At 65.6% G+C, this 461373-nt stretch carries 390 protein-coding genes, 2 tRNA genes, 1 pseudogene, 3 riboswitches and 1 other annotated feature (2 of these 397 only partly in view); of the genes and pseudogenes, 210 read left to right on the top strand and 183 right to left on the bottom strand.

The genetic code is table 11. From position 1 onward, the window contains the following. Together C8J43_RS12735 and C8J43_RS12730 are read left to right on the top strand one after the other, a co-directional pair. Window positions 1-1289: the 3' portion of a S9 family peptidase gene (locus C8J43_RS12735; protein WP_243645578.1), read on the top strand. 727 nt of this gene lie to the left of the window's left edge; the window shows 1289 of its 2016 coding nt (coding positions 728-2016); its start codon lies beyond the left edge, outside the window; its stop codon occupies window positions 1287-1289. Continuing rightward, window positions 1286-3394, top strand: coding sequence for a S9 family peptidase (locus C8J43_RS12730; protein WP_207893389.1), 2109 nt, complete (start codon window positions 1286-1288; stop codon window positions 3392-3394). Before C8J43_RS12735 ends, C8J43_RS12730 begins: the two co-directional genes overlap by 4 nt. 77 nt (window positions 3395-3471) lie before the next feature. Here the strand turns inward: C8J43_RS12730 and C8J43_RS12725 are convergent, their stop codons facing one another. Genes C8J43_RS12725 through C8J43_RS12715 form a run of 3 tightly spaced genes read right to left on the bottom strand, consistent with a single transcriptional unit; the run spans window position 3472 to window position 7087 of the window. Continuing rightward, window positions 3472-4821: a cell wall hydrolase gene (locus tag C8J43_RS12725; RefSeq protein ID WP_243645562.1), complete on the bottom strand. Its 1350-nt coding sequence runs from the start codon at window positions 4819-4821 to the stop codon at window positions 3472-3474. Next, window positions 4818-5738, bottom strand: a complete 921-nt coding sequence (gene cysK / locus C8J43_RS12720; RefSeq protein WP_056048760.1) for a cysteine synthase A — start codon at window positions 5736-5738, stop codon at window positions 4818-4820. The genes C8J43_RS12725 and cysK overlap by 4 nt, the downstream gene beginning before the upstream one ends. Next, window positions 5735-7087, bottom strand: coding sequence for an MFS transporter (locus C8J43_RS12715; RefSeq protein WP_133031201.1), 1353 nt, complete (start codon window positions 7085-7087; stop codon window positions 5735-5737). Before C8J43_RS12715 ends, cysK begins: the two co-directional genes overlap by 4 nt. Before the next feature lie 505 nt (window positions 7088-7592). Between C8J43_RS12715 and pdhA the strand changes: the two genes are divergently transcribed. After that, window positions 7593-8600 (top strand): pyruvate dehydrogenase (acetyl-transferring) E1 component subunit alpha, encoded by a 1008-nt coding sequence (gene pdhA, locus C8J43_RS12710; RefSeq protein ID WP_107955681.1) that lies wholly within the window; start codon window positions 7593-7595, stop codon window positions 8598-8600. Continuing rightward, window positions 8600-10027: a pyruvate dehydrogenase complex E1 component subunit beta gene (locus C8J43_RS12705; RefSeq protein WP_133031200.1), complete on the top strand. Its 1428-nt coding sequence runs from the start codon at window positions 8600-8602 to the stop codon at window positions 10025-10027. The genes pdhA and C8J43_RS12705 overlap by 1 nt, the downstream gene beginning before the upstream one ends. A 37-nt stretch (window positions 10028-10064) precedes the next feature. Here C8J43_RS12705 and C8J43_RS12700 read toward each other — a convergent pair whose 3' ends face one another. From C8J43_RS12700 to C8J43_RS12690, 3 genes are read right to left on the bottom strand one after another with little or no spacing between them, the layout of a single operon-like run. After that, the gene (locus C8J43_RS12700) at window positions 10065-10733 is read right to left on the bottom strand and encodes a pilus assembly protein (protein ID WP_133031199.1); all 669 of its coding nucleotides are present in this window, start codon (window positions 10731-10733) and stop codon (window positions 10065-10067) included. Then, window positions 10715-11314, bottom strand: a complete 600-nt coding sequence (locus C8J43_RS21910) for a TadE family protein (protein WP_165899617.1) — start codon at window positions 11312-11314, stop codon at window positions 10715-10717. The genes C8J43_RS12700 and C8J43_RS21910 overlap by 19 nt, the downstream gene beginning before the upstream one ends. Beyond that, on the bottom strand, window positions 11311-12948 hold the full coding sequence (locus C8J43_RS12690) for a TadE/TadG family type IV pilus assembly protein (protein ID WP_133031198.1): 1638 nt from the start codon (window positions 12946-12948) through the stop codon (window positions 11311-11313). The genes C8J43_RS21910 and C8J43_RS12690 overlap by 4 nt, the downstream gene beginning before the upstream one ends. A 151-nt stretch (window positions 12949-13099) precedes the next feature. On the opposite strand from C8J43_RS12690, the gene C8J43_RS12685 reads away from it, so the two are divergent. Together C8J43_RS12685 and C8J43_RS12680 are read left to right on the top strand one after the other, a co-directional pair. Further along, window positions 13100-13753, top strand: coding sequence for a squalene/phytoene synthase family protein (locus tag C8J43_RS12685; protein WP_133031197.1), 654 nt, complete (start codon window positions 13100-13102; stop codon window positions 13751-13753). A 96-nt stretch (window positions 13754-13849) separates the two neighbouring features. Beyond that, window positions 13850-14290, top strand: a complete 441-nt coding sequence (locus C8J43_RS12680; protein ID WP_347812510.1) for an EF-hand domain-containing protein — start codon at window positions 13850-13852, stop codon at window positions 14288-14290. On the opposite strand, the gene trmFO is transcribed toward C8J43_RS12680, so the two are convergent. Beyond that, the gene (gene trmFO / locus C8J43_RS12675) at window positions 14226-15593 is read right to left on the bottom strand and encodes a methylenetetrahydrofolate--tRNA-(uracil(54)-C(5))-methyltransferase (FADH(2)-oxidizing) TrmFO (RefSeq protein WP_133031195.1); all 1368 of its coding nucleotides are present in this window, start codon (window positions 15591-15593) and stop codon (window positions 14226-14228) included. The genes C8J43_RS12680 and trmFO overlap by 65 nt on opposite strands. Before the next feature lie 73 nt (window positions 15594-15666). Between trmFO and C8J43_RS12670 the strand changes: the two genes are divergently transcribed. The 5 genes from C8J43_RS12670 to C8J43_RS12650 all read left to right on the top strand — a co-directional run bounded on the left by C8J43_RS12670 (window position 15667) and on the right by C8J43_RS12650 (window position 21526). After that, window positions 15667-16110 (top strand): DUF488 domain-containing protein, encoded by a 444-nt coding sequence (locus C8J43_RS12670; RefSeq protein WP_133031194.1) that lies wholly within the window; start codon window positions 15667-15669, stop codon window positions 16108-16110. A gap of 166 nt (window positions 16111-16276) precedes the next feature. Beyond that, window positions 16277-16332: a sequence feature (sul1 is cis-regulatory element that is thought to sense ions involved in sulfur or methionine metabolism; They are found in Alphaproteobacteria), on the top strand. A gap of 68 nt (window positions 16333-16400) precedes the next feature. Beyond that, window positions 16401-17879 carry a SulP family inorganic anion transporter gene (locus C8J43_RS12665; protein ID WP_133031193.1) on the top strand — a complete coding sequence of 493 codons (1479 nt, stop codon included), beginning with the start codon at window positions 16401-16403 and terminating at the stop codon, window positions 17877-17879. Between the two features lie 70 nt (window positions 17880-17949). Continuing rightward, complete coding sequence (cysD, locus tag C8J43_RS12660) at window positions 17950-18876, top strand: sulfate adenylyltransferase subunit CysD (RefSeq protein WP_133031192.1); 927 nt, start codon at window positions 17950-17952, stop codon at window positions 18874-18876. Further along, the gene (cysN, locus tag C8J43_RS12655) at window positions 18876-20789 is read left to right on the top strand and encodes a sulfate adenylyltransferase subunit CysN (RefSeq protein ID WP_133031191.1); all 1914 of its coding nucleotides are present in this window, start codon (window positions 18876-18878) and stop codon (window positions 20787-20789) included. Before cysD ends, cysN begins: the two co-directional genes overlap by 1 nt. Beyond that, on the top strand, window positions 20786-21526 hold the full coding sequence (locus C8J43_RS12650) for a 3'(2'),5'-bisphosphate nucleotidase CysQ (protein WP_133031190.1): 741 nt from the start codon (window positions 20786-20788) through the stop codon (window positions 21524-21526). Before cysN ends, C8J43_RS12650 begins: the two co-directional genes overlap by 4 nt. A 144-nt stretch (window positions 21527-21670) precedes the next feature. On the opposite strand, the gene C8J43_RS12645 is transcribed toward C8J43_RS12650, so the two are convergent. The 9 genes from C8J43_RS12645 to C8J43_RS12605 all read right to left on the bottom strand — a co-directional run bounded on the left by C8J43_RS12645 (window position 21671) and on the right by C8J43_RS12605 (window position 28870). Then, the gene (locus C8J43_RS12645) at window positions 21671-22003 is read right to left on the bottom strand and encodes a hypothetical protein (RefSeq protein WP_133031189.1); all 333 of its coding nucleotides are present in this window, start codon (window positions 22001-22003) and stop codon (window positions 21671-21673) included. Between the two features lie 10 nt (window positions 22004-22013). Continuing rightward, on the bottom strand, window positions 22014-23459 hold the full coding sequence (locus C8J43_RS12640) for a L,D-transpeptidase family protein (RefSeq protein WP_133031455.1): 1446 nt from the start codon (window positions 23457-23459) through the stop codon (window positions 22014-22016). Between the two features lie 144 nt (window positions 23460-23603). Next, window positions 23604-24419: an RNA methyltransferase gene (locus C8J43_RS12635; protein WP_133031188.1), complete on the bottom strand. Its 816-nt coding sequence runs from the start codon at window positions 24417-24419 to the stop codon at window positions 23604-23606. A gap of 126 nt (window positions 24420-24545) precedes the next feature. After that, window positions 24546-24821 carry an HPr family phosphocarrier protein gene (locus tag C8J43_RS12630; protein WP_133031187.1) on the bottom strand — a complete coding sequence of 92 codons (276 nt, stop codon included), beginning with the start codon at window positions 24819-24821 and terminating at the stop codon, window positions 24546-24548. Then, window positions 24818-25225: a PTS sugar transporter subunit IIA gene (locus tag C8J43_RS12625; protein WP_056048813.1), complete on the bottom strand. Its 408-nt coding sequence runs from the start codon at window positions 25223-25225 to the stop codon at window positions 24818-24820. The genes C8J43_RS12630 and C8J43_RS12625 overlap by 4 nt, the downstream gene beginning before the upstream one ends. Window positions 25226-25241: 16 nt before the next feature. Continuing rightward, entirely contained in the window at window positions 25242-26159 is a 918-nt protein-coding gene (gene rapZ, locus C8J43_RS12620; RefSeq protein ID WP_060525507.1) for an RNase adapter RapZ, read from the bottom strand. 10 nt (window positions 26160-26169) lie between these two features. Beyond that, window positions 26170-26601 carry an HPr kinase/phosphatase C-terminal domain-containing protein gene (locus tag C8J43_RS12615; RefSeq protein ID WP_133031186.1) on the bottom strand — a complete coding sequence of 144 codons (432 nt, stop codon included), beginning with the start codon at window positions 26599-26601 and terminating at the stop codon, window positions 26170-26172. A 9-nt stretch (window positions 26602-26610) separates the two neighbouring features. Next, the gene (locus tag C8J43_RS12610; RefSeq protein ID WP_133031454.1) at window positions 26611-28194 is read right to left on the bottom strand and encodes a stimulus-sensing domain-containing protein; all 1584 of its coding nucleotides are present in this window, start codon (window positions 28192-28194) and stop codon (window positions 26611-26613) included. Beyond that, window positions 28163-28870, bottom strand: a complete 708-nt coding sequence (locus C8J43_RS12605) for a response regulator transcription factor (RefSeq protein ID WP_060525504.1) — start codon at window positions 28868-28870, stop codon at window positions 28163-28165. Before C8J43_RS12605 ends, C8J43_RS12610 begins: the two co-directional genes overlap by 32 nt. A gap of 189 nt (window positions 28871-29059) precedes the next feature. Here C8J43_RS12605 and C8J43_RS12600 point away from each other — a divergent pair, with 189 nt between their 5' ends. Then, window positions 29060-30670 (top strand): phosphoenolpyruvate carboxykinase, encoded by a 1611-nt coding sequence (locus C8J43_RS12600; RefSeq protein ID WP_133031185.1) that lies wholly within the window; start codon window positions 29060-29062, stop codon window positions 30668-30670. Between the two features lie 144 nt (window positions 30671-30814). Here the strand turns inward: C8J43_RS12600 and C8J43_RS12595 are convergent, their stop codons facing one another. Both C8J43_RS12595 and C8J43_RS12590 read right to left on the bottom strand, forming a co-directional pair. Then, entirely contained in the window at window positions 30815-31288 is a 474-nt protein-coding gene (locus C8J43_RS12595) for an NfeD family protein (protein ID WP_133031184.1), read from the bottom strand. Continuing rightward, the gene (locus C8J43_RS12590) at window positions 31288-32274 is read right to left on the bottom strand and encodes an SPFH domain-containing protein (RefSeq protein ID WP_133031183.1); all 987 of its coding nucleotides are present in this window, start codon (window positions 32272-32274) and stop codon (window positions 31288-31290) included. The genes C8J43_RS12595 and C8J43_RS12590 overlap by 1 nt, the downstream gene beginning before the upstream one ends. Before the next feature lie 120 nt (window positions 32275-32394). On the opposite strand from C8J43_RS12590, the gene guaB reads away from it, so the two are divergent. The 3 genes from guaB (at window position 32395) to C8J43_RS12575 (ending at window position 36231) form a co-directional block, all read left to right on the top strand. Beyond that, window positions 32395-33852, top strand: a complete 1458-nt coding sequence (guaB, locus tag C8J43_RS12585) for an IMP dehydrogenase (RefSeq protein WP_056048837.1) — start codon at window positions 32395-32397, stop codon at window positions 33850-33852. Between the two features lie 634 nt (window positions 33853-34486). Continuing rightward, entirely contained in the window at window positions 34487-35674 is a 1188-nt protein-coding gene (locus C8J43_RS12580) for an RsmB/NOP family class I SAM-dependent RNA methyltransferase (protein ID WP_133031182.1), read from the top strand. A gap of 56 nt (window positions 35675-35730) precedes the next feature. Continuing rightward, window positions 35731-36231, top strand: coding sequence for a tetratricopeptide repeat protein (locus C8J43_RS12575; protein WP_183037968.1), 501 nt, complete (start codon window positions 35731-35733; stop codon window positions 36229-36231). A gap of 116 nt (window positions 36232-36347) precedes the next feature. Here the strand turns inward: C8J43_RS12575 and rsmA are convergent, their stop codons facing one another. The 4 genes from rsmA to lptD form a co-directional block, all read right to left on the bottom strand. Further along, window positions 36348-37163, bottom strand: a complete 816-nt coding sequence (gene rsmA / locus C8J43_RS12570) for a 16S rRNA (adenine(1518)-N(6)/adenine(1519)-N(6))-dimethyltransferase RsmA (protein WP_133031181.1) — start codon at window positions 37161-37163, stop codon at window positions 36348-36350. 11 nt (window positions 37164-37174) lie between these two features. Next, window positions 37175-38212: a 4-hydroxythreonine-4-phosphate dehydrogenase PdxA gene (pdxA, locus tag C8J43_RS12565; RefSeq protein WP_133031180.1), complete on the bottom strand. Its 1038-nt coding sequence runs from the start codon at window positions 38210-38212 to the stop codon at window positions 37175-37177. Continuing rightward, window positions 38190-39683, bottom strand: coding sequence for a peptidylprolyl isomerase (locus tag C8J43_RS12560; protein WP_243645561.1), 1494 nt, complete (start codon window positions 39681-39683; stop codon window positions 38190-38192). Before C8J43_RS12560 ends, pdxA begins: the two co-directional genes overlap by 23 nt. Window positions 39684-39776: 93 nt before the next feature. After that, entirely contained in the window at window positions 39777-42068 is a 2292-nt protein-coding gene (lptD, locus tag C8J43_RS12555) for an LPS assembly protein LptD (RefSeq protein WP_133031179.1), read from the bottom strand. Between the two features lie 158 nt (window positions 42069-42226). Here lptD and C8J43_RS12550 point away from each other — a divergent pair, with 158 nt between their 5' ends. The 4 genes from C8J43_RS12550 to C8J43_RS12535 all read left to right on the top strand — a co-directional run bounded on the left by C8J43_RS12550 (window position 42227) and on the right by C8J43_RS12535 (window position 45278). After that, a complete protein-coding gene (locus C8J43_RS12550; RefSeq protein WP_133031178.1) occupies window positions 42227-43702 on the top strand; it encodes a leucyl aminopeptidase in 1476 nt (491 codons plus the stop codon). 116 nt (window positions 43703-43818) lie between these two features. Next, complete coding sequence (locus C8J43_RS12545) at window positions 43819-44265, top strand: DNA polymerase III subunit chi (protein ID WP_133031177.1); 447 nt, start codon at window positions 43819-43821, stop codon at window positions 44263-44265. Window positions 44266-44337: 72 nt separating this feature from the next. Then, window positions 44338-44760, top strand: coding sequence for a nucleoside-diphosphate kinase (ndk, locus tag C8J43_RS12540; RefSeq protein WP_031393391.1), 423 nt, complete (start codon window positions 44338-44340; stop codon window positions 44758-44760). Then, a complete protein-coding gene (locus tag C8J43_RS12535) occupies window positions 44760-45278 on the top strand; it encodes a GNAT family N-acetyltransferase (RefSeq protein WP_133031176.1) in 519 nt (172 codons plus the stop codon). The genes ndk and C8J43_RS12535 overlap by 1 nt, the downstream gene beginning before the upstream one ends. A gap of 163 nt (window positions 45279-45441) precedes the next feature. On the opposite strand, the gene C8J43_RS12530 is transcribed toward C8J43_RS12535, so the two are convergent. The 4 genes from C8J43_RS12530 to purM are packed head-to-tail and all read right to left on the bottom strand — an operon-like array spanning window position 45442 to window position 48086. After that, complete coding sequence (locus C8J43_RS12530) at window positions 45442-46047, bottom strand: hypothetical protein (RefSeq protein ID WP_133031175.1); 606 nt, start codon at window positions 46045-46047, stop codon at window positions 45442-45444. Further along, window positions 46044-46409: an MmcQ/YjbR family DNA-binding protein gene (locus C8J43_RS12525; RefSeq protein ID WP_133031174.1), complete on the bottom strand. Its 366-nt coding sequence runs from the start codon at window positions 46407-46409 to the stop codon at window positions 46044-46046. Before C8J43_RS12525 ends, C8J43_RS12530 begins: the two co-directional genes overlap by 4 nt. Next, the gene (purN, locus tag C8J43_RS12520; protein WP_133031173.1) at window positions 46406-46978 is read right to left on the bottom strand and encodes a phosphoribosylglycinamide formyltransferase; all 573 of its coding nucleotides are present in this window, start codon (window positions 46976-46978) and stop codon (window positions 46406-46408) included. Before purN ends, C8J43_RS12525 begins: the two co-directional genes overlap by 4 nt. After that, window positions 46971-48086, bottom strand: coding sequence for a phosphoribosylformylglycinamidine cyclo-ligase (gene purM, locus C8J43_RS12515; protein WP_133031172.1), 1116 nt, complete (start codon window positions 48084-48086; stop codon window positions 46971-46973). Before purM ends, purN begins: the two co-directional genes overlap by 8 nt. A 61-nt stretch (window positions 48087-48147) precedes the next feature. Between purM and C8J43_RS12510 the strand changes: the two genes are divergently transcribed. Genes C8J43_RS12510 through C8J43_RS12495 form a run of 4 tightly spaced genes read left to right on the top strand, consistent with a single transcriptional unit; the run spans window position 48148 to window position 53741 of the window. Beyond that, a complete protein-coding gene (locus tag C8J43_RS12510; RefSeq protein WP_133031171.1) occupies window positions 48148-49395 on the top strand; it encodes a heavy-metal-associated domain-containing protein in 1248 nt (415 codons plus the stop codon). An 11-nt stretch (window positions 49396-49406) separates the two neighbouring features. Continuing rightward, on the top strand, window positions 49407-50051 hold the full coding sequence (locus tag C8J43_RS12505; protein ID WP_056050416.1) for a DnaA/Hda family protein: 645 nt from the start codon (window positions 49407-49409) through the stop codon (window positions 50049-50051). A 16-nt stretch (window positions 50052-50067) separates the two neighbouring features. After that, a complete protein-coding gene (locus C8J43_RS12500) occupies window positions 50068-52233 on the top strand; it encodes an RNA degradosome polyphosphate kinase (protein WP_133031170.1) in 2166 nt (721 codons plus the stop codon). Then, window positions 52230-53741: a Ppx/GppA family phosphatase gene (locus C8J43_RS12495; RefSeq protein WP_133031169.1), complete on the top strand. Its 1512-nt coding sequence runs from the start codon at window positions 52230-52232 to the stop codon at window positions 53739-53741. Before C8J43_RS12500 ends, C8J43_RS12495 begins: the two co-directional genes overlap by 4 nt. 31 nt (window positions 53742-53772) lie before the next feature. Here C8J43_RS12495 and C8J43_RS12490 read toward each other — a convergent pair whose 3' ends face one another. Together C8J43_RS12490 and rnd are read right to left on the bottom strand one after the other, a co-directional pair. Beyond that, window positions 53773-54069 (bottom strand): I78 family peptidase inhibitor, encoded by a 297-nt coding sequence (locus tag C8J43_RS12490; RefSeq protein ID WP_133031168.1) that lies wholly within the window; start codon window positions 54067-54069, stop codon window positions 53773-53775. Beyond that, window positions 54066-55241, bottom strand: coding sequence for a ribonuclease D (gene rnd, locus C8J43_RS12485; RefSeq protein ID WP_056048878.1), 1176 nt, complete (start codon window positions 55239-55241; stop codon window positions 54066-54068). Before rnd ends, C8J43_RS12490 begins: the two co-directional genes overlap by 4 nt. A gap of 91 nt (window positions 55242-55332) precedes the next feature. Between rnd and aspS the strand changes: the two genes are divergently transcribed. From aspS to C8J43_RS12470, 3 genes are all read left to right on the top strand, one after another. Further along, a complete protein-coding gene (gene aspS / locus C8J43_RS12480; protein ID WP_207893387.1) occupies window positions 55333-57156 on the top strand; it encodes an aspartate--tRNA ligase in 1824 nt (607 codons plus the stop codon). 213 nt (window positions 57157-57369) lie between these two features. Then, complete coding sequence (locus tag C8J43_RS12475) at window positions 57370-58770, top strand: APC family permease (RefSeq protein WP_133031167.1); 1401 nt, start codon at window positions 57370-57372, stop codon at window positions 58768-58770. Next, the gene (locus C8J43_RS12470; RefSeq protein WP_133031166.1) at window positions 58767-59543 is read left to right on the top strand and encodes a polyphosphate kinase; all 777 of its coding nucleotides are present in this window, start codon (window positions 58767-58769) and stop codon (window positions 59541-59543) included. Before C8J43_RS12475 ends, C8J43_RS12470 begins: the two co-directional genes overlap by 4 nt. Before the next feature lie 4 nt (window positions 59544-59547). Here C8J43_RS12470 and C8J43_RS12465 read toward each other — a convergent pair whose 3' ends face one another. Then, a complete protein-coding gene (locus C8J43_RS12465) occupies window positions 59548-60189 on the bottom strand; it encodes a carbonic anhydrase (RefSeq protein WP_056048883.1) in 642 nt (213 codons plus the stop codon). A gap of 174 nt (window positions 60190-60363) precedes the next feature. Between C8J43_RS12465 and lipA the strand changes: the two genes are divergently transcribed. Then, entirely contained in the window at window positions 60364-61290 is a 927-nt protein-coding gene (gene lipA, locus C8J43_RS12460; RefSeq protein ID WP_056048885.1) for a lipoyl synthase, read from the top strand. Beyond that, a complete protein-coding gene (locus C8J43_RS12455) occupies window positions 61290-61763 on the top strand; it encodes a type II toxin-antitoxin system RatA family toxin (protein WP_133031165.1) in 474 nt (157 codons plus the stop codon). Before lipA ends, C8J43_RS12455 begins: the two co-directional genes overlap by 1 nt. Here the strand turns inward: C8J43_RS12455 and C8J43_RS12450 are convergent. Genes C8J43_RS12450 through C8J43_RS12440 form a run of 3 tightly spaced genes read right to left on the bottom strand, consistent with a single transcriptional unit; the run spans window position 61709 to window position 63893 of the window. Then, window positions 61709-62224 carry a CinA family protein gene (locus tag C8J43_RS12450; RefSeq protein ID WP_133031164.1) on the bottom strand — a complete coding sequence of 172 codons (516 nt, stop codon included), beginning with the start codon at window positions 62222-62224 and terminating at the stop codon, window positions 61709-61711. The genes C8J43_RS12455 and C8J43_RS12450 overlap by 55 nt on opposite strands. After that, window positions 62224-62748 (bottom strand): hypothetical protein, encoded by a 525-nt coding sequence (locus C8J43_RS12445; RefSeq protein ID WP_121885086.1) that lies wholly within the window; start codon window positions 62746-62748, stop codon window positions 62224-62226. Before C8J43_RS12445 ends, C8J43_RS12450 begins: the two co-directional genes overlap by 1 nt. Further along, window positions 62745-63893, bottom strand: coding sequence for a bifunctional 2-C-methyl-D-erythritol 4-phosphate cytidylyltransferase/2-C-methyl-D-erythritol 2,4-cyclodiphosphate synthase (locus C8J43_RS12440; RefSeq protein WP_133031163.1), 1149 nt, complete (start codon window positions 63891-63893; stop codon window positions 62745-62747). The genes C8J43_RS12445 and C8J43_RS12440 overlap by 4 nt, the downstream gene beginning before the upstream one ends. A 91-nt stretch (window positions 63894-63984) precedes the next feature. Between C8J43_RS12440 and dusB the strand changes: the two genes are divergently transcribed. The 7 genes from dusB (at window position 63985) to hflX (ending at window position 73099) form a co-directional block, all read left to right on the top strand. Then, entirely contained in the window at window positions 63985-64983 is a 999-nt protein-coding gene (gene dusB, locus C8J43_RS12435; protein WP_121903165.1) for a tRNA dihydrouridine synthase DusB, read from the top strand. Further along, entirely contained in the window at window positions 64970-66034 is a 1065-nt protein-coding gene (locus C8J43_RS12430; protein ID WP_133031162.1) for an ATP-binding protein, read from the top strand. Before dusB ends, C8J43_RS12430 begins: the two co-directional genes overlap by 14 nt. Further along, entirely contained in the window at window positions 66031-67455 is a 1425-nt protein-coding gene (gene ntrC / locus C8J43_RS12425) for a nitrogen regulation protein NR(I) (RefSeq protein ID WP_133031161.1), read from the top strand. The genes C8J43_RS12430 and ntrC overlap by 4 nt, the downstream gene beginning before the upstream one ends. Window positions 67456-67527: 72 nt before the next feature. Beyond that, window positions 67528-69774, top strand: a complete 2247-nt coding sequence (locus C8J43_RS12420) for an ATP-binding protein (protein ID WP_082444119.1) — start codon at window positions 67528-67530, stop codon at window positions 69772-69774. 4 nt (window positions 69775-69778) lie between these two features. Further along, entirely contained in the window at window positions 69779-71155 is a 1377-nt protein-coding gene (locus C8J43_RS12415) for a sigma-54 dependent transcriptional regulator (RefSeq protein WP_056048911.1), read from the top strand. An 88-nt stretch (window positions 71156-71243) separates the two neighbouring features. Then, window positions 71244-71810 (top strand): RNA chaperone Hfq, encoded by a 567-nt coding sequence (gene hfq, locus C8J43_RS12410; RefSeq protein ID WP_082444118.1) that lies wholly within the window; start codon window positions 71244-71246, stop codon window positions 71808-71810. After that, a complete protein-coding gene (gene hflX / locus C8J43_RS12405; protein ID WP_133031160.1) occupies window positions 71807-73099 on the top strand; it encodes a GTPase HflX in 1293 nt (430 codons plus the stop codon). The genes hfq and hflX overlap by 4 nt, the downstream gene beginning before the upstream one ends. Here the strand turns inward: hflX and mazG are convergent. From mazG to C8J43_RS12365, 8 genes are all read right to left on the bottom strand, one after another. Next, window positions 73080-73814, bottom strand: coding sequence for a nucleoside triphosphate pyrophosphohydrolase (gene mazG, locus C8J43_RS12400; RefSeq protein WP_133031159.1), 735 nt, complete (start codon window positions 73812-73814; stop codon window positions 73080-73082). The genes hflX and mazG overlap by 20 nt on opposite strands. Window positions 73815-73883: 69 nt before the next feature. Beyond that, on the bottom strand, window positions 73884-74471 hold the full coding sequence (locus C8J43_RS12395; RefSeq protein ID WP_133031158.1) for a TIGR02281 family clan AA aspartic protease: 588 nt from the start codon (window positions 74469-74471) through the stop codon (window positions 73884-73886). After that, window positions 74468-75232 (bottom strand): MBL fold metallo-hydrolase, encoded by a 765-nt coding sequence (locus C8J43_RS12390; RefSeq protein WP_133031157.1) that lies wholly within the window; start codon window positions 75230-75232, stop codon window positions 74468-74470. The genes C8J43_RS12395 and C8J43_RS12390 overlap by 4 nt, the downstream gene beginning before the upstream one ends. Then, window positions 75229-76020: a TatD family hydrolase gene (locus C8J43_RS12385; protein ID WP_133031156.1), complete on the bottom strand. Its 792-nt coding sequence runs from the start codon at window positions 76018-76020 to the stop codon at window positions 75229-75231. Before C8J43_RS12385 ends, C8J43_RS12390 begins: the two co-directional genes overlap by 4 nt. Continuing rightward, window positions 76020-77567, bottom strand: a complete 1548-nt coding sequence (metG, locus tag C8J43_RS12380; RefSeq protein ID WP_133031155.1) for a methionine--tRNA ligase — start codon at window positions 77565-77567, stop codon at window positions 76020-76022. The genes C8J43_RS12385 and metG overlap by 1 nt, the downstream gene beginning before the upstream one ends. A 50-nt stretch (window positions 77568-77617) precedes the next feature. After that, window positions 77618-78595 carry an AAA family ATPase gene (locus C8J43_RS12375; protein ID WP_133031154.1) on the bottom strand — a complete coding sequence of 326 codons (978 nt, stop codon included), beginning with the start codon at window positions 78593-78595 and terminating at the stop codon, window positions 77618-77620. A 28-nt stretch (window positions 78596-78623) separates the two neighbouring features. Then, a complete protein-coding gene (locus C8J43_RS12370) occupies window positions 78624-79787 on the bottom strand; it encodes a D-alanyl-D-alanine carboxypeptidase family protein (RefSeq protein ID WP_133031153.1) in 1164 nt (387 codons plus the stop codon). A gap of 100 nt (window positions 79788-79887) precedes the next feature. Continuing rightward, window positions 79888-80904: a lytic murein transglycosylase gene (locus C8J43_RS12365; RefSeq protein ID WP_243645560.1), complete on the bottom strand. Its 1017-nt coding sequence runs from the start codon at window positions 80902-80904 to the stop codon at window positions 79888-79890. 213 nt (window positions 80905-81117) lie between these two features. Between C8J43_RS12365 and C8J43_RS12360 the strand changes: the two genes are divergently transcribed. The 4 genes from C8J43_RS12360 (at window position 81118) to C8J43_RS12345 (ending at window position 84207) form a co-directional block, all read left to right on the top strand. Continuing rightward, window positions 81118-81194 (top strand) — tRNA-Pro (locus tag C8J43_RS12360). A gap of 206 nt (window positions 81195-81400) precedes the next feature. Then, window positions 81401-83152, top strand: a complete 1752-nt coding sequence (locus C8J43_RS12355; protein WP_133031152.1) for an aspartyl protease family protein — start codon at window positions 81401-81403, stop codon at window positions 83150-83152. Between the two features lie 320 nt (window positions 83153-83472). Next, window positions 83473-83808 (top strand): hypothetical protein, encoded by a 336-nt coding sequence (locus C8J43_RS12350; RefSeq protein WP_133031151.1) that lies wholly within the window; start codon window positions 83473-83475, stop codon window positions 83806-83808. A gap of 129 nt (window positions 83809-83937) precedes the next feature. Then, on the top strand, window positions 83938-84207 hold the full coding sequence (locus tag C8J43_RS12345; RefSeq protein WP_056049042.1) for a DUF1488 family protein: 270 nt from the start codon (window positions 83938-83940) through the stop codon (window positions 84205-84207). 150 nt (window positions 84208-84357) lie between these two features. Here the strand turns inward: C8J43_RS12345 and C8J43_RS12340 are convergent, their stop codons facing one another. Genes C8J43_RS12340 through hisI form a run of 4 tightly spaced genes read right to left on the bottom strand, consistent with a single transcriptional unit; the run spans window position 84358 to window position 87493 of the window. Continuing rightward, window positions 84358-86160: an acyl-CoA dehydrogenase C-terminal domain-containing protein gene (locus C8J43_RS12340; RefSeq protein ID WP_133031150.1), complete on the bottom strand. Its 1803-nt coding sequence runs from the start codon at window positions 86158-86160 to the stop codon at window positions 84358-84360. A gap of 3 nt (window positions 86161-86163) precedes the next feature. Beyond that, window positions 86164-86616: a MerR family DNA-binding transcriptional regulator gene (locus C8J43_RS12335; protein ID WP_133031149.1), complete on the bottom strand. Its 453-nt coding sequence runs from the start codon at window positions 86614-86616 to the stop codon at window positions 86164-86166. A 32-nt stretch (window positions 86617-86648) separates the two neighbouring features. Then, window positions 86649-87134, bottom strand: coding sequence for a hypothetical protein (locus tag C8J43_RS12330; RefSeq protein WP_243645559.1), 486 nt, complete (start codon window positions 87132-87134; stop codon window positions 86649-86651). Next, complete coding sequence (hisI, locus tag C8J43_RS12325; protein ID WP_133031148.1) at window positions 87131-87493, bottom strand: phosphoribosyl-AMP cyclohydrolase; 363 nt, start codon at window positions 87491-87493, stop codon at window positions 87131-87133. The genes C8J43_RS12330 and hisI overlap by 4 nt, the downstream gene beginning before the upstream one ends. A 120-nt stretch (window positions 87494-87613) precedes the next feature. Here hisI and purF point away from each other — a divergent pair, with 120 nt between their 5' ends. Then, complete coding sequence (gene purF / locus C8J43_RS12320; protein WP_133031147.1) at window positions 87614-89071, top strand: amidophosphoribosyltransferase; 1458 nt, start codon at window positions 87614-87616, stop codon at window positions 89069-89071. Window positions 89072-89087: 16 nt separating this feature from the next. Then, entirely contained in the window at window positions 89088-89798 is a 711-nt protein-coding gene (locus tag C8J43_RS12315) for an SDR family NAD(P)-dependent oxidoreductase (protein ID WP_133031146.1), read from the top strand. Window positions 89799-89879: 81 nt separating this feature from the next. Here C8J43_RS12315 and C8J43_RS12310 read toward each other — a convergent pair whose 3' ends face one another. The 3 genes from C8J43_RS12310 to C8J43_RS12300 all read right to left on the bottom strand — a co-directional run bounded on the left by C8J43_RS12310 (window position 89880) and on the right by C8J43_RS12300 (window position 93630). Further along, on the bottom strand, window positions 89880-91124 hold the full coding sequence (locus C8J43_RS12310; RefSeq protein ID WP_133031145.1) for a cyclopropane-fatty-acyl-phospholipid synthase family protein: 1245 nt from the start codon (window positions 91122-91124) through the stop codon (window positions 89880-89882). A gap of 208 nt (window positions 91125-91332) precedes the next feature. Beyond that, window positions 91333-92694 carry a deoxyribodipyrimidine photo-lyase gene (locus C8J43_RS12305; protein ID WP_133031144.1) on the bottom strand — a complete coding sequence of 454 codons (1362 nt, stop codon included), beginning with the start codon at window positions 92692-92694 and terminating at the stop codon, window positions 91333-91335. 33 nt (window positions 92695-92727) lie between these two features. After that, window positions 92728-93630 carry a histone deacetylase gene (locus C8J43_RS12300; RefSeq protein ID WP_133031143.1) on the bottom strand — a complete coding sequence of 301 codons (903 nt, stop codon included), beginning with the start codon at window positions 93628-93630 and terminating at the stop codon, window positions 92728-92730. A gap of 75 nt (window positions 93631-93705) precedes the next feature. On the opposite strand from C8J43_RS12300, the gene C8J43_RS12295 reads away from it, so the two are divergent. The 5 genes from C8J43_RS12295 to C8J43_RS12275 all read left to right on the top strand — a co-directional run bounded on the left by C8J43_RS12295 (window position 93706) and on the right by C8J43_RS12275 (window position 97726). Beyond that, window positions 93706-94188 (top strand): RNA pyrophosphohydrolase, encoded by a 483-nt coding sequence (locus tag C8J43_RS12295; protein WP_133031142.1) that lies wholly within the window; start codon window positions 93706-93708, stop codon window positions 94186-94188. A 52-nt stretch (window positions 94189-94240) separates the two neighbouring features. Then, window positions 94241-95143, top strand: a complete 903-nt coding sequence (locus C8J43_RS12290) for a DUF481 domain-containing protein (RefSeq protein ID WP_056049075.1) — start codon at window positions 94241-94243, stop codon at window positions 95141-95143. 40 nt (window positions 95144-95183) lie between these two features. Then, window positions 95184-96389 (top strand): hydrolase, encoded by a 1206-nt coding sequence (locus C8J43_RS12285; RefSeq protein ID WP_133031141.1) that lies wholly within the window; start codon window positions 95184-95186, stop codon window positions 96387-96389. Beyond that, complete coding sequence (locus tag C8J43_RS12280; protein ID WP_056049078.1) at window positions 96386-97402, top strand: arginine N-succinyltransferase; 1017 nt, start codon at window positions 96386-96388, stop codon at window positions 97400-97402. Before C8J43_RS12285 ends, C8J43_RS12280 begins: the two co-directional genes overlap by 4 nt. A 105-nt stretch (window positions 97403-97507) precedes the next feature. After that, window positions 97508-97726, top strand: a complete 219-nt coding sequence (locus tag C8J43_RS12275; protein ID WP_056049081.1) for a hypothetical protein — start codon at window positions 97508-97510, stop codon at window positions 97724-97726. Here C8J43_RS12275 and C8J43_RS12270 read toward each other — a convergent pair. Together C8J43_RS12270 and cobU are read right to left on the bottom strand one after the other, a co-directional pair. Next, window positions 97723-98460 carry a Crp/Fnr family transcriptional regulator gene (locus C8J43_RS12270; protein WP_121885060.1) on the bottom strand — a complete coding sequence of 246 codons (738 nt, stop codon included), beginning with the start codon at window positions 98458-98460 and terminating at the stop codon, window positions 97723-97725. The two genes, C8J43_RS12275 and C8J43_RS12270, sit on opposite strands and share 4 nt — an antisense overlap. A 336-nt stretch (window positions 98461-98796) precedes the next feature. After that, the gene (cobU, locus tag C8J43_RS12265) at window positions 98797-99357 is read right to left on the bottom strand and encodes a bifunctional adenosylcobinamide kinase/adenosylcobinamide-phosphate guanylyltransferase (RefSeq protein ID WP_279388832.1); all 561 of its coding nucleotides are present in this window, start codon (window positions 99355-99357) and stop codon (window positions 98797-98799) included. 89 nt (window positions 99358-99446) lie between these two features. Here cobU and C8J43_RS12260 point away from each other — a divergent pair, with 89 nt between their 5' ends. Genes C8J43_RS12260 through C8J43_RS12250 form a run of 3 tightly spaced genes read left to right on the top strand, consistent with a single transcriptional unit; the run spans window position 99447 to window position 102821 of the window. Next, window positions 99447-100433: a threonine-phosphate decarboxylase gene (locus C8J43_RS12260; protein ID WP_347812508.1), complete on the top strand. Its 987-nt coding sequence runs from the start codon at window positions 99447-99449 to the stop codon at window positions 100431-100433. Then, on the top strand, window positions 100426-101364 hold the full coding sequence (cbiB, locus tag C8J43_RS12255; RefSeq protein ID WP_133031139.1) for an adenosylcobinamide-phosphate synthase CbiB: 939 nt from the start codon (window positions 100426-100428) through the stop codon (window positions 101362-101364). The genes C8J43_RS12260 and cbiB overlap by 8 nt, the downstream gene beginning before the upstream one ends. Further along, complete coding sequence (locus tag C8J43_RS12250) at window positions 101352-102821, top strand: cobyric acid synthase (RefSeq protein WP_133031138.1); 1470 nt, start codon at window positions 101352-101354, stop codon at window positions 102819-102821. Before cbiB ends, C8J43_RS12250 begins: the two co-directional genes overlap by 13 nt. Here the strand turns inward: C8J43_RS12250 and cobS are convergent. The 5 genes from cobS to cobO all read right to left on the bottom strand — a co-directional run bounded on the left by cobS (window position 102786) and on the right by cobO (window position 106635). Next, window positions 102786-103499 carry an adenosylcobinamide-GDP ribazoletransferase gene (cobS, locus tag C8J43_RS12245; RefSeq protein WP_133031137.1) on the bottom strand — a complete coding sequence of 238 codons (714 nt, stop codon included), beginning with the start codon at window positions 103497-103499 and terminating at the stop codon, window positions 102786-102788. The genes C8J43_RS12250 and cobS overlap by 36 nt on opposite strands. Then, on the bottom strand, window positions 103496-104065 hold the full coding sequence (locus C8J43_RS12240; RefSeq protein WP_133031136.1) for a histidine phosphatase family protein: 570 nt from the start codon (window positions 104063-104065) through the stop codon (window positions 103496-103498). The genes cobS and C8J43_RS12240 overlap by 4 nt, the downstream gene beginning before the upstream one ends. Further along, a complete protein-coding gene (cobT, locus tag C8J43_RS12235) occupies window positions 104062-105075 on the bottom strand; it encodes a nicotinate-nucleotide--dimethylbenzimidazole phosphoribosyltransferase (protein ID WP_133031135.1) in 1014 nt (337 codons plus the stop codon). The genes C8J43_RS12240 and cobT overlap by 4 nt, the downstream gene beginning before the upstream one ends. Then, entirely contained in the window at window positions 105072-105479 is a 408-nt protein-coding gene (locus C8J43_RS12230) for a DUF1636 domain-containing protein (RefSeq protein ID WP_133031134.1), read from the bottom strand. Before C8J43_RS12230 ends, cobT begins: the two co-directional genes overlap by 4 nt. Window positions 105480-105650: 171 nt before the next feature. After that, a riboswitch (cobalamin riboswitch) is annotated at window positions 105651-105845 on the bottom strand. Between the two features lie 190 nt (window positions 105846-106035). Continuing rightward, the gene (gene cobO, locus C8J43_RS12225; protein ID WP_207893386.1) at window positions 106036-106635 is read right to left on the bottom strand and encodes a cob(I)yrinic acid a,c-diamide adenosyltransferase; all 600 of its coding nucleotides are present in this window, start codon (window positions 106633-106635) and stop codon (window positions 106036-106038) included. Window positions 106636-106695: 60 nt separating this feature from the next. Between cobO and C8J43_RS12220 the strand changes: the two genes are divergently transcribed. Then, window positions 106696-108312: an NAD(P)/FAD-dependent oxidoreductase gene (locus C8J43_RS12220; RefSeq protein WP_133031132.1), complete on the top strand. Its 1617-nt coding sequence runs from the start codon at window positions 106696-106698 to the stop codon at window positions 108310-108312. 99 nt (window positions 108313-108411) lie between these two features. On the opposite strand, the gene C8J43_RS12215 is transcribed toward C8J43_RS12220, so the two are convergent. Then, complete coding sequence (locus tag C8J43_RS12215) at window positions 108412-109089, bottom strand: peptidylprolyl isomerase (protein ID WP_133031131.1); 678 nt, start codon at window positions 109087-109089, stop codon at window positions 108412-108414. Between the two features lie 168 nt (window positions 109090-109257). Here C8J43_RS12215 and htpG point away from each other — a divergent pair, with 168 nt between their 5' ends. Further along, on the top strand, window positions 109258-111177 hold the full coding sequence (htpG, locus tag C8J43_RS12210) for a molecular chaperone HtpG (RefSeq protein ID WP_133031130.1): 1920 nt from the start codon (window positions 109258-109260) through the stop codon (window positions 111175-111177). 79 nt (window positions 111178-111256) lie between these two features. Continuing rightward, window positions 111257-113488, top strand: coding sequence for a glycoside hydrolase family 3 N-terminal domain-containing protein (locus C8J43_RS12205; protein WP_133031129.1), 2232 nt, complete (start codon window positions 111257-111259; stop codon window positions 113486-113488). Between the two features lie 29 nt (window positions 113489-113517). On the opposite strand, the gene C8J43_RS12200 is transcribed toward C8J43_RS12205, so the two are convergent. The 5 genes from C8J43_RS12200 to C8J43_RS12180 form a co-directional block, all read right to left on the bottom strand. After that, window positions 113518-114117, bottom strand: a complete 600-nt coding sequence (locus C8J43_RS12200; protein ID WP_133031128.1) for an ATP-binding cassette domain-containing protein — start codon at window positions 114115-114117, stop codon at window positions 113518-113520. Beyond that, the gene (gene modB, locus C8J43_RS12195; RefSeq protein ID WP_133031127.1) at window positions 114107-114811 is read right to left on the bottom strand and encodes a molybdate ABC transporter permease subunit; all 705 of its coding nucleotides are present in this window, start codon (window positions 114809-114811) and stop codon (window positions 114107-114109) included. Before modB ends, C8J43_RS12200 begins: the two co-directional genes overlap by 11 nt. Beyond that, window positions 114812-115555 carry a molybdate ABC transporter substrate-binding protein gene (gene modA, locus C8J43_RS12190; RefSeq protein WP_243645558.1) on the bottom strand — a complete coding sequence of 248 codons (744 nt, stop codon included), beginning with the start codon at window positions 115553-115555 and terminating at the stop codon, window positions 114812-114814. Between the two features lie 85 nt (window positions 115556-115640). After that, window positions 115641-119009 carry a polysaccharide deacetylase family protein gene (locus C8J43_RS12185; RefSeq protein ID WP_133031125.1) on the bottom strand — a complete coding sequence of 1123 codons (3369 nt, stop codon included), beginning with the start codon at window positions 119007-119009 and terminating at the stop codon, window positions 115641-115643. 247 nt (window positions 119010-119256) lie between these two features. Continuing rightward, complete coding sequence (locus C8J43_RS12180) at window positions 119257-121539, bottom strand: TonB-dependent receptor (RefSeq protein WP_133031447.1); 2283 nt, start codon at window positions 121537-121539, stop codon at window positions 119257-119259. Window positions 121540-121834: 295 nt separating this feature from the next. On the opposite strand from C8J43_RS12180, the gene C8J43_RS12175 reads away from it, so the two are divergent. Beyond that, entirely contained in the window at window positions 121835-122065 is a 231-nt protein-coding gene (locus C8J43_RS12175; RefSeq protein ID WP_133031124.1) for a hypothetical protein, read from the top strand. A gap of 264 nt (window positions 122066-122329) precedes the next feature. On the opposite strand, the gene lepA is transcribed toward C8J43_RS12175, so the two are convergent. From lepA to C8J43_RS12155, 4 genes are read right to left on the bottom strand one after another with little or no spacing between them, the layout of a single operon-like run. After that, window positions 122330-124150 (bottom strand): translation elongation factor 4, encoded by a 1821-nt coding sequence (gene lepA / locus C8J43_RS12170; RefSeq protein ID WP_133031123.1) that lies wholly within the window; start codon window positions 124148-124150, stop codon window positions 122330-122332. Window positions 124151-124195: 45 nt separating this feature from the next. Further along, window positions 124196-124963 carry a methyltransferase gene (locus tag C8J43_RS12165; protein WP_133031122.1) on the bottom strand — a complete coding sequence of 256 codons (768 nt, stop codon included), beginning with the start codon at window positions 124961-124963 and terminating at the stop codon, window positions 124196-124198. After that, complete coding sequence (locus tag C8J43_RS12160; RefSeq protein ID WP_133031121.1) at window positions 124960-126105, bottom strand: aminopeptidase; 1146 nt, start codon at window positions 126103-126105, stop codon at window positions 124960-124962. Before C8J43_RS12160 ends, C8J43_RS12165 begins: the two co-directional genes overlap by 4 nt. 4 nt (window positions 126106-126109) lie before the next feature. Beyond that, window positions 126110-126394, bottom strand: coding sequence for a hypothetical protein (locus C8J43_RS12155; protein ID WP_133031120.1), 285 nt, complete (start codon window positions 126392-126394; stop codon window positions 126110-126112). 290 nt (window positions 126395-126684) lie between these two features. Here C8J43_RS12155 and C8J43_RS12150 point away from each other — a divergent pair. Both C8J43_RS12150 and C8J43_RS12145 read left to right on the top strand, forming a co-directional pair. Beyond that, window positions 126685-126761: transfer RNA gene (locus C8J43_RS12150), tRNA-Pro, on the top strand. Between the two features lie 186 nt (window positions 126762-126947). Beyond that, window positions 126948-128243, top strand: a complete 1296-nt coding sequence (locus C8J43_RS12145) for an N-succinylarginine dihydrolase (RefSeq protein ID WP_133031119.1) — start codon at window positions 126948-126950, stop codon at window positions 128241-128243. A 201-nt stretch (window positions 128244-128444) separates the two neighbouring features. On the opposite strand, the gene C8J43_RS12140 is transcribed toward C8J43_RS12145, so the two are convergent. Further along, window positions 128445-128789 carry a hypothetical protein gene (locus tag C8J43_RS12140; protein ID WP_133031118.1) on the bottom strand — a complete coding sequence of 115 codons (345 nt, stop codon included), beginning with the start codon at window positions 128787-128789 and terminating at the stop codon, window positions 128445-128447. Between the two features lie 152 nt (window positions 128790-128941). Here C8J43_RS12140 and C8J43_RS12135 point away from each other — a divergent pair, with 152 nt between their 5' ends. Both C8J43_RS12135 and C8J43_RS12130 read left to right on the top strand, forming a co-directional pair. Next, window positions 128942-131089: a TonB-dependent siderophore receptor gene (locus C8J43_RS12135; RefSeq protein ID WP_133031117.1), complete on the top strand. Its 2148-nt coding sequence runs from the start codon at window positions 128942-128944 to the stop codon at window positions 131087-131089. 246 nt (window positions 131090-131335) lie between these two features. Then, the gene (locus C8J43_RS12130; RefSeq protein ID WP_133031116.1) at window positions 131336-131968 is read left to right on the top strand and encodes a glutathione S-transferase; all 633 of its coding nucleotides are present in this window, start codon (window positions 131336-131338) and stop codon (window positions 131966-131968) included. Between the two features lie 42 nt (window positions 131969-132010). Here C8J43_RS12130 and C8J43_RS12125 read toward each other — a convergent pair whose 3' ends face one another. Together C8J43_RS12125 and C8J43_RS12120 are read right to left on the bottom strand one after the other, a co-directional pair. Next, entirely contained in the window at window positions 132011-134134 is a 2124-nt protein-coding gene (locus C8J43_RS12125) for a M3 family metallopeptidase (protein ID WP_133031115.1), read from the bottom strand. A 148-nt stretch (window positions 134135-134282) separates the two neighbouring features. Further along, window positions 134283-135962 carry an alkaline phosphatase D family protein gene (locus C8J43_RS12120; protein ID WP_133031114.1) on the bottom strand — a complete coding sequence of 560 codons (1680 nt, stop codon included), beginning with the start codon at window positions 135960-135962 and terminating at the stop codon, window positions 134283-134285. A gap of 168 nt (window positions 135963-136130) precedes the next feature. Here C8J43_RS12120 and C8J43_RS12115 point away from each other — a divergent pair, with 168 nt between their 5' ends. Together C8J43_RS12115 and C8J43_RS12110 are read left to right on the top strand one after the other, a co-directional pair. After that, window positions 136131-138527 (top strand): TonB-dependent receptor, encoded by a 2397-nt coding sequence (locus tag C8J43_RS12115; protein WP_133031113.1) that lies wholly within the window; start codon window positions 136131-136133, stop codon window positions 138525-138527. Window positions 138528-138578: 51 nt separating this feature from the next. Further along, window positions 138579-141056 (top strand): PhoX family phosphatase, encoded by a 2478-nt coding sequence (locus C8J43_RS12110; RefSeq protein WP_133031112.1) that lies wholly within the window; start codon window positions 138579-138581, stop codon window positions 141054-141056. A 221-nt stretch (window positions 141057-141277) separates the two neighbouring features. Here the strand turns inward: C8J43_RS12110 and C8J43_RS12105 are convergent, their stop codons facing one another. After that, a complete protein-coding gene (locus tag C8J43_RS12105) occupies window positions 141278-141670 on the bottom strand; it encodes a MerR family DNA-binding transcriptional regulator (RefSeq protein WP_056049160.1) in 393 nt (130 codons plus the stop codon). After that, entirely contained in the window at window positions 141667-143352 is a 1686-nt protein-coding gene (locus C8J43_RS12100) for a long-chain fatty acid--CoA ligase (protein WP_243645557.1), read from the bottom strand. Before C8J43_RS12100 ends, C8J43_RS12105 begins: the two co-directional genes overlap by 4 nt. 131 nt (window positions 143353-143483) lie before the next feature. On the opposite strand from C8J43_RS12100, the gene C8J43_RS12095 reads away from it, so the two are divergent. The 4 genes from C8J43_RS12095 to C8J43_RS12080 all read left to right on the top strand — a co-directional run bounded on the left by C8J43_RS12095 (window position 143484) and on the right by C8J43_RS12080 (window position 149023). Then, entirely contained in the window at window positions 143484-144620 is a 1137-nt protein-coding gene (locus C8J43_RS12095) for a thiolase family protein (RefSeq protein WP_133031111.1), read from the top strand. Beyond that, window positions 144620-146938 carry a 3-hydroxyacyl-CoA dehydrogenase/enoyl-CoA hydratase family protein gene (locus tag C8J43_RS12090; protein ID WP_133031445.1) on the top strand — a complete coding sequence of 773 codons (2319 nt, stop codon included), beginning with the start codon at window positions 144620-144622 and terminating at the stop codon, window positions 146936-146938. The genes C8J43_RS12095 and C8J43_RS12090 overlap by 1 nt, the downstream gene beginning before the upstream one ends. Window positions 146939-147227: 289 nt before the next feature. After that, on the top strand, window positions 147228-147638 hold the full coding sequence (locus C8J43_RS12085) for a DUF2147 domain-containing protein (protein ID WP_133031110.1): 411 nt from the start codon (window positions 147228-147230) through the stop codon (window positions 147636-147638). A 50-nt stretch (window positions 147639-147688) separates the two neighbouring features. Next, entirely contained in the window at window positions 147689-149023 is a 1335-nt protein-coding gene (locus tag C8J43_RS12080) for a porin (protein WP_133031109.1), read from the top strand. A gap of 132 nt (window positions 149024-149155) precedes the next feature. On the opposite strand, the gene C8J43_RS12075 is transcribed toward C8J43_RS12080, so the two are convergent. Then, window positions 149156-149683, bottom strand: coding sequence for a gamma carbonic anhydrase family protein (locus C8J43_RS12075; protein WP_133031108.1), 528 nt, complete (start codon window positions 149681-149683; stop codon window positions 149156-149158). After that, entirely contained in the window at window positions 149683-151791 is a 2109-nt protein-coding gene (locus tag C8J43_RS12070) for a malate synthase G (RefSeq protein ID WP_133031107.1), read from the bottom strand. The genes C8J43_RS12075 and C8J43_RS12070 overlap by 1 nt, the downstream gene beginning before the upstream one ends. A gap of 93 nt (window positions 151792-151884) precedes the next feature. Here C8J43_RS12070 and C8J43_RS12065 point away from each other — a divergent pair, with 93 nt between their 5' ends. Continuing rightward, window positions 151885-152760 carry a LysR family transcriptional regulator gene (locus C8J43_RS12065; protein WP_133031106.1) on the top strand — a complete coding sequence of 292 codons (876 nt, stop codon included), beginning with the start codon at window positions 151885-151887 and terminating at the stop codon, window positions 152758-152760. Here the strand turns inward: C8J43_RS12065 and C8J43_RS12060 are convergent. After that, on the bottom strand, window positions 152715-153203 hold the full coding sequence (locus tag C8J43_RS12060) for a MarR family winged helix-turn-helix transcriptional regulator (protein WP_060525429.1): 489 nt from the start codon (window positions 153201-153203) through the stop codon (window positions 152715-152717). The two genes, C8J43_RS12065 and C8J43_RS12060, sit on opposite strands and share 46 nt — an antisense overlap. 79 nt (window positions 153204-153282) lie before the next feature. On the opposite strand from C8J43_RS12060, the gene hppD reads away from it, so the two are divergent. The 5 genes from hppD (at window position 153283) to C8J43_RS12035 (ending at window position 157899) form a co-directional block, all read left to right on the top strand. Beyond that, window positions 153283-154353: a 4-hydroxyphenylpyruvate dioxygenase gene (gene hppD / locus C8J43_RS12055; RefSeq protein WP_133031105.1), complete on the top strand. Its 1071-nt coding sequence runs from the start codon at window positions 153283-153285 to the stop codon at window positions 154351-154353. Between the two features lie 184 nt (window positions 154354-154537). Continuing rightward, window positions 154538-155875, top strand: coding sequence for a homogentisate 1,2-dioxygenase (gene hmgA, locus C8J43_RS12050; protein ID WP_133031104.1), 1338 nt, complete (start codon window positions 154538-154540; stop codon window positions 155873-155875). Then, window positions 155872-156516 (top strand): maleylacetoacetate isomerase, encoded by a 645-nt coding sequence (gene maiA / locus C8J43_RS12045; RefSeq protein WP_133031103.1) that lies wholly within the window; start codon window positions 155872-155874, stop codon window positions 156514-156516. Before hmgA ends, maiA begins: the two co-directional genes overlap by 4 nt. Then, window positions 156513-156878 carry a Rieske (2Fe-2S) protein gene (locus C8J43_RS12040; protein ID WP_133031102.1) on the top strand — a complete coding sequence of 122 codons (366 nt, stop codon included), beginning with the start codon at window positions 156513-156515 and terminating at the stop codon, window positions 156876-156878. Before maiA ends, C8J43_RS12040 begins: the two co-directional genes overlap by 4 nt. A 55-nt stretch (window positions 156879-156933) precedes the next feature. Next, a complete protein-coding gene (locus C8J43_RS12035) occupies window positions 156934-157899 on the top strand; it encodes a rhodanese-related sulfurtransferase (protein WP_133031101.1) in 966 nt (321 codons plus the stop codon). Between the two features lie 131 nt (window positions 157900-158030). Here the strand turns inward: C8J43_RS12035 and C8J43_RS12030 are convergent, their stop codons facing one another. Genes C8J43_RS12030 through C8J43_RS12015 form a run of 4 tightly spaced genes read right to left on the bottom strand, consistent with a single transcriptional unit; the run spans window position 158031 to window position 160913 of the window. Then, window positions 158031-158543, bottom strand: a complete 513-nt coding sequence (locus C8J43_RS12030) for an ankyrin repeat domain-containing protein (RefSeq protein WP_133031100.1) — start codon at window positions 158541-158543, stop codon at window positions 158031-158033. Then, complete coding sequence (locus C8J43_RS12025; RefSeq protein ID WP_133031099.1) at window positions 158536-159705, bottom strand: glutathionylspermidine synthase family protein; 1170 nt, start codon at window positions 159703-159705, stop codon at window positions 158536-158538. Before C8J43_RS12025 ends, C8J43_RS12030 begins: the two co-directional genes overlap by 8 nt. Further along, a complete protein-coding gene (locus C8J43_RS12020; protein WP_060525423.1) occupies window positions 159705-160454 on the bottom strand; it encodes a PspA/IM30 family protein in 750 nt (249 codons plus the stop codon). Before C8J43_RS12020 ends, C8J43_RS12025 begins: the two co-directional genes overlap by 1 nt. Before the next feature lie 24 nt (window positions 160455-160478). Next, the gene (locus C8J43_RS12015) at window positions 160479-160913 is read right to left on the bottom strand and encodes a YjfI family protein (protein WP_133031098.1); all 435 of its coding nucleotides are present in this window, start codon (window positions 160911-160913) and stop codon (window positions 160479-160481) included. A 226-nt stretch (window positions 160914-161139) separates the two neighbouring features. Between C8J43_RS12015 and C8J43_RS12005 the strand changes: the two genes are divergently transcribed. From C8J43_RS12005 to C8J43_RS11995, 3 genes are read left to right on the top strand one after another with little or no spacing between them, the layout of a single operon-like run. Further along, the gene (locus C8J43_RS12005; RefSeq protein WP_133031096.1) at window positions 161140-161781 is read left to right on the top strand and encodes a DUF2491 family protein; all 642 of its coding nucleotides are present in this window, start codon (window positions 161140-161142) and stop codon (window positions 161779-161781) included. Between the two features lie 32 nt (window positions 161782-161813). Then, a complete protein-coding gene (locus C8J43_RS12000) occupies window positions 161814-162227 on the top strand; it encodes a DUF350 domain-containing protein (protein WP_133031095.1) in 414 nt (137 codons plus the stop codon). A gap of 11 nt (window positions 162228-162238) precedes the next feature. Then, on the top strand, window positions 162239-162808 hold the full coding sequence (locus C8J43_RS11995) for a DUF1190 domain-containing protein (RefSeq protein ID WP_107953207.1): 570 nt from the start codon (window positions 162239-162241) through the stop codon (window positions 162806-162808). 108 nt (window positions 162809-162916) lie between these two features. Here C8J43_RS11995 and C8J43_RS11990 read toward each other — a convergent pair whose 3' ends face one another. Then, a complete protein-coding gene (locus C8J43_RS11990) occupies window positions 162917-164407 on the bottom strand; it encodes an MFS transporter (RefSeq protein ID WP_133031094.1) in 1491 nt (496 codons plus the stop codon). Next, window positions 164408-165457 (bottom strand): LacI family DNA-binding transcriptional regulator, encoded by a 1050-nt coding sequence (locus C8J43_RS11985; protein ID WP_133031093.1) that lies wholly within the window; start codon window positions 165455-165457, stop codon window positions 164408-164410. A 257-nt stretch (window positions 165458-165714) separates the two neighbouring features. Between C8J43_RS11985 and C8J43_RS11980 the strand changes: the two genes are divergently transcribed. The 4 genes from C8J43_RS11980 (at window position 165715) to C8J43_RS11965 (ending at window position 174220) form a co-directional block, all read left to right on the top strand. Further along, entirely contained in the window at window positions 165715-168597 is a 2883-nt protein-coding gene (locus tag C8J43_RS11980; protein WP_133031092.1) for a TonB-dependent receptor, read from the top strand. Between the two features lie 90 nt (window positions 168598-168687). Then, window positions 168688-170505, top strand: a complete 1818-nt coding sequence (locus C8J43_RS11975) for an alpha-amylase family glycosyl hydrolase (protein ID WP_133031091.1) — start codon at window positions 168688-168690, stop codon at window positions 170503-170505. Then, on the top strand, window positions 170505-172139 hold the full coding sequence (locus tag C8J43_RS11970; RefSeq protein WP_133031090.1) for an alpha-glucosidase family protein: 1635 nt from the start codon (window positions 170505-170507) through the stop codon (window positions 172137-172139). Before C8J43_RS11975 ends, C8J43_RS11970 begins: the two co-directional genes overlap by 1 nt. 2 nt (window positions 172140-172141) lie before the next feature. Then, entirely contained in the window at window positions 172142-174220 is a 2079-nt protein-coding gene (locus C8J43_RS11965; protein WP_165899616.1) for a glycoside hydrolase family 97 protein, read from the top strand. Window positions 174221-174269: 49 nt separating this feature from the next. On the opposite strand, the gene C8J43_RS11960 is transcribed toward C8J43_RS11965, so the two are convergent. Further along, the gene (locus tag C8J43_RS11960; protein ID WP_133031088.1) at window positions 174270-174896 is read right to left on the bottom strand and encodes a glutathione S-transferase family protein; all 627 of its coding nucleotides are present in this window, start codon (window positions 174894-174896) and stop codon (window positions 174270-174272) included. Window positions 174897-174998: 102 nt separating this feature from the next. Between C8J43_RS11960 and C8J43_RS11955 the strand changes: the two genes are divergently transcribed. Then, complete coding sequence (locus C8J43_RS11955; RefSeq protein ID WP_133031087.1) at window positions 174999-176414, top strand: dihydrolipoyl dehydrogenase; 1416 nt, start codon at window positions 174999-175001, stop codon at window positions 176412-176414. Between the two features lie 169 nt (window positions 176415-176583). Here the strand turns inward: C8J43_RS11955 and C8J43_RS11950 are convergent, their stop codons facing one another. Continuing rightward, on the bottom strand, window positions 176584-176784 hold the full coding sequence (locus C8J43_RS11950) for a hypothetical protein (protein ID WP_056049247.1): 201 nt from the start codon (window positions 176782-176784) through the stop codon (window positions 176584-176586). Window positions 176785-176892: 108 nt separating this feature from the next. On the opposite strand from C8J43_RS11950, the gene paoA reads away from it, so the two are divergent. The 11 genes from paoA (at window position 176893) to C8J43_RS11895 (ending at window position 188752) form a co-directional block, all read left to right on the top strand. Next, on the top strand, window positions 176893-177537 hold the full coding sequence (paoA, locus tag C8J43_RS11945) for an aldehyde dehydrogenase iron-sulfur subunit PaoA (protein ID WP_133031086.1): 645 nt from the start codon (window positions 176893-176895) through the stop codon (window positions 177535-177537). Then, window positions 177534-178484, top strand: a complete 951-nt coding sequence (locus tag C8J43_RS11940; protein ID WP_133031085.1) for a xanthine dehydrogenase family protein subunit M — start codon at window positions 177534-177536, stop codon at window positions 178482-178484. The genes paoA and C8J43_RS11940 overlap by 4 nt, the downstream gene beginning before the upstream one ends. Window positions 178485-178489: 5 nt before the next feature. Beyond that, window positions 178490-180682, top strand: a complete 2193-nt coding sequence (gene paoC / locus C8J43_RS11935) for an aldehyde oxidoreductase molybdenum-binding subunit PaoC (RefSeq protein WP_133031084.1) — start codon at window positions 178490-178492, stop codon at window positions 180680-180682. 91 nt (window positions 180683-180773) lie between these two features. Further along, window positions 180774-181733 carry a nitronate monooxygenase family protein gene (locus C8J43_RS11930; protein WP_133031083.1) on the top strand — a complete coding sequence of 320 codons (960 nt, stop codon included), beginning with the start codon at window positions 180774-180776 and terminating at the stop codon, window positions 181731-181733. A gap of 295 nt (window positions 181734-182028) precedes the next feature. Beyond that, on the top strand, window positions 182029-184836 hold the full coding sequence (locus C8J43_RS11925) for a monovalent cation/H+ antiporter subunit A (RefSeq protein WP_133031082.1): 2808 nt from the start codon (window positions 182029-182031) through the stop codon (window positions 184834-184836). After that, window positions 184833-185189 (top strand): Na+/H+ antiporter subunit C, encoded by a 357-nt coding sequence (locus C8J43_RS11920; protein WP_133031081.1) that lies wholly within the window; start codon window positions 184833-184835, stop codon window positions 185187-185189. Before C8J43_RS11925 ends, C8J43_RS11920 begins: the two co-directional genes overlap by 4 nt. Then, window positions 185186-186712, top strand: a complete 1527-nt coding sequence (locus tag C8J43_RS11915; protein WP_133031080.1) for a monovalent cation/H+ antiporter subunit D — start codon at window positions 185186-185188, stop codon at window positions 186710-186712. The genes C8J43_RS11920 and C8J43_RS11915 overlap by 4 nt, the downstream gene beginning before the upstream one ends. Next, complete coding sequence (locus tag C8J43_RS11910; RefSeq protein WP_133031079.1) at window positions 186709-187200, top strand: Na+/H+ antiporter subunit E; 492 nt, start codon at window positions 186709-186711, stop codon at window positions 187198-187200. The genes C8J43_RS11915 and C8J43_RS11910 overlap by 4 nt, the downstream gene beginning before the upstream one ends. Continuing rightward, window positions 187197-187466 (top strand): K+/H+ antiporter subunit F, encoded by a 270-nt coding sequence (locus tag C8J43_RS11905; RefSeq protein WP_133031078.1) that lies wholly within the window; start codon window positions 187197-187199, stop codon window positions 187464-187466. The genes C8J43_RS11910 and C8J43_RS11905 overlap by 4 nt, the downstream gene beginning before the upstream one ends. Continuing rightward, complete coding sequence (locus tag C8J43_RS11900) at window positions 187463-187891, top strand: Na+/H+ antiporter subunit G (RefSeq protein WP_133031077.1); 429 nt, start codon at window positions 187463-187465, stop codon at window positions 187889-187891. Before C8J43_RS11905 ends, C8J43_RS11900 begins: the two co-directional genes overlap by 4 nt. A 75-nt stretch (window positions 187892-187966) precedes the next feature. Continuing rightward, window positions 187967-188752: a hypothetical protein gene (locus tag C8J43_RS11895; RefSeq protein ID WP_133031076.1), complete on the top strand. Its 786-nt coding sequence runs from the start codon at window positions 187967-187969 to the stop codon at window positions 188750-188752. Between the two features lie 288 nt (window positions 188753-189040). Here C8J43_RS11895 and C8J43_RS11880 read toward each other — a convergent pair whose 3' ends face one another. Together C8J43_RS11880 and C8J43_RS11875 are read right to left on the bottom strand one after the other, a co-directional pair. Next, complete coding sequence (locus C8J43_RS11880; RefSeq protein WP_133031075.1) at window positions 189041-191029, bottom strand: PAS domain-containing hybrid sensor histidine kinase/response regulator; 1989 nt, start codon at window positions 191027-191029, stop codon at window positions 189041-189043. Next, on the bottom strand, window positions 191022-192533 hold the full coding sequence (locus C8J43_RS11875) for an ATPase domain-containing protein (protein WP_268795609.1): 1512 nt from the start codon (window positions 192531-192533) through the stop codon (window positions 191022-191024). The genes C8J43_RS11880 and C8J43_RS11875 overlap by 8 nt, the downstream gene beginning before the upstream one ends. A 204-nt stretch (window positions 192534-192737) precedes the next feature. Between C8J43_RS11875 and C8J43_RS11870 the strand changes: the two genes are divergently transcribed. Further along, entirely contained in the window at window positions 192738-194072 is a 1335-nt protein-coding gene (locus tag C8J43_RS11870; protein WP_133031074.1) for an amidohydrolase family protein, read from the top strand. A 24-nt stretch (window positions 194073-194096) separates the two neighbouring features. On the opposite strand, the gene C8J43_RS11865 is transcribed toward C8J43_RS11870, so the two are convergent. Continuing rightward, window positions 194097-195293 carry a multidrug effflux MFS transporter gene (locus C8J43_RS11865; protein ID WP_133031444.1) on the bottom strand — a complete coding sequence of 399 codons (1197 nt, stop codon included), beginning with the start codon at window positions 195291-195293 and terminating at the stop codon, window positions 194097-194099. A gap of 196 nt (window positions 195294-195489) precedes the next feature. On the opposite strand from C8J43_RS11865, the gene C8J43_RS11860 reads away from it, so the two are divergent. After that, on the top strand, window positions 195490-197463 hold the full coding sequence (locus tag C8J43_RS11860; RefSeq protein ID WP_133031073.1) for an EAL domain-containing protein: 1974 nt from the start codon (window positions 195490-195492) through the stop codon (window positions 197461-197463). 4 nt (window positions 197464-197467) lie between these two features. Here C8J43_RS11860 and C8J43_RS11855 read toward each other — a convergent pair whose 3' ends face one another. Continuing rightward, window positions 197468-198394: a crotonase/enoyl-CoA hydratase family protein gene (locus C8J43_RS11855; RefSeq protein WP_243645556.1), complete on the bottom strand. Its 927-nt coding sequence runs from the start codon at window positions 198392-198394 to the stop codon at window positions 197468-197470. A gap of 342 nt (window positions 198395-198736) precedes the next feature. On the opposite strand from C8J43_RS11855, the gene C8J43_RS11850 reads away from it, so the two are divergent. After that, on the top strand, window positions 198737-199855 hold the full coding sequence (locus tag C8J43_RS11850) for a Gfo/Idh/MocA family oxidoreductase (protein WP_133031072.1): 1119 nt from the start codon (window positions 198737-198739) through the stop codon (window positions 199853-199855). Continuing rightward, complete coding sequence (locus tag C8J43_RS11845) at window positions 199852-200322, top strand: cupin domain-containing protein (protein ID WP_133031071.1); 471 nt, start codon at window positions 199852-199854, stop codon at window positions 200320-200322. Before C8J43_RS11850 ends, C8J43_RS11845 begins: the two co-directional genes overlap by 4 nt. A gap of 2 nt (window positions 200323-200324) precedes the next feature. Here C8J43_RS11845 and C8J43_RS11840 read toward each other — a convergent pair whose 3' ends face one another. Both C8J43_RS11840 and C8J43_RS11835 read right to left on the bottom strand, forming a co-directional pair. Next, window positions 200325-201386: an SMP-30/gluconolactonase/LRE family protein gene (locus C8J43_RS11840; RefSeq protein ID WP_243645555.1), complete on the bottom strand. Its 1062-nt coding sequence runs from the start codon at window positions 201384-201386 to the stop codon at window positions 200325-200327. A gap of 113 nt (window positions 201387-201499) precedes the next feature. After that, window positions 201500-202927 carry a glycosyltransferase gene (locus C8J43_RS11835; protein WP_243645554.1) on the bottom strand — a complete coding sequence of 476 codons (1428 nt, stop codon included), beginning with the start codon at window positions 202925-202927 and terminating at the stop codon, window positions 201500-201502. A gap of 102 nt (window positions 202928-203029) precedes the next feature. On the opposite strand from C8J43_RS11835, the gene C8J43_RS11830 reads away from it, so the two are divergent. Continuing rightward, window positions 203030-203596, top strand: a complete 567-nt coding sequence (locus tag C8J43_RS11830) for a cytochrome b (RefSeq protein WP_133031069.1) — start codon at window positions 203030-203032, stop codon at window positions 203594-203596. Between the two features lie 4 nt (window positions 203597-203600). Here the strand turns inward: C8J43_RS11830 and C8J43_RS11825 are convergent, their stop codons facing one another. From C8J43_RS11825 to C8J43_RS11810, 4 genes are read right to left on the bottom strand one after another with little or no spacing between them, the layout of a single operon-like run. Next, complete coding sequence (locus tag C8J43_RS11825; protein WP_133031068.1) at window positions 203601-203882, bottom strand: DUF3325 domain-containing protein; 282 nt, start codon at window positions 203880-203882, stop codon at window positions 203601-203603. Continuing rightward, entirely contained in the window at window positions 203879-205471 is a 1593-nt protein-coding gene (locus tag C8J43_RS11820) for a PepSY-associated TM helix domain-containing protein (RefSeq protein WP_133031067.1), read from the bottom strand. The genes C8J43_RS11825 and C8J43_RS11820 overlap by 4 nt, the downstream gene beginning before the upstream one ends. Further along, complete coding sequence (locus C8J43_RS11815; RefSeq protein WP_243645553.1) at window positions 205468-205782, bottom strand: hypothetical protein; 315 nt, start codon at window positions 205780-205782, stop codon at window positions 205468-205470. The genes C8J43_RS11820 and C8J43_RS11815 overlap by 4 nt, the downstream gene beginning before the upstream one ends. Next, a complete protein-coding gene (locus C8J43_RS11810) occupies window positions 205779-208070 on the bottom strand; it encodes a TonB-dependent receptor (RefSeq protein WP_133031066.1) in 2292 nt (763 codons plus the stop codon). The genes C8J43_RS11815 and C8J43_RS11810 overlap by 4 nt, the downstream gene beginning before the upstream one ends. Window positions 208071-208245: 175 nt before the next feature. Here C8J43_RS11810 and C8J43_RS11805 point away from each other — a divergent pair, with 175 nt between their 5' ends. From C8J43_RS11805 to cobJ, 7 genes are all read left to right on the top strand, one after another. Beyond that, on the top strand, window positions 208246-210081 hold the full coding sequence (locus tag C8J43_RS11805; RefSeq protein ID WP_133031065.1) for a diguanylate cyclase: 1836 nt from the start codon (window positions 208246-208248) through the stop codon (window positions 210079-210081). An 87-nt stretch (window positions 210082-210168) separates the two neighbouring features. Then, window positions 210169-210403: riboswitch (cobalamin riboswitch) on the top strand. Between the two features lie 163 nt (window positions 210404-210566). Continuing rightward, window positions 210567-211604: a cobalamin biosynthesis protein CobW gene (gene cobW, locus C8J43_RS11800; RefSeq protein ID WP_133031064.1), complete on the top strand. Its 1038-nt coding sequence runs from the start codon at window positions 210567-210569 to the stop codon at window positions 211602-211604. A 5-nt stretch (window positions 211605-211609) separates the two neighbouring features. Then, window positions 211610-214870, top strand: coding sequence for a cobaltochelatase subunit CobN (gene cobN, locus C8J43_RS11795; protein WP_133031063.1), 3261 nt, complete (start codon window positions 211610-211612; stop codon window positions 214868-214870). Between the two features lie 32 nt (window positions 214871-214902). Beyond that, window positions 214903-215952, top strand: a complete 1050-nt coding sequence (locus C8J43_RS11790) for a cobalamin biosynthesis protein CobG (protein WP_133031441.1) — start codon at window positions 214903-214905, stop codon at window positions 215950-215952. Continuing rightward, window positions 215952-216581 (top strand): precorrin-8X methylmutase, encoded by a 630-nt coding sequence (locus tag C8J43_RS11785; RefSeq protein WP_133031062.1) that lies wholly within the window; start codon window positions 215952-215954, stop codon window positions 216579-216581. The genes C8J43_RS11790 and C8J43_RS11785 overlap by 1 nt, the downstream gene beginning before the upstream one ends. Further along, window positions 216578-217303 carry a precorrin-2 C(20)-methyltransferase gene (cobI, locus tag C8J43_RS11780; RefSeq protein ID WP_060525388.1) on the top strand — a complete coding sequence of 242 codons (726 nt, stop codon included), beginning with the start codon at window positions 216578-216580 and terminating at the stop codon, window positions 217301-217303. The genes C8J43_RS11785 and cobI overlap by 4 nt, the downstream gene beginning before the upstream one ends. After that, window positions 217300-218058 (top strand): precorrin-3B C(17)-methyltransferase, encoded by a 759-nt coding sequence (gene cobJ, locus C8J43_RS11775; protein ID WP_243645552.1) that lies wholly within the window; start codon window positions 217300-217302, stop codon window positions 218056-218058. Before cobI ends, cobJ begins: the two co-directional genes overlap by 4 nt. Here the strand turns inward: cobJ and C8J43_RS11770 are convergent. Then, on the bottom strand, window positions 218034-218783 hold the full coding sequence (locus C8J43_RS11770) for a cobalt-precorrin-6A reductase (RefSeq protein WP_133031060.1): 750 nt from the start codon (window positions 218781-218783) through the stop codon (window positions 218034-218036). The two genes, cobJ and C8J43_RS11770, sit on opposite strands and share 25 nt — an antisense overlap. Between C8J43_RS11770 and cbiE the strand changes: the two genes are divergently transcribed. From cbiE to cobF, 5 genes are read left to right on the top strand one after another with little or no spacing between them, the layout of a single operon-like run. Further along, window positions 218782-219990: a precorrin-6y C5,15-methyltransferase (decarboxylating) subunit CbiE gene (cbiE, locus tag C8J43_RS11765; RefSeq protein ID WP_133031059.1), complete on the top strand. Its 1209-nt coding sequence runs from the start codon at window positions 218782-218784 to the stop codon at window positions 219988-219990. The two genes, C8J43_RS11770 and cbiE, sit on opposite strands and share 2 nt — an antisense overlap. After that, the gene (locus C8J43_RS11760; protein ID WP_133031058.1) at window positions 219972-220352 is read left to right on the top strand and encodes a cobalamin biosynthesis protein; all 381 of its coding nucleotides are present in this window, start codon (window positions 219972-219974) and stop codon (window positions 220350-220352) included. Before cbiE ends, C8J43_RS11760 begins: the two co-directional genes overlap by 19 nt. Next, window positions 220349-221134 carry a precorrin-4 C(11)-methyltransferase gene (cobM, locus tag C8J43_RS11755; protein WP_133031057.1) on the top strand — a complete coding sequence of 262 codons (786 nt, stop codon included), beginning with the start codon at window positions 220349-220351 and terminating at the stop codon, window positions 221132-221134. The genes C8J43_RS11760 and cobM overlap by 4 nt, the downstream gene beginning before the upstream one ends. Further along, the gene (locus C8J43_RS11750) at window positions 221131-222438 is read left to right on the top strand and encodes a cobyrinate a,c-diamide synthase (protein WP_133031056.1); all 1308 of its coding nucleotides are present in this window, start codon (window positions 221131-221133) and stop codon (window positions 222436-222438) included. Before cobM ends, C8J43_RS11750 begins: the two co-directional genes overlap by 4 nt. Continuing rightward, on the top strand, window positions 222435-223199 hold the full coding sequence (gene cobF / locus C8J43_RS11745) for a precorrin-6A synthase (deacetylating) (protein ID WP_133031055.1): 765 nt from the start codon (window positions 222435-222437) through the stop codon (window positions 223197-223199). The genes C8J43_RS11750 and cobF overlap by 4 nt, the downstream gene beginning before the upstream one ends. Here the strand turns inward: cobF and C8J43_RS11740 are convergent. Continuing rightward, complete coding sequence (locus C8J43_RS11740; protein WP_133031054.1) at window positions 223188-223748, bottom strand: histidine phosphatase family protein; 561 nt, start codon at window positions 223746-223748, stop codon at window positions 223188-223190. The two genes, cobF and C8J43_RS11740, sit on opposite strands and share 12 nt — an antisense overlap. Window positions 223749-223813: 65 nt before the next feature. After that, window positions 223814-223885, top strand: a riboswitch (cobalamin riboswitch). Window positions 223886-223938: 53 nt separating this feature from the next. Between C8J43_RS11740 and C8J43_RS11735 the strand changes: the two genes are divergently transcribed. Both C8J43_RS11735 and C8J43_RS11730 read left to right on the top strand, forming a co-directional pair. Then, the gene (locus C8J43_RS11735) at window positions 223939-224166 is read left to right on the top strand and encodes a CbtB-domain containing protein (protein WP_133031053.1); all 228 of its coding nucleotides are present in this window, start codon (window positions 223939-223941) and stop codon (window positions 224164-224166) included. A 16-nt stretch (window positions 224167-224182) separates the two neighbouring features. Then, window positions 224183-224908, top strand: coding sequence for a CbtA family protein (locus C8J43_RS11730; RefSeq protein ID WP_133031052.1), 726 nt, complete (start codon window positions 224183-224185; stop codon window positions 224906-224908). 69 nt (window positions 224909-224977) lie between these two features. Here the strand turns inward: C8J43_RS11730 and C8J43_RS11725 are convergent, their stop codons facing one another. The 6 genes from C8J43_RS11725 to C8J43_RS11700 all read right to left on the bottom strand — a co-directional run bounded on the left by C8J43_RS11725 (window position 224978) and on the right by C8J43_RS11700 (window position 235870). Continuing rightward, window positions 224978-226321, bottom strand: a complete 1344-nt coding sequence (locus tag C8J43_RS11725; RefSeq protein WP_133031051.1) for a family 43 glycosylhydrolase — start codon at window positions 226319-226321, stop codon at window positions 224978-224980. After that, on the bottom strand, window positions 226318-227415 hold the full coding sequence (locus tag C8J43_RS11720; RefSeq protein ID WP_133031440.1) for a glycoside hydrolase family 43 protein: 1098 nt from the start codon (window positions 227413-227415) through the stop codon (window positions 226318-226320). Before C8J43_RS11720 ends, C8J43_RS11725 begins: the two co-directional genes overlap by 4 nt. Window positions 227416-227427: 12 nt before the next feature. Continuing rightward, the gene (locus tag C8J43_RS11715; protein WP_133031439.1) at window positions 227428-230628 is read right to left on the bottom strand and encodes a glycoside hydrolase family 2 TIM barrel-domain containing protein; all 3201 of its coding nucleotides are present in this window, start codon (window positions 230626-230628) and stop codon (window positions 227428-227430) included. An 84-nt stretch (window positions 230629-230712) separates the two neighbouring features. Then, window positions 230713-232236, bottom strand: a complete 1524-nt coding sequence (locus C8J43_RS11710) for a tryptophan halogenase family protein (RefSeq protein WP_133031050.1) — start codon at window positions 232234-232236, stop codon at window positions 230713-230715. Then, window positions 232233-232967 (bottom strand): DUF6445 family protein, encoded by a 735-nt coding sequence (locus tag C8J43_RS11705; protein WP_133031049.1) that lies wholly within the window; start codon window positions 232965-232967, stop codon window positions 232233-232235. Before C8J43_RS11705 ends, C8J43_RS11710 begins: the two co-directional genes overlap by 4 nt. Window positions 232968-233026: 59 nt before the next feature. Beyond that, on the bottom strand, window positions 233027-235870 hold the full coding sequence (locus C8J43_RS11700) for a TonB-dependent receptor (RefSeq protein ID WP_243645551.1): 2844 nt from the start codon (window positions 235868-235870) through the stop codon (window positions 233027-233029). 203 nt (window positions 235871-236073) lie between these two features. Here C8J43_RS11700 and C8J43_RS11695 point away from each other — a divergent pair, with 203 nt between their 5' ends. From C8J43_RS11695 to C8J43_RS11675, 5 genes are all read left to right on the top strand, one after another. Next, the gene (locus C8J43_RS11695) at window positions 236074-236781 is read left to right on the top strand and encodes a FadR/GntR family transcriptional regulator (protein WP_133031048.1); all 708 of its coding nucleotides are present in this window, start codon (window positions 236074-236076) and stop codon (window positions 236779-236781) included. Between the two features lie 170 nt (window positions 236782-236951). Beyond that, window positions 236952-238298 carry a glycoside hydrolase family 27 protein gene (locus C8J43_RS11690; RefSeq protein WP_133031047.1) on the top strand — a complete coding sequence of 449 codons (1347 nt, stop codon included), beginning with the start codon at window positions 236952-236954 and terminating at the stop codon, window positions 238296-238298. Beyond that, a complete protein-coding gene (locus C8J43_RS11685; protein ID WP_133031046.1) occupies window positions 238295-239779 on the top strand; it encodes a glycoside hydrolase in 1485 nt (494 codons plus the stop codon). The genes C8J43_RS11690 and C8J43_RS11685 overlap by 4 nt, the downstream gene beginning before the upstream one ends. A 355-nt stretch (window positions 239780-240134) precedes the next feature. Beyond that, complete coding sequence (locus C8J43_RS11680; protein WP_133031045.1) at window positions 240135-242528, top strand: TonB-dependent receptor; 2394 nt, start codon at window positions 240135-240137, stop codon at window positions 242526-242528. A gap of 229 nt (window positions 242529-242757) precedes the next feature. Next, entirely contained in the window at window positions 242758-243414 is a 657-nt protein-coding gene (locus C8J43_RS11675; protein WP_133031044.1) for a hypothetical protein, read from the top strand. 13 nt (window positions 243415-243427) lie between these two features. Here C8J43_RS11675 and C8J43_RS11670 read toward each other — a convergent pair whose 3' ends face one another. The 3 genes from C8J43_RS11670 to C8J43_RS11660 are packed head-to-tail and all read right to left on the bottom strand — an operon-like array spanning window position 243428 to window position 249293. Then, the gene (locus C8J43_RS11670; protein ID WP_133031043.1) at window positions 243428-244849 is read right to left on the bottom strand and encodes an efflux transporter outer membrane subunit; all 1422 of its coding nucleotides are present in this window, start codon (window positions 244847-244849) and stop codon (window positions 243428-243430) included. Beyond that, window positions 244846-248034 (bottom strand): CusA/CzcA family heavy metal efflux RND transporter, encoded by a 3189-nt coding sequence (locus C8J43_RS11665; protein ID WP_133031042.1) that lies wholly within the window; start codon window positions 248032-248034, stop codon window positions 244846-244848. The genes C8J43_RS11670 and C8J43_RS11665 overlap by 4 nt, the downstream gene beginning before the upstream one ends. Continuing rightward, the gene (locus tag C8J43_RS11660) at window positions 248031-249293 is read right to left on the bottom strand and encodes an efflux RND transporter periplasmic adaptor subunit (RefSeq protein WP_133031041.1); all 1263 of its coding nucleotides are present in this window, start codon (window positions 249291-249293) and stop codon (window positions 248031-248033) included. The genes C8J43_RS11665 and C8J43_RS11660 overlap by 4 nt, the downstream gene beginning before the upstream one ends. Window positions 249294-249410: 117 nt before the next feature. Here C8J43_RS11660 and C8J43_RS11655 point away from each other — a divergent pair, with 117 nt between their 5' ends. Together C8J43_RS11655 and C8J43_RS11650 are read left to right on the top strand one after the other, a co-directional pair. Next, on the top strand, window positions 249411-250085 hold the full coding sequence (locus C8J43_RS11655; RefSeq protein ID WP_133031040.1) for a response regulator: 675 nt from the start codon (window positions 249411-249413) through the stop codon (window positions 250083-250085). Continuing rightward, window positions 250082-251428, top strand: coding sequence for an ATP-binding protein (locus C8J43_RS11650; protein ID WP_133031039.1), 1347 nt, complete (start codon window positions 250082-250084; stop codon window positions 251426-251428). The genes C8J43_RS11655 and C8J43_RS11650 overlap by 4 nt, the downstream gene beginning before the upstream one ends. A 178-nt stretch (window positions 251429-251606) precedes the next feature. Here C8J43_RS11650 and C8J43_RS11645 read toward each other — a convergent pair whose 3' ends face one another. The 4 genes from C8J43_RS11645 to C8J43_RS11630 form a co-directional block, all read right to left on the bottom strand. Continuing rightward, window positions 251607-253805 (bottom strand): TonB-dependent receptor, encoded by a 2199-nt coding sequence (locus C8J43_RS11645; RefSeq protein WP_133031038.1) that lies wholly within the window; start codon window positions 253803-253805, stop codon window positions 251607-251609. A gap of 100 nt (window positions 253806-253905) precedes the next feature. Beyond that, window positions 253906-254259 carry a DUF2946 family protein gene (locus C8J43_RS11640; RefSeq protein WP_133031037.1) on the bottom strand — a complete coding sequence of 118 codons (354 nt, stop codon included), beginning with the start codon at window positions 254257-254259 and terminating at the stop codon, window positions 253906-253908. A gap of 324 nt (window positions 254260-254583) precedes the next feature. Further along, a complete protein-coding gene (locus C8J43_RS11635; RefSeq protein WP_133031036.1) occupies window positions 254584-255825 on the bottom strand; it encodes a histidine-type phosphatase in 1242 nt (413 codons plus the stop codon). A 9-nt stretch (window positions 255826-255834) separates the two neighbouring features. Next, entirely contained in the window at window positions 255835-258420 is a 2586-nt protein-coding gene (locus tag C8J43_RS11630) for a TonB-dependent receptor (protein ID WP_133031035.1), read from the bottom strand. Between the two features lie 234 nt (window positions 258421-258654). Here C8J43_RS11630 and C8J43_RS22550 point away from each other — a divergent pair, with 234 nt between their 5' ends. Both C8J43_RS22550 and C8J43_RS11620 read left to right on the top strand, forming a co-directional pair. Next, window positions 258655-259827, top strand: a complete 1173-nt coding sequence (locus C8J43_RS22550) for a methyl-accepting chemotaxis protein (RefSeq protein WP_133031034.1) — start codon at window positions 258655-258657, stop codon at window positions 259825-259827. Between the two features lie 108 nt (window positions 259828-259935). Beyond that, window positions 259936-260316, top strand: a complete 381-nt coding sequence (locus tag C8J43_RS11620; RefSeq protein ID WP_243645550.1) for a hypothetical protein — start codon at window positions 259936-259938, stop codon at window positions 260314-260316. A 149-nt stretch (window positions 260317-260465) separates the two neighbouring features. Here the strand turns inward: C8J43_RS11620 and C8J43_RS11615 are convergent, their stop codons facing one another. After that, complete coding sequence (locus tag C8J43_RS11615; protein WP_133031033.1) at window positions 260466-262553, bottom strand: catalase; 2088 nt, start codon at window positions 262551-262553, stop codon at window positions 260466-260468. Window positions 262554-263170: 617 nt separating this feature from the next. Here C8J43_RS11615 and C8J43_RS11610 point away from each other — a divergent pair. Next, window positions 263171-263899, top strand: coding sequence for a hypothetical protein (locus C8J43_RS11610; protein ID WP_133031032.1), 729 nt, complete (start codon window positions 263171-263173; stop codon window positions 263897-263899). 43 nt (window positions 263900-263942) lie between these two features. On the opposite strand, the gene C8J43_RS11605 is transcribed toward C8J43_RS11610, so the two are convergent. Both C8J43_RS11605 and C8J43_RS11600 read right to left on the bottom strand, forming a co-directional pair. Further along, complete coding sequence (locus tag C8J43_RS11605; protein ID WP_133031031.1) at window positions 263943-264731, bottom strand: DeoR/GlpR family DNA-binding transcription regulator; 789 nt, start codon at window positions 264729-264731, stop codon at window positions 263943-263945. Beyond that, window positions 264728-266242 carry a glycerol-3-phosphate dehydrogenase gene (locus C8J43_RS11600; RefSeq protein WP_133031030.1) on the bottom strand — a complete coding sequence of 505 codons (1515 nt, stop codon included), beginning with the start codon at window positions 266240-266242 and terminating at the stop codon, window positions 264728-264730. The genes C8J43_RS11605 and C8J43_RS11600 overlap by 4 nt, the downstream gene beginning before the upstream one ends. Window positions 266243-266354: 112 nt before the next feature. On the opposite strand from C8J43_RS11600, the gene glpK reads away from it, so the two are divergent. Then, entirely contained in the window at window positions 266355-267839 is a 1485-nt protein-coding gene (gene glpK / locus C8J43_RS11595) for a glycerol kinase GlpK (protein WP_133031029.1), read from the top strand. 448 nt (window positions 267840-268287) lie between these two features. On the opposite strand, the gene C8J43_RS11590 is transcribed toward glpK, so the two are convergent. From C8J43_RS11590 to C8J43_RS11575, 4 genes are all read right to left on the bottom strand, one after another. Further along, window positions 268288-268572 carry a CsbD family protein gene (locus C8J43_RS11590; RefSeq protein WP_060525355.1) on the bottom strand — a complete coding sequence of 95 codons (285 nt, stop codon included), beginning with the start codon at window positions 268570-268572 and terminating at the stop codon, window positions 268288-268290. A 126-nt stretch (window positions 268573-268698) separates the two neighbouring features. Continuing rightward, window positions 268699-269067, bottom strand: coding sequence for a hypothetical protein (locus tag C8J43_RS11585; RefSeq protein WP_243645549.1), 369 nt, complete (start codon window positions 269065-269067; stop codon window positions 268699-268701). 182 nt (window positions 269068-269249) lie between these two features. Beyond that, window positions 269250-269597: a hypothetical protein gene (locus C8J43_RS22340; protein ID WP_243645548.1), complete on the bottom strand. Its 348-nt coding sequence runs from the start codon at window positions 269595-269597 to the stop codon at window positions 269250-269252. A gap of 74 nt (window positions 269598-269671) precedes the next feature. Further along, window positions 269672-272359: a TonB-dependent receptor gene (locus C8J43_RS11575; protein WP_207893385.1), complete on the bottom strand. Its 2688-nt coding sequence runs from the start codon at window positions 272357-272359 to the stop codon at window positions 269672-269674. A gap of 184 nt (window positions 272360-272543) precedes the next feature. On the opposite strand from C8J43_RS11575, the gene C8J43_RS11570 reads away from it, so the two are divergent. Continuing rightward, window positions 272544-273569: a LacI family DNA-binding transcriptional regulator gene (locus C8J43_RS11570; protein ID WP_121884952.1), complete on the top strand. Its 1026-nt coding sequence runs from the start codon at window positions 272544-272546 to the stop codon at window positions 273567-273569. Here the strand turns inward: C8J43_RS11570 and C8J43_RS11565 are convergent. The 3 genes from C8J43_RS11565 to C8J43_RS11555 are packed head-to-tail and all read right to left on the bottom strand — an operon-like array spanning window position 273494 to window position 278174. After that, window positions 273494-274672, bottom strand: a complete 1179-nt coding sequence (locus tag C8J43_RS11565; protein WP_133031028.1) for a glycoside hydrolase family 68 protein — start codon at window positions 274670-274672, stop codon at window positions 273494-273496. The two genes, C8J43_RS11570 and C8J43_RS11565, sit on opposite strands and share 76 nt — an antisense overlap. A 48-nt stretch (window positions 274673-274720) precedes the next feature. Further along, entirely contained in the window at window positions 274721-276838 is a 2118-nt protein-coding gene (locus C8J43_RS11560) for an alpha-galactosidase (protein WP_243645547.1), read from the bottom strand. Beyond that, a complete protein-coding gene (locus C8J43_RS11555; protein ID WP_133031026.1) occupies window positions 276831-278174 on the bottom strand; it encodes an MFS transporter in 1344 nt (447 codons plus the stop codon). The genes C8J43_RS11560 and C8J43_RS11555 overlap by 8 nt, the downstream gene beginning before the upstream one ends. A 468-nt stretch (window positions 278175-278642) precedes the next feature. Between C8J43_RS11555 and C8J43_RS11550 the strand changes: the two genes are divergently transcribed. Both C8J43_RS11550 and C8J43_RS11545 read left to right on the top strand, forming a co-directional pair. Next, window positions 278643-281300: a TonB-dependent receptor gene (locus tag C8J43_RS11550; protein ID WP_133031025.1), complete on the top strand. Its 2658-nt coding sequence runs from the start codon at window positions 278643-278645 to the stop codon at window positions 281298-281300. A 124-nt stretch (window positions 281301-281424) separates the two neighbouring features. After that, window positions 281425-282102, top strand: a complete 678-nt coding sequence (locus tag C8J43_RS11545) for a nitroreductase (RefSeq protein ID WP_133031024.1) — start codon at window positions 281425-281427, stop codon at window positions 282100-282102. Window positions 282103-282318: 216 nt separating this feature from the next. On the opposite strand, the gene C8J43_RS11540 is transcribed toward C8J43_RS11545, so the two are convergent. The 5 genes from C8J43_RS11540 to C8J43_RS11520 all read right to left on the bottom strand — a co-directional run bounded on the left by C8J43_RS11540 (window position 282319) and on the right by C8J43_RS11520 (window position 288249). Continuing rightward, window positions 282319-284751: a TonB-dependent receptor gene (locus C8J43_RS11540; protein WP_133031023.1), complete on the bottom strand. Its 2433-nt coding sequence runs from the start codon at window positions 284749-284751 to the stop codon at window positions 282319-282321. A gap of 65 nt (window positions 284752-284816) precedes the next feature. Further along, the gene (locus C8J43_RS11535; RefSeq protein WP_165899615.1) at window positions 284817-285587 is read right to left on the bottom strand and encodes a gamma-glutamyl-gamma-aminobutyrate hydrolase family protein; all 771 of its coding nucleotides are present in this window, start codon (window positions 285585-285587) and stop codon (window positions 284817-284819) included. Then, window positions 285584-286531, bottom strand: coding sequence for a serine O-acetyltransferase EpsC (epsC, locus tag C8J43_RS11530; RefSeq protein WP_133031022.1), 948 nt, complete (start codon window positions 286529-286531; stop codon window positions 285584-285586). Before epsC ends, C8J43_RS11535 begins: the two co-directional genes overlap by 4 nt. A gap of 15 nt (window positions 286532-286546) precedes the next feature. After that, the gene (locus C8J43_RS11525) at window positions 286547-287332 is read right to left on the bottom strand and encodes a PhnD/SsuA/transferrin family substrate-binding protein (protein ID WP_243645546.1); all 786 of its coding nucleotides are present in this window, start codon (window positions 287330-287332) and stop codon (window positions 286547-286549) included. A 23-nt stretch (window positions 287333-287355) separates the two neighbouring features. After that, window positions 287356-288249 (bottom strand): fatty acid desaturase, encoded by an 894-nt coding sequence (locus tag C8J43_RS11520; RefSeq protein WP_133031020.1) that lies wholly within the window; start codon window positions 288247-288249, stop codon window positions 287356-287358. 254 nt (window positions 288250-288503) lie between these two features. Here C8J43_RS11520 and C8J43_RS11515 point away from each other — a divergent pair, with 254 nt between their 5' ends. The 3 genes from C8J43_RS11515 (at window position 288504) to C8J43_RS11505 (ending at window position 294113) form a co-directional block, all read left to right on the top strand. Continuing rightward, complete coding sequence (locus C8J43_RS11515; RefSeq protein WP_133031019.1) at window positions 288504-290936, top strand: TonB-dependent receptor plug domain-containing protein; 2433 nt, start codon at window positions 288504-288506, stop codon at window positions 290934-290936. A 129-nt stretch (window positions 290937-291065) separates the two neighbouring features. Continuing rightward, entirely contained in the window at window positions 291066-292658 is a 1593-nt protein-coding gene (locus tag C8J43_RS11510; protein WP_133031018.1) for a glycosyltransferase family 39 protein, read from the top strand. A 189-nt stretch (window positions 292659-292847) separates the two neighbouring features. Continuing rightward, window positions 292848-294113 carry an MFS transporter gene (locus C8J43_RS11505; RefSeq protein WP_165899614.1) on the top strand — a complete coding sequence of 422 codons (1266 nt, stop codon included), beginning with the start codon at window positions 292848-292850 and terminating at the stop codon, window positions 294111-294113. Window positions 294114-294210: 97 nt separating this feature from the next. Here C8J43_RS11505 and C8J43_RS11500 read toward each other — a convergent pair whose 3' ends face one another. The 3 genes from C8J43_RS11500 to C8J43_RS11490 are packed head-to-tail and all read right to left on the bottom strand — an operon-like array spanning window position 294211 to window position 298027. Further along, window positions 294211-296544: a xanthine dehydrogenase family protein molybdopterin-binding subunit gene (locus C8J43_RS11500; RefSeq protein WP_133031017.1), complete on the bottom strand. Its 2334-nt coding sequence runs from the start codon at window positions 296542-296544 to the stop codon at window positions 294211-294213. Further along, window positions 296541-297524 (bottom strand): xanthine dehydrogenase family protein subunit M, encoded by a 984-nt coding sequence (locus tag C8J43_RS11495; RefSeq protein ID WP_133031016.1) that lies wholly within the window; start codon window positions 297522-297524, stop codon window positions 296541-296543. The genes C8J43_RS11500 and C8J43_RS11495 overlap by 4 nt, the downstream gene beginning before the upstream one ends. Then, on the bottom strand, window positions 297521-298027 hold the full coding sequence (locus C8J43_RS11490; RefSeq protein ID WP_056049467.1) for a 2Fe-2S iron-sulfur cluster-binding protein: 507 nt from the start codon (window positions 298025-298027) through the stop codon (window positions 297521-297523). Before C8J43_RS11490 ends, C8J43_RS11495 begins: the two co-directional genes overlap by 4 nt. Window positions 298028-298237: 210 nt before the next feature. Between C8J43_RS11490 and C8J43_RS11485 the strand changes: the two genes are divergently transcribed. Beyond that, window positions 298238-298600, top strand: a complete 363-nt coding sequence (locus C8J43_RS11485) for a hypothetical protein (RefSeq protein ID WP_133031015.1) — start codon at window positions 298238-298240, stop codon at window positions 298598-298600. A 16-nt stretch (window positions 298601-298616) separates the two neighbouring features. Here the strand turns inward: C8J43_RS11485 and poxB are convergent, their stop codons facing one another. Beyond that, on the bottom strand, window positions 298617-300365 hold the full coding sequence (gene poxB, locus C8J43_RS11480; protein WP_133031014.1) for a ubiquinone-dependent pyruvate dehydrogenase: 1749 nt from the start codon (window positions 300363-300365) through the stop codon (window positions 298617-298619). A 185-nt stretch (window positions 300366-300550) separates the two neighbouring features. On the opposite strand from poxB, the gene C8J43_RS11475 reads away from it, so the two are divergent. The 5 genes from C8J43_RS11475 (at window position 300551) to C8J43_RS11455 (ending at window position 303113) form a co-directional block, all read left to right on the top strand. Beyond that, window positions 300551-300892: a hypothetical protein gene (locus tag C8J43_RS11475; RefSeq protein ID WP_133031013.1), complete on the top strand. Its 342-nt coding sequence runs from the start codon at window positions 300551-300553 to the stop codon at window positions 300890-300892. Between the two features lie 3 nt (window positions 300893-300895). Beyond that, window positions 300896-301231, top strand: coding sequence for a hypothetical protein (locus C8J43_RS11470; RefSeq protein ID WP_133031012.1), 336 nt, complete (start codon window positions 300896-300898; stop codon window positions 301229-301231). A 319-nt stretch (window positions 301232-301550) separates the two neighbouring features. After that, window positions 301551-301826, top strand: a complete 276-nt coding sequence (locus tag C8J43_RS11465; RefSeq protein WP_056049482.1) for a hypothetical protein — start codon at window positions 301551-301553, stop codon at window positions 301824-301826. Between the two features lie 353 nt (window positions 301827-302179). After that, window positions 302180-302734, top strand: coding sequence for a L,D-transpeptidase (locus C8J43_RS11460; protein ID WP_243645545.1), 555 nt, complete (start codon window positions 302180-302182; stop codon window positions 302732-302734). Window positions 302735-302768: 34 nt separating this feature from the next. Next, the gene (locus tag C8J43_RS11455) at window positions 302769-303113 is read left to right on the top strand and encodes a Rap1a/Tai family immunity protein (RefSeq protein WP_207893384.1); all 345 of its coding nucleotides are present in this window, start codon (window positions 302769-302771) and stop codon (window positions 303111-303113) included. Window positions 303114-303118: 5 nt separating this feature from the next. Here C8J43_RS11455 and C8J43_RS11450 read toward each other — a convergent pair whose 3' ends face one another. Both C8J43_RS11450 and rsgA read right to left on the bottom strand, forming a co-directional pair. Then, window positions 303119-303367, bottom strand: coding sequence for a hypothetical protein (locus tag C8J43_RS11450; protein WP_207893383.1), 249 nt, complete (start codon window positions 303365-303367; stop codon window positions 303119-303121). A gap of 55 nt (window positions 303368-303422) precedes the next feature. Beyond that, window positions 303423-304418: a ribosome small subunit-dependent GTPase A gene (gene rsgA, locus C8J43_RS11445; RefSeq protein WP_133031011.1), complete on the bottom strand. Its 996-nt coding sequence runs from the start codon at window positions 304416-304418 to the stop codon at window positions 303423-303425. 225 nt (window positions 304419-304643) lie between these two features. On the opposite strand from rsgA, the gene C8J43_RS11440 reads away from it, so the two are divergent. Together C8J43_RS11440 and C8J43_RS11435 are read left to right on the top strand one after the other, a co-directional pair. Next, window positions 304644-307466 (top strand): TonB-dependent receptor, encoded by a 2823-nt coding sequence (locus C8J43_RS11440; RefSeq protein ID WP_133031010.1) that lies wholly within the window; start codon window positions 304644-304646, stop codon window positions 307464-307466. Between the two features lie 124 nt (window positions 307467-307590). Beyond that, a complete protein-coding gene (locus C8J43_RS11435) occupies window positions 307591-308109 on the top strand; it encodes a hypothetical protein (protein WP_133031009.1) in 519 nt (172 codons plus the stop codon). Between the two features lie 45 nt (window positions 308110-308154). Here C8J43_RS11435 and C8J43_RS11430 read toward each other — a convergent pair whose 3' ends face one another. Together C8J43_RS11430 and C8J43_RS11425 are read right to left on the bottom strand one after the other, a co-directional pair. Beyond that, entirely contained in the window at window positions 308155-309324 is a 1170-nt protein-coding gene (locus C8J43_RS11430; RefSeq protein ID WP_133031008.1) for a CehA/McbA family metallohydrolase, read from the bottom strand. 17 nt (window positions 309325-309341) lie between these two features. Further along, window positions 309342-311846: a TonB-dependent receptor gene (locus C8J43_RS11425; protein ID WP_165899613.1), complete on the bottom strand. Its 2505-nt coding sequence runs from the start codon at window positions 311844-311846 to the stop codon at window positions 309342-309344. A gap of 272 nt (window positions 311847-312118) precedes the next feature. On the opposite strand from C8J43_RS11425, the gene C8J43_RS11420 reads away from it, so the two are divergent. The 4 genes from C8J43_RS11420 to C8J43_RS11405 all read left to right on the top strand — a co-directional run bounded on the left by C8J43_RS11420 (window position 312119) and on the right by C8J43_RS11405 (window position 314581). Continuing rightward, window positions 312119-312652 carry a sterol desaturase family protein gene (locus tag C8J43_RS11420; protein WP_133031006.1) on the top strand — a complete coding sequence of 178 codons (534 nt, stop codon included), beginning with the start codon at window positions 312119-312121 and terminating at the stop codon, window positions 312650-312652. Next, window positions 312649-313446, top strand: a complete 798-nt coding sequence (locus tag C8J43_RS11415; RefSeq protein WP_243645544.1) for a fatty acid desaturase — start codon at window positions 312649-312651, stop codon at window positions 313444-313446. The genes C8J43_RS11420 and C8J43_RS11415 overlap by 4 nt, the downstream gene beginning before the upstream one ends. After that, window positions 313443-314255 (top strand): sterol desaturase family protein, encoded by an 813-nt coding sequence (locus C8J43_RS11410; RefSeq protein ID WP_133031005.1) that lies wholly within the window; start codon window positions 313443-313445, stop codon window positions 314253-314255. The genes C8J43_RS11415 and C8J43_RS11410 overlap by 4 nt, the downstream gene beginning before the upstream one ends. A gap of 95 nt (window positions 314256-314350) precedes the next feature. After that, window positions 314351-314581: a hypothetical protein gene (locus C8J43_RS11405; RefSeq protein WP_060525327.1), complete on the top strand. Its 231-nt coding sequence runs from the start codon at window positions 314351-314353 to the stop codon at window positions 314579-314581. Window positions 314582-314715: 134 nt separating this feature from the next. Here the strand turns inward: C8J43_RS11405 and C8J43_RS11400 are convergent, their stop codons facing one another. The 3 genes from C8J43_RS11400 to C8J43_RS11390 form a co-directional block, all read right to left on the bottom strand. After that, window positions 314716-317727, bottom strand: a complete 3012-nt coding sequence (locus C8J43_RS11400) for a TonB-dependent receptor (RefSeq protein WP_133031004.1) — start codon at window positions 317725-317727, stop codon at window positions 314716-314718. A 478-nt stretch (window positions 317728-318205) separates the two neighbouring features. After that, window positions 318206-319018 carry a phosphatase PAP2 family protein gene (locus C8J43_RS11395; protein ID WP_133031003.1) on the bottom strand — a complete coding sequence of 271 codons (813 nt, stop codon included), beginning with the start codon at window positions 319016-319018 and terminating at the stop codon, window positions 318206-318208. 73 nt (window positions 319019-319091) lie between these two features. After that, window positions 319092-321905, bottom strand: a complete 2814-nt coding sequence (locus C8J43_RS11390) for a TonB-dependent receptor (protein ID WP_133031002.1) — start codon at window positions 321903-321905, stop codon at window positions 319092-319094. Window positions 321906-322140: 235 nt separating this feature from the next. Here C8J43_RS11390 and C8J43_RS11385 point away from each other — a divergent pair, with 235 nt between their 5' ends. Further along, on the top strand, window positions 322141-322983 hold the full coding sequence (locus C8J43_RS11385; protein ID WP_165899612.1) for an endonuclease/exonuclease/phosphatase family protein: 843 nt from the start codon (window positions 322141-322143) through the stop codon (window positions 322981-322983). 18 nt (window positions 322984-323001) lie between these two features. Here the strand turns inward: C8J43_RS11385 and C8J43_RS11380 are convergent, their stop codons facing one another. The 4 genes from C8J43_RS11380 to C8J43_RS11365 form a co-directional block, all read right to left on the bottom strand. Beyond that, window positions 323002-324492 carry a hypothetical protein gene (locus C8J43_RS11380; RefSeq protein ID WP_133031001.1) on the bottom strand — a complete coding sequence of 497 codons (1491 nt, stop codon included), beginning with the start codon at window positions 324490-324492 and terminating at the stop codon, window positions 323002-323004. Then, a complete protein-coding gene (locus C8J43_RS11375; protein ID WP_133031000.1) occupies window positions 324492-325490 on the bottom strand; it encodes an iron-containing redox enzyme family protein in 999 nt (332 codons plus the stop codon). The genes C8J43_RS11380 and C8J43_RS11375 overlap by 1 nt, the downstream gene beginning before the upstream one ends. 12 nt (window positions 325491-325502) lie before the next feature. Continuing rightward, the gene (locus C8J43_RS11370) at window positions 325503-326492 is read right to left on the bottom strand and encodes an iron-containing redox enzyme family protein (RefSeq protein WP_207893382.1); all 990 of its coding nucleotides are present in this window, start codon (window positions 326490-326492) and stop codon (window positions 325503-325505) included. 80 nt (window positions 326493-326572) lie between these two features. Next, window positions 326573-326755 carry a hypothetical protein gene (locus C8J43_RS11365; RefSeq protein WP_056049531.1) on the bottom strand — a complete coding sequence of 61 codons (183 nt, stop codon included), beginning with the start codon at window positions 326753-326755 and terminating at the stop codon, window positions 326573-326575. A gap of 218 nt (window positions 326756-326973) precedes the next feature. Here C8J43_RS11365 and C8J43_RS11360 point away from each other — a divergent pair. Continuing rightward, window positions 326974-327078 (top strand): annotated as a pseudogene (locus tag C8J43_RS11360) (IS5/IS1182 family transposase); the annotation flags it as partial. A 16-nt stretch (window positions 327079-327094) separates the two neighbouring features. Here the strand turns inward: C8J43_RS11360 and yghU are convergent. Together yghU and C8J43_RS11350 are read right to left on the bottom strand one after the other, a co-directional pair. Further along, on the bottom strand, window positions 327095-327988 hold the full coding sequence (yghU, locus tag C8J43_RS11355; protein ID WP_133030999.1) for a glutathione-dependent disulfide-bond oxidoreductase: 894 nt from the start codon (window positions 327986-327988) through the stop codon (window positions 327095-327097). A gap of 179 nt (window positions 327989-328167) precedes the next feature. Beyond that, window positions 328168-329025 carry a serine hydrolase gene (locus C8J43_RS11350; RefSeq protein ID WP_133030998.1) on the bottom strand — a complete coding sequence of 286 codons (858 nt, stop codon included), beginning with the start codon at window positions 329023-329025 and terminating at the stop codon, window positions 328168-328170. A gap of 453 nt (window positions 329026-329478) precedes the next feature. Between C8J43_RS11350 and hpnA the strand changes: the two genes are divergently transcribed. Genes hpnA through C8J43_RS11315 form a run of 7 tightly spaced genes read left to right on the top strand, consistent with a single transcriptional unit; the run spans window position 329479 to window position 337124 of the window. After that, window positions 329479-330480, top strand: coding sequence for a hopanoid-associated sugar epimerase (gene hpnA, locus C8J43_RS11345; RefSeq protein ID WP_243645543.1), 1002 nt, complete (start codon window positions 329479-329481; stop codon window positions 330478-330480). Next, on the top strand, window positions 330477-331604 hold the full coding sequence (locus C8J43_RS11340) for a glycosyltransferase (protein ID WP_133030997.1): 1128 nt from the start codon (window positions 330477-330479) through the stop codon (window positions 331602-331604). Before hpnA ends, C8J43_RS11340 begins: the two co-directional genes overlap by 4 nt. Next, a complete protein-coding gene (gene hpnC / locus C8J43_RS11335; protein ID WP_133031426.1) occupies window positions 331604-332461 on the top strand; it encodes a squalene synthase HpnC in 858 nt (285 codons plus the stop codon). Before C8J43_RS11340 ends, hpnC begins: the two co-directional genes overlap by 1 nt. Then, window positions 332458-333297: a presqualene diphosphate synthase HpnD gene (hpnD, locus tag C8J43_RS11330; protein WP_133030996.1), complete on the top strand. Its 840-nt coding sequence runs from the start codon at window positions 332458-332460 to the stop codon at window positions 333295-333297. The genes hpnC and hpnD overlap by 4 nt, the downstream gene beginning before the upstream one ends. Beyond that, complete coding sequence (gene hpnE, locus C8J43_RS11325; protein WP_133030995.1) at window positions 333294-334547, top strand: hydroxysqualene dehydroxylase HpnE; 1254 nt, start codon at window positions 333294-333296, stop codon at window positions 334545-334547. Before hpnD ends, hpnE begins: the two co-directional genes overlap by 4 nt. A 7-nt stretch (window positions 334548-334554) precedes the next feature. After that, window positions 334555-336474, top strand: coding sequence for a squalene--hopene cyclase (gene shc / locus C8J43_RS11320; RefSeq protein ID WP_243645542.1), 1920 nt, complete (start codon window positions 334555-334557; stop codon window positions 336472-336474). Next, the gene (locus C8J43_RS11315; RefSeq protein ID WP_165899611.1) at window positions 336471-337124 is read left to right on the top strand and encodes a phosphorylase; all 654 of its coding nucleotides are present in this window, start codon (window positions 336471-336473) and stop codon (window positions 337122-337124) included. Before shc ends, C8J43_RS11315 begins: the two co-directional genes overlap by 4 nt. Here the strand turns inward: C8J43_RS11315 and hpnH are convergent. Continuing rightward, window positions 337047-338192: an adenosyl-hopene transferase HpnH gene (gene hpnH / locus C8J43_RS11310; RefSeq protein WP_133030993.1), complete on the bottom strand. Its 1146-nt coding sequence runs from the start codon at window positions 338190-338192 to the stop codon at window positions 337047-337049. The two genes, C8J43_RS11315 and hpnH, sit on opposite strands and share 78 nt — an antisense overlap. A gap of 8 nt (window positions 338193-338200) precedes the next feature. Continuing rightward, on the bottom strand, window positions 338201-339214 hold the full coding sequence (ispH, locus tag C8J43_RS11305) for a 4-hydroxy-3-methylbut-2-enyl diphosphate reductase (RefSeq protein ID WP_082470739.1): 1014 nt from the start codon (window positions 339212-339214) through the stop codon (window positions 338201-338203). 208 nt (window positions 339215-339422) lie between these two features. Here ispH and C8J43_RS11300 point away from each other — a divergent pair, with 208 nt between their 5' ends. Together C8J43_RS11300 and C8J43_RS11295 are read left to right on the top strand one after the other, a co-directional pair. Beyond that, window positions 339423-340037 carry an ABC transporter substrate-binding protein gene (locus C8J43_RS11300; protein ID WP_133030992.1) on the top strand — a complete coding sequence of 205 codons (615 nt, stop codon included), beginning with the start codon at window positions 339423-339425 and terminating at the stop codon, window positions 340035-340037. Beyond that, on the top strand, window positions 340034-341059 hold the full coding sequence (locus tag C8J43_RS11295; protein ID WP_347812507.1) for an MlaA family lipoprotein: 1026 nt from the start codon (window positions 340034-340036) through the stop codon (window positions 341057-341059). Before C8J43_RS11300 ends, C8J43_RS11295 begins: the two co-directional genes overlap by 4 nt. A gap of 12 nt (window positions 341060-341071) precedes the next feature. On the opposite strand, the gene C8J43_RS11290 is transcribed toward C8J43_RS11295, so the two are convergent. Genes C8J43_RS11290 through dxs form a run of 3 tightly spaced genes read right to left on the bottom strand, consistent with a single transcriptional unit; the run spans window position 341072 to window position 346006 of the window. Further along, complete coding sequence (locus C8J43_RS11290; protein ID WP_133031424.1) at window positions 341072-343642, bottom strand: MMPL family transporter; 2571 nt, start codon at window positions 343640-343642, stop codon at window positions 341072-341074. A 25-nt stretch (window positions 343643-343667) separates the two neighbouring features. Then, entirely contained in the window at window positions 343668-344093 is a 426-nt protein-coding gene (locus C8J43_RS11285; RefSeq protein ID WP_133030990.1) for a DUF2141 domain-containing protein, read from the bottom strand. Beyond that, window positions 344090-346006 carry a 1-deoxy-D-xylulose-5-phosphate synthase gene (gene dxs, locus C8J43_RS11280; RefSeq protein ID WP_133030989.1) on the bottom strand — a complete coding sequence of 639 codons (1917 nt, stop codon included), beginning with the start codon at window positions 346004-346006 and terminating at the stop codon, window positions 344090-344092. Before dxs ends, C8J43_RS11285 begins: the two co-directional genes overlap by 4 nt. 115 nt (window positions 346007-346121) lie before the next feature. Between dxs and C8J43_RS11275 the strand changes: the two genes are divergently transcribed. After that, window positions 346122-346709 carry a CDP-alcohol phosphatidyltransferase family protein gene (locus C8J43_RS11275; protein ID WP_133030988.1) on the top strand — a complete coding sequence of 196 codons (588 nt, stop codon included), beginning with the start codon at window positions 346122-346124 and terminating at the stop codon, window positions 346707-346709. On the opposite strand, the gene C8J43_RS11270 is transcribed toward C8J43_RS11275, so the two are convergent. From C8J43_RS11270 to aepX, 4 genes are read right to left on the bottom strand one after another with little or no spacing between them, the layout of a single operon-like run. After that, window positions 346686-347774, bottom strand: a complete 1089-nt coding sequence (locus C8J43_RS11270; RefSeq protein WP_207893381.1) for a 2-aminoethylphosphonate--pyruvate transaminase — start codon at window positions 347772-347774, stop codon at window positions 346686-346688. The two genes, C8J43_RS11275 and C8J43_RS11270, sit on opposite strands and share 24 nt — an antisense overlap. After that, entirely contained in the window at window positions 347771-348730 is a 960-nt protein-coding gene (locus C8J43_RS11265) for a lysylphosphatidylglycerol synthase domain-containing protein (RefSeq protein ID WP_165899610.1), read from the bottom strand. Before C8J43_RS11265 ends, C8J43_RS11270 begins: the two co-directional genes overlap by 4 nt. Continuing rightward, window positions 348727-349863, bottom strand: coding sequence for a phosphonopyruvate decarboxylase (aepY, locus tag C8J43_RS11260; protein WP_133030985.1), 1137 nt, complete (start codon window positions 349861-349863; stop codon window positions 348727-348729). Before aepY ends, C8J43_RS11265 begins: the two co-directional genes overlap by 4 nt. Then, window positions 349863-351494 (bottom strand): phosphoenolpyruvate mutase, encoded by a 1632-nt coding sequence (gene aepX, locus C8J43_RS11255; RefSeq protein WP_133030984.1) that lies wholly within the window; start codon window positions 351492-351494, stop codon window positions 349863-349865. Before aepX ends, aepY begins: the two co-directional genes overlap by 1 nt. Before the next feature lie 88 nt (window positions 351495-351582). Here aepX and C8J43_RS11250 point away from each other — a divergent pair, with 88 nt between their 5' ends. Together C8J43_RS11250 and C8J43_RS11245 are read left to right on the top strand one after the other, a co-directional pair. After that, a complete protein-coding gene (locus C8J43_RS11250; RefSeq protein ID WP_133030983.1) occupies window positions 351583-352344 on the top strand; it encodes a phosphocholine cytidylyltransferase family protein in 762 nt (253 codons plus the stop codon). Between the two features lies 1 nt (window position 352345). Further along, window positions 352346-353119, top strand: coding sequence for a phytanoyl-CoA dioxygenase family protein (locus C8J43_RS11245; protein WP_133030982.1), 774 nt, complete (start codon window positions 352346-352348; stop codon window positions 353117-353119). Here C8J43_RS11245 and C8J43_RS11240 read toward each other — a convergent pair. The 3 genes from C8J43_RS11240 to C8J43_RS11230 all read right to left on the bottom strand — a co-directional run bounded on the left by C8J43_RS11240 (window position 353101) and on the right by C8J43_RS11230 (window position 358093). Continuing rightward, window positions 353101-354051 carry a glycerophosphodiester phosphodiesterase family protein gene (locus C8J43_RS11240; protein WP_133030981.1) on the bottom strand — a complete coding sequence of 317 codons (951 nt, stop codon included), beginning with the start codon at window positions 354049-354051 and terminating at the stop codon, window positions 353101-353103. The genes C8J43_RS11245 and C8J43_RS11240 overlap by 19 nt on opposite strands. Before the next feature lie 17 nt (window positions 354052-354068). Then, complete coding sequence (locus tag C8J43_RS11235; protein WP_133030980.1) at window positions 354069-356852, bottom strand: TonB-dependent receptor; 2784 nt, start codon at window positions 356850-356852, stop codon at window positions 354069-354071. Window positions 356853-356959: 107 nt separating this feature from the next. Continuing rightward, entirely contained in the window at window positions 356960-358093 is a 1134-nt protein-coding gene (locus tag C8J43_RS11230) for an ROK family transcriptional regulator (protein WP_133030979.1), read from the bottom strand. 337 nt (window positions 358094-358430) lie between these two features. Here C8J43_RS11230 and C8J43_RS11225 point away from each other — a divergent pair, with 337 nt between their 5' ends. The 6 genes from C8J43_RS11225 (at window position 358431) to C8J43_RS11200 (ending at window position 368335) form a co-directional block, all read left to right on the top strand. Further along, a complete protein-coding gene (locus tag C8J43_RS11225) occupies window positions 358431-359519 on the top strand; it encodes an ROK family transcriptional regulator (protein ID WP_243645541.1) in 1089 nt (362 codons plus the stop codon). A gap of 189 nt (window positions 359520-359708) precedes the next feature. Further along, window positions 359709-360671 (top strand): ROK family protein, encoded by a 963-nt coding sequence (locus C8J43_RS11220; protein WP_133030978.1) that lies wholly within the window; start codon window positions 359709-359711, stop codon window positions 360669-360671. Then, window positions 360664-362040, top strand: a complete 1377-nt coding sequence (locus tag C8J43_RS11215; protein ID WP_207893380.1) for a sugar porter family MFS transporter — start codon at window positions 360664-360666, stop codon at window positions 362038-362040. The genes C8J43_RS11220 and C8J43_RS11215 overlap by 8 nt, the downstream gene beginning before the upstream one ends. Further along, entirely contained in the window at window positions 362037-363551 is a 1515-nt protein-coding gene (locus C8J43_RS11210) for a glycoside hydrolase family 32 protein (protein ID WP_133030977.1), read from the top strand. Before C8J43_RS11215 ends, C8J43_RS11210 begins: the two co-directional genes overlap by 4 nt. Window positions 363552-363665: 114 nt before the next feature. Then, window positions 363666-366560: a TonB-dependent receptor gene (locus tag C8J43_RS11205; RefSeq protein ID WP_243645540.1), complete on the top strand. Its 2895-nt coding sequence runs from the start codon at window positions 363666-363668 to the stop codon at window positions 366558-366560. A 128-nt stretch (window positions 366561-366688) separates the two neighbouring features. Next, window positions 366689-368335, top strand: a complete 1647-nt coding sequence (locus C8J43_RS11200) for a glycoside hydrolase family 32 protein (protein ID WP_133030976.1) — start codon at window positions 366689-366691, stop codon at window positions 368333-368335. Window positions 368336-368371: 36 nt separating this feature from the next. On the opposite strand, the gene C8J43_RS11195 is transcribed toward C8J43_RS11200, so the two are convergent. Beyond that, the gene (locus C8J43_RS11195) at window positions 368372-370501 is read right to left on the bottom strand and encodes a TonB-dependent siderophore receptor (RefSeq protein WP_243645539.1); all 2130 of its coding nucleotides are present in this window, start codon (window positions 370499-370501) and stop codon (window positions 368372-368374) included. 329 nt (window positions 370502-370830) lie between these two features. On the opposite strand from C8J43_RS11195, the gene galA reads away from it, so the two are divergent. Continuing rightward, a complete protein-coding gene (galA, locus tag C8J43_RS11190) occupies window positions 370831-373719 on the top strand; it encodes a beta-galactosidase GalA (protein ID WP_133030975.1) in 2889 nt (962 codons plus the stop codon). A gap of 79 nt (window positions 373720-373798) precedes the next feature. Further along, window positions 373799-374560, top strand: a complete 762-nt coding sequence (locus C8J43_RS11185) for a GntR family transcriptional regulator (protein ID WP_133030974.1) — start codon at window positions 373799-373801, stop codon at window positions 374558-374560. 63 nt (window positions 374561-374623) lie between these two features. Here the strand turns inward: C8J43_RS11185 and nagA are convergent, their stop codons facing one another. Then, window positions 374624-375841 (bottom strand): N-acetylglucosamine-6-phosphate deacetylase, encoded by a 1218-nt coding sequence (nagA, locus tag C8J43_RS11180; RefSeq protein ID WP_243645538.1) that lies wholly within the window; start codon window positions 375839-375841, stop codon window positions 374624-374626. An 899-nt stretch (window positions 375842-376740) separates the two neighbouring features. On the opposite strand from nagA, the gene C8J43_RS11175 reads away from it, so the two are divergent. The 8 genes from C8J43_RS11175 (at window position 376741) to C8J43_RS11140 (ending at window position 387735) form a co-directional block, all read left to right on the top strand. Beyond that, the gene (locus C8J43_RS11175; RefSeq protein ID WP_133030973.1) at window positions 376741-379578 is read left to right on the top strand and encodes a TonB-dependent receptor; all 2838 of its coding nucleotides are present in this window, start codon (window positions 376741-376743) and stop codon (window positions 379576-379578) included. 33 nt (window positions 379579-379611) lie between these two features. Beyond that, window positions 379612-381888, top strand: a complete 2277-nt coding sequence (locus C8J43_RS11170; RefSeq protein ID WP_133030972.1) for an alpha-N-acetylglucosaminidase — start codon at window positions 379612-379614, stop codon at window positions 381886-381888. Continuing rightward, a complete protein-coding gene (locus C8J43_RS11165; RefSeq protein WP_133030971.1) occupies window positions 381885-383045 on the top strand; it encodes a heparan-alpha-glucosaminide N-acetyltransferase domain-containing protein in 1161 nt (386 codons plus the stop codon). Before C8J43_RS11170 ends, C8J43_RS11165 begins: the two co-directional genes overlap by 4 nt. A 34-nt stretch (window positions 383046-383079) precedes the next feature. Then, complete coding sequence (locus C8J43_RS11160; protein ID WP_133030970.1) at window positions 383080-384777, top strand: alpha-L-fucosidase; 1698 nt, start codon at window positions 383080-383082, stop codon at window positions 384775-384777. Window positions 384778-384981: 204 nt separating this feature from the next. Beyond that, window positions 384982-385179 carry a hypothetical protein gene (locus tag C8J43_RS11155; protein ID WP_133030969.1) on the top strand — a complete coding sequence of 66 codons (198 nt, stop codon included), beginning with the start codon at window positions 384982-384984 and terminating at the stop codon, window positions 385177-385179. Beyond that, window positions 385179-386165 carry an MBL fold metallo-hydrolase gene (locus C8J43_RS11150; RefSeq protein ID WP_243645537.1) on the top strand — a complete coding sequence of 329 codons (987 nt, stop codon included), beginning with the start codon at window positions 385179-385181 and terminating at the stop codon, window positions 386163-386165. Before C8J43_RS11155 ends, C8J43_RS11150 begins: the two co-directional genes overlap by 1 nt. Window positions 386166-386236: 71 nt before the next feature. Then, on the top strand, window positions 386237-386725 hold the full coding sequence (locus C8J43_RS11145; RefSeq protein ID WP_133030967.1) for a DUF417 family protein: 489 nt from the start codon (window positions 386237-386239) through the stop codon (window positions 386723-386725). 113 nt (window positions 386726-386838) lie between these two features. Beyond that, window positions 386839-387735, top strand: coding sequence for a LysR family transcriptional regulator (locus C8J43_RS11140; protein ID WP_133030966.1), 897 nt, complete (start codon window positions 386839-386841; stop codon window positions 387733-387735). A gap of 77 nt (window positions 387736-387812) precedes the next feature. Here C8J43_RS11140 and C8J43_RS11135 read toward each other — a convergent pair whose 3' ends face one another. Then, window positions 387813-388457: a peroxiredoxin-like family protein gene (locus C8J43_RS11135; protein ID WP_165899609.1), complete on the bottom strand. Its 645-nt coding sequence runs from the start codon at window positions 388455-388457 to the stop codon at window positions 387813-387815. 165 nt (window positions 388458-388622) lie between these two features. Here C8J43_RS11135 and C8J43_RS11130 point away from each other — a divergent pair, with 165 nt between their 5' ends. Then, window positions 388623-389153 (top strand): MarR family transcriptional regulator, encoded by a 531-nt coding sequence (locus tag C8J43_RS11130; RefSeq protein ID WP_243645536.1) that lies wholly within the window; start codon window positions 388623-388625, stop codon window positions 389151-389153. An 81-nt stretch (window positions 389154-389234) separates the two neighbouring features. On the opposite strand, the gene C8J43_RS11125 is transcribed toward C8J43_RS11130, so the two are convergent. Next, complete coding sequence (locus C8J43_RS11125) at window positions 389235-389870, bottom strand: TetR/AcrR family transcriptional regulator (RefSeq protein WP_133030964.1); 636 nt, start codon at window positions 389868-389870, stop codon at window positions 389235-389237. A 57-nt stretch (window positions 389871-389927) separates the two neighbouring features. Here C8J43_RS11125 and C8J43_RS11120 point away from each other — a divergent pair, with 57 nt between their 5' ends. The 11 genes from C8J43_RS11120 to C8J43_RS11070 all read left to right on the top strand — a co-directional run bounded on the left by C8J43_RS11120 (window position 389928) and on the right by C8J43_RS11070 (window position 397055). Further along, entirely contained in the window at window positions 389928-390383 is a 456-nt protein-coding gene (locus tag C8J43_RS11120) for a nuclear transport factor 2 family protein (protein ID WP_243645535.1), read from the top strand. Continuing rightward, window positions 390376-391221 carry an NAD(P)H-binding protein gene (locus tag C8J43_RS11115; protein WP_133030963.1) on the top strand — a complete coding sequence of 282 codons (846 nt, stop codon included), beginning with the start codon at window positions 390376-390378 and terminating at the stop codon, window positions 391219-391221. Before C8J43_RS11120 ends, C8J43_RS11115 begins: the two co-directional genes overlap by 8 nt. 202 nt (window positions 391222-391423) lie before the next feature. Beyond that, entirely contained in the window at window positions 391424-392266 is an 843-nt protein-coding gene (locus C8J43_RS11110; protein WP_243645534.1) for a LysR family transcriptional regulator, read from the top strand. Between the two features lie 149 nt (window positions 392267-392415). Continuing rightward, window positions 392416-392859, top strand: coding sequence for a peptide-methionine (R)-S-oxide reductase MsrB (msrB, locus tag C8J43_RS11105; protein ID WP_133030961.1), 444 nt, complete (start codon window positions 392416-392418; stop codon window positions 392857-392859). A gap of 1 nt (window position 392860) precedes the next feature. After that, the gene (msrA, locus tag C8J43_RS11100) at window positions 392861-393400 is read left to right on the top strand and encodes a peptide-methionine (S)-S-oxide reductase MsrA (RefSeq protein ID WP_133030960.1); all 540 of its coding nucleotides are present in this window, start codon (window positions 392861-392863) and stop codon (window positions 393398-393400) included. A 68-nt stretch (window positions 393401-393468) separates the two neighbouring features. Further along, a complete protein-coding gene (locus C8J43_RS11095; RefSeq protein WP_133030959.1) occupies window positions 393469-394173 on the top strand; it encodes a glutathione S-transferase N-terminal domain-containing protein in 705 nt (234 codons plus the stop codon). Then, window positions 394170-395138 carry a magnesium and cobalt transport protein CorA gene (locus C8J43_RS11090; protein WP_133030958.1) on the top strand — a complete coding sequence of 323 codons (969 nt, stop codon included), beginning with the start codon at window positions 394170-394172 and terminating at the stop codon, window positions 395136-395138. Before C8J43_RS11095 ends, C8J43_RS11090 begins: the two co-directional genes overlap by 4 nt. Then, the gene (locus C8J43_RS11085; protein WP_243645533.1) at window positions 395129-395707 is read left to right on the top strand and encodes a hypothetical protein; all 579 of its coding nucleotides are present in this window, start codon (window positions 395129-395131) and stop codon (window positions 395705-395707) included. The genes C8J43_RS11090 and C8J43_RS11085 overlap by 10 nt, the downstream gene beginning before the upstream one ends. 61 nt (window positions 395708-395768) lie before the next feature. Then, a complete protein-coding gene (locus tag C8J43_RS11080; protein WP_133030957.1) occupies window positions 395769-396218 on the top strand; it encodes a hypothetical protein in 450 nt (149 codons plus the stop codon). A gap of 62 nt (window positions 396219-396280) precedes the next feature. After that, complete coding sequence (locus C8J43_RS11075) at window positions 396281-396682, top strand: RidA family protein (protein ID WP_133030956.1); 402 nt, start codon at window positions 396281-396283, stop codon at window positions 396680-396682. 82 nt (window positions 396683-396764) lie between these two features. Then, window positions 396765-397055, top strand: coding sequence for a DUF2218 domain-containing protein (locus C8J43_RS11070; protein WP_133030955.1), 291 nt, complete (start codon window positions 396765-396767; stop codon window positions 397053-397055). Between the two features lie 62 nt (window positions 397056-397117). On the opposite strand, the gene C8J43_RS11065 is transcribed toward C8J43_RS11070, so the two are convergent. After that, complete coding sequence (locus tag C8J43_RS11065; protein ID WP_243645532.1) at window positions 397118-397777, bottom strand: TlpA family protein disulfide reductase; 660 nt, start codon at window positions 397775-397777, stop codon at window positions 397118-397120. Between the two features lie 626 nt (window positions 397778-398403). Between C8J43_RS11065 and C8J43_RS11055 the strand changes: the two genes are divergently transcribed. Beyond that, complete coding sequence (locus tag C8J43_RS11055; protein WP_133030953.1) at window positions 398404-399009, top strand: sulfite oxidase-like oxidoreductase; 606 nt, start codon at window positions 398404-398406, stop codon at window positions 399007-399009. Then, on the top strand, window positions 399002-399751 hold the full coding sequence (locus tag C8J43_RS11050) for a ferredoxin reductase (RefSeq protein ID WP_133030952.1): 750 nt from the start codon (window positions 399002-399004) through the stop codon (window positions 399749-399751). The genes C8J43_RS11055 and C8J43_RS11050 overlap by 8 nt, the downstream gene beginning before the upstream one ends. Before the next feature lie 44 nt (window positions 399752-399795). On the opposite strand, the gene C8J43_RS11045 is transcribed toward C8J43_RS11050, so the two are convergent. Next, on the bottom strand, window positions 399796-400173 hold the full coding sequence (locus C8J43_RS11045; RefSeq protein ID WP_133030951.1) for a hypothetical protein: 378 nt from the start codon (window positions 400171-400173) through the stop codon (window positions 399796-399798). Between the two features lie 696 nt (window positions 400174-400869). Between C8J43_RS11045 and C8J43_RS11040 the strand changes: the two genes are divergently transcribed. The 4 genes from C8J43_RS11040 to C8J43_RS11025 all read left to right on the top strand — a co-directional run bounded on the left by C8J43_RS11040 (window position 400870) and on the right by C8J43_RS11025 (window position 407461). Further along, window positions 400870-404061 (top strand): TonB-dependent receptor, encoded by a 3192-nt coding sequence (locus tag C8J43_RS11040; RefSeq protein ID WP_133030950.1) that lies wholly within the window; start codon window positions 400870-400872, stop codon window positions 404059-404061. A 131-nt stretch (window positions 404062-404192) separates the two neighbouring features. Further along, window positions 404193-404912 (top strand): SapC family protein, encoded by a 720-nt coding sequence (locus C8J43_RS11035; protein WP_133030949.1) that lies wholly within the window; start codon window positions 404193-404195, stop codon window positions 404910-404912. Window positions 404913-404914: 2 nt separating this feature from the next. After that, the gene (locus C8J43_RS11030; RefSeq protein WP_133030948.1) at window positions 404915-405946 is read left to right on the top strand and encodes a cupin-like domain-containing protein; all 1032 of its coding nucleotides are present in this window, start codon (window positions 404915-404917) and stop codon (window positions 405944-405946) included. Window positions 405947-405955: 9 nt separating this feature from the next. Then, on the top strand, window positions 405956-407461 hold the full coding sequence (locus C8J43_RS11025) for a tryptophan halogenase family protein (protein WP_133030947.1): 1506 nt from the start codon (window positions 405956-405958) through the stop codon (window positions 407459-407461). Between the two features lie 152 nt (window positions 407462-407613). Here C8J43_RS11025 and C8J43_RS22335 read toward each other — a convergent pair whose 3' ends face one another. Together C8J43_RS22335 and C8J43_RS11015 are read right to left on the bottom strand one after the other, a co-directional pair. Continuing rightward, window positions 407614-407838 (bottom strand): hypothetical protein, encoded by a 225-nt coding sequence (locus C8J43_RS22335; protein ID WP_243645530.1) that lies wholly within the window; start codon window positions 407836-407838, stop codon window positions 407614-407616. Window positions 407839-407845: 7 nt separating this feature from the next. Then, window positions 407846-408067 carry a hypothetical protein gene (locus C8J43_RS11015; RefSeq protein WP_133030946.1) on the bottom strand — a complete coding sequence of 74 codons (222 nt, stop codon included), beginning with the start codon at window positions 408065-408067 and terminating at the stop codon, window positions 407846-407848. A gap of 231 nt (window positions 408068-408298) precedes the next feature. On the opposite strand from C8J43_RS11015, the gene C8J43_RS11010 reads away from it, so the two are divergent. Continuing rightward, complete coding sequence (locus C8J43_RS11010) at window positions 408299-408481, top strand: hypothetical protein (RefSeq protein WP_133030945.1); 183 nt, start codon at window positions 408299-408301, stop codon at window positions 408479-408481. A 434-nt stretch (window positions 408482-408915) separates the two neighbouring features. On the opposite strand, the gene C8J43_RS11005 is transcribed toward C8J43_RS11010, so the two are convergent. The 3 genes from C8J43_RS11005 to C8J43_RS22325 are packed head-to-tail and all read right to left on the bottom strand — an operon-like array spanning window position 408916 to window position 411165. Then, a complete protein-coding gene (locus tag C8J43_RS11005) occupies window positions 408916-409929 on the bottom strand; it encodes an NAD(P)-dependent alcohol dehydrogenase (protein WP_133030944.1) in 1014 nt (337 codons plus the stop codon). Window positions 409930-409963: 34 nt separating this feature from the next. Beyond that, the gene (locus C8J43_RS22330) at window positions 409964-410356 is read right to left on the bottom strand and encodes a hypothetical protein (protein ID WP_243645529.1); all 393 of its coding nucleotides are present in this window, start codon (window positions 410354-410356) and stop codon (window positions 409964-409966) included. Between the two features lie 5 nt (window positions 410357-410361). Then, complete coding sequence (locus C8J43_RS22325; RefSeq protein ID WP_243645528.1) at window positions 410362-411165, bottom strand: MFS transporter; 804 nt, start codon at window positions 411163-411165, stop codon at window positions 410362-410364. 105 nt (window positions 411166-411270) lie between these two features. Here C8J43_RS22325 and C8J43_RS10995 point away from each other — a divergent pair, with 105 nt between their 5' ends. After that, on the top strand, window positions 411271-411867 hold the full coding sequence (locus C8J43_RS10995; protein ID WP_133030943.1) for a TetR/AcrR family transcriptional regulator: 597 nt from the start codon (window positions 411271-411273) through the stop codon (window positions 411865-411867). Between the two features lie 38 nt (window positions 411868-411905). Here the strand turns inward: C8J43_RS10995 and C8J43_RS10990 are convergent, their stop codons facing one another. Further along, window positions 411906-412508, bottom strand: coding sequence for a TMEM175 family protein (locus C8J43_RS10990; RefSeq protein ID WP_243645527.1), 603 nt, complete (start codon window positions 412506-412508; stop codon window positions 411906-411908). Between the two features lie 179 nt (window positions 412509-412687). Between C8J43_RS10990 and C8J43_RS10985 the strand changes: the two genes are divergently transcribed. Further along, window positions 412688-413473, top strand: a complete 786-nt coding sequence (locus C8J43_RS10985; protein ID WP_133030942.1) for an alpha/beta hydrolase — start codon at window positions 412688-412690, stop codon at window positions 413471-413473. Between the two features lie 162 nt (window positions 413474-413635). Then, window positions 413636-414478: an alpha/beta hydrolase gene (locus C8J43_RS10980; protein WP_207893398.1), complete on the top strand. Its 843-nt coding sequence runs from the start codon at window positions 413636-413638 to the stop codon at window positions 414476-414478. Window positions 414479-414522: 44 nt separating this feature from the next. Here the strand turns inward: C8J43_RS10980 and C8J43_RS10975 are convergent, their stop codons facing one another. Next, entirely contained in the window at window positions 414523-417540 is a 3018-nt protein-coding gene (locus C8J43_RS10975; RefSeq protein ID WP_243645526.1) for a sensor histidine kinase, read from the bottom strand. Window positions 417541-417745: 205 nt separating this feature from the next. On the opposite strand from C8J43_RS10975, the gene C8J43_RS10970 reads away from it, so the two are divergent. The 3 genes from C8J43_RS10970 (at window position 417746) to C8J43_RS10960 (ending at window position 419747) form a co-directional block, all read left to right on the top strand. After that, window positions 417746-418351: a M17 family peptidase N-terminal domain-containing protein gene (locus C8J43_RS10970; protein ID WP_165899608.1), complete on the top strand. Its 606-nt coding sequence runs from the start codon at window positions 417746-417748 to the stop codon at window positions 418349-418351. Next, window positions 418351-419058, top strand: coding sequence for a response regulator transcription factor (locus C8J43_RS10965; protein WP_133030939.1), 708 nt, complete (start codon window positions 418351-418353; stop codon window positions 419056-419058). The genes C8J43_RS10970 and C8J43_RS10965 overlap by 1 nt, the downstream gene beginning before the upstream one ends. 116 nt (window positions 419059-419174) lie before the next feature. Continuing rightward, the gene (locus tag C8J43_RS10960) at window positions 419175-419747 is read left to right on the top strand and encodes an AraC family transcriptional regulator (protein ID WP_165899607.1); all 573 of its coding nucleotides are present in this window, start codon (window positions 419175-419177) and stop codon (window positions 419745-419747) included. Window positions 419748-419947: 200 nt separating this feature from the next. Here the strand turns inward: C8J43_RS10960 and C8J43_RS10955 are convergent, their stop codons facing one another. Further along, window positions 419948-420868: a LysR family transcriptional regulator gene (locus C8J43_RS10955; protein WP_133030937.1), complete on the bottom strand. Its 921-nt coding sequence runs from the start codon at window positions 420866-420868 to the stop codon at window positions 419948-419950. An 87-nt stretch (window positions 420869-420955) separates the two neighbouring features. On the opposite strand from C8J43_RS10955, the gene C8J43_RS10950 reads away from it, so the two are divergent. Then, the gene (locus C8J43_RS10950; RefSeq protein ID WP_133030936.1) at window positions 420956-421990 is read left to right on the top strand and encodes an aldo/keto reductase; all 1035 of its coding nucleotides are present in this window, start codon (window positions 420956-420958) and stop codon (window positions 421988-421990) included. Between the two features lie 10 nt (window positions 421991-422000). Further along, window positions 422001-423224, top strand: a complete 1224-nt coding sequence (locus tag C8J43_RS10945; protein ID WP_133030935.1) for an MFS transporter — start codon at window positions 422001-422003, stop codon at window positions 423222-423224. On the opposite strand, the gene C8J43_RS10940 is transcribed toward C8J43_RS10945, so the two are convergent. From C8J43_RS10940 to C8J43_RS10905, 8 genes are all read right to left on the bottom strand, one after another. Next, the gene (locus C8J43_RS10940) at window positions 423215-423427 is read right to left on the bottom strand and encodes a UBP-type zinc finger domain-containing protein (protein ID WP_243645524.1); all 213 of its coding nucleotides are present in this window, start codon (window positions 423425-423427) and stop codon (window positions 423215-423217) included. The two genes, C8J43_RS10945 and C8J43_RS10940, sit on opposite strands and share 10 nt — an antisense overlap. A gap of 28 nt (window positions 423428-423455) precedes the next feature. Continuing rightward, a complete protein-coding gene (locus C8J43_RS10935; protein WP_133030933.1) occupies window positions 423456-425174 on the bottom strand; it encodes an FAD-dependent oxidoreductase in 1719 nt (572 codons plus the stop codon). Then, window positions 425171-426553: an FAD-containing oxidoreductase gene (locus tag C8J43_RS10930; RefSeq protein WP_133030932.1), complete on the bottom strand. Its 1383-nt coding sequence runs from the start codon at window positions 426551-426553 to the stop codon at window positions 425171-425173. Before C8J43_RS10930 ends, C8J43_RS10935 begins: the two co-directional genes overlap by 4 nt. Further along, the gene (locus C8J43_RS22545; protein WP_133030931.1) at window positions 426553-427008 is read right to left on the bottom strand and encodes a DUF4126 family protein; all 456 of its coding nucleotides are present in this window, start codon (window positions 427006-427008) and stop codon (window positions 426553-426555) included. The genes C8J43_RS10930 and C8J43_RS22545 overlap by 1 nt, the downstream gene beginning before the upstream one ends. A gap of 203 nt (window positions 427009-427211) precedes the next feature. Then, window positions 427212-428003: an RMD1 family protein gene (locus C8J43_RS10920; RefSeq protein WP_236698747.1), complete on the bottom strand. Its 792-nt coding sequence runs from the start codon at window positions 428001-428003 to the stop codon at window positions 427212-427214. 304 nt (window positions 428004-428307) lie between these two features. Next, complete coding sequence (locus tag C8J43_RS10915) at window positions 428308-429321, bottom strand: SDR family oxidoreductase (RefSeq protein WP_133030930.1); 1014 nt, start codon at window positions 429319-429321, stop codon at window positions 428308-428310. Window positions 429322-429326: 5 nt separating this feature from the next. Further along, entirely contained in the window at window positions 429327-429992 is a 666-nt protein-coding gene (locus C8J43_RS10910; RefSeq protein WP_133030929.1) for an HAD family hydrolase, read from the bottom strand. Between the two features lie 241 nt (window positions 429993-430233). Further along, complete coding sequence (locus tag C8J43_RS10905; protein ID WP_133030928.1) at window positions 430234-430476, bottom strand: hypothetical protein; 243 nt, start codon at window positions 430474-430476, stop codon at window positions 430234-430236. A 63-nt stretch (window positions 430477-430539) separates the two neighbouring features. Between C8J43_RS10905 and C8J43_RS10900 the strand changes: the two genes are divergently transcribed. The 5 genes from C8J43_RS10900 (at window position 430540) to C8J43_RS10880 (ending at window position 434567) form a co-directional block, all read left to right on the top strand. Next, entirely contained in the window at window positions 430540-431712 is a 1173-nt protein-coding gene (locus C8J43_RS10900) for a zinc-dependent alcohol dehydrogenase (protein ID WP_133030927.1), read from the top strand. An 80-nt stretch (window positions 431713-431792) separates the two neighbouring features. Further along, the gene (locus tag C8J43_RS22185) at window positions 431793-432257 is read left to right on the top strand and encodes a hypothetical protein (RefSeq protein WP_207893379.1); all 465 of its coding nucleotides are present in this window, start codon (window positions 431793-431795) and stop codon (window positions 432255-432257) included. A gap of 86 nt (window positions 432258-432343) precedes the next feature. Further along, entirely contained in the window at window positions 432344-432847 is a 504-nt protein-coding gene (locus tag C8J43_RS10890; protein WP_133030926.1) for a ferritin-like domain-containing protein, read from the top strand. A 50-nt stretch (window positions 432848-432897) separates the two neighbouring features. After that, window positions 432898-433191, top strand: coding sequence for a hypothetical protein (locus C8J43_RS10885; protein ID WP_133030925.1), 294 nt, complete (start codon window positions 432898-432900; stop codon window positions 433189-433191). A 188-nt stretch (window positions 433192-433379) separates the two neighbouring features. Continuing rightward, window positions 433380-434567 carry a DUF2252 family protein gene (locus C8J43_RS10880; protein ID WP_133030924.1) on the top strand — a complete coding sequence of 396 codons (1188 nt, stop codon included), beginning with the start codon at window positions 433380-433382 and terminating at the stop codon, window positions 434565-434567. Window positions 434568-434636: 69 nt separating this feature from the next. On the opposite strand, the gene C8J43_RS10875 is transcribed toward C8J43_RS10880, so the two are convergent. The 4 genes from C8J43_RS10875 to C8J43_RS10860 are packed head-to-tail and all read right to left on the bottom strand — an operon-like array spanning window position 434637 to window position 438527. After that, window positions 434637-434942, bottom strand: a complete 306-nt coding sequence (locus tag C8J43_RS10875) for a cytochrome C oxidase subunit IV family protein (RefSeq protein WP_133030923.1) — start codon at window positions 434940-434942, stop codon at window positions 434637-434639. Then, window positions 434939-435565 (bottom strand): cytochrome c oxidase subunit 3, encoded by a 627-nt coding sequence (locus tag C8J43_RS10870; RefSeq protein ID WP_133030922.1) that lies wholly within the window; start codon window positions 435563-435565, stop codon window positions 434939-434941. The genes C8J43_RS10875 and C8J43_RS10870 overlap by 4 nt, the downstream gene beginning before the upstream one ends. Further along, the gene (locus tag C8J43_RS10865) at window positions 435562-437661 is read right to left on the bottom strand and encodes a cbb3-type cytochrome c oxidase subunit I (protein WP_133030921.1); all 2100 of its coding nucleotides are present in this window, start codon (window positions 437659-437661) and stop codon (window positions 435562-435564) included. The genes C8J43_RS10870 and C8J43_RS10865 overlap by 4 nt, the downstream gene beginning before the upstream one ends. Beyond that, complete coding sequence (locus tag C8J43_RS10860) at window positions 437658-438527, bottom strand: ubiquinol oxidase subunit II (protein ID WP_133030920.1); 870 nt, start codon at window positions 438525-438527, stop codon at window positions 437658-437660. Before C8J43_RS10860 ends, C8J43_RS10865 begins: the two co-directional genes overlap by 4 nt. 235 nt (window positions 438528-438762) lie before the next feature. On the opposite strand from C8J43_RS10860, the gene C8J43_RS10855 reads away from it, so the two are divergent. From C8J43_RS10855 to C8J43_RS10815, 10 genes are all read left to right on the top strand, one after another. Further along, window positions 438763-439851 (top strand): alpha/beta hydrolase, encoded by a 1089-nt coding sequence (locus C8J43_RS10855; RefSeq protein ID WP_133030919.1) that lies wholly within the window; start codon window positions 438763-438765, stop codon window positions 439849-439851. 22 nt (window positions 439852-439873) lie between these two features. Beyond that, on the top strand, window positions 439874-440359 hold the full coding sequence (locus C8J43_RS10850; RefSeq protein ID WP_243645523.1) for a DUF4142 domain-containing protein: 486 nt from the start codon (window positions 439874-439876) through the stop codon (window positions 440357-440359). Between the two features lie 64 nt (window positions 440360-440423). Next, complete coding sequence (locus C8J43_RS10845) at window positions 440424-441005, top strand: SRPBCC family protein (RefSeq protein WP_133030918.1); 582 nt, start codon at window positions 440424-440426, stop codon at window positions 441003-441005. Further along, the gene (locus tag C8J43_RS10840) at window positions 441005-442183 is read left to right on the top strand and encodes a zinc-dependent alcohol dehydrogenase (RefSeq protein WP_133030917.1); all 1179 of its coding nucleotides are present in this window, start codon (window positions 441005-441007) and stop codon (window positions 442181-442183) included. The genes C8J43_RS10845 and C8J43_RS10840 overlap by 1 nt, the downstream gene beginning before the upstream one ends. Window positions 442184-442197: 14 nt before the next feature. Next, the gene (locus tag C8J43_RS10835) at window positions 442198-442983 is read left to right on the top strand and encodes an SDR family NAD(P)-dependent oxidoreductase (RefSeq protein WP_133030916.1); all 786 of its coding nucleotides are present in this window, start codon (window positions 442198-442200) and stop codon (window positions 442981-442983) included. Between the two features lie 89 nt (window positions 442984-443072). Then, window positions 443073-444233: a glycosyltransferase family 4 protein gene (locus C8J43_RS10830; protein WP_243645522.1), complete on the top strand. Its 1161-nt coding sequence runs from the start codon at window positions 443073-443075 to the stop codon at window positions 444231-444233. Window positions 444234-444314: 81 nt separating this feature from the next. After that, window positions 444315-446630 carry a UDP-galactopyranose mutase gene (glf, locus tag C8J43_RS10825; protein ID WP_243645521.1) on the top strand — a complete coding sequence of 772 codons (2316 nt, stop codon included), beginning with the start codon at window positions 444315-444317 and terminating at the stop codon, window positions 446628-446630. Beyond that, a complete protein-coding gene (locus C8J43_RS22180) occupies window positions 446627-448690 on the top strand; it encodes a glycosyltransferase (protein WP_207893378.1) in 2064 nt (687 codons plus the stop codon). Before glf ends, C8J43_RS22180 begins: the two co-directional genes overlap by 4 nt. Next, the gene (locus tag C8J43_RS22175; protein WP_207893377.1) at window positions 448683-449783 is read left to right on the top strand and encodes a zinc-binding alcohol dehydrogenase; all 1101 of its coding nucleotides are present in this window, start codon (window positions 448683-448685) and stop codon (window positions 449781-449783) included. Before C8J43_RS22180 ends, C8J43_RS22175 begins: the two co-directional genes overlap by 8 nt. Beyond that, the gene (locus C8J43_RS10815) at window positions 449780-452044 is read left to right on the top strand and encodes a glycosyltransferase family 4 protein (RefSeq protein WP_133030915.1); all 2265 of its coding nucleotides are present in this window, start codon (window positions 449780-449782) and stop codon (window positions 452042-452044) included. The genes C8J43_RS22175 and C8J43_RS10815 overlap by 4 nt, the downstream gene beginning before the upstream one ends. 80 nt (window positions 452045-452124) lie before the next feature. On the opposite strand, the gene C8J43_RS21905 is transcribed toward C8J43_RS10815, so the two are convergent. Further along, window positions 452125-452283, bottom strand: coding sequence for a hypothetical protein (locus C8J43_RS21905; RefSeq protein WP_165899606.1), 159 nt, complete (start codon window positions 452281-452283; stop codon window positions 452125-452127). Between the two features lie 226 nt (window positions 452284-452509). Between C8J43_RS21905 and C8J43_RS10810 the strand changes: the two genes are divergently transcribed. Then, the gene (locus C8J43_RS10810; RefSeq protein WP_133030914.1) at window positions 452510-453106 is read left to right on the top strand and encodes an alpha/beta hydrolase; all 597 of its coding nucleotides are present in this window, start codon (window positions 452510-452512) and stop codon (window positions 453104-453106) included. Window positions 453107-453115: 9 nt separating this feature from the next. Here C8J43_RS10810 and C8J43_RS10805 read toward each other — a convergent pair whose 3' ends face one another. From C8J43_RS10805 to C8J43_RS10775, 7 genes are read right to left on the bottom strand one after another with little or no spacing between them, the layout of a single operon-like run. Further along, complete coding sequence (locus C8J43_RS10805; protein WP_133030913.1) at window positions 453116-453934, bottom strand: NADPH-dependent oxidoreductase; 819 nt, start codon at window positions 453932-453934, stop codon at window positions 453116-453118. Next, window positions 453931-455316, bottom strand: a complete 1386-nt coding sequence (locus C8J43_RS10800; RefSeq protein WP_133030912.1) for an LLM class flavin-dependent oxidoreductase — start codon at window positions 455314-455316, stop codon at window positions 453931-453933. Before C8J43_RS10800 ends, C8J43_RS10805 begins: the two co-directional genes overlap by 4 nt. Further along, window positions 455313-456053: an ABC transporter ATP-binding protein gene (locus tag C8J43_RS10795; RefSeq protein WP_133030911.1), complete on the bottom strand. Its 741-nt coding sequence runs from the start codon at window positions 456051-456053 to the stop codon at window positions 455313-455315. Before C8J43_RS10795 ends, C8J43_RS10800 begins: the two co-directional genes overlap by 4 nt. After that, the gene (locus C8J43_RS10790; RefSeq protein ID WP_243645520.1) at window positions 456050-456952 is read right to left on the bottom strand and encodes an ABC transporter permease; all 903 of its coding nucleotides are present in this window, start codon (window positions 456950-456952) and stop codon (window positions 456050-456052) included. Before C8J43_RS10790 ends, C8J43_RS10795 begins: the two co-directional genes overlap by 4 nt. A gap of 8 nt (window positions 456953-456960) precedes the next feature. Then, window positions 456961-458064, bottom strand: a complete 1104-nt coding sequence (locus C8J43_RS10785) for an ABC transporter substrate-binding protein (RefSeq protein WP_133030910.1) — start codon at window positions 458062-458064, stop codon at window positions 456961-456963. Beyond that, entirely contained in the window at window positions 458064-459041 is a 978-nt protein-coding gene (locus C8J43_RS10780) for a TauD/TfdA family dioxygenase (protein ID WP_133030909.1), read from the bottom strand. The genes C8J43_RS10785 and C8J43_RS10780 overlap by 1 nt, the downstream gene beginning before the upstream one ends. 47 nt (window positions 459042-459088) lie before the next feature. Beyond that, on the bottom strand, window positions 459089-460048 hold the full coding sequence (locus C8J43_RS10775; RefSeq protein WP_133030908.1) for an aldo/keto reductase: 960 nt from the start codon (window positions 460046-460048) through the stop codon (window positions 459089-459091). A 470-nt stretch (window positions 460049-460518) separates the two neighbouring features. On the opposite strand from C8J43_RS10775, the gene C8J43_RS10770 reads away from it, so the two are divergent. Then, window positions 460519-461373, top strand: partial view of a TonB-dependent receptor gene (locus tag C8J43_RS10770; RefSeq protein ID WP_165899605.1) — the 5' portion only. It continues 1398 nt past the right edge of the window; 855 of the gene's 2253 nt are visible here — the first part of the coding sequence; the start codon lies at window positions 460519-460521; its stop codon lies beyond the right edge, outside the window.

The raw sequence follows: 461373 nt of genomic DNA, 5'->3' as shown, positions 1-461373 counted from the left end.
CGTTGACGACGCGCGACGGCCCCGATGCGCAGCCGCGCGTCTCGCCCGACGGCGCGAAGATCGCGTGGCTCGGCTTCGACGACAAGCGCCGGAGCTATGAAAACACGCAACTCTATATCGGCGACCGCGACGCAGCCTCGCCGCGCTCGCTCACCGCGACGCTCGACCGCGCGATCGAGGACGCGGTGTGGTCCGCCGACGGTCGCAGCCTGTATGCGAGCTACGACGATCACGGCCAGCGCCGCGTTGCCCGCGTCGGTGTCGATGGTCGCATCACGCCGCTGATCGACAACGTCGCGGGCGGCGGGCTCGACCGGCCCTATACCGGCGGCGAGTTCTCGATCTCGAAGGGCGGCACGATCGCCTATACCGGCGGCGACGCGAGCGCCCCCGCCGACGTCTGGGTACTGGCGGGCGGTAAACCCCGCCGCCTGACGACGCTCAACGCAGTGCTGACCGGATCGAAGGCACTCGCACAGGTCCGCAAGATCGCAGTGACCGCACCCGATGGTCGCCCGATCGACGCGTGGCTTGCCACCCCGCCGGGGCGTGTCGCAGGCCAGCGCGTACCGCTGATCCTCGAGATCCACGGCGGTCCGAACGCCGCCTACGGCCCCGGCTTCGCGACCGACATGCAGCTCTACGCCGCCGCCGGATACGCAGTCCTCTGGACCAACCCGCGCGGCTCGACCTCCTACGGGGCCGAGTTCGCCAACCTGATCGACAAGACCTACCCGGCCGCGGATTACGACGACCTGATCGCCTCGGTCGACGCCGCCATCAAGGACGGCACCGCCGATCCCGACAATCTGTTCGTGACCGGCGGTTCGGGCGGCGGGCTGCTGACCGCGTGGATCGTCGGCAAGACCGACCGGTTCAAGGCCGCTGCGACGCAGAAGCCGGTAATCAACTGGATCAGCGAGGCGCTGACGATGGACAACACGCTGTTCACCTCGCGCTACTGGTTCGCCAAGCTGCCTTGGGAGGATCCGATGAGCTATTGGAACCGCTCGCCGCTGAGCTTGGTCGGCAACGTCAAGACGCCGACGCTGGTGGTGGTCGGTGGCGACGATTACCGGACCCCAGTGAGCGAGTCCGAGCAATATTACGCGGCGCTCCAGATCCGCGGCGTGCCGACCGCGCTGGTGAAGGTGCCAGGCGCGAGCCACGGTGGCCTTGCCGCTCGCCCGTCGCAATCCGCAGCCAAGGCGTCGGCGATCATCGCCTGGTTCGATCGATACCGGAAGCCGGCAGGCGTAACGACGCCGGCACAGGGAGCAGCACAATGACGATACGGTACATGATGCTGGCCAGTGTGGCGCTGGTCTCGACCGCGGCGGTCGCACAGGTCCAACCACCGCGTGTCGCGAAGAAACCGTTCCAGGTGACGTCGCCCAACGGTGCGCGCGAGGATGATTATTACTGGCTGCGCGACGATACGCGGAAAAACCCCGAGATGCTCGCCTATCTCGCCGCAGAGAACGCCTACGCCGATGCGCAACTCGCGTCGCTGAAGCCACTCCAGGCCAAGCTCTACGAAGAGACCGTCTCGCACATCAAGCAGGACGACGGCTCGGTCCCGTACGCGAAGAACGGCTATTATTACGGCTCGCGGTTCCAGACCGGGGCGGATTACCCGATCCTCGAACGCCGCAAGGGCAGCCGTACTGCTCCCGCCGAAACGCTGTTCGACGAGCCGGCGATGGCAAAGGGCCACAGCTTCTTCGCGCTGAGCGACTGGGCGATAAGCCCGGACAACCGCCGCGTCGCCTGGGCCGAAGACACCGTCGGGCGCCGCCAATACGTGCTCAAGGTCAAGGACCTTGCGACTGGTGCGTCGATCGCCGACACGCTCTCGAACATCGAGCCGAACGTCGTTTGGGCAGATGACAACAAGACGTTGCTGTACGTCGAGAAGGACCCGGTCACCCTGCGCGGCTACCGCGTGAAGGCGCACGTCCTCGGCACGCCCGTCGCCAGCGATCGGCTGCTGTACGAGGAGAAGGACGACACCTATTCGATGGGCGTCTCGCGCACGGCCGACGACAAGTTCGTCTGTATCGGCGTGAGCAGCACGGTCAGCGACGAGCAACGCTGCGCGCCGGCCGCAGCCCCGACCAGTTTCACGATCGTCGCACCGCGTGCGCGCGAGTTCCGCTACAGCGCGGATCACATCGGCAATCGCTGGATCATCCGCACCAACAAGGCCGCAAAAAACTACAAGCTGGTGACCGTCGCCGACGCCGACCTAGCCAAGGGAACGGCGGCATGGCGCGACCTGACGCCGGCCAGCGACACCGTCTTCATCGAAGGCTTCAAGCCGTTCGACGGGTTCGTCGCGATCGACCAGCGCGAGGGCGGCAACCGCATGATCCGCGTGCTGAGCGATGCAGGCAAGTCGACGCCGGTGACCGCCGACGAGCCCACCTATCGCATGTCGCTCGACGTCAACGAGGAAACGTCGACGCCGTGGGTCCGCTACACCTATGGCTCGCTCGTAACGCCGACCACGACCTACGAGGTCAACGCGAAGACCGGCGAACGCCGCGTGCTGAAGGTCGCGCCGGTGCCGGGCTATGATCCCGCGAAATACGTCACCGAACGCGTCTGGGCACCCGCGCGCGACGGCACGCGCATTCCGGTCTCGCTGGTCTACGCCAAGGGTACCAAGCGCGACGGCACCGCGCCGCTCTTCCAATATGCCTATGGCAGCTACGGGATATCCAGTGATCCGGCGGTCGATCCGGGCCGGATTGGGCTGCTCGATCGCGGCGTGATCTACGCGATCGCGCATATCCGCGGCGGGCAGGAGATGGGCCGCGGCTGGTATGACGACGGACATCTGCTCAACAAGAAGAAAAGCTTCACCGACTTCATCGACGTCACCCGCTATCTCGTCGCGCAGAAATACGCGGCGAGGGACCGCGTCGCGGCGATGGGCGGCAGCGCAGGGGGCCTGCTGATGGGCGGCGTCGCGAACATGGCGCCCGCCGATTACAAACTGATCATCGCGCAGGTGCCGTTTGTCGACGTGGTGACAACGATGCTCGACGCGTCGATCCCGCTGACCACGTTCGAGTATGACGAGTGGGGCAACCCCGCGCAGAAGGCGTCATACGACTACATGCTGAGCTATTCGCCGTACGACAACGTCAAGGCGAAGGCCTATCCGGCACTCTATGTCGGCACCGGGCTGTGGGACAGCCAGGTGCAATATTACGAGCCGACCAAGTGGGTCGCCAAGTTGCGCGAACTGAAGACCGACAAGAACCCGTTGCTGTTCCGGGTGAACATGGAGGCGGGGCATGGCGGCAAGTCGGGCCGGTTCGAGCGCTATCGCCAGAACTCCGAGTGGCAGGCGTTCATGCTGCAACAGCTCGGTCTGGCTAAGTAGAAGGTCTGCCGCAAAGCGAGGGATGCGACGATGTGCCGCATCCCTCGACCTGCGGATCGCCTTCAGACCTTTGCGACTTACTGACCGGCGATGGCTTTGAGTGCCGGTGCGACTTGATCGGACGGAGCCGCGGGCTTCCGCCTCACGCCGTTGAGATCCGTCGCTGCGGATGGCTTGGCCGCGGGATCTGATGCGGCAGGCGGTGGGGTCGCGATCTTCGTTCCCGGCGGCTGGAGGCACTGCGACGGATCCGGGCGCTTGTACTCGCGGCAGTTCCACAACGCGCGTTCATAGCCGTTCGATCGATCGCGCAGATAACTGAACGTCAGCGAGGTCATCTGCGCGGTGTCGAGCGGCAGCGACGTGGGCACCTTCGTGCCGTCGAGCCATGCCATGTACCGACAGAAGGACCGGTTGCCGCACGACTGTGTGGCAGCCGTCACGAGCGTGTCCGGCGATTGCCCGCGTGGGAACACCACCACGACGGTATCCGCGTCGATGCGCCGTGCGGAGGCGTCCTCGGCGCCAGCGTCATCCGAGTCCGCGGCCGTGACGAACCCCATCGCCGCGGAGGCCTCGGCCAACGCCGACTGGGCTTCGTCGAAAGCTGCGCCGGTCTTGTGCGCATCGGACAGGCTGGCGAGCTGAGTGATGACCGGTTCGACGGTTTCGGGATGACGGCCGAACGCCGCCGGCGTGCCCCACCAGCCGGACCAGCGGAAGAACAGATGCGTGTGCACCGCGGTGATCTTGTCGAGGCTCGACTGCCAATAGGGCACGACCCAGTCGGTATGGTAGTGCGTCGCATAGCCGACCTGTCTGAACACCGCACCGCCGAGCGCCGCGCCGGCGACTTCCCGCGCGCGACGCCAGGCGTCCTCGGTCGGATGCCAACGCGTGATAGCGCCGTCGCAGCTGAAGCTGAACTGGCAGCCGGTGCTACGGTCCTGTCCCTCGAACACCACGCCGCACACGGTCTTCGGGAAGGCCGGATGGCGCAAGCGATTGAGCACGACCTGCGCCACCGCGCGTTCGCCGAGGGTGTCGTCGCCGGCTTCGTAGAGGATCCCCGCCGCCATACAGTCGGTCGCCCGCGCGAGGTCGTCCGGGGCACCGGCGAAGCGGAACGGCTTGGCCGCCGGATTCGGCTCGGTCGAGAAGGGCACGGTCGCGTTGAAGGCGCGAGCGTCGGTCGGCGTCAGGTCGACGAATTTCAACGGTTCGACCTTGGGTATCTCGGCCTTCGGTACGACACGTTGCCGCGGCAGCGCCATGTGCTTGGCCGGGACGATGACCGGCGCGTTGGCAACGACCAAGGCCGGACCGACGATCGCCAGCCCGGCGATGCCGGTCAAAATGCCATGCAACGCGGTAAACCCGCGCGCGGAAGAGGATGATGCGCCGCGCGCGAACGTAGGATGTGTCACTGTTCGGGCAGGAAGTCCGGGACCGACAGATAGCGCTCGCCGGTGTCGTAGTTGAACCCGAGAACCCGAACATTGTCAGGCAGATCGGGGAGCTTCTGAAGGATCGCTGCGAGCGTCGCGCCCGAGCTGATGCCGACCAGCATGCCCTCTTCGGTCGCCGAGCGGCGCGCCATGTCCTTCGCCACCGCGGCATCGACCTCGATCACGCCGTCGAGCGCCTGCGTGTGCAGGTTGACCGGGATGAACCCTGCGCCGATGCCCTGGATCGGGTGCGGCCCGGGCTGGCCGCCGGCGATGACCGGCGAGGCGGCGGGCTCGACCGCGTAGACCTTGAGCGACGGCCATTCCTTCTTCAGCGCTTCGGCGACGCCGGTGATGTGGCCGCCGGTGCCGACGCCGGTGATGATCACGTCGATTGGCGTATCACGGAAGTCGGCGAGGATTTCCTGTGCGGTCGTAGCGACATGCACGGCGATGTTCGCAGGATTTTCGAACTGCTGCGGCATCCACGAGCCCGGCGTCTGCTCGACCAGTTCCTTCGCGCGCTCGATCGCGCCCTTCATGCCCTTCTCGCGCGGAGTCAGGTCGAACGTCGCGCCATAGGCTAGCATTAGGCGACGGCGTTCAATCGACATGCTCTCGGGCATGACGAGGACGATCTTGTAGCCCTTTACCGCCGCGACGAGCGCCAGGCCGATGCCGGTGTTGCCGCTGGTCGGCTCGATGATCGTGCCGCCGGGCTGGAGATGGCCGTCCTTCTCCGCCGCCTCGATCATGGCGAGCGCGATACGGTCCTTGATCGACCCGCCGGGGTTCGAACGCTCGGACTTCACCCACACTTCGGATTCGGGGAACAGCTTCGACAGGCGGACGTGCGGCGTGTTGCCGATCGTGTCGAGGATCGAGTTGGCCTTCATGGCTTGGCTTCTCCGTGTTCGGGTTCGGTCTCTAGGATCTCTGGGGGATCAAAGGTTTTCGCGCGGCCAAGTTCCGGGAACAGTCGCGCCCAGCCGATCGTGATCGCAATAGCACCGACGCCGCCGAACACCACTGCGCCGACCGGACCGAGCAGCGACGCCATCACGCCGCTCTCGAATTCGCCCAGTTCGTTCGAGGCCGAGATGGTGAGCTGCGACACCGCGCTGACGCGGCCGCGCATCGCGTCGGGCGTATGAAGCTGGATCAGCGACTGGCGGACATAGACCGAGATCATGTCCGCGCCACCCGCGACGATCAGCGCGACGAGGCTGAGGACGAAGGCGGGCTGGACGGGGATGCCGCCGATCGTACCGGGCGCGATGCCGAGCAAGTTTACGATCGGCGTTGCGATGCCGAACGTCAGGATCGCGAGGCCGAACACGACGACAGCCACGAGCATCTTCACGCCGACATTCGTGCTCATCGGGCGGAACGAGAACCAGATCGCCGTCACTGCCGCGCCGATCCCCATACCGGCCGCGAGAACGCCTAGTCCCTGCGAGCCGACATGCAGGATATCGCGCGAATAGACCGGTAGCAGCGAGGTCGCGCCGGCGAGCAGCACGGCGAACAGGTCGAGCGTGATGGTCGCGAGGACGAGGCGATTGCGCCGGACATAGGTGAAGCCCTCGATGATGCGGGCGAGGGGGCGATGATCGGTCTGCGCGGCGGGCTGCGGCACCGGGCCGATCAAGAACATGAAGATGAGCGCGACGACGAACAGGATCGTCGCGACGCCGTAGGCGACCTCCGGGTGGATCGCGTACAGGAGCCCGCCGACGCTCGGGCCCGCGATCGTGCCGACCTGCCAGGCGATCGAGCTGATCGCGATCGCAGTCGGGAGTACCGCGCGGGGGACGAGGTTGGGGGCGAGTGCGGAATAGGCTGGGCCGGAGAAGGCTCGGGCGACGCCGAACGCGACCGCGGCGACGAACAGCACGCCGAGCGTGAGGTGGCCGGTCCAGGTCAGCAACCACAATGTCGCGGCGGTGACAACCAGCAGCGCGGTCGTGCCGCGGACGATCCAGCGGCGGTCGAAGCTGTCCGCGACGAGGCCGGTGATCGGGGTAAGGAGGAACAACGGCACGAACTGCGCGAACCCGATCATGCCGAGCATGAAGGCGGCCTGGCGGATGTCCATCGTCTCGCGGGCGATGTTGTAGACCTGCCAACCGATCACGATCGACATCGCGCTGACGGCTATCGTGCCGGTGAAGCGGGACAGCCAATAGGCGCGAAAATTGGCGATCCGTAAGGGATGCTGGTGGGGGTTTGCGGTGGAGTCCATTGCTGTTGGCTTTAAGCGGTGGCGAGAGGCGAGGGCAACCGGAGCTTTGCTTGGGGAGGGAATAGTGGCTCAAAGCTAAGCCAGTGTGTTTCCCCGCGAAGGCGGGGACCCAGACTGGGCTCCCGCCTTCGCGGGAGAACAAGGAAGCGGGAGCGGGTCTATGTCGCCAAGCGCGTCTCTGCCACCGCTCCGCCGCCGCATCACCTCCACCCCGGCGAAGGCCGGGGCCCAACTGGGGGACGTCGCCAACTGAGCGATGAGCGGCGTTACTACAACCTTACCAATTGGGCCCCGGCCTTCGCCGGGGTGGTTTGCTAGTGCGGTAGGGCTCGCGCGACCTATCGAGTGCCCCATCCCAAGCCCCCAAAACGGACATACCCCAGACGGGAATTGATGTTCCGCCCCGTCCGCGCCTATAGGCTCCCTCAACTCCCCTACGGAAAACGAGGTTTCCCACATCGTGGCCAAGACCCCCCCACCAGCACGCGCAATCGCCGAACCGCCGATTACGAACCGCGAACGACCGGCCGAACCAAAGCCGTACGAGGCGTCGAAGGACGAACTGCTCGAAATGTATCGGCAGATGCTGCTGATCCGCCGTTTCGAGGAAAAAGCGGGCCAGCTCTATGGCTTGGGCCTGATCGGTGGCTTCTGCCATCTCTACATCGGGCAGGAAGCGGTCGCGGTCGGCCTTCAGTCCGCGCTCAACGGCGAGACCGATTCGGTGATCACCGGCTACCGCGATCATGGCCACATGCTCGCCTACGGGATCGACCCGAAGGTGATCATGGCCGAGCTGACCGGGCGCAATTCGGGTATCTCGAAGGGCAAGGGCGGGTCGATGCACATGTTCTCGACCGAGCATAAATTCTACGGCGGCCACGGCATCGTCGGTGCGCAGGTGTCGCTCGGCACCGGCCTCGCGTTCAAGCACAAATACTCGAACGACGGCGGCATCTGCATGGCCTATTTCGGCGACGGCGCCGCGAACCAGGGCCAGGTGTACGAGAGCTTCAACATGGCCGAGCTGTGGAAGCTCCCGATCATCTTCGTGATCGAGAACAACCAGTACGCGATGGGCACCAGCGTCAATCGCGCTTCGGCCGAGGACCAGCTGTATCGCCGCGGCGAGAGCTTCCGCATTCCCGGCATCCAGGTCGACGGCATGGACGTGCTGGCGTGCCGCGGTGCTGCCGAGGAAGCGCTGGCGTGGGTCCGCGCGGGCAAGGGTCCGGTCATCCTCGAGATGAAGACGTATCGCTATCGTGGCCACTCGATGTCCGATCCGGCGAAGTACCGTACGCGTGACGAGGTCCAGGCGGTCCGCGACAAGTCGGATCCGATCGATCACATGAAGAAGCTGCTCGACGCGCAGGGCGTGACCGAGGCGGACCTCAAGTCCCTTGAACAGGAAATCAGGAAAATCGTGAACGAAGCCGCCGATTTCGCCGAGCAGACCCCGGAGCCGGATGCTGCCGAGCTCTACACCGACGTTCTGGTGGAGAAGTACTGATGGCGATCGAGATCAAGATGCCCGCGCTCTCCCCGACGATGGAAGAGGGCACGCTGGCCAAGTGGCTCGTCAAGGAAGGCGACAGCGTCAAGTCGGGCGATATCCTCGCCGAGATCGAGACCGACAAGGCGACGATGGAGTTCGAGGCGATCGACGAAGGCACGATCGGTTCGATCGCCGTCGCCGAAGGTACCGACAACGTGAAGGTCGGCACCGTCATTGCGACGATCCTCGAAGAGGGCGAGAGCGCGAGCGACGCCAAGCCCGCCGAAACGCGCTCCGGCGAGGCGGCCATCGCCGCGCCGAAGGAAACGCCGTCGGACGACAAGGCACCGCCGGTTCCCGAAGGCGCTTCGCCCGCCAAGGCCGAGAGCGGCACGCAGCAGCTCGTCGCATCGGCGGAGAAGGTCGGCATCTCCGACCCCGCGATCCCCGAGGGCACCGAGATGGTCAAGACGACCGTCCGCGAGGCTTTGCGCGATGCGATGGCCGAGGAAATGCGCGAGGACGACCGCGTCTTCGTGATGGGCGAGGAAGTCGCGCAGTATCAGGGCGCGTACAAGGTCACGCAGGGGCTGCTCGACGAGTTCGGCGACCGTCGCGTGATCGACACGCCGATCACCGAATACGGCTTTGCCGGCATCGGTGCGGGCGCGGCGATGGGTGGTCTGCGCCCGATCGTCGAGTTCATGACCTTCAACTTCGCGTTGCAGGCGATCGACCACATCATCAACTCGGCGGCCAAGACCAACTACATGTCGGGTGGCCAGATGCGCTGCCCGATCGTGTTCCGCGGTCCCAACGGCGCCGCGTCGCGCGTGGGTGCTCAGCATTCGCACAACTTCGCGGCGTGGTATGCGAGCGTTCCCGGCCTGATCGTGATCGCGCCGTATGACGCGGCCGATGCGAAGGGCCTGCTCAAGGCCGCGATCCGCACCGAGGATCCGGTCGTGTTCCTCGAGAACGAGCTGATGTACGGTCGCAGCTTCGACGTTCCCAAGCTCGACAACCACGTCCTGCCGATCGGCAAGGCGCGGATCGTCCGTGAGGGCAAGGACGTGACGATCGTCAGCTATTCTATCGGCGTGGGCATTTCGCTCGAAGCCGCCGAGAAGCTTGCTGAGGAAGGCATCGACGCGGAGGTCATTGACCTGCGCACGCTGCGCCCGCTCGACACGGAGACGGTGCTGAAGAGCCTAGCCAAGACCAACCGCATGATCATCGTAGAAGAGAATTGGGCAACCTGCTCGATCGCTTCGGAGATCGTCTCGGTGGTGATGGAGCACGGCTTCGACGATCTCGACGCACCGGTGCTGCGTGTGACGAACGAGGACGTGCCGATGCCCTACGCGGCGAACCTCGAAAAGCTGATGCTGGTCGACGTCGCGAAGGTCGTGACGGCGGTGAAGAAAGTTACGTACAAGTAAGGTGTTCGTACCGGTCGGGGAAACCTGGCCGGTACGGTCATGCTGCGTAGGTCGTGCAGACGCTCGCGGTCGTGCCGGGAGCGGCACCCAGAACCTGCGTATTGCGCTCTCGGACATTGTAGACGGATTCGGATCGCAGGACCGGCGTTCCGAAGAAACGCGCCGATACGAGCGGCTGATATTTATAGCTCACCTCAACGAAGATCAGCGCCGAGCCGGCGCCTGGGGCGATCTGGCGTGTGGCCGCACCCATATACTGCAAGCTGGCGTCGGCGAGTCCTTTGCCCTCGGCGCCATATCTCGGCTGCGAATCGGCGACGTTCAGTGCTCCGGTGCATCGTTGCCAGCGAATATATTGGCCCGCCTTCGTTCCGGCCTGCCCATTGGGTTCGACACTGGAAACGACGACTCGACCGTTGGGGCCGAAGTTGATTCCGCCGCCGATGAACTTGGCGCTCAGCAAGGCTTCGTTGACGTCCGCCTCGTCGATCGAATCCCGGACGCGCGCGACGTTGTCGGAAATCGCGGTCGAGATCTGGTTCACGCGCATCACGGCGACAGCCATGTTAGTGACCTCTGCGCCAGCAAGCCCAAGCGTAATCAGCACGGGCGCCGTAATCGCGAATTCGATGAGCGCGAGCCCGCGAACATCCGAACGAAATCGGCGGATCAAAGCATTAAAATGGGTCATGGCGCCTTCGTGCAAACGATCGTCGGCTCAGCACGCGACGTGAACGGCTGGTTCCGGAGGACGGTTGTTGCCGCAACGCTACGCGTAGGGCCCCATGACCACAGCGCACCGACCGGTGTGAGGTTCGGATATACAACCTTGACGGTATAATACACGATATCATCCGCACTGCCGATGCCGGTATCGCCCGGTGTTGCGTCGTAGATCCCGTTGTTATTCGCGTCTTCGAAGCAATCGCCGAGATTATACGTACCCTTGGGATCGGTGTCCGCGGTTATCTTCTCGGGTTTGCCAACGTTCGAAAAATTATAGTAGCGACGAGTCGATACCGTAACATACTGCGCGGGCACGACGGACTGTACCTCGGACTTGATGATTGCAACGACATCCGCCGCCGTCTTGTTGCCGACGGTCACCTGCCGCGACGCCTTCGACAACGCGCCCTGCACGACCGCGGTGACATAGCCCTGATAGCCGACCTCGAGGATCGAGAGCAGCAGTCCGACCAAGACCGGAATGATCATTGCGAATTCGACGATCGTCGCGCCGCGTCTGTCGCAGCCGAGCGAGCGGCGCGTGGACGTGATTGCGATCACTGGTTGATCCTCAGCGACCCGATCTTGCTGCCGATCTCTTGGAACTTCGCGATTAGTGCGGGCGCGGTGCTGATGCCCGAAGCCATCGCCGGCGTAGTCGCGCAGTTCTGCATATCGGTGGTCAGCGTGGTCGAAAAGGCGATGACGTAGAGCTGGACGTTCTGACTCTTGGCCGCGTTGCACGCCATGCGGAAGCGCTGCAAGTGCCGCTGCAACTGCTCTGCCGCCAACTGGTTCGTGTTTCCGGTCGATGTTCCCAACACGCGCCTGTCGCGTTCTTCGGCGCCATAGGTCGTATAGACGTCGAGGTACGGCGACATATCGCCATCGGTCATGAAGATCATGTATTTGCGGACGCTGAACCCGCGCAATTTCTTGGGATTGTCGGGGTCGTTCTGATCGTTTGTTTCTGGGTTTGCCGATGCGAAGATACCATCCGGCGAAATGAAGCGTGCACCCCATATCACCCCGATATCGTGATATGTCCCGCCTAACGGCTTCAAGTCCTTGATGTACGACATGAACGATGTTTTGTCGTTATAGTATTCCTTCAGCCGACTCGCGGCGCTCGCGCAATATTTCTGGTCTGTGTACTGCCTTTGAGTGTCGGGATCGAATTCAGCTTCCGGCCACCAGGGAGCCCAGCGACTGGAGTCGGCAGTTGGCAGCATGTTGACGTCGAGGTCCCATGCGCTGGCCGGCGCGGTCGTCGCGGACCCACCGTCGATCGTGACATTGTCGGTCTGGCGTTCTTCGATGCACCCCGCCCACCGTGATTTGCTGCTCGGATACGAGCCAGGCGTCGTGACCAGCGCGCCGGTCTTGAACGAAGAGGTGTCGAGCGTCTGCTGACCATAGGTCGCGCTTGCGCCAAACCAACCCGTCGTGACGGTTCTCGACTGATACAGCGCGCTGCTGCGAATGTAGTTCGGGTTCTCTGCATAGACGAGTTTGCCGACATTCACGGTCGCGTTGTACGGCACGAAGCCGTAACGCAGGCGCAGGTTGTTGGCGTGCAACTGATCCTGCGCGGACTTGAGCGTATCGTAGAGCGATTCCGATGCGTCGCGCAGCGCCTGCATCTTCGATCCGGACTCTTCGACTTCGTTGCACGCGTCGTTGGGCTTGCTTGGGGGACAGTTCATCGATCCCGACATGTCGAGCACCAACACGATGTCGGTACCGACGAAATCCTGCGTGGCCGAACAACTGGTCGACAGGTTCATTGTCGAAAAACCGAACAGCTTCATGATCGTCGTCGGGATCGTCGTCGCTGCGGTGATCTTTACGGTGCCGATCGCCGGTACGGTGACGACCGGCGTGAACGCCGCCGTGCCGAACGACGCCTGCGGGAAGTTGAAGTTGAAATACGTCTTCGCTTCGGTGTCCACCGCGGTCGTCAACGTCGTGCCCGAGAGAAGCCGCCGCGCCGCCAGCGACCCAGCGTCGCAAGCCTGTTGCAGCCGGTCGCGGGCAACATAGGCGCGCGCCATATCCAGGCCCGACCCGACCATGGCAATCAGCGGCATCATCGCGAAGGCGACGATAATCAGCGTATTGCCAGCCACATCTTTGCGCAGCCGCCCGAGAAAGGTCGTCGGCCGTTGTAGTTTTTGGCCGTGCTTGGCGTTCATTATGGTCCTGACCCGGGCGGTATTACTCTCGCGTGACCTTGCTCCCGGATCCCGTAAGCCCGGCTCAAGAAATATGGTTACCGTGATATTTACTGTCGCGCGGATAGGAGCGGGGGATGCACGATTAGAAGTGGCACGCTATTGCCAGTCGATGTCCCGAGCTGACCCCGATCGCTTACTGGCGTTCACTTATGCCGACCCATCCGCACGCCTGGCACTCGAAGCGCTGTTCGCGCTCGACGATACTTTAGGCGGGATTCTGCGGACGACACGCGAGCCTTTGGTTGGGCAGATGCGGCTAACGTGGTGGTACGAGGCGCTGGGGCGTCTCGATACTGCCCCTGCGCCCGCCGAACCGGTGTTGACCGCACTCCAGGCGTGCGTGTTGCCGGCGGGCGTGTCGGGGGCGATGCTGGCGGGGATGACCGATGGCTGGGAGGCTTTGTTGGAGCCGGTGCTCGATGCTGCAGCCGTGGACCGGTTCGCGCGCGATCGGGGGCGGCGGTTATTCGAGTTGGCCGGCTCGATGCTGTCGGTGAGCGACGCGCGGATCGGGCTGGCGGGCGAGGGCTGGGCGCTCGCCGATCTGTCGCAGCGGTTGAGGGATGCGCCTAGTCGTGCGTTGGCGCGCGCGCGGGCTGTCGAGGCGCTCGACGCGGCCCTGCGTGGTCGTTGGCCCGGCAAAGCACGCGCGCTTGGCGCCCTGGCGCTGTCGGCGCGGTTCGACGTTTCGGCTTCGCCACCGCCGCCGGGCAGCCCGAAGCGGGTCGGGCGGTTGGCGTGGCATAGACTGACCGGATACTGACCAATCAAATGGGGATCGCCGCCCGCGAGGCCTAGCGTACTGTCTGGGCAGTTGGGGGGGGCGGCAATGTGGCGGTATCTGGCAGGTGGGACGGCGGTGATCGCGTTGATCGTCGCGGGGTTCATGTTTTTCAACGGCGACGCACGGCCTGGGCCGCTGCTGCCCCCGCAACCCGTATCGCAAGTCGGCGGAGTGGCGGTCGCCAGCGATCCGCTACCCGATGCCGCCCCCGAAGCCACTGAGAAAACGCGCGAGCAGAAGCGGTTCGATCGCTACGACAAGAATCGCGATGCGAAGATCACCCGCGAGGAATATCTCGTCCAGCGGCGCAAGGCTTACGCGCGGTTGGATGTGGACGGTGACGGCAAGCTTTCGTTCGACGAGTGGGCGGTGAAGGCGACGACCAAATTTGCCGACGCCGACCACGACAAATCCGGCGCGATGATTGCGCCCGAATTTGCCACGACGGCGGTCAAGCGGAAGGGGCCAGCTCGGGTAAATTGTCCACCGGTTCACGCTGTTGCCGAGGAGAGTTGAGCCACTCCGCCAGTGCTGCACGACCGCGATCGGTGTACATCCGCTTGCGGTCGGTCTTCTTCGTCCGGCCGGGAATTGGCGGGAACAGGCCGAAATTAACGTTCATCGGCTGGTACGTCTCGACCTCCGCGCCACCGGTAATGTGGCCGAGTAGCGCGCCGAGCGCCGTGGTGTAGGGCGGTGGCGTCAGCGTCTTGCCGGTCAGCTCGGCCGCCGCGTACAGCCCCGCGAGCATGCCGATCCCGCAGCTCTCGATATAGCCCTCGCACCCGGTGATCTGGCCGGCGAACCGGATGTTAGGGCGCGACTTCAACCGCAGCGTTTCGTCGAGCAGTTCCGGCGAGCGGATGAACGTGTTGCGATGCAGTCCGCCCAGCCGCGCGAACTCGGCGTTCTCAAGCCCGGGGATCGTTCGGAACAATCGGACCTGGTCGGCGTGCTTCATCTTGGTCTGGAAGCCGACGATGTTCCACAGCGTGCCCTGCGCATTGTCCTGGCGAAGCTGGACGACCGCGTGAGGCCAGCGCCCGGTTTTCGGATTATCGAGCCCGACCGGCTTCATCGGGCCGTAGCGCAGCGTGTCGACGCCGCGCTCCGCCATCACCTCGATCGGCATGCAGCCGTCGAAATAGGGCGTGTCCTTCTCCCAGTCCTTGAACGGCGTCTTCTCGCCCTCGATCAGGCCCTTGTGGAAGGCAAGATACTGGTCCTTGTCCATCGGGCAGTTGATGTAATCCTTGCCCTCACCCTTGTCCCAGCGCGACGCGAACCACGCGGTGTCCATGTCGATCGAGTCGCGGTGTACGATCGGCGCCAGCGCGTCGAAAAAGGCGAGCGCCTCGCGGCCGGTCTCGGCGCCGATACCGGCGGCAAGCGAGGCGGCGGTCAGCGGGCCGGTGGCGATGATCGTCGGGCCGTCCGGAAGCGCGTCGATGCGTTCGCGGACTAGCGTGATGTTCGCATGCTGGTCGATCGCCTCGGTAACGCTGGCCGAAAAATTGTCGCGGTCGACCGCGAGCGCCGAGCCGGCCGGGACGCGGTGGATGTCCGCCTGGCGCATGATCAGCGAGCCCAGCGTACGCAGTTCCTGATGAAGCAGCCCGACCGCGTTGGCTTCGGCATCGTCCGACCGAAAACTGTTCGAACAGACGAGTTCGGCGAGCCCGTCGGTCTGGTGCGCGGGCGTCTCTTCGCCGCTGCCGCGCATTTCGGACAGGCGGACCTTGAGGCCAGCTTCGGCAAGTTGCCAAGCGGCTTCGGAACCGGCGAGCCCGCCGCCGATGACGTGAATATCGTGGGTCATTCCGGTCAGATAGCGCGGGACGCCTGTCGTGTCAGCGGTTGTTGTGTCGGCGGTGCAATCCCACTTCGCCTGGATGACGAAACCCACGACAATCTTCACGATCGGCTATGAAGCCACGACGATGGCCGATTTTCTCAGCGCGCTGAAGGCGGCGGGGGTGCAGCGCGTGATCGACGTCCGCGCGCTGCCTTTGTCGCGACGACCTGGATTCTCGAAGTCCTCGCTCGCCGCCTCGTTGCGCGAGGTCGAGATCGATTACGTGCATCTGAAGGCACTCGGAACGCCGAAACGCGGGCGCGATGCGGCGAAGAAGGGCGACGTCGCGACGCTGACCGCGGTGTATGAGGAGCAACTCGAATTGCCCGAGGCGCAGGCCGCGGCAGCGATCATGCTCGGGCTGGCAGCGGAGAAGCCTAGTGCGCTGCTCTGCTACGAGCGTGATCCGTGTCACTGTCACCGGACCTTGCTGTTGCAAGCGGTGGGCGAGGGGGCGGAGGTCGTGGATCTGTTTACGTAGGCCGGGTCGGGCTGGCTTCAAACGTTCCGTCATCCTGACGAAAGTCAGGATCCAGAGTAACTTCGGGCTGTCGTACATGGCTCTGGATCCTGACTTTCGTCAGGATGACGGACATGGGGCGAGTGTTGCATTGAGGCTCACGCGCCGCTAACGAGCCCGCATTCGCCCTGGACCCGGTGCAATTCCGGGTGGCTATTCCGGCCGCCGATCCGCCGGACAACGCAACGACGCCTTTATACCGAACCGCCCGCGCAACCGCCGCGGTTCTCGCGTCCTATGCGGATTTATCTATGACATCTCTTTCTCGTTACCGAGCCGAATGGTTCAGCGGTCCCACGGCTGCGCGCCGTGACGTTCTCGCCGGCATGGTCGGCACCTTCGCGCTGATCCCCGAGGTCATCGCTTTCTCGTTCGTCGCCGGCATTGATCCCGAAGTCGGCCTGTTCGCCTCGTTCGTGATCGGCATCGCCATCGCCTTCGTCGGCGGACGCCCCGCGATGATCTCCGGCGCGGCGGGCTCCGTCGCGCTGGTCGCCGCAGCGCTCGTCCACGCACACGGCCTGCAATATCTGCTCGTCGCGACGATGCTGGCGGGCGCGCTCCAGATCGCGTTCGGGCTCGCCAAGCTCGACATCTTGATGCGGTTCGTCTCGAAGTCGGTCCATGCCGGGTTCGTCAACGCGCTCGCGATCCTGATCTTCTCGGCGCAGGTGCCGCAGATGGTCGGCGTCAGCTGGCAGGCCTATGCGATGATCGCCGGTGGCCTCGCGATCATCTATCTCGTGCCGCGGATCTCCAGCGCGATCCCGTCGCCGCTGATCTGCATCGTCGTGCTCACGGGAATCGCGATGTGGTTTCCGATGCCGCTGAAGACCGTCGGCGATCTCGGTCGCCTGCCGGACTCGCTGCCGTCGTTCGGCCTTCCCCAAGTGCCGCTCAGTTGGGACACGCTGCGGATCGTCGCGCCTTATGCGTTCGCGATGGCCGCGGTCGGTCTGCTCGAATCGATGATGACCGCCAGCGTGGTCGACGAACTCACCGAGACGACAAGTTCGAAAGCGCGCGAATGCACCGGGCTTGGCCTCGCCAACATCGCGGCGGGTGCGTTCGGCGGGATCGCCGGGTGCGGAATGATCGGTCAGACGGTCGGCAACGTCCGCTATGGCGGCACCGGGCGGCTCTCGACGATGGTCGCGGGCGTGTTCCTGCTGATCGTCATGGTGCCACTGCGGCCATGGGTGGCGCAGGTGCCGGTCGCGGCGCTGGTCGCGATCATGATCATGGTGTCGATCAGCACCTTCTCCTGGGGCTCGCTCCGCGACCTCGCGCGGCACCCGAAGATGTCGAGCGTGGTGATGGTCGCGACCGTCGTCGTCACCGTCGCGACGCACGATCTGTCGCTCGGCGTCGGGGTCGGCGTGCTGCTCAGCGGGGTGTTCTTCGCGTGGAAGGTCACGCGGTTGATGGACGTCGCGATCGACCATGACGTGGTAACCGACACGCGTATCTACCGGGTAAGCGGGCAGATCTTTTTCGCCAGCGCCGACATCTTCGCCGACCGCTTCGACCTGCGCGAAAGCGCGCGCGCCGTTCGGATAGACCTTACCAATGCCCACCTCTGGGACGTCACCGCGGTCGGCGCGCTCGAAACCGTCGTTGATAAACTCCGCCGCCACGGCCGCGAGGTCGAGGTGATCGGGCTCAACACGGCGAGCGCGACGCTGGTCGATCGCCATGCCCCGCTGATGCTCGATCCGGCCGAGGGGTAATGCTCGATCTTGGGGGCGGGCGAGAAATACGATGCTGTACGCGCCGCCCCGACGCCCTACGTCTGAGGAGATGACGAAAACTTCAGATACCGGCCCCGTGTCGCTCACGCATCTCCAGCGGCTCGAGGCGGAAAGCATCCATATCTTGCGCGAGGTCGTCGCCGAGTGCGAGCGCCCGGTGATGCTCTACAGCGTCGGTAAGGATTCCGCGGTGATGCTGCATCTCGCGCGGAAAGCCTTTTACCCGTCGCCACCGCCATTCCCGCTGCTGCATGTCGATACGACGTGGAAGTTCAAGGCGATGTACGACCTGCGCGATCGGATGGCAGCGGAGAGCGGCATGGAACTGCTCGTCTACAAGAACCCCGAGGCCGAGGCGCGCGGGATCAACCCGTTCGATCACGGTGCGCTCCACACCGATATGTGGAAGACCGAGGGGCTCAAGCAGGCGCTCGACCTCCACGGCTTCGATGCGGCGTTCGGGGGCGCACGGCGCGACGAGGAGAAGAGCCGCGCCAAGGAGCGCGTCTTCTCGTTCCGTGCGGCGCATCACCGCTGGGATCCCAAGCAGCAGCGCCCCGAGCTCTGGAACCTCTACAACGCGCGGAAAGCGAAGGGCGAGAGCATCCGCGTCTTCCCGATCTCGAACTGGACCGAGCTCGACGTCTGGCAATATATCCAGCTCGAGGACATCCCGATCGTCCCGCTCTATTTCGCGGCGCCGCGCCCGACGGTCGAGCGTGACGGGATGCTGCTGATGGTCGACGACGATCGCTTCCGCCTGGAACCCGGCGAGGTGCCGGTAGAGCGGTCGATCCGCTTCCGGACGCTCGGCTGTTACCCGTTGACGGGTGCGGTCGAGAGCGAGGCCGACACGCTGTCCGCAGTGATCCAGGAGATGCTGTTGAGCACCACCAGCGAACGCCAGGGCCGCGCGATCGACCGCGACGCGGGCTCCGCGAGCATGGAGAAGAAGAAGCAGGAGGGCTATTTCTGATGGCTACGCGCACGCAGGAGTCCGCCTATCAAGTGCAGGACATCATCGCCGAGGACATCGACGCCTATCTGCTCCAGCACCAGCACAAGAGCCTGTTGCGGTTCATCACCTGCGGGTCGGTGGATGACGGAAAGTCGACGCTTATCGGGCGCTTACTGTACGATTCTAAGATGATCTTCGAGGATCAGCTCGCCGCGTTGGAGAGCGATTCGAAGAAGGTCGGCACGCAAGGGCAGGACATCGACTTCGCGCTGCTGGTCGACGGGCTCGCTGCCGAGCGCGAGCAGGGCATCACGATCGACGTCGCCTATCGCTATTTCTCGACGGAGAAGCGCAAGTTCATCGTCGCGGATACCCCGGGGCACGAGCAATATACGCGCAACATGATCACCGGCGCGTCGACCGCAGATCTCGCGGTGATCCTGGTCGATGCGCGCAAGGGCATCCTGACGCAGACCAGGCGCCACAGTTATCTCGCGCACCTGATCGGCATTCGGCACCTCGTGCTCGCGGTGAACAAGATGGATCTGGTCGGGTACGAGCAGGCGACCTACGACCGGATCGTTGCGGATTACGCGACGTTTGCGGAGTCGATCGGGATCGCCGGCTTCACGGCGATGCCGATTTCGGGCTTCAAGGGCGACAACATCACGGCCCCGAGCGCGAACACGCCTTGGTATGACGGGCCGACGCTGATCGACCATCTCGACACGGTGACGCTCGACGTCAGCGAGGATCAGGCGGGCGCGTTCCGGATGCCGGTCCAGTGGGTCAACCGCCCGAACCTTGATTTTCGCGGATTTTCCGGGCTGGTCGCGAGCGGATCGATCGCGCCGGGTGACGCGGTGCGCATTCTGCCGGGCGGGCGCACCTCGACGATCGCGCGCGTCGTCGCGTTCGGCGGCGATCTGCCGAGTGCGGTCGCCGGTCAGTCGGTGACGCTGACGCTGGCGGACGAGATCGACTGTTCACGCGGCGACGTGATCGTTGCCGCGGACTCACCGCCCGAGGCATCCGATCAATTCGAGGCGACGGTCGTGTGGATGGCGGACGAGGCGATGCTGCCGGGGCGCTCCTATTGGCTCAAGCTCGCGACACAGGCCGTGACGGCGACGATCCAGCAGCCTAAATACGCGATCAATGTCAATACGATGGAGCGGCTTGCTGCCAAGACGTTGGAGCTTAACGCGATCGGCGTCGCCAACCTGTCGACAGACCGACCGCTGGTGTTCGAGCCCTATGCCGACAATCGCCAGCTCGGCGGGTTCATCCTGGTCGACAAGATCACCAACGCGACTGTCGCGGCGGGGATGCTGCACTTCTCGCTCCGCCGCGCGCAGAACGTGCACTGGCAGGCGACCGACATCGGCCGCGAGGCGCACGCTAGCCTGAAGAACCAGAAGGCGGCGGTGCTATGGTTCACCGGGCTTTCGGGCGCGGGCAAGTCGACGATCGCCAACCTCGTCGAGATGAAGCTTGCGCGAATGAACCGCCACACCTTCCTGCTCGACGGCGACAATGTCCGCCACGGACTGAACCGCGATCTGGGCTTCACCGATGCGGACCGGGTCGAGAACATCCGCCGCGTCGGCGAGGTTGCCAAGCTGATGACCGATGCCGGGCTGATCGTCATCACCGCGTTCATCTCGCCGTTCCGTGCCGAACGTGAGATGGTGCGACAGATGATCGCGCCCGGAGAATTTATCGAGGTCCATATCGATACGCCGCTCGCGGAGGCCGAGCGCCGCGACGTGAAGGGGCTGTATGCGAAGGCGCGCGCGGGCAAACTGGCGAACTTCACCGGGATCGACTCGCCCTACGAAGCGCCGGAGAACCCGGAGATTCGGATCGATACAACGGGGATGACCCCCGACGCGGCGGCCGATGCGATCGTCGCGATGTTGATCCCATGAGCGCGATGACCGACGGCGAGCTCGCCGCGCATCTGGCAGAGACGGCGGGGCGATTGCTGCTCGAGGTGCGGCGGTCGGGGGTGTTCTCGCCGGGTGCGCTCGGCAAGGCTGGCGACGAGACGGCCAACGCCTTCCTCGTCCATGCGTTGCAGGATGCGCGTCCGAACGACGGTCTGCTGTCGGAAGAGCGTAGATGCGACGGGACGCGGACGACGATGTCGCGCGTGTGGATCGTCGATCCGGTCGACGGTACGCGCGAATATGGCGAGGCGCGCGACGATTGGGCTGTGCATGTCGCGCTCGCGATCGACGGCGTCGCGACGATCGGTGCGGTCGCGTTGCCGGGATTGGGGCTGGTACTGCGCTCGGACCAGCCTGCGCCGGTGCCGGTGCCGGTGCCGGGCGATCCGCTGCGGATGGTGGTAAGTCGGACTCGGCCCGCACCCGAGGCGGTTAAGGTCGCCGAAGTCCTGGGCGCCACGTTGATCCCGATGGGCTCGGCGGGCGCAAAGGCGATGGCGGTGGTCCGCGGCGAAGCGGACATCTACCTCCATTCGGGCGGCCAGTATGAATGGGATTCCGCGGCACCGGTCGCGGTGGCGGCGGCGTTCGGGCTGCACTGCAGCCGGATCGACGGATCGCCGCTCATGTATAATTGTCGGGATGTCTACATGCCCGACCTGCTGATCTGTCCCGTCGCGTTACGCGATCGGGTGATGGCGGCGATGAAGGCGTAAATCAATTCCCGATCCTCCCCCGCAAGGGGGAGGTGGCACCGAAGGTGACGGAGGGGGAGGGCACGGAACAGAAGATGTCCTTACCGCCCCCTCCGTCGCTTCGCGCCACCTCCCCCTGGCGGGGGAGGATGATAAGGCCGACCCTTACTGCTGCGGTTCGGCGTCGTTGGTCGCAGGCGCCTCGTCGCGGTTGACCCGGGCCGTCATCCCGGTCGCATCCGCATCGTCCTGCATCTGCTCGTCGGGCGTGATCGGTTTCTCGCGTGGCGGTTCGACCACCGCGGGCGCCGGCGGGGCGGCCTCGACCGGCGCGGCCTCGACCGGGGCAGGGGCCGCCTCGGTCTCGGTCACGCCGGTGTCCTCGACCATGTTGGTATCCGTCGGCGGCTGCTCGGGCTCGGAGCGCGAGCATCCTGCCAGCGCCATCGCGGCGAGCAGGCCACCGGCGATGGCGGTACGGGTGCGAGATATCGTCATGGGGTGTCTCTCAGCGAGCGGCGATCGTCTGGCGTGCGGTGCGCGCCTCGATCTTGGAAGCGAGGATACCGTCCCAGTCATAGGGATCGGCGCGGAAGTTCATCTGGCCGTTGCCGCTGGCGAACGCGGTCCAGTAGAGCAGATAGACCGAGACCGGCTTGATCAGCGGCGCGCGGACGGTATCGCCCTTCGCGACCGTGGCATCGACCATCTCGGGCGTCCAAGTCGGGTCGCCCTTCAGCAACAGGTCGGCAAGTTCGGCAGGCTTTTCAAGGCGTACGCAGCCATGGCTCGAAAGCCGACTGAAGCTCGCGAACTTGGCGCGGCTCGGCGTATCATGGAGATAGACCGAATAGTCGTTCGGGAAGTCGAACTTGAACCGACCGAGTGCGCTCTGGTCGCCGGCCTGCTGCTGCAACCGCGTCCCGCCGATCACCTTGAAGCCGTTGCGCTTGAAGTAACCGGGGTTGGCGCGTTCCTTCGGCCACAATTCCTTGGTCGCGATCGAGGTCGGCACGTTCCAGGGCGGGTTGATGACGATGCTGTGGATCGTCGACGACAGCATCGGCGTCTCGTCGCCCGGCCGCCCGGTCACTGCGCGCATCGACTGCACGGGCACGTCGCCGTCGAACACCGTCAGAACGGCCGCGGCGATGTTCACCTGGATGCGGTCGCGCGGCAGGTTCTGCGGCAGCCAGCGCCAGCGCTCCATGTTCGCCATGATCTGATGCACGCGATCGCCCGCCGAGACGTTGAGCGCGGCGAGCGTCTGGGTCGAGACGATCCCGCTCGGGTTCAGGCCATAGCGACGCTGCGCGCGACGGACCGCTTCGAGGAGCGACGCGTCGAACTTGTCGCCGTTGGCATCGACATCTTTGTCCTCCGCCGCCAGTCGCTTGCGTAGCGCGATCACGCGCGGTCCGCTCGCGCCGATCGTGAAGTCGGGACCGGAGGCCAGCGTCTGCCAGCCCCCGGCCGAAGCGATCGAGCGATAATTCTGAAGTCCCTTTCGCAGACCGTCATAGCCGGCATAGGGGGGCGGCAGCGAGGCGAACCACGCCGCGATCCGGTCCTGCCGCACCGCATCGGCGAACGCTGGCGTCGGATCATAGGCGGGTGGACGCAGGCCCCAATCCTTCTGGAAATCGGCTTCGCTCAGCCGGCCGGCATGAACCGCGCGCGCATGATCGAGCGCGGCGCGCACCAGCTCGTCCTTGCTCGGCGTGATCGTCGTCGCGGTAGCGGCGGACTTCAGCCCCTGCGCAACGATGTCGCCGTTGAGCAGCTTGTCGAGTTGCGCCGCCTGCTTGTCGCTCAGCGTCGGCACGGTGATCACCGGCGGCGCGAGCGTCGGGACGACCGACGGCACCGTGGGGACGATCGGTGGCGGCGTCACCTGCGCGAACACGGGCGTCGCCAGCAGCAGCGGTGCCGCCGTCAGCGCCAACCGGACCATGCCGCTCTTCACTCGTCCATCATCCAAACCGCGCGCCATACTCATCCTGTCTACCCGTATCTCGTCGATGCTTTCGCACGACGCACCCCACCCATAGCTGAACCGGACTCGCTAAGCATCGCCAATCGGGCTGATTTAGTCGGTTCAGGCGGAAGCGGCGGATTTTTCCTGCCGGGCGAGCACTTCATACGCCATCACCGCGGTCGCGACCGCCGCATTGAGGCTGTCCGCCTTGCCGAGCATCGGGATCTTCACGAGCACGTCGCAGGCCTCGGCCATCTCGGGCGGCATGCCCTGCGCTTCGTTGCCGGTGAGCAGGAAGGTCGGGCCGGTATATTTCGCGGACCGATAATCCGTGTCGGTATCGAGGCTGAGGCCCACCAATTGACCCGGCCCGGTGCGCAGCCAGGTGTGGAACGGTTCCCATTCGGTCTTGACCACCGGGATCGTGAACAGCGCGCCCATGCTCGCGCGGACCGCCTCGACCGAGAAGGGGTCGACCGATTCGCCGATCAAGATCAGCCCACCCGCGCCGACCGCATCGCCGGTGCGCAGGATCGTCCCGAGATTGCCGGGATCGCGCAACCGCTCGGCGACCAGCCAGATGCCGGACGTGGTGCGGTCGAGATCTTCGAGCGCCGCGTCGAACTCGTCGAACACGCCGACCACCGCCTGCGGGTTGTCCTTGCCGGACAGCTTCGAGAGAATATCGGGCGTGGTCTGGATCGAGTCGCCGCCGGCATCCTCGACGTCCATCGACAATGCGTGGACCAGCGGATGGTTGGCGCTGGCCGCGGCGTAGAACAGCGTGCGGGGCAGGCGGCCGGTCTCGCGCGCCTCGGTCAGGATGCGCAGGCCCTCGGCGAGGAATTGCTTGGCCGCACGCCGATGTCGCTTGTCGCGCAGGTCGCGGACGTACTTGATCAGCGGGTTCGAAAAGGCGGTTATCTCGCGGGGCATTCTTATCCTCCCCTCCCGTTTGCGGGAGGGGCCGGGGGTGGGCTCCCGGCCTCAGCAAATGGTTCGATTATGGTGAGCGCGCGCCCACCCCCAACCCCTCCCGCCTGCGGGAGGGGAGCAGTCACGTCAATCCTCGCCGAACTTCGCCTCGACCAGTTCGGCGAGCGCGGCGACCGTATGCTCGGCGCCATCGCCGGTCGCGCTGATCGTGATCGCGTCGCCCATCGCCGCGCCAAGCATCATCAGCCCCATGATCGAGGTCCCGGTGACATGGTCGGAGCCGTCCTTGGTCACGCGCACCTCGACCGGGTGCGACGAGGCAAGCGTGACGAACTTCGCACTGGCCCGCGCATGCAGCCCGCGGCGGTTGGTGATCTGGACGGTGCGCGAGACCTCGCTCACGCGGCGGCCTCGCCGAGAACCTCGGACGCTACCGAGATGTATTTGCGTCCGGCCTCGCGCGCCGCGGCGACCGCCGCGACGACGGTCATCGATTTGCGCGCCGAGCCGAGCCGGATCAGCATCGGCAGGTTCATGCCGGCGATCACTTCGATCCTGCCGCGCTCCATCAGTGAAATGGCGAGATTGGAGGGCGTGCCGCCGAACAGGTCGGTCAGCACGATCACGCCGCGCCCGGTATCGACCTCGTGGATGGCGGCGGCAATATCGGCACGGCGGCTTTCCATATCGTCGTCGGGGCCGATCGCGATCGTTGCTACGCGCTCCTGCGGACCGACGACATGGATCATCGCGCGAACGAATTCTTCGGCCAGACGACCGTGCGTAACGAGAACAAGGCCGATCATAGCGGGCTATTCATACTCATGTGACGACCGACGATCCCTCAAGCGCATCCTGCGGTGCGGCCCCCAGGTCGCGGTGACGCACAGTGGGCGAAAAACCTTCCTCGCGCAACCGCCGCGCCACGCGCTCGGCGACGTGGACCGAGCGGTGTCTCCCTCCGGTACACCCGATCGCGACGGTGACATACGACTTTCCCTCCGCCCGGTAGCGGGGGAGCAGCAGGATCAGCAGGTCCTCGATCCGGCTGACCGCGTCCTCATAGGCGGGGTCGGCGACGATATAGGCGGAGACGTCGGCGTCGAGCCCGGTGCCCGGCCGTAAAATCGGGTCCCAGTGCGGATTGCGCAGGAACCGCATGTCGAACACGAGGTCGGCGTTGCTCGGCAGCCCGCGGGCGAACCCGAACGACTGCACCGCCAGCGTCGGTTCGCCGAGATGATCACCCGCAAAGCTCGACCGGATCTGCTGCGCAAGTTCGTTCGCGGACATGTCCGTGGTGTCGATCAACCGGTTCGCCCAGTCGCGCAGCGGCGCGAGCAGTTCACGCTCCTGGCCGATCCCCTCCCGCGCAAGACGGTCGAGTCCGAGCGGATGACGCCGCCGGGTCTCCGAATACCGCCGCTCGAGCTCGGATCCGGCGCAGTCGAGAAACAGCATCCCGACCTCCATCCCGTGGCGCTCTCGCAGATCGCGGATTCGGCCGATGATCCGCTCTGGGTCGAAATCGCGCGTACGGGCGCCGATGCCGATCGCCAGCGGCTGCGAGTCGTCGGTCGACCCCTTGGGCAACGGCGCGTCGAGCAGCCGGTCGAGCAGCAGCAGCGGGAGATTGTCGACAACCTCCCAGCCGATGTCCTCCAGCGTCTTGAGGACGGTGGTCTTGCCGGCGCCCGACATGCCGGTGACCAGCAGGATATCCTTGCTCGCGCGGCTCATAGCGAAACGGTCATGTCAGAGGCTCCGGGTTGCGTAGGGCGAGTTCGACCTTGATCGGGGCGGAGGCGTGGAACGGGTCGACCGCGAACTGGCGGACGTCGATCCCGGCGATCTTCCGGGCCCGGCGTTCGGGCATCCGCTCGACTGCGCCGTCGATTCGGACGAGCAGACCCACCGGAACATCGTCGACATGCGGCATGGCGACGATCCCGATGCCGCGGACTTCGATCCGACCGGCGATCGTCGCCGGCGCCCGTGCGAGCAACAGTTTGCCCGCGCGCGCTACCAAGGTCTGGTCGTCGCTGATGAGCGTCGCGCCGCGGTCGATCAGGCGCAACGCGAGGTCGGACTTGCCCGATCCCGACGCGCCCTCGATCAGCACCGCCACGCCGTCGATCGCGACCGAGGTGGCGTGGAGCCGGTCGGAGGAGGGGATCGCCACGTGAGGTCCTTACAACGACGGATCGGCCAGCGGTAGCCGTACGACGAACCGCGCGCCGCAAAGCCGGTCTTCGCGCGATTCGACGCTGATCGATCCCTGATGCGCGTCGACGATCGTCCGTGCGATCGCCAGGCCCAGCCCGGAATGCTGGCCGAACGTCTCGCTGTCGGGCCGGACCGAGTGGAAGCGCTTGAACACGGCGTCGCGCGCCTCCTCGGGAACGCCGGGGCCTTCGTCCTCGACGCGGATCACGAGGTCGTCACGCTCGGGGATCGCCGAGATCGCGACCAGACCCTCGTCGGGCGAGAACGAGAGCGCGTTGTCGATCAGGTTCTCGAACACGCGTTCGAGCCGTGCGCCTTCGCCCAGCACGATGGTCGGGTCGTCGGGATTGCGGTCGAACACCAGACGCATGCCGCGCTCGATGCCGCGCGCGTCGCGCTGCGCGACGAGCCCGTCGATCATCGCCGCGATGTCGACGGGCTCGAACTTGGCGCGACTGAGCTGCGCATCGAGCCGCGACGCTTCGGATATGTCGGAGAGCAATCGGTCGAGTCGGTGGACGTCGTCGCGGACGATTGCGAGCAACTGTGCCTGGAGCGCGGGGTCCTTCACGCGCGTCAATCCCTCGACCGCGGACCGCAGCGAGGCGAGCGGGTTCTTCATCTCGTGCGTGACGTCCGCAGCGAACGCCTCGGTCGCGTCGATCCGCGCCCTGAGTGCAAGGCTCATGTCCGAGAGCGCGCGCGCGAGCATGCCGAGTTCGTCGCGGCGCGACGGGAGGCGGGGGACCACCACTTCGCGTGCACGCCCGAGCCTGACACGTACCGCCGCACGCGCAAGGCGGCGGAGTGGACGAACGATCGTCCGCGCGAGGAACAGCGAGAGCAGGATCGAGACGATCGATACCACCAGCAGCACCATGCTGAGGCGGAACCGCTCGATCCGCACCGTCTTCGTGATGTCGCGCGCATTGACCGTGGTCATCACGACCCCGCCTGTGCGAAGCGGCGCGGCCGCGGTGATGACCGGCGTGCGGTCGGGCGCGCGCCAGACGGTGGTCGCAACCTTGCGGCGTGCCTCGGCGGCGGCGACGTCGGGCCAGCGCTGGCCGTCGTTCCGTTCGCGGTAGAGCGGCGGTCGCGGTGCCATCACGACGACGTCGATCGCCGCGTCGAGGAACCGCGCGATGACCTGGTCGCGGTCCTCCTTGTCGGGGTCCTGCAGCACGAAATTTCGGAGCCCGAGCACCCGGCTGTCGACGATCGTCGTGCCACCAGCGTCGAACAGGCGGATCCGCGATCCGGTGTCCGCGGCCAGCCTCAGCACGAGCGGATTGCGCTGCGTCGGATCGACCGACGAGATCGCCTCGCCGATCAGCCGCGCCTCACGCGCGGTCTGCGCGACGCGGCTGTCGACGATCCGGCTGCGGTAGGAATCGAGATAAAAGAACCCGCCCGCCAGTAGCAGCAACGCGAAGATGTTGACCGCCAGGATCCGCCGCGTGAGCGATATCTGTCCCGACCAGCGGAGCGTGAGATCGCGTCCGTCGACGCCGAGCTCATTCCTCAGAAAATCGATACCCGGCACCATATAATGTCTCGATCGCATCGAAGGCGGGATCGACCTGCCGGAATTTTCGGCGGAGTCGCTTGATGTGGCTGTCGATGGTGCGATCGTCGACATAGATGTCGTCCTGATACGCCGCGTCCATCAGCTGGTTGCGCGTCTTGACGATGCCGGGACGCTGCGCAAGCGTTTCGAGGATCATGAACTCGGTCACCGTCAGCGTCACCGGCTCGCCGCCCCACAGCGTGCGATGCCGCGCCGGATCCATGCTCAGCCGTCCGCGCGCGAGCGGTCCGGCGGCTTCCGCCTCGGTCTCGGTGCCCGGCGACTGGGTCAGCTCGGTACGCCGCAGGATCGCGCGGATGCGCGCGATCAACAGCCGCTGCGAGAACGGCTTGGCGATGTAGTCGTCCGCGCCCATCGCGAGGCCAAGTGCTTCGTCGAGCTCGTCGTCCTTGCTGGTGAGAAAGATCACCGGGACCTGGCTCTTCTCGCGGAACCGGCGGAGCAGTTCGAGCCCGTCCATCCGCGGCATCTTGATGTCGAATACTGCAAGATCGGGCGGGTTGTCGGTCAGCGCCTTGAGCGCAGTCTCGCCGTCCGAATAGACGCGCGTGACGAAGCCCTCGGTCTGCAGCGCGATCGACACGGAGGTCAGGATGTTGCGGTCGTCGTCGACCAGCGCGATCGTTGCCGTCATTTCTGGGCCGTCATCTCTGGCTCGCTCGCCTCGGTCATTGGCATATCGGCGTAGGCCAATCCGCGGCGGCACTCAACTGGGGCCGTATCGGGACCGCGTCGAAGCGGCGCATTTGACCGGTCCGGGGCCGCCGCCTACATCCCCGATCAACGACATACATACGTATGCGAAACCATCTGGAGAGATGTCTTGTCCAACGAACGTATTCCGGCCGGCGGCCTAGCCGCGCAGGGGATAGAAACCCGCGCCACCCTGCACTGGAACCTGGTCACCGCGCAGCTTGTCGAAGCCGCGCTCGAACGCCGCGAAGGGACGCTGTCCGCCGACGGTCCGCTCGTCGTCGAGACCGGCGCGCATACCGGGCGGTCGGCGCAGGACAAGTTCATCGTCCGCGATGCCGAGACGGATACGACGGTCTGGTGGGGCAAGAGCAACAAGGCGATGGAGCCTGCGCATTTCGCCGCGCTGAAGGAGGATTTCTTCGCCGCACTCGCCGCCAAGGACGCGCTGTTCGTGCAGGACCTGTACGGCGGTTCGCAGCCCGATCACCGGGTGAACGTCCGCGTCGTCACCGAACTGGCCTGGCATAACCTCTTCATCCGGACGATGCTGGTCCGCCCAGAACAGGCTGCGCTGAAGGACTTCGTGGCGGACTATACGATCGTCGACCTGCCGAGCTTCCGGGCCGATCCCGCGCGCCATGGCTGCCGCAGCGAAACGGTGATCGCGGTCAACTTCACCGACAAGCTGATCCTGATCGGCGGCACGAAATACGCCGGCGAGATGAAGAAGTCGGTGTTCGGCCTGCTCAACTACCTGCTCCCGCCGACCGGAGTGATGCCGATGCATTGCTCGGCGAACATGGGCGCGAACGGCGACACCGCGGTGTTCTTCGGCTTGTCGGGCACCGGCAAGACGACGCTCTCGGCCGATGCCAGCAGGACGCTGATCGGCGATGACGAGCATGGCTGGTCCGACACCGCGGTCTTCAATTTCGAAGGCGGGTGCTACGCCAAGATGATCCGCCTCTCCGCGGATGCCGAGCCGGAGATCTTCGCGACCACCAAGCGCTTCGGCACGGTGCTGGAGAACGTCGTGATGGACCCGGCGACGCGTCTGCTCGATCTCGACGACCACACACTCGCCGAGAACAGCCGGGGCGCGTATCCGATCGATTTCATCCCGAATGCGTCGGCCGAGAACATGGGGCCGGTACCGCGCAACATCGTGATGTTGACCGCGGACGCTTACGGCGTGCTGCCACCGATCGCGAAGCTCACGCCCGACCAGGCGATGTACCATTTCCTCTCGGGCTATACCGCGCGCGTCGCCGGGACCGAGATCGGCGTCACCGAGCCCGACGCGACCTTCTCGACGTGCTTCGGCGCGCCGTTCATGCCGCGGCATCCGTCGGTCTACGGCAATCTGCTCAAGGAGCGGATCGCCAAGGGCGGCGTCGATTGCTGGCTGGTCAACACCGGCTGGACCGGCGGCAAATACGGTGTGGGAAACCGCATGCCGATCAAGGCGACGCGGGCGTTGCTGAACGCAGCGCTCGACGGGAGCCTCAACGATGCGGAGTTCCGCACGGACCCGAACTTCGGGTTCCAGGTGCCGGTCAGCGTACCGGGGGTCGACAGCGCGATCCTCGATCCGCGGACGACTTGGGCAGATAAGGACGCGTACGACGCGACCGCGGCCAAGCTGGTCGACCTGTTCGTGGAGAACTTCGCCCAGTTCGCCGAGCACGTCGACGAAGGGGTCCGTCAGGCGGCCCCGAAGGTCAGAGTGGCGGCCTAAATTCCTCTCCCCTCGGGGAGAGGAAGGGGCCAGCACGACGAAGTCGGGTGGGAAGGTGAGGGCCCGTAGGGGGGCTGGCCGTCGTCCTTCCTCCAATACGTCATCCTGACGAAAGTCAGGATCCAGAGTACCGGGCGGGGCGCATCATGGCTCTGGATCCTGACTTTCGTCAGGATGACGGGACAGAGGCTCCACCACCACCTCGCCATCGATAACCGCCGTTACCCGAAGCTGCGCACCAACCCCCGCATCCTCACCCCGAGCCGGCCAGCTCCCGTCGCCCACTAGCACCCGACCACGCCCGCCGACGATCGCGGCCTCTACCACCACGACCTGACCCACCAACCGAGCAGACCGATCATTCAACATCGGATCCCCACCCTCGACGGGGTAATCCCGGTACCAGCGCTTCCCGATCAGCACGGTAACCACGCTCCAAACCGCGAACGCCGCCAGTTGCGCCGCCACCGGCAAATCCGGCAACACGAACACCGCCACGCCCGTCACCGCTGCTGCAATCGCGAGAAACACCAGGAACACCCCCGGCACCGCCAGTTCGGCGATCCCCAGAACCAGCGCCGCGATCAACCAAGCGCCAGCCGCCCCGATTACGTCCATCAGCTTTTCGGAACCTCGGTCGACTTCGACAACTCGAACGGCCTGCGTGGCGTTGGCTTGGCCGGCGGCGACGCGGTAGCATCGCGCAAAGCATCCTTCGCCAGCTCCCCAATCCCCCCGAGCGTCCCCATCAACTGAGTAGCCTCGACCGGAAACAGGATCGTCTTCGCATTCGGCGAGGTCGCGAACTTGCCGATCGCCTCGACGTATTTCTGCGCGATGAAATAGTTGATCGCCTGAGCGCCCCCCTCGTCGATCGCCTGAGACACAGCACGCGTCGCCGAAGCCTCCGCCACCGCCGCCCGCTCACGTGCCTCGGCATCGCGGAACGCCGATTCCTTGCGCCCTTCGGACTCCAGAATCCGCGCCTGTTTCTGCCCCTCGGCCCGCAGGATCTCCGAAGCCCGCGAACCTTCCGCATCGAGAATGTTGGCCCGCTTCTCGCGCTCGGCCTTCATCTGCCGCCCCATCGCATTCACGATGTCCGCCGGCGGACGGATGTCCTTGATCTCGACCCGCGTGATCTTCACGCCCCACGGCGTCGTCGCATGATCGACCACGTTGAGCAGCCGCGCATTGATCTCGTCGCGCTTCGACAGCGTCTCGTCGAGGTCCATCGACCCCATCACCGTCCGCAAATTGGTCGTCGTGAGCTGCAACAGCGCCTGGTACAGGTCCGACACCTCATACGCCGCCTTGGCCGAGTCGAGCACCTGGAAGAACACGACCCCGTCGGTCGAGATCATCGCATTGTCCTTGGTGATGATCTCCTGGCCGGGGATGTCGATCACCTGCTCCATCATGTTCACCTTCCGCCCGACGCGGTAGAAGAACGCGGGGTAAAAATTGAAGCCGGGCCGCGCGACCGTGGTGAAGCGGCCGAAATGCTCGATCGTGTATTGATAGCCCTGGTGGACGATCTTGATGCTGGTGAAGAGGTACAGCAGCACCAGCGCCAGCAGGAGCGCGGCAACGATCAGGCCCATCGAACAATCCCCCATCCGTGTATCGCACCGCTATAGCACGTGCGCGAAGGACAGGCCTAGCCGTACGGTCCGGCTTTGGTTACATGGCGCGCCACCTCACACCCAGGAACGGCAGCTCTCATGGATATCCGCCTCGGCCTCACTTTCGACGACGTCCTCCTGTATCCGGGGGAATCGGACGTGCTGCCAAGCCAGGCCGATACCCGCACGCAGCTGACGCGCGGCATCGCGCTCAACATTCCGATCCTCTCGTCCGCGATGGACACCGTCACCGAAGCCGACATGGCCATTGTAATGGCGCAGCTCGGCGGCATCGGCGTGCTCCACCGCAACCTGACCGTCGAGGAGCAGGTCATTGCGGTCCGTCAGGTCAAGCGGTTTGAGTCGGGCATGGTGGTCAACCCCATTACGATCAAGCCGACTGCTACCCTTGGCGAAGCGCAGGCCCTCATGTCGGGCCACCGCATCAGTGGCATCCCGGTGGTTGAGGCGGACGGCAAGCTCGTCGGTATCCTCACCAACCGCGACGTGCGTTTCGCGGGCGATCCGAAACAGCCCGTCAGCGAGCTGATGACGCACGAAAACCTCGCCACCGTCTCGACCGAAGTCGGCAAGGAAGAGGCACGCCGCCTGCTCCACGCCCGCCGCATCGAGAAGCTGCTCGTGGTCGACGCGCAGTATCGCTGCGTCGGGCTGATCACGGTCAAGGACATCGAGAAGGCGGTGATGTTCCCCGATGCGACCAAGGACGAGGCGGGCCGCCTGCGCGTGGCGGCGGCGACGACGGTCGGCGACAAGGGCTTCGACCGGACCGAACAGCTGGTCGACGCCGGCTGCGACCTGATCGTGATCGACACCGCGCACGGCCACAACCGCGACGTCGGCCGCGCGGTCGAGCGGGTGAAGAAGCTGTCGAACTCGGTGCAGGTGGTGGCGGGCAACGTCGCGACCGGCGAAGCGACGCGCGCGCTGATCGGCGCAGGCGCGGACGGGATCAAGGTTGGTATCGGCCCCGGCTCGATCTGCACCACCCGCGTCGTGGCCGGCGTCGGCGTGCCACAGCTGACCGCGGTGATGGATTGCGCTGAGGCAGGCCACAAGGCTGGCGTCCCCGTGATCGCCGACGGCGGCATTCGCACCTCGGGCGACATGGCAAAGGCGCTCGCAGCGGGTGCGTCGACCGTAATGATCGGCTCGCTGCTAGCGGGCACCGACGAGGCGCCGGGCGAGACGTTCCTGTACCAGGGCCGTGCGTACAAGTCCTACCGCGGCATGGGCTCGGTCGGCGCAATGGGCCGCGGTTCGGCGGATCGCTATTTCCAGGGCGACATCAAGGACCAGCTGAAGCTCGTCCCCGAAGGCATCGAGGGGCAGGTCGCGTATAAGGGGCCGGCAAGGGATGTCGTTCACCAACTCGTCGGCGGCATCAAGGCGGCGATGGGCTATACCGGCTCGGCGACGATCCCGGACCTCCAGGCTCGGGCGGAGTTCGTGCAGATCACCGGTGCGGGGCTGATGGAGAGCCATGTCCACGACGTGACGATCACCCGGGAAGCGCCGAACTACCCGACGCGCTAAGTGGCACTTCCCCCCCTCCCTGAAAGGGAGGGGCAGGGGGTGGGTCGGTCTCCGCAAGCTCGCCCGCCGGTGACTAAAACGAGCCGACCCGCCCCCAACCCCTCCCTTCGGGGAAGGGAGCGGGTCGCGCTCGTTCCCGCTCCCCGTCATTCCCGCGAAGGTGGGAACCCATACTGGCTAACGTCGCAGTAAGATCGCAACCGTTCGAGAATACGGATCCCCGCCTGCGCGGGGATGACAGACGTTATGTGCCGTGGCGATCCTCGACAGACCGCAGGCTAACTCACAGACTGCCGCCGCCATCCGTCGTCCCGCCCCCCCCCCCGTCATCCCGGCGAACGCCGGGACCCATGGTTGCGGGCCGGGTGGTGGTTGAACGCTATCGCCGGGTCCACCATGCCATGGGTCCCGGCATTCGCCGGGATGACGGAGGGAAGGGCTGGGATCGCTCGCGCCCGTAACCGGGTTCTAGCTGCGGCCCACGACCGCAACCACGAGCAAGCTTGCGACCAGACCCGCACCAAACCCCGAAATTATTCCCCTCCCGCGCGCGGGAGGGGCTAGGGGAGGGGATGATGACGAACACACCGTACCAAGCTCAGACTCCGCTCCGCCTGCAAGCTGGAGCCCAGAAGTGACTCCCCCCGCACGCACGCAGGCCGCGATCGAGCTCCTCGACCAGATCATCGCCGCCGCCCGCGAGTCCGGCGCCGCAGCCGACACGCTGATCGCCCGCTATTTCGCAACCCGCCGCTACGCCGGCTCGAAGGACCGCCGCGCCGTCCGCGAACTCGTCTATTCCGCGATCCGCAAGGCCGGAGACCGCCCCGAGAACGGCCGCACCGCCATGCTCCTCGTCGCCGACGCAGACCCGGAGCTCGCCGCCACCTTCGACGGCTCCACCCACGCCCCGGCCCCGATCGCCAAGGACGAACCGCGCGCCCGCGCCGGCGTCGCACCGCAATGGCTGAGCAAAGCCCTCCGCGCCTCCGGCCTAGACGGCGCCGCACTCACCGACCTAGCCGGCCGCGCCACGCTCGATCTCCGCATCAACACGCTGATCTCAAACCGCGCGACCGTCCTCGCGGCACTCCCGGACGCCGAAGCCACCCCCCACGCCCCCGACGGCATCCGCCTCCCGACCGGCACCAACGTCGAAGCGCTCCCGCTCTTCAACGAAGGCGCGCTCGAAGTGCAGGACGAAGGCAGCCAACTCGTCGGCCTCGCGATGCAGGCAAAACCCGGCGAACGGATCGTCGATCTCTGCGCCGGCGCCGGCGGCAAGACGCTAGCGTTAGCCGCGACGATGAAGAACGAGGGCGTGATCCTCGCCTGCGACACCGACCGCAACCGCCTCTCACGTCTAGCCCCGCGCGCAACCCGCGCCGGCGCGACGATCGTCGAAAGCCGCCTGCTCAACCCGACGCGCGAGATCGAGGCGCTCAGCGAATGGGCCGGTCGCGCGGACGGCGTGCTCGTCGATGCCCCCTGCTCGGGCACCGGCACATGGCGGCGCAACCCCGAGGCACGCTGGCGGCTCACCCCCGACCGCGTCTCGCGGCTGCAATCGACGCAGCAGCAGGTGCTCTCCGTGGCCGCCACGCTGGTCAAGCCCGGCGGCGCGCTCGTCTACATCGTCTGTTCGCTGCTCGACGCCGAGGGCACCGACCAGGTCAGCTGGTTCCTCAACGCGCACCCCGGCTGGACCACGGAAGCCCTGTCGCTCCCCGCCGGCGCGAAGCACGGCCACGGCGTCCGCCTGGAACCCGGCCGCGACGGCACCGACGGCTTTTTTGTCGCGCGCCTCCGGGCTGCGTGCTAGCCAGCCGACCTATGGCTCAACTCACGGCCAAACCTGTATCCCGCCTGGAGACGATGATGCGTTTTTCGTCCGTTGCCCTTGCCGCCGCGCTGACCGTCGTATGCGTGTCGACTTCGCTCAGCGGGCAACGCCCCGACGCCCAGATCGACGCGCGCTCGATGCAGTTGCTGGCGCAGGGGCGTTCGCTGGTCGCCGCGGGCAATTTAGACGGCGCCACCGATGTGCTCGAAACGTCGGTGGCGGTCGATCCGCGCAACCGGGCGGCGTTCCTGCTTCTCGCCCGGGTAGCAGAAACGCGTGACCTGCCAGGCAAGGCAATCCGCCTGTACCGCGAGGCGCTGCTGCTGGAGCCGAACGACGTCGCGGCGCTCAAGGGGCAGGGCGAGGCGCTAGTCGCCAAGGGAGCCGTGGTCCGCGCGAAGGACAATCTCGTGAAGATCCGCACACTCTGCAAGGGCGTGTGCCCGGAGGCGACGCAGCTTGCGGCGGTGATCGCCAAGGGCCCACCGATCGCAACGGCGCAGGTCGAGAAGACACCAGTAGCGGCCAAGGACTGATCGTCCTTTTTCGTCATCCTGGACTTGATCCAGGATCCAGAGCGACGATCGTCGTATTCAGTAACTCTGGATCCTGACTTTCGTCAGGATGACGGAATTGTCTTGGGCAGACGGTGTCAACCGACCGCCTTCGCCAACGCCACGAAGTCGGCAACCGAAAGCGTTTCCGCCCGCCGCGTAGCTTCCACCCCGATCCACTCCAGCGCATCGAGCGCCCCCGGCACGCCCTTCAAACTCTGCCGCAGCATCTTGCGCCGCTGCCCAAACGCCGCGCCCGTCAGCCGCTCGAGAACCGCAAAGTTCACCCCCTCCGGCGCCTCGACCGGGGTCAGATGCACCACGGCCGACATAACTTTCGGTGGCGGCGTGAACGCCGACCGGTGCACCGGCATCGCGATCCGCGCGGTCGAGCGCCACTGCGCCAGCACCGCGAGCCGGCCATAATGATCGTCGTTGGTTTTCGCGACGATCCGCTCGGCGACTTCCTTCTGGAACATCAGCGTGCACGACTGCCACCACGGCAACCACGACGTCGACAGCCACCCGACCAGCAACGCCGTGCCGATGTTGTACGGCAGGTTCGACACGATATGCGGCTTGCCCTCGAACAGCGAGGGCGCGTCGACCTCCATCGCGTCACCCTCGATGACCCGCAGCCGCCTCGGATACGCCTCGCTGAGCTCTGCCAGCGCAGGAATACACCGCCGGTCACGCTCGATCGCCGTCACCCGCGCACCCGCCGCGAGCAGCGCGCGCGTCAGGCCACCGGGACCGGGACCCACTTCGAGCACCTCGGCATCCTGAAGGTCACCCGGCACCGCCGCGATCCGCTTCAGCAACTGCCCGTCAAACAGGAAGTTCTGCCCGAGCGCCTTGCTCGCATTCAGTCCATAACGCGCGATCACCTCGCGCAGCGGGGGAAGCTCCGTCAATGCAGCCTCGCTCACGACTGAGCAGCGGTCTGAGCGCGCCGGTCCGCCGCTTCACCCGCCATAGCGATCGCCGCGATCATCGCACCCGGCTCAGCGATATTCTTGCCCGCGATCGCGAAAGCCGTGCCGTGATCGGGCGAGGTCCGCACGATCGGCAATCCCAGCGTCATGTTCACGCCCTCGTCGAAATGGATCGTCTTGAGCGGGACCAGCGCCTGATCGTGGTAGCAGCACATGACGACATCGTAGGTCGCACGCGCCCGCGGATGGAACATTGTGTCCGCCGCAAACGGGCCGGTCGCGTCGATGCCTTCTTCGCGCAGGATCGCGATCGCCGGCGCGATGATCTCGATCTCCTCGTGGCCAAGCGCGCCCTGTTCGCCGGCATGCGGATTGAGCCCCGCAAAGGCGAGACGCGGATTCGCGATCCCGAAATTCCTGAGCAGACCGCGGGCGGTCACGCGCGACTTCGCAACGATCAACTCGATCGACAGCGCCCCCGAGACCGCGTTCAGCGGGATATGCGTGGTGATCGGCACGACTTTCAGCGACGGCCCGGCCAGCATCATCACCGCGTTATCGGCGGCGACACCGGCGCGCTCGGCGACGAATTCGGTCTGTCCCGGATGCGTGAAGCCGATCGCGTAGAGCTGTGCCTTCGACACCGGCCCCGTCACCAGCGCGCGCGCCGCGCCGTTCCGGACCAGTCCGACCGCCAGTTCCAGCGCATGCAACGCAGAGCGCGCGCCGTCCGCATCGGGCTGCCCCGGCACAATCACCCCGCCATCGCCGACCGACAATACGGGCAGTGCAGAGGGAAATACCGTAACCGCCTCGGCGAGATCGGCAACGCGTGCGATCGGCCCCGCCCAGACCCGCTCGATCGCGCGCGCATCGCCCACCGCGATGAACGGCGGCAGATCATGCGTGACGCGCGCGTCCCACGCCTTGGCGATGATCTCCGGCCCGATCCCGGCAGGATCGCCCATCGAGATCGCGATTGGCGGCGTGGCGCTCACGTCGCGCTCAACGATAGTCGACGATCGCATCGCGCCGCAGATCGCGCAGCTTCTGCTGTGCGCGCAGGTTGACGCGCTGCTGTTCGAGCTGGCCCTGGATCTGCTCCGAATTGGGCACCGAGCCGCCAGCGGCTTCGTCGCGGCCGCACAGCACCAGCGCGCGCACGCCCTGTTCGGCAGACCCGAACGGTGGCGTCGACTGGCCGACCTGGAGCTTCAGCATGATCTCTTGCAACTGCGGCGGCAGGTCGCGGATCCGGACCGTATCGTTGTCGACCACGTCGGCGCGGATCCCGGCCGCGACCTTCTCGACGGTGCCGCAACCGCGCAGGTCCTGCGTCGCCTTGGCAAAGGCCTGCGCGCGCGTGCTCGCCTGCGCCTGCGTCGTGTTCGGCGGGAACCGCAACGTGAGCTGCTTCAGGCTGAGCTTGGCATCGCGCGGGTCGGCGGTCAGCACCTGGCGCTTGTCGGTGAGATACAGGATCGAATAGCCGCCCGGCACCTCGATCGGTCCGGCGACCTGGCCGACCTGCATCGAGGTCGCGGCTTCGGACAGCGGTCCCGGCAGCGTCGCCGCACGGATCCAGCCGAGATCGCCGCCGACCGCCCGGGTCGACGCTTCCGAGAACTGGCGGGCGAAATACTCGAACGGCTGCGCGCCCTTCTGGATCTGCTGAAGGATCTGCTTGGCGTTCGCATAGACCTGCTGGCTGTTCGCCGGCGTCGCCGCGAGATAGATTTCCTTCAGATTGAACTCGTCGGTGCCCTTGGCGGCCTGAAGACGATCGATGATCGACTTCACCTCCTCGTCGCCGACGTTGACGAACGGCTCGACGCGCTTGCGCAGATAGCGCTGCCAGGCGAGTTCGCCTTCGATCTGGCGCTTGAGCGACCGTTCGGACGACCCGGATTCGCGCAGATAGGCGCGCATCGCCTCGGGGGTGCGGTTGAAGCGCTTCGATACGCCGGCGAAGCTCTGCGTCATCTCGGCGGGCGTGATGACGACGTCGGCGGTCTTCGCCTCCTGGATCTCGAGCGTCTCGTCGATCAGCTGGCGGAGCACCTGCAGCTTGAGCCGATCGCGATCCTCCGGCGACAGCTTCGCCTCGTTCGCCATCGCCACCAGCGCGACCCGCTGGTCGACATCGGTCCCGGTGATCACCGTATCGTTGACGACCGCGGTCGGCTTGCGGACGTTGGGATCGAGCTTGCCGAAGATCTGGAGATTGGTCGGGATATCGAGGCCGGTATTGTCCGGCACGCTCTGATCCTGGACCGTCTGGCCCGAGTTGGCCTGATCCGCATTCGGCTGAGATGGAGCCTGCTGGGACGGAGCAGGCTGAGCAGCAGCAGCCTTCGATGGAGCAGCCCGCGACGCAGCCGGCTTGGGCGCCGCCCGGCGCGGCGCGGTCTGTGCGATCGTGCTCGCGGCGAGTGCCGCCAGGACGACGGTCCCGATCATACGGCCGCCACGCGCCGCCAGTCGAACATCATGCTTCAAGTGTCGATATCCCATCATCGGCCTAGCGGACCGCGTCGCCACGTCATGGCGGCGCATCCGGCAAGGCTTGCCTCATCGTAGCTGAATGCGGGCTTAGCGGCCGAGATTGGTGAAGGCCAGCGTCAACAGGTAGCTGTTGCCCTTCCGCGCGTCGCCCGTGTTGTTGTAGGTCCGCCGCCAGGTCGCGCCGAGGCGGAGGCAGTCGTCCTCGTACTGGAAGCCGACGCGGTGGCGGATCGGCGTGAAGCCGTCGCTGGCCGAGAGCGGGTCCTCCGACTTGTTCGTGAGATCGACCACCGCCGAACCGAATGCCGACCAGAAGCGTGCGAACTGGACGCGGCCAGCCGCACGGATTTCCTCGCGATCGCGCAGATCCTCGATCGACGCGTCGATGTTGCGGTTCAGCTTCAGATAGCCGACCAGCACATAGGTCGCGCGCGACCCGATCGTCGCGTCGATCTCGTTGCGGCGGATCGCGAAACCATCCTTGTCGAGCCGATAACGATGGACGATCGATACGAAATCCCGGAACCGCAGCTCGGTACGACCGACGATATCGGAGAAGCGATCGCTGAGCCCGGTGCCGTCGGGCAGGATCGTCGGGCGCGTGCTCAACCGATAGCTCTGGCCGACATTGGTCGTGAAGCTGATGCCCGGCAGATCGAACGCCCATTCGCCGCCATAGGTCGCGCGCGACGAATCCTCGAAGCGGTCGTAGCCGGCGAAGCGGTTGAGCGAGAACAGATTGGTGTCGTCGAGATCGACCGCGCGAGAATCCTCGTTCGGCAGCGTGATGTTCGCGAATTTCGGCGCCGCGACCAACTGGATGCGCGGCGTGAAGCGCTGCGTGCCGCCGAGGAACGTCCCGATGAACGGCCATTTCACATCAACCGCGACCGCGCCGATCGCGCGCTGGCTGAACCCTTCGAGCCCGCGGTAGCTGAGGTTGGTCGTCGCCAGCGTATCGTTCGTATTATACAGGTCGCCGCGCGCGAACGCCGTGAACGTGACTTCCTGCCCCCAATTGGTCAGCCGGCGCAGGTCCCATTGCAGGCTGGCGAACGCACGCTGCGTGTCCTGCCCATCGGTGCGGGTCAGCGCGAGCGTGTTGAGCTGGAGCTGGAACTTACCGCCGATCAGGCCGTCGTCGAACCGCTTGCGGTAATCGATCTCGGGCAGCGCGATCGGTTGCTGGCCCTGGCTGTCCTTGACGCGCAGGGTCTGCGCATACCAGCCGCTGACCGCGAAATAGCTGGTGTCGTCGATCCGTTCGAGGCTGGCGGTAGTGCGCAGCCGGTCGTCGCGCGAGATATCGTACCGCCGCAGGAACGTGCGATCTGTGGTCAGGCGAAGCGATCCGCTCGCGGTCCAGTTCGGCGATAACTGATAGCGCGCCATCCCGTCGACATAGCCACGGAACGCCATCTCGGTATCGGTCGGGTTGGCGGTGTTGAGGTCGTCGCTGCGCCGGCTCTCGGTCGCATAGGCGCGGACGCTGAACGCCCCCTTGGTGCTGAGCGCGGAATAATCGACCTGCGCCATCGGCAGCACGCTGCTGTAGATGTGCGGCGTGACGATCAGCCCCTGGTTGGGCGCGAGCTTGAAATAATAGGGGACGCTGACTTCGAGGCCGTTGACGCGGCTGTAGCCGCCGTTCGGCGAGAGAAGTCCGCTGTCGCTGTCGCCACCGACCGGGTTCGAGAATTTGGGCAGCGGCAGGCTCGGCAGCCCGAACAGATGCAGGCGCGCGCCCGCATAATAAATGCGCTTGCGCTCGGGGCGATAGGTGACGCGAACCGCGGTGATCTTCCACGTCGGTTCCTTCGGACAACCCGCCGAGCTGCCGACCGCGCACGGCGTGTAGGCGGCCGTCTTGAGGTTGACCGTGCCGTCGGCGTCGCGCGTACCCTGCTTGGCCGCGAGGCGACCGCCCTGTTCGAGCACGACGAGCATGTTGTCGACCACGCCGTCCTTGAGCGAATCGGTCAGATTGATCTCGTCGCCATAGGCGATGTCGCCCTGGGGATTGGTGACGGCGATGTTGCCGGTCGCGACGACCTTGCCGGTCTGGCGGTTCCACACGACCTTGTCGGCGCGCAGGCGGTTGCCCTGGCGGAACATCCGGACCTCGCCGGTTGCGGTGACGATCTGTGTGTTCGTGTCGTATTCGAGGCCGTTGGCGCTGAACTGCACCTGGTCTTCGGCGGGAGTCGCGGCGGGCGCATTGGCGACCGGTGCGTCCTGCACGGGCGGCGGGACCGGACGGCTCTGGAAATCCTGGGCATGCACGGGCGAGCTCGCCAGTCCGCACGCCAAGGCGAGCGAAACGGCACAACCCGTCAAAAGGTCGATACGCAACACGATCCGAACCAACCCCTTTGGCATTCGGCAGCCGTTTGCCGCCCTATCGCTCGCCTATCGCACCACCGGCGCTTCGCTGCAATCGCCGTGAGATGACAGGCCGCCACCTTGCTTTGCCAAGCCCGCGGCATCAACTTAGGGCCAAGCCCATCCTACCGTTCAAAGCTTCCCGAGGTTTCTTCATGCAGATCGTCTTCGCCCCTACCGTTCCCGCCAACGCCCCGATCCTTGCCGTCCCGGTTGCAAAGGACGGCGTGGCCAAGATCAAGTGGAGCGCGATCGGCGGCGATGTCGAGGCAGTGGCGACCAGCGCAGCGACTGCGGCACGCTTTGCAGGCGAGGCAGGCTCGGTCGTCGAGCTGTTCGTGCCGGTCGACGGCGCGGTTCGTCAGGTCCTGCTCGTCGGAGTCGGTGCGGGCGAGACCGCCGATTGGGAGAAGGCTGGCGGTGCAATTACGGCGCGCCTGCTGACCTCGGGCGCAACCTCGGTCGTAGCCGACCTCTCGGCCGGCGCCACGCCGACGCCTAAGGCCGCTGCACACTTCGCCGCTGCCGCCGCCCAGCGGGCATGGCGCTACGACACGTACCGCACCAAGCTCGCCGAGAAGTCGAAGCCGACGCTGACCGAGATCACTATCGCCGGCGCACCCGACGCCACCGATGCCGCCTGGAACGAGGCGGCCGCGGTCACCGAGGGTCTCGACCTGACGCGCTGGCTGGTCACGTCGCCGCCGAACGTCGTCTACCCCGAGAGTTTCGTCGAGAAGGTGACGAAGGAGGTCGAAGGTCTCGGGCTCGAGATCACCGTGCTCGACGAAGCGCAGATGACCGAGCTCGGCATGGGGTCGCTGCTTGGCGTCAGCCAGGGTTCGCGGCGTGAAGCCCGAATCCTCGCGCTCAAATGGAACGGGGCAGGGGCCGATGCGCCCACCCTGGCGTTCGTCGGCAAGGGCGTGACGTTCGATTCGGGTGGGATCTCGATCAAGCCCGGCGCAGGCATGGAAGACATGAAGTGGGACATGGGCGGGGCAGGCGCCGTCGCCGGGGCGATGAAGGCGCTCGCTAGCCGCAAGGCGAAGGCGAACGTCGTCGGCGTGATGGGCCTGGTCGAGAACATGCCCGACGGCGCGGCACTCCGCCCGAGCGACGTCATCACCTCGATGTCCGGCCAGACGATCGAAGTGCTGAACACCGACGCCGAGGGTCGCCTCGTGCTGTGCGATTGCGTCACCTGGGTGCAGCAGGCGCACAAGCCGACCACGATCGTCGATCTCGCCACGCTCACGGGTGCGATGATCGTCGCGCTCGGCACCGAGAATGGCGGCATCTTCGCAAACGACGACGCGCTCGCCGACCAGCTGATCGCGGCGGGCAAGACCACTGGCGACACGCTGTGGCGCTTCCCGCTGTCGCCCGCCTACGACAAGCTGATCGATTCGCCGATCGCTGACATGAAGAACGTCGGCCCCCGCGGCGCCGGCTCGATCACCGCGGCGCAGTTCATCAAGCGCTTCGTCGATGAGGGCGTGAAGTGGGCGCACCTCGACATCGCCGGCATGGTCTGGTCGGACAAGCCTGGGACGAACCACGACAAGGGCGCGACCGGCTACGGCGTGCGGTTGCTCGACCAGTTCGTCGCCGATAATTTCGAGGGCTGAACCTATCCTCCGTCACCCCGGACTTGTTCCGGGGGCCACCGTTCCGCATAGCCTCAGATCGCTGATGCGCGGAACGGTGGATGCCGGAACAAGTCCGGCATGACGGAGCTCTGATAATGCAGGTCGATTTCTACCACCTAACCAGCCCCCTAGACCGCGTCCTCCCGAGGATCGCCGAGCGCGTCGTCCAAACCGGCGGCCGCCTCCTGATAGTCGCCGAACCCGAAGAACAGCGCATCGCGATCGACCGCCTGCTCTGGTCCTACGCCCCCGAGAGCTTCCTCCCCCACGCCCAGGCCGGCAGCAACGACGACACCGTCCAACCCATTCTAATCGCTCAAGATATCCAGGAAACCGCCCCCGCCAATGCCGCCCGCAACGTCGCGGTGGTAGACGGCCGTTGGCGTGACCTTATCCTAACCTTTGACCGAGCCTTCCACATCTTCGACGACGAAGCGATCCGCGAAGCCCGCCTCGCCTGGAAGGCACTAGCCGACCGCGACGACGTCGAGCGCCGCTACTGGAAGCAGAACGACTCCGGCCGCTGGGAACAGGCCGCATAGGTTGCTTTAGCGCCAGTCCCCGCCTAAGCGCCGCGCATCCGATTACCGTCAACACAGGAGCCCGTGACCATCATGGCCGCGAACCGTACCTTTTCGATCATCAAGCCCGACGCAACCCGCCGCAACCTGACCGGTGCGGTCACCAAGATGCTCGAGGAAGCCGGCCTGCGCGTCGTCGCTTCGAAGCGCATCCAGATGACCCGCGAGCAGGCCGAAGGCTTCTACGCGGTCCACAAGGAGCGTCCGTTCTTCGGCGAGCTCGTCTCGTTCATGATCTCCGGCCCGGTCGTCGTCCAGGTTCTCGAAGGCGAGAACGCGATGCAGCGTAACCGCGACATCATGGGCGCCACCAACCCCGCCAACGCAGAGCCCGGCACGATCCGCAAGGAACTCGCCGAGTCGATCGAAGCCAACTCGGTCCACGGTTCGGATTCGGACGAGAACGCCGAGATCGAAATCGCTTATTTCTTCAAGCCCGAAGAAATCGTCGGCTGATGACCTGGCGGCTGCGACGGGCTGAGCCGGGCGACGCGCCCGCGCTATCGCTCGTCGCATCCGCCACGTTCCTCGATACCTATGCGACCGTGCTGACCGGGGCGGACATCGTCGCCCACTGCACGCGCAACAACAGCATCGCCGCGTTCGGGACGTGGTTGAGCGATCCCGCCACGATCGTGACGCTCGCCGAGCACGAACCGGGCCACGCGCCGATCGGCTACACCGTGCTGACCGCGCCGGACTTCCCGATCGAGCCAGGCCCCGCGGACATAGAGCTCCGCCGCATCTATCTGATGAAACAGGCCCAAGGCACAGGTCTAGGCGCCGCCCTGATGACCCGCGCCCTCGAAGACGCCGCAGCGGCAGACCAAACCCGAATCCTGCTAGGCGTATGGGACCAAAACACCCGCGCCCGAACCTTCTACGAACGCCAAGGTTTCAAAGTAATCGGCACCCGCCAGTTCACGGTCGGCACCACCCTCCACGACGACCCGGTCTACGCGCGAGCGGTTTGAGTTTCCCCGGCGAAAGCGCTGCACAGCACAGCAGCGCTACCACCCCGGCGAAGGCCGGGGCCCATTTGGAAAGGTCGCAGTAACGGAACGCCGCCCTCCGTTAGCAACGTTCCCCAACTGGACCCCGGCCTCCGCCGGGGTGGTGCCGTTTAGAGGCAGGCAATCACGTCGCCGGCTTCTCTTTCGCCCAGATCGCATCAAGCTTCGCCTGATCGCCGCCACGCTGGCGGACCCGCAAACCCTCCAGCTTCAGCGCGCGACCGCGCAACACCCGCCCCTCGGTTTTCCAGATCACGTCGTAGATTCCGCTGGCAGACCGCGTCGCGTCGCCATCGAAATACTGCACGCTGACCAGCACCGGCAGCCGCCCCGCACGATCGTCCGAGCCACCATCGGTAAGCTTCAACAACGGCGCCGAAAACCACGACCCGTCGATTATCGGCTCAGCCGGCGGCCGCTGCGGCGAGACGCCCAGCGCGCGTGGGAACGTGATCGTCACGTCCTGAAGGTCATGCCGCGCATCCTTCAGCAACAGCGTATCACCGCCATCCTGCACGATCACCGACAGATCGATCTTCGTCCGCTCGCGCGCTGCACTCGACTGCGCCGCGATCTTGTCGGCTTCGTTCGCACGGTGATCCGACCAGTTGGTCCACAGCGTCAACGCCGCGATCAGTACGCCAGCCACCGCCACAACCTCGGCCAGCGTCACCCAACGCCGCCGCGTCGCCGCAGCCTCGCGCCGTTCGGTCGGAGTCTCGGTGCTCATCGCCCGCCCGCCTCCAGCAAGCGGGCAGGGGCCGCCAGTTCCCAACTCCGCGCGATCCGGTCCTCGACCAGCGCCCAGTCGGGATCGTCGGCAACATTCATCCCGACCCAACCGGTCGCGCCAAGATACGCCGGCCGCGAATACACTACCGGGTTCGCCTCGATCAGCGTCGTCTGTTCATCGGTGCCGCTGGTCTTCACGCACACCATGGTCAGTCCATCGCCGTGATGATCCGCTCGGAACTGCGCGAACTGCTTGTCGGCCACGAAGAAGGTCGGCTGGCCATGCGACACCTTTTCCTCAGTCTCCGGCAGCGCCAAAGCCGCTGCGCGAACGCGGTCGAGAGGGGACAGATCGGTCATCGCGTCACGAACTCCGCCAAGGTCTTGGGGTACAAAGCATGTTCCGCCGCCAGCACGCGATCGGCAAGCGCATCCGCATCATCGCCAGCAAGGATCGGCACCTCGGCCTGGCCCAGCACCACGCCGCCATCGAGTTCCTCGGTCACGACATGCACCGAACACCCGCCGACCGCATCGCCCGCCGCGATCGCGCGAGCATGCGTATCGAGCCCCTTGTACTTGGGCAGCAGCGACGGATGGATATTGACGATCCGGTCCCGCCACGCCGCAACGAACCCGTCCGACAGGAGCCGCATGTAGCCGGCGAGGGCAACGACCTCGACACCCGCCCCGCGCAACGCCGCATCGATAGCGGCCTCATAGGCCGGCTTCCCCAGACCCTTGGGCGAGAGTGCGAACGTCGCCACTCCTTCCGACCGAGCCCATTCGAGCCCAGCCGCGTCCGGCTTGTCCGAAGCGACCAGAGCGATCTCGTACGGACACTCCGCCGCGCGCGACGCGCCGACCAGCGCCATCATGTTCGATCCGCGCCCCGAAATCAGCACGCCGACGCGCGTCTTGTCAGCCATGCGTCGCGGTCCAGTCCTCGCGCGCGCTCCACGTGCCCGCCGACCCACGCACCGTGCAGCCGTGTGACCCGGTCTCGATCCGCCCGATCGTAAACACCGTCTCGTCCGCCGCCTGAAGCGCCGCGGTCACCGCCTCGGCCTCGTCCGCGCTCACGATCACGACCATGCCGATCCCGCAGTTGAACGTGCGCGCCATCTCCTCCGGCTCGATCGCACCCTGCGCCTGCAGGAACGCCATAAGCCGCGACTGCTCCCACGCATCCGCATCGACCACCGCATGCACGCCGTCGGGCAGCACGCGCGGGATGTTCTCGAGCAGGCCGCCGCCCGTAATATGCGCCAGCCCCTTGATCCGCCGCTCGCGCAGCAACGGCAGCAGGCTCGCGACATAGATGCGAGTCGGCGCCATGAGATGGTCGATCAGCAATTTGTCCTGGTCGAACAGCGCCGGCCGATCGAGCTTCCATCCGCGATCGGTGGCGAGGCGTCGCACCAGCGAGAACCCGTTCGAATGCACGCCCGACGACGCCAACCCGAGCATCACGTCGCCCGCCGCGATCTCGCGCCCGGTCAGCACGTTGGTCCGCTCGACCGCCCCCACGCAAAAGCCCGCGAGGTCGTAATCGCCATCGGCATACATGCCCGGCATCTCGGCGGTCTCGCCCCCGATCAGCGCGCAGCCTGCGGTCTTGCACCCTTCCGCAATCGACGCCACGACGCGCTCGGCGACCGCGGCGTCGAGCTTCCCGCTCGCGTAATAATCGAGGAAAAACAACGGCTCGGCGCCCTGCACGATCAGATCGTTGACGCACATCGCGACGAGATCGACGCCGACACCCTCATGCCGGTCCCACTCGATCGCCAGCTTCAGCTTTGTGCCCACGCCGTCGTTCGCCGCGACCAGCAACGGATCGACGAACCCTGCCGCCTTAAGGTCGAACATCCCGCCGAACCCGCCGAGATCAGCATCCGCCCCCGGCCTACGCGTCGAGCGCGCCAGCGGAGCGATCGCCCGCACCAGCGCATTGCCCGCGGCGATTGAAACGCCCGCCTGAGCGTAGGTGTAAGGGCCCGAAGCGGGAGCGGCGGAGTCTGGCGTATCGGTCATGATCGGTGCTGCTAGCCACATCGCGCTTGGATTTCCACGTCTGCTTCGCCAAAAGGCCCGCGTGACGCGTATCAAAGCCCTTCCTGCCGCCCTCGCTGGCGCTGCCCTGCTATTGAGCGGCGGCACAGTGCTCGCGCAGATCGAAGGCGGCAGCCGAGGCGCAGCCCCGGTCGACAGCGGCAGCGCATACGAGGTGAGCGGCGTCACGGTCGACGTCGCCGGCAAGACTGCCGACGCCGCGCGCTATGGCGGCTGGCGGCTCGCACAGCGCAAAGCCTGGGTGCAATTGTCGAACCGACTTGGCGGTGGAGGCAGTCTTGTTTCCGATGGCACGCTCGATTCGCTGGTCTCGGGAATCGTCGTCGAGAACGAACAGATTGGCCCGCAGCGTTACATCGCCAAGCTCGGCGTGCTGTTCGATCGCGGCCGCGCCGGATCGATCCTCGGCATCTCGACCTACGCCGATCGCTCGCAACCGATGCTCGTCATCCCCGTCCAATATTCGGGCGGCGTCGGCCAGGCGTTCGAGCAGAGCACGCAGTGGCAGCAGGCCTGGGCGCGCTATCGCACCGGCAACAGCAGCATCGACTATGTCCGCCCGTCCGGCTCCGGCCCCGACGCGCTCCTGCTCAACGTCGGCCAGACGCAGCGCCCCGGCCGCGGCTGGTGGCGGACGATCCTCGACCAATATGGCGCGAGCGATGTGCTCACCCCCGTCGTGAAGCTCTATCGCCAGTGGCCCGGCGGCCCGGTGATCGGCGTGTTCGAAGCGCGCCATGGCCCCGACAACGACCTGATCGGCAGCTTCACGCTGCGAGTCGGGACGCCCGACGGCATCGCGCAATTGCTCGACACCGGCGTGAAGCGGATCGACGACCTGTACCAGCAGGCCCGCCGCAACGGTTCGCTCCGCGTCGACTACAGCCTCTCGCCCCCACCGCCGCCCGAAGCCGCGACGATAGACGACCTGCCGACCGACGAAACCGCCGACGCCAATACCGCGGCGCTGACCGGCGGCGAGGGCATCTCGGTCATCGTCCAGTTCGACACGCCCGCAGCGACCGCCGTCTCGTCTACGGAAGCAGCACTCCGCGCGATCCCCGGCGTCCGCTCGGCGGCAACGACCAGCCTTGCACTCGGCGGCGTCTCACTGATGCGCGTCGCGTACGACGGCGACCCCGCGGCGCTGAAGACCGCGCTCGAAGCCCGAGGCTACCAGGTATTCGGCTCCGGCCAGACGATCCGCATCCGCCGGGTCGCCCAACTTCTTCCGCCGGACTTGCCCGCGGACAATGCGACGACAGGGTGAGCGCGACCAAGATGACTCAAATTGCGCTGCCACTCGGGTGGCCGGCGGACCCTCGCGACGACGCCTTCCTGGTTACCCCCTCCAACTCGCGCGCGGTCCACACGCTCGAGCATACCGCCACCTGGCCCGTCATGACTGCCATCCTCACGGGCCCGCGCAAATCGGGCCGCAGCCTGCTCGCCCGCATCTTCGCGGCGAAGAGCGGCGGCACGATCATCGACGATGCCGAGCGCGTGCCCGAGGCGCAGCTGTTCCACGCCTGGAACCGCGCGCAAGAGGAGCACAGGCCGCTGCTGATCGTCGCCGACGCCGCGCCGCCCGAATGGAAGGTGAAGCTCCCCGATCTCCGCTCGCGCCTCGCGGCCAGCCCGATCGCGGCGATCGGCGCGCCCGACGACGAGCTCATGCGGCTGCTGCTGGCGCATCTGTTCGAGCGCCGCAGCCTCGATGCCCGGCCCGATCTGATCGATTGGCTCGCGACCAGAATCGAGCGCAGTCATATTACCGTAACGCGAACCGTCGATGCGCTCGATCAGGAGGCGATGGAACGTCGCAAGCGCTTGTCCATTCCTCTTGCACGAACCACACTCACCGAGGCCGGACTGATCCTCCGGCCGCAACTCGCTCTCGACCTCCCGCTCTTCACGCCACCATAAGCCCCCAAGAGGCCCGATGAACCGTCCAGCCCATATCGTCCGCCAATCGGAAGACGACGACGATCCCATCGGCGCAGAGCCGAACGACCGGTTTTTCAACCGCGAGCTGTCCTGGCTGGCGTTCAACCGTCGTGTGCTGGAGGAGGCGTGCAACCCCGCGCATCCGCTGCTCGAGCGACTCCGCTTCCTGTCGATATCGGGCTCCAACCTCGACGAGTTCTTCATGGTCCGCGTTGCCGGTCTGAAGGGACAGCAGACGCAGGACGTCGATCGGCGATCCGCCGACGGCTTAACTGCCGGCCAGCAGCTGACCGCGATCGTCCGCGAGGCCGACGAGTTGATGGCCAGCCAGCAGGCAGTGTGGGGCGACCTGCGCGTGCTGCTCGACGAGGCCGGGCTGTTCGTCCTCCGGCGTGAGGCGGTCGAGGGCGAAGCCGACGAGTGGCTCGAAACGCATTTTCGTGATCAGATATTCCCGATCCTGACCCCGCAGGCGCTTGACCCCGCACACCCGTTCCCGTTCATCCCGAACCGCGGGCTGTCGGTGATCTTCGATCTCGTTCGCCGTTCGGACAACGAGCCGGTGCGCGAACTGGTCATGCTCCCGCATACGATGACACGCTTCGTCCGCCTCCCCGGCGACCCGGCGCGCTACATCTCGATCGAATCGATCCTGAAGCGGTTCGCGCCCGTCCTGTTCCCCGGCTACGAGGTCCTCGCCGCCGCCAGCTTCCGCGTCCTGCGCGACAGCGACATGGAGATCGAGGAAGAAGCCGAGGACCTCGTCCGCTACTTCGCCAACGCGATCAAGCGCCGCCGCCGCGGTCGGGTGATCCGTCTGGAACTCGAAACCGGCATCCCGGACGTGCTGGCGGCCGTGCTCAAGGACGAACTCGGCGGCGCCGACGCGATCATTACCGAGAGCGGCAATCTGCTCGGCATCGTCGACCTCGACGGGCTGGTCGACGAGGATCGTCCCGACCTGAAGTTCCCGCCCTTCACGCCGCGCTTCCCGGAGCGGATCCGCGAATTCGGCGGCGATTGCTTCGCGGCGATCAAGGCCAAGGACATCGTCGTCCACCACCCGTACGAGACGTTCGAGGTGGTGCTCGCCTTCCTGAAACAGGCGGCGAACGACCCCGACGTCGTCGCGATCAAGCAGACGCTCTACCGCGCCGGCAAGCAGCCCGCGGTCATCAACGCGCTCATCACCGCCGCCGAGGCCGGCAAGTCGGTCACGGCGGTCGTAGAGCTGAAGGCGCGGTTCGACGAAGAGCAGAACATGGTCTGGGCCTCCGCGCTGGAGCGCGCGGGCGTGCAGGTCGTCTACGGCTTCATCGACTGGAAGACGCACGCGAAGGTGTCGCTGGTCGTCCGCCGCGAAGGCCAGGCGTTCCGCACCTACTGCCATTTCGGCACGGGCAATTATCACCCGGTCACCGCCAAGATCTACACCGACCTCAGCTTCTTCACCGCCGACGCCGCGGTCGGGCGCGATGCAGCGCAAATGTTCAACTACATTACCGGCTATGTCGAACCGACCGACATGGCGCGCGTCAGCCTGTCGCCGCGTGACTTGCGCCAGAACCTGATGAACCTGATCGACGTCGAGATCGCTAACGCGCGCGCCGGCAAGCCCGCCGGGGTATGGGCGAAGATGAACTCGCTGGTCGACCCCGCGGTGATCGAGAAGCTCTACGAAGCGAGCGGGGCAGGCGTCGAGATCGACCTCATCATCCGTGGCATCTGCTGCCTGCGCCCCGGCGTGCCTGGTTTATCCGAGACGATCCGCGTCAAGTCTGTGATCGGCCGGTTCCTCGAGCACAGCCGGATCTGGGCGTTCGGCAACGGCAAGGCGCTGCCGAACGATGGCGCGAAGCTGTTCATCTCGTCCGCCGACTGGATGCCACGCAACTTCGACCGGCGCGTCGAATATATGCTGCCGATCCTCAACCCGACCGTCCACGACCAGATCCTCGATCAGGTCATGGTCGCGAACCTGATCGACAACGAGCAGAGTTGGGAGCTAGGCCCCGACGGCGAATATAGCCGCGTCGATCCCGGCGACCGCCCGTTCAACCTGCATCGGTATTTCATGACGAATCCTTCGCTCTCCGGCCGCGGCGCCTCGCTCGCGACCAGCAATGCCGTGCCGACGCTATCGCTCCGCCGAAAACGATGAGCGTTACCAACATCCTGTTCGGCAATTCCCCACCCAAGGCCGAGACCGACGATCACCCGCGCACCGGGATCATCGACATCGGCTCGAACTCGATCCGTCTGGTGGTCTACCAGGGGCCGCCACGGCTCCCCGCGATCCGGTTCAATGAGAAGGTGTTGGCCGGGCTTGGGCGAGGGCTCGCCGCTACCGGCGCGATCGAAAAGTCCGCGCTGAAGACCGCACGCGTCGCGCTGGCGCGGTTCGCGGCGGTGGCGAAGGAAATGGAATGCTCAACGCTGCGTACGGTCGCCACAGCGGCAGTACGCGATGCGAAGAACGGCGGCGAACTCATTGCCGCTGCTGAACAACTTGGTCTGACCGTCGAAACGCTGTCGGGCGAGCAGGAAGCCAGCGCGGCAGGCTATGGTGTCCTATCCGCGATCCCCGAAGCAGACGGCATCGTCGGCGATCTCGGCGGCGGCAGCCTCGAACTCGTCCGCGTCCGCCGCGGCAAAATCGAGGACCGCGTCTCGTTCCCGCTCGGAGTTCTCCGCATCGGCCCGATCCGGGCCAAGCGCGGCAAGGTGCTAGCCCGCTACGTGGCACGCCTCGTGCGCGAAGCCGGTTGGACTGCGAAGGGGCAGGGGCTTCCACTCTATCTGGTCGGCGGATCATGGCGCGCACTGGCACGGCTCGACATGGAGCTGTCGGACTATCCGCTGCCGATCATCCACCAATATTCGATGACCGCGGCGACGATCACCCGCCTCAGTCGGACGATCCCGCAGCTTTCCAAGCCGCGCTTGAAGGCGATTCCGGGGCTGTCCTCTGGCCGTACGGCAACGCTTGCCGACGCCGCGGCGTTGCTCGGCGTGCTGATGCGCCAGCTTGGCAGCCGGACGACGATCGTATCCGCCTATGGCCTGCGCGAAGGCCTTCTCTACGAAGACCTAAAGCCCGCAGACCGAACGCTCGATCCGCTGATCGTCGCCGCCCGCGAAGAGGGTCGCCTGCTCGGCCGCTTCCCCGAGCACGGCGATCTCCTCGACCGCTGGATCGCACCGCTGTTCACCACCGAGCCGCCCGCAATGGCCCGTATCCGCCACACGGCATGCCTCCTTGCCGACGTAGGCTGGCGCGCCAACCCTGAGTTCCGTGCCGAACGCGGCGTCGAGGTTGCGCTGCACGGCAACTGGGTCGCGATCGACGCGCCGGGCCGCGGGATGCTGGCGCAGGCGCTCTACACGAGCCTCGGCGGCGATCTGGCGGCGGCAGACCCCGTAGGGCGGCTGGCGACCCCGGCCGCGCTGAAGAGTGCTACGCTCTGGGGCATGGCGATGCGGCTAGGCCAGAGGATGAGCGGGGGCCTAGCCGGGCCATTGAAGCGCTCGCGTCTCGCCGACGACGGCGTATCGCTCACGCTGACGCTGCGTCCAGACGATCGCGGTCTCTACGGCGAGGCGGTAGAACGGCGCCATACCGCTCTGGCGACCGCGTTAGGCCGCAAACCCTTACTCGCTATTGCTTAGCTCCGCCCCTTGCAGGGGAGGAACTAAGTGATCAGGCGCAGGTGAAGCGTTCGATCCGACCCTTCGCATCGACATAGACGTTCAGCCGATCAGCGCGGAAATCCATCGTCACGGCCGTGTTCGGTGCGATCCAGCGGAGCGTGCGTGCGCCCGATCGGGTCTGCATCACGTCGGCCCGAGCATCGCTTGCGCGCTTGCCGACCAGATCGCCCAGAGAGTCGGCATTGCAGGCGGCGGCGACCGGCGGAGCGGTAGGCGTCTCGCCACGCATCTCGACCGGCGTACACGCTGCCGAGGCCAACAAGGCTGCGACCAGAACGATCCTCATGCGGCATCCTCCGTACGCGTCATCTTCAGCTTCCCGCCGATGACCGCAAACGCCAGCCGCCCCTCGACTAGGTCCAGCGCATCACGCCCGAACTGATCGAACCGCCAGCCTTCGAGCATCGGCAGCCCGGTCCGCACACCCGCTGCCAGCGCTTCGAGTTCATCGGTGCGCGCGAGAAGTTTCGATGCGACATCAATGTCTCGCGACCGGATCTTCAGCAGCAGCTTGAGCAGATCCGCCACCAGCGAACCCTCCTTGCCAAGCCCCGGCTTGCGATCGTCGCGTGGCGGCAGTTCGTCGTCGCCAAGCGGCTGCGCGCCCTCGATCGCCGCCATCAAACGGCCACCGATGTCATTCCCAGCCCAGGTCGCCGACAACCCACGCACCCGCGCAAGGTCGGCCTGCTTCTTCGGTGGGTGTCCCGCCATGTCGCCGAGCGTTTCATCCTTGACGATCCTCCCGCGCGGCAGATCCTTCGCCTGCGCCTCCAGCTCGCGCCACCGCGCCAGCGCCTTTAAGCGACCCAGCACGTCAGGCTTGCGCCCGGAGATCCGCACGCGCTTCCACGCCAGATCGGGATCGTTCGCGTAATTGGCGGTATCGCCAAGCCGCTCCATCTCCTGATCGAGCCACACGCCGCGCCCGGTCTTACGCAACCGCTCCAGCATTTTCGGAAAGATCTTCGACAGATGCGTGACGTCGCCGATCGCATATTCGATCTGCCGCGCGTCGAGCGGCCTGCGCGCCCAGTCGGTGAACCGCGCCCCCTTGTCGACCGCGATCCCGAGCCAGCTGTCGACCAGGTTCGAATAGCCGATCTGCTCGCCCTGTCCGAGCGCCATCGCCGCGACCTGCGTGTCGAACAGCGGGAAGGGCGTCTTGCCGGTGAGGTTATAGACGATCTCGATGTCCTGCCCGCCGGCGTGAACGACCTTCAGCACGTCGTGATTCTCGACGAGCAGGTCGAGCAGCGGCTTGAGGTCGATCCCCGGCGCCATCGGGTCGATCGCCGCGGCTTCCTTGTCGTCGGCGATCTGGATCAGGCAGAGTTCCGGGTAATAGGTGCTCTCGCGCATGAATTCGGTGTCGACGCACACATAGTCGGCGTCGGCCATGCGCGCGCACAAATTGGCGAGCGTGGCGCTGTCGGAGATAAGCGGGTGGATATGCATCGCTCGTCCATAGCGAGCCTCGTTCGGGTTGACAAAGCCCGGAAGGGAAGGGAAGCGCGGACCACCTGTTTATCGTCCGAGAAGACCCATCATGCACGCCTATCGCACCCACAACTGCGCCGCCCTCCGCCCCGAACAGGTCGGGGAAGAGGTTCGCGTCTCCGGCTGGGTCCACAAGAAGCGCGATCACGGCGACCTCGTCTTCATCGATCTGCGCGATCACTACGGCATCACGCAGATCGTCACAGACGTCAGCGGCCCGGTCTTCAAGGTCATCGAGGGATTGAAGAGCGAAAGCGTCGTCACGATCACCGGCAAGGTGACCGCACGTGCGCCGGAAGCCGTCAACCCGAACTTGCCGACCGGCGGGATCGAGATCCGCGCGACCGCCGCGACCGTCCAGTCGATGGCCAGCGAGCTGCCGATGCCGGTCGCGGGCGAGGCCGAGTATCCCGAGGATATCCGTCTCCGCTATCGCTATCTCGATCTGCGTCGCGAGCGGCTGCACGCGAACATCATGCTCCGCAGCCAGGTGATCACGTCGCTGCGCAACCGGATGAATTCGCAAGGGTTCACCGAATTCCAGACGCCGATCCTGACCGCATCGTCGCCCGAGGGCGCTCGCGATTATCTGGTGCCGAGCCGCGTCCATCCGGGCAAGTTCTACGCGCTCCCGCAGGCGCCGCAGATGTTCAAGCAGCTGCTGATGGTCGCCGGCTTCGACCGCTATTTCCAGATCGCGCCGTGCTTCCGCGACGAGGATGCACGCGCCGATCGTTCGCCGGGCGAATTCTACCAGCTCGATTTCGAGATGAGCTTCGTCACGCAGGACGACGTGTTCGCGGCAATCGAGCCCGTCCTGCACGGTGTGTTCGAGGAGTTCGCCGACTGGCAAGGTAAGGGGCGCCAGGTCTCTGCGCTCCCCTTCAAGCGCATCCCCTACCGCGAATCGATGCTGAAGTACGGCAGCGACAAGCCCGACCTGCGCAACCCGATCCTGATCCACGACGTCGGCCATCACTTCGTCGATTCGGGCTTCGGCCTGTTCGCCGGGATCGTCGCCGGCGGTGACGTGGTCCGCGCGATCCCCGCGCCGAACACTGCCGACAAGAGCCGCAAGTTCTTCACCGACATGAACGATTGGGCACGCGCCGAGGGTCATGCCGGGCTCGGCTACATCACCCAGAAGAACGGCGAACTCGGTGGTCCGATCGCCAAGAACCATGGCGAGGAAGCGACGCGGAAGCTGATCGCGGAGATGGGTCTCGGTCCGAACGATGGCATCTTCTTCGCTGCCGGAAAGGAACTGCCCGCGTCGAAGCTCGCCGGCGCCGCGCGTGCGCGGATCGGCGCCGACCTCGGCCTGATCGACGAGAACCGGTTCGAGTTCTGCTGGATCGTCGACTTTCCGATGTTCGAATATGACGAGGACGCGAAGAAGGTCGATTTCAGCCACAACCCGTTCTCGATGCCGCAGGGCGAGATGGATGCGCTGGAGACCAAGGATCCGCTCGATATCCTCGCTTATCAGTACGACATCGTCTGCAACGGGGTCGAACTGTCGTCGGGCGCGATCCGGAACCACCGTCCGGAGATCATGTACAAGGCGTTCGAGATCGCCGGCTATACGCAGGCCGACGTCGACACGAACTTCGCGGGCATGATCAATGCGTTCAAGGTCGGCGCACCGCCGCATGGCGGCTCGGCACCGGGGATCGACCGGATGGTCATGCTGCTCGCCGGCGAACCGAACATCCGCGAAGTCGTGCTGTTCCCGATGAACCAGAAGGCCGAGGACCTGATGATGGGCGCGCCGAGCCCGGTTAGCGCCAAGCAGCTGAAGGAACTCAACATCCGGTTGACCGTGGATGGTCCGAAGGATGCGACGAAGGTGGTCGCGCCGAACGCGGGGTAATCTACCTGTCCCTCGCCCCTCCGGGGAGAGGGAAGGAGGAGCCGCTTGGCGACGGGAGGGTGAGGGGAGGTTGGCGGATCCCAACTGCCCCTCACCCTCCCACCCGCAAGCGCGGGCGGGCCCCTCCTCTCCCCGAAGGGGCGAGGGAAAGACGTCCCACGCTTCCTCAACCCCCTCAACCATGCAAATACCTCTGCACGATAAGGGGTTGGCATGCGCGACGATCAGATGACACCGGCGCCAAGCCTCGTCCGCAGCCTCGGCGTCACGGGCGTCCTGTTCCTCACCCTCTCCGTCGCAACCCCGGCATCGTCGGTGTTTGTCATCGTCCCCGGCATGCTCCAGGTCGCCGGCACCGGCGCGGTGTGGGCAACCCTGATCGCCGGGCTCGTCTGCGTCGCGACCGCATTCGTCTATGCCGAACTCTCCTCCGCCTGGCCGGTCGCGGGCGGCGAGTATATCGCGGTCGCGCATACGCTCGGGCCGATGGCGGGCTTCGTCATGCTCGGCGTCAACGTCTTCAACAACCTGCTCTTCCCGCCGGTAGCAGGGCTGGGCGTCAGTGCGGTGCTCGGCACGCTCGTCCCCGGCCTGCCGCAGATTCCCGTCGCGATCGCCGTGGTCGGAGGGTCGACGCTCGTCGCAATCCTCCAGATCCGCGTCAACGCCTGGCTCACGGGGCTCTTCCTGCTGGTCGAGATCCTGGCGATCGGGGCGGTCGTCTGGCTCGGGTTCGCCGATACCGTCCACCCGATCGGCGACCTGTTGCTCCACCCTGTCATGCCGCAAGGCGCCTCCCTCGTCCCCGCGTCAGCCGCGTCGATCGGCCTCGCCACCTCGATCGCGATCTTCGCACTCAACGGCTATGGCGCTGCGGTGTACTTCGGCGAAGAGATGCTCGACGCGCCCCGGCTGATCGCGCGCGCGATCATGGCGTCGCTCGCGCTGACGCTGCTGTTCGAAGGCATCCCGATCGTCGCGGTCCTGGTCGGCGCACCGGACCTTCACGCCACGCTCACCGCCGACGACCCGTTCGGCCTTCTCGTCACCCTCCGTAGCGGCACCACGACGGCGAACTGGATCTCGATCGGCGTCGTCGTCGCGATCGTCAACGCGGTGATCGCCTGCATCCTCGCCTGCGCGCGCTTCTTCTACGGCACCGCGCGCGACGGAAGCTGGGGCCGTCCGCTCGACCGGTGGATGACACAGGTTCACGCGAAATTCGGCTCGCCCTGGGTGGGCACGTTGCTGGTCGGCGGGTTCGGCATCGTCGCGTGTTTCCTCCCGCTCCAGTTGCTGCTCGTGCTCAGCGGCACCGGCCTCGTCGCGATCTACTCAGGGATCTGCGTCGCGGCGATGGTCGGCAGGCGTACCGGCAAGACTGCCCACGCTCCCTACCAGATGCCGCTCTACCCACTCGCTCCGGTCGTAACGCTACTCGCGCTCGGCTATGTCTGCTGGACGAGCTGGCTCGATCTCGAGGAGGGCCGCCCCGGTCTGCTCATGACGGCCGCGCAGATCCTGCTGTCGATCGCCTATTATTGGTTCGTCCTGCGTCGTCGCGGCGCCTGGAACGTTCAGATCCCGACCCTTGCGACGGAGCGCGATACATGACGATACACCTGGCCGACTACGAAGACGGTGACGAATACGACGGCAAGTACAAGCACGACCTCGCCGCGCTGCAAAAGCGTCTCGAACATATCCAGGTCGCGCACATCGTCGCGGGCAAGAGCGCGATCGTGATGTTCGAGGGTTGGGACGCCGCGGGGAAGGGCGGTATCATCCAGCGTCTCTCCGCTGAATGGGACCCGCGCAACTACAAGGTCTGGCCGATCTCGGCGCCAACCGCGGACGAGAAGGCGCACCATTTCCTCTGGCGCTTCTGGAACCGTCTGCCCGCCAACGGCAACATCGCGGTGTTCGATCGCAGCTGGTACGGCCGCGTGCTGGTCGAGCGTGTTGAGGGGTTCGCCAGCGAGACCGAATGGCGCCACGGCTATGACGAGATCAACGCGTTCGAGGCGCAACAGGTCGAGAGCGGCACCACCCTCATCAAGCTGTTCATCCATACTACGCAAAAGGAGCAGGACCGTCGGCTGAAGGCACGGCTCGACGATCCTTGGAAGCACTGGAAGACCGGGCTCGACGATTTCCACAACCGGTCGCGCCGCGAGGAGTATCTGGAGGCGATGGCCGAGATGTTCGCGCGCACTGATACCGCGACCGCGCCCTGGACGGTGATCGACGGCAACGACAAGAAGGCGGCCCGAATCGCCGCGCTGACGCTGATCGCGGACCGCCTCGAAGCGGGGGTTTCGATGGTGCCGCCACCGCTCGACCCGAAGGTCAAGCGCGTGGCGGAGAAGGCGTTAGGCCTTCGCTGACGCGTCAGGCTTTCGCGGATTTGGCCTCTGGTGCATCGGCCTGGATGAACTCGTCGTCCGCGTTGAGCAGCAGCATCTGGCCCTTGTCGATGCCGAAATAGGCACCGCGGAGCGCCAGCGTGCCGGCGGCCTCGGCCCTTCTGACGAACGGGAAGGTGCGCAGATTGGCGATTGAGGTTCGAACGGACTCGAGTTCCATCTCACGGCCCGCCTGGTCGCTGTCGCCATACTTGGCGATGACCTTCTCGCGCGCGCCGTCGAGCAAGCTCACCCAGTCAGACACGAAGCCGCCAGCGCCATGGTCCGCGTCGGCAAAGGCCTGCGTCAGCGCGGCCTTGCAGCCGCCGCACTTCTCATGGCCCATTACGACGATCTCTTCGACCTTCAGCTGCGTAACGGCGAACTCGATGGCCGCCGACACGCCGTGATGGCCGCCACCGGTCTCGTAGGGCGGGACCAGATTGGCGACGTTGCGGACGACGAACACCTCGCCGGGGAGCGTGTCGAAGATCTGCGCGGGTTCGACGCGGCTGTCGGAACACGCGATGATCATCACCTTCGGGCTCTGGCCTTCCTGCAGTTCCTTCCAGCGCTCGCGCTGCGCTTCCCAGGGGCCGTCCTTGAAGCGGTGATAGCCTTCGATCATTTCCGGAAAGTGAGTTGGCACGGTTAGCCTTCCATATCAGTTTGCGATGCAACATGAAAAACTTGTCATGTTGAAACTGGTTCCATGATTTTATCCGGTTCGTCCGATGGTTCCAACCCGCTGACGGCGTCCGCCGCCATTGTCTCGACGGCAGGGCGGGGCTATCTGGCGTGCATGAACGACATGACCCCGATGGCTGCGCCGGTCCGTGCGCGCAAGCCCGACTGGATCCGCGTCAAGGCGCCGACCTCCGCTGGCTTCGCAAAGACGCGAGAGCTGATGCGCTCCAAAAGCCTCACGACGGTGTGCGAAGAGGCGGCGTGCCCGAACATCGGCGAATGCTGGTCGAAGAAGCATGCGACGGTCATGATCCTCGGCGATACCTGCACGCGGGCGTGCGCGTTCTGCAACGTCAAGACCGGCATGCCGCGTGCGGTCGATCGGATGGAGCCGCAGAACGTTGCCGATGCGGCCGCGCAGATGGGCCTCAACCACATCGTCATCACCTCGGTCGATCGTGACGATCTTCCGGACGGTGGCGCGTCGCAATTCGTGAAGGTGATCCAGGCGATCCGCGCGTCGAACCCGACGACGACGATCGAGATCCTGACCCCGGACTTCCGCAACAAGGCGCAGGCCGCGATTGAGTCGATCGTCGAGGCGCGTCCCGACGTCTATAACCATAATCTCGAGACGGTGCCGCGGCTGTATCCCACGATCCGCCCGGGTGCGCGCTATTACGCGTCGCTGCGGCTGCTGGAGAGCGTCAAGCGCCACGACCCGTCGATCTTCACCAAGTCTGGCGTGATGCTTGGTCTCGGCGAGGAGCGTCTGGAGATCCATCAGGTTATGGACGACATGCGCTGCGCCGACATCGATTTCCTGACGATGGGCCAGTATCTCCAGCCTACGCCGCGCCACGCCAAGGTTGCCGAGTTCGTGCCGCCCAAGGCGTTCGACGCCTATGCCTCGATCGCCCGCGCGAAGGGCTTCCTGCTGGTCGCATCGTCGCCGCTGACGCGGTCGAGCTATCACGCCGGCGATGATTTCGAACGGTTGCGTGCGAACCGCGATGCCAAGCTGGGCGTTGCGCGCATCTGATGCCGAAGCATTCGGAAACGCGCCATCTGCCCTACACGCCGGAACAGATGTTCGACCTGGTCGCCGATGTCGGTCGCTATGCCGAGTTCCTGCCGTGGGTCAGCGCGATGCGCGTGCGCTCGAACAGCGAGACGGAGACGCTGGCCGACATGATCGTCGGCTTCAAGGGCCTGCGCGAGACGTTCACGTCGCGCGTGCAGAAAGTCCGGCCGAGCGAACTCAACGTCGATTACGTCGATGGCCCGCTCAAGTACCTCCGCAACGAATGGCATTTTCGGCCAGAGCCGCAGGGTTGCGCGGTCGACTTCACCGTTGACTTCGCGTTCAAGAACCGGATGTTCGAGATGATCGCGGGGCAAGTTTTCGGTGCCGCACTGCGGAAAATGATCGGCGCGTTCGAGACGCGCGCCGCCGAGCTTTACGGGGCCGAAGCGTCCGGCAACAAGAGTTCGAGCGCGCACAACGCGGCCTGAAGCCGAATCCCGCCACGACCGAGATCGCCGAAGTCCTTGCGATCGGCATGGACGTCTGACGGGTCGCGACCCTTCTCGGCGCGACCGAACACCACGGTTCCAACCGGCTTCTTCAGAGAACCGCCACCTGGCCCTGCTACGCCAGTGATCGCAACGGCGATGTCGGCGCCCGACTGCTTAAGCGCGGCCTGCGCCATGCTCCACGCGACCGCGATCGAAACCGCGCCGAACGTTTCGAGCACGTCCGAACTGATCTTCAGGACGCCGAGCTTGGCGGCGTTCGAATAGGTTACGAAACCGACCTCGAACACGTCGGACGATCCGGGGATCTCGGTCAGGGCAGCCGCGACGAGGCCGCCGGTGCAGCTTTCGGCGACTGCCACCCGGCGGCCGATCGAGCGGTTCTGCTCGACCACCTTGCGCGCGGCGTCGACCAGTTCGACGGGAAGGATCGTATCCATCAGCGAGTCTCCACCGGGCAGAGCAGCATCGCCACCGCGGCGATATCACCGCTGCGCGACTTCTGGGATTTGAGGTACCGCAACGTCTCGACGACGATGCCCGCGGTGTTGCGCGGTGGCAAGGGCTGGAGCAGCGTCACCATCCGGTCGATCGTCCCGCAATCGCGCGTTGCGATCCGCCCGACGATCTGCGGTACCAGCAGCGTCGTCAGCAGCGGGCGTGCAAACTCCGAATCGAGCAACGCGTCCACGGCGGGATCGCTGAGCTTGACGATCGCCGCGCGCGCCGCCGGCCAGGCCCGGTCGGACTCGACCTGATAGCGATCGATCAGCGCACTCGACTGCGACCGGATGAGACTGGCGGCAGGAAGCTGCGCCGCGCAGACACGCCCGGTTTCGCGCAGGATGTCGGGCATAGCGACGAGCGTCAGCGATTCGGCCTCGGGCCCGGTGATGCATCGCTGTTGCGCCACCGCCGGGCTGGCAAGGAGCGCGATCGCGGCAAACGCGGCAGCGATCTTCAAAGCGGCGATCCGGGCAGGCTAATGGTCGCAACGGCCTGCGCGGCGATACCTTCACCGCGGCCGGTGAAGCCGAGCCGTTCGGTCGTGGTCGCCTTGACGCTGACCCGGTCGAGCGTGAGCCCGAGCAGGTCGGCGATCCGCGCGGTCATCGCCGCGCGATGCGGGCCGATCTTCGGCGCCTCGCACATGATCGTCAGGTCGACGAAATCGATCCGGCCGCGCTTGTCGGCGATGAGCTTGGCGGCATGCTGGAGGAACTGCGCGGAGTCGGCGCCCTTCCACTGGGGATCGCTCGGCGGGAAATGCGTACCGATATCGCCCGCCGCGATCGTGCCCAGCAGCGCGTCGGTCAGCGCGTGGAGCGCCACGTCCGCGTCGCTATGCCCCGACAGCCCCTTGTCGTGGGGGATCAGCACGCCGCCGAGCCACAGCTCCTCGCCGGTTTCGAGGCGGTGGACGTCGAACCCCATCGCGGTGCGGGTTTCGTAGGCGACACGCGCTTCGGCGGCCGCGAAATCTTCTGGGTGGGTGACTTTCTCGAGCATCGCCGAGCCCTGCACCAACGCGACGCCGACGCCAAGCCGTCGCACCATCTGCGCGTCGTCGGTCGCCTCTTCGTCGGCAGGCCAGACCGCGTGCGCGGCACGGAGTGCCTCCACCGCAAACGCCTGGGGAGTCTGCACCCGGTTGAGGTCGGCGCGGGGCACGATGTCACCGAGCAGGACGCTGCCGCGCGCGAGCGTATCGGTCACCGGGAGGACCGGAATGGCGGCGTCCCGGGTCTTCAAGGCAGCGACAAGCGAATCGATGACCGTGTGTGACAGAAAGGGGCGGGCAGCATCGTGAATCAAGACGTGCGTCGCGTCGCCGACCGCCGCTAGGCCGTTGGTAACCGACTCACGCCGCGTCGCACCGCCAACCACGATCGCCGCGTCCCCCAATGCGGCGATCACGGAGGCCTGCTGGCCCTCGGCGACGACGACGATCGTCTCGGCGATCGCCGGATGCGTCGCGAACGCCCCATAGGAATAGCCGATCATCGGCCGACCGGCGATCAGCGCGAACTGCTTGGGAACCGATCCCCCCGCGCGCACGCCGGTTCCGGCAGCGACGATGATCGCGACGATACGCTGTGCCTGTGTCATCCTCGCGCCCTAGCGGTTCGCCCCAACGCTCGCCAGTCTTGCGAAAAACCATCAGACGGCGTAGGGGGATGCCTCTTTTTCAGGCACATCCATGCGTAACCTTGCCCCTATCCAGATCGGTCCCGTCCGGATCGAAAGCCCCGTCGTGCTCGCGCCGATGACCGGCGTCACCGACATGCCGTTCCGCACCTTGGTGCGACGCTATGGCTCGGGCCTCAACGTCACCGAGATGGTGGCGAGCCAAGCCGCGATCCGCGAGACGCGCCAGTCGTTGCAGAAGGCGGCATGGGACCGGCTCGAGGAGCCGGTGTCGATGCAGTTGATCGGCTGCACCCCCTACGAGATGGGTGAGGCCGCCAAGCTCAGCCAGGATCGCGGCGCGGCGATCATCGACATCAACATGGGCTGCCCGGTGCGCAAAGTCGTCAATGGCGACGCAGGCTCGGCACTGATGCGCGATACCAAGCTCGCCAGCGCTATCATCGAGGCGACGGTGAAAGCCGTCGACGTGCCGGTCACGCTGAAGATGCGAATGGGCTGGTGCCACGACAGCCTCAACGCGCCCGATCTCGCGCGCATCGCGGAAGACCTCGGCATCAAGCTGATTACCGTCCACGGCCGCACGCGCAACCAGATGTATAAGGGCAGCGCCGACTGGGGCTTCGTCCGCAAGGTCAAGGACGCGGTCACGGTTCCGGTGATCGTCAACGGCGACATCTGCACCATCGAGGACGCCGAAGCCGCCATGGACCAGTCCGGCGCGGATGGCCTGATGATCGGTCGCGGTTCCTATGGCCGCCCCTGGGTACTCGGCCAGGTGATGGAGTGGTTCGCCACCGGCCGTCGCATCGAAGATCCGTCGATCACCGAGCAATATGACGCGATCGCAGGGCATTACGAGGCGATGCTCGAACATTACGGGATCGAGACCGGCGTCAACATGGCGCGGAAACATATCGGCTGGTACACCAAGGGCCTCCCCGGTTCGGCCGAGTTCCGCAACAAGGTCAACCAGGTTCCCGATCCCAAGCAGGTCAAGGCGATGCTGGCCGAGTTCTACGCTCCCTGGCGCGAACTTGCAGCGGCCTGATACGCAATCCCGGGGGCGGCCAGGCTTTGCGGAGCTGTTCGCGGCACTCCCGGTCGCGGTCGTCGTCGTCGATCCAGACCACCGCGTCGCGCATGCCAATGCACTCGCGGAGCAATTGCTGAACCTCTCCGAGCGGTTGATGATCGGCCAACCGCTCGATGCGATCATCCCGCCACCCGACGATCCGCGTAACCGCGACGGGCACGGTCTGGCGGTCTACGACACCGAGATCTCGACCGCGCGCGGCGTGAAGATCCGCGTCGATTTCGCCGAAACACAGATTGCGGACTATCCCGGCTGGCGGGCGATCACGCTCCATGCGTCGGCAACGTCTCGGCGACTGGGGCATTCGGTCGACCGCGCGGCCGGAGCAAGGGCGGCGGTTGGTGCGGCCGCGATGCTCGCACACGAGATAAAGAACCCGCTGTCCGGCATCCGCGGCGCCGCGCAATTGCTCGGTGCAGGCGAGTTAACGACGCTGATCGTGACCGAGGTCGACCGCATCGCCGCGCTGATCGACCGCATGCAGGACTTCAGCGACACGCGGCCGCTGCCGCTCGCCAGCGAGAACATCTATCCGCTGCTGGGTCACGCACGCCGGCTTGCGCTCGCCGGGTTTGCGCGAGGAATCACGATCGAGGAACGCTTTGATCCCTCGCTTCCACCCGCACAGATCAACCGCGACGCCCTCCTCCAGATCGTCATAAACCTGCTGAAGAACGCGCGCGAAGCCGTTCGAAACGAACGCGAACCGCGGCTGGTGATGACCACTGCCTACCGCCACGGCATCACAGTCAGCGCCGCGCCGGGCAAGCCACGCGTGCCGCTGCCGATCGAGATCTGCATCTTCGACAATGGCCCGGGCGCGCCCGCCGACATCGCCGATCACCTGTTCGATCCGTTCGTGTCGGGTCGTCGCGAAGGGCAGGGGCTTGGTCTCGCGCTCGTCGACAAGCTCACCCGAGACATGGGCGGCATCGTCCAATACGCCCGGGAAGGTACGCCGGAAATGACCGTCCTCCGCCTGTTGCTCCCCAGAGCGGCATCATGAGCACCGTCCTGGTCGTCGATGACGACGCCGCGATCCGCACCGTCGTCGCGCAGGCCCTCCGTCGCGCAGGCCACGACGTCACCGTCGCCGACAGCCTGGCACAACTCGAACGCGCGCTCGCCGTGTCTCTGCCCGACGTCCTCATCACCGACGTCATCCTCCCAGACGGCGACGGCATCGATCACGTCCGCAGCGTCGCCGCGCGCTTTCCGCTGCTGCCGATCATCGTCCTCTCGGCACAGAACACGCTGACCACCGCGGTCCGCGCGGCCGAGGTCGGCGCGTACGAATACCTCCCCAAGCCGTTCGATCTCGACGTCCTCACGAGCGCCGTGACGGGCGCACTCGCACGCGGCGGCATGGTGTCGGAGGACGCACTCCACGACGAGGACCGCGCGCTCCCGTTGATCGGTCGCTCCGCGGCGATGCAGGACGTGTACCGGATCATCGCGCGCGTCGTTTCGAATGACCTGACCGTGCTGATCTCAGGCGAATCGGGCACCGGCAAGGAACTCGTCGCGCGCGCGATCCACGATCTGGGCCCGCGCAGTGCAGCCCCGTTCGTCGCGATCAACATGGCGGCGATCCCGCGCGAACTGATCGAGGCCGAGCTGTTCGGGCACGAACGCGGCGCCTTCACCGGCGCTGCGACGCGCAATGCCGGTCGGTTCGAGCAGGCGTCGGGTGGCACGCTGTTCCTCGACGAGATCGGCGACATGCCGATGGAGGCACAGACCCGCCTGCTCCGCGTGCTCCAGTCGGGCGAGTTCACCAGCGTCGGCGGCGCCCGGACGATCCGCGTCGACGTCCGCATCGTCGCCGCCACCAATCGCGACCTGTCCGCGCAGGTCGCGACCGGCCAGTTCCGCGAGGACCTGTTCTACCGCCTCAACGTCGTGCCGATCGCGCTACCTGCGTTGCGCGAACGCAGGCAGGACATCGCCTTGCTCGCGCGCCACTTCCTCGATCATGCCGCGATCCAGGGATTGCCGCGTCGTCAACTCGCCACCGACGCGATCACCGCGCTCGGCGCGCATGCCTGGCCCGGCAATGTGCGCGAGCTCGAGAACCTTATGCGCCGTCTTGCGGTCCTTGCGCGCGACGAAGTGATCGACGCCGAGGCGATCCGGACGATGCTCGGCACGCAGGTCGATGCGAGCGAGGCGCCCGATATCGACATCGCGCAGGCGGTCCGCGCCATGATCGAGCGGATCGCACGCCAGGATCCCGCTGCGCTTGACGATGGCACCCTGTACGACCGCGTGATCGGCGAAGTCGAACGGCCGCTGATCGAGGTGATGCTCGCGCGCCACGGCCAGAATCAGCTTCGCGCGGCCCGCGCGCTGGGGATCAATCGCAACACGCTCCGCAAGCGGCTCGACACGCTGGGGATCGATCTCGGCGGTGAATCAGTCGCCTGATTGCACCGAAACGGCAATCTTCCAGTCATTATGTGGTTTAAAGGCAACGGTTGACGTTGTATCGGGGCATCGATGATCGCTTCCGCGGCGCTACCTATGGATGAAGACGGGCTTCCGACCCGGTTTGCCGTGACGCCCGCGATCGAGGGGCTGGTCGTGGCCGTGGCGGTCGCGATCGGCGTCGCGAGCTACTTCACGATCACCGGGACGGACGCGCCGCAGCGTCTCCTCGCGCCACCGCTTGTCGCGTTGCTGCTGGTCGCGAATCTCGTGCCCGGTATCGCGCTCCTGATGTTGCTCGGGCGCCGTGTCGCGATGCGCCGCGCCGCGCGGTCGCCTGTCGGCGGCGGCGGGCGTCTCCATGTCCGGCTCGTCGCGCTGTTCTCGATCGTCGCCGCGGTGCCGATGCTGCTCGTCACGATCTTCGCGTCGCTGCTGTTCCAGTACGGCGTGCAGTTCTGGTATTCCGATCAGGCACGCGGGATGCTCGAGAACGCGACCGGCCTCGCCCAGTCGTCCTACGCCCGCCAGCTCAACCGGTGGCAGGAAGCGACCGTGACGATGGCGAGCGACATGTCCGCCTATCTCCGCGAGCGCTCGCTCCAAAGCCCCGACTTCTCCGGCTGGTTCCTCCAGCAGGTCTATTATCGGAGTCTCTCGGAAGCCGCGTTGTTCAAGCTGTCGCCGCAGCGCGGAATCCAGACGCTGGCGATCGTCAATCCGTACGAGATCGATTTCACCCGTCGGGTCACGCCGTCGGCGATCGCCGAGTTGCGGTCGGGCAAGAGCGCGGTCGTCGCGGTGACCGGTGATCGGATCCAGACGATCACGATGCTGCCCGGGTCGGACGAGCTGTTCCTCTATGCGGGCCGCGTCGAGGATACCAAATCTCTGTCCGAGCAGACCACGCGTGCGAACGAGGTCCTGACGAGTTATCGATCGTTGCTCGCACGGGCTCGCAGCTTACAATTGCGGTTCAACGCGGCGCTGCTGCTGATTTCGCTGCTGATCGTCGGCGTCGCGGTCTGGATCGCGCTGGCAGTGGCGGATCGCCTGGTGCGACCGGTCGGCGAGTTGGTCGATGCAGCGCGCCGGGTCGCTGAGGGCGATTTGACCGCGCGCGTGCCGGACCCGCGCAGTCGCGACGAGGTCGGCACGCTGGCCAACGCGTTCAACCAGATGACGGGGCGGCTGGAAGAACAGAATACCGAACTCGTCACCGCAAACGGTCAGCTGGAGAATCGCCGCGCGTTGATCGAGGCGGTGATGGCGGGCGTCTCCGCGGGCGTCGTCGCGACGAGCCGCGACCGGACGATCACGATCGCGAACGATTCTGCCACGGGGTTGCTGGCGACGGTCGTCGGTACGGATAGCCTGGTCGGTCGCCGACTGGTCGATGTCGCACCCGAACTCGATGCGATGCTCGACAGCGGCGACCGCGAGGCGATCGTCGAAGTCGGGCCGGCGGGCGATATGCGGACGCTTGCCGTGCGGATCGCGCGACCGACCACCGGCCCGATCCTGACGTTCGACGATATCACGCAGCAGCTGCTAGACCAGCGTCGCGCAGCATGGTCCGACGTCGCGCGACGGATCGCGCACGAGATCAAGAACCCGCTGACGCCAATCCAGCTTGCCGCCGAGCGCCTTCAGCGGCGCTACGGTGCCAAGGCCGAGATGCAGGACGGGACGTTCTCGCGGCTGACCGACACGATCATCCGCCAGGTTGGCGATCTCCGCCGGATGGTCGACGAGTTCTCCTCGTTCGCCCGTATGCCGAAGCCCGTGTTCCGCGAGGAATCGCTGGTCGATGCCGCGCGGCAGGCTCTGTTTCTGCATGAGGTGGCGCACCCCGCGATCGGCTTCCACCTGGTCAACGACGACCCGGGTCTGGCGCTGGTCTGCGACCGCCGTCAGATCGGTCAGGCGCTCACCAACATCGTCAAGAACGCGGTGGAAGCCGTTGAAGCGCGTGGCGAACCCGGTGGCTCTGTGACCATGACGCTCAGCCAGGATCCGGGCCGTAGCGTCAGCATCGCGGTGGCGGATACGGGCATCGGCCTGCCGCCGGATCGCGACCGGATCATGGAGCCGTATGTGACGACGCGGGCGCGGGGCACGGGGCTCGGGCTTGCCATCGTCAAGAAGATCATTGAGGAGCATTGTGGTACGATCGGCTTTTCCGATCGGCCCGGTGGCGGTACAATCGTCACCATGACCTTCGACGCCAAGGCGCTGGACGCGCTCGACCAAGGGGCATCGGCACCCGAGTTGGCAGGGGAGGGCCAGCTCGCCACGATGACCCGCAACCGGATATGATTTGATGGCGCTCGATATTCTCGTCGTGGACGACGAACGTGACATTCGCGAACTCGTGGCAGGCGTCCTCGAGGACGAAGGCTATGAGACGCGCGACGCTGGCGACAGCGATTCCGCGCTGGAGGCGATCGCCGCGCGCCGGCCGTCGCTCGTGCTGCTCGACGTCTGGCTGCAGGGCTCGCGGCTCGACGGGCTCGAACTGCTCGACGAGATCAAGCGCCGCGACCCGTCGATCCCGGTTCTGGTGATCTCCGGCCACGGCAATCTAGACACCGCTGTCGCCGCCATCCGCCGTGGCGCCTCCGACTTCATAGAAAAGCCGTTCGAGGCCGAACGCCTGCTCATCATGGTCGCGCGCGCGACCGAGACCGAACGCCTCCGCCGCGAGGTCGCGTCGTTGCGTGCGACGGTCGGCCGCGAGACCGATCTGACCGGCAATTCGGGCTCGATCAACGGCGTCCGGGCGACGTTGAAGCGGGTGGCGTCGACCGGTAGCCGCGTCCTGATCATGGGGGCGGCCGGCGTCGGCAAGGAAGTCGCGGCGCGGCTGCTACACGGCTGGAGTCTGCGTACCGACGCGCCGTTCATCATCGTCAGCGCGGCGCGGATGACGCCCGAGCGGATGGACGAGGAACTGTTCGGCGTCGAGGAGGCGGGCGATCTGGTTCGCCCCGGTCTGTTCGAACAGGCGCATGGCGGGACGCTGTTCCTCGACGAAATCGCCGACATGCCGATTGCGACCCAGGCGCGTATCCTGCGAGCGCTCACCGATCAGGCTTTCACGCGGGTCGGCGGCACGAGGGTAGTGAAAGTCGACGTCCGCGTCGTATCGGCCACAGCGCGCGACCTCGTGTTCGAGATCGCGGAGGGACGTTTCCGCGAAGACCTCTATTACCGGCTGAACGTCGTGCCCGTTACGATCCCGCCGCTGTCCGATCGCCGCGAGGACATCCCCGCACTCGTCCAGCATTTCATCGCGCATTATGCGTCGGAGCGCCGTGTCCCGACGCCGGAAATAGCGCCGGACGCGATGGTCGCGTTGCAGTCGTACGACTGGCCCGGCAACGTCCGCCAGCTTCGCAACGTCGTCGAGCGCACGATCATTCTCGCGCCGGGCGATCGGATCGGCCGGATCGATCTCGACCTGCTGCCTGCGGAAGTGCTCGGCGATCAGGGGGATATCGGGTCGGCGGGATCGACCGCGATCATGGGATCGCCGCTGCGCGAAGCGCGCGAGACGTTCGAACGCGAATATCTGCGCGTCCAGATCCGGCGGTTTTCGGGCAACATCTCGCGCACGGCCAGCTTCATTGGCATGGAGCGATCGGCCTTGCACCGGAAACTGAAACTGCTCGGGATCACCGAAACACGCGACGAATAGAGCGCCGTAATTTCGCCGCCCTCTGGAACTATGGCCGCATCGATCATAGATCACACAAGGCGCCCGGTAACCGGGTGCATCTCCGACGCTGGGAAACAGCGCCTCGCGGGCAAAGTCCCGCCAAAAACAAAGGGTTATCCCATTGGCCGAAAAACCAGGCTCGCTTCAGGATCTGTTTCTGAACGCACTCCGGCGCTCCAAGACGCCGGTCACCATGTTCCTCGTTAAGGGCGTCAAGCTCCAGGGCATCGTTACGTGGTTCGATAATTTTTCCGTCCTGCTCCGCCGCGATGGCCAGTCGCAGCTGATCTACAAGCATGCGATCTCGACGATCATGCCAGCTGGCCCCATGGACGTGTCGGCAATCGTCGACGCGGTGGGAGAAAGCCAGAAGAAGCACCCGTTGTTGCAGGATATCTTTCTCAACGCCGTGCGCAAATCCGAAGACAGCGTGACGATGTTCCTGATCAACGGCGTCATGCTGCAGGGCCAGATCGCAGGCTTCGACCTGTTCTGCATGTTGCTCCAGCGCGAGGGCATGGCGCAGCTCGTCTACAAGCATGCGGTTTCGACGATCCAGCCGGCCCGCCCGCTGAACCTCGCCGAAGAGCCCACCGACACGGATGACGAAGATGACGCGGACGGTGACGATTGAGTAGCGGGTTCGAACGCGATCGGGACGAGTTCACCCGCGGTACACGCGCGATCGTCGTGCTGCCTGACCAGGGCCATGCATCGCGTGACGTCGATGCGCGTCTGGAGGAGACCGCCGGACTTGCCGGAGCGATCGGCGTCGAGATCGTCGAGCGGATCGCCTATCGCGTGCGCCAGCCGAAACCTGCGACGCTGATCGGTAGCGGGCAGGTCGAACTGCTCGCCACGCAGGTGAGGATGGAGGAGGCGGGGCTCGTTGTGTTCGATGCGAGCCTTACTCCGATTCAGCAGCGCAATCTGGAAAAAGCGCTCGAAACCAAGGTCATCGACCGGACCGGACTGATCCTCGAGATCTTCGGCGAGCGTGCGGCGACCGCCGAAGGTCGGTTGCAGGTCGAACTCGCGCATCTCGACTATCAGGCAGGGCGTCTGGTCCGCAGTTGGACGCATCTCGAGCGCCAGCGGGGTGGCTTCGGCTTCCTCGGTGGCCCAGGCGAAACGCAGATCGAGGCGGATCGTCGCCTGATCCGCGACCGCATGGCCCGGCTCAAGCGCGAGCTGGAGCAGGTCAGTCGCACGCGTGGCCTGCACCGCGAACGTCGTCAGCGCGCGCCCTGGCCGGTTATCGCTCTGGTCGGGTACACCAATGCTGGCAAGTCGACGCTGTTCAACCGGCTGACCGGCGCCGACGTGATGGCGGAGGACCTGCTGTTCGCGACGCTGGATCCGACGCTGCGGCAGATCCAGCTACCCGGCATCGACAAGGCGATCCTCTCGGACACGGTCGGGTTCGTATCTGACCTGCCAACGCAGCTTGTCGCGGCGTTCAAGGCGACGCTGGAGGAGGTGGTGTCGGCCGACCTGCTCGTCCATATCCGTGACATCGCACACCCCGATTCCGAAGCCCAGCGGGTCGATGTCGAGACCGTGCTAGCCGAGATCGGCGTCGATGAAAACACGCCGCGCTTCGAAGTATGGAACAAGCTCGATCTTCTCGATGCCGACACGCATGACGAGATCGCGGGGCAGGCAGCGCATCGTGACGACGTCGTGGCGATCTCCGCGCTGAGCGGGGAAGGGGTCCAGCATCTCATCGAGCAGGTGGCGGCGAAGCTCACCGGCGCCCATCGACGCTATAGCATCACCATCGAGGCTAGCGACGGAGCGGGGGCGGCGTGGCTACATGCGCACGGCGAAGTGCTGGGCAGCGTCAGCGACGAGCTCGATACGACCTACGATGTCCGGCTGTCCGAGACCGACTACGACCGATTCAGCCGCCGCGATGCTTGACCGCCTGCCATAGCGCTTCCTTCTGATCGAGTGTCATGGCGGCGAACGCGTCGCCGCCATCGACCTCTATCGCCCGGAAACGCGCTTCGAACTTGGCGTTGCCGGCCCTGAGCGCAGCTTCGGGATCGACACCGAGATGCCGTGCCCAGTTGGTCACGGCAAACAGCAGGTCGCCGATTTCCTCTTCTATCGTGTCTGAACCGGCCTCGCGAACCTCTTCTATTTCCTCGACAACCTTGGCGAGAGGCCCAGTCGCATCCGGCCAGTCGAACCCGACACGGGCGGCACGCTTCTGCAACTTTTCGGCGCGCGCCAGGGCGGGCAGGCCGATTGCGACGCCGGCGAGAGCGCTGTGATCGGACTTCTCCGCGCGCTCGGCGGCCTTGATCGTTTCCCAGCCTGGCGAAGAGGTTGCATCGCCGAATATGTGAGGGTGACGACGCTCCATCTTGTCGCTGATAGCGGCGACGACATCGGCCAAGGTGAACGCGCCGGACTCCTCGGCGATACGGCTGTGGAACACCACCTGAAGCAAAAGGTCGCCGAGTTCGTCCTTGAGGTCCGCCGGGTCATCGCGCGCGATCGCGTCGGCGACCTCATAGGCTTCCTCGATCGTGTAGGGCGCGATGGTCGACCAGGTTTGAACGCGATCCCATTCGCAACCTTCGACCGGATGACGCAGTCGCGCCATGATGGAAACGAGCCGTTCGATCATCAGAATCTCCGATTGATAGCACGCGATTTAAAAGATAATGTTAGATCGATAATATACATTATGTAAAATCTACTGGTTCGTCGGCGTAAGAATGAGCGTGGCATTCTCGACCCGCCACGATCCCAGCCTCGACAGGAAGTTCATGCCGATCACGTCGGTCTCGCCGAACGCCGGCGACGTGACGATGCCGAGGTTGGTTGCGGTGATCGTGCCGATCGTCACGCTTTTGGCGGTCGCGGTGCGCGCCGATACCGTACCGTTGGCGGTCTCGATGATCGCTGGAAACGGGCTTTCGTCGCTATTCAGGCTGGCGGCCTTGGCCGTGGCAGCGGACAAGGCAGTCGTCGTCGCACCACTATCGATCAGCATCCGGCGGCAGACACCGTCGATATCGACATCCGCCCAGAAATGCCCGTCTTCCGCCATGCGAATCCGAGTTTCAGTTCCGCTGACCTGCTGGTCGGAAAACATGGACTTCAAGCCAGACAGCCGATCCCGCTGGCTCGCGATCAGCAGGCCAACCGCGAAGATCGCGACCCAGGCCAGCGCCATCTTCAGCACCGGCTTCAACGGCAATCGGCGCGCGACCAACGCCGACAGCGGCAGGATCAACATGACTGCGTACAGCGCGAACTGGGCTGCGCGGTCACCGGTCATGCGGTCAGGATCAGCCCGTCATAGCCCGGCTCGACGCCGACCGGCAGTTCATGACGCAACGTCGCATAATCCATCGTGTTATCCATATGGATCAACGCGGTCCGCTTCGGCGTCAGGCGCTCCACCCAACCAAGCACGGCGGGCAGTTCCATGTGCGTTGGATGTGGTCGCCGACGGAGCGCGTCGACCACCCAGATGTCCAGATCCTGATACAGGCTGGCCATGTCGTCGGTCATCAGGTTGAAATCGGTCGCGTATCCGATCGACATCCCAGCCGCTTCGAACCTAAGGCCAGCGGCGTGGATACTACCGTGCGGTTGATTGGTAACACGGATATCGATCCCACCGATCGTCAACCGATCAGGCAGGACTTCGACGGCGATCGTCGGCGGATAGCCGGGGCGACCGTGAAAGGCGTAGGTAAAGCGGGCGTCCAGCGCTGCGAGCGTGAACGGCCGGGCGTAGCCGCGAACGGGCTCTCCGGCTGCGTGGAAAAGTTGGCGGAGATCATCGATGCCGTGGCAATGATCGGCATGGTCGTGCGTCCAGATCACCGCATCGACCCGGTCGACATCGGCGGCCAGCAATTGCTCGCGCATGTCGGGACTTGTGTCGATCAGGATCCGCGTACCGTCATGCTCGACGATCGCGGACGCACGCGTGCGCCGGTTGCGCGGCTCGGTCGGATCGCATTCGCCCCAGTCGTTGCCGATCCTCGGCACGCCGGAGGATGTGCCGGAGCCGAGGATCGTGATCTTCATGCCGCTGCCCCTGACACCCGCGTCTTGCCGAACAGCGTGTGGAAGTTCTCGGCCGTACGGCGCGACAGTTCCTCGACATTTTCGCCGCGAAGGGTGGCAAGAAACGCCGCGGTGTCGGCCACGAAGCCAGGTTCGCCGGTCTTGCCGCGATGCGGCACCGGCGCGAGGAACGGCGCGTCGGTCTCGATCAGCAGCCGCTCGATCGGCAGGCGCGCGGCGGTCTCCTGAAGGTCCCGCGCGTTCTTGAACGTCACGATCCCCGAGATCGAGATATAAAGCCCCATATCCAGCGCCTTGTCGGCGAAAGCTCCACTCGCGGTGAAGCAGTGGATGACGCCGGGATAGGCCCCCTTCCCCATCTCCTCCGCCATGATCGCCGCAGTATCGTCCTCGGCGTCGCGCGTATGAACGACGATCGGCAGACCGGTCTCGCGCGACGCGGCGATGTGCGCGCGGAAGCTCGCCTGCTGGCGGGCGCGGTCCGAGGTGTCGCGGAAATAGTCGAGGCCGCTTTCGCCGAGCCCTACCACGCGTGGATGCCGTGCGCGCTCGATCAGCTTGGCGGCGTCCACGTCGGGATACACGTCAGCCTCGTTCGGGTGGATGCCGATCGTCGCCCAGACGTCAGGCTCGCGCTCGGCGGTGGCGACGATATCGTCCCATTCGCTCTCGCGCGTCGAGATGTTGAGCATCGCCGTGACGCCGCGCGCCCTAGCCCGTGCGAGCACCGCCTGCTGGTCCTCGACGAGGCCCTTGTAGTTAAGGTGGCAATGGCTGTCGGCGAGCATCAGGCCTCCGCAGGCAGTTCGAGACGCGGGAATACGGGCGTCGGCGGTGCGATCCGAAAGTCGGAAGCAGCCACACGATCATACCAGCCGTCGTCGTCTATCGCGGCATGGTCGCGCTCGGTCGCGCCAATCTGCTCGAGCACTTTCCCAGCGGAATCCGGAACCACCGGCAGGATCGCGATCGCGAGCATGCGGATCGCGCGTACCAGCGTCCGCAGCACCGCGTTCATCCGCTCGGGATCGGTCTTGCGCAGCGCCCAGGGTGCCTGCGCGTCGATATACTGGTTGCACGCGAACACACCGCGCATCCACGCCTCGATGCCTTGCGACAGCGCGAGGTCGGTGAAGGCGGACTTGAACCCGGCACAGGCGACGACGACCTCCTCGATCAGTATCCCGTCGGCATCCTGGACCGTACCAGCTGTGGGAAACTCACCGCCCAAGTTCTTGGCGATGAATGACAATGTCCTCTGCGCAAGGTTGCCGAAGCTGTTCGCCAGCTCGGCGTTGACGCGGGTCACGATCGCCTCGGGCGAGTAGCTGCCGTCCTGGCCGAAGCTCACGTCGCGCAGGAAGAAATAGCGCAGCGCATCGACGCCGAACGCATCCGCGAGCGCCATCGGATCGACGACGTTGCCGACCGACTTCGACATCTTCTCGCCGCGCGTGAGAAGGAAGCCGTGGCCGAACACGCTCTTCGGCAACGGAATGCCCGCCGACAGCAGGAACGCCGGCCAATAGACCGCGTGGAAGCGGACGATGTCCTTGCCAATCAGATGGATATCCGCCGGCCAGTATTTCGCCTTGTCGCCGGTCATGTCGGGATAGCCGATCCCGGTCAGGTAATTGGTAAGCGCATCGACCCACACGTACATGACGTGGCCGGGGCTGCCGGGTACGGGCACGCCCCAGTCGAAGCTGGTCCGCGAAACCGACAGATCCTTCAGGCCACCCTCGACGAAGCGCATCACCTCGTTGCGGCGGCTTTCGGGGCGGATGAAATCGGGGTTGGCGGCGAAGAGGTCGAGCAACGGCTGCTGATATTTCGACAGGCGGAAGAACCAGGTCTCCTCCGCGGTCCATTCGACCGGCGTGCCTTGCGGCGAGCGGCGATCGTCGCCCTCCCCGGTCAGTTCTGGCTCGTCGTAGAATGCCTCGTCGCGGACCGAATACCAGCCTTCGTAGCGGTCGAGATACAGATCGCCTGCGTCCGCCATCGCCTGCCAGATCGCGGCGCTCGCGGCGTAATGATCGTCGTCGACGGTGCGGATGAAACGGTCATACGAGATGCCAAGACGGTCGGCCATCTCGTGGAAATACGACGACATTTCGTTGGCGAGTTCGCGCACGGGCATATCGCGGTCACGCGCGGCCTGGACCATCTTGAGACCGTGTTCGTCGGTGCCGGTCTGGAACAGGACGTCACGCCCCGCCTGGCGCTGGAAGCGTGCGATCGCATCGGCGGCGATCATCTCGTACGCATGGCCGATATGCGGACGGCCATTGGGATAGTGGATCGCGGTGGTGATATAGAAAGGGTCGGCCATGCCGCGCTCCTAGAGCATCGCCCCGATCAGGTGAAGCCTGCGCGGGCGGATCAGTGGCGCAATGTCGCGACGATCCCGGCCATCTCGAACACAGTGGCCTGCGCATCGAGCGACAGGCCGATCGCGGCGCCCGCCAGTTCGCGCGCTGCGGCATGTGCGTCGAGTGCGGATCGCAGCGCGGGCCCCGAACGGGTCCGTGCGGCGTCGGCGATGAACGCGGGCGCGCGATCGAGGAACGCCTCGTAGCGGGGTTGCGCGGTCTTGAGCCCGAGTGCTTTGGCGAGCTTAAGCCGGCGTCCATTGTCCCGGTCGCCGTCTTGCGCGATCGCGGCGATGGCATCGTCGATCGCGGCGATGTCGAGCCCGGCATAGCGGAGCGCGCGACCGGGTGCGCCGTCGCTGGCCCGAACCAGCGCGGCGACCTCGCCCTCGTCCGCATCGGGCTGCAACGTCCGGATCGCGGTTGCGACCTCGCCGTCCGCGAGCGCCTCGAACCGCAACAGACGACAGCGCGAGCGGATCGTGGGGAGCAACCGGCCCGGCGCATGACTTACCAGCAGGAAGATCGTCCCCGCTGGCGGTTCCTCGAGGTTCTTGAGCAACGCATTCGCCCCGCCCCGCTCCAGATCGTCGATCGCATCGATCACGACCACGCGGCGGGGGCTCATCGACGGCGTGGTCGCAAACAACGGCTGCAGCGTGCGAACCTGCGCGATCGTGATGCTACGGGCCAGATCCTGGTCGGGCTTCTCGGGATCCTTCGGCAGGCGCGCCAGCACGCGGAAGTCGGGGTGCGACCCGGCCTCCATAAGCGACCGCGTCCGGTTTCCCTCGGGAACCGCAAGGTCGGTCGAGCCGCCATCGGGCTCGGCTGCGTCCGCCAGCATCCGCATGGCTGCGGCGCGGGCGAAACTCGCCTTGCCGACGCCCTGCGGTCCGGCGATCAGCCATGCGTGATGCAGCGAACCGCCGCGCATCGCCGCCATGAAGGCAGCCTGCGCGGCGGTGTTGCCGATGATCGGCGTCATGCCGGCAACGCCGTCGGCGCCGGGGTCATCAGCCGAAGAAGCCGGTCAGTCCTGCCCATGCGCGACCGAAGAAGCCCGCGACCGCGACGTCCTTCTCGGCGACCAGCGGCATCGTCTGCTGAAGACCGTCGGACGTCGTCACGACGAGATCGGCGATATGCTGGCCGGCCTTGATCGGCGCCTTGATCGGACCTTCATAGACCACTTTGGCGGTCATGGTCGGCGAGGTGCCGGCGGGCAGCGTCAACGTCAGCGCCTTGGGGGCGACGAGCCCGACCGACGAGCTGTCGCCTAGCTGGACTGCGGCGGTCTCGATCTTCTTGCCCTTCGCGACGATCGGCTTCGACTGCCATGCGCGAAAGCCCCATTCCATGAAGCGAACCGACTCTTCCGCACGCTGGCCGGCGCTGGTCAGGCCGGCGACGACCATCACGAGGCGGCGGCCGTTCTGGATCGCGGACCCGGTGAAGCCGTAACCGGCTTCCTCGGTGTGGCCGGTCTTGAGCCCATCGGCACCGGCGACGCGGCCGAGGATCGGGTCGCGGTTCGCCTGGGTGATGGCGCTGCCGCCCATCGTCTTGCCCCAGGTGAAATCGCGCTTCGAATAGAATTGCTTGTAGAGATCGGGATAGTTGGTGATCGTCGCCGCGGCGAGCTGCGCCAGATCATGTGCGGTCACATAGGTGACGCCGTTGTCCGGCCACCCGTTGGCGGTGCCGAAATGGCTGTCCTTGAGCCCCAGCTCGGCGGCCTTGCGGTTCATCCGCTCGGTGAACGCCTGCTCCGACCCGGAGATGCCCTCGGCCAGCACAATGCATGCGTCGTTGCCCGACAGCGTGACGATCCCGTACAGCAGGTTGGCGACGCTGACGTTCTCACCCGACGACAGGAACATCGTCGAACCTGCGGAGGGACCATGCCATTTCGCCCAGGTCTCGGGGCGCACCGGCATCATCTGGTCGAGCTTCAGTTCGCCCTTCTTGACCATGTCGAACGCGACATAGACGGTCATCATCTTGGCGAGCGACGCTGGCGGCATGCGACGATTGGCGTCACGCTCGAACAGCACCGCGCCCGACGACAGGTCCTCCATGTAGGCGATCGGCGCGGCGGTCTGGAACTGCGGCGCAGCGGCGATGGACGGGTGCGCCAGCGCAATGGCGACGAGCGGTGCGACGATCAGCTTCTTCATAGGGTATTCCGTGAGCAAAAGGGGCGATCCGTGGGCAGGATGTGATGCAGGTCATAGCCGCGCCCGGCGACCGCGTCACGTATCCGTTGCGCGCAAATTCCTAGCGTTCGACCGCGTCGGCGAGCAGCCCGACCGACAACGCGTAGAAATTCGAGCAATTGTAATCGAGGATCACGCGGTAGTTGCTGGTGAGCAGATACGCGGTCGCGCCCTGCCCGTCCGGCTCGAGCAAGGTCGCCATCACGCTGTCGGCGGGCAGGCTGCGGCCCTGCGGCGAGATCCCGAGTGCACGCCATTCGGCGATCGTCCGCCAGCCGCTGTGCCGCTCGAACACGCGCGGGCAGCGCGGCGAGACCAGGCGGTTGCGGACTTCCGACCGGTCGAACCCGGCCGGCACGTTCACCGCAACACCCCAGGGCTGGCCTGCACGCCATCCGGCGTCGACGAAGTAGTTGCCGATCGACGCCAGCGTATCCGCCGGGCTGTTCCAGATGTCCGCGCGCCCGTCGCCATCGCCGTCGCGGGCGAGGCGGAGATAGATCGACGGCAGGAATTGCGGATTGCCGGTGGCGCCTGCCCAGCTCCCCTTCAACTGGTCGCGCGTCACGCCGCGATCGAGCATCTTGAGCCCGGCGATGAACTCGCCTGCGAACAGCGACCGGCGCCGCCCCTCATAGGCGAGGCTGGCGAGCGAGCGCAGCAGATCGAAATCGCCGGTATAGCTGCCATAATTCGTCTCATGCCCCCAGATCGCGACCATGATCGATTCGGGCACCCCGGTGGCCTGCTCGATCCGCTGCAACCGCGAGCGTTGTGCGAGATAGTTCTGGCGACCGCGCGCGATCCGCGCCGCATCGACATGCTGGATCCGGTAGGGCGCAAACGCGGGCACCGCGCTGGGGTTCGCGGCGCCCGGCTGCTGGCGGTCAAGATCGATCACCCGCTGGTTGAGCGTCAGCGTGGGAAACACCGCGGCGGCGGTCCGCGCGCTCACGCCGTCAGCCAGCGCCTGCTGGCGAAGCGTCGTCATATACGCCTGGAACCCGGCATCGTCCTGCGCCAGCGCGGGGCTGTTCCCCGCCATCATGGCGATAACGCCGATGAAAATCCTGCGCATCCGCGCCGCTGCTGTCGATGAGCCACCCATTGGCCGGCTGTGCCACAGCGAGATCGTGATCGGAACCTCGTATCGTCGCGCGATCGACACGTTCAGCCTCGCGCACTCGGATGCCCCGCCTGCGCAATCCCTGTGCAATCCGCCACTGGCGTGTCACACAAAGATCATAACGCGCTTGCGCATCCCGCCGACTACGCCTAACCGCAGCGCCGTCGGGGAGTGGCGCAGGCTGGTAGCGCACCTGGTTTGGGACCAGGGGGTCGCAGGTTCGAATCCTGTCTCCCCGACCATCGTTTTCGGAGCGTCCTGTACCGAGACGCGTTCGGCCAAGGCCGAAACGAGCAAGCCCCGTCGCAGGCTCCAAAACCCACGATATCAGCCTGACGATGCGTTTTCAGACACGCGAAACTGCCGATTGCATTTGCGAAGTCGTCGCGCGATGACACGCGCACCATCGGTCAATTCCGACGGCAGGCGTGTCTTTTAGGGGCGGTGTATGGCATTGAAAACCTTGGCGTTTGCTGCTTTCGTGGTTCTGGCCCCCGCCCCTGCATCCGCCGCATGTCAGATCGGCAAGATGCTGGAGCTGCCGGTGACGATGGCAGGCCGTCGACCGATGGTGACCGCACAATTCGGCGGGCGCGATGCGCGCATGATCCTCGACAGCGGTGCGTTCTACAGCATGATCGCGCGTGCGACCGCCACAGAGTTCGGCCTGAAGGTCGATTCGCTTCCCGGCAATTTCCGGTTGAAGGGCATCAACGGCGACGCATCCGCTGGATATGCCATGGTCCAGAACCTGACATTGGGTGGCGTGACGGTCCCCAAGATCTCATTCGTAGTCGGTGGCACCGACACCGGAACGGCGGGTTTGCTCGGACAGAATATCCTCGGTCTGCGCGATGTCGAATACGACCTGCCTCACGGGATGGTCCGGCTGATGGTGGCGAAGGACTGCGCCAAGGCGAACCTCGCCTACTGGTCCGGCGACAGGCCGGTATCGACGGTGAAGCTCATCGGGTCGGAGACCGGTCCGTTCAAGCCGCACACCATCGGCACCGTCCTCATCAACGGCCACGCAGTTCGCGCGGTGTTCGATACCGGGGCGCCATCGTCGGTCATGACCTTGGCGGCGGCCAAGCGCCTGGGCGTGACCCCGAGCTCGCCGGATGTCGTTGCCGATGGCATGAGCAGCGGGATCGGATCACGCCAGCTGCGCTCGTGGTACGCGCCGTTCGACACGATCGATATCGGTGGCGAAGTCATCAGGAAACCCAAGATCCGCATCGCCGAACTGACTCTGGTCGATGCCGACATGCTGATCGGCGCCGACTTCTTCCTAACGCACCGGATCTTCGTCTCGAATGCGACCCGGACGATGTTCTTCACCTATGAAGGCGGACCCGTGTTCGGCCTGTCGCCTTCCGGCGCGCGCAGCGGCGACGGCAAGGCGATCGATCTGACTGACAAGGGGGCCGAACCGGTCGATGCGGCCGGGTATAGTCGGCGCGGCGCCGTGCTAGCGTCGAACCGAAGGCTGACCGAGGCGCTCGCCGACTTCGACAAGGCGGTCGCGATGGCACCGAACGAAGCGCGATATTATCAACAACGTGCGATGGCCCGTCTCGCCAATCGGCAGATGCTGCCAGCCTTGTCGGACCTCGATCACGCCATCACGCTCGCGCCGGGCGATGGAGACGCGCGTATTGCCCGTGCCGGACTGCGGTTGAGTGGTGGCGATCGCGATGGCGCGACCGCGGATATCAAGGCGGCGGATGCGTCGCTCGCGCCCTCCTCCGATCGTCGGCTGGCACTCGGGGGACTGTATGACCGGATCGAGATGCCGGCGGCCGCGCTGGTGAATTACGATCAGTGGCTTCGAGCACACCCCGAGGACGCCGCGCGATCGACGGCGTTGAACGGGCGGTGTTGGGCGCGTGGCCAGCTTAATCGCGAGCTCGACAAGGCGCTGTCGGACTGCAACGCCGCACTCAGGCTGATTCCCGGAAATGCGGCATATCTTGACAGCCGGGGGCTCGTTCTACTGCGTCGCGGCGAGTTCGACGCCGCGCTCGCGGACTATGACGCCGCGTTGAAGATCAATCCCCGCAACGCCTGGTCGCTCTATTCGCGCGGGGTGGCCGCTGCGAAGGCCGGCAGAGCAAGCGAGGCTGCAAGCAACAAGGCTGCGGCACTGGCGATCGCCCCCCATGTGGCCGATCGCGCAAAAAGGATCGTGCTCGAATAAGGCGCGCCTCGAAGGTTTAACCCTTCGTCGTTTTGCGCCTCTGCAAGCCAAGCGTGCCCACCCGCGTGCGCACCGCGCTGACCGTCCTGCCGAAGGACTGAGCTATTTCGGCGACGTCGACACCCGACTTATATTGTTGAACAAGCTGCCGATCGGCTTCTGGAAGCCAGCATTCATGTCCCATGACGATCCTCCTCATGCTCCTAGCTACGGACGCGCGCCCGCGTTGGATGCGCTGGTCTCACTTTCGGCCGTCACTGCGGGATGGGAGGCTCGCAAACCATTTACTCGGAGCCGCGAAGTGCAGATAAGCTGTTGGCATGGAAAATACTGCATCGCCGCTCGACCTGTTCACGCGTCTAGAGATCGCCATCGTGGAGCGTAACGAAGCCGCCGAGGCTTTCGACATCTTCAAGCAGGACGCCGCGATGGCGCACGCGCCCGATCCGGGTGCCGCGCCATCGGTGTCGAGCGACGATGCGGCCGAGATGGCGGCACAGGAAGCCGCCACGTTCACGGCCGAAACCGATGCCTTGTTAAATGGGGCGTCGGATGCGGACTTGCTCGACGCGTATCGGCATTCGGGTGGCGACATCGGCAACCCCGTTGCCGAGGCAGTGTTGGGCGAGATCAGGCGCCGCGATCTCTCCATCTGAGCGCCTTCGCATCCAGCCGAAGGCGGTGACATCGATTGCGATCGGTCATCGACGTTCGCGATGGCAGACGACGGCTTGCGCTGTCGCCCGAGGGCAGGCAGTAGACGCGTGAATCCAAGGAGTTCCAGCATGGCAAACAGTCTCGAAATCGACCAGTCGAGCGTCGTCGACAACGACGTCGAGAAGCAGATCGAATTTACCGGCGAGTTCGATGGCGACGAATATGAGTTCGCGGTGAAATACGCGGTTCTCAAGGAACTCAGCGGTGACGAGCCCGAGGACGACGGCATCGAGCTGTTCAACCGTTTCAACGACGATATCATCGACGCCTGCCTTGCCGCGATCGAGCGTAAGCCGTCGGCAACCACCGTCGTCGTCGACGAGAACGACTTAGAATAAGCCGGCAGCCGCGGCGTAGCGGCTCACCGGGTGATCGTAGCGCTGTCTGCGCTGCGACCATACGAATACGGCCTGCTCACCGCTAAGGGTAGGAGGCCGTTTTCATGTCAGCCCTGGGCCGCATCCGCGAGCCCGGGCCGTTCATAGCGATCAGGCCGCCATGAACATCTCGGGCGGCAGCGCCATCAGCGACTCTGCCCCACCCTCGATCTTCCGACGCAGCGCGCCCGCATCCGGCAGGATCCGCTCGGCATAGAAACGCGCCGTCACCAGCTTGGCGTCGAGGAACGCAGCCTCGCCCTCGCCCGCCGCCTTCAGCTTGGTCGCAGCGACCGCCATCCGCAGCCACATCGTACCAACCGCGACGATGCCCATCAGGTGCATGTAGCTGACCGCGCCGGCGCCGACGTTCTCGGGGTTCTTCATGCCGTTCGCCATGAACCACATCGTCGCCGCCTGAAGCTGGCCGTTCGCCTTCTCGAGTGCCTCGGCAAACGACGCCGTCGCTGGATCACCCTTCGCTGCCGCGACGTCGTCCGCCACGAGCTTGAAGAACGCCTGGATCCCGCGTCCGCCATTCTGCGCGAGCTTGCGTCCGACCAGATCCATCGCCTGGACGCCGTTGGTGCCCTCGTAGATCATCGCGATCCGGGCATCGCGGACATATTGCTCCATGCCCCATTCGGCGATGTAGCCATGGCCGCCGTAGACCTGCTGCGCGTTGGTCGCGATCGCATAGCCCATGTCGGTGCCGTATCCCTTGATGACCGGGGTCAGCAGACTGATGATGTCGCCCGCCAGCTGGCGCTCCTCCTCGGTCTCGGCATGATGCTCGAGATCGGCCTGGAGCGCGGTCCACAGGATCAGCGCGCGCAGGCCCTCGGTGAGCGACTTGCCCTCCATCAGCATACGGCGGATGTCGGGATGGACGAACAGCGTGTCTGCCTTCTCCTGCGGCTCCTTAGGGCCCGTCAGCGCGCGACCCTGGCGACGATCCTGCGCGTACTGGACGGCATTCTGATAGGCGACTTCCGCCACGCCGAGACCCTGGAGACCGACGCCGAGACGTGCGGCGTTCATCATGATGAACATCGCGGCGAGGCCCTTCATCTCCTCGCCGACCAGCCAGCCGGTCGCCGAATCATAGTTCATCACGCAGGTCGAATTTGCGTGAATTCCCATCTTGTACTCGATCGAGCCGCACGTGACGCCGTTTCGTGCGCCCAGTGAACCGTCTTCCTCGACGATGAACTTCGGCACCACGAACAGCGAGATGCCCTTCGAGCTGTCCGGCGCGCCCGGCGTCTTGGCTAGCACGAGGTGAATGATGTTCTCGGTCAGGTCATGCTCGCCCGACGAGATGAAGATCTTCGTGCCGGTGATCGCGTACGAGCCATCCGCCTGCGGCTCGGCCTTGGTGCGGATCAGGCCGAGATCGGTGCCGCACTGCGGCTCGGTCAGGTTCATGGTGCCGCCCCATTCGCCCGACACCATCTTCGGCACGTACATCGCCTTCTGCGCGTCCGAGCCCTTGGCGATCAGCGCGGCGATCGCGCCGTGCGTCAGGCCGGGATACATCGCGAACGCCATGTTCGACGAGATCATGTATTCCTGGAACGCGGTCGACACGACGTGCGGCATGCCCTGCCCGCCATATTCGGGCTGGTTGCCGAGCGTCGCCCAGCCGCTCTCGACATACTGCTTATACGCTTCCTTGAAGCCGTCCGGCGTCGTCACCGAGCCATCCTCGTGACGCGTGCAGCCCTGTTGATCGCCCGACAGGTTGAGCGGGAACAGCACTTCGGCGACGAACTTTCCGCCTTCTTCGAGCACTGCGTCGACGACGTCGGGCGAGGCCGCATCGAAGCCGGGAAGGTTATTGTAGCGATCGAGGCCGACGACATGCTCGAGGACGAAACGCGTGTCGCGGACGGGGGGCGTATACTGGGGCATGGTTTATCCTTGGTTGTCCTGGGCGCGGCTCACTTCGAGGAGGGCCACGAAACTGGTGAGTTCGTCGATGGCGAGATCGATGTCGCGCTTCTGCGCGGTCAGCAGCGCGATCCGCGCCTGGCTGCGCTCGATCACGACCTGGCGCTGCGCACGGCGGCCGTCGCCGAGATCGTAAAGGTCGATCATCTCGCGGATTTCGCCGAGGCTGAACCCCACGCGCTTGCCGCGTAGGATCCAGGCGAGCCGCGCGCGATCGCGGTGCGAATAGATGCGCTGGGTCCCGCGACGCTCGGGCGCGATCAGGCCCTCGTCTTCGTAGAAACGGAGCGCTCGCGCCGTGACGTCGAACTCGGCGGAAAGGTCGGAGATCGTGAAGCTTTCGCGATCATGCCGCGGCTCGATCACCGCGTAGGATTGCGGGGTCGCCTCCAATCGAGGGGATGCTTGTGTCGCCATCCCCGGAGAAATAACTCTCGTTTACGTCAACGTCAATTGCCGCAAAGCAACTTTCCCTTCGTCGACCGTAGCGTCGCAGCCTCCGATCGCGATTCGCTGAGCCGGTCGACCGTCACTGCGGCGAGCGAGGCGCGGCCGGTGCAGAGGGACTCGCAGGCTTCCGGCACTTCCGCGGGAAACACGATCCGATCGCCGTCGAAGCTCGCATCGAATTTGCATGCGCCGAACGCGAGTTTCAGTGCATCGCCCGAGCGTTCCACGGTCCCTGATCCGGCGCACGCCTGATCCTCGCCATAATCGACGCTGACGCCGATCCGGGCAGTCTTTTCCGTACCGACCACGCAGACCCGGTCAGTATCACGCGCCCACGATCCTTGCAGCGGCGCGTTCGGGTCGAGCACGATCCCCGCCGTCTCGGCCGCAGCCTCGAGCCGAGCCCCCGCGCTGTCCGCCGCCGCAATCTTCGGCTCACGCCCACACCCGCCGAGCATCAGCGCGAGCAGCAGCATCCGCTTCATTCGGCCGGCACCAGTCTGCCCCCTTCGATCCGCCGGAAGAAGCAGGTACGCTCGCCGGTATGGCACGCCGGCCCCGCCGCATCTACGATCACCCACATCGCGTCCTGATCGCAGTCGATCCGCAGCTCGGCGACACGCAGCACGTTCCCCGACGTCTCGCCCTTCTTCCAGAGCTTCTCGCGGCTCCGCGACCAGAAATGCGCCTCGCCGGTCGCCTGCGTCTGCGCCAGGGCCTCCGCGTTCATGTGCGCGACCATCAGCACGTCGCCCGATACGCGATCGGTGACGACCGCGGTCAGGAGTCCGGCGGAATCGAATTTCGGATCGAGCGTCAGGCCCGTGTCGCGGCTGTGTGTCATGGCCCGGATATACCCGAAACCCCGCCCGATGCGACCAGCGACGCGCAATGTTATTACAAACAGGCGACAAGCCGGCGATCCGCTCGTATAGGGCAGCTTCCGCACGACGTGAGAACCGGCATGCTGACGACAAACCCTTATGATGACGACAAACTCCGCGAAGAATGCGGGGTGTTTGGCGTTTCGGCCATGGATGGCGCGGCCGCACTCGTGGCGCTGGGGCTGCACGCGTTGCAGCACCGCGGCCAGGAAGCCGCCGGCATCACAACCTTCGACGGCGCACATTTCCACACGCACCGCGCGATGGGCCATGTCGCCGGGAACTTCGACCGCGACGACGTGATCCGGTCGCTTCCGGGCACCGTTGCCTGCGGTCATGTCCGTTATTCGACGACCGGCGAGACCGCGCTGCGCAACGTCCAGCCGCTGTACGCCGAACTGTCGACCGGCGGCTTCGCGATCGCGCATAACGGCAATATCTCGAACGCGATGCGCCTGCGTCGCGAGCTCGTTCGCCGCGGCTCGATCTTCCAGTCGACCAGCGATACCGAGACGATCATCCACCTCGTCGCGACCTCGAACTACCGCACGCTGCTCGATCGCTTCATCGATGCGCTGAAGCAGATCGAAGGCGCGTATTCGCTGATCGTGATGACGCCGGAGGGAATGATCGCCTGCCGCGATCCGCTCGGCATTCGCCCCCTCGTAATGGGCAAACTGGGCGACGCGGTGATCTTCGCCTCCGAGACGGTCGCGCTCGACGTCGTCGGCGCCACCTTCGTCCGCGCGATCGAGCCGGGCGAACTGGTCATTGTCCAGGGCTCCGAGATCCGCTCGATCCGCCCGTTCGCACCGATGGCGGCGCGGCCGTGCATCTTCGAATGGGTGTATTTCTCGCGCCCCGATTCGATCGTCGACGATCACTCGATCTATTCGGTGCGGAAGGCGATTGGCGCGCAGCTCGCGATCGAATCGCCGGTCGATGCCGACCTCGTCATCCCGGTTCCTGATTCGGGCACGCCTGCAGCTATCGGCTATGCGCAGCAATCGGGCATCCCGTTCGAGCTCGGCATCATCCGCTCGCATTATGTCGGCCGCACCTTCATCTCGCCCGGCGACAAGGTTCGCCACTTGGGCGTGAAGTTGAAACACAACGCCAACCGCGCGCTGATCAAGGGCAAGCGGGTCATCCTCGTCGACGACTCGATCGTCCGCGGCACGACCTCGCTCAAGATCGTCGAGATGATGCGCGAAGCCGGGGCTGCCGAAGTCCATATGCGGATCGCCAGCCCGCCGACGCGACACTCGTGCTTCTACGGCGTCGACACGCCCGAGCGCGAGAAGCTGCTCGCGGCCAAGCTCGATCTCGGTGGCATGACCGGGTTCATCCATGCCGACAGCCTCAACTTCATCTCGATCGACGGGCTCTACAAGGCGCTCGGCGAGGCGAAGCGCGCGGATGTCCGCCCGAGATATTGCGATGCGTGCTTCACCGGCGACTATCCGACGACGCTGACCGACCATGACGAAGGCTCGGAAGTCGACCAGTTCGCGATGCTCGCCGAACGCGTCATCTGATACTCGCGGAGCTGATATGACGGACAAGCCTCTCGAAGGCCGGCTCGCGCTGGTCACCGGTGCCAGCCGCGGGATCGGTGCGGCGACCGCGATTGCCCTTGCGGCCAAGGGCGCGCACGTCGTCCTGACCGCGCGCACGCCGGGTGGTCTCGAAGAGGTCGAGGCGACGATCCATGCTGCCGGCGGTTCGGCCACGATCGCGCCGCTGGATCTTGCGGAGAGCGAAGCGATCGCGCGGTTGGCGACGGCGATCGGCGACCGCTGGGATGCGCTCGACATTCTGGTCCTGAACGCCGGCATGCTCGGCTCGCTGTCGTCGGTGCCGGCGATCGATCCCAAGGAAATGGCGCAGGTCCTGACTTTGAACGTCAGCGCGCAGGCGGCCTTGATCGCTGCGTTCGACACGATGCTGAAGAAGGCAAAGTCTGCGCGGGTGATCGGTGTGACCTCCAGCGTAGGGCGCAAGCCTCGCGCGTACTGGGGTCTCTACGGCGCCTCGAAAGCAGCGTTCGAAACGCTGCTCGGCGCGTATGGCGACGAGATGGCCGAGATCAGCGCCATCCGCACCGCGATCGTCGATCCCGGCGCGACGCGGACCAAGATGCGGGCGCGAGCGTATCCGGGCGAGGATCCGAACTCGGTCAAGGAACCGACAGTTGTGGCAGATCGCATCGTCGCGCTGGCGATCGAAGGCTTCGAAGCTGGGCATTTCGAGCGGGTAGCCTAACCGTTCTCCTGCGAACGCAGGAGCCCAGGATCACAATCGCTACCGCCCGTTACCCTGGGTTCCTGCGTACGCAGGAAAACGCTACCGCTTCACCATCGTAACCTGCGCGACATCGATCCCGCCGCCGAGAAACCCGCCCTCGCAATACATCAGGTAATAGCGCCACAACGCGACGAACCGCGCATCGAACCGCGCCGGCAGCCGCCCCTCCGCCACCGCCGCATCGAACGCAACCCGCCACCGCCGCAACGTTTCGGCATAGTGCAATCCGAACCCGCGCCGATCTTCCCACGCCAGCCCGCGCGACTCCGCCAACGCGCGAAACCGGGGTTCGGACAACAGCATCCCGCCCGGAAACACGTAGCGCTGGATGAAGTCGACACTCCGCGAATAGGAATCGAAGATCGCGTCGTCGATCGAGATATACTGCAACGCCGCGCGCCCGCCCGGCTTCAACGCACGCGCGATCGCGTCGAGATACATCGGCCAGTATTCCTCGCCGACCGCCTCGACCATCTCGATACTCGCCACCGCATCATAGGTGCCGGTGACGTCGCGGTAATCGGTCAGCGCCACGCGCACGCCGTCGAGCCCCGCTGCGCTGATCCGGTCGTCGACCTGCCGCTTCTGCTCCGTCGACAGCGTCAGCGCATGAACGCCGACACCTGCGCGTGCCGCCATCTCGGCGAACGATCCCCAGCCGCAGCCGATTTCCAGGATAGTGTCGCCTGCCCGCGCCCCAGTCCGGTCGAGGATCGCACGCAGCTTGGTCGCCTGCGCCGCCTCATGCGGTTCGGCATCGTCCACCGGCTCGGCGAAAATCGCGCTCGAATAGGTTAGGCTAGGATCGAGCCACGTCTCGTAGAAGTCGTTGCCGAGGTCGTAATGCGCGGCAATGTTCTTGCGCGAGCCGGTCGGGTTGTTGCGCCGCATCCGGTGCCACGCGCGCGCCGCCAGCCGCACTACACCGCCCGACCGTGCCGAACTCCCGAGCGAGCGGCGGTTGCGCATGAACAGCTCGAACAGCGGTACCGGATCGGGGCTCGACCAGTCGCCTGCCGCCCAGCCTTCGTACCAACCGACCGACCCCGCGGTCGCCAACCGCACCAGCGCGCGCCAGCGGTGCAAGGTCACGACGGGCAAAGGCCCCGGAGCCCGTCCGCCGATCAGCCGCCGCGTACCGTCGGGCAAGTGCGCGTCTATGCCGCCGCTCTCCAGCCCTGCATCTATCCGGTCGAGCAGGTGGTGGAACACCGGCGCGACGATGCGCGCAACCGGGGAAACCTGCGCGGCGGGCACATCATTGAAAGCGGGAACGGCGGTCATCGCGGCGCTCCATGCAACACGGGCGGCGGCTAGGAAAGAGTTGTCGATGTCGAAACGGTTGGAACGCGATCCAATACCACAACGCGCTCCCCTCCCTGAAAGGGAGGGGTTGGGGGTGGGTAGGCTGGCTTGAGCCACTCACGCCCCTGCATGCGGAACCCGACCCACCCCCGGCCCCTCCCTTCCAGGGAGGGGAGCAGATGCGACGCTACCGTGCCTGCCGCCCAGCCTCGAGCGCCCGCTCGCGGCCTTCGCGGTGGCCGACGATCTTCGCCGGATACGCCTTCGGGCGGCGGCCAGACTCCTCCGGATCATGAATCGCTTCGCCGGTCACCTTCGCCAGTTCCGGCACCCATTCGCGAATATAGTCCCCCGCATCGAACTTCTCCGACTGCGTCAGCGGCGCCATGATCCGCCCGAACATGTTCGAATCCACCCCGGTCCCGGCGACCCACTGCCAGTTCACCGAGTTATTCCCGTAATCCGCATCGACCAGGCAATCCCAGAACCAGCGCTCGCCCTCGCGCCAGTCGATCAGCAGATGCTTCACCAGGAAGCTCGCCGTGATCATCCGCACGCGGTTGTGCATCCAGCCGGTCGCCCGGAGCTGGCGCATCCCGGCATCGACGATCGGATAGCCGGTCTTGCCCTCCTGCCACGCCTTCAGGTCCGCCTCGGCCTCCTTGCCCGAGCGCCAGGGCAGCTTATCGAACTTCGGCCGCCCGTTCGTATCGCCGTAGTCCGGCATCGTCAGCACGACGCCATCGGTGAAATCGCGCCACGCCAGTTCCTTGCGGAACGTCGTCGCGTCACCGTGACCATCGACAGCATGCCACACCGCACGCGGCGAGATCTCGCCGAAATGGAGATGGGGCGACAGGCGCGAGGTGCCCTCGATCGACGGCATGTTGCGATCGACGTCATAGGCTTCGACGATCGGCGCCATCGCCTTCGCGTTCTTCAACGCCTGCGCCTCACCCGGCGTCCAATCGCCGAACCCGGTCGACCAGTCCGGCTTGGTTGGCAGCAAATCCCACTCCGCCAGCGTCTCGCTCTTCGGCCACTTCGACGGCTCCGGGATCGTCCGCGGCGCGGGCTCGGGATCGCCCGGGGGCATCATCTGGTTCAGCGCCTTCCAGAACGAGGAATACACCTTGAACTGCCCGCCCGACCCCGTCTTCACATCCTCGACGCGGGCAAGATGGTTACCGTCATGCAGGCACAGCCGATCGCCAAGCGCTGCTTCGGCCTTCCGCCACCAAGGCTCGTAATGCCGGATCGCATGCACCTCCTCGGCACCGATTTCCTCCATCAGCGCCGTCAACACCTCGACCGCATCGCCGCGTCGCAGGACCAGCTTCGATCCCTTGTCCGCCAGCGACTTGGCAAACGAGTCGAGCGTGTGATGCAGCCACCACCGCTGAGCGCCGCCCATTGTCCATTTCCCCGGCGCGTCGTCGTCGAGCACGTAGACCGGGATCACCGGCCCGGCATGCGCGGCGGCGATCAGCGCGGGGTGATCGTGAAGGCGGAGGTCCTGGCGCAGCCAGAGAAGAACAGGTGTCGTCATCGCATCCCCAACGCAGCAACCCGCGATCCAGCATCACGCCGCTGCGAAAGATTCCCCCAGCGTCATGATTGCCGCCACGTGCCGCTCGGCGATCGCGAGCGCATCCTCGCCGTAACCACCGCCTACGGTGCTTGCGAGCGGCACGCCGCGCGCGATCGCAAGGCCAGCGACGAGCCGCTCCCGCCTTGCCAGACCATCCAAGGTCAGCGCCAACCGCCCGAGCCGATCGCCCTCGAACGGATCCACGCCAGCTTGGTAGAGGATCAGCTCCGGCCGGAACTCGTCGAGCAAAGGCACTAGGGTCGTCTCCAGCGTCGCCACATACGCCTCGTCGCCGACCTTGTCCGGCAACGGCACGTCGACCGTCGAACGCGCCTTCCGCACCGGAAAATTCTTCTCCGCATGGATCGAGTAGGTTGCGATCTCCGGCCGCCCAGCGAGCAGCGCCGCGGTCCCGTCGCCCTGATGCACGTCGCAATCGACCACAAGCACGCGCGCCACGCGCCGCTCGTCGATCAGCCGCGCCGCTGCCACCGCGAGATCGTTGAACACACAGAACCCCGCGCCGGTGTTCGCCAGCGCATGATGGCTCCCGCCCGCCGTATTCGCCGCAAACCCGTGTTCCAGCGCGAGACATGCCGCGAGCCATGTCCCGTGCGGGACGATCGCCGCGCGCAACGCCACTGCCGCCGTCACCGGAAACCCGATCCGCCGCTCCTTCTCCTTCGGCACGTCCGCGCGGAGCACCTCGGCGACGTAATCCTCGTCATGCACCGCCTCCAGCCAGGCAGTCGGCGTCGTTTCGGCGCGGTGCCACGCGACAGCATCGCCCTTTTCGAGCAGCAGGTCGCGGATCAGTCCGTTCTTGTTCCAGCGATAGGTCGAGCGCGCCGGCGCTGGCGTGACATAGTCGGGATGGTGGACGACATGGATCATGCTCCGTAGGTAGGAGCGCGCCTGCCGACCCCCAAGTTGCCCGAGCCCCAAGCCCCTGCGTTGCGGAGACTTTTTTTGACCGACGTTTCGACCCTGCCCTACCGTCCCTGCGCCGGCATCATGCTCATGAACGCGGAGGGGAAGATCTTCGTCGGCCAGCGCAACGATTCGCCGCTGGAGGCATGGCAGATGCCGCAGGGCGGGATCGACCCCGGCGAGGACGCCGAAGCCGCCGCGCTGCGCGAACTCGGCGAGGAAACCGGCGTGATCCCGGACAAGGTCGAACTGATCGCCGAAGCGCCCGGCGAGTTCGTCTACGACCTCCCCCCCGAACTGCTGGGGAAAGTTTGGAAAGGCAAATGGCGCGGCCAGACGCAGCGCTGGTTCCTGTACCGCTTCCTCGGCACCGACGCCGACGTGAACATCGCCACCGACCACGAAGAGTTTCGCGCGTGGCGCTGGAGCGATCCCGCCGATCTGCCGCGGCTGATCGTCCCGTTCAAGAAGGCGCTCTACGAACAGGTACTCGCCGCCTTCGCGCCACATCTCGGCGCATAATAGCTTCTCCGCGCAGTTCCCAATCGGTTGCGCGGCCGTTACGGAAACCGGCGTGCGTCGCTTACTCTGCCTCATCCTCGCCCCGCTGTTGCTTGCCAACGCGCCCGATCCGCAATCGGTGATGATTCCCGAGACGATCCGCGCGATGCTCGACGCCGCGCTGGAGGCGGGCAACGAGGCCGACGTCGCGACGATCGCGAAATACGCACGCGCCGCCGATCCGCTCAGCGGCGACGCGGTGCTCGCGGTCGCGGAAAAGTGGAAGGCGGATCGCGCCGAACAGCGTACCCAGGTGATCCGCCAGGCCAGCTTTCTCGACCTTTGGAGCGGCAAGGCGGAGGTCGGCGGCTATCTGACGACCGGCAATTCGAACACGGCGGGCGGCACCGCGGTGATCGATCTCGCCCGCGAAGGCCTGCGCTGGCGTCAGAAATTCCACGCCCAGGCCGATTATCAGGAAAATCTCAACATCACGACGCGCGAGCACTACCTCGCCTCGTACGAGCCCAACTACAAGATCGACGAACGCGCCTATATCTACGGCGTCGCGCAGTATGAAGGCGACCGGTTCCTCGGCTATTTCAACCGCTATTCTACGTCGGTCGGTGCCGGTTACAGCGTGATCAAGACCGCCGGGACCAAGCTCGATCTCGAGCTCGGGCCGGCATATCGCTACACCGAATTCACCGACAATACCGAGCAGAGCAGCATCGCCGCGCGCGGCACCGCGAACTTCAGCATCCGGATCCTCAGCGGTCTGTCGGTCAGCCAGGTCGCGTCCGCCTATGTCCAGCGCTACAACAGCACGCTAAGCGGCACGACCGCGCTGACCGCCAAGCTGATCGGCCCGCTGTCCGCCGCACTGTCGTACAACGTCCAGTATGAAAGCGAGCCCCCGATCGGCTCGGTCTCGACCGACACCACCAGCCGCGCCTCGCTGGTCTACAGTTTCTGACGCTGTTCCCTCGCACGTCCGGCCCCGCTAGGGTCGCATGATGAGGGGACTTTCCAATATCGAGCGCGACGCCGTGGACGCGGCGCGCGCGGCACCGATGCTCGCGCAGGTCGAGGCCTGGGCGGCGGTGAACAGCGGCACGCGCAATCTGGCGGGGCTGGCGGCAATGGCGGGCCTGCTCGGCGACGCCTTCGCGCGATTGCCGGGCGAGGTCACGCTGGTCGAGCCGACCCCGGTCGACAGCGTCGGATCGGACGGCGTCGTATCCATGCTCCAGCACGGCAAGCATCTGCATCTGGTGGTCAGGCCTGACGCGCCGGTGCGGATGCTGTTCACCGGCCACATGGATACGGTCTATCCGATCGATCATGCGTTCCAGTCGCTTCGCTGGCTGGACGATGGCAGTCTCAACGGTCCCGGTGTCGCAGACATGAAGGGTGGACTCGCGGTGATGCTCGCCGCGCTCACCGCGGTCGAGGCGAGCCCGGCAGCAGCGCGGATCGGTTACGACGTGGTGATCAACTCGGACGAGGAGACCGGCTCCTTCTCGTCTGCCGCGCTGCTCGCCAGCGCCGCGAAGGGAAAGGTGGCAGCGCTCACCTACGAACCCGCGCTCGCCGACGGCACGCTGGCGGGCGCGCGCGGCGGTACCGGCAATTTCTCGATCATCGTCCGCGGCCGCAGCGCGCACGCCGGCCGCAACCCAGACGATGGCCGCAACGCGATCGTCGCCGCCGCCGATATCGCGGTGCGGCTGGCGAAGGTCCGCGGTCCGCGTCTGGCGGTCAACCCGGCACGGATCGAGGGCGGTGGACCCAACAACGTCGTCCCCGACCTCGCCATCCTCCGCATCAACTTCCGCCCCGCGACGCTCGACGAGATCGCGCGCGCGCAATCGCATATCGAGTCCGCGGTCGCGATGGTCGCTGCAGAGCACGACGTCCGGATCGAGGTTCATGGCGGTTTCAACCGCCCACCCAAACCGATCGATGCCGGCGCCGCGCGATTGTTCGAGCTGGTGAAGGGTTCCGGCAGCGATCTGGGCCTCGACATCGCGTGGAAGGCAACCGGTGGCGTCTGCGACGGCAACAACATCGCCGCGGCGGGCGTGCCGGTCGTCGACACGATGGGCGTCCGCGGCGGCGCGATCCATTCGGTGGACGAGTTCATGATTCCCGACAGTCTGGCCGAGCGCGCGGCGCTGTCGGCCGTCACCATAATGCGTATAGCGGAGGGCCGCTTGTGAGCTTCAGGATCCGGGCCGCGGTCGACGACGACCTCCAGCATCTCTACGAAATGGCCAAGCTCACGGGCGGCGGATTCACCAACCTGCCCCCCGATCGGCGCGCGCTGACCGCCAAGCTCGAACGCAGCCACGCAGCCTTCGCGCGCACCGACGGCCCGGTCCAGGACGAACTGTTCGTGCTGGTGCTAGAGAATGTCGCGACGAAGGAGGTCCGCGGGACCTGCCAGATCTTCACGCAGGTCGGCCAGAGCTACCCGTTCTACAGCTACCGGATCGGCCAGCTGACGCAGCACAGCCGCGAGTTGAACCGCACGTTCCGCGCCGATATGCTGACGCTCGCCACCGACCTCGAGGGCGCGAGCGAAGTCGGCGGGCTGTTCCTCCATCCCGGCGAACGCGCCGGTGGCCTCGGCCTGTTGCTCGCCCGCAGCCGCTATCTGTTCATCAAGATGCACCGCGCGCGCTTTGCCGACCGCATCCTCGCCGAACTGCGCGGCGTGATCGACGAAGCGGGCGGCTCGCCGTTCTGGGACGGTCTCGCCGGGCGGTTCTTCGGGATGAATTTCCAGGACGCGGATCAGTTCAACGCGATCAACGGCCACCAGTTCATCGCCGACCTGATGCCCAAGCACCCGATCTACACCGCGATGCTCACCGAAAGCGCGCGCGCCGCGATCGGCTTGCCACACCCTTCAGGTCGTGCGGCGATGCGGATGCTCGAGAACGAAGGCTTCGCGTTCGAAAACTATGTCGACATCTTCGACGGTGGCCCGACCATGACCGCGCGCACCGACCGGGTCCGCACCATCGCCGAAGCGCGTCAGAGCCGGATTGCCGCGATAGATGGCGGCGGCGGCGAGCAGGATCTCGTCGCTACCGGGCACCTCGCTGATTTCCGTGCAGCTTTCGGCGACGTGCGCGATGCTGACGACGGGATCATCTTGGCCCGAGACTGCGCCGACGTGCTAGCGATCGGCGAAGGCGATACGGTCCTGCACGTCAGCCGAATCTGACCCGCGACGACCAAGATCCGTCGGGTTAACTTACAGTTAACCATCTGGGTACAGTCGGGATCGGCAGAATTTCGCCACTGGCACGGCTCTTGCTAGTTTCGCGACATGTGGACCAAATTCGCCCGTCTGTTCGTCGTCAAGACCAAGTTCGAGGCGTTCCTCGTCATCTACGGGCTGGGGCTCGGAGCGGTCGAGCGCGGGATGCATTACCTCCAGCAATACCCGGGCTATGGCGGCTGGCTGTTGTTCGCAGCCTGCCCCATCGCGGTCTTCATGGCCGGCGGGCGGTTGATCGACTCGGTGGACCCGTCGCGCGATCGTTAACCGCGCTGCTGGGACAGGTGCAGATAGCGCGTCGAGAAATCGGCGAGTTCGCGCAACGCATCCCAGCGCGGAAAGCTGATCCGGCGTCGGTTTCGCGAGATCAGCCCATCGGATTCGAGCGACTTGATCGTCCGGTTTACATGCACCGCGGTCAAACCCAGCGCATCGCCCAGCTGCTCCTGGCTCATCGGCAATTCATAGCCCTCGGGCCCCGTCAGCCCCTGCATATCGAGGCGGATCGCAAACTCGCAAAGGAAGTGTGCCAGCCGTGACCGTGCATCGCGGCGGCCCACGTTCAGGATCCATTCGCGAAAAATCGACGCCTCGACCAGCGTGTTGATGAAGATCGCATTTCCGATCGACGCGCGCGACCGTGCCAGTTCGCGCAGCGCGGTCCGCGGGATCGTCGCGACGTCCGCACGGGTCAGCGTCTGGACGTTGTGATCCGCGACATCTAGAAAGAGGTGCTGGAAATCGAGCGCCTCGCCCGGAATGTGCATCGACACGATCTGTCGCATGCCCGACCCCGTGAGTTTCTGGCGATAGGCGAACCCCGTCAACAACACCGCGCATTGCGCCGGCGCATCGCCCTCGCGCACCAGATACGACGAGGCCTCGTAGGTCCGGCAGGTGTAGGGAAGCGCGAGCAGCGCCGACCGATCGGCGGCATCGAGGACCGCGTGCGTCTCGAGTTTGCGGACCAACAGCGACAGCGGTCCGGAGGTTGAACTCATAAACGTATTCCCGCAAAAATCGGGGCGGGAGCACAAGCCTCTCTCGGTCGTCAGAGCCCAAGCGTCGGCTGACGATAAACGATAATAACATAGAAGGACGCCCGCTATTCACACATATCTTACGAAATATAAATATTACCAAAATAAATATCGCGCGGGGCGGTGTGAATATTCTTTCTGATTAGATCGAATTATCGTGGAAAATCGCTGTTACGATAATCGTGGGACTATGAAATTTAAGCGCGATATATCACGACACACAGCCCTTATTCGGGCTCCATTTTCGGTGAGGGCGTCACGATTTCGATCAGATTATTTAGCCTGAAAAATCGTGGATTATCGATGAAATGATTGCGCGGGAGAAACGCCCTTCCATCGCTGGACCAGCCCCGCGAATACCATATCGACCGAGTCGACCTGCGCAGCGAGGCGCTGATGCAGCCGGCCGGCTTCGTCGCGGAACCGCCGGGCAAGGGCATTATCAGGGACGATGCCCATCCCCACCTCGTTCGACACGAACACCGCCCGGCCCCGCATGCTGCCGATGACCGCCAGCAAGTCGATGGTTCGCGCCTCGATATCGTGGTCGCCGAGCAGAAGGTTCGTCATCCAGAGCGTCAGACAGTCGACCACGATGACGCTGGCCGCGCCATCGGCGTTCGCCAGCGCCTCCGATAGCGCGATCGGCGCTTCCACGGTTCGCCAGCGCGCGTCGCGGTCCGCGCGATGACGGACGATACGATCGACCATCTCGTCGTCAAAGGCTTGCGCCGTCGCGACATAGACCAGATCACCGCCCTGTGCGGCGGCCTGTTCGGCCATCGCCTGCGCATGGCGACTCTTGCCCGAGCGCGCGCCCCCCAGGACCAACAGCGTTTTGCCGAACGACGCGTCCACTGAATACATTTCACACCCCTTCGCGCTTGCGGCGCGTCAGCGGAATGACGATGACGCCGGGAAGATCAAGCGAAAGCCCGTCTGATCGTGTGAAAGATGATATGTCGGCACTGCGCGTTCATGGAGGAAGGGTCGATATTGCCGCGCGGCTTTATCCCGACGCGCCGCGGCCGTGGCTGGATCTGTCGACCGGGATCAATCCCCGACCCTGGTTGCCGCCCTCCTGGATCGAGGTCGATACGCACGCGCTCCCTTCGCCCGATGCGCTGCTCGAACTCGAGGCCGTAGCAGCGGATACATTCGGCACCACCCCTGACCGCGTCGTCGCGCTGCCGGGCAGCGAGATCGGGCTGCGGTCGCTGGACGCGCTCGACCTCCCCTCCCCGCTCCGGGTCGTCGTCCCGAGTTACGGCACGCATGCAGAGGCTTTCGCGAATCCCCAGTGTATCGACCGCGCGGCGATCGACGGCGTGACGACCGGGACCGTGTTGCTCGCGAACCCCAACAATCCCGATGGCCGGCGCGATGCGCCCGAGCGCCTCGTTGGCCTCGCCCGACGCGGCGTGTGGCTGGTCGTTGACGAGGCGTTTGCCGATGTCGTGCCCGAGACCAGCATCGTGCCGCATCTCACCGCCGACGACCGCGCGGTCGTGTTCCGCTCGTTCGGCAAGTTTTTCGGGCTCGCCGGGCTCCGCCTGGGCTTCATGATCGCGCCGGTCGATCTCGCGACTGCGATGCGCCGCAGGCTGGGAAGCTGGCCCGTATCCGCGCAGGCGATCGCCTATGGCTGCGCGGCCTATCCTGATACCGCTTGGCAAACCCAGGCGCGCCGATCGATTGGTGCGCGCGCCGATCGCCTCGACGCGCTCCTGTGTGGTCATGGCATCGTCGCATCGGGCGAATGCCCGCTGTTTCGTCTGGTCGAACACGATGCGGCCGACGCGATATTCGAGCGTCTCGCGCACGCCGGCATCCTAACCCGCCGCTTCGATTATGCGCCGCGATGGCTGAGACTGGGCGTGCCGGGCGACGATGCCGCATTCGCCCGCCTCGATGCGGCCCTCGCGCATGGCTGAACCCGTCGCTCTGGTCGCTCTGGTACTGGACATCGCGATCGGTTGGCCAGCGGCGCTTTACGCACGGGCCGGCCACCCCGTAGGCGGCTTCGCCCGCCTTATCGGGTATACGGAGACAAACTGGAACAGGGCGTCGTGGTCGTTCGCGAAACGGCGCGTCGCCGGCGTTCTGGCGCTGGTCCTGCTGCTCAGCGTGACGATTGCCACCGCCCTGGCGCTCGTCGCGCTTGCCCGCTTTGCGCTCGGTCCGCTCGCATGGCTCGGGCTGGGCCTGCTGGCGGCGCCCGGGCTGGCGATCCGCAGCCTGTACGATCACGTCGTACCGTGTGCGATAGCGCTCGAAGCCGGCGAGCTCCCAGCCGCACGATCCCGCGTCGGGATGATCGTCGGGCGCGACGTCGCATCGCTCGACGAGAGTGGCGTCGCGAGCGCTGCGATCGAGAGCTTGGCGGAAAGCCTCTGCGATGGGGTCGTCGCACCGCTCTTCTGGCTGCTCGTGGCCGGCGTCCCTGGGCTGTGGGCGTACAAGGCGATCAACACGGCGGACAGCCTGATCGGTCACCGCGAGGACCGCTGGCGCGCGTTCGGCTGGGCCGCCGCGCGCACCGACGATCTGGCCAACCTTATCCCGGCAAGGCTTAGCGGCGTCCTGGTCTGCGTTGCGGGGCTCGGTGGGTTGCGAACGATGTGGCGCGACGCCGGCAATCACGCCTCACCCAACGCCGGCTGGCCCGAGGCGGCGATGGCGGGCGTACTCGAACTTCGCCTCGCCGGCCCGATCGCCTATGACGGGCTGACCCTTGCCAAACCCTATATCGGCGATGGCCGCCGCGACGTCACCGCGGTCGATCTTCGCGCTGCGCTTGGCGTCTACCGCGGGGTGTGCGTCCTTCTTATCGTGATTGCCGGAGGGATTGCATGGGCGCTCTGATGCTCCAGGGAACCGGCTCGGATGTCGGCAAGTCGGTGCTGGTTGCGGGGCTATGTCGCGCGTTCGCCAATCGAGGGCTCTCGGTGCGCCCGTTCAAGCCACAGAACATGTCCAACAACGCCGCCGTCACCGCCGATGGTGGCGAGATCGGGCGCGCGCAGGCAACGCAGGCGATCGCGTGCCGCGTCGAGCCAAGCGTCGACATGAATCCGGTACTGCTCAAGCCGCAAGGCGACCGCACCTCGCAATTGATCGTCCGCGGGCAGGTCCGTGGTACGCTCGCCGCCGCACGCTGGCGGGAGGGACGCGAAGGACTGCTGGTCGACGTGCTCGACAGCTTCGAGCGACTGTCGGCCGGCTGCGATCTCGTCGTCGTCGAAGGCGCGGGCAGCCCCGCGGAGATCAACCTGCGCGCCAGCGACATCGCCAACATGGGGTTCGCCCGCGCTGCCGATGTACCGGTGGTGCTGGTCGGCGACATCGACCGTGGCGGCGTGATCGCGGCGATCGTCGGCACGCGCGCGGTCATCGATCCGGCCGACGCCGCGATGATCCACGGCTTCCTGATCAACAAGTTCCGCGGCGACCCTGTGCTGTTCGACGATGGCTATCGCGCGATCGAGGCACGCAGCGGATGGCGCGGGTACGGTGTCGTGCCGTGGCTGACCGACGCGGTGCGGCTGCCGAGCGAGGATGCGGTGATCCTCGAACGTCCCGCTGCCAGCACCCAACGCAAAGTCACGATAGCCTGCCCGATCACACCGCGGATCGCCAATTTCGACGACCTCGATCCGCTCCGTCTCGAACCCGGCGTCGCTCTAATAATGGTGCCGCCTGGCTCGCCGATCCCCGACGTCGACATGATCATACTTGCCGGCTCCAAGGCGACCATCCCCGATCTCGCTTTCGTTCGCGCGCAAGGCTGGGACATCGATATCCGCGCGCATCATCGCCGTGGCAAACCGGTGCTTGGGCTGTGCGGCGGCTATCAGATGCTCGGTCGCACCATTGCCGATCCAGACGGGATCGAGGGGCCGGCAGGGCGCGTTGACGGATTGGGGCTGCTCGACGTCGACACAGTGCTTACGGGTCGCAAAACGCTCGTTCGGGTTAGCGGCCGATCGCAGGAGGCGGCGTTCGAGGGTTACGAGATGCACATGGGCGCGACGACCGGGCCGGCAACCGCGCGCCCGGTCGGGCACCGCGCCGATGGCAGTCCCGAGGGCGCGACGAGTGCGGACGGACTGGTGGCGGGGAGCTATATCCACGGTCTACTCGCACTCGCAGAGCAGCGTGCGGCGTGGCTCGCACGGCTTGGCGTCAAGGCCAGCGGGCCCGATCACGGTGCGTCGATCGATGCCGCACTCGATGCGATCGCCGCGACGCTCGAACGTCATGTCGATCTCGACGCGCTGCTGGCGCTAAGCGAGCGCGCCGGCCACCGCGAGCGCTACTAGCAGCCCGGTCTCGACGATCTCGATCCCGGCGCCGTGCGCATCGCCCGTCACACCGCCGAGCGTCCGCCGCAGCCAGGTCGCGACGCCGAGCACGAGCAGCGGCAGGGCGACGAGCGTCGGTACCGCGACGGCGGCAAGCGTGAGTAACAGCGCCCATCCCAGAAGGTCACGCGTGCGCACTGCACCCGCAACGGCGGCGCCGAGGCCACCGGGACGCAGCGGCGGCAACAGCCTTGCCCAGACCAGCGGTCCCATCCGTGCGGCGAACGGTATGAGGATCAACGGCCAGCCAATTCCTATTGCGTGCAGCAGCACGAGCTTGGCGAGCATCTGACCGGCGATCGCGACGACACCGAAGCTACCGATATGCGGATCGGCCATGACCGCGAGCAACCGTGTCCGATCGCCATGCGCGGCGCCGAGACCATCGGCGAGGTCGGCAAGGCCGTCGAGATGCAGCGCGCCAGTAACTGCGATCCAGGTCAGCAGCGCGGCACAGGCGCCCGTCCAAGGATCGACGAGTGCACCGATCCAGCCGGCCGCGGCAACGAGCGCGCCGATCGCGAGGCCAACGATCGGGTAAAAGCGGATTGCCGTCGCGAAATCCTCAGCGCCGACGTCGACGCGCGGCATCGGCAAGCGTGTCAGGAACCCGAACGCGACGATCAGCCGCGTCACGTCGCCAGCCCGACGATCTGCACCGTGCGTGTCTGGCCCGGCCAAATGCGTAGCGAGACAAGCGCGGCATAGGGTAGATCGAACGCCCAGACCTGCCGCCGATCGAACCCGCACAAGTCCGCGAGTGCCGCCCGGATGGCGCCGCCATGCGTCACGACCAGCGTCGAGACCGACGGCATTTCCACCAGTGCGCGCGCGATACGGCTTTGCATCGCGGACCAGCGTTCACCGTCGGGCGGCGGCGACGCGTCGGGATCATCGTAGAACGCGGACAACGCTGCGGAGTCGATTGCCGCGGGAGCTAGTCCGTCCCAAGCGCCGAAATCGAGTTCCCGCCAGCATGGATCGATTCCTACCGGAACACCTCGTGGGCCTCCGATCGCCTCCGCACAAGCGCGCGCGCGGATCAGGTCGGACGCCTCGATCCGGTCCACCGCGAGGCCGTCAGCCCGCGCGACGCAGGCGGCGATCCCCGCTTCGGTTGCCGGGTCGTCGGTCCGCCCGAGCAACCGCCCCGGCACCGCAGGCGCGCCATGCCGCATCAGATACAGCATGTGCGCGCTCACGCCGCCGAAACGCCCGCCTCGGCGAACGTCGCCATCTCGGCATGCACTGCGAGCGCCGCGCGGACGAGCAAGGTCGCGGTCGCAGCCCCACTGCCCTCCCCCAGCCGCATCCCGAGTGACAGGAGTGGCTCGAGCCGCATGCGCTCCAGCACACGCCGATGCCCCGGTTCGGCGGAGACATGCCCGGCCAGGCAGTGCGCGAGGATGTCGGGACAGGCCGCCGCCAACGGCGCGACCGCCGCACAGCAGATGAACCCATCGAGCATCACCGGTACGCCCGCCAGTCGCGCTGCCACGACAGCGCCCGCAATCGCCGCCAGTTCGCGGCCTCCGAGCCGTCGCAAGGTCTCGAACGGCGTGATGAGCGCGTCCCGGTGCAACGCGATTCCCGCCTCGACGCCCGCGATCTTGCGTCCAATACCCTCGCCATCGACCCCCGTGCCCGGCCCGACCCAGTCGCTCGCCGACCCGCCGAAGCTCGCCAGACACAGCGCCGCAGCGGTGGTGGAATTGCCGATGCCCATCTCGCCAAGCACCACAAGGTCCGGCGCATCCGCGACCGCCGCCGCGCCCGCGTTGATCGCGGCAAGGCACTCGTCCTCCGACATCGCCGGGGCTTCGGTGAAATCCGCCGTCGGCCGGTCGAGGTCGAGCGACACGATCTTGAGATCGAGGCCAGCCGCGCGCGACAATGCGTTGATCGCCGCACCACCATGCTCGAAATTGGCCACCATCTGCGCTGTGACGGAAGCCGGAAACGCGCTCACCCCGCGCGCGACGATGCCGTGATTGCCCGCGAACACGACCGCGCTCCCGCGATCGAGCCGGGGCAGCGGGTTGCCCTGCCAGCCGGCCATGAAGACCGCGATATCCTCCAGCCTTCCGAGCGAGCCCGGTGGCTTGGTCAGTTCCCCCTGCCGTGCGATCGCCGCGGATCGCGCGGCAGCGTCGGCCTGCGGCAAACCGCGCAACGCCGCCAGAAACGCAGCGGGCGTAGCGAACGCGGTCATTCGACGACAAAGCCGGCGGGCGGCGTACGCGTGATGAAATGGCCCTTCACCCCCTGCGGCCATTGCTTGAACGGCACCTGCCCGAACGCGCTCTCGCCGTAGAGCCTCGCGTAATCGAGGATCGCGCGCGCGGCGTCTTCGGTCGGCTCGAACCGGCCGAGCACATAGCCGACTTTCGCGGGTGCGCGGAGGTGGATCGCGCAGAAATCCTGGCACGCGAACAGGCACGGCATCTCTTGCACCGCGACCTCGGCATAGGCGGGATCGCTCGCCTGCACCGACTTCAATGCGTTGACGAGCCGCGCGCCGCCGCGCTGACCGTGCTCGTCGTCGCGGGCATCGGCGGAATGGCGACACGTGTTGCATGCGACCACCGCGACGCCGTCTTCGACCGGCTTCAGCATGTCCGGTCCCGTACGGTATTGGAACGTTGTGAACTTGGCATAGGAACCCCTTCGGACAGTCGATATCGCGCCGCGCGAAGGGCAAAAGGCGCACGCCTCCGGCCTCCGCGAGACGCGAAGCGATGTCGTCACTCGGGGTGTTACCCGTCCGCTCGGCGCACCCTGGCCGGACGAAAGACGACCGCGACGGGCAGGTCTCCTGGCTCGCGGGTCAACGCCGTCCGCGCCGCCTTCTCGGGAGTATCCCAATGGCATGAGGCACGGTGGCTCGCCGCGTACAGTTGCAGGGGCAGCCGGGTGTTTCCCGTTCCCATTTTCATCGCCCTCCGCGCGAGCGTCGGGGGAACCTGTCGCGGGGGCAGCGATAGGCGGGAGGAAGACACGGCGCAAGACACGGCTACGTCCGTTAGAAGTCCGCCAGCCGTCCCCGCGCCCTCCCGTCATCCTGACGAAAGTCAGGACCCAGGGTAACGGGCGGTGGCCCTCGTGGCTCTGGGTCCTGACTTTCGTCAGGATGACGGACGGTGTCGTCACGGGCCGTAGAGTAGGAAGCCGCCTAAAACTCCACGCCCGCCTGTGCCTTCACGCCCGACCGGAACGGATGCTTCACTTGCGTCATCTCGGTCACAAGGTCCGCCATCTCGATCAGCGCATCCGGCGCATTCCGCCCGGTCACCACGACATGCGTCATCTCGGGCTTCGCCGCCATGACAGCGAGCACCTCGTCGACCGGCAGATACTCATAGCGCAACACGATGTTCAGCTCATCCGCCACCACCATCGCATAGGACGGATCGGCGATCATCCGCTTCACCTCGTCCCACGCCTCACGCGCCACCGCGATGTCGCGAGCGCGATCCTGCGTGTCCCAGGTGAAGCCCTCCCCCATCGGCTTGAACTCGCACAGCTCCGGGAACGCGTCGAAGACCGCCTTCTCGCCGGTCGCCATCGCGCCCTTGACGAACTGCACCACGCCGACCTTGCGCCCATGCCCGATCATCCGCACCACCATGCCGAACGCGGCGGTCGACTTGCCCTTGCCCTTGCCGGTGTGGACGATGACCAGCCCCTTCTCGATCGTCTTGCTCGCGACAATCTTATCGTGGACCTCCTTACGCTTGGCGCTCTTGGCATTCTGTTCGTCGTCGGTCCGCATGATCAAGTCCTCTCGTCCTCCCGATGGCGGATCGCGCCGCGCGGCGCTAGAGCGACCGACATGCTCCGCATCACCGACCTCAAGCTCCCGCTCAATCACGCCGACGAAGCGCTCCCCGCCGCGATCCGCGACCGCCTGCGCGTCACCCCGCGCGACCTGATCCGCTACACCGTCGCCAGACGCGCGCACGATGCCCGCGACAAGATGGACATCCAGCTCGTCTATTCGGTCGACGTCACGCTGAAGAATGAGGACACCGTCCTCACCCGCTTTCGGAAAGATCGCCACGTCCAGCGTACCCCCGACACCGGCTACCGCTTCGTCACCAAGGGCGGCGCAAGCTACACCGGCCCCCGCCCGGTGGTGGTCGGCGCAGGCCCGTGCGGGCTGTTCGCCGGCCTGCTCCTCGCGCAGATGGGCTTTCGCCCGATCATCCTCGACCGCGGCAAGGTCGTCCGCGAGCGCACCAAGGACACCTGGGGCCTCTGGCGCAAAAGTGTCCTTAATCCCGAGTCCAACGTCCAGTTTGGCGAGGGCGGTGCCGGCACCTTCTCCGACGGCAAGCTCTGGAGCCAGATCAAGGACCCGCGCCACTTAGGCCGCAAAGTCCTGACCGAGTTCGTGAAAGCCGGCGCGCCACCCGAAATCCTCACCGAAGCACACCCGCATATCGGCACCTTCCGCCTCGTCACGATGGTCGAGAGCATGCGCGAGACGATCGAGGCGCTCGGTGGCGAATACCGCTTCTCGACCCGCGTCGACAGTCTCGACATCGTCGAGGAGGCAGGCACCCGCCAACTCCGCGGTCTCCATCTCAGCACCGGCGACTATCTCGAAGCCAACCACGTCGTCTTCGCGGTCGGCCACAGCGCGCGCGACACGTTCGAGATGCTGCATGCCAAAGGCGTCCACGTCGAGGCCAAGCCGTTCTCGATCGGCGTCCGGATCGAACATCCACAGTCGTGGATCGACGAAGCACGCTTCGGGCCCTGCGCCGGCCATCCCGACCTCGGCGCCGCGGCGTACAGCCTATCGCACCACTGCAAGAATGGGCGGACGGTCTACAGCTTCTGCATGTGCCCCGGCGGGACCGTCGTCGCCGCGACCTCCGAGGAAGGCCGCGTCGCGACCAACGGCATGAGCCAATATTCGCGCAACGAACGCAACGCGAACTCGGGGATCGTCATCGGCATCGACCCCGAGCGCGACTATCCCGGCCACCCGCTCGCTGGGATCGAGCTGCAGCGCCACTGGGAATCGCGAGCGTATGTTGCTGGTGGGTCGAACTACAAGGCGCCCGCGCAACGCATCGGCGACCTGCTCGCGGGCCGCGCGTCGACCGCGCTCGGGTCGGTGATCCCGTCGTACAAGCCTGGCGTCCACATGACCGACCTGTCCGAATGCCTGCCCGAGTTCGCGATCACCGCGCTACGCGAGGCGCTGCCGGCATTCGGCCGCGAGATCCCCGGCTACGATCACCCCGACGCGGTGCTCACGGGCGTCGAGACGCGCACCTCGTCGCCGGTCAGGATCACGCGCGGCGACGATTTCGTCAGCCTGAATACGGCAGGATTATTTCCGGCGGGCGAAGGCGCCGGCTATGCGGGTGGTATTCTCTCCGCCGCAGTCGACGGTATCAAGGTGGCGGAAGCGGTCGCGCTCAGCCTGACGGCGTAACCCCTCCATCATGGCGGGCTCGTGCCGCATCCGCCGTTCCTGATGCCAAGGGCTTGGAACGGACGAAACCGCGGATGCCGGAACAGGATGGCGGACGGGTTACTTCACGCGGCCAGGCCCCGTTTTGATCAACCACGCCTTCGGCAACCCGGTCGGCTTCGCCACGCCGTCGAGCCGTCGCGCGCTGACCAGTGCCACCCGCTTCAGGATCATCTGATCCTTGAACGCATCCATCCCGCCGCCGGTCGGCTTGGCGAGAATCCGCTTCACCACGTCCATCCCGGCGATGACGTGCCCGAACGCCGCATAGCCCGAATACCCCGCACGCGCGTCCATCGCCGGCGCCGGGCCGACCGTGATGAAGAAATTACCCCCCGCCGAGGCCGGGTTCATCCCGCGCGCCATCGAGATCGTCGCATCGCCGTGCTTGATCCCGGTCATCGCGGTCGTCTCGAGCGGGAACGGCGGCAGGATCCGCCGTGCATCGGTGCGGATTCCCGCTTGTATGAACCCTGTTTTCGGCGACGATTTCTGCCGGCTCGCGCGGTAGAAGTCAGTCCCGTCGAAGCGTCCGTCATCGACATATTCAAGGAAATTGCGGGCCGTCTTGGGCGCATGACGCGTGTCGAGACCCAGCAGGATCGGACCCTCCGATGTGACGATCCGGACCCGCACGATCCCCGGCTTGGCGACCGATGTGCCGCGCGACGCAGGCTGTGCCCCGCCCGCGGTCGTGAGGCTCAACACCCCCGCCAACCCGATGATAAAACGGCGCATGTCGAGTATTCCCATAGCGGCTGATCGAGGCCCGCTAACCGCCAAGCGATGCCGACGCAACATCGGCAGGCTTGAGGCACCCTGTCCGACGACGACGCGCTCTTGAAATTACCCTCCGAGCCGGCCAACTCTCGACCGTCATTACCCATAAGAGAGCCGTAACAGCCCATGACCAACGAAACCGTTCAAGCCGCGGAACCCCAGCCTTCCGATACGCAGCCTGCCGAAACGCACGCGTTCGAAGCGGATGTCTCGCGATTGCTGCACATGATGGTGCATTCGGTCTATTCGGATAAGACCGTGTTCCTGCGCGAGCTGATCTCGAACGCGGCCGATGCCTGCGAGAAGCTGCGCTACGAGGCGCTGAGTGCGCCCGACCTGCTTGGGGACGAATCCCGCACGCAGATCGCGATAACGCTCGATCCGGACGCCAAGACGCTGACGATCGAGGACAACGGCATCGGCATGACCGCCGACGACATGGCCGAGGCGCTCGGCACGATCGCGCGCTCGGGCACCAAGGCGTTCATGGACCGTATCGCGGCCTCGACCGGCTCGGACGGTGCGCAGTTGATCGGCCAGTTCGGCGTCGGATTCTACTCCGCGTTCATGGTCGCATCGAAGGTCGACGTGATATCGCGCCGCGCTGGCGCCGACACCGCGTCGGTCTGGTCGTCGGATGGTCTCGGCACCTACACGATCGCGGCCATCGACACCGCCGAGGCGCCCGCCCGCGGGACTCGCGTCGTGCTCCATCTGTTGGAGGACGCGACGTCCTTCACCGAGCGCTATACCGTCGAACGGCTGATCAAGGACCAGTCGGGCCACGTTCCCGTCCCCATCACGCTCCGCGAAACGCCCGACGCCGAGCCGGTCGAGATCGCCGACGGCGCCGCGCTCTGGACCAAGCCGAAGTCCGAGATCAGCACTGAGGACTATGCCGATTTCTACCGCAGCGTGTCGGGCCAGTTCGACGAGCCCGCGCTGACGCTGCATTACCGCGCGGAGGGACTGCACGAATATTCCGTGCTCGCCTATGTCCCCGGCGCAAAGCCGTTCGACCTGTTCGATCCCGACCGCAACGGCCGCATGAAGTTGTACGTCAAACGCGTCTTCATCACCGACGACGCCGAGGTTTTGCCGCGCTACCTCCGCTTCATGCGCGGGCTGGTCGATTCGTCTGACCTGCCGCTGAACGTCTCGCGCGAGATGATCCAGGAGAGCCCGATGCTCGCCGCGGTCCGTAAGGGCGTCACCGGGCGCGTGCTCGGCGAACTCGACAAGCTCGCGACCCGCGATGCGGATGCCTATGCGAAGATCTGGGAGAATTTCGGCGCGGTTCTGAAGGAAGGGCTGTACGAGGATTTCGAACGTCGCGAGGCGCTGCTGAAGCTCGCGCGTTTCAAGACCACGACGTCGGCCGGCGCATGGCGCTCGGTTGCCGATTATGTCGCGGCGATGAAGGACAACCAGACCGCGGTCTATTACGCGGTCGGTACCGATCTCGACCGGCTCGAAGCCTCGCCGCAGCTCGAAGGGTTCCGCGCGCGCGGGATCGAAGTGCTATTGTTGCCGGACTCGGTCGACGGCTTCTGGGTGACGGCGGGAATCGATCACGACGGCAAACCGTTCAAGTCGGTGACGCAGGGCGCCGCCGATCTCGGCCTGATCCCGCTGGTCGACGGCGCCGAAGCACCGACGGCCGATACCACGCCGCAAGTCGCGGACTTCATCGCGTTCGTGAAGACGACGCTTGCCGATGCGGTTTCGGAGGTCCGCGCTTCGGAGCGCCTGACCGACAGCGCGGTCTGCCTCGTCGCAGCCGATAGCGGCATGGATCGTCAGCTCGAGCGGATCCTGGCCGCGAGCGGTCAGGCGATGCCCGCCGCCAAGCCGGTGCTGGAGATCAACCCGCGCTCTGCGTTGATCGCCAAGCTCGCCGCGCTCGGCGAGGACGAGACCGCGCTGCGAGAGGATGCCGCGCACCTGCTGTTCGACGAAGCGCAGATCGCCGATGGCGAGCGTCCGCTCGACGCCCGCGCCTTCTCCGCCCGCCTGTCGCGGCTGTTCACGCGGGCGTTGGGCTGAGCGACCTCGACCACGGTTCCGCAGATTTGCGGAACCGTGGTCCAGCGACTAGTCCGCTTCAAAGACTGAGGAGCAGGACATGTCGCCCATTCTAGATCGCCGCCAGATACTGACCGGCGGCGCGGCCATCGCTGGACTCTCGCTCGGCTCGACCGCCGCGTTCGCGCAGAACGACCGGATCGAGAGCCTGATCGCGAAGATGACCCCGGCGGAAAAGGCGGGCCAACTCAGCTGCTTCTCCGATCAGATCCGCCCGATCGGCGTGCCATTCAATCCCGGTCTCGCGACCGGCGGCGCGGCGGAGCAGATCGCCCGGATCAAGACCGGGCAGATCGGCATGCTGTTCAACGGCGTCGGCTATACCGGCGCGAAGGCCGCGCAGGATGCGGCGATGGCCACCCGGCTCAAGATCCCCCTGATCTTCGCCGGCGACGTGATCCACGGCCTTCGCACCGCCTACCCGCTGCCGATCGCCGAGGCCTGCGCGTTCGATCCCGACCTCGCCGAGCGGACCGCGCGCGCTGCGGCACTGGAAACCACCGCGCTCGGCATTCACTGGACCTTCGCGCCGATGGTCGACGTCGCCCGCGACCAGCGCTGGGGCCGCGTCGCGGAAGGCTCCGGCGAGGACCCGTATTTGGGCATCCAGCTGGCCAAGGCGCGCGTGCGCGGTTTCCAGGGGGACGATCTGCGCGATCCGACCCGCGTTGCGGCCTGCGCCAAGCATTTCGCCGCATACGGCGCGGTCTCGGGCGGGCAGGATTACAATTTCACAGAAATCTCCCCCGCCACGCTGCACGAGGTCCATCTCGCGCCGTTCAAGGCTGCGGTCGACGCGGGCGTTGCCACTTTGATGAGCGCGTTCAACGACATCGACGGCGTTCCTTCCAGCGGCAATCACTGGCTGATGACCGACCTCCTGCGCGGCGAGTGGCGGTTCCGCGGGATGGTCGTCGGCGACTATACCGCGGACGAGGAACTGATCGCGCACGGCTATGCCAAGGACGGCCGCGACGCCGCGAAGAAGGCGTTCATGGCGGGCATGGACATGGCCATGCAGTCGAACCTGTTCAATCTGTGGCTACCCGACCTCGTCGAGAAGGGCGAAGTCCCGCTCGCGCGGCTCGACGAAGGCGTGCGCCGCGTGCTCCACCTGAAGGATGCGATCGGGTTGTTCGACAACCCCTATCGCTCGGTCAGCCGGAAGGCCGAACGCACCAGTGTCTCGACGCCCGCCATGCTCAAGCTCAGCCGGGAGGCCGGCGCGCGGTCGATCGTGCTGCTGAAGAACGACGGCGACCTGTTGCCCTTGAAGAAGAACCCGGGGCGGGTCGCCGTGATTGGCCCGTTCGCGGAGGATCGCAAGAACGTCGTCGGCACCTGGGCGTTCATGGCCGACGAAAAGCTCAACGTCTCGATCGCGCAGGGACTTCGCGCACGCGGGCTGACCGTGACGACGGCGCAGGGTTCCGAGATCGAAGCTCCCCTGCCCGGCGGAATCGCCACAGCCATCGCCGCTGCGAACGCCGCGGATATCGTCCTGCTCGCGGTCGGCGAATCCCAGCTCATGTCGGGCGAAGCGCAATCGCGCACCGAGATCACGATTCCAGCCCCGCAGATGGCGCTCGCCGAAGCGATCGCGGCGACGGGCAAGCCGGTCATCGTGCTGCTCCGCCACGGCCGCGCACTTGCCTTGCACGGTGCGGTGAAAGACGCCCCCGCCATCCTCGCGACTTGGTTTCTCGGGTCCGAAAGCGGCAACGCGATCGCCGACGTGCTGTTCGGCGACGTCAACCCGTCCGCCAAGCTGTCCGCGAGCTTCCCCAACGAGAGCGGCCAGGAACCCTATTTCTACAACCACAAGAACACCGGTCGCCCGGCACCGGATACGGGCAGCCAGGAATACAAATCGCGCTACCGCGAGACGAAGAACGAAGCGCTCTACCCGTTCGGGCATGGCCTGAGCTACACCAGCTTTTCGGTCTCGAACGTCGTCGTGCCGACGCAAATGACCGATACGCTCGCCGTCACCGCCACCGTCACCAATACCGGTGCACGAACCGGCGACGAAGTCGTGCAGCTCTACATCCACGACCGGGTCGCCAGCCGCACGCGGCCCGTCCGTGAACTCAAGGGATTCGCGCGCATCTCGCTGGCACCGGGCGCATCGGAGCGCGTGACTTTGACCTTGAAGCGCGAAGACCTGCGGTTCTGGGGTGACGGCGATTGGGTGATCGAGCCGGGGCTGTTCGACCTCTGGGTCGCAACAAGTTCGATCGACGACGAAAAACAGAGCTTCGAACTGGTATAAGCTGTTCTCCCGCCTCGGCGGGGAACACGCTACATCCGCACGACCTGGTTTCCGATCCGCTCGGCTTCCTCCGGGTCGTGCGTGACCATCAGGATCGGCAGCTTGAGCACGTCGCGGACATGCTCGATCGCGAGCATGATCTCCTCACGGCGGGCGCGATCGAGCGACGACAGCGGCTCGTCGAGCAGCAGGAAACGCGGCCGGCTGAGCAGCGCGCGGCCGATCGCCACCCGCTGCGCTTCGCCACCCGACAGCGTGCGGGGCCAGCGTTCGAGCAGATGGCCGATACCGAGAAATCCGATGATGTCCTCGAACCGCTCGGCCTCGCCGCGTACGCCGTAGAGCAGGTTCACGCGGACGCGCATGTGCGGGAACAGTCGCGCTTCCTGGAAGACATAGCCGGCGCGGCGGCGTTCGGGGGGCACGTCGATGCCGTCGCCGAACAGTGTCTCGCCGTCGATCGCGATCCGCCCGCGATCGGGCCGGAGCAGTCCCGCGACCATGTTCAGGACGCTCGACTTGCCGACGCCCGAGGGACCGAACAGCACGGTTGCCCCCTCGCCTGCGTCGAGCGTCAGCGATACCCGCGTATCGCCGAGCCGCTTCTCGACATCGATCTCAAAGGACATGGAGCCCCCGTCCAGCGCGTCGCGTCAGCAGTTCCGAGGCTATCAGAGCAACGAGCGACAAGCCCACGGACACGCATGACAATCGCCACACCATCGCATCCGCCCCCGGCTGTTGCAATGCGGAGTAGATCGCCAGCGGCAAAGTCTGCGTTTCACCCGGGACGTTGGACACGAAGGTGATCGTCGCGCCGAACTCGCCGATCGATCGCGCGAAGCCGAGCACCGCGCCGGCCAGCACGCCGGGGATGCTGAGCGGCAGCGTGAGCGTCCAGAACACGCGCCAGGGCCCCGCGCCCAGCGTCCGCGCGGCATTCTCCAGCCGCCGGTCGACCGCCTCGATCGAGATCCGCATCGCGCGCACCATCAACGGCAACGCCATGACCCCCGCCGCGATCGCCGCGCCGGTCCAGCGGAACAGCACGGTGATCCCGAACCAGTCCTGGAGCCACCCGCCGATCGGGCCATTCGGTCCGAACGCGAGTAGCAACAACCATCCGGTGACCACCGGCGGCACCACCAGCGGCAGATGGATTGCCGCATCGACGATGACCTTGCCCGGAAAGCGGACGCGCGCGAGCAGCCATGCGAGCGCGAAAGCGACCGGCAGGGTCACCAACATCGCCACACCGCCGACCTTCAGCGACAGCGCGACGATCCCCCATTCGCCCCCCCCCCATTCGACTGCGTCAAGCATTTAGCGCGCGGAGAATCCGTAGCGGACGAATATCGCCTTGCCCTCGCGCGAAACGAGGAACCGCCGGAACGCCTCGGCATCGGAATTGGTCGATGCCTTCAATCGCGCGACCGGATAGGTGATCGCGGGATGCGTGTTTTCGGGGAAGACGCCCGCGATGCGGACCTTGGCGGACGCCTTAGCATCGGTCGCATAGACGATCCCGAGCGGCGCCGCGCCGCGCTCGACCAAGGCCAGCGTTGCGCGGACATTCTCAGCGCGCACCACCTTCGGCGAGACCTGCGCCCAAACGCCGAGCTTCTCCAGCGACGCCTGCCCGTATTTCCCTGCCGGCACGGCCATATCGGCCATCGCCAGTGGCCCGGCGGTCAGCACCCGCGCGAGCGCAGCTGGCGGACGGACCGGGATGCGAACCGTGCTGCTCGCTGGCGCCGCGACCACGAGCCGATTGCCGAGGAACGTCACGCGGGTCGTAGCGACGATCAGGTTCTTCTTCGCGAGCTCGTTCATCCAGTCTTCGTCGGCCGAGACGAACAGATCGGCGGGCGCACCGGATTCGACTTGCCGGGCTAAGGCCGACGATGCGGCGAACGAGATGGTCGGCTTGACGTGGCCTTTCTTTGCCCACGCATCGGCGGCGGCGGTCAGCGATTCCTGCAGCGATGCGGCCGCCAGCACGAGCGGCGGCCGCTGCGCATACGCGGTGCCGCTCGCAAGGCCCACCGGGATTGCCAGTGCCGCCATCAGATACCGCATACAGAGACCCCATAATTTCGACCGGCGAACGCCAGCAGACACGGTAACGTCGCGCGCGGCAATGCGTTGCGCGTTAGTTCGCCGTGACCCGCCCGGTTCGCGCCAGCTTGCCCCAGCCGACCAAAGGCCCGCGCAGCGCCTGGGCGATCGCTTTCAGCACGACGTAATACATCACCTGACGATAGCCGATCCGCTGCGGGATCAGCAGCCACAGCAACCGCCAGCGTTCCTTGCGCTCCAGCGCGAACGCGATCGTCGCGGCCAACAGGTCGATCGCGGTGAAGATCAGCCAGTAGGCGAGCATCGTATAGACGTCGTGGCTGGTCTGCTCCCAGCCATGCGCCTGCACCGATAGATAGGTCGAAGCGAAGCTCACCAGCAGCGCGAGGTCGATGATCGGCGAAATCGACGCAAGGATGATCTGGAACACGATCGCCTGCGGCAAGCCGACCCAGCCGAGTCCGCGCGGGTGCGACCGGCCGATCGCCGAGCGGTGCTTGTAGAGGCACTGCAACGTCCCGAACGCCCAGCGGAACCGCTGCTTGGCGAGCGCACGCATCGTCTCGGGCGCCTCGGTCCAAGCAATCGCGAACTGGTCGTACTGGACGGTCCAGCCGTGACGCTGGATCGCGATCGTGAGGTCCTGGTCCTCCGCAAGCGTATCGTCCGGATAGCCGCCGACGCTGCGGATCGCCTCGAGCCGCCACGCGCCGACCGCCCCCGGCACGACGGTCATCGCGTTGAGCCGGGCGAGCGCGCGCCGCTCGAGATTCTGCGCGGTGATGTACTCAAGCGCCTGCCATTTGGTGATCAAGTTGACGCGGTTGCCGACCTTCGCGTTACCCGCGACCGCGCCCAGCTCGGGATCGACGAACCACCGTGCGAGGCGGGCGATCGTCATCGGTTCGAACTGCGTATCGGCGTCGAGCGCGATCACGATCTCGCCGCGTGCCAGTTCGAGACCGCGGTTCAGCGCCCGTGCCTTGCCGCCGTTCTCCAACGTGAGCAGGCGGACGCGGTCGTCGCCGGCGAACGCCTCGGCGACGACGCGACTGGTGCCGTCGCTCGACCCGTCATCGATCACGATGACCTCGATCGCGACGTCCTTCGACGCCAGCACGCCCTCCACGGCGCGCACGATCACGCGCTCCTCGTTGAACGCGGGGATCATCACCGTCACGAACCGCGACGGATCGATCGCCGGGAACACCGTCTTCAGTTCGCGGCGGGCCTGGATCAGCGCGAGCGCAGACAAGGCCAGCGCACGCAAAATGCCGATCGTGATCGCGATGCCGAAGATCCAGCGGAGCGCGACGACGATGCCGCCGAGCGTGCTGAACAGCGCGAGGTCGGCGACAGCGGCAACGCGGTCGCTCGACGAGATGACCGGCATCGACTGGTTGCGCGACAGCCCGGCAAGCGTCGACACAGGAACGAAGCTGTAGCCCATCGCCCGCAATCGCTCGATGATGATCGGCAGCGCGGCGACGGTCTCGGCGCGGTTGCCGCCGGCGTCGTGGAGCAGGATGATGTTGCCGCTGCGCTCGGGATTGCCCGCCTCGACGCCAGCGATGGTCCGGTCGATGATCGCCTGGACGCCGGGACGCTTCCAGTCGTCGGGATCGACGTGGAGACCGACCGAGATATAGCCGCGCTTCTGTGCTTCGAGCGCAGGCAGGATTTCGTCCGCAGTGCTCGGCTCGGCATCGCCGAAATAGGGGGCGCGGAACAGCCGCAACGACCGCCCGGTGAACGCCTGGAACAGCCGCTGCGTAGTGTTCAACTCGTACTTCACCTGCCGTTGCGAGACGTTGGCAAGGTTGGGGTGCGTGTAGGTGTGGCTGCCGATCTCATGGCCTTCGTTGACCATGCGCTCGAGCAGAGTGCGTTCGGTCAGCGCATTCTCGCCGATCACGAAGAACGTCGCAGGCGCATGCTCGCGCTTGAGGACGTCGAGGATCTGCGGCGTCCATTCGGGATCGGGCCCGTCGTCGAAGGTTAGCGCGAGTTGTTTCGGACGATAGCCGGTTCGCACCACGACATAGGGCGAAGGCATCCGCGTGAAATTGACGTCGGCGATCGTGCCGTCCTTCGCCGGCACCGCATCGCGAATGCCGGTGACGGGTTCGGCGGCGATCTTGAGGATTTCACCGCTGCCCTCGATATCGACATTGGTGCCGGCCGGCATCTTGTCGATCGAATCGGGGATCGGCAGCTTGCGATGATCGCGACCCCAGATCGACCAGAGCCCGGGATCCTCCGACCCGAGACGCCAGAGCGCCACGCTGCCGAGGCCAGCCTTTTGCAGGAACGCGATCTGGTTGTACGCCGACGCCGCATCGAGCAGCCACACCTGGTGCTTCACGCCACCCTCGGAATAGGCGAAGCTGCTGTTGCCGCTGGCCTTGTCGAAGGTCGGCACGGTGCCCGAGTCCGCGGCGTTCTGCCACGCTTCCTCAACGTCGAGCGCATCGCCGTTGCCGGCATCGGCGCCTGCGTGCCAGTCATAGGCATAGGAGCCTATCGCCACGACCAGCTTGGCGGGGGGGATGCCCCGTGCCGCATCGGCCACCATGTGCGCGAACCAGCGCTGCGACGCGATCGGGCCTGGCGCGCCGCTTGTTTCGTGCTCGTCATACGCCATCAGGAAGATCTTGTCGGTCACCTTGGCATAGGCGGGCAGATTCCAGTCGGGGTTGGCGACCGGCGCGGCGATCGCGACTACCCAGCCGCGGCTCGCGAACCGCGCACGCGTCTCGGCGAGGAACGCGCGGTAGTTGGGCTGTGCCGACGCGGGCAGATCCTCGAAATCGTAGAACACGCCGCCGGCGCGGTTGGCGGCAAGGAACGGCACGAGCTTGTCGAGGAAGGCAGCGCGCGCCTTCGGATCGGCGAACAAGGCTGCGCTACCCGCGCCGTCCCAGTTCCCGTCGACCGCGTTCTGCACCATCGGCAGGATCACTGGCCGGTGGACCGCCTTGTTGAGGATATCGCGACCCGCCTGATCGCGGAACACGGTGATGTGGTGATCCTTGCCGGTGATCGAGACCCAGCCGGGGATCAGCCAGTCGAGCTGTTCGACATGCCGCGCGAGGCTGGCGGTGCTCGCCTCGTCCCATGGCGCGTGAAAGGCGATCGCAAGCGCCGGGTTGGCGCCGTTGCCGACACCCGGCTTGGCCGCGCTCGTCCCGAACAGTTGCTTGGCGTAGTAATTCAGGTCGCGACGGGTCTCGCGAAGGATCCCACCGCGCGGCGCGGGCAGCTTGTGGAGCGCGGGGTGTTCGGGCTCGATCGGCAGCAGCGGCGCGGTGGGCACCGCACCGATCGAAACGGCGAACATCGCGATCGATAGCAGCAGCAGCGCGACGAATGCCGCGACGCCAAAGGTGAACCGCCGCCGACGACGGCCGCTTGCATCATAGAAGACAGGATTGAGCGACATGAGGGGGAGTATCAACCGACGGAAGGAAAACGGCAAATTTCTATTTTAGGCCGCTACAGCGCGGTTCCGGCGGACGCTGCTGAAAAATCCGTCACGCTGCGGAGGGATGATCCCGGAATCGCGGCATCCCCTCCCGCACGCGGGAGGGGACCGAGGGGTGGGCACCCGGCTTGAACCAACGTTGCGTCCGGTGATGGCGCGCGCCCACCCCCTACCCCTCCCGCATGCGGGAGGGGAGAAGGTCAGATCAGCGGAACTTGCCGCTGAGCGATACGCCGATGATCCGCGGTTCGTTGAACACCGCCGCCATGTAGTTCTCGATCACGCCCTTGAGGTTCTTCTCGCCGGTGATGTTGCGCGCGAACACCGCCAGTTCGTACGCATCGTCCGGCGCGGCGTAGCCGATCTTCAAGCCACCCTCGAAGTTGCCGTTCGCGGTGAACTCCTTGGTCTTGTACAGCACGAACTGCGTATAGCCCTGGATGTTGAAGTCGCCCGCGATGAACGCGCGACCGCCATTGCCGAGCGGCTGGTCATAGCGGGCGTTGAGGTCGACGTTATACTCGGGCGCATTCGGCAGCGGGTTGCCATTGATCTGCGCGAACGTATTAGCGCCGACCTTGATCGTCGGATCCTCGACCGTGCAGACCACCACGCCGTTCAGGATGCAGACCTGAGCATAGACGTTCTTGTCGCGGATCTTGCTGTGCAGCAGGCTGAGGCCCGCGCCGAGCGTCAGGTTCGGCACCGGCTTCCAGTTCGCCTCGGCCTCCATGCCGTATGCATCCGCCTTGTCGGCGTTGAACAGCACGCCGTTGCCGTTCACATCGTTGCCGTTGAGCTGGATGTCCTTGACCCGGTAGGCGAAGACCGTCGCGTTCAGGCTCAGCGTGTTGTTCAGCAGGCGGCTCTTGACGCCACCCTCCCACGACAGGATCGTCTCCGACTTGGCGGTCGTGAAGTCCGAATTGAACACCGCCGAGCGGCCCTGGATCGTCGGCCCGCGGAAGCCTTCGGCAACGCGCGTGTAGAGGCTGACGTCCGGGCTCGCCTGATACAGCAGGCTCGCATCCCAGCTCGGCTTGGTCGCCTTCAGCGTCACGTCGGTACGGCCGCGATACGTGACCACGCCCGCCGCGGTGTCCGCCGTCTTCAGAAGCTGCGTGCGCTTCTTGTCCTCGGTGACGCGACCGCCAACGGTCAGCGTCAGCTTGTCGACCAGCTCATAGCTGACCTGCCCGAAGCCCGCCCAGGACGTGTTGACGTCGTGCAAGCGTACCCAGTTGTTGGGGTTTCGCGCGGCCGTCGTCAGGAAAAACCCGCGCTGATAGAAGTCGGTGATGTCGCGCGTGTCGAAATACAGGCCGCCGACCTGCCAGTTGAACCGACCGCCGGGGGTGCCCGCAAGCCGGATTTCCTGCGACCACTGATCGAGATCGCGGATCTGACCCTGCGACTGGCCGAAGCCGTTTGCCAAGCCGCCGACCGGGAAGTTCGCGCCGGCACCGCCATCGGTGTCGCCACGGCTGAACCCCGAGGTCGTCTCGTATGCGGTGATCGAGGTCAGCGCGGCGGGACCGAAGTCGTAGGTCGCGCGGGCCGAGCCGCCATAGGTGTTGTAGCTCTGCGGGTTGTCGTTGCCTTCGTCGTACGACACCACGTTGCGCGGCTCGGCCGAGACGTCGTTCGAGCCCTTCTTCAGCGCACCGCGGTGGAACAGCGTCGAGGTGCCATCATACCAGCGCGCATGGCCCGACAGGTCCAGCGTGAAGCGGTCGCCGGGGGTCAGTGCCAGCTGCACGCGGACGTTGCGATCGTCGAAACCGCCCATCGCGTCCTTGCGCGGCGTCGCGGTATTGTCGGCGCTGACGCCGGCGAACCGGTTGTCGACATAGTTCTCGCGGTGCTGGATCATAGTCGACAGGCGGATCGCCAGCAGGTCCTTGATCAGCGGGCCACCGACACCGGCGTCGAGGCTGACGCTATTGTACGAACCGACCGAGGCCGACGCACGGCTGTCGAAGTCGTTGGTGGGCTTGTTGGTGTCGAACTTGATGATACCGGCGGTGGTGTTGCGACCGAACAGCGAGCCCTGCGGGCCGCGCAATACTTCGACCTGGCGGACATCGAACACCGGGTTCGACTTCAGCACGACATGCTCGAGGATCACGTCGTCCTGGATGATCGTGACCGGCTGCGAGGCGCCGAGGTAGAAATCGATGTTGCCGAGACCGCGGATGTAGAAGCGCGGGAAGATGCGGCCGGTCGTCGATTCGACGTACAGGCCGGGGACGCGGCCCGACAGCGCGAGCAACGTGTCGTCGCCGCCTGCGGTGTAGGCGCGCAGAGCATCGCCCGACGCGACGCCGACCGACAGCGGCACCTTCTGGAGGTTTTCCGAACGACGCTCCGCGGTGACGACGATATCGCCGAGACCTTCCGCCGGAGCAGCCTGCTCCTGGACGGGCGCTGCATCCTGCGCGAGCGCCGCCGACCCGATCAGCACCGAACCACACGCGACGCCGAGCATCAGCGCCGACTTAACGACCGAAATCCTCAAAATTCTATTCCCCAATAATGCGGCGCCGTCCCTGACGACCGACCGCACATCCCAAAAATAAAACGTCGCGGCTTGTCCTCGACCGCCCTCCCCGGACGGCTCGACGACGCCTCGCGACGCTCACTCCCCGATCCGGCGGTTAGGCGGGGATTGTGTTGGTATGATGACAGTTGGTTACGACGTGTTTTTGCACGCAGCGGTTTGCAGAATAGTGCGATATTTTTGCCGCTCGCGACTGGCGGATAGGCCATGCTAGCACCGCGTCATGGACCTGCTGATGCGATTCTGGCTGTCGATCCGAGGCTCGGGCTGGTTCGAACCTAGCATGACCGGTGGCATCTTCCCGTTCCCTTTCGCCTGGCAGGCTTGGGCAATCATGGCGGCCTGGATCGTCGCGATCGCTGCGACCGTGGCGCTCCACGGCGAAGCAGCCTGGTTGACGCGGATTATCCTATGCGTCGGCTACATTGCGTTCGGAATCGCGACGTACGAGTGATGGCGGCGGATGCCGATGCTCTGCACCACTCCGGCTGGTGCGGCGTTTGTCCTCTACAGACAAGGGTAGCATGTTTCCCCGCGAAGGCGGGGATCCAGACTGGGCTCCCGCATTTGCGGGAGAACAAGGAGTAGCGGAGTGACGTTCGAATGCGACCGCTGCTTCGCCGTGGCAAAGCTGCGGCCTCGCACGACACGCCGAATACGAGCTCGGCCGGTCGCCGTCCGCCTCGGCTAACGTGCTGCCCCGCCTAGCCTTGGGCGCCTACGCGTCGTCGCCCATCCGCAGCGCTGCAATAAACGCCTCCTGAGGAATGCTGACCGAACCGTATTCGCGCATCTTCAGCTTGCCCTTCTTCTGCTTTTCCAGAAGCTTCTTCTTGCGGCTCGCGTCACCGCCGTAGCATTTCGCGGTCACGTCCTTGCGCATCGCGCTGATCGTCTCGCGCGCGATCACCTTGCCGCCGATCGCCGCCTGAATAGGAATCTTGAACAGATGGCGCGGGATCAGCTCCTTCAAGCGCTCGACCATGCCACGGCCGCGCACTTCGGCGGTGCCGCGGTGGACGATCATGCTCAGCGCATCGACCGGCTCCTCGTTGACGAGGATGCCCATCTTGACGAGGTCGCCCTCGCGGTAGCCGATCTGGTGATAGTCGAAGCTGGCATAGCCCTTCGACATCGACTTCAACCGATCGTAGAAATCGAACACCACTTCGTTCAGCGGCAGTTCGTAGGTCGCCTGCGCACGACCGCCGACATAGGTGAGGTTCTTCTGGATGCCGCGGCGGTCCTGACAGAGCTTCAGGACGCTGCCGAGATACTCGTCGGGAACATAGATCGTGGCCTCGATCCACGGCTCGCTGATCGTCGCGATCTTGTTCGGCTCGGGCATGTCGGCGGGGTTGTGCAGCTCGATATGCGTCGTGCCGGACGGATCGGGGTGGGTCAGCTCGATCTCATAGACGACGGACGGCGCGGTGGTGATCAGGTCCAGATCATATTCGCGCGTCAGCCGCTCCTGGATGATCTCCAGATGCAACAGCCCGAGGAACCCGCAGCGGAAGCCGAAGCCCAGTGCGGCCGACGTCTCCATCTCGAACGAGAAGCTCGCATCGTTCAGCCGCAGCTTCGAGATGCTCTCACGCAGCTTCTCGAACTCGGCGGCATCGACCGGGAACATCCCGCAGAAGACGACCGGCTGAACTTCCTTGAAACCCGCGAGCGCTTCGAGCGCAGGCCGCTTGGCATCGGTGATCGTGTCGCCGACGCGCGTCTGCGCGACCTCTTTGATCTGCGCGGTGATGAAGCCCATCTCGCCGGTGCCGAGCTCGGTCAGCTGCTCGATCTTCGGACGGAAACAGCCGACCCGGTCGACCAGATGCATCGTGCCGGTCTGCATGAACTTGATCTGCTGGCCCTTTTTCAGGACGCCGTCGATCACGCGCACGAGGATGACGACGCCGAGATACGGATCGTACCAGCTGTCGACGAGCATCGCCTTCAGCGGCGCCTCCGGGTCGCCGCTGGGTGGCGGGATCTTGGTGACGATCGCCTCGAGGATCTCGACGATGCCGATCCCCGACTTGGCCGACGCCAGCACCGCCTCGGACGCGTCGATGCCGATCACGTCCTCGATTTCCTTGCGGACCTTCTCGGGTTCGGCGGCGGGCAGATCGATCTTGTTGATCACCGGCACGATCTCGTGGTCGTGCTCGATCGACTGGTACACGTTGGCGAGCGTTTGCGCCTCGACGCCCTGCGCCGCATCGACCACCAGCAGCGCGCCTTCGCACGCGGCCAGGCTGCGGCTCACTTCATAGGCGAAGTCGACATGCCCCGGCGTGTCCATCAGGTTGAGGACGTAATCGAGGCCGTCCTTGGCTTTGTACGCGAGACGCACGGTCTGCGCCTTGATCGTGATCCCGCGCTCCTTCTCGATGTCCATGTTGTCGAGCACCTGCTCGGACATTTCGCGCGCGGTCAGGCCGCCAGTTTCCTGGATCAGCCGGTCGGCGAGCGTCGACTTGCCATGGTCGATATGGGCGATGATGGAGAAATTGCGGATGCGGTCGAGCGGAGTCATGGCGCGCTCCTAGCAGCGACGCCGCGCGGGGGATAGACGGCCGACCTAAAGCTTGGTCGCGATGAGATGATAGCAGCGCGCGACCTGCCGATACGGGTCCAGCCGGCCCGCCAGCCATTCGGCCCGCAACACGTCCTCGGGATCATCCGCCAAGATCGGACCAGCGTGGTGATCGGTAAAGATGCCGATGCCCGACCATTCGACGATCCCGGCGCCCGCCTCGCTCAGCAGCGCCTCGACCGTTGCACGCGTATGATTACGACTCGCAGCGTAAGGACCATGCGCGTCGCTGCCCGTCTCCAGCGCGATGCGCGCCTCGGCCCACCGGCCCGCCAGCCCGGATCGCATCGCCGCCGCCGCCGGGTTGATCGCGACGATCGACACGAGCCCGCCCGTCTTGCACAGCGCGACCGCAGTGCGGACCAGTGGCGCGGGATCATCCTCGTACATCAGGACGCTATGGCAACAGACGAGATCGGCCACCTCAGCCTGGTCCGCCGCCATCGTCGCACCATCCGCGCAGATCAGCCGGACCCGGTCTTGGATCGCGCTGGGGCAGCGCGCCAGCCGCTGCTCGCCGAGCGCGATCATCTGCGGGTCGATATCCTGGACCACGACCTCATACCCTGCCATTGCCAGCCGAACCGCCAACGCTGCGTCGCCACCCCCGAGATCAACCACGCGCAACGGCCGCTCGGGCAACACCGCGGTCAGCGTACGCAGCGTCAGTTCGAGCGGGATGCTGGTGCCCTCCTGCCCGCCCGGCTGCACGAACGCGTCGACGATGTCGGGTGCGGCGGTCCAGTAGTTCATGCCGCGACCAGTGGCGCAGGGCACGGCGTCAGCACACCGTCCGACAACAACCCGCAGCAGTCGCCGTCCTCGATCTGCAACGTGTCGGGCGAAAACACGTCTTCGTCGCGCGTGCTTTCGGGATGCGGTGCGTCCGACGGCAACAGATGCTCGAGATCGATGACATCACCACTGCCGTCGACCTCGACGATCCCGCCGCGCGCGATAAGGTCGAGGTGGATCGCACATTGATAGCCGACCACGCCCGGGTCCTGGTTATGCTGGCCGAGCCCGATATGCACGCCCGGCCGGCGTTCGTTGATGTGCGAGTTCATCGCGATCGGCTCGCCGATTCCGAAGTTCGTGCCGAAACCGAGCTCGCCGACATTATAGGCGCAATGCGTGGTCAGTGCAGAGTCCAGGAACCGCATCGTCCGTGCGTCTTCGCAGCGATGCGCGACGACCCGCCCGCCCTCGATCTCGATCGTTACCGGGAAGGTCTCCAGCCGCACGTCGTCGTCGGTGATCGCGTTCACGTTATAGGCGAAGTCCGCGACGTGAACGCCCGAAATCTTCGCGGGAAACGTAGCAACCTCGCCCGCCGGCAGGATCACCGTGCCAACCTCGCGCGCGGGGCCGCGGTTGCTGATCCAGCGGTGCTTGGCATCGAGCGTGACCTCAAGATCGGTGCCGCCCCGCGTCGTGATCCGCAGGTGCGACGCGCGCGTCAACCGTTCGAGGATGGCGACGTTGCGTCGGGAGAGCTCGTCGGGGCTCGCGAGCAGCGCATCCGCGAACAGGCTGTCGCTGGCGCTGATCGAGCGGAATATTCGCAGGCGTTCCGGCGGATAGATCGACAACGCGCGGGTCAGCGCACCGGTATGCGAGAAGGTGTCGCGTTCGAACGACAACAGGATCAGCCGCCCCGCGAACGCGTCGACCGCTGGCAAGGTCGCAATGAGCCTCTCCTCGAACGTCTCGTCGACAAGCGGCGCCATCCACACGCGTATCGCGGGGATGGCGCGCATCTCGAGCGCGGCGCAGACGAGGGCGGCGGACCGTTGGCTGTCGCTGGTATACAGGATAACCGCCGTGTCGCCGCCAGCGATCCGGACATAGGCGTCCAGCAGGGACTGAACCCCGCGCCAGATCTTCCCATCCATCGCCCTAGTTCTTCACATCGATGCCGCGATCGGTAAGCGTCGGCTTCGAGGTGCTGTAGCTGATCGTCCACGCCAGCTGATCGAGCGGGCGAATGCGACCCGCATCACCGAGTTGGGCCGCAGCGGTACTGTACGAGATCGTCCAGGCCGCATCGCCGCCCTTGCCGAGGTCGATCACATGCGTACTGAGATCGCCGATCCGGAACACCTGCTCGCTGCTTTTCACTTCGCGCAGCACCTGCGCCGAAACGCGGGCGACGATGTCGTTGATTTCCTGTTCGCTAGGCATGTCTGCTCTCTTGGAGTTTCAAGAAAACGCGGCGGGTGTTTCGTATCGGCAATCCGCGTCCCAACGACGCTGCGCTCTTGCGATACCCCGGACAATCGCCGCACAATCCGTTTCGGCGGCAAAACGAGTTCTCGATGTGCGGGCTTGATCCAGGTTGCCGGCCGGCCCCGATAAAAGAACCGCCATCCCGGTGCAGCTTGCCGCCGCGAGCTCTTTCAATCGATCGTGCGTAGGATATTTGTCTTGAACGTTCGGCATGTCGCGGCTAGGGGGCTCACCGGCAATGTTGTCGGGGCGTGGCGCAGTCTGGTAGCGCACTGGTCTCGGGGTCCAGGGGTCGTAGGTTCGAATCCTATCGCCCCGACCATTGCCGATTTTTCGGGGTTTAGCCCGAACTTCCCCGAACATTCTGCATCCCGTGCTGCGATCTCCGCCATTGCGGGCCCGGCTGTACCGCTTGCGTGGATCGTCCAATTTTTCGCGCCGCCCGCTGGCGTGAACGCGCTCCGACGGGCTATCGGTCGATCGTACGCCGCCGACTGCACGGGAAAGGATTGTCGTGATCGAGGTCAATTTCGACGGGCTGGTCGGGCCGACGCACAATTATGCGGGTCTCTCGATCGGCAATCTGGCTTCGGCGAACAATGCGGGCGCGGTCTCGGCGCCTCGGCTTGCCGCGCTCCAAGGCGCCGCGAAGATGCGGCGGTTGCTTGCGTTGGGGTTCAGGCAGGGCCTCTTTCTCCCACACGTTCGCCCGAATACCGACTGGTTGCGCGCGCTGGGCTTTGTCGGCAGCGATGCCGAGGTGCTTGCCTCGGCCTGGAACGCCGACCGCGCCCTTGTCGCGAACGCCTTCTCCGCGTCGGCGATGTGGACCGCGAATGCCGGGACGGTGTCGCCCGCCCCTGATACCGCCGACGGCCTCTGCCATATCTCGGTGGCGAACCTGTCGACCATGCCGCACCGCGCGAGCGAGTGCGGGCAGACCGAGCGTCAGTTGCGGCTCGCGTTCGGCGACGCGCGCTTCTTCCGCGTCCATTCGACCGTTCCCGCAGCCTTCGGCGACGAAGGCGCGGCGAACTTTATGCGGATCGTGCCGCAAGCGGGCGGCGGCGGCGTCGAGATCTTCGTGTATGGCGAGGGACACGCCGGCGGCTTCCCGTCCCGCCAGTCACGCACCGCAAGCGAAGCGGTCGCGCGTCGCCACGGCCTCGACCCCGCGCGCACGCTGATGGTCCGGCAAAGCGACGCTGCGATCGCAGCCGGTGCATTCCACAACGACGTCGTCGCGGTCGCCAACGGGCACGTCCTCTTCACGCACGAGCACGCCTTCGCCGACCCGCAGGCGTTCTATCGCGACTTGCACCGGCTCGTGCCGGACGTGGTGATCCTCGCCGTGCCCGCCGACCGGGTAAGCCTGAAGACCGCGATCGGGACCTATCTGTTCAACTCGCAACTCGTCACCGCGGCTGACGGTACGATGACCCTCGTGCTTCCCGCCGAAGCGCGGGAGGATGCCGCGGTATGGACGTGGCTGACCGAGCAGGTCGCGGATGGCGGTCCGATCCGCCGGCTCGAAGTCGTCGACGTCCGGGAATCGATGCGCAACGGCGGCGGCCCCGCCTGCCTGCGGTTACGCGTCCAGGTCGACGAGGACGCGCTAGCCTCGATCGATCCCCGGTTCCTGCTAAATGAAACGATCTGTACCCGGATCGAAGACGTCATCGCCCGCGAATGGCCCGAGGCAATCGGGTTCGACGACCTCGGCGATCCGCAACTGTGGGAACGCTGCGCGCGCGCGCGCGCCGCAATGACCCGAGCGCTTGGCTTCGGCCCCGACGAAATCTGAGCGTTACTAGGAGAAGCGCCCCGCCCGTCCGTGCGACACTCTCGTATCCGGGCGGGGCACCGTGGACGCTTCATCGATCGACGCGCGTCTCTATTGGCAAGCTAACACGGCCGGCGCCGTTGAAAACTTCCGTTCGTCAAGTTTAGCGGTCGTCCATCCCGATTATCGCCCGGTATGCCGATGATCCGCTGCACCTTGACCTTAAGAGGCACCGGTTGCGGCGGGAAGTTTGACCTTGCGAAGCGAGGCGATCACCTGCCGCGCACCCGGCGGTGCCACCTGAACGAATAGCTCGAACAATGCCTCGTCGGTGAACTGCCCGATGTCGGTGCCAAGCGGTAAGGCAATGGCCTGCCGGCTGCGGGCGCCGGGTTGCGCTTCGATCACGATCGTCCGCCAGGCCATCCCGACCGGCGGTTCGCCGTCGACGTCGCTGAATTCGCCCGGGATCATGTTCCGGAGTCGCAACCGACGGTCCGTATGCTTGGCAAACCACGCACCGTCGCCCGCGGCGGCGATCTCCACCGCTATCGTCTGTCCATTCATGCCGCATCCTCACATCGACCGGTATCGCTGATCATAGCGACGCGGTGTTGCCGCACCACCACAGATGCAAGCCAGAAAATACCGAGACCCAACTTACTATTGATAATAGTTATCAGAAACATTAGCGGGGCGGTTCTCGATAAGGAAACCTCATGACACGTCGTCGCTTCGGCACCGCCCTTTTGCTTGGTTCTACGCTCGCCGCATCGCCGGTGCAGGCGCAAGTCCGCACCGAGGACGGCGAAACCGGCGCCATCGTCGTGACGGGGCAGCATGCGCGTGGTCAGGCATCGTCGGGTACCAAGACGGACACGCCGCTCGCCGAGACGCCGCAATCGATCAGCGTCATCACCGCCGACGACATCGCCGGGCGCAGTCTCCAGAATCTCAATCAGGCGCTGCGCTTCGTCGCCGGCGTCACGCCCGAAACGCGCGGCTCCAGCGGCGAGGTCTACGACCAGTTCAAGCTGCGTGGGTTCGACGCACCGGTCTATCTCGACGGGCTGAAGCAATTCGCTAGCGCGTCCGGCTACGCGTCACCACAGATCGACGTCTCGCGGCTCGACCGGATCGAAGTCATCAAAGGCCCCGCTTCTGTACTCTACGGCCAGTCCAGCCCCGGCGGCCTCGTCGCGGAGTCGAGCAAGCTCCCGCTCGACCAGGCGTTGTACGGCGCGATCGGCGGGACCTACGGCAACTATGATCTCTACCGCGTCGATGCCGATATCGGCGGCCGCGCCGGGGCTGGCGTCCTTTGGCGGATCAACGGCAGCGCGAACGGTGCCGACACGCAGCAGAAATTCGGCAAGCGCGAGCGCCAGACGATCTCGGGCGCGGTGACCGTCGGCGCGGGCAGCTCGACCAGCTTCACGCTGCTCGGCGCCTATTCGCACGATCCGTACAACGGCGATTACGGCGTGTTCCCGGCCAGCGGCACGCTGATCGCCAACCCAAACGGCAAGTTGCCGACCAGCTTCGACGGTGGCGAGGCGGGCAACCGGTTCAGCCGCGAACAGGCCGCACTCACCTACATCTTCCGCCATGACTTCGGCGGCGGCTGGGCGTTCCGCTCGTCGGGCCGGTATCAATACGTGAAGTCGAACCTCGGCCTGATCTATACCGCCGGCGCCCTCGATGCGACCGACCCGACCCAGCAGACCTATAGCCGCGCCTCCTATGCGACCCGCGAGCAGCTCAACAACTGGACGTTCGACAACCAGCTGACCGGCACGGTGCAGACCGGCCCGGTCAAGCACACGCTGCTGTTCGGGGCCGACCGGCAGGTCGCGCATTCGGCTGAAGTCGGCGCGTTCGGCACCGCGCCGTCGCTGAATGGGTTAGCCCCGGTCTATGGCACGGTGGTGGTACCGACCACGCCGGAAGCGATCGGCGGCCAGTTCACGATCGACGCGCGCCAGCGCCAGCAGGGCGTCTATGCGCAGGACCAGATGGCGCTTGGCGAGCTCCGCGTCGTCTTGAGCGGACGCCAGGATTGGGCCCGCGCGCAGCAGATCGGCGCTGCGGCGAAGAACGACGAGAAGTTTACCTATCGCGCCGCCGCGCTCTACACGCTGCCGTTCGGTCTGGCGCCGTACGTCAGCTATGCGACGTCGTTCGAGCAACAGGCTGGCACCGTGCTGCGTCCCGATGGCAGCTTCGGCATCGCCGATCCCTCGCTCGGCAAGCAGCTCGAGGCCGGTGCCAAGTTCACTGTTCCCGGCACGCCGATCCTACTGTCCGGCGCGTGGTTCCGGATCGATCAGACCAATGTGCTGACCTCGACGCCGACGTTCTCGGTCTCGACGCAGACCGGCAAGGTCCGTTCGCAGGGTGTCGAGTTCGAGGGTACGGCGCCCCTGCCCTACGGGTTCGACGCGCGCGTCGCCTATAGCCGCCAGCGGGTGAAGGTCACGCAGGACCTGAACGATCCGTCGCGCATCGGTCGCGGGCTCGAAACGGTCGGCCGTGGCGGCACGACGCTCGCGCTGAACTGGTCCCCGCCCGAGGGTGGCCTGGCCGGGCTGACGATCGGCGGCGCACTGCGCCATGTCGACCAAGTCTATGCCGGCGTCACGCCGGGCGAGACAGTCGGACGCAACAGCCCGTCCTACACCGTGTACGACGCGCTCATCCGCTACGACCTGGCGAAGTTCGCGCCCTCGCTCCGCGGCCTTAGCCTGGCAGTCAACGGCGCCAACATCTTCGACAAGAAGTATCTGACGTCGTGCTTCGCCAATTATAACTGGTGCTGGTACGGCAACCGCCGCACCGTTCAGGCGACGATCGGCTATCGCTTCTGATGCAACGGTAAACGCGGGGTCCCCGGCCAAAGCAGGTCGAGCGCCGGGGACATTCAGCAGCCCCCACCACGGACTGATTCGGCGACTATCTCTTTCAGGGCGTCGATGCCGGAACGCGCTTGGCATGACGGACCAGCGAGTTGATTTGGCTGTCTCGAACTGCGGGTCGATCGGCCCAGATCATCGGACGAGACAGATAGGCGACCGGATGACGACGTCAGCGTAGCGATCCGGTATGGTCGCCCCATGCTGCCGATCCTCTACAGTTTCCGACGATGCCCCTATGCGATGCGGGCGCGGCTTGCGATCGTGGCGAGCGGGCGCGGTGTCGAACTGCGTGAGGTCGTACTGCGCGCGAAGCCGCCCGCGATGCTTGCGGCGTCACCCAAGGGTACGGTACCGGTGCTGGTCCTGCCGGACGGGGCGGTGATCGACGAGAGCCTCGCGATCATGCGGTGGGCGTTCGCCTCCGGCGACGTCGCGGGGGATGGCGAGACGGATCCAGGCGCTATGATCGCCACGAATGACGGCGTGTTCAAATACCACCTCGATCGGTACAAATATGCCGACCGCTATGGGGTGAACCGTCTGGAACATCGCGCGTGCGCCACGGACATCCTCGCCAACCTCGACCAACGGCTGCGCATTGCCGACCATCTCGGACGCGACGCGCTGTCCCTCGTCGATCTGGCGATCATGCCGTTCGTGCGCCAGTTCGCCGAAACCGATCGATCGTATTTCGATCGTTTGCCGATGCCGGGTTTGCAGGCCTGGCTGACGCGGCATCTGTCGTCGCGGCTTTTCGAACGGATCATGGTCCGCCCTCCGCCGTGGCAGGACGGCGATCCGCCAACCGTCTTTCCGGAGCACTCCTCCTGAGCGGCGATCGTTGTCGATCACCGCTCAGGGTTCGTCACCGCATCATTTCGCCGAAGCGGCAAGCCCACGATCTTCGAGCATCGGACCGATATCCGGGTCCTTGCCGTAGAACGCCTTGAACATCGGACCGTAATCCTCGGTATGGCCCTTCGACAGGATCATGTCGCGGAAGCGCTGGCCGTTCGCACGCGTCAGCCCGCCATGCGCCATGAACCACGCATACGCGTCGTTATCGAGCATCTGCGTCCACAGATACGCGTAATAGCCCGCCGCATAGCCGCCCGCCCAGATATGCGCGAAATAGCTGGTCCGATAGCGCGGCGGCACGTCCTTGGTGTCTAGCCCCATCGAGTTCAGCGCCTTGGTCTCGAACGCGTCGACATCCTGCGGCCCGGCCGAGGCCGGTAGTGAATGCCAGTCCTGATCGAGCGTCGCCGCCGCCACCAGTTCGCCCAGCTCATAGCCCTGGTTGAACTTCGCCGCGTTCTTGATCTTCGTGACGAGCGCCTGCGGCATCACCGCACCGGTGCGGTAATCCTTGGCGTAGTTCGCAAAAACCTTCGGATCGAGCGCCCAATGCTCATTGAACTGCGACGGGAACTCGACCCAGTCGCGCGCGGTGTTGGTGCCCGAGACCAAAGGATAGGTTTGGTTCGCGAACAGCCCGTGCAGCGCGTGGCCGAATTCGTGGAACATCGTCGTCACGTCATCGAACGTGATGAGCGCGGGCTGGCCCGGCGCAGGCTTGGTGAAGTTGCCGACGTTGTAGACGACCGGCTTGGTCTTCAGCAGCTTCGACTGGCCGACGAAGTTCGACATCCACGCGCCGCCCGCCTTGTTGTCGCGCTTCCAGTAATCGAAATACATCAGGCCCAGCTCGGAGCCGTCCTTGTCAAACACGGTGAAGACACGGATGTCCGGCTGATAGGTCGGGATATCGCGGCGTTCCTTGAAGGTGACGCCGTAGAGCTGGTTCGCGGCGAAGAACACGCCGTCGGTCAGCACGCGGCTGATCTCGAAATACGGCTTCAGCTCGTTCTGGTCGAGGTCGTACTTCGCCTTACGCACCTTGTCCGAATAGAAATCCCAATCCGACGGCGCGAGCGGGAACGACGCGCCGGTCGCGTTTATGGTCTTCTGCAACTCGGCCGCCTCGCGATGCTGCTCGGCGGCGGTCGCGGGGACGAGCTGGGTCATGAACCCCTTCGCCGCTGCCGGGGTCTTCGCCATCTGGTCGTACAGCGAATAGGCGGCATAGTTCGGGTAGCCGAGCAGTTGCGCCTTCTGCGCGCGCAACTGCGCGATCTTCTGGATCAGCGCGCGCGTGTCGTTGGCGTCACCCTTCTCCGAGCGCGTCCAGCTCTTCTCGAACAGCGCCGCACGCGTTGCACGATCGGAAAGCGAGGCGAGCGCGGGCTGCTGCGTCGTGTTCTGAAGCGACAGGACGTATTTGCCGGGCATCCCCCGCTCCTTCGCGCCTTCCGCGGCTGCGGCGATCTCGGCATCGCTCAGCCCGGCGAGCTTGGCCTTGTCGTCGACCACCAGCGCGCCCACCTTGGTGCCGGCGAGCAGCTTCTGCTGGAAATCGGTCGTCGCGGTCGAGATCTGCGTGTTGAGCAGCCGCAGCTTGGCCTTGTCGGCGTCGTTCAACTGCGCGCCGGCGTGGAGGAAATCGCTATGGTAGATCTCCAGCACCTGCGTCTGCTCGGCATCGAGACCGAGCGAGTCCTTCTTCGCGTACAGCGCCTGGACGCGCGCGAAGAGTTTGGGATCGAGATAGATCGCATCGCTGTGCTGCGCGAGCTTGGGCGCCTCGGCGGACCGCACCGCGTCGAGCGCATCGTTGGTGTTCGCCTGCGACACGCCAAAGAACGCCTGGCTCGCGCGGTCGAGCGTGCGGCCCGAGCGCTCCATCGCCTCGATCGTGTTGGCGAAGGTCGGTGCTGCGGGGGTGTTCGCGATCGCCTTCATCTCGGCGATCTGTTCCGCCATGCCCTGCTCGAGCGCGGGTTGGTAATCGGTGTCCTTGATCTGGTCGAAGCGCGGCGCCTGGAACGGCAGCGTGCTGTGGACGGTCAGCGGATTGACGCGCGCCGCCTGAACGGGCGCTAGCCCCGCGAAACAGCAAAGGATGGCGACGGAACGAAGCAAAGTGGAACGCGGCATCGGTGTCTCACAAAGACAGGAGTGATGACGCGCTTCTTGCATGGAGTGTCAGGGCGTTACAATGTCTCGTTTGGTCCGCGTCCGGGAACGTAGGGCCCACGATACGGCATCGGCGATGCCGCCCCGCGGGCCCTGAACGGCTTTCCCGTCAAACGATCTTTTCGAGCGGCTGGTTCGGCCGAGCCGCATACGCACGGAAGCGCGCCGCGCTACCCTGCGTGTAGGGCTTGGCGAACACCGTCGACACCGTGACCGAATCGCCGGTCGCATGCTCCGGCGTCAGCGTCAGCAGCGTGAACCCCTTCAAATCCTGGTCGCAGAACCGGACCTCACCCTTGTTGGCGTCGGCGATCAGCGTGCCGATGCCGGGCAGCAGCGAGCCGTAGGACGGGCTGGTGATCGCGGTGCAGCCGAACTCGGCGGCGACCAGCTTGCCCGATGCGTCGTGCAGGTCGTTCGCCCATGCCGCGTGGCTGTCGCCCGACAGTACGATCGGCCGCGACTTCGCGCGCTTGAACGCTGCATAGAGTCGCTCGCGGGCGGGCGGATAGCCGTCCCAGCTATCGAAGCCGAACGGCAGGCCCGCACGGTACGAGGCGATGCTCGCGGTCAGCCGCTCGCGCCACATCGCCGGCAGCTTCGCCATCGTCTCGGCGAACTTCACCGGCCCCAGCTGGCGCTCCATGTCGGGCCCTGCGACCTTCGCCATCACCACCTGATTGCCGAGCACCTGCCACGGCTTGCCCGCCGCGACCGAGGTCGCCATCGTCTTCTCGACCCAGGCGAGCTGCGCAGGGCCGAGCAGCTCGCGATCGGTCCGCGCGCGCTCGGCCAGCATCGGCGCGTATTCGGCCTGCGTGATCTCCTCGCCCTTCGACACCACTTGGTGGCTGCGCGCGAGCAGCCGGGTCTCGACCATCACCAGCGTCGCGAGATCGCCGAACTCGAAGCTGCGGTTGATCGCCGCCCAGGGCTGGCCGGGCTTGGAATCGCGGATCGGCATCCATTCGAAATAGGCCTGCATCGCCGCCGCCTTGCGCGCGCCCCAGTCGCCTTCGGTCTTGGGATCGTGGTTCTCGGCGCCGTGCATCCAGTCGTCGTTGGCGACCTCGTGATCGTCCCACACGCAGATGAACGCGGCGCGCGCGTGCGCGGCCTGCATGTCGGCATCGCGCTTCACCTGCGCATGGCGCATGCGGTAGTCGGCGAGGCTGACGATCTCGTGGCGCGGCTCGACCAGGCGATTGATCTTCTTGGCGATGTCCGCGCCGTAGCCGTCGACGCCGTATTCGTAGATATAGTCGCCAAGGTGCAACACCGTGTCGACGCGGTCGAGCTTGGCGATCACGTCATAGGCGTTGAACAGGCCGCCCGCGTAGAGCTGGCACGAGACGACCGCCATAACGACGTCGGCGACCTTGCCCTTGGGCAGCGTGCGGAACCGACCGACCGGCGAGCGCGTGCCGTCCGCCGCGTCGAACCAGTAGCGGTATTCGCGGCCCGGCTGGAGCCCGGTCGCCTCGACCTTGGCGGTGAAGTCGCGGGCGGCACGCGCCTTGACGCTGCCCGAGCGGAGCGGCTTGCCGTTCTCGGTTTCGGCCACGTGCCACGTCAGCGCGATGTCGCCCGCCTGGCCCGCCTCGACCGGGGTGGCGCGGGTCCACAGGATGGCACCGTCGAGCGAGGGATCGCCGCTCGCCACGCCGTGATCGAAGCGGAGCTTGGCCGCGCCCGCTGCATGCGTCGCGGCCGAGGGCAGCGCGAGCGTCGCACCCGAACCGGCGAGTTTCAGCGCAGTCTTCAAAGCATCGCGGCGGTTGATCGTCATGAAACAGGGCTTTCGTTATTAGGCACCGCCGCGGTAGGCGCACTCCGCTACACTCCGGTGGCAACCCTGTGACAGTGTCGTGACTGGACTGTCATCTTGCTTTCATGAAGACGCCGTTTAACCGTCACGTTCCCTGCCTAGTGCCGATGCACGAACACGGGGGACACAATGACACGCATCTTCACGCGGCTCGCGCTTGCGACGCTCGCCACGACCTGCTCGACCGCCGCACTGGCGCAGGCGACAACGGAGCCCGGCACGGAAGCCACGGCTTCCACCACCCCGAACGACGAGATCGTCGTCACCGCGCAGAAGCGCGAACAGCGGATCGCCGACGTTCCCGTCACCGTCACCGCGATCACCGGCGCGAAGATGGCGTCGATCGGCGTCAATTCGCTGAGCGAGGTCGCGGCTTATATTCCCGGTCTGCAGATCCAGGAGCAGAGCGCGAACAACCCGGGCTTCGTGATCCGCGGCATCACCTCAGACAACGGCTCGTCGCAGCAGGGCGCGCGCGTCACGCTATATTACAACGGCATCGACATCAGCCGGTCGCGCGGTGCGTATCAGGACCTGTTCGATCTCGAGCGGATCGAGGTCGTGAAGGGCCCGCAGGCGACGCTGTTCGGCACCGCCGCGGCAGTCGGCGCGATCAGCGTCATCTCGGCGAAACCACAGCCCGGCGTGTCGGGAGCGATCAACGGCTCGTACGGCAATTTCAACCGCACGCAGGTGTCGGGCTTCCTCAACGCCGGCAACGACGTGCTCGCGGGGCGGATCGCGTTCGCGTACAAATACCGCGACGGCTATGTCCGCAACATCGCCGGCGATCCGAAGGTCCCGAACCAGAACCAGGGGGGCGTCGACCAGGACGATCTGAACGGCCAGGACCAGCGCGGCCTGCGCGGTTCGCTGCGCTATCGCCCTAGCGACAGCATCACCGCCGATCTCGTCCTCACCTATGACGGCCAGCGCAACCCCGGCACCGCGTTCAAGAGTCGCGCGCACGCCCCGACCGGTGGTCAGACCGGCGACTACGGCTACGCCGAACTCTCGGGCTCGCCGTACAGCGCCGCGGTTCTCGGCGCACGCAAGCTTGGCCTCGACCGCAACGTCTATGACGCAAACCTGACGATCACCGCAGACCTGTCGCCGGGGATCACCTTCACGACGGTCAACGGGTACCGCCGGTTCGACGCTCTCGAAGTGTTCGATGCCGACGGCGGCCCGGCCGCGTATCTGGAATTCGCCGAGGATGCCAAGGGCGACCAGTGGAGCCATGAGAGCCGCTTCGCCTTCGAAGGACCCAAGTATCGCGCCTCGGTAGGCTGGAACACATTCTTCGAGAACGGGTATCAGCGCGTCCCGTTCGCGACCGAAGAGGGCACGTACCTCGCTTGCTCGGTCGCGGCCGCCTACGCACCGATCCGCACGGCGCTCAATGGTGCAGGCATCGCCACAGGGACGTCCTGCGTCGCACCGAACGGTACGATCCCGGCGACGCGGGCGACGGCGGCGCTCACCGGTGGCCGTGCAACCGCAATACCTTACGCCGCCGAGTTCACGAACTATGGCAGGAACAACACCTACTCGGTGTTCGCCGACGCGACCTACATCCCGGTACCCGCGCTCGAACTGACCGCCGGCGCGCGCATCCTGATCGAGGATCGCCAGTCGGGCTATTCGTCGGTGCAGCCGAACTCGGTGATCCTCGCGGCGCTCGGCATTCGCACCAGCCTGCTCGGAACCGCGAACACCAACGGCAACAAGTTCGTCGCCGAGAAGAGCTTCACCGCGATCCTGCCGCGCTTCAATGCGCTGCTGAAGCTCAATGACGACGTTAATCTCTACGCCACGATCAGCAAGGGTCGCCGCTCGCCGGTCGTCCAGCTGGCCGCGCAGAACACCGCATTCGGCGTCGGTCCGAATTTGCAGGTCGTGCCGCAGGAGAATGTCTGGAACTACGAAGGCGGCATCAAGGGGCGGGTCGGACCGTTCACCGGCGCGGCGTCGGTGTTCTACCAGACCTATGACGGCTTTCAGGTGTCGATCACCAACAACGGCGTCACCACCACGCAGAGCGCCGGTTCGGCCAAGAACCTCGGCGTCGAGCTCGAGGGAAATCTGAAGCTCGCCTCGTATCTCTCTGCCTTCGCGACGTTTTCCTATATTGATGGCGGCATCGGCGACGAGGCGGCGAACGGCGTGTTCGCGGGTAATCGCTTCCGTCTCCAGCCGGAGACGACCGCATCGGGCGGCCTGATGCTGCGGCTGCCGGTCGGTGGTGCGACGCTCTATGCGACGCCGAGCATCAACTACCGGACCAAGGTGTTCTTCGAGCTGCCGAACAGTCAGGCGGTCAGCACGCCAGGCTACACGCTCGTCAACGTGCGCGCCGGGCTCGAGTTCGCGGAAGGCCGCTACAGCGTCGGCGGCTTCGTCCGCAACGCGACCAACAAGCGCTATCTGATCGACGCCGGCAACACCGGCGGGGGCTTCGGCATCCCGACCTACATAGCCGGCGAACCGCGCTTCTACGGCATCGAACTCGGCGCGAAGTTCTGATCCGCCACTAGCCGCGACCGCACCGACTACTCATCCCCGGGGGGACCAATCATGACGTTCGAAACCATCTATACCGACGGCGATATCGACACCAATCCGACCGCCAACCCGCACCTCAACGACCTGATCGAGGTGCGGTATTCGCGTCGCCAGACCTTGATGGGCGGCATGTCGGCTACCGCCGCAGCAGTGTTCGGCGGCATGCTGCTGACCGGCTGCGACGACGACAGCGACAGCGGCGCGAGCCCCGTCACGGTCACCGCGACCGCAGGCGGCAGTGCATCGGCCGGCCGCGTGGCGACGCTGACCGGGGCCGCCATCGGCCAGGTCGACAGCGTCAGCTGGACGCAGACCGCCGGCCCGAGCGTCACGCTCGCAGGCGCAACCACGAGCACCGCGACGTTCGTCGTACCCGGTGCAGCCGCCGGCACGGTCCTGACCTTCCTGTTCACCGCCGTATCGGCGCGCGGATCGGTCACGGCCTCGACCAGCGTGACGGTGGGTGCCGCCTCGCTCGGCTTCACCGCGGTGGCGAAGAGCCTTGCCGACGTCGTCGCGGTGCCGACCGGCTATGCGGTGACGGTGCTCTACCGCCTCGGCGATCCGATAGGCAGCGGCGTCGGTGCCTATGCCAATGACGGCAGCGACACGACCTTTTCCAAGCGCGCCGGCGATCACCACGACGGCATGAGCTATTTCGGGTTGTCGGCCGCCGGCACGCCTGATGCCGACGGCAACACGCGCGGATTGCTCGTGCTCAACCACGAGAACATCACGCAGGCCTATCTTCATCCGAATGGCCCGACCACGACCGGCGGCGTCCGTCCCGAAGCCGAAGCGCTGAAGGAGATGGAGTGCCACGGCGTGTCGGTGATCGAGGTCAACCGCGCCGACGCGTGGAGCTATGTCACCACCTCGTCGTTCAACCGCCGCATCACCCCGCTGACGCCGATGAGCTTCTCGGGGCCGGTGCGCGGCGCCGACAGCCTCAAGACGCGCTACTCGCCCGATGCGACGACGGGGCGCGGCACGATCAACAATTGCGCCAACGGCACAATGCCTTGGCACACGTACCTGACGAACGAAGAGAACTGGGTCGGCTATTTCCGTCGCGAGGTCGGCGATGGCGCGCGCCGTGCAGCGAGCGGCCCGATCGGTGTAAAAGCCAACACGTCGCTCGCGCGGTATGGCAAGACCGAGAGCAGCAGCAGCACGGCTGGCAACTATGGCTGGTGGTCGGTCACGCCGGCAGACACGACCAGCACGGTCTATTCGCGCTGGAACATCACCGCGCAGGCCGGCGCCCCCGCCGACGGCACGGGCGATTTCCGCAACGAGATCTTCCAGTATGGCTGGGTCGTCGAAATCGATCCGTTCGACGCCACCTCGACGCCGCGCAAGCGTACCGCGCTGGGCCGGATGAACCATGAGGGCTGCCAGATCGGCCGGACGATCGCAGGCGTTAAGCCGGCGTTCTATATGGGCGACGATGCGCAGAACGAATATATCTACAAGTTCGTGTCGGCTACGCCGTGGTCGGCGGCAGATGCAAGCGCGGCGAACCGTCTGGCGATCGGTGACAAGTATCTCGATACCGGAACACTTTACGTTGCGAAGTTCGCAGCGGACGGTAGCGGCCAGTGGCTCCCCCTGGTCTTTGGCCAGGGACCTCTCACCTCGGCCAATGCGGCGTATCCGTTCTCGAGCCAGATCGATGTGCTGATCAATACGCGACTTGCCGCGGATGCGCTCGGTGCGACGCGGATGGATCGGCCGGAATGGACCGCGGTAAACCCGGCGACCGGCGAGATGTACTGCACGCTCACCAACAACTCGTCGCGGACCGTCGCGACCGCGGATGCGTCCAATCCGCGCGCCTATGTCGATCCGAAGACCACCACCGGCCAGACCACCGGTAACGCCAACGGCCACATCATCCGTCTGCGTGAAACCGGCGATACGTCGGAAGCGACGACCTTCGCATGGGATATCTACGCGTTCGGGGCCGGCTCCGATCTCGATGCGACCAACATCAACCTGTCGGGTCTCGATGCGAGCAACGACTTCTCGTCGCCGGACGGCCTCTGGTTCGGCCTCCCGAGCAATGCGTCGGGGACGATCGCGCCGGTAATGTGGATCGAGACCGACGACAGCGCGTATACCGACGTGACCAACTGCATGCTGCTCGCCTCGGTGCCGGGGATCGTCAACGATGGCGGTACGCGGACGGTGACGAACACGATCGGTGCGGCAACCGGCTCGGTGACGACGCGGATCGGCAAGGCACCGGGGGCGGCACTGCGGCGCTTCCTGGTCGGGCCGAAGGAATGCGAGATCACGGGCATTCACTCGACGCCGGACGGGCGGTCGTTGTTCGTCAACATCCAGCATCCGGGCGAGAATGGTGGGCCGACGAACATCACCAGCAGCTGGCCAGCCAACCAGGCGGGTGCGGTGACGGCTCCCTCGCGGCCGCGATCCTCGACGATCGTGATTACGAAGACCGACGGGGGTGTTGTGGGGCTTTAAGCTTCGGAGTTTGCTGATCCTCCCCCGCAAGGGGAAGGACCGACTAACGCACCACCCCGGCGAAGGCCGGGGCCCAATTGGGGGACGTCGCTCATCAGCGCTGTGCGTCGTTACCTCGGCTTTCCTAATGGGGCCCCGGCCTCCGCCGGGGTGGTGCATTATCGCCAAATGGTATCGTTGTCATAGGCTTGGCACTCGTCTCTCACGAGCAGCCGTAGCTATCAGACCAACCCAGCCGGAATCCGTGCGAGCGCCTCCTGCTCGATCTTCTCAAGCTCATCGCGCGTCTGGACGATCGCCTCGCGCTGCGCATCCAGCAGGTCGATCCGTTGTCGACAGCGCTCGGCGAGCGCGCGCATCTGCTCCACATGCTGCGGATCGGCGTCGTAGAGGTCGAGGAACTCCTCGATGTCGCGTAGCGTGAAGCCGAGACGTTTGCCGCGCAGGATCAGCTGCATCCGGGCGACTTCGCGCCGCGTGTAGACGCGTGTCGTGCCGATCCGGCAGGGCTCGATCAGGCCCTTGTCCTCGTAGAACCGCAACGTCCGCGCGCTCACGCCGAGCATGCGCGACACCTCCTGTATGCCGGTAAGATCATCCTGTCGGTCGTTCACGCGTCCACTCCCCTCGCCTCCGACGCCGCCGCCTTTGCGGTCTCTTCAGCGACAAGTTCCTTTTTGGATAGCTTGCCGATCAGCGTCTTGGGCAGAGTGTCGCGGATTTCTACCTCGCGGGGAAGCTCGATCTTGCTGATCTTGTCGCGCAGAAAATCGCGCAGTTCTAGCGGGGTAGCGACCAAACCTTCGGCCAGCACGACGAACGCCTTGGGGGCCTGGCCGCGATATTTGTCGGGTACGCCGATGACGACCGCTTCGAGCACCGCGGGATGTTCATACAACGCCTCCTCGATCACGCGCGGATAGACGTTGTAGCCGCCGGCGAGGATCAGATCCTTGATCCGATCGACGATGAACAGATAGCCGTCCGCGTCGAGATGCCCGACGTCGCCGGTACGCAGAGCGCCGTCTGCGAACAGCTCGGCGGTGGCGGCGGGCTTATGCCAATAGCCCTGTGTGATCTGCGGCCCCCGCGCGCAGATCTCGCCATTCTCGCCGATCGGTAGCAGCCGCGTCGGATCCTCGCGGTCGCGGATCTCGATCGTCGTGCCGGGAAACGGCAAGCCTGCCGAGCCCGGCTTGTTGCTGCCGTCGATCGGGTTGCAGGTGATGATCGGCGAGGCTTCGGACAGGCCATAGCCTTCGACGAGCTTGGCGCCGGTCGCCGCCTCGAACGCGGTGCGGACCTCGGCGGGCAGCGGTGCGCCGCCCGAGATGCACGCGTGGATCGAGGACAGGTCGATCTTCTGCGTCTCGGCAGCCGTGGTGATCGCGGCGTAGATCGTCGGTACCGCAGGAAAATAGCTCGGCTTGGTGCGGTCGATCGTCTTGAGCAATTGCTGCAATTCGAAGCGCGGCAGCAGGATCATTTCTGCGCCGGTGCGGATCGAATAGGTCAGCACGGTGGTCAGTGCGAACACGTGGAACAGCGGCAACGCACCGAGCACGCGGTCTTGGTGCGGCTGCTCGCCGCCGACGAAGACGACCATCGCATCGGCGTTCGCGACGAGATTGGCGTGACTGAGCATCGCCGCCTTGGGCTCGCCGGTCGTGCCGCCGGTATATTGCAGCACCGCGACCTCGTTCGGGGAAACGGTAACGGGGGACGGCGCACCCTTCGCCTTGAGCAGCGCGTCGAACGTGGAATGGCGCGCATCGCTCGGCGCATGGCCAATCTCGGCGCGCTTGAAGATGCGGTAGGCGATCGACTTCAGCGTCGGCAACGCGCCGGCGATCGGACAGGTGATGACGTGCTTCACGCCCATCTGCCCGGCGACTTTCAAGACGCGCGCGTGGATCTCGGCGATGTCGCAGGTGGCGATGATCGTCGCGCCCGAATCCTCGAGCAGATGCGCCAGTTCGCGCTCGACATAAAGCGGGTTGACGTTGACGACGACGCCGCCGGCCTTGAGGATCGCGAAGAACAGGATCGGATAATAGGGCGTGTTCGGCAGGCAGAGCGCAACGCGCGTGCCCTTCACGACACCCATGTCCTGGAGTCCCCGTGCTGCCCGGTCGACCGACTCGCCGAGCTCGGCATAGGTCAGCGTCCGCCCCATGAAGTCGAGCACGTTGCGCGACCCGAACCGCTGCACCGACAGGTCGAGCATGTCGCCCAGCAGCCGCGGCTCGCCCAGCAACGGTACGCCGATCGCCTTGCCCCCGGAAGTGTCCTGCATCTCGCTCTCCATAACATGGTGTGCGTAAGCCATATTGTCGGCCGCTTCACCTTGACGTAAAGGTGAGGTATCGCACCTTAAGGGTAACCCGCAAGCGTTAACCGGGTCGACCGCAATATGAGAGGATCATCGTGACCAACGTCGTCATCGCCGGGTACGCCCGTTCGCCGTTCCACCTCGCCGGCAAGGGCGAGCTCGCCCGCGTCCGTCCGGACGATCTCGCCGCGCAGACGATTCGCGGGTTGCTCGACAAGACCGGCGTCGATCCGGCGGAAATCGAGGACATCATCCTCGGCTGCGCATTCCCCGAGGGCGAGCAGGGCCTTAACGTCGCCAAGCTGATCGCGCAGATCGCCGACCTGCCGATCTCGGTCGGCGGCATGACGGTCAACCGGTTCTGCGGCTCGTCGATGAGCGCGATCCACATTGCTTACGGCCAGATCGCGGTCGGCGCGGGCGAGGCGTTCATCTGCGCGGGCCTCGAATCGATGAGCCGCGTGCCCATGGGCGGCTACAACCCCCTCCCCAACCCCGAGCTCGCGAAGAAGAGCGCGGGCGCGTACATGGGCATGGGCGAGACCGCCGAAAACGTCGCGCGGCAGTACCAGATCACCCGCGCCGAGCAGGACGCGTTCGCGGTCAAGAGCCAGGACAAGGCCGCCGCGGCGCGCGCCGATGGCCGCTTGTCCGACGAGATCGTGACGATTCAGACCAAGGCGGGCCCGGTCAGCCAGGACGGCACGATCCGCGCCGGCACGACCACCGACGCGCTCGCCGGCCTGAAGCCTGCGTTCAGCGCCGACGGTTCGGTGACCGCCGGCACGTCCTCGCCGCTGACCGACGGTGCGTCCGCGGTGCTGGTCACCTCGGAAGAGTTCGCGAAGAAGCACGGGCTGACGATCCTCGCGCGGATCAAGTCGATCGGCGTATCGGGTTGCGCGCCCGAGACGATGGGGCTTGGCCCGATCGGTGCGTCGAAGAAGGCACTGGAGCGTGCCGGGATCACCGTCGCCGACCTCGACGTGGTCGAGATCAACGAGGCGTTTGCGAGCCAGGCGATCGCCTGCATCCGCGACCTCGGCCTCAAGGACGAGACGATCAACCTCGACGGCGGCGCGATCGCGATCGGCCATCCGCTTGGCGCGACCGGCGCGCGGATCGTCGGCAAGGCGGCATCGCTGTTGGCGCGCGAGGGTGGCCGTTATGCGCTGGCGACCCAGTGCATCGGCGGCGGTCAGGGCATCGCGACGGTGCTGGAGCGCGCATGATGGTCGACGCTGTAAAAAAGGTCTGCGTCATTGGCGCAGGCGTAATGGGCGCGGGCATCGCGGCGCAGGTCGCCAATGCCGGCATCCCCGTGTTGCTGCTCGATATCGTACCCCGAGAGGGTGACGACCGCGATGCGGTGGCGAAGAGCGCGGTCGCCAAAATGCTCAAGACCGATCCCGCCCCCTTCATGTCGAAGCGTGCGGCCAAGCTGGTCGAGACGGGCAACATCGACGATCATCTGGGTCGCGTTGCCGAGTGCGACTGGATCGTCGAGGCGATCGTCGAACGGCTCGACATCAAGCAGGCACTCTACGCCAAGCTCGAGACGTTGAAGCGTCCTGGCACAGCGGTGTCGTCAAACACCTCGACGATCCCGCTTGGCAACCTCGTCGAGGGGCGGTCTGAGCAGTTCAAGGCCGACTTCCTCATCACGCACTTCTTCAACCCGCCGCGCTACATGCGGCTGGTCGAGATCGTCCGCGGCGTGGCAACCGACGTCGCGGTCGCGGAGAAGGTCGAGGATTTCGTCGATCGCTTCATGGGCAAGCGGATCGTTCGCGCGAAGGATACGCCGGGGTTCATCGCCAACCGCATCGGCACCTATTGGCTGGCGATCGCGATCAACGCGGCGATGGACCAGGGGCTGACCGTCGAGGAGGCCGATCAGATCGGTGGCCGTCCGATGGGCGTGCCGAAGACCGGGATCTTCGGGCTCGTCGACCTCGTCGGCGTCGATCTGATGCCGCTGCTGTCGAAGAGCCTCTCCTCCACGCTGCCCGCTGGCGATCCGTATTTCGATACGGTGCGTCCGCTGCCGCTGATCGACAAGATGATTGCGGACGGGTTCACCGGTCGTAAGGGCAAGGGTGGCTTCTATCGCTTCGACACGGCGACGCGGACCAAGCTGTCGCTCGACCTCGCAACCGGCGAGTATCGTGCGGAAGCCAAGCCTTCGGAGTTGCCGGGCAAGACCGGCAAGGACCTCGCCGCACTGATCGCGGAACCGGGCAAGATCGGCACCTATGCATGGTCGATTCTCGGTAACACGTTGTCCTATGCGGCCATGCTGGTCGGCGAGGCGGCGGACGATGTCGTCGCGATCGATGACGCGATGAAACTGGGGTATAACTGGAAATACGGGCCGTTCGAGCTGATCGACCGGATGGGGCCGGGTGTGCTTGCCGCGCGCCTTGCCGAAGAAGGTCGCGACGTTCCTGCCATCCTGACAACCGCGGGCAACCGCCCGTTCTACCGCGTCGAGAACGGCCAGCGTCAGTATCTCACGGCTGGCGGCGACTATGCCGACGTGCCGCGCGCGGAGGGGGTGGAACTGCTGGAGGACATCAAGCTCCGCTCGCAGCCGATCCTCACGAACCTGTCGGCCTCGCTCTGGGATGTCGGCGACGGCGTCGCGGCGCTCGAGTTCCACACCAAGATGAACGCGCTCGACGATCAGGTCGTGGCGCTGATCAACGAGGCGATCCCGGTCGTCCGCGAGCGCTTCAAGGCGCTGGTGGTGTATAACGAGGCGTCGAACTTCTCGGCGGGCGCGAACCTGGGCGCGGCGATGTTCGCGGTCGGGGCGGGCCTGTGGGACATGGTCGAGGCCAGCGTCTCGGGCGGGCAACAGGCGTACAAGGCGCTCAAATACGCGCCCTTCCCGGTCGTCAGCGCGCCTGCAGGGCTTGCGCTCGGCGGTGGCTGCGAGATCCTGCTCCACTCGGACGCGGTGCAGGCGCATGCCGAAACCTATGCCGGCCTCGTCGAGTGCGGCGTCGGGCTTGTCCCCGGCTGGGGCGGCAATGGCGAGATGCTCGACCGCTGGACCAAGTCGCGCACGCTGCCGAACGGGCCGATGCCGGTGCTGACGAAGGTGTTCCAGGCTGTCTCTACAGCTCAGGTCGCGAAGTCGGCGGCGGAGGCGAAAGAGATGATGATCCTGCGCAAGGCCGACGGCATCACGATGAACCGCGACCGGTTGCTGGCGGACGCGAAGGCCAAGGCGTTGTCGCTGGTCGAGGGCTATGCCGCGCCGGAAAAGCCGACCTTCCGCCTGGCGGGCGCGAGTGGCCGGACGGGGCTGAACATGGCGGTGGCAGACTTCCACAAGAAGGGTATGGCGACCGACTACGACCTCGTCGTCGCGGATCGTCTCGCCGAGGTGCTGACGGGTGGCGAGGCCGATCTGGTCGACACGGTGACCGAGGACCAGCTGCTTGATCTGGAGCGCGCGGCGTTCATGGCCAGCGTCAAGGATCCGCGGACGCAGGCGCGAGTCGTGCATATGCTGCAGACCGGCAAGCCGCTGCGGAACTGACCGTTCGTCATCCCCGCGCAGGCGGGGACTCATTTCGGCTGGCTTTGTGGCATCATCGCAACGTCAGCCAATATGGGTTCCCGCCTCCGCGGGAATGACGGGGATAGGGATGTGAACACTTTTTCACCGCTCAGAATCAGTAAGAAGACTTGACTTGTCTTCGTACAATTCTAGTCGGGACCAAGAACTGCCGTATACGGCAACAAGGTCGCGATAACGTCGGCGACCTGACGAGATTTTAACGACCGTACACATACGGCGTCCCCATAATTCTAGGAGAGGATAGAAGATGTCCCTGTTTCTTATCGCCGCGATGCTCGCTGGCGCACCTGCCACCGCCGAGACCGTCATTGGCCGCTGGAAGACCGAGACGCACAACGCCATCGTCGAGATCGCCCGCTGCGGCCCGTCGATCTGCGGCAAGATCCTCACCTCCGACGCACTGCGTGCCAACCCTTCGATGAAGGATGCGAACAACTCGAACACAGCGCTGCGCAATCGCCCGATCCAGGGGATGCAGATGCTCAGCGGGTTCAAGCCGGACTCGGATGGCGTCTGGAGCAGCGGTCAGGTCTACAATGCCGAGGACGGCAAGACCTATAGCGGCAAGATCACGCCGCTCGGTGCGAACCAGCTGAAGCTGCGCGGCTGCGTCTTCTTCCCGCTCTGCAAGACCCAGACCTGGACGCGCGTGCGCTGAGGCGCGGCTTCCACCTCCCTATTATCAGTATAGCTTTCAGGACCTTATCTATGATTTTTCGCGCTAAAGCTCCGCTTCTCGCGGTATCCGCGCTCGTGTCCGCTTTCGGATTCGCCAGCACTGCCTACGCCGACGCCTTCTATCTCCAGGCACAGTCCGCGCGGGGCGCCGGTCGCGCATTCTCGGGTGAAGGCGCCGATACCGGCCCTGACTCGCTGTGGTGGAACCCGGCCGCGATCGCCGGTATCCGCGACGGTAGCGCGACACTGAGCGCCAGTGCGATCCTGCCCAAGGGTGACGTCGTCGATACCGGCACGCTGATCGGCCGGCCAACCTTCTCGCCCACGACTGGCCGGCCAACCGGGTTCAACTACGCGCCGGTCGGCGGCAACGGTACGTCGAGCGATCCGATCAACAAGGGTGTCGTCCCGTCGGGCGCGATCGCCTATCCGCTGACCGACCGGATCGCGATCGGCCTGGCGGTGACGTCGCCGTTCAGCTTTACCACCAATTACGAAGCGAACAGCTGGGCACGCTACAGCGCGGACAAGACCCGGCTGCGGACGATCGACATCCAGCCGTCGATCGGCGCTGCAGTGACCGACTGGCTGCGCGTCGGTGGTGCGCTGAACGTCGAATATACCGACGCCACGCTTAATAACGCGCTTCCCAATCTGTCCGCGGCGCTGCCCGACGGCTTCCAGGAGCTGAAGGGTGACGGCTGGGACTTCGGCTGGACCGCAGGCGTGCAGCTGCACAACGACTTCGCCACCGTCGGCGTCAGCTACAAGTCGAGCATCCGCCACAATTTGAAGGGCAGCCTGAACATCACCGGGCTGGTCGGTCCGCTGGCAAGCTCGAACGTTTCGATCGATGGCGCCAAGGCGAGCTTCAACACGCCGGGCCAGGTGATCGTCGCCGGTCGCATCCGCGCCACCAACGCGCTGACGCTCAACGCACAGGTCGTCGCGTATAACTGGAGCAAGTTCGACACGATCGACCTCGGTGCCCCGCTGAACACCGCGATCCCCGAGAACTACCAGGACAGCTGGAGCCTCGCAGGCGGCTTCGACTACGCCGTCACCCCCAAGGCGACGATCCGTGCGGGTGTCCAGCGCACCAAGACGCCGACGCAGGACGGTCTCCGCGACGCCCGCGTACCCGATGCCGACCGCTGGACCTATGCAGCGGGTGGGTCGTACCAGTTGACCTCGCGCATCGCGCTCGACGCCGCGGCGCAATATGTCGACTTCGAGAACACCACGATCGACCGCAGGACGGCCGCCTATGTCGGCACCGCTGCACAGACGAACATCCTGACCTCGGGCGCACTGCGCGATGCGTCGGCCGTCGTGCTGTCGCTGGGTGGCCGGCTGAGCTTCTAACGAATAATCCTCCCCCGTCAGGGGGAGGTGGCACCGCAGGTGACGGAGGGGGAGGATACGGAACAGAAGTTATCCCTTACCTCCCCCTCCGTCTGGCAAGTGCCAGCCACCTCCCCCTGGCGGGGGAGGATTTTATACCTCGACCAATCTCAAACCCTCGGCGTAGACGCGCTGCTTGGCCGCGTACGACGCGGCGGACATCTTCAGCCCCGCAATCGCCTCCGGGGAGAGTTCGCGCACTGCCTTTGCCGGCGCGCCGACGATCAGGCTCCCGGCCGGAAACACCTTCCCCTCGGTCACCAGCGCGTTCGCACCGATCAGGCAATTCTCGCCGATCACCGCGTTGTTGAGGATCGTCGCGCCCATCCCGACCAGCACATTGTCGCCGATCGTGCAGCCGTGGAGGATCGCGTGATGGCCCACCGTGCAGGCTTCACCGACGGTCAGCGGCGCGCCCGGATCGGAGTGCAGCATCGCGCCCTCCTGGATGTTGGTCCGCGCACCGACGAGGATTGGTGTGTTGTCGGCGCGGATCACCGTGCCGAACCAGACGCTCGCCCCCTCCCCTAGTCGCGCGTCGCCGATCACATCGGCCGACGGCGCAACCCAGACGTCGTCGGCCAGCGTCGGTCGTTTCCCCTCAATCGCGTAGAGTGGCATCAGGCAGCGTCCCTTTCCTTTGCCCGCGCGCGGAACGCGTGGAGCAGCGGTTCGGTATAGCCGCTCGGCTGCGTCAGGCCATCGAACACGAGCGCGCGGGCGGCCTGGAACGCAAGGCTCTCGTCCTCACGCCCTGCCATCGGCCGATACAGCGGATCGCCCGCATTCTGCGCATCGACCTTCGCCGCCATCTGCCGCAGCGCCGCATCCGCCTCGTCGGGCGTGGCGATGCCGTGGAGCAGCCAGTTCGCCATGTGCTGCGAACTGATCCGCAGCGTCGCGCGGTCCTCCATCAGGCCGATATCGTGGATATCGGGCACCTTCGAACAGCCGACACCCTGATCGACCCAGCGCACCACGTACCCCAGGATACCCTGTGCGTTGTTCTCCAGTTCCTCGCGCACCTCGTCGGGCTGCCAGTTGTGCCCGGTCGCGACCGGAATCGTCAGCAGCGCGTCGAGCGACGCGATCGGCTCGGCCTTGCGCTCCGCCTGCCGCGCGAACACGTCGACGCGGTGGTAATGCGTCGCGTGCAGCGTGGCGGCGGTCGGCGATGGCACCCACGCGGTGTTCGCGCCGGTCATCGGATGCGCGATCTTCTGCTCGAGCATATCCGCCATCCGGTCGGGCGCGGCCCACATCCCCTTGCCGATCTGCGCCTTGCCGCTGAGCCCGCAGGCGAGACCGATCTGGACGTTGCGATCCTCATACGCCTTGATCCACGACGAGGCCTTCATGTCGCCCTTGCGGATCATCGGGCCGGCACGCATCGAGGTGTGCATCTCGTCGCCGGTGCGATCGAGGAAGCCGGTGTTGATGAACACGACGCGGTCCTTCACGGCGGCGATGCATGCGGCGAGGTTGGCGGAGGTGCGGCGTTCCTCGTCCATCACGCCGACCTTGATCGTGTGGCGCGCAAGGCCGAGCAGGTCTTCGATCGCGTCGAACAGCCGGTTGGTGAAGGCGGCTTCGTCGGGGCCATGCATCTTCGGCTTGACGATGTAGATCGAGCCCGCGCGGCTGTTGCGGATCGGGCCGGTGCCGTTCAGATCGTGCAGCGCGATCAGCGACGTGACGATGCCGTCGAGGATGCCTTCGGGTGCCTCGCTGCCGTCGGCAAGTAAGATCGCGGGCGTGGTCATCAGGTGCCCGACGTTGCGCACGAACATCAGGCTGCGGCCGGGGAGCGTGAACGCGCTGCCGTCGGGCGCGGTGTAGTGGCGGTCCGTTTCGAGCCTGCGCGTGACTGTGTGCCCGCCCTTGTCGAAGCTGGCGGTCAGGTCGCCCTTCATCAGCCCTAGCCAATTGGCATAGGCGGCGACCTTGTCCTCGGCATCGACCGCGGCGATTGAGTCCTCGAGATCGGCAATCGTGCTGAGTGCGGATTCGAGGACGACGTCGGCGAGGTTTGCGGGGTCGTCGCAGCCGATCGGGTGCTCAGAGTCGATCACGAGTTCGATGTGCAGACCGTTGTGACGCAACAGGATATTGTCGCCCGCATGCCCGACGAGCTGGCTCGGCTCGGCGAGCTCGGGTGTGCCACCGGTCCAGCCGGTCCACGATCCGTTTGCCAACTGCACCGCATCGTCTAGAAACGCCTTCGCCCAGGCGATCACCAGCGCGCCACGTGCCGCGTCATACCCCTTGCCTGACGCCGCACCGGGAATGGCGTCGGTGCCGTAGAGCGCGTCGTACAGGCTCCCCCAACGCGCGTTTGCGGCGTTCAACAGGAAGCGGGCGTTGCGAATCGGCACCACCAACTGCGCGCCGGCGAGCGAGGCAACCTCCGCATCGACGTTGGTCGGGGCGACCGCGAACGGCGCAGGCTCGTCGACTAGATAGCCGATTTCGCGGAGAAACGCTTGGTACTCCGCCTGGTCGATCGGCTTGCCGGTGCGGGCTTCGTGCCACGCGTCGATCTTAGCCTGAAGGTCATCGCGGACAGCGAGCAGCGCGGCGTTCTTTGGCGCGAACCGGGCGTAGATATCGGACACGCCTTGCCAGAACGCGGCGGCATCGAGACCCGTCCCCGGCAACGCCTGTGTCTCGATGAAGTCCACGAGCGATGCGGCGATCTTCAGACCTGCCTTTTCGACAATCTCGGCCATGCTGCTCTCCTATGCTTTCGCAGCACGATAGACGCCCGCCACCTTCGCCACTAGACACTACAAACCGAAAGCTGTTGATCGCCTGGAGAACGAATGGACCCCGATATCGTCCTCTTCGCCGAAGTCGTCCGCACCGCCAGCCTCAGCGCGGCGGGGCGTTCGATGGGTATCTCGCCGGCAATGGTGTCAAAGCGGATCGCGCGGCTGGAGGCACGGCTCGGTGTGCGATTGCTCAACAGAACGACGCGCCGCCTCGACCTCACCGCACGCGGCGCCGCGTATCACCGCGACATGGTGGAGATCCTCGCGGCGATCCGCGACGCTGAGGCGCGGGTGTCGGACCGCACGGATACGCCGGCCGGACCGCTACGGGTCAGCGCGCCCACGTCGTTCGGTCGCCTCCACATCGCGCCGCACCTGAAGCCGTTTCTCGATGCGTATCCGGGGATCGAACTCGACCTAGATCTGTCGGACGGCTTCTCGGACGTCATCGGCGACCGGCTCGACCTCGCGATCCGGATCGCCCCAGCCGTGCCGTCAAGCCTGACCGGCCATCGCCTCGCCGACAGCCGTCGCGTCCTCTGCGCCGCGCCCAGCTACCGCCCACCAATCGATGCGGCCGATCTTACGGAACACCGCCTGCTTGCAGCGAAAGGCCAGATGCCGTGGCGCTTGGCCGGACCCGATGGCGACGTCACGATCGATCGCCCGAGCTATGTTGCGACCAATTCGAGCGAGGTGGTGCGCGAACTCACGCTGGCGGGCGTCGGCATCGCGCTGCGCTCGCTATGGGATGTCAGCGCGGACTTGGCGGGCGGTCGCCTCGTGCGTGTCCTCCCGGAACTCGCCGGTTCGGCAGACGTCGGCATCTATGCGGTGCACGCGCGCGGGCCGGTGTCGTCCGGTACCACCGCGCTACTCGATTACCTGCGTGGTCTCTGGTCGCCAACGCCGCCGTGGGAGTCCTGAACGAGGTCGATCGTCACCGCATCGATCCGTCTCAGCATCGCCACGAACTGCTCTACCTCTGCGCCTGAGAACCCGGCGAAGATCCGGCGCTCCAGATCGAGCGCTTTTGGCGCGACCGAGGCGTAAAGCGTGTGACCATCACCTGTGAGCTTCAACAGATGCGAGCGGCGATCCTCGGGGTTCGCATGCCGCTGCATCAGCCCGCGTTCGACCAGCGCGATCGCCGCGCGGCTGACGGTCACCTTGTCCATCCGGGTCTGCTGGCCGACCTGCTGCTGCGTGATTCCGTCCGCTTCGGCGACCACAGCGACCAGCCGCCACTCCGGGATCGTCAGCCCGAACAGCGCCTCGTACGTATCCGCCACCGCCTCGCTGACGAGGTTCGAAGTGATCGACAGGCGATACGGGATGAAATCGTCCAGGACGAGTGCGCGGTCAGCCATATGGAAATCGTAACGATTGACACCAGTTGTTCAACCCGCCAGATTGGTAACAACGGATACCAACTGTCAGGATGTGATCATGGACCATATGGACGTAAACCCGATGGGTCTCGACGGGTTCGAGTTCGCCGAATTCACCTCGCCCGATCCCGACCGGATGGCCGCGCAGTTCGAGCAGTTCGGCTTCGTCGCTGCCTCGACCCACCCAACCAAGGCGGTCACGCGCTACAAGCAGGGCCGCATCAACCTGCTCCTCAACCGTGAGGACGGTGGTCATGCGGCGGCGTTCCGTGCGGAACACGGCCCGTCGGCGAGCGGCATGGCGTTCCGCGTCCATGACGCCAAGGAAGCGTTCGACGCGGCGCTCGCACGCGGCGCCAAGGCGGCCGATGCCAGCATGGGCGCGCTCGGCGAGGGCAGCTATGTGCTCGAAGGGATCGGCGGTTCCCTGCTGTATCTGGTCGACAAGCATGGCGCGGCCGGCAGCCTGTATGACGACTGGAACGCGGTTCCGGGCGCGGCCGAAGCGGAGGCCGCTAACAACGTCGGCCTCGATCTGCTCGATCACCTCACGCACAACGTGAAGCGTGGCCAGATGAGGACCTGGGCCGAGTTCTACGGCCAGATCTTCGGCTTCGAGGAGCAGAAGTATTTCGACATCAAGGGCAAGGCGACCGGTCTGTTCAGCCAGGCGATGATCGCGCCCGACCGCGCGATCCGCATCCCGCTCAACGAGAGCCAGGACGACAAGAGCCAGATCGAGGAATTCATCAAGGATTACAACGGCGAGGGCATCCAGCATCTGGCGCTGACCACCGACGATATCTTCGAGACGGTCGAGAAACTGCGCGCGCGCGGCGTCAAGCTGCAGGACACGATCGAGACCTATTACGAGCTGGTCGACAAGCGCGTGCCGAACCACGGCCACGACCTCGAACGCCTGCGCCGCAACCGCATCCTGATCGACGGTAACGTAGGCGAGGAGGGGCTGTTGCTGCAGATCTTCACCGAAAACATGTTCGGGCCGATCTTCTTCGAAATCATCCAGCGCAAGGGGAATGAGGGCTTCGGCAACGGCAATTTCCAGGCGTTGTACGAGAGCATCGAGTTGGACCAGATCCGTCGCGGTGTGATCACCGTCGACGCCTGATCGAGGATCGAGGCGCAGCTTCGGTCGAGATGCAGCGCGCAGGCGCTGCATCTCGACCGGCCGGCGCGGACGAGGCCGCCCCACAGGGCGCGGCTTCGCCGTGACCGACGGGGTCGCGGTTCGAAAAGAGTTTGAACGGCCGGCGGGTCGGGCGTTGATCGGAACAGGTGACGGAGAGGAAGCCATGACAATCCACCAGCCGACCAATGCCGCAGGCGAAACCGCCGGCCAGACCGAAGACAGCGCGACGTACCAGCCCGGCTTCGGCAATCACGTATCCACCGAGGCGATCCCTGGCGCGCTCCCGATAGGCCGCAATGCGCCGCAGCGCCCCGCGTTCGGCCTCTATACCGAGCAGCTCTCCGGCACCGCCTTCACCGCACCGCGCCACGAGAACCGCCGCAGCTGGCTCTACCGGATGCGCCCAACCGCCGAGCATCCGCCGTTCGAGCGCTACACCGGCGCCGAGCGGTTCGCGCCGGGCACCACCGAAGCGCCGCTCGCGCCCAATCGCCTGCGCTGGGATCCGATCGCGGCCCCCGCCCCGGATACTGACCTGATCGACGGCATGACGACGATGCTTGCCAACCGCGATCCCGCCGACCTCGAAGGCGTGGCGCTCCACGTCTACGCGGCCAATACCGACATGACCGACCGCGTTTTCATGGATGCAGACGGCGAACTGCTGTTCGTGCCGCAGGCCGGACGGCTCCGGTTGCTGACCGAACTCGGCCTAATCGACATCGCCCCCGGCCAGATCGCGCTGATCCCGCGCGGCGTCCGCTTCCGCGCCGAACTCCCCGATGGCGAAGCGCGCGGGTATGTCGCGGAGAATCACGGTGCGCTGTTCCGGCTGCCCGATCTGGGGCCGATCGGCGCCAACGGGCTCGCCAACCCGCGCGATTTTGAGACGCCGGTCGCCTGGTTCGAGGATCGCGACGAGCCGGTCGAGGTCGTTCAGAAGTTCATGGGATCGCTGTGGACGACTACGCTCGATCACTCGCCGCTCGACGTCGTCGCGTGGCACGGCAATCTCGCGCCGTGGCGCTACGACCTGTCGCGGTTCAACACGATCAACACGGTCAGCTTCGATCATCCCGATCCGTCGATCTTCACACTGCTGACCTCGCCAAGCGACGTGCCCGGCCGCGCGAACGCCGATTTCGTGATCTTCCCGCCGCGCTGGATGGTCGCCGAGGGTACGTTCCGGCCGCCCTGGTTCCACCGCAACGTCATGTCCGAAGCGATGGGGCTGATCACCGGCGCGTACGATGCGAAGGCCGAAGGGTTCGCGCCGGGCGGCATTTCGCTGCACAATCTGATGTCCGGCCACGGCCCGGATCTGGCGAGCTGGCAGGGTGCGAGTGCGGCGGACCTGAAGCCGCACAAGATCGACGGGACGATGGCGTTCATGCTGGAGAGCTGCTGGCCGTACAAGCCGACCGCCTTTGCGCTGGAGCATTCGCAACTCGATTACGATGCGGTCTGGTCGGATTTCCCCAAGGCGATCCTGCCGAAGTGAGCCTTACGCTGCACGGCTACTGGCGCTCAACCAGCGCCTACCGCGTCCGCATCGCGCTTGCGCTGAAGGGCGTGGCTTATGCGCAGGTTACGCACGACCTTCGCAAAGGTGCGCAACGCGAGGCGGGGTATCGCGCGCTCAACCCGCAGGGGCTCGTGCCGGCGCTGGAGATAGACGACGTGGTCCTGACGCAGAGCCCCGCGATCCTTGAATGGATCGACGAGGTGTATCCCGATCCGCCGCTGCTGCCCGTGGACGCCACAGACAGGGCCATCGTCCGTGCAATGGCCGCGACGATCGCGTGCGACATTCATCCGGTGAACAATCTTCGTATCCTGAACGCGTTGCGCACCGAGTTCGGGGCGGACGAGGCGGCGGTGAACCGATGGATCGCACGCTGGATCGGCGACGGTTTCGCCGCGCTGGAGACGCTGATCGCGCGGCACGGCGACGGCTTTGCGTTTGGTGCGACGCCGACGATCGCCGATTGCCATCTGGTGCCGCAGGTCTATTCGGCCGAGCGGTTCGCGGTCGATCTCTCACCCTATCCGCACCTCAAGGTCGCTGCTGACAACGCCCGCGCCCTGCCCGCTTTTGCTGCCGCGCATCCGGACCAGCAACCGGACGCGGATCGCGCATGAGCGACGGGGAACGGCTGACCACTACGCCCGGCGGGATCAAGCTCGCGCCGCTCGATGCGATCGTGGACGGCAAGGCGCGAAATTTCGTGCTCCAGATGCGTGCCGGGCGCTTCCATGGCTTCGTCGTGCGCAAGGACGGCGCGGTGGTCGGCTATGTCGACCGCTGTCCGCACATGGGCCTGCCGCTCGCGCAGGTCCTCGACGACTATCTCACGCCGCGTGGCGACCTGATCGCGTGCAGTTGGCACTCCGCGCTGTTCGAGATCGACAGCGGCGCGTGCGTCGGCGGACCGTGCGGGGGCACGCGACTGACGCCCTGGCCCGTCACGGTGGTCGACGGGATGATCGTCACCGCAGGCTGACGCGGCGGGCGACTTGCGCTAAGGGAGCGCACCTCCTCCCCTGCACGATGAACCGATGACCGAAACCCTGCCCATCCGCGTCGTGGCGCTGTACCGCTTCACGCCGTTCGCCGATATCGCCGCTATCCAGCCGCCGCTCGCGCTCGTGTGCTGCTCGAACGGCGTGAAGGGGACGCTGCTGCTTGCCGCCGAGGGGATCAACGGGACGATCGCCGGGTCCGAAGTGGGGATCGACGCGGTGCTCGCGCATATTCGCGCGCTGCCGGGGTGTGCCGACCTCGACGTGAAGGAATCGCGCGCCGCGGTGATGCCGTTCCACCGTATGAAGGTCCGGCTGAAGCGCGAGATCGTGACGATGGGCGAACCGACGATCGATCCGCTGGAGGGCGTCGGCCACTACGTCGAACCCGAGGACTGGAACGCGCTGATCGCCGATCCGGGGACGATCGTGATCGATACGCGCAACGACTATGAGGTCGCGGTCGGAACGTTTGCCGGCGCCGTCGATCCGCAGACCCGGACTTTCCGCGATTTTCCGGCGTGGTTTCGCGAGCATCGTGAAGAACTGGTCGGGGACGGCCCGCCGCCGAAGATCGCGATGTTCTGCACCGGGGGGATACGCTGCGAGAAGTCGACAGCGTTCCTGAAGGCCGACGGGCTGGACGAGGTGTATCACCTCAAGGGTGGCATTCTGAAGTATCTGGAGACCGTGCCCGAGGCAGAGAGCCTTTGGGAGGGGGAATGTTTCGTGTTCGATCAGCGGGTTGCGGTCGGACACGGGCTTGCATTGGGAAGTCATGTGCTGTGCCATGCATGCCGGATGCCGGTGAGTGTCGGGGACCGTTCGTCGCCGCTGTATGTCGAGGGGGTGAGTTGCCCGGCGTGTCACGATGCGCGGGATGAGGCTCAGCGGGCGGGTTATGCGGAGCGCGAGCGGCAGATGCGGTTGGCGGAGGCTCGGGGTGAGGCGCATGTCGGGGCGGTTTTGCCAAAGACTCATGCCGGGGATGACACCCCCTAGCGATCGGTAGAGGTCCACCCCGGCGAAGGCCGGGGCCCAATTGGGGGCCGGCAGTAACGACGCGCGGTCCTTTGTTACTGCAGTCTTGCCAATTGGGCCCCGGCCTTCGTCGGGGTGGTAGCACTCGGTGGTTAGGCCGAAAAGCGCTCGGCCAGCGCCGCATTCCCCTGCGACACTGCCAGCGAATGCACGCTGTTCCCCGCCGAATCCACGATAGTCGCGTCCGCACCGTGTTCCAGCAACAGGTTGATGATCGCTGTCTTGTTCACCAGCGCGGCCATCATCAGCGCGGTCTGTCCGACGCCATTCCGCCGGTTCACGTCGGCCCCGGCATCGAGCAGGATCTGCGCGATCTCGGTATAGCCCTTGAAGCAGACGCCCATCAGCGCGGTGTTGCCGCGAGCATCCGCCGCGCCATCGACCTGCGCACCGGCCGCGAGGAGCGCCGCGGTCGCCTCCGCCTGGCCGTTGTAGCTCGCGATCACCAGCGGCGTGTAGCCTTTCGCGTCGGTCACCTCGATATCGACGCCCGCCTGCAGCAGCGCCGGGATCATCTCGTCCCGCCCGGTCCGTGCGGCGTCGAACATCAGTTCGACCAGCCGCTCGATCGGCGGCAATGGGGGCAGGTCTCGCACGTTAGTCATCATTCGCCTCGATGATATGCGGCACGAACCGCGCGAGATTGCGCGTCACGACCGTGTCATCTTCCCGAACGCCGATCCCGGCGGCTTCGTTGCCGACCATCCACGCGCCGATCACCGGATGGCGGCCGTCGAACACCGGCGGCGGCGCATACGCCTGGCGGATCGCACCCTCCGCGCCGTAACCCTGGTCGAGCACCGCGTGGCCATCCTCGCCGATCACCTCGACGTTCGCGCCTTCCCGCGAGAACAGCGGCTTACGCACATATTTCGGGCCGAGGATCTTCGCAGCGGGATCGTCGTCGAAGAACGCCGGGAGCAAGTTCGGGTGCTCGGGATGGCGTTCCCACAGGAGCGGCAGGATGCCCTTGTTCGACAGGATCGACTTCCACGCGGGCTCGATCCAGCGCACGTCGGCGCGCGACAGGTTTGGCGCATAGGGCTCGCGGAGCATGAACTCCCACGGATACAGCTTGAACGCGGCCTGCACTTCGAAGCCGTCGGTGTCGATGAAGCGACCGTCGGCTGCGAGGCCGATGTCCTTCATCTCGACGAACTTCGGCTCGATCCCGATCTGGCTCGCGAGATCCTCGAAGAACCGCACCGTCTGGCGATCCTCGACCGCGCTTGCATCCGCCGCGAAATGGACGAATCCGCCGCTCGGGAACAGCGCACGGAAGCGTTCTCGGAGTTTGTCGAACAGGCTGTTGAACTGGTCCGTCCCAGCCGGCAGCTTGCCGCTCGCGAGCAGATCCTCCAGCCACATCCACTGGAACGTCGCGCATTCGAACACCGATGTCGGCGTATCGGCGTTATACTCATAGAGCTTGGCCGGGCCGGTGCCGTCGTACGCGAAATCGAACCGCCCGTAGAGCGACGGCTGGCGCGTCCGCCATGTTTCCGCGACGTAGTTCCACTGCTCGCGCGGAATCGCAAGGCGTTCCATCAGTTGCTGGTCGCGGACCACCTCGTCGACAAGGTCGAGGCACATCGCGTGCAGCTGTTCCGCGGCGGGTTCGAGGTCGTCCTCGATCTCCGCCAGCGTGAAGCTGTAGGCAGCACCCTCGTCCCAATAGGGTTCGCTATCCGTGTCGTGATAGACGAACCCGATCGCGTCGGCCCGTTCGCGCCAGTCGCCGCGCGGGTCAACCGCGATCCGGCGCATCAGGAGTCCGACGTCTTGGAGTCGTCGCGCTGACCGATCTGCAGAGTCTGGCCGAGTTCCGGCGTCTTCGGCGCAGTCAGACGCGCGAGCACATCGTCCGCGGACGACTGGCCGGGGCCGATCCCCGCCAGCCGCAGCTTCTCGTCGAGGTCGGCGCCCGTTCGACGGTCTTCCAGTTCGCCCGCCGCCTTGATCCGCTCGCCACGGATCGCCTGCCGCTCACGGATCCGCGCGAGGCTGTCGGCCGCCGACCCGAGCTTGTTGCCCGCGCCCATGCTGCCCGATGCGACCGAGGCCTGCGCCTTCTGCACCGACTCGTTGACCTTGACGACCTCGACCTCGCGACGGAGCTGTTCGATCTTGCGGTCGGTCTGTGCGACGGCGGTGTGGATCTGTTCCTCGGCAGCGCGCATGTCCTCGACCTGCGGCGATTTCAGCGCGATGTCCTGTTCGAGATCGGCGATCCGCTGCGCGACCTGTCGCGCGAGATCCATGTTGCCCTTCTCGACCGCGATCCGTGCCGAAGCCTCGTACTTGGTCGCCTGAGCACGGAAACTCTCGACCTCCGTTTCGAGGATACGGCGACGCGCCACCAGCCCCGCGAGATCGTCGCGTGCCTTGCCTTGCGCCTTGTCGGCATCGCGAATTTCCTGGTCGAGGATACGCAGCGCGTTCGCATCGACGACCGCCGCACCCGCTTCGTGCGCGCCGGCACGACCGAGGGTGAAAAGCTTGCTCCAGATGGCCATGCCAGTCTCTCCGTTTGTATCAGTTCAGGCGGCAGGAACCTGCGCGTGGCGCAGGTCGGTGGCCGCATCGATCGCATTCTCGGCAAGCGTGCGCAGCTCGATGATCACGGTATCGAGCCGGCTCGACGTCGCGAGTTCGCCGAACAGCTCGTAATAGTCGCGGCCATCGACCGTGCCGATCCCGAAGTTCGACAGCGGCACCAGCTTCTGCGACTTCAGCAGGAAGGTGTTGAACGCCAGCTGGTCCTCCTGCTCGTCGCAGGGCCACAGCAAGGTCGAGCACGCGATCTGCGCCTCGCTGACGTTGACGAACAGTTCGAGGTCGCCGTGGTGGTGCATCGTCACCAGCAGCACCGGGTCCGCGCCTTCCAGGATCCGCGCGGAAAACTCGCCGGCTTTTGCGGGCTCGGACGTGTCGAGCGCGGCTTTCAGGCTGCGGACGGTCCAGATGTCGGTCAATGCAAGAACTCCCGTGCTTGTCGCTCGACCGCACACATAGGCTTTTCGCGAGCGCCTGCCACCCTCCCTACTTCCGTCATCCTGACGAAAGTCAGGACCCAGGGTCACGGAGGGCGGCGCTGTTGGCTCTGGGTCCTGACTTTCGTCAGGATGACGGGGGTTGCGCTTTGCGAGCCCGCGCGCTTTGCCCTAAGAGGCACGCCAACCACAGAGACGCGAGGATTGCATGTTCGATCGCCTGTTCGGCCGCAAGCCAGCGCTTGACGGCAACGCCCTGCCCGTCGTCCGCAACGTCACGCTCGGGCGGACCGTGACTGTCGATCCCCTCGCTTGGCGGCGGTTCGGCTCGGAACTGCTGTTCCCGTTCGACCGCGATACGCTGGTGATCGTCGCGCAAGGCCTGATCGACCTCAGCGAAGGCGGCTTCGTCCACCGGTTCTACACCGACGACGACATCATGTTCCAGGCGGTGTCGAACGACCGCGACGGGCAGGACGTCACCGATGTCACACTGTTCGCACCCTGGGACAGCAGCTACCCGTCGTCCGCCGCCGAGCGTCCGGCGTGGAAGAGCCGGCTCAAGGCACGCACCTTCACCGCCGAAGGACTGCCCGACTACAGCCGCGCATGGTTCGGCCCCGAAGCGAGCGAGCAGGAGCCCGTGACGTTCTGGGAAGAACTGCATGACGACCGTGACGGGATCGTCGACCGCCGTATCTTCCAGACCTGCATGCTGTTCAGCCGCGATCTGCCGGGCGACGACGGCCGCGAATTGCTTCTCGCGATCGACATGGAGACCGAGTCCGGCGACGTCTCGTTCGAGATCATGCTGGGCGTGGCACTGGAACTCGGCGAGTTCAGGGCCTAGCGTCTGCCGCTAACGGCTTCGGGGGAACCAGCATGATCGACCAATACAGCTTCGGCGCCAGCGCGCTCGCCTTCCTGATCGCGTTCGTCGCGGCCGGGGCGTTCACGATCCTGTTCAAGATCGTCTATCAGGTCGCGACGCCGTACCATGAAAAGTCGCTGATCCGCGAAGGCAACACCGCTGCGGCGATCACGCTGGGTGCAGCGCTGCTCGGCTATGTCCTGCCACTCGCGTCCGCGCTCACGCATACGGTTTCGCTGGTCGAGTTCGCGGTGTGGGCGCTCCTCGCGGGCGTGATCCAGATCGTGACGTTCCTGATCGTGCAGCATTTCGTGATGCGCGACTTCAACGACCGGATTGTCCGCGGTGAAATCGCGGCGGCGACCTATATGGGCAGCATCTCGCTGTGCGTCGGTATCCTCAACGCCGCCTGCATGACGAACTGAGAGGCATAGCGATGAAGCGTTCCAGATCGATCGTCCTCACCAGCCTGATCGCAGGCTCGGGCATCTCGCTGACCGCGTGCGACGGCGATGTCGGTGGCAAGCCCGTCGAGGCGCAGAGCTATGCGTCGGTACAGGAGTGCCGCGCGGCGGGTGCGTTGTCGGCAGTACAGTGTGATACCGCGTTCGAGCAGGCCAAGGCCGATGCCGCGAAGACCGCACCACGGTTTCAGGACCGGCAGACCTGTGAAGAGCAGTACGGCGCCGCGCAGTGCGAGCCGCGCAACAACGGCAACGGCGGGAGCTTCTTCACGCCACTGTTGACCGGGTTCCTGGTCGGACAGGCGCTCAACGGCGGGTTCGGCAACCGCGGCGCGCCGATGTACCGCGACCGTGACGGCAATTACTACGGTGGCGCCGGTGGCCGGATCAACCGGGACTATGTGACGGGCCGGACCCGCGTGGGCTCCGATGCCTTCACGCCAACCACCGCCAGAGCCCCTGCCCGCGTCCAGTCACGCAGTTCGGTGATCTCGCGTGGCGGCTTCGGTGGCGGTTTCGGCGGACGCAGCTTCGGCGGCTAGTATCCCGTCGCCCCGGACTAGTTCCGGGGTAAACCATTCCGCGCATCGATCGGCCAGTGAGCCCGCGGAACAGCGGATGCGGGAACAGGCACAGCATCACGGAGGGCGTCAGGCTTCCCGAGGCACTCGTAGCATCGCCAGCGCCGCCACGCCCATCACCCCTGCGGCGATCAGCATTGCCCAGACCGCATCGCCGGGAAAGAACGTCCGCACCACCTGACCCATCACCGACGACACGATCAGCTGCGGCAGGACGATGAAGATGTTGAACAGCCCCATGTACACGCCGAGCTTGGCCTGCGGCAGCGCGTTGGACAGGATCGCGTAGGGCATCGTCAGGATCGACGACCAGGCGATCCCGATCAGCACCATCGATCCGATCAGCAGATACGGGTCGCGCACGGCGAGGAACGACGCGAACCCCGCCGCACCGCAGAGCAGTCCAAGGATATGCGCGTCGCGGCGCCCGATCCGCGTTGCGAGCGATGGCATCACGAACGCCCACAAGGTCGCCACGCCGTTGTAGACCGCGAACAAGACGCCGACCCAGTTCGCACCCTCGTTATACGCAGCGCTGGTCGTGTCGGTCGTCCCGAACACGTGCTGCGTGACGATCGGCGTGGTATAGATCCACATGATGAACAGCGCCGACCAAGTGAAGAACTGGACGAGCGCGAGTTGTTTCATCGTCTGCGGCATGGTGCCGAGATCGCCGATGATCTGGCTTAGGACGTTGCCCTCCCTGCCCGACCGGACGAGCGCGGCACTGACGAGCAACGCCGCGCCGAACGCGATGAGCCCGCCGCCGAGCAGATAGACCGGCTTGTCGAGTCCGAACTTAGCCACGGCCGCGATCACGATAGCGCCCAAGGCGATCCAGACGGGCGCGAGCTTCGCGCTCGACCGGACGATCGCGTCGCGCGGCGCGACCTCACCGTTCTCCTCGAACGCGGCCATCTGCGCCGGTGAATATTCGCGGGTCGTCAGGACGGTCCAGAGCACCGCGAATAACAACGCCAGCGCGCCGATGTAGAAGCCGTATTGCACCGACAGCGGGATGCCGCCCGCCGGCGCGGTATTGGCGACCTGGAACACCTCGGTCAGGATGATCGGCGCAAGGCTGCCGATCACCGCGCCCGCGCCGATGAAGCCGGTCTGGAACGCGAACCCGGCGGTGCGCTGGCGGCTGCCGAGCATGTCGCCGACGAACGCGCGGAACGGCTCCATTGCGACGTTGAGCGACCCGTCGAGCATCCACAGCAAGACGGCGGCCACCCAGAGTACCGGCGCGTTCGGCATCGCCAGCAGCGCGATCGTCGCGAGCATCGCGCCGGCCAGGAAATACGGCCGCCGGCGTCCGAGCCGCCCCCAGGTCCGGTCGCTGTAATGCCCGATCACCGGTTGGACGAGCAGCCCGGTCAGCGGTGCCGCGATCCACAGGAAGGCGAGATCGTCGACGCTCGTCCCCAGCGACTGGAAAATCCGGCTGACGTTGGCGTTCTGGAGCGCGAAGCCGATCTGGATCCCGAAGAACCCAAACGAGATGTTCCACAGGCCCCAGAACCCCTGGCGTGGCTTTTGCCTTGCAGCCGTCGACATTCAGTTGGGTCCTTCGCCCGACGACCGCCGGATCACGAGTTGGGTCGGCAGCACGGTGCTGGCGACCGGCCGATCGCCGATCAGCGCGAGCAGCATCTCGACGAGCCGTCGCCCCGCGAGTGCGGTATCCTGTGCGACCGTCGTCAGCGGTGGGTTGGCAAGGCTGGCGGCCGGGATATCGTCGAAGCCGACGATCGCGACGTCGTACGGCACGTTCAGTCCCGCCCCCGCCAGCACACGCATCGCCGCCAGCGCGATCAGGTCGCTAGCCGCGACGATCGCATCGAACGCGACGCCGCGCTGGAGGAGTTCGCGCGTTGCCCGCGTGCCGTCGTCCTCGGTCGAGATCGCCTCGACCTGAAGCCGCGGATCGACCGTCAGCCCATGCTCGCCCAGTGCCGCGGCATAACCCCGATACCGATCGTTGAACTCGGGATAATGATCGGTCGCGCTGCCGAGAAACGCGATCCGCCGCCGGCCCCGCTCGATCAGATGCCGCGCCGCCGCCGCACCGCCTGCTACATTGTCGCAGCCGATCGTCAGCCCGGGCTGACCCGGCCGCACCGATCCCCAGCGGATGAAGTGCGTCCCCTGCTCGACCAGTTGCACCAGTCGCGCTTCATAATCGGCATAATCGCCGTAGCCGAGCAGGATCAACCCGTCCGCGCGGTGGCTGTCCTCATAATCCATGTGCCAGTCGCTCGAGAATTGCTGGAACGACACGAGCAGGTCGTAACCGTGTTCGGCACACGCACTCATCATCGATCCGAGCATGCCGAGGAAGAACGGGTTGACAACGGTCTCGTCGGGTGCCGGATCGCGGAACAGCAGGAGGGCGAGCGTCCGCGTCGTGCCGCTGCGCAGGTTCGACGCGCTGCGATCGACGGTATAATTCAGTTGCCGGGCGATCGCCTCGATCCGCTGCCGGGTCGCGGGGTTGACGCTGGGGCTGCCGCGCAACGCACGCGACACCGTCGGTTGCGACACGCCCGCGAGCTGCGCGATGTCGAACGATGTCGGCTTGCCATGAAGCTTTCGCTGGGCGGTCACGTGACGGGCATCCTCGGTGTGCTCGCTCGGTCGGCGGGCGGTACCGGCAAGACACAGCGCAGAACGCACGCGCCGTCAACGCCAGTCCATTTCATCCCCAACCCATCGAACATGTGGCGCGAGGGCAACACGTCCGCAACGGCCGTATTGAATACGTATGTAGTCGGCTTCCCTTCGACCGGACAAAATTCCAATGACGGTACAGTTACATACCCGATGCGCTCGAAGACGCCAACCGGGACCAGGGGAGGAATACCATGACGGCTCGCACTCGTGCGTCGGCTACTGCCGCACGCGCCATCCTGAAGCTTTCGGCCAGCAGCGCATCGCTCGGCGCGGCGATATTGTTCGCCGGTACCGCGTTCGCGCAGGACGTGAACGCCGAGACCAAGGTTTCCGATCCGGCCGCGAGTTCGTCGACCGCCGCCAACCCCAACGAGGCACCCGGTGCCGCGCAACGCCGTGCCGACAACGCCGCCGTAACCGGTGACGTGACCCCGGCGCAGAACGAAGCGACCGCCCAGGCCGTATCGGGCGCCGTGCAGGATGCGGGCGGGACGCCTGAGGATGCCGCAATCGTCGTCACCGGTTTCCGCCGCAGCCTCGAAAACGCCGTCGCCGAGAAGAAGTCGCGCGACCAAGTCGTCGAATCTATCTCCGCGGAAGACATCGGCAAGCTGCCCGACGCCTCGATCGCGGAGTCGATCGCCCGCCTGCCCGGCCTCACCTCGCAGCGCGTCAACGGCCGTTCGAACAGCATCTCGATCCGCGGCTTCTCGCCCGACTTCTCGACCACGCTGCTGAACGGTCGCGAGCAGACCTCGACGGGCGACAACCGCGCGGTCGAATATGATCAATACCCCGCCGAGGTCATCAACCAGGTGCTGGTCTACAAGACCGCGAACGCCTCGCTGATCGGCCAGGGCCTGTCCGGCACCGTCGACCTTCGCACGATCCGGCCGATCGAATACGGGAAGCGCGTGATCTCGGTCGGCGGTCGCGGCACCTACGCCGATATCGGCAAGCTCAACGCGGGCTCGAAGGACAAGGGCTACCGCGTCACAGGCACGTACGTCGATCAGTTCTTCAACGACACGCTCGGCGTCGCGCTGTCCGCCTCGTATCTCGACGAGCCGTACCAGATCCAGGAGTTCAACGCCTGGGGTTATGCCGGCGGCACTTTCAATAATCAGCCCGTCGACATCATCGGCGGCTCCAAATCCTACGTGACCTCGACCAACCTGAAGCGCCTCGGATTGCAGGGCACGGTGGAATGGAAGCCGGTGCCGGAGTTCACCGCCACGCTCGACGGCTTCTACTCCGATTTCAACGACGACCAGATCAAGCGCGGCATCGAACTGCCGCTCGGGTTCGGCGCGGCGACAACGATTCCGTCGGTAACGACGGTCACCAACGGGCTGGTCACCAACGGATCGTTCCGCGGCGTCGAGGGTGTCGTCCGCAACGATAGCTTCGAGCGCAAGGCCAAGCTGTATTCGTTCGGGTATAACGGCCGGTATGAAGGCGACGACGGCTGGAACGCGCAGATCGATCTGAGCCTGTCGCGCACCACCCGCGACGAGACCGTGCTCGAGACCTATTCGGGAACCGGCTATGGCCAGGGTGTCGGTGCGCAGGATACGATCGGCTTTACCTCGGGCAGCACCGGGACCGCGTTCAGCCCGACGCTCAACTATTCCGATCCGGGCCTGATCAGGCTGACCGATCCGCTCGGCTGGGGCGGCGCGAACGTGCAGGCCGGCTATTACAACGATCGCCACATCGTCGACGACCTGAAGCAGTACCGCGTCGAGATCGAGCGCGAACTCGACAGCCCGATCTCGAGCGTCAAGTTCGGCCTCAACTACACCGACCGCAACAAGTCGCTGACGCCGAACGAGGCGCTGGTGCAGCTGGCGAACGGCGCGTTGGAGCAGACGCTGCCGACGCAGTATCAGTTGAAGCCGACCAACCTCGCGTATCTGGGGCTCGGCCCGATCCTGAGCTACGATCCGACCGCGCTGCTCGATGCCGGCGTGTACCGGCTGTCGTCGAACAACAACAATCTCGACGTCGTCGCGAAGGGCTATTCGATCCAGGAACGGATCATGACGTCGTACCTTCAGGCGAACATCAAACAGTCGATCGGGTCGGCCGAACTGACCGGCAACGCCGGTGTGCAGGGGGTCTTCACCAACCAGAAGTCGTCGGGCAACGTCGTCGCCAACGGCGGGTTGATCCCGGTCACCCGTGGTGCCGAGTATATCGACATCCTGCCGAGCGTGAACCTGGCGCTGCGCTTCCCGAGCGATATCGTGATCCGCGCGGCTGCGGCGCGCCAGATGCAGCGTCCGCGTCTCGATGACATGCGCGTCGCGCTCGCCTACGGCTATGACGCCGCGCAGGGCATCCTGACCGGCACCGGTGGCAACCCGTATCTTCGCCCGATCCGATCGAACTCCTACGACGTCACGGTCGAGAAGTATTTCGGCAACCGCGGGTATCTCGCGGTGCAGGGTTTCTACAAGCAGCTGAAAAGCTTCGTTTACACCATCGCGAACCCCGGCTTCGATTACGCAGGCTACCCGCTGCCGTCGAACGCACCCGGCGCCGTTCCGACGATCGGCACCGCGACGGTCCCGATCAACGGCGTTGGCGGCAACATCTACGGCGTCGAGCTGGCCGGCACGCTGCCGATCGGCGAGATCGTCTCCGCGCTCGACGGCTTCGGCCTGACCGGTGGTGGTTCGTACACCAAGACCGAGATCGTCCCGACCCCGGGCGGTCGCGCGGAAGATATCCCGGGCTATTCGCGCTGGGTCGCCAACGGCACCGCCTATTTCGAGAAATGGGGTTTCTCGGCGCGCGGCAGCCTGCGCTATCGGTCGACTTTCGTCGGTGAGCTGTCGGGCTTCGGTGCGAACCTGGTTCGGCGTCGTGCGGCGGGCGAGATGATCATCGACGGCCAGCTCGGCTACGACATCTCCACGGGCATGCTGAAGGGCGTCTCGCTCTATGTGCAAGGCCAGAACCTGACCAACGAGCCGTTCGTTACGATCAACGGGACGAACACGAACGAGATCATCGACTATCAGAAATACGGTCGCCGTTTCCTCGCCGGCGCGACCTTCAAGTTCTGATCCGACCGATCGCCGCGCGCTTCGCACCGGTTCGGGTAAAGCGCGCGGCGATCATGGGGCAGTACCGACATCCCCGCAAAAGGACGCTCCATGATCAAGTCGCTGATCCTCTCCGCGCTGCTGTGCGCCACCGCGATACCTGCGGCGGCGCAAAGTGCGAAAACCGACTATCGCGCGCGCCTGCCGCAGGACGAGGTAATCTACTTCGTCCTGCCGGATCGGTTCGAGAACGCCGACCCGAGCAACGATCGCGGCGGGATCGCGGGCGATCGGCTGAAGACGGGCTATGATCCGACAGCCAAGGGCTTCTATCACGGCGGCGACCTCAAGGGGCTGACCAGCCGGCTCGACTATATCCAGCATCTCGGCGCGACCGCGATCTGGCTCGGGCCGATCTTCAAGAACAAGGCGGTGCAGGGTTCGCCGGGGCACGAATCCGCGGGCTATCACGGCTACTGGATTACCGACTTCACGCAGGTCGATCCGCATCTCGGCACCAACGCCGACATGACCGCCTTCGTCGACGCCGCGCACGCACGCGGGATGAAGGTGTATATGGACATCATCATCAACCACACCGCCGACGTGATCCAGTACCGCGAGTGCTCGGTCGGCGTGCCTTGCCCGTACCGCGACCGCGCGGCGTATCCGTACCAGCGCAAGGGCGGCATCGGTGGCAAGCCGATCAATGGCGGGTTCGTCGGCGACGGCGTCGAGACCACGGCGAACTTCGCCAAGCTGACCGACCCGACCTACGCCTACACGCCGTACGTGCCGGCGGCCGAGCGGACGGTGAAGGTGCCGGCGTGGCTCAACGACCCCATCTATTACCACAACCGCGGTGACTCGACCTTCACGAACGAGAGCTCGACGATGGGCGACTTCTCGGGTCTCGATGACGTGATGACCGAGAACCCGCGCGTCGTGAGCGGCATGATCGACATCTTCGGATCGTGGATCGACCGCTTCAAGGTCGACGGCTTCCGGATCGATACCGCGCGCCACGTGAACCCCGAATTCTGGGCGCAGTTCGTCCCCGCGATGCTGACGCGCGCGCAGGCGAACGGCATCCCCAACTTCCACATCTTCGGCGAAGTCTCCGATCACGAGATTCGACCCGCAGTGCTCGCGCAGCACACGATCGTCGACAAGCTGCCCGCGGTGCTCGACTTCGCGTTCCGCCAGACGGTTGTGGAGACCGTTGCGGGCACGCGTGGAACCGACGCGTTCGAGGCGCTGCTCGACGGCGACGTGCTCTACGCGAAGGGCGTCGACACCGCGGCGATCCTGCCGACCTTCACCGGCAATCACGACGACGGCCGCTTCGCCACGTTCGTGCGGAAGGCGTTTCCGCAGGCGTCCGACGACGAGGTGCTCAAGCGCGTCCTGCTGTCGAATGCGATGCTGCTGACGCTGCGCGGCGTGCCGACGATCTATTCGGGCGACGAACAGGGCTTCGTCGGCGACGGCAACGATCAGGACGCCCGCGAGGACATGTTCGCGTCGAAGGTCGCGGTCTACAACGACAACCGCTTGCTCGGCACGACCAAGACCAACGCGACCGAAAGCTTTGGCGAGACGAATCCGCTGTTTCGTGAGATCGCGGACCTGTCGAAGGTCCGCATCACGCACCCTGCCCTGACGCGCGGTCGCACGCTGATCCGTAGTCGGAGCGAAACGCCGGGGCTGCTGGCCGTCTCGCGCTTCGACCCCACCACCGGTGCGGAGATCCTGCTGGCATTCAACACTTCGGCCAAGCCGCTCACGCAGACGGTGCAGGTCGAGACCGGCTCGTCCCGTTTCACCACGCTCGCCGGCACCTGCGCACCCCGCGCGGCCGCGCCCGGCAGTGTCATGATGACGCTGCCCGCGTTCGGCTATGCCGTCTGCGCCGCGGAGATTCGTTGATGCCTGACACTGCCTTGTTGCCGGTTACCGCCGATCACCACGCCAAGGACCGCCCTTGGTGGAAGGGCGCGACGATCTACCAGATCTATCCGCGCAGTTTCGCGGATTCGAACGACGACGGGATCGGCGACCTGCCCGGCATCACCCGCCATCTCGACTACGTCGCTAGCCTCGGCGTCGATGCCGTGTGGCTGTCGCCGTTCTTCACATCGCCGATGAAGGACTTCGGCTACGACGTTGCGAACTACCGTGATGTCGATCCGATCTTCGGCACGCTCGCCGATTTCGACGCGCTGATCGCCCGCGCCCATGCGCTCGGCCTGAAGATCATTATCGACCAGGTTTACAGCCACACGTCGGACGAACACCCGTGGTTCGTCGAGAGCCGATCGTCACGCACCAACCCGAAGGCGAACTGGTACGTCTGGGCCGATGCCAAGCCCGACGGCAGCCCGCCGTCGAACTGGCAGTCGGTGTTCGGCGGCCCCGCCTGGACCTGGGACGCGCGCCGTCGGCAATATTACCTGCACAATTTCCTCAAGGAACAGCCGCAGCTCCATGTCCACGACGCCGACGTGCAGGATGAGATCGTCGACACCGCGAAGTTCTGGCTCGATCGCGGCGTCGACGGCTTCCGCCTCGATGCGATCAACTTCACGATGCACGATCCGGCGCTGACGGATAACCCTCCGGCGAGCGACAACAGCCTGAAGACGCGGCCGTTCGATTACCAGGCGCACGTCCACAACCAGAGCCATCCGGACATCCCGCTGTTCCTCGAACGGCTGCGGCGGCTGATCGACGGCTATGGCGACCGCTTCACCGTGGCGGAGGTCGGCGGTGCGGACAGCGACCGCGAGATGAAGCTGTTCACGCGCGGCAATACCCGGCTGAACAGCGCGTACGGCTTCGACTTCCTCTACGCGTCCGCGCTCGATCCGAAGACGGTGGCGGACGCGATCCTGCTCTGGCCCGCCGACACCGATCTCGGCTGGCCGAGCTGGGCGTTCGAGAATCACGACGCGCCGCGCGCCGTCTCGCGCTGGGTCGACATCGGCAACCGCGACGCGTTCGCTCGGATGAAGATGCTGCTGCTCGTTTGCCTGCGCGGCAACATCTTCCTGTATTACGGCGAGGAACTCGGCCTGACCCAGGTCGAGGTGCCGTTCGACCTGCTCCAGGATCCCGAAGCGATCGCCAACTGGCCGCTGACGCTGTCGCGCGACGGAGCACGCACGCCGATGCCGTGGATCGCCGACGCGCGCAACGCCGGCTTCTCGGAGGCGACGCCGTGGCTGCCGGTCGGCGGCGATCATGCTGCGCTCGCGGTCGATCGGCAGGAAGGCGACCCGGACTCGCTGCTTCACTTCACCCGTCGCCTGCTCGCGTTGCGCAAGGCAAGCCCCGCGCTGGCGATCGGCGACCTGACGCTGGTCGAGGTCTCGTCCTCCGTGCTCGCGTTCGAACGTCATGCCGACGGCGAGACGATGCTCTGCGTGTTCAACATGGCCGCCGATCCTACCGAATGGCGCCCTGCCCAGCCCGACGGCTGGCGCGTGCGCGATACCGTCAACATTGTAGAGGGCTGGACCCTCGGCTCATACGCGGCACTCGTCGCCGAAAGGATCGCATGATCATGAAGACCCTTCTCCTGCTCTCCGTCGCGCTGATCGCAACGCCCGCCTTCGCGCAAGATGCCGCCCCCGCGCCGACCTCCAACGAGACGATCAAGCCGCAGCCGGCGCCGACGATCCCGAACGCGATCGCGACCTCGCCCGACGGCAGCATCGTCGTTACCGTGGCGACCGATGGCGAAGGCAAGGCGAGCTACAGCATCACCCGCAAGGGCGAGTTGATCGTCAGCCCGTCGCGGCTCGGCTTCCTGTTCACCGACGCGCCCAAGTTCGACCGTCACCTCAAGATCGAGAGCATCGCCCGCAACAAGGCGGACTCGACCTGGACTCAGCCCTGGGGCGAGTGGAAGTCGATCCGCGACAACCACACCGAGATGCGCGTCCGCTTGGTCGAAACCGATCGCCTGAAACGCGCGATCGATGTCGTGTTCCGCCTGCAGGACGACGGCGTCGGCTTCCGCTACGAATTTCCGCAGCAGCCGAACTTCAAGACGATCAACATCGCCGAGGAACTGACCCAGTTCGCGTTCGCCGAGGATGCGACCGCGTGGTGGAAACCGGCGTTCGAGTGGAACCGCGAGGAGTATCTCTACAACCGCACGCCGCTGACCGGGGTGGGCACTGCCGCGACGCCGATCACGCTGAAGCTCGCCAGCGGCACGCACGTCGCGCTGCACGAGGCGGCGCTGACCGACTATGCCGGGATGAACGTCGCTAAGGTCGAAGGCAACACGTTGAAGGCGGTCCTCACGCCTGGTGCCGGCGCGCCGAAAGTCACACGGACCGGGCCGTTCGCGACGCCGTGGCGGACGCTGATCCTGTCGGACGACGCACCCGGTCTCTACATGAGCCACCTCGAACTCAACCTCAACGAGCCGAACAAGCTCGGCGACGTCAGCTGGGTCAAGCCGGGCAAGTTCGTGGGCGTGTGGTGGAACATGATCACCGGCAGGTGGAGCTGGGCGACCGGGCCGCAGCACGGCGCCACCACCGCGCATGTGAAGAGCTACATCGACTTCGCCAGCGTCAACAAGATCCCGGGCGTACTGGTCGAGGGTTGGAACGTCGGCTGGGACGGCGACTGGTTCGGCAACGGCAACGCGATGCAGTTCGACACGCCGACCCCCGATTTCGACGCGAACGTCCTCGCCAAATACGCGAAGGCGAAGGGCGTCTACCTGATCGGCCATAACGAGACCGGCGGATCGGCCAGCCACTACGACAGCCAGCTCGACCGGTCGTTCGGCTACGCGCGCGATCACGGCATCCCCGCGGTCAAGACCGGCTACGTCACCGATGCCGGCCAGATCGAACGCGTCGATCCCGACGGCGCGCAGCACCGTGAATGGCACGAGGGCCAGTGGATGGTAAACCACTATACCCGCGTCGTAACCACCGCCGCCAAGTACAAGGTCGCGATCGACAGCCACGAGCCGGTCAAGGACACCGGCCTGCGCCGCACCTATCCCAACTGGATCGCGCGCGAAGGTTCGCGGGGCATGGAATATAACAGCTGGGCCGGCAAGAACCCGCCCGAGCATGAGGCCAACCTCGCCTTCACGCGGATGCTCGAAGGGCCGATGGACTTTACGCCCGGGGTGCTGAGCCTCAAGGGGTCGGACAACAGCGACATCCTGTCGACGATCGCCAAGCAACTTGCGCTGTACGTCGTGCTGTACTCGCCGGTCGTGATGGCTGCGGACACGCCCGAGAACTATGCGAAGTATCCGGCCGCGTTCCAGTTCATCAAGGACGTGCCGACCGACTGGTCCGACACGCGCGTGCTGAACGGCGACGTCGGCGACTACGTCACCTTCGCGCGGAAGGACCGCAAGTCGAACGACTGGTATCTCGGCAGCGTTACCGACGAAAACCCACGCACGCTGACCGTGGCGCTCGATTTCCTCGACGCCGGCAAGAGCTACACCGCGCAGATTTACCGCGACGGTCCGAACGCGGACTACAAGACCGATGCGCGGCATTCGATCACGATCGAGACTAAGACCGTCCGCAAGGGCGACACGCTGACGCTGCCGCTCGCCCCGGGTGGTGGCGAAGCGATCCGCTTCAAGGCGCGGTGAGCTTAGGTCCCGACATCCCGGCGAACGGCCGGGATGTCGGGGCCGGAGATCAGCGACGGGCGGGCATCAGCGGGCCGCCGATCTCGGTAGCTGCAACGAAGGCCGGGCGGGCACGGAGCCGATCGAGATACGCCTGGACGGCCGGATGCTCGACGAGCAACCCCGTGCTTTCCGCGATCGCCAGCATGTAGCTCATCTGGATATCCGCGAGCATCAGCTGCTCGCCCATCAGATACGGGCCGTCGCCGACGCCTGCGCCGATATAGTCGAGCGTCTTGGTCACCTCGGGGCCGGTGAACTTTGTGAGCCCCTCAGGGAGTCCGCCCATCCGCTTGCCGAACATCGTCATCATGATCGGCAGCGCGGCCGAGCTTTCGACATATTGCAGCCACTCGTCGTGGATCGCGGCGGCATCGCTGTCGATCGGCGGCGAGAAGCGGCGGTCGCCGTACCGCGCGTCGATGTACGACAGGATCGGCGCGCTCTCGGCCAGCGTCAGGTCGCCGTCGACCAGCACCGGCGCCTTGCCCAGCGGATGGATCGCCTTCAGCGCAGCCGGCGCGCGGAAATTCTCGTCACGCTCGTATTTGACGAGGTCGTATTCGATGCCGAGCTCTTCGAGCAGCCACAGCACGCGGATCGAGCGCGAGTAGTTCAGATGGTGGAGCGTTAACATAAGCGTCCTTCGTCAGGGAATGTGCTGCACCGCGGAACGGCTGGGCGGCATCGAAGGTTTCCTCGGTCGCGATCCCGGAATCCTCCGGCAACGGAGAGACTTATGACCAAGCTGACCTGCGACGTGGCGATCATCGGTGCCGGGACTGCCGGCCTCGCCGCCGAGCGCAGCGCGCGCCGCAATGGCGCCACGACGCTGCTGATCGACGAAGGCTTTGGCGGTACGACCTGCGCGAGCGTGGGATGCATGCCCTCGAAGCTGTTGATCGCGGCCGGAAATGCGATGCATGCGGTCGAACAGGCGTCGGTATTCGGGATCGAGGCGTCGGGCAAAGTCGATGGCGTTGCGGTGATGGCGCGCGTGCGGAAGGAGCGCGGCGCGTTCGTCGCGGGCGTCGAAAAGTCGATCGACAAGCTGCCCGACGAGGTGAAGATCAAGGCGCGAGCGAAATTTGCAGGTGCGACGATCCTGTCGTTGAGCGACGGCCGCGAGGTCCACGCGAAGTCCGTGGTGATCGCGACCGGGTCGAGCCCTGCGATCCCCGAGATGTTCGACGCGGTGCGCGACCGCGTGCTGACCAACGAAAGCATCTTCGAACTGGCCGATCTGCCGGGATCGATCGGCGTCGTCGGTGCGGGTGCGCTGGGGCTCGAACTGGCGCAGGCGATGGCGCGGCTCGGGGTCGAGACGATGGTGTTCGACACGGGCGAGACGATCGGCGGACTGAAAGACCCCCACGTCGCCGAGGCGTATCACGCGATCCTGTCGCGAGAGATGCCCATCCTGCTCGGCGTCGAGCTGGCGGTCGAGCCGGATGGCGACGGCGTCAAGCTGGCCTGGACCGGATCGGCGTCGGGCGAACGACGCTTCGACTATCTGCTCGTCGCGACCGGACGTCCGCCACGAATCAAGGACATTGGGCTAGAGACGACCGGCCTCGCGCTCGATGACCACGGCATGCCGGACTTTGACCGCGAGACGATGCAGTGCGGCACTGCGCCGATCTTCATCGCCGGCGATGCCGATCATGATCGCGCGGTGCTACACGAAGCGTCGGCCGAGGGAACGATCGCCGGGCGCAACGCGGCGAGCTATCCCGAGGTGACGCCGGGAAAGCGCACCGTGCCGTTCGCGATCACCTTCACGCACCCCAACGTCGCGGTGATCGGCAAGATTGCGGAGGATGGTGATGCCGACAGCGTGATCGGCACCGCGTCGTACGACGATCAGGGCCGCGCGAAGGTCGAGGCGTGCAATGCCGGGCTAGTGCGCTTCTATGCGGATCGTGGCGATGGCCGGCTGACCGGGGCGACGATGGCGGGTCCGGCGGTCGAGCATAGCGCGCACCTGATCGCCTGGGCGATTCAGAGCGGCTGGACCGCGACCGAGGTGCTCGACCTGCCAATCTATCATCCGACCTTCGAGGAGGGGATGAAGGGTGCGCTTCGTTCGATCTGCGCCGAAGTGCATGCGCCCACCCCGCCGGATCGCGACGATGGTTTCACGCCAGGAACTTGAAGCATCTGAACACAAATACCACCCCGGCGAAGGCCGGGGCCCAATTGGGAGCGCTTAGTAACGGCTGGCAACGCTTCGTTACGGCCAGCTTTCCAATTGGGCCCCGGCCTTCGCCGGGGTGGCGCTATCGAGGTGGCGCATCGCAATAAGAGGTCGGTCGCTTGGCGTCCTATTCCTCCAGATCAAGATACGCGACGACGTCGTTCTCGGTGGCGAGATACAGCCCCGTCTGGACGTCCTCCTCCTGCTGTGCGGCAATCGCGAGCGCTTCCCCGAGCGGCCCATAGAACAGAGTCGTCGCCGCCCCGCCCTCGCCGCTGTCGTCTAGATGATACAGCCGGACCGACACGCCGGAAGAAATTGTCCGCATTTCAATGCCCTACCCAAACCTCCGTGACGCAAAATTCACGGAACCAAATGCCTAGTAGCGCAACTTTGCCGCGCTTCACCCGTTAGGCCAACATATACAGGGGTTTATATGCATCAGGATGAATGTTTTCCGGTGTCACGCCGTGGCGTGATCGCCGGTGGTGTCGCGTCGGCCACGTTGGCAGCAGCACCCGTTGCACAGGCGCAGACGCAGGGCACGACGCAATCGGCCCCGCCGACCATGCCGGTCACGCTCAAGGTCAACGGACGTACCACCAAGCTGAACGTCGATACGCGCACCACTTTGCTCGACGCACTGCGCGAAAATTTGAAGCTCACCGGCACCAAGAAGGGTTGCGATCACGGCCAGTGCGGCGCGTGCACGGTGATCGTCGAAGGTCGCCGGATCAACAGCTGCCTGACGCTCGCGGTCATGCACGAAGGCGAAGAAATCACGACGATCGAAGGCCTTGGCACGCCCGAGAAGCTGCACGCGATGCAGGCGGCATTCGTCAAGCATGACGGCTATCAGTGCGGCTATTGCACCCCCGGCCAGATCTGCTCGGCCGTCGCGACGCTCGGCGAGATCAAGGCGGGCATTCCCAGCCATGTAACCGGCGACATCGCTGCAAAGCCGACCGTCACCACCGATGAACTGCGCGAGCGGATGAGCGGCAACATCTGCCGCTGCGGCGCCTATGCGAACATCATCGACGCGATCCACGACGTCGCGGGTACGGAGCGCACCGCATGAAGGCCTTCACCTACGAACGCGCCACCTCGGCGAAGGAAGCCGCCAGCGCCGCCGTCCGTACGCCGGGCGCCAAGTTTATCGCCGGCGGCACAAACTTGCTCGACCTGATGAAGCTGCAAATCGAGACGCCACAACATCTGATCGACGTCAACGGCCTCGGCCTCGACAAGATCACGCCGACCGCCGAGGGCGGCCTCCGCGTCGGCGCGCTGGTCCGCAACACCGATCTCGCCGCCGATGCGCGTGTGCGCAAGGATTACGGCGTGCTGAGCCGTGCGCTGGTTTCCGGTGCATCGGGTCAGCTTCGCAACAAGGCGACGACAGCCGGCAATCTGCTCCAGCGCACCCGCTGCCCGTATTTCTACGACACCACCAAGCCCTGCAACAAGCGCCAGCCCGGCAGCGGCTGCGCGGCTATCGGCGGGTTCAACCGCAATTTGGCCGTGATGGGCACGAGCGAGGCGTGTATCGCAACGCACCCCAGCGACATGGCCGTTGCGATGCGCGTGCTGGATGCGACCGTCGAGACGGTGAACGCTGCTGGCCAGAGCCGCGCGATCCCGATCGCGGACTTCCACCGTCTTCCTGGCGCGACGCCGAACATCGAGACCTCGCTCGCGCCCGGCGAGCTGATCACGGCCGTGACTTTACCCAAGCCGATCGGCGGCACGCATATCTACCAGAAGGTGCGTGATCGCGCATCCTACGCGTTCGCGCTGATCTCGGTTGCTGCCGTGATCCAGCCTGGCGGTCGCGGCCGTCTCGCCTTCGGTGGCCTCGCGCACAAGCCGTGGCGCGTCGAATCAGCTGAAGCGCAGATGCCCAATGGCGCCAAGGCGACCGCAGCGGCCGTCCTCGCCGGTGCCCGCACCACCTCACAGAACGCGTTCAAGCTGCCGTTGGTCGAACGCACCATCGGCGCCGTGTTCGAAGACGCAAAGGCCTGATCGCCATGAAGTTCGATACCCCCGCCACGGCGAATCCGACCGACCGCATGAAGGTGCTCGGCAAGCCGCTCGACCGCGTCGACGGCAAGCTGAAGACCACCGGCACCGCACACTACGCCTATGAACGCAACGATGCCGCGCCCAACGCCGCCTATGGCTACATCCTCGGCGCAGCAATCGCCAAGGGCCGGATCGAGAGCATCGACACCGCCGACGCGAAGGCTGCGCCGGGCGTGCTCGCCGTCGTCACCTATGAAAACGCCGGCAAGCTCGGCAAGGCGAAGAACCACACCGCACGGATGCTCGCCGGCCCCGAAGTCCAGCATTACGACCAAGCCGTGGCTGTCGTCGTTGCGGAAACGTTCGAGCAGGCGCGCGCCGCGACCAAGCTGCTCCGCGTCAATTACGCGCGGGCCAAGGGCAATTTCGATCTCGCCGCATCGCAGGGCTCGGCGACCAAGCCCAAAAGCGGCAACCCCGACACCGCTGTTGGCGATTTCGCGGGCGCCTTCGCCAAGGCCGCGGTCAAGGTCGACGAGCGCTACACCACGCCCGATCAGAGCCACATGATGATGGAGCCGCACTCCACCACCGCGGCATGGAAGGACGGCAAGCTCACGCTTTGGACGTCGAACCAGATGATCAACTGGGCGGTCGGCGACATGAGCGAGACGCTGCTGCTGCCGAAGGAAAGCATCCACGTGATGTCGCCTTATGTCGGTGGCGGGTTCGGCTCGAAGCTGTGGGTCCGTAGCGATGCGGTCATGGCGGCGCTCGGCTCGCGCGCGATCGGCGGACGTCCGGTGAAGCTCGCGCTCGCGCGCCCGCAGGTGATGAACAACACCACGCATCGCCCGGCAACGATCCAGCGTCTTCGTATCGGTGCGCAGAAGGACGGCAAGATCACCGCGATTGCGCATGAGAGCTGGTCGGGCGATCTGCCCGGCGGCGGTCCCGAGACGGCGCCGAACGCGACCCGCCTGCTCTACGCCGGCGCAAACCGCATGACTGCAACGCGTCTGGCCGTGCTCGATCTCCCCGAAGGCAACGCGATGCGTGCGCCCGGCGAAGCGGTCGGCCTGCTCGCACTCGAAGCGGCGATGGACGAGCTGGCCGAGAAGCTGAAGATGGACCCGGTCCAGCTGCGGATCATCAACGATACGCAGGTCGATCCGGAAAAGCCGACGCGCCAGTTCTCGCAGCGTGACTTGGTCGGCTGTCTGAAGACCGGCGCCGAACGCTTCGGCTGGAACAAGCGCAACCCGGTTCCCGGCCAGGTCCGCGATGGCCGCTGGTTGGTCGGCATGGGGATGGCGTCGGCGTTCCGCGACAACGTCACGATGAAGTCGGGCGCACGCGTTGGGATCGACAAGAAGGGCGTCGTCACCGTCGCCACCGACATGACCGACATCGGCACCGGCAGCTACACGATCATCGCGCAGACCGCCGCCGAGATGATGGGCGTACCGATGGACAAGGTCATCGTCCTGCTCGGCGACAGCAGCTTCCCGGCCTCGTCGGGTTCGGGCGGCCAGTGGGGCGGCAACAGCTCGACCGCGGGCGTCTATGCGGCATGCATGGCGTTGCGCGAGCGTGTCGCTCAGAAACTCGGCTTCAACTCGACCGACGTCGTGTTCGAGGATAGCAAGGTAAAGTCGGGCAACCGCAGCGTCTCGCTGTCGGAAGCCGCAGGCGATGCCGGTATCTCCGCCGAGGATTCGATCGAGTTCGGCGACCTCACCAAGACGTACGCGCAAGCCACGTTCGGCGCGCATTTCGTCGAGGTCGGCGTCGACTCGGCGACCGGTGAAATCCGCGTCCGCCGGATGAGCGGCGCGTTCGCGGCGGGTCGTATCCTCAACCCGAAATCGGCCCGCAGCCAGGTGATCGGCGCGATGACGATGGGCGTCGGTGCGGCGCTCATGGAAGACGCGATCGTCGACACGCGGTTCGGCTATTTCGTCAACCACGACCTCGCCGAATATCACGTGCCGGCGCACGCCGACATCCCGATGCAGGACGTGTTCTTCATGGACGAACTCGACGAGAAGTCTTCGCCGATGAAGGCCAAGGGTATCGGCGAGCTCGGGCTGTGCGGTGTCGGCGCGGCGATCGCCAATGCGGTCTACAATGCGTGCGGCGTCCGCATCCGCGAATATCCCCTGACGCTCGACAAGGTCATTGGCAAGATGGCCTGATACCCTGCCCTCCACCCGGCCGCATCAGCGGCCTGGGTGGAGGGCAAAACCGGCTCTGGCGCGCGCGAATAGGTTGCGCTAGAAAACTGGCATGACCGTACCCGCTATTCTAAAAAACCTGCGCCTGCCCGTCATCGGCTCGCCGCTGTTCATCATTTCCGGCCCCGAGTTGGTGATCGCGCAGTGCAAGGCGGGCATCGTCGGCTCGTTCCCCGCGCTCAATGCGCGCCCGCAGGCGATGCTCGACGAGTGGCTGCACCGGATCACCGAGGAACTGAGCGCGCACAACCGCGCCAATCCGGATCACCCGGCCGCGCCGTTCGCGGTCAACCAGATCGTCCACAAATCGAACGACCGGCTCGAGAGCGATCTGGAGACGTGCGCAAAGTGGCAGGTGCCGATCGTCATCACTTCGCTCGGCGCGCGCGAGGACCTCAATACCGCAGTGCACGGCTGGGGCGGCATCACGCTGCACGACGTGATCGACGACCGCTTTGCGCGGAAAGCGATCGAGAAGGGCGCGGATGGCCTGATCGCCGTTGCCGCCGGTGCCGGTGGCCATGCCGGCCGCCTGTCGCCGTTCGCGATCATCCAGGAAATCCGCCAGTGGTTCGACGGCCCGCTCGCGCTGTCGGGCTCGATAGCGACTGGCGACGCGGTGCTGGCGGCACAGGCTATGGGCGCGGACTTCGGCTATATCGGCTCACCGTTCATCGCGACGACCGAGGCGAACGCGGACCAAGCGTACAAGGACGGCATCGTTGCCGGCAAGGCGTCTGACATCGTCTATTCGAACCTTTTCACCGGCGTACACGGCAACTACCTTCGCGCCTCGATCGTCGCTGCAGGCATGGACCCGGACGCGCTGCCAGAGGGTGATCTCAAGACGATGGACTTCGGCGGCGGCAACGGATCAAAGCCCAAGGCGTGGCGCGACATCTGGGGTTCTGGCCAGGGGATCGGCGCAGTCACCGAAGTCGAGAGCGTTTCCGATCGGGTCGACCGCCTCGAACGCGAATACCGCGCGGCGCGCGTCCGCATCGGTGTCTGAGCTAGACCAACGTGACGGCGTATTCGCGCAATCGTTCGACCATGATAAGGTCGATCTGAAAACATGGAGCGCCCGGCAGCGATGGCGATGGCGCACGAAGAGCTGATCTAGCCGCCCAAGCGAGAGGTAAGATCGTCTGGGGCTCTCGAGCATGGTCGGGCCTTTCGTTAAGGCCATTCGCCAACGTTCCGGTAAACATCGAAACGGAATTCGGCGAGATTGCAGCCGGGAACGTCGACCCGATCGCCGCATCGTGCGAAGGGTGCTGCATGGTACAACGGGGTAGACGGTCGCGATGGTCCTGACGACCCTGGTCCTGTTGCCGTTCGTCGCCGCCATGATCTTGAGCCTCTACGCGAGAGCAGGTCGCGTCGCGCAAATGGTGATTGCGGGCGGCGCCAGCGCGGTAGGCCTCGGTCTGTTGCTCGTTGCGGCGCCCACCGTTCTGGCCGGGACGCCGTTGAGTGCGCAATTGACATGGGTACCGGCGCTAGGTCTCCACGCGAGCCTGTGGCTCGACCCGCTCGGTCTGTTGTTCGCCGGACTGATCCTCGGCATCGGTCTGCTGGTCGTCGTCTATGCGCACGGGTATCTCGCCAAGGGCGAGGCCACCGGACGGTTCCTGTCCTTCCTGATGCTGTTCCAGGGCGCGATGATCGGTATCGCGCTGTCGGCTAACGTCCTGCTGCTGCTCGTTTTCTGGGAATTGACCAGCCTGTCGTCGTTCCTGCTGATCGGGTTTTGGCGAGATCGCCCCGAGGCGCGGCAAGGTGCGCGGATGGCGCTGGCGGTGACGGGCGGCGGCGGGCTGGCGCTGATCGCGGGGATGCTGCTGCTCGGACGGGCGGCAGGATCGTACGAACTGGCAACCATTCTCGCGCGTGCGGACATCGTCCAGGCCTCGCCGCTGTATCCGGCAATCCTCATCCTGACACTGCTCGGCGCGTTTACCAAATCGGCGCAGTTCCCGTTCCACTTCTGGCTGCCGCATGCGATGGCCGCGCCGACCCCAGTCAGCGCCTATCTGCATTCCGCGACGATGGTGAAGGCGGGCGTATTCCTGCTGGCACGGCTGTGGCCGGTGCTATCGAGTACCGATCTCTGGTTCTACCTCGTCGCGTCCACCGGACTCGTAACGATGCTGTTCGGCGCCGCGGTGGCGCTGTTCCGCAATGATCTGAAGGCGATCCTGGCTTATTCGACGATCAGCCAACTGGGGCTGATGGTGATGCTGCTCGGGTTCGGTACACCCGCCGCAGCCACCGCGGCGGTCTTCCACATCCTCAACCACGCGGCGTTCAAGGCGGCGCTGTTCATGAACGTCGGGATCGTCGATCACGAGACGGGCACGCGCGATATACGACGCCTGGGTGGCCTCGCGGCGCTGATGCCGATCACCGCCACGCTCGGCACGCTTGCCGCCGCATCGATGGCCGGACTGCCCCCGCTCGGCGGTTTCATCTCTAAGGAGATGATGTTCGACCAGAGCACGCATGCGGTCCTGGCGGGTCAGTCCTGGCTGGTACCGATCCTGACCACGCTCGCCGCGGTCCTGTCGGTCGCCTATGCACTCCGTTACGCGATCGGTCTTTTATTCGGACGGACGCACGTTGGCGAAGCAGGCACGCGGCACGATCCGGGTATCGCCATGCTCGCGCCCTCGGTCGTACTGGTCGTGATAGCGATCGCGCTTGGGCTGATCCCCATGACGATCGCGGGGCCTCTGGTCGCCGCGGCCACCGGTTCGGTCGTCGGCGGCCGCTCGCCCGACCTGCATCTCGCATTATGGCACGGTCTCAACCCGGCCTTCGGTTTAAGCGCTGTTGCCGTCGGCGCCGGCGCGCTCGTGCTATGGCGGCGGGCGCCGGTGGCCGATTGGCTTGCCACCCGATCCGCGCCCGATGCGAAGCGGATGTTCGACGCGGCGATGCGGTCGGCATTCGACCGCACGCGCCGCGTTTCGGGCGTCGTCCATGCCGCGGCGCTCCAGCGCTACCTGTTCGTCCTGTTCGCAGTCGCGATCGTGTTTGCGACCGGGGCAACCCTGACGAGCGGCGGCGTATATACCGGATCGCGTCCGCGCATCCCGGCATCGGCCGTTGCGATCGTCGCTTGGCTGGGCCTGATCGTTGCGACAGCAGCCGTCGTCATCGTGCAGCGCCACCGCTATCTCGCCCTGCTCTTCCTCGGCGTCGTCGGGCTCGTCATCGCGCTGGCGTTCGTCCACCTGTCCGCGCCCGATCTCGCGCTGACGCAGATCGCGGTCGAGGTCGTCACGATCCTGCTTATGCTCCTGGCGCTGAATATGTTGCCCAAGTCGCCACCCACGCTGTCGAGCATTCCCCGGCGAGCCCGGGATGCGCTCCTCGGCGGGGTCGCAGGCGTCGGAACCGGCTGGCTGGCCTGGGCGGTGATGACGCGTCCGGCGGTGGCGGCGGTGTCGGCGTTCCACTGGGCGAACAGCTATGCGGGTACCGGCGGCAGGAACGTCGTGAACGTCACGCTGGTCGACTTCCGCGCGTTCGACACGTTGGGCGAGATCATCGTGCTGGGGATCGCCGGGCTCGCAATCTACGCGCTGCTGGAACCGGCGGTGCGTGTGCGGATACCGCGGTCGAACATGCCGCATTCTCCCGATCGACATCCGATGATGCTGGCGACGGCCGCCCGCGCGTTGCTGCCGCTGGCGCTGCTGGTAGGCCTGCATATCTTCCTGCGCGGCCATAATGCGCCGGGTGGCGGGTTCGTCGCTGCGCTGGTCTTTTCGATCGCGATCTTCATGCAGTATCTCGCGTCGGGGTTCGGCTCTACCAGCGAACGGCGACGCGATTACGACCATGCCTTGATCGCGGTGGGTATCTTGATCGCCACTGCGACCGGTCTCGGATCGCTCGTCTTCGATGCGCCGTTCCTGTCGAGCAGCTTCGGATATGTCCATCTACCGCTGATCGGCGAGGTCGAGATGGCAACCGCGACGCTGTTCGACGCCGGCGTCGCCAGTGTCGTGGTCGGCGCCGTGATGATGATACTGGCGCAACTCGGCCATCTGACCCAGCGCGTCGCGCGCATCGGCGCAGTTTCCGACGAGCAGGCCGTGCCATGAGCCTCGAGTTCCTGATCGCCAGCGCCATCGCCGTGCTGACCGCAGGCGGGGTGTATCTGTCGCTGCGAGGGCGGACGTTCCAGGTCGTACTCGGGCTGACCTTGCTGTCGCATGCCGTGAACCTCTTCCTGTTCGCGACCGGCCGGCTCGTCGTCGATCGACCGCCTCTGTACGCGAGGGGCGTGACGGATCACGCCGATCCCCTGCCCCAAGCGCTGGTCCTGACGGCGATCGTCATCGCGTTCGGCATGACCGCGCTGGCCGTCATTCTGTCGCTCCGCAGTTTTATAGAAAGCGGATCCGACCACGTCGACGGTCTGGCGGACCCCGACCGCGGTGAGGGTGAGCCATGACGCTTGCCGATCAGTTGATAATAGCGCCCGTGGTGATTCCGGCGGTGGTTGCCCCGCTGACGCTGTTGGCCATGCTCCGTCAGCGGGGTTTGGCAGTCGGTCTGTCGTTGGCCGGCTGTGTCGCCATGCTCGCAGCAGCGGTCGCACTGTTCGGGCTCGCCCAAGACGGCGCGATCCGCAGTTACGCGGTCGGCGGCTGGCCGGCGCCGTTCGGCATCGTCCTGGTGCTCGACCGCCTTTCTGCGGCGATGCTGGGGCTGTCCTCGGCATTGGCGCTGATCGTCCTGCTGCATGCGACGCTTACCGCCGCCGATCGGAAAGGCCGGCATTTCCATTCGCTCTTCCATTTTCAGCTGCTGGGGCTGAACGGCGCGTTCCTGACGGGCGATCTCTTCAACCTGTTCGTGTTCTTCGAAGTCCTGCTGATCGCGTCCTACGGCCTGATGCTCCACGGCCAGGGCGCGGCACGGCTGAAGGCGGCGGTCGGCTATGTCGTCGTCAACGTCGTCGGTTCCGCGCTGTTCCTGATCGCGCTCGGGGTGCTGTACGGCGTGACCGGGACGCTCAACATGGCCGACCTCGCGCGCCGCATTGCGGTATCGGGAGCAGCGGACGAGGGCATGCTGCGGATCGCCGGCGTGCTGCTGATGACCGTCTTCGGGCTCAAGGCCGCGATCGTCCCGCTGCATCTCTGGTTGCCGCGGACCTACGTCGCGACGATGCCGGTCGTCGCGGCGCTGTTCGCGATCCTGACCAAGGTCGGGGTCTATGCGATGATCCGGATCGTACCGTTGCTCTTCGGCAAGGGTGCAGGCGCGTTGGCGTGGATGCCGTCGCCGTGGCTCTTCCCCGCCGCCGTTATCACCGCCGTTATCGGCTTTGCCGGGGTGTTCGTGGCGCAGGCGATGCGCAAACAGGCGGCGTTCGCGCTGGTCGGATCGACGGGCACGCTGGTGCTCGCAGTCTCCTGCTGGACCCAGGCGACGATGGCGGCGGCGCTCTTCTATCTGGTTCACGCGACGCTGGCCGGTGCGGCGTTGTTCCTGGTCGCCGACGTGACCATGCGTCGCCGTGGCCAATATGACGACGCAGCGGTCCCAAGCCCCCGGTTTGCGGGCCAACAGGCGACCGGGGTGCTGTTCCTCGCGTCGTCGATTGCCGCGGTCGGACTGCCGCCGCTGTCGGGCTTCATCGGCAAGCTGTTCATCCTCCAGACCACCGCCACGACGTCCAACTGGATCATTCTGTGGGCAACAATCCTCGGTACGACGTTGATCGGGGTCATCGGCTTCGCCCGCGCTGGCAGCATCCTCTTCTGGAAAGCATCGCCAAACGGCGCAGACCCGATCGATAGTCCGAACCGATCCAACGCGGACCTGATCGCCCCCACGATCCTGATTGGCCTGCTCGCCGCCCTGACCATCGGCGCCGGCTGGGCAACCGCGCAAGCCCAGGCGACCGCCGCGCAGATCTTCGCGCCGCAGCGCTATATCACCGCTGTTCTAGGCAGCGTTCCGCGATGATCCGATTGCTCCTGCCCCACCCTGCCCTCTCGGCGACGTTGTTGATCGTCTGGCTGCTGCTGGCGAACAGCGTCACTGGCGGCGACCTCGTCCTTGGCGCGATGGTCTCGCTCATCCTGCCAAAGGTCACCGCGCCGTTCTGGCCCGATCGCCCTCGCCTGCGGTTCGGCGGTGCGTTGGTCGCGTTTCTCGCGGTCGTGCTGTTCGACATCGTCGTCGCCAATTTCCATGTCGCGCGCGTGATCCTGATCCGGCGTGACCGCGATCTGCGCGCGCGCTGGCTCGTGATCCCGATCGAGCTCACGACGCCCGAGGCGATCACGGTACTCGCGGCGACGATCAGTCTGACGCCGGGAACCGTCTCGTCCGACGTGTCCGCCGATGGTCGCGCACTGCTGGTCCACGCGCTCGACGTCGAGGACGAAACGACCGAGATCGCGCGGATCAAGCGACGGTACGAAGCGCGGCTGCTGAGGATATTCGCATGATCGAAGTCGCGCTTAACATCGCCGCGATCGCCATAGCGCTCGCGCTACTGTGCAACGGCTGGCGACTGTTCCGCGGCCCGGCGCTCGGCGATCGTATCCTCGCGCTCGATACGATGGTCATCAACGTCATCGCGCTGATCCTCCTGATCGGGATGATCGGTGGCTCCAGCACGTATTTCGAGGCGGCGTTGGTGCTGGCGATGGTCGGGTTCGTCAGCACCGTCGCCTATTGCAAGCTCCTCCTTCGCGGGAACATCGTCGAATGATCGATGCTTTCGCCTATCTCGTGGCCGGGCTGATCCTGCTCGGGGCAGCGTTCCTCCTGCTCGGCAGCTGGGGGCTGGTCCGGTTGCCGTCGACGATGGAGCGACTGCATGGACCGACGATGGCGACGACGCTCGGGGTCGGATCGCTGGTGCTCGCCTCGATGCTGCATACCCGGCTGCAATCCGGGACGTGGAGCACGCACGAACTGCTGATTCTGCTGTTCTTGTTCATCACCACACCGGTCTCTGCGAACATGATCGCGAAGGTTCATCTCCACCGTCAGCGCATGGCCGATATCATCGAGCCGGCGGGGATCGCTGGTGAGCCGCCAAACCCAGGCAACGGCGATTGGGCGACGTTCGAAGCGCCTAGGCCCAGCATCGCAACGTCGACGGCTGACCTTAAACGTCTACCCGGCGATTGAGCGCTTGGCGTCGGGTCGGTTAAGGGTGTTGCGCGCGCAGCAAAAGCCGCCGCGAAGGAGAGGACAAGTCCGACCATGCCAAGTTTGACGCCGTGGATATCTGTTCCGCTGTTCGCGCTGGCGGCGTGCGGGGCATCCTCCGATCGATCCGACGATCGGCCGCAAAACACGCCTGACGTCGCGCGGAATCAATCGGGTGGCGACACCGTCGCAGTGCGGCAGTCAACGCCCTCCCCCGCGGCGATCGACAATTCGATCTCGCCCGAGACGTCTTCGCCAAAGGCCCTCACGAAGACATCGTGTCTTGCCGATATCGGTGCCGCCGCCGCGGCGCGACGCGTGGCGATCTGTCGCGACGTCTCGCCGGCGACGCATCCTCCCTGCAATGCCGCCAACAGCTGCGCGATGATCGACGACGAGATCGCGCGCAGTTGTGCGCTGTTCGACGGCAAAGGCGCGCCGATGCCGGGATGCGGGCCTGCGCCTAAGAGCGCGGAGGCTGCGGCAGCGGTGGTTCGGCGTTACTATGCCGCTGTCAACGCGCGGGATTTTGACACCGCGTGGCGGCAATGGGGTAACGACGGTCGTCCGGGACAGACTTTCGCAGCGTTTGCGGCGGGTTTCGCGCATACCCGCACGACCAAAGTGGTCATCGGCGCGCTCCAACCTGGCGATGCCGGGGCGGGGTCGATCTATCAGCCGGTCCCCGTCACCGTCGAGTCCACGCTGGACGACGGCTCACGCCAGCGTTTCCGCGGCACGTACGTCGTTCGACGCGTCAACGACGTCGACGGCGCGACGGCCGACCAGTTACGGTGGCATCTCGACTCCGGTCAGCTCAAGCCGGCCCCCTTGGGATAGCGCCAAGGCAATTCGACGGCTGATATGAAGGCGCACGCAGGTCCGAACCGATGAAAGACCTGCCGCATCACGGGCGATACGCGTACCGCCCGATCGTCGGACGGCCCGACTATTCTTGGCCCGAAGGCCGCCGGCTGACGATCTCGATCGGGTCCTGACCCGACTACGAGAGGTGGCGGACCCGCGGATCTGGTGGACGACGGCGGAAGCGATGGCCGATCACGTCACGACGGACGGCCTGTCCGTCTGAGCCGTGCCTTGCGGCCGACCAACCTCGACGAATACCGTCTATTCGACGACGCGCAGCCGACGTCCCTTGGCTGGTGGAACGCGAAGCAACTGGTTGACGCGGTCGGCCAGATCGACCTGGCGGAAGGGCTTTCCCAGCCGCGTGACATCGGTCGGGACATCGTCACCCGCCGCCGCGTATCCTGTGACCAGCAACGTCGGCAGCCGGATGCCGTTGGCGCGCATTTCGGTGATCAGCTGGCCGCCGGTCATCCCGGGCATCAGATAATCGCTGACGAGCATGTCGACATCGATCCCCGACCGGATCGCCGATAGCGCCTGGCTTGCCGACCCGAACTCGGACACGACATAGCCCAAATCGCGCAGCATCTCCGCGGTCGCGGACCGCACCAGTTCCTCGTCGTCGACCAGGACGATCTTGGCGGCATGCCGCGCCGGTGCCGGCTCACCCTGACTATCGGCCGCATCGCTCGCGACTTCGTCGGTCGCCGGCAGCCAGAGCTCGACTGCGGTCCCGACGCCGGGCTCGCTCCTGAGATGCAGGATGCCCCCCGACTGCGCGGCGAGACCGTGGACCATCGACAGGCCCAAGCCCGTTCCCTTGCCGACGCCCTTGGTCGAGAAGAAAGGTTCGGTCGCACGCGCGAGCGTCGCCCGGTCCATGCCGGTGCCGGTATCCTGCGCGGTCAGTCGGATATAACGGCCGGCGTCGAGACCGACGGCGTTGCGGTCGTCGACGACGATCTCCGCGACGGTCAGGATCAGCCGACCGCCGCCCGGCATCGCATCGCGTGCGTTGATCGCGAGGTTGAGCAGCGCGAGTTCGAGCTGGTTCGGATCGACGCGCGCCGACGACAGATGGCGCGGCACTTCGAGCACCACGGTGATCGTCGGCCCCAGCGAACGCCGGACGAGATCGACGATGCCATCGATCAGCGCACCGATATCGACCGCCTTGGGCTGCAACGCCTGCTTGCGCGCGAACGCGAGCAGCCGCTGAGTCAGTGTCGCCGCACGTTCGGCGGCCTGCAGCGCGCCGGCGACCATGCGCTGCGTCTTCTCGTCGTCCTTGTGCCGACGGCGGACGAGATCCAGACTGCCGACGATCGGGGTCAGCAGATTGTTGAAATCATGCGCGACGCCGCCGGTCAGCTGGCCGATCGCGTCCATCTTGTGCGCCTGCGCGAGTTGCGCGTCGGCTTCCTTTTTGTCGGTCACGTCCGAGACGACGCCGGTCATCCGCAGCGGCTTGTCGTCAGGACCGTAGGTGACGCGGCCCTTGGCCGCGATCCACTTCTGCGAACCGTCCGCCGCGGTGATCGAGCACTCGATATCCAGCATTCCAGAGTCCAGCGCGGCGTCGAAGTCCGCCCGGATACGCGCTCGCTGGGAAACGTCGACAAAGCCGAGAAAATCATCGATGTTCCACGTCGGACGCCGCGTCGGATAGCCGAATATCTCGTCGTGCCGTGCCGTCCGCCTCGCGGTGCCGGTGGTGAAGTCGATATCCCAGCTGCCCATGCCGGCGGCGTCGAGCGCGATCGTAAGACTCTCCCGTGCCGCTTCCAGCTCTGCGGTGCGATCGACAACCGCACGCTCGAGCGTCATCGCCGCATCGCGGACTTCATATTGGCGCCGCCGCGCCTTCAGCGACGAGCGGATCGCGCCCAGCATAGCCTCGGCATGCAAAGGCCGTTGCAACAGAACGACATTGCCCAGGTTCGCCAGGCGATCGCTCGCGGCGGTGGTTCGCGGCGCGGGCGCGCCGTTGGCCAGCACCACGAACGGGATGTCAGACCAGGTCGGCTGCGTCGCGACCCACTCCGACAGACCCGACGCGTCATGCCCCGCCAGCGCTTCCTCCGTCAGCATGACCGCACCGGCGCCCCGCCGAATTTCCGCCAGCAACTCCGCCCGGTCCGCGCAGACATAGGATTGGATCGTGTTACGGCCGAGCAGGTCCGCGGCAATCGTGGCATCTCGACCGCGCGGCGCCAGAATCAGAACACGGTCTTCCACGTCAGCCATGCTCTTCCAAAGAACCCATCTTGCTGGCCATCAACGTCTTGCCTTCGCCCGAAAAGGTCGGAACGCCGGTCAGGACGCCCTGGAATTCGCGCAATGGCTCGCCGACCTGCAAACCGTTGCTCCCTATCTGAAACTCCCGGATCGTCCGTTCGTGCCGTGCCGTGCGCGTTTTGATGACCGAGATGGCTTGGCGGACCTCGCCCTGCGCCTCGAAATAACGGAGCTGAACCACGGAATCGGACAGATAGCTCAAGTCCACGTCCTGCCGGACGTCGCCCATCATCCCATGCAGGCCGAGGATCAGCAGGCTGACGACCCCCTCCTGCCCCAGATACGTCAGCATCTCGTGCATCTGCAGCGTCAGGAACTGTTCGTTGGGCATCGATTGCAGATACGCGTTCAGGCTGTCGATCACGACCACGCGCGCGCCGTCCTCTTCGACCGCGGCGCGGACCGAATCCGCGAACTCGCCCGGCGACATCTCGGCCGGGTCGATCGCGCGGATCTTCAGCTGGCCGGAGTCGATGAACGGCTGGATGTCGAGGTTCAGCGCGGCGCTGCGCTTCATCAGCGTCGGCAGGCGCTCGTCGAACAGGAAATACGCCGCATGGTCGCCGCGCTGGAGTGCCGCGACCATGCACTGGACCGACGTCGTCGTCTTGCCGACGCCCGCGGGCCCGGTGAGCAACGTCGCCGTGCCGGGAACTAGCCCGCCGCCGAGCAGCGTGTCCAGCGCTTCCGATCCGGTCGACACCGACGCATCATTGTAGGTCCGGCCATGTTCGGCCGCGATCAGCCGCGGGTAGACGCGAAGGCCGCCGCGCTCGATCTCGAAATCATGATAGCCGCCACGATAGCGGACGCCGCGCATCTTCACGATGTGAAGGCGACGACGTTGCGATCCGAACCCGGACAGCGTCTGTTCGAGGGAGATGACGCCGTGCGCGATGCTGTGGAGCTGGAGATCGCTGCCCGACGCGCCCTTGTCGTCGAGGATCAGGACGGTGACCTGCCGCGTCGAGAACAGATGCTTCAACGCCAGGATCTGCCGTCGATACCGGACCGGGCTCTGCGCGAGCAACCGCAGTTCGGACAGGCTGTCGATGACGACGCGGGCAGGCTTGAACGCATCGACCTTGGTCATGATGTCGCGGATCGTCTCGCCGAGTTCGACTTCGCTCGGGTGGAGCAAGGTCTGCTCCTGATCCTCGCCCAGGCCGTCGGCGGGCACCATCTCGAACAGCTCGAGCTGATCCAGCGACCAGCCATGCGTCGCCGCGACGGCACGCAGTTCGACCTCGGTTTCGGCCAGCGTGATGTAGAGCCCGGTCTCGCCGACCTTGGCCCCGGTCAGCAGGAAGTCGAGCCCCAAGGTCGTCTTGCCGGTTCCCGGCGTACCCTGGACCAGGTACATGCGCTGGGGGGTCAGGCCACCGCCCAGAATGTCGTCGAGCCCGGCTATACCGGTCGATACGATCGCGGTGGTCTGCGGATCGGTTGGCAATATGGCATCCTAAATCTAGTATCTCCCAACGATGCTAGCGCGTTAGGGTTGACGAACCATAGCCGCCCCCGGTCGGTTGGCAATCCTGCCGCCAACCCGATTTGATCAAGATCAGCGCATATTCGACGCGCGGCAAAATACTGGTTGCAAGGACTTGCCGAAGCCGAGCACTTGAACGACCATACCCCGGTCAGGGGGAATTCGATGTTCACAGCATGTGTGATCGCGCTCGCAGCCACCGTATCCGCACCCGCGCTGGCCCAGAATTCACCGTCCGGAACCCAAGCTTCACCGTCGAAGGCAACGTATATCCAGGCAGGCGCGCTGCTCGATCGGCCCGGCCAGCCGCCGCGCGGCAATACCACCGTCATCGTCCGTGACGGCAAGGTCGCCGAGCTGCGCGACGGGTTCGTACCGCCCGAACAGGGCGCGACGCTGATCGACCTGCGCAATGCGTTCGTGCTGCCGGGTCTGGTCGACATGCACGTCCATCTCTGGGGGATCGGCGGCGACCCGATGCGCGCACGGCTCGAGGCGATGACCCGCGATCGGTTCGACGACGAGATGACCGCGGTCGCGAACGCGCGGACCACGTTGAACGCGGGGTTCACCTCGGTGCGCGATCTCGGCGGCGATCCCCGCGGCATCCGCGCGCTGCGCGATGCGATCGACGCCGGTACCGTCGACGGGCCGACGATCACCAATGCCGGCGAGATGATCTCGGTGACCGGCGGGCATGGTGACGGCAGCAACGGGCTTGCCGAAGATTTTGCCGAAGCGGTGCATGCCAAGGAAATCAATCTGTGCGACGGTCCCGACGAGTGCCGACGTGCGGTCCGCGCGCAGGTTGCACTGGGGGCACGCGTCATCAAGTTCGCCGCGACCGGCGGCGTGCTGTCGAATGTCAGCGGCGGGCTTGGCCGGGCGATGACCCCCGAAGAGATGCGCGCGATCATCGAGACCGCGCATGGTCTTGGCCGCAAGGTCGCGGCGCATAGCCATGCGGCGGAGGGAACGAAGTCGGCGCTGGAGGCCGGGGTCGACTCGATCGAGCACGGCACGTTTCTCGACGACGAGACGATCCGGTTGTTCAAGACCAGGGGCGCCTATCTCGTCCCGACCGAGATCGCACCCGTTGCCGCACTCGCGCAGGCGCGGGGTGGCGCCCTGCCCCCTGCGACGATCGTCAAGGCCGAGGCCGCCGCGGCCGCGATGGCCGCCAGTCACCGTCGCGCCTATGCCGCCGGGGTGAAGGTCGCGTTCGGGACCGACACCGGCGTCTCGAAGCACGGCGACAATGCGACCGAGTTCGCACTTCTGGTACGCAACGGCCTCACCCCGACGCAGGCGATCGTCGCGGCGACGGTGAGCGCGGCGGATCTGCTCGGGCGCGACGACATCGGCACGCTCGCACCCGGCAAGACCGCGGATATCATCGCCGTGACGGGCTCGCCGCTACAGGACGTCACGCGCCTCGAGCATGTCGATTTCGTCATGCACCGCGGCCAGATCGTCAAGGGCGCGCCGAAGAGCCTCTGACCCGCCGGGCGGCAGCGTCGTTCCTTACGCGCTGTGATGCGCGTGGAACAGCTTGCCGCCCTCGACGACGTACACCACGCCGAGCACCGCGACGCCGATCGCCAGATAGCCGATCGCCAGCGGATAGGTCGTGCCGTCGTAGGATTGTCCGATCAGCGATCCGACGATGACCGCGCCGACGCTGGTGATGAAGCCCTGGATCGACGACGCCGTGCCGGCGATCGCGCCGACGGGCTCCATCGCCATCGACCCGAAGTTCGCCCCGCACAGACCAATGCAGGTCATGCTCAGGGCCTGGAACACCATGTAGCTCGGCAGGGTTTCGAGGCCGGATGCGATCAGTCCGATATGGCAGACGGAGAGCACGATCAGACCGATTACCGCGGACTGCGAGATCAGCCGCGTGCCCAGCCGCTCGACCAGGCGGCTGTTGGCGAACGACGCGCACCCCATCGAGAACGCGCAGATCGCGAACAGGATCGTGAACCGCGCGCCGGCGTGGAACTCGTCGACGAAGATCTGTTGCGCTGACGAGACAAAGGCGATGATGCCGCCGAACGTCATCGACGCCGCGACCGCGTACCCTGCGGAAAACCGGTTCGTCAGCGTCAGCGTATACCCGTTGCGCAGCGCGGCCAGCGAAAGCGGCGTGCGGTTCTCGACCGGCAGCGATTCGCGCAGCCGTGTGAACGACCATGCCAGGACGAGCGCGGCGAAACCGGCGAGCGCATAGAAGATGAAGCGCCACGGACCGAACGCGAGCAACATCTGGCCGAGGCTCGGCGCCATGATCGGCACGAGGAAGAAGATCATCTGCGCCACCGACAGCGTCCGCGCCATCTGTCGCCCGGCATAGCGATCCCGCACGATCGCGACCGCCAGCACGCGGGTCGACGCCGACATCAGCCCCTGCAGCACACGCGCGCCGAGCAGTGCCGCGAAAGTCTGCGATCCGGCCGCGAAGATGCTCGCCAGCACGAACCCGGCCAGCGTGACGAGCAGGATCGGGCGACGTCCGTAGCGATCTGCTAGCGGGCCGTAGACGAGCTGCCCGGTCCCGAAGCCCAGCATGTACGCGGTGATGATCCACTGCCGGTGGTTGGCCGTCGCGATGCTCAACTGATGCCCGATATCCGCCAGCGCGGGCAGCATCAGGTCGACGCCGAGCGCGTTCACGGCCATCAGCGCGGCAATAAAGGCAACGAACTCGCGTGGTTGCATCGACGGGTCAGCGGTCTTGACGTTCATGACCTGCGCGTACGGGGATCGCGCGCGGAATGCCACGACAGATCGAACGATGCCGGCAATGCGGCCCCATAACGCTGGCGCGCGGCGTACAAATAAAAAATATCTTTTTCAGTCGCTCAGCGCGTGTTTGTTCGTTTCTTTTACACCTTCTTCTCCCATGTAGGCCGTCATGATCGGTCTGATTACCCGCCTCAGGCAGTTGCGCCATTCCGATCAGACGATCGCGGCCTACGTCCAGGAGACCCTGGTCGAGTCGCTCTACGCATCGCCGCAATCGCTGGTGATCGGCGCGGTGACCAGCAGTGCCATCACGATGATCGTCGCGCTGGTCAGCGGCAACGCGTGGATGACGGGGTGCGCGATAGCGATCGCGGCGGTTGCCGGCTCGCGGATCGTCGATGCGCTGCGCCTGAGCCGACGGAGTGCGAAGCGCCAGCCATCCAAGAAGGCCGCGCTGGGCCCTTGGGGCCGACGCCAGGAGCGGCTCTATCGATCCGGGGCGATCGGCTATTCGTCGCTGCTCGGCACGTTTGGACTGCTGACGCTGGTCAATACCAACGACGGCGTGCTGCAGCTGCTCGCGGTGACGACGACGATCGGCTATGCGGCGGGGATCGCGGGACGCAATGCCGGGCGGCCGTGGATCGCGCTGTCGCAGCTCAGCTTCGCGTCGGTACCGCTCGCGATCGGTCTGCTCGTATCGCTCGAGCCGCTCAAGATCGCGCTGGCGATCGTCATATTGCTGTTCGTCGTCGCGATGATGGATATCACGCTGCAAACCTACGGCGTCATCCTGAAGGCGACCGTAGCGTCGCGCGAGAAGACGGCGCTGGCGGAGCATCATGCCGCGATCGCGCGCCGCGACGACCTGACCGGGGTCGCCAATCGCACCGCGTTCCGCGAGCAGTTCGAAGCGCGGTTGCAGCGGGTGTCGGCCGACGAGTATCGGCTCGCGATCAACTGGCTCGATCTCGATCGCTTCAAGGAGATCAACGATTCGTTCGGCCATCTGGCGGGCAACGCGCTGCTCGCGGAGATCGCGCGGCGGCTCGATCAGGCGTTCGGCAAGGACGGCGTCGTCGCGCGACTGGGCGGCGACGAGTTCGCCGTCGTGTGCACGGTGAATACCGAAGCCGACGCGATGACGATCGGTCAGACCATCCTGGCACTCGTCGAGAAGCCGGTTCTCCACGAAGGCCGCCTGCTCCAGGTGAACGCATCGATCGGTATCGCGATCGCGCCCGCGGACGGGAGCGATGCCGACACGCTGTTGAAGAACGCCGACCTGGCACTGTATCGCGCCAAGGACAGCGGTCGCGGCCAGATGTGCTTCTACGAACCGCTGATGGACGAGAAGATCTCGCGCACGCGGGACCTCGCCGCCGAGATGCAGGGCGCGCTTGAACGCGGCGAGTTTCATCTGGTGTTCCAGCCGATCTTCGATCTCGCCGGCGAACACGTGCTGTCCTGCGAAGCCTTGCTGCGCTGGACCAACCGGCAGCATGGGGCGATCTCGCCGGCGGAATTCATCCCGATCGCCGAGGATACCGGGCTGATCGTGTCGATCGGCGGATGGGTGATCCGTGAGGCGTGCCGGATCGCCAGCGCGTGGCCACAAGCGGTGAAGATCGCGGTTAACCTGTCGCCGATCCAGCTCCGGTCGGCCAATCTCACCACCGTGATCATGAATGCGCTGGCGTCCACCGGGTTCGCAGCGGAGCGGCTCGAGCTCGAGGTGACCGAGTCGGTGCTGCTCGAGGATATCGAAGCGTCGCTGGCCGCGCTCGATGCGATCAACCGGCTGCACGTGCGGACCACGCTCGACGATTTCGGCACCGGCTATTCGTCGCTCAGCTACCTCACGAAATTCCCGTTCCAGACGCTGAAGATCGATCGCTCGTTCATCACCGATCTCGAACAGAGCCCGGCCTCGGTGGCGATCGTCCAGACCGTGATCGATCTCGCCGCCAAACTGGGCATGCGGACGGTAGCCGAGGGCGTCGAGACGCAGGCGCAACTCAACCAGCTCCGCCGCACGCGGTGCGATGCGGTGCAGGGATATCTGCTGGCGCGGCCGTTGCCGGCAAGCATGGTCGCGACCATGCTTGCCGGCAATGCCCAGAAAGCGCAGGCGCGCTCCTGAGATCCTAGATTGCCGCCTTGGTCAGCAATCGGGTCTGCGCGCCGACCAGACGCCGCATCAGTTTCAGATCGAACTCGCTCAGACGCAGCGCCGCGTCGGCCCAGAGATCGACGACCGCCTCGAGCTCGGCGAGCGCCAGCGGATTGACCGAGCGCGACGCCTCGTAGATCGCACAATGCCCGCTGTGGCGACGGCGGTTCTGGCGGATATAGTGCTCGACCTCGGCGCGACCCTTGCCCGGATCGGCCAGCGCATGGACGATACCGAGATCGTACAGTTCCTCGGCGCTGTAGGTCCGCCCGCTCAGGATCATCTGCTCGGCCCGCGCAGACCCCAGCCGCCGCGACAGGAAGCAATGCGCGCCCATGCCGGGGAACAGCCCGAAATTGGTTTCCGGCAGCCCGAAGTTCGTGCCCCGCTCGGCGATGACGACGTTGAACGACAGCAACGCCTCGAAACCGCCGCCGAGCGCGTCGCCTTCGACCAGCCCGATCGTGATGATCGAATGGTCGAGGCTGAGCATGTTGCGGTGCAGGATGCGGACGCAGGCGCGGCCGTAGCGGACCAGCGCCTGCCGATCGCCACGACGGATATGCTCCGCGAACAGATCGAGATCGCCGCCGAGCGAGAACACGCCGGGGAAACGCGAGCCGAGCACGAGATAGCGGATCGGCATCATCTCCGACGAGCATGCCTCCGCGATATCGTTCTGCCACTGATTGAACTCGGCCAGCAGCCCGGGATTGAAGCTCGGACGGACCTTTTGCCGCATGTACGTCCACAAGGTATCGAGTTCGGGATCGAACGCGACCTCCAGATCCGCGAAAGCGAACGGTTGGCGGGTCAAAAGCGACGCCGGCAGCTCGATCGGCCTGTGATGATGGCCTTGGCTCCGGCTTGAGGACATGACGGGTGAGTATTCGACAGTCATCGCGACTTCCTTCTTTACGCGCAGCGGCCTGCTGCCCGAGAAGATTAGGCGGAGTTCGCGTCAGATGCGGGGTGCGTAATGCACGAGTCGGCACGGTACGTCTCGCCGCGCCATAGTCGGCCGAGGCGCCGGCTTCGCACCGGATCCTACCTGCGCACGCTAGGTGCTTGTTTCGCGCCGGGAATCGACCGTCGGCGTAATTTTGGTCAGATATCGATGTGGTCCGTTTATCGGCGGGAAATACCGTCTGGCTGCCCGCGGGTGAAACCATTCCTGTTCGGACCGACCTTGCGCCGGGTCGTTTTCGGCTCCAGACCTGTGCGCAGGACGGGGATGATCGACATGGATATTGCACGACGCGACCTGATGATTTCGGCGGCGGCTCTGACGCTGACCTCTCGCGCGTTCGGCGCGGGACCGGGCGATCGGCCACTCGGCTATGCGATCGTCGGACTGGGTTCCTACGGTCTCGACGTCATCATCCCGCAATTCGCGAACTGCGCGCACAGCCGGCTCGCCGCGGTGGTCAGCGGCGATCCCGCCAAGGCCAAGCGAGTCGCCGCCGATCACGGACTGCCGGCGCGGTCGATCTATTCCTACGAGACCTTCGATACGATCCGGAATAATCCGGACGTCGACATCGTCTATGTCTGCCTGCCCAACTCGATGCACGCCGAATACACGATCCGCGCGGCGAAGGCGGGCAAGCACGTCATGTGCGAGAAACCGATGGCGATATCGGTCGCCGAGTGCGAGGCGATGATCGCGGCATGCAAGACCGCGAACCGCAAGCTGATGATCGGCTATCGCTGCCATTTCGAGCCGACCAACCTCGAGGCGATGCGGCTGGCGCGCGCGGGTGCGGCGGGCAAGATCCGCTACGTGCGGTCCGAGCACGGTTTCGTCCAGCGCGATCCATCGAAATGGCGGCTGAAGCGCGCCTTGTCCGGCGGCGGCTCGTTGATGGACATGGGCATCTACAGCCTGCAGGCGGCGCGCTACATGACCGGCGAGGAACCGATCGCGGTCACCGCGCGCGAATCGACCGATCGCCGCGACCCGCGCTTTACCGAGGTCGAGGACATCATCGACTGGACGCTGGAGTTCCCGTCCGGGGCGATGGCCGGTTGCCAGTCGATGTACAGCGCCAACCAGAACCATATCCTGTTGATGGGCGACGCCGGCCGCATCGAACTCGAACCCGCGACCCGCTACGAGGGCAACCATATGTGGCAGGGCAAGGATGGCCGCGAACGCGAGGTCACGCCACCGCCCGGCCCCGGCAAGACGCAGTTCGCAGGGCAACTCGACCATCTCGTCCAGAGCATCCGCACCGGGCGCGAACCGATCGTCTCTGGCGAGGAAGGCTTGCGCGACATGCGGATCGTCGAGGCGATCTACCGCTCGGCCCGTGAAGGCCGGACGATCCGGCTCGATGGCGCGCGGAAGGATCGCGCATGAAGCTGCCGTTCGTAGTCGCCGCGCTGATCGCGGCCTCGCCGGCGGGCGCGCAGACGGTCGATCCGACAAGTTTCGCATCGGACGCCGAGGTGAAGGCGAAGGTCGCCGCGATGGGCGCCGCGATGAAACCGGGACAGGGATTTGCCTGGCAACCGCTGGTCCGCGACGGTGAGACCAACGCCGCGCTCGAATACTGGAAAAAGCCGGGGCGCCCCGCCGTGCACCCCGATCAGGCGGAATACGCGATCGTCGTGGCCGGCGCCGGTACGCTGATCTCGGGCGGGACGCTCGCCGACGCCGTGGTCGTCAAACCCGATCTGACCGAGGGCGCGCGGATCGTCGGCGGGAAGACGCGTACGCTGGGGCCCGGCGACGTCATGCTCATTCCGGCCGGCGTGCCGCACTGGTTCGGGATCACCGGCGATCGACTGGTGCTGCTCGGCATGAAGCTGCCGCAGCGGCGCTGACCTCAGGCCGGCCGGCCGCGATCCTGCCAGCCCGCGCGCAGCGGCACGCGGAGCACGCGGTCGTTCGCGGTCAGGAACAGCGCACGGCCGCGCTCGCCGAACGCGCAGTTCGCGATCGGCCCGCCGTTGGATATCAGCCCGAGCGGTTCTGCGTCGGGCGACAGGAACATCATCCCGCCCGGCACCGAACAGACCAAGGTGCCGTCGTGGGCGACCTTCATCCCATCGGGCAGCCCCGGTGCGCCACCTACCTGCATCGGCTTGGCATCGAGCAACACGCGCGACCGCCGCGGCAGTCCGATCTTGTCGAGGTCGTAGACCATGATCCGCGGCGCGACGTCGTCCGAGACCGAAACATAGAGCCGCGTCTCGTCGGGCGACAGGGCGATGCCGTTCGGCCGCGTCAACGTGCCGTCGATCAGGTCGACCGCCCCGCCCGGCGTCCAGCGATAGACGCCGTTGACGGGCATCTCCTTCAGCGAGGACGCATCGCCGTCGGTCAGCCCGTAGGGCGGATCGGTGAAATAGATTGTGCCGTCGCGCGCGACGTGCAGGTCGTTCGGGCTGTTGAACCGCTTGCCTTGGTAGCGATCGACCAGCACCTCGCGGCGCCGCGTGACGAGATCGAACCGGTCGATCGACCGTCCGCCGCTGTTCGCGATCAGCAGTCTCCCCTGATGGTCGAGCGCCAATCCGTTCGCGCCGGGTTCGCGCACCAGCTTCGGATCGGTCCCGGCCGCCCCGGACGGCGCCAGGAACGGTGTCGCGACCCTGCCCGTCTGCCATCGACGAATGATGTTGGCCGGTGGATCGGTGAACAGCAGATACCGGCCGGCATCGACCCATAGCGGGCCTTCCGCCCAGCGTATCCCGCTCGCGACGACCGAGATACGAGCGTCCGGCGCGACCATCCGGTCGAACGCCGGCGACAGGCGCTGGATGTGCGCAATGTCCGCGGCGACCGCCCGCCGTGGCAGCGCGGCAAGCGCGAGCGCGCCGAGCATTAAGGTACGCCGGTCCGGCTTCAGCGCCGCCTCGGCCACGCCGCTACTGTTCTGATTCAATGAACGCTCCCCAACCCTGCCAACGCTTTATGACAGCCGCGACGTCTGCAGGACAATAGCGGCAAAATCCTCCTTGTCCTCGTCGGCGAAGATGGGATCGTTCGATCGAAAGTCTACGACGCCCGATGTTCGAGCGCAGTGCGCGTCTGTCGTCCCCAGCTCTGTCCGCCACGCAGGAACGCCACCCAGCCATAGATCGCGCCGACGTGACGGAGCAGCTGGAAGGTGAACGGCTCGGCGATCGCGGCGATGATCGCCGGGCCAAGCCCGAGTCCTTCGCGCTGCCCGGTCCAGCGCTTGTAGATGCCGAGCGACCAAAGGTGGAAGCTGAGGTCGATCACGATCTTGACGATCATCACGATCAGGATCGGCAGGGCGAGCGCGAAGCGTCCGGTGATCACCAGTCCGATCAGGATCGCGAACGCGGCCAGCCCGTAGATCGGTTGCACCGTGTCCAGCGCCTTGACCGGCAACATCCGCGTGCCGAGCCGGCCATAGGCGCGGTTGCCGATCATGTCGCGGTTCCAGTGCTGCGTCTGGAGGAACCCGCCGAACCAGCGCTGGCGCTGTTTGAGAAACGCCGGGATGCTCGCCGGGGCATCGGTGCGCGCCAGCGCGCCGCCAACCACGCGCACCCGCCAGTCGAGTCCGGTGTCGTGCGCATGGCGATGAAGCCGGTGGATCAGCTCGTAATCCTCGACCATGCAGTCGGGATCGAACCCGCCGACCGCGATCACCGCATCGCGCCGGAACGCCGCGAACGCACCCGAAATCAGCAACAGGCCGTTCAGCCGCATCCACGCATCGCGCGACAGGAAATTGCGGACATATTCGTACGACTGGAACCACTCGAACAGCCGCCCGCCGAGGCTTGGTCCGCAGATCGGCGCGAGCACGCCGGTCGCCGCCACCAGCTCGGGTTCCGCAGCGAAGGCCGCGCGCATCGCCGCGATCGCCCCCGGTTCGAGCAGCGTATCGGCATCGACGGTCAGGACGATCGCGGTGTCGATCCGCAGCAGCGCGTCGTTGAGCGCACGGGCCTTGCCACCATGCGGCAGCCGCAACCACGCGAGCCGCGTGCCGCCGAGATCGACCGTCGCGACGTCGCCCAGCGCCGGTACCGCCAGCGCGTAGAGCTCCCGCATCACCGCGGGGGTGGCATCGGTCGATCCGTCGTCGGCGATCATGATCGTCTCGGGCGGATGCGCCTGCGCCAGCAGCCGGTCGATCGTCAGGCGGATGACGCTCGCTTCGTTGTGCGCCGCGACGATCACGCCGAAACCCGGCGCTGGCAAGCCGTTCGGCTCGGGTGGCGGCGCATGAGCGAGATCGCGAATCTGCCAGGCGGTGAACACCAGCAGCGTGGTATCGTAGAGGATATAGGCGATCCCGACCGACCACACCGCAAGCCCCTGGTGCAGGAACGCCTGGAGCACGAGCGCCAGGAAGACGAGCGGCACCGCAAAGCCGATCAGGCGGCTGACGATCGGGATCGGTCGCGGCGACAGGCGCGGCGATTGCGCGGTGAATATGGTGGTCATCGATAGCATCGCGGCGCGCGTACCGCGTCAAGGATGAATGGGCTATTGCGGAAATCGCTCCCGCAGACGAAGGGCCGGCAACAACGAGCGAGGCACAGGCGGATGGTCAGGAAATATACCGGGGTCGCGATCGCGCTTCATTGGCTGGTCGCCCTCGGAATCGTCGTCAATGTCGGGCTTGCGTGGGTCTGGCCGTATCTCGCCGACGATCATGTCCGCCCCGTGATCGACCTGCACAAGTCGATCGGCATCACCGTGCTGGGGCTGGCGATCATGCGGCTGCTGTGGCGGGCGACGCACCGCCCGCCGGCGCTGCCGACCCGCTACCAGCGCTGGGAGGTTACGGTATCGCATGTCACGCATTGGCTGCTCTATGCGATCATCTTCGCGATGCCATTGTCGGGCTGGATCATGGATTCGGCGTGGAAGGATGCCGCGACTCATCCGATGTATCTCTACGGCCTGGTCCAGTGGCCGCGGATCGCGTTCGGGTCGATCGATCCCGCGACGCGCGAGACGCTGCATGCGGTGTTCGGCGCCGCGCATGCCTGGCTCGCCTATGTCCTCTACGCGCTGGTCGGCCTGCACATCGCGGGCGCACTCAAGCATGAATGGATCGACGGCCACCGCGAACTGCGTCGAATCGTCCCCGGCGCCGGACGCGACTGAATGCTCAGGCTCGACTCCGTGGATCCGGGACGAGATTGAGGACCAGAAAGGCGACCGCGGCACCCGCCATGATCGCCGCGACCCACAGGATCGGCCCGAACACCCATCCGCTCGCCAGTATCGCCGGTACGACCGCAGCTCCGAGGCCAAGCCAACCGACCGATCGCAACGCCCTGCGCCGTTCCCCCGACGGACACGCCCCGAAACGACGGCGATGATGCGCATCGGTCGACAGCCCGAGCGACAGGAACGCGGCGATCGACAGGATCAACGGCAGGGCGATCATTCGGCAGGCTCCAGCACGCGCGCCTCGGCGCTACGGGGTTTGCGGACGCGCTTTGCACTTGGGCGGTGCCGCGCGACGCGGTGCGCGACTGCGAGGAACGAGATCCCGAATACGCCCATCGTCGCGTCGATACCCGCGATGACGAAGTCGTCGCGCGCCAGCATGACGAGCATGCCGCGATCGGTGGCGACGATGTCGTAGAACGGGAGCACCACCAGCAGCAGGCCCGTCGCGGCGAACAGCAGCGACCAGACAAGGCGGGGTGTCGCGATGAACGCCAGGACCGCCGACATCGCCCAGACGATGAAGAGCGTATTCACCTCCCACTCGGCGCGGCCACCGAGATCGACCGGCAGCACGCGGTTGGCCCAGAAGAACGCCGCGACGCCTAGCGGAAAGCCGCCGATCACCGCGACGTTGAGACGCTCGACCAACCGGAAGCCGACATGCGGTCGCGTGGGATCGGGCAGCCGCTCGCGCCGCTTCACGGTCCAAAGGACGAGACCGCTCGCCACCATCAGCGTGCCTGCGACCCCGCACAGGAAATACAGCCAGCGCCCGCCATAGCCGGCGAAGCGTCCGGCATGCAGCCCGATCATCACCCCGGCCGTCTCGGCCGCCGCACCGGGCATCGGCGAACGCCAGACCAGCCGACCCGACACGCCGTCATAGGCGAGGCGTGGCGTCCGCGACGACAGCATCGAGCCGAAACTCTGGCTCACCGTCACGCGCGCCGCGGCATCGCCCGGATCGCTGACCTCGATGAAACTCGCCGGCGCGCCCAGACGGCGTTCGGCATCGGCGGCGATCCGTCGCAGGTCGATCAGCGGCGCAGGCCGGCCGGTTCGCTCGACCGCTACCGCGCTCGGGAACAATGCCGCCGCGACCACGCGTTCGTCGGTGTAGTTGGCGACGACCGCCCAGGGCATCAGCAACGCCATCAGCGTGACGAGACCGGTATAGGTGATCATCAGGTGGAACGGCAGCGCCAGGACTGCGGTCGCATTATGTCCGTCGAGCCATGATCGCTGGCCCTTGGCGCGGCGGAGCGTGAAGAAGTCCTTGAAGATCTTCTTGTGCGTGACGATCCCGCTCAGGATCGCGACGAGCATCATCATCGTCGCGAACCCGACGATCCACCGCGCCCAGATCACCGGCATGTAGTGGAGGTCGAAATGGAACCGATAGAAGAACTCACCGCCGCGCGTCTCGCGGGCGTGCGCGACCTGCCCGTCCGCGCCGATCAGCGCCTGGGTATCGCGACGGCCGCGACCGCGGCGCCGTCCCGCTGGCTCGCCGGGCTTGGGCTGCGGCACCCAGAAGAGTTGCGCGCCGGGCATCCGGTCGGTCACGATCGGGATGAACCAGCTCTTCGCATCGGGCGCGGTCTTCGCGAGAAACGCCTGCGATCCCGCCAGCACGCGCATCGGCTGTTCGATCCGCGCGAGTTCGGGCCGCGTCCAGCGGTTGAGCCCCTCGCGCCAGAACGCGAGCGAACCCGCGACGAACACGAGGAACAGGATCCACCCCAGCAGCATCCCCGACCAGGTGTGCAGGAACGCCTGCGATTGGCGGAAGCCCTTGCTCACAGCCGGCCCGTCGCATCGATCGAGACCCACGCGATCGCCGCCGCGATCCCGGCGGCAACCCCCAGCGTCCACAGCGCGCGCCAGCCGCTTCGTGCCGCGAAAGCCCACATCGCCGCGACCGCGCACAGCGCGAGCGCGATCAGCGTCGCGGTGACGGTCGCCTCGGTGCGCTCGCCGGGCAGGATGCGCGCGAGCGCCATCGCCCACAGGCTCGCAGTCGCATAGCCGAGCGGCACCGCGGCGATGACCCGCAGGCCGATATCGCCGCGTCGAGCCCAGCGAGCGCGGGCGTGCAGGTCGCCTGCGGTCACTGGAAGGTGTACCGCAGCGTCGCGAACGCGGTGCGCGGACTGCCGTAGTAATTGCCACGCCCGGTCGAGCTGATCCGCGCATAATAGTCGCGGTCGAGCACGTTGTTGACGTTCACCGACACGCCGAGCCGCGGGGTCAGCGCATAGCCCGCGCGCAGGTCGAGCACCGCATAGCTCCCCTGGCGGACGATGCTCGACCGGGTGCGGACCGTGCCGTCGGTATTGAACACCGCCCCCGTGCCGCCGAACGTGCTGCCGAACCAGGTCAGGCCACCGCCTAGACTGACGCCGGCAAGCGGTCCGGCGACCGGCGCATAGTTGGTGAACATCTTCGCCATGTGCTTCGGGACGATCGGCACCAGGCTGATCCCCTCGAACAGCGGGTTGGCGTCCTCGAGATACTTGGTTCGCGTGTAGCTGTAGCCACCATTGATCCGCCAGCCCGGCACGATCTCGCCGCTGACCTCGGTCTCGATCCCCCGCGCGCGCACCTTGCCGATCTGGAGCACGCTCGTCGGCAGGTCCGGATCGTTGTACAGCCGGTTCGACTGCGTGATCTGATACGCCGCCGCCGACAGCAACAGCCGGTCGTGCATCAGCGACAGCTTGGTTCCCGCCTCGAACTGCTTGCCGGTCAGCGGTTCGATCTGCCGTCCATCGGGCCGCGACCGACCGACCGGCGCCGCCTGCGGCGTGAAGCTGTCCGCGTAGCTCCCGTAGATGTTGAGCGCCGGCGTCACGTCCCAGACGATCCCGGCATAGGGCGTGAACCGGTTGTCGAAGCCGTAGCGCGAAGCCGCGGGCAGCGCACCGGTGGGCGTGAGCAGCGTCGTCACGGTGGTGTCCCACCATGTCAGACGTCCACCCCCGACCAGCGTCAGCCCCGCGACCGGGCTCAACCGCATCTGCCCGTACAGCCCGTATTGCTCGACGTCGGTCGCCGAGCCGCCATAGACCTGAAGCACGCAATTGGCGGGTGCGGGGCTGATCGCGGTACCGCTGGTGGGACAGGTCGCCCCCGTACCCTGCACCGGATAATAGGGAAGCGTGCCGTAGGGATCGAGCGGCGGTTCGAGCGGGGATACCGGGTTGTAGACGTCGATCCGCGCATAGTTCGACAGCCGGGTCGCGAACGACGTTCCCGAACTCGCCTGATAATCGCCACCGAGGATCAGCGTCTGGTCGCGCCCGAACAGCGGGAAGCTGCCGATCCCGTTGAAGTCGAACGACCGGGTCCGCTGTTTGCTGTCGCCGCGGTAGGCGATGTGGTTGGTGCTGCCGTTGGTGGCGGTGACCGGCTGGTTGCCGATATAGCTGTAGATGTCGACGCGATCGACATCGGTGAACAGTCCGGTCGCGCGCAAGGTCCAGCGGTCGCTGACCTTGTGCGTGAGTTCGGCGAACCCGGTCCAGCTCTTGCTCTCGAACCGGTTCCAGTCCGCGCCGAGATAGGTCGACCGGTCGATGTCGAGCAAGGCTCCGTCGCTGCCGTCGGCACCGCCCGCGATGCCGGGCAGGCCCGACTGGACCGCCGGGCGGAACCGATCGTAGTTCCCGCCGACCGTCAGCGTCGTGCGCTCGCCGATCTCGAGCGATCCGACCGCGAACGCGCCAAGCCGGTTGCGGTGCGCGGTGTCGAAGAACTGATCCTGATCCTGCAGCATCGCGCCGACGCGAATGCCGGCCTTCGAACCGATCGGCGTCGAGACGTCGAGTTCGAACCGGGCGTTGTCGTAACTGCCATAGCCTGCGCTAGCCTGCACCCGCAGCGCATCGAGCGGACGCTTGCGCACGAGGTTGATGCTGCCGGCCGGGTTGCCCGATCCGCTGAACAGACCGGCGGGGCCGCGCAACACCTCGAGCCGGTCGTAGAAGAACAGGTCGGGGACGACCGCGGGAAAGTTCAGCGAAAAGGTCGGCACGCCGTCGATCAGGTAATTGTTGATGACGAAGCCGCGCGACAGGAACGACGGGTCCTCGCTGCCGACGCCGTTGACCGTGATCCCGTTGGTCGCGGTCAGCGCGTCTTCGAGCGTGAACAGGTTCTGCGCCTCGATCTGGTCGCGCTCGATGACCGTGACGGTATTCGGCGTATCCTTGAGCGGGGTGACGGTCTTGCCGACCTCGCGGCCATAGCTCTTGCCGACGACGAGGATCTCGTCCGACTTCTGCTCCCCCTCACCCCCGCGGTCGTCGGCGACGTCCGATCGCACCGGTGTCGCGATCGTCGCATGTGCAGGCTCTCCAACCAGCGTCGCGCCAGCCAGCAAAATGCTCATCAAACTCATACTGAACCCCTTTGTTACGGGGGCGACTAGCGGAGACGCTTTTGCGAGTCACTATCAATCTAACATAAATTTCATGTTTCTTGTGTGCGTTTTGGCGCGGAATTCAACTCGTAATGGCAGGCGATTGTCGCCGGCTATTAACGAACCGCTAGGTATGTCGTTGTAAATTCAGCGCATGCGATTGGTCGCGATAACGAACTGGGCTTACGGCGTCACCGTCGCGCTGACGCTCGCCTCGGGTACGACGATGCTGCTCGCGTCGTCGGCCCAACAGCGCGAGCGCGCCGCGGTGGATCAGCGCTATGCGCTCGACCGCGCGACGGCGACGATCGAGGACGATGCGCTGGCGCTGAGCGAACTGGCCCGACAGTTCGCGATCAACGGCGACGCCGCGGACCTGCTCGCCTATCGACGCGCGCAGGCCGACCTGGCGCCGGTCGAGATGCGCACACGGCATATCCGCGATGCCGGCGCGGCAAGCGACGAACTCCGCAGCCTGCATGACGCGCTGGGCTGGGTAGACGCGCTGCAGGGACAACAGGCGCAAGCGATCCTCGCGCGGCGCAAGAACGATCGAAACAGCGCCGTCCAAATCCTGTTCGCGCCCGAATACGAACGCGAACTCGACCGCTCGCGCGCCGCCGTCGAACGCTTCCAGTACCGCCTCGACCAACGCACCGGCGACGAATTGCGCGCTGCCGAACGCACCGCACGGATTTGGCGGTCGGCGTCGGAAGCGATGCTCGCGATCACTGGCCTGCTCTTTCTCTTCGTCCTGTATTTCGTGTTTAGGCGCCGCGTGCTGCACCCGGTGGTCAAGCTGAGCGATGTGATCAGCCGGCTTGCCGCGCAGGACTACGATGCCGAGCCGCCACCCTATGAGCGGATCGATGAGATCGGCGACATGGCGCAGGCGCTGCGCGTCTTCCGGGAAAACGGGATCGAACGGCAGCGGCTCGAACACGAGCGCGATGCCGATCGGGCGGCGCGCGACCTGCTGTCGCGGATGACGCAGCGCATGCAGGGGTGCGACACCGTCGTCGAGCTTCAGGCGGTCGTCAGTCGGTTCGTCCCCGAACTCGCGCCGCAACTGGCCGGGCGTCTGTATCTGCTCGATCCGGTCCGCAACGCCCTGCTCGAAGCGTGTTCGTGGCTGGACCCGGTGCATTCGTCCCCCGAGTTTTCACCCTTGTCCTGCTGGGGCGTGCGCCGGGGTGCCCCCCATCGTCCGGCGGGCGCGGTGTTCGACGTGCCGTGCGATCATCTGGTCGGCGAGGTGGTCCCGAACAGCCTGTGCCTGCCGCTGACCGGTCAGCACGGCCTGTTGGGCCTGCTCTATTTCGAACGCCGCACAGGTTTCGCCGATGACGGCCTGAGCGACGTCTATCTTGAGATGCTCGCCGAGAATATCGGCCTGGCGCTGGACAATCTGCGCCTCCGTGAGGCGCTGCGGTCGCTCGCGATGGCCGACGCGCTCACGACCCTGCCCAACCGGCGCCAACTTGACGAGGTCCTCGCGCGGGAGGTAAGCAAGGCCGAGCGCACCGGGACGTCGCTGTGCTGCGCGATGATCGACATCGATCATTTCAAGCGGTTCAACGACGAACATGGTCATGACGCAGGCGACGCGGTGCTGCGTGCGGTCGGCACGTTGCTGAAGGACATTGTCCGCGACGATCTGGTCTTCCGATTTGGCGGCGAGGAGTTTCTGATGCTGCTGCCCGACACCAGGCCGGACATCGCCGCGGTGCGGGCGGACGAGATCAGAGAGCGCATCGGCGCGCTCCGCGTGCGGTACGACGGCAAGGATCTGGGGCGGATCACCACATCGATCGGGCTGGCCTGCGCGCCGTTGCATACCGACTGGGCGTCCATCGTCCAGACCGCCGACGCCGCCTTGCTCCGCGCCAAGCAGGCAGGCCGCGACCGCGTACTATCCGCGATCGCGCGCAAGAACCGCGCCGATCTCATCTCCGCCATGCAGACGCGGATCGCGACATCCACGCCGTGAAGTTACGCGCCTCCCGCTTTGCCCACGATCGCGAATTGGCAATCCGGCGGGCTTGCGCTAAGCGACGGGCGAGGACCGGCTGAGCCGGACCTCGTTGATCGCGCCGGTGCCTCGCGAGAGGCTTGAATGGGAATGCGGTGCGGGGTTCGTCCCCTACTCCGCGGCTGTCCCTGCAACTGTAAGCGGTGAGCGAGAATGCCACGTATCCTGCGTAAGCGGGATACAGCCACTGGACGCTGCGCCTGTCGCGCACGCTGGGAAGGCTGCGTATTCGAGCGACGACCCGTGAGCCAGGAGACCTGCCGGCGATGGGTCGCTCTTGCCTTGGTCCAGGGGATGGCCGCGGCACGGTTCTCCGTCTGAGCGACGAACCTATGCGGCTGGGGCTGCATCGGTGCGTGGCATGGGTATTTGCGCCCGTCCATCGTCGCGCGCCGGTGATCATGCAGTTCCCGCCCGTCGTCGTACGGCGCGAGGAGACTGATATGCCCGATCTATCGAAGATCCCCGTTACCATCGTCACCGGCTTTCTCGGTGCCGGCAAGACCACGCTGATCAGCCATCTGATCCGCAACGCCGGCGGGCGCCGCCTGGCGGTGATCGTTAACGAGTTCGGCACGCTCGGCGTCGACGGCGACATCCTCAAGGGCTGCGCGATCCCCGATTGCCCGGCCGAGAACGTCGTCGAGCTGGCCAATGGCTGTATCTGCTGCACCGTCGCCGACGATTTCATCCCGACCGTCGAGACGCTGCTCGCGCTCGACCCGCGGCCCGACCACATTCTGATCGAGACGTCCGGGCTCGCGCTGCCCAAGCCGCTGCTGAAGGCGTTCGACTGGCCCGCGATCCGGTCGCGGATCACCGTCGACGGGGTCATCGCGCTGGCGGATGCCGAAGCCGTCGCCGCGGGCCGGTTCGCGCCCGATCTCGCCGCGATCGATGCGCAGCGCGCCGCCGATCCGAGCATCGATCACGAAACGCCCTTGTCCGAGGTGTTCGAGGACCAGCTCGCCTGTGCCGATCTGATCCTGCTCACCAAATGCGACCTCGCCGGCGCGGACGGCATCGCCGCGGCGCGCGCGGTGATCGCCGCCGAGACCGTACGACCGCTGCCGATCGTCGAGCTGGTCGATGGCGTCGTCGATCCGCGCGTCGTGCTCGGGCTCGGCGCCGCGGCCGAAGACGACATCGCCGCACGTCCCTCGCATCACGACGGCGAGGACGATCACGAGCACGACGATTTCGACAGCATCGTCGTCGAGTGGGACACGGTCGAAGATCCCGCCGCGCTGACGACACGGATCGAGACGCTGGCGGCGGGCGGCGAAATCCTCCGCGTGAAAGGCTATGCCGCGGTCGCCGGCAAGCCGATGCGGTTGCTCGTGCAGGCGGTCGGCGCCCGCGTCCGCGCGCACTATGATCGCCCCTGGGGCGCCGACGAGCCGCGCCGCACCCGACTGGTCGTCATCGCCGAGCGTGGCCGGCTCGATCCGGATGCGATCGGAGCAGCGCTGGGAGCCTGATCCCGATGCACGTCGTCTTTCGCGAGACCCACGGTCTGGAAGAGAGCGCTGTTCCCCAGGATCTGGGGCAGAGCGCCGCCGACCTGGTCGTGCTCTCGTTTTCCGACAGCGATCTCGCCGCGTTCAGCACGGGCTGGCGCGCGGCGATCGCAGCCGGCGACGCGATGCCGAGCGTGCGGCTCGCCAATCTGGCCGAGCTGACGCATCCGCTGTCGGTCGACACCTATGTCGAGCAGACGCTGGCCGGCGCAAAGGCGATCCTGATCCGGCTGATCGGCGGCACCGCCTATTGGTCCTACGGTCTGCAACAGGTCGAAGCACTTGCGCGGCGGCGCGGGATCGCGCTGGCGGTCCTGCCCGCGGACGGACGGTACGATCGCCGGCTGGACGCAGCGTCCACGGTTCCGCCGGCGGTATTGCGGCAGTTGTCGGCGCTCTGCGATATCGGCGGTGCCGACGCGTCGCGCGAGGCGCTGGCGCACTTTGCGCTCGCCGCGGGGTTGTGGGCCGAACCGAAGACGGGGTCGCGAGCCCTCGCCGCAGTCGGCGGGTGGCTGCCGGATACCGGCGTCGCCTGTCCTGCGGCATCCGTCATGACCGCATCGCGGCCGCGTATCCTGCTGATCTTCTATCGATCGTATCTGGCGGCGGCGGATCTCGATCCGATCGCCGCGTTGCACACGGCCTTCACGTCGCGCGGGTACGATGTCCTGGGGCTGTTCGTACCGTCGTTGAAGGACGGCGACGCGAGCGGTTGGCTACGCCGCTGGGTCGTCGCGCTGGCCCCCGTCGCGATCGTCAACGCGACGGCGTTCTCCGGCCGCGGCAGCGACGATACGACACCGCTCGACGGTGCGGACGTTCCCGTATTCCAGGTTGCGCTGGCGACGTCGGACCGCACCGCCTGGGTCGATGCGCCGCGCGGCCTGTCGGCCGCCGACCTCGCGATGCACGTCGTCCTGCCCGAGGTCGACGGACGAATCTTCGCAGGCGTCGCCAGCTTCAAGGAAGCGGCTTCACCCGACCCCGATCTGCAATATGCCCGCCGCGAACACCGCGCCGATGGAGAGCGCATCGCCGCGATCGCCGCGCGGATCGATGGCTGGATCGCACTGGCCGCCAAGCCTCCGGCCGAGCGAAACCTGGCGATCATCCTGTCGACCTACCCCGGCAAGGCGCACCAGATGGCGCATGCCGTGGGTCTGGACGCGATCGCCTCGGTCGACGCGATGCTCGAGGACCTGAAGACCGCGGGGTACGCGATCGACTCTCCGCACGACATCACGACCGCGCTCGGGTCGCACCTCATCGCGTGGCCGGTTGCGGCCTATCGCGCCGCGCTGGCCGCCCTGCCCGCCTCGCTCCGAACCGAGCTGTTCACTGCTTGGGACGAACCCGAAGACGATCCCGCCGTTCAGGCCGGTGCGTTCCGGTTCGCCGCGCTGTCGGCCGGCACCGCGCTGGTGGCGCTCCAGCCCGAACGGGGGCGATCCGCGGTGCGAACAGAAGAATATCACGACCTCTCGCGCTGCCCGCGTCACGGCTATGTCGCCTTCTATCTCTGGTTGCGGTCGCGCGGCACCGATGCGCTAGTCCATGTCGGCGCGCACGGCACGCTCGAATGGCTACCCGGCAAGGCGGTCGCGCTGTCGGATGCCTGCTGGCCCGAGGCGCTGACCGGCGCGATGCCGGTGGTCTATCCCTTCATCGTCAACGATCCAGGCGAGGCGGCACAGGCGAAGCGACGGATCGGCGCCGTCACGCTCGGCCACGTCCCGCCGCCGATGATCGGCACGAAAACCGGCACCGGGATGGACCGGCTCGAGGCGTTGCTCGACGAATTTTCCACCGCGGACGGGCTCGATCCGGCACGACGGAAACGGTTGCAGGCGGACATTCGCGACGAGGCGAACGCGCTCGGGCTCGAGGACACGCTGGCACTCGACCAGGCGGCATCCGCCGCGGACGTCGTGACGCGGATCGATACGTTCGTCTGCGACGTCAAGGACAGCCGGTTCGGCGACGGACTGCACGTGTTCGGACGCGGCACTCATGGCCACGCGGAGCGTGACGGGCTGCTCGCGGCGCTTGCCGGGCGCCGCGTCCCGTCCGGGCCTGCGGGGTCGCCGTGGCGGGGGCGATCCGACGTGCTGCCGACCGGGCGTAACCTTTATGCGATCGATCCGCGCGCGGTACCGTCGCGGTCCGCGCATGCGCAGGGCGTGCTGCTCGCCGAGGAACTGATCCGCCGGCATCTCCAGGACCAGGGGGAGTATCCGAAGGGGCTGGTCGTCGATCTGTGGGGATCCGCGACGATGCGCACCGCGGGCGAGGAGTTCGCGATGGCGCTGCATCTGTTGGGCGCCGAACCGATCTGGGACATGGCGTCGCAGCGCGTCACCGGCGTCGAGATCCTGCCGCTGATGCGGCTCGACCGGCCAAGGATCGACGTGACGTTACGCGTGTCGGGGCTCTTCCGCGATGCGTTCTCCACGCTCTGCACGATGTTCGGCCAAGCCGTCCGCGCACTGGCCGCCCGCGACGAACCCGCGGATCTCAACCCGTTCGTCGCGGCACCGGCGAACCCGAGGGTCTATGGCCCCGCCCCCGGACGCTACGGCGTCGGTATGGACGATGCCGGCGAAACCTACACGCCCGAGGCGCGCCTTGCCGCCGGCGAAGCGTGGCTGGCGGCATCGGCCTACGCATTCGACGACGGCGAGCGGGCCGACCCTGCCGGGATCCGCGACCGCGTCGCCGCCGCCGACAGCTTCGTCCACATCCAGGACCTGCCCGAAACCGACCTGCTGCTCGCCGCCGACTATGCCGCGCACGAAGCCGGGTTCGCGGCGGCGAAGACGCTCTCGGGCGGTGACGCTGCGCTCTACCATCTCGACGCCACCGATCCCGCCCGGCCGCGCGCACGATCACTGCGCGAGGAGATCGCCCGCGTGGTTCGCGCCCGTGCCGCGCACCCCGACTGGGTCGCCGGGATGATGCGACACGGTTTCCGCGGTGCAGCCGAGATTGCGGCGACGCTCGATCACCTCGGGGCGTTCGCGCATCTGGCCAGCGCCGTCTCGCCGCAATCGATCGACCTGTATTACGATGCGACCTTGGCGCGCGACGACGTGCGCGCGTTCATGGCGAACGCCAATCCGCGGGCGCTCGCGGCACTGGAGGCGCGGTTTGCCGCGCTCCATGCCTCGGGCCTGTGGACGACGCGCCGCAACTCGATCCTCGCGCAACTGGACATCGACGCGTGATCCGCGGCTGGTGCCCGACCGCGTGGCGTCCGATGGCCGCGGGCGACGGACTGCTCGTCCGCGTCCGCCCGAAACTCGGCCGGCTGACCCGCGAGCAGGTGATCGGGCTGTGCGAGGCCGCCATCGCCCATGGCAACGGCCAGATCGACGCGACCAATCGCGCCAACCTCCAGATCCGCGGTGTCGACGCCTGGGAACCACTGATCGAAGAGCTGTGCGATCTGGGCCTCGTCGATCGCGACCCGGTCGCCGAGTCCCGGCGCGCCATCCTGGTCGCGCCGGACTGGCGCACCGGCGACGACACGCACCGGATCGCGACCGAACTGATGCAGCGGTTGTCCGAACTGCCCGATCTGCCCGGCAAGGTCGGCTTCGCGATCGATTCCGGCGATACGCCCGTGCTGCACGCCGACCCCGCCGACTTCCGGGTCGAGCGGGCTGACGATGGTGACCTGATCCTACGCGCCGACGGTCGAGAAGCGGGTGCACGGATCGCAGACGGCGAGGTCGACGCGCTGATCGGGCTGGCGCACTGGTTCGTCGAGACCGGCGGCGGCGATGTCGGGCGGATGGCGCGCCATGCTGCCCCCCTGCCGATGATCGCAACCGTTCGGCCACGGGCGCCGATCGCAGAGACCGCCTTTAGGACCGGAACCGCGCATGGCCTGCCGTTCGGTAGGATCGACGCAGCTTCGCTCGCAGCGTTCATGCGGACGAGCGGCGCGACCGCGATCCGCGTGGCTCCTTGGCGGACGCTCATCGTCGAAGGCGGAGCATCAGGCATCACGCTCGGCCGCGAAGACCCCGCGACCGTCCGCGTCGATGCGTGCGTCGGCGCCCCCACCTGCCCGCAGGCGAGCGTCGCCACCCGCGACCTCGCGATCCGCCTCGCGCCGCATATCGCCGGTCGGCTCCACGTCTCGGGCTGCGCCAAGGGATGCGCGCGGTCCGCCCCCGCCGATGTCGTCCTGACCGGCCGTGGCGGTCGGTTCGACCTCGGCTTCGTCGCGCGCACCGGCGACCCGCCTGCACTCGCAGGTCTCGATGCCCCCGCCGTCCTCGCCCATTTTGGAGCCGCCTGATGCCGCATATCTACGAGACCGACGGCGCGGCGATCTATCGTCAATCGTTCGCGACGATCCGCGCCGAAGCTGATCTCGCGCGGTTCTCCGCGGAGGATGAACCCGTCGCCGTCCGGATGATCCACGCCTGCGGCCTGGTCGGACTGGCCCAGCACATCCGGTTCTCGCGCACGTTCGCGGTCGACGCCCGTGCCGCGTTGCGCGCCGGCGCGCCGATCCTGTGCGACGCGCGGATGGTCACCGAGGGGATTACCCGCGCCCGGCTTCCCGCGGCGAACCCGGTGCTCTGCACGCTGAATGCTGCCGAAACACCCGACCTTGCGCGTGCCATGGGCAACACCCGGTCCGCGGCGGCGCTTGAACTGTGGCGACCGCATCTGGCCGGCGCAATCGTGGCGATCGGCAACGCGCCGACCGCGTTGTTCCACCTGCTCAACATGCTCGAAGACCCCGATTGCCCGCGTCCCGCCGCGATCATCGGCTGCCCGGTCGGCTTCGTCGGCGCGGTCGAATCGAAAGCCGCGCTCTGGGCGGTACAACCCGTGCCCTGCGTCGTCGTCGACGGCCGGATGGGCGGCAGCGCGATCACGGTCGCGGCGATCAACGCGCTCGCAAGCTACGCCGAATGACGATCGGGACGATCCACGGCGTCGGTCTGGGCCCCGGCGCGCAGGACCTGATGAGCGTCCGCGCCGATCGCCTGGTGCGCGGCGCACGGCATATCGCGTTCTTCCGCAAGGCGGGCAAACCCGGCCAGGCGCGCCGCATCGTCGACGGCATGCTGCGCGCCGATGCGATCGAATACGCGATGGAATACCCGGTCACGACCGAGATCCCGATCTCCGACCCTCGCTACAACGACTGGCTTTCGACATTCTATGCCGAGTGCACGCGACATCTGGCGGCGCTCGCGCATGCCGGCGAAGACGTCGTCGTGCTGTGCGAAGGCGATCCCTTTTTCTACGGATCGTTCATGCACCTGCATTCGCGCCTGTCGGATATCGCGCCGGTCTGCGTAGTGCCGGGGATCACCGGCATGTCGGGCGCCTGGACCGCGAGCGGCACGCCGATCACCTGGGGCGAGGATGTCCTGACCGTGCTGACCGCGACCTTGCCGGAGGACGAATTGACGCGCCGCATTCGCGACACCGATGCGCTGGTCGTGATGAAGATCGGCCGACACCTCGCCAAGCTGCGCCGGGCCCTCATCGCAGCGGGTCGCGAAGAATCCGCATGGCTGGTGGAATACGCCGCGATGCCCGACCAACGCGTTACGCGACTGGCCGATGCGACCGACATCGCGCCGTATTTTGCGATCGTGCTGATCCACGGCCAGGGCCGCAGGCCGTGACGCCACCCGCAGGATGGCTCGCGATCGCCGGGCTAGGGCCGGGTGACGCCGCGTTGGTCACACCGGAAGTGACACAGGCGCTTGCCGAAGCCACCGACGTCATCGGCTACATCCCCTACGTCGCGCGCATCGCCCCCCGCCCCGGGCTGACGCTGCACGCATCGGACAACCGCGTCGAACTCGATCGCGCCGCGCACGCGCTATCGCTGGCGAGCGCGGGGCACCGGGTCGTCGTCGTCTCCTCCGGCGATCCGGGTGTGTTCGCGATGGCGGCGGCGGTGTTCGAAGCGGTCGAGAACGGGCCGGCGGACTGGCGGGCGCTCGATATCCGCGTGCTGCCGGGGATCACCGCGATGCTCGCGGCCAGCGCGCGCGTCGGCGCCCCGCTCGGGCATGATTTCTGTGCGATCAACCTGTCCGACAATCTCAAGCCGCAGGCGTTGATCGAGCGTCGGATCCGCCTGGCCGCGGACGCCGATTTCGCGATCGCGTTCTACAACCCCCGGTCGAAGGCAAGACCCGACGGGTTCGGCACCGCACTGGCGATCCTGCGCGAGACCTGCGCCGACGCGCGCCCGGTCCTGTTCGCCCGCGCCGTGTCGACGCCCGACGAAGACCTGCGGATCGTAGCGCTGCCCGATGCGCGGCCCGAAATGGCGGACATGCGGACGGTCGTCATTATCGGGTCGAGCACGACGCGGATGATCGCGCGCGCCGGTACGCCGTTTCTCTACACGCCGAGGTCAGCGTCGTGACCCAGCCAGCGCAGAACGCCGGCGACATCGTAGACTTCGGTTCGCGCAGGGATGGCGGGACGATCGATCATGACCACCGGCAGCCCGAGCGTCCGTGCCGCGACCAGCTTGGCCATCGCCCCCGCACCACCGGCATTCTTGCACACCACGAGATCGATCGCGTGCTCGCGCAGCAGCGTCAGGTCGCGCTCGACGGTAAAGGGTCCGCGGTCGATCACGAGGTGATGATCGGGCAATCCGATCGCATGATCCGCGCGATCGACGAAGCGCAGGAGATAGCGGTGCTGCGGCTGTGCTGCGAACGCCTCGACATGCATGCGCCCAAGCGCCAGCATGACGCGTCGCGACGGCCCTGCCAGCGCCGCGACGGCTGCGTCGATATCGCCGACGCGGTGCCAGTCGTCGCCGTCTTCGGCGGACCACGCCGGTCGCGTCAGCGCAATATACTGCACGCCTGTCTGCGCCGCCGCCGCGAGAGCATGCCGGCTCATCTGCGCCGCGAACGGATGCGTCGCGTCGACCAGATGCGTGATGCCCGTTTCACGAAGATAGGTCGCAAGGCCGTCGACACCACCGAACCCGCCGATCCGCACGGGCACCGGCTGTGGCTTCGGGTGCGCGACACGACCGGCATAGCTGAGCACCGCAGTAAGGCCGCGATCCGCCAGCGCGGCCGCAAGCGCGCTGGCTTCGGTGGTGCCGCCGAGAATGAGGATGGACGGCATGGGTGAGGCTCGCACTGTTCCGTGGCTGACGATCGTCGGGATCAACGAGGATGGACCGGCAGGGCTGTCGCCGGCAAGTCGCACCGCGATCGACCGCGCCGATCTGCTGACCGGCGCGACGCGGCATCTCGCGCTGCTACCCGATCTTCGCTGCGATGTCGCACCCTGGCCGATTCCGTTCGACGACGGCATCGCGCGCCTGCTCGAACAGCGCGGGCGGCACGTCGTCCTGCTCGTCTCGGGCGATCCGTTCTGGTTCGGCGCAGGGACGACCATCACGCGGCATCTCGCGCGCGACGAATGGGTGGCGCATCCGGCGGTTTCTACATTCGGGCTTGCCGCCGCGCGGCTGAGTTGGCCGATCGACGATACCGCCTGCCTGGGACTGCATGCCGCACCGTTGACGCGGCTGCGTCCGATCCTCGCACCGGGGCGACAGGTGATCGTCTTGGTCCGCGATGGCGCCGCGGTAGGCCAGCTCGCGCGCTATCTCGACGAGCTGGGTTTCGGCGGCAGCGTACTGTGGATCCTCGAAGCGCTCGGCGGCCCGTCCGAGCGCATCCGCCGCAGCACCGCCGCCACACTCGACTTCGCCGATATCGCGCATCCTGTTGCGGTCGGTGTGACAGTGGCAGGCGACGGCGCGGTAGTGCCCAGTGTCGCTGGCCGGCCGGATCACTGGTTCGACCACGACGGACAGATCACGAAACGGGCGGTGCGCGCGCTGACGCTCTCCGCGCTGGCACCGAGGCCGGGCGAGACGTTGTGGGACATCGGCGCCGGGTCGGGTTCGATCGGCATCGAGTGGCTCTTGTCGCATGCGTCGACGAGCGCGGTCGCGTTCGAGGCGGATCCGGTGCGCGCCAATCGGGTCCGCGCCAATGCAACAACATTGGGGGTCGACCGGCTGCGGGTGATCAACGGCCGTGCGCCCGAAATCCTCGAGGGGCTTCCCTCGCCCGATGTCGTGTTCGTTGGCGGTGGATTGTCGAACGCCTTGCTCGACCGGTTATGCGCGACGCTCGATGCCGGTACGCGTCTCGTCGCAAACGCCGTGACGCTGGAATCGGAAATCCTGCTGACCCAGTGGCACGCGACCAAGGGCGGCACGCTCCAGCGGATCGAGCTGTCGGACGCCGCCCCGCTCGGCACGCGACGCGGGTGGCGGGCGCACTACCCCGTCGTACAATGGAGCGTCGCGCTGTGATCGTCGCCGGTTTCGGCTTCCGTGCTGCCGCCGATGTAGCGGCGTGCAAGGCCGCGCTCGCGCTCGCGCAGAGTGGCCATCCTGCGGTGACGGCGCTTGCCGCGCCCGACGACAAGGCGGCCTTGCTCGCCCCGCTCGCCGCTGCGCTAGACCTCCCGCTGATCGCCGTGACGCCGGAAATGCTGCGCAGCATAACCACGCCCACGTGCTCCCGGTTCAGCCTCGAAGCACGCGGCACCGGCAGCGTCGCAGAAGCCGCAGCGCTTGCCGCGGCAGGTCCCGACGCATGGCTCCTGACCCGCCGCCACGTCTCTCCCAACCGGATGGCGACCTGTGCCATCGCCCAAGGAACCGCCGCATGACCGTTCATTTCATCGGTGCCGGCCCCGGTGCGCCCGATCTGCTGACGTTGCGCGGACGCGATCTGATCGCGGCGTCGCCGGTGTGCCTCTACGCCGGATCGCTGGTGCCCGCGGCGCTGCTCGAGCATTGCCCGCCCGGTGCGCGGATCGTCAACACCGCGCCGCTGTCGCTCGATCAGATCGTCGCGGCGATTGCCGACGCGCATGCCGAAGGCCACGACATCGCCCGTCTGCATTCGGGCGACCTGTCGATCTGGTCGGCGATGGGCGAGCAACTCCGCCGGCTGCGCGCGCTCGACATCCCGTTAACCGTGACGCCCGGCGTGCCGGCGTTCGCGGCAGCGGCGGCGGCGCTCGAAGCCGAACTGACGCTTCCCGGTCTGACGCAGTCGGTCGTCCTGACACGCACGCCCGGACGCGCGAGCGCGATGCCGCCCGCCGAGGACCTCGCCGCGTTCGCTGCCACCGGCTCGACCCTGGCGATCCATCTGTCGATCCATAACCTTGCGCAGGTAGTGGCCGCGGTGACGCCCGCGTACGGGAACGACTGTCCGGTGGCGATCGTCTGGCGAGCAAGCTGGCCGGACCAACGCATCGCCCGCGCGACGCTGGCGACGATCGTCGAGGCCGCGGCCGATGGCCCCGACCGGACGGCGTTGATCCTCGTCGGGCGCGTTCTCGCCGCGGCGGATTTCGACGAAAGCAGCCTGTATGCGACAGGGTATGACCGGCGCTTCCGACCGCAGGATGCGACATCGCGGTTTGCGGAGGGCTCGGCATGATCCCCGGTCTGATGATCGCCGCGCCCGCCTCGGGAACCGGCAAGACCACGGTCATGCTCGGCCTGCTCCGCGCGTTGCGCGACGACGGGCTGGCCGTGCAACCGTTCAAGAGCGGCCCCGACTATATCGATCCCGCATTCCACCGCGCGGCCAGCGGGCGGGCCTCGTTCAACCTCGACAGTTGGGCGATGAGCGGCACGATGCTCGATGGCCTTGCCGCGCAGTCGAACGACGCCGATTTCGTGCTGGCGGAGGGCTCGATGGGGCTGTTCGACGGCGTTGCGAAACCCGGCGCCTCGGGCAACGGTGCCAGCGCGGACATCGCGCGGCGGATGGGCTGGCCGGTGGTGCTGGTCGTCGACGTCTCGGGTCAGGCGCAGTCGGCCGCGGCGACGGCGCTCGGCTTTGCGCGCTACGATCCGAACCTCCCGATCGCCGGTGTTATCCTGAACCGGGTCGCGAGCCCGCGGCACGAACGGCTGGCGCGCAGCGGCATGGCGGCGGTCGGAATCCACGTATTCGGCGCGCTGCCACGACGCGGCGACCTGAAGCTGCCCGAACGGCATCTGGGACTGGTGCAGGCATCGGAACATGCCGATCTCGAGACCCGGATCGCCGATTATGCGACATTCCTGCGCGAGCACGTCGATCTCGCCGCGATCCGCGCTGCAGCATCGGCTGTGCCACGTGCCGAGTCCGAACCGCATAGCTTCAGGCCGCCGGCCCAGCGGATCGCGCTGGCGCAGGATGCCGCGTTCTCGTTCGCGTATCCGCACATGCTGGCCGGATGGCGGAGCGCCGGCGCTGAAATCCTGCCCTTCTCACCGCTCGCCGACGAAGCCCCCGCGCCGCACGCGGATCTGGTGTGGTTGCCCGGCGGCTATCCCGAACTGCACGCTGGTCGCCTGTCGGAGGCGCGCACTTTCCATGCGGCGCTGGCCGAGCACGCGCGCACGCGGCCCGTGCACGGCGAGTGCGGCGGCTACATGGCGCTTGGCGAGGCACTGATCGATGCCGACGGCACGCGGCATCGCATGGCGGGACTGCTCGGTCTGGTCACGAGTTATGAGAAGCGCCGCATGCATCTGGGCTATCGCCGGGCGACTCTGCTCGCACCGATGGCCGGGGTCATCGCGGGCAGCGATCTGCGCGGTCACGAATTCCATTATTCGACGATCCTCGACCAACCGGATCAGCCACTCGCCGAAGTGACGGATGCCGAGGGTACGCTTGTGGCCGAAAGCGGATCGTATCGCGGCCGCGTATCGGGCACCTTCTTCCACCTGATCGCGCATGGCCGATGAGCGCGATCGACCTGCATCTGATCGGGATCGGCACCGGCAATCCCGATCACCTCACGCGCGCGGCGGAAGCGGCGATGAACGCCGCCGACGTCATCCTCCTGCCGCGCAAGGGCGATGCGAAGTCCGACCTGATCGATCTGCGCCGGACGATCTGCGCCACAGTGCTGACAGGCAGCACGCGGGTCGTGGAGTTCGATCTGCCCGTACGAGGCACCGCGGGAGCCTATCTCGCCGAGGTCGACGACTGGCACGATGCGATCGCAGAATGCTGGGCGGATGCGGTCGCGCGACAGCTTCCGGAGGGCGGACGACTGGCGTTGCTCGTCTGGGGCGACCCGTCGCTGTACGACAGCAGCCTGCGGATCGCCGAGCGCTTGCGCCACGCCGGCATTTCGCTGCGGGTCCATGTCGTTCCAGGCATTACCAGCCTGCAGGCGTTGACCGCGGCGCACGCGATACCGCTCAACGAGCTCGGCGCGCCGGTGCTGCTCACGACCGGACGACGGCTGCGCGACGAGGGATGGCCGGCGGGGATCGATACGCTGGCGGTGATGCTCGACGGCAGCTGTGCGTTCGAGACGATCGCGGCCCAGGACATCGACATATGGTGGGGCGCCTATCTCGGCATGCCGCACGAAGCGCTGGTCGCAGGGCCGCTGGCCGAGGTTGCAGCGAAGATCGTCTCGAAACGCGCCGCGCTGCGTGCCGATCATGGCTGGATCATGGACACCTACCTGCTCCGCCGCCGGTCAGCCGCGTAGCGCCTGAAGACGCCAGACGCGATTGAACGACAGGATCGTCTGCGACAGCGGGGCAATATCGATCCGCAGCGTCGCCGCGACCGGTATCGACAGCGCCGTGGCGATCACCGCGCGGATCACGCTGGCGTGGGTGATCGCCACGATCGGCTGGTCGATCCGCTCCAGGCTGCGGAGCCAGGGTTCGACGCGTTGCGCTACGGCCGCGAGCGTTTCGCCATTGGGCGCACCATCTTCGGGCGCCATAAGCCAAGCCGCCAGAGCCTCCGGCGCGCGCATATGAACCGCCTCGAACGACAGCCCGGTCCAAGCACCATGGTCAATGTCGCGCAACACCTCGCTCGGCGTAGCCGCCAACCCCAAGGCGATCGCAGTCTCGCGCGCCGCAGTCGCGGGACTGGTCCAGACGTTGGCCGGCTTCGCGCCGTCCAGCTTTGCCGCACCGGCCTTGGCCCTTCCCCCCTCGTCGAGCGGTTCCGCCGGATCGGGGAAACCACCCGCGCGCATCGAGGGCGTGCCGCCAGCGCAGATCAGGACGAGACGGGTCGCCATCCAAAACTCCAAATCGGTTGACGCCCCTGCCCCGTCGCTCCACAGCAGAGCGATCGGAGCCGGGCGGGAAGCCGGTGCGATACCGGCGCGGTCGCGCCACTGTGATCGACGGGTTCCATCCTGTCGAGAGCCAGACCCCGCCCGACGCCTCAACGTTCGCCGGGCGCGAGATCCCGGTAGGAGACTGATCATGGCCGCACGCGCGCTTTCCCCGCAGGTCCCGTATATCGCGATCGGGACGACCCCCGGCATTCCGCTCGACGAGATCGCGCCGTGGGCGGTGCTCGGCGCCGTCATCGCGCTGATCATGCTGTATTTTGTCAGCACCGAACAGGGCGCGTATGCGCTGTTCCAGGGCATGTACGTGCATGAATACGTCCATGACGGGCGGCATCTGCTGGGCTTCCCCTGCCACTGAGCCGGGGCCCCAGACCATGATGAAACACATGCTGTGGCGCGGGATGCTGTCGGGCATCCTCGGCGCCCTGATCGCCGCGACCTTCGCGCTGGTGTTCGCCGAACCCAAGATCGACGCCGCGATCGCGTTCGAAGCGGCCCATGCCGCACACGCCATGCCAGGCATGGACGAGGAACTCGTCAGCCGAACGGTTCAGAAGACCGCGGGGCTCTACACCGCGATGCTGATGTACGGGACCGCGCTCGGCGGCCTGTTCGCGATCGTCTTCGCGGTTCTCTACGGTCGCGTCGTGCAGATCGGGCCACGCAGCCTGTCGCTGCTGCTCGCGCTCGCGACGGTCGTGGTGATCGTCCTCGTGCCGGCACTCAAATACCCCCCGACGCCGCCCGCGGTGGGGCTTCACGAGACGGTCAGGCTGAGAACTGTCGCCTATTTCGGGATGCTCGGCTTTTCGGTCCTGGCCGCAGTCGCGGGCGTCTGGATACGGCGACGCCTGAGCGGGCGATCGTCTGCAATCGATGCCATCCTAGGCGGTGTGGTCGGCTATGTCGCGCTGGTCGCAGCGCTGCAATTGCTCCTGCCGACGATCGACGAGGTCCCTGCGACGTTCCCCGCGAGTCTGCTGTGGCAATTCCGGATCGCGTCGATCGCCACGCAGACGGTGTTGTTCGTCGTCATCGGGATCGCCTTCGGCTGGCAGATCGACCGTACGATGCGGAACCGCGGGATGGCTGGGCGTTAGACGAGATCGAACCTAATGCCGCTGACGATCCGATTGGTGCGAGAACCAGCGCCAACGGCCGGTATCTCGTCATCGGATAATCCACTCCCAGACGCCTGCACCGGTTGGCACGGTCAACCGCAGATAGCGGGTCGGTGCGGCGTGATGGAGCACGATCGGCGATCCGCTCGCCGTCGTCTGCGCCGCGCGGCGCCAGGTCCGGCCATCCGCGGAGGACTCGATCGACAGTGCGTAGCGACGGATCGGATATTCCATCCGCACAAGGCTCTCGCGCACCGTCCGCACCGACCCGAGATCGGCGACCAGCGTCGCGGGCGCCCCCGGCTTGGCGCGCCACAGCGTCGCGTAATTGTCGTCTGCCGCGCGGGCAGGACCGTGCAGCGCATCGGCCCCCTCGCCGCGCGCGGTCCAGTGCAACCCCGCGTCGCGGTGCGCGGCGAACCCCTCGACGATCCCGCCGTGGCTCGGCACGACGGTCGCGATCGTCCCGTCGTCGTGGATCGTCAGCGGATCGACCGCGACTTGGCGCAGCACCGCGTCGCCCGGCGGCGGGAACGGCAGGCCCTGGCGGTGATACAGGATGTACGCCTGCCCGCCCGACCGGAAGATCGCATGATGCCCCGGACTGATCACGTCGCGCGCGCGATCGGTCGACAGGATCGGGCTGTTGGCGGCCTCGCGGAACGGCCCGAACGGGGTTTCGCCGATCGCGTACCGCACCTTGTACGTGTCTTCGGTCGTCTTCCCGTCGCTATAGGTCAGCGCGTAATGCTTCCCCGCGCGGACCATGAACGGGGCTTCGAAATAATGCGGCGGCGTCACGTCCTTCGGCGTGCCGTCGAACGTCACCATGTCGCGCTTGAGCTTGACGACGAAGCAATGCCCGTTGGTCCAGTTCCACCCCGATCCCCAGTAGAGATAGGCCTGCCCGTCGTCGTCGATGAACGCCTCGGCATCGATCATGTGGTAGCGGGGGTCGAACGCCTTGGCGATCAGCGGCTTGCCGCCATGCGCGTCGCGCCACGGTCCGGCGGGCGACGGCGCGGTACCGACCCAGACCTCGCTGCCGACCGAGACGTACATGAACCAGCGGCCATCGCGCGTCTTCACCACCGACGGCGCCCACACCTTGGAGTCCCCCGAACTCGGGCTCGTCGCGGCAGCCTTGGTCGGCCAGGCGGGGGTCGAGAAGCTCCAGTCGCGACCATTGGTCGAGGTCCAGAGCGCGAGGCGGTCGTCGCCCCACGGGTCGATCGTCGCGAAGATGTACCAGCGGCCCTTGTCGTGGACGATCGAGGGGTCCGCGAAATAGCCGGGCAGCAAGGGATTGCGGTCGCTGGCCGTGTCCCAGCGCGGCGGAGCATCGGCGGCGACGAGCAGCGCGGCGGCGGCGAGCAGAGCGATGCGGATCATAAATCCTCCAGAGTCCAGCGATCGCGCCAGCGCAGGATCGGCCGGTCGCCTTCCCACTCGATCGGCAGCCAGACATAGCGGCCGTCGATCGCGTTCTTCGGACGCCAGATATCCGCCATGAACACGAACCGCTCACGCCCGGTCTTGTCGGGGAGCGGCAGGACGAAGGTGCTTTGCCCGCCGAAGGTCGTCGCGACCTGCTCGGGCGTGCCGCGCACCGGGTTGCCGAGCGAGGTCCACGGTCCTTCGATCCGGTCGGCGACGAACGACCGGGCGGGATTTGGCGCCCAACCGGTCAGTCCCGAGGTGACCATGTAATAGCGCCCGCGCGCACGAAAAATCGCCGGTGCCTCGTTCGCGCCGCCAGGGAGAAGCCGCCAATAGCGCCCGTCATGCGCGGTCAGATCGGGTCGCAGCCGCGCCGCCTGCAGAGTACGGTTTTCTTCCGACGCATAGACGTGCCACGCGGTGCCCTCGGCATCGACGAAAAGCGTCATGTCGCGCGCCATCTGCCCGCCCGGCCGGTCGCGGACGAGATGGCTGCCGGTGTCAGCTTTGTCCGCGTCGGTCACGTTGACCGGCCACTGCCCAGGATCGACGCGGCCGGAGCGCAGAAAGCGGTACGGCCCGGTTACCCGGTCGGCGACCGCGACGCCGGCGCGCGCCGCGGCATAGCCCTGCCCCTTCAGTTCGAGGTGGAACCACATCACGAACCGCCCCGACACCGGATCACGCAACACCTTGGGCCGCTCGATCACGCAGCCGCGGACGATATCGCTCTTCGGATCGTCCGAGACGGCGAGTGCGATACCCTCGTCGCGCCAATCGTACAGGTTCGCCGAACTGTAGACGTGGACGCCGACCTGCGCGACGTTGCCGCCTTCGCCCGCCGTCTTGTGCTCGCCGAACCAGTACCAGCGATCGCCCTGCCGCAGCAGTCCGCCGCCATGCGCGTTCACGTGGACGCCGCGATCGTCCGGCCACAGCGCGCCCGGTGTGAACGCGTGAGCGGGCGCACGCGCTAAGGCCGGAACCGAGGCGGCCGCCAGCGTGGCGGCCCCGCCAACGATCAGACTGCGCCGGGTCGGCTCCATCCTGGTCCTCACCTATTCCTCAGAAGTCGCGGTGGCGGGGCGCGCCCTGGCGGGCGTCGTCCCCTCGCCGGCAAACGGCGCAAGGCGGAAGGCGACGCGCGTCGGTGCCAGCGGCACGCGGTATTGGGGGAGCGGCTTGCCGACCTCGCTCCACTGCGTATCGCCGCCGACACCCCATTGCGCGCCATCGATCAGCAATGTCACCTGGCCGTGCGGCACGACGTCGGTGCTCTTCCACGTCCCCAGCACGTGACGATCGAGATCGGCATAGGGGAAGGCGAGCGCGTTGATCATCAGCGGCGTCTCGCCGCTGACGCGAAGCCCGCGCCCGGCACCGCTCAGTTCCATCCAGCGGACGTCGACCTTGTTGCCGGTCTCCTGCGGGCGGATATAGTCGTGGTTCTGCGCCGCGATCGCGCCGCGCCACAGCCCGATCGGTGCCGAGGTCTTGCGATCGACATAGCTCTCGTGCGGGCCCCGCCCATACCATTCGACGGTCTTGATGTCGGTCGGCATCGCGAACGCCAGCCCGACGCGGAACGGCGGCGGCAGGTCGGTCTTGAGCGGGGTAAGCTGGCCCTCGACCGAGACGCTGCCGTCGCGCGCCATCGCATAGGTCGTCACGAACCCGGCCGCGCCGTCGCCCAGGCCATACTCGATCCGCACCGTCGCGGCACCATCCGCAGCCTTGCCGCGGGTAACGCTGCGCACCGTCCGCGTCTCGCTCATGCTCTTCCAGACCGCCAGCTGCTTGTCGGTGCCGATGCCGATATCGTTGTCGGTCACCGCGCGCCAGAAATGCGGCGCGCCCCCACTCGCGAGCAGAACGCCGTCTCGCGCGTAGCTGCGGACGAGGCCGGTCTTGCGGTCGATCGCGAGCGCCGCCGTGCCAGCCGACAGCGTGATCGCGCCGCCTGCGTCCTTCACCCCGACGTCGGAGCCTGCGGCCGGTGCAGCGGCAATCGCGGCCGCACCGCCCATCGGGAACTGCTCCCAACTCACCACATGCCCGGCCGGCACGAGCGGGACCGCATCGGCCTTCGCCGTCGCGCGCACCGTCACGAAATATTCCGAGCCCGGCTTGCGCACGATCGGCCCGAGCGGGAGCGCCACCGCCTGCGTGGCATGCGCGGCGGTCGTCATCGGCGGCAGCGCACCATGCGCGATCGGCACGCCGTCCTCCTCGACCTCCCAGTCGAACGTAAAGCCCGACAGGTCGCGGAAGTCATGCCGGTTGCGCACCGTGACCGTCCCGGTCGCAGCGTCGAACGCCTCGAACCGGATCGGCGCATAGACCTTGTCGATCTCGTAGAGCGCCGGGTTGGGCGTGCGATCGGACTGGAGCAGGCCATCGCCGAACTCGATCTCGCCGCCGGGGTTCGGACCATATTCGCTGCCGTCGCCCCAATAGCGGCGACCGTCCTTGGTATGGCGGTACATCGACTGGTCGACCCAGTCCCACACGAACCCGCCCTGCAACTTGTCGGGATGCGCGTAGATCGTGTCCCAATATTCGGCGAGATCGCCGCCCGAATTGCCCATCATGTGCCCGTATTCGCACTGGATCATCGGCTGTTTGAAGTTCCAGTTGGTCGCGTAGTCGGCCATCTTCTCGGCGCTGTCGTACATCGGCGCATAGATGTCGGCATACCAGTTGGGCCGGTGATCGCTGACCCCGTCCCAGGTGCCCCAGCCCAGATAGCTGATCAACCGGCCGGGATCGCGTGTCTTCGCGGCAGTCGCGGCGGCGGCGAAGTTGGGCCCGATCCCGGCCTCGTTCCCCATCGACCAGAAGATGATCGACGGATGGTTCTTGTCGCGCTCGACCATGTTGGCGACGCGGCTGACATGCGCGTCCTTCCACGCCGGATCGAACCCGACCTGCATCGCGGCGCGCTGTTCGGGATGCTTGTTCGCGTAATCCATGTACGCGTGGCTCTCGATATTGGCCTCGTCCATCACGTACAGGCCGTATTCGTCCGCCAGCGCGTACCAGCGCGGATCGTTCGGGTAATGCGACGTCCGCACCGCGTTGACGTTGTTGCGCTTCATCAGTTCGATATCGCGGCGCATCGACGCTTCGGAGATGACGTGGAACGTCTCGGGATCATGCTCGTGGCGGTTGACGCCGCGAATGATGATCGGCTTGCCGTTGACGCTGACCAGCCCGTTCTTCATCTCGACGGTGCGGAAACCGATCCGCTGCGGCGTCGCCTGGACGATTTTGCCATCGGCACCGACCAGTTCGACGAGCAGCGTGTAGAGATTGGGCGTCTCGGCCGACCACGGCTTTACGCCCGGTATCGTGCCACCGAGCGTCACGGTCCGTTCCGCCGTCCCCGGCGCGACCCGCACGGCCTTCGTCAACAGCGTGCGATTGCCGTCCATCAGCGTCATCCGCGCGGTCAGTGCGGTCGTCGCGGGCGTGACCGCGATCTCGGTCGACAGCACGCCGTCGCGGTACGCCGCATCGAGCCCGGCATGAACGAACAGGTCGCGGATGCGCGCCTTGGGCGCCGCCATCAGATAGACTTCGCGCTCGATCCCCGACACGCGCCAGAAATCCTGATCCTCCAGATAGGACCCGTCGGACCAGCGATGGATCTGGATCGCGACGACGTTGCGCCCCGCGGTCATGACCTTCGTGACGTCGAACTCGCTCGGCAGCTTCGAATCCTCCGAATAGCCGACCTTCTTGCCGTTCACCCACACGTCGTACGCCGAACCCGCCGCACCGATGTGAAGGATCACGTCCTGCCCCGTCCAGCCCGCGGGCAGCGTCACGTCGCGCCGGTACGACCCGACCGGGTTGGTCGCATGCGGTATCAGCGGGCGGTTGGCCGGAAATGGATAGGTGATATTGAAATACCGCGCCTGATCATGGCCCTCGGCCTGCCAGTCCGCCGGGACCTTGATATCGACCCAGCGCGATACGTCGTAGGCCGGTTGTTCGAACCCGGCAGGCACGGCATCCGACGATGGCGACAGCGCGAACTTCCACAGTCCGTCGAGGCTGAGAAACCGCGCAGATTTAGCCGGATCGCCCGCCATCGCGGCGGCGCGCGTCTCGAACGGAAAGCTGGTGGCGGACGCGGGCATCTTGTTGCGCGCGAAGACCGCGGGGTTTTCCCAGTCGGGGCGCGCCGCATCGATCTGCACCGGCTGGACCCGCGGCGCGTCCTGCGCGGCGACACCGGCGGTCAACGCCAGCATGCTCGCGCCGATCACTATGCTCGAAACCTTCACCCGTTCCTCCTGTATGATGCATTCGCACCTTATTTGTCGGACATTATCGGTTTACGTCCGCGACGCAATCGCGCCGGCGCAATGACGCGCGATAAATTCTGCGTGCGGCGGCATCCGCGCCGCGGCCGCCGCGGTCACCGCGGCGATCCGCGCCAGCCGGGCCTGCGCGTCGTCGACCGACAGACTTGCCGCGAGCGGATCGCACCCCTCGGCGCGAAGCCCCTGCCCGTCCATCACCGCCAGCCAGCTCGTCTTGCTGAACAGGTCGTCGGACTCGCGGAACACGCGTCCGGTCGCCTGGTAGATCCGGATACGTTCGGCGAGCGTCTCGGGAACCGCCATCGTCCGGACGTGATCCCAATAGGGCGTGTCGGCACGCTCGGTCGCGTGGAAATGGAGGATGATGAAGTCGCGGATGCTGTCATATTCCGCGGTCATCAGGCGGTTGTACCGGCGGATGTCGGCCGCCTCGAAATCGCGGTTCGGCAGCATCTCCAGCAACCGCGCGATCCCGGCCTGGATCAGATGGATGCTGGTCGATTCGAGCGGCTCGAGGAACCCGCTCGACAGGCCGAGCCCGACGCAGTTCTTGACCCAGAATGCATCGCGCCGCCCGGTGCGAAACCGCAGCGTCCGGGGATCCGCAAGCGGCTCTCCGTCGAGGTTGGCAAACAAGGTCGCGGTCGCCTCGTCCTCCGACAGATGAGCGCTGGAGAACACATAGCCATTGCCGGTGCGGTGTTGCAGCGGGATCCGCCACTGCCAGCCCGCGGCACGTGCGGTCGACCGGGTAAACGGCGTCGGGGGACCGTTCGACGCAGTCGGCACGGCGATCGCCCGATCGTTGGGCAGCCAGTGCGACCAGTCTTCGAAGCCAGTGCCGAGCGTTTCGCCCAACAACAGCGATCGGAATCCCGAGCAGTCGACGAACAGGTCCGCCTCGATCCGCGCGCCCGATGCCAACGTGACCGCTTCGACAAACCCATCGGCTGCCCTCAGCGACACGTCGACGACGCGCCCTTCGCGCCGCACGACGCCGGCCGCTTCGGCATGCGTGCGGAGAAACCGCGCATACAGCGACGCATCGAAGTGGAATGCATAGCCGATCCGGTGCAACGGCGTGTTCCCGCCATCGGCCAGCGGCCGCATGAACCGCCCGTCCTTCGCCGCCTGTGCGCAGATCGAGTACGCCTCCAGCGGATCGGCCAGACCTTGCGTGCGCAGCCGGTGCCACAGTCCTTCGAACGGGACCGCGCCGATATCGGTGCCGTAGACGCCGAAGGGATGGAAATACCGCGTGCCCGGTCGCAGCCAGTCGACGAACTCGATCCCGAGCTTGAAGCTGCCCATCGTCGCCTTGACGAAGGCATCCTCGTCGATCCCGAGCAGCGCGTTGAACGCCTGGATCGGCGGGATCGTCGCCTCGCCGACGCCGACGGTGCCGATCTCCTCGGATTCGACGAGCGTGATCGCGACATTGTGCGTGCCGAGTACCCGCGCCAACGCGGCCGCCGCCATCCATCCTGCGGTACCGCCCCCGATGATCGCGATGCTGCGCAGCGCCCTGTCGCTCATGCCGCAGTCCGGCCCGTGAGAAAGAGATTGCCGGTGAGGCGCCCGCGTCGCGGATCCGCCGCGGCGGCATCGACCGTGTCGATCAGCCCCGAATGCAAAAGCGCGGCCCGGTACAAGATCAGCCGGTCTGGCTTGGCCGCAACCTCATGAATCCGCGCGAACAGCGGATCGTCGATCGCAACCGGATAGCCGGTGGGGAGGTTGGCCGGGTCGACCATCTCGGAGTCGAGCGTGGCCTGATAGCCCGCCGCCCGCGCCGCATCGACGGTTTCGAACCCGGTAGCGCGGTGGCGAAAGAAGCCCGTGCCGCCGTGCCGTTCGCCGCACAGATAATGCACCGTCGCGAACTGAAGCCGGTCGACCGCGTCGACGTGCGGCACGCGCTGATCGGGCGTCAGTGCGGAAGGATCGGTCGTCACGAGCGAGAAATTGCCGCGCGCCCGCACCGGCATCACAGCGCCGACACCGAAATACTCCGCGATCAACGGCAGCACGAGGCGCACCATCCGGTCGATATAGTCGGCAGGAGCAGGCCCGAGCAGCCCCGGATAGCCGATACCGACCGACGCCGCGCCCGCGAATGTCGAGCGTGTAGCGGCATAGTCGACCAGGGCGTCGATGTTTCCGAACGCGCGATCGACGACGACCACGGGTTCGCGCTCGTTACCGATATACTGGACCGACACGGTGTGGTCCGCGGTCCTTTGCTGGATCGTCATGACCGAATTCATATCCGAAAAAATACCGGCGTGGCAGGGGAACGCCACGCCGGCAGAGGGGGACGGGAAGATCAGTAGGTGGCGCGCAACGAGAAGCCGAAGCGGCGATCGTTGAGCGTGTATTGCAGCGGCTGGCTGGTCGTGCCGATGTACGTCACGTTCATCCGGTTGGTCAGGTTCACCGCATCCACCGAGAAGGCGAAATGTTCGTTGATGTTGTAGCTGATCGAGCTGTCGAGCGAGGCATAGGGCTTCTGGAACTGCGGTATGCCATTGGCGCCGCTGCCCGACGTGGTGTCGAGATACTTGCCGCGCCAGCTCCACGCCAAACGCGCAGTGATCGGCCCCTTCTCGTACAATCCGACCAGATTGTAGCTGTGCTTCGACAGCTTCTCGAGCGGCACCTGCGTCGGGATCGCCGACCCGGTTGTCGCAAACGGGTTCGAGACGCTGCTGTCGACGAAGGTGTAGTTGGCCTGGATTCCGAGGCCCTTCAACGCGCCCGGCAGGAAATCGAAGAACTGCTGATAGGCGGTCTCGAAGCCCTTGATGTTACCCTTGCCCGTATTGACCGTCGTGCCGATGTCGTAGGCGGTGCCGTTGAACGTCTGGACGACCGTGCCGCCCGCGAGGAACCCGTCGACCTTCTTGTAGAACGCCCCGAACGTGAACGAGCCAGTCGGCGCGAAATACCATTCGAGCGTGCCGTCGAAATTGGTCGAGGTGATCGGCTTCAGATACGGATTGCCCGAGCCACCGCTGGGTCGACCCGTGATCGGGCTAACGACCGTCGCCGCGTTGAGCGTGACGTTGGTCGACAGCTGATCGAAATTCGGCCGCGCGAACGATTTGCTGAACGCGAAACGCGCCTGCAGCTTCTCGGTCAGATGCGCGCGCAAATTGAAGCTCGGCAGCGCCTTGGTGTACTGGCGGTTCACCTCGAGCGGCGCGAGCGTCCCGTCGCTGTTGAAGACCGTCCCCTGCGACCCGGTCTTGGTCTGCACCACGCGCACGCCCGCGGTACCGTCGATCTTGAGCCCGGCGATCGCGGTCTCGTAGTCCGCCATCACGTACCCGGCGACGCTGCGCTCGGTCTGGTGATTGAGGTCGCCCGGGGTGAACGCGGTCTTCGACGTGCCGCCGAACAGCGCTTCGGTCTTCGTGATGCTGTCAAACAATCCGCTGCCCGCGGCAAAGCTCGGATAGACGATCCCACCCGGCAGCGTCTTGCCATCGAAGAAGTTTTTCGAAGGCCCGCCCATCGTCAATTCGGGATGCGCGGAAACCGGAACGAAGGGGATCCCCGCGGCGGACTGGCAGCTTGGATTGGGACCAGTCGGCAGCAGGCAATAGGCATTCCACGTGCCACGCAGGTCGACGGTGCTGTCGGCATACCGCGCGCCAACGCGCAGCTTTTGCAGCACGCTGCCTTCGACATCATATTCGAGGTCGTATTGCAGCGCGAGCTGATCGGCATCGTTCCGCGTGATCGAATCCGCGATGTAGGTGAAGGCATAGTTGTTCGGATCCGACAGCAACGCGGGGTTGCGCACGTTCCACACCGGACGAGATCCGCGCAGATCGAAATCGACGATGCTCTGGTTCTTGGCCGAATACGGGGTCTGCCCGGTCTGGTCGTACAGCGAGACGACGAACCCGTTGCGATCGGCATCGTACGACGACTTCAGATATTGCGCATCGAACTTCATGTGCAGCCGGTCGGTGACATCCCACTTCGCATTCAGCGTATAGTTGCCCGTGGTGTTCGTCAGATCCTGATCGTACCGCGCGGATTCGAACACCTGGTTCGACAGCGAACCCGACGTCGCATAGCCGGCCGAATCGAACGTGAACGCCGCGCCGTCGGTCGGCGTCGTTGCCGTATTGCCGTTGTTGTTGAAGTAATAGTATTTGCCCTTACGGGCGAACTTGTACCGCGAGTAGAGCGCCTGCGCCGTCAACAGGAAGTTGGGCGCGGCCTGCCACTGAAACGCGCCGGCGATGCCTAGTCGATTGCGGTTGCCGCCATCGTCATAGATCTGCTCGCCGAACGGCACCTGCGCATTGGCGGGGGCGCCGGGAATATTGCTGGGCTTCGGGACGGGGCCGAACTGGCCGATCAGCAACGCGTCCTGGCGATAGGCGCTCTTCGCATAACTGGCGTTGAGCAGGATGCCCATCTCGCCGACGCCGGTCTGGAAGCGGTTGCTATACAGCGCCGATCCCGACCCGCCGAACTTGTCGGCACGGTCGTAATAGTTGCCCTTCAGCGTGGCGCTGACCAACTGGCCCGGCGAATCGAACGGCAGGCGCGTGCGGATGTTGACGACGCCGGCGACATCACCCTCGATCGTCGACGAAGGCGGGTTCTTGAACACGTCGATACCCGACAGCAATTCGGGCGGCACCGCTTCGAGGTCGAGTGTGCGACCACCCGACGCGGAGATCGCCGCGCGCCCGTCGATGAAATTGCTGACCTGCGTCAGACCGCGGACGGTGATCGCCGGCTGCGTGCGGTGATCGAAATCGGTCGCGCCTTCGCCGTAGCGGCGCTGGATCTGGACGCCGGTGATCCGCTGCAACGCCTCGACCGTGTTCGCATCGGGAAGCTTGCCGATATCCTGTGCGTTGACCGAGTCGACGATCTGGTCGGATTGGCGCTTGATCGCCTGAGCGGACCGAAGGCTCTCACGAACGCCGGTCACGACGATGTCGTCGTTCGAGACGCCCTGCGCGGCGGCCTGGTCGGCGTTCAGCGTGCCACGCTGCTGGTCGGCGGAGGTCTGCGCGGGAACCGGCGGCGGCACGGGCGCAGGGGCAGTCTGCGCGAACGCCGGCGTGGCGGCAGGCATCGCGATGCCCGCGATTACGACCAGCGATCCGCCAATCAGCATGCGCGTACGAAACGGAACCATGAACGATCCTCCCCATCAATATGTTGCCGCCACGTCGAGGGCCGGAACCCTGCTTGTCGGTCTATTGTCTGACTTATTACCAACTTGGTATTGTAGGACAAGTGCTATTTTTTGTACGATGCGTCATCGCAGTTGCGACACGCCACCAACGGTGGCTGTGTCGTGACGAAGCGTGCGACACAGCGTAACGGGGATGGATGGACATGGTTGACGCACCACGGGGACGGCCCTCGCACACGCAATTGGCGCGCGAGCTCGGGATTGCGATCGTCACCGGCGTGCACCCGGTCGGATCGGTGCTTCCCGGCGAGCACGAGATCGCGATCCAGCGCGGCGTCTCGCGCAGCCTCGTCCGCGAGGCGTTGCGGATGCTCAGCGCCAAGGGCCTGCTCGAGAGCAAGCCAAAGGCCGGCACCCGGATCCGCGAGCGTGCCTCGTGGAATCTACTCGATCCCGACGTGCTCGCCTGGATGTTCGAGGGCGAACCCGCGGTCGGCTTCGTCCACAGCCTGTTCCAGCTCCGCCTGATCGTCGAACCCGCCGCCGCCGAGTTCGCCGCCGCACTGCGGACCTCGCGCCATGTGTCGCGGATGGGTCATGCCCTGGAGCAGATGCAGGAACACGGTCTCGCCAGCCCGATCGGCCAGGCGGCGGACCAGACCTTCCACCACGTCATCCTAGAGGCGACGCAAAACGAGCTGCTGGTCAGTCTGGCGGGCAGCATCGGCGCCGCCGTGCGGTGGACGACGATCTTCAAGCATCGCCAGACCCGCAAACCAAGCGACTCGATGCCGCAGCACCGTGCGTTGTTCGACGCCATCGCCGAAAGCGATCCCGCGGGTGCGCGGGCCGCAACGATGGCGCTGATCGCGCAGGCCCAGGCGGATACCGAATTGTCTTTGCGCAACTGATCCCAAGCGAGTCGCGTGAAGAGCCGTTCCCGGCTTCACGCCGACCTTGAGCCATCGCATTCCATAGATACGCGCGACCACGTTGACCTTCCCGATCGACGCACTAGTCTGACAAGTCATGAAAAGGATCGCAGCCAGTAGCGCGCGACCTGCGAACGGGAGACGAGAGCATGACGATTACGCGCCGCACGATGCTGTCCGGCAGCGCTGGACTTGGCCTCGCCTCGCTCGCTCCAGCCCCCCTCGCCGCCAAGGCCGCAGGACCGACGCTCGCGCCGACCCCGCCGATGGGCTGGAACAGCTGGAACAGCTTCGCGACGACGATCACCGAGGCGCAGGCGATCGAGACCGCACGGATCATGGCGCGCACCTTGCTCCCGTCGGGCTACGACATCTTCACCGTCGACATCCAGTGGTACGAGCCCGAGGCCAAGAGCTACACGTACAACGCCGCCCCAAAACCGAGCCTCGACGCCCATGGACGGCTGATCCCCGCCCCCAACCGCTTTCCGTCGAGTGCCGACGGCAAGGGATTCCGCAAACTCGCCGACACGGTGCACGCGCTGGGATTACGCTTCGGCGTCCACCTGATGCGCGGCATCCCCCGGCTGGCGGTCGAGCGCGACCTGCCCATACTCGGCACGAAGACCACCGCGCGCGCGATCGCCGATACGTCGAGCATCTGCTCGTGGAACCCCGACATGTACGGCGTCGACATGACCAAACCCGGCGCGCAGGCCTATTACGACAGCGTGTTCGCACTGTTCGCATCCTGGGGCGTCGATTTCGTCAAGATGGACGACATGAGCCGCCCCTATGATGCACACGCCCCCGAGATCGAGGCCGCCGCCACCGCGATCCGCAAGACCGGCCGTCCGATCATATTAAGCCTGTCGCCCGGCGAAACGCCCGTGCCGCGCGCCGATCACGTCGCGCGACATGCGCAGATGTGGCGGATTTCCGATGATTTCTGGGACAGCTGGCCGATGCTGGAGGCGCAGTTCACCCGGCTCGAAAACTGGAACGCGCACCGGCGGATCGGCGGCTGGCCCGATGCCGACATGCTCCCGCTCGGTCGCCTGTCGCTCGGCGAACGCGATACCAAGTTCACGCCCGACGAACAGCGTACGCTGATGACGCTCTGGTCGATCGCACGGTCGCCGCTGATCATGGGCGGCGACCTGCGTCATCTCGACGCGCCAACGCTGGCGTTGCTCACCAATCCCGAAGTGCTCGCGGTCAACCAGGCAAGCCGCGACAACCAGCCGCATTTCGTCGCGGACGACACGCGCGTCTGGTCGGCGCGTCCTGCCGCCGGTGCGGGCACCTATCTCGCGCTGTTCAATACCGGCAAGGCAGCACGCGACGTTTCGGTCGATCTCACGATGCTCGGGATCGCCGGCGCCGCCAAGGTCCGCGATCTCTGGACCCGCACCGATACGGGCGTCGCCAAAACGCGCATCACGCGGAGACTGCCGTCCCACGGCGCCGGGCTGTACCGGTTGACCGCGGCATGATCCGCCACCTGATCGCAGGCCTCGCGCTGGTCGCGACGCCGCTTGCCGCTCAAACCGTATCGTCCCCACCATCCGCCGAGCCGAACGTCGCGCTGACGATCCGGCCCGCGGTCGATCGCCCCGGAACAGAGTTCGAAGGCTGGGGTACCGCGCTCGCTTGGTTCGCCAACGTCACCGGGGGCTATCCCGATGCGACGCGCGAGCGGCTTGCCGACCTGTTCTACGGCAAGGACGGCCTCGGCTGGACGATCGCACGGTATAATATCGGCGGCGGTAATGCCGCAACGACGAAGCCCTATCTCCGCACCGGCGCGGCGGTGCCGGGGTTCTGGCGCCAACCGGCAGGCGCCGTCGGCAACGACTGGTGGCGGCCCGACGATCCGGCGATGTGGAACTGGTCCGCGGATGCCAATCAGCGCTGGTGGCTCGACGCGATCCGCCGCCGCGTGCCGTCTCCGATCTTCGAGGCGTTCTCCAACTCGCCCCCCTGGTTCATGACGGTCAGCGGCAAAGTCTCCGGCGCGGTCAAAGGCACCGACGACAATCTTCGCGCCGGACAGGAGCGCCCGTTCGCCCAGTATCTCGCGCGCGTCGTCGGCGAACTCGAGCGCCGCCATCACATCCGCTTCCGCACGCTGTCGCCGGTAAACGAGCCCAACACCGATTATTGGTTCGCAGCGAACACGCAGGAGGGCGCGCACTGGTCGCCCGCGCGCCAGGCGGCGATGATCGATGCCTCCGACGACGCGCTGAAGGCGGCGGGGCTGAAGACCCGGATCGCCGCCCCGGACGAGACGAATTCGCACCTCTTCGTGACCGATTGGGCCGGATATCCAGCCGCGACCCGCGCCCGGATCGGCCAACTCAACGTCCACAGCTATGGCACCGTTCACCAGACCGCGGTGCGCGATATCGCCCGCGCGTCGGGTATCCGGTTGTGGATGAGCGAAGACGACACACCGCTCGACAAGGATCCCGAATCCTTCACCGACATGGCCTCGGCTCTAGCGTTTGCCGAGCATGTCGTCGGCGATCTCAAACGACTGGAGCCCGCGGCCTGGGTGTTCTGGCAGGCGGTCGAAAATCTCAGTGCGAAGGACGGCAAGCCCGGGTCGAACTGGGGGCTCGTCAAGATGGACCTCGCCGCCGCACCGTCAGCGCCACATCCGATCCGGATCTCGCCAAAATACTGGGCGATGGCCTCGTTCAGCCGCTACATCCGGCCGGGCTATCGTCTGGTTCCGGTCGACGATCCCGATACGGTCGGCGCGGTGTCGCCCGATGGACGCAAGATCGTGCTCGTCCACGTCAACGGCGGATCGATCACGCGTCGGCTGGCGGTCGCGCTCCCGCACGCAACCCTGCGCGACGTCGTCGTCACCGATGCGCGCCATCAGGCGGTCAGCGTCGGCGTTCCCCGCGACGGCAGGATCGATGTGGCGCCGAGATCCGTGACGACCCTGCTGTTCGACGCAGACTGATCGAGCACGGAGGAAGCTTCGGTTCGAACGGCTAGATCCGCTCTTTCTCCGTCATGCCGGACAAGTTCGATGGCTATTCCTTTCGCGCAAGCAAGACGTGTGTCCCCGCGAAGGCGGGGATCCAGCCTGGGCTCCCGCCTTCGCGGGAGAACAAAGAAGCGCGTCGGCTCGACGGAGAAAAGCGCGTTCAAACTAAACGTCGCTCCGAGCTAGCCGGCCGCCGACGCCCCCCCGCCGCGGCCCTTCCAGGATAAAATACGATTGTCGCCGAAGCGTCATCGAAGCGTCGCGAGCCCGTAACGTCCGACGGCAATGGCGAACGCGAAGCTGCACTAGAGCGGCTTGGGGACACACCATGAACCGTCTTTCCAGCCTGCTCGCGGGCGCCGCCCCATATGCCATCGCAGCGTGTGCGTTCGCCGCACCGCTCTCGGCACAGACCGCCACCGATCCATCGGCCACGCTGGCGACCGACGCATCGGCGACGGCAACGGCACCTGGAACGGACGGCGCGGGCGGGGACATCGTCGTGCTCGGCTTCGGCCAGAGCCGCCAGGTCCAGAGCGTCAACGCCGCCGACATCGCGCGCCTGACGCCGGGTTCGAGCCCGCTCAAGGCGATCGAAAAGCTGCCGGGCGTCAATTTCCAGGCCGCCGATCCGTTTGGCGCCTATGAATGGGCGGTCCGCATCTCGCTGCGCGGGTTCAACCAGAACCAGCTCGGCTTCACGCTCGACGGCGTGCCGCTCGGCGACATGAGCTACGGCAACGTCAACGGCCTGCACATCAGCCGCGCGATCATCTCCGAGAACGTCGCGCGCACCGACGTCGCGCAGGGCGCCGGCGCGCTCGGCACCGCCTCGACCAGCAATCTCGGCGGCACGATCGAGTTCTTCAGCGACAAGCCGCGCGACGTCATGAACGTAACCGGCGGCGGCACCTATGGGTCGGACAACACCTACCGCGCCTTCGCCCGCATCGACAGCGGCGATCTCGGCAGCGGTCTGAAAGGCTATTTGAGCTACGGCTTTCTCTCGACCGACAAGTGGAAGGGCGACGGCGTCCAGCGCCAGCACCAGGCGAACGGCAAGATCGTCAAGGATCTGGGCAGCCTCGGCTCGCTGACGGCGTTCCTCAACTTCTCGGATCGCCGCGAGCAGGATTATCAGGATCTCAGTCTCGACATCATCCGCCGCCGCGGGCTGCGCGACGACAACATCGCCGACAACTACCCGTTGGCGTTGCAGATCGCCAAGGTGGCACAGAACCAGGCGGCCGTCGCGGCCGGAAAGACGCAACCCTGGGCCGGCGCCGGCACGACCTTCCCGGCCGGCTTCGGTACGGTCGACGACGCCTATTACGATGCCGGCGGTCTGCGCCGCGACTATCTCGGCGGCGTCACGTTCGACGCCAACCTGACGCCCGAACTCACGCTCAGCACGACCGGCTATTATCACGACAACAAGGGTCAGGGATCGTGGATCACGCCGTATTCGCCGACCCCCGCGGGCGCGGCGAACGCCGACGGCACGCCGATCACCGCGGCTAGCCCGCTCGGCTTCCGCACCACCGAATATGCGATGAAACGCGGCGGTGCGCTCAGCAACCTCGCCTATGTCCGCGGCGCCAATACGCTCGAACTGGGCGGCTGGTACGAGACGAACACCTTCACCCAGGCGCGCCGGTTCTACGGGATGACCGACAGCGCCACGCCGAACCGCGATACGCTGGAGTTCCAGAGCAACCCGTATGCCACGCAGTGGGACGGCAAATACACCACCGACACGATCCAGTATCATGTCGGCGACACGATCCGCCTTGCCGACGACCGTCTGGTCCTCAACGCCGGCTGGAAGGGGTTCTACGTCACCAATCGCGCGATCATGTTGCCCGCGACCGCCTCCCCACTGGCGGTCGGCAAGATCAGTGCGAAGGACTGGTTCCAGCCACAGGCCGGGATCCTGTTCAAGCTGACCCCGGGTGCCGAACTGTTCGCGGACTATAAGGAGAACGTCCGCGCCTATGTCTCGTCCGCGACGACCGGTCCGTTCTCGACCACCCAGGCCGGGTTCGACGCGATCCGGGGCCAGTTGAAGCCCGAGCGCTCGAAGACGGCCGAGGGCGGGCTTCGTTTCCGCGAAGGCCCATTCCAGGCGTCGGCGGTCGGCTATTACATCGACTTCTCGAACCGCCTGCTGGGCTTCTCCAACGGCGCGGGGATCATCGGCAATCCGGCGACGCTGAACAACGTCGGCAGTGTCCACACCTACGGCGCCGAGGTCGCGGTCAACTACCGCATCTTCACGCCACTCTCGCTGTTCGCCAGCTACTCGTACAACAAGTCGAAATACGCCGACGACGTGTTGTCGGCGAGCGGCGCGGTGCTGGTCGCGACCGATGGCAAAATGGCGGTCGATAGCCCCGAGCACATGCTCAAGGGCGAGATCGTCGTCGAACAGTCCGGCTTCACCGGTCGGGTCGGTGCCGACTACATGAGCAAGCGCTACTTCACCTATCTCAACGATCAGTCGGTGCCGGGCCGCGTGCTGGTCGATGCGAGCATCGGCTACCGCTTCGAGGGCGAGGGTGCGCTACACGGCGTGTCGATCCTCGGCAGCGTGACCAACCTGACCGACAAGAAGTATATCTCGACGGTCGGCACGAACGGGTTCACCGCCAGCGGCGACAACCAGACGCTACTCGCCGGCACCCCGCGTCAGGTGTTCATCTCGTTGAAGAAGGGCTTCTGAGAACCGGGCGGATCACGTGTTCGCCGCGTGATCCGCCCGCTTTTACGGTAGAATGATAGGACGTCCACGCGCCGCGTAAGGCGCTTGTAAGACGATCGCGGCATCGGGTGGCATCGTCGCGACGCGTCGTCGTCTGGCTCCTCGGCAAACCGGGATCCAACCGGCGGCGTATCCTCTTCGGAAGGCGAAGACCTCGCCCGTCGCGACATCCGTACCGAGGATGTTGTCCATGCCCGTCTGGCATACTCTGCAATCCGACCAGATCGTGGTCACGCAATCGGGTCTTCACGTCGCCGCGATGGTCCGGACGATCGCCGTGAAGGCCGTCCTCGATCCCGATGCCGCGACGACCACGATCGCCGAGCCGCTCGCCAAGCGTCTGCCGCATATGCCCGATCACGCCGCGCGGACCGCGACGACCGACCCGCTCCCGCTGCGCCCGACCATCGACGTCAAGCTGCGCTCGACGTATCGGTCGATCTCACAGGCGAAGTTCGGCGCGGTCGCACCGGACAGCACGATGCTGGACGTCGGCCGCGATGTCTTGACGCACGAAATGCTGCGGCTCGATTTCGCAAGCGGTCGGATCGCAACAGTAGGCAAGACGGATATGGCGTCGCTGGGCAGCCGCTCCGTTCCACTCCGCCTCACGCTCACGACGGACGGCTACAGCGCGGCATGGGGTGATAGCCCGATCCCGTTCCATGCGGACGCGGCGCGCCAACCGGCGAGCGTCGTTCGTACCGTGACATACGGCGCGCTGACGCTTCCGGTCCATGACGATGGTCGAGGCGGGCGCTGGATCGGCTGGGATGCCTTTGCCGGCAAGCGGATCGTCCTCGACCTGCCGCACGCCACGATCTGGATCGAAAAGCCGGGCGGCTGACGAAGACGGGCGATTATCCGCCGACTATGCCGCCCCCGGCCGCTTGAAACAACGCCACCGTATCGGAGAGCCGGGCTGCACGTGCCTGCACCGCCTGCGATCGCGCCTGCGCGTCGGTCGCGGTCGCGTTGAGCAAGGCGGGCGTACCGACGTCGCCAAGCGCCAGCTGACGCCGCACGAAGCCGAGGGCGCGACCCGACGCATCGGTCGCGCGCGTCGCGGAGTCGAGCGCATCGGCATCGGTTCGCAACCCGGTCAGCGCATCGGCCACGTCGCCGAACGCATCGAGCACCGCCGCCCGATACTGCGCCTTCGCCCCCTCCAGCGCCGCCTCGGCAGCACGCTGTTGATGACGAAGCGCGCCCGCATGAAAGATCGGCTGCGTAATGCCGCCGATCAGCGTCCAGAACGGGTTGCCGCTCTTGAACATGTCGCCGAACCGTTCCGACGTTCCGCCCGCCGATCCGCTGAGCGAGATCGCGGGCAGACGCGCGGCAATCGCGGTGCCGACATCGGCCCCTGCCCCTTCGAGCTGCGCGCGTGCCGCCAGCACATCGGGGCGACGCGCGACGAGATCGGAGGGTACGACCAGCGGCAGGTCGCGCGGCAAGGTCAGCGAGGCGAGCGTGGGCAGCGGCGGCAGGTCCGATCCCGCCGAGCGTCCGATCAACGTGCCGATCACCACGCGCTGATGCGCTTCGGCGCGGACGAGCGGGGGCAGCGCACCCTCGGCAGTCGCCAGTGCCGCCTGTTGCGTCGAGACGTCGGCGGCACCGACTGCGCCGAGTTGCTGGCGCTTGACCAACGTCTGCAGGATGTCGCGATTGACCGCGATGCCGGTCTGGGCCGCGACGATCTGATCGGCGAGCGAGGCGCACTGGATCACCGCCTCGACCAGATTGGCGATCACCGTCGTTTTCGCCGCCCCGAGCCGTTGGCGCTGCGTTTCGGTCGCGGCGCGCGCGGAGCGGATCTTCGAGCGGGTGCCGCCGAACAAGTCGGGCGCATAGCTTACCGTCACCTGCGCGGTATGCAGCGTATAGAGCTGCTGGTTCTGGTCCGCGACCGCGGGCGACAGCGCGTTCGAGATTCGCGTGCGCTCCGCCTGATAGTTCACGTCGGCCTGCGGCAGCGCCGAGCCCGCCGTGGCGGAACCCTGCTCGCGGTACTGGCGCAGCGTCGCCTCGGCCACGGCGATATCGGTCGCATGCGACTGCGCCTCGCTCACCAGCGTGTCGAGCTGCGCGCTGCCGAAGGTCCGCCACCACTCCGCCGGCACTGCCGCGAGCGTAGTAGCCTGCGCCGCGCCGCTTGACGGTGCGAAGGTCTGTGCGGCGGGGGTAGGCGGCAGGCTGGCATGCGCGTCGAGATTGCGCGGACCCATCGTGCAGGCGCTGGTGGCGCCCGCAAGCAGGAGAATGGCGAGACGCTTCATGCCGTGGCCTCCGTATGGCCGTCAGTATTGGGATGATGGCCGACGTCGCGCCCGTGTGCACCGCGGTCCTCCGGCGGCACGCGCTTCGAGAACCGCGCGATGAGCACCGGCAACACCAGCAGGATCAGGATCGGCGCGAGCGTCATACCCCCGACCACGACCAGCGCGAGCGGTTTCTGTACCTGGCTGCCGATCCCACTCGACAGCGCGGCGGGGAGCAGGCCGATCGCCGCCACCAGGCACGTCATCACCACCGGACGCAGGCTGTGCCGCACCGTCGTGGCCAACGCATTCTCGCGCGCGAACCCCTCGTCGACCGCGTGATTATAGGTCGTGACCACCAGGATGCCGTCCATCACCGCGATCCCGAACAGCGCGACGAAGCCGATCGCCGACGAGATGCTGAACGCGGTCCCGGTCAGCGCAAGTGCCAACACGCCGCCGATGATCGCCATCGGGATCGCCGAAAAGGCCAGCAGGCTGTCGCGGATCGAGCCGAAGTTCGCATACAGCAGCAGCAGGATCACCAGCAGGCTGATCGGTACCACCACTTCCAATCGCGCGACCGCGTTGTTGAGGTTGTCGAGCTCGCCCGCCCATTCGAGATGATAGCCCGACGGCAGGTGCACGGTCTGGCCGATCCGCGCATGCGCCTCGTCGACCGCACCGCCGAGATCGCGGCCGCGGACCGAGAACTTGATCGGGATGTAGCGCTCCTGATGCTCGCGGTAGATGAACGAGGCACCCGTCGTGAGCTTGACGTCGGCGACCTCGGACAGCGGCACCTGGATCGTGCCTGCGCCGTCAGGCGACGGCGCGCCGATGGTGATGCGGCGGATCGCGTCGATCGTATCGCGCTGTTCGGGTTTCAGGCGGACGACGATCGGGAAGTGGCGATCGGTGCCCTTCTCGTACAAATCGACGTTCGACTGCCCGCCGATCGCCGCGGCGACGGTCGCGTTGATGTCGTCGGGGGTCAGGCCGTAGCGTGAGGCACGCGCGCGATCGACGTCGATCCGCACGGTCGGCTGGCCGAGTGACTGAAACACGCCCAAGTCTTCGATTCCGCGGACCTTGCCCATCTGCGCCTTGATCTGGTTGGCATATTTCTCGAGCGTCGTCAGGTCGGGGCCGAACAGCTTGATCGAGTTCGCGCCCTTCACGCCCGACGCCGCCTCCTCGACGTTATCCTCGATGATCTGCGAGAACGAGAAGTCGACGCCGGGGTATTTGGCGCTGAGCCGCTTCGACAGTTCCTCGGTCAGCGTTTCCTTGGTGACGCCGCTCGGCCATGTGTCGAACGGCTTCAGTGGCACGAAGAACTCGGCATTGAAGAACCCGGTGGAGTCGGTCCCGTCGTCGGGGCGGCCATGCGCGGACAGCACTGCCTGCACCTCGGGATATTGCGTCAGGATGCGGCGGACGCCGTTGACGACCGGCTGCCCCGCCTCGAGGCTGACCGACGCGGGCAGCGTCGCGCGGATATACATGTTGCCCTCTTCGAGATGCGGCAGGAACTCGATCCCGAGCGACCGCACGCCCACCAGGGCGACCGCCATCAACAGCAGCGCGCCACCGATCGCGACGACCCGGTTGCCGAGCGCGAACGCCGCCGCCGGCTCGTAGACGCGGCGCAGCTTGCCGACGATCCACGTCTCGACCTCCGACAATTTGTCGGGCAGCAGCATCGTCGCCAGCACCGGCGCGACCGTGAAGGTCGCGATCAGGCCGCCGGTGATCGCATAGGCATAGGTCTTCGCCATCGGCCCGAAGATATGGCCCTCGACGCCGGTGAGCGTGAACAGCGGCAGGAAGCTGGCGATGATGATCGCGGCGGCGAAGAAGATCCCGCGGCTGACCTCCGAGCTGGCGCCGAGCACCGCCGAGAAGCGGTTGGCGAGCGTGTAGTGCCCCTTGCCGCTTTCGACGTGCGCGGATCGTTCGACCATGTGGCGGAAGATGTTCTCCACCATGATCACACAGGCATCGACCACGAGCCCGAAATCGAGCGCGCCCACCGAGAGCAGGTTCGCGCTTTCCCCCTGCAACACCAGGATAAGGATCGCGAAGGCGAGCGCGAACGGGATCGTCGCCGAGACGATGATCGCGCTGCGCAGATTGCCGAGGAATATCCACTGGAGCGCGAAGATCAGCAGGATGCCGACCACCATGTTCTCGAGCACGGTGTGGATCGTCAGGTGGATCAGGTCGGAGCGATCGTAGATCCGGTCGAGATGGACACCCGGCGGCAGGATACCCGACGCGTTGATGTCGGACACTTCCTTCTGCACGGCGAGGATCGTCGGCATCGACTGCGCGCCACGCTGCATCAGGACGATGCCCTGGACGATGTCGTCCTGGTCGTTGTAGCCGGCGATGCCGAGCCGCGGCGCGTTGCCGATGCGGACGTGCGCGACGTCCTTCAGCAACACGGGCTGGCCGCCGCCGGTGCCGACGAGCACGTTCTCGATACCGCCGACCGACTGGATCAGGCCGATGCCGCGGACGATCGCCGCCTGCGCACCGAAGTTGATCGTCTGGCCGCCGACATTGCCGTCGCTCTTGGCAAGCGCCGCCAGCACCTGCGACACGGTCACGTTGTGCGCGGCGAGGCGATCATTGTCGATCACCACGTCGTAGGTGCGCAGCTTGCCGCCCCAGCCGGTGACGTCGATCACGCCCGGGATCCGTTTGAACCGGCGCTGGAGGACCCAGTCCTGCAACGTCTTGAGGTCCATCACCGAATAGCCCTTCGGCGCGGTGATCTTGTAGCGGAAGATCTCGCCGACCGGGCTGGTCGGGGACAGCGTCGGCTGTGCGCCACCCTGGAGCGGCGGGAGCTGCGACAGGCGGTTGATGACCTGTTGCTTCGCCTGATCGTTGGTCAGGTCGTAGCTGAACTGGATCTTGATGTCCGACAGCCCGAACAGCGAGATCGCGCGGATCGCGGTCAGATGCGGGATGCCCGCCATGCCGACCTCGATCGGGATGGTGACGTTGCGCTCCATCTCCTCGGCCGACAGACCCTGGGTCTGGGTGATGATCTCGACCATCGGCGGGACCGGGTCGGGATACGCCTCGATGTTGAGATTGTAGAAGCCGACGCCTCCCGCCACCAGCATGGCGACGAAGATGCCGACGATCAGCAGCCGCTGGCGCAGCGCGAATTCGACGATCCGGTTCATTCGCCGAGACCGGCTTCGTTGACGAACAGCGCGCCCGCGGTGACGATCCGCTCACCGGACTTGAGGCCCGCGGTGATCGTGACCTTGCCGTCCTGCTCCTCGCCCGCGGTAACTTTCCGCGCGACCAGCAGGCCGTCGGGCCGGACCACCCACACGCGCGCATCGTCGCCTTCGTGGATCACGGCCGCCGCAGGTACCAGTAATGCGTCGCCGCTGTGCGGGCGCTGGATCGAGAAGCTGGCGAACATCTGCGGTTTCAGCGTCCCGTCCGGGTTGGCGATGGTCGCACGCACCGGCAGGCGGTGGCTCTGCGGATCGAGCGCGGCGCCGACCAGATCGATCGTCGCGTGGAAGCTGCGCCCCGGCAGCGCGGGCGTTGTCACCGTGACGCTGTCGCCGAGATGCACTGCGCTCGCATCGCCCTCGGCGAGCTGCGCGATCAGCCAGACGCGCGACGGATCGGTGATCGTCATCACCGGCTTGTCGCCGCCCTGCGACAGATACTGCCCCGCCGATACGTCGCGCGACGCGATCAGACCGGAGATCGGCGCATGCAGCGTGGTCACGTCGTGGATGCCCGAGACTTCGCCGACATTCTCCAGGCGCGAGATCTCGCCCTGCGACTTGCCGAGGATCGCCAGCTTGTCGCGGGCGGCACCGAGCGAGGCGGCGGCCGTGCGCGCAGTCGCCTGCGCGACGGCGAGATCGGTCTTGGCCTGCTGATAATCCTTCAGTGCGCCGCCCGCCGTCTCGTAGATCTGCCGCTGGCGATCCGCGGTACGCTCCGCGGTGGCGAGTTGTGCCTGCGCGTTCTGTGCAGCGGCGCGCGCTGCGAACAGTCCGCTGCGTGCATCGACGAAATCGCTCGTCTTCACCAGCATCAGCGGCTGGCCTTGCGTCACGCGTTGCCCCGCATCCGCGAGCACGCGCACCACCTGCCCCGAATAGGGCATCAAAACCGGCGTACTGCGATCGCCATCGACCGTGATCGCGCCGCTCGCCAACGTCCGCGCATCGGATGCACCATAGCCGACGCGCATCGTCGTCAGCCCGGCCATCTGATCCTTGGTCGGCCGGAACGTGCCGGCAGGCGACACGGGTGCAGGCGCAGGCTCGTGATGCGTGAGCTTGCCGATCAGCACGACGATCAGCACCAGCCCGACGATCACGCCGGCCGCGATACCGAGCCAGCGCATCTGCGCGGAACGGGACAGCGAGCGTGTCGGGGGGAGCGTTTCGGGTGTCGTCGATGCGTGCATAATCAGCCCCTTGGGGATTAGACTGGAGCCGGTAGCGTCGCTGGCTTACAGCGCGCTTACGGATGCTGCACTGCACCGAAACAGGCGCGACACGGGCACCGGACAGGGGGGAGATCGATGCGGATATTGCTGATCGAGGACGACCGCGCGCTCGCCGACGCCCTGACGGCCGCATTGTGTCCGCGCGGCCTGTCGGTCGATCTGGCCCGCAGCGCCGACGAAGCCGACGCCTATCTGCAACAAGCCGATTATGCCGCAATCCTGCTCGACCTTGGCCTGCCGGACGAGGATGGACTGGCGCTACTCCACCGGATGCGCGCGCGAGGCGATACCCGCCCGGTGCTGATCCTCACCGCACGCGGCACGATCGACGCACGGATCCGCGGTTTGAACGAAGGCGCCGACGACTATCTGGTCAAGCCGTTCGACGTGGACGAATTGCACGCCCGTCTGCTCGCAGTGCTGCGCCGCCAGGGTGGGTATCTGGGCCGGTCGCTGACGTGCGGACGGCTGACGTTCGATCTCGAAATCCGTGTCGCGCATGTCGAAGGCGCGACGATCGCGCTATCGGTGCGCGAGACCGAGTTGCTCGAACTGCTGCTGCGACGCGCGGGCAACGTCGTGCCCAAGCGGATCGCCGAGGATCATCTGTTCGGGCTTGGCGGGGACCTCGGCTCGAATGCGGTCGAGGTTTATGTCCACCGGCTGCGGAAGAAGCTCGACGAGGCGGCGAGCGGCACGCTGATCGAGACGGTGCGCGGCGTCGGCTACATCATCGTCGCCAAGCCATGAGCCTGCGCCTGCCTCGATCGCTGCCCCGCTCGCTTCTCGGCCAGTTCATCGCGCTCCACATCGTCACCGCGCTGGCGGCGACGATCGCCCTGTCGCTCGGTGTCGCGATGCTGCTCCACAGCACCGCCGACCATTACCAGCGGCGGCTGCTCCGCCAACAGGCCGCGATCGTCGCAAGCGCCTTGCCAGCGTCGACCGCCCTGCGCAGCGATGCCTTGACCGACGGCATGGCGGTCGCGCTCGTCGACCGTAATCGCGTGGTAATCATGGCCAAGGGGCCCGCCCGTCCACAGATCATCGCGGCGGTACCGATGGACCACGGCGCGCATTTCTTCCGCCGCGGCGCGATCGAGGCGTACAGCGTGCCGGCCGCCGGGGGGCGCTGGATCGTAGCGTCGCAGGACGGCGCGGCACCCGAGGTCATTACCGACGATATCGTCAGCGCCTTCCTCAAACGCTTCGCGCTCCTGGTGCTGCCGATCGCCGCGCTGGTGCCGCTGATCGGCGCGCTGCTGACCCGACGCCTGACCCGGCGCATGAAAGCGGTATCGGCCACAGCCGCGGCGATCGGTCCACGGACCTTGGGGACGCGGTTGCCGCGGGGAACGCTGCCCTCCGAAGTGGAACCATTGGCCGCGGCCACCAACGAGGCGCTCGATCGCCTCGAACAGGGCTTCAAGGCACAGACCGCGTTCGCCGCGGACGTGGCGCACGAGCTTCGCACGCCGCTGGCGATCATCAGGCTGCGCGCCGATGCGATCGACGACGATTCGATCAGAGCCGGCATCCTCGTCTCGGTCGATCGCGCGGCGCGGGTCGTCGGCCAGCTTCTCGCGCTGGCCGATCTTGAACGCCCGATCGAGGACAGCGGCGAACCGCTCGATCTGGCTGCACTGGCCATCGCCGTCGTAACCGACCGCGCCCCCGCGATCATCGCCGGCGGCCGCAGCATCGCGCTGGACGATCGCTGGACGGGTAATCCGGCCAGCGTGTTCGGCTATCCCGGCGCGGTCACGCTCGCGCTCGAGAACCTCGTCGACAACGCCGCGCGTCATACGCCGATCGGCACGACCATCACCGTGCGTGTCGGACCGGATCGGTGCCTGTGCGTGTCGGACGACGGCGACGGCGTGCCGCCCGAGCATCTCGCGCGGTTGAAGGACCGGTTCTGGCGCGCGGATGGTGCTCGCGCGGAAGGCTCGGGCATCGGTCTTTCGATCGTCGACCGGGTCGCACGTGCGCACCTCGGCGTATTCGAAATTTCGCCCGGACATTGTGGCAAAGGGCTTAGTTTCGCGATGATTTTCGATCGACCGGGCTTGCCGAAAGACGCCGATGCCTGACCGGTACGCGGTAAGCGCTGCCGGTGCCTATCGTGCCGCCGCCGCCAATTCATGACGTGCGATATCGATAGTTTCCTCGCGGTGATTGTCGCTACCGACGACCGGGATGCGTCGCCCCCCGGTCGTCGAGCGCCAGGTCGGCGACACGATCCACGATGGAACCGTGTCGCCGCAGGTCTCAGAAGCTCTTGCGGATCCCTCCGAAGAAGCCCCGGCGCGCGCCATATTGCGGGGCGCCGACCCCGACGCCCGATCCGTCGCGCAGCAGATAGGTATTGTCGGCGATGTTGGTGACGTTGAAGCTGATCGCGACGCCCTTCAGCACGCCCGGCCCATCGATGTTCTGCGTGATGCCGAAATCTGCCGTGAAGTACGACGGCAGCTTACCGCCATTGGGCACGATCCCGGCAGGGTCGTCGGCGCGCAGGCCGTCGCCGTAGAGCATCGTCACCGACGGGACGAGCTTGCCGAGACCATCCTGGATCGACACGCTGCCGCCCGCCGAGCCGGTCCAGCGCTGCGAATGGTCGGTGAAGATATAGTGGTTGGCGATGTAGGCGATTTCGTCGGGCTGGAAGAAATACTGGCTCGAGACGATGTTCCGGCCCTTCTCCTGCCCGCGCGCGACGTTGGCATACAGGTCGAGCGGCCCCTTGGTGTAGCTCGCCGTGACCTCGGTCCCCCACGCATAGCCCTTGGCGTAGTTGAACGGCGACAGCACCAGCGACGGCCCGAACTGGCCCTCGTCGAGCAGGTTGCGCTTGATCTTGTAATAGGCGTCGACCCCGAGCTTGAAGGCCGAGCCGAAGGTGTGCTGGACCCCGCCGTCGAAATAATGCTCGCGTTCGGCGCGCACCGGGTCCGCCGTCGTGATCGCAGTCGCCTTGGTCGTGCCGGTGAACAGCGCGAGCGTCGGCGACGCGATCAGCTCCTGCGGTGGCGGCGTGAAGTTGCGCGCATAGCCGACATGGAACACGGTGCTGCTGTCCGCCTTCCACACCAGATTGGCGCGCGGGCTCAGCTGCTGCTCGTCGGAATAGGCGCGAACCGCATCGAACCGCGCGCCATAGTTGAGCGTCAGCGTCGGGCTCAGCGACCATTCGTCCTGCAGATACACGCCGTAGAGCTGCCCCGTCCGGCCGCCGCGATCGTTGATCGTCAGCGGTACGTCCGACGTTTGCGCTCCGGAATCGTCGACCGTGAAGACCCGCGAAGTGACGTTCGATCGCGTCCGCTCGTTCTGGAAGAACAGGCCGAAGCGCAGGGTATGGCTATCGGACAGCTTGTAGCTGCCGTCTGCCTGCACGCCCGCCGTCAGGCTCGACAGACGCGACGTGTCCGCAACCCCCGCAAGGATCAGGTCGCCACCCTGCGGATCGGGGGTGAACCGGGTCTGCGAATAGCGGATGAACGGCGCGATCTGGAAATTGAATGCATCACCGGCATATTGATAGGCTAGCACGCCGTAATGCGTGATCTCGCGCTGGTTCTGGTCGAGCTTGGCGGAGTCATACGTCGACTGGCCGTTCAGCGTATAGGCCGGCGCCTGCCCCGGATTGTTGGGGATCTGGAAATACCCGATCGACGTGCCGCCGAACGCGGTCAGCCGGCTCGTCTCGGACAGAATGTCGGAGACGTAGCCGAACCCGCGGTACTGGCGTGTATGATCGTGGATCGCATCGCGCGAGGCGGTCGGGTTCTCGACGCCGAGGTCGTTCTCGAGATAGCTGCCCGACGCAAAATAATTGAGCCCGCCGCTCGATCCGTGGACACTGGCGGTCGGCTGGACCGTACCGCGGCTGCCGCCGTAAAAGCCGAGATCGCCGCCATTCTCGAACGCCCCGTTCTCAGTCTTCAGATCGATCACGCCCGAGGTCCGATAACCATATTGCGCGGGCAGCGTGCCCGTCAGCAGGTCGATCGACTTGGCGATGTGCGGATCGAACGTCGAGCCGAAGCCCGAGATGCTCTCCGGCACGATCACGCCGTTCAACCGGTATTGGAGATTGGCGTGCTCGTTGCGGACGTGGATCGCGCCGTAGCTGTCGAGCGTCACGCCGGGGGCCTGGAGGAGGACCTGCGCCAGGCTGCGGTTGAGACCGCCCGGCTGGCGCTCGAGAAGCGCACGGTCGAGCGTATAATCGCTCGACCCAAGCGAGGGAAGGATCGCGTCGCGCGCGGCATCGAGCCGCCGCGCGGTCACGACGATATCGCCGCCGGCAGCCGGCGCAGGAGTCGCAGCGGCAGGCGCAACCGGGGTATCGGCCTGTGGTGCTGCGGTCGTGTCGGCGGACGCGGTCTGTGCCGACACGCTGGCGGGAACGAGCAGGGCGAAAGGTGCAGCCGTGGCCACGCCCAGCATGAGAAGATGTCGCATTTTTGAAGAGCTCCAAGAACCTAGAGCGACGGATCGCGCTTACGCGACGCCGACGCAGTACGGACCGGCGTTCGTCGACGCCGCACCCGCGAAAATAGTGTCAGGCTTGGAGGGGGAGCGGTGGCGCGCGGCTGCGCCAGGCGTGCGAGCGCACGTTGCGGACGGATACCGATTGCAACAACGCGGCGAGCCAGATCTTGCTGGTCGCGGGGGTGAGAACAACTGTGTCTTCGGGCAGAAGGAAGGCGTCGGCGTGCGCCAGCTCCCAGCATAACGGGCAATCCGACTCGTCCTGCTGCGTCGAGCCGTCATCGGCTGCACCGGTGATAGCCTGCGCCCCGGCGGCGTGGACGATCGGCGCCGTGTTCCGGTGCACATGCGTATGCGCCTGGACGACGAGACCCTGGACGAGAACCGCGAACAGCGCCGCGATAAGCATGGCGATGCGGAACATGCGGCTGTTCGCCTGCCGAAGCCCCGTACCCTCAGGCCGCTGCCCGATCTCGCATCCGCCCGCCGTCACGGTCAGTGCTTACGTGTGATGTTGTAGTGTAACATTCAAGCGGCCCGTATACGCCAATCCGGTGGTCCGCAAGCGCGCTCGCGGATCTGGATTGTCGGGCCCCGTAAACCGATGTTGCGTTGCGGTACAGGATCGATGCGGCGGGGTGCGATCCGCTTGGTCCGGCGGATCATGATTGGAGCCCGGCAGTCTTCCTCCATGCCTGAAATGGAGGAAGGAACAACAGGATTTCGCGCCGTTCCGACTCTGCCCGCCTTACCCGACCTGCCCGACCAGCCGCTCGTTCATCAGCGTCTCGAAAGCCGCCAGCGTACAGAGCCCGCGAACCCCGCGCGCGGAACAGCCGACGATTGGCATCACGCTGCGATACGGTTTCGCCGCACCACCCAAAGGCGTGAGGTTGCGAATTTGATCGAGCGTCTGCGAGCGATAGATCGCGCGGACGTAGAGCTTTCCCTGTTGGTCGGCGAGCCGCTCGAACAGGATCGCGCCGCCCGGCGAAGGATCGTCTGCGGCCAGCCCCGGCACGCGCCAGTGCAGGTCGAGCAGACCACCCAGATTGGCGATATTGGTGTCATGACCTGACAGCATAGTGATCGCCGGCGCATCCTTGCGCGGATCGCTGATCGCCTGACGCATCAAGGCGCCGATCCCCGACAATCCACGCGCCGCAACATATTGCGGTCTGGCGACCAGGCGGAATTCGACCGCATGCAGTTCAGACGCGCGGTCGATATCGGCGGCGGTGGCACGCCCCCAGCCGACCTCGCGCATCGGCTTGCCGTCCGCATATTCGAGCAACAGGATCTGCGCGACGGTCGACGCGCGGTCGAGCGCCCCGGCGAGCTTCGGCCGTGCGCCGGACTTGAGTGGCGCCAGCGTCGACGGCTCGCGGGTAACGCCGCACGCAGATTTCGCCGCGCCGCACAGGATCGCATCGATCCGCGACAACACGGGCCGCAGGCGACGCTCCTCGCCCGCGATACCGGCGGGGCCGATGTCGTCGAGCACCGCCGCGCGCGCCTGCGCCGCATCGAACGGCACCGCGCCTTCGTCGATCGGCGAGAAGATCGGGTCGGCGACATCCTGCGGGCGGTGCGCGATATCGAGCGTACACCCGGGCGCGAGCGCGGTGCCCCAGGTTTGGGCGGTCGCGATCGTCCGCTGGTCGCTGTCCGCGATGATCCGCATCGTGCCACATCCGGTCCGCGAGAGCACACCGTCTGCGATGAAGGCGGCGCGATCGGCGGCCGCCAACAGGCGCAATGCGTCGGCGCCGTGCGGGGTCAGATAGCCCGGCTCGACCGGCCATGCGGGCCACGCTTCGGCAGCGGTACCCGCGGGCATCGGCGGCGACTTGGTCGGTGGCCGGACACCGTGGCGCATCAGCATCACGACCCGATCGACATGCAACCCCGCCGGCACCGCCGCCTGCGCAAACGCGGCAGATCCGGTCGAGGCGAGCAGGACCGCGGCGGCGGATAGGATTGATCGCATGGCAGAATCCTAGAAGTGGAGTTGCGCGCCCCAGCGGACCGACATGTCGTAGCGCTCGCGCTCGACCAGTAACGCCTTGCTGCCGATATAGCGACGCCACGGCGCATCGGTCAGGTTGGTCGCGCTCGCGAAGAAGGTGAGTTCCGGCGAGACTTGATAACTTGCGTTGACGTCGAGCTGGCCGTTATTGTCGGTATATTGGTCGAGCGCGGCTGTCGCGCCCAGCGTGTCGAGATACGCCGAGCGGTACGAATAGGCCGCGCGCACCGCGAACCCGTATTTCTCGTAGAAGATCTGCGCGGTGCCGACATGCTTCGACTGCTGGAACAGCGGGATGTCGCCGGTCCGCGACGGCGTGCCGAGGATCGTGCCGTTGCCGTTGCCCCAGATCCGCGTGTAGTTCGCCGCCACGCCGAACCCGTCGAGCGGCGACGGCAGGAAGGTGAAGCGCGTCTGCAGATTGGCCTCGATACCGTAGACCTTGGCCTTGTCGATATTGAGCGGCGTCGTGACGGTCGCGTTGGTCAGCGCCTGCCCTGCGAACGTCCCGGTCTGGCCGAGCAGCGACTGCGCATAGATCGGATCGTCGAGCTTCTTGTAGAAGCCGCCCAGCGAGATCAGCCCCTGCCCCGGCAGATAATATTCGACCGCACCGTCGAAATTAAGCGCCTTGTACGGCTTCAGGTTCGGATTGCCCTGAGACACCGAATTGGGATTGGTCGTCTGGTCGACCGATACATAGGGGGCGAGCTGCGCATAGTTCGGCCGGCCGATCGCGGTCGTCACAGCACCGCGTACGACGAGCGCGTCGGTCAGGTCATACCGCGCATTGAGGCCCGGAAACACGTCGGTGTATTGCTTCGATCCGAAGCTGTTATAGCCCGAGGTCAGCGACGAGGTGGCGGTGATCAGCTTGGCCTGGCTACGGTCGCGGGTCTGTTCGACGCGGACGCCAGGCACCAGCGTCAGCTTGTCGAACTTCAGCGTCGCCATCGCGTAACCCGCGATGATCCGCTCCTTCACGTCGTAATCGTTCGCTAGGCTGTTGGCGATCGACCCCGCTGTGTTGAGCGTCACCGTACCGGGGTTGGCGGCGAGGTACGTTTGCGCAGCGGCGTAATCGATCCGCGGACCGAAGGTGTAGTCGCTCCCGTAGAAGCTGGTGTCGCCGAGATACGAGACGTTGGCGAGCGTGAACGTCCGCCCGCTGGTCAGCCCATAGGTGACGTAGTCGCGGTTGTTGGTCTTGTGCCGGTCGAGATATTTCGCGCCGATCTTGACCACCGAGTCGGACCCGATCCCCAGCGGAATCGCATAGTCGATCCGGCCCTGCGCCAGCTTCTCGACGGCGAGGCGCTGGTCGTAGTTCACGCTGTTGAGCGCATAGGCGGTCTGTGCCAGCGTCGTCGTCGGCACGAAAGTGTAGGGCGTATCGGCGACGTCGTAATCGACCGTCAGCGCAGTACCCCCGGTCCGAAAATTATATTCGGAGCGGAGCGGGTCGCGCTTCTCCGCGCGTGCATAGCCCCCCGTCAGCGAGAGATGGCCGGGCCCAAAATCGAACTCGCCCCCGCCCTGCACCGACTTGGTGTTATCCTTCTCCTCGCGCCGCCGGACGCGGACGCTGCCGCGCCCGCGGAACCGGCCGGTGGTGGCGGTCTGGTTGGAGAAAGCGGACTCGTTGTCGATGATGAACTGGTCGCGGGTTTCGTTGTCGTCGAACGCCGAATACGTCCCGCGCAGGAAAAACTTGGTCGTATCGCTCGGCCGCCAGTCGAGATTGAGCACAGCACCCTTGCGCGTCCGCGTCAGGTTATAGTCGCGCAGCCCATACTGGTCGGGCACGACGAACCCGTTCGCCGCCACCGGCACGCGCCAGTTGGTCGAGCCTTGGAAATTCTCGGACTCGATCGGCCGCTTGGAATAGTTGACCGACAGGACCGCGCCGAACTGGTGGTCGGGGCCGAACAGCCCGCCGACCTGGATGTCGCCCTCATACGGATGCTTCCCGTTGAGCCGCGACCAACCATAAGCGGCGCGCGCGTCGGCGAAATAGGGCTTGTTCCGATCGAACGCCGACAGCGTCCGGACATCGACCGACCCGCCGATCGCGTTGGCATCCTGATCCGCGGTCAGCGACTTGGTGACGACCACCGCGCTGATGAGCGCCGAGGGAATGTCGTCGAGCTTGACCTGCCGACCCTCCGGCTCGGGCGCGGGCAAGGTCATGCCGTTCAATGTGACGTTGACGAGATCCGGGTTGATCCCGCGAACGATGACGTAACGCCCCTCGCCCTGATCGTTGGCGACCGACACGCCCGGCAGCCGGCGGACCGCTTCGGCGACGTTCTGATCGGGCAGCTTGCCGACATCGTTCGCGAACACTGCCTCGACGAAATTGTTCGCGGTCCGCTTTTCCTCGATCGCCTTGCGTTCGCCGGCGCGCGTGCCGGTCACGACGATGTCGTCGGGGGCAGTGTCCTGCTTGGGAGCTGCCGGGGGCGCAACCGGGGCAGTCTGCGCCTGGAGCGGTCCCGTCAGGATCGCGCACAGCGACGCGCTCGCTGCCAGCGCAGCTTTCGAAAACCCGTTCATCTGCAATCGTCCCCGGCCCAATTGGGGATCGCCTACCGGTCACCTGCGACAGTTCCGCGACGATATCGTGACAGACCCAAGTCACCCCGCAGGGCTGCCCGTCGGTGATCTCCGACGGTTAGCTTGCAGCGCAACCAAGAGAAACTGCTCGTTCCCAAAAAGGCTCTATTTGTGCGTTGGTTAACACCATTTTGACTGTATCGTGCGAAGCAGGCGCCGCGAAACGAGGCCGAGATGACGATCACCAAGACTTCAAATTTCAACGAGGACGACGTTCGGGACCTTCGTCTGGCCTTCGACCCCGACGGAACCCTCGAAAGCGACCTGCGTGAAATCTGGGCGGTCATCAAGGACGGCGTCGATGAGGACGTACGCCGGTTCTGGCGGCCGTTCGCTGGCGACGCCACGCCGTACCATCTGAAGCAGGACCGGATCGACGACCTCGTTCGTCGCGACATCGACTACACCGAACTCAAATTCACCGGCGGCCTGAACCAGAAGCTGATCGGCAAGATGGTCCGCCGTGGCCGGGCGAGCAGCATGGACCGAGCGACGGAGATCGCCTTCTCCGCCGGTCTGCTTCGCAGCTATCACGCGCGTCATGCCCGTCTGTCGGCGGCGCTGACGGGCGAGCCGGCGACGCTGACCCGGCTGACGCATTCGCTCTATACACTCTATGCGCTCGAGACCTCGGTCCTGTTGAATGGCGCCTCGCTGCAAAGGGCCGACCAGGAGCTCGCCGACAGCGCCGAACATCGCAGCAAGCTGGAGGCGATCGACCGGTCGCAATGCTGGCTCGAGATGACGATCGACGGGACGATCGTGACCGCGAACCGGAACCTCCTGTCGCTCATGGGCTACACCATGAGCGAACTGGCGGGGCGTCATCACAGCATGTTATGCTCACCGGAAGACCGGGCGTCCCAGGATTATTTGGATTTGTGGGCCAACCTGCGTGCCGGACGGTTCGTGCAACGCGAATATCGCCGGCGGACCAAAGGCGGCGCCGACGTCCATTTGCAGGCAACCTACAATCCGATCTTCGATCAGCACGGTAGCGTGGTGAAAATCGTCAAATGGGCAACCGACGTGACTGCGATGCGCCAAGCGGAGCAGACGGAATCGGCACGCGCGCAGCAATTCCGTCAGGAGGCGGAAACGCGCCGCAAGGCTCACGAAGACACCTTGTCGAAGTTGGCGGAGATCGTCGACGATATCGGTGCGGTCACGCGGCAGACGTCGATGCTGGCGCTCAACGCCTCGATTGAGGCCGCGCGCGCCGGCGAGCGCGGCAAGAGCTTTGCGGTGGTGGCGAACGAAGTGAAAATGCTCTCGGGCCGGATCAAGGACGCGACGTCGACGGCGGCAAATGTTCTCACCTACGGCCAGCAATCGATCCGGCTCTGATCAAAGAAAAATCCGCCGATGTTAATCAAGGTTGCTGTGATTACACGGACATATTCGGGGATCCGCTTCGTTTTCGATTTGCCAAATCATGGCTGCGGAGAGCGAAACATGGCTGTTAAATTTGCAGGAACGATGAACGCGATCAATCGCGGACTCGACGCCACCAAGCCGACCAAGGGTGCCGACATGGTGGAGGACTGGGAGTCCGCGCTCGCCGAGATCGACACGCCGGGTGCCAAGGGAATCTTGCGGGACCTCGCCGCGTTGCGCAAGCAGCTCGAAAAGGGCGAGCCCGATGCCGATCGCATCCACGCACTGCTGCACCGTCTCGGTGCGGCGACCACCAAGATCGCCGACAAGGCCGACAAGTCGCAGGAGAAGCTGAAGGCGCTCGGCGAGGCACTGACCGAAGCCGGCGAAGATTCGCCCGACGAAGCCGAGGACGTCGAAGCCGCCGCGAGCCCCAAGCGCGCGCGCAAGAAGAGCTGACTTACAACTGGGCCGGTCCGCCGGCCTGGTATTATCGACGACGTAAAAAACCACGCCCGGGCAAGCCGAGCGTGGTTTTTTACTGTCTACCGAATGCCCAAATCGCGGCGCCGCTTCGACCCGAAAGATCGAAACGGCGCCTGGAACGATTACGCCAGCGTACGAACGTTGGGCTCGCGATCCCAGTAACGCTTCTTGGCCGCGTCGACGAACGCACCCAGCTCGACGACACCATCGTCTGCCTCAACCCCGGCCTTGTCGAGCAATGGCTTGGCCGCTGCGTTGTGGCCGATCGCCTTGAGATGCCCGAACGCATCCATGACCCACTGTACTGCCGCGCCTTCCTTGACGAGCTTCGCACAGGCATCCTTGCTCAGGATGACCGCGCACGCGTCGACCGTCACCGACGGCTGACCGAACAGCTGCGCATCCGCGGCGATCGACGATCCGTCCGACAGCGGGACCTTGCCGACCTTGGGCGCAATCGTCTTCGCCTGACCACCGGCCTTCTTGATCGCGTCCTTCAGCGCGTTCAGCTCTCCGGCATCGGTGCCGTCAGCGATCAGGATGCCGACCGTACGACCTTCCAGCGTATGCTTCTCCAGCGGGCCACGAATGATGCGCAGTGCCGGCGACAGGTCCATATCGAGGACCGGTGCCGCGGTCGGCGATGCCTCGGGCAGGTCCATGGCGAGGCCGGCAGCGACGCGCTTGGCCAGATCCTCGTCGACGTTGCGCAGGTTCGCCATCATCTGGATGCGGATGTGATCGAGCGAAACCTTCGACAGCTCGAACACGATCGCCGACGCGATATGTGCCTGCTCGGCCGGGTCCATCGAGCGGAAGAACAGCCGCGCCTGGCTGTAATGGTCCGCAAAACTCTCCGGACGGATCCGCAGCTTCTGACCTTCTTCGTCCGACGGAAAGGTCTTATAGCCCTTGTCCGGATCCTCGCGCGCACCGGCTTCCTCGCCCGCCTTGGCAAGGCTGTTCGGCTCGTAGTTGGCGCGGCCCTTGGGCACGGCCATCTGCATGTGACCGTCACGCTGCTGATTGTTGAACGGGCTGCCAGCCGCGGCAGCACGACCCTTCGCCGCGTTGATCGGAAGTTGGTGGAAGTTGACCGACCCGAGACGCGACAGCTGCGTGTCGGTGTAGCTGAACAACCGCCCCTGCAGCAGCGGATCGTTCGAGAAGCCGATACCGGGGACGACATGGCTCGGCACGAACGCAGCCTGCTCGGTCTCGGCGAAGAAATTGTCCGGATACCGGTCGAGCACCATCCGACCGACGATCTTCACCGGCAGGACTTCTTCCGGAATGATCTTGGTGGAATCGAGCACGTCGTATGGCTGGCTGTTGGCGAATTCCTCGTCGAACAGCTGGAGGCCCAGCTCCCACTCGGGATAATCGCCGCGCTCTATCCGCTCGAACAGGTCGCGACGCTGGAAGTCCGGATCGGCACCCGCGATCTTGACGGTCTCGTCCCAGATCGTCGACGCCAGCCCTGCCTTGGGCTTCCAATGGAACTTGACGAAGGTCGACTTGCCGTCCTTGTTGATCAGGCGGAAGGTGTGGACCCCAAAGCCTTCCATGTTCGCGAAGGTGCGCGGCAATGTGCGGTCCGACATCGCCCACATGATCATGTGGGTGGATTCGGGCATCAGGCTGATGAAATCCCAGAACGTGTCGTGCGCGGTCGCCGCCTGCGGATAGCCGCGATCGGCCTCCATCTTGGCGGCATGGATCAGGTCGGGGAACTTGATCGCATCCTGGATGAAAAACACCGGGATGTTATTGCCGACCAGATCCCAATTGCCTTCGCGCGTGTAGAACTTGACCGCGAAGCCGCGCACGTCGCGCGGTGTATCGATCGAGCCTGCGCCGCCGGCCACGGTCGAGAAGCGCGTGAACACCTCGGTACGCTGCCCCTTCTTCTGGAACATATCGGCGACGGTGATGTCCGACAGGCTTTCTGTGCACTCGAAATAGCCATGCGCTGCGCTGCCACGTGCGTGGACGATGCGCTCCGGAATACGCTCATGGTCGAAATGGTTGATCTTCTCGCGGTAGCTCTCGTCCTCGAGCAGGACGGGCCCGCGCGCGCCGACCTTGAGCTGGTTCTGGTTGTCGGAAATCGGCGTGCCGTGGTTGGTCGTCAGTACGGGATGATCGGCATCGGTGACCTGATGCGTCTCGCCGCCGGTCCCTGCGTTGAGATCTGAAAAGTCGGTCATGGGAATCCTCGTGTCATGCCGACGGGGAACGGTTCGGAGACGATAAAGGTTGCGCGTCCGCGCTACGCGACAGCGGTTAAAAAGCTGCAATTTCAACATCGATCAGCCCAGCGTTCAAATCGCCGCTGCCGACGCTCATGACGAAAAACGCCTGATACGAGGCATCGACCATATAAAACTGCAGAAAGATGGCTTATTTCAGCGGCTCCGCCAGTCTGGCGAGATCGAACATTGATCTTGCTCAGTGTCCTTATCTTTCCTGTATCTCCATCGAAAGGTTTGAATTTATTTTCGTTTAGATCCGAACTGGTTCTATAAGGTTTTTCTCCGTCACTTATCGTTTGGGTGTTCGATCGATATACCTTGATAAAAGCACGTTTCAGCTGGTAGCGGCCTTCGGGTAGATATACGGAAAATCTCAGGAGGAGATCACGCCTATCTATTTGGGAGAGTGCTTTGACCGGACTATCAATCGAGGCCGGTGTCGCCGCGTTCACTGCGATCGATTCGCACGCGGGCGTGAGAAAAATATATTCGGCGCAGGCAAGACTATTCGAGTCAGGCGATCACCACTGGAATATTATACGAAATCCCTTCCGTGATCCGGCGTCGCGGCTGTGAGCAACAGTCGACTTTCGTCGATCTGGCTGATCGGCGTCGCGATACCGGCGGGTCTGCTGTTGGCGCCGTCGATCAAGGCCGATCCACAGGTCGAGAGCCGATCAGGGCCGATCCTGACGCTGGACGGGCATCGCTTCCGCGATCTGGACCGCAATGGCAGGCTTGATGCGTATGAGGATTGGCGGCTGTCACCAGAGCGACGGACGGACGACTTGCTCGGTCGCATGACCCTGACGGAAAAGGCAGGGACGATGCTGCACGTGGCGCTGCCGACGATCGAGACCGCTGCCAGCCCAGGGATCGGCCGAACCTTCGAGCGCTATGACCTAGCGCGCGTTACCACGATGGTGCGATTGCATGGCATCACCAGCTTCGGCAGCCGGATCGCTCTTTCCCCGCGACGCTTTGCCGAGCAGAACGCCGCGCTCCAGACGATCGGCGAGTCATCGCGGCTCGGGATACCGATCACCATTGCCACCGATCCTGACAAGGAAATGCGCGTGGCACCCCGCGTCAAAACGAACGGTCGTGGCCGGATCGGCGATGGCGACACGCCGGCACCGATCATCGCCGCAGGCCGCGCCGGCCGCGTTGCAGAGGCAAGGATCGACGCGTCGGTCCGGCCGATCATGATCGCCAAGTTCGTCAGCGGGCTTTTCGAGAACCCCTACGCCGCTCCGGTCGCGGCGCAGGCAACCCGCTGCCGTTCGAACTGCGGTACGTGATGGCGGCGGTGACGCAACGTCCAACAGTTCGCCGAGGTTCGGATCAGTCGCTGGGCGCGGCCTCCACGAGCTCGGCATTCGCCGACCGGCAGGCGGCGAGGATGGCGGAATCGCCAAGACGGTCGGTCACGAAATAATCGATCGCATCGAGGCCGGTGATCCGGATCGGAGCAGGCCGATGGAGCTTGGAGCGATCGGCGACGAGGATCACTTTCCGCGCCTGCGCGATGATCGTCTGCGACACGCGCACCTCGTCGACATCGAAATCGAGCAACGTACCGTCGCGATCGATCCCGGACGCACCGACGATCGCGAAATCGGTCTTGAAGCCACGAATGAAATCCATCGCCAGCGTGCCGACGACCGCCCGGTCGGCAGGACGGACGCGACCGCCCGCGATCAGGATCTCGATCGACGGCGTGTCGCGCAGGATGTCGACGACGTTGAGGTTGTTGGTGATCACCAGCAAGTTGCAATGACCGGTCAGCGCCCGAGCAACCTCCTCCGTTGTCGTGCCGATATTGATGAACAGGCTGGCGCCGTCGGGGATAAGCTGCGCCGCCGCCGCGCCGATCGCGGCCTTCGCCTCCGACGCGAACGCTCGTCGTACACCATGATCGAGATTGTCGACTCCCGACGTCGCCACCGCACCGCCATGCACACGCGACACCATCGCCGTTTTCGACAGTTGGTTCAGGTCCTTGCGGATCGTCTGCGACGAGACGCCGAACTCAGCCGCCAGCGCTTCGACGCTGACGCTGCCGGTCTGGCGCGCGAGTTCGAGGATCCGACGGTGGCGGAGCACGGCGTGTTCGAGCGGCGCCGGGGTCATGCTCGGGTCGACGGTCGGGCTTCAAGATAGGCGGTCAGTCGCTCGGCTGTCCCCGACGGGACATGAAGCCCTAGCTTGCTGCGTCGATACAGGATGTCGTCGCTCGTTTGCGCCCACTCGCGCGCGATCAGATAGTCGACCTCACGCTCGGTCAAGCCGCCGCCAAAATCTTCGCCGAGCGCCGCGATATCGACGGCATCGCCGAGCAGCGCATCGACATCGGTACCATAGGCACGCGCCAGTCGACGAAGTAACGCGGAAGGCAATCCGGGCCGCGCGGCCGTCAGCCCTGCAAGGAACCGATCGAAATCCGCCTCCGGCATATCGCCGCCCGGCAGCGCGATGCCGGCGGTCCAGGCCGGGCCGATCGCGGGGATGACCTTCGCCAGTTCGGCCATCGCGTGTTCGGCGAGCTTGCGATAGGTCGTGATCTTGCCGCCGAAGATGCTGAGCATCGGCGCCTTGCCCTCGCCCGCGTCCAGATCGAGCACGTAATCACGCGTCACGGCGGAGGCGTTTCCCGCATGATCGTCATGCAAAGGACGGATCCCGGCGTAGCTCCACGCGACATCGTCCGACGTCAGCTGGCGCGTGAAATAGCGGTTTACCGTCGCGATGAGGTACGCCGTTTCCGCGTCGCTGATGACCGGCGTGCCGGGCGCGGCGTCCCATGGCTGGTCGGTCGTGCCGATCAGCGTGAACTTGCCCTCATAGGGGATGGCGAAGACGATCCGGCGGTCTTCGTTCTGCAGCATGAAGGCATGCGCGCCCTCGTAGAGTTGCGGCACGACGATATGGCTGCCCTTGACGAGCCGCACCTTGCTCTCGCTGCGGATACCCTCCGCGCGACCGATCACGTCGCTGACCCACGGGCCCGCGGCATTCACCAGCGCTTTTGCGCGTATCCGACGCTCGCCCCCCGCATCGACGATTGTCGCCGTCCATTCACCACCCTCCCGGCGGGCATCAAGCAGCCGGGTGCGCGTGCGGATTTCCGCCCCCCGGTTGGCGGCATCGCGCGCGTTCAGCACGACGAGGCGGCTATCTTCGACCCAACAGTCCGAATAGACGAAAGCCCTGCCCTGTCGATCGGCAAGCCCGTTGCCAACCGGCGATCGGTCGAGCGCGATCGTTTCGGTCCCCGGCAGCCGCTTCCGCCCGCCGAGATGGTCGTAGAGAAACAGGCCGAGCCGCACCATCCAGGCGGGACGCGGCGATTGCGTCTGCGGCAGGACGAAGCGCAGCGGCCAGATGATATGCGGCGCCATGCCCCAGAGCCGCTCGCGCTCGATCAACGATTCCCGCACCAGCCTGAACTCGCCATATTCGAGATAGCGCAGCCCTCCATGGATGAGCTTGGTCGAGGCGGACGAGGTGTGGCTGGCGAGATCGTCCTGCTCCACCAACAGCACGCGCAAGCCGCGTCCTGCCGCATCGCGCGCGATCCCCGCGCCGTTGATGCCGCCACCGACGATCAGCAGGTCGTAGTCCGGAGACGGAGATGAATGCACGGGATAGCCTTCCGCTTTCGATTACACGCGCTTTATCGCAATACGAAGCCAAACGAAAGGATTGACCGTCCTTTCAAACCGGCACAAGTCAGGCGCAAGCGGAGAGGATCACATGACCGGTAAGCACATCCTCGCGATCGATCAGGGGACCACGTCGACGCGCAGCATCGTCTTTGATTCCAAAGCCAAGTGCGTCGCGGCGGCGCAGGTCGAGTTCGCGCAGCATTATCCTGCACCGGGCTGGGTGGAACATGACCCCGAAGACATCTGGCGCGATGTCCTCTCGACGGCGCACGAGGCGATCGCCAGGAGCGGCGTCGCCGCACGCGACATCGCGGCGATCGGTATCACCAATCAACGCGAGACGACGGTCGTCTGGGATCGCGCGACGGGCACCCCGATCCATCCCGCGATCGTGTGGCAGGATCGCCGTACCGCGGCCAGATGCGCCGAACTGCGCGCGGCGGGCGCCGAGGACGAGGTGCGCAAGCGCACCGGATTGCTGCTCGATCCCTATTTCTCGGGGACCAAGGTCGCGTGGATTCTCGATCACGTCGCGGGCGCCCGCGACCGTGCCGAGCGCGGCCTGCTCGCATTCGGAACGATCGACAGCTTCCTGTTGTGGCGGCTGACCGGTGGCACCGTCCACGCAACCGACGTCACCAACGCGTCACGCACGCTGCTCTGGAACATCCGGGAAGACCGCTGGGACAGCGCGATGTGCGACCTGCTCGGCGTGCCGATCGCGATGCTGCCCGAGGTCCACGACAACGCCCATCACTACGGCGTGACGGCCCCCGGTCTGTTCGATGCGCAGATCCCCGTCGCGGGCATCGCCGGCGATCAGCAGGCGGCGCTGTTCGGCCAGGCCTGCTTCGCGCGCGGGATGACCAAGTCGACCTATGGCACGGGCTGCTTCATGCTGCTCAACACAGGGGCCGAGGCGATCCGATCGAAACACCGGTTGCTGACGACTCCCGCCTACCGGCTGGCGGGAAAAACCACCTTCGCGCTGGAGGGATCGATCTTCGTGGCGGGCGCGGCGGTGAAGTGGCTGCGCGACGGGATCGGGGTCATCACGCATGCGCGCGATACCGACGACATGGCGACGCAGGTGCCCGACAATCACGGCGTCTATATGGTGCCCGCTTTCGTCGGGCTGGGCGCGCCGCACTGGGATGCCGACGCGCGCGCAGCGATCTTCGGACTGACGCTCGGCGCGACGCAGGCGCATCTTGCACGCGCCGCACTGGAGGCGGTCGGCTACCAGACGCTCGACCTCGTGGCGGCGATGATCGCGGACGGCGGCGGAAGGCCCGCCAGCGTGCGCGTCGATGGCGGCATGGCGGCCAACGATTGGCTTTGCGGCTTCCTCGCCGACCTTCTCGAAGTTCCGATCGAGCGCCCGGGGGATTTGGAGACGACCGCACGGGGAGCGGCCTTTCACGCGGGGCTGGCAACCGGTGTGTGGTCGGGTCTCGACGAGCTGGAAACGCTTTGGTCGCGTGATCGCTGTTTCGAGTCTGCGATGTCAGACGATCAACGCACGAAGCTCGTAGCCGGCTGGCACGATGCGCTGCAACGGACGCTCAGGTAGCTGTAATCCGACACGCCCGAATTTGAGAAGCCGGGAAACCGTCTGTCGGGTGCCTTGGTCAACGCGGAGGCGGCATCCGGACATGGATGTCGGCAGCCGAGGGTACGAACCGCTTCACGGGTGCCGAAACGCGACGCCATCCGCGCTGAACGACAAGCAAAGCGACGGCTGCTCCCAGAGCGGCGATACCGAGTTCGACCATGCGACCGGGACGAGCGCCGAGGTCGTCGGCATGCCACAACCCCTCCCACTCTTCGTCCGATCGGATTTTCCTGGCCGCAGGGTTATAACGCGTATCGTACCGGGCATTGAAGTCGGTGTGGCCCGTCATATCAGGCTGCTTCCACTAAGTGTGTCGCCACCGGCAAGGCTTGAGTTCACCGGACGCGAGGTCGTTCGTCATGGTTCGAGATTACGGCGGGGGCGACTGGCGCCCCCGCCGGAGTGCTTACTTGCCGCGCAGCGTGTTGATCAGCGCGATGCCGAGAACGCCTGCCACGGCGGCGGCGGTGAACGGACGCTCCTTGGAGAACTGGCGGACATAGTCGATCACCGGACGAATATTGTCTTCCACGGCGTCCTTGGCCTGGCCATAGGTCTTCTGAACCGTGCCGCTCAGCTGGTCGGCGGCGCCTTCGGTCTGCAGCGACTTGTCGCCGATCGCGTTGCCGAGGCCTTCCTTGAGCTTGCCGCCGAGATCTGAGGTCGTGCCGGTGATGGTGTCGCTGTTCATGATGTATCTCCTTGGTTGCGTGTAAGAATGAACCGGATGCGAAACGTCTGAAAATCGGTCCGTATCCCGACCGTTTGATTTGGCGATGATCGCGCCCGCGTGTCCGTCGCGCGAATGACGGAACGCTTAAAGCGGGGAAGCCGGGTCCGTCAGGAGCCCGCAAGCCGCAGCGGCCTTGCCGACTTCGAGCGGCACCTTCGGATCCTTCACCTGCCCCGACACGCGAACAAAATCGCCGATCGTCAGCCGACCGGGCGTCGTGTCCCCCTGGCGCGATGCCTTGGCGGCGCGGCCGAGTTGCTGAAGCTGCCCGATCGACAGATTGGCTTCGAGGAGGTCACCGACGCACTGCGATTGCGCAGGCTGAAAACCATAGCCCTCGAGCGACGTGGCGATCTTGGCCGAGGGATCGACGCATGCGGCGAGCGCAAGTGCCCCGGCGCTAACGGTCGTGAGGCGAAAGGTTGTCCGGAAATCGATCATGATAAGCCCCATGTTGTGGGGATATGACGCTCAAACTCCGCCGAGACTGAAGCACATACTCCCCGGACATGAACTCACAGGGCCGAAGATATATTCAGGTATTTCGGTACTATAACCTGTGTTTTATGCACCCGCCGCGTGCCGGGCATACGCTTCGCTGAACGGCAGTCGTCAGCGAAGCGTAGCGTTCAGGTTCAGCCGTGTGAGCGGGCCGCCGCCTTCTGGGCACGGGCCTGCTTGGCGTAGTGATGGTGCGCGATCACGCAGCCGGCGGCGGCACCCATCACGGCATGGCCCTTGCCAACGAAGTGTCCGCCGACGCCGCCAGCCGCCGCGCCGCGGATGCAACCCTTGGCCAGCGCGGGCGAGACCGACAGCATCATCATGGGCAGAATGAACAGAGCACTGCGACGCATACGGACTTCCTTTTCGTTAATGCAGACCCGCAAAATACCGATGACGATCCTGCAACGTTCCATGTGATTTTTGTCACATTCCTCATCATCTGTTCGCGGCTGCTTCGTCGGGTCCGGCCACGACACCCGACGGCATTCCGCCGCCGACTTCGCAGCCGGCGGCGGTGATAGTTCGCTCGGTCAGACCCAGGGATCGACGATCAGAACGCGTAGCTCGCCGACAGCGAGAAGGTCCGCCCGAACCCTGCACGGTTGGTACCGGCATAGGCGACGCCATACAGCGAACCCGTCGTGGCAAGGTCGCCGACCGACGCCTGATCGAGTCGGCCGGACTGATCCCAGCTGTTGAACAGGTTGGCGACGTTCAGGCTGATCGTCAGCGGCTCGACCGGCTTGACGTACACGAACGCGTTGAAGATCCCCTGCCCGCGCTGCTTCAGCAGATTGCTCGAGTCCGTATAGGTCTTGGTCTGGCCCAGATACGTGAAGCCGATCGATCCCAGCGGCAGATTGAACGACGGCGAAATCGTGAACATGAAGTCCGGCGTCGCCGCAGGCGTGTTACCCGAATTGTTGCCGATCAGATCCTGCGCGATCCGCGAATGCGTGTAGACGATGTTCGCGTTGAGCGCGAAATGCTCGTACGACATCTGCGATTCCAGCTCGGCGCCGTAGGTTTTGTAGCGCTGGAAGATCTGGCGCTGGCCCACCGGGCGCGTGAGGTCGTAATTGTATTCGGTCGCCTGGCTGCGGAAGCCGGTCAGGAACGCGCCGTAGCTGAACCCGCCGACATTGCCGCGCTGCTTGATGCCCAGCTCCTGCTGCGTCACCGGATTGACCGCGACCGAGCGGCCGATGTCGGTCAGCCTGCCCGCTGCGGTGAACGCGCCGGGGAAGTCGGAAACGATCCGGTCCGCATTGGCGCGGTGGCCCTGGCTGACGCGGATGAACGCGCTGGTGTTGCCGTTGAACCGATAGTTCGCGCCGAGCGACCAGTTGAAGTAGTTGACGCTGTAATCGATCTTCTGCGCCACGCCGCTGTTCAAATACGTATTCTGCTCGGCCACCGACAGCGCGCCGTCGCCATTGACGTCGAGCGCGGATTTGGTGGCGGCGGTCTGGAAGAAATCGCCCGACGCGTGGAGGAATTCATACCGCCCGCTCGCATCGAGGCTGACATGGTCGTCCTCATAGTTCAGCGTCGCATAGGGTGCGTTGCCGGCATAGTTCAGGTCGTAATGGCGGTTGAAGGCGCCAAAGCCGGTGTTGTAGCCGGTGATGCCGTTGTCGGTCAGCCGCACGCCCGCCGCGTTGTACAGGTCGATCATCGCCGGGTCGTTCGCGGTTGCCGCGGTCAGGCTGCCGTTCCACTGCCAGTCCATGTTGATCGTCTGGTTGTAATGGTAATAGGCGGCGCGGGCGGTGACTTTCCCGGCGCCGACGTCGAACTTGCCCGTCACGCCGAAATCGTTGGCCCAATGGTTCATGTTGTTCATCGCGGTGCGCAGCGTCGGGTTGCCGTTGACGACCGCGTTGCCCGCGACGGTCTGACCCGCGTTGGGCCCGTTGGCATAGCGTGCGCTGGCGGCGGTGTAGGTCGTGCCGTTCGCGGTGGTGACCGTGTAGGGATTGGCGCCCGAGGTGAGCGCGCTGACGTTCGTCAGGCTGCCGAAGAACGGCACCGAGAACACGCCGTTGTTCCAGGTATAGGCGAAGCGGTTGTCGATCGCGAGATTCTTGCCGAAGTCGTAGTGGAGTTCGCCACCCGCAGTGGTCGAGCGGACCGAGATGCCGTCCTTGTTGTTGCCCTGCGAGACCGAACCGTCCGAATTCACGACCGGGAAGGTCAGGTTGTTCCTCGAGAACGACGTGTCCTTGCGCGCGTCATAGCCGTCGAGCGGGTAATAGCCGGTGATCGTGTCGCCCTTGACGTGGACGCCGAACGGCATCGATGTGTAGGTCGGCGCACGATCGTCGAGCCGCTTGAAGTTGAGGCGGATATAGCCGGCGTTGTTGTCGAACGTCTTGGTGACGTTCGCCTTCACCTGGTAACCGTTCTCCGCGGTGTAGCTGAGATCGCGCGGGCCTTCGCCGTTGCGATAGAAACCGCCGATGTTGAAGCGCAGCGTGTCGCTGATCGGCGCGCCGTAATCGAAGTCGACCCGCTTGTCGTTATAGCCGAGGCCGGTCGACACGCCGACGCGGCCGCCCGCGGTCTCGCCGGTCTTGGACACGTAGTTGATGACCGCGCCGGGCGCCTGCGAGGCGCCGGTCGACGAGGTGCCGCCGCGGACTGCCTGCAACCGGTCGACGGTGTAGTCGTAGCGTTGCCAGAAATCGTTGTTGCCGAACGCGATGTCGCCGAACTCAACGTTGGGAAGGCCGTCTTCTTGCAGCTGGACGTACTTCGAGCCACCCGAGGCGAGCGGCAGGCCGCGCACGGTGATGTTCGAATTGCCGCCCGCGCCCGCCGTCGATTCGACGCGGATGCCGGGGATCAGGTGGAGGACGTCGGCCTCGGAGCGCGGCGTGAACTGCGTGATCTGCGCGGCGGTGACGTCGCTGACCGAGGTCGAGCTGCGGAACTTGGTCTGGCCCTGGCGCGAACCGGTGACGACGATGTCGTTTAGGAACTGGCCCGACGCGCCGCTGTCGTCCGCGGTCGTCGCTGCCGCCACGGGCGAACCGTCGATCGCGGTCTTGGTGGTCGCGGTCGCAGAACCGTTCGCGGCCTGGCCGGGCTGCGGCGTGGTCGCCTGCACCGAAGGCGCACCGGGCTGACCAGACGCTGGCGTCGGGACCGTCGCGACCTGCGCGAACGAGGGCGTGGCCCCCAGCGCTACGGCGAGTGCAGCAAGCGAAACCAGTGACGTCGATGGCAGGCGCATGATCGGTCCCCTCCTTGGGATAATGACGCGACCTTCTCCGAGCCGCTCGATAATCGCCCTCTAAAACCACTTACAATCGATTGCAACAGTCATTTCGCAATCGATTGTCGAGGTTTTTGGGATGATGTTGACGGAACATGGTACGCGCCCGACAAGGCACGCGATCAACCGAGCGGAACAAGCGATGGACGAGGGACTGGGCAGGACGGGACGGCGGGTGCGCAACATCGCCGAACTCGCCAAGCTGGCGGGTGTGTCGGCGGGGACCGTGTCACGAGCGCTCGCGGGCAAATCGCTGGTCAATGCCGAGACGCGGGCACGGATCCAGGCGCTCGCGGCGGAACACGACTTCCGTCCGAACCAGATGGCGCGCCGGCTCAGGACTCAGCGGACCGGCGTGATCGGCGTCGTCGTCCCGCTCGGTCACGAACGCCGCCAGCATATCTCCGACCCGTTCTTCATGACGATGCTCGGCCATCTGGCGGATGCGCTGACCGAAAACGGCTATGACGTGATGCTGTCACGGATCATTCCGGATGCCGAGGACTGGCTTGAGGCTATCGTCGATTCGGGGATGCTCGACGGCGTGCTGGTGATCGGCCAGTCGACGCAGTTCGACGCGATCGAGCGCGTTGCCGGGCAATACCGCCCGCTGGTCGCGTGGGGCAGCCACTGGGACGGTCAGGTCCACTGCGCGATCGGCACCGACAATGTCGGCGGCGGGCGCATGGCGGGCGAGCATCTGATCGCGCGCGGTAAACGCCGCCTTGCGTTCCTCGGTGAAGTGCGCACGCCTGAAATCCGTCAGCGCTATGAAGGCGTCGTCGCCGCGACCGCCGCCGCCGGGCTGCCCCCTCCCCTCCAGCTCGACACACATCTTGCTTCGGACGTGATGGAGCACGAGATCGCGGCGCATGTCGCGCGGATCGGCCGCGACATCGACGGGCTGGCCTGCGCGTCGGACGTGATCGCGATGAACGCGCTGCGCGTGCTGGCCGATCACGGTCTCTCGGTGCCCGACGCGATCGGCGTGGTCGGCTTCGACGACCTGCCGCTCGCCGGGCAGACGGTGCCGCGGCTGACGACGATCCGCCAGGACATCGCTGCCGGCGCCAAGGCGATGGTCGCCGCGCTCTACGCCCGGCTGGCGGGCGAGGATTCACCGTCGGTCGAGATGGTGCCAGTGCTCGTGGAGCGCGACTCTACCTGAACAGACGCATGGTCTCCGTCGAGTAGAAGGCGGAACCACGGCGCGGCGGTACCGCCGAAATGCGCGCGGCGACGCTCGGCTGTGTCTGGCGCGACACCCTTGAGACCCCAGAAATCGACGAAGCTGATGACGTCGAGCTCGCCCGTCACCCACCAGCAATACGCCTGGAAGGGTTCCGCGGCCGGGTTTGCTGCGACCAGTCCCGATCCGTTGAGCGGACGCCACGGCCCAGCCATCGTGTCCGCGACCATCCCGTACAGTCCGGTCGGCGCGACGATGCCGGGCGCGAACCGCTTCGCCTGGGTCGACCAGAACAGGTAATAAAGCCCGTCGCGCAGGATGATGTGCGGTCGCTCGAGTTCGCTGTTCACGCCGATCGATTCGACCAGCGGCGGAGCGATCGTCCAGCGTGTATCGCCCGCGGCGCGCACGGCCACGCCGATCACGCCGTCGTCGATCGCATCGACCCAGCCTGCCGAACCAGCGAATAGCAGATACTCGGTGGCGTCGACGGGATCGCGGAAATAGCCCGGGTCGCGAAAGCCTTTAATCCGGCCATTTACGCCTTCGACCTGATCCGCACGGAGATAGTAGGTACCATCGGCGGCGATGGATTCGACGGGTTCGCTCCAGTCGAACGTCCTGCCATCGACGAACCGCCCCTGCGTTTCGAACAGCCGCTGCTCGAACGTTCGCGGACCGCCGCGTCGCCCGGACGCGGTAAAATACATCGTTAACGTCGTGTCGTCGTCGCCGAGCACCGCCGATCCCGACCATTCGCGACTGCCCGGCGTAAACCCTTTCGGGAACGTCTCGCCGTGATCGCGCCAGCCATCGGTGCCGTAGCTGGTCAGGCGGATCCGCGCCGCGTCATGGCGATCGTCGGGATCGTCGAATTTGGGCGTCGCGAGGAAGAACCACCAGCTGCGGCCGTCGATCATCGCGGTGCGGCCATCGGCATAGGCGATCTGCCACATGTCCCAGACGTCGCGGTCGGCGACGACCGGCACGACGTCGGCCGCGGTGATGACGGGAAGCTGGGCGTCGGACTGGTCGGCGATCCGACCGAGCATCTCGGCGGACCAATGGGTGATGGCGGGCATGGCTATCCTGGAGTCAGAAACGGAAAAAGGGAGGAATTCTTGGGAGGCTCACGCGGGCTCGATCCGGAACAGCGCGGCGCTCTCGGCCTTCATCGCCGGCGTCGGCAGCCCGGCCTGCGCGAGCCAGTCGCCCGAATAAATTACGCCGCCCTCGCGCATCGCCGCGAACACCGGCGCATCGGGCGCGGGATGCCCCGCCTCGGTAGCGAGGTCGAGCAGGTGGACGCGGAACGCACCACGCCCGGCAAGCATCGGCAAGCTAATCGCAGGCGGCCGGCGCACGGTGGTCGGTTCGACGCGCGTGACCTGAAGAATCAGGTCGTCGGGCTCGCCGTGCGCCTGCCAGACTAGGCCGTCGGGCCCCTCCCCCAGCCAGACGCGACCCCGATGCAGCCGGTCGCGCAACGCCTTGTACCGCGCGATTCCCGCCGCGAGCGTCGCAGCGTCCGTCTCTGGCATAGTCGCGGGATCGAGTTCGACGCCGAAATGTCCCGGCAGCGCGACCGCGGCACGGAACGCCATGCCCTGGCTGCGACCGGTTGAATGCGCCGGGCTGGCGCCGACATGCGCGCCCATCATCTCGGGCGGCATGAAGTGAAGGAAACCGCGCTGCATCCGCACCCGACTGACCGCGTCGATACAGTCGCTGGTCCAGAACCGGTGCGTCCGCGCGGCGATCCCTGCGTCGATCCGCCCGCCGCCACCCGCACACGCCTCGATTTCCAGCGCCGTATGCGCCGCACCGAGCCGGTCGAACAAGGCATAGGCGCCGCGAACCTGCGCGTGATAGCCGGCACTACCATCGGCGCTGCCGGCCACCGCGAGGTCCCGGTTGTGATCCCATTTCAGATACGCGATCGGCAGTTCGGTCAGCAGCGCATCGAGCCGGTCGAACAGATAGTCGCGGACATCCTCCCGCCCGAGATCGAGCACCAGCTGGTTGCGCGAACTATGCTGCGGCACGCCGTCCAGATGCAGCGCCCAATCGGGATGCGCGCGCGCGAGGTCACTGTCGGGGTTGACCATCTCCGGTTCGACCCACAGCCCGAATTCCATGCCGAGCCCGACGACGTGTGCGGCAAGCGGCCCCAGACCGCGCGAATATTTGGCCGGGTCGGGGACCCAGTCGCCGAGCGCGGCGGTGTCGTCGTCGCGGCCCTTGAACCAGCCATCGTCGAGCACGAACCGCTCCACGCCAAGCGCGGCGGAGCGGTCGGCGAGCGCCATCAGCGCGGCCTCGTCGTGATCGAAATAGAACCCTTCCCAGCTATTCACGTGAACCGGGCGCGGACGCATGCCCTCGACCGGCCACGGCGCGCGCGCGCGGATCGCGGCATGGAACGCCTGCATCGCGCCGTTGAGGCCCTCGCTCGAGCAGGTTGCGAGCATCTCGGGCGTCGCATAACGGTCGCCGGGCCCCAGCCGCATCTCGCCGGGCGCGAGCGCCTCGCCCATCTGCAACACCCAGACGCCGTCGTCGTCGCGCTCGATCGCGAGCCGGTGATTGCCCGACCAGGCAAGTTGCGCGGCATGAACGCGTCCGGCGTGCCAGCCGCTCGCCGGACCGCTGACGAACAGTCCGGGTGGCCCCGCATGCCCGGTCAGCCCGCGCCGGTTCTCGTGCACCCAGCCATGCGCAGGCATCGGTTCGGTCTGCGGCACGAATTCGGCATTGTGCCGCCCGGTGAAGCTGTGGATCTGCGCGCAATCGCCCGGCAGCGGCAGCGTCCCCGCGGCGAGCCATTCGACCTCGAGCGTGTCGTCGCCGTCGTTGATCACCTCGGCCGACAGCGTCAGCATGTCGCCGGCCACGGCAATCCGCTGGACCAGCGTCAACTGCGCAGCACGGTCGACCAGCGTGATAGTCAGGCCATAGTCGCCGGTTTCGATCGACACGGTCTCGAACCACTGTGCGAAATGCCGGCCGTCGCGGTGCGCGCGAATAGCGGGCGGTCCGAACCAGCCGGTGCCGAACGGCGGCACCACCGGTAACGGCTGGTCGATATCGAGCGAGAAGGACGCCGCCGGCCGCGTATCGGCCAGCGAGGGCAAGCCGCTAGCATCGACCGTCCCCCCCCACCAGCGCCAGACCGGCGGGGCGTCACCGCGCGGCTCGATAACCGCACTCATGGTGCTGCCGGTCAGCGTGATCATCGGCTCAGTCATGCTGCGTCGCCCCGACCGGAAGCCCTTCGGCATTGCGTTCGCGCACGGTCCACACCGCCGCCGCCGCGCAGAACATCAGGATCCCGCACAGCGTCAGCACGTTGCGCGGATCGCCGTGCATCAACGGCCCGTAATAGAACGGCAAGGTCGCTGCGATCAGCAGCATCGGGATGACGATCATCATGTTGAAGATGCCCATGTAGACACCGGTCCGCTCAGGCGGGATCGCTCCGGCGAGGATGACGTACGGGTTGCCCATGATGCTGGCCCAGCCGATACCGATGCCGATCGCGGGCACGAACAGCAGCGCCTTGCTCTCGATATGGGGCAGCCACAACATGCCGATCCCGGCCAGCACGAGGCACAGCGCGTGCAAGCTCGCCGCGCCCAGCCGCTTCGCCAGCGGCACCATCGCAAACGCCGCGACGAACGCGACGCCGTTGTAGAACGCCGCCATCTCGCCGTTCGTCAGCACCGCGGAGTGGAAACCCGACGAGGTCGGTACGTCGGTGCCGTATACCGAGCGGCCGATCGAATAGATCACATACCCCCAATACGCCGCCATCGCGTACCACTGGAACAGGCTCATCAGCGCGAGCTTGCGCATCGCCGGCGGCATGTCGCGGATCGCCGAACCGATCTCCTTCAGCGTCGCTGCGAAACCCTTGGGCTTGGCGGCGATCGCCGTGCGCTCGGCGAGCGACAGCGGCAGTTCGGGCACGCGCTTGATCGACCAGAGGATCGTCGAGAACGACAGTACCGCGCCGACCATGAACGCGATCCGCGCGGTGTACGGGATGTTGTGCGTGTCGACCCAATCCTGGTTCATCCCCGCCCACACCAGCAGCGACGGCGTCAGGAACGCTAGCATCTGCGCGAGCCCGGTGAACGCGCTCTGCGTCAGGAAGCCGATCTCGTGCTGGTCCTCGTTCAGCCGGTCCGACACGTACGCGCGGTACGGCTCCATCGTGATGTTGTTGCCCGCATCGAGGATCCACAGCATCGATACCGCCATCAGGATCGAGTGGCTGAGCGGCATGAAGAACAGCCCGAGCGCGCACAGCACCGCGCCGAACAGGAAATACGGCGTCCGCCGCCCCCAGCGCGAGTCCGTCCGGTCGCTCAGCGCCCCGATCAACGGCTGGATCAGCAACCCGGTCATCGGCCCGGCGAGCTGGAGCAACGGCAGCGACGCCTCGGACGCGCCGAGATAGCTGTAGATCGGCGCCATGTTGCCCTGCTGCAGCCCGAAGCTGAACTGCAACCCCAGGAACCCCAGGTTCATCTCGAGGATGCGCGGCAGCGATAGATGCGGCTTGCTGTCGGGTAGTCGCATGACGGGCCATCCTCATTGGCAAAAACGCCCGTCTGCGCGGGATCGGAGACGACCCTACAACGGTCGCCTCGAAAAGCAACAATCGATTGCAATGGGTGCACAGATTGCGCCCCATCGACCGAATTACGCCCGCGTGGCCCGGTCAAATCGATTGCGGCAATTTTACAACAAAACGACAAAACTGTTTCAGTTTTTGAAATTTTGCATTGCCAGAGCGCGAACGATGTGGCGACTTGTCGGCGGGGAGTGACAAGCATCGTCAAGATTCGCCGATCGGTCGGCGCGGGATGGTGCGTCGAAATCGCATATACAGGAATCATCGACACGTAATTTGAAGCAGCTCACCCAACATCGCCGTCGATCATCGCACCGAGAATAGCGCGTCTCGTGAACACGTCTTCAAAAGACGGCCCGATACGCGAGTTTAGGGGAAGGATCCTGAGAGTCTCACTTTGAAAGGGGCCTAGGATGATCAACTATACGAGCTCGACTTTGGCGTTGGCGGCGGCATTCCTCTCAGGAACTGCCGCGGCAGCCGCGCAGACCAGTCCTGAAGCATCTTCCCCGGCAGCATCAGTAATAGAGACTGCGCCACAGGAAGCCGGCAGCGATATCGTCATTCTCGGTACGCGCCGCACCGATCGAACACTGGCGGACTCGGCATCACCGGTCGACGTTATCAGTTCGGCCGAACTGGCCGCGCAGCCCTCCGCCAACATGCTCGACACATTGAAGAGCATCGTGCCGTCCTTCTACGTCGGCCAGAACTCGATCTCCGACGCCTCGACCTTCGTCCGTTCGCCGTCTCTGCGCGGCCTGCCCGCCGATCAGGTGCTCGTGATGATCAACGGCAAACGCTACAACCGGTCCGCACTCGTCCAGGTCTATGGCGGCAGCGATACCGGGCTCGGCCGCGGCTCGCAGGGTGCGGACATCTCGGCGATCCCGTCGCTCGCGATCGGCAGCCTCCAGATCCTGCGCGAAGGCGCCACCGCGCAATATGGCTCGGATGCGATCGCGGGCGTCCTGAACTACGGCCTGAAGGAAGTGTCGGGCCTCGAAATGGTCGCGCGCTACGGCGAATATTATGCCGGCGACGGCAAGAGCTATCAGATCGCCGCGAATGCCGGCGTCGCACTCGGCAAGATCGGGTTCGTCAACGTCACCGGCGAGTATAACGACGACGGTCAGACCAGCCGCGGTGCGCAGCGACCCTCCGCCGCCAACTACGCGATCAACAATCCGGGCTCCGCGTCGCAGCTCCCCAATTACCCGCTCCCTGCGCAGATCTGGGGTTCGTCGCCGTCGCACGGCTATAAATTCGTCGTCAATTCGGCGATCGACGTCACGAGCGACAGCAAGCTCTACTTCTTCGGCAATTTCGCGCGCAGCAAGGCGGATCAGAGCTTTAACTATCGCGCCTCGGTCACCAGCACCGCGGTCGATACCGATGGCGTGACCCGCACGCAGAGCGCCAACGCGCTGTTCAACAACACCTTCTTCCTGACCGCGTGCCCGACCGGCAGCGCGACCTGCCCCGCCGGCGGCTTCGTCCGCGACGGCAACACGTTCCGCTACAGTTCGCTCTACCCGGCAGGCTTCACGCCGCGCTTCGTCGGCGTAACCAAGGAGCTTTACGGGACGCTCGGCTACAAGGGCGAGATCGCGGGCGGCCTGAAATACGATCTGTCCGGCTCGCTCAGCCGCAACACGTTGACGCTGTCGATGTACGATTCGCTCAACGCCTCCTACGGCCCGCAGACGCAGACGAGCTTCACGTTCGGCGAGCTGATCCAGGAAGAGGCCGACGCCAACCTCGATCTCAGCTACCCGCTGGAAGTCGGACTGCCGAGCCCGCTGACGATCGCGGGCGGCGCCGAATTCCGCAAGGAGACCTATGAGCAGACCGTCGGCGATCTGCAATCCTACGCCGCCGGCCCCTATTCGGTCGCGCAGCAGCTCTACGCGCAGACCGCACCCGGCGTTTACAGCTTTTCCGGAACGACCAGCGCGCAAGGCGTCGGCGCCAGCGGCTATGCCGGGACCAGCCCCGAAGCCGCCGGCCGTTACAGCCAGAAGAGCTATGGCGCCTACCTCAACGTCGAGACCGATCTGACCACCGCACTCAGCGTCGGCGCGGCCGGACGCTACGAGCATTACGACTCGTTCGGGGGCGCGGTGGTCGGCAAGTTCAACGCGATCTACAAGTTCGCCGACGCGTTTTCGCTGCGCGGCACGGTCGGGACCGGGTTCCACGCACCCTCGCCGGGTCAGTCGAACAACGCGATCATCACGACCGCGTTCGTCGGCGGCAACGCGGTCCAGAGCGGCACTTACCCGGTCAGCACCGCGATCGCGCAGTATTTCGGGGCCGATGCGCTCAAGCCCGAAAAGTCGACCAACTACGGCATCGGCTTCATCCTCAACCCGGTGAAGAACCTGACGCTGACCGTCGACGGCTACAGCATCAGCGTGCGCAACCGGATCGGCATTACGCAGAACTTCATCGTCTCCGCGGCGGATCTCGCAGCGCAGCCCGCGCTGCTGGCGGTGGGCGTCAACGGCCAGGTGAATTACTTCACCAACGGCTTCAATACGCGCACGCGGGGCGTCGATGTGGTCGGCACCTACCGCACGACGCTCGACGAGGCTGCGGTCAACCTGACGCTCGCCTACAACTATAACAAGAGCACCGTCACCAAATACGATCCGCAGGTGATCGGGCCAAATCAGATCCTCGACGCCGAGCATCTGGCGCCGAACCACCGCGTGGTGTTCACCACCAACTGGTCGCTCGACGGCGTCAGCATCAACGTCCGCGAGAACTATTACAGCTGGTGGCTAAGCGCGCAGGATTACGTATCGACCTCTAACCCCGTGGCGCAACGTTTCGGCGGCAAGTTCACCACCGATCTCGACGTCAGCTATACCTTCGCCAAGAACTACACGCTGACGCTCGGCGCGCAGAACCTGCTCGACGAACGTCCCGACAAGCTGGCCTCGAAGTCCACGCCGATCTACCCGCTCACCGGTGGATCGTCTGACGGGCAGGTCTATGCGCGTAACGGTGGACCGTTCGGCTTCAACGGTGGCCTCTATTACGCCCGGCTTCGCGTGAAATACTGAGATCGTCGGGGGCGCTTCGGCGTCCCCGACTCTCGCGGATTGTCCACACCAGAGCGATCGCCAGGGTTTTCGTCACCGGAGAAGTCTGTATCCAGTACGGACAATCACTGTGACGGGGCCCTGCATGCACTATGACGACGTGATCATCGGCCGGCGCAGCATTCGCGGCTATCTACCCAAGCCGGTGCCGCGCGCGCTCATCGAGGAAGTCCTCACGCTGGCGATGCGCGCACCCTCATCGATGAACACGCAGCCCTATCATTTTCACGTCGTCGGCTTCGCCGCGCTCGACGCGATCCGCGCGGGCAACACGCAGCGGATGGCGGCTGGCATCCCGCAGTCGCGCGAGTTTCGCACTGGCGAAGCCTTCGCGGGCGCGCACCGCGAGCGGCAGGTCGGCGTCGCCAAACAGCTCTTCTCGGCGATGGGGATCGCCCGCGACGACAAGGACGCGCGGCAGGACTGGGTGATGCGCGGCTTCCGCCAATTCGACGCGCCCGTATGCGTCATCATCACCTACGATCGCGACGTCGCTGGCAGCGACGACACCGCGTTCGACTGCGGCGCGGTGGCCACCGCGCTCGTCAACGCGGCCTGGTCGCGCGGGCTCGGGACGGTCATCAATAGCCAGGGGATCATGCAGTCCCCCGTCGTCCGCGAACACACGCGGATCCCCGATGACCAGGTCATCATGAAGAGCATCGCACTGGGCTGGCCCGACGAAAAATTCCCGGCCAACGCCGTAGTCTCCGAACGGCGCCCGGTCGCCGAGGCCGCGATGTTCATCGGCTTCGACGACTAGCGGATCGTATTCACCCGGCCGCTCAGGGAAATAACTGATCTTCCCCCCTCCCTGAAAGGGAGGGGCTGGGGGTGGGTAGGCCCGCTCGTGTCGCCGACGTTCCATGATACGGAACCCGACCCACCCCCGCCCCCTCCCTTCCAGGGAGGGGAGAAAAGTCTTCAGCAAGCCAAGGTCGATCCTCGTCAGAGGAGTCGATCAACCCTCAACCCGACCCTACCAGCTAAGCCCAGCCCGCGCGTACAGGTACCGCCCGTTGAACCCGAACGGCGAGTAATACGGGAAGCCGATCACCCCGGTCGTGTTGTTCGCCGGGATCGTCGCATCGGGATACACGTCGAACAGGTTGCTCACCCCCAGTCCGAGCTGCGCCCCCTTGCTCGCCTGATAGCGGAGTTCGACATCGGTGATGACGTGCTTGCCGCTATGCACGTCGGCGGCCGGCGTGGTGCCCGGCTGGTTGACGTCGCCATAGTAGGTCACGCGCGCCAGCGCCCCGAGCCGATCGAGCGACCAGTCGACCGATCCGGTCACCTTCGCGCCCGGCGTGCCGTCCTCCAGCGTCAGGATTCGGCTACGCGCGAACAGCGTCGGCGCCGGGTTCAGCGTCGAGGTCGAGGTCGGCACGCGCGTCACGTCGCTGTCGTTGATGTTGCCCGCGATCGTTAGGTCGAAGGTCCCGGCCGCATCGGTCGGCATCCGGTAATGCGCGACCGCGTCGATACCCTTGGTAGTCGAGGCGAGGCCGTTGATGAAGAACCGCGCCGCGGTCGCCCCCGATCCGGCGAGCAGGCTGGCGATCTGCGCGTTGACCGCAGCCGACTGGCTGGTCGATGTCGTGATGTTCTCCGACAGCCCGATCTGGTTGCGGATGTGGATCCGGTACGCATCGACGGTCAGGTCGAACCGACCGAACCGCACCACCGTACCGAACGACAGATTGGTCGACTTCTCGGGCTCGAGTGGCAGGCCGCCCAACCGCGTCGCGACGGGGCTGACCGACGGGAAGGTGCCGGTCTGGATTGGCACGCCGTTCTGGATGACCGTCGCGATCGAGGTAAAATACTGCTGCTGGAGCGCAGGTGCGCGGAACCCGGTCGAGGCGGTACCGCGCAATGCGAACCACGGTGCGAAATCATAGCGCGCGGAAATCTTGCCGGTGCCGGTCTTGCCGAAGTCCGAATAATCCTCGCCGCGCCCGGCAAGACCGATCAGCAGCTTGTCGGTCACCTGCGCCTCGAGATCGAGGTAGACGCTGCCGTTGCGACGATGGCGATCGACTTCGTTGGCCGGCGCGAAGCCGCCGAACCCCTGCGCGCCAGGCGAAGCGCCCGCGACCGCGCCGGTGGTCGGGTAGCCATAGGAGGCAAGTTCGCCCGCCTGGATCTCGAACCCCTCGCGGCGTCCTTCGACACCGAACGCGACGTTAAGCCCCTGCAACACGTCGAGCTTGCGGCTGACGTCGAGCCCGGCGACGAGCTGGTCGTAGACCAACGCGCCATCGGAGAAGTCCTTGGGAGTTGCCGCACCATATGCGTAGTTGGCGGAATTGAGCGTGCGAAAGCCGATCTTGTTGCGGCCATAACTGACGTTCAGATCGACGTTCCAGTCGGCGACCTCGCCCTTGATCCCGACCGCGGAGTTGATATCGCGCGACTTGGTGTTGATCAGCGGCAGGAACCCACCGGTATACCCGGCCAGCTGGGTGGTCGCGCTGTCGAGCCGCGGGAAGGCGGCGCTGCGCGTGTCGCGATCCTGATAGCCGAGCCAGCCATACAGCTTCCACGTGCCCGTCAGCGTCGTGCCGGCATTGGCGAAGATGCTGTATTGCTCGACCTGCGGATCGCCGAACCGGCCGGTGACGCGGGTCGGGGTGACGCGGGGGTCGAAGTCGGCGCGGTTGGTCGCCTGCCGGTCTAGATACTCGCCCGACACGGTGAGGAACCCGTCCTCGCCAAAGTCGATGCCCTGCCAGCCCGATACCGTGACGGCATGCTCGCCGTTGGTGTTGCGGCTGCCGCGCGCGGTATCGATATCGGTGTTGTAGAAGCCGTAGTTGACGGTCGCGCCGCCTCCCGAGCGTGCCTCGCGCAGCCGCAGGTTGACGACGCCGGCGATGGCGTCGGATCCATATTGCGCCGATGCGCCGTCGCGCAGCACTTCGATCCGGTCGAGCGCCACGGTCGGGATCGTGTTGAGATCGACCGCGGCGGAGCCACGCCCGACCGAGCCGCCGACGTTGAGCAGCGCCGCGGTATGACCGCGCACGCCGTTGATCAACACCAGCGTCTGGTCGGGCGACAGGCCGCGCAGCGTCGCAGGCCGGATCGCGTCGGTGCCGTCGACCGCGGACGGCCGCGGAAAGTCGATCGACGGCGCGATCGCCGACAGCGCCGCGCCGAGCTCGGTCGTCCCCTGCCGCTGGAGCGCCGCCGAACTCAGCACGTCGACCGGCGACGCGCTGTCGAGCCGCGACCGGCCGACCGCGCGCGTTCCGGTGACGATGATGTCGTCCTGCGTATCGGGCAGCGCCGCGGCGGCTTGGTCGGTGGCGGCCGGGGGCGGCGCGTCCTGCGCAAACGCCGGGTACGCGGCGGTGAAAGCGAAAGCCGAGGCGGTGAGCGCCAGCGCGGTACGATAAGCAGTCATGATAGTGTCCCTGTTGAGCGATCGTTCTGCGACGATCTCGATGCGTTTGATGATTTTCGCCGCCTTCAGCGGTCGCGATAGGCCCCGAGCGCCTGTCCGATAAGCGCAAAGAACGCCTGACCGGATGCACTGGCCGCAACGTCCCACTCTGGATGCCATTGCACCGCCAGCACATCCCCCCCGCACGGTCGCGCGGAGAACGCCTCGACCAATCCGTCGGATACCGCATGCGCCTCGACAGTCAGGCCCTCGCCCAGCCGATCGATGCCCTGGCGATGCACCGACGTGACCGAGATGCTCGGTTGCGCGATCGCCGAGGCCAGCAGCCCGCCAGCGCTCAGCGTGACGTCGTGCGTATGATCGAACAGCGTTTCATACGCGGTGGCGTCGTCGGTCGAGCGATGATGCCCCTCGTCGAGCGTGTCGGTCAGCGTGCCCCCGAACAGCACGTTCAGTTCCTGCAGGCCCCGACAGATCCCGAACACCGGCCGGCCTGCCTCAATCATCCGTCCCGCCAGCTCCAGCGCCACTGTGTCGCGGTCAAGATCGAGCGAGTCGTCCTCCGTGTTCGCCTTGCCGTAGCGGCCGCCAGCGACATTCGACCGCGATCCCGTCAGCAACAGCCCGTCGAGCCGCCCAGCAAGCGACCGCGTATCCATTGCATCCGCCACCGCAGGCACCAGCAGGACGGTGGCACCCGCATAGCGCACCAGCGGCTCGACAAAGCGCGTGGCGACCGCCTGAATCGGCCGGTTGGCGATCTCGTTGCAGCACAACACCCCGATCACCGGTTTCGGCGGGCCATCGATCTCACGACGACAGGTGAACCGCCTCATGCGGCGCGCCCCCGCAGCGTCTCGTGCAGATGGTCCGCGGCCTCGCCCGCCAGAATCACCGCGGTCGGTTGCGCGACGACGCTGCCCGCGGGGACGTCCTCCAGCAACCAGACATTGCCGCCGATCGTCGCCCCCTGCCCGATCGTCACGCGCCCGAGGATCGTCGCGCCCGCATAGATCACCACGTCGTCCTCGACGATCGGATGGCGGGCAAGCCGTTCGCGCGGCGAGACATCGGTGACGCCGAGCGGGCTGCGCGCGCCGAGCGTCACATGCTGATACAGTTGCACACGGTCGCCGATGATCGCGGTCTCGCCGATCACGACGCCGGTGCCGTGATCGATGAAGAAACGCCGGCCGATCGTCGCGCCCGGATGGATGTCGATCCCGGTCCGGCCGTTGGCCAGTTCGGACACGATCCGCGCGACGATCGGCGCGCCGAGGCCGTAGAGCGCATGCGCGATGCGGTGGTACAGGATCGCGGTGATACCAGGATAGCAGACCAGGATCTCGTCGGCGCTGCGGGCCGCGGGATCGCCGAGGAACGCCGCACGAACGTCGTCGTCGACCAGTTCGCGGATCGGTCCCAACTCGGCGGCGAAGAGATCGACGATCATCGCCGCCTGGCTCGCATCGAACGCCAGCACCGCCTCTTCCTGCCAATAGCCGAACTCGCGTTCGATCTGCCGCCGGAATTCCGCCAGCGCCGCACGAAGCCGCGCTTCGACGAACGCATCCTCGAGGTCCGCCGGGCCGGCGAACGCGCCGAGCCGTCCGGGAAACAGCGCCGCGACCAGATCGTCCATCGCCGCCGAAACCGCATCGCGCGACGGAAACCGCGCGACCGTATGGCGGCCATCGGCATCGTGCCGCCACGCGGTGCGCGCCGCGCGCAGTTCGGCGATCGTCGAGGCGAGATCGAGGGTGTCGGGGACGTGCATCATGATCGAATCCTCATGTCATCGCAGTTCGGCGTAACCGGCGCGAATTGCGGCGGCTTCGAGTGCAGCGATCGGCGCGAGCGCGGTGCGGTCTGCCGCTATCGCACCGGTCAGGAACAGGTGCGCACGATCCTCCGCAAGATCGGGATCGACCATGACCCGATCTAGCGCCATCCTAAGTGCCGTCACGGTAGCCGCGCTTGTCGAAGCGGCGGTCACGAACGGGAGCGTCGGCGACGCCGGGCTGTGCGCGACGATCCGCAACGCCGTCGTCACCGCCGGTTCGAAGCGTTCGATCGCTGCATAGGTCACGCAATCGATCGCGGCGATATCCGCTTTCCCTGCGCCGACCGCGATCATGCTCGCGTGGTGCGAGCCTGTTTCGATCACGCTGGCAAAGAACGCCCCCTCCCCCGCGACCGGTGCGATCGTTGCCCGTAACAGGTTCATCCCCGTGTTCGATCGTCGATCGTTGATCGCCGCGCGGCCCTGGCGGAAACCGTCCAGCGCCGTCCTGTCATCGTCGACCCGCGCCACGATCACGCTCCTGTGGGTCGCCACGACGCAACCCGGCGGCGCGTACACCGGCAGCGCCAGCACGCGGAGCGCCAGCGACGAATCGGCGATTAGCGGGTATCCGCAGGTCTGCCCGAACAATAGCGCAGAGTCTCGCCACAGCGCGTGGACGTCGCGTGACCGGTCAAGCGTATCCGGTACGCCGGCAACGCCCTCCGACCGCAGGATTTCCGCCATCGCCGCCCATAACCGATCGTTCGTCGACCGCTGCGCCGGATGATCGTACATGCCAAGCGATGCGCAGTACCTCGTCAAGACGGGGTGCCCCTATGCCGCGGATGGATCATGTCGTCATGCGACCGCAGCGCGAACCGGCGGACAATCTCGCCATACCCGCGGTAGACCGGCGCCCCCAGATCGACGAACCGCGCCCGGTTGCGCGCATGATACTCCGGCAACCTATACCAGGCGAGCGACGGCGATTCGTGGTGTGCAGCGTGCAGGTTATTGTTGAGGAACAGCAGCCCCAGCACACCGCCGCGTTCGACGCTCGCCGCACGGCCGGGGCTCGCCAGATCGGCGCGATGCTCGGCGTAGGACCGCAGCATCGTCAGCGCCATCCCGGGATAGACGAACGTCAGGATATAGCGCGCAAGCCCCAGCCCGACATGATCGAGCCACACGACGAGGATCGCGACCGCAGCCAGATGCGGCGCCCAATCCTGCAGGACACACGCCGGTTCGCGGGCCACCCGCCGGCCCTCTCCGAGCAGAAACCGTACGACCGAGATCGGCGGCCCGAAGATCATCTGCCCCGCCAGCGTCGATTGCAGCCGGCCGAGCAACGCCGCCAGGCCGTCGGTGCGCGCGCGATACCGCGATTCCGGATCGTGCGACGGATCGGTGATGATCGCGGCGGCGTGATGCGCGCGGTGGCTCCGGTAATACGATCCATACGGCAGCCACAGCGACAACGGCACGAACCCGATCACCGCGTTGATCGGGGGGTATCGCGTCGGATGGCCATGGATCGTCTCGTGCTGCAACGACCCGTGCCACGCGAGCAGCCACCCTCCGATCGCGACCAGAACGGGCCAAGGAACCGCGTCATGCCACGCGGTCGCGGCGAGCCAGCCGCCATAGATCGCAACCGCCACGGCAACCGTCGGCCACTGGATATTCGAACGCTCGATCGATCGTGGCATCGCCACCTCCTGGTTACGCGAGCAATGTCCCCCAGATCGATAGGCGTTGGAAAGTCTTTGTCCTTTGTGCCACCAAAGCTTTTGTTGGTGGGGCCACAACGACGGCTGATCGGGATCGTCGCACGCCCGATCCCACCGCGCGGCCTGCCGCCTCAACTGTATAATATGTGTAATCGAACCGACACCGACGTGTCGCGGACGCTCCGTAGTGGCCGCCCTCAGGCCGCGGTTGGGCGGCGACAAGGGGATCTGCAATGTTCGAGTTCCGGGGCGTGTATCGCGCTTCGCTTTTTCTGTCGTCGGCGACGATCGGGATCATGGCCTGCGCAACGCCGTCGATCGCCCAGACTGCATCCGTGCAAGCAAACGGTGAGGCCAGCGCCGATGCCGCGCCCGCCAACGCGACCCAAGACACGCCACGCGAGGCGACCGCAGACGGCACGATCATGGTGACCGCCAGCCGCACGACGCGGTCGTCGGTCGCGCTGTCGGGCGTCGAGATGCAGAAGACCATGCCGGGCGTCAGTCCGGTCAAGGCGATCCAGACGCTGCCCGGCGTCCAGTTCGAAACCGCCGACCCGTGGGGCAACAACGAGCAGAACATCTCGCTGGTCGTCCACGGGTTCAACCAGAACCAGCTCGGCTTCACGCTCGACGGCGTGCCTTTGGGCGATCAATCCTACGGCAATTTCAACGGCCTCTCGCCGCAGCGCGCGGTGATCAGCGAGAATGTCGGCCAGGTCCGCCTGTCGTCGGGTGCCGCCGATCTCGGCACGGCGTCGGCCAGCAATCTCGGCGGCGCGGTCGAGACGTTCACGAGCGATCCCGCGCGCGATCTCGGCCTCCGGTTCGCGCAGACGCTCGGCAGCTACAATGCGCAACGCAGCTATCTGCGGGTCGACAGCGGCGAATTCGAAGGCCTTGGCGGCACCAACAGCGGCTATGTGTCCGCGGTCCGCCAGAAGGCGCGCGCGTGGGAGTTCGACGCGAAACAGGGCGGTTATCAGGTCAACGCAAAGTTCGTCCACAAGGACAGTCACGTCACACTGACCGGCTATTTCGCCTTTTCCGACAAGCAGGAGCCGAACCAGGATTCGGTCGCGCACAATGCCGGCGGGATCGAGCCCTATTATCGCAGCCTGCTCTATCCGAACTTCGGCGCGGCGCTCGCCTATCTGGATGCCAACGGCAACGTCCCCGCCAACGCACCGGCCAATTACCTGAACTATTACGGCGATGCGCAGCGCAAGGACTATCTGGGCTATGTGAAGCTCGATTACCGCTTCTCGGATGCGGTGACGTTCTCGAACCAGGTCTATTATCATCACGACGACGGCGAAGGGCAGATTGCCGGGCCGATCACGGTGGCGGGTCTGCCCGCGCTGTTCCGCATCTATTATCCCGGCCAGAACCTGAAACAGGTGTTCGGCAATTCGGGCTATGCGCTGCGGACAACCGAATACACCGTCGACCGCGAAGGCCTGTTGTCGCGGCTCGCGATCGACGCGGGCAATCACGAGATCGAGCTGGGCGGCTGGTACGAGCACAACGCCAACACAGTCCGGCGCCGCTGGTACGCGTTTCCGGTCGACAATCCCTCGACGCCCTATGTCCGCGCCGACCCCGCACTGCGCCGCCTGACCCAATATGGCAGCGACGTCGATGTCGATATCGTCCAGTTCCACCTTCAGGATCGCTGGCACGTCACGCCCGCAGTCACGCTGGAGGCGGGCTTCAAGTCCAGCCTGCAGTTCGCCAATGGCGCAGTACCGGTCCAGCCGCTGCCGGGCGCGTTGTCGGGCGCCTCGACCGGCCTGCCCGAAGGCAAGATCAGCACCAAGAAATGGTTCCTGCCCGCGGTCGGTGGGACCTGGGACGTGACGTCGTCGGAACAGCTGTTCGCCAACGTGCAGAAGAACGTCCGTCAGTTCCAGACGTCGGTCGCCGCCGGGCTGTCGCCGTATAATCTCGGCAGCCAACAGGCGTTCGACCAGCTGAAGGCCGAAACATCGCCCGAAAGCTCGTGGACCTACGAGGCGGGCGTCCGCTCGCATCGCCAAGTGTCGCTCGGCCCGATCACCGCGATCGAAGGCCAGGTGAACTACTACCACGTCGACTTCAGCAACCGCCTGTTGCAGATCAGCGCGACGCCGGTGATCGCGTCGGTCGTCGGCGGCGTATCGATCCTGCAGAACGTCGGCGGGGTCACGACCAACGGCGTCGATTTCGCCACGACGGTACGGTTCGGTCCGCACTTCTCGCTCTACGACGCGCTGTCGTACAACAGCTCGAAATACGACGACAACTACACCAGCGGCACCGCGACGGTCCCGACGGCGGGCAAATACGTCCCCAACACCGCCAAATGGCTCAACAAGGTCGTCGCCAGCGCGAACGCCGGCCCGTTCGACGTCCAGGTGATCGGCGATTTCGTCGGCCGGCGCTTCGCCACTTACACCAACGATCAGTCGGTGCCGGGCCGCGTCCTGCTCAGCGCGCAGGCCGGGTACGCGCTGCCACCGATCGGCGGTCTCGGCCTGAAGAACACGCGGTTTTCGGTCAACGTCACCAATCTGACCAACCGCAAGGGCATCTACGAAGTCGTCGTCGGCGCGGCGAGCACGACCTACAACAGCTATGCGACGCCGCCGCGGCAGGTGTTCTTCACGCTGTCCGGCGCGTTCTGACCCGCCGTTAGGTCCTCGGACCGAAGTCCTTTGCCTCCCAAGGCATCGGCTTCGGTCCACCCGGCCCCGTCCGCGCGATGGTACCGAATGATCATGGTTTTCGGGCGCCCGGTCGGCTAGTTTTGCGCGATGACCAACCGGGGGGCCGTCACGCGAACGATCGCACTCGCGCCACTGCTTGGGCTGGCGGCGCTGGCGCTCGCTGCGCTGACGGGCGGGCTTTCGGCGAGCTTCATCGATCCCGATGAGTCCTCGCATTATATCAACACGCTGTTCATCGGCGACTGGTTGCGCGCCGGGCTACCCTCGCCGATGACGTTCGCGCAGGATTTCTACGCGCACTTTCCAAAGCTCTCGATCGGCCACTGGCCCCCCGGCTGGTACGCGCTGCTCGCGCCGCTGTTCGCGGTACTGCGCCCCCCGCCTTTCGCCGCCGCGATCCTCAGCGCGTTCATCGCCGGGCTGCCGGCGTCGCTCGTGGGCTGGGGCCTGTTCCGCACCGGCGCGCCGCGTCTGGCGATTGCCGCAGCATTCGTCGTGCTGCTCCTTCCGCTGGAGGTCGAGAGCGCGCGCTATTTCCTGCTCGACCAGCCAGTTACCTTGGTCGTCGGACTCGCCGGCATCGTCTGGCTGGCTGCGGCCGAGACCCCGTCATGGTGGCGTTTCGCGCTGTTCTCTGCGCTTGCCGTATTCGCGACACTGGTGAAGGGCAACGGCCTGCTTATCGTCCTCGTCCCCGCGATCGACATCGTCCTGTCGGGCCGCTGGAATCTGCTGCGCGACCGCAAACTGTGGGTTGCCGGGGCGGTGACCGGCGTGCTGATCCTGCCATGGTATCTGATCTCGTTCAGGATTTCGGCGGGGGGCTTCAACTATGCCCCGGGTCTCGCCTATGCCTGGGACTCGTTCGTCACCAATCTTCAGGCGGTGCGCGCCAATATCGGCTGGAGCGGGATCCTCCTCCTCCTGATCGGAACGATCTGGGGGTGGCGCGACGGCCGCGCAGGCCCGGTCGTCAGGCTGTCGGTCGCGATGATCCTCGCCACCTTGATCTTCCAGGCCGCCATCCCGGTCGCGTTGGTCGACCGCTACATCCTGCCGTTGCTGCCATGGTGCGCCATCCTCGTCGCGCTCGGCATTCTAACGCTGTGGCGCCTCGGCGCGGTCTACCGTGCTGCAGCGGTCGCGTGCACCGTCGGTGTGCTTGTCGTCCCCGCGGTCGCGCTGGCCCAGTTGACCGCCAAGCCCGATCTCGGCGCGCCATCGATCGCGCGGACCATGGTCGACACGCCCGGTCTCTGGCTGGTCGACGGTCGCGCCGGCGGCGAAGGCGCGGTGATCGCTGCGGCCGCCTATGCCGATTGTGGCCGACGGCAGATCTGGGTGGCCAGGGCCTCGCAGTGGCTATCGACCAGCGACTTCATGGGCCGCGGCTATGTCCTGACCGCGCGAACCCCACGCGACGCAGCGGCCACGCTGGACCGCCTCGGGATCCGTGGCGTGGTGGTCGTCGGCGAACGACGGCGGCTGGCCTACCCACACAGCATCGTCCTGACACAGGCGGTCGAGACGCCTGGGTATCTCCAGCGCAGAACCCGGTTCGCGATCGGTCCCGGCGCGACCCTGATCGCGGTTCGCGCGACTCCGATCACCGCCCGCCCGGACCTGCTTGCAACCGGTAGCGGCTCGCACAATTTCGCGGCGATGACCGGCACGCAATAATCGGTCCCGGTGCGCCCCGAAGGCGACGGCGCCGTTCAGTTTCAGTTTAGGTCATGAGATCATTACCTAAATTACAGGCTCGATATTATACAATCGTCGAAACTTTCCAGGCGTCGATCGATTAGCGATCCGACGACGGCCGGTTCGCGGACAATGTCGGGCGCTCGACAGCAAGTTTCAGGAATTCTCATGGCTATGACGGATGCGCCTTCCGCAACGGACACGCGGGATGAACCAGGCGGCACATCCGTCCCGACCAGGACGCTCGATGCGCTGAACTTCTTCCTCGCCGACGTGCGCGACGGGCTTGGACCATATCTCGCCATCTACCTGCTCGCGGTCCGCGGGCCCGCGCATGGCTGGAACGAGGCAACCGTGGGCGCAGTCCTGACGATCGCCGGGATCGTCGGTCTGATCTCTCAGACGCCCGCGGGCAGCCTGATCGATCGCACCAGAAACAAGCCGCGGATCGTCATGGTCGCCGCGTTGCTGGTCACGCTCAGCAGCATCTCGCTGCCGATCGTCACGGGTTTCACGGTCGTCGCCATCACCCAGTCGGTCGCCGCGGTCGCCGGCGCCGTGTTCGCGCCCGCAATCTCGGCGATCACGCTTGGGCTGGTCGGACCCAAGCTCTTCGCCAAGCGCGTCGGGCGGAACGAAGCCTTCAATCATGCGGGCAACGCGGTATCCGCCGCCCTGGCTGGCGTGTTGGCGTGGAAGTTCGGCCCCGTCGTCGTGTTCTGGCTGATGGGTGGCCTGACCGTCGCGAGCATCGTCACCGCGTCGCGGATCGACAACGGCGCGATCGACAACGCGGTCGCGCGGGGTCTCGACTGCGAACCGGACGAGGATTGCGAGCAGCCGAGCGGCTGGAAGGCGCTGATCGAGAACAAGCCGCTGATGATCTTCGCGGTGACCGCATTCCTGTTCCATCTCGCCAATGCCGCGATGCTGACCTCGGTCAGCCAGCTTCTGTCGCGCACGGTCGGCAAGGACCAGGCGACATCGCTGACCGCCGCCTGCATCGTCGCCGCGCAGTTGGTGATGGTACCGGTTGCGATCGTCGTCGGTCGCAACACCGAAAAATGGGGCACCAAGCCGCTCTTCCTCGTCGCCTTCGCGTTCCTCGCTGCACGCGGTGCGCTGTACACCGTGTCGAACGACCCGTGGTGGCTGGTCGGGGTCCAGGCGCTAGACGGCATTGGCGCCGGCATCTTCGGCGCGTTGTTCCCGGTGGTGATCGCCGACCTGACCAAGGGCACCGGGCGCTTCAACGTCAGCCAGGGCGCGGTCGCGAGCGCACAAGGCCTCGGCGCAGCGCTGTCGGCCTCACTAGCTGGCGCGATCATCGTCGGCGCTGGCTATACCGCCGGTTTCCTCACGCTGGCGGTCGTCGCCGGGCTCGGTCTGGCACTGTATTTGGTCGCAATGCCGGAAACAAAAAAGCGAGGTTGATCGGACCAGCCGACTGAACCCTCTACGAAAAACCGGTCGTCGCGCGAGACATTGGACGGCCGGTTGTCCGTAGCATTTCCAATAGCGCCGATAGGTTTCAGACCAGCAACTTATCCAACGTGATCGGCAGATCGCGGACCCGCGTTCCGGTCGCGTTATAGACCGCATTCGCGACCGCAGCAGCCACCCCGGTGATGCCGATCTCGCCGATCCCGTGCGCGCCCATCGGCGTGTGCGGGTCGGCGATGTCGGTCCAGATCACCTCGATCTCGGGCACGTCGAGATGCACCGGAATGTGATATTCGGCGAGACTGGGGTTCATGATCCGGCCGTTGCGCTCGTCGAATTCGGTCTCCTCCATCAGCGCTAGGCCAAGGCCCATGATCATGCCGCCGCGGAACTGGCTGCGCGCGGTTTTCGGATTGAGGATCCGGCCGCAGTCGAACGATCCCAAGAAGCGGCTGACGCGCACCTCCCCCGTCACCGCGTTGACGCGGACCTCGCAGAAGATCGCGCTGTGCGAGTGCATCGACCAGTGCATCTGTTCGAGCGGCGGCGATCCTTCGGCCGAGACGGTCACCGCATCGCGCTGCGCCCGGCCGAGGATCGAGGCGTAGGACTCGCGCCGGGTCGGATCGTCCAGCTTGGCGAGGCCGCCATCCTCGCTGCCGACCTCGTCCGGCGAAAGTCCGGCAAGCGGTGAATCGTTGCCGGCGAGTTTCAACAATTCCGCTACCAGCGCGTTATGCGCGGCGATCACCGCGCCGCCGATCGCGGCCGTCTGCTGCGATCCACCCGCGAGGATCGACCCGGGAATGATCGAATCGCCATAGCGAACCTCGACCGCATCGAGCGGCAGCCCGAGCCGTTCCGCGGCGACCATCGTCGTGGTGGTCGACGTTCCCATCCCCATTTCGTGCGCGGCGACTTCGACCAGCGCCTTGCCCGCGCGGTCGAGCGTGATCCGCGCTGCCGCTCCCGGCATCCGGTAATAGGGATAGGTCCCGGTCGCGCAGCCCATCCCGATCAGCCATTCGCCCTCGCGTCGCGCGCCGGGCAGCGCACGGGCGGCCCAGCCGAACGCATCCGCCCCAGCACGCCACGCCTCGACGATGTGCCGCGACGAGAACGGCAGGCCCGACGTCGGATCCACCTCCGGCTCGTTGCGCAGACGCAGGTCGATCGGATCGATGCCGAGCTCGACCGTGAGTTCGTCGATCGCCGATTCCAGCGCGAACGTCCCGACCGATTCACCGGGCGCGCGCATGAACGTGTTGGCGAGCATGTCGATCTTCACGACGTCGACCGACAGCTTGATGCTGTCCGCGGCATAGCCCGCGCGCGTGCCGAGAATGAACGGTTCGGGCATATGGTTGTGCGGCGTATCCGCGGTGGTCCCGGCGTGGATCAGCGCATGGAAATGGCCATCCGCATCCGCACCGATCGCGACGCGCTGCTCGGTCAGCGTACGTCCGCCAACGCCGCGGTAGACGCCCTCGCGCGTGAGCGTAATCCGGACCGGACGCCCGACCAGCCTGGCCGCCGCGGCGCCGAGGATCTGGTGATCCCACAGGCACTTGCCGCCAAATCCCCCACCGACATACGGCGAGGTCACGCGGACCTGCTCGGCCTTCAGGTCGAACACGTCCGCGATCGTCGCCGCCGCCATCGTCACCAACTGGCTGGCGTCGTGGATGATCAGCTCGTCCCCCACCCAGGCAATCGTCGCGGCGTGGGGCTCGATCGCGTTGTGGTTATGCCGCGGCGTTCGATAAACCTGGTCGACTTTGTGCGGCGCCGCGGCCAGCATGGCGTCGGCATCGCCGATTGTGTTCGACAGCGGTTGGCCCATGAAGGTTGCCGGCTCGGCGCCCTTGGCCTTTGCCGCCGCAAACGACGTGATCGATGCCTCTGCGACGTAGGTCGCGACGATCAGCGACGCGGCGTGGTCGGCCTGTTCCTGGGTTTCGGCCAGGACCACCGCGATCGGCTGCCCGTTCCAGGCGACGCGATCGTCCTGCATGATCGGCAGGTCGGCCGGCGCCGCCGCGGTCGGCCCAGACCCGAACACCGCGGGCTGGTTCATCCGCGGCGCATTGCGATACGTCATCACCGCGACGACGCCAGCCGAAGCCTCGGCCGCCGCCACGTCGAGCGTCGCGATGCGCCCGCGCGGGATCGTCGCGAACGCCAGCGCGGCATAGACCATGTCGTCGAGCGCGAATTCGGCCGCGAACCGCGCCGCGCCCTTCACCTTCAACGGACCATCCAGTCGCGACACCGATGTACCGATCAGGCCGTGCTGACGCGCGATCAGCGGATCGGGAACGCCGCCGGGAACCCAGCTGTCCGGCGCGAGCGGGACCAATTTGCTGACCGCACCCTGCACCAGACCCTGCGCGGTCTGCTTGACGGTATCGACGATGCTCATGCGGATACTCCCAGGTCGCCAAGGACGGCGACGATCGTCCGTTTCGCGAGTTCGATCTTGAAGCCATTGTCGCGAAGCGGCCTGGCGTCGGCGAGTTCGGCGATCGCCGCCGCGAGAAACGCCGCCTCGGTCGCCGGGCCACCCAGCAGCAGCGCCTCCGCCTTGGTCGCGCGCCACGGCTTGTGCGCCACGCCGCCGAGCGCGATACGCACGTCCCTGACCTGCCCGTCGACCACGTCGAGCGCCGCCGCGACCGAGATCAGTGCGAAGGCATAGCTCGCCCGATCGCGAACCTTGCGGTAGGTCGAGGTCGCCGCGAACGGCATCGCGGGCAGTTCGATCGCGGTGATCAGGTCGCCCGCCGCCAGCACCGTGTCGAGATCGGGACGATCGCCCGGCAGGCGGTGCAGTTCGCCAAACGGAAGCGCGCGCGCGCCGCCGCGGCCCTCGACATGAACGACCGCATCGAGCGCGGCAAATGCAACGCACAGGTCGGACGGATGCGTCGCGACGCAGGCCTCAGATGCACCCAGAATTGCATGGATACGCGTGAAGCCCCCGACCGCATCGCAGCCCTCGCCGGGCGCCCGCTTGTTGCAGCGCGAACCGTCGGTGTCGTAGAAATAGGTGCAGCGGGTGCGTTGGAGCAGGTTGCCGCCGACCGTCGCCATGTTGCGGATCTGCGCCGATGCCCCCGCGAGGATCGCCCGCGACAGCATCGGGTAGCGCGCACGTACCCCCGCATGCTCGGCAAGCGCGGTATTGCGCACCGCCGCCCCGATCAGCAGCCCACCATCCGCCGTCTCGGTGATCGTGTCGGACAGCCCGGTGACGTCGACAAGCGTGTCGGGCTTGGCGACCGTCTCGCGCATCAGGTCGACCAGATTGGTCCCGCCGCCGAGATAGGCGGCAGCGTCCGCATCGCCGAGACGGAGCGCTTCGGTGGTATCGCCGGCCCGCGCATACGCGAAGGGGGTCATGCCGCCATCTCCGCCGCGACGGTTTCGCGGATCGCATCGATGATCCCGTTATGCGCACCGCATCGGCACAGATTGCCGCTCATCCGCTCCTGCAATTCCTCGCGCGTCAGCTGCACATCCGCGGTGAGATCGGCGCTGACGTTGCTCGGTACGCCGCGCTTCGCTTCCGCTGCCATGCCGATCGCCGAGCATATCTGGCCTGGCGTGCAATAGCCGCACTGGAACCCGTCATGGTCAATGAACGCCTGTTGCAACGGGTGCAGCGCATTCCCGTCCGACAACCCCTCGATCGTCGTGACCCGACGCCCGTCATACTGGACCGCCAACGCGAGGCACGACAGGATACGCTCGCCGTCGACCAGCACCGTGCACGCGCCGCATGCGCCCTGGTTGCAGCCCTTCTTCGTGCCGGAAAGATGCAGCCCCTCGCGCAACAGATCGAGCAGCGAAACGCGGGGATCGTCGGGCAGAGCGACCGCCGATCCATTGACGAGTATCGGCATCGCACTCTCCTACCTAAAACACGTGCTCGCGCAGGCGACGCGGCCGGACATAATTTTATACCGAACGGTATAGGCGATTTATTGCGATGCGCCAGTGGCTTGCCGCGCGATATGTCGCCCTATTTTCCAAAGCGCATTTCACGCGGTATGCGGGCCTTCAAACGGAAGAGACCGGAGCAGGCGCGACGGCACCGCAACCGGGAATAAGCGATGGCAGACACGAATCCGACCGACTGGGACGCAGCACAGGTGCGCAAATGGCTCGACGCCCGGATCGCTGCGGCGCGGTCTGATCAGGTCGTCGCCGAGCGCGGCGGCTACGGCCAGCAGGACGATTGCGACAAGGCCACCGCCGAGGAAATGGTCTGCACGCTGATGCAGGCGAAGGACTCGGCGGCCGACCAGAAGCGCTTTGCCGCCGACCTCAAGGCGCTGCTCGACCGTGACGAGTTCATCTGGCGCGGCGTGTATGACGACACGCGGTTCGACCGCCACGCCCGAGCCTACGTCCGCAAGCTCGCCAAGATGGCCAAGACGAACAGCGGCTTCGACCGGACCGCGCGTTACCAGTAACGCGCGTCCCGTCCGATCAGAACAAGCGCTTCAGCAGACCGACGTTGGTCTTGCCGAGCTCGACGACCGAGTCGCCGCGACCGCTGATGATCGCCTTGGCCATGTAGAGCGTGAAGCCCTTCATCTGCTCGAGCGTGATCTTGGGCGGCATCGACAATTCGGTGCGCGCCGTCACCGCATCGAGCAACGCCGGCCCCGGATGCGCCAGGACGTCGCGGACGCCGGCCTCCACCTCGCCGGGATCGGTGATCCGGACGCCGTGGATTCCGATCGCCCGCGCCATCGCCGCGAAATCCGGATTGTCGAGCGCGACGCCGGTTTCGACCAGCCCCGCCGCCTTCATCTCCATCTCGACGAAGCCCAAAGTACCGTTGTTGAAGACGATGATCTTCACCGGCAGCCCGAGCTGACGAACCGTCAGCAATTCGCCCATCAGCATCGCCAGACCGCCATCGCCTGACAGCGTGACGACCTGGCGATCCGGGAAGCTGGCCTGCACGCCGATCGCCTGCGGCAGAGCGTTGGCCATCGATCCGTGATTGAACGACCCGATCAGCCGGCGGCGCCCGTTCATCTTCAGATAGCGCGCCGCCCAGATCGTCGGCGTGCCGACGTCGCAGGCGAACACCGCATCGTCCGCCGCGACCTCGCTGACGACGCGAGCGACGTGCTGGGGATGGATCACCCCACTGCCGGGCGTTCCGTCGGCGAGTTCGTCGAGACCCTTGCGCGCCTCGGCATAATTGTCGCGCGCGGATTTCAGGAACGCGCCGTCGCCTGCGCCCGTCAGATGCGGCATCAGCGCCGCCAGCGTCGCACCGACATCGCCGACCAGCCCGATATCGATCGCGGTCCGCCGTCCGAGATTTTCGGGAAGCAGGTCGATCTGCGCGACCTTGGCGTCGACCGGATAGAATTGACGGTAGGGAAAGTCGGTGCCGAGCATCAGCAGCACGTCGCAGCCCATCATCGCATCGTAGCCGCTCGAAAAGCCGATCAACCCGGTCATGCCGACATCATAGGGGTTGTCGTATTCAACGAACTCCTTGCCGCCGAGCGCGTGGACGATCGGCGCCTGGAGCCGTTCGGCGACTTCGAGCAGTTCGGCGTGCGCGGTCCGACACCCGCGGCCGGCGAGGATCGTCACCTTGCGGGCGCCGTTCAAGAGCGTGGCCAGTTCGGCGATATCGGCGTCCGCGGGGACCGTCGTCGAGCGCGGCGGCAACAAGGCTCCCGCCGACCGCGTCAGCGTGCCGGTGGTGGAGCGCAACGCGACATCGCCCGGCATCGCGACGACCGAGACGCCGCGATGGCCGACCGCGGCGCGGATCGCGGTCTCGAGCGTACGCGGCATCTGGTCGGCGTCGGAGATCGTCTCGCAATACACGCTGCATTCGCGGAACAGCGCCTCGGGACGCGTTTCCTGGAAATAGTTCGAGCCGATCTCGCCGCTCGGGATCTGCGCGGCGATCGCCAGCACCGGGACGCGGGTCCGGTTGCAGTCGTACAGACCGTTGATCAGATGCATGTTGCCGGGGCCGCACGACCCGGCGCAGACCGCGAGCCGACCGGTCAATTGCGCCTCGGCGCCCGCGGCGAACGCGGCCGCCTCCTCGTTGCGCATATGGATCCACTCGATCTTGCCCTGGCGCCGCAAGCTGTCGGTCAACCCGTTCAGGCTGTCGCCGACCACCCCGTAGATGCGCTCGACCCCGGCCAGATGCAGCGTTTCGGCGAACAGGTCGGCGATGACGGTCTTCGGCATGTAACGGCTCCAGGCAATTCGGATGATCGCTGTCGATCGAACGACGGACAGGACGCAAACGCGTTTCACGTCGGTAGGGATGCAGCGCGCGCAATCTTTCACACTAGTCCGGCTTGCGCGACACGAACGGAACGGCTTTGAGTCGCACCCGTCGGAAGCGCCCGTCGAGACAGTTCAGGTACACCATGGCCCGCAAGCATTCGAAACACATGCCCTATGAAGACCCGCAGGCAGCGGAGGAGCAGGACGTTCCGCAGGCGGTGCCATGCTGGTTGTGCGGCCGCCCGACCGGGACGACGATCGTCTGGCATCATCCGGTGCCGAAAAGCCGGGGCGGGCGCGATGTGGTGCCGATGCACCCGGTCTGCCAGCAGACGCTGACCACCAATTTCACCAATTCGGAATTGCAGCGCGCCGGGATGGATGTCGACAGCCTGCTCGCCAATCCGACCATCCGCAAGTTCGTCGACTGGGTCGCGAAGAAGGATCCCGATTTCACCGCGTCGCCAGCCAAGAAGACTCGCTGAGGCGTGCCCGCGGACGTTCATCCGGTAACCCCGGACGGCCGCTACTTCGTCGTCCGCGGCAGGCTATGGCGTTGCGCCGATCCCTCGCTGTCCGAGGATCGCCGTACCGCGCTGGTCGCCGAGCTGATGCAGGCCAGACGCGCGGTGGGGGTCGTGTTGCGCAAGGCCGACAAGGCAGCGTTGGCAGAGGCGCGGGCGGGCGTCGATCGTGCCAAGGTCGCGCTCGGCGAACGCGGACCGGTCTGGTGGGATGACGGCACACCGGACCTCAATCGCCGCATGGTCGCCAACACGCCCTATGCGGAGTGGTTCGAAAACGGCGCAAACGATCAGGGGTGAACGCCCGACACGGGTCGAAGGCAGCCGATGGACGCCGTAACGATGCATGCCCTACGACCACGACGCCTGAAAAACGATGTGACACCAATGACATACAGCCCGGCCAAGTATTCGCTGCAAAGACGCCGGAACCGCGAAACCGCCGTCTGACGCCCCCCGTTTTGCGCAAAATCGGTGCTTCGATTGGACCCGTAACGGACACATTTCAGCCAAAACGAATTGCCAAATGCATCGGGCCGGGACCTTGGTCGCCGGGAAATACCACTACAGATGAGGTGAGGGAATGAATTCTAACTTTGCAAAGCGTTCGGCAGTTGCGATGATCCTGCTCGGTTCGGTCAGCCTCGGCGGCTGCGCGACCAAGGGCTATGTCAACGATCAGATCGCCACGGTGAACACCCGCATCGACGGCATCGACGGACGTCTGCGCACGGTCGAGGGCGTATCCGGTCAGGCTCTGACCCAGGCCCAGGCTGCAGCCGGCCAGGCACAGCAGAACGGCCAGCGGATCGACCAGCTCAACGGCCGCGTCGATGGCGTCGACCAGCAGATGCAGCAGCTCCAGAAGCAGCGCGCGCGCAAGCCGCGCGGCTGATCGCCGAACATCTAATGCCGGGTAACCGGCACTTGTAACGGAAAACGGCTCTGCTAAATCGTCGAATGATCAATCTTCGAACGATGGCGTCAGAGCCGTTTTCTTGTGCGTTTCGGGTCGCCGCCTTGGTGTCGCTTGCGGCGGCACCTTGCCTCGCGAATGCCCAGACCGCCGACGCCAGCACTCGACCTGCCAAGACAGCGGCGAACGCGAAAACCGGCCCTGCCAAGCGCCCGTCGGTAAAAGGCACGTCTGCAAAGGGCGCAACTGCAAAACGCCCACCTTCAAAACGGAAGGTCGCGAGCGTTGCTCCCCCGGTGCCCGCTCCCATTCCGACAGAATCCGCATCTCGGGTGATGGCTTGGGTCAAGGCGGCGCAGGACAACGCCGCCCTCCCCTATATCGTCATCGATAAGCCGGCCGCCCTGCTCTATCTGTTCGCGGCAGACGGCACGTTGCTCGGACAGACGCCCGTCCTGCTCGGCATCGGCATCGGTGACGATTCGACCCCGGGGGTCGGGGCCAAGAAGCTGGAAGACATCGGCCCCGCCGAACGCACGACGCCCGCTGGTCGGTATGTCGCCAAGTTCGGTCGCGCGTTCGGCCATGAGCGCGTGCTCTGGGTGGACTACGCCAATTCCGTCGCGATCCACGCGGTCATCACCACGAACAAGAAAGAGAAGCGCGTCCAGCGGCTCCTGTCGCCATCGCCCGACGACAACCGGATCTCGTTCGGCTGCGTCAACGTCGGCACGCCCTTCTATACGCGCAAGCTCAGCCCGCTGTTCAAGAAGACCGGCGGTGTCGTCTACATCCTGCCCGACACCAAGACGCTGGACGAGGTATTCCCGCGCCTCCGGCTGCTGCCGTATCTCGACGGCGCGGCGCAGAGCGAGCCCGCTGCATGACCGTTATACCCGCTCGATCGAAGAGAAGAACTGCATGATCCTGTTGATGATTGCCGCACTCGCCGCGTCGAAGGCGCCCGTCGTGGTCAGTTCGCTGACGACGGAGCAACTGGTCAGCGACTGTCGTGGCAAGGACACCGATCCTGCCGCCACCTTCTGCACCGGCTACATCATCGGTGCGTTCGACACGCTGTCGCAGGCGCGCCAGATCTGTCCGAAACCCGCGAGCGCCTCGACGCTGGATACCGTCGCGTCGGTCCGGCGATACCTGCGGATGCACGACGAGCAATGGACCGATGCGCCATCCTTCGTCGTGCGCAACGCGTTACGGGCGAAATTTCCGTGCGGAAGCACCCCGGTCAAGCGGAAGCGCAAGTAAGCCTGTCAGGCGGACTCGTCGTCCAGCGCTTCGTAGATATCCGGGAAACTGTAGGCGGACGGCGGATCGTCGAAGGTGCCGCGTGCGAACACCACGACGTCGCCGGCCGCCACGTCCAGCTTGGCCCAGCTGTCCCAGCCGACATGGATGAAGTCCGGCGGCCCGAAGATGCGGATCGCACGCGAATATTCGTCCCCCCGAAACCCGACGAAATGCAGCGCGGGACGGCGCGAAGGGTTGGTATCGTTGGTCACGGCATCGGCGTAGCGGCAGAGACCGGAACACCCCGAACCTTGGCATGACGCACGCTTAGGACCGCCGCCGACCGCCGGTCGACACAGGTCCCTTTTCCTCTGCCGCGAGCCTGCGCCAGCGGTCGAACCGCTCCGGGGTCAGCGTCCCCGCAGCGATCGCCGCCTGGATCGCGCAACCCGGTTCGACGCGGTGCGAACAATCCGAAAAACGGCACTCCTGCGCGGCCAGCGTGAAATCGTCGAAGACCTCGGCGATGCCGGACGCTGCCTCGGACAGTTGCAGCTCGCGCATACCCGGCAGATCAAGCAGCCACCCGCCCTGTTCGAGCCGATGCATCTCGCGCACCGTCGTCGTGTGGCGACCGGTGCCGTCGATTTCGCGTATCGCCTGCGTCGCAATGCTGTCGGAGCCGCGCAACGTATTGACGAGCGTGGACTTGCCGACGCCCGACGATCCGAGAAACGCCACGGTCTTGCCCGGGCCGCACCATGCCGCGAGCCGCGCGACGTCGCCGGGATCGCGGCCATTGACCGTCTCGACCAGCAAACCCGGCTCGATCGCGCGCGCCGCCGCCGCGAAGGTTTCCGGCGTATCGGTCAGGTCGGACTTGGTCAGCACCACAACGGGCTGCACGCCGACCTCGCGCGCCAGCACCAGATACCGCTCCAGCCGCGCGACGCTGAAATCCTGGTTGCACGACGCGACGATGAAGACCGTATCGACGTTGGCCGCGATCATCTGATCCTTGCGCGGATCGGCCGGCGAGCGTCGCTTGAACAGGTTGATCCGGTGCAACACGCGGATCGGATGCCCCATCGCATCGTCGAACAACAGCCAGTCGCCGACTGTCGGGTGGTCGTCGGTCGGCTGCGCGCCGGGGATATAAGGCGAGACGAAGTCGCGCGATCCCTCGCCCGTCACCGCGATCTTGCCGCGATGGACCGCCATCACGCGGACCGGATGGCAGTGCTGCGCCTCCTCGTCCGAAATCTGCTCGCTGAAATGTGCAGTCCAGCCAAGGTCTGCCAAGGTGTCGGTCATCGGTGTCATCGGGTGACTATAACCGCTTTCGATCGGCCGGCATCGGATATTGCAGCATTCGATCAGCGGCAGATAGGCTGGGCTGATGGTCGTCGCGCATCCGCGCATTCCGTAGCGTAAAACATAACCAAACTCGTACAATTATACGATCCTGTCATAAAACGGTATCGAATCGGTCCTAGCTGCCCGGTCAACGGACGTGACAGTCCGCCCAACCATCCCAGGGGGGAAACCATGAACACGACACTCCCGATGCCGGTACGCCGGCAGCGATCGCGCGCGCTTGCTCTTTTGACCCATGTTGCCGGCGGGGCGCTGGCCGCCGCGATCGTCGTCGTTCCCGGCACGGCCGCGTTCGCGCAGACCAGCCCGGCCGCAGCGACGACGGACGACACGCTGCCCAAGCAAACCGCCAGCGAGGCGATCACCGGCGACATCGTCGTCAACGGCCGTCGTCAGCAGACCGCGCTCGCCGAGGAGCATGACGCGGTCGGCGTCATCGACATCGTTACCACCGGCGACGTCGCGATCCATTCGCAGACCGGGATCGCGGATCTCGCCAAGCAGCTGCCCGGCATCTCGGTGAGCCGCGACCAGGGTCGCAACCAGAGCGCGACCGGCGAAGCGCAATATGTCTCGATCCGCGGGTTCGACACCGGCTACAACGCCTACACGCTCGATGGCCTGCGCCTGCCTCAGGTCGCGGGCAGCTCGCGCGCGATCTCGCTCAACCTGTTCTCGCCGTTCGCGGTCGGCGCGATCGCGGTCGACAAGACGCCCGGGGCGGCCAAGGATTCGGACTCGATCGCAGGCATCATCGACCTGCGGACGCCGACCGCGTTCGACTTCTCGACCGACTTCACCCGCGCCCGCGTCCTAGCCCAAGGCGCGCAGCTCGCGCTCGATCGCAAGCAGAAGGGTTTCGGCGGCGCGGTCGGTATCGACGCCGCGCGGCGCTTCGGCAGCGACCATCAGTTCGGCGTCTATGTCGCAGGCTATTACGAGGAGCGCGCCAACGCCGCCGAATCGACCGCGGTGCAGAACGACTACAAGACCACCGCCTTCAACGTCGGCACGCCCCGCGCCAACGGCGACGCGTTGTCGGCCGACGGCGTCCAATGGAATTTCTACAACAACGAGATCAAGCGCTACGGCGCGACCGGCTCGCTCGACTATCACGGCGACCCCGTCGAACTGTTCGCGCGGGTGAACTACGCGACCTATCTCAACACCAACACGATGAACCAGACCGGGCTGCGCAACGAACTGACGCGCGGCCAGACCAACTCGAACCCGGTCCGCACCCTGACCGGCGGCAGCACGACCCAGTCATACAACGCCGCTGGCGTCTACACCCCGCTCGGCATCAACCCGGCCAGCTATTTCCGCACCGAGGACGTCGAGCAGGAGCTGTTCTCCGCGCAGCTTGGCGGCAAGGCGCACTGGAACGGCTTCACCGCCTCGCTCGAAGGCGCCTATGCCGACGGTCGGTTCGACCAGCCGCAGCGGATCGAGGCGGCATTCCGCGGGATTGCCTATAACGGCGCAGCGAACAACACCGGCGCCGCGACGCAGGGTGTCGTCGTCGACCTGTCCAACCCCAAATCGCCGCGGCCGGTGCTCTCGTCGGGGGCGAGCGCCTATGTCTCGTCGCTCGACCGGCCGAGCCAGCTCTATATCCAGCAGGGCTACGACTATCTGTCGGAGGTCAAGAAGACCGTAAAGGGCAGCATCGGCTGGGACGGCACCGGCGTGCTGACCAACGTCGCGATCGGCGGGCTGTACGAGGATTCGGACCGCGACGGTCGCTCGCTGGCGCCCGATGTCACGCGCTACCGGTTCCTGACGCCGCTTCAGAACGGGACCGTGCAGGGGCAGACTATCAACCAGTATAACGGCTATGTGCTGACCGACTTCCTCGATTATTATCCATCGCGCGGGATCAAGGTCCTCGAACGCAGCCAGCTCGATTCCCAGGTCAGCCAATATGTGAACCAGTCGCTCGTATCGCCGACGGTGATCAACCAGGGCCTGCTCAAGGGCAACGAAAAGCGCAAGGCGGCTTATGCGACGGCGACGCTGACGATCGGGACGCTGGAGGTGATGCCGGGGCTCCGGTATGAGGACAACAGCTTCCGGGCGCGGTATTTCTCGACCAACGCGAACGGCGTCGGCGGCAATTTCGTCGATGCCGGACGCGACTACGACCATCTCGACCCCAGCCTGCTGGCGGCATGGAAGCCCGATGCGCGGTTCGTCGTGCGCGGTGCGGTGCGATCCAGCTATGCGCGCCCGGCCTTCGACCAGCTCGCTGGCCCGACCCAGCGGAGCGATGCCGATTCCAGCGGCAACATCACCGTCACCCGGCCCAACCCGAACCTGAAACCGGTCGAGGCATGGAGCTATGACGCGGGCGTGGAATATTATGGCGGCGTCGGCCGCTACCTCCAGGTCGCGCTCTATTACAAGACGCTCAAGAATATCCTCGTGCCGACCGGGACGCGCTCGATCGGCGATACCGTCGGGTCGGTGACGACGATCCAGCCCGCCAACGGCCGCGACGGCAACGCACGCGGTATCGAGGCGTCGGGCCGCTTCACGATCGGCGACATGCTGGCGTCGAAATTCCTCGGCAATTTCGGGGTCGGCGGCAACATCACGTACCAGCACACCGAAGCGAACTATCAGATCTCGGCGACCGACATCCGGAAATCGACCCTGCCGCAGGCGCCGAACCTGATCTACAATGCCGAGATCTTCTATGCCGCCGGCCAGTTCCGCACCAACCTATCATACAACTACACCGGTCGTTTCCTAGCGACCGTGCAGGACAGCCAGCCGGACATCTACGTCCAGCCGATCGGCGAGATGAACTTCGGCCTCGCCTTCGCCGCCACCGAAAATCTCGAAATCGGCGTAGCGGCGCGCAACCTGCTCGATCAGCACACCTACTGGGCGACGGTCGGCAAGTCGGAACGCTACATCTCTAACGATCGCAACGGCGGCTACATGAATACCGGCCGCGTGTTCCAGTTCAGCCTGACGATGAAGATGTAATAGCTGGCATCACCGCCGGTCGCACGTGAATGGCGACCGGCGGCGATCAACTGGCCACTGGCCGCGCCGTCGTGGTATATAGGCCAGGACAGTGTGCCCAAACGCCGGGGAGTCTTGGAAACCGATGCTGTTGATCATGGCGGCACTGACGGTCGAACTTCTCGGACCGGTGACAGCCGGCTCACCGCCTGTCACGACGACATTCGCATCGGCGGCGCGAACCTGCGACGTTCTACAGGCGGCCTATACCGCCACGACAAACTCGCGATCGACAGCGTATCCCCCGGATGTACAGGCTGCTTCCCGCATCCTGTCCGTCCAGAGCTGGACGCCCGACTTCAAGGCTTCGCTCTCGCTGTCTTCGCAAGAGTTCGAGGACATGGCGGGCAATGCGACGGCCTATGCGGTGCCCAACTTCAAGCCTGCATGTGAATGGAAGGGGACGCGTGGCGCGGCAACCAACGAAGAGGGCCACGCCAGGTACGTGACATTCACGGCTCCGATTTTCGCAAAAACCGGACGTCTCGCGCTCGTCGAAGTGTCTTTTCGCGAACAGGATTCCTTCGGATACGGGCTGATCTGCGTCGTCCAGCGGCCGCAGGCGACGTGGTCGGCGACCTGCATGCGGAGCTGGATCACCTGAGGGCGGTCGCTACATCCCGCATCGGGTCGCCCCGCCCACCCCGCGCTAGAACTTCGGGTCGAAGTTGAAGAAGATAGGGTTCGACAGCGCGACCATGTTGCCGCTGAGCGCCATCGAATTGGGCACCTGCGGATAGGGTGTCTGCGGGCCCTCGACGGTGACGCGGTAATAGGTGCGACCGTGGACCGGCGGCGTGTCGGTGAAGGTCGCCGACCCGGTCGCGGGGTTGCTGGTATAGGCGCCGAAATCCTCCCCGTCCTTGACGACCTTGATCTTATACGCCGCACCCTTGATGCTGCCACCGACGAGCTTGACTTGGAACGTCACCGGCTTGCCGGTCGGCGCCGCGTTGTCGCCCATCATCATGTCCATTCGGCCGTCGCCATCGCGGTCCGCCATCAGCTCGACGCGCGGATCGTCGGGGTTGGCGCTGACCGAGACGCGGCCGTTGCCGAGCGCATCGATCACGCCCTGCGCGGTGCGCGTCCTGGCGAAGACCCAGGTCGTCGGCGTGCCGACATAGTTAGCGGTCGCCTGGATGCTGTTGGGCACGGTTTGTGCAGCCGTATCGGGAATGCCGTGATGCGAATCGCTGCCGCCGCGCCCGGTCAGCTTGCGACCCGATCGGAGCATGTCGTCCCAGATCATCATCGCGTTGAGGTTGGTCGGCCAGACCGCCGAGTTCCAGACCTCGATCGAGTCGACCATGTCGTAGGAGAAGCCGAAATGGTCCTTGCCGCTCGGATGGTTCGCCGACAGATGGATGCCGAGCGATTTCTTGACCGCGAGGATCTTCGCATCGCGCTCGTCCTCGACGTCGAACAGGCGCTGGTGATCATAGGGCTTGGCCGAAAAGACGTTGCCGTGGCCGCGCACCGTCGTCCATTCCGCGCCGTACAGCAGGATCACCGACTTCGACCTGAACTCGGGGTCTGACCAGGTGTTGTGTGCGACATCGCCGTGGACGTGATTGTCGTGGTCGGTGATCGCCAGATAATCGAACCCGGCGTTTTCGGCGAAGCGAATGATCTTCGCCTCGGGGTTGTTGCTCGAATCGGTGCTGTGCCGCGAGTGCAGATGGAGATCGCCCTTCAGCCACTGGCCCTCCGTCAGGCTGGCAACCGGCGGGATCTTCGGATCAACGGCGGCAGGAGCAGCCGCGTCTGCCGAGGAGGATACAAACACGAGCGCGATTAGCGCGAGACGATCGAGCATGATGGAATCCTTCCGGCTTAGAAACGGTAGCTGACGGCGGCGCGGACGTTGCGCTGGTACAGTGAGCTGCCGATGAAGACCGCCTGCCCCGCTTCGCTGCTGTCGATCGTCCCCGCGCGCGGATTGCCGTTGGTCAGGCCGAGCGTGTTGGTGATGTTCTGCGCGATCAGCTGGAGCTGCAGCTTCGGCGTGACGTTGATCTGCGCCTGCAGGTCGACGCTGACATAGGACGGCAGGCTGATCTTGTTGGCGACGTCGGTATAGAGCTGGCCGGAATAATTGACGTCGGCCTGGACAAGGAGCGTGTCGCCGAACAGCGTCACGCCGGGGGTGACGCGGAAAATATTCTCGGGGATGCCGTTCAGGCGGTGATGTGAATAGTCGGTGAGCACGCCCGCGCTGTTGGTGTAGACGAAATCGGAGAAGCGTGAGTCCTGATAGGTCCAGGAGCCGTGCAGGTCGAACCACGCGACCGGGCGGATCGTCGCTTCCAGTTCGACGCCCTTGGTGATCGTGTCGCCGTACACCGTGACCGGCGACAACAGGCCGTTGGCGAGCGTGCGAAAATCGCTGATCTGATAGCTGTTGTAGACGGTGCGGAAGCCGGTCGCGTAGAAATCGACCGAGCCGCGCGAGTATTTGATACCGCCCTCCAGCATGTTGAGCGTCTGCACCACCGGCGTCGCGCCCGCGTTGGTGATGAAGTTGGAGACCGCGGGTAGCCGGAACGTGTCGGTATAGCGGACGAACGCGCCGACATAGGGCTGGAGCTGATAATTGGCGCCCGCCGTCCAGGCGAACCCGTCATATTTGCGCGAGAACGGCGTGAAGACGCCCGTGCCGGTGCCGACCGCATCGTCGGCGAGCGTCGGGCTCTGGCCCAGATTGACCTTTTGCGCGCCCTCGACTGCACCGCTTGTCTTGATCCGTTCATAGCGGACGCCGCCGTCGAACCGCAGCTTCGGCGTGATCTGCCACTCGTCGCTCGCATAGACCGCGACGTTGTCCGAAATGCCGTTGGCGTTGGCGAACTCGGCGCCGTAGCCGACGATGCCGCCTTCGGTCAGCGACGCGAGCTTGTTGCCGCTGGCGTCGAGCCGGTACACGTCGAGCAGATCGGCGTGGTTCTTGACGTCGGTCAGCACCGACGCGGTGTTCGCGCCATAGTGCTCGTTCTCGCGCGCATAATAGAAGCCGATGGCGAGATCGTGATGGCCTAGCAGGTCGAGCTTGCCGACGATCCGTGTGTCGTTGATGAACTCGCTCAGCGGCACCGTATGCGTCCGCGCGAGATCGACCAGCGCGAGCCCGTTGCCGTTCTGGTTGGCCATATCGAACGCGGTGCCAGTGTCGCGGTAGAACAGCCCGAGCGTCTGCCCGGCAGCGGCGTTGATCGCCTTGCCGAAATTCGCGTTCAGGAAGGTCTGCGCGGGCGATACATTGTACGGCGTGATGCTGTTGCGCTGCGTGAAGCTGTCACGGTAGCGCGTGTTCTGCTGGATCTTGATCGTGTCGGTCAGCTTGTATTCGGCTTGCAGGCTGAGTTGGGTCAGGCGGACCGTACTGCCGACCGCATTGTCGAATGCGACCGGGCCGTTGGGGGTCCGGAATGTCAGATGTTGCGTGTCCGGGCCAGCGATATTGTCCTTCCGATTGTCGAGGCCGGGCACGCTGACCACGTCGCCAGCGGCGTTGGTCGTGTAGATACCGCCACCCCAATAGCCGACGCGTTCGTCGATACGCTTGACGCCGAACGACACCGAGCCGCGCTCGAAATCGCGCGAGAGCGTCGCACGGATCTGGCCGCCCTGGTCCTGCCTGAAGCCCGAATGGTGCTGGCCGTCGGACAGCCGGTAATAACCCCCGGTGAAGAAGTGCCAGCCGGTGTTGCCGATCGGGCCACCAAGCCAGCCGTCGACGCGGTGCGAATTGTAGCTCGATCCCTCGTAGCGGATCAGCCCCTCGAGCGTATCACCGCCGCGCCGCGAGATGAAGTTGATCGCCGCGCCGGGGGCGTTCGAGTAGAAGATCGCCGATGGTCCGCCGCGGACGACCTCGATCCGCTCGACGGTCTGGTCGATCCGCAGCGACTGGTCGCCGTTGAGCCAGCCGAGCCCCGGATCGCCCTGGATCGGAATGCCGTCCTCGAGCAGCGCGACGGTCTGGAACCCGTCGCTCGGGATACCGCGGACGCGGACGCCCGCACTGACCTCGCCCGAGGTCGGCGTGGTGTAGAACCCCGGCACCTGCTTCAGCGCTTCGGCCACCCCGACCGGCGCGCGCAGTCGGAGATCGCGGTCGGAAATGGTCGAGATGGCGTAGCTCGTCTCGACCTTGCGCTGGCCTTCGGTACCGGCGCGACCGGTGACGACGATGTCGTCGCCGGTCGTCTCTCCGCCACCTTGACCGGCTGCGGGAACCGTGGGTGTTGTCGCTGCCTGCGCGAAAGCGGGCTGTGCGACGAGCGCGCTAGTAGAGAGCGCGGTGGCCAAGGCCACGCGCGACACGAGAATACGGGTCATCATTATTTCCCACCCAGCCAAAAGCTGGGCCGACCTATGATAGTCTTTGGTATCGTTTTTGTGACAAGGCGGTAGCAATACCAAACACCGTCAACTGTGCGACGAGCACGGAACTCGACTTGCGGCTTGCTACTTCAAGGACGACTGCTCGTCCCCCTCAGCCCGCGACCGATATTCTGGGCGCAATGCCTCGCATCGCAACGCCTTAGCGCGTATATGGAGCGCATGATGAAATCGTCGCATCGATCGGCCGACCAGGGGGCCAGACGCTGATGTCGTGGGTCGAGAAGCTCGCGATCGTCGCCGGCATGGTGCTGTTCATGGAGTGCTTCGCCTGGGCGGCGCACAAATACGTGATGCACGGCTGGGGCTGGGGCTGGCATAAATCGCATCACGAAGAGCATGATGGCTGGTTCGAGAAGAACGACTATTACGCCATCGTGTTCGCGATCGTGCCGATCATGCTGTTCGTCGTAGGCCTGTGGTGGGAGCCGCTCTGGTGGGGCGCGCTCGGCATCACCGTCTATGGCGGGATCTACGCGTTCGTCCACGACATGCTGGTGCATCAGCGCGGGGGGTTCCGGTGGGTACCCAAACAGGGCTATTTCAAGCGGCTGTTGCAGGCACACCGGCTTCACCACGCGGTCGAGGGCAAGGACGGCACGGTCAGCCACGGGTTCCTGTTCGCGCGCAAGCCGGCCGTGCTGAAGGCGCAGTTGCGCGCCAATGCCGATCCGCAGCGCCGCGTCGCACGGCCGGACGCGACCCCGTCGGTAGCGGCCCAGTCAGTAGCGGCGGATCAGTGAGCGCAGCATCGTCCCTGCCACCGGCCTCGCGCGGCGCTGCGGCTCGACGTCAGGCGTGGATTGGCCTGTCGCTTGCCGCGGCGATCGTCGCGGTTTGGCTCGCGATCCACATCACCGGAATCTTCTTCTGGCGGTGGAGCCTGGCTACCATCCCGATCGCCGTCGTGATGGTGGTGGTGCAGACCTGGCTCAGCACCGGCCTCTTCATCGTCGCGCATGATTCGATGCACGGCGCGCTGGCGCCCGGCTATCCGCGGCTCAACCGCCTGACCGGCGCGACCTGTCTCTCGCTGTACGCCTGCCTGTCCTACGCGACCTTGTTGCCGCAGCATCATCTGCATCACCGCCATGCCGGCACCGCGGGCGATCCCGATTTCCATGGCGGCGATCCGAGCTTGCTGGGGTGGTTCGGGCAGTTCTTCCGCACCTATTATTCGCACGGGCAGATCGTCCGCATCACGCTCGTCGCGTTGGTCTATACGCTGGTGCTGGGTGCGCCGCTGGGGAATATCGTCGTGTTCTGGGCCGTCCCCGCACTCGGCGCGGTATTGCAGCTGTTCGTGTTCGGCACCTGGCTTCCGCACCGCGAGCGGGACGAGCCGTTTGCCGACCATCATCACGCGCACAGTGCCAAGATCCCGCCGCTGCTGTCGCTGCTGACGTGCTTTCATTTCGGCGGCTATCATCACGAACATCATCTGTCGCCCGGTACGCCGTGGTGGGGCCTGCCCACCCGACGTCGCGCCCTGACGGTGCGCACCGGCCACCCCGAACCGGCACGACGCGCGCTATGATGCTGGCCGTTCTACTGTCCGCGATCGCGATGACCGTGATCGTGGGCGTCCGCTATCTCGCCGTCTCGGGCGCGTTCGCCTGGGCGACGCGCCGGAAACATCCGGGTCTGTATCTCGGCCTCGACCCGCAGGTCCGGCGCGAGATCGTCTGGAGCCTCGCCTCGGCGGCGATCTACGGCATTCCGGCCGGGGTGGTTGCCTGGGGCTGGCAGCATCGCGGCTGGACCCGCGTCTATGCTGACATCCACGCGTATCCGCTCTGGTACTGGCCGGTCTCGGTGCTGCTCTATCTGCTGCTCCACGACGCGTGGTTCTACTGGACGCATCGCTGGATGCACCGGCCCGCGCCGTTCAAGCTCGCCCATGCGCTGCACCATGCCAGCCGACCGCCGACCGCCTGGGCGGCGATGGCGTTCCATCCGATCGAGGCGCTAACCGGCGCGGTCGTGATCCCGTTGCTCGTCTTCGTCGTGCCGATCCACATCAGCGCCCTCGCTGTCATCCTGACGATCATGACGGTCATGGGCGTCACCAACCACATGGGGTGGGAGATCTTCCCGAAGTTCATGTGGTCAGGACGGCTTGGTAGCTGGCTGATTACAGCCAGCCACCACCAGCGACACCACGAACTCTACGCGTGCAACTACGGCCTGTATTTCCGGCACTGGGACCGGCTGTGCAGCACCGATCGCGGTGTCGGCGACTTCCTCCGCGAACACGCGCGCGCCGAACGCCGTGCGGCTGCGGCCGATGCGGCTGGCGTGGTGGCTACCGCCGATGGACCAAGCTCCCTACAGTCGGGGCGGTAAGTTCGGGCGATCGCTCGATCATTCGGGTGTAAGTCCGATGGTCCGGCTCCTTATCGCACCGGGCGCGTTTTCGCTTCCATGTGAGGGAGATGACAATGACCGACGCCACTGCCGTAAGCGCCCGCCAGCGCGAGATCGCGACCGAGCACCTGCTGTTCAAGCTGATGGAATATGTCGAGGCGCAGCATCCAGGGCTGCTCGACTTCATGGAAGATAGCCTGGATCACCTCGGCGATCCGGCCACCGACGATACCAAGGACGATGAGGGCGTTCGCCGGATCGCACGCCGGATGATCGTCGGTGCCCGCAAGGAGACCGCGAACTGATCGTACGACTCCGCCTGTAGCGCTAAGGCTGGGTGTATCGGCGGCGATCCGTCGCCACGCGACGTGCACCCCATCCAAACAGAAAAGGCGGCCCTCGCGAGAAGGCCGCCTTTCTTACTCTCGACAAACGATAGTTAGAACTTGAAGTTCGCCCCAGCGCGGAACGTACGACCGATGACACCGGCATAATGCCAGGTCGGCAGGTAGTTGGTCCCCGAATACGACGCCGGCGCGACCGGTGCCTTCTCGTTGGTGAAGTTGCCAACGTTGAAGTTGAACGAGAACTTGTCGTTCACTTCGACCGACACGTTCAGATCCGCATAGATGAACCGCTTGATGTAGCAGAACTTGTCGCCCGTCCCGTACAGGTTGTTCGCGCAGCTCAAATCGATGTTGCCCGCGTCGTCGGGCGCGACCTCATCGGCGGCGACGGCCTTGATCCGCGACACGTAATAGGTCGTCGCGGTCAGCGAGAATGCACCGAACTGCAGCGTGTTCTGCCAGTTGCCACGAATACGCGGCGTACCTGCACCCGACGACAGCTCGTACGGTCCAAGCGTACCGGCATATTTCTGGACGACACCGTCGCCGTTGTCGACGTTGTACTTGAACAGGCGAGTCACATCGATGCGGCTGATGAAGCGCGCTTCGCCGCCGAGCGGGACATTGACGTTCGCGCCGAGATCGATGCCCGACACCGACTGGCTCGCCGCGTTGACGTACGGCGCATTGATGATGAGCACGCGGGGCAGCGCGGCCGGAAAGAGCGGATCGATCGCGTCGACCGCCGATACCGTGTAGCCGGCGGGCAGCGGCGTACCGGCGAAATAGGCGGCCCGGGCATCGGAAGACTGCGGCCCCGTGACGATCACGTTGGTCTTCTTGATGTTGTAGTAGTCGACCGTGAAGCTGAACCAGGGGGTCGGCTCGATCACGACGCCACCGGTGAAGCTGCGCGACTTCTCAGGCTTCAACTCGGGGTTGCCGGTGAAACCCGAGCCCAGGCTGTAAGCCAGATTGTACGGGTTGCCGTTGGCCTGGCATGACGTCAGCGAGCCCGTGCCGCCGTGATCGAGAATGAAGCTGCACGGCGGCGTAACCGTGACGAACCCGGCATAGCTCGACCGTGCGTTGTTCTCGGCGAACGTCGGTGCGCGGAAGCCGTTCGAATAGGTACCGCGAACTGCGATCTGCTTGATCGGCGTGAACTTCGCACCGATCTTCGGCGAGAAATTGCTGAAGCCTTCCGAGTAATGATCGTAGCGGCCCGACCCGTTGATCTCGAGCGTGCTCAGCACCGGTGCGTTGATCTCGAAATAGCCTGCGGTCACGGTGTGCGACCCGAATGCCGCCGACGTGTTGGCATAGCGATCGAGGTTCGCGTTGAGGCTGTTGTTCTCCTCGACCTCATGACGGATCTGGCCACCGACGGCGACCTGAAGCGGGCCACCCGGCAGGTCGAACAGCTGCTTGCTGATCGACGCGTCGAGCGAGGCGAGCGAGGTGTGCGACCCGACCGAGAAGCGCGGCGCGACGAGATCGCGCGTCGCCTGGCTGTTCGCCGACGGATTGGCGAAGTTGTAGGCGCCGGTGTTGATCGCCTGCTTGAGCCCGGCGATGTTGATCACGCCGAGCGAGTCGATGTTCAGGTTGTCCTTCGCACCGACCGCGTCGACCTGCCAGTTCCAGCCACCCTCGAAGCTGCCGCGCAGACCGGCGGCGCCGCGGATGACTTCGTTGGTGCGGATCTGGCTCGCAGGCAGATCGCCGAACAGGTAATAGATGCGGGCCGCGCCGTTGGTCGGATCGCCGGCGAACGCGGCCGCATACGGGTTGTTGGTCGTGTTGAGCTGGCGATCGGCCGCGATCGAGCAGTTTATGCCCGCCGAGCAGATATATACCGGCAGGACGATGCCGGGGTTGTTGGAGGCCAAGGCCGGCGAAGCACCATAGGGCTGCGTCTGACGGATCCCACTGGGCGGACGCGTCTTGGTGACGACCTGGTTGTGCGAGTAGCTACCCGAGACATAGCCTTCGATGCTGTCGGATATCTTCAGGCTGAGACGGCTCGAGAACGCGTACCGCTCCTGCGCCGGCTGGATCTGGACATATTCCTTGGTGTTGTCGTGCTTGCACCCGGTGCCGCCGGCGGCCCCCGCGACGGTGTAGGTGCCGTTGGCGCAGTTGAGGTTGAGCGACGTATACGTGCCGGTCGCCGCCGCACCACCCGCGTACGGGTTGTTGAGATCGGTTTGCGTAGAGCGACGGACGACCGCGTTGATCGTCGCGGTGGTCAACGCGCTATCCGCGGCGTTGCCGTCGACGCCGCCGATCGAGCTCAGATCGAGCGTGTTGAACGGGAACTTGCGATCGCTGACCGAGATCGCCGTGTCCTTCTGATACTCGCCGTTGACGTAGAAGTTGAACCCCTGGCGGTCATAGTCGCCGATACCAGCGGTGAGGTTGGCGCGGTAGCGGCCACCGTCGCCGAGTTCGGAGATGCCGCCCTCGGCAGTGCCCGACACGCCGACGACGTGCTTCTTCATGATGATGTTGACGACGCCGCCGATCGCGTCGGCGCCATAGCTCGACGACGCGCCATCTTTTAGCACTTCGATCCGCTCGACCGCGCTGAACGGGATCGAGTTAAGATCGACATAGGCGTTGTGGCCGTCATCGTTGAGCGGGAAGTTGGTCGAGCGCAGCCCGTCGATCAGCACCAGCGTCGACGACACGCCGAGACCGCGCAGCGACACCGCAGCGCCGCCCGCCGAGAAGCCGTTCTGGAAGCCGGTCGAGATCGAGCCGGCGCCATCCGCGGAGATCGAGCGCACCGCGTCGTTGATGTTGGTGATACCCGCGCGCTGCAGCGTCTGCGTGGTCAGCACGGTGACGGGCGACGGCGTCTCGGTATCGGTCCGGCGGAACAGCGAACCGGTGACGACGATCTCCTGACCGGTCGCATCGGCCGGCTCGGCCTTGGTCTCCTGCGGCGCGATCGTCGCGGGAGCCTGCGCGGTTGCCGAAGCGTCGGTGGTGGTGGTCGCATCCTGTGCAAAACCGGCGGCCGTCGAAAGAATGAATGCCAGCGGCGTAGCGGCCGCGAGCAGGATCGCCTTCGAGGTCGAACGAGATGTCGAGATCATGAAATAATTTCCCCCAGTGGCCCCGTACGGTCGCTTTGACGATCCGTCCGAAACGATGCGTCCCGACCGCCGCTATCGGCTGGTCAGGACTATGGGGAAAGAAGTGAGGTAACGTATCTGTCATGTAAAGCAGCAAAGCTGGCGTGTAACGAACAGCGAACCATAGTGACGGAAATGACACAATCGGTGGCATGAACACCGGTGAATTTGTAATATTTTCACTGGACAGCGGCAGAGCGTACGAAAGTTACATAAGGCTGTCGCCTCGTGACGCCGGTCAGCGGGCTGCGTCCGAGCCGCTGGAATTATAACGGGGACTACGAAACGCCCTACCCAGGGTGCGCGCAGTTTACGCGGGGCGGGGGTTCAGACGGTCTTACTGTGCGCTGCGCTCGCGCTCGATTGCTCTAGCATTTCGACTGCCACCACAGGACTTTACCCGGTGAACCACGGGGAATCACCCGACCCGGATAGGCGTCTAACGTAGAATGGGTTGAACGATCAGCGCCCGTTCTGCGGCACAGCCGGCAGCCGCCGGACGGGCAGCGGCTGGGGATTGTCGTAGCGCCGATAGCTCGGTCCGCGCCGCCGCGAGATCCGCCTGGAACGCGGGCGACGACGACAGCGCGGTCAGCGTGGCGCTCGCCGACAATCGGCCGGCTTCCACCGCACTGGCGTTATGCGCGCCACAGACGATGCGGCTTTGCCCGAACGCGCGACCGCGTGCGAGGATGGCGGTCGCGCGGTCGGGTGCGAGTTCTGCCAGCAAGGTCGCCCATGTCCACCCCGCCGTGGTATGTCCCGACGGATAGTCGTAACTTCCCTGCAATTCGCCGACCGGCTGGCATACCGCGCCTTTGTCGATCAGATAGGGGCGCTGTCGCTTGTAGAATGACTTCGCGATGCCGGTGTTGCGCGCGGTGTCGGAACCGGCTTTCTCGATCAGGCGCGCGGTCAGCGGTGCGTTGGCGGGCGTGAGCTCGACCCCCATGGCGCAACTGAAATCGCGCATCATGTCGCCGGTCCCGAGCTTTACGTCGTTGGTCGCCAGCCGCCAGCGCGGCGAACCGACCAACGCGCGCGTCTGGCGGAAGATCGCGCGGCCCGCCTGCCAGCGCGGGTCGTCCCGACGCGGCGCAGGCGGAAGCACCGCAAGGATATCGAACGCGCCTTTCGCCAGATAGACGAGCGGCTCCTCGCCTTCCGGGCGTTCGACGACGCCTTGCGCCAGGGCAACGGCGGAAAGGCCGAGTATCGCGGTCGCTGCAAGAATGGCTGAGGGCACCCGCATTTCGGCGTCTCCTGGGTCGGTCGTGTGAAGTGCCTTGCCGATCGATAAGATCGGCAAGGGTCGGGAAACGCGGCTAGAAGCCCGCCGTGAGCGTCATCGTAAAGGTGCGGCCCCAGCGGACGATCTGCGGAACCTGATAGCTGTCCGGGCCGACCGTGCGATAATAGCTGATATTGTCGAAGATGTTCGACACCGCACCCGCGATTTTCAGATCGCTGTTGACGCTGTAGCCGACCGTCGTGTCGACGCTGCTGGTCGCGCGCTGCGTGTCGTTCAGCTCCTTGCCGCCGAAATCGCCGAACCGGTACGCAGCGATCAACGGGCCGTTGTAGCGGTACGACACGTTCGCGGAGAGGCCGCCCTTTTCGTAGAATAGCGAGGCGTTGTAGAGCCGTTCGGGTGCCCCCTGCATCGGCTGCGACTTGTCGGTGGACGCGTCGTTGAGATGCGCCCACGAATGCTGCAGCGTCATGTTCCCGGATATGCCGAACCCGGATTCCCAGCCCGGCAACTCGACCAGCTGATAGCGTGCAGCGACCTCTACGCCGTAAAGGCCTGCGGTTCCGCCGTTGACCGGCTTGGACACCGACTGAAGGCCATCGACCGCGATCTGCGTCGCGCGGAAGTTCGTGCCCCGATCGTAGAGATAGTCGCTCAACGCCTTGTAATAGCCGGCGACGGAGGCGCTGAAACCGCGATGCTGGTGTTCGATGCTGGCGTCGAAATTCCAGGATTTGACGGCCTTCAGGTCCGGGTTGCCCTCGGTCACGCTGATCGTGCCATCAGAGTTCACGCTCGTCTGGCTCCCGCCGGCAAGCTGGAAGAACGCCGGGCGCGTGTAGCTGCGCCAGACCGCACCGCGAATGACGTTCTCCTCGCCCGACCGGTAGTTGGCATGAAGGCTCGGGAGGAGAATGTCGTAGTGGGTCCTGCTAGACTTGAAGCCTTCTTGTAGCGCCGATCCCGAGGTGCCGTCGACGCTGACGGAATTCCAGAAGATGTTGTCGATATCCGTATGCTCGAACCGCAGGCCCGGCTGAATTTCGAGCGCGTTGCTGACGATCTTGGCGAGCGCGTACCCCGCATAGACGTTTTCATGCCCCGACAGCGTGTTCCGATTGAAGTCGTTGGCCGACAGCGTCGTCGCCGCTGCGGCGTTGCGCGCGGCGGCGGTAAGCGCGGCGCCATCTCCTCGTACGAAGGTGTCGGGGTAGTATTCCCGATCGATCGACGACTCCTCGCCGCGCGCGAACGGGCTGGCGTTCAGTGCCTGGCCGGCGGGCAGGAAGTTCAGATTGCTGTAGTCGCGTGAGAAGCTGTCGCGCGTACTGTGCACGACCTTGACGCCGGCGGTCAGCGATTCCAGCCACGACCCGATCTTGTAGGTCGCATCGAAGCGTCCGCCGAGCTTGGAGGCGGTACTGCGCGAATTCGTGAACTCGCCGCTGTCCTGTTCGACGCCGTACAGCGCATTGTTGTTGAAACGGGCCAGCTGCGCGGTGCTGAGCAAGGGCAGAGGATAGCCATTGCGATAGGAGGCCGCGAAAGGGCCGTTCAACTGGTTGCCCGCGAACGTCTGGTAGGTCACCTCCGAATGGTCCGGTGCCGCGCTCTTGCCCCAGCTCCAGAAGCCGCTGTAGCCGAGCGTCAGACGATCGGCGTCGGTCGTACCGCCGATGACTCCGGAAGCGAGCGTGGATTGCGCCGGCGCCGTTTCGAACCAGGCGTGATATTCGCCATCGCTCTCGGCATTCTGGTAAAGACCGTCGGGGCGCACGACCGCGGCCGAATAGCGGTCGGCCTGGATGCTTTTCTGATAGATGTTCTGTTCGATGTTCGAGACCGCATAGGTGCCGCGCGCGTAGAGCTTCGTGGCGCCCAGATGCCAGTCGAACCCGAGTGCGCCGCCATACCGCACCTGATTGCCTTCGCTGAACTGGGCATTGGTGCTGGTCAGCAGCAGATTGTCCTTCTTGGAAAATCCGTCGGGATTGCTGCCCTGCTCGCCTTGCGAGACCGCGAACTCCCACTGGCCTGCCTGGAAGTCGACCATCGTCGAGGCGAAATACCGCTTGCCGTAATAGCCCGAGGCGTAGACGCCGAACTGCTCGTCGTCGCCGAAGCGGTGCGAGACTTCGGCCTGCACCATCCCGGTCCCGGCCGGCGTGTGATAGTCGAGCGCGTACTGGCTCAGGCCACCCTGCAGATACAGACCGACATGCGTCTTTTTGTCGAAGTCGAACGCGGACGGCGTGCGGAAGTCGATCGTGCCACCGATCGCGTCGCCATCCATATCGGCGGTCGACGTCTTGTTGACGACCACCGCAGCGATGCCGACCGGCGGCAGCAGATCGAGCTGGATCTGGCGCGAATACGGCATGCCCTGCGCCGCGTTCGCGCCGTTGACGAGATTGACGTTGTACGAGCCGCTCAGCCCACGAAGATAAACGAAGCTCGCGCCACCCCGCGCCGCGCCGTCGAGGCCGCCGTGGTTGCCGGACGAGGGCGTGCCGAAAAAGTCGGTCGGTGCGACCGAAATACCCGGCAGTCGTGCCATCGCATCGACGACGCTGACATTGGGTTGGCGCTGGAGGTCGGCGCTCGACAGGACGCTGGTCGTACCGGTCGACTCGATTTCCGCCTTCTTCGACGCGTGTCCGGTGACGACGATCTCCTCACCGGCGGCATTCTTGACCTCGTCGGACTTACCGACGACGACACCCTGCGCCTGGGCTTGCGCGGATGGTGCATCGGCACCCTTCGCATAGGCGACAGACGGCAGGGCCAACGTCGCAATTGCAATCGCCAGACCTGCGGCACTGCCGCGCAAAGCGAGCACGCCGGACATCGGACGCACGTCCTCGGCAGAACGATCAAATCTGTTCATGCAACACCTGAAAATGGGGAATAACTTCGGTCTGCGCCGCCCCTAGGGCGAGCGTATGACGGCGATGTTACGTATCGTATAATATATGTAACGCCGTTTTAGCAGTGGTCGCACAATCGAAACCGACAGCGATGATGCGCGTCAACCGATGTCATCAGACGGACACGAACCCTGACTAGCGCGGCGGAATCCGATCGGACCATCCCGTCATTCTTCGTGCAGCAGCAGGTTTTCGATGAAGCGTTATTCCCTCAAAATCCTGGCTACCCTGACATTGGCCCAGGCAATGCCGGCGGTCGCACAGGACCTGCGCGTCATGACGTTCAACGTGCGCTATCCGAACCCGGACGATGGTCCGAACGTATGGGCAAAGCGCCGCGACGTGTTCACGAAGACGGTGCGCGCGGCCAACCCCGACGTGCTCGGAACGCAGGAGCTTTTCCAGTCGCAAGGCCGCGATATCGTGCGTGCGCTGCCCCACTACCGCTGGTTCGGCCGCGACCGTTTCGGCGGGCATGCCACCGAGCATATGGGCATATTCTACCGATCCGATCATCTCCGTCTCGTCAGCCAGGGGGACTTCTGGCTTTCGAAGACGCCCGCAGTGCCAGGCAGCATGGCATGGGGTGCGACGCTGCCACGGATGGTCACCTGGGGCATCTTCGCGACGCGCGGCACGAAGCCCTACAGGTTTCTCATGATCGACACGCATTTCGCGAACCGCGATGTCGAAGACGAGGAAGCCCGTCGTCGATCCGCAGACCTGATCGCCGCCAGGCTACCGATGCTTGCCAAGGGCCTGCCGATCGTGCTCACCGGGGATTTCAACGCGACGCCCGACAGCGAAGCGCATCGTCGGCTGGCGGCCGTCCTAACGGATGTCTGGGCGACCTCGCCGACGAAAACTGGTCCTGAAGGCACGTTCCACGACTTCACCGGCAAGCCCCAGGCAATGATCGACTACATCATGGTACGCGGTTTCGCGCCGGTCAGCGCCGCCGTGCTGACCGATCACGCCGGCGACCGCTATCCGTCGGACCATTTTCCGATCGTTGCCGTGCTGCGTCGCAAAGACTGAGCCCTCCGACGTCTCACCTCAAGCCGAACCACCGCCGGGGGCCAGCGGGCGACCGAGCGGACCCTGCAGGTGCAACGACGTTTGCGATCCGTAGAAGTCGGCGATCCCGCCCCAGGCGCGGTGGTTGAGTTCGAGCAGGAACAGGATGCGGCGCATGACGCGCGCCTGCGTCGCAGGGGGTATTGCGACGATGTGCTCGAACGCGTCGCGCGAGATGCTGTTGTGGTTCAGATCCTCGTTCAGTTCGTCATGATCGCCCGCCAGATCGCTGAACGCGGGATTGGTACGCGCGACCGAAGCGAGCCTAAGCGACATCTTTGGCGGCTCGCCGAACACACCCTCGATGACCATGACCGACGCGCAGGACGTGACCGGATCGACCTGCGCCATGAGAGTCAACAGGTCGACGAACGCGAAATGCAGCGGCAGCGGTACTGCGCGATCGAGCGCTGCCTGGGTGATTCCGAGCGTCTCGCAGGTAGTGCTCTCGAGCGCCTCGTGCCCGACCTCCTCGCCGAAATAGCGGAACATCATCGCGCGCAGCGGCGCGACCAGCCGGCGACTGAGATTGGGCGCGATGATCTCCACGAACCGGCAGGTCACGTGATATTGTTCGATGAACGGCCCCGCGATCAGCGGCGACCAGCGATCGCCTAGCGCGTCGAGCATCGTGACGTACGGGTTTTCACCCCATTTCCCGAGCGTACTGCGGGTCAGCATCTCGACGCGGCGCATGAATTCGAGGCCCGACAGCGTCGGCAGATTGGGGATCGGCGGAACGGCGAAGCGCAGCGCGGCATCGCCGGTAGAGTCCGCCAGCGCGCGCGCGATCAGCCAGAGGTGCGATTCCAGATCGCGCGGATCGTAGAGCGCCAGCGCCTCGACGATCGCGTCGCTCTCCGGCAGCGCGGCTTGATCGCCCGCGATCCGCGCGAGCATCACCCCGGCGGCGATCAGGGTCAGTGGCGCCGAGTTTCGGAAATAGGCGAACTCGGCGATGATCAGCCCGAGATGGAAATTGGGCTGGACGTCCGCGTCGAACGGGTCTCCCGTGGTGCCCAATGTCGCGCTGGCGAGCGCCATGTCCGACTCGATCCTCAGCACGGCTGCGTGTGCGACGAGGCGGTCGAGCCGGTGGGTTGGCAGGTCTGCCCGAATGGCCGCGATGGTGCCGTCGATACATGCATCGATCGCGGCGATCCGCGCGGCAAGCGTCTGTCGGATCCCGTCATGCCCCTCCCCGATCAGCGCGCGGCCATCGAGAAACGCACCCAGCGCGCCCCAGCCGTCCGCCCCCGCCTCGCGCATCAGGTCCCAGAGCGGGGCACCGCCGTCGCGCAGCGTCGCCAGCTCGGCCGCCATCCGTGTCGCCGACGCGGGATCGTCGAGCGCGAGGACATATTTCGCATCGCCCTGCGTAAGCGCGATCGCGGACGCGTCAGGCGCGTGCTCGATCGCGTCGACGCATAAGCGCGGATCGGCGTAGCGGTGGAAGGTCCAGAGATCCATCAGGCGTCCTCGAAGATGCGCGCGATCGCCGCACGGGGCTGGGCGTAGAACGTCAGGATCTGCTCTTCCTGCAGGATCATCGTCTCGATCATCAGCGCGACGTTGCGCTTGACCACCACCGCGGCCTCGCGGTCGACCACGCCTTCTAGCGCCATCAAGTCACGCGAGATGTCGGCATGCTCGTAATCCGCGTTGAGGTCGGCATGATCGCGCAGCGGCAGGTAGAAGGCGGCGGGCAGATCGAGTTCGCGGCAGCGGTCGTCGAACGCGTCGACGAACGCCACCTGTGCAACCTCGAACAGGAACAGGACGGCCTTGAACGACAGCGGGTGCTGGCGCGCATAGACGCCGAGCGCGGCACATAGCGCAAACGTGGTCGGTAGCGGCTGATGCGCTTCCAGTTCCTCCGGGATCAGACCGACCGCCTCCAGCGCGCGCGCCAAAAACGCGTCGTGGCCGAGTTCGGATTTGAGGAACCCCTGCAGCAGATCGCGTTCGCGCGGAGTCCGAGCGGTCGCGAGCGCGGGTCCGATCAGCCCCGGCGCCGCCTTGACGATGTAGAAATACTCGAGCGCATACCCGATCAGCTGTTCGCGCGTCGCGCGTTGCTCGACGAGCGCAGTGTGGAACGCGGACCGCGCGACGCGCTGCGTGACGCGCTCGGCGATCCGGCGGATCTCGCGGTAGAGCTGCGCGCCGCTGACCAGCCCTTCCGTGCGCGGTTCGGATTCGACCAACAGCCGGACCGCGTCGAACCCCTGGAGCAGCGCCGGTACCTTGTCGGCGATCTCGGGAACGCCCGCGATCATCGCGTCGATCGCCACGCCGCCGCCCACCAGCTGGTCGATCAGGCGAGCCACGGCAGGCGCCTCCGCGGTCTCGAACGCGAACGCGCACCTGGTCTTGCCGATGCGGATCGTGGCTTCGTTCGGTTCGATATCCGTGGTGACGTCGGACCGAAACTTGGGCTGGCTGAGCCCGGCTATGGTGACCTCCATGCTATCGTCCTTTCACAGATCGGAGACGCGGCGGAGCAAAGGCGCATCACCGGTATAGTGCCGCCAGACGCCCGAGTAGAATGCGTCGTACAGGTCGACGAACAGCGGCATCTGCGCTTTCAGACGGCGGACGTCGGTCTCGGCGATCGCGGGGATCTGCTGGAAGATCAGCCGGGTGAGGTTGCCGTGCCCCGCGTCGATGTTGATGTTCGCATGCGTGCGCAGCGGACCGACGAAGCCGTCGTCCATGCCGACGCGGGTACACGCCTCGATGAAGCTGTCCTCCTTCATCCCCTGCCCTTCGAGCAGGCCGAGCGTCGAAAAGAAGAACAGCGGATCGTTGTGCGCCCAATAGGCAAGCGCGTTGCACAGCGCCATCGTCTCGGGCAGCGGGATCGCGTCCTGCATATCCGCATAGGTCAGTCCGACATGCGTGAGCGATCGCAGCAGGATCTCGTCATGACCATATTCTTCGGAGAAGAACTCGTTCAGCAACAGCCTGACCGCGGTGTTGGGCACATAGGACAGCACCGGCGCGTCGAAATAGCTTTCCCGGAACAGGAAATGCCAGTTCTCGATCACCATGCCGGTAGCAAGCCGCTGCGGCAGCTCGCCCGGCGCGTTGGCGGCGAGGCAGGTCTGCCAGAACGGGTTGCGGTAGATCGTCGTCTCGCAGCGCGCCTCGACCAGTTCCTCGAGTTCGAGGATGACCTCGGATCCGGAACGAAACGGCGGCAGCGCGGTATCGTCGAGCAGACCCAGCCCGTCGAGCGACGCGACGAGATCGTCGGCCACCTCGCGCAGGAGCGCCGGCTCTTCGGCGACGATCCGGTCGAGCGTGGTCGCGCCGTCCATCCGGCGCAGCGCGCGTTCGAGCACGGACTGCGGCATGTCGCGGGCGACGAGCGTATGGCGGTCGCCGAGCAGCAGCGCGGTCCCGCCGACGCGGATTTCGGTATTCAGCCGGGGGCGGCCAATGGTCTGGATGTCTTCGATCTGCACGCTATCGTCCGATCGCGGTCGCGCGGTCGCGCATGGCCGGCGGTGCGGGCACGCCGCACGGCCGACCAGCAGCGAACGCGTCAGAGGTGGATGGCGATCAAGGTCGGGCGGCCATCGGCCTTCTCGACCGTGAACAGGAAGTGCTTCCCGCCCAGGGTGCCGGTGTTGATGTACAGATCGGGCTTCTTGCCGTCGAACGTGTTGTTCGCGAGATCGGCATGCTTCACTTCGTGAACCGTCGGATGTGCGGCAGCTGCAGACATGATGTCCTCCTTTGCGTGGTGCCGGCTTCGTCGAGCCGACTGGGAGGCATGCTCTGCCCGGACGCAGGGGGGATCAATCGAAGACACCTCCGATATGGCGTCACCGCGACGCCCCTCCTCGGCAGATAGACCCGAAACGACGCAGATCGCCGCAAAGGGTTATAATCTACGAACTGGTAGCCTCGACGCGACCTACCTCAAGGCACACCGCATGGCTCGGCTGCCTGAAGGACTGGCGCCCCCTCGCGACCCGCTACGGCCGGTGCCCCACGGTCTTCTTCTCCGCCATCGCCCTCGCTGCGACCGTCATCTTCTGGCTATGAATAGTGAGTTCTAACCCTAGCGCGTCTCGCCTTCCGTCGCCGTCGCGTCGAGCTTGTCCTGCGTCCTGGTCTCGAAGTCGCCGGCGTCGTGGCGTTCGTGGAGCTGGCTGGCGGGATCGCCGATCACGCGGTTGACCATCCGCCCGCGCTTCACCGCAGGCCGCGCACCGATCAAGTCGGTCCAGCGCAGGACGTTCTTGTAGTCGTTCGCCTGAAGGAACTCGGCAGCCTCGTAGACCTGGCCACTCACGAGCGCGCCGTACCACGGCCACACCGCCATATCGGCGATCGAATACTCGTCTCCGCCAATATACTCGCTCTCGCCAAGGCGCCGGTCGAGGACGTCGAGTTGGCGCTTCACCTCCATCGCGAAGCGATCGATCGCATATTCGATCTTCACGGGCGCATAGGCATAGAAATGCCCGAACCCGCCGCCGAGCATCGGGCCCGCGCCCATCTGCCAGAACAGCCACGACAGCACTTCGACGCGCTTGGCGGGATCGGTAGGAAGGAACGCGCCGAATTTCTCGGCAAGATACACCAGGATCGAACCGGACTCGAAGACCCGGATCGGAGTCGCGCCGCTGCGATCGACCAGCGCCGGTATCTTCGAATTGGGATTGGCTTCGACGAAACCGCTGCCGAACTGGTCGCCGTCCATGATCCTGATCAGCCACGCGTCGTATTCGGCGCCGACGTGCCCGGCAGCGAGCAGCTCCTCGAGCATCACGGTCACCTTCACGCCGTTGGGCGTTGCCAGCGAATAGAGCTGGAGCGGATGCTTGCCGATGGGGAGTGGCTTGTCATGCGTCGCGCCCGCGGTCGGACGATTGATGCTGGCGAACCGGCCTCCGCTCTCCTTGTTCCACGTCCAGATCTTGGGCGGCACGTATTCGGCGGTCTCGGTCATCAGGTCTCTCCGCGACGATTAGGGACTCTCCCGTCGGCGATAGGCGGTAATCCAGAATTGCTCCAGCCGTTTGGGACGCGACGGTGCCGTCGTAAGCCGCACATTCAGGCGACCAATGATCGGAACGCACCGTCGTCAGCCGGCGCCGGTACACAGCGACCAACCAAAGGAACGGGCGACTACCGCATTTGCATGAAGATAGAGACCGCGTTGCGGACGCTATCCGCAAACCGGTCATAGATCGCCCGCGCAACCTGCGCGATGACGGGCTGCCGATCGCGTCCACCGCGCGCGAACACCGCGACGGCCACGCGTCGGCCGTCGGGCATGGTAATGAACCCGACGTCGTTGGTGATACCGTCGAGCGTGCCGGTCTTGTCCTCCACGCGCGTACCGGCGGGGAGGAGTGCGCGGATCCGGCGCGTGCCGGTCGCGCATCGGCTCATCAGCTCCAGCAGGAACGTGCGGCTTTGCGCCGTCAGGACGGTCCCGTTGTCGATCTTGTTCAACAGCGTGACCATCGCGACCGGCGTGGCGACATCCCGGCTGTCCGCAAGGTGGCCGCGCTCCCGCAGCAGCTGGGCTATGGTCCGGTCCATCCGGATACCGGTAATATTCTGCGACGACAGCCACTGCTGGATCGCGCCGGGGCCGCCGAGCGCAGCCAGCAACTGGTCGGTCGCCTGGTTATCGCTGCGGATGATCATCAGCTCCATGACCTTCGCCGCGGGCCGGCCAACGATCATGTCGCCGAGGCTGCGTCGGCCCTGATCGACCTCGCCGAGATAGGCGGCTGCGATGGCGAGCTTGACCGTGCTCGCCATCGGAAACGGGGTATCGCCATTGATCGAAACGGTCGAGCCATCGCGAAGGTCCAGCGCAGCGATGCCATAGTCCCCGGAGCGTTCCGCGACCAGCTTGCTCAGCGCGTGCTCGAGCCCGATGAGGTCCGGGGAGCTTGCGGCCGCCGGGGCCGGGACGAGGACGGTCGCGGCGATACAGGACAGAAACAGATGGGAAAGCCGGGGTGCGTGCATCGATCGTCCTTGCGTATAGCTCTTCGGCAGCCTGCTCCTGCTAAACCGAAAAACCTGAACACATCGTGTTGCCCGCCGGTGAAATACACACAACGACGCGTCGAGTGCCGTTCATCGCGAAACCGGGCAGCTCTGCCTACGCATTGGCGGCTTTTCGGGCAAGCGGCACTAAGCCAAGCCGCTGCGATCGTCGCACGAGACGATGGAGATCGTGGATAGGGTGAGCGGTGCTAGGCGGGCATGATGAGCCCCAACCCTCGGGCAGACCGTGGCAACGCTATTTCTACCGCCCGGATACGTCACGCCGGTCGAACCAGCGGCGCAACTGAAAAAAGGGGCGGCATGGACCGGTATCGCAACGGAAGCGATCCTCGGATGCGCAAGTCGGGATTGCGCGGCGCGACGATGGCCGTAAGGCATTCGGACAACTAAGTTCGGTGAGAGTTCGATGCCGTGACCAGCTCCAGCGAGACGCTCCTGATCACCGGCGTCGCCGGTTTCGTGGGATCCGCGATCGCCCGGGCGGCGGCGGCGCATGGCATGCCGGTTAGGGGGCTGGTCCGACCATCCAGCCCGCGGACCAACCTTGTCGATTTCCCCGGTGCCCTCGTCGAAGCGGATCTGCGCGACGCGGCTGCCGTAACGGCGGCGATGGCAGGCGTAAGCCACGTCATCCATACCGCGGCAGACTACCGGATCTGGGCCCGCGATCCCGAAGAGATCGTCCGCAACAATCGCACCAGCACGCTTAACGTCATGGCGGCCGCGCTGGCAGCCGGGGTAGAGCGCATCGTCTATACCAGTAGCGTCGCGACGCTGCTTCCCGACCCCACGGGGGCCGCCGACGAAACCCGACCCGCCACTGAACAGACCGTCGTCGGCGCGTACAAACGCAGCAAGGTGGTCGCCGAACGGTTGGTCGAGGCGATGGTCCGCGAGCAGGGCCTGCCCGCCGTGATCGTCAATCCCTCGACGCCGATCGGCCCGCGCGACGTGCGGCCCACGCCGACCGGGCGGATCATCGTCGAAGCGGCGAACGGCAAGATGCCCGCGTTCGTCGACAGCGGCCTCAACCTCGTCCATGTCGACGATGTGGCGCGCGGTCATCTGCTGGCGCTCGATCGGGGCCGGATCGGCGAGCGCTATGTGCTCGGCGGGCAGGACGTCGCGCTGGCCGACATGCTCAAGGCGATCGCGACGATGGTCGGTCGTCGTGCGCCGACGGTCCGCCTGCCGCGCGCACCGCTGTTCCCGCTGGCGTGGCTCAACGAACGACTGGCCGCGGTCACCGGCAAGGACCCGTTCCTGACGCTCGACGGACTGCGGATGGCCAAGCACACGATGTTCTACAGTTCCGCCAAGGCGACGCGCGAGCTTGGCTACCACGCGCGGCCGCATGAGCAGGCGCTGGCCGATGCGATCGCCTGGTTCCGGCAGGCGGGCATGATCGGGTGATCGGCATCGCCGTATCGACGGTCGCGATCTGGCTGTATCTGGTGCTCGGCAATGGCGGCTTCTGGCTGGCCCGCGAACGCGACACGCGCGACGTACCCCCTGCCCCCGCGCCCAGTGTTACGTCCTGGCCCGATGTCGTCGCGGTCGTGCCCGCGCGCGACGAGGCGGACGTCATCGCGCGCGCGATCGGCAGCCTGGCCGCCCAGGACTATCCCGGCGATTTCCGCATCGTGCTGATGGACGACGGCAGCAGCGACGGGACGGCGGACATCGCGCGTGACGCCGGTGGCGATCGGCTGACCATCCTGCGGGGCACACCCCTGCCCACCGACTGGACCGGCAAGCTGTGGGCGGTATCGCAAGGTATCGCTGCGGCCGGATCACCGCGCTATCTCTGGCTGACCGACGCGGATATCGCGCATGCCCCCGATACGCTGCGGTCGCTGGTCGCCAGGGCCGAGCACCGTGATCTGGCCCTGGTCTCGCTGATGGCGAAGCTGCGCTGCACGCATTGGGCGGAACACGCATTTATCCCCGCATTCGTGTACTTCTTCCAAATGCTCTACCCGTTTTCGCGCGTGAACGGGCAAGGGCCGGGTGCCGCAGCGGGGGGCTGTATGCTGGTGCGCCGTGAGGCTCTGGCCGCGGTGGGCGGGATCGGCGCGATCCGCGGTGCGCTGATCGACGATTGCGCGTTCGGTGCGCTGATGAAGACGCAGGGGCCGGTCTGGCTCGGGCTGACCGAGCGGTCGCGCAGCATACGCCCCTATGACGGCATCCGCCCGATCGCGGCGATGATCTCGCGGTCCGCCTACGCACAGCTCGACTATTCGCCGCTCAAGCTGATCGGCGCGGTGATCGGCCTCGCGCTCGTCTATGCCGCCCCGCCGCTGCTCGCGCTGTTCGCCGATGGGCCGGCCCGCGCGGTTGGGATAGCGGCATGGCTGCTGATGACGCTGTCGTTCCTGCCGATGCTGCGCTTCTACCACCGCTCGCCGTTATGGTCGCCGTGCCTCCCGCTCATTGCGGCTTTCTACACGGGCTGCACCTTGCTATCCGCCTGGCAGCACGGGCGAGGCCGTGGCGGCATGTGGAAAGGGCGCGCGCAGGCTGCGCGGCAATGATGGCAACGGCATCGGATCAGCAGACCGCCGACCTCGCGTCCGGCAAGGATCACACGGGCGAGAACTTCCCGGTCGCCTCGGCGATCCTGAAGCGGAAGCACCGCGCGCCGATCATGGCGTTCTATCGCTTCGCGCGCGCCGCCGACGACATCGCCGACCATCCGACCGCACCCGCCCAGGACAAGCTAGCCCGACTGCACGCCATGCGGCTGGGCGTGACCGGCCGAGGCGACGAACCGCAGGCGCTGACGTTGCACCGGGTGATGGCCGAACGGGGTTTGGACGCGCACCATGCCAACGACCTGCTCGACGCGTTCGAACACGACGTCACGGTCCGCCGCTATGCCGACTGGGACTCGCTCATCGCCTATTGCCGGGTCTCGGCGATGCCGGTGGGACGTTATGTGCTCGACGTCCACGGCGAGGATCGCGCGACCTGGGAGGCGTCGGATGCGCTGTGCGCGGCGTTGCAGATCATCAACCATCTTCAGGACTGCGGGAAGGATTACCGCGCGATCGACCGCGTGTATCTTCCCACGGACATGCTTGCCGCGCACGGCGCCCGGGTCGAGGATCTTGGAGCAGAGGCCGCATCGCCCGCGCTCAGGGCCACGATCGTCACGCTCGCCGAACGCACGCGCGGCCTGCTTGCGACGAGCGCCGGTTTCTCCGCGATGATCCGCGACCGCCGGCTTGCCGCCGAGGTGGCGATCATCCAGAGACTTGCCGAGAGCCTGACCGAACGCCTGCTGACGCGCGACCCGCTGAGCGAGCGCGTCCATCACGGCAAGCTGGAGGCGGCGTGGCTCGCTGCGGGCGCTGCGCTGGGCAGCCTTGTACGGGGACGTCCGCGATGAATCCCAATGCGACACCCGCCGCGCTCCGCGCCCAGGTATCGGGCAGTTCCTTCTATGCCGGCATGCGCGTGCTGCCGAAGGCCGAGCGCGAGGCGATGTATGCGATCTACGCGTTTTGCCGGATCGTCGACGACATCGCCGACGATCAGCAGGGCATACCAGCGGAGCGCGCCGCTCAGCTCGACCAGTGGCGGACCGATATCGATGCGCTCTATGCCGGTGGCGACCCCGGACAGGCGATCATCGTCGCCGAGGCCGTCCGCCGCTTCGATCTCGATCGCGCCGATTTGTACGCGGTTATCGATGGTATGGGGATGGACGTCGCAGCCGACATACGTTGGCCCCCCGCCGCGACGCTCGACCTGTATTGCGACCGCGTTGCCTCGGCGGTCGGGCGGTTGTCCGTGCGGATCTTCGGGATGGACCCGGCGCCCGGTATCGCGCTCGCCTTCCATCTTGGCCGCGCGCTGCAACTGACCAATATCCTGCGCGACATCGACGAGGATGCTGCGATCGGCCGGGTCTACCTGCCGTTCGAACTGCTCAGCGGTGCGGGCATCCCGATCACCGCACCGGCCGAGGTCATAGCCGATCCGCGCATCGACGCCGTTGCGCGCGCACTCGCGACCGAAGCGCATGGCCATTATGCGCAGGCCAACGCGATCCTGGCGAAGCGCCCGCGCGGACACCTGATCGCGCCGCGGTTGATGGCGGCGGCCTATGCCAAGGTGCTGTCGCGGATGGAGGGTGTCGGCTGGGCGCCGCCGCGCACCCGCGTCCGCGTATCGAAGCTGGCACTGCTCTGGACGATACTGCGCCTGAGCCTGACCCGGTGAGCTTTTCCGGCGTGACGATTGCCGGAGCGGGGCTGGCCGGGCTTGCCGCCGCAGTCGCTGCGCGCGAGGCGGGGCTGGCGGTCCGGGTGGTCGATGGCGCGGCGCAGGCAGGCGGACGCTGCCGGTCGTATCACGATCCGCAGCTCGGGCTGACGATCGACAACGGCAATCATCTGGTCCTGTCGGGCAATACTGCGGTCACCCGCTTCCGGGCGACGATCGCCGCGACGCCCCCCCTCGCCGGGCCGGACCATGCCGATTTCGCATTTTGCGATCTTGCGACGAACGAACGCTGGACGGTGCGGATCAACGATGGTCCGGTGCCCTGGTGGGTGATGGCGAAACGCCGTCGCGTGCCGGGCAGCCGTGCGCGCGACTATCTGCCGCTAGCCCGTCTGCTCGGCGATCGGGAGGAGCGGATCGACGCGCGGATCGCGACCGATGGTCCGGTGTGGGCCCGGTTGCTCGAACCCGTGTTGCTCGCCGCGCTGAACACCGCACCTGCCGAAAGTTCGGCGAAGCTCGCAGGCGCGGTCCTGCGCGAGACGATCGCGAAAGGTGGCAAGGCCATGCGTCCGCGGATCGCCGAGCCGAACCTGTCCGCGGCGTTCATCAATCCGGCGCTGGCGTGGCTCGCGGGCCATGCAAGCCCGGTGACGCTCGGCCGCCGCCTTCGCGCGATCGGCTTCGAGGGCGACCGTGCGACCAGCCTGGACTGGGGCGACGGACCGGAACAGATCGCAGACGACGAGGCGGTGATCCTCGCCGTGCCCGCCTGGACCGCAACCGTGCTAATTCCCGGTCTCCAGGCACCCGACGAACACCGCGCGATCGTCAACGGGCATTTCGCGTTTCCAGCCCCAACCGGCGCGCCCGCGATGCTGGGACTGCTCGGCGGGACCGCGGAATGGGTTTTCGCGTTTCACGATCGACTTTCGGTGACCGTGAGCGCCGCCGATCATCTCGTCGACCGCGACCGCGAGACGCTAGCACAGGCGTTCTGGGCGGATATTTGCGCCGCGCTCAAGATCGACGCGCCGATGCCGCGCTGGCAGATCGTCAAGGAAAAACGGGCGACCTTCGCCGCCACGCCCGAGCAGAATGCCAAACGCCCGCCTGCGCGTACCCGCTGGCGCAACCTGTTCCTTGCGGGCGACTGGACCGATACCGGCTTGCCCTCGACGATCGAGGGGGCGCTGCGCTCGGGCGAAACCGCCGCCCATTTGGTAAGGGGCGATCATGCCCGATAACGATCCTATGCACGCCCCCCCTTCGCTTGCCGCGGTTGAAGTCGCGGTCGACCGCGCTACCGCCGCATTGGCCGCGCAGCAGCGCGACGACGGGCACTGGGTGTTCGAACTCGAGGCCGACGCGACGATCCCGGCCGAATACGTCCTGTTGCGGCATTATCTCGGCGAGCCCGTCGCTGCGGATCTGGAAGCGAAGATCGGACGCTACCTCCGCCGCATCCAATCCGAGGCGCATGGTGGCTGGGGCCTGTTCCACGACGGCGCGTTCGATGTCAGCGCAAGTGTGAAGGCTTATTATGCGTTAAAAATGATCGGCGACACGACCGATGCGCCACATATGGTGCGCGCACGAACCGCGATCCTGGCTGCGGGCGGTGCGGCGGCGAGCAACGTCTTTACGCGAATCCAGCTTGCGCTTTTCGCCGCGGGGCCGTGGGCGACCGTGCCGATAATGCCGCCCGAACTGATCCTGACGCCGCGCTGGTTCCCGGTCCACTTGTCCAAGATGTCGTACTGGGCGCGCACCGTCGTCGTGCCGTTGCTCGTGCTGGCCGCGCTGAAGCCGGTCGCCCGCAATCCGCTGGGGGTGAAGATCGACGAACTTTACACCGGCGCTGCGGTTCGGCCCGGGTCGAAGGCTGCAGATACGAAGTGGCTGTGGACGGCCGGCTTCGGCGCGCTCGACCGGGTGCTGAAGGTCGGCGACCGGCTCTGGCCCAAGCGGATGCGCCGGCGCGCGATCGAAGCTTGCACAGCGTTCGTCACCGAGCGGTTGAACGGCGAGGACGGGCTCGGCGCGATCTATCCGGCGATGGCGAACAGCGTGATGATGTTCGACGCACTCGGCTATGCGGCGGATCATCCGGCGCGGGCGATCGCGCGGCAGTCGATCGAGAATTTGCTCATCGTCGGCGAGGACGAGGCGTATTGCCAGCCCTGCGTCTCGCCGGTGTGGGACACCGCGCTCGCGGCACACGCGATGATGGAAGCGGGCTGCGACGACCTGGCCGCGAAGGCGCTTGCCTGGTTGAAGCCGCGGCAGGTGCTCGACGTGAAGGGCGACTGGGCGGACGAGAAGCCCGACGTGCGGCCCGGCGGCTGGGCGTTCCAGTACAACAACGATCATTATCCCGATCTCGACGATACCGCCGTGGTCGTGATGGCGATGGATCGCGCGCAGGCCGGGGCAGCGTACGCTACCGCGATCGAACGCGGCGTCGAATGGACCGTCGGGCTGCAAAGCCGCAACGGCGGCTGGGGCGCGTTCGATGCGGACAACAGCTACGACTATCTGAACAACCTGCCCTTCTCCGATCATGGCGCATTGCTCGACCCGCCGACCGCGGACGTCAGCGCGCGCGTCGTGTCGATGCTCGCGCAGCTCGGCCAACGCGACGGGCCCCGCATGGCCAGCGCGCTCGCCTATCTGGAGCGCGAGCAGATGGCGGACGGCAGCTGGTTCGGGCGCTGGGGCGTCAACTACATCTACGGCACCTGGTCGGTGCTGTGCGCGCTGAATGCGGCAGGGTTTACAGCCGAGCACCAGATGGTCGCCAAGGCGGTCGACTGGCTTGAGCGCATCCAGAATGCCGATGGCGGCTGGGGCGAGGATTGCGACAGCTATGCGCTCGATTACGCCGGCTACACGCCCGCACCGTCGACCGCATCGCAGACCGCCTGGGCGCTGCTTGGGCTGATGGCGGCGGGTAGCGTTGACGGCGATGCGGTCGAGCGGGGGATCAACTGGCTCTCGGCGCAGCAAGATGCCGACGGTCTGTGGGGCCAGGAACACTATACCGGGGGCGGGTTTCCACGCGTGTTCTACCTGCGCTACCACGGCTATCCAAAGTATTTCCCGCTCTGGGCGATGGCGCGGTATCGCAATCTAAAGCGCTCGAACACGCGCGCCGTCGGGTACGGGATGTGATCCTTGTCGCGTGCGGCCTGCAGCGCGAGGCGCAGCTAATCGAAAAGGCGGGGCTGGTCCCGGTGATCGGCGGCGGCGATGCCGAGCGGCTGGGAGACGCGCTCGAACGGCGCTGTGGAGAGGCCAACGCGATCCTGTCGATCGGGCTATGCGGCGCGTTGGCAGCCGATCTCGACATCGGCGATGTGGTGATCGATGCCCACGCTGCGGGTCTGAACGCGTGGCTGCGAGCCGAGCTTCCCCACGCTCGTACCGGCGCGATCGTTGGACAGGACAGTCCCGCAGCTACAAGCGACGCCAAACACAGCCTTCATCTCGCTACCGGTGCGCTGGCCGTAGACATGGAGTCGCATGTCGCCGCGCGCGTGGCGATGCACCGGGGACTGCCGTTCGCGGCGATCCGCGTGGTGTCCGACGATGCGCGGCGGACCCTGCCGCCCGCCGCGCTCGTCGGCATGCGACCGGACGGCGGGATGGCCCTGGGCGCGGTGCTGAAATCACTCGCGCGGCATCCTGCCCAACTCCCCGCGCTGATCCGCACCGGAATCGACGCGGAGCGGGCGTTCCGAGCGTTAAGCAGCGCGTTGCGCGCGCTTGAAACCCACGGGATCGGCTTCCTTGATCCGCGCGAGTTCACGCTCGACCTGTGACGCATAGGTCTCGGCAGCGGGACGCTGGTGCGACAGGTCGATATCGGGCTTCATCGGTCCGTCGGTCCGAACGCCCTTCATCGCCACCTTCATGAGCTTGAGCGGATGACGGATCGCATCGGTCGCCGCCGTGCCTTCGAAGCCGCAATGGACCATGCAGTCGGCGCACTTCTCATATTTGCCGACGCCGTATTCGTCCCAGTCGGTGCCTTCCATCAACTCGGCGAACGTCGCCACATAGCCTTCGCCGACGAGGTAGCACGGTTTCTGCCAGCCGAAGACGGTGCGCAGCGGCATCGACCAGGGCGTGCATTCATAGGTCTGGTTGCCCGCGAGGAAGTCGAGGAACAGCGGCGAGTTGGTGAAGGTCCACGCCTTGCCGCCATTGCCACGCGAAAATACGTCGCGGAAGAAATTCTTGGTCCGCTCGCGGTTGAGGAAATGCGCCTGGTCGGGTGCGCGCTCATAGGCATAGCCCGGCGAAATCGTGATCTCGACGCCGTTTGCTTCCATATCGTCGAAGAACGCCGCGGTGCGTGCCGGATCGGCACCGTCGAACACGGTGCAGTTGACCTGGACGCGGAAGCCCTTTGCCTTCGCGAGTGCGATCGCATCCTTGGCGACGTCGTACACGCCGTCCTGGCAGACCGACTTGTCGTGTGCGGCCTGATCGCCATCAAGATGGATTGACCAGGTGAAGAACGGCGACGGCGTATAATCGTTGATCTTCTTCTTCATCAGCAGCGCGTTGGTGCACAGGATGACGAACTTCTTCCGATCGATGTACCCCTTGACGATCTTCGGCATGTCGCGGTGCAGCAGCGGCTCGCCGCCGGCGATTGAGACTGCCGGCGCGCCGCAATCGTCGATCGCCGCCATGCACTCGTCATAGCTCAACCGCTGGTTGAGGATCGCGTCGGGATAGTCGATCTTGCCGCAGCCTGCGCACGCCAGGTTACAGCGAAGCAGCGGCTCGAGCATCAGGACGAGCGGATATTTGCCGCCCTTGATATGCTGTTTGACGGTGTAGGCGCCGATGCGCGCGATCTGGCTGAGGGGAAGGCTCATGCTCGTTCCTATTCGGCCGCCGCGGCGGTGGCGCGGGGCATTCTGAGTTCGGCAGGAAGGCTGAATTCGACATTCTCCTCCACGCCGTCGAGTTGTGAAACGCGCACGGGTCGCAACAGTCGCAACGCGGCGATCACCGAATCGACCAGTTCGTCGGGTGCCGATGCCCCCGCCGTGATACCGACTGCGGCGACGCCGTCGAGCCAGGCCGGATCGACCCCATCGCCGTCATCGACCAGATAGCTCGGTATGCCCATCTCGGCACCGATCTCTCGCAAGCGGTTCGAATTCGAGCTGTTGGCAGCGCCGACGACGATCAGCAGATCGCTGACGCGCGCCAAATCACGTACCGCGGTCTGGCGGTTCTGCGTAGCATAGCAGATCTCGGACACGTCCGGCCCCTCAACATCAGCGAACCGCGCATGCAGCGCCATGATGACGCCGCGGGTGTCGTCGACGCTCAGCGTGGTCTGCGTGACGTAGGCGATCGGCGTGTCGACCGGGATCGACAACGCCTCGACCTCTTCAGGGGTCGAGACCAGATGCATCGGCGCATCGACCTGCCCCATCGTGCCGATCACCTCGACATGGCCGGCATGACCGATCAGCACAATCGTGCGCCCCGACTTCGCATAGCGACGTCCCTGGATATGGACCTTCGTGACCAGCGGGCAGGTCGCGTCGAGTACGGGGAGTTCCCGCAGCCGCGCCTCCTCTTGCACGCTTCGCGCGACACCGTGTGCACTGAAGATCGTCACCGCACCGGGAGGGATCTCGGTCAGGTCCTCGACGAACACCGCACCCTTGCGCCGCAGCTTGTCGACGACGTGCCGGTTGTGGACGATCTCATGTCGGACATAGACGGGCGCAGAGTAGCGCTCGATCGCCTTTTCGACGATGTCGATCGCGCGAACCACGCCGGCACAAAAACCACGAGGTTGCGCGAGGATCACCTGAAGCGGTGTCGTCACTGTAGCGGGGGAACGATCGATGTTCCCATCGGTGGTTTGCAAGACCGCCATGTCCTTTCCGTCATCACCGAGGCATGGCGTCCGATTTCGAACCGCCTCTGGATGTCGCGCCATAGGTAACCATTGCGCCCCCATGGCGAAAGGTCAAAACTTCGGCTCGGCCCCAGCAGCTTTCAAATCCCGCCGCCTATTCGCTTTCTGGACCTGGCACGCGCCTGTCGGTATGCGACGATACAATCAGTTTTTCGGAGAAACCCGCATGCGATCCCTGCTCCAGATCCTGCTGTCCTCGGCCGTTCTGCTGCCTTCGTCGCTGGTTGCCGTTGCACCGGTATCGGCGCAGGCGGGCGATCCGGCTCAGGCGCCGGTCAAGGCGCTCGACGACGGCCTGCTTGGCATCATGAAGAGCGGCAAGTCGGCGGCCGCCCGCGCCGCTGCGATCGGCCCGGTCATCGATCGCAGCTTCGACCTGCCGTTGATGACGCGGCTTTCGGTCGGCGCGGGCTGGACCACGGCCAGCGCAGCGGATCAGAGCGCGCTCGTCGCGGCCTTCCGCCGCATGACGATCGCGCAATATGCCAAGAACTTCGACAGCTGGTCCGGGCAGGCCTTCACGATAGATCCCAAGGTCGACACGCGCGGTGGCGACCGCCTCGTCCGCACGACGCTGTCGAGCAAGTCCGGTAGCCCGACCGCCCTGTCCTATCGCCTGCGCCAAAGCGGCGGCAGCTGGAAGATCATCGACGTCTTCTACCGCAATTCGATCAGCCAGCTTGCGACGCGCCGTGCCGATTTCGCCAGCGTCCTTCAGAGCGGCGGCGCCAAGGCGCTGGTGACCCATCTTGACGAGCTCGCGGCGAAGAGCGCCAGGTGAGTCCAGCGATCGCGGCATTGCTGCTGGCCGGGGTTTCGCAGGCAGCGCCCCTCCCCCCACCTGCGCCTCCGTCAGCGCAGGTGGGCGAGGCGCCCGCCGCTTCGCCCCCAGCCGCCACACCGCACGGCCGTCCCCGCCATGCGCGCGGGGATTCGCTTGAGGGTTTCAATCGTCGCATGTTCGCTACGCAGCAGGGCTTCGATCGGCGGTTCTTCCGTCCCGCGGCGATGGGATACAAGCATGTCGTGCCCAAACCGGTGCGATCGGGTATCCGCAACGTCTTCAGCAATCTGGGCGAGCCGATCGTCTTCCTGAACTATCTGCTGCAGCTAAAGCCCGGCAAGGCCGCCGAGACGTTGGGCCGCTTCATGTTCAATTCGACGCTCGGGATCGGCGGGCTGGTCGACGTCGCCAAGCTGCCGGCGATCAAGCTACCACACCGACCCAACGGGTTCGGCAATACGCTGGCCCTCTACGGTGTGAAGCCGGGGCCCTATATATTCCTGCCGTTTGTCGGGCCGTCGACATTGCGCGATCTGCTCGGCGGACAGGCTGACGGACTGGTGCTGCCGCTGGCGGTCGGATCGCCGTTCGACCGGCTCGAATACCAGGCGCCGCGCGCTGTCCTGACCGGGCTGGACACGCGGGCGGAGGCGGACGACGATCTGCGTGCATTATTCGCCGGTGCGGTCGATCCGTATGCGACGCTGCGATCGGTGTACCTGCAAAATCGGGTAGCCGAGATCCAGCGCTTACGGGGAACCAGAGCGAAGGCAGCCGGTGGCGAACTGGACGACCCGCTGGCAGATCCGGCGAGTGGCGCTACGGCACCAGCGTCGGATGCTCCCGAACTTTCGGACCCATTGGCCGATCCTGCGGCAATTTCTTTGCCGACGGCGACGGCGACGCCAGCGCCATCTGAACGTGAATCTGCCCCAGAGCTTGCTGATCCGCTGACCGACCCAGCCGCGTCTCAGGCGAATCCCCGAACACCGAACCCGTCCTCAACGCCATTACCCTGACCTCCGTCAAGATTACGGAGCCTTGAAATCCTCCCCCTTGCGGGGCGGGCCCAGCAAGGCGGGTTCAAAGATCAACGCGCAGACGAGCGTCCAGGCGAGCGAGATCATCAGGATCTTGCCCATGCTGGCGGTACCCGGATGGTGCGACAGCCACAGGCTGCCGAACGCGGTGCCGGTGGCGAGCGCGCTGAACACGATCGCGCGCGCAAGGCTCGATTGCAGCAGATCGGTCGCGCCGCCGCGCCATGCCATCACGAAATAGATGTGAAACGCGACGCCGACGCCGAACAGCAACGGGAAGGCGATGATGTTGGCGAAGTTGATCGGCTGGCCGATCACGACGCAGGTGCCGAGCGTCAGGAAGATCGACAGCACCACCGGCGCCAGCGTGAACGCCACCTCCTTCGCGTCGCGCAGCACGGCGAACAACAGCAGGCTGACCAGCACGAGGGCGATCACGCCGGCCTGCACAAACGCGCCGGCGATCGTGAACGCGGCCGCCTGGGTCGCGACCGGCAGCCCCGATGCGTTGGGAGCGATCGCAGTCACGGCCGTGCGGAACCGCTCCATCACGCGGTTGTCGTTGGCATTGCCGGACGGGAACACCGAAACCCGGTACTGGCCGGTCGGGGCCTGCCAGTCGCGGACCAGCGCCGGTGGGAGCGTCGCGCGCGTCACGCCCTGTGCCTGCAACGCCGCACGCGCCTGATCGAGCATGACCGCGAGCGGTTGCGACAACATGTCGTCCACCCGGTTGCGTGCCGTGGGCTGCGCGGCGGCAAGCCGATCGAACGCATCGGCCAGCCCCGAACGATCGCCAGCCTGGCGCAGCTTGGCGGTCACGGCCCGTAACGCAGCGACGCGCGCGGCATCATCGGTGCGGGGGGCGACATCGAACGGGTTGAGCGTGAGGTCGAGCAGGACGTTGGCATCGCCGATCGCCGCCAGCTTCACCGGCTGGTCGGCGGGTACGAAGCTGTCGATCGAGATGACCTGTTTCACTTCGGGAAGGCGGCTCAGCTCCCGGGTCAGTGCGACCACGCGGGCATGATCCGGGGCGAGGATATCGATCGTGTTGGGCGTCCGCGTCGGATCTCGCGTCAGATCGGCGAGCGTGCGCATCGCCGGACCGTTCGGATCGCGCAGATGGAGCGGATTGAAGTCGAACGTGACGAACGGGAGCAGCGCGATACTGGCCAGCATCGCGGCACCGAACGCCCATAATATCGTCCGCCGCCGCGTTTCGAGCGCGCGGTCGATCGGTGCAGCCCAGGCGAACCCGACCTCGCGGGTCGGCGCTCCCGGCCGCAGGAGCAGCACCAGCGCGGGGAGCAACGTCACGCTGAACGCCAGCGCGATCACCATGCCAAGCCCGGCGATCACGCCCAGCTCGGCGACCCCGATATACGCAGTCGGCAGGAACGCACCGAAACCGAGGAAGACCGCGCCCGCCGCGAGCAGCAGTGGCGCGCCGAGCGCGGTCGCCGCGCCGCGCAGAGCGTCCGCGGGACTGGCGCCGTCGACCCGCTCGGCGTTGAACCGCACGCAAAGCTGGATCCCGAAGTCGACGCCGAGACCGACGAACAACGGGATGAACGCGACCGAGATCAAGTTCAGGCGACCGACCACCGCCATCCCGACCGCGGTGGTGACGACCAGACCGACGACGATCGTCGCGACGATCGCGGCGACCAGCCGAACCGAACGGGTCGCGAGCCAGAGCGTCACCAGCATCGCCGCCAGCATCACCAGCCCGACGACGCCGATATTCTCCTCCAGCGTCGCGAACTCCTCGTCTGCCAGCGGTACCTCGCCGGTCAGGCGGACGTCGACGCCGTGCGCTGCATCGAGCCGCAATGCGCCGGAGGCTGCGGCGACGGCACGGGCGGCCTCCTTGCCGGGGGTCAGAGAGCCGTAGTCGAGCACCGGCCTGACCAGGATCAGCCGACGGGTCGGTGCGGCGAGCGCTGAACTGCCGTCCGCGAACAGCGTCTGCCAGGAGAAGAACGCCGGCTTGCCCGCGAGGACGCGATCGGTCGCCTGCGCGAGCGCGCGCATCGGCGGATCGATCTGCGCCAGCGTCGCCGAGCCGGCCGCCACCCCGTCGAGCATCGTCGACAACGCGCCTGCGACACCGTGCAGCGACGGATCTGCAGCAAGCGGCCCCAGCATCGGTTGCGCCGCGATCAGCGCCGCGGTCGCCTTGCGGACGTCGTCGGGGGAGCCGAACAAAAGGCCTTCGCGCGCGAAGAAGTCGCCGCCATCGGGTCGGCGCACCAACTGGAAATGCCGCGGGTCCTCCGCCAGCCGCATCGACAGCCGAGCCGCGCCATCCTCGGCGAGTTCGGGCGTCCGACCATCGACGACGATCAGCATCGCGTCGCGCAACTGCGGGAACGCGTCCTTCATCGCGCGCTCCTGACGCCGCCAGTCGACATCGGGCGAGATCAGCGCGCCGGTATCCGTCGTCATCGTGAAGTGCGTGGCGGTGAACAGCAGCGCGAGCAACGCGGTGAGCAGGCCGAGCGCAGTCGTCAGCCAGGGCCGGCGGATACTGATCGACACGAGGCGCGGGACCAGCATCCGCAGGGTCGAGGATATCGTCACGTCAGAGGAAGTACCGCAGTTTCAGCGCGATCGTCTGCGCGCGCCCATCGAACGCGAAGACGGCAGCGGACCATTTCGGCGGCGCCATCCGGATCGGCGCATCGTTGGAGAAGCCGACGCCTTCCTTGGGGATGCCGAACAGCGCGCGGTCGACCTTGCCGTTGGCGTTCGCGTCGTGGAACGCCTGCACCGCGTATGTGCCGGCGGGCAGGCCGCGGACCGTCACGGTCGTCATACCCGCCTGCGCGGGTGCCACACCCGACCACGGGCAATCCTCCTTCAGGAACTTCGCTTGCGGGCAGACGTCGACATGCACGCGCCCCTTGGCGTTGCGCACATTGCTGACGTGCACCGTCAGGACTCCCTCCGGTGGCGGCGCAGCGCCTGCCAGCAGGATGAGCAATACAAACGCAGCGACGCGCTTCACGCGGACACGCCCGCAGCCGCGATATTATGCCTGAGGGCTTTCAACACGGTGTCGACCAACGCCGTCGCGTCGAGCCCGGCCTGTGCATACTGGCGTTCCGGCTTGTCCTGATCCTGGAAGACATCGGGCAGACGCAGCGTGCGCACGGTCAGACCGCCGTCCAGCAAACCCTCGTCCGACGCCATCGTGAGGACGTGTGCGCCGAAGCCGCCGACCGAGTTCTCCTCGATCGTCACCGCGACTTCGTGCGTGGTGAGCAGTTTCCGAATCAGATCGACGTCGAGCGGCTTGGCGAAGCGCAGATCCGCTACCGTCGTGCTTAACCCCTTGGCTTCGAGAACCTCGGCGGCCTTCAGCGCTTCCTCGAGACGCGTGCCGAGCGACAGGATCGCGACGGTCTTGCCCTCGCGCACGACGCGACCCTTGCCGATCTCCAGCAGCTCGGGAGTCTCGGGCAGCGCGACGCCGGTGCCGTTGCCGCGCGGATAGCGCACAGCGATCGGGCCGGTGTCGTACTGCGCCGCAGTGTGCGTCATGTGGACGAGTTCGGCCTCATCCGCCGCCGCCATCACGACGAAGTTCGGTAGCGTGGCAAGGTACGTGACATCGAACGAGCCCGCATGAGTCGCGCCGTCGGCACCGACGAGACCCGCGCGATCGATCGCGAAGCGGACCGGCAGGTTCTGAATCGCGACGTCGTGGACGACCTGATCATATGCGCGTTGGAGGAACGTCGAGTAGATCGCGCAGAACGGGCGCATGCCTTGCGCGGCGAGGCCTGCCGCGAAGGTTACGCCGTGCTGTTCGGCGATGCCGACGTCGAAGAATCGGTCGGGATACGCCTTGGCGAACGCGTCGAGTCCGGTGCCCGACGGCATCGCCGCGGTGATCGCGCAGATCCGCGGATCGTTCGCGGCCTCGGCGACGAGCTGCGCGCCGAACACGTTCTGGTATTGTGGCGGTCCCGGCGGCGCCTTAGTCTGGACGCCCGAGATCACGTCGAACTTCTGGACGCCGTGGTATTTGTCCGCAGCGGCCTCGGCGGGGGCATAGCCCTTGCCCTTCTTGGTGACGACGTGGACGAGGATCGGGCCTTCCTCGGCATCGCGGACATTCTCTAGCACCGGAATCAGGTGTTCGAGATTGTGCCCGTCGATCGGGCCGACATAGTAGAAGCCGAGTTCCTCGAACAGCGTGCCACCCATCGTCATGCCGCGCGCGAGTTCATCGGTCTTGCGGATCCCGTCCGCGATCGGCTTTGGCAACCGCTTGGCGAGTTTGCGCGCCAGATCGCGAAAACCCAGGAACTCGCGACTGGACACGATACGGCTGAGATAGGCCGAGAGACCACCGACCGGCGGGGCGATCGACATGTCATTGTCGTTGAGGATCACGACCAGGCGGTTGCCCGCCTGCGCGGCGTTGTTCATCGCCTCGTACGCCATGCCCGCGGACATCGCGCCGTCGCCGATCACCGCGATGCCCTTGCCGGGCGTGCCGGTGATCTTGTTGGCGATAGCAAAGCCCAGCGCCGCCGAGATCGAGGTCGACGAATGCGCCGCGCCAAACGGGTCGTATTCGCTCTCGCTGCGCTTGGTGAAGCCACTGAGCCCCCCGCCCTGGCGGAGCGTGCGAATCCGGTCGCGGCGTCCGGTGAGGATCTTGTGAGGATAGCATTGGTGACCAACGTCCCACACCAATCGGTCGCGCGGGGTGTCGAAGACATAGTGGATCGCGGTGGTCAGCTCGACCACGCCGAGCCCGGAACCGAGATGCCCGCCAGTGGTGCCGACCGCGGAAATCGTCTCCGTACGCAGTTCGTCGGCGAGCTGGCGGAGCTGGTCCGGGTGCAACTTGCGGAGGTCGGTGGGTGTCGAAACGGTATCGAGCAGCGGGGTCGCAGAAGAAGCCATGGTCGGTTCTAATCCACCGGTTTCGCGAATACAAAGCGATGTTTCGGCGATGTCGGCCTTGCAAGCCACCGCCGCGCCGTGACATCCGCCTATCTCGCCGATCCGGAGCTGCCGCGTGAGCCACAATACGATCATCCACCGCATCGTTCGGCCTGCCGTCCGGATCGCCGCGCGAACCGCGATCACGCCCAACCAGATCACGACGGTGAGACTGGTGTCGGGCATCGCCGCCGCCGCGTGTCTTGCGGGCGGGACCTATGGCTGGATGGCGATCGGCGGGGTCGTGTTCGTCGTATCGATGCTGCTCGATCGCGCCGATGGCGAACTCGCGCGGCAGACCGGACAGATGAGCGTGTGGGGCTATCGCTACGATCTCGCCAGCGACTGCATCGCCAGCGTCGCCACGTTCGTCGGGCTGGGGATAGGGTTGGCCGCCACGCACGGCACGGCCGCGCTCTGGCTCGGTGTCCTCGCAGGCGTCGGCATCGGCACGCTGTTCGCCGAACTCAATGTCCTGAACTTCGCCGACGTCCGCGGCTATGAGCTCTCGGCGGGCTTCACCGTCGATCCCGACGACGCGATGATCCTGGTGCCGGTGCTGATCTGGCTCGGCCTCGCCTGGCCCATGACGATCGCCGCAGCGGTCATCACGCCCAGCGCGGCGATCGTCCTCGCGCTGCTAACCCTGCGTCGCCGCGGCTAGCGCGGGGCGCATCGCGATCACCAACCGGTCGAAATCCGTCGGACCGACCGCGCCGATGCAGCCGATCCGGAACGACTCCGCTTTGGTCAGCTTGCCCGGGTAAATCACGAACCCGGCTTCGGCGAGCGCGTCGTAGAAGGTCGTGAAATCGAAGCGATCGGGCGATCGGAACGTGGCGATGATCGGTGCCTGCAACGATCGATCGAGATACAGATCGAGGCCCACGGCATCGGTGCCGCGCAACAGCGTCGCGAGGTTGCCCGTATAGCGCGCAAGCCGGGCGGTGCTGCCACCCTCCGACTCCAGCCGCCGGAGCGCTTCGACGAGGGCCGCGACGACCTGCACCGGCGGGGTGAAGCGCCACTGACCATTCGTTTCGAACCCACGCCACTGTGCGTGAAGGTCGAGGCTCATCGAAGCGCTCTGTCCGGCGCACTGCTCCAGCACCGCGCGGTCGACCAGCGCGAAGCCGAGGCCCGGCGTCCCCTCGAGGCACTTGTTGCTGGAAGCGAGGATCGCGGCGACCGGCAGCGTGGACAGGTCGATCGACAACGCACCGAAGCTTGCCATCGCATCGACGATCAGCAAGCGACCGGCGTCGGCCACCACCCGAGCGACCTCTTCAAGCGGATTGAGCAGCCCGGTCGTCGTCTCGACATGGACGAGCGCGACGTGCGTGATCGCCGGGTCCGCCGCCAGCCGCGCCGCGACGACCGTCGCGTCGACCGGTTCGTTCTCGTCCCAGCGCAGCGTCTCGACGGCACGCCCCAATCGTGTCGCGATCGCCGCCATACGCTCGCCATAGGCACCGTTGATCAGCACCAGCAGGCGGTCGTCCGCGCCGAGCAACGTGCCGGCCGCCGCCTCCAGCGCATAGGTACCACTACCCTGGATCGGCACCGCGACATGGGTCGCCGCAGCGTTCGCGACGTCGAGCAACCGCCGCCGCAGTTCCGCTGTGAGCGCGATGAACGCCGGATCGCGCGAGCCCCAGTCGTCGAGCATGGCCCGGCGCACGGCGGGATCGGTGGTCAGCGGACCGGGCGTCAACAATAGAGGCGTCACGATAGTCCTTCCTGCAGGCTGCCGACCGGCGGTCGCGCTTCCATTCGGTGCCATACGACCAGCCCCGGCAGGCCCAGCGCGAGCTCGCGGATACGGCGGATCAACGATAGCGCGAGCGCCTGCTGCGGAGGGATGCCGAACATCGCGCAGATCAGCAGATATCCCCCCTCCTGCACACCGAGCGCGCCGGGAATGAGGAAGCCGACGCCGCGCACCGCCTGCCCCAGCCCCTCGATCACCAGCGCCTCCCGCAGCGACGCGTGCACCCCGAGGACGTGCAGCCCGGCCCAGGTCTCGATCCCGCCGAGCAGCCACGACAGCAGGTGCCAGCCCGCCGAACGCGACAGTCTGGCGGGGCTCCGGTACAGCGCCAGCACGGCGGCGTTCAATCCGGTGAGATCGCTTGCCTTGGTCCAGCGGGCGACGCCGCGTTCGATCAGCGCGAACAGGCCGAAGCGCTGCGCGACAACGAACGCCACGGCCATCGCGATGCTCGCCACCGTGACGCCGATCGCGAGCGTCATAGCCTCGCCGCCATGCGGTCCGGCGATCAGCAGAGCGACGCACAGGATCGTGAAGATCGCCTGAGTCGCGCCCTCAACCGACAGATCGACCATCGACGAGGCCAGTGATGGTGCGAGCGGCGGTCCGCGTCGCGCCAACAACCGTGCGCGTACAAGATCGCCGCCTATCTGTGCCACCGGTAGCAAAGCGTTCACCGACTCGCGGATCCAGCGCAGGACATACAAGCGCGACACAGGCGCGCGCCGGTCGAGCAGTTCCTGCCAGCCGATCGCCGATGCGAACGTCTGTGGCAGGTGGAGCAGCACGACGAGCGCAATCCCCCATCCCGCCTGCCGCAACGCGTCCAGGATCCGCGCGAAATCGTTCGTGGCGATCAGCGTGACCGCTAGGATCAATCCAATGACGACCGCCAGGATCGCGGACCGCTTCACCGCGCGAGGAACGCCTTGAAACGCCGCGCGACGGCCTCTGGAGTCACGGTCGGGCGACCGAGCGTCGCCATCGATCCTGGCGCGATGCGGAGGTGGATCATCGACGGACGACCGGCGGTGGCGGCTTCGGCCCATGCCCGCTCGAACCCGTCAAGGTCATCGCACGAGGCGGCATAGCCATAGCCGCAGGCAACCGCGACCGCGGCGAAGTCGACCGAGGCCGAGACCGTCGCCTGCCCGCCGGTCGAGTCGTGTACGCCGTTGTCGAGCAGGATGTGGATCAGGTTAGCTGGCGCCTCCGCGCCGATCGTCGCCAGCGTGCCAAGCTTCATCAGCGCCGCACCGTCGCCGTCGATGACGACGACGCGCTTCGCTGTATTAAGCGCGACGCCAAGCGCCATGCCGGCCGCGCCGCCCATCGATCCGACCTGATACAGATGCTGCTCGCGGTCGGCGAGCGTGAACAGCTCGCGGCCCGACTTGCCGGTGGTCGCGATCACCGCGGTCGAATCGTCCGTGAGCGAGAGGAACCGTTCGAGTGCCGCGACGCGGGTCGGTCGCGCGCCGCAGGTCGCGTAATCCGCAAGTCGTCCTCGCGCAGGCAGATCACGTGGGCGCTGATCGAGCGCGGTATCGGCGACGTCGCCTTTCGCCATGACGAACGCGAAAGGCTGAGACGTGGCGTCCATCGCAGTGACCGCCTCGCGCAACGACGGCACGATCGCGGCGTCGACATTCGGGAACGCTCGGTGCTCGATCCCCATCACGCTCAGCAGATCCTGTGTGATCTCACCCATCACGACATGCTGCGGTTCGTCGGGTTCGCCCGGCCGGCCGCGCCACGTCGTCACCAGCAGCGTCGGAATTCGGAAGGGTGCGTTGAGCGAGGTCAGCGGATTGACCATGTTGCCGAGCCCGGAGTTCTGGCACATCGCCACCGTGCGGCGCCCGGCAAGCCACGCGCCCGCGGCGATCGCGACCGCCTCGCCCTCGCTCGCCGCGCCGACATAGCGAAGCGCGCGATTGGACAGCACGCCGTTGATCAGCGGCGTCAGATAGCTGCACGGTACGCCGGTGTAGAAATCGAACCCGGCGGCCGATGCCTCGGCCATGAAGGCGTCCGCGGTGATCATCAGGTGAAGTTGCGTGCGTCGGCGACGTCGGCGAGCGTGTTGACGTCCATCCAATGGCCCATGAAATACTTGACGCGCACCGGGTGCTTGGCGGCGATCCGGGTAAGCAGCAGCGGCAGGTCGGCGGTTTCGAGCGAGCCCTCGGCGGACAGCGCGGCGATCTCCTCGCGCAGCCACGTCGCGCCGGTCGCGCTGAATCGCGCGAGGCCAACCCATTCACCGCTCGCGTCCGCGGCCAGATCGCTGCCCATCCGGATCATGTGCGCGGGCGCATCGTCGAGATAACCGCCCGAGAAGGGATGATCGGCGAGCACCAGATCGCGTACGCGCGTGTCCTTGCGCTGCGCGGCGTCGACCGCGAGCACCACGTCGGCCTTGCTCGAAAGCAGGCTCTCCAGAATGTAGTTGCGGAACAGCACGTCGCCGTACGACACCACCAGCTCGCCGGTCAGCGCCGCATCCGCCTGCGCCAGCGAATACGCCTCGCCGGTCTCGGCGAAGCGATCGTTGTCGACCGTGCGGATGCCCTTCACCGCCACCGCGTCCTTGGCAAAGCCGCGCACCACGGTCACGTCGCGGATGCCACTGTCGGCGAACGTCGCGATCTGGCGCGCGAGCAGCGATTGGCCGCGTACGTCGATCATGCATTTGGGTTTGTCGCGAGTCAGTTCGCCGAGATCGCCGCCCGACGCCGCCAGGACGATCGCGCGCGGACGCGGCGTCTCGGGCAGATAGCGCCGCTCCGCCTCCTCGAGTTCGGCGTTGCCCATCAGGCGGAACACCTCCTTGACCGGGATCACGCGGCCCTCGACGTTGCTCAGCGACTGTTCGTCGTGGATCGTCCTCGCGGTCTCGCGCATCGCCGTGATCGACGCGCGCATCAGGTGGTTCGCCCAGATCACCGTCGAGATGCCCGCCTCGCGGAACAGGTCGGTCGGCGTGGCATAATAGGTGGTCGGGACGATCACGACCGGCGCGCGGTTACCCCAGCGCCGGCAGAATTCGAAGATCTCGGTCGGCTCGGCCTTCTTCGAATGGATCAGGATCGCATCGGCCCCGGCCGCGTGGTACGCCTCGGCCCGGCGCAGCGCCTCTTCCATCGGCCGGCTCGAGATCAACGCCTCGATCCGCGCGACGATGACGAAATCGTCGCTGGTCTGGCTGTCCTTGCCGGCGGTGATGCGGCCGCAGAATTCCCCGATCTCGGCCAGCGGCTGATCCTCGCCGATGAACGAATTGGTCTTCGGGAACAGCTTGTCCTCGATGCAGACGCCGGCGATGTTGCGTTCGCCGAGCTTGCGCACCAGCCGCCGGACATTGTTGAAATTGCCGTAGCCGGTGTCGCCGTCGACGAGGATCGGCAGCGCGCAGGCGTCCGCCATGTATTCCAGCACGTCGAGCACCTGCGTCCACGACGCCTCGTTGCTGTCGCGCAGGCCGAGGCTGGCAGAGATGCTGAGCCCCGACGCCCAGAGTCCGCCGAACCCGGCCTCTTCGGCGATCTTGGCGGACAGGCCGCTATGCGCCTCCATCAGGAACGCGAGGTCGGGACGTTCGATCGCGTGCCGCAACATCGCTGCTCGCGACAGCGATGGAGTCGGCGTGGTGAAATCGGCGGACAGGTCGTTCATGAAATGGGGCTTTCGATGATCGTGCAGGCGTCGCGGCAGGCCCGATGTGCTTGGCCCCGGCAAGCCGGCTCGTTATAGACGCCAGGCCATGCAAACAAGCCAACCCCCTGCCGCCGCCGCAGAAACATCGCCGATCGCCATCATGCTCGCGGCCGGGGTCGGTCGACGGCTGGGCGAGACGCATGACGGCCCGAAAGTGCTGCTCGATTTCGACGGCCGCTCGCTGCTCGACCGCCATCTGGCGGCGCTGACGGCGGTGGGCGTCGACGATCTCGTCATTACCGTCGGCCATGAGGCAGAGACGTTGCGGCACGCGATCGGCGACCGCGCGGGGACCATGCTCAACCCCGACTACCGACAGGGCAGTCTCGTATCGCTCTGGGTGCAGCGCGACCGCTTGCGCGCGGGCCGGGCGGTCCTGCTGATGGACGGCGACGTGCTCTACGATACCCGGATGCTGGCGCGACTGGTCGCCGCGCCGGGCGAGGCGGTGCTGCTTGTCGACCGCGAACTCGAACCGGGCGACGAGCCCGTGAAGGTCTGCTTCCGGGGCGAGACGATGGTCGATTTCCGCAAGCGCCCCGAGCATGCGCACGACTGGCACGGCGAATCGGTCGGGTTCTTCAAATTCGGTGCGGCGATGGCGGCTAAGCTTGCCGACGCCTGCGACCGCTATGTCGCGGCCGGTCGCACCGACATCGAGTACGAAGAGGCGATCCGCGACCTGATGCTCGCGGAGCCCGATGCGTTCACTTACGTCGACGTCACGGACCTTCCCTGGACCGAGATCGATTTCCCTGAAGACGTCGCCAAGGCGCGCGACGCGATCCTCCCGCAACTGGCAGCCTGACATGGCCCTGAACGATCCGCATCCGCTGACGGCAGAAGACCTGACGCATTTCGCCGAGACCGGCTGGGTTGCCCGTCGCCGCCTGTTCAGCGCCGATGAAGCCGCGGAGATCGCACGCTGGACCGACGAACTCGTCGCCCTGCCCGAGATGCCCGGTCGGCACATGGTCTATTACGAAGACAGCCTGACCACTCCTGGCGAACGGGTGATGCAGCGGATCGAGGACTTCTGTCCCTATCACGCGGCGTTCGATGACCTCGTCCGTCACGGACGGCTTTCCGCGGCGGTCGCGCAGCTACTCGGCAGCCAGGCGGTGCTGTTCAAGGAAAAGATCAACTTCAAGAAGGCTGGCGGCGCCGGGTTCGAACCGCATCAGGACCAGCAGGCGGGCTGGACGACCTATGCGCCGATGTTCGTCACCGCGCTGGTCGGCATCGACCGCGCGACGACCGAGAATGGCTGTCTGGAGATGACCAGCGCACCGCGTCTGTCGCAGATGATCGGCGAGGAATGGCAGCCGCTCAGCCCCGAACAGATGGCTGCGTTCGATCTGATCCCGGTCCCGACCGAGCCCGGCGACGTGCTGTTCTTCGACAGCTACGCGCCGCATGCGTCGAAGCCCAACCTGACCGACGCGCAGCGCCGCATCCTGTACCTGACGTACAACGCCGCGTCGGACGGCGATCACCGCCGCCGATATTACGACGACAAGCGCGCCAACTTCCCGCCGGATATCGAACGGTTGCCGGGAGCAAACTACGTTTTTCGTGTGTAGCGTCGCAGCGCTTCGGGTTCGTCGGTCTGGATTATGCTGATGCCGGCGCGTTGCAGGCGACCCCATACCGCGTCGGGATCGCGCAGTGCATCGACGTCGCCGCCATAGCCATCGACGAACCCCTCCCAAAGCGTGTTCACCCAGATGCGTTCGTGGGCCGCGCGCGCAGCGGCGACGACGCCGGGCAGAGCGGCAGCGGGCATGCGCGGCAGTTCGATGCCGATCGCACGCCGTCGGCCGGAGGCCTGGCGCGTGACGATCCCGGCAAGATCCGCTCCGGCGGCCTCCCCACTGGACAGGATCGGCATGAACGGCACACGGTCGTACGGCGCCATCGCGGCCAGCGGCGCGCTGCCGACACCCGCGACGGTCTTCACGATCACCCGGTCGGTCGCGCCCGAGCGGACCACGGCCTCGATCACCTCGGCATAGATCGCGTCCTTGATGTCGAGGTTCAGCACGATCCGGTTGCCGGCGTGCGCCAGTATCTCGTCGAGCGTCGGCACCTGCTGATCGGTGAGGCTCGCATCCTTCTCGCCTTCGTTGTCGCGCAGTCGCAACGCCTTGATCTCGGCGAGCGTGAGATGATCGACGGCGCCGGTCCCGTTGGTCGTCCGATCGACCGTCGCATCGTGGATCATCACCAGATAGCCGTCGCGGGTGCGGCGCACGTCGGTCTCCATGATATCGATGCCCATCGCCACGCAGTGATCGAGACCCGTCAGCGAATTCTCCGGCGCGCTCGGCAAATCGTGGCCGGGCGCCGGATTATGGCACCCGCGATGCGCCGCGATCAGCAGGCGGCCGTTCGGATCGGCCAGCGCGGCATGGATTTCCCGTACGTTGCGCGGCTGCACCGGAGCAGCGGTAGAAACCGCGGGCAGCGCGGCGAGCGTAAGCAGGGCCAGCGCCCCGAGATGCGATCGTGTCATGGCAGACCTTTCCGGGATCAGAATTTGGGCGTGAAACGGAGGCCGAGCCAGAAGGTCGTCGGTACGGAATAGCTGTCCTTGAGCAAATTCTTGTCCGGCCCCGCAAAGCTCGTCAGGCGGCTATGAGTCAGGTTGCTGACCTGTCCGATCACCGCGATGCCGTTCCGCAGCGTGTAGGTCGCGGTCAGGTCGACCTGCTCGCGCGGCGCCCAGTACAGGTCCTGCCAGGCGATATCGTTGATGATCGTGCGCAGCGCCCTGCCCTGCCGGTTGTACGCCGCGCGCAGTTCCAGGCCGTGTTTCGCATGGAACACGCTGGCGTTGAGCGTGCTGTCGGGCTGGCCGACGAGCCGGTCGATGCTGCGCGCGACGCCGGCGCTGCTCAACACGTCGATCCGCCCGCGGAGCAACGCCGCGTTGGCGCTGACGCCGAAGCCGCTCAGCAGCGTGTGGATGAACTCGAGCGAATTCAGCACCGCGCTCGCCTCGATCCCCTTGATGCTCGCCTTGCTCGCGTTGGTCGGCCTGGTGACGACCGCGTTGACGTAGTTCACCCCCTCATAGGTGTAGCCGACCGAGGCCGCGTTGAAGATCTCGTCCTTGATGTCCTTGTAGAACCCCGCGAGCGAGACGATCCCGCCATAGCGGCTCGACAGTGTCCAGTCGGTGGCGAGGTCGAGATTGGTCGACCGCCGCGGCTTGATGTCGGGATTGCCGATCGTGACGTTGACGCCGGTCGCCGCGCCGTTGCCGAGATCGCTCGCATTGACGAAGCCGATCGAACTGCGCGCGGCATAGCTGTCATAGCTGGGTCGGCCGATCGTCTGGCTGGCCGCGGCGCGCAGGTCGATCGCGTGCGTCGCGTGCCAGGTCGCGATCGCCGAGGGCAGCAGGTAGGTGTAGTTTGACCTGGTCGGCTGATCGACGAAGACGCCGTTGCGTTTGATCCGTCCGACGGTCGACTGGTCGGTGTGATCGAGATGCACGCCCGCCTGCGCGTTGATCGCCGACGAGACGTAGCTGGCGAGCGCATAGCCGCCCGCGATCTTCTCTACGTGGCGGAAATCGTCCTGGTTGTTGTAGTTCGACTGATCCGTGCTGTTGAGGATCGATCCGGGTTGCGCGGTGATGTCGCGGACCGCGGCGGCCGGATCGATCGTCAGCAGGTACAGGCCATTCGAATAGTTCAGCGGCGCGCCGCCGGGGCCGACCGCGGTCGCAAGGCCGATCGGCCGACCTGTCGTGTTGGGCTCCAGATCGATCCGGTCGAGATTGAACTTGGGCCGATCGTCGGTGTAGCTCGCGCCTGCCGCGAACCCGAGACCGTCCGCATCGGCGCCCTGATTGAAGCCGTAATCGAGCCTGCCGGTCAGCACCGTGTCGCTGGCGTGCCGTTCATTGTTCGGCCGGTAATAGAGCAGGCTGTAGTTCGCCAAATTGTTGTAGGCGGCCGGATCGACCGCGAACTTCTGATCGAGGCGGCTGGTGTCGTAGGCGAACGCGAAGTTCGGCGTCGCGGTCGGCGTGGCCCCGGCGATGCCGGGCGCCGGCCGTGCGACGCCCGTCGCGTATTTGATCATCTGGAACACTTCGTCATAGGTCGCGCGCGACGCGCTGCCCTTGAGCGAGAGCGTCTGGCGATCGCCGGGCTGCCACGTCAGGCCAGTTTGCGCGACGCGCGTCCGCGTGACGATGTCGGCGTTCTCCCAGCCCACTTCGACGTCGCCGCCGGGATAATTGCCCGAGGTCGCGGTCTGGTTCTGAACGTTGCCGCGGTTGCGCGGGTCGATCAGGACCTCGTTGCGCTCCATCTTGTCCTTGAAGTAATAATAGCCGAGCGACGCATAGGCCTGGAGCGTGTCGGTGGGCCGGACCTCGAACTTGCCGGTCAGACCGTAGCGATCGCGCTTGTCCATCACGTACCAGTATTTGTCCTGTTGCGGCACCGCGAAGCCGTTGCCGAGGCCGGCGCCGGTCTGAAGCTGCCCTGCCGCATTGTAGAAGGAATAGTGGATCGTATCGGTCGTCATGTGCGTGTCGGTGTAGCTGCTGAGCGTCTGGTAATTGCCCGACAGGACGACGCCGTACTGGTGGTTCGCGCCAAACGTCGTGCTGACGGTCGCGCCGAGCCGCGTGCCGAAATCGGGCTGGTGGCGCGGCAGGCCGGTATCGTTCGCATGGCCGAGCGACGCCTCGGTCGTAACGAACGGCTTGCCGCCCCCTTCGAACGCGCTGCGCGTCACGATGTTGATCGCGCCACCGACTGCGTTCGGATCGAGATCGGCGGTGAAGGTCTTCACGACCTGCAACTGGCTGATCATCGACGCGGGCAGGATGTCGAGACGCACCCCGCGCGAGATTGAGCCGAGCGTTCCGTTGGGCGTGCCGGGCGAGGCGAGCTGCAACCCATCGATCGTCACGTTGTTATACGCGGGGCCGAGCCCGCGGATCACCGGCGTCGCGGCCTCGTCGCGCGGATGCTCATTGTCGGTCGCAGGCAGGACCGACAGACCAGGGATACGCCGCAACGCCTCGACGATGGTCGCGTCCGGCAACGCGCGGACGTCGTTCGATCCGATCACGTCGATGATGTTGGTCGCGTTGCGCTTGGCCTCGATCGCGACGTTGTTGGCGCGCCGGATGCCGGTGACGACGATATCCCCGGACGGCGCGGTCGCGGGTTCAGTCGCCGACGTCTCGGTCGCCGACGGGGCGTTCGCCTGCTGTGCCGCGACCGGACCGACGATAGCGATCGACGACACGCCGGCGAGTGCCAGCAACCGAAATGAAAACCCAACCATGCGATGATCCCCGCCCGTCTGGCCGGCATCGACTGCCCGCCCCCAATGACGGCGCGGCTAGGCGGTGGTTGTGGCAGTTTTATTTATTTATCCGGAAATAAATCGCGTCATCGTTCGGCATTCGGGGCGACGAGCTGGTGGATGGGAAGCAGTGCGGCGCCTACCGCCGCCGCCCAACTGCCAAGTCGCGACACATGCATTTTCGGCCGCGGCAAATGGGGGAAGGCCGTCGCCCAGTCGGCGCGTTCCAGCGCTGCACCGAGCGCTTGGAGGATCGGCAGCGGCAGCGCGCCCGATACGACGATCGCGCCGGGATCGAGCCATGCGACCCCACTATCGGCGGCGACCGCCAGCTGCTCTCCAGCCCGCTCGACCCACGCGTCGATCAACGCGGCATGCGTATCCTGATGCATCTCGACCTCGTTCAGCGCGCGGATGTCGGCGCCGGCCGCCTGCAATTCGGCGAGCAGGTCGATCCCCGACGGTCGCTTGGATTTCCCCGGGAACAACCGGCCGATCTCGCCTGCATTGCCGTGCTCGCCGCGCAGGATCGCACGGTCGACGATAATCCCCCCGCCGACCCCATGCCCGATGAAGAAGACGATCGCCGAACTGCACGTGCGGATCAGCCCGCTGTCGTAATATTCGGCGAGCGCGGCGAGCGTCCCGTCATTCTCGATCCAGACCGGCAGGCCGAGATAGTCGGCGAACAGCCGTTGCAGATCGAGATCGCGCCATCCCTGCAACCAGTCGACCGTCCAGCGCCGCGTCGGATCGCCCGCGAGCGTCGGCCCGGTCGCCGCGACGCCCAGCCCCAGGAAGCGCGACCGCAGCACATTGTGGCTCATGCTCAGCCCGCGCAACCGTCGGTCCACCGCCTCGACGAACGCGCGCGGATCGGGGCTGTCGAACGGCTCAAGATCGCGGACGATCACCGTGCCGGCGAAATCGACCAGCGCGATCTCGAGCCAGCCCGGATGCAGCGTCGCGCCTGCCGCATAGCCGCCGCGGCTCGATATACCCAGTGGTACGATCGGCCGGCCGCGCCCTGCCCGCTGGTCCTGGACATGCTCTTCGACCAGCCCGAGCGCGATCAACTCACGGCTCAAGCGCGTCACTGCGCCATTGTGCATGTCGAGACGGTCGGCAAGGGCAGTGCGCGCGCTGGGGCCACTGATCCGCAGATCCCAGACGATGCGTTTCTGATCTTCGGACAGCAGGATCTCAGGTTTCGGGTGCACGCGGTCATCCTGCCGACTGACGAGACGCACGCCCTAGCGTCCGGTACGCATCGCTGCTCGATTTAATTCGCGTACGTCAATAATATCCGGCGGCGTTAGACACGCACGCGGCAGCGGGATGCGCCAGAGGTCGGGCAATCAGGGCTACACTCGTCTTGCAGGAAATCTTCGGATGGATCGCGACCAAAAAAAGGACTGCGCACCCTTCCGTATGGGCCCCGGTGCCTTATCGGGGGAACGGCGAACGCCTGATGGCGAGTGTCTCCGCGACGCTCCGGCATAACGGATGAAAGGATACGGCGTGGATTCCATGCGGCGAGGTACGAATGCTGGCGGAATGCGACGGTATAATGAGCGCCTGATCCTGTCGGCCGTTCGACGGGTGAACGGCGCTTCGAAAGCGGAACTCGCGCGCATGACGGGCCTGTCACCTCAAGCCGTCGTCCGCATCGTCGATGAACTGGCCGAGGTCGGGCTGCTGTTCCAGGCGGGCAAGCGCACGGGTGGCATGGGCCAGCCGGCGACGATCTACCGGATCAACGGCAAGCGGGGATATACCGTTGGCGTCGAGGTCGGGCGCGGCGACACTACCATCGTGCTCCTGGATTTCGACGGAGAGCGCAAAGCGGTCGGTCGCCATGCCGGCAGCTTCCCCTCGATCGATACCGTGCTCGGCCACATCGACGCGTTCATCGACGAACACCTGGCATCGGCGGACCTGTTGAGCGCCGAAGCGTTCATGGGCATCGGCATCGCGATGCCGTGGTTCCTCGGCGAATGGCGCGACGAACTTGGCATATCGGTGGATCAAGCCGACGAATGGCGCCGGGCCGACGTGGCGGATCGGCTCCAGGCCGGCCTGACTTGGCCGACGTTCTTCGAGAACGACGGTAACGCCGCGGCCCTGGCGCAGCTGCTATGCGGCGCCGGCGTCGACCTTCAGGATTTTCTCGCGATCAATATCGGCACGTTCGTCGGTGGCGGACTCGTCTTGGGCGGTCGGGTGCATCAAGGCCGGCACGGCAATGCCGGAGCGCTCGCCTCGATGCCGGTCTGCGCCGCTGGCAAGAGCGACTATCTGGTCCACCACGCCTCGCTCTACGCGCTCGACCAAGCCGTGTGCGACGAAGAGCGCGCCGCGTGGACGCTTCGGTGTGTCGAGGCACTGGCCTTCGCGGTGACCAGCGCCAACAGCCTGCTCGATCTCGAAGCCGTGATCATCGATGGCGCAATTTTGCCCGCGTGTCTGGACGACATCGCTGCCGGACTGCGCCGTCACTTCTCAACCGATGCGCCACCAGATTTCTTCGCGCCCGAGATTCGCAAAGGCACGCTTGGCAACTTGGCCGCCGCGGTAGGAGCAGGCCTGCTTCCCCTTCACGCGAGCTTCACCCCGGACTTGGCGAGCCTGTTTAAAAAGGGTTGATCCGCTTACCCCTGAATTAAAACGCGCATCCCTCTCTATTGACGGGATTTTTAACTGTCCTTGACAGACTAGATCACATTAGTAGATTTAGTAGCTGACCGCGAAGACGTGGCTGGTGTCGGGAGAGGAAATTCGTGTTCGTTCGTTCTGAACTATTGTTGGCGTCCGTTCGTCTTCAGGTGAGCGCCCATGGTTGAGCCTTTGCTCCTTGGTGCGATCGAAGCGGGCGGGACCAAGTTCCTCTGTGCCATTGCCGATCGTGACGGCACGCCGTTGATGCAGACTCGCATCCCCACCACGACGCCGGACGAGACGCTCGGCGCAGCAAGCGCCTTTTTCGCCGAAGCAGCACGGCGGCATGGCACGCTCGCGGCCTTCTCGATCGGAAGCTTCGGCCCGCTGTCGTTGAATCGTGTTGCTGCCGACTACGGCTGCATCACGTCGACCCCGAAAGCGGGCTGGCAGAACGTCGACCTCCTCGCGCATTTCGGCCGCACGATTGCCGCGCCGACCGCGCTCGATACCGACGTGAACTGCGCTGCGGTCGGCGAACGGCTGTTCGGCAGTGGCCAGGGTCTCGACACGTTCTGCTATGTGACGGTCGGCACGGGCATCGGTGTCGGCGTGCTGATCAACGGCGCTCCGCACGGCGGTGCCAATCATCCGGAGGCAGGCCACATCACGCTGCCCCGCGCGCCGGGCGACGACCGGTTTGCCGGGATCTGTCCGTATCACGGCGACTGCCTAGAAGGCCTGGCCTGTGGGCCCGCGATGCACGCCCGGTGGGGCGTACCGGCCGAAACACTGCCCGGGGATCATCCGGCATGGGACCTCGAGGCGGATTACCTCGCCGGTCTCTGCGCGACGCTTACCTACACCGTACGCCCCGATCGCATCATCATCGGCGGCGGTGTCATGCAACCGCTGATGTACGATCGGGTGCGCCGCGCGCTGACCGCGAAGCTGGCCGGCTACGATGCCAGCATGCGCACGATCGACATGGCCAACTATGTCGCCGCGCCGACCGCAGGATCGTCGGCTGGTCTGACCGGCGCGCTCGCGCTCGCTTATCGGACGGCGACGCGGCAGTGGCCGACGCATTGGACGATCACCGAAACCACCTCCATCGAAGCGGATGCCGTCAATGCATAGTGTTATGAGTGCCGGCGACGCCGGGATCGTCGATGACGCCCGGGCAACCCCGGCGATCATCATGAGCGCGGCAGGGGCTGCACTCGGTGGCCTCCTGTTCGGTTTCGATACCGCCGTGATCTCGGGCGCGACCAACGCGCTGCAAAACCAGTTCGCGCTGACCGAGGCGTCGTTGGGCTTCACCGTCGCCTCGGCGCTGATCGGTACCGTCCTGGGATCGCTGATAGCAGGAGCGCCGGCGGATCGGTTTGGCCGGAAGGCGATCATGCTGTCCGTCGCGATCGCCTATGTCGTGTCGTCGCTCGGGACTGCGCTGGCGCACGACTGGTACGTGCTGATCGCGTTCCGCTTCCTTGGCGGCGTGGCGATCGGTGCCGCGTCGGTCGTGACGCCTATCTATATCGCCGAGGTGTCGCCTGCACGGTTCCGCGGTCGCCTGGTGGCGATGAACCAGCTGAACATCGTGCTCGGCATCCTCATCGCGTTCCTCTCCAACTATGTCATCGCGCAGGTGTTGCCGCCCGAGACGGCGTGGCGCTGGATGTTCGGTATCGTCGCGATTCCCTCGGCCGTGTTCCTGGTGGTCACGTTCTTCCTTCCCGAAAGTCCAAGGTGGCTGGCCGTGCGAGGACATCGCGAGCGTGCAGTCGCCGCAATGACGCGTCTCGGGTTCAGCGATCCCGATGCCGAACTTCTCCGCATCGAAGCCGCGGACACGCGCGAGGCGGTCAAGGGTGCTCCGCGTCTGTTCCAGGCGTCGCACACGCTCCCCGTCGCCTGCGCGATCGCGATTGCGATGTTCAACCAGCTCTCGGGCATCAACGCGCTGCTCTATTATGCACCGCGCATCTTCGAGCTGGCGGGTGCCGGCGCCGATAGCGCCTTGCTGCAGTCGGTCGCGGTCGGAGGCACCAACCTGTTGTTCACGGCGCTGGCGCTGTTCCTGATCGATCGGTTCGGCCGCAAGCCGCTGCTGTTCGTCGGGTCGATCATCTGCGCCGCCGCCTTGCTTCTGGTCGGCTGGCAGCTCGAACGCGCCGCGCCGGACGGCACGCTGATCCTCGTCGGATTGCTCGCCTTCATCGCGGCGTTCGCCGTGAGCCAGGGCGCGGTGATCTGGGTGTTCATCTCCGAGGTCTTCCCGAGCTCGGTGCGCGGCAAGGGTCAGGCGCTCGGCTCGACCACGCACTGGGTGATGGCCGCGATCATCACCTGGCTGTTTCCGGTGGTCGCCAGCGCCGTCGGCGGCTGGGTGTTCGCGTTCTTCGGGGCGATGATGCTGCTCCAGTTCGTCTGGGCCTGGAAGGTGATGCCGGAGACGAACGGTGTCGCACTGGAAGACATGGATTTGCGCGGAGCGGCAGCATGAAGACGATCGCATTGCTCGTGGCGGCGGCCGCCGTTCTCGCAACCTCGGCATCGGCGCAGCGCGCCGACCCGCGGCCCAGCTACCATTTCGCCCCGGCCAAGAACTGGATGAACGACCCCAACGGGCTCGTCTACTATGACGGCGAATATCACCTGTTCTACCAGTACAACCCGCATGGCGATCGCTGGGGGCACATGAACTGGGGCCACGCAGTCAGCCGCGATCTCGTTCACTGGCAGGAACTGCCGATCGCGATTCCCGAGACGGCGGACGTCATGGCGTTTTCCGGTAGCGCGGTTGTCGACTGGAACAACACGAGCGGGTTCGGGCGCGACGGCGAGCCGCCGATGATCGCGATATATACCGGGCACAACCCCAAGGCAAAGCTGCAGTCGCAGTACGTCGCCTACAGCAACGATCGCGGTCGGACCTGGACCGTCCACGGCGAGGTGCTGAGCGTCGGATCGCCCGAGTTCCGCGACCCGAAGGTCTTCTGGCATGCGGCCACCAAGCGCTGGGTCATGGTCGCGGTGATGGCGCTGGAGAACCGCGCGGTGATCTTCACCTCGCCCAACCTCAAGCAGTGGACGTTCGCTAGCAGCTTCGGTCCCGCCGGCGGTCGCGGGAAAAACTGGGAGTGCCCGGATCTATTCGAACTGCCGGTCGATGGCGGGGCTTCCGGCGAAAAGCGCTGGGTCCTCGGCATCAACCTCGGCGACAACGCCGTCGGTGGTGGCTCGGGTGGTCAGTATTTCGTCGGCGACTTCGACGGTACCCGGTTCACGCCGGTGCAGGGTTGGCCCGGCGACGCGCAATGGATGGACTATGGTGCGGACTTCTACGCCGCCGTGTCCTGGAACGATCTGCCGAAGGACGATCCCCGACGCATCTGGATCGGCTGGGCGAACGACTGGCGCTATGCGGAGGCGATCCCGACTTGGCCGTCGCGCGGACTGATGACCGTCCCGCGCCAGGTTACGCTGCGGAAATCGCCCGAGGGGTATCGCATCCTGCAGGCGCCGGTGCGCGAGGTCGCAGCTCTACACGGCAACCGACAGGATTTCGCCGCCACGCTGCGCGACAGCCCGACCGCGCTTCCCGTCCAGAGCGGCTCGGCGGATTTGCAGTTGGCGATCGACGCTGGTTCGTCCGAGCAGGTGGCGATCACGCTCACCGATGGCGAAGGCTATCAGACCGTCGTCGGCGTCAACCCGGCCGTGAACGAGGTCTTCGTCGATCGGACGCGCTCGGGGCCGCATTTCCATGACGGGTTCGCCGCCCGCCACGTCGCCCCGGTCGACCTGAAAACCCGCCGCGTGAAGCTGCGCATTCTGGCCGACGAGTCGATCCTGGAAGTCTTCATCAACGACGGCGAGCGCACGATCACCGACCGGTTCTTCCGTGGCAGTGGACCGCTCCGGTGGAGCGCGTCCTCGCGCGGCGGCAGTGCGCAACTGAAGCTCACCGCATGGTCGATGACCGCCGGCGCAGTGAAGACGGCGGCGAAGTGATGACAGGTCGCGAACCCTGGCGGGCGAGTGTGCCGGATACAGGCTGACTATCGGGCTCAAGACCCGGGCCACCAACGATCGAACACACAATAACGTAATAAAAAGGGGATTTTTATGACGAGGTCTTTTCACGCCTTGCTGGCGTCCGCGGCGATCGTACCGATGATCGTGGCATCCGCCGCTTGGGCGCAAACCGATGTGTCGCCGGCCACCAACCAGACCGGCGCCACACCGGCACAGACGTCCAGCGATCCGGTGCCGAGCCCCGCGCCGACCAGCGCAGCGCAGGTGCAGTCGGACGCCGCGCCCGAGAACGCGTCGGCAGGCGCGGACAAGGACATCGTCGTCACCGGTTACCGCGCCGCGCTTGGCTCCGCGCAGGAACTCAAGCGCAATTCGTCTTCGATCGTCGACGCGGTCGTCTCCGACGATATCGGCAAACTGCCGGACAACAACGCTGCCGAAGCCATCTCGCGGATCGTCGGCGTCACCGTCCTGCGCTACAACGACGAAGCCGGCGTCATCCTCGTGCGCGGCCTGCCGGACGTCGCCACGACGTTCAACGGGCGCGAGTTCTTCTCGGCCGAAGACCGCGTCCTGCATCTCCAGGATTTCCCGGCCGGTGTCGCCGCGGGCATCGAGGTCTACAAGTCGGGGACGCCGGATCTCATCGAGCCCGGTCTGGCAGGGCTGGTCAATCTGCGCTCGCGTCGTCCGTTCGACGTGAAGGACACCGAGATCGCCGGCGAAATCCGTGGATCGTACAATGATCAGTCCAAGGCGTTCGACCCGTCGGGCAACCTCCTCCTGACCAAGCGTTGGGATACGCCGATCGGCGAGATCGGCGCGCTGGTGAACCTCAGCTATACGCGCACCACGTACCGCAATGCCGATCGCTATGCGGATTCCGCCGTCATCACGCCGCGCGGTTTCGGCGTCGACACGCCCGCCGACGACCTGACCGTCACCACCCCTGGCGTCGGCAACTTCAGTTTTCCGGCAAACGCCGGCAATTTCTACGAGAAGGGCGTCCGTCACCGGCCCGCCATCAATGGCACGATCCAGTGGCGCCCGTCGGCCAATCTCGAAGTCTACGCGGAAGGTCTCTGGCAGGCGTATCGCGGCAACGTCCTGCGGGACTCGTTCAACGTCAACTTCGAACGTCCCGACGCCAACGGAGTCGCCCCCACGCTCAGCAACGTCGTGCTGGTACCCGGCGAACCGAACAAGGCCGCGAGCTTCACCAAGACCGGTGGTTACGTTCCCGAGTTTTCCCGCGTCGCGCAGGACGATCGCACGGACACCTATCAGGGCGCCTTAGGCTTCAAGTGGACGACCGGCCGCGCGACGCTGTCGGGTGATTTCGCGTACACCAACAGCCGCTACAAGGCGTCGGAGATCACCGTCGATTCACAGCTTGCCACCGCGCCGACCATCAACGTCGACTGGAATGCGCGCGGGTCGGCGGTGTTCGATCTGGGCGGGTACAACATCACCAATCCGGACACCGCGCGCTGGCGTGGTCTGAACCAGCGCGAGTTCGTCGCGAAGGGCAACGGCCTTCAGGGGCGTTTCGATCTCGATCTCGAAACCGACTGGAGCTTCCTGCCGCATCTTCAGTTCGGCGTCCGGGCCAGCGACCGCAATGCGTCGTCGCAGAACAACACCCGCTACGCCTACACGGCTGGTCTCAACATTCCCCTCGCCAGCCTTCCCACCGGCGCACTCGAGGTGATCACGGACGGGTTCCGCAACGATCCACAGCGCTTCCAGAACTGGCTCGCGCCCAACCGCGACGCGATGATCGCCAACAGCGAGGCGTTGCGTCAGCTAGCCTATCAGTCGGTCCAGCGCGCCACCGTGCTGTTTCCGAACGATGGCGGCATCCGCGATGCCGTGACCAAGTACGCCACGGCTGAAATCCCGGTCGATCCGCTGGGCGGCTTCACCGCCAGCGAGGCAACCTACGCATTCTACGGCCAGGGCAAGTTCGCCTTCGACCTCGGCGGTATCGAGGTCGACGGCACCGCCGGCGCGCGCATCGTCAACACCGATGGCGCGTATCGCGGTTTCAGTCGCGTACAGGCGAGCAACGGCAGCGTCGGCATCGTGCCGACGACGACCAGGCAGAACTATGTCGACGTCCTGCCGTCCGCGATCGCGCGCGTTCGCTTCTCGCGCAAGTGGCAGATGCGTCTCGGCTACACGCAGACGCGGACCCGCCCGGGGTTCGGTCAGTTGAACCCGTCGCTCAACATCACCGCCAACAGCCCCGGTCCGGACGGCTCGCCGCCGCAGTTCGATGCGACCGGCTCGGGCGGCAATCCGAACCTGCGCCCGCTGACGTCGAAGAACTACGACTCCACACTGGAATGGTATTTCTCCAAGAACGGGTCGGCATCGGTCGCCGCGTTCTACCGCGATCTCAACGGCTTCATCGGCGACTACACGCAGGTCGTGAACGACCCGATCTACGGCCGCGTCCAGCTCAACCGTCCCGAGAATGCGGGCAACGGACGCATCAAGGGTATCGAGGCCTCGGCGCAGACGTTCTTCGACTTCCTTCCCGGTCTGCTCTCGGGCTTTGGCGTGCAGGCGAACGCCACCTATCTCGACGGCACCAACCAGTTGCCGCAAACGCTCGGCGACAGCGAGCGCCAGGTGCGGATCACCGGTCTGTCCAAATGGGCCTATAATCTCACCGGCTTCTACGAGAAGGGCAAGGTGTCCGCGCGCCTCTCGTACAACTGGCGCTCCGGCTACACGACCAGCTACAATCGCACCATCAACGAGACGCAATATGCTGGCGAGCTCGTCCGTCCGGTATCGCGACTGGATTTCTCGGCGAGCTTCGAGCCGTACAAGAACATCTCGCTCGTAGCCAACGTCAGCAACATCCTGGCGCAGCCGTTCAGGAACTACCGTTACTATAACGAGACGCAGTATTTCGGTCGCGATCTCCGGATCGAAGGTCGATACATGAGCCTCGGCCTGCGCTTCAAGATGTAGCGCCCTGTCCTGCCCCGTGCGGTGTGGTGATCCCACACCGCACGGATCTTGATCTCCGTTCCTGATCCGTCCGGTCGCAGGACGCCGGAGGCCGCTTGCCAAGCCCATGCCAACAGGAGGCCGAGGCCTTGACGCGCGAGACACTCTACACCCGGCGCACGACGCTCGGCCTGATCGCCTCGCTGCCGATGGTGAACGCCTGCGGGCAGTCGTTGGCCCGAGCCAGCGCCAACCCGATGACCGGCTCGGAGGTATCATTTCCGCCCCCGCCAGCCGGCACACCCCAACTGTCGAATGGTCGACCGCGTTATCACATCGCTGCCCCCGCCGGTGGCTGGATCAACGATCCGCAGCGTCCGCTGAAGATCGGCGACACCTGGACGCTGTGGGGGCTCTACAATCCCACCTACCCTACCGGCGGTACCAGCTGGCGGCGCTGGACGTCGAAGGACCTCGTCACATGGCAGGACCGAGGCATCGCGATTCCCCGCAACACGACGCGCTTCGGCGACGTGTGGAGCGGCAGTACCGTCGTGGATACGGCGAACACGGCGAGTTTCGGCGCCGGCACGCTCGTCACCCTCGTCACGATGCCGGTGCCGGGCGCCGGCCAGTCCTGCGCCTTGTGGTACTCGCAGGACAGCGGCGCGAGTTTCGCGTTCCATGACATCGTCCTGCCCAATCCCGGCGGTCACAAGGATTTCCGCGATCCCACCGTGTTATGGCATGCGCCGACCGAACGCTGGGTGATGACGCTCTCCGAGGAAGGCAGGATCGGGATCTACACTTCCACCAATCTCAAGCAGTGGACCTATGCCAGCGGCTTCGCCTCGACGATCGTTGGCCGCATCATGGAATGCTCGCACCTCTTCAAGCTGCATCTGTACGACGCGAACGGCGAGATCTCGGCAGACAAATGGATATTGCTGGTCGGCGGCAACGGCACCAAACTCGGCTTTACCGTGGGCGCCTATTATTGGGTCGGCGAATTCGACGGGACGAGTTTCACCGCGGATGCCCTGGAGGGACAGTGGGTCGACGGCGGTGCGGATTTCTATGCCGCAGTGGTCTGGACCGATCCGGCGGCGGCTGATCCCCTCGCCGCGGCGTACGCGATCGCATGGATGAGCAACTGGGATTACGTGAAGAAAATCCCGATCGCGCACGACTACCGCGGGCAACTCAGCCTTGTTCGCCAGCTACGGCTTCAGCGTGTCGGCGATATCCCGCGCCTGATCAGCACGCCGCTCACCGCGCAGGATACGGTGTTTGCCGAAGCCATTGCCGGACAGGATCAAACGATCACCGAAGGGTCGGAATATGTCTGGCCGGCAGGTGCACAAACCGCAGCGTGTCGTATCGATCTCGCGATCGCCCGGGTCGGCCAGATCTGGCCAGCCAAGGTCGTGCTATCGGTTCGAGCCGATGACCGCTTTGCGACCAGATTCATCTTCAGGGCGCACGACAATATCATCTGCCTGGAGCGGAACGATAGCGGCCCCAATCAGCCGGACGGCGATGTATGGCGACAGCCCCGAAGTATCGCCTGCGACTTCACCAAGGGCGCTGTGAAGATCAGCCTGTTCATCGACTCCGGTTCGGTGGAGCTTTTTCTCACCGATGGAACGGCGACGATGTCGGCCCTCATCACCGCGCCACTCGATGCCACCGAACTGCACCTGAAGAGCATTGGCAGCAGCGTGACCGTGTCGGACGTCGCGATCAGGCCTGTCGATAACTCCAGCCGATCGAAACCCGTTTTGTCGGCGCTCTAAGGTCATCCGGCCGGACGACCTTACACCGGACGACCTTCACAGGCGTGAGGTTATTGTCAGTCGCACGTTGCGCGGCGCCCCCGGCGTCGTCCACACGTTGGCGTACGAGCTCGAGATGTAATATTTGTCGAAGATGTTATCGATATCGACGCGCACCGTCAGGTGCTCCGACACGGTATAGCTCAAATTCGCGCGCGCGATGGTGTAGGCCGGCAGACGATACCCGCTGGCGAACGGATCGCCAGCCCGGCTCCCCGAGTGGCTTACACCACCGCCCACCGACAGCCCGCCGATCTGTTTGACGGCAAACAGCGCCCACGCGTTCTTGGGCACGTTCGACAAGCGCGTACCGATCAGCGTCCGGTCCACGTCCTGCCGGACGGTCGCGTCGACATAGGTGTATGTGGCCGTGGCGTAGAGATCGTCCGTCACGTTCACCGTGGCTTCCGCTTCGGCGCCCCGCGAACGCTGGCGCCCGATCTGGCTTTTCACGAACGGGTCGGTCGCGTTAGGATTCAGGACGTTGCGCTTCTCCATGTCGAACACTGCCGCCTGCCCCGTCACCACGCCGTGCAGGACCGCGAACTTGGCGCCCACTTCGGTCGAGCGGCTCCGTTCCGCGTCGAACGTGGAAATGCCGTCGGATGGATTGAGCCGCAAGGATTGCCCCCAGCTCGTGTAGAGCGACAGGCCCTTGCCGAGCTGCCATGACAAAGCGGCGCGCGGCGTCACACCACGGTCCACCGTATCGAGATCGGCATTGCCGGTCAGCCGATTGCGCACGGTCTGTCGAAAGCTGTTCCACCGCGCGCCGAGCAGCAGCGTAAAATCGCCCGCGCGGACGATATCCTGCGCATACACGCTTTCGCTACGAAAAGATTCGGTACGACTGACGTTGGCCGGCGGTACCGGCAAGGGCTGGCCGTAGACCGGGTTGAACAGGTCGATAACCAGGAGCGGGCGGGTGGTCGTGCCGCGCGCGCGATCGAGCCGAAAGTCCATGAAGTGGCGCACCCTGTCGACGCCGAGACGCAGGTCATGGTCCAGGCCCAGGAAGCGCAGCGATCCCGTCAATTCCGCGCGCAGCGTGAGGTCGTCCCACGCGAAATCATGATAGCGGCGGTCGCGCCCGGCGGTGAGTCCGTTCGCCTGGAGGCCGCGAGCGCCGAAATCGACCATGGTGCCGAACCCGCGTAGCGAACCGCCACGCTGGCTGCCGCCGATCTCGAGCCCGATACCATTGCCCAGGTCCGCGAAGACCGTGGCCTGTTGCCACAGGATCTTCTGGACAATCGGTCCGTCCGCCGGTTCGCCCAGGAACGTGTCCCGGTCCATCGCCCGCGCATTGCCCGCTATGCCGACCACGCCGCGATCCAGCGTCGCTTCGTTACGCATATACTCGGCCTGGTAGAGGACGCGCAGCGCGTCGGACGCCTGCCATGACACCGACGGCGCGATCAGGCGGCGCGATCCTTCGACATGGTCACGGAAGCTGCCATGCTCCTCGCCGACGCCGATCAGCCGAACGGACACCCCCTTGGCGATCGGTCCGCCGACGTCGCCCGTCAGCCTCCCGCTGTTCCAGCTTCCATAACTGGCGCTGGCCGAAGCATGAAGGTGATCGAGTGGCGCCTTGGTGACGATATTGATCGATCCGCCAGGCTCGCCCCGGCCGGATAGCGCTGCGCCGGCCCCTTTCAGCACCTCGATCCGCTCGACCGTCGCGGTGTCGATGGGCGCGTTGTAGCCGAGATTGCTGCTGAAGCGGTTGATCATGATGTCCGGACCGGCGTTCTCGTCGCCGGCAAATCCGCGGATCGCGTACTTGTCCCATAGTCCACCGAAATCGTTCTGGCGCGACACGCCGCCGGCAAGATCGAGCACGTCGTCGAGCCGGGTGGTGTTGAGCGCCTCGAGTTCCTTTTGGCCGAACACGCGCACGGATTGCGGGTAGATTCTGATCGGTACGTCGCTGCCCAGGATGCTGGCACTCGCCTTCCGCGCGGTAACGACGATATCGCTTCTGCCACCGCTCGCCACGTCGCGGTCGGCGGCGTCCTGCGCGTATGCCGTCATCGGCAGGCCAATCCCGATACCCAACGCGATCACGCTCAGGCTCGCATAGGCTACGGTCCGACGGGCGCTCCGGCTGTAACTTTGACGCATCGACGATCCCTTGGTTTCGCCCGCGGTTCTCCGCTGCAGCGATTTCGCCCGCTTATGGCTAATGCGAGTGGATTGCAACAATGTGTCGCGGATCGATCGCGTCGCGGACCAATACCTAGATTGGCCTCAGTGGGTTTCGCCAACAGCCAGGCAGAGAAACCTAGCCAAGAGGCAAACCGCATCAGCCAAATTTGCGATCGTCGTAGGCATCGTCCGCATCGGCAAAGAGTAAGGTTACAGGCTGCGATCGGCATCCGCGGATTTGGCAGTTGAGCGCGTCAAGCGTTGATGTATTGTTTTGGCCTTGCAGATGTATCCAGGGAGGCCAGATGCTCGACCGTCGCAGTTTCGTCGTTTCGTCGTCGGCGCTTGCCGTGTCGTTGGCGCAACCCTCTCTGCCAGAACGTCGTGGTCCGACCGGTACAGCGCTATCGCCTGACATGCCGATCCCGCTCGGTCATCTACCCTCGCCGCACGCACCCGCCGACCCGAGCCTGATCGCCCTCAACCATGGCTGGCTGTTCCATGAAGGCGACATCCCCGTCCCCGCCGTGCGTGGCAACGACGAGACCTATGCCGCGACCAAGGCGGGCAACGCGCAGGGCGCCGCCGGTCTGGACTACGACGATTCCAACTGGACCGCCGTGCAGCTTCCGCATGACTGGGCGATCGCGCACCCGGTCGAATCCGATCAGAACGACGCGTTCGGGTATCGCCGTCGCGGCGTCGGCTGGTATCGCCGCTACGTCGTTCTGCCGGCTGACTGGCACGGCCAGTATCTCGAACTCCAACTCGGCGGGATGGCCAACAACGCCACCGTCTGGTTCAACGGCGTGCCGGTCGCGCACAGCCTGTCCGGCTATGTCCAGCAGACCGTCGATCTCACGCCCTATGCCCGCTTCGGCGACGAACCCAACACCATCGCGATCCGCGTCGACGGCGATGTCATGGAAGGCTGGTGGTATGAGGGCGCCGGGCTGTACCGCGATTGCTGGCTGGCGGTGCGTCCCGCGCTGCATATCGCGACCGATGGTGTGCACGCGACGCCGCGCGCGCAGGCGGGCGGCGGCTGGCAGATACCGGTCACGGTAACGCTCGGCAATGCCGGTGCCACGCCGGGTCAGGCGACGGTCGAAGCGGTGTTGCAGGACGCGAACGGTCGCACCGTGGCGCAGTCGAGTGCCACCGCCACCGCGGCCCCGCTGGCGACGGCAACCGCTACGATGCTGCTGCCGGTCGCGCGACCAAACCTGTGGTCCCCCGAGACGCCGACGCTCTACACGATGCACACGCGGCTGGTGCAGGGCGGCAAGACCATCGACAGCCGCCGTACTGAGATCGGTTTCCGGACTGCGAGGTTCGATGCGGCGTCGGGTTTCCACCTCAATGGCGTGCCACTGAAGATCAAGGGCGTGTGCATCCATCAGGACCATGCCGGCGTCGGCGTCGCGGTGCCCGCTGCGCTGATGGAGTGGCGCGTGCGGCGCCTGAAGCAGATCGGCGCCAACGCGATCCGTTTCACGCATGGCACCGCCGACGCCGGCATGCTCGATGCGTGCGACCGGCTCGGCATGCTGGTGATGGCCGAGAACCGCCATTTCAATCCCAGCCCCGAGTATCTGGCGCACCTCGAATGGATGGTCCGCCGCGACCGCAACCGGCCCAGCATCATCCTGTGGTCGGTGCTCAACGAAGAGCCGATGCAGGGCAGCGAACAGGGCTATGAGATGGTCCGCCGCCTCGCCGCCGCGGTGAAGGCGCTGGACGATACCCGCCCCGTCACCGCCGCGATGAACGACGGCATGTTCACGCCGCTGAACGGCGCCGATGCGGTCGACGTGGTCGGCTTCAACTACAAGCACGGCTGGTACGATCGTTACCACAAACTTCACCCCGACCGCCCGCTGCTCAGCACGGAAGATACCAGCGCGGTGATGACGCGCGGCGAGTGGACGAGCGACACGGCGCGCAACGTGCTGACCTCCTACGATACCGAAGCGCCCGAATGGGGACTGACGCATCACGAGAGCTGGCAGATGATCGGCAGCCGCCCGTTCATCGCCGCGACCTTCGTCTGGACCGGGTTCGACTATCACGGCGAACCGACGCCGCTGCCCTGGCCGGCGGCATCGAGCTCGTTCGGCATCCTCGACCTGTGCGGGTTCGCCAAGATGGCGTATCATCTCCGGCGCGCGCAGTGGATCACCGCGGAGCCGGTGATCGCGATCGGCCCGCACTGGAACTGGGCCGGGCGCGAGGGCCAGCCGATCAAGGTGATGGTGCCGACCAATGTCGAGGCGGTGGCGCTGTCGCTCAACGGCAAGCCGATCGGCCGCCAGACGTGCAAGCCGTTCGAAACGCTCGAATGGCAGGTGCCGTTCGCGCCGGGCATACTCGAAGCGATCGGCTACCGCGGCGGTCGCGAAGTCGTCCGCGCCAGCGTCGCGACCGCGGGCCAGGCCGCCACGCTGCGGCTGACGCCCGATCGCCCGATGATGCTCGGCGACGGTGCCGACGTGCAGCCGATCAGCGTCGACCTGATCGATGCGAACGGCCTCCACGTGCCCACCGCGAACGACACCGTCACCTTCGCGGTCGAGGGCGGCGAGATCATCGGCGTCGGCAACGGCAATCCCAACGATCACGACCCGGAACAGGGCAATGCCCGCAAGCTTTTCAACGGTTTCGCGCAAGTGCTGGTGCGATCGCTTCCCGGCGCCAAGCAACTGGTACTGACCGCGCGCGTCGCCGGGCTGACTCCCACGCGCGTCGCGTTTCCGCTGGTCGCTGCGCAGACCCGCGCCGTCGCGGTGACGCCGTCGGTTCACCATCTCGGCGAATGGCGGCGCACGCCGTTCGTCGCGCAGGCGCCCGACGCGCGGACGATCTACCCGGCGCAGCAATGGCGCAGCCTGAGCTACGTTCGCACCGGACGGCTCGAGGAGGCGCAGCCCGCGCGCGCCTACACGCTGATCCAGGGTCGCTTCATGCCGCGTCGGCACGTCGCAGCCCGCGGTGGCACGCTGCATTTTGCCGGGGTGATCGGCCGCGCGGAACTATGGTGCGATGGCCAACGCGTCGCCACCAAAAGCGACCCGGCAGAAGCAGCGATGGTCGCGACCCTGTCGGCGGGCGAGCAGGAGCGCGTCGTGACGCTGCTGCTCCAGGCCGACCCAGGCGAGGCGACCGGTCTCAGCCGCAGCGTAGCGGTCTGGTAGGGCGAGTGGGAACCATCCGCGGCCACCGTGTCCAACGGATGTATGACATGTGCGGCGGCAAGTGTTACGCCAAACCTCTATGGCGTTCATCGACCTCCTAGACGTTACGGCCGCGACCAGCAGCGGCCCGCGCTATCTGTGGTTGCAAGGCCTGATTCGCACCGCGATCGAAACCCGACGGCTCGCGGCGGGTACCGCGCTGCCGAGCGAACGCGAACTGTGCGACGAGTTCCAGCTATCGCGCGTGACGATCCGCAAGGCACTGGAGGCGCTGGTCACCGATGGTCTGCTTGAACGACGGCGGGGCGCCGGCACGTTCGTAGCGCGAAGCCCGGGCGCGCAGGATGCCAGCCGCGTCGAGAAGAACTTCTCCGCGCTGTCGTCCTTCTCCGAAGACATGCTGGCACGCGGCCGGCGCCCGTCCAGCGAGTGGATCGATCGGTCCGAAGGGTCGGTGACTCCCGAGGAGGCGCTCGCGCTGGGTCTGTCGCCCGGGTCGCACGTCTTCCGTTTCCAGCGCATCCGCTTCGCCGACGACGAGACGATGGCGGTCGAATATGCCACGGTGCCGAGTTGGGGCCTGAAGCGGCTCGATGATGTCGTGTCCTCGCTTTATGGCGCACTCGCCGCCAACGGAAACCGCCCCGTACGGGCGCTGCAACGCGTCCGCGCGATCTGCTTCGGCAAGGAGCACGCCGTGCTGCTCGGCATCGAGGAGCGTGACCCGGGGCTGATGATCGAACGGCGCTCGTTCGCCGCCGATGGCCGCGTGATCGAGGTCACGCATTCCTATTATCGCGGCGACGCCTACGACCTCGTCGCAGAACTCCACCACAGCTGACGCTGGCCTGTAGGATCTAGGATCGCATCGGGCACCTCGCCGAAGCGACCCGCCAGCCGCGGGTCAGCCGGCGACCTTGATCCCGCCGATCCACGTCTGGACTGGCTCCAGCGCCGCATCCAGCACGACGAAGTCCGCGCGCAATCCGACCGACAGCGCGCCGCGGTCCTGCGCCATCCCGAGAAACGCGGCGGGCGACGCGCTCGCCATCCGACTGACGGTCGGCAGGTCGGCGCCGGTCGCCGCGCACATCGTCCGCACCGCCTGCGCCATGTCGAGATGCGCGCCGGCCAGCGTACCGTCCTCGCCCATGCACACCCCGCCCTCGACCGTCATCCGGCGGCCGTTGAGCAGGAAGAAATCGTCGTCCGAACCGACGCTCGGCATCGCGTCGGTCACCAGCATCAGGCGATCCGCCCCCTTGCTGCGAAACGCGATGTCGAGCGCGGCGGGTGCGACATGCACCCCGTCGGCGATGATGCCGCACCAGATCGCGGCCTCGCTCAAGGCAGCCCCCACCATGCCCGGCGCCCGGTGGAGCAAGGGCGACATCGCGTTGAAGACGTGCGTCACGCCGGTGACACCGGCGGCAAAGCCCGCCAGCGCCTCGTCGTAGGTCGCGTCGGTATGCCCGGCACTCAGGATGACCCCCGCCGCGGCGAGTTGCGCGATATCCTCGACCGCGACGACTTCCGGCGCGAGCGTCATCATGACGACGCCACGCCGCGGTCGGCACAGGATGTCGATGATCGACCGGTCGAGCGTGCGGATCAGCGCGGGATCGTGGATCCCCTTGCGCGTGCCGTTGATGAACGGCCCTTCGATATGCACGCCGACGATACCGGGCACGCCGGCCGCGATCGCCGCGTCGACCGCGTCCAGCGCCGCCTCGATCGCCTCGGCGGTGTCGGTGATCAGCGTCGGCAGCAATGCGGTGGTGCCGAACCGCGCGTGCGCCGCCGCAATCCGTGCCAGCCCTTCGATCCCGAGCGCGTTGTTGAACAACACGCCGCCGCCGCCGTTCACCTGCGTGTCGATGAACCCCGGCAGCAGGCAGCCGCCCGCCAGATCGATCGCTACGTAATCGCCGGACAACTCGTCATCTGCGACGTCTCCCCCGCCCCCGGCCGGCTCGATCACGCGCAGGCGGCCGTCCGATATGGTAAGCCGGGCGTCATCGCGTGTTTCTCCGCCGATCAGGATTCGGCCACCGCGAACGTCGATGATCTGCATCACGACCGGCACCCCTGTTTGACGCCGGGTGAACGATCGCGTTCGCATTTACCGGATGCCGCGATCGCGCTCGCGGGTCCGTAAGACAGCGCTACTATCGCCAATCTTGTCAGACACGCCGTCGCCAGTCCCTGCCTCGGCGATTTGTCGGAGCATAACCCCTCTGCGCAGCTTTGGTCAGTCATGGGAGCGCTATCGCTGGCGTGTGGAGTATTGCTAGTGCTTGGCTGGGGCTCGTTCGCAAAACCTCGATCCAGTCGGCAATACTCGGCGCGATGACGCTCGTTCAGCGAGGTATCCGAGCAAAGCAACAGACCTCGCGACAAGGTCGCCACAGACACAACAGCCGGTCTTGCCTTGCAGTATCTTGAGGTGACCAACCCGTCGCTCCCCGAGCGATCAATTGCAAACATCACTACCCCTTAGTCGGCAAGAAATACCGCCGCGACACACCCTTCGAGATCGTTGTCACGACCTTCGGCATCGCTTCGCATGGGCACATTATGCATGCTTCGAAAGCGGTATCAATGGTATTGCATATGTCTTTCGACGGCGGCGTCAGAAATTGCGGTTTTTGCACCATACGGATGCAGGAGAGCCGTGTTTCCCCGTGGCAATCGATTCGATCAGGAGGACACAAAGTGCCTGGCACTGCTTGCAACGACCTGTCTTCGGGGCACAAGACCCTGGTATGTTATGTCATTGCAAAGATGTAGCGCAGTTCCGACGCGCACCTCTTTCGCTCTATCCGATTGGCAACCAACGCTTTTCCAATCCAGCAATACCAATATGCCTCGCACCCCGCGGAGACGTTATGTTTTTGTACTAGATCGTACTTGACAGGTCACAGGATTATCCGTGAAACTCCGACATAACGCAGGGTTCGGGCTGCACATCGGTTAAAAAACCGGGTGCCGCGCTTCATTGTCGCATCAGAGGGGATTTACATGACGCACGGCAGACGCAACCGCAAACAGGGCGCCGGCTCCTCCACGAAGGTGTGGCTACTCGCGACGAGTTGCTGTGCAGCACTTGCCGCGATCACGCCTGTGAGCGCACAGACCGCGCCGTCTGGCGATCCGACGTCGCCGCCTGCTCAGACACCACCCCAGACGTCACCCCAGACGTCACCCCAGACTCTAGCCCCAACGCCTGCGACCCCGTCCGCGACCAGCGGCCCAACCGATGGTGCGGATGGTGCCGAGATCACCGTAACCGGCTTCCGCCAGAGCCTTGCGTCGGCGGCACAGGCCAAGCGCAACGACATCCGCATCTCGGACGGCATCACCGCCGAGGATATCGGCAAGTTCCCGGCGCAGAACGTTACCGAAGCGATCCAGCGCATCGCCGGCGTGCAGATGTCGAACATCAACGGCCGTGGCTCGACAATCAGCATCCGCGGCCTCGGCGCACAATATGCCCGCACGACGATCAACGGCCAGACCTTCGCCAGCGCCGACTTCAAGGACGGCTTCCGCTACGACATCATCCAGACCGATCTCGCCAGCGCGATCCAGGTCGTCAAATCGCCGACCGCGGACATGGACACCGGCGGCCTGTCGGGCACCGTCAATATCGATACGGTCAAGCCGCTGGCCTATAAGGGCCCGCGTTTCATCGTCGGCGTGAAGGGCTATAACTCCGAATATCGCGGCAAGAAAATCACGCCGAAGATCAGCGGCGCCTATATCGACAGCTTCGCCGGCGGCACGTTGGGCGTAATGGCGAACGTCAGCTACCAGGAGCTGACGGACCGTGGCGACTATGCCTTCGTCAAGAACTGGTACAATCCGGGCGTCGTCGATCCCAACAACTTCGTGCCCGGCAATTTCCGCCTGCGCCGGATCGATCGCGACACCAAGCAGCTGATGGCCAGCGGTGCGATCCAGTGGAAGCCGCAATCGAACTTCGAGGTGCTGCTGCAAGGCGAATATTCGAAGGACGACACGCGCTACGACACGCAGCAGCTGGTGTTCGGCCGCTGGGATCCGAAGGACAGCACGAATCCGAGCACGATCACGGTCCTCGACAGCGCGAACGGCGTCGCCAACAAGATCGCCATCAGCAACTTCGGCGTCGGCAACAACGACCAGCCCGAGACGCGCAACCTCAAGACCCAGGCCTATACCGGCACGGTCAACTGGCAGCCGGGCGACACCTGGAACGTCCACGCCGTCGCGCACTATACCCGGGGCGATGCCGATCTGCGCGAGTTCGCCTCGATCGACGGCGCAAACGTCGCCTCGGGGGGTACGCTCGACATCTCCGACCCGCACAACGTCAAGTTCGCGACCGACCCCGGCGTGTGGAACGGCACGCTGTTCAACCCGGCCAACCGCACCTATTTCGCGTTCGTCGATGGTGCGACGCACATCCAGATGGCCAAGGACGTTTCGGGCCAGTTCGACGTCACCAAAGATATCGGCGCGTTCGGCGTCAAGTCGCTGGTGTTCGGCGTGAAGTATCATCACGAAAGCTTCCAGACCGACGCCTATCGTCATGACCGCGATGCCGACGTGACGCGGCCGGATCTGTATCCCGAATATGCATTCATCCCGAACCTGAGCACGACCGGCATCCCCGTCACGAACTTCCTGGACGGCAAGATCGGCATCCCGAGCACGTTCCTCGAAACCAATGCGCCGCTTTGGCAGTCGATCCTCGCGGCGAAGGGGATCACCGTCCCGGACGTCCGCGACTGGGCGAACAGCTACCGTGTCGACCGCTACATTCCCGCGGTCTATGCGATGGCCAATCTGGACGCGGAGCTGTTCGGCAAGTCCCTCCGCGGCAACGTCGGCGTTCGCTACGAACACACCCACCAGAACGTCACGTCCAACGTCACCGCCGGTACCGACAGCGGCTCTCCGCTGCTGGGAACGCAGAACGTGATCCAGGACTACGGCAACGTCCTGCCGAGCGCGTCCTTCGCGCTGGATCTGAGCAACCGGCTCGTGGCACGCGTCGCGCTTGCCAAGGTGCTGGTGCGGCCGCTGTTGAACAGCCAGACCCAAATGGCGGACACCTTCGTCACCGACAACACCGGGATCCGTCCCAGCGTGTCCGTGTCGAACGGCGAATCGCGCCTGAAGCCGCTGACCGCAAACCAGGCCGACATCAGCTTCGAATACTACCACGGCCGCGGCAATTCGATCAGCATCGCCGGCTTCTACAAGGCCGTGAAGAACGGCACGTTCACGCAGTTCTACTGCCCGACGTCGTTCAACGGCGTGACGCTGAACGGCCAGGTCGGCGGCTGCGCGTCGACGGACGGTACCACGGACTATAACTTCAGCCGCAAGCTGAACGACAACAGCGTCATCCACGTCAAGGGCGTCGAGCTCGCCGCATCCGAAAGCTTCGACGGCTTCCTGCCGCTGCAGGGCTTTGGCGCCACCGGCAACGTCACGGTGGTCAACGCCGACTCGCCGGCGCTCGGCACGGGCTTCAACCTGCGCGACCTGTCGAAACTCACCTGGAACCTGACCCCCTATTGGGAAAACGAGATGTTCAGCGTTCGTCTCTCCGTGAACCATCGCAGTCCGTACAAGCAGGATGCGTCGACCAGCTTCTTCGTCGATGGCGGCCAGATCCACACGGTCCGCGCGCGCACGCAGATGGACCTGGCGCTCGGCTTTACGCCGACGAAGTCGCTGAGCTTCACCGGCGGCATCATCAACCTCAACGACACGCACGAAGACGCGTATCAGACCAACGAGGACACGTTCCAGCTCGCCAGCCGCACCGGCCGGACGTTCTATCTGTCCGCAACCGCACGGTTCTGATCTAAACCCGAACGAAACGAGTCGTCGCCAGCCGTGAAGAGACCAGCCATCCTCGCACTTCCAGGTCTCTTGCTGCTGACGGCGGCCGGCGCCGTCCACGCACAGCCACGCGCTGCCGATCAGGCCCGCGCCGCGCTCAACCGGATCGGGATTTCCGCCCCCGGCATCGCGCTCTCGATCCGGCCGGCCGCCAAGCCCTATTACCGGGTCCGCGTTCGCAACGGGCGCATGGCGGTGGAGGGATCCTCCGCGATCGCGCTGGTCCACGGCGCGACGCAGTATCTCCAGCAGCAGGGCCGCGTATCGCTCAGCTGGGAAGGACGTCGCATAGCGCCAATCAGCAGCCTTCCCACCGGCGACACCGGGCTGGTCGCCTCCGCCTTCGCGCTGCGCACCTACCTCAACACCTGCACGTTCGGGTACACCACGCCGTGGTGGGCCTGGGGTCGCTGGTCGGAAGAGATCGACTGGATGGCGGCGCGCGGCATCGACACGCCGCTTGCGATGGAAGGGCAGGACTATGTCTGGCGCGCGTTGTGGCGTGATCAGGGCCTCGACGATGCCACGATCGCCAGCGGCCTGTCCGCCGCGCCGTTCCTGCCGTGGCAGCGGATGGGCAACATTGCCGGCTACCGCGCGCCGCTGTCGGACGGGTGGATCGAGAAGAAGCATCAGTTGCAGCGTCGTATTCTCGGCCGGATGCGCGCGCTCGGCATGAAGCCGATCCTGCCGGCGTTCTCGGGCTATGTGCCCAAGGCGTTCGCCGACCGGCATCCCAAGGCGCGGATCTACCGGATGCGCGCGTGGGAGGGGTTCCCCGGCACCTATTGGCTCGACCCGTCAGATCCGCTGTTCGCGGTCCTCGCGCGGCGCTTCACGCAGCTTTACACGCAGACCTACGGCCCCGGCGACTATTACCTCGCCGACGCCTTCAACGAAATGGTGCCGCCGATCGCCGAGGACGGCAGCGATGCGAGCGCCGCGCACTACGGCGACAGCATCGCCAACACCGCCGCGACCCGTGCCGCCGCTTTGCCGGTGGCGGTGCGCGACGCGCGGTTGGCCGCTTACGGCGAGAAGCTGTTCCAGTCCGTCACCGCCGCCGCGCCGAACGCGACCTGGGTGATGCAGGGCTGGCTGTTCGGCGCGGACAAAGCGTTCTGGACGCCCGACGCGATCCGCGCGTTTCTCAGCCGCGTGCCGAACCAGCGGATGCTGGTGCTCGATATCGGCAACGACCGGTACCCCGGCATCTGGAAGACCAGCGGCGCGTTCGACGGCAAGAGCTGGGTCTACGGCTATGTCCACAATTACGGCGGCAGCAACCCGGTCTATGGCGATCTGAACTTCTACCGCAGCGATCTCGCGGCGCTGCCTGCCAGCCCGACGCGCGGCAACCTCACCGGGTTCGGCATGTTCCCGGAGGGGCTGCACAATAATTCGGTGGTCTATTCCTACGCCTACGACCTCGCCTGGGGGGAGAACGCGAAACGCCCGGTGACTGACTGGATCGCCGACTACGCGCGTGCTCGCTACGGTGCAGCGCCGCCTGCGCTCCTCGCGGGCTGGGGCAAGGTGATGTCCGGAGCCTACGCCACCCGCTATTGGACGCCGCGCTGGTGGCGCGAGATGGCGGGCGCGCATCTGCTGTTCAAGCGCCCTGCCATGATCGCGGCCGAATACCCCGCAGCGCCCGGCGACGAAGCGGCGCTGCGGGACGGCATCACCGCGATGCTGGCGGCGGCGCCAGCCCAGCCCGCGCCACTGCTGACCTACGATCTCGTCGACTTCACCCGGCACTACGCAACCCTGCGGCTCGACGCGAAGCTGCGCGCCGCCGTCGCCGCCTATGCTTCGGGCGATGTCCCGACCGGTGACCGCAATGCCGCCACCGCCGCACGCCTTGCGCACGAGATCGACGCGCTGATCGGCAACCAGCAGGAGACGCTCGGCAGCTGGATCGCGGATGCGCGCGCGTACGGCGATACGCCCGCGGAGAAGGATGCGTTCGAGGAGCAGGCCAAGGCGGTCGTCACGGTCTGGGGCGGCGCCGGTCACCTCTCCGACTACGCCTCGCGCGCATGGCAGGGCCTGTACGCCGGCTATTACCTGCCCCGCTGGCAAATGTTCTTGGCAGCACAACGCACCGCCGCGCTCGCTCACCAGCCGCTCGATACGGCCGCCGTCACCACGAAGATCACCGCGTGGGAGCAGGCTTGGCTGAAGGACGGCCGCGCATGGCCACGCCACCGCCCGACCGAACCGATCGCAGGCGTGCGCCGCCTGCTCGCCGACGCAGGACAGCCATGACCGACACCCTCGCCCCCGACACTCTCGCAATCGCCAACCCGCGGCGCTTCACCGCGCTCGACGTATTCCGCGGACTGACCATCTTCCTGATGATCCTGGTCAATACCGCCGGGCCGGGTGCGCCCGCCTACGCCACGCTGGTCCACGCCAAATGGTTCGGCTTCACGCTCGCCGACGCGATCTTCCCGAGCTTCCTGTTCGCGATGGGCAACGCGATGAGCTTCGCGACGCGCAAGCGGATCGAGACCGCGCCGTATCTCACGCGGCTGTTCAAGCGTGGTGCGATCATCTTCGCGCTCGGGTTCCTGATGTACTGGTTCCCGTTCGTGACGCGCACCGACGACGGCTGGGCGGCGATCCCGTTCGCGGTGACCCGCGTACCCGGCGTGCTGCAACGTCTCGCCTTGTGCTACGTCGCCGCGGGGCTGCTGGTGCGCTGGCTCGACGTGCGGGCGATCGTCATCGCCGGCGTGGTGCTGCTGTTCGGCTATTGGGCGATCCTGGTATTCCTGTCCGCACCGGGCATGGCGTACGACAAGTTCGGCACGGTCGGCACGCAACTCGACCTGTGGCTGCTAGGCCCCGGGCATCTCTACAAGAAGGACGGCGGGTTCGATCCCGAAGGACTGCTCGGTACGCTGCCCGCGATCGTCAACGTGCTGGCGGGCTATCTCGCCGGGCTCGCGGTACAGCGCGGTCCCGATCTGACGCGGACGGTGCGCGCGATGGCGTTCTTCGGCGTCGCGTTCGTTATCGCCGGGCTGGCCTGGTCGCCGTGGTTTCCGCTCGCCAAGAAGCTCTGGACCAGCTCCTACGTGCTGCTGACGGTCGGCATCGACTGCATCGCGCTGGCGGGCATCATCGCGCTGATCAAGCTTGCGGGCGTCAAGCGCGGCACGCGGTTCTTCACGATCCTCGGCCGCAATCCGCTCGCGGTCTACCTGTTCTCCGAGCTGTTCGTGACCGCGATCAACCTGATCCCCATCGGCCCGGATGACGGGGCATACGGGGGACTATACGAATGGATCGGTATCGCGATCTTCCAGCGCATCGCGCCCGGCGCGTTCGGGTCGCTGCTCTGCGCCGTCGCCTACACGATGCTGTGCTGGGCGGTCGGCTGGTGGATGGACCGCAAGGGCTGGATCCTCAAGGCATGACCGCCCGCGGACCGCATCCAATGGAGCTTCCCGCATGACCGTCAATCGTCGCGACGCACTCGGCATGGTGGCAGGTGGCATGATGGCAGGCGGGGGTATCGCCGGGCCGGCGCTGGCTGGCGGTTCGCGTGTCGCCTCATCGGCCGCCTCGGCACCGTTCACGGCGGACTGGAACTCGCTCACGCAAGGGTACCGCGCACCCGATTGGTACCGCGATGCCAAGTTCGGGATCTGGGCGCACTGGAGCGCGCAGTGCGTGCCCGAGGAAGGCGATTGGTATGCGCGCAACATGTACCTGCAAGGCTCGCGCGCGAACAAGGCGCACGTCGCCAAATATGGTCACCCCAGCGATGTCGGTTATCTCGAGGTGGTCGGCAAATGGCACGCCGAGAAGTGGCAGCCCGAACGGTTGCTCGATCTGTACGTGGCGGCGGGTGCGAAGTATTTCGTCGCGCTCGCCGGGCACCACGACAATGTCGATACCTTCGCCTCGGCGCATCATGGCTGGAACACGCTCCGGGTCGGCCCGAAGCGCGACATCGTCGGCACGTGGGAACGGGCCGCGCGCGCACGCGGGCTGCGGTTCGGCGTGTCCAACCACGGCGCCCATGCCTGGCACTGGCTGCAGACCGCCTATGGCTATGATCCCGAGGGCCCGCGTGCCGGCCAGCGGTACGACGCAAGCCGGCTGACGACCGCGGACGGACGCGGGACCTGGTGGCAGGGGCTGGACCCGCAGGCGCTCTATACCGGCCGGACGATGCCGCTGCCCGACGGCGTCCGCACCATCGCCGAGGCGGAGGCGATCCACGCGCGTACCGACGAACTCTGGGTGGAGGATGCGCCTGCCGCCCAGGCCGCGTTCGTGCGAAACTGGGCGCTGCGATGCCGCGACCTGCTCGATCGCTACCGGCCCGACCTGATCTATTTCGATGATTACGGCCTGCCGTTCGGCCAGACCGGACTGGAGGTTGCCGCCCATTTCTACAACGCCAGTCGTGGCTGGTCGGACGGGCGGCTCGAGGCGGTCATCAACGCCAAGATGATGCCCGCCGAACGCCGGATGGGGCTGGTCGAGGACGTCGAACGGGGCGGCAAGGACCATATCGAGACGTATCCGTGGCAGACCGATACCTGCCTCGGCAACTGGCATTACGATCGCGCGCTGTACGAGCGCGACGGGTACAAGAGCGCCGCCACGATCATTCACACGCTGTGCGATGTCGTCTCCAAGAACGGCAACCTGCTGCTCAGCGTGCCGATGCGCGGCGATGGCACGATCGACGAAAAGGAGGAGGCGATCCTCACCGAGATCGCAGGGTGGATGCACCTGAACGGCGCCGCGATCTACGGCACGCGGCCGTGGCGCATCCACGCGGAGGGACCGACCAAACCGGCGTCGGGCATGTTCGCCGAAAACGGACCCAAATCGCCCTACACCGCGCGCGACGTGCGCTATGTCCGCAGCGGTGACGACGTTCACGCGCTGGTGATGGGCTGGCCGGACGATGGCATCGCCCGCCTGACGCTGTTCGCCACCGGCAGCATTATCGGGCGCGGTTCGGTTGCGCGGGTCACACTAGCCGGGGACACGACGCCACTGGCTTTCCGCCGGACCGGACAAGCGCTGGAAGTCACGCTGCCGCCCGCGCGCCGCCACGCGATCGGGGTGGCTTTGGTGCTCTCGGGCACCGGCTTGACGGAGGGTTCGCTGGTTTCTCAGCCGACCTGAGGAAAAAGCGGACTCTCGTTTCGGTCCCGCCCCCACTTTATCGAAGCTCGACGACACATGGGAAGACTTCGGCCAGCTTGCTCTCGCGCCGCACCGACGGCGGAAGCGCCCGACGCTCCGGCTATCGAAACTATACGTCAGCGGTATTTCCCCTGCACGCGACGGACCGGTAGCTTCGGGAAAGAGAACAACGGAGTCCACGCCATGCCGCTGCACCCCACCGATACGATGGCGGGCGAGACCCTGCCCTCCGCCGGCATCATCTTTACGCGGATCGAGGTGACCGTCGCCGGGCTGGCGCGGAGCGAAAAGGGTCACGCCGTGTTCAAGGCTTCGACGGGTGCGTCGCGTCCGGATGCCGCGGCACTCTCCCAGCGTCCGACCTGGGGCCATGGACGATGATGCGGCCCTTCTTTGCGAACGTCCTGTCAGGCGCGCTGCTCTGCATGGCCTCGGCGACCACGGCAGCGCCGCAGACGACGATACCCGGGGGCGTGAAGCAGACGCCCGCCGTCTATCGGTTCTCGATCGGTGATGTGCAGGTCACGGCGCTTTCCGACGGCAGTGTCCCTATCGATCTGCCCAAGCTGCTGCGAGGCACCTCGCACGCCGAGGTGGACGCGATGCTCGCCCGCAGTTTCATCGCCAATCCGATGGAGGTGTCGATCAACGCGTTCCTCGTCGAATTGGGGAACCGCAGGATTCTCGTGGACACGGGTGCAGGCGACCTCTTCGGTCCGGGTAACGGCGGCAGGCTTCCCGAAGCACTCGCGCTCGCCGGGATCGGTCCGGACCAGATCACCGATATCCTGCTCTCGCACATCCACGCGGACCATAGCGGCGGGCTCGTGCGGGACGGCAAGATCATGTTCAAGAATGCCACGGTGCACGTCGGGAAGCCGGACCTCGACTTCTTCCTCGACAAGACCAACGCGGCGAAGACGGGCTATGACATCCACCACTTCGAACAGGGAACGGCGATGCTGAAACCCTATGTCGATGCGGGCAAGGTTCGCGCATTCGACCGTTCCGGCGAGATCTTCCCCGGCCTCACCGCGGAGCTCCGCTCCGGTCATACGCCGGGCGCTGCGTTCTACACGTTGAGCAGCCGCGGCTCGACGCTGGTCTTCATCGGCGACACCATCCACGCCGCCGCGGTCCAGTTTCCCCGGCCGGACGTGACCATCACCTTCGACCAGAACCAGCCCAAGGCGCGCGCGGTCCGGCAACGGGCGTTCGCAGCGTTCGCCGACGGCAGGACCCTGGTTGCCGCGCCACACCTCGCCTTTCCCGGAGTGGGCCACATCGCCCGCGACGGCGCTGGGTATCGGTGGTTCCCGATCGACTATGCCAACCGCGCAGCGGCGCCCTCGAACATGGTCCAATAGCGCGCGCGGTCGCTGCACCGCGCCTGCGAGTCTCCTTCCAGCGTGCCACGACGAACCGTCAGGAATCTCAGATGAGCATCGTCGACCGTTACGATTTCCTTGTCCCCGAGCACGACCGAAGCGAACTCGCCTTGCTCAGATGGGCGCTCGTGATCGTATTTCTGTGGTTCGGCGCGATGAAGTTCACGGCGTATGAAGCCTCGGGTATCGCACCGTTCATCAGCCACAGCCCGATCATGAACTGGCTGGGCGTGTTCGGGACGCAGGGGCAGAGCTATGTCGTCGGCGCCGTCGAACTCTCGACCGCCGTCTTTCTGATCCTCGGCGCATTTCGTCCGATCCTCTCGACACTCGGCGCGCTGATGGCGACCGCGACCTATCTGATCACGCTGACCTTTCTCTTCACCACGCCCGGTGTCGCGGAGCCGGCTGCCGGCGGCTTTCCCGCCATTTCGGCCGTACCGGGACAATTTCTGCTCAAGGACGCGGTCCTGCTGGCGGCATCCCTGGTGCTGCTGCTTGCCTCGGTCCGAACCAAGGGCGCCCCCCTACCCTCGTAACATCGGTGTTTGCGCGAACGCGCGCGCAAACACCGCCTGATCTATCCGCAGCTTGGTGGCGCCCTCTTCCGCGAAGGTCGGCTCGGCGATAGGGTCGCCAGTGGTCGGCGCGCATGGTACGCTCGCCTATGGAGATGCACCAGGTACGGTACTTCCTTGCAATGGCGCGGCTGCTCAACTTCACCCGAGCGGCCGAAGAGTCCAACGTGTCTCAGCCGTCGCTGACCCGCGCGATCCAGAAGCTCGAGGACGAGTTCGGCGGAGAATTGTTTCGTCGCGAGCGCAGCCACACCCACCTCACCAGTCTCGGACGTCAGATGTTGCCGCATCTCAGCCGCACGTTCGAGGCGGCACAGGCCACGATGGCGTTCGCCAAGGGCATCGGGAGGGCGGGCGTGGTGCCGCTCGCGCTCGGCGTCGATGCCGCGATCGAGTCCGATACGCTTGACAGGATCCTGGAGGAGCTGGCCGGCTGTCTTCCCGGTTTCGAACTGTCGCTGTCGAGCGGGTCGCCGGGCGATCTGATCGAAGCGGCGATGAACGGTACGCTGGATCTGGTCGTGATCGAGCTGCCGGACGACGCGCCCGATCGCCTCGATGTCTGGCCGCTGTTCGACCATAGCTATCACATGGTCACGCGCGCCGGCCATCCGCTCGCCGGAGGCGCGATGCCGTCGCTGCTGTCGGTGCGCGATGAGTCCTGGATCGACCATGAGGGCAACGGGTGCGCCCGGCTCAAGACCCTCGCCGCTCCGCATGGCTTCGTGCCGATCGTGCGGCATAGCGCCACCGATATGGCGCAGGTGAAGCAGCTGGTGATCTCCGGGCTCGGCAGCGCGTTCATTCCGCGGCCTCGCGACGACGAGCGCTTGTGCGCGTTCCAATTTGCCGATGTCGAGGTCAGGCGCGACGTCGTCCTGGGCGCGGTGGCGGGACGTAAGCGCAGCATCGCTGCCGATGCCTTCGTACGCGCCTCACGCGCACGCAGCTGGGCAGCGGCCGCCGCCTGAGCTGAAATGCCGGGCCATGCCGACGTACCGGGGCACGTCTCCTGCCCGAATGGCCTGCCGTTAATGCCGTCGCTCGCTCAGCCCATCGCCGCAAGGAACGCGACGATGTCCAGCGGTTCGGGACGCAGCCGAAAGTCGGGATCGACATGTGCGTAAAGGATGATGCCGTCTTCGCCGACGACGAACGTTGCCGGGATCGGCAGAAAGCCCCCATCGCTGCCGTAGATAGCCGCCAGATCGAGCCCGATCGCAAGATACCGGCGCTTCACGTCCTCGCCCACCGGGAACGCCAACCCGCAGGCCAGCGCCGCCCCGTGGTCGACGTCGCACAGCAACGTCGCGCGTGGTCCGATCATGCCCTGTACGGCAGAAGCACCTTCGCCGATCTCGCCGGTCACGACGACCAGATTTGCGCCCACGTCTTCAAGCGCGGGCGAAGCGGCGGCCCAGGATTGCAGTTCATGCACGCAGAACGGACACCATAGTCCGCGATTGAAGCTCACGACGATCGGCCGTCCACCCTGCAACTGCCGGATCGAACGGTAGCGTCCCGATGCGTCGGGAAGCGAAAGGTCCGGGAACTGCGCGCCCCCGCGAGGCGCCTCTTTCCCTACGCGAAGGCTCTGCAATCGCGCGATGAACTCCTCGTAGACCGACGCAAAGCCCAACTCCGCGACCGCAGCTTCGGCGTCAGAGCAGGACTGCAGTCGAATGATGGTCATGCCATGTAGGATAGCGTCGAAACGCACGGATGGCACAGCACCAAATCGCGAGCGATATCGGCGGCCGAGGATCGCGCGGCTTTGGCGTCCCCTCGCAAGGTCGAACAGGAACACCATGCACCTTGCTGTCTATGCTCCGCGCACATAAGATGTGGAATGGACACAGTGCGTGATCGAAACGTCTTCGGGGCGTTCGCCCTCATGATCAGCGACGATATCGTTCGCGCCAGCGCATCGCAGGCGCCGGAAGCGGGCCCCGCCGCATCTGCGCTGGCGTTGCTCGCGCACGAGCCCGGTCTCTCGATCCGCATGCTAGCCGTCGGGGTAGGACTTTCGCATGCGGGGACCGTACGCCTGGTCGATCGTTTGGCAGCCGAACGGCTGATCGAGCGTCGCGAGCATTCGACGGACGGGCGCACGCGTTCGCTCTATCTGACGCCCGCCGGCAGGATCGCAAGCGACGCGGTCCTCGCCTCGCGCGATCAGGTCATTGCCGAAGGGCTGTCGATCCTCACCCCGGACGATCTGAACATCCTGTCCGACATCGCCGAACGTGTTCTGCGCGATCGCCTGCAAAACTTCGACCAATCCTACCGCATCTGCCGCCTGTGCTGCTACGAAGGCTGCACGAACTGCCCCATCGATGCCGAATTGCTCAAACGAGGCGTAGACCGCGCGACGAAGGACGACGCGTAGGAGGTTGTCATCGGCACCGCTCGACGCTGAGCGATCGAACGAGCCCCCAGGCAATCAGCCACCGTGACGCCGCCGCCGCCATCAAGACGCCTGTCGAACCTCGCTTGCGCGGATTGCGGCACCCGTGACCCGAGCAAGCCGTTCGATGTAGGCGCGATCCGATCGGCCACCGACGACCGCAAGCCGCCAATACAGCGGGGCGGCAATAAGGTCGGCCGCCATCTGTCGGTCCACCAGCGGTGACACTTCGCGGCGTTCGATCGCCCGGTCGATCAGCCCGTCGACCCGCTCGCGTCGCGCGCGTTGGAAGGGGCGGATCGCCGCGCCCAGTGCCGGTGTCCGCTCGATCTCGCCGTGGAGATCGGTCAGGATGCGTCGCACCGTGGGATGACGCAGCACGCGGCGCAGCGCGAACAGCGCGGCTTCCAGATCCGCTTCCAGCGAGCCGCGTTCCTCGACGTCGGTGATCGTCAGCCCGACCCGCGACAACAGATCGCTGGCCATCGACGCCTTGTCCGGCCAGCGGCGGTAGAGCGCAGCCTTGCCGACGCCCGCGGTCCGCGCCACCCGTTCCAAGCTCAATCCCGCATAGCCCGTCCGGGCCCATTCGTCGAAGAAGACGCGCGTCAGCGCCTCGGTAACGTCGCCGCGCATGATCGCTGCGCCGCTCGGAACGCGAACGGTCTTCCGGGATTCGTCGGAACGGTTGCGTTCCATCGTCAGATCCTTATATCTCGGTGGAACGCTACCGTTCCGACGATCTGGAGCTATCGCATGACAGACAGTGTGGAAAGCTTTTCGACGATGCTGCGAAAGGCATTGGGTGATCGCATCGCAGCGGATGCTGCCACGTTTCTCGACATGATGGCCGACGACGGCGTGATGGAATTTCCCTTTGCGCCCCCCGGTCTGACGACCCGGTTGGAGGGCAAGGCTGCGATCGCGCGCCATCTCGACAGCTTGGGCGAGATGATCGCTTTCGACGGCATGGGTGAGCCGACCGTTTACGCTACGACCGACCCCGATGTGACCATCGTGGAGTTCGAAGGCTTCGGACACGGCGTTTCGACCGGCGAGGCGTACGACCAGCGCTATATCTCGGTGATCCGGACGCACGCCGGACGGATCGTCCAGTATCGTGACTACTGGAACCCGCTGGTGGTGTTGCGCGCGCTTCGCGGTGGCGCCGCCGTTGATGCACTTGTCGGCGGAGTGGCCGATCATGGTTGACCGGGTTCTGGTCACAGGCGGCACGGGCAAGACGGGCTCGCTGGTCGCCCGACAGCTTGCGGCCCGTGGTGTCGAAACCCGTATCGCGACCCGCAATGCAAACTCGCCCGAACAGGTTCGCTTCGACTGGAGCGATACCGCCTCGCATCGTGCCGCGCTCGACGGGGTGGACGCGGTCTACCTCGTCGCGCCGACCGACCGAACCGATCACCTGCCGGTCATGCGCCCACTGCTAGAGCGGGCGGTGGAACGCGGCGTGACGCAACTCGTGCTGTTGAGCGCGTCGTCCCTGCCCGATGGCGGTCCGATGATGGGTGAGGTTCATGCGTGGCTGCACGCCAACGCGCCGCGTTGGGTGGTGCTGCGCCCAAGCTGGTTCATGCAGAACTTCGTCACGCAGCATCTGCCGTCGATCATCCATGAAGGCTGCATCTATTCGGCGACGCAGGATGGGCGCACACCGTTCATCGACGCCGCCGACATCGCAGCGGTCGCGGTCGAAGCGCTGGTCAATCCGATTTTCAGGTCGGGAGAAAGTATCCTGACCGGTCCCGAAGCGCTCTCTTACGACGGGGTAGCGGAGCGGATCGCCGCGGTGGCCCAGCGTCCCGTCCGCCATTGCCGGTTGTCCGTGGACGCGCTTGCTCGCCGCTTCACCGGGTTTGGCATTCCCGAGCATTATGCGGATGCACTCGCGCGCATGGATGACGCGATCGCACAGGGCGCGGAGGACAGGACCACGACCGAGGTCGCGCAGGTAACGGGGCGAAATCCGACCACGCTCACCGATTTTCTCACGGTTCACAGGAAGGCCTTTCATCAGCCCCCCACCGGCTGACTGTCCGAGACCGTGACGCCCAATCGCGAGCCTACGCCGGAGTTATATGCGCGGCGCATATAGAAATGTTGGCGGACAGTAATTATATGCCTCAAGCATACTTATACCGATCTCTTGCCCACGGCGCGCTCCGAGGACGAAGAAGCGGTCAGGCTGAGGGGTCGAGACTATGGAACTCAATCAAGTCCGCTACTTCATCAACTTGGCCGAGACGCTCAATTTCACGGCGGCAGCACGGCTGAGCAGCGTGTCACAGCCCAGTCTGACCCGCGCGATCCACCGTCTTGAGGAGGAGCTCGGCGGGAAACTGATCCACCGCGACGGGAAGAACAGCCGCCTTACCGGCCTCGGTCAGGACGTCGAGGCGGAGTTCAGGCGCATGGCGGCGGCGGTAAGAAGCGTCCGCGATCACTCCGAGAACTGGGCGATGGGACGGCACCGCGTGCTGGATGTCGGGGTCGCGCCCACGGTCGGACCAAAGGCGTTCTCGGCGTTTTTCGAAAGCGCGCTGGCGGAAGTTCCGTCGGTCGAGATCAAGCTGCACTCGCTGCAGTCGAACGAAGACGCATCGGAGGTGCTGTCAGGAAAATACCACGCCTGCATCCTGCCGCGCGAAACGCGGCCCGACCTCAAGTTGAGCGTGCATCCGCTGTTCCGTGAACGCTTCGTCCTCGGCTGTTCCGCGAACCACCCCTTGGCTGCCGGCGAGGTCGTGCGCGGCGAAGACCTGGTCAGGTTTCCGTTCGTCGACCGCCTGAAATGCGAGTTTCGCGCCGAGATCCACGATCACTTCGCGCGGCGGGATGTGCTCGTGCAGCCCCGCTTTCGATCCGATCGCGAAGACTGGGTGCAGCGGGTCGTCGCCGACAGCGACGCGATATGCATCCTTCCGGAACGATCGGCCACGGCGCACGGCCTCGTCACGCGCCCGATCGACGGGTTCGTCCTGGAGCGCGAAGTCGTGATCGCGACGGTCTCCGGTTCCACCGCACCAGTCGAAATACGCAAGATCGCGCAAATGGCGGCCCAGTACGCGTGGAATTGATTCATAGGACGGACAGTATCGGTGGTATTGAAACTATACGTCCGGCGTATTGGATAAATCCAGGAGTTGCTGCGATAAACTGCATGATGATGAATACTATTTTCCGAGCGCAGATCATTCGTTCCTCTTGAAAAGTATTGAGTGATATCATGAAGTTTGAAAGATCGCAGGACGCAGTCGATCGACTAACCCCGGAACAGCGCCGGGTCACGCAGCACTCGGGTACCGAACGGCCGTTCACCGGGGAGCATGACGGTAACAAGGAGCCCGGCATCTACGTCGACGTCGTATCGGGCGAACCGCTGTTCGCCTCGACCGACAAATACGAGTCGGGCTCCGGCTGGCCCAGCTTCACCAAGCCGATCGTGCCCGCAAACGTGAACGAGGTCCGCGACACCACGCACGGAACGGTTCGGACCGAGGTCAGGTCGGTACACGCCGACAGTCATCTCGGCCACGTGTTCCCGGACGGTCCCGCCGACCGCGGTGGCCTGCGCTACTGCATCAACTCGGCGTCGCTTCGCTTCATCCCGCGCGATGAGATGGAGAGCGAAGGCTACGGCGAATATCTCGATCAGGCAGAGGAGGCTTAATATGCACGAGCGCGCTGTTCTCGCGGGCGGATGCTTCTGGGGCATGCAGGATCTGATCCGCAAGCGGCCCGGTATCGTCTCGACCCGCGTCGGCTATACCGGCGGCGATATTCCGAACGCCACCTATCGCAACCACGGCACGCACGCCGAGGGGATCGAGATCGTCTTCGACCCGGCGGTGACGAGCTACCGCGCCATCCTCGAATTCTTCTTCCAGATCCACGATCCTACCACCAAGAACCGCCAGGGCAACGACATGGGGCTCTCCTACCGGTCGGGCATCTATTACGTTGACGAGGAGCAGAAGCGCATCGCCGAGGACACGATCGCCGACGTCGATGCCTCCGGGCTGTGGAATGGCAAGGTGGTCACCGAAGTCGTGCCGGTCGGCGAATTCTGGGAAGCCGAGCCGGACCATCAGGATTATCTGGAGACGCGGCCGAACGGCTACACCTGCCACTTCGTGCGTCCCGGCTGGGTGCTTCCGAAGCGCCACACGGCTGACGATGCGCAGCCCGCGACCGGGATCGCAGCGGAATAGACGCCACCACCGCGCAGCGCCGGTCTGGTCCGCAATCCTCCATGACCGCAGCACCAGGATCGCAGATCATGACCGACCTCTCGTCCTTCCCGATCACGCAGCGCTGGCCGGCATCGCATCCCGATCGCATCCAGCTTTACGCCACGCCCACCCCGAACGGCGTCAAGGTCTCGATCATGCTGGAGGAAACCGGCGCGGCGTACGAGCCGCATTTCGTAGACATCTCGAACAACGAGTCGAAAGATCCGGCGTTCGTGGCGCTCAATCCCAACGGCCGCATCCCCGCGATCATCGATCCGGCGGGGCCCGATGGTAAGCCTCTGGCGCTATGGGAATCCGGGGCGATCCTTCTCTACCTCGCCGAGAAGACGGGCCAGTTCATGCCCGTCGACCCTGCCCGACGGTACGAGACGCTTGCTTGGGTCTTCTTCCAGATGTCGGCGATCGGCCCGATGTTCGGCCAGCTTGGGTTCTTCCTGCGATTTGGCGGTAAGGATTTCGAGGACAAACGGCCTCGACAGCGCTTCGTCGACGAAACCAAGCGCCTCCTCGGGGTCCTCGATCGCCAGTTGGAAGGCCGCGACTGGATCGTCGACGACTATTCGATCGCGGACATCGCGACGATCGGCTGGGTGAATGCGCTGGACGAATTCTACGCTGCTGCTGCCATACTTGGCCTCGATGACTATGCGAACGTCCAGGCGTGGCTCGAACGCGCGCTGGCGCGACCCGCGGTGCAGCGCGGACTGCATATCCCGGCGAAGCCGGCATGAGCGTAATCGCCGCCTATTATTACCACGAAGGCAAGCGGGTCCGGGCTATCGCGCTCGATGAAAGTATCGAACTGGGCGAAGATCGCACGGGCTTCTGCTGGATCGCGCTCGGCGAGCCCACCGACGACGAACTCAGCGCGATCCAGGCGACGTACAACCTTCATCCGTTGGCGATCGACAACGCGATGCACCCGCTGTGCCCGCCCAAGCTCGAAGTCTATAACGATGAACTCTACATCGTCGCGCAGACCGCGGCGCTGGTGGGCGACCGGATCATCTACGGCAAGATGGCGATCTTCACCGGTCACAATCATCTCATCACCGTACGCCACGGCACCGCGGGCGCGCTGGGCAATCTTCGCGCGCAGCTCGAGGGATCGACCACCTTGTCCCGAAAGGGTGTCGACTATGTCCTGCACGCCATCCTGCACCGCATTGTCGACCAGTATCTGCCGATCTTCGAGATGATCGAGGACGACGTCCTGGCGATGGAGAGACGGTCGCTCGACGACTTCCTCGAGCGAGAGGACGTCGTCCGCATTTTCGAACTAAGATCCGAACTCACGCGGTTCCAGCGCACGCTCGGCGCCATGGGGGAGCTGGTGGGAAAGCTCGTCCGCGGCCATTTCCCCTGCATCAGCGCCGACGTGACACCCTATTTCAGCGACGTCGCGGACCATCTCCACCGTGTGCAGTCGATGGTCGACGGCCTGCTCCACGTCCTGTCCACGGTCTTCGAGGCGAGCAGCCTTTTGGAGGCGCAACGGATGGGCGTGATCACCCGCCAGCTCGCGGCATGGGCGGCGATACTCGCGGTACCGACGGCGATCGCAGGGATATACGGCATGAACTTCAAGAACATGCCGGAGCTGGACGCGACCTACGGATACTTCGTCGTGCTCGGCGTGATCGCAATATTCTGCCTGCTGCTGTTCGTGCGCTTCAAGAAGGCAAAATGGCTATGACGACCCAACTGACGGACATCCTCGAGGCGGTGCAGGCGTTCGTCGCCAAAGGCTACGACCATGAGTACCGCGTCAAGGACAGCACTCTCGTCGATCTCGAACTCGGATCGACCATCGAAGCGTGCACCATTCGCGTCGACGTGGCGTTGCGCCTCGAAAGCGGCGATGATGGCGAAGACGCCTCCAACATCTACGCGATCACCGACCCGGCAACCGGGCATCGCGGCCTGTTGATCGACGCGTTCGACGTGTTCCACGAAATCTGTCCCAGCGACCTGTCCGAGCGGCTCATCGCGGATCGGGAAACGGTGGCGGCAAGCGACCGGGATGCGCCGACCAAGCACGGACTGCGCAAGGTCTTCAAGGACGAGTTCCACCGCGATTCCGAGCGCTACGTTCTGCGCGAGGGCTTTCCGGACTTCCCGTCATGCCCGTTCGGTGGCGGTTTCAGCATCCTCGGTTTCGACACCGCCGAGCAGGACTATGTCTGGCTCGTCACGAGCATCATCCGGGATCCCCGGCTGATCCGCGTCCCCTACCAGGGCGAAGACGTCATCAGCGACGAATAGCGGCCTCGCCGGATTGCGAGTCCGCCGAACCATCGAAGCACCGTAACGCAAGGACGTCATCATGGACTGGAACAAGGCCCACATCCGAGACACGATGCTCTTGCTGGAGACCGCAGCCCTGCAGAGCGCTCGGGGAAACTACCTCGACTATGTCTTCACCGCTAAGGTCGATCAAAGCGAACCGGTCGAGAACGACGAACTGGCGCAGGCGGAAATCGCCAGCGACCTCGCCGAAGCGCTCGATGACACCCTGCACGATTACGCCGACAAGATCGACAAGCTCAGGATGATTGATTTCGGCCCCAAGTCGACCGTCGAGGAAGGTGCCGTCGTCAAGCTGTCCGGCCGCTACTTCGCGATCGCCGTATCGACCAGCAGGTTCACCTGTCAGGGACGCGAAGTCATGGGCATTTCCACGATGGCGCCGATCTTCGAAGCGATCGAAGGCGCCCGAGCAGGCGAGACCGTGCAGTTCAACGGCAGCGACCTCATCGTGGAAGACGTGGAATAGGGTCCGGCCACCGGCCGACGCGCCAGTGCCGAACGCCATTCATCTCATGCAAGGGCAAGCTCATGACGACACCGTCGTTCTTCATCACCCCCGGCTACGGGACGCGCCTGCATGACGCGCTGCATTACTCCCAGGCGGTGCGCATCGGGGACCGCGTGGAGATCTCCGGACAAGGTGGCTGGAGCGACGATCTCGTCATTCCGGAGTCGATCGAGGACGAGATCGCGCAGGCGTTCGAGAACGTGGAACGGACGCTCGCGACAGCCGGGGCAAGCTGGCAGCACGTCGTCCACGTCAATTCCTATCACGTCGGCGGCTTCCCTCCCGTTATCAACGAGACGATGGCCAGGCTATACCGCCACTACATGCCCGACCGCGCGCCGATCTGGACGCAATTGGGGGTCGAGGCGCTGGGACTTCCCACCATGCGCATCGAAATTCGCGTGACGGCGATCATAGCGTGATCTGCCTTGGATCCGTGACGCGGCGAGCATCTCAAGAAGTTTCACGATTTTAATCGAAGCACACAGTCTACGGGAGCACTTTATGTTCGAAGCCGAAGCACGCATCGCCACAATCGATGGCAGCCGTTATCTGACCGAGATCGCCAAGGCGTGGGTGCACACCTATCCGGTTCGCTACGATGCGCTGACCGCGGAGATCGAGCTTCCTGGGGGCCAGCTTATCATGACAGCCGATGGTGATAGCTTGTCGCTCCGGCTTGTGGGCACTGATCATGGACGCTTCGATGCCGCGAAGGAATCCGTGGCGAAGCACGTAGATCGCGTGGCGGAACACGATACCGGCGTGCGCTGCGTCTGGCATGAGATTTCCTGATCGCAAGCGGCACGGTCGAACCGCCCAAATCTAGCAGTCAGGATGAGCCCTCGCTGCATAAGCTATGCGTGACCCAAGTCCGCGATGAGCGTGTCCGCATCGAGATGGAAATCCGAGAAGACGATACGGCCGCCTGCATCGATAACGGTGAACCAAGGTGTCCCGCGCGTGCGATAGTCTTCCATGAACGTCGGAAGCGCCTGCCCGGTCGGTGGTTCATCGTGACCGAAAGCGAGGGGAAGGTCATATTTGAGCTGGTTTACGCGCAACGTCTCGAAGCCGTTCTCCTCCGCGTCCTCGAAGACGGTCTGGATCACCGCAAACCCCACCCCCTTCGGGCGCAATGCGCCATACAGTTTTTGGAGCGTCGGAAAGCCGTGCACATGGCAACCGCGGCACCAATGCTGGAAGGCAAACAGGATTTTCGGCCCCGTGCCGAGGTCCGACAGCGCAACCGGCGCGATGCTTGCGCCATCCCCGCCAATCCACTCCCGCACCCGCAATTCAGGCGCCTGGCGTTCGGTCATGCTCATCTTATCCTCCGGTTCGAGCCGTGGTTCCTTTGCGGCATGACGACTGTCACGCCGGTAGCTGGAACCCGATTTTCTCGCGTGCCTCGACGCAGGCATCCTGATCCTGCTGGTAGGTACGCCCGAGATACCGATCCCGCCGATCAACTTGTCGTCCTCGAGGATCGGATAGCCGCCGCCGGCCGCGACCATCCGCGGGCGATAGGCCAGCGGCGCCACTTTGGATCAGCGCATATGCGTGATCGGAAAGACGAACCTGGGCGGGCCGATGCCGAGCCCTGCAATGTGTGGCGCAAGCGGCTGGGGGATGGTCGACGATCGGCGGCTCCAATTTGCTGCGGCCTAAAATATCGGTCAGTCAAATCTTCGCACTGTCTGACCACGCCGGGATCTCCATTTTGCCGTCACGGACTATAGATTCATGGTTCATGAATTAAAAATAGCGACCGCGCATCGTTTCAATAGCTTGCACGGGTAGTCGCTCAGCGGAGATTAGAGGAGCACGAGCTATTGTTAGCGTCTGCGATACTATGGCACTTTTCAGACCTAGGCTTCAAATAAACGAGAGGTTCATGAAACACCATTGCAAAGCTATAGAAACTATAGTGATAGCGCATTGGAAAACACGATCCACATGCCGCTATGGATAGCGTATGATAAAGCCAGCGCGTCGAAGTGCGTTAGATTATTCCGACGGATGATCCGGTCTTTCGGACTTCGGCCAATCGGTCTGTTCGGCAGCCACGCGAGCAAGGATCGCACACGGAATTCCGGAATGAAGCCGCCGATCGTCTTTCGTCATGAGCAAAGGAATTCGTATGGTCACCAGAGGATTCACCGGTCGCGGCTTGGACGGCGACAAGGCCAGTCGGATTCCGCCGGGTCAGCACCTCGTCGAGGATTTCCCCGTCCTGTCGGCCGGGCCCACACCGCACGTGGAACCCGCCGACTGGAAATTCACCGTCAAGATCGGGCCGAAGCCCGTCAAAGTCTGGAACTGGAACGAATTCAATGCCCTGCCGAAGACCAAGGTGACGCGGGACATCCACTGCGTCACCTCGTGGTCGAAGCTCGATACCGCCTGGGAGGGCGTCCTCATCGAAGACATCCTTGCCGACGCAGGGCTCGATCCACCCACCGATTTCGTGTTGGCGCACTGCTACGATAAATATTCGACCAACGTCCCGCTGGCAGACCTTCTCTCCGGGAAGGCGATGGTCGCCCTGAACTATGCAGGCGAGCCGCTACCGCGCGATCACGGAGGGCCGGCGCGGCTCCTGGTCCCGCATCTCTATTTCTGGAAGTCCGCCAAATGGGTGAATGCGCTGCAATTCACCACGCGCGACGAGCCCGGTTTTTGGGAGGGGCATGGCTACCATATCTACGGCGATCCGTGGCGCGAGCAGCGATACACCAATGATTGAGGGTGGCGCGCAAACCGTGTCGTGGCAGTCGTGCGTGATCGAGGCGATCGTTCAGCAAACCCCGAGTATCAAGAGCGTCTTCCTGCGGGCGAGCAAACCGTTCGCGCCCATCGCGGGGCAGCACGTCGACGTCCGGCTGACCGCGCCCGACGGCTATCGCGCGATGCGCAGCTACTCGATCGCATCGACGGCGGCCTCCTCCCTGATCATCGAGCTGGCGATCGAGCGCCTGCCGGAAGGTGAGGTTTCGTCATACTTTCACGACGTCGCGACGATCGGCGACGCCATCGAGCTACGTGGTCCGCTCGGCGGCCATTTCCTGTGGCCAGACCCTGCCGCAGGCGCAGTATTGCTGATCGGCGCAGGCTCCGGCGTGGTGCCGTTGATGGCCATGATCCGACAGCGCCGCACACAGACTCCGGCGGTACCGACGGCGCTGCTCCTGTCCGCGCGGACCGCCGAAGACGTGCTCTTTTCGGAAGAGCTTCATGCCACCGAGATCGGCGACCCGGCATTCGTCCTGGCGCTGGCGATCACGCGCGAAGACCCGCGCCGCACCTCGGACTTCGGGCGACGGATCGACAGTGCCATGGTCCAGGAGGTCGTGGCCCGGCTTGACCGAAAACCCACACATGTCTTCGTGTGCGGGTCCAACGGCTTCGTCAACATCGCGACGGAGGGCGCGCTGCTGGCCGGCCTCGATGCCGCCATGATTAAGACCGAACGCTACGGTGGAGCATGACCTGAGCACGCTGTTCAACGGCCTGCGTCATATCCAGAAGAGGCTTAGCCCAACCACCGGGCCGCCGCTTCGCCGCTACTATCCGGGCTCGCGTTGAACGCAATCGGGGTTTGCGGCGCCCCTTGCCGAACGGCATCGATGACCTGTTCGAACGCGGCGACACGCTTGGTCGTCATACGGACGCCAGCGCCGATCACGATGCAATCGAACGTCTCACGCGCGAGACACTCCGCAATGTCGTGACGCAAGCTTCCATCCGCGCGAATCGGAAGATGCACCGCTTCCCAGCCCCGATCCCGCATCGATTGTGCGTCTCGTCCGATCCCTTCCGCCACACGGGCTTCGGTCAGGCCGGGCGGAATGGCCGGATCGGTGAAATCGACTGCGTCAGGCGCATACCCAATGACCAACACGCGAACCATCTGCCTCTCCTTCGCGACCTTCATTTATCGAGCATAGGCCAACGTCTCACGCGATACGATGCCCAGGCAGAATGCACACACGCAAACCTGCTATATGCGCGGTTCGGGCGACTGAGGGGTACCCAGGATACTGCCGCCCCCACCTTCGCGATTTCGGTTTAACCACGCAATGCCGCCGTTTACTGATGTATCGCTATCACCGCGGTGGCCCGCACTGCGGATCTTCAGCGGGCATATGTGACCATCATTCCTTCCAAGCACAACGTTAACGACGACCGCAGTGCAGCATTGTAGTTGAGCATCGCCCGCAAGCCTCTCAAATGCTCGAGTTGAAGCACATCTATAAAACGACAGATGTTCTGCCCCATCCTCGCGTCAGGCTAGGCCGTAATTGAGGCATCACGCCTTTCCCAAACTTACCTATACGGCACAACAACAGTCTCTATTATATCACAACTAGCGAATATAGAGTCTTCATCCAAAGAATACCGTATTCGATTTGCTAGAGCACCTCGGAAAAGTACCGACTAAACCACTAGAATTGCACATGATAGTGTAACGGATCCGGTTAATTCACGCGCGGTAAGTAACGCTTCTGCCGTTGACACCACCCCTGCAAATGGTAGCCCTATCATATGCGGCAACGACCGTGTGCACTCCGGCCTGAACAGGGCGGCCGGGAATAGGGGAGGGTTTATGATCAAGTTTCCGCGCGCGCTCGCGCATTCGGTATCTACTATCGCCGTCGTGGCGGGCATGGCGGCTTCGAGCGCTGCCGGCGCGCAGACAGCCACCGCTCCGGCGGACCAGAGTGCCCAGACCACCAACGCGCAGCAGACTGGCACGCAGACCGTGCCCCCGGCGCCCGCGGCCGGCACGCTTGAAGACGGCACGACCGATGAGATCGTCGTCACCGGCATCCGCGCCAGCCTCGACCGCGCGATCGGCATCAAGCGCAATTCGGCGGGCGTCGTCGACGCCATCTCGGCCGAGGATATCGGCAAGTTCCCCGATACCAACCTGGCGGAGTCGCTCCAGCGGATCACCGGCGTATCGATCACCCGCGCCAACGGCGAAGGCTCGCAGGTCGCGGTTCGCGGGTTCAGCGGCGGCTTCAACCTCGTAACGCTGAACGGTCGCCAGCTCGCGTCGACCAGCATCGATACCAGCACCGGCAACGCTTTCGCGGTCGGCACAGGCCGCTCGTTCGATTTCCAGAATTTGGCCTCCGAAGGCGTCGCCACGCTCGAGGTCTACAAGACCGGTCGTGCCAACATCCCGTCGGGCGGCATCGGCGCGGCGATCAACGTCGTCACCCGCCGGCCGCTGGACGCACGCGAGGACGGCTTCTCGGGGTCGATCGGCGCCAAGGCGCTGTACGACAGCTCGGTCGAGAAGGCCGAGGCCAGTCTCAAGAAGGTCACGCCTGAGCTTTCGGGCCTGATCAACTGGAAGAATCCCAACGAGACCTTTGGTATCAATCTGTTCGGCAGCTATCAGCTGCGTGAATCGGCGTCGGTCCAGTCCAATCCAAACTATTGGAACATCGTTCCGCTCAATAATTTTCTCAATACCTCGACGTACATAACCCCGACGACGAACATCACGAACCGTCCCACGACGCCGTACGTGCAGATCCCGAACGACAGCCGCTATCAGTTCTCGGAGAACCGTCGCGAGCGTCTCAACGGCCAGGCCAACATCCAGTTCAAGCCGACCGACCGGTTGGAGATCACCGTCGACGGCCTGTATGCCCGCAACAAGCTGAGCGACGAGCGCAGCGAGCAGACCAACTGGTTCCAGCGCCCGTTCAGCGACATCACGTTCGACGACAACAAGCAGATGCAGTCCGCGATTATTCTGGCGGAGGCCAAGCAGGCCGACAAGGGGTATGAGCAGCAGCGGTTCGCGACCAAAACCGAACTCTATTCGGTCGGCGGCAACCTGAAGTGGAACTTCACCGACGTGCTGTCGCTGAAGCTCGACGCGAACCACTCGAAGTCGACGACCAATCCGGACAATGCGAATGGTACGTCGGCGACGACGATATCGATCGGCGCACCGGTGCGCGCAACGCATAAGGTCGATTTCTCCAACGGCTTCCCGCAGCAGTCGGAAACGCTCAACGATTGCAACGCGACCAACGGCGGCCGCGGCGGCAATTGCAACAACCTGCTCGACAGCGGCGATCTCGGCACCCAGATCGCGCGCGAGATCTTCTCGAAGCAGGAGTCGAGGATCAACCAGTTCAACGGAGAATTGGGCTGGGATCTGGGCAACGAGAGCCGTTTCGTGCTCGGCACCAACTATGTCGATGCCAAGATCCACTCGACGAGTTCCAACACGCAGCAACTTCTCGGCGACTGGGGCATCACGGATACCGGTATCGTCGACAGGCTCGCGGGCGACCTAGTCAGCACCTATTGCCTGACGTGCAAGTTCGACAAGTATAATCCGAACTCGACCGGCTCGGCGCTGGTAGCGTTCCGGGGGGATGCGGTCGATCTGCTCAACGTCTTCTCGCCATATTATCAGAATGTCCCCGGGCGTGAACGGGTTCTGATGGGGTCGTCGGACAATACGGTCGGCGAGAAAACCTGGGCGGTCTATGGTCAGATGGCGTGGCATGGCGAGATCGGCGGACGGCGCGCCAATGCCCTGATCGGCGCACGCTACGAGCGGACCCGGGTCAATTCGCTGGCGCTCCAGACGATCCCGAGCGCGTTGGAATGGCAGTCGGATAACGACTTCGCCGTGCTCGGCGGCGCGGCTGGCGGCGCGGTCAACGTCAAATCGAAGTACGACAATCTGCTGCCGTCGCTCGACTTCAACATCGAGGTGGTCGACAATCTGATCGCGCGCACGTCGTTCAGCCGAACACTGGCCCGCGCGGATTATGGCAGCCTGTTCGCTTCCGTGACGGCCAACGCCCCTACCCGTCCAACCGCGCTGGGCTCCGGATCGGCACCGGCCAACCGGCAGAATCCGGCGCTGTTACCGCTGGTTTCGGACAATTTCGATGTGTCGGTCGAATGGTACTACAAGCCGACCAGTTTCATCTCGGCCGGCTTCTTCAACAAGAACGTACGCAACTTCGTCGGCAACACGGTGAGCAACGGCAGCCTGTTCGGCTTGCGTGATCCGGGTTCGGGTGCGCCGGGCTCGCGGTCCGGCACGGCGCTGGACTATCTCCGGTCGAACAATATCGCCACGACCGACGAAAACCTGTTCGCCTACACTGCGCTGCTGCAGCAGGCTGCCGGCAACAAGGCGGCGGCGACGGCGGCGTTCCAGAACGGCTTCGACGCCGCCACGGGCAAATTCCGTGGCACGTTCTACAACGATCTCGCGCTCGCGGTTAATCTCGTTGGCGATGCCGCCGATCCGCTCGTCAACTTCGCGATCAGCGAGCCGATCAACAATAAGGAAGCCAACATTCACGGGTTCGAGGTCGCCTGGACCAACTTCTTCGGCCGGTCCGGCTTCGGTTTCGCGGTCTCGTACACCAAGGTCAGCGGTGACGTGAATGTGGATCCCTACGGGGACCCGAACGTCAACATCTTCGCGCTCACCGGGCTTGGCGACAGCGCCAACCTGACGGCGATCTACGACAAGGGCGGGATATCGGCCCGCGTCTCGTACAACTGGCGCGACAAGTATCTTGCGGCCACGAACCAGGGCGACAATCGCAACCCGCTGTTCACGGCGGCGTTCGGTACGCTCGATGGCAGCATAAGCTACGACGTCACGAAGACCTTCTCGGTGTCGCTCGAAGCCGTCAATCTGACCAGCGAACCGTTCCGCCAATATGCCCGTACCGAGACGAACCTGGTCTATGTCCAGGAACTCAAGCCGCGCTTCTACCTCGGCGCGCGCTACCGGTTCTGAGGAAAACGGGAGTGGATCTGGATCCACTCCCGCACCAGTATGAAAAGGCCGCCGCCAATCCGTGCGGTGGCCTTTTCCTTTGTCCGTCGCCATCGCGCTGATAGACCTGACGCAACAACAGGACGGAGCGGATGAACCCCGTACAGATCAACAATATCGACCATGCCGATTTGCGCATCAGCCCGCGGGCGGGCGCCGCATTCGGCGATGCCACCAATCAAACGCTGATATTCCCCGCCGAGTTCGAGGAGGTGCAGCGCGAATTCGCCATCATATTCCGCCGTCGCGACGAAGGATTGCAGGCCTATGCCCTGCTGGGGCTCGACCGCGACGAGAACCTGTTTCTCGCCGGCGACTATTGGACCAGCCGCTATGTGCCAGCCAGCCATCAGCGCGGTCCCTTCTCGATCGGGCTGGTAAGGCCTTCCGGTGACGACGTCGGCGAGCCGATGCTGCATGTCGATCTCGACGACCCACGGGTCGGCGATGCTGCCGGCCTGCCGCTGTTCCTCGAACATGGCGGCAGCACGCCGTATCTCGATCATATCACCGGCGTGCTGCGCCTGCTGTACGAGGGCATGGAAACGGCGCCGGCTGCATATGCCGCGCTCGACGAGGCTGGCCTTCTCACGTCGGTAACGCTCACCGTCGATGTCAGCGAAGAGCGTCGCTATACCATTCCCGACGTGCTGGTCGTCGACATCGAGCATCTCGCGGCCCTGACGGGGGAACCGCTCGAGCGGCTGCATCGATCGGGCGTGCTGCGTCTCGCCATCCTCGCCGCCGCGTCGCTCGGCAACATCCAGCAGTTGATCGCCCGCAAGCAACCGCTGCTGAGCCAGATCGGGTGAGCGTGGCAGGTATCGTGCGCCGCACGCGTGTGATCGAAGCGGCGAGCGCGGCCAGCGTGCCCGTTGCCGATCTGATCGCCGACGGCCGCCCCGTGATCCTGCGCGGGATCGCGCGCGACCTGCCGCTGGTCGCTATCGGGCTTGATGGCGCTGAGCGGGCGATGACGTGGCTCAAGCAGTTCGACGGCGGCCGTCCCGTCACCGCGTATCTGGGCGATCCCGCGATCGGCGGCCGCTTCGGCTATTCGGACGATTGCACTGGGCTGAACTTCAAGCGCGAGAGCGGTTCGCTTTCCGGCTATCTCGACCAGATCCTCGCCGGCCTCGACGACGCGGATGCGCCCGCCATCTATATTGGCTCGACCGACATCGATCTGTATCTGCCTGGCCTTCGCGCGCACGCGGCATTGCCGTTCGGCGATCCGCAACTCGTCGAGACCCCACCGCTGGTCAGCATCTGGATCGGCAATCGTACCGTCGCCGCGACGCATTACGACATGTCGAACAATCTGGCGTGCTGCATGGTCGGCCGACGGCGCTTCACGCTGTTCCCGCCGGAGCAGGTCGCCAACCTTTATCCCGGGCCATTGGAGCCAACGCCAGCCGGCCAAGTGGTCAGCATGGTCGATCTCCGCGCACCCGATCTCGACCGGTACCCGCGCTTCGCCGAGGCGCTGGCGCAGGCCGAGGTCGCCGAACTCGAACCCGGCGATGTGCTGCTCTACCCGGCGTTGTGGTGGCACAATGTCGAGGCGCTGGACGCGTTCAACGTCATGATCAACTATTGGTGGAACGCGGTGCCGCGGTTCATGGATACGCCGATGAACACGCTGCTCCACGGCCTGTTGTCGCTGCGCGATCGGCCCGATCACGAGAAGCAGGCGTGGCGTGCGATGTTCGATCATTATGTCTTCGGCCCCGCGGACCAGGCCCGCGCGCACCTGCCCGAGCACGCGCAAGGCGAACTGGCACCGCTCGATACGCTGTCGGCGCGGCGGCTGCGCGCCAAGATCCTCCAGCGCATCAACCGATAGGAACCGATCATGGTCGAGCAGCGCATCAGGAAAGTGGTCATCGCCGGCGGTGGCACCGCGGGCTGGCTCGCCGCCGCCGCCTTGACGCGGCAATTGGGCCAGTTGCTCGACATCACGCTGGTCGAATCCGAGGAGATCGGCACCATCGGCGTCGGCGAGGCGACGATCCCGACGATGCGCGCGTTCCACACGATCCTGGGACTGGACGAGCGCGAATTCATGCGCGCGACGCAGGCGACCTTCAAGCTCGGCATTTCGTTCGAGAACTGGGCGCGCGACGGCGATCGCTACATCCATTCGTTCGGCGACATCGGCAAATCGACCTGGATGGGCGACTTCCACCATTTCTGGCTCGCCGCCAAAGCCGCCGGCGATCGGAGCGATATCGGCGACTATTGTCTAGAGCTTCAGGCGGCCAAGGCGGAGCGGTTCGCGCTCCCCTCCGAGGGCCAGATCAACTACGCCTATCATCTCGACGCCGGTCTTTATGCCCGCTTCCTGCGCGCGCGCAGCGAGGCGAACGGGCTAAAACGGATCGAGGGACGGATCGCAAGCGTCGATCGCGATGGCGAGACCGGCTTCATCCGCGCACTCGTCCTCGATTCGGGCGAGCGCGTCGAGGGCGACCTGTTCCTCGACTGCACCGGCTTTCGCGGGCTGCTGATCGAGGGCACCTACGGCGCCGGGTACGAGGACTGGTCGCACTGGCTGCCCACCAACAGCGCGCTGGCCGTACAATCTGCCGCGACCGGTCCGGCGCACCCGTACACGCGGGCGATCGCGCATGACGCGGGCTGGCGCTGGCGCATTCCGCTGCAGCACCGCGTCGGCAACGGGCTGGTCTATGCGAGCGACCATCTGTCCGACGACGAGGCGCATGCCCGGCTGCTCGGCGCGATCGGCGGGGCACCGCTGACCCCGCCACGGCTGATCCGCTTCCGCACAGGTCGTCGGCGACAGGTATGGATGGGGAACTGCGTCGCGCTGAGCCTCGCCAGCGGGTTCGTCGAGCCGCTCGAATCGACCAGCATCCATCTGGTCATGACCGGCCTCATGCGGCTGATGCAGACCTTCCCGTTCGGCGGGATCGCACCCTCGCTGGTAACGCGGTTCAACGATCAGGCGCAGGCCGAACTGGAGCGCGTCCGCGACTTCATCATCCTCCATTATCACCTCAACCAACGTCCCGAGCCGTTCTGGGCGGCGCGCCGGGACATGCCCATCCCGGACACACTCGTAGAGCGCATCGCGCTCTTCACCGAAGGCGCGCAAGCGTATCAGGGCGGTGAGGATCTGTTCCGCGTCGCCAGCTGGGTGCAGGTGATGCTAGGCCAGCGCCTCACGCCCCGCGATCACCACCGCCTTGGCAGCATCATGGGGGGCTCGCAACTCGCCAGCGTATTGACCAACATCCGCGGCACCATCGCGGACGCGGTCGCGGGTATGCCGACACACCAGCAGTTCCTGGATCGCTACCTCGCGACACCGACCGCCGCTGCGTCCGGCATCCGATAGGTCAACGCGAACCGCGGGTACGACCGTATCACAGCGACGGCCTCGCCCGTTACGCGGCGGCAGTGTTTGCGACCAGAGACCCCGGCCTCGTCCTATCGGCGACCAGCCTAAGGAACTTCCCGAGCAGGTGAACCGGCTCAACGCGATCAATTTTAACGGTAACTGAGTCGGCGGATTGCACAGTTCCCGACCTCCCGGCGATGCCGCGCAAAGCGACCGCTCTGCTCACGAACTAGGCAAAGGGCGTCTTTCTGCAGGTTGAAGGCGCATCGATCGACAAGCAGAACCATCTCGCCAATCCGTGTGGTTAGATCGGCGGGACGGTTGATCTCGACGAGGCGGTGCAGGTAACGCTGGAAGATGACGTCTGCGGCCATCGCCGAGTCACCGCGAGCCGTGCAAGGCGAGGCCGGCCGCCAGCATGGAGCAGAGGCGATCGGGCGAAGATACCGACAAGGTGTTCCACGAGAATGCAGAGCGGGAAGCCGCGCCGTCGGACCAGATGCGCTGCGCGACGATCATCATTTCCTCAGGTGTGGGCGCCCTACCGTCGCCCGTGCAATCGATCACGGCATCCACGAACAAGGGGCTGGTCGATCGTGACATGCTGACACACCTCATTTGGGCTGAGCTCTGACATAAGGGCCGCAGGCTTCACGGACATGGCCTTCGACCTGTTACGCGCCAGACGGAACACTCCACGAGCCGGACGGCACGAATGGGGTATCTCCCCAAGCCGCATAAGCGTATGCTGCGACATCGCCATCATCCTTGCCGCGAGCACGGTGACGATAGAAAGCTGGAATCAGCTTCCGCCCGCAGTGCCGAGTGCCTGCCATGCCGAACGTTCAAGATTACGATCTCGAGTATAGCAAGAAGCGCGAACAAGCCGAGCGGCAGGCGTCGGCCTTGGCGAAGGACATGTGCGCCAAAGCCGTCCATCGATCCTTGGCAATGCTGTATGGTGATCGCGTTATTTCTGCCCGGCGCGCGATCAATGAGCGCGGCTTGAACCCATAGCGTCAGCGGCGGGGCGCGGTTCAGTTTAGGTCGACTATCGCCGTCGCAGCGATGGGCTAGTCAGAACCGCAATAGTAGTTTGAGAGGCGTCGCACCATCGCCGCATGAGGCTAGGTTCCCGATTTTACTAAGGGACAGGTCCGCGACCTCGATGTCCGCTGGCGCTCCGAGAGGTCGGCCGACCCTATGACGTGATTTACCTAAACTAGGGCAAGCAAGAGCAGGCGCCGCACCGGAGGCGTCAGCCTTTCGGTCAGGTCCCAACCTATGACGAAGGCGACTGCTGCTTTTCGAATCCGCCGCGATCGTCTATCATATCGCCAACACGCACGGTGATACGCTGCTGCCCGCCGATCCGCGACGGCACGGGCGGGCGCGGTCGAATGGACAGTGGACGCTTTCGCCAGCATTCGCATGCCATCGCTCGCGTGCGGTCAGAATGCGATCATCACCTTGCCGAGATGCCCGGCGGCGGCGAAGTAGCGAACGGCGTCCGGTGCGTCGTCGAAGGCGAACGTCCGGTCGACGACTGTCGTCATGCCGTTCGCGACCATCGCGTCGAGCAGATCGACGAACATGGCACGGCTGCCGTTGGCGATGCCGCGGATCGTCACGTTCTTGATGATCAGCGACAGATAGTCCGGGATCGCCGGCCCCTCGCCTGGCGACACGCCAACGACGATGATCCGCGCGTTGGCCGCCGCCGCTGCGATCGACTGGCCCAGCGTATCGACGCCGCCGGTTTCGATCACGATATCGGCACCCTTGCCCTCGGTCTGCGCGATGACCTCGGCCGCCCAATCGGGCGACGTGCGGTAGTTGATCGTGATGTCCGCGCCGAGCGCGCGCGCCGTCTTGAGTTTCGCATTGTGGGACGAGGTGATCGCGACCCGCGCCCCGCGTGCCTTGGCGATCTTCAGCGCGGCAAGCGAAACGCTGCCGGTGCCGAGGCACAGGACGGTGTCGCCAGCCTTTACGTGACAGATCTCGACCAACGCGTTCCAGGCCGTCAGCGCCGCGGACGCAAGCCCGGCGACATCGACGTCGGCCAGTGCATCGGGCACACGGATCAATGTCGCTGCAGGCAGGACGATGCGCTCGGCCAGCCAGCCGTCATGCGTGATGCCGATATCGTGCGCGAAGACATCCGATCGGAACGCGCCGTCCAGCCAGCTCGCGAAATGGCCGCAGACGACGCGGTCGCCGATTGCGACTTCGGTCACGCCCTCCCCGATCGCGACGACCTCGCCGACGCCTTCGGACATCGGGATACGGGACTCGGGCTGGCGGGCACCATAGGTGCCGCGCAACAGTTGCACGTCGCGACTGATGAGTCCGACGAGACGCGGTGCCACCAGCGCTTCGCCGCGGCCAGCGACGGGCTCGGCCCGGGTTGCCGCGAAGAGGGCGTCGATGCCGTCCTGCGCACCGATTTGATAGGCTTTCATCGAAATCTCCTGAGTTACGCGCACGATCAGCGCATCAATCGAATGCCCGTGGACCGGGCCTGAAGGCGTGGCGGCGCGCGCGCGATGCGATCACGAGCGCCAGCAACGTCGACGCCAGCACGGCCCAGGCGAGCGAACCGGCGCCGAGATGGTCGAGCATCACGCCGCCGACGATCCCGCCTGCGGCGATCGCGCCGTTCCACGTCGTCGTCAGCATCGCGTTCGCCAGATCGACGCCCTCCCCCGCGGCATCGGCCAGCGCGGTCTGGATCTGCGTCGCGGCGCCGCCGAACGACAGACCCCACAGGATCGTCGCCGCGATCGTCACGACGGGGCTGGCCGCAAACAGCCCGAACGCCAACGACACCGCCGCGAACGCCGTCAGGCTGACGAGTACGAGTAGTCGCAACGCTCGATCGATCAACACGCCGGTCACCCAGATGCCGGCCAGCGCCGCAACGCCAACCCGAGCAGGACGAGGTCGAGGCGGCCTTGCACACCCGACAACGCGGCGACCGGCGCGATATAAGTATAGAGGATGTTGTGCGCAGTGATCCACGCGAACAGCGTGACGAGCACGGTGCGTACGCCGGGAGTGCGAAACACGCGCGCGATCGACAGTCGCTGTTCCGCCGGCTGTCCGGGGAAATCCGGGACCTGCCACAGCACCCAGCCGATCAGGATCAGAGTCGTGATCGACATCAGCCCGAACGCCATGCGCCAGCCAAGCGTGGTGCCCAGCATCGCCCCCAACGGAACGCCGATCGATAGCGCCAGCGGCGTACCGACCATCGCGATCGCCAGCGCCTTGCCGCGCAACGGCGCGACGACCATGCGTCGCGCATAACCGGCGATGATCCCCCAGCCGAGCCCCGCCGCGACCCCGCCCATGAACCGCGCGACCAGCGTCAGCGCGTAGGACGTCGACACCGCGGTCACGCAATTGAAGATCAGAAAACCGACAATCGCGACCAGCAGCGTCGGCTTGCGACGCCAGCCTTGCGTGTACAGCGTCAGCGGGATCGCCGCGAGCAGCGATCCGACCGCATAGACCGTCACCGTCTGCCCCGCGAGTGGCTCCGATACGTCCAGCCCCACCGCCATGTGCGGTAACAGTCCGGCGGGCAGCGTCTCGGTTAGGATCGCCGTGAAGCCGGTCATTGCCAGCGCCAGCAAGGCTGAAATCGGCAGCGTCTCGCTAGCGCCGACGTCGGTCGGAATAGGGTTTGGACGCACGCAATACTCACTTCTGGATCGACTGGTCCAGTGCAATCAACGACCGAACGCGGCTTGTCAACGAATAATGGATCGATTAATCCACAATGTCAGGAGTGAAGAGTTATGGCACGGAGCGGACGACCGCGTGGGTTCGACCGGGATGCGGCGCTGGACAGCGCGATGCACCTGTTCTGGGAGCACGGGTATGAAGGCGCGTCGCTGCTGACGTTACGACACGCGATGGGCGACATCTCGTCGGCAAGTTTCTACGCGGCGTTCGGCTCGAAGGAAGCGCTGTATCGTGAAACGCTGGCACGATATCTGGCCCGGCATGGCAGCATCGTCGACGCGCTCGACGACGAACGACTGCCGCCGCGCGCGCGGCTCGAACAGGCTTTGTTGGGCTCGGTCGCGGTGCAGACCGATCTTGCGCATCCGCAGGGCTGCATGGTCACGCTGTCGGCAACGATCTCGTCAGAGCTGAGCGCACAAATCCGGGCGCTGACCCGATCCGAACGCGACGTGACGCGAAACGCGCTGCACCGGTGCATCAGTGCCGGCGTGGGCGCGGGTGATCTCGGCCCAACCACGGATGTCGCAGGGTTGGTCGCACTGTACGATGGTCTATTGCTGGGCATTTCGATCCAAGCTCGAGATGAGGTGCCAGCGAGCGCGATCCGAGCCGGGATCAAGCACGCGATGGCAGCTTGGCGAAATTAGCGCAACGGTCAGTGCAATTGATTTCGTTGGCCGCAAAGTCATATTTGACCCTGAAGGTTGGACGCTCGGATGATCCTGCGGTCAGGGATAAGCCACAAGCCGATGACGGCACAGTATAGCGCGATCGCGGCCCAGCGGCTCGCGAACGCTAGCGGCACCGCTATGGCGTAGAGCGCGATACTGCCCCAACCTTTCCAGTCCGAGCCGATCGCTCGCGCAACGGCCGACTGTTTGCCGTTGCAGGCGATGATGGCGCGCTCGGTGAGCGAATATCCGATTGCCGCCAGTCCGAGCACGATCCCGTAGGCGGCGGTGGCCCCTGCTGCGAACTGCGTTTCGTCGAGCCAGCGGATCACGAACGGCACCAGGCTGAGCCAGAACAGCAGGAACAGATTGGCCCACAGCACACGCCCATCGATCCGTTCGACGACCGAAAACATGTGATGATGGTTGTTCCAGTACAGCCCGACGTTCACGAAACTCAGCGCGTAGGTGAGCAGGATGGCCGCGCTTCCTGCGAGCGCGCGTAAATCGCCGCTTTCGGGGACCTTCAGTTCCAGCACCATGATCGTGATGATGATCGCGATGACGCCATCGGTGAACGCGGCGACCCGCTCCGGTCCCATGCGACGCTCGGTCATGCGCACTTCCTTTTCTGACATGCTCAGCGGTATCAGGTCGCCGCGGACGATCACAGCGACGCGGGTGTGCCGCGATCGCAATATGTCGGCCCTGCGCAAAATACGTCAGAATTTGCCAAGAACCTTGCGGGGCCGCCGGGCATGGCAGGTGTGGAAGCCTGTCTCGGGAGCTAGACGCTATGAAACACTGGATCGCCGTTTTGGCTGCCGCCACTGCGATGCTCGCGCCGTTGGCCGGCGCACAGGCGCAGCCGAAGGGCCAGCGCCCGACCATCGTCCTCGTCCACGGCGCGTTCGCGGAGTCCGGATCGTGGAACGGCGTCATCGCGCTGCTTCGACGCGACGGCTATACCGTCATCGCCGCGTCGAATCCGTTGCGCGGTGTAGCGAGCGACGCGGCGTCGGTTGCGGGCGTCGTCAATGCCGTGAAGACCCCAGTCGTACTCGTTGGCCACTCGTATGGCGGACCGGTCATCGGCGAAGCGGCTGCGCATGCGTCGAACGTCAAGGCACTCGTCTATGTCGCCGCCTTCGCCGCGGATGTCGGCGAGAGCGCGTTCGCACTGAGCGGCAAGTTCCCCGGCGCCACGCTCGGCGCGGCGCTCGCCCCGCCCGTCGTGCTGCCCGATGGCACGAAGGATCTGTACATCGAGCAGGACAAGTTCGCGAAACAGTTCGCCGCGGATGTTCCGGCAGCGCCGGCCGCGCTGATGGCGGCGACGCAGCGCCCGGTCGCCGAGGCTGCACTCAACGAGCGCGCGCTCACGGCATCGTGGAAGACGATCCCGTCCTGGTTCATATACGGCAGCGCCGACCTGAACATTCCGCCTGCCGCGCATGCCTTCATGGCAAGGCGCGCGGCCGCAAAGAAGACGGTCGTGGTTCCAGGCGCGTCGCACGTCGTGATGACGTCCAATCCAAAGGCCGTCGCCGCCCTGATCGAAGCCGCCGCCGTCGCGCAATAGGCTTGCGAACCGCAACGGAAGGACACTGCCATGCCCGAAACCCTTCGCGCGCTGTCGCGACGCTCGGTCGTCATCGCCTCCGCATCCGCGGTCGCGGCGACGCTTCTCCCGACGATGACCTTCGCCTCCCCCCTTCCCCCTCGATCGAACGGAGTTACGAAAATGAGCAGCGGATTCATCAAGACCAAGGACGGCACCGACATCTTCTACAAGGACTGGGGTCCGAAGGATGCGCAGCCGATCGTGTTCCATCACGGCTGGCCGCTATCGTCGGACGACTGGGACACGCAGATGCTGTTCTTCCTGGCCGAGGGCTACCGCGTCGTCGCGCATGATCGCCGTGGACACGGCCGGTCGTCGCAGGTCGATACCGGCAACGATATGGACCATTACGCGGCGGACGCTTCCGCGGTGGTCGAGCATCTCGACCTGAAGCGCACGGTCCATATCGGCCACTCGACCGGTGGTGGTGAGGTCGCGCGCTATGTTGCGAAGTTCGGCCAGCCGCAGGGCCGCGTCGCCAAGGTCGTCTTGGTCAGCTCGGTACCGCCGCTGATGATCAAGACCGCGGGCAATCCCGGCGGTTTGCCGATTTCGGTGTTCGACGGCCTGCGCAAGGCGCTCGCCGACAACCGCGCGCAATTCTACATCGATCTCGCGTCGGGGCCGTTCTACGGCTTCAACCGGCCGACCGAGAAGCTCTCGCAAGGGGTCGTCGACAATTGGTGGCGCCAGGGCATGATGGGCGGCGCGCTCGCGCATTACGAGGGGATCAAGGCGTTCTCCGAGACCGACCAGACTGCAGACCTCAAGGCGATCACGGTCCCGACTCTCGTGCTGCAGGGCGACGACGACCAGATCGTGCCGTTCGCCAATGCCTCCGTGCTGCAGGCCAAACTGCTCCAGAACGCGGCGCTCAAGATCTACAAGGGCTTTCCGCATGGGATGCTGACGACGCATGCCGACGTCATCAACCCGGATCTGCTCGCGTTCGTGAAGAGCTGAGCGCTACGCGATCGGCGGGAGGGTGACGATCATCGCCTTCCCGCTCATCGATAGGCGATCCGCGCCGGGATCGTTACCCTGATCTCGGTGCCGGATCCGGTATCGGATTTCGGGTCGGACCGGATCGCGAGGATTCCGCCCATCGCGATGGCACGTTCGCGCATCCCGATCAGGCCGTAATGGCCGGGTCTATGCCCGCTTTCGCGGACGTCCGACGGAAGGCCGAGACCGTCGTCCGTCACGGTGATGACGAGCTTGTCGGACCGCGATCGGATTGCGACGCCGACGCGATCCGCTTCGGCATGACGCACCACATTGGCGAGCGCTTCGCGGACGATCTGCGCGATCTCGTCGGCGACCGGTGCGCAGACCAGTTGCTGGACGCCCTCGACGTCCAGGTCCCAGGTCAGCGGCGGCGCGACGATGTCTTCGGTGATCGCGGTCAGTAACGCAGGCAGCACCACCGGTTCCATATTGTCGCGCAGGAACCGGACCCGGTCCCGGCCGTCGAGCAGCACGTCGTCGGCCCGCTCCAGCACGCCCTCGAGGCTGGTCCGCGCACGGTCGCCGCGCGGCAGCAGTTCGACGACCGACTGGAAGCGCAGCATCAGCCCCTGGAACCCCTGCAACAGCGTGTCGTGAAGCTCGCGGGCGATGCGCTCGCGCTCCGCCAGCTGGACCTCGAACCGGCCGCGCGTGCGGTCGGCGATCGCGCGGACCCGGCGGCGATACAGCAGCCAGCCCAGGATCAGGATGGCGGCGATGCAGAGCGCGACGAACGCGTAGGTCTGGTAGAAACGCGGCGCGATCGTGAACGTGAGCACCGCGCCGTTGCGGTTCCAGACGCCGTCGTTGTTGGCGGCGATGACCCGGAAGCGATACGTGCCGGGGCCGAGATTGGTATACAGCGCCTCGCGGGCTTCACCGGCGTCGACCCAGTCGCGATCGATCCCCTCGATCCGGTACCGGAAGCGGTTCGCGGTCGCATTGGTGAGGCTCAGCGCGGTGTAGCGGATCCTGACATGATTGGTGCCGGCGGGAAATACCGCCGGCCGCGTTCCGGGCGTCTGCTCGGCGCCACCGGAATCGAGCGAACGGATCTGCACGGTCGGCGGCAAACGGTTGCGCGACACGTGGCGTGGGTCGATCATCGCCAGCCCCTTGTTGGTCGCGAACCACAATCGCCCCGCTGCGTCCTCGGCGATGTCGTTCGCGTCGACCATGTTCGAGCGTGCGCGAAAATCCTCCTGATACCCGAAGCGTTCGAAGGGAAGCGGCGCGCCGGGATGCGCGAACGCCGCATCGAGCGCGACGGTCGCCATCCGGACGATCCCCGTCGCCCCGATAACCCACGTCGATCCGTCCGCGGTCTGGATCAGGCCGGTCAGCCCGACGAGGAACGGATATGACCGGTCGGTCAGCGATGCCAGTCGGCGGCCGTCATAGCGGGCCAGCCCTTGATCCCCGACGATCAGCATGCCGTGGCGGCTCGGCACCATCGTCCGGGTGGAGCCGACGACGTGATCCTCGCGGCGCCACAGCCGGGTCTCGGTGCCGTCCTTGAGCCGCGCAAACCCCTTGAAGACACGTGCGAACACGATTCCGCCTGCGCCATCGCTGCGGATACGGGGTACGGAGGAGCCAGCCGTGCCCGCCGCGCCGCCGACCGACTGGAGACTGTCGCCGACGACACGGTAGACCCGGTCCGCGCCCGTCCAGAACTGGCCGTTGGTATCCAGCGCGCAGGTTATCGATATCGGACCACGAATGGGCGTGGCCTTGCCGAGGTTGCCCGATCGATCGATGTCGAGCAACCATTTGCCGCGCATGCTGACGATCAGCACGCGGCGACTGTCCCCGCACAGCACGCCGATATCCGCCACCCGGAAGATCATCACGGGTTTGCCGTCCCGGGCGATCCGGTACACGCCGGACAGCCCCGCGACGAAGACAGGCCCGCCGCCGGTCGGTCCGACGAGTCCCGATACGAGGGCCTCGGTCGTCTCCGGCTGGACGATATTGCTCGGCGAGAAGCGGTCGAGCCCGGACTCGGTACCAACCCAGATATTGCCCTCGCGGTCCTCCAGCATCGACAGCGTCAGCGATGCCGTCAGCCCCTGCTTCTCGGTGAACATCTGGATCGGATCGCGGTTTTCGGGACGATCGAGCGATCCGGCCGGCAGCCGTCCCAGCCCGGTGTCCTGCCCCAGCAGCCAGAGATTGCCATCACGGTCGAACACCGGCTTGGGGAAGACGAAGGGCGTCGTGACAGGTCCCGATCGAAACGCGCTGCCCTCGCCCGTCACCGGCCGGATCCGGTCGCCATTCCATTGCCAAAGGCGACCGCCCGGACTTTCGGCAAGCGCGGTGTAGGTGTCGCTCGGGATCCCGGCGTCGATGAACCGCGTACCGCCGGGTTTGAGAAGCAACATCCGCGGGCGGGCGGACACATAGATGCCCCCGGACGTACTCAGGATATCGCCGATCGCGGTGTCCGGTACGCCCTGCCCGGCCCCGAAGCGGGACCAGCGCCCATGCGACAATCGGCTGAGGACCAGCCTGCCCTTCGATTCCACCGCGAACCAGATCGCGCCGTCGCGCCCCTCGACGATCCGGTTGACGCCGCCGATGGGGGGCGACGGGTTGGCGACTTTGAGGATACCGCCGCGGAACACCGCGACACCGCCAAAGTTATAGCCGACCCAGATGTCGCCGTTGCGGGCAGCAAGCACCGCGGTGATCTGGGGCGAGCGATAGGGATCCGCGTCGGCGGGCACGATCCGCTCGAAAGTAATGCCGTCGAACCGGTAGAGACCGGTTGCGGTGCCCAGCCAGAGATAGCCGTCCCGCCCTTGAGCGATCGCACGGATGTTGCCGGGCGCACCATCGCCCAGCGTCCAGCGCGAATGGCGCAGTTGGGCGATCGTCCGCGTGGGATCGAGTGCCGATGCGCCGGTCGTCAGCGTCAGGAGGCAGGCGATCCCCACCAGCAGGCGGATGATCGCCCGACGCCCTGTCGTGCGTAGATAGCCAGATCGTGCAGATAGTATGACGATGTCCACCCCAGCGACGATGATCTACGTTACGCTGACGAAACAACCAAAAGCAAGAGTTGCAATTATACGCGACTTTCGATGCCGACCGCTTCGCCAGCGAACGTGATGATTATCCAAATTTCGTCAGCCCGATCCACGATCCTTGCGTGTCACTATGTTAGGCGATGGGAAAGGTCCCGGATCGGACCGACGGGAGAACAGGATGCCGCCGATGGATGGCCGTGCAGACGACGCGGTGACGATCGGGAGATGGCGGGGCGTTCGCATCGATGTCGCGCCGCGCGATGCGGTGAGCGCGGAAGTCGCAGTGGCGATCGCAGGGGTGTTCTCTTACGAGATCGGACGGAACAAGCCCGGCGGCGGCTTGGGCAACCTCGATACGGCACTTGGGGGTGCGATCACGCGGCTACGCGCCGACGGAATATTCCGTGCCGAGCCAGGCGAGGTCCTGACCCTGTCGGCGCCGGCGCGACCGATCCAGGCGACCACCGTCCTAGCAATCGGTCTGGGCAACCCGGCGGCTTGGACGCCCGGCGTGATGCGCCAGGCGGTCGCGACGGCAGCGCGCGAAACGATCCGCCTCGACGCCGAGTCCGCCGCGTTCGCGCCAAGCCTCCTCGACAGCGGCCTCGATCCCGATAGTCTGTCTGGAACACCGGAGGCGATGCTGGCGGGGCTGTTCGATGCGCTCCCCGACGATCGACACCCGGCTCGACCTGGGACATTGTCGCGTTGGCTATTCTGTGTCGGAGCAGCACGGTTCGAAGCGGTGGCGGAGGTCTTCCGCGACTCCTTCGACCGGTTGGCCGTGCGCTGATGAATCGGCGGCTTGCCACGTCCATCGGACACGGCGCAGGGTTTCCGCTTCACAGTTCCCAACCTCATGAGTTCGCCGTGTCGTCATCGCCGCAGATCCGCATCATGATCGTTGACGATCACCCCTTCCTCCGCGAGGGGGTAAGAGCCGTGATCGAAACGCAAACGGATCTCGCGCTCGTCGCGGAGGCCGAGTCCGGCGAACAGGCGCTCGCGCTATACCCGACGCATCTGCCCGACATCGTCCTGATGGACCTGCAGATGCCGGGGATCGGCGGCGTCGACACCATCGCCGCGATGCGCAGCCACTGGCCGCAGGCGCGTATCATCGTGCTGACGACCTATTCCGGCGATGCGCAGGCGTTGCGCGCGTTGCGCGCCGGGGCCGCCGGCTATCTGCTCAAGAACACGCTCCGCAAGGAACTGCTCGACACGATCCGCTCGGTCCATGCCGGTGGCAAGCACCTCAACGCGCAGGTGGCGTCGAGCATCGCCTTCCACGTCATCGAGGATGCACCGACCGAGCGCGAGATCGGCGTGCTGTCGCTCGCCGCGGCGGGCAATTCCAACAAGCAGATCGCGGCAAGGCTGGCCGTCACGGAGGAAACCGTGAAGGGCCATATGAAGCTGATCTTCGCGAAACTCGGTGCCTCGGACCGCACGCACGCGGTTACGATCGCGGCCAAGCGCGGGATCATCGAACTCTGATCCAGGGCTCTACCGCGCCCCACTAAAGAGGGGGCGATCGCCACCCCGGCCGGGGCGCAGCCGATCGATACACATCCGTTATGGTTCTCCGCACAGGTTGTGAGGGAGAACAGACGATGCTGCACACTGCCCCAACGATCACGCACCTGCCTCACGGGTTCGCGCCGTCCGTGGCCGCGAGCTTGCTGGCAAACGCGGTCAGCGCGCTCGATCACAATCCGCACGTCGCACGGCATTACCTCGAGCGGCTCGCGGCGATGTTCGTCGAGGACGATCCGCAGCCGATCCGGAAGTCGGTCAAGGGCGGACTCGCCGCATGGCAGTTGCGCGGCGTCGTCCAGCATATCGAGCAGTGGCTGGGATCGACGGTCGGTCTCGATGCGCTGGCCGAAGTGGCACGACTCAGCACGGGGCATTTCTGTCGCGCCTTCAAGGTGACGACAGGCGAAACCCCGCACGCGTTCCTGATCCGTCAGCGCGTACGTCGCGCGCAGACGCTGATGCTGCGGACCGACGAGACGCTCAGCCAGATCGCCTATGCCTGCGGGCTGACCGATCAGGCGCATCTGACACGGCTGTTCCGCCGCGTCGTCGGCGTGACCCCGCTCGTCTGGCGACGGACCTGGCAACGCTCGCACGCTGATGTTCAGCGAGATCACCGAACCGGAGACCGATCACGTCCGACCTGATGCTCGTCAACGCGAACGTGAGGCCGGGCGGATAGACGTGCAGATATACTGGCACACCGCCAAGCCGACCTGCCTCGTGCTGGCAACCGGGCCCGAAATCGTGTCTACCTTACGCCGGACAAGGCGGACGCATTCGTAAAAATCTGAAACGGTTTTGCGAACGACAAGGCGGCGGACGGCACGAGGAAGTGTTGCCCGCGCTATGCCGCCAAGCGCGCTGCGAGGAAATCGACGAACACGCGGACGCGGGCGGGCATGTTGATGCCGCCGACGAAGACCGCGTGGATGAGTTCGACGTCGCCAGGGTTGAGGTCCTCGAAAAGGGGAACCAGCCGGCCCGCGGCGATATCGTCGGCGACGCTGAACGTGCCGACACGCGCGATCCCGACCCCGGCGACGGCGAGCTGGGCGACCGTCTCGCCGTTATTGGCCTCGATATTGCCCTTTACCGACAGCGTGATGTCGCGGCCGTCGCGCCGGAACGGCCATACCGGCTCGATCCGGCGGAAATTGAAATTGAAGCAGTTATGATCGCGCAGGTCTTCGGGCGTGGGCGGCATGCCGCAGCGGGCAAGATAGGCGGGTGACGCGACGATCACGCGGCCGCTTTCGCCCAGCTTGCGGGCGGTGAGCAGGCTGTCCGCCAACGGGCCGAACCGGACCGCGACGTCCGCCTGCCCCGCCGCGACATCGACGATCGAATCGCTCAGCGCGAAATCGAGCACGATGTGCGGATAGCGGCGGACGAATTCGCCGAGCAGCGGGACGACGCACAACCGCCCGTGCGAGAGCGCCGCGCTGACCCGCAACCGACCCCGGGGCGCGCCCTGGTCGGCGATCTGCTGTTCGGCGTCGTCGAGATCGGCGAGAATCCGGCGCGCGCTCTGGAAATAAGCCTGTCCCTCCGCGGTCGGCGTCAGCGCACGGGTCGAGCGCAGGAGCAGCCTGACGCCGAGCCGTGCCTCGATCCGATCGATCGACCGCGCAACCGCGGACGGCGTCAATCCCAGCACGCGGCCCGCACCCGAAAAACTGCCCGCGCGCATCACCGCGGCGAAGACCTCCAGCGATCGGGCGCGATCGGCTCCGACGCCCATCGCAGTGTCGGCCTTTGCGTCCATGTCACAGATCCTTCGCTGCGCCGGCAGCTAATCAAAGCGAGCACGACCGGCCATCTATGCGTCTACAGCGCAATCGGGAACACGCACATGGATTATCGGCAATTGGGATCATCGGGGCTTCGCGTGCCCGTGCTCAGCTTTGGCACCGGGACGTTCGGCGGCACCGGTCCGCTGTTCGGCGCATGGGGCCGCAGCGACGAGACCGAGGCGCGGCGGTTGGTCGACGTCTGCCTCGATGCGGGCGTAACGTTGTTCGACACCGCCGATGTCTATTCGAACGGCGCATCGGAAACGGTGCTCGGCGCGGCAATCAAGGGGCGGCGCGAGCAGGTGCTGATCTCGACCAAGACCGGGCTGCCGATGGGCGACGGACCGCAGGACTGGGGCGCGTCGCGCGCGCGTCTCGTCCGCGCGGTCGAGGACTCGCTGCGACGGCTCGGCACCGATCATGTCGATCTGCTCCAGCTTCATGCGTTCGATGCGTCCACCCCGACCGAGGAACTGATGGGAACGCTCGATACGCTGATCGCCGCGGGCAAGGTCCGCTATGCCGGGGTGTCCAACTATCCGGGCTGGCAGGTGGCGAAGGCGCAGGGGATTGCAGACCGGCACGGCTGGCCGCGCCTCGTGGCGCATCAGGTCTATTATTCGCTGATCGGCCGCGCTTACGAGGCGGACCTGATGCCGATGGGCGCCGACCAAGGCGTCGGTGCGCTGGTGTGGAGCCCGCTTGGCTGGGGTCGACTGACCGGCAGGATCGGGCGAGACCGGCCGATACCCGCGGGCAGCCGCCTCCACGACACGGAGCAGTTCGCGCCGCCGGTCGAGGCCGAGCATCTCTACCGCGTGATCGACGCGTTGGAGGCGGTCGCCGCGGACACCGGCAAGACCGTGCCGCAGGTCGCGATCAACTGGCTACTGCGTCGCCCGACCGTCGCGTCGGTGATCATCGGTGCGCGCAACGAAGCGCAGTTGCGCGACAATCTCGGCGCGGTCGGCTGGAGCCTGTCGGTCGATCACGTGACCGCGCTCGACGCGGCGAGCGATGTGCTGCCGCCCTACCCGCACACCCCATACCGCCAGCAGGAGGGTTTCGCCCGCCTGAACCCGGCGCTGGTCTGAGGATCACGTGATGAAATTCAATCCCGCTGTGCTGGCCCTGTCCGTCGGTGCGTTCGGCATCGGCGTGACCGAATTTGCGCCAATGGGCCTGTTGCCCGTCATCGCCCATGATCTCGGCGTGTCGATCCCGACCGCCGGGTTGCTGATCAGCGCCTATGCGCTGGGGGTGGTGATCGGTGCGCCGCTGATGACGCTGACGACCGGGCGGGTGCCGCGGCGGACATTGCTGATCGTGCTTGCCGGCATCTTCACCGCGGGCAACCTGCTGGCGGCGGTATCGACCGGCTACGCCATGTTGATGGTCGCGCGGATCCTGACCTCGCTCAACCACGGCGCGTTCTTCGGTGTCGGCTCGATCGTCGCGGCCAGCTTGGTGCCGGCGGACCGGCGCGCCGGCGCGGTCGCGGCGATGTTCATGGGGCTGACGATCGCCAATGTCGTCGGCGTGCCGCTCGCGACGTGGGCGGGCGAGCATCTCGGCTGGCGCGCATCGTTCTGGGGCATTGCCGCGCTCGGCGTCGCGACGATGGCGGCGTTGCGCCTGACCCTGCCGCGCTTGCCGGCACCGGCGGGTAGCGACGCTAGAGCCGAACTGCGCGTGCTCGCCCGGGGCCCTGTGCTCGGCGCGCTCGGCCTGACTGTGGTGGGTGCAAGCGCGATGTTCACCGTCTTCACCTATATCACGCCGATCCTGCGCGAGGCGACGCATGCCTCGCTCGGCTTCGTCACGGCAATGCTGGTGACGTACGGCGTCGGGCTCACGGTTGGCAACTGGCTCGGCGGGCGGTTCGCCGATCGCTCGGTCGATCGGACGCTGATCGTTACGCTTGCCTCGCTGGCGGTGATCCTCGTCGCATTCGCCGTGTTCATGCCGCTGAAGGTTCCCGCCGCGATCCTGATCTTCCTGTGGGGCATCGCGAGCTTCGCGCTGGTCCCGCCGCTCCAGATCCGCGTCATGCACGCGGCGGCGGATGCGCCGAACCTCGCTTCGGCGATGAACATCGGTGCGTTCAACCTCGGCAATGCGATCGGCGCCGCGCTGGGCGGCGGCGTGATCGCGGCAGGGCTGGGGTTCCCCGCGGTCGCGCTAGCCGGGGCGGGGTCGGCGGCGCTGGGGCTCGTCGCCGTGATCGTCAGCGTTCGCTTGCAATTGCGGACGCGTCCCGCGGCACTTGGCCGGCCTTGTCCAAAAAATGCCGCCTTTGCCGAAACGATCGTCGTCGATCAGACGTAGCGCGGGATGGGCCCTATCTGGGCGGTCTGGTTCGGCAGGGAGATCGCGATTTCGTCGATGTAGCACCAGCCCCAGCCCTCGGGGGGATCATAGCCCTCGATGATCGGGTGCTGCGTCGCGTGGAAATGCGCGGTCGCATGGCGGTGTGGTGAATCGTCACAGCAGCCGACGTGACCACAGTCGCGACACAGACGAAGATGCACCCACGGGCTTCCGATGGCGAGGCATTCCTCACACCCGCGGGCGCTGGGCGTGACGGCCCGGATCGTTCCCGTATGCTCGCAACGCTCGGCCATCAGGTTCTCCCTTGCTGCGTTCGGCGAGCTTGGTGTGGATTTGCGCGACGACGGCAGCACCCTCGCCGACGGCGGCGGCGACCCGCTTGGTCGATCCCGCACGCACGTCGCCGATGGCGAACACGCTCGACACGCTCGTTTCCAACGGCAGGCCATTGCCACCGGTCACGACGAAACCCTTGTCATCCGTAGCGACGCATCCGTGCAGCCATCCGGCATTGGGATCGGCGCCGATGAACAGGAACAGGTGCCGCATTGCACACCGGCTGATCGATCCGTCCGCTCGGTTGCGAAAGCGCGCGGCAGACAAACCGTGCGCTGCATAGCCTTCCAGACCGATGATCTCGACGCCGACATGGAGCGTCACATTGGCGAGCGCGGCGATCCGATCGACCAGATAGCGCGACATGGTCTCGACGATCGGCCGACGGACGATCAGGTGAAGGTGCGATACGCGGGCGGCGAGAAACACCACCGCCTGTCCCGCCGAGTTCCCGCCGCCGACGAGTGCCACCTCCTCGCCCGCGCAGAGCTTCGCCTCGATCGGGGAGGCCCAATAGGAAATGCCCTGCCCCTCGAACATCGCCAGATCGGGGATATCGGGACGGCGATAGCGCGCACCCGACGCGATGATAACGGTCCGCGACCGGACGCGCCGATCACCCGACAGTTCGAGCGTCAGCGGATCGGGACCGGCAGGGTCGGCGGCGCATTCGAGGCGGAGCGTCTCGAGCGGGATCACCATTTCCGCGCCGAACTTCAGCGCCTGGTTGAACGCCCGTCCGGCCAGCGCCTGACCCGAGATGCCGGCGGGAAAGCCGAGATAATTCTCGATCCGGGCGGAGGCGCCGGCCTGCCCGCCCATCGCCCGCTCGTCCACCACGAGGACCGACAGTCCTTCGGACGCGGCGTAGACCGCCGCCGCCAATCCCGCAGGACCGGCGCCGACGATCGCAACGTCATACACCGTCGCAGGGTCGAGGTCGGGGATCATGCCAAGGCAGGTCGCCACCTCTGCATCGGACGGGCACTTGAGGATGGTGCCATTCGGGCACACCATCAGCGGCAGTTCACCCGGTAACACCCCGGTTCGTTCGACCAAGGCGCGCCCTTCCTCGTCGGCAGAGGCATCGAGCACGAGGTTCGGGTAGCCGCTACGCGTCAGGAACCCCTGGATACGGACGATGTCGGCGCTACCCGGTACACCGATCAGGATCGAGCCTGCGCCGCCCTCCTCGATCAGTCCGACCCTTCGCAGGATCAGCGCGCGCATGACGACTTCGCCGACGTCCGCCGACCCGACCATCAAGGCGCGCAGATGCGCCGCATCGAACGGTAGCGCCGTGCAGCCTTCGGCGCCTGCACGTCCCGCTGCGATCGATGGCCGGCCCGAAAGCTGGCTTACTTCACCCGTCAGCTGGCCTGGACCATGTGTCGTAATCGGCGCCTCGTGGCTCAACCCGTCGCGGCGGACGACATCGATCGCGCCGGCGAGTATCAGCCACGCGGGGGCGCCGAGTTCCCCAATCGCGTAGACAGGTTCGTCTGCGGCAAAGGTCTGCGCTGGACCACTGGCGAACCTCTTCGCGGTCTCGAGCTGTGCGGCGTCGAGCGTCGGAAACATCTGCTGCCGGCGATCGTCGACGACGCTCATGGCACGGCCTCTGGTGGCTGGAGATCGAGCAGCACCGTCGGGATCAGTTCGGAGACCGTCGGGTGGATCGGCACCGCCCAGCGCAGCGCCGAGATCGGCTGGTTGGCGCTCATCATGTCGAGGATGCCGTGGATCGCCTCGTCGCCTCCGGTGCCGAGAATGGCCGCACCGAGGATGCGCTGGGTCTCCGCGTCGGCGACGATTTTCATGAATCCCTTGGTCTCGCCCTTCTCCACCGCCCGGCCGACCCGCGTCATCGCCCGCTTCGAGACGAGCACTTTTCGGCCGGAGGCGATCGCCTGCGCCTGCGTCATGCCGACGCGGCCGAGGGGTGGATCGATGTAGAGCGCGTAGCCCGGGATACGCTGGGATACGCGGCGATCGTCGCCATCCAGCAGGTTTGCCGCGACGATCTCGAAATCATTATACGCGGTATGCGTGAAGGCGCCGCGACCGTTGCAATCGCCCAGTGCCCAGATACCCGCGACGTTGGTTCCCAATCGATCGTCGACCGTGATGAAGCCGCGCGCGTCGACCGCGACCCCGGCATGTTCCAGACCAAGATCGTCGGTGTTGGGACGACGTCCGATCGCCAGCAAGACGTGGCTGCCGATGACCGAAGGCTCACCCGTTTTGCACGACACGGACACCGCGACGCCCTCTGCGTGGCGGGAGAACCCGATACAGTCCGCCTCCGTGCGGACCACGATACCTTCGTCTTCGAGCAGGGCACGGATCGCGTCGGACACGTCGATGTCCTCATGCGAGACCAACCGATCGCCACGCTCGACGATCGTCACTTGGGCGCCGAAACGGCGGTACATCTGCGCGAATTCAAGCCCGACATAGCTGCCGCCGACGACGACGAGATGCGGCGGGACCGCGTCGAGCGCGACCATGTCGGTATTGTCGAGATGCGGCACATCGCCGACGCCCGGCATCGCCGGGACGTCCGCGCGCCCGCCGACGTTGAGGAAAATGCGGGGCGCCGTGATCGCCTCGTCACCGACAGTCATCGTCTTGGGCCCGGTGAATCGCGCATGGCCGCGCAGGAACGTCAGCCGTTCCATCGACGAGAGCCATCGTTCGTTGCCACCGCGTGCGTCCTCGACGACGCGTGCCGCCCGCGCCGCAACGGCGGGCATGTCGACCTCGATGGTGCCTGTCCGTATCCCGAAATCCGCGCCCCGGCGGGCGAGGTGCGCTGCATACGCGCTGGCGACGAGCGCCTTGGTGGGCATGCAGCCGGTATTGACGCAGGTTCCGCCGACTAGATGTCGCTCGATCAGGGCGACATGCCAGCCCTTCGCGGTAAGCCGTCCGGCAAGCGGCGGTCCAGCCTGCCCTGCCCCGACGATGATCGCATCGAAACTGCGCATCAGCCGAGCGCCACCGCCAGCAGCGCGCCGCCGATCGCGATAACGTCCTCGATCAGCGCTGCCGGACGGTCGCTGCCGAACAAGGTTGCGAGGCGGGCGCGAACCGCCGCGCCTCCGAGCGTGCCGATGACCGCTCCGATAACGCCGAGGATCGCTCCGATGACGACCCCGCCGGTCGCCATCCCGAGCGCCGCGCCCGCTACGCCGCCGGTGACGAGCCGCGCGCCGAACTGCACGGGGGCCTTGCGGCTGGGCGTCGACGGAAGCTGATCGGTGACGAGTTCACCGATCGCGAGCAACGTCATCACCGGGGCCGTGAAGCGCCAGCCGAGTATCGCGAGCCAGCTACCGTCGAGGTCGAGAATCCTGAGTTTGGCCGCCCATGCGACGGCGGCAAGCGGCATCATCGCCCGCAATCCCGCCACTATTCCGATTACCAAGGCCGCGAGCATCATGAGACGTCTCCCTCGGCACCGCGCATCCCCGCGGCCCATAGTACCACGACCGTAACGATCTTCCTGCCGCGACGCCATCGCCGATCCGCCGCAATCGTGTCCGGCAACACCGCTAGCAGACGACGCTTTCAGACGAGACCCACACCACGATCTTCGCAGAGCTTTTGCAGCGCCGAAAATTCACCCGTTCGTGCAAAACGCCTTCAGTGACGCCACAACTCGTAGATATTGAGAACGACCTCGAACGCGATCAACCCGATCACGGCAAGCTCGAGACGCAACGAGCGCTTGTCCTGCACCAGGTCGAGCAGCCACTCGGCGGCGTCACCGATGACCTCGAGCTTGCGTTCCATCGCACGCGCACGGTCGCCCAGTTCGAACTCGGCTTCGAGGCGCCCATAAAGCCGGTCGAGTTCGGGGTGATCCCAGAGCAGGTCCGGCTTCTCCATGATCTGCGCACGGCCGACCACGCGATGTTGCGCCGCGAGAACGTCGCCGATGCTCTGCATGACCCGCCGGATTGGCATGACCGCGCGGCCATGGATGCGCAGTTCGTTGATGAGCGGTTCGACGCGATCGAAGGCTTCCGCGATGCGGCCTTCGTCGCGCGCGAGGACGACGCTTCGGGCGACCACGGTGGCGGTCAGCAGCAGCCGTTCACGCGACGCCTCTTTCAGCCGGATGTGCCCGTCGGCGCTTACGGACTCTTCGCGGTCGGCGCAGATTTCGATCCAGGCCGTTTCCGTTTCCGGCGTAGCGAGAGGCTCGATGATGTGGTCGGAAAGATGGGCGATAAGCCTGCGCTCGGTCTCGGCCGATGCCCCGATCAACACGAGAACGCCGTAGCGGAAGACGAATGCGGCCCCAACGCCTGAGAGGTCCAGGGTTTCGGGTTCGACAAAGTCTCGCAGATTGCGCGTATCGACCCGCGTACCGAGCAGAAGCGCTCGCACGTCGCCCCTGCTTGGTTCGCCCGGCAACGCGGCACCCAGCACTTCCCTGATCCCGACGCTTACCGTTCGCAGGGATCCGCCATCAACCATGTCGCGTCACAATCATGGGATCAGCCTTACCCGTCCGCAGCCAACCCGCCAATAACCGCTAAAAACAGCGACGGAGCCGACATATTAAGGGCTTGAGACAATCCCCCCGCCGCCGAGGATGCGGCGATGATCCAGTCGGGTTGGAGGCCGTGCTCGTGCAACGCTTCGTATATGACCGCTTCGAAAGCCGAGCGCGTTGCCGCCGGTGAGGACGAGCACGGCATCAAAGTGGCCCCCGTGCATTCGATATCTGGCGTTACCGGCTGGTATCCTTCGGCCGGCTCAATGCAACCGCGATCCCGGCTCCGACGACACCGAGCAACAGAACGGCGGGGTGGAGTTTCTGCGCCTGCAACACCGTACTCGATTTGCGTGCGTGGACGTCCTGGCTGCCGCGCAATGCATCGGCTCGCGGGGCGTAGAGGTTGTCGCGGCGCGCCGGGTCGCCGGGATCTTCCGGCTTCTGCTGCGCGACGCTGCCGACCAGCTCCATGATCTTGTCGCTCAATCTTGGCGACGCGCGCGAAAGCAGCGAGGACAGCAAGCCGCCGCCCCCGGCATACAGCGTCCGCCGCGGCGTCTCGCACGCGAATAGCACCGCGTCGGCGACGACCGAAGGCGCGTAGAGCGGCGGCGGCAGGCGCGGTGGCTGGTCCATGAAGTTGCGCGCATGCTCGGGAAACGGCGTGTCGATCGCGCCCGGCTTGATCAGCGTCACCGAGATGCCGGCCCCCTCCTGCTCCAGTTCCATACGCAGCGTATCGGTCAGCGCCTGCACCGCATGCTTGGTCGCGCAATACGGCCCCTGCTCGACGATCGCGCGATCGCTGAGGATCGAACCGACATTGACGATCGCCCCGCCGCGGCCGTGCAGATGCCGCGCGGCGACCAGTGATCCATGCAGCACGCCGAAATAATTGACGTCGAACACGCGGCGGTGATCGGCAACCGGCACTTGCTCCAATGTGCCGTAGGTCCCTGTGCCGGCATTGTTGACCCAGCTGTCGAACCCACCGACCGCCTCGACCGCAACGGCGGCAACCCGCTCGACCGCCGCCATGTCGCTGACGTCCGCGACGCAGATCGCGATGCGTCCGCCGTCGGCCGACAGGCGATCTCGGAGTGCCTCGAGCGCTGCTTCGTTCCGCGCGGTGGCCACGACGGCCGCACCGCGGCGCACGGCTTCCTCGACTATGGCGAGACCGTTGCCGCTGGTTGCGCCGGTGACGACGATGACCTGCTCGCGGACGGGTTTCAGGGTGATGGCCATGGCGATCAGCGTCCCAGCGGCGAGGTTGCATAGCCGGCGAGCAAGGCCGCTACGTCGTCGTAAATCGCGATCGCGCCTGCCGCGTGCAGTTGCTCGTCCTCGAACTTGCCCGATCGGACCGCGACCGCGGCGATCCCGCACTTGGCCGCCGCCTCGATGTCATAGGGCGTGTCGCCGACCACGATCACCTCGGTGCGATCGATCCCCGACAGCATCTCCAGCGCGGTCGCGAAGATGTCCGGCGCGGGCTTGGTCTTCTCCACGTCATCACTGCTCGTCGTCGCGGCGATCAGGTCGCGTGCGCCGAGCAGGTCTATGTAATGGTCGAGTTCTGCCTCGGAGGCCGACGAGGCCAGGACGACGCGTTGCCCCAGGCCATGCGCGTGTGCCAGCAGGTCGTGCGCCTGCGCGAACGGCTTGGCGGTCTCCAGGTACTTCGCCTTGAAGATTTCACCATGCGCGTCGCCGAGCTTTTCCTGCTGCTCCTCATCCGCATCAGGCAGCAGCGTCGGCACGAGCATGTCCGTCCCCTTGCCGATCTGGTCGTGGATCACCTGGCGGTCGAACGACGCGTCGACGGTCGCAAACGCCTCCTCCCAGGCAAGGACGTGCATGTCGTTGGTGTCGACCAGCGTACCGTCGATATCGAAGAGAATGGCTTTGATATGCATAGGTCATCCCAAATCTGGTTCGTGCACCCGCCCGTCGGAACGCCGTAGCCCGATTGCAGGCGTGGCGGTCGAACGGCTTCGACAGAGTGCGATAACGTCCTAACGGCTCACGCTCCGAATTGACCCACGCTCGGGCGAACTTGACGATGCGATCTCCGATCATGATGACAATCCACCGCATCTATGTCGCAGGTGCAACGATGTGGCGTAACAATCAAGCTCGCCAAGTCATTACGATTTATCAGATTTTCGCCTTATCAACACAATTTGATTTAGTGAGATCAATACTGATACCAATCAATATGAAATATAAATGGCAGATATTGGCGTGAAGCAGGAACGATGACGCCACGTTGATCGCTATACGCCCCAGGATACGCTCACGCTGACGGCAACGACGCATATGCGTGGCGGCCGGAACTTCGCGGCGACAGTGCATAGTGTTGATGATGATCGGGCGGCATTTGCGCCAGCGCCGAGCCATGTCTGACGCGATGCCATGTCGTGCGTGAGAGAAATACTGTAATTCTATCACGGAGACTTTCTGATGCGCGCACTGGTTTGGCATGGAAAAGGCGACGTACGTGTCGATACTGTTGCAGATCCCGAGATCAAGCATCCGCGCGATGCGATCATAAAGGTTTCGGCCTGTGCGATCTGCGGGTCCGATCTGCATCTGCTCGACGGCTACCAGCCGACGATGCAGGCGGGCGACATCCTGGGTCACGAGAACATGGGCGTCGTCGTGGCGCTCGGCTCCGAAGTCACCAACCTGAAGATCGGCGACCGCGTCGTCGTTCCGTTCACGATCAGCTGCGGCGATTGCTTCTTCTGTCGCAAGGGACTGTTCTCGGCGTGCGAGCGGACCAATCCGAACTCGGAAATGGCGATCAAGGCGATGGGCCATTCGCCCGCCGGCCTGTTCGGGTTCAGCCATATGTTGGGCGGCTATTGCGGTGGGCAGGCCGAGTATCTGCGCGTGCCGATGGCGGATATCGGCCCGATCAAGGTGCCCGACAGTGTCACCGATGAACAGGCGCTGTTCCTCTCCGACATCTTCCCGACCGGCTACATGGCCGCCGAGAATGCGCAGATCGAACCGGGCGATACCGTGGCGATCTGGGGCTGCGGTCCGGTCGGCCAGTTCGCGATCCGCTCGGCGCTGATGCTCGGTGCCGGCAGCGTGATCGCGATCGACGAGGTGCCCGAGCGTCTGGCGATGGCCGAGGACGGTGGTGCGGAGACGATCAACTTCGCCGAGGTCGACAGCGTCTATGACGAGCTTCAGTTCCGCACCAAGGGCCGCGGTCCCGACAGCTGCATCGACGCGGTCGGCGCAGAGGCTTCGGGTCATGGCGCGGTGGATGCGGTGATCGACAAGGTGAAGGCGGCGACCTTCCTCGCGACCGACCGCGTGCACGTGCTGCGCGAGGCGATCATGAGCTGCCGGATGGGCGGCACGGTGTCGATCCCCGGCGTCTATGTCGGGATGGGCGACAAGATCCCGATCGGCGCGATGATGAACAAGGGGCTGACGATCAAGACCGGCCAGACGCACGTTCAGGCCTATACCAAGCCGCTGCTCGCGCGGATCGAGGCGGGCGACATCGACCCTAGCTTCGTCGTGACGCATCCGGCCAGCCTCGAGGATGCGCCCGAGATGTACCAGAAGTTCCGCGACAAGCAGGACGGCGTCATCAAGGTGGTGCTGCGGCCGTAACCCCTCCCCAGCCCGGTCCGTTCATTGCGCGCGGACCGGGCCGGTCTGTTTTCGACCGCTACATTCAGAAGGACGTACCGATGAGTGACAAGGTTCAAACTCCCGTTCCCGGCGATCCTGGAACCAAGGGCGCACCGGACGGCGTCTCGGACTCGCCGCGCGGCAACGATGGCGCCGACGTTCACGGCCGCAGCGAAGGCGGCGAAAGTGGCGGCGGATCCTATCCTAATCCGCATGCCGGCAAGAAAGAGACGAACACCGGCTTCATGGCGCATGGCGGCCAGACCGACATCGCCTATCACGGCGGTGGTCAGGCCGGCGAAGACGGCGGCAGCGCGGCGAACGGCGTTGCAGGCTCGGTCGGCGGTGACGGCACGACGATCGCCGCCGACCCCGACGCGGATCGCGAGCCCCATGCGATTGCTGGCGAAGGTCGCACGATCGAAGTCGTCGAGACATCGGGCATCGCCGAGGCCGAGGCCAACGGCAAGATCGGCACCGACGCCGACTATGAGGACGAGCAGAAGCAGCCCGGCGCTGGCTGAGCTCGGCGTATCGCGCCACCGCAATCTCGAAACTCAAAACCAGCCGCCGAGCATTCCGCCCGGTGGAAGCCCAAGAGGATGATCCCATGTCTGCACCCGAAGATCTCCAGGAAATCTACACCGACGAGCTGAAGGATTTGTGGTCCGCGAACGACCAAATGAAGAAGGTCCTGAAGAATATCACGTCCAAGGCGAGCGACGCGTCGCTGAAGGACATGCTGACCAAGTCTCAGGCGGATATCGAGACGCATACCGACCTGCTCAAGGACCTGATCGCGTCGAACGACGAGAAGGTTTCGAAGGAGCATTGCAAGGGCATGGAAGGCCTCGTCGCCGAAGCCACCAAGCATGTCCTTGAGGAAGGTCCGGAAAAGGGTCCGCTGCTCGATGTGATGATCATCGCGCAGTACCAGCGGATGACGCATTACGGGATCGCCGGGTTCGGCACGGCAACGGCGTACGCCAAGGCGCTGGGGTTCGCGGACGACCACAAGAAGCTGAGTGCCGCCACCAAGGATATCTATGGTGGCGACGAATATATGACGAAGCTCGCCGAGACGACCGTCAACATCGACGCCGAAGACGAATGAGATGCTCGCCCGCCGGCACCAACCCGGCGGGCGACGACCCAACGTAGACGATGAAAGCGACGACGATGACAACCTACCCTTTAAGCGAACCTGCTACGATCTATGCCGCGGAACCATCTGGCGATGCGACGTCGGAAGCGGTCGGACAAGGAACGCTGGAAGAGTGCGTGGATATTGTCGCCGATCTTTCCGCAGACGAGCAAAAATCGGTCATCATCCAGATGGATGACATCGACCTCATGTTCGGCCCGCAGGAAATCAGCGAACTTTTACGGTTTCTGCGGGAGGAGACCCCAGGCCTTTCGAACACAGAGATAGCCGAGGTGAAGAGCGCCGATCTGTAAGGTGCAGATGGGTGTTGCGATGCCGGGCGATGAATTGCTATCGGCGGCGGCCAGCCAGGACAGTGGCTGACCGTCACCTCTCATCACCCGGCCAATTCGGCGGTTGCCTGACCCCGGTCTTCGTATTCGCCAAACGATCGGCGGTGAGGCAGGCGCCTATCCCTCCTTCCTCTCTCGAAAGCGAACTCATGGCCGTGGCTCCCGACGAACGCTCGGCCGTGCTCGAACGAACCCGCGCCCTCAAGATGGCGCGGTCGGTCCACGCCTATGTCCGTGGAAACACGGCGCAGTTCTATCAATGGCTTGCGGAATCTCCCGTCGCTGCCGGTATCCCGGAAGGTCCGGCGGTCTGGATTTGCGGCGACTGTCATCTTGGCAATCTGGGACCGGTGGCCGATGCCGATCATCGCGTCGACATCCAGATACGCGATCTCGACCAGACCGTCATCGCCAATCCTGCCTACGACCTCATCCGCCTTGGCCTGTCGCTTGAAACCGCGGCACGGAGTTCGGATCTGCCGGGTGTCACGACAGCGCGGATGATCGAGGCGATGGTCGACGGGTATTGCCGGGCGCTGACCCCGACCGTCGATGACGATCCGCGCGAACCCGACGTCGTCCGATCGGTAAGGCGCGAGGCGATCGGTAGACAGTGGCGCCATCTGGCGAAGGACCGTCTCGAGGACGTCGAGCCTAACATTCCGCACAACAAACGCTTCTGGAAGCTGTCGCGCGCGGAGAAGAGCGAGATCGTCGCGCTGTTCGGCGAGGACTCGGTTCGCGCGCGATGCATGGAGCTGGCCGGTGTGGCGGGCGACGGGAAACTTCGGGTGGTCGACGCCGCCTATTGGCGGAAGGGGTGCAGTTCGCTCGGGCACCTTCGTTTCGCGGTGCTGATCGGCATCTCGCACGGCAAGGCAAAGGATGAACGACTGGCGCTGGTCGATATCAAGGAGGCCGTGGCCTCCGTCGTACCGATAGCGACCAAGACGACGATGCCATGCGACGCGGGCGAGCGCGTGCTCGCCGGGGCCAATGCGCTGTCGCCGAACCTGGGCCAGCGAATGGTCGCGGCGCATCTGATGGGCAAGCCCGTCTTCCTGCGCGAACTGGCGCCGCAGGACCTCAAGATCGAGGTCGAACAATTCAGTCGCAAGGAAGCGGTCGCCGCCGCGTCCTATCTGTCGTTCGTCGTGGGTCAGGCGCACGCCCGACAACTCAGCGACGACGCCAGACTGGCATGGCGCGACACACTGACCGCCCGCGATGAGAAACTCGATGCGCCGTCATGGCTATGGCAAGCCATCGTCGCGATGGCCGGAGCACATGAAGTCGGCTATCTCGAACACTGCCGCCGCTTCGGCGCGCATGGGTGAGGTCTGCCGCCATTCGCTCATGACATCATGACATAGCGTGATCGTGATGCGGTCGGGCCGGTGGTGCCCTCACCCCATCATCCGGCCACGCAGGTTGAACAGGATCACCAGCGTTCCCGACACCATCAGCGCGATGATCAGCGCGGAGAACAGGATCAGTTGCAGGTCGTGCCGCGAGGATCGCTTGAGACTGATGTGGAGGAAACAGCGGAACTGGACCCCCATCTGGACGAGGCCCAGCGCCAGCACGCCGCCGAAGATCGCGCGCGCGCCGAACGACGGCCAACGGACCATCGCAAAAGCGGCCACCGTCAGACCGAGCGACAGGCCATAGCCGATCGCATAGGTCCTGAGTTCGCGGGTCCGGTCGCTCATCCGATGTTCCCTTGCAGATAGACGACCGAGAAGATCGCGATCCAGACAATGTCGAGCAGGTGCCAGAACAGCCCCAGCCGCAACAGGTTGATCCTCACGCGTGCATCAAGGCCATAGGCGCAGACCTGGGCGACTATCACGACCAGCCAGAAGCACGCGACCGCGACGTGGAGTCCGTGCAGCCCGACCAGCGCGAAGAACGACGACAGGAAGCCACTGCGCATCGGATAGGCGCCGTGCGCGAACATCGTCGCGAAGTCGTTCGCCTCGAGCGCCAGGAAGACGAGGCCGAGACCCAGCGTCGCGCCGAGCCAGCCGAACAGCACGCGGCGCGGTTCGTCGTACTTCATGGCGATCGTCGCGCGGCCAAACGTCGCGCTGCTCGTCAGCAACAGCAGCGTCTCGACGAACGCGGGCAGCAGCTTGAATTCGGAGGCAGGCGTCGGGCCGCCGACGGTGCTTGCGATCATCGTGCCGTAGGTCGCGAACAGCAGCGCGAAGATCACCGCATCGCTCATCAGGAATATCCAGAAGCCGAAGATCGCGTTCTCCGCCTGGTCCTGCGTCAGCGCGCCGGTGTCGCCGAGGTTGAGGCCGGCATGCGCCAGTTCGGGTTCGCTCACGCCACGATCTCCGCAAGGCCACGATTGACCGCGGCGGTCTCCAGCTGGCGCGGAATTGCGGGCGTCGCCCAGACGCGCGTGAGCCAGGCCTCGTGCTCGCGCGCGACCTCCGCTGCGGGGATCATGCGATGCTGGTCGCGACCGAAGCTGCGCAGCACGACCGCCGCGACGATCACCTGGAGCGCGACGATGGTCAGCCCCCAGATCTCCCAGATCAGCCCGAACGCGGCGACCGCGGCGGTGATCCCGATCACGACGCTGGTCGCGCTGCCCTTCGGCACGACGATGTCCTCGTAAGACGCTGGTGAGGCGTAGGGATCAGGCTGGCCCTCGTCATGCTTGTGATCGTAGAACGGGTTGCGGCCGTCGATCAGCGGCAGGACCGCAAAATTATATTCGGGCGGCGGTGCGCTGACCGACCATTCGAGCCCGCGGCCATCCCACGGGTCGCCGGCTTCGACCTGCGTCTTGGCACGGTCGCGGATGCTCACCCACAACTGGATGCCGAGCGACGTCAGTGCTGCCAGCAGGACGAACGCGCCGACGCCCGCGACGTACAGCCACGGCCGGAACGACGGTTCGAAGATCGCCTGCGTCCGCCGCGCCATCCCGCTCGCGCCGAGCACGTAGAGCGGGAAGAAGGCGAGGTAGAAGCCGACCACCCAGCAGGTGAACGCGATCCGCCCCCAGCGCTCGTCGAGGCGGAACCCGAACGCCTTGGGGAACCAGTAATGATAGCCCGCGAGCATCCCGTAGAGCAGACCCGGGATCAGCATGTTGTGGAAATGCGCGACCAGGAACAGCGTGTTGTGGACGAGGTAATCGAGCGGCGGCATCGCCAGGATGATGCCGGTGAAGCCGCCCAGCACGAACGTCATCATGAACGCGAGCGCGTAGAGCATCGGGACGGTAAACCGCACCTCGCCGCGAAACATCGTCCAGATCCAGTCGTAGATCTTCACGCCGGTCGGCACGCCGATCGTCATCGTCGCGATCCCGAATGCCGCGTTGACGTTGGCCGACTGCCCCATCGTGAAGAAATGATGGACCCACACGGTGAAGCTCAGCACCGCGATCGCCATCGTCGCGATCACCAGCGAGGTATAGCCGTACAGATCCTTGGTCGAGAAGGTCGACACGACCTCCGAATACACCCCGAACGCGGGCAGGATCAGGATGTAGACCTCGGGATGGCCGAACAGCCAGAACATGTTGGCATAGTTCATCATGTTGCCGCCGAAGTCGTTGGTGAAGAAATGGAACCCCAGATAGCGGTCGAGCGCGAGCAGCAGCGTGGCGACGGTCAGCGGCGGCATCGCGAAGATCATCAGGATCGCCGTGCACAGGCTGGTCCACGAAAACATCTGCATCCGCATGAAACGCATCCCCGGCGCGCGCAGCTTGTAGACGGTACAGGCGATGTTGATCCCCGCCATCGTCGAGCCGATCGACCCCAATGTCACCGCCCATATCCAATAGTCGACGCCGACGCCGGGGCTGAACGCGCGCTCGGTATAGGGCGGGTAGCCGCTCCATCCGCCGGTCGAGAATTCGCCGACGACGAGGCTCGCCATCATCAGCCCGGCGGCGCCGATCGTCAGCCACAGCGCGATCGAATTGGCCCAGGGAAACGCCATGTCGCGCGCGCCGATCTGGAGCGGCAGGACATAGTTGATCATCCCCGTCAGGAACGGAATCGCCATGAAGAAGATCATGATCGAGCCATGCGTCGAGAACAGCTGGCCGAAATGATCGGGCGACAGGAAGCCGGGGTTCTCGATCGCCACCGCCTGCTGCATCCGCATCAGCACCGCCTCGACCAACGCGCGCGACAGCATCACGAACGCGACGACGATATACATGATGCCGATCTTCTTGTGGTCGAGGCTGGTGAGCCACTCGGTCCACAGATAGCGCCACTTGCCATAGCGCGTCAGCAGCGCCGCGACGACGACCGCGCCGACCACCACCAGCGCGCCCGCGAACGCGCCGATGATCTCGCTGATCGTCGGGTTCTCCCATGCGCGCACGAACGGCAGGTCCTGCCAGCCGAACCGGCCGAGCACGGCGGGCCAGAGGGGAACGGAAACGGTCATCGAACGGCTTTCGGAGAAGAATGGGTCATGCCGCCGGTCGCGGCGACGACATGCTCGAACAGGTTCGGCGTGACATGCGCGAACTCGACGGGGTGCGTGATGATCGACCGCGCGGACAGCCGCTGCCACGTCTGCGCATCGAGCGTGCGCTTGCCGCTTCGTGCAGCCGCCGCCCAGCGATCATAGTCGGCCGACGACACCGCAACGACGTCGAACTTCTGCTGCTGGAAGCCGGCGCCGTTATACTGCGTGTTCTCGCCACGGAACCGCCCCGGCCGGTGCGCCTGGATATTCAGCTCGGTCGTCATCCCGCCCATCGCATAGATCTGCCCGGCGAGTTGCGGGATCAGCATCGACTGCATCACCGTGCCGCTGGTCAGTTTGATATGCACCGGGCGCCCGGCGGGAATGGTCAGCCGATCGACCGCCGCGACGCCGAGATCAGGATAGACGAACACCCATTTCCAATCGAGTGCGATCGCCTGCACCTCGACCGGCGCCGCACCTGGCAACCGCCGATACGGATCGTCGATCTTCGTCCAGTGCCACAGCAGCACGGCGAGCCCGATGACGATCCCGGCGGGGGGGATCCAGATCAGCGCTTCGACCCACCACGAGAAATTCCACTTCGGGCGGTACGCGTCGCTACGGTTAGACAACCGGTAATGCCACGCGAAAAGCGGCGTCAGCAGCAACACCGGCCCCGCGACGAACAGCAGCACGATCGACACGGTGAAGAACAGGTCGCGCTCGTGCCCGGCGACCGGTCCCTGCGGATTAAGGAACCCGTGCGACAGCGCCGTGCAGCCGCCCAGACAGGCCAGCAGGACCGGGAGTGAGACCAGATGCCGCCTTTTCCGTTTCACTCTTCCGAACTCCTGAGCATCTCGCCGCCCTAGCGCCGACATGATCGCGCAGCCCATCTCCGTAGCAGCGACCGGCGGTTGCGTCCTTCTCTTAAAGCCTCTTCACGGCAAAGTTGCACGCCGCCGCCAACTAGTTGTTTGACTTCGATTAAGTTGGATGAATCTAAGGCCTTATTCGCGGAACGATCCGCCGAGGCTCCTGTTGAGGTTTCAACCATAAACAGGGTAAATAATCATGACGTTGAAGCTTCTGGTTGCGGCCGCGCTGATCGGGACATCCGGTGCGGCGATCGCGCAATCCACCACGTCCACCAACGCACCGCCGCCGCCGATTCCACCCCGCATCGCGACGCAACCACCAGTGGCGGCTTCGGACATGCAGGCGGTCCTCAATCAGTTGCCGATGCTCGGTGCCAAACCGATCGAGACGCTGACTCCGGTCAAGGCACGGATCCAGCCATCGGCCGCCGATGCAGCGCACGCGGTGATGCGCCAGAAGGGGTTGTCGACCGCGCCCGATCCGGCGGTCACGACGCAGGACCTGCCCTATGGTAGCGATCCGATGCAGTTCGCGCGCATCTACAAACCCGCCGCCGCGACCGGCGCGCCGATGCCGGTCATCGTCTATTATCATGGCGGCGGCTGGGTGATCGCCGACGTCAACACGTACGACGCCGCACCGCGTCTGCTTTCCAAGCAGTTGAATGCGATCGTCGTGTCGGTCGAATACCGCCATGCCCCGGAATTCAAGTTCCCAGCACAGCATGACGACGCCTTCGCCGCGTATCGCTGGGTCCTGCAGAACGCGCAGTCCTGGGGTGGCGATACCAGCAAGATCGCGCTCGCCGGCGAAAGCGCGGGCGGCAATCTGGCCGTCGCGACGGCAATATTTGCCCGCGACAACAAGCTGACCGCGCCCGTGCATATCCTGTCGGTCTATCCGATCGCGAACAGCAGCATGGACCTTCCGTCGCGCACGGACTCGGCAAACGCCAAGCCGCTCAATACCGCGATGCTCAAGTGGTTCGGCAATTACTACACGTCGTCGATGGCGGACATGCAGGACCCGCGGCTGAACCTCGTCGGCGCGAACCTGCGCGGTCTGCCGACGACGACGATCGTCAATGCGCAGATCGATCCGCTGCGCTCCGACGGCGAGACCTTGGCGGCCGCGATGAAGTCGGCGGGCGACAAGGTCGAGCAGCGCACCTTCCCCGGCGTGACGCACGAGATGTTCGGCATGGGGGCGGTCGTTCGCGGCGCCTACGACGCCAACCAATACGCGATCGCGCGTCTCAAGGCCGCGTTCGGCATCCGCAACTAACCGATCATAAAGGACAATTCCCATGAAGACTCTGATGATATCCGCCGCATTCGGCGCGGTGATCCTGGCCTCCCCTGCGATGGCGCAGGTCATGACGCCGAGCGAATACGTGACGACCGCGGGCGCAAGCGATCTGTACGAGATCACGTCGAGCAAGGTCGTTCTCGAGACGACGCCGAACCCTGCGTTGCGCGATTTTGCGCAGACGATGGTAGCGCAGCATACCAAGAGCACCGCCGACGTGAAGGCCGCGGCGATGAAGTCGCGCGTCAAGGTCGCGCCGCCCAAGCTCTCCCCGCTCCAGCAGGAACTGGTCACCGAACTTCGCGCCGAGAAGGGCACCGCGCGCGACGCGGCCTATGTCGCGCAGCAGAAGGCAGCGCATGGTCAGGCGCTCGCCGTGCAGAAGGCATACGCGACGGAGGGCACCGCGCCCGCGCTGAAGACCACGGCCGCAGCGATCGTACCGGTCGTCGAGCATCACATCATGATGCTGAAGGCGATGTAAGCCGGGGTAAACCGGGCAAACGAGCCACCCTCACGCGCCAGATCACAGGACAGGATGAACCGACATGACGGATGAGAAAACCGTTCATACCGACGACGCTCCGCCAACGACGTGGAAGAAAGGCGATGCCCTCGCGGAGTCGGGCATTCCCGACGGAAAGGGTGGCTCGATCGTTGCGCGCGCCGTGACGATCAACCGGCCGTTCGGCGAAGTCTTCGCGTATTTCCGCGACTTCGCCAACCTGCCGACATTCATGGAGAACGTCGAACGGATCGATATCCTGAGCGACACGCGGTCGCATTGGGTGGTGAAGGCGCCGACCGGCAAGACGGTCGAATGGGATGCGGCCGTTACCGAAGAGACGCAGGACTGTGTCATCGCCTGGGCGTCGGAACCCGGTGCCGACGTCGCCAATAGCGGCCGGGTCGAGTTCCGCGATGCGGGTGCACGCGGCACGGTCGTTACCGCAACGATCGCCTATGATCCGCCGGGCGGCGCGATCGGCAAGCTGATCGCCAAGATGTTCCAGCGCGAGCCCGCGATCCAGGCACGGCGCGACCTGCGTCGCTTCAAGCAATTGATGGAAACCGGCGAGATTGCGACCGCGGCGATGAACCGCAAGCAACGCGAAGAGGAGATGGCCTGATGCGCGCTCTGGCATGGCACGGTAAGCACGACGTTCGCGTCGATACCGTCGACGATCCCGAGATCGTCAATCCGCGCGACTGTATCATCAAGGTCACCGCGACCGCGATCTGCGGCTCCGACCTGCATCTGTACGACGGCTATATCCCGACGATGCAGGCTGGCGACATCCTCGGCCATGAGTTCATGGGCGAAGTCGTCGAGGTCGGCGCCAAGTCGACGCTGAAGAAGGGGCAGAAGGTCGTCGTCCCGTTCACGATCGCGTGCGGCAGCTGTTATCATTGCGGCAAGCATCAATATTCGGCGTGCGACAACGGCCTGCCCGCCGACAACCAGGACATTGCACAGGAGCTCTACGGCCAGCCGATGTCGGGTCTGTTCGGTTACAGCCACATGACCGGCGGCTATGCGGGCGGTCAGGCGGAATATGTCCGCGTGCCGTTCAGCGACGTCGGGCCGATCGTCATTCCCGACGGCGTCGAGGACGAGAAGGTGCTGTTCCTATCTGACATCCTGCCGACCGGCTGGATGGCGGCGGAGAATGCGCAGATCGAGCCCGGCGACACCGTCGCGGTCTGGGGCTGCGGGCCGGTCGGGCTGTTCGCGGTGCAGTCGGCGTTCCTGATGGGTGCCGAGCGAGTCATCGCGATCGACCATTTCCCGCATCGTATCGAGTTGGCGAAGAAGTTCGGCGCGGAGACGATCAACTACGAGGAAAGCGCGGTCTACGAGGCGCTGATGGTGATGACCGGCGGGATCGGCCCCGATGCGGTGATCGACAGCGTCGGCCTCGAGGCACACGGCTTCTTCGTCGACAACGTGATCGACCAGATCAAGGCGTCGACCTTCCTCGGCACCGATCGTGCGCACTCGATCCGCCAGGCGATCATCGCGTGTCGCAAGGGCGGGCGCGTGTCGATGCCGGCGGTCTATGGCGGGTTTATCGACAAGTTCCCGCTCGGTGCGCTGATGGAAAAGGGGCTGACGCTCAAGACCGGCCAGACGCACGTTCAGCACTACATGCCCGCGCTGCTCAACGCGATCATGGAGGGCAAGATCGACACGACCTTCCTGATCTCGCACCGGATGGACTTGGAGGACGCGCCCAAGGGCTATGACATGTTCAAGAACAACCAGAACGAAGTGACGAAGGTCGTGCTCAAGCCCGGCTTCAATTGAGAGGATCTGAAACAATGGCCGATAAATTCGCGATCATCACCGGGGCCTCGACGGGCATCGGTTTCGAACTCGCCACGCTCGCGGCGAAGGACGGCTACGACATCCTCGTCGTCGCCAATGAAGCGCTGATCCAGTCCGCTGCCGCCGACTTCAAGCAGTTCGGCACCGAGGTCGCCGCGGTCGAGGCGGACCTGTCGACGATCGAGGGTGTCGATGCCCTTCTCGCCGCGACCGACGGGCGGAAGATCGATGTGTTGTGCGCGAATGCCGGACACGGTCTCGGCCACGGTTTCCTGGACCAGACAGTCGACGACTGGCGCAACGTGATCGATACCAACATCACCGGCACGCTGTACCTTCTTCAGAAGGTTATGCCGGCGATGGTCGCGCGTAACGACGGCAAGGTGCTCGTGACCGGGTCGGTCGCCGGCTACATCCCCGGCGCATTCCAGGCGGTTTACAACGGCTCGAAGGCGTTCATCGACAGCTTCACCGAGGCACTGCGCAACGAGATCAAGGACGCGGACGGCGTCACGCTGACGACGTTGATGCCGGGGCCGGTCGATACCGAATTCTTCGACCGTGCCGACATGAACTATACCTCGGTCGGCACCGATCCGAACAAGCGCGATCCGGCCGACGTCGCCAAGGACGGCTGGGATGCGCTGATGAGCGGGAAGGCGTCGGTCTTTTCGGGCTTCATGACGAAGGTCCAAGGCGTGCTCGCCAACGTCATCCCGGGCTCAGTACTCGCCGAACAGCATCGGAAGATGGCCGAACCCGGCAGCGCCAAGGACTGATCGGCGGCACGTCAGACGGTCTTGCAATGCGCGGTGGTGCCCAGCCTTCGATAGGACTGGGCACCACGTCGATGAGGGGGAAATTACAGATGGCGGCACCGTTGACGGCTCGGCGATCGGTCGTCGTCATCAGCGATTGGGTCGATGGCCAGCATGCCGAGCACGACCGCCAGTCATTCTCCCTGCTGCCGGCACACGCAGTTGCCCCAGTCAGTCAGCCATGGACCGGCGATCTCGTCCCCACAGACGTGACGGGCGGATATCTGGAGCGGCTGCCGCTCGCGTTGATCGCCGCCGGCATCGTCGACCAAGCCGAAATCTGGCATCACTGGCGCGGCGAGGACGAGCCTCCATTTCGTAGAGAGAACGCGGTTCTGGCGCGCCGCGCTTTCCGGATCGACGGCGAGCATGCCCCCTTTGCTTCGTCGCAAATGCATGCGTTCGTCGAGGCGTTCGGCGCGCCGCATATCCTCGTGGTGTTCGGCTTGGGTGTCGCGCCCGACCTGCTCGAACTCTGCGCGAACAGCATAATTCTCTACAACTCGATCGACGCGCCATCGCTGCGCGTACCGCCGGACGTCAGCGAGCATTTCGATCTCGTCGTCACCGGCGCGCAGTGGCAGTCGGACGAAGTCGAGGCGCGCCACCCCGGCATGCGCACCGCGATCCTGCCGGTCGGTCCCGAGTTCGCGGCGGTCGACCAGTTCCGTCCGCTCGGCACGCCCAAGGACGTCGACCTGATCTACGTCGCCGCCGCGCAGCCGTATAAGCGCCACGACATCCTGTTCGATGCGCTCGCGCAACTCCCGCGCGACGTCCGCGCGCTGTGCGTATTCGGCTACGGGGAGGATGCCGACGCACTCCGCCACCGCGCACAAGAGCAGAACCTCTCGATCGAGTTCGTCGGACCGCCAGGCGTGCCTATCGAAGAGGTCAACCGCCTGATGAACCGCGCCAGGTTCGGCGTGGTCTGCGGCATCGACGACGGCGCGCCCGCGATCCTCACCGAATACATGCTCGCCGGCCTGCCCGTACTCGCCAATACGGAATTACGCTGCGGATTGCAGTTCATTCTGCCCGAGACCGGCATGACGGCTTCGACGAACGGGTTTGCCGATGCAATTCTTACAATGCGCGAAACCTACGCAGAATATCGGCCCCGGCAAGCCGTATTGGAACGTTGGACCTGGCAGCATAGCATTGTGCGTTTGAAGGCAATTATCCAGCAAATACATGATGCAAAGCAATGACATTTACATAGTCAGGTTTGAGGTGTGGGCTTAGGTTCGATCGACAACGCGGATAACCGCGGATTTGCGGATTGGAAGAGCGTGCACGGTATCGGACCTATTCTCACGCCCTCGAACTCCGACGATGCCGCCCCGCCGCCGCTGATCTGCTTCTCGCACCTGCGCTGGGACTTCGTCACGCAGCGCCCGCAGCACCTGATGAAGAGGTTCGCGCAAGCCCAAAGCGTGTTCGTCTGGGAAGAACACATTCCCTGCGATCATCCGCTGCCGTTCCTCGAACACCACCCGTTTCCCGCCAACAATGTAATCGCGTTGCGCCCACGGTTGCCGCATTGGTGGAACGCCGAGCAGGTCGAGGCGGGCTTGCGGCAACTCCTCGACATGCTGGTCGCGACGAGCATTCGCGCCAAGCCTTTGCTCTGGTTCTACACGCCGATGATGCTCCCGTTCGCTGAGCATCTCGACGCCGCCGCGGTCGTCTACGACTGCATGGACGAGCTATCAGCGTTCCGCTTCGCCGACCCCGCCCTACTCGATCGCGAAGCGCGGCTGCTCGCGCGTGCCGACCTCGTCTTCACCGGCGGCTACAGCCTCTACGAAGCCAAGCGCGGCCGCCACCGCGACGTTCACGCCTTCCCCTCGGCGGTCGACGTCGCGCATTTTGCACAGGCCCGCACCGGCAATATCCAACCCGAAGACCAGCGCCACATCCCCGGCCCGAAGCTCGGTTTCTTCGGCGTCATCGACGAACGCATCGACCTCGCATTGCTCGACGCGGTCGCCGCCGAGCGCCCCGACTGGTCGTTCATCATGATCGGCCCGGTCGTGAAGATCGACCCCGCGCATTTGCCGCGCCGCGCCAACATTCACTGGCTCGGCGGACGCGGCTACAACGAACTCCCGGCGTACCTTTCCGGCTGGGACGTCGCGCTGATGCCGTTCGCGATCAACGCCGCGACGCGCTTCATCAGCCCGACCAAGACCCCCGAATATCTCGCCGGTGGCCTGCCGGTCGTCTCGACCCCGATCGTCGACGTGATCCGCCACTACGGCGACGCCGCGGCGGTCGCGATCGCCGCCGACGCGCCCGCGTTCGTCATCGCCTGCGAAGCCGCGCTAGCCCTCCCCCGCGAAGGCGCATGGCGCGACGAAGCCGACCGCCTGCTTGCCACGCAATCCTGGGACCGCACGCAAACCGCCATGGCCACCGAAATCGACCGCGTCTTAAACGGTAAAAAATATGCTCCCGCCCCGAAACGCGAACGCTACGATACGCTGATCGTCGGCGCAGGGTTCGCCGGCGCGGTCCTCGCCGAACGCCTGGCCAGCGACAGCGGCCAGCGCGTGCTGGTCGTCGACCGCCGCCCGCACATCGGCGGCAACGCGTATGACGAGCATGACGCGGCCGGCGTGCTGATTCACCGCTACGGCCCGCACATCTTCCACACCAATTCCGCCGATGTGTTCGACTATCTGTCGCGCTTCACCGACTGGCGCCCGTACGAACACCGCGTCCTCGCCAGCGTCGACGACAAGCTCGTGCCGATGCCGATCAACCGCACCACGCTCAACGACCTCTACGGCCTGTCGCTCAAGGACGACGCGGAAGCCGCAGCCTTCCTCGCCAGCCGCGCGGAATCGGTCGAGGACATCCGCACCTCCGAAGACGTCGTCGTCGCCGCGGTCGGCCGCGATCTCTACGAGACGTTCTTCCGCGGCTACACCCGGAAACAATGGGGCCTCGACCCGTCCGAACTCGACCGCGCCGTCACCGCGCGCGTGCCGACCCGCACCTCGACCGACGACCGCTATTTCACCGATAAGTTCCAGGCGATGCCCGCGAACGGCTACACCCGGATGTTCGAGGCGATGCTCGACCACCCCGGCATCACGCTCGATCTCGGCGTGGAATATCGCGACGTGATCGAGCGCGTCGACGTCGACCACATCGTCTTCACCGGACCGATCGACGAATATTTCGACTTCCGCTTCGGCAAGCTCCCCTATCGCAGCCTCCAGTTCCGCCACGAGACGCACGACGTCGCGCAGTTCCAGCCGGTCGCGGTCGTCAACTATCCCGACGAAGCCGTGCCGCAGACGCGCATCACCGAATACAAGCACCTTACCGGCCAGCTCCACGCGAAGACCAGCATCAGCTACGAATTCCCGAGCGCAGAGGGTGACCCGTATTACCCTATTCCCCGGCCGGAAAACCAGGCGTTGTTCAAGCGCTACGAGGCACTCGCCGACGCGGAGGAAGGCGTGACCTTCGTCGGCCGGCTCGCGACCTACCGCTACTACAATATGGACCAGGTCGTGGGGCAGGCGCTCGCCACCTATCGTCGCATGGTCGCCAAATCCGTCGTCCTCGAAACCCCCGTGATGGCCGCCGAATGACCCGCATCTGCCTGTTGACCGACAGCCTCGCCCCGTCCGGCGTCGGCGCACACATGATGACGCTCGCCGAAGGACTGGGCGGAGACGAGATCGTCGTCGCCGCTCGCGCCGGCACCGGCCTGCTCGAACACGCCGCCGCCAAGGGTTATGCGGTGAAAGCGCTCGACGACGATGCAGGCCTCGCGCGCTGGCTCGACCGCGCCGCGCCCGACATCGTCCACGTTCATGCCGGCATCGGCTGGGAAGGCCATGCAGCCGTCCGCGCCGCGCACGCCGCCGGCGTTCCGGTTATCCGCACCGAACACCTCCCCTACCTCCTCACCGACCCCGCGCAGCGCGACGAGCACCGCGACACCTCGGCCGCGCTCGCACGCCTGATCTGCGTCTCGGACGCGGTCGGCGACAGCCACCGCGCAGCCGGTATCGATCCAGCACTCGTCGCAACAATTCACAACGGCGTGGGCGCGCACAAATCCTCGCGCTCGCGCGACGCCCTCCGCAGCGAATGGGGCGTCGGCAATGCCCCCGTCCTCCTGATGGTCGCGCGCTTCGCCGAGCAGAAGGGCCACGCACTCCTGCTCGACGCGCTGCCCGCGATCCGCGACGCGCACCCGGACGTGATCGTGCTGCTGGCTGGCGAAGGCCCCCTCCTCACACAGACCGCACGCGCGATCGCCGCCAAGGGGCTGGCCGGCACCGTCCGCATGCTCGGCACCCGCAGCGACGTCGCCGACCTGATGACGCTCGCCGACCTGCTAGTCCTGCCCTCCGCGTTCGAAGGCCTGCCGCTGGTCGCGCTCGAAGCGATGGCCGCCGGCCTCCCCGTCGTCGCCACCGTCGCACCCGGCAATGCCGAAGCGATCGAGGACGGCGTCACCGGTCGCCTGACCGCCGCAGATCCGGCAAGTTTCGCCGATGCGGTCATCACGATGCTAGCCGACCGCGACAGCCTGAAAACGATGGCAAGCGCGTCGATCGAACGCCAGCAGGACCTCTTCTCGGCTGATCGCATGATCGCCGACACGCGCGCGGTCTACGCCGCGGTGCAAGACCAAAACACAAGGGGAGACGGCGTGGAGCGGACACGGATCGGGTTCATCGGCGCAGGCGGCATCGCCAACCGCCATTTCGGCGTGCTGGAGCAGTTCGACGACGTAGCGATCGTCGCGGTCGCCGACGTCGACATGGCGCGCGCGACCGAAGCCGCCGCCCGCTTCGGCGCGCGCGCATTCGACGATGCCGCGGCGATGCTGGCCGCGGTCGACCTCGACGCGCTCTACATCTGCGTGCCCCCCTTCGCGCACGGCGAACCCGAACGCCTCGCGATCGAGCACAAGCTCCCGTTCTTCGTCGAGAAGCCCGTCGCGCTCGATCTCGGCACCGCGGAGGACGTCGCCGCCGCAGTAGACCGGCTCGGCCTCGTCACCGCGGTCGGCTATCACTGGCGCTATCTCGACACCGTGGACGAGGTGAAGGCGCTGCTCTCGGCGACCCCCGCACGCCTCCTCTCTGGCTATTGGCTCGACTCCACCCCGCCGCCGCGCTGGTGGTGGAAGAAGGACGCATCGGGCGGCCAAATGCTCGAACAGACGACGCATCTCGTCGATCTGTCACGCTATCTCGTTGGCGACGTCGTCCGCGTCTACGGCCAGTCGGGCCATATCGACCGCGCCGCTTTCCCCGGCCTCGACGTCGCCACCACCAGCACCGCGATGCTCACCTTCGCCAGCGGCGCGATCGCCAACTTCGCGTCCACGTGCCTGCTCAACTGGAACCACCGCGTCGGCCTCCATTTGTTCGGCGAAGGCCTCGCCGTTGAACTCACCGACCGCGACGTCATGATCGACATCGGCCGCGGTCGCCCGGTCCGCGGCACCGGCAGCGATCCGGTCGTGCTGGAGGATCGCGACTTCATCGACGCGGTCCGCGGGGGCGAGAACCGGATCCGCTGCCCCTACCCCGCCGCGCTCGAAACGCTCCGCCTCGCGCTGGCGATCGAACGCTCCGCCGTCGAAGGCCGCGCGGTCGACGTCCGTGAGCGCGAGGTGATCCATGTCTGAGTGGCGCCACGTCCGCTCGCTCGGCGTCGAACGTCCCGGCCAGGCCTATTTCTTCGGCTATGACGAGGCGCCCCCAGGTGACGGCCAAGTCCGGCTCGACCTGCTCTACACCGGGTTCTCCGCCGGCACTGAGCTCACCTTCGTCAAGAACAGCAACCCGTATCTCCACTCCCGCTGGGACGCAGGGCGCGGCGTGTTCGTCCCCGGCGAGCCGAGCGCGCACTATCCGGTGCCGTTTCTCGGCTACATGGAATGCGCGCGCGTCAGCGACAGCCGGGTCGACGATTTCGCCAACGGCGACGTCGTCGGCACCGTCTTCGGGCACAAGACCGGCCACACTGCAGACCCGTTCAACGACCTGCTGACCAAGCTCCCGCCCGAGCTCGATCCGATCCTGGGCATCTATATTGGCCAGATGGGTCCGATCGCTGCCAACGGCATTCTCCACGCGGACGCCGAACTACTCGGCCCCAACGTCGTCAACCTCGGCGACGGCATCCGCGGCCGCCCCGCCTTGGTGATCGGCGCTGGCATCGTCGGCATGTTGACCGCCCTGTTCGCGCAGGCCGCCGGCGCGAGCGAAGTCGTGATCGCCGACCCGTCCCCCTTCCGCCGCCTGCGCGCCGAATGCCTCGGCATCACCGCGATGACCGAGGACCAGGCCTGGGCGTATGCCAAGGCGCGCTGGCTCCACGGCGGCGACGATCGCGGCGCGGACGTCGTGTTCCAGACCCGCGCCGACGCCGCCAGCCTCCACGCCGCAATGCGCGCGCTGAGGCCACAAGGCACGGTGATCGACCTCGCCTTCTACCAGGGCGGCGCCGACCGACTCCGGCTCGGCGAGGAATTCCATCACAACGGCCTCAACCTCCGCTGCGCGCAGATCAACCGCGTCCCCCGCGGCCTCGGCTTCCAGTGGGACCGCCGCCGCCTCGCCAACGAGACGGTGAAGCTCCTCCTCGCGCGCGGCCCCGAAATCCGCGCGCAGCTGATCACGCATGTCGTGCCCTATGACGACGCCCCCGCCTTTATCGCGCGGCTAGTCGGCGAGCGGCCAGAATTCCTCCAGATCGTCTTCAAGGTCGGCGATTGAGTACCGCACTCGTTACCGACGCCCGACCGATCCGCATCCTGTTCGTCTTCGCCTGGCTCGTCGTCGGCGGCGAGGAGACGGAGGTGCGACTGCTCGCTCAGGCGCTCGACCCGACGCGCTACCGGATCGAGGTCGTCGCCTGCTTCCGAAAAGACGGCATGCCCGAGCAGACGCACGCGCAACTGGAAGCGATCGGCGTCCCCGTCGACCGCACGCCCTACGCGCTCGGCTTCGACGAGACCGTCGCCTACCTCGCGAGCAAGCTGCCCGCATACGACGTCGTCGTCTCGTGCCAGAACGTCGCGGACATCTATCCCGCGCTCGAACGCATGCACCTCCGCCCGCCGTTGATCGAGCATGGCGGCCTCGTCTCCGAAGCGCTTGCCGGCCCCAAGCATTTCACCGCGCGCTATGTCGGCGTCTGCGCCTCGATCCGCGACGCCGCCGCCGGCCGTATGCCCGGCCGCGAACACCACGCGATCGAGATCCCGTCGATGGTCGACACGCGCGCCTTCGCCCCCGCCCGTCGCGCCCCCGTACGTGCGACGCTAGGGGTCGCCGAAAACGTACCGCTGATCGGCTGGCTAGGCAGGCTTGATCCGAAGAAGCGCGTCGAGGACTTCATCGAAGCCGCCGCGCTCGTCCACGCCCGCCACCCCCGCGCCAGATTCGTCGTGATCGGCGGACCGGACGCCTTCATCCCCGAATACGCCGCCGCCCTCCGCAACCGAGCGCACGCACTCGGCCTCGACACCGCCCTGACCTTCCTCGGCGACCGCGACGACGTGCCCGACCTGCTCGCCGCGCTCGACATCTTCGTCTGGCTTTCGCGCGGCGAAGGCATGCCGCACGTCATCGCCGAAGCCGGCGCCGCACACCTCCCCGTCATAGCAACGCGAGACAACGGCTCCGAACAACAGATCGTCGACGGGATCAGCGGCCTGTTCGTCCCCCACGAAGACCCGCCCTCCGTCGCTGCTGCGATCACGAAACTGCTCGAAGACCCGGCACTGCGGACCCGCCTCGGCACCGCCCTCCGCGCCAAGGTCGACAGCGAGTACGCCGTCGCCGCCGTCGTCCCCCGCTGGGAAACCCTGTTCGCCGAGGTCCTGTCCGACCGGCCGCCCCTGCCCCACCCAACCGGACTCTTCCGCAGCGTCCTACAAGGCGGCTTCGAATCCTCCACCCACCGCCGCGCACACGATCGCAAGCGCGTCGACGTCATCGCCGCCAGCCATCACGATACGCTCGCCGAGCATGATTACAGCGAACTCGCCAAGCTCGGCATCCTCACCGTGCGCGACGGCCTGCGCTGGCATCTGATCGAACGCGAACCCGGCCGCTACGACTGGTCCAGCCTCGACCGCCAGCTGGAGGCCGCCAAGGCGGTCGGCACCGAAGTCATCTGGGACCTGCTCCATTACGGCTGGCCCGACGACATAGACATCTGGACGCCCGCCTTCGTCACGCGCTTTGCGGCCTTCGCCGCCGCCGCCGCGCGCCATATCGGCCCGGCCGCCCCCGGCGAGACCCGCTTCTACGCCCCGGTCAACGAGATCTCGTTCTTCGCCTGGGGCGGCGGCGACGCAGCCTATCTCAACCCGTTCGCCCGAGGCCGCGGCTATGAACTGAAGGTCCAACTCGCCCGCGCCTCGATCGCCGCGATGGAGGCGATCCTCGCGGTCGATCCCGCCGCAAGGTTCGTCCACGCCGACCCGGTCATCAACGTCATCACCGACCCCGCCCGCCCGAACGACGCCCCCGCCGCCGAAGGCCACCGCCTCGCACAATACCAGGCCTGGGACATGATCGCCGGGAAAGCATGGCCCCAGATCGGCGGCCGCGCGCCATTGCTGGATATCGTCGGCGTCAATTTCTATCACAACAACCAGTGGATCCACGGCGGCCCCCCGCTAGCGTACGACCACCCCCTCAGCCGCCCGCTCCACGCGATCCTCGCCGACGCCTACGCGCGCTATGGCCGCCCGATCTTCATCGCCGAAACCGGCATAGAGGGCAGCGCGCGTCCCGCCTGGCTTCGCATGATCCTGCGCGAGGTCAAGATCGCGCAATCGCTAGGCGTGCCCGTCGAGGGCGTATGCCTCTACCCGATCCTCGACCACCCCGGGTGGGACGACGACCGCTACTGCCCCAACGGCCTCCTCGCCTGCTCGCCGATCGTGAGCGAGCGTATCGCACATGTCGCCCTCGCAGACGTTATTCGGACTTGGCTACTCGAAATACCGTCGGAGAGTATCTGAACGACAGCACGTCCGTTCGCGGCAGGACAGACTGTCAGCATGGCACTTGATGTCGATTGTCAGCATCTAACGTGACAGACCTACTGTCGGTTCTTCCGCCAGCGGTTCGAATAGGTGGCGTCGTCGGCTGGAACGACATTGGGGAAAACGGCACAGTCACCGCCGAATTCAAGCGTCACGACCACACCGCCGACCAGGTCGGCAAGCTCGGGAGCGAAGATGTGCTGTGTGTCTGGCAAGCCGCGATCAGCGCGCGAAAGCCGGGCGCATGATCGCCGTCGGCAGACAGGCAACAACCTCATGCGCTCCACCTCGACAGCGACCGGGCACGCATTCCGTGCAAACCGACGCACTGCCATTGCCTATCGACGCAGTAGGAATATCCTCGTCATCATCACATCCGATCCCGAGTCGGAGCACTCGGCAAATGGCTCGCGACCGTGATATCCTTGTAGGAGCGCTGCTATGACATTGTGGTATCCGGCTTCGATCGATCCCCAACACGCCGTGATCGTCACGGTCAAGGGCGATGCTCCCAAGGCCTTGTCGGTGCCGACGGTGGAATTGGATCTAGCGAAATTCCAGGCCGGGCGCTGGGCGTTGCAGCTCGATGCGGTGTTCGCGCGCCGGCGGGAACCGGCCGTCATCCTCGCCCAGGGGGTCGCCTGCCTTGCGGTGGCGTGGTGGGCGCAATTGTCGCCGCGAAGCTATCTGCACTCGGTTCAGGGCGCGCTGTTCCTGTCGCCGCTGAACATCGGCTTCGGCCAAGAGGCGATTGCGGCGGCGGCGCGGCAAGGGCCTTCGACTCGCCTGCCCTTCCCGTCGGTCGTCGCCAGCGTATCCTATCCGTTCATCGACAGGCTGCTGGCCGTCGCCGACGGCTGGGGCAGTCACGTCATCGAGACCGGCGCGGAGCCGGCAGCGTATCCCACCAATCGACAGGCGGCGCACACCGAGGCCACCGCGCGCTTCCTCGATCTTCTACCGTTGCTGCAAGGCGTCGCCTCGGATGATCGCCAGAGTTCGATCGGTGAGCTCCCTGCCGATATCCTCCCGCGGTAAGGGCGGATGTCAGCGTAACGCGAACCCCAGACCGCGAAGCACGCCCCGCAGGATATGACGCCCTGCCATCGCGTCTGCGCCACGCGTTCGGTCTCCCGCGAGATCGGTCCAGTCGCGTTCCGGCATGCCCTGATCGCGCTGGAACGCACGCAGCGCGATATTATACGCTGCCGCCGCTTCGTCCTGCCGCGATGTCCACTGATACGTCTCGTGAAATAGGACCGAGGCTTGCGGCAGTCTTGGTTTGACCGCGGCGGTACGCAACGGATCGGGCTTGCCGACGACGAGGCCGAACAGGGGAAAGACCCGCGGTGGCAGGTCGAGCTCCGCGGCAACCGCCGACGGCTGGTTGCGAATACCGCCGATGTAAACCGAGCCCAGTCCGAGCGATTCCAGTGCCACCACGGCATTCTGCGCGGCGAGCGCGGTGTCGACCGTTCCGAGCACGAAGCTTTCCAGATAGTCGAGCGCTTGCGGCTGCGTGCCCCGCGCTCGCCCGATCTGCGTCAGTCGGTCGAAATCGATCAACCAGACCAGCAGCAACGGCGCATCGACGATATGCTGCTGATTGCCCGCCAGAGCCGCAAGGCGTGCCTTGCGGGCGGGATGCTGGACCGCGACGACGCTCCAGACCTGAAGGTTGGAGGATGACGGTGCCGACTGCGCCGCTGCGACCAACGTCTCGATGACACCCGGATCAAGTGGCTCGGGCAGATATGCGCGGACGGACCGATGATCGAGCAGCGTCCGGAGCGTTGCGTTGTCCGCGATCGCCACCGGGGCATCCTCGTCGCGATACCGGGTGCGGAACGCTTCGTTCAAGCTCATGCGTGTGCGCCGATCGGCTCGGGCGGTACCGCGGTCCGCGCGCGCGACTTCGAGCCATTCTCCGGACGCTGCAGACCAAGATTCTCGCGTAACGTCCGCCCTTCATACTCCGCGCGAAACAACCCGCGGCGCTGCAGGATCGGCACGACCTGATCGACGAAATCGGTGAGGCCCGTCGGCAGGATCGGCGGCATGATGTTGAACCCGTCCGCCGCGCCCTGCTCGAACCATGTCTGGATGACGTCGGCGATCTGCTCGGGTGTGCCGACGCTGGTGAGGTGCCCGCGCGCCGTCGAAACCTGCCGGTATAGCTGCCGGAGCGTCGGTCGGTCGCGTTCGATCAGGTCGGACACGAGTTTCAGCCGGCTCTTGCTGCCGTTGGTATCGTTCGGCAGCGCCGGTGCGATATCGTCGAGCGCATAGCCCGACAGGTCGATCCCCTGATAATGGCGGCGCAATATGCCCCACGCGATCGACGGATGAACGAGCGACTGCAACGCCTCGTAGCGCGTCGCGGCTTCGGCTTCGGTGCCGCCGAGGACCGGGAATATCCCCGGCATGACCAGCAGATCCTCCGCCCGCCGCCCATATCGCGGCAGGCGCGCCTTGATGTCGGCATAGAACGCCTGCGCGTCGCCCAGGATCAGATTGGCGGTAAAGATCACTTCGGCGGTCCGGGCCGCAAGTTCGCGACCCGGTTCGGATGCCCCCGCCTGGACGATGACAGGATAGCCTTGCGGCGAGCGTGCGATGTTCAGCGGCCCGCGGACCTGAAAATGCTCGCCTTCATGCGCGAGCAGGTGGAATTTGTCGGTGTCGAGGTACACGCCGGCATCGCGGTCGCGGACGAACGCGTCGTCGTCATAGCTGTCCCACAGCCCCTTCACGACATCGATATATTCTTCGGCACGGTCGTAGCGGCGGGCGTGTTCGAGGTGCGCCGGCTTGCTGAAATTGGCCGAGACGTCAGCGCCGGTGGTGACGACGTTCCACCCCGCCCGGCCGCCCGAAATCCAGTCGAGCGACGCGAACTTGCGTGCCGTCGTGTACGGATCCTCGTACGTGGTGGTCGATGTCGCGACGAACCCGATCCGCTCGGTGACCTGCGACAGCGCCGACCAAAGCGTGATCGGCTCGAAATGCGCGGCCTTGGCATTCTGTTTGAAGGTGGCCTCGTCGGTGAAGTCCGCATAGCCGCCCGGACTGTCGGCGACGAAGACCATGTCGAACTTGCCGCGCTCGGCGGTCTGCACGACCTGTTTATAGTGCTCCAGATTGTGGCCCGCATCAGCCTGCGCATCGGGGTGGAGCCATGCCGAGACGTGATGGCCCGTCGCCTGGAGGAACGCGCCGAGACGTAGCTTGCGATCGTGATTGCTCATGCGCTCATCCTTTGCCGGGTGGAATATTGGGTAAGACCATCGGTCTCGACGCCAAGCAGCGCGAGCAGGTCGTGCTGGAGCGTGGCGAACCGGTCGCGCCGGGCCGCGGTATCGGTCGGCAATGCGACGCGGATGTCCGCCACGATGCGCCCCGCGTCGAGCACCACGACCCTGTCGGCGAGTTCGATCGCCTCGTCGACGTCGTGCGTGACAAGCAGCACGGCGGGGTTGTGCGCCGCCGACAGCCGCCGCAACAGGACGTGCATCCGGATGCGGGTCAGCGCATCGAGCGCACCGAACGGTTCGTCGGCCAACAGAAGTTCGGGACGCCGGACCAGCGATCGCGCAAGTGCAACGCGCTGCTGTTCGCCGCCGGATAATTCATAGGGCCAGGATCGTTCCCGCCCCGTCAGCTCGACTTCGGCAAGCGCCTCGCGTCCCCTGTCCCGTGAGTCCTTGCCGTCGAGACCGAGCACGACGTTGTCTAGCACCCGCTTCCACAGCAGCAGCCGCGCATCCTGGAACACGACCGACAGACGATCCGGAACGACGATCTCGCCCGCACCATTCGCCTCGTGGTCGAGACCGGCAAGCGCGCGCAGCAGCGTGCTCTTGCCCGAACCGCTGCGCCCGAGCAGCGCGACGAATTCACCGCGCGCGATATCGAGATCGACGCCGTCGAGCACACCCTTCTGCGTGAAGCGGCGCGTCAGGTTGCGGATTCGCACGACGCTCATGCGCCGAGCGTCCGGCGCCAGGTCAATGCGCGGCGCTGGATCACGCGCACCACGGCATCCGATCCCAATCCCAGGATCGCGTAGACGACGAGGCCGACCAGCATCACGTCGGTCTGCGCGTAATTGCGGGCCAGCGTGATCATGTAGCCGATGCCGCTGGTCGCGTTGAGTTGCTCGACGACGACGAGCGCAAGCCATGCCGCGGTGACGCCGAACCGAAGCCCCAGCAGCATGCCGGGCAGCGCGCCCGGGAGGACGACGTGCCGGATGAACGTCGACCGCCGAAGCCCGAGCGTTTCGGCGAGTTCCACCTGTTTCAGATCGATCGCGCGCAAGGCGCTGTGCGTATGGATGTAGATCGGCGCGAACACGGTGACGGCGATCACGGTGACCTTCATCGCCTCGCCGACGCCGAACCACAGGATCATGAACGGGATCAGCGCGAGGACGGGAATGCCGCGCTTGAGCTGAACCAGACCGTCGATGACATACCCGCCCAGCAAGCTGAGACCCGAGACGAGGGCCAACACAACGCCAACGACCGTGCCGAACGCCAGTCCTTGAGCCGCGCGCCATGCCGACACAGCCAAATTGGTCTGCAGCCGACCGTCGCGCACGAGTTCGATGCCCGCCGTGAGCGCCGTCCACGGCGCGGGCAGGATGCGGGTGTCGAGAAAACCGGTGATCGAGAAGACCGACCAGTATAGCAGCAGGAGCAGCGGCCCGAGCAGCCACCCCCAGGCGCGCGGCGTATCGAGCCCCAGGCGGCGGGTACGCTCGCGACGATCGCGCGCCGCCGCCGCGGTATCGTCGACGGCATCCAGCTTGAAGGTCGATACGGAAGCAACGGTGCCGAGATACGCGGTGGTCATTGCAGCATGGGGAAAGGGTGCGTTCATGACGACTCCTATGGGCCGGAGGAGGCAGCGGCTTCGGCGGCAAAGCCGTCTGCCGCGATGGTTTCGAAGCGGGGATCGAACAATGCCCGCGCATCGAAGCGGGGCTTGCCCATCTGCGGCGCCAGCAGGTCGATCGCACCCTGCTGATACGCGATCGGTTCGGCCCAGCGGCCGGGGATCACGACCTCCCCCTGCGCCGCGAGGATGAGCTTCGCATCGGCGAGCGAAAGCCCTTGTTGTGCGACGTAATAGCCGCGGGCGAGTGCATCGGGATGCGCCTGCTGCCACGCCTGCGCACGCCCCCACCAATAGACGAAACGCTTCAGCGCAGCCGCCTTTCCGGGATCACGCAGGCTATCCAGCGGTACATAGGCCAGCACGGCATCGTCCCGAAAATCCGGATGCGGCAGTGTCCTGGCCCCGTCCCGCGCGAATTTGCGGAGATAGCGATCGGCGACGATCCCGCTGCCGATCGGTGCGACGTCGACCAGATTGCTCGCAAGCGCGCTGGTGTAGACGTCGCCGCCGATGCTCGACGGCAGTTCGACCAACGTGACATCGGCCTTGGTCAACCCGAGCGCCTTGAGCGTCTGCAGAACGATCTGGCCTTGCACCTGGCTGGGACTGAACGCGATCCTTTTACCGCGCAGGTCGGCAAGGCTGCGGATCCTGGCCTTCGGTGCGATGGCGAGGACGAAAGCCGGGTGCCGCGCAGGATCGCGACGCTCGCGGAACGCCACGATCCTGACCGGCAGCCCTACCCAGGTGGCGTGAAGCGGTGGCACGTTCGCACCAAGCCCGACATCCAGCGCCTTTGCGTGGAATGCCTCGGTCACATCGGGACCGCCGGTGATCTGCGCCCATTTCAGCGTGAAGGGGAGCTTGTCCTCCCACCCTAGATGCTCGAACACCCACTGCGTCACGGGATCGCCGACCACCAGCACGGTGCCCTTCGTCACCGAGTCCGGCAGCGGCGCGGTTTCAGGCAATCCTCCTGCCACGGCTGCCGATCGGCGATTGGGGGCAAACGCGAACAGCAACGCGATCGTGACCGCGACGAACGCGGCCAGCGCGATAAAGCCCCAGGGCTTGCTTCTGGCCGCGCGCGGCATCAGCCGAGCACGTTGAACAGTTCGCCTTCCAGCGGCTGCGACACGAACCCGTCCGGCCCGCGCGTCAGATCGCCGGCGACCGTGATCCGTCGAACCGCCCGTGGCAGATCGAAGTGCGAATAATCGATCGGTCCAGCATGTGCGACGGCTTGGTTGTCCCACACCACCAGCGACTTCGGTTTCCAGTGGAACCGTACCTGATATTCGGGCCGCGTCGCCTCGTAGAACAACAGGTCGAGCAGCGCCTTGCTCTCGGGTTCCTTCAGTCCGACGATATGGCTGATCGTCCCCGGATTGAGGAACAGCAGCGTTTCGCCGGTTTCCGGGTGAACGCGGACGAGCGGGTGCAGCGCGGCAAAGGGCCCGGCGGATCGTCCGTCGCGCCGCGGCTTGGCATCGGCGCCATCATAGCCGCTGGTCCGGTGTACGGCCTGAAGTCCGTCGATCAGCGTGCGGATCGGTGCGGACAAGCCTTCATAGGCGGCGACCAGATTGGTGAACAATGTATCGCCGCCGAACGGGGGTATCTCGACGCCTTGCAGGATCGAATACCGGTTTGGATTGGCGACGAAGGTGATGTCGATATGCCAACCCTTATAGTCCCGCGGCGGTTCGCGGCCTGGCGGAGCCACATCGTTGCGATTGCGCCGTGCGCGATATTCCTCGACGCTGCGTTCCCAGATCTCCGGATGATCCTCCAGCCCTTCCGAGATCGGATGCGCCGGCGTCAGCGGCCCGAATGCGCGGCCGAACGCCTTTAACTGGTCGTTGTCGATGTCCTGATCGCGGAAGAACACGACCCGCCAGTCGTGCAACGCCTTCTGGATATCGGCCGCGACATCGGCATTGATCGGCTGGCGAAGGTCGACGCCCGAAATCTCCGCGCCGATCGTCGGCGTCACGGGCGTGACGCCGATGTGGCGGTAACCGAAGCGATCGACGGCTTGTTCGGGGCGAAGCGCAGCTACGTTGCTCATGAGACTCTCCAATCGATTAAACCGAGCTTGTGGATCAGCCCGGCGGCTCAGGCGGGGACGGGTTCTGGCGGCACGAGCTTCAGGCTCTCCGCCGGATAGCGCGCGCCGGCGGTCGCTCCCCGGGGGAAGGCCTCTTCGAGCGCGTCGATCGACTGGTCATCGAGCACCAGACCGTTTGCGGCCCAGTTCGATTCCAGGTGTTCGACGTGGCGCGTACCCGGGATCGGCACGACATCCTTCGACAGCACCCATGCCAGGCTGACCTGTGCGATGCTGGCACCGAGCCGCTTGGCGACCTGTTCTATCGTCGTGCGGCGTTGCGCGTTTGCGGCGACCGCCTCGGGCTGGAACCGGGGATGCAGATGACGCCGGTCGGCGGGATCGGACACTTCGGCACCGGCCAGGAAGCCGCGCCCGAGCGGACTATAGGCGACGAAACCGATGCCGAGTTCGCGGACCGTCGGCAGGATCTCGACCTCGACATCGCGCGTCCACAGCGAATACTCGCTCTGTAACGCGGTCAGCGGGTATGTCGCATGCGCGCGGCGGATGCCGTCGGCGGTCGCCTCGGAAACGCCGACCGCGCCGATCTTGCCCGCGTCGACAAGTCGCCCGAGTTCGCCGATCGACTCCTCGATCGCGATCAGCGGGTCGACGCGGTGCAGATAATAAAGATCGATACGCTCGACGCCGAGCCGCTTGAGACTGGCCTCGACCGCATCGCGCGGATGCACCGGTTCGACGTCGGCACCGCCACCTTGCGGACGATGGACGAACTTGCTGGCGAGAACCACGTCGGCGCGGCGCGACCGGACCGCCTCGCCGACCAGCCGTTCGTTATGGCCGTCGCCGTAGCCGGTCGCGGTATCGAACAGCGTGATGCCCAGGTCGATCGCCCGGTGGATCGTGGCGGTCGAGGCCGCATCGTCCGCCTGACCGTACGTGTTGGACAGCCCCATCGCTCCAAAGCCCTGACGGCTGACGACGAGTTTTCCGAGATTGGGCATGGGCACCTCCTGAGACGCAATTGCTCGTGAACTGTCCAAAGGGTGCGCTTCGGGCTGCTTTCGAGGAACGTAGAAAAGCTTTGCTGGGCGGTAGAATCCATACTCCGCCGATGGGATATTAAAATTCGCGTCTCTTTGGTGTGCACGGACCCGGTTCTAAAACTCGGATGGCCCGCATCTTGCGACTTCTAAGAAGTGATCAATCCACAAACGAACGGCCATCTGCGGCCAGCGGCCTGCCATTGTTCGTAGAAAAACTATGCCGCGGCCGCTCCGAAATTGGGCCAAATCCCATTGACGGTATATGAATTAGATTGGACCGTTGGGGTGTCGATCGATGGACGGCGGGGACGCATGGCCGGCCCGCCCGAAGCCATCCGGCGACATCGTCATTTCACAGAATTGGGGCAGCGAGAATGGCATCATCCTCTCGGCGTATTGTGTTTCGGTCGTCGGCCATCGGGTTGCTCATGGCGGCGCAACCGGCGTTCGCCCGGGACGAACCGAAAAAGGATGCCGTGGCGGCGACCCCGCCAGAACCAACGGACGACATCCTCGTCACGGCGCGTCGCCAGGCGGAACGCGCGCAGGACGTTCCAATTGCGTTATCGGTGCTGACCGGGGCCGCGCTCGAACGCACCGGCAGCTATACGCTGACCGATGTCCAATCTCAGACGCCCAGCCTCACAGCGTTCAACTCGAACCCGCGCAACAGCTCGATCGGCATCCGCGGGATCGGCGTGTCTTCGGCCTCCGACGGGCTGGATACGTCGGTCGGCGTCTATATCAACAACGTTTATCTCGGGCGCCCCGGCATGGCGTTGGCGGATCTGATCGACGTCGATCGCGTCGAGGTGTTGCGAGGGCCGCAAGGTACGTTGTTCGGCCGCAACAACTCGGCCGGCGTGCTCAACATCACGACCCGCAAACCCGAATTCACGTTCGGCGGCACAGCGGAAGTTTCGCTCGGCACCTATGGTTACAATCAGGAGCGGATCAGTGTGACCGGCCCGGTTATCGACGGCCTGCTCGCGTTCCGCGTCACCGGGTTCAACACCCACCGCAACGGCGTACTCGACAACATCAAGACCGGGATCGATGCCAACAGCGTCGGGCGCAGCGGCGGCCGGGTCCAGTTGCTCGCCACCCCGGCGAGCAACCTGACGATCCGCCTGTCGGGTGATTATTCTCAGGAAGACGATACGTGCTGCGTCAGCGCCACGAAGCTCGTGCTGCCAGCATCACTCAGCGCAACGACAAGCCGGACGCTCCGCGCGCTCGCGTCGCTTGGCTATGTGCCGCAACGCAGTCTCGACTTCACGCAG

The sequence above is a fragment of the Sphingomonas sp. PP-CE-1G-424 genome, from assembly GCF_004341085.1.
In the GTDB taxonomy this organism is placed as follows: Bacteria; Pseudomonadota; Alphaproteobacteria; order Sphingomonadales; family Sphingomonadaceae; genus Sphingomonas.
The sequence above is the reverse complement of the archived record's forward strand: the minus strand, read 5'-3'. Positions and strand labels throughout refer to the sequence as shown.

What these genes read in the sequence shown, in the direction of transcription:
- C8J43_RS12730 (WP_207893389.1), top strand. Translation starts at nt 1,286, where the DNA reads ATGACGATACGGTACATGATGCTGGCCAGTGTGGCGCTGGTCTCGACC.
- cysK (WP_056048760.1), bottom strand. Translation starts at nt 5,738, where the DNA reads ATGAAGGCCAACTCGATCCTCGACACGATCGGCAACACGCCGCACGTC.
- C8J43_RS12715 (WP_133031201.1), bottom strand. Translation starts at nt 7,087, where the DNA reads ATGGACTCCACCGCAAACCCCCACCAGCATCCCTTACGGATCGCCAAT.
- C8J43_RS12705 (WP_133031200.1), top strand. Translation starts at nt 8,600, where the DNA reads ATGGCGATCGAGATCAAGATGCCCGCGCTCTCCCCGACGATGGAAGAG.
- C8J43_RS12690 (WP_133031198.1), bottom strand. Translation starts at nt 12,948, where the DNA reads ATGAACGCCAAGCACGGCCAAAAACTACAACGGCCGACGACCTTTCTC.
- C8J43_RS12685 (WP_133031197.1), top strand. Translation starts at nt 13,100, where the DNA reads ATGTCCCGAGCTGACCCCGATCGCTTACTGGCGTTCACTTATGCCGAC.
- trmFO (WP_133031195.1), bottom strand. Translation starts at nt 15,593, where the DNA reads ATGACCCACGATATTCACGTCATCGGCGGCGGGCTCGCCGGTTCCGAA.
- C8J43_RS12670 (WP_133031194.1), top strand. Translation starts at nt 15,667, where the DNA reads ATGACGAAACCCACGACAATCTTCACGATCGGCTATGAAGCCACGACG.
- C8J43_RS12665 (WP_133031193.1), top strand. Translation starts at nt 16,401, where the DNA reads ATGACATCTCTTTCTCGTTACCGAGCCGAATGGTTCAGCGGTCCCACG.
- cysD (WP_133031192.1), top strand. Translation starts at nt 17,950, where the DNA reads ATGACGAAAACTTCAGATACCGGCCCCGTGTCGCTCACGCATCTCCAG.
- cysN (WP_133031191.1), top strand. Translation starts at nt 18,876, where the DNA reads ATGGCTACGCGCACGCAGGAGTCCGCCTATCAAGTGCAGGACATCATC.
- C8J43_RS12650 (WP_133031190.1), top strand. Translation starts at nt 20,786, where the DNA reads ATGAGCGCGATGACCGACGGCGAGCTCGCCGCGCATCTGGCAGAGACG.
- C8J43_RS12645 (WP_133031189.1), bottom strand. Translation starts at nt 22,003, where the DNA reads ATGACGATATCTCGCACCCGTACCGCCATCGCCGGTGGCCTGCTCGCC.
- C8J43_RS12640 (WP_133031455.1), bottom strand. Translation starts at nt 23,459, where the DNA reads ATGGTCCGGTTGGCGCTGACGGCGGCACCGCTGCTGCTGGCGACGCCC.
- C8J43_RS12635 (WP_133031188.1), bottom strand. Translation starts at nt 24,419, where the DNA reads ATGCCCCGCGAGATAACCGCCTTTTCGAACCCGCTGATCAAGTACGTC.
- C8J43_RS12625 (WP_056048813.1), bottom strand. Translation starts at nt 25,225, where the DNA reads ATGATCGGCCTTGTTCTCGTTACGCACGGTCGTCTGGCCGAAGAATTC.
- rapZ (WP_060525507.1), bottom strand. Translation starts at nt 26,159, where the DNA reads ATGAGCCGCGCGAGCAAGGATATCCTGCTGGTCACCGGCATGTCGGGC.
- C8J43_RS12610 (WP_133031454.1), bottom strand. Translation starts at nt 28,194, where the DNA reads ATGGTGCCGGGTATCGATTTTCTGAGGAATGAGCTCGGCGTCGACGGA.
- C8J43_RS12605 (WP_060525504.1), bottom strand. Translation starts at nt 28,870, where the DNA reads ATGACGGCAACGATCGCGCTGGTCGACGACGACCGCAACATCCTGACC.
- C8J43_RS12595 (WP_133031184.1), bottom strand. Translation starts at nt 31,288, where the DNA reads ATGGACGTAATCGGGGCGGCTGGCGCTTGGTTGATCGCGGCGCTGGTT.
- C8J43_RS12590 (WP_133031183.1), bottom strand. Translation starts at nt 32,274, where the DNA reads ATGGGCCTGATCGTTGCCGCGCTCCTGCTGGCGCTGGTGCTGCTGTAC.
- guaB (WP_056048837.1), top strand. Translation starts at nt 32,395, where the DNA reads ATGGATATCCGCCTCGGCCTCACTTTCGACGACGTCCTCCTGTATCCG.
- C8J43_RS12575 (WP_183037968.1), top strand. Translation starts at nt 35,731, where the DNA reads ATGCGTTTTTCGTCCGTTGCCCTTGCCGCCGCGCTGACCGTCGTATGC.
- pdxA (WP_133031180.1), bottom strand. Translation starts at nt 38,212, where the DNA reads ATGCGATCGTCGACTATCGTTGAGCGCGACGTGAGCGCCACGCCGCCA.
- lptD (WP_133031179.1), bottom strand. Translation starts at nt 42,068, where the DNA reads ATGCCAAAGGGGTTGGTTCGGATCGTGTTGCGTATCGACCTTTTGACG.
- C8J43_RS12550 (WP_133031178.1), top strand. Translation starts at nt 42,227, where the DNA reads ATGCAGATCGTCTTCGCCCCTACCGTTCCCGCCAACGCCCCGATCCTT.
- C8J43_RS12545 (WP_133031177.1), top strand. Translation starts at nt 43,819, where the DNA reads ATGCAGGTCGATTTCTACCACCTAACCAGCCCCCTAGACCGCGTCCTC.
- ndk (WP_031393391.1), top strand. Translation starts at nt 44,338, where the DNA reads ATGGCCGCGAACCGTACCTTTTCGATCATCAAGCCCGACGCAACCCGC.
- C8J43_RS12535 (WP_133031176.1), top strand. Translation starts at nt 44,760, where the DNA reads ATGACCTGGCGGCTGCGACGGGCTGAGCCGGGCGACGCGCCCGCGCTA.
- C8J43_RS12530 (WP_133031175.1), bottom strand. Translation starts at nt 46,047, where the DNA reads ATGAGCACCGAGACTCCGACCGAACGGCGCGAGGCTGCGGCGACGCGG.
- C8J43_RS12525 (WP_133031174.1), bottom strand. Translation starts at nt 46,409, where the DNA reads ATGACCGATCTGTCCCCTCTCGACCGCGTTCGCGCAGCGGCTTTGGCG.
- purN (WP_133031173.1), bottom strand. Translation starts at nt 46,978, where the DNA reads ATGGCTGACAAGACGCGCGTCGGCGTGCTGATTTCGGGGCGCGGATCG.
- purM (WP_133031172.1), bottom strand. Translation starts at nt 48,086, where the DNA reads ATGACCGATACGCCAGACTCCGCCGCTCCCGCTTCGGGCCCTTACACC.
- C8J43_RS12505 (WP_056050416.1), top strand. Translation starts at nt 49,407, where the DNA reads ATGACTCAAATTGCGCTGCCACTCGGGTGGCCGGCGGACCCTCGCGAC.
- C8J43_RS12500 (WP_133031170.1), top strand. Translation starts at nt 50,068, where the DNA reads ATGAACCGTCCAGCCCATATCGTCCGCCAATCGGAAGACGACGACGAT.
- C8J43_RS12495 (WP_133031169.1), top strand. Translation starts at nt 52,230, where the DNA reads ATGAGCGTTACCAACATCCTGTTCGGCAATTCCCCACCCAAGGCCGAG.
- C8J43_RS12490 (WP_133031168.1), bottom strand. Translation starts at nt 54,069, where the DNA reads ATGAGGATCGTTCTGGTCGCAGCCTTGTTGGCCTCGGCAGCGTGTACG.
- rnd (WP_056048878.1), bottom strand. Translation starts at nt 55,241, where the DNA reads ATGCATATCCACCCGCTTATCTCCGACAGCGCCACGCTCGCCAATTTG.
- aspS (WP_207893387.1), top strand. Translation starts at nt 55,333, where the DNA reads ATGCACGCCTATCGCACCCACAACTGCGCCGCCCTCCGCCCCGAACAG.
- C8J43_RS12475 (WP_133031167.1), top strand. Translation starts at nt 57,370, where the DNA reads ATGCGCGACGATCAGATGACACCGGCGCCAAGCCTCGTCCGCAGCCTC.
- C8J43_RS12470 (WP_133031166.1), top strand. Translation starts at nt 58,767, where the DNA reads ATGACGATACACCTGGCCGACTACGAAGACGGTGACGAATACGACGGC.
- C8J43_RS12465 (WP_056048883.1), bottom strand. Translation starts at nt 60,189, where the DNA reads ATGATCGAAGGCTATCACCGCTTCAAGGACGGCCCCTGGGAAGCGCAG.
- lipA (WP_056048885.1), top strand. Translation starts at nt 60,364, where the DNA reads ATGAACGACATGACCCCGATGGCTGCGCCGGTCCGTGCGCGCAAGCCC.
- C8J43_RS12455 (WP_133031165.1), top strand. Translation starts at nt 61,290, where the DNA reads ATGCCGAAGCATTCGGAAACGCGCCATCTGCCCTACACGCCGGAACAG.
- C8J43_RS12450 (WP_133031164.1), bottom strand. Translation starts at nt 62,224, where the DNA reads ATGGATACGATCCTTCCCGTCGAACTGGTCGACGCCGCGCGCAAGGTG.
- C8J43_RS12440 (WP_133031163.1), bottom strand. Translation starts at nt 63,893, where the DNA reads ATGACACAGGCACAGCGTATCGTCGCGATCATCGTCGCTGCCGGAACC.
- dusB (WP_121903165.1), top strand. Translation starts at nt 63,985, where the DNA reads ATGCGTAACCTTGCCCCTATCCAGATCGGTCCCGTCCGGATCGAAAGC.
- ntrC (WP_133031161.1), top strand. Translation starts at nt 66,031, where the DNA reads ATGAGCACCGTCCTGGTCGTCGATGACGACGCCGCGATCCGCACCGTC.
- C8J43_RS12420 (WP_082444119.1), top strand. Translation starts at nt 67,528, where the DNA reads ATGATCGCTTCCGCGGCGCTACCTATGGATGAAGACGGGCTTCCGACC.
- C8J43_RS12415 (WP_056048911.1), top strand. Translation starts at nt 69,779, where the DNA reads ATGGCGCTCGATATTCTCGTCGTGGACGACGAACGTGACATTCGCGAA.
- mazG (WP_133031159.1), bottom strand. Translation starts at nt 73,814, where the DNA reads ATGATCGAACGGCTCGTTTCCATCATGGCGCGACTGCGTCATCCGGTC.
- C8J43_RS12395 (WP_133031158.1), bottom strand. Translation starts at nt 74,471, where the DNA reads ATGACCGGTGACCGCGCAGCCCAGTTCGCGCTGTACGCAGTCATGTTG.
- C8J43_RS12390 (WP_133031157.1), bottom strand. Translation starts at nt 75,232, where the DNA reads ATGAAGATCACGATCCTCGGCTCCGGCACATCCTCCGGCGTGCCGAGG.
- C8J43_RS12385 (WP_133031156.1), bottom strand. Translation starts at nt 76,020, where the DNA reads ATGCTCGCCGACAGCCATTGCCACCTTAACTACAAGGGCCTCGTCGAG.
- metG (WP_133031155.1), bottom strand. Translation starts at nt 77,567, where the DNA reads ATGGCCGACCCTTTCTATATCACCACCGCGATCCACTATCCCAATGGC.
- C8J43_RS12375 (WP_133031154.1), bottom strand. Translation starts at nt 78,595, where the DNA reads ATGACGCCGATCATCGGCAACACCGCCGCGCAGGCTGCCTTCATGGCG.
- C8J43_RS12370 (WP_133031153.1), bottom strand. Translation starts at nt 79,787, where the DNA reads ATGAAGAAGCTGATCGTCGCACCGCTCGTCGCCATTGCGCTGGCGCAC.
- C8J43_RS12365 (WP_243645560.1), bottom strand. Translation starts at nt 80,904, where the DNA reads ATGCGCAGGATTTTCATCGGCGTTATCGCCATGATGGCGGGGAACAGC.
- C8J43_RS12355 (WP_133031152.1), top strand. Translation starts at nt 81,401, where the DNA reads ATGGCATTGAAAACCTTGGCGTTTGCTGCTTTCGTGGTTCTGGCCCCC.
- C8J43_RS12350 (WP_133031151.1), top strand. Translation starts at nt 83,473, where the DNA reads ATGGAAAATACTGCATCGCCGCTCGACCTGTTCACGCGTCTAGAGATC.
- C8J43_RS12345 (WP_056049042.1), top strand. Translation starts at nt 83,938, where the DNA reads ATGGCAAACAGTCTCGAAATCGACCAGTCGAGCGTCGTCGACAACGAC.
- C8J43_RS12340 (WP_133031150.1), bottom strand. Translation starts at nt 86,160, where the DNA reads ATGCCCCAGTATACGCCCCCCGTCCGCGACACGCGTTTCGTCCTCGAG.
- C8J43_RS12335 (WP_133031149.1), bottom strand. Translation starts at nt 86,616, where the DNA reads ATGGCGACACAAGCATCCCCTCGATTGGAGGCGACCCCGCAATCCTAC.
- C8J43_RS12330 (WP_243645559.1), bottom strand. Translation starts at nt 87,134, where the DNA reads ATGAAGCGGATGCTGCTGCTCGCGCTGATGCTCGGCGGGTGTGGGCGT.
- hisI (WP_133031148.1), bottom strand. Translation starts at nt 87,493, where the DNA reads ATGACACACAGCCGCGACACGGGCCTGACGCTCGATCCGAAATTCGAT.
- purF (WP_133031147.1), top strand. Translation starts at nt 87,614, where the DNA reads ATGCTGACGACAAACCCTTATGATGACGACAAACTCCGCGAAGAATGC.
- C8J43_RS12315 (WP_133031146.1), top strand. Translation starts at nt 89,088, where the DNA reads ATGACGGACAAGCCTCTCGAAGGCCGGCTCGCGCTGGTCACCGGTGCC.
- C8J43_RS12310 (WP_133031145.1), bottom strand. Translation starts at nt 91,124, where the DNA reads ATGACCGCCGTTCCCGCTTTCAATGATGTGCCCGCCGCGCAGGTTTCC.
- C8J43_RS12305 (WP_133031144.1), bottom strand. Translation starts at nt 92,694, where the DNA reads ATGACGACACCTGTTCTTCTCTGGCTGCGCCAGGACCTCCGCCTTCAC.
- C8J43_RS12300 (WP_133031143.1), bottom strand. Translation starts at nt 93,630, where the DNA reads ATGATCCATGTCGTCCACCATCCCGACTATGTCACGCCAGCGCCGGCG.
- C8J43_RS12285 (WP_133031141.1), top strand. Translation starts at nt 95,184, where the DNA reads ATGAGGGGACTTTCCAATATCGAGCGCGACGCCGTGGACGCGGCGCGC.
- C8J43_RS12275 (WP_056049081.1), top strand. Translation starts at nt 97,508, where the DNA reads ATGTGGACCAAATTCGCCCGTCTGTTCGTCGTCAAGACCAAGTTCGAG.
- C8J43_RS12270 (WP_121885060.1), bottom strand. Translation starts at nt 98,460, where the DNA reads ATGAGTTCAACCTCCGGACCGCTGTCGCTGTTGGTCCGCAAACTCGAG.
- cbiB (WP_133031139.1), top strand. Translation starts at nt 100,426, where the DNA reads ATGGCTGAACCCGTCGCTCTGGTCGCTCTGGTACTGGACATCGCGATC.
- C8J43_RS12250 (WP_133031138.1), top strand. Translation starts at nt 101,352, where the DNA reads ATGGGCGCTCTGATGCTCCAGGGAACCGGCTCGGATGTCGGCAAGTCG.
- cobT (WP_133031135.1), bottom strand. Translation starts at nt 105,075, where the DNA reads ATGACCGCGTTCGCTACGCCCGCTGCGTTTCTGGCGGCGTTGCGCGGT.
- C8J43_RS12230 (WP_133031134.1), bottom strand. Translation starts at nt 105,479, where the DNA reads ATGCTGAAGCCGGTCGAAGACGGCGTCGCGGTGGTCGCATGCAACACG.
- cobO (WP_207893386.1), bottom strand. Translation starts at nt 106,635, where the DNA reads ATGCGGACCGACGACGAACAGAATGCCAAGAGCGCCAAGCGTAAGGAG.
- C8J43_RS12220 (WP_133031132.1), top strand. Translation starts at nt 106,696, where the DNA reads ATGCTCCGCATCACCGACCTCAAGCTCCCGCTCAATCACGCCGACGAA.
- C8J43_RS12215 (WP_133031131.1), bottom strand. Translation starts at nt 109,089, where the DNA reads ATGCGCCGTTTTATCATCGGGTTGGCGGGGGTGTTGAGCCTCACGACC.
- htpG (WP_133031130.1), top strand. Translation starts at nt 109,258, where the DNA reads ATGACCAACGAAACCGTTCAAGCCGCGGAACCCCAGCCTTCCGATACG.
- C8J43_RS12205 (WP_133031129.1), top strand. Translation starts at nt 111,257, where the DNA reads ATGTCGCCCATTCTAGATCGCCGCCAGATACTGACCGGCGGCGCGGCC.
- C8J43_RS12200 (WP_133031128.1), bottom strand. Translation starts at nt 114,117, where the DNA reads ATGTCCTTTGAGATCGATGTCGAGAAGCGGCTCGGCGATACGCGGGTA.
- modB (WP_133031127.1), bottom strand. Translation starts at nt 114,811, where the DNA reads ATGCTTGACGCAGTCGAATGGGGGGGGGGCGAATGGGGGATCGTCGCG.
- modA (WP_243645558.1), bottom strand. Translation starts at nt 115,555, where the DNA reads ATGGCGGCACTGGCAATCCCGGTGGGCCTTGCGAGCGGCACCGCGTAT.
- C8J43_RS12185 (WP_133031125.1), bottom strand. Translation starts at nt 119,009, where the DNA reads ATGTCGCTCAATCCTGTCTTCTATGATGCAAGCGGCCGTCGTCGGCGG.
- C8J43_RS12180 (WP_133031447.1), bottom strand. Translation starts at nt 121,539, where the DNA reads ATGCTCGGCGTCGCGTGTGGTTCGGTGCTGATCGGGTCGGCGGCGCTC.
- C8J43_RS12175 (WP_133031124.1), top strand. Translation starts at nt 121,835, where the DNA reads ATGGACCTGCTGATGCGATTCTGGCTGTCGATCCGAGGCTCGGGCTGG.
- lepA (WP_133031123.1), bottom strand. Translation starts at nt 124,150, where the DNA reads ATGACTCCGCTCGACCGCATCCGCAATTTCTCCATCATCGCCCATATC.
- C8J43_RS12165 (WP_133031122.1), bottom strand. Translation starts at nt 124,963, where the DNA reads ATGAACTACTGGACCGCCGCACCCGACATCGTCGACGCGTTCGTGCAG.
- C8J43_RS12160 (WP_133031121.1), bottom strand. Translation starts at nt 126,105, where the DNA reads ATGGATGGGAAGATCTGGCGCGGGGTTCAGTCCCTGCTGGACGCCTAT.
- C8J43_RS12155 (WP_133031120.1), bottom strand. Translation starts at nt 126,394, where the DNA reads ATGCCTAGCGAACAGGAAATCAACGACATCGTCGCCCGCGTTTCGGCG.
- C8J43_RS12140 (WP_133031118.1), bottom strand. Translation starts at nt 128,789, where the DNA reads ATGAATGGACAGACGATAGCGGTGGAGATCGCCGCCGCGGGCGACGGT.
- C8J43_RS12135 (WP_133031117.1), top strand. Translation starts at nt 128,942, where the DNA reads ATGACACGTCGTCGCTTCGGCACCGCCCTTTTGCTTGGTTCTACGCTC.
- C8J43_RS12130 (WP_133031116.1), top strand. Translation starts at nt 131,336, where the DNA reads ATGCTGCCGATCCTCTACAGTTTCCGACGATGCCCCTATGCGATGCGG.
- C8J43_RS12125 (WP_133031115.1), bottom strand. Translation starts at nt 134,134, where the DNA reads ATGCCGCGTTCCACTTTGCTTCGTTCCGTCGCCATCCTTTGCTGTTTC.
- C8J43_RS12120 (WP_133031114.1), bottom strand. Translation starts at nt 135,962, where the DNA reads ATGACGATCAACCGCCGCGATGCTTTGAAGACTGCGCTGAAACTCGCC.
- C8J43_RS12115 (WP_133031113.1), top strand. Translation starts at nt 136,131, where the DNA reads ATGACACGCATCTTCACGCGGCTCGCGCTTGCGACGCTCGCCACGACC.
- C8J43_RS12110 (WP_133031112.1), top strand. Translation starts at nt 138,579, where the DNA reads ATGACGTTCGAAACCATCTATACCGACGGCGATATCGACACCAATCCG.
- C8J43_RS12100 (WP_243645557.1), bottom strand. Translation starts at nt 143,352, where the DNA reads ATGCAGGACACTTCCGGGGGCAAGGCGATCGGCGTACCGTTGCTGGGC.
- C8J43_RS12090 (WP_133031445.1), top strand. Translation starts at nt 144,620, where the DNA reads ATGGTCGACGCTGTAAAAAAGGTCTGCGTCATTGGCGCAGGCGTAATG.
- C8J43_RS12085 (WP_133031110.1), top strand. Translation starts at nt 147,228, where the DNA reads ATGTCCCTGTTTCTTATCGCCGCGATGCTCGCTGGCGCACCTGCCACC.
- C8J43_RS12080 (WP_133031109.1), top strand. Translation starts at nt 147,689, where the DNA reads ATGATTTTTCGCGCTAAAGCTCCGCTTCTCGCGGTATCCGCGCTCGTG.
- C8J43_RS12075 (WP_133031108.1), bottom strand. Translation starts at nt 149,683, where the DNA reads ATGCCACTCTACGCGATTGAGGGGAAACGACCGACGCTGGCCGACGAC.
- C8J43_RS12070 (WP_133031107.1), bottom strand. Translation starts at nt 151,791, where the DNA reads ATGGCCGAGATTGTCGAAAAGGCAGGTCTGAAGATCGCCGCATCGCTC.
- C8J43_RS12065 (WP_133031106.1), top strand. Translation starts at nt 151,885, where the DNA reads ATGGACCCCGATATCGTCCTCTTCGCCGAAGTCGTCCGCACCGCCAGC.
- C8J43_RS12060 (WP_060525429.1), bottom strand. Translation starts at nt 153,203, where the DNA reads ATGGCTGACCGCGCACTCGTCCTGGACGATTTCATCCCGTATCGCCTG.
- hppD (WP_133031105.1), top strand. Translation starts at nt 153,283, where the DNA reads ATGGACCATATGGACGTAAACCCGATGGGTCTCGACGGGTTCGAGTTC.
- hmgA (WP_133031104.1), top strand. Translation starts at nt 154,538, where the DNA reads ATGACAATCCACCAGCCGACCAATGCCGCAGGCGAAACCGCCGGCCAG.
- C8J43_RS12040 (WP_133031102.1), top strand. Translation starts at nt 156,513, where the DNA reads ATGAGCGACGGGGAACGGCTGACCACTACGCCCGGCGGGATCAAGCTC.
- C8J43_RS12035 (WP_133031101.1), top strand. Translation starts at nt 156,934, where the DNA reads ATGACCGAAACCCTGCCCATCCGCGTCGTGGCGCTGTACCGCTTCACG.
- C8J43_RS12030 (WP_133031100.1), bottom strand. Translation starts at nt 158,543, where the DNA reads ATGACTAACGTGCGAGACCTGCCCCCATTGCCGCCGATCGAGCGGCTG.
- C8J43_RS12025 (WP_133031099.1), bottom strand. Translation starts at nt 159,705, where the DNA reads ATGCGCCGGATCGCGGTTGACCCGCGCGGCGACTGGCGCGAACGGGCC.
- C8J43_RS12020 (WP_060525423.1), bottom strand. Translation starts at nt 160,454, where the DNA reads ATGGCCATCTGGAGCAAGCTTTTCACCCTCGGTCGTGCCGGCGCGCAC.
- C8J43_RS12005 (WP_133031096.1), top strand. Translation starts at nt 161,140, where the DNA reads ATGTTCGATCGCCTGTTCGGCCGCAAGCCAGCGCTTGACGGCAACGCC.
- C8J43_RS12000 (WP_133031095.1), top strand. Translation starts at nt 161,814, where the DNA reads ATGATCGACCAATACAGCTTCGGCGCCAGCGCGCTCGCCTTCCTGATC.
- C8J43_RS11995 (WP_107953207.1), top strand. Translation starts at nt 162,239, where the DNA reads ATGAAGCGTTCCAGATCGATCGTCCTCACCAGCCTGATCGCAGGCTCG.
- C8J43_RS11990 (WP_133031094.1), bottom strand. Translation starts at nt 164,407, where the DNA reads ATGTCGACGGCTGCAAGGCAAAAGCCACGCCAGGGGTTCTGGGGCCTG.
- C8J43_RS11980 (WP_133031092.1), top strand. Translation starts at nt 165,715, where the DNA reads ATGACGGCTCGCACTCGTGCGTCGGCTACTGCCGCACGCGCCATCCTG.
- C8J43_RS11975 (WP_133031091.1), top strand. Translation starts at nt 168,688, where the DNA reads ATGATCAAGTCGCTGATCCTCTCCGCGCTGCTGTGCGCCACCGCGATA.
- C8J43_RS11970 (WP_133031090.1), top strand. Translation starts at nt 170,505, where the DNA reads ATGCCTGACACTGCCTTGTTGCCGGTTACCGCCGATCACCACGCCAAG.
- C8J43_RS11965 (WP_165899616.1), top strand. Translation starts at nt 172,142, where the DNA reads ATGAAGACCCTTCTCCTGCTCTCCGTCGCGCTGATCGCAACGCCCGCC.
- C8J43_RS11960 (WP_133031088.1), bottom strand. Translation starts at nt 174,896, where the DNA reads ATGTTAACGCTCCACCATCTGAACTACTCGCGCTCGATCCGCGTGCTG.
- C8J43_RS11955 (WP_133031087.1), top strand. Translation starts at nt 174,999, where the DNA reads ATGACCAAGCTGACCTGCGACGTGGCGATCATCGGTGCCGGGACTGCC.
- C8J43_RS11950 (WP_056049247.1), bottom strand. Translation starts at nt 176,784, where the DNA reads ATGCGGACAATTTCTTCCGGCGTGTCGGTCCGGCTGTATCATCTAGAC.
- paoA (WP_133031086.1), top strand. Translation starts at nt 176,893, where the DNA reads ATGCATCAGGATGAATGTTTTCCGGTGTCACGCCGTGGCGTGATCGCC.
- C8J43_RS11940 (WP_133031085.1), top strand. Translation starts at nt 177,534, where the DNA reads ATGAAGGCCTTCACCTACGAACGCGCCACCTCGGCGAAGGAAGCCGCC.
- paoC (WP_133031084.1), top strand. Translation starts at nt 178,490, where the DNA reads ATGAAGTTCGATACCCCCGCCACGGCGAATCCGACCGACCGCATGAAG.
- C8J43_RS11930 (WP_133031083.1), top strand. Translation starts at nt 180,774, where the DNA reads ATGACCGTACCCGCTATTCTAAAAAACCTGCGCCTGCCCGTCATCGGC.
- C8J43_RS11925 (WP_133031082.1), top strand. Translation starts at nt 182,029, where the DNA reads ATGGTCCTGACGACCCTGGTCCTGTTGCCGTTCGTCGCCGCCATGATC.
- C8J43_RS11920 (WP_133031081.1), top strand. Translation starts at nt 184,833, where the DNA reads ATGAGCCTCGAGTTCCTGATCGCCAGCGCCATCGCCGTGCTGACCGCA.
- C8J43_RS11915 (WP_133031080.1), top strand. Translation starts at nt 185,186, where the DNA reads ATGACGCTTGCCGATCAGTTGATAATAGCGCCCGTGGTGATTCCGGCG.
- C8J43_RS11910 (WP_133031079.1), top strand. Translation starts at nt 186,709, where the DNA reads ATGATCCGATTGCTCCTGCCCCACCCTGCCCTCTCGGCGACGTTGTTG.
- C8J43_RS11905 (WP_133031078.1), top strand. Translation starts at nt 187,197, where the DNA reads ATGATCGAAGTCGCGCTTAACATCGCCGCGATCGCCATAGCGCTCGCG.
- C8J43_RS11900 (WP_133031077.1), top strand. Translation starts at nt 187,463, where the DNA reads ATGATCGATGCTTTCGCCTATCTCGTGGCCGGGCTGATCCTGCTCGGG.
- C8J43_RS11895 (WP_133031076.1), top strand. Translation starts at nt 187,967, where the DNA reads ATGCCAAGTTTGACGCCGTGGATATCTGTTCCGCTGTTCGCGCTGGCG.
- C8J43_RS11880 (WP_133031075.1), bottom strand. Translation starts at nt 191,029, where the DNA reads ATGGCTGACGTGGAAGACCGTGTTCTGATTCTGGCGCCGCGCGGTCGA.
- C8J43_RS11870 (WP_133031074.1), top strand. Translation starts at nt 192,738, where the DNA reads ATGTTCACAGCATGTGTGATCGCGCTCGCAGCCACCGTATCCGCACCC.
- C8J43_RS11865 (WP_133031444.1), bottom strand. Translation starts at nt 195,293, where the DNA reads ATGCAACCACGCGAGTTCGTTGCCTTTATTGCCGCGCTGATGGCCGTG.
- C8J43_RS11860 (WP_133031073.1), top strand. Translation starts at nt 195,490, where the DNA reads ATGATCGGTCTGATTACCCGCCTCAGGCAGTTGCGCCATTCCGATCAG.
- C8J43_RS11855 (WP_243645556.1), bottom strand. Translation starts at nt 198,394, where the DNA reads ATGACTGTCGAATACTCACCCGTCATGTCCTCAAGCCGGAGCCAAGGC.
- C8J43_RS11850 (WP_133031072.1), top strand. Translation starts at nt 198,737, where the DNA reads ATGGATATTGCACGACGCGACCTGATGATTTCGGCGGCGGCTCTGACG.
- C8J43_RS11845 (WP_133031071.1), top strand. Translation starts at nt 199,852, where the DNA reads ATGAAGCTGCCGTTCGTAGTCGCCGCGCTGATCGCGGCCTCGCCGGCG.
- C8J43_RS11835 (WP_243645554.1), bottom strand. Translation starts at nt 202,927, where the DNA reads ATGACCACCATATTCACCGCGCAATCGCCGCGCCTGTCGCCGCGACCG.
- C8J43_RS11830 (WP_133031069.1), top strand. Translation starts at nt 203,030, where the DNA reads ATGGTCAGGAAATATACCGGGGTCGCGATCGCGCTTCATTGGCTGGTC.
- C8J43_RS11825 (WP_133031068.1), bottom strand. Translation starts at nt 203,882, where the DNA reads ATGATCGCCCTGCCGTTGATCCTGTCGATCGCCGCGTTCCTGTCGCTC.
- C8J43_RS11810 (WP_133031066.1), bottom strand. Translation starts at nt 208,070, where the DNA reads ATGAGTTTGATGAGCATTTTGCTGGCTGGCGCGACGCTGGTTGGAGAG.
- C8J43_RS11805 (WP_133031065.1), top strand. Translation starts at nt 208,246, where the DNA reads ATGCGATTGGTCGCGATAACGAACTGGGCTTACGGCGTCACCGTCGCG.
- cobW (WP_133031064.1), top strand. Translation starts at nt 210,567, where the DNA reads ATGCCCGATCTATCGAAGATCCCCGTTACCATCGTCACCGGCTTTCTC.
- cobN (WP_133031063.1), top strand. Translation starts at nt 211,610, where the DNA reads ATGCACGTCGTCTTTCGCGAGACCCACGGTCTGGAAGAGAGCGCTGTT.
- C8J43_RS11790 (WP_133031441.1), top strand. Translation starts at nt 214,903, where the DNA reads ATGGCCGCGGGCGACGGACTGCTCGTCCGCGTCCGCCCGAAACTCGGC.
- C8J43_RS11785 (WP_133031062.1), top strand. Translation starts at nt 215,952, where the DNA reads ATGCCGCATATCTACGAGACCGACGGCGCGGCGATCTATCGTCAATCG.
- cobI (WP_060525388.1), top strand. Translation starts at nt 216,578, where the DNA reads ATGACGATCGGGACGATCCACGGCGTCGGTCTGGGCCCCGGCGCGCAG.
- cbiE (WP_133031059.1), top strand. Translation starts at nt 218,782, where the DNA reads ATGGGTGAGGCTCGCACTGTTCCGTGGCTGACGATCGTCGGGATCAAC.
- C8J43_RS11770 (WP_133031060.1), bottom strand. Translation starts at nt 218,783, where the DNA reads ATGCCGTCCATCCTCATTCTCGGCGGCACCACCGAAGCCAGCGCGCTT.
- C8J43_RS11760 (WP_133031058.1), top strand. Translation starts at nt 219,972, where the DNA reads ATGGAGCGTCGCGCTGTGATCGTCGCCGGTTTCGGCTTCCGTGCTGCC.
- cobM (WP_133031057.1), top strand. Translation starts at nt 220,349, where the DNA reads ATGACCGTTCATTTCATCGGTGCCGGCCCCGGTGCGCCCGATCTGCTG.
- C8J43_RS11750 (WP_133031056.1), top strand. Translation starts at nt 221,131, where the DNA reads ATGATCCCCGGTCTGATGATCGCCGCGCCCGCCTCGGGAACCGGCAAG.
- cobF (WP_133031055.1), top strand. Translation starts at nt 222,435, where the DNA reads ATGAGCGCGATCGACCTGCATCTGATCGGGATCGGCACCGGCAATCCC.
- C8J43_RS11740 (WP_133031054.1), bottom strand. Translation starts at nt 223,748, where the DNA reads ATGGCGACCCGTCTCGTCCTGATCTGCGCTGGCGGCACGCCCTCGATG.
- C8J43_RS11735 (WP_133031053.1), top strand. Translation starts at nt 223,939, where the DNA reads ATGGCCGCACGCGCGCTTTCCCCGCAGGTCCCGTATATCGCGATCGGG.
- C8J43_RS11730 (WP_133031052.1), top strand. Translation starts at nt 224,183, where the DNA reads ATGATGAAACACATGCTGTGGCGCGGGATGCTGTCGGGCATCCTCGGC.
- C8J43_RS11725 (WP_133031051.1), bottom strand. Translation starts at nt 226,321, where the DNA reads ATGATCCGCATCGCTCTGCTCGCCGCCGCCGCGCTGCTCGTCGCCGCC.
- C8J43_RS11720 (WP_133031440.1), bottom strand. Translation starts at nt 227,415, where the DNA reads ATGGAGCCGACCCGGCGCAGTCTGATCGTTGGCGGGGCCGCCACGCTG.
- C8J43_RS11715 (WP_133031439.1), bottom strand. Translation starts at nt 230,628, where the DNA reads ATGCTGGCGTTGACCGCCGGTGTCGCCGCGCAGGACGCGCCGCGGGTC.
- C8J43_RS11710 (WP_133031050.1), bottom strand. Translation starts at nt 232,236, where the DNA reads ATGAGCGACAGGGCGCTGCGCAGCATCGCGATCATCGGGGGCGGTACC.
- C8J43_RS11705 (WP_133031049.1), bottom strand. Translation starts at nt 232,967, where the DNA reads ATGAATTCGGTCATGACGATCCAGCAAAGGACCGCGGACCACACCGTG.
- C8J43_RS11700 (WP_243645551.1), bottom strand. Translation starts at nt 235,870, where the DNA reads ATGGTTCCGTTTCGTACGCGCATGCTGATTGGCGGATCGCTGGTCGTA.
- C8J43_RS11695 (WP_133031048.1), top strand. Translation starts at nt 236,074, where the DNA reads ATGGTTGACGCACCACGGGGACGGCCCTCGCACACGCAATTGGCGCGC.
- C8J43_RS11690 (WP_133031047.1), top strand. Translation starts at nt 236,952, where the DNA reads ATGACGATTACGCGCCGCACGATGCTGTCCGGCAGCGCTGGACTTGGC.
- C8J43_RS11685 (WP_133031046.1), top strand. Translation starts at nt 238,295, where the DNA reads ATGATCCGCCACCTGATCGCAGGCCTCGCGCTGGTCGCGACGCCGCTT.
- C8J43_RS11680 (WP_133031045.1), top strand. Translation starts at nt 240,135, where the DNA reads ATGAACCGTCTTTCCAGCCTGCTCGCGGGCGCCGCCCCATATGCCATC.
- C8J43_RS11675 (WP_133031044.1), top strand. Translation starts at nt 242,758, where the DNA reads ATGCCCGTCTGGCATACTCTGCAATCCGACCAGATCGTGGTCACGCAA.
- C8J43_RS11670 (WP_133031043.1), bottom strand. Translation starts at nt 244,849, where the DNA reads ATGAAGCGTCTCGCCATTCTCCTGCTTGCGGGCGCCACCAGCGCCTGC.
- C8J43_RS11665 (WP_133031042.1), bottom strand. Translation starts at nt 248,034, where the DNA reads ATGAACCGGATCGTCGAATTCGCGCTGCGCCAGCGGCTGCTGATCGTC.
- C8J43_RS11660 (WP_133031041.1), bottom strand. Translation starts at nt 249,293, where the DNA reads ATGCACGCATCGACGACACCCGAAACGCTCCCCCCGACACGCTCGCTG.
- C8J43_RS11655 (WP_133031040.1), top strand. Translation starts at nt 249,411, where the DNA reads ATGCGGATATTGCTGATCGAGGACGACCGCGCGCTCGCCGACGCCCTG.
- C8J43_RS11650 (WP_133031039.1), top strand. Translation starts at nt 250,082, where the DNA reads ATGAGCCTGCGCCTGCCTCGATCGCTGCCCCGCTCGCTTCTCGGCCAG.
- C8J43_RS11645 (WP_133031038.1), bottom strand. Translation starts at nt 253,805, where the DNA reads ATGCGACATCTTCTCATGCTGGGCGTGGCCACGGCTGCACCTTTCGCC.
- C8J43_RS11640 (WP_133031037.1), bottom strand. Translation starts at nt 254,259, where the DNA reads ATGTTCCGCATCGCCATGCTTATCGCGGCGCTGTTCGCGGTTCTCGTC.
- C8J43_RS11635 (WP_133031036.1), bottom strand. Translation starts at nt 255,825, where the DNA reads ATGCGATCAATCCTATCCGCCGCCGCGGTCCTGCTCGCCTCGACCGGA.
- C8J43_RS11630 (WP_133031035.1), bottom strand. Translation starts at nt 258,420, where the DNA reads ATGAACGGGTTTTCGAAAGCTGCGCTGGCAGCGAGCGCGTCGCTGTGC.
- C8J43_RS22550 (WP_133031034.1), top strand. Translation starts at nt 258,655, where the DNA reads ATGACGATCACCAAGACTTCAAATTTCAACGAGGACGACGTTCGGGAC.
- C8J43_RS11620 (WP_243645550.1), top strand. Translation starts at nt 259,936, where the DNA reads ATGGCTGTTAAATTTGCAGGAACGATGAACGCGATCAATCGCGGACTC.
- C8J43_RS11615 (WP_133031033.1), bottom strand. Translation starts at nt 262,553, where the DNA reads ATGACCGACTTTTCAGATCTCAACGCAGGGACCGGCGGCGAGACGCAT.
- C8J43_RS11605 (WP_133031031.1), bottom strand. Translation starts at nt 264,731, where the DNA reads ATGACCCCGGCGCCGCTCGAACACGCCGTGCTCCGCCACCGTCGGATC.
- glpK (WP_133031029.1), top strand. Translation starts at nt 266,355, where the DNA reads ATGACCGGTAAGCACATCCTCGCGATCGATCAGGGGACCACGTCGACG.
- C8J43_RS11590 (WP_060525355.1), bottom strand. Translation starts at nt 268,572, where the DNA reads ATGAACAGCGACACCATCACCGGCACGACCTCAGATCTCGGCGGCAAG.
- C8J43_RS11585 (WP_243645549.1), bottom strand. Translation starts at nt 269,067, where the DNA reads ATGGGGCTTATCATGATCGATTTCCGGACAACCTTTCGCCTCACGACC.
- C8J43_RS11575 (WP_207893385.1), bottom strand. Translation starts at nt 272,359, where the DNA reads ATGCGCCTGCCATCGACGTCACTGGTTTCGCTTGCTGCACTCGCCGTA.
- C8J43_RS11570 (WP_121884952.1), top strand. Translation starts at nt 272,544, where the DNA reads ATGGACGAGGGACTGGGCAGGACGGGACGGCGGGTGCGCAACATCGCC.
- C8J43_RS11565 (WP_133031028.1), bottom strand. Translation starts at nt 274,672, where the DNA reads ATGCCCGCCATCACCCATTGGTCCGCCGAGATGCTCGGTCGGATCGCC.
- C8J43_RS11560 (WP_243645547.1), bottom strand. Translation starts at nt 276,838, where the DNA reads ATGACTGAGCCGATGATCACGCTGACCGGCAGCACCATGAGTGCGGTT.
- C8J43_RS11555 (WP_133031026.1), bottom strand. Translation starts at nt 278,174, where the DNA reads ATGCGACTACCCGACAGCAAGCCGCATCTATCGCTGCCGCGCATCCTC.
- C8J43_RS11550 (WP_133031025.1), top strand. Translation starts at nt 278,643, where the DNA reads ATGATCAACTATACGAGCTCGACTTTGGCGTTGGCGGCGGCATTCCTC.
- C8J43_RS11545 (WP_133031024.1), top strand. Translation starts at nt 281,425, where the DNA reads ATGCACTATGACGACGTGATCATCGGCCGGCGCAGCATTCGCGGCTAT.
- C8J43_RS11540 (WP_133031023.1), bottom strand. Translation starts at nt 284,751, where the DNA reads ATGACTGCTTATCGTACCGCGCTGGCGCTCACCGCCTCGGCTTTCGCT.
- C8J43_RS11535 (WP_165899615.1), bottom strand. Translation starts at nt 285,587, where the DNA reads ATGAGGCGGTTCACCTGTCGTCGTGAGATCGATGGCCCGCCGAAACCG.
- epsC (WP_133031022.1), bottom strand. Translation starts at nt 286,531, where the DNA reads ATGATGCACGTCCCCGACACCCTCGATCTCGCCTCGACGATCGCCGAA.
- C8J43_RS11525 (WP_243645546.1), bottom strand. Translation starts at nt 287,332, where the DNA reads ATGTACGATCATCCGGCGCAGCGGTCGACGAACGATCGGTTATGGGCG.
- C8J43_RS11520 (WP_133031020.1), bottom strand. Translation starts at nt 288,249, where the DNA reads ATGCCACGATCGATCGAGCGTTCGAATATCCAGTGGCCGACGGTTGCC.
- C8J43_RS11515 (WP_133031019.1), top strand. Translation starts at nt 288,504, where the DNA reads ATGTTCGAGTTCCGGGGCGTGTATCGCGCTTCGCTTTTTCTGTCGTCG.
- C8J43_RS11510 (WP_133031018.1), top strand. Translation starts at nt 291,066, where the DNA reads ATGACCAACCGGGGGGCCGTCACGCGAACGATCGCACTCGCGCCACTG.
- C8J43_RS11505 (WP_165899614.1), top strand. Translation starts at nt 292,848, where the DNA reads ATGGCTATGACGGATGCGCCTTCCGCAACGGACACGCGGGATGAACCA.
- C8J43_RS11500 (WP_133031017.1), bottom strand. Translation starts at nt 296,544, where the DNA reads ATGAGCATCGTCGATACCGTCAAGCAGACCGCGCAGGGTCTGGTGCAG.
- C8J43_RS11495 (WP_133031016.1), bottom strand. Translation starts at nt 297,524, where the DNA reads ATGACCCCCTTCGCGTATGCGCGGGCCGGCGATACCACCGAAGCGCTC.
- C8J43_RS11490 (WP_056049467.1), bottom strand. Translation starts at nt 298,027, where the DNA reads ATGCCGATACTCGTCAATGGATCGGCGGTCGCTCTGCCCGACGATCCC.
- C8J43_RS11485 (WP_133031015.1), top strand. Translation starts at nt 298,238, where the DNA reads ATGGCAGACACGAATCCGACCGACTGGGACGCAGCACAGGTGCGCAAA.
- poxB (WP_133031014.1), bottom strand. Translation starts at nt 300,365, where the DNA reads ATGCCGAAGACCGTCATCGCCGACCTGTTCGCCGAAACGCTGCATCTG.
- C8J43_RS11475 (WP_133031013.1), top strand. Translation starts at nt 300,551, where the DNA reads ATGGCCCGCAAGCATTCGAAACACATGCCCTATGAAGACCCGCAGGCA.
- C8J43_RS11465 (WP_056049482.1), top strand. Translation starts at nt 301,551, where the DNA reads ATGATCCTGCTCGGTTCGGTCAGCCTCGGCGGCTGCGCGACCAAGGGC.
- C8J43_RS11455 (WP_207893384.1), top strand. Translation starts at nt 302,769, where the DNA reads ATGATCCTGTTGATGATTGCCGCACTCGCCGCGTCGAAGGCGCCCGTC.
- rsgA (WP_133031011.1), bottom strand. Translation starts at nt 304,418, where the DNA reads ATGACACCGATGACCGACACCTTGGCAGACCTTGGCTGGACTGCACAT.
- C8J43_RS11440 (WP_133031010.1), top strand. Translation starts at nt 304,644, where the DNA reads ATGAACACGACACTCCCGATGCCGGTACGCCGGCAGCGATCGCGCGCG.
- C8J43_RS11435 (WP_133031009.1), top strand. Translation starts at nt 307,591, where the DNA reads ATGCTGTTGATCATGGCGGCACTGACGGTCGAACTTCTCGGACCGGTG.
- C8J43_RS11430 (WP_133031008.1), bottom strand. Translation starts at nt 309,324, where the DNA reads ATGCTCGATCGTCTCGCGCTAATCGCGCTCGTGTTTGTATCCTCCTCG.
- C8J43_RS11425 (WP_165899613.1), bottom strand. Translation starts at nt 311,846, where the DNA reads ATGACCCGTATTCTCGTGTCGCGCGTGGCCTTGGCCACCGCGCTCTCT.
- C8J43_RS11420 (WP_133031006.1), top strand. Translation starts at nt 312,119, where the DNA reads ATGTCGTGGGTCGAGAAGCTCGCGATCGTCGCCGGCATGGTGCTGTTC.
- C8J43_RS11410 (WP_133031005.1), top strand. Translation starts at nt 313,443, where the DNA reads ATGATGCTGGCCGTTCTACTGTCCGCGATCGCGATGACCGTGATCGTG.
- C8J43_RS11405 (WP_060525327.1), top strand. Translation starts at nt 314,351, where the DNA reads ATGACCGACGCCACTGCCGTAAGCGCCCGCCAGCGCGAGATCGCGACC.
- C8J43_RS11400 (WP_133031004.1), bottom strand. Translation starts at nt 317,727, where the DNA reads ATGATCTCGACATCTCGTTCGACCTCGAAGGCGATCCTGCTCGCGGCC.
- C8J43_RS11395 (WP_133031003.1), bottom strand. Translation starts at nt 319,018, where the DNA reads ATGCGGGTGCCCTCAGCCATTCTTGCAGCGACCGCGATACTCGGCCTT.
- C8J43_RS11390 (WP_133031002.1), bottom strand. Translation starts at nt 321,905, where the DNA reads ATGAACAGATTTGATCGTTCTGCCGAGGACGTGCGTCCGATGTCCGGC.
- C8J43_RS11385 (WP_165899612.1), top strand. Translation starts at nt 322,141, where the DNA reads ATGAAGCGTTATTCCCTCAAAATCCTGGCTACCCTGACATTGGCCCAG.
- C8J43_RS11380 (WP_133031001.1), bottom strand. Translation starts at nt 324,492, where the DNA reads ATGGATCTCTGGACCTTCCACCGCTACGCCGATCCGCGCTTATGCGTC.
- C8J43_RS11375 (WP_133031000.1), bottom strand. Translation starts at nt 325,490, where the DNA reads ATGGAGGTCACCATAGCCGGGCTCAGCCAGCCCAAGTTTCGGTCCGAC.
- C8J43_RS11365 (WP_056049531.1), bottom strand. Translation starts at nt 326,755, where the DNA reads ATGTCTGCAGCTGCCGCACATCCGACGGTTCACGAAGTGAAGCATGCC.
- yghU (WP_133030999.1), bottom strand. Translation starts at nt 327,988, where the DNA reads ATGACCGAGACCGCCGAATACGTGCCGCCCAAGATCTGGACGTGGAAC.
- C8J43_RS11350 (WP_133030998.1), bottom strand. Translation starts at nt 329,025, where the DNA reads ATGCACGCACCCCGGCTTTCCCATCTGTTTCTGTCCTGTATCGCCGCG.
- hpnC (WP_133031426.1), top strand. Translation starts at nt 331,604, where the DNA reads ATGGCAACGGCATCGGATCAGCAGACCGCCGACCTCGCGTCCGGCAAG.
- hpnD (WP_133030996.1), top strand. Translation starts at nt 332,458, where the DNA reads ATGAATCCCAATGCGACACCCGCCGCGCTCCGCGCCCAGGTATCGGGC.
- shc (WP_243645542.1), top strand. Translation starts at nt 334,555, where the DNA reads ATGCACGCCCCCCCTTCGCTTGCCGCGGTTGAAGTCGCGGTCGACCGC.
- hpnH (WP_133030993.1), bottom strand. Translation starts at nt 338,192, where the DNA reads ATGAGCCTTCCCCTCAGCCAGATCGCGCGCATCGGCGCCTACACCGTC.
- ispH (WP_082470739.1), bottom strand. Translation starts at nt 339,214, where the DNA reads ATGGCGGTCTTGCAAACCACCGATGGGAACATCGATCGTTCCCCCGCT.
- C8J43_RS11300 (WP_133030992.1), top strand. Translation starts at nt 339,423, where the DNA reads ATGCGATCCCTGCTCCAGATCCTGCTGTCCTCGGCCGTTCTGCTGCCT.
- C8J43_RS11290 (WP_133031424.1), bottom strand. Translation starts at nt 343,642, where the DNA reads ATGCTGGTCCCGCGCCTCGTGTCGATCAGTATCCGCCGGCCCTGGCTG.
- dxs (WP_133030989.1), bottom strand. Translation starts at nt 346,006, where the DNA reads ATGGCTTCTTCTGCGACCCCGCTGCTCGATACCGTTTCGACACCCACC.
- aepY (WP_133030985.1), bottom strand. Translation starts at nt 349,863, where the DNA reads ATGATCACCGCGGACGCCTTCATGGCCGAGGCATCGGCCGCCGGGTTC.
- aepX (WP_133030984.1), bottom strand. Translation starts at nt 351,494, where the DNA reads ATGAACGACCTGTCCGCCGATTTCACCACGCCGACTCCATCGCTGTCG.
- C8J43_RS11250 (WP_133030983.1), top strand. Translation starts at nt 351,583, where the DNA reads ATGCAAACAAGCCAACCCCCTGCCGCCGCCGCAGAAACATCGCCGATC.
- C8J43_RS11245 (WP_133030982.1), top strand. Translation starts at nt 352,346, where the DNA reads ATGGCCCTGAACGATCCGCATCCGCTGACGGCAGAAGACCTGACGCAT.
- C8J43_RS11240 (WP_133030981.1), bottom strand. Translation starts at nt 354,051, where the DNA reads ATGACACGATCGCATCTCGGGGCGCTGGCCCTGCTTACGCTCGCCGCG.
- C8J43_RS11235 (WP_133030980.1), bottom strand. Translation starts at nt 356,852, where the DNA reads ATGGTTGGGTTTTCATTTCGGTTGCTGGCACTCGCCGGCGTGTCGTCG.
- C8J43_RS11225 (WP_243645541.1), top strand. Translation starts at nt 358,431, where the DNA reads ATGCGACGGTATAATGAGCGCCTGATCCTGTCGGCCGTTCGACGGGTG.
- C8J43_RS11220 (WP_133030978.1), top strand. Translation starts at nt 359,709, where the DNA reads ATGGTTGAGCCTTTGCTCCTTGGTGCGATCGAAGCGGGCGGGACCAAG.
- C8J43_RS11215 (WP_207893380.1), top strand. Translation starts at nt 360,664, where the DNA reads ATGCATAGTGTTATGAGTGCCGGCGACGCCGGGATCGTCGATGACGCC.
- C8J43_RS11210 (WP_133030977.1), top strand. Translation starts at nt 362,037, where the DNA reads ATGAAGACGATCGCATTGCTCGTGGCGGCGGCCGCCGTTCTCGCAACC.
- C8J43_RS11205 (WP_243645540.1), top strand. Translation starts at nt 363,666, where the DNA reads ATGACGAGGTCTTTTCACGCCTTGCTGGCGTCCGCGGCGATCGTACCG.
- C8J43_RS11195 (WP_243645539.1), bottom strand. Translation starts at nt 370,501, where the DNA reads ATGCGTCAAAGTTACAGCCGGAGCGCCCGTCGGACCGTAGCCTATGCG.
- galA (WP_133030975.1), top strand. Translation starts at nt 370,831, where the DNA reads ATGCTCGACCGTCGCAGTTTCGTCGTTTCGTCGTCGGCGCTTGCCGTG.
- C8J43_RS11185 (WP_133030974.1), top strand. Translation starts at nt 373,799, where the DNA reads ATGGCGTTCATCGACCTCCTAGACGTTACGGCCGCGACCAGCAGCGGC.
- nagA (WP_243645538.1), bottom strand. Translation starts at nt 375,841, where the DNA reads ATGCGAACGCGATCGTTCACCCGGCGTCAAACAGGGGTGCCGGTCGTG.
- C8J43_RS11175 (WP_133030973.1), top strand. Translation starts at nt 376,741, where the DNA reads ATGACGCACGGCAGACGCAACCGCAAACAGGGCGCCGGCTCCTCCACG.
- C8J43_RS11165 (WP_133030971.1), top strand. Translation starts at nt 381,885, where the DNA reads ATGACCGACACCCTCGCCCCCGACACTCTCGCAATCGCCAACCCGCGG.
- C8J43_RS11160 (WP_133030970.1), top strand. Translation starts at nt 383,080, where the DNA reads ATGACCGTCAATCGTCGCGACGCACTCGGCATGGTGGCAGGTGGCATG.
- C8J43_RS11155 (WP_133030969.1), top strand. Translation starts at nt 384,982, where the DNA reads ATGCCGCTGCACCCCACCGATACGATGGCGGGCGAGACCCTGCCCTCC.
- C8J43_RS11150 (WP_243645537.1), top strand. Translation starts at nt 385,179, where the DNA reads ATGCGGCCCTTCTTTGCGAACGTCCTGTCAGGCGCGCTGCTCTGCATG.
- C8J43_RS11145 (WP_133030967.1), top strand. Translation starts at nt 386,237, where the DNA reads ATGAGCATCGTCGACCGTTACGATTTCCTTGTCCCCGAGCACGACCGA.
- C8J43_RS11140 (WP_133030966.1), top strand. Translation starts at nt 386,839, where the DNA reads ATGGTACGCTCGCCTATGGAGATGCACCAGGTACGGTACTTCCTTGCA.
- C8J43_RS11135 (WP_165899609.1), bottom strand. Translation starts at nt 388,457, where the DNA reads ATGACCATCATTCGACTGCAGTCCTGCTCTGACGCCGAAGCTGCGGTC.
- C8J43_RS11125 (WP_133030964.1), bottom strand. Translation starts at nt 389,870, where the DNA reads ATGGAACGCAACCGTTCCGACGAATCCCGGAAGACCGTTCGCGTTCCG.
- C8J43_RS11120 (WP_243645535.1), top strand. Translation starts at nt 389,928, where the DNA reads ATGACAGACAGTGTGGAAAGCTTTTCGACGATGCTGCGAAAGGCATTG.
- C8J43_RS11115 (WP_133030963.1), top strand. Translation starts at nt 390,376, where the DNA reads ATGGTTGACCGGGTTCTGGTCACAGGCGGCACGGGCAAGACGGGCTCG.
- msrB (WP_133030961.1), top strand. Translation starts at nt 392,416, where the DNA reads ATGAAGTTTGAAAGATCGCAGGACGCAGTCGATCGACTAACCCCGGAA.
- msrA (WP_133030960.1), top strand. Translation starts at nt 392,861, where the DNA reads ATGCACGAGCGCGCTGTTCTCGCGGGCGGATGCTTCTGGGGCATGCAG.
- C8J43_RS11095 (WP_133030959.1), top strand. Translation starts at nt 393,469, where the DNA reads ATGACCGACCTCTCGTCCTTCCCGATCACGCAGCGCTGGCCGGCATCG.
- C8J43_RS11090 (WP_133030958.1), top strand. Translation starts at nt 394,170, where the DNA reads ATGAGCGTAATCGCCGCCTATTATTACCACGAAGGCAAGCGGGTCCGG.
- C8J43_RS11085 (WP_243645533.1), top strand. Translation starts at nt 395,129, where the DNA reads ATGGCTATGACGACCCAACTGACGGACATCCTCGAGGCGGTGCAGGCG.
- C8J43_RS11080 (WP_133030957.1), top strand. Translation starts at nt 395,769, where the DNA reads ATGGACTGGAACAAGGCCCACATCCGAGACACGATGCTCTTGCTGGAG.
- C8J43_RS11075 (WP_133030956.1), top strand. Translation starts at nt 396,281, where the DNA reads ATGACGACACCGTCGTTCTTCATCACCCCCGGCTACGGGACGCGCCTG.
- C8J43_RS11070 (WP_133030955.1), top strand. Translation starts at nt 396,765, where the DNA reads ATGTTCGAAGCCGAAGCACGCATCGCCACAATCGATGGCAGCCGTTAT.
- C8J43_RS11065 (WP_243645532.1), bottom strand. Translation starts at nt 397,777, where the DNA reads ATGGTCGCGGCCGGCGGCGGCTATCCGATCCTCGAGGACGACAAGTTG.
- C8J43_RS11055 (WP_133030953.1), top strand. Translation starts at nt 398,404, where the DNA reads ATGGTCACCAGAGGATTCACCGGTCGCGGCTTGGACGGCGACAAGGCC.
- C8J43_RS11050 (WP_133030952.1), top strand. Translation starts at nt 399,002, where the DNA reads ATGATTGAGGGTGGCGCGCAAACCGTGTCGTGGCAGTCGTGCGTGATC.
- C8J43_RS11045 (WP_133030951.1), bottom strand. Translation starts at nt 400,173, where the DNA reads ATGGTTCGCGTGTTGGTCATTGGGTATGCGCCTGACGCAGTCGATTTC.
- C8J43_RS11040 (WP_133030950.1), top strand. Translation starts at nt 400,870, where the DNA reads ATGATCAAGTTTCCGCGCGCGCTCGCGCATTCGGTATCTACTATCGCC.
- C8J43_RS11035 (WP_133030949.1), top strand. Translation starts at nt 404,193, where the DNA reads ATGAACCCCGTACAGATCAACAATATCGACCATGCCGATTTGCGCATC.
- C8J43_RS11025 (WP_133030947.1), top strand. Translation starts at nt 405,956, where the DNA reads ATGGTCGAGCAGCGCATCAGGAAAGTGGTCATCGCCGGCGGTGGCACC.
- C8J43_RS22335 (WP_243645530.1), bottom strand. Translation starts at nt 407,838, where the DNA reads ATGGCCGCAGACGTCATCTTCCAGCGTTACCTGCACCGCCTCGTCGAG.
- C8J43_RS11015 (WP_133030946.1), bottom strand. Translation starts at nt 408,067, where the DNA reads ATGTCACGATCGACCAGCCCCTTGTTCGTGGATGCCGTGATCGATTGC.
- C8J43_RS11010 (WP_133030945.1), top strand. Translation starts at nt 408,299, where the DNA reads ATGCCGAACGTTCAAGATTACGATCTCGAGTATAGCAAGAAGCGCGAA.
- C8J43_RS11005 (WP_133030944.1), bottom strand. Translation starts at nt 409,929, where the DNA reads ATGAAAGCCTATCAAATCGGTGCGCAGGACGGCATCGACGCCCTCTTC.
- C8J43_RS10995 (WP_133030943.1), top strand. Translation starts at nt 411,271, where the DNA reads ATGGCACGGAGCGGACGACCGCGTGGGTTCGACCGGGATGCGGCGCTG.
- C8J43_RS10990 (WP_243645527.1), bottom strand. Translation starts at nt 412,508, where the DNA reads ATGACCGAGCGTCGCATGGGACCGGAGCGGGTCGCCGCGTTCACCGAT.
- C8J43_RS10985 (WP_133030942.1), top strand. Translation starts at nt 412,688, where the DNA reads ATGAAACACTGGATCGCCGTTTTGGCTGCCGCCACTGCGATGCTCGCG.
- C8J43_RS10980 (WP_207893398.1), top strand. Translation starts at nt 413,636, where the DNA reads ATGAGCAGCGGATTCATCAAGACCAAGGACGGCACCGACATCTTCTAC.
- C8J43_RS10970 (WP_165899608.1), top strand. Translation starts at nt 417,746, where the DNA reads ATGGATGGCCGTGCAGACGACGCGGTGACGATCGGGAGATGGCGGGGC.
- C8J43_RS10965 (WP_133030939.1), top strand. Translation starts at nt 418,351, where the DNA reads ATGAATCGGCGGCTTGCCACGTCCATCGGACACGGCGCAGGGTTTCCG.
- C8J43_RS10960 (WP_165899607.1), top strand. Translation starts at nt 419,175, where the DNA reads ATGCTGCACACTGCCCCAACGATCACGCACCTGCCTCACGGGTTCGCG.
- C8J43_RS10955 (WP_133030937.1), bottom strand. Translation starts at nt 420,868, where the DNA reads ATGGACGCAAAGGCCGACACTGCGATGGGCGTCGGAGCCGATCGCGCC.
- C8J43_RS10950 (WP_133030936.1), top strand. Translation starts at nt 420,956, where the DNA reads ATGGATTATCGGCAATTGGGATCATCGGGGCTTCGCGTGCCCGTGCTC.
- C8J43_RS10945 (WP_133030935.1), top strand. Translation starts at nt 422,001, where the DNA reads ATGAAATTCAATCCCGCTGTGCTGGCCCTGTCCGTCGGTGCGTTCGGC.
- C8J43_RS10935 (WP_133030933.1), bottom strand. Translation starts at nt 425,174, where the DNA reads ATGAGCGTCGTCGACGATCGCCGGCAGCAGATGTTTCCGACGCTCGAC.
- C8J43_RS10930 (WP_133030932.1), bottom strand. Translation starts at nt 426,553, where the DNA reads ATGCGCAGTTTCGATGCGATCATCGTCGGGGCAGGGCAGGCTGGACCG.
- C8J43_RS22545 (WP_133030931.1), bottom strand. Translation starts at nt 427,008, where the DNA reads ATGATGCTCGCGGCCTTGGTAATCGGAATAGTGGCGGGATTGCGGGCG.
- C8J43_RS10915 (WP_133030930.1), bottom strand. Translation starts at nt 429,321, where the DNA reads ATGGCCATCACCCTGAAACCCGTCCGCGAGCAGGTCATCGTCGTCACC.
- C8J43_RS10910 (WP_133030929.1), bottom strand. Translation starts at nt 429,992, where the DNA reads ATGCATATCAAAGCCATTCTCTTCGATATCGACGGTACGCTGGTCGAC.
- C8J43_RS10905 (WP_133030928.1), bottom strand. Translation starts at nt 430,476, where the DNA reads ATGGCTCGGCGCTGGCGCAAATGCCGCCCGATCATCATCAACACTATG.
- C8J43_RS10900 (WP_133030927.1), top strand. Translation starts at nt 430,540, where the DNA reads ATGCGCGCACTGGTTTGGCATGGAAAAGGCGACGTACGTGTCGATACT.
- C8J43_RS22185 (WP_207893379.1), top strand. Translation starts at nt 431,793, where the DNA reads ATGAGTGACAAGGTTCAAACTCCCGTTCCCGGCGATCCTGGAACCAAG.
- C8J43_RS10890 (WP_133030926.1), top strand. Translation starts at nt 432,344, where the DNA reads ATGTCTGCACCCGAAGATCTCCAGGAAATCTACACCGACGAGCTGAAG.
- C8J43_RS10885 (WP_133030925.1), top strand. Translation starts at nt 432,898, where the DNA reads ATGAAAGCGACGACGATGACAACCTACCCTTTAAGCGAACCTGCTACG.
- C8J43_RS10880 (WP_133030924.1), top strand. Translation starts at nt 433,380, where the DNA reads ATGGCCGTGGCTCCCGACGAACGCTCGGCCGTGCTCGAACGAACCCGC.
- C8J43_RS10875 (WP_133030923.1), bottom strand. Translation starts at nt 434,942, where the DNA reads ATGAGCGACCGGACCCGCGAACTCAGGACCTATGCGATCGGCTATGGC.
- C8J43_RS10865 (WP_133030921.1), bottom strand. Translation starts at nt 437,661, where the DNA reads ATGACCGTTTCCGTTCCCCTCTGGCCCGCCGTGCTCGGCCGGTTCGGC.
- C8J43_RS10855 (WP_133030919.1), top strand. Translation starts at nt 438,763, where the DNA reads ATGACGTTGAAGCTTCTGGTTGCGGCCGCGCTGATCGGGACATCCGGT.
- C8J43_RS10850 (WP_243645523.1), top strand. Translation starts at nt 439,874, where the DNA reads ATGAAGACTCTGATGATATCCGCCGCATTCGGCGCGGTGATCCTGGCC.
- C8J43_RS10845 (WP_133030918.1), top strand. Translation starts at nt 440,424, where the DNA reads ATGACGGATGAGAAAACCGTTCATACCGACGACGCTCCGCCAACGACG.
- C8J43_RS10840 (WP_133030917.1), top strand. Translation starts at nt 441,005, where the DNA reads ATGCGCGCTCTGGCATGGCACGGTAAGCACGACGTTCGCGTCGATACC.
- C8J43_RS10835 (WP_133030916.1), top strand. Translation starts at nt 442,198, where the DNA reads ATGGCCGATAAATTCGCGATCATCACCGGGGCCTCGACGGGCATCGGT.
- C8J43_RS10830 (WP_243645522.1), top strand. Translation starts at nt 443,073, where the DNA reads ATGGCGGCACCGTTGACGGCTCGGCGATCGGTCGTCGTCATCAGCGAT.
- C8J43_RS22180 (WP_207893378.1), top strand. Translation starts at nt 446,627, where the DNA reads ATGACCCGCATCTGCCTGTTGACCGACAGCCTCGCCCCGTCCGGCGTC.
- C8J43_RS22175 (WP_207893377.1), top strand. Translation starts at nt 448,683, where the DNA reads ATGTCTGAGTGGCGCCACGTCCGCTCGCTCGGCGTCGAACGTCCCGGC.
- C8J43_RS10810 (WP_133030914.1), top strand. Translation starts at nt 452,510, where the DNA reads ATGACATTGTGGTATCCGGCTTCGATCGATCCCCAACACGCCGTGATC.
- C8J43_RS10805 (WP_133030913.1), bottom strand. Translation starts at nt 453,934, where the DNA reads ATGAGCTTGAACGAAGCGTTCCGCACCCGGTATCGCGACGAGGATGCC.
- C8J43_RS10800 (WP_133030912.1), bottom strand. Translation starts at nt 455,316, where the DNA reads ATGAGCAATCACGATCGCAAGCTACGTCTCGGCGCGTTCCTCCAGGCG.
- C8J43_RS10795 (WP_133030911.1), bottom strand. Translation starts at nt 456,053, where the DNA reads ATGAGCGTCGTGCGAATCCGCAACCTGACGCGCCGCTTCACGCAGAAG.
- C8J43_RS10790 (WP_243645520.1), bottom strand. Translation starts at nt 456,952, where the DNA reads ATGAACGCACCCTTTCCCCATGCTGCAATGACCACCGCGTATCTCGGC.
- C8J43_RS10785 (WP_133030910.1), bottom strand. Translation starts at nt 458,064, where the DNA reads ATGCCGCGCGCGGCCAGAAGCAAGCCCTGGGGCTTTATCGCGCTGGCC.
- C8J43_RS10780 (WP_133030909.1), bottom strand. Translation starts at nt 459,041, where the DNA reads ATGAGCAACGTAGCTGCGCTTCGCCCCGAACAAGCCGTCGATCGCTTC.
- C8J43_RS10775 (WP_133030908.1), bottom strand. Translation starts at nt 460,048, where the DNA reads ATGCCCAATCTCGGAAAACTCGTCGTCAGCCGTCAGGGCTTTGGAGCG.